The organism is Variovorax paradoxus (assembly GCF_902712855.1).
Classification (GTDB): Bacteria; Pseudomonadota; Gammaproteobacteria; order Burkholderiales; family Burkholderiaceae_C; genus Variovorax; species Variovorax paradoxus_Q.
Genome location: NZ_LR743508.1, coordinates 893,922 through 1,346,501, shown reverse-complemented (window position 1 = coordinate 1,346,501; position 452,580 = coordinate 893,922). Strand labels below are relative to the sequence as shown.

Annotated in this window: 416 protein-coding genes, 4 pseudogenes and 2 riboswitches (2 of these 422 running past the window's edge); of the genes and pseudogenes, 170 read left to right on the top strand and 250 right to left on the bottom strand. The window is 68.0% G+C overall.

Annotated elements, in window-relative coordinates:
* The 7 genes from AACL56_RS32845 to AACL56_RS32815 form a co-directional block, all read right to left on the bottom strand.
* Positions 1-206, bottom strand: the beginning of a protein-coding gene (locus tag AACL56_RS32845; protein WP_339094688.1) for a hypothetical protein. Its footprint begins 667 nt before the window's first position; the window shows 206 of its 873 coding nt (coding positions 1-206); its start codon is at positions 204-206; its stop codon lies beyond the left edge, outside the window.
* 217 nt (positions 207-423) lie between these two features.
* Positions 424-2,085 (bottom strand): amidohydrolase family protein, encoded by a 1,662-nt coding sequence (locus tag AACL56_RS32840; protein WP_339094686.1) that lies wholly within the window; start codon positions 2,083-2,085, stop codon positions 424-426.
* A gap of 195 nt (positions 2,086-2,280) precedes the next feature.
* The gene (gene mmsB / locus AACL56_RS32835; protein ID WP_339094684.1) at positions 2,281-3,174 is read right to left on the bottom strand and encodes a 3-hydroxyisobutyrate dehydrogenase; all 894 of its coding nucleotides are present in this window, start codon (positions 3,172-3,174) and stop codon (positions 2,281-2,283) included.
* 40 nt (positions 3,175-3,214) lie between these two features.
* On the bottom strand, positions 3,215-4,333 hold the full coding sequence (locus AACL56_RS32830; RefSeq protein WP_339094682.1) for an enoyl-CoA hydratase/isomerase family protein: 1,119 nt from the start codon (positions 4,331-4,333) through the stop codon (positions 3,215-3,217).
* A gap of 87 nt (positions 4,334-4,420) precedes the next feature.
* Positions 4,421-5,575, bottom strand: a complete 1,155-nt coding sequence (locus tag AACL56_RS32825) for an acyl-CoA dehydrogenase family protein (RefSeq protein WP_339094680.1) — start codon at positions 5,573-5,575, stop codon at positions 4,421-4,423.
* Positions 5,572-5,964: a lysozyme inhibitor LprI family protein gene (locus AACL56_RS32820; protein ID WP_339094678.1), complete on the bottom strand. Its 393-nt coding sequence runs from the start codon at positions 5,962-5,964 to the stop codon at positions 5,572-5,574. The genes AACL56_RS32825 and AACL56_RS32820 overlap by 4 nt, the downstream gene beginning before the upstream one ends.
* Positions 5,961-7,484: a CoA-acylating methylmalonate-semialdehyde dehydrogenase gene (locus AACL56_RS32815; RefSeq protein ID WP_339094676.1), complete on the bottom strand. Its 1,524-nt coding sequence runs from the start codon at positions 7,482-7,484 to the stop codon at positions 5,961-5,963. The genes AACL56_RS32820 and AACL56_RS32815 overlap by 4 nt, the downstream gene beginning before the upstream one ends.
* Before the next feature lie 178 nt (positions 7,485-7,662).
* On the opposite strand from AACL56_RS32815, the gene AACL56_RS32810 reads away from it, so the two are divergent.
* Entirely contained in the window at positions 7,663-8,562 is a 900-nt protein-coding gene (locus tag AACL56_RS32810) for a LysR family transcriptional regulator (protein ID WP_339094674.1), read from the top strand.
* Positions 8,563-8,577: 15 nt separating this feature from the next.
* Here AACL56_RS32810 and AACL56_RS32805 read toward each other — a convergent pair whose 3' ends face one another.
* Positions 8,578-8,910 (bottom strand): hypothetical protein, encoded by a 333-nt coding sequence (locus AACL56_RS32805; RefSeq protein ID WP_339094672.1) that lies wholly within the window; start codon positions 8,908-8,910, stop codon positions 8,578-8,580.
* 303 nt (positions 8,911-9,213) lie between these two features.
* Here AACL56_RS32805 and AACL56_RS32800 point away from each other — a divergent pair, with 303 nt between their 5' ends.
* On the top strand, positions 9,214-9,705 hold the full coding sequence (locus tag AACL56_RS32800) for a hypothetical protein (protein ID WP_339094670.1): 492 nt from the start codon (positions 9,214-9,216) through the stop codon (positions 9,703-9,705).
* Positions 9,702-10,007 carry a hypothetical protein gene (locus tag AACL56_RS32795; protein WP_339094668.1) on the top strand — a complete coding sequence of 102 codons (306 nt, stop codon included), beginning with the start codon at positions 9,702-9,704 and terminating at the stop codon, positions 10,005-10,007. The genes AACL56_RS32800 and AACL56_RS32795 overlap by 4 nt, the downstream gene beginning before the upstream one ends.
* A 16-nt stretch (positions 10,008-10,023) precedes the next feature.
* On the opposite strand, the gene AACL56_RS32790 is transcribed toward AACL56_RS32795, so the two are convergent.
* The 3 genes from AACL56_RS32790 to AACL56_RS32780 form a co-directional block, all read right to left on the bottom strand.
* A complete protein-coding gene (locus AACL56_RS32790; protein WP_339094666.1) occupies positions 10,024-11,418 on the bottom strand; it encodes a CoA transferase in 1,395 nt (464 codons plus the stop codon).
* Positions 11,419-11,490: 72 nt separating this feature from the next.
* On the bottom strand, positions 11,491-12,129 hold the full coding sequence (locus AACL56_RS32785; RefSeq protein ID WP_339094664.1) for a 3-oxoacid CoA-transferase subunit B: 639 nt from the start codon (positions 12,127-12,129) through the stop codon (positions 11,491-11,493).
* Between the two features lies 1 nt (position 12,130).
* Positions 12,131-12,943, bottom strand: a complete 813-nt coding sequence (locus tag AACL56_RS32780; protein ID WP_339094662.1) for a CoA transferase subunit A — start codon at positions 12,941-12,943, stop codon at positions 12,131-12,133.
* A gap of 105 nt (positions 12,944-13,048) precedes the next feature.
* Here AACL56_RS32780 and AACL56_RS32775 point away from each other — a divergent pair, with 105 nt between their 5' ends.
* Both AACL56_RS32775 and AACL56_RS32770 read left to right on the top strand, forming a co-directional pair.
* A complete protein-coding gene (locus AACL56_RS32775) occupies positions 13,049-13,615 on the top strand; it encodes a LuxR C-terminal-related transcriptional regulator (RefSeq protein WP_116912055.1) in 567 nt (188 codons plus the stop codon).
* Positions 13,616-13,900: 285 nt separating this feature from the next.
* Entirely contained in the window at positions 13,901-14,047 is a 147-nt protein-coding gene (locus AACL56_RS32770; protein ID WP_339094655.1) for a hypothetical protein, read from the top strand.
* 80 nt (positions 14,048-14,127) lie between these two features.
* Here the strand turns inward: AACL56_RS32770 and AACL56_RS32765 are convergent, their stop codons facing one another.
* The 12 genes from AACL56_RS32765 to adh all read right to left on the bottom strand — a co-directional run bounded on the left by AACL56_RS32765 (position 14,128) and on the right by adh (position 28,490).
* Entirely contained in the window at positions 14,128-14,919 is a 792-nt protein-coding gene (locus tag AACL56_RS32765) for a hypothetical protein (protein ID WP_339094653.1), read from the bottom strand.
* On the bottom strand, positions 14,916-15,650 hold the full coding sequence (locus tag AACL56_RS32760) for a phospholipase D-like domain-containing protein (RefSeq protein ID WP_339094651.1): 735 nt from the start codon (positions 15,648-15,650) through the stop codon (positions 14,916-14,918). The genes AACL56_RS32765 and AACL56_RS32760 overlap by 4 nt, the downstream gene beginning before the upstream one ends.
* Before the next feature lies 1 nt (position 15,651).
* Positions 15,652-20,895, bottom strand: a complete 5,244-nt coding sequence (locus AACL56_RS32755) for a DNA repair ATPase (protein WP_339094649.1) — start codon at positions 20,893-20,895, stop codon at positions 15,652-15,654.
* Positions 20,896-20,907: 12 nt separating this feature from the next.
* A complete protein-coding gene (locus AACL56_RS32750) occupies positions 20,908-21,453 on the bottom strand; it encodes a zf-TFIIB domain-containing protein (protein WP_339094647.1) in 546 nt (181 codons plus the stop codon).
* Positions 21,454-21,467: 14 nt separating this feature from the next.
* The gene (locus tag AACL56_RS32745; RefSeq protein ID WP_339094645.1) at positions 21,468-23,636 is read right to left on the bottom strand and encodes a hypothetical protein; all 2,169 of its coding nucleotides are present in this window, start codon (positions 23,634-23,636) and stop codon (positions 21,468-21,470) included.
* 81 nt (positions 23,637-23,717) lie between these two features.
* The gene (locus AACL56_RS32740; RefSeq protein WP_339094643.1) at positions 23,718-24,371 is read right to left on the bottom strand and encodes a ubiquinone biosynthesis protein; all 654 of its coding nucleotides are present in this window, start codon (positions 24,369-24,371) and stop codon (positions 23,718-23,720) included.
* A 55-nt stretch (positions 24,372-24,426) separates the two neighbouring features.
* The gene (locus tag AACL56_RS32735) at positions 24,427-24,792 is read right to left on the bottom strand and encodes a hypothetical protein (RefSeq protein WP_339094641.1); all 366 of its coding nucleotides are present in this window, start codon (positions 24,790-24,792) and stop codon (positions 24,427-24,429) included.
* A gap of 2 nt (positions 24,793-24,794) precedes the next feature.
* Positions 24,795-25,523 (bottom strand): PspA/IM30 family protein, encoded by a 729-nt coding sequence (locus AACL56_RS32730; RefSeq protein WP_339094639.1) that lies wholly within the window; start codon positions 25,521-25,523, stop codon positions 24,795-24,797.
* A 12-nt stretch (positions 25,524-25,535) separates the two neighbouring features.
* Positions 25,536-25,952, bottom strand: coding sequence for a YjfI family protein (locus tag AACL56_RS32725; protein WP_339094637.1), 417 nt, complete (start codon positions 25,950-25,952; stop codon positions 25,536-25,538).
* A gap of 357 nt (positions 25,953-26,309) precedes the next feature.
* The gene (locus tag AACL56_RS32720; protein ID WP_339094635.1) at positions 26,310-26,519 is read right to left on the bottom strand and encodes a TOBE domain-containing protein; all 210 of its coding nucleotides are present in this window, start codon (positions 26,517-26,519) and stop codon (positions 26,310-26,312) included.
* A gap of 73 nt (positions 26,520-26,592) precedes the next feature.
* A complete protein-coding gene (locus AACL56_RS32715) occupies positions 26,593-26,970 on the bottom strand; it encodes a DUF779 domain-containing protein (protein ID WP_339094634.1) in 378 nt (125 codons plus the stop codon).
* Positions 26,970-28,490, bottom strand: a complete 1,521-nt coding sequence (gene adh / locus AACL56_RS32710) for an aldehyde dehydrogenase (RefSeq protein WP_339094633.1) — start codon at positions 28,488-28,490, stop codon at positions 26,970-26,972. The genes AACL56_RS32715 and adh overlap by 1 nt, the downstream gene beginning before the upstream one ends.
* A gap of 224 nt (positions 28,491-28,714) precedes the next feature.
* On the opposite strand from adh, the gene AACL56_RS32705 reads away from it, so the two are divergent.
* The 6 genes from AACL56_RS32705 to AACL56_RS32680 all read left to right on the top strand — a co-directional run bounded on the left by AACL56_RS32705 (position 28,715) and on the right by AACL56_RS32680 (position 35,509).
* Positions 28,715-30,592 (top strand): sigma-54-dependent Fis family transcriptional regulator, encoded by a 1,878-nt coding sequence (locus AACL56_RS32705; protein ID WP_339094631.1) that lies wholly within the window; start codon positions 28,715-28,717, stop codon positions 30,590-30,592.
* Between the two features lie 120 nt (positions 30,593-30,712).
* Positions 30,713-31,594, top strand: coding sequence for a nitroreductase (locus AACL56_RS32700; RefSeq protein ID WP_339094629.1), 882 nt, complete (start codon positions 30,713-30,715; stop codon positions 31,592-31,594).
* 15 nt (positions 31,595-31,609) lie between these two features.
* A complete protein-coding gene (locus tag AACL56_RS32695) occupies positions 31,610-32,332 on the top strand; it encodes a M24 family metallopeptidase (protein WP_339094627.1) in 723 nt (240 codons plus the stop codon).
* A 48-nt stretch (positions 32,333-32,380) separates the two neighbouring features.
* On the top strand, positions 32,381-32,746 hold the full coding sequence (locus tag AACL56_RS32690) for a gamma-glutamylcyclotransferase family protein (protein WP_339094625.1): 366 nt from the start codon (positions 32,381-32,383) through the stop codon (positions 32,744-32,746).
* Positions 32,747-32,812: 66 nt separating this feature from the next.
* Complete coding sequence (locus tag AACL56_RS32685) at positions 32,813-33,673, top strand: class I SAM-dependent methyltransferase (RefSeq protein WP_339094624.1); 861 nt, start codon at positions 32,813-32,815, stop codon at positions 33,671-33,673.
* Between the two features lie 237 nt (positions 33,674-33,910).
* Positions 33,911-35,509, top strand: coding sequence for a glucan biosynthesis protein (locus AACL56_RS32680; RefSeq protein ID WP_339094622.1), 1,599 nt, complete (start codon positions 33,911-33,913; stop codon positions 35,507-35,509).
* A gap of 13 nt (positions 35,510-35,522) precedes the next feature.
* Here the strand turns inward: AACL56_RS32680 and AACL56_RS32675 are convergent, their stop codons facing one another.
* On the bottom strand, positions 35,523-36,440 hold the full coding sequence (locus tag AACL56_RS32675) for a LysR family transcriptional regulator (RefSeq protein WP_339094620.1): 918 nt from the start codon (positions 36,438-36,440) through the stop codon (positions 35,523-35,525).
* Between the two features lie 125 nt (positions 36,441-36,565).
* Between AACL56_RS32675 and AACL56_RS32670 the strand changes: the two genes are divergently transcribed.
* Positions 36,566-37,318, top strand: coding sequence for a glucose 1-dehydrogenase (locus tag AACL56_RS32670; protein WP_339094618.1), 753 nt, complete (start codon positions 36,566-36,568; stop codon positions 37,316-37,318).
* 119 nt (positions 37,319-37,437) lie between these two features.
* On the opposite strand, the gene AACL56_RS32665 is transcribed toward AACL56_RS32670, so the two are convergent.
* Entirely contained in the window at positions 37,438-37,848 is a 411-nt protein-coding gene (locus AACL56_RS32665) for an FKBP-type peptidyl-prolyl cis-trans isomerase (RefSeq protein WP_339094616.1), read from the bottom strand.
* 390 nt (positions 37,849-38,238) lie between these two features.
* On the opposite strand from AACL56_RS32665, the gene AACL56_RS32660 reads away from it, so the two are divergent.
* The 5 genes from AACL56_RS32660 to AACL56_RS32640 all read left to right on the top strand — a co-directional run bounded on the left by AACL56_RS32660 (position 38,239) and on the right by AACL56_RS32640 (position 43,046).
* Positions 38,239-39,633: an ethanolamine ammonia-lyase subunit EutB gene (locus AACL56_RS32660; protein ID WP_339094614.1), complete on the top strand. Its 1,395-nt coding sequence runs from the start codon at positions 38,239-38,241 to the stop codon at positions 39,631-39,633.
* The gene (gene eutC, locus AACL56_RS32655) at positions 39,630-40,421 is read left to right on the top strand and encodes an ethanolamine ammonia-lyase subunit EutC (RefSeq protein ID WP_339094612.1); all 792 of its coding nucleotides are present in this window, start codon (positions 39,630-39,632) and stop codon (positions 40,419-40,421) included. The genes AACL56_RS32660 and eutC overlap by 4 nt, the downstream gene beginning before the upstream one ends.
* Positions 40,422-40,803: 382 nt before the next feature.
* Complete coding sequence (locus AACL56_RS32650) at positions 40,804-41,118, top strand: hypothetical protein (protein WP_339094610.1); 315 nt, start codon at positions 40,804-40,806, stop codon at positions 41,116-41,118.
* Positions 41,078-41,812 carry an alpha/beta hydrolase gene (locus tag AACL56_RS32645; protein WP_339094608.1) on the top strand — a complete coding sequence of 245 codons (735 nt, stop codon included), beginning with the start codon at positions 41,078-41,080 and terminating at the stop codon, positions 41,810-41,812. The genes AACL56_RS32650 and AACL56_RS32645 overlap by 41 nt, the downstream gene beginning before the upstream one ends.
* A complete protein-coding gene (locus AACL56_RS32640) occupies positions 41,799-43,046 on the top strand; it encodes an MFS transporter (RefSeq protein ID WP_339094606.1) in 1,248 nt (415 codons plus the stop codon). The genes AACL56_RS32645 and AACL56_RS32640 overlap by 14 nt, the downstream gene beginning before the upstream one ends.
* A 263-nt stretch (positions 43,047-43,309) precedes the next feature.
* Here the strand turns inward: AACL56_RS32640 and AACL56_RS32635 are convergent, their stop codons facing one another.
* The 4 genes from AACL56_RS32635 to AACL56_RS32620 form a co-directional block, all read right to left on the bottom strand.
* Complete coding sequence (locus AACL56_RS32635; RefSeq protein ID WP_339094604.1) at positions 43,310-44,215, bottom strand: LysR family transcriptional regulator; 906 nt, start codon at positions 44,213-44,215, stop codon at positions 43,310-43,312.
* Positions 44,216-44,783: 568 nt separating this feature from the next.
* Positions 44,784-46,205, bottom strand: a complete 1,422-nt coding sequence (locus AACL56_RS32630) for a cytochrome c (protein WP_339094602.1) — start codon at positions 46,203-46,205, stop codon at positions 44,784-44,786.
* Entirely contained in the window at positions 46,202-47,974 is a 1,773-nt protein-coding gene (locus AACL56_RS32625) for a GMC family oxidoreductase (RefSeq protein WP_339094600.1), read from the bottom strand. Before AACL56_RS32625 ends, AACL56_RS32630 begins: the two co-directional genes overlap by 4 nt.
* Positions 47,975-47,985: 11 nt before the next feature.
* Entirely contained in the window at positions 47,986-48,726 is a 741-nt protein-coding gene (locus tag AACL56_RS32620) for a gluconate 2-dehydrogenase subunit 3 family protein (protein WP_339094598.1), read from the bottom strand.
* 130 nt (positions 48,727-48,856) lie between these two features.
* On the opposite strand from AACL56_RS32620, the gene AACL56_RS32615 reads away from it, so the two are divergent.
* Entirely contained in the window at positions 48,857-49,471 is a 615-nt protein-coding gene (locus tag AACL56_RS32615; RefSeq protein ID WP_339094596.1) for a peroxidase-related enzyme, read from the top strand.
* Between the two features lie 8 nt (positions 49,472-49,479).
* Here AACL56_RS32615 and AACL56_RS32610 read toward each other — a convergent pair whose 3' ends face one another.
* The 3 genes from AACL56_RS32610 to AACL56_RS32600 are packed head-to-tail and all read right to left on the bottom strand — an operon-like array spanning position 49,480 to position 52,561.
* Positions 49,480-51,231, bottom strand: a complete 1,752-nt coding sequence (locus tag AACL56_RS32610) for a phosphoethanolamine transferase (protein WP_339094594.1) — start codon at positions 51,229-51,231, stop codon at positions 49,480-49,482.
* A 57-nt stretch (positions 51,232-51,288) separates the two neighbouring features.
* On the bottom strand, positions 51,289-51,867 hold the full coding sequence (locus tag AACL56_RS32605; RefSeq protein WP_339094592.1) for a phosphatase PAP2 family protein: 579 nt from the start codon (positions 51,865-51,867) through the stop codon (positions 51,289-51,291).
* A complete protein-coding gene (locus AACL56_RS32600) occupies positions 51,854-52,561 on the bottom strand; it encodes a phosphatase PAP2 family protein (RefSeq protein WP_425337106.1) in 708 nt (235 codons plus the stop codon). The genes AACL56_RS32605 and AACL56_RS32600 overlap by 14 nt, the downstream gene beginning before the upstream one ends.
* Before the next feature lie 139 nt (positions 52,562-52,700).
* Between AACL56_RS32600 and AACL56_RS32595 the strand changes: the two genes are divergently transcribed.
* Together AACL56_RS32595 and AACL56_RS32590 are read left to right on the top strand one after the other, a co-directional pair.
* Positions 52,701-53,375: a winged helix-turn-helix domain-containing protein gene (locus AACL56_RS32595; RefSeq protein ID WP_339094588.1), complete on the top strand. Its 675-nt coding sequence runs from the start codon at positions 52,701-52,703 to the stop codon at positions 53,373-53,375.
* Positions 53,372-54,730, top strand: a complete 1,359-nt coding sequence (locus tag AACL56_RS32590; RefSeq protein WP_339094587.1) for a sensor histidine kinase — start codon at positions 53,372-53,374, stop codon at positions 54,728-54,730. The genes AACL56_RS32595 and AACL56_RS32590 overlap by 4 nt, the downstream gene beginning before the upstream one ends.
* A gap of 24 nt (positions 54,731-54,754) precedes the next feature.
* On the opposite strand, the gene AACL56_RS32585 is transcribed toward AACL56_RS32590, so the two are convergent.
* Genes AACL56_RS32585 through AACL56_RS32570 form a run of 4 tightly spaced genes read right to left on the bottom strand, consistent with a single transcriptional unit; the run spans position 54,755 to position 57,598 of the window.
* The gene (locus AACL56_RS32585) at positions 54,755-55,474 is read right to left on the bottom strand and encodes a M949_RS01915 family surface polysaccharide biosynthesis protein (RefSeq protein ID WP_339094585.1); all 720 of its coding nucleotides are present in this window, start codon (positions 55,472-55,474) and stop codon (positions 54,755-54,757) included.
* Positions 55,471-55,893, bottom strand: coding sequence for an acyl-CoA thioesterase (locus tag AACL56_RS32580; protein ID WP_339094583.1), 423 nt, complete (start codon positions 55,891-55,893; stop codon positions 55,471-55,473). Before AACL56_RS32580 ends, AACL56_RS32585 begins: the two co-directional genes overlap by 4 nt.
* Positions 55,890-56,819, bottom strand: coding sequence for a DMT family transporter (locus AACL56_RS32575; RefSeq protein ID WP_339095313.1), 930 nt, complete (start codon positions 56,817-56,819; stop codon positions 55,890-55,892). The genes AACL56_RS32580 and AACL56_RS32575 overlap by 4 nt, the downstream gene beginning before the upstream one ends.
* Complete coding sequence (locus AACL56_RS32570) at positions 56,816-57,598, bottom strand: SDR family oxidoreductase (protein WP_339094581.1); 783 nt, start codon at positions 57,596-57,598, stop codon at positions 56,816-56,818. Before AACL56_RS32570 ends, AACL56_RS32575 begins: the two co-directional genes overlap by 4 nt.
* A 155-nt stretch (positions 57,599-57,753) precedes the next feature.
* Here AACL56_RS32570 and AACL56_RS32565 point away from each other — a divergent pair, with 155 nt between their 5' ends.
* Positions 57,754-59,451 (top strand): electron transfer flavoprotein-ubiquinone oxidoreductase, encoded by a 1,698-nt coding sequence (locus tag AACL56_RS32565; RefSeq protein ID WP_339094579.1) that lies wholly within the window; start codon positions 57,754-57,756, stop codon positions 59,449-59,451.
* Positions 59,452-59,535: 84 nt separating this feature from the next.
* Here the strand turns inward: AACL56_RS32565 and AACL56_RS32560 are convergent, their stop codons facing one another.
* The gene (locus tag AACL56_RS32560; protein WP_339094577.1) at positions 59,536-60,612 is read right to left on the bottom strand and encodes a hypothetical protein; all 1,077 of its coding nucleotides are present in this window, start codon (positions 60,610-60,612) and stop codon (positions 59,536-59,538) included.
* A 59-nt stretch (positions 60,613-60,671) separates the two neighbouring features.
* Here AACL56_RS32560 and denD point away from each other — a divergent pair, with 59 nt between their 5' ends.
* The 4 genes from denD to AACL56_RS32540 all read left to right on the top strand — a co-directional run bounded on the left by denD (position 60,672) and on the right by AACL56_RS32540 (position 64,576).
* Positions 60,672-61,688, top strand: coding sequence for a D-erythronate dehydrogenase (gene denD, locus AACL56_RS32555; protein ID WP_339094575.1), 1,017 nt, complete (start codon positions 60,672-60,674; stop codon positions 61,686-61,688).
* A 51-nt stretch (positions 61,689-61,739) separates the two neighbouring features.
* A complete protein-coding gene (locus AACL56_RS32550; protein ID WP_339094573.1) occupies positions 61,740-62,708 on the top strand; it encodes a TRAP transporter substrate-binding protein in 969 nt (322 codons plus the stop codon).
* A gap of 99 nt (positions 62,709-62,807) precedes the next feature.
* The gene (locus AACL56_RS32545; protein ID WP_339094571.1) at positions 62,808-63,302 is read left to right on the top strand and encodes a TRAP transporter small permease; all 495 of its coding nucleotides are present in this window, start codon (positions 62,808-62,810) and stop codon (positions 63,300-63,302) included.
* Positions 63,299-64,576, top strand: a complete 1,278-nt coding sequence (locus tag AACL56_RS32540; RefSeq protein WP_339094569.1) for a TRAP transporter large permease — start codon at positions 63,299-63,301, stop codon at positions 64,574-64,576. The genes AACL56_RS32545 and AACL56_RS32540 overlap by 4 nt, the downstream gene beginning before the upstream one ends.
* A gap of 9 nt (positions 64,577-64,585) precedes the next feature.
* Here the strand turns inward: AACL56_RS32540 and AACL56_RS32535 are convergent, their stop codons facing one another.
* Positions 64,586-65,371, bottom strand: a complete 786-nt coding sequence (locus tag AACL56_RS32535; protein WP_339094567.1) for an AraC family transcriptional regulator — start codon at positions 65,369-65,371, stop codon at positions 64,586-64,588.
* Positions 65,372-65,463: 92 nt separating this feature from the next.
* On the opposite strand from AACL56_RS32535, the gene AACL56_RS32530 reads away from it, so the two are divergent.
* The 3 genes from AACL56_RS32530 to AACL56_RS32520 all read left to right on the top strand — a co-directional run bounded on the left by AACL56_RS32530 (position 65,464) and on the right by AACL56_RS32520 (position 68,242).
* Positions 65,464-66,663, top strand: a complete 1,200-nt coding sequence (locus AACL56_RS32530) for an MFS transporter (protein ID WP_339094565.1) — start codon at positions 65,464-65,466, stop codon at positions 66,661-66,663.
* 80 nt (positions 66,664-66,743) lie between these two features.
* Positions 66,744-67,205: a L,D-transpeptidase Cds6 family protein gene (locus tag AACL56_RS32525; RefSeq protein ID WP_339094563.1), complete on the top strand. Its 462-nt coding sequence runs from the start codon at positions 66,744-66,746 to the stop codon at positions 67,203-67,205.
* A 143-nt stretch (positions 67,206-67,348) separates the two neighbouring features.
* Positions 67,349-68,242 (top strand): DMT family transporter, encoded by an 894-nt coding sequence (locus AACL56_RS32520; RefSeq protein WP_339094562.1) that lies wholly within the window; start codon positions 67,349-67,351, stop codon positions 68,240-68,242.
* Positions 68,243-68,393: 151 nt separating this feature from the next.
* On the opposite strand, the gene AACL56_RS32515 is transcribed toward AACL56_RS32520, so the two are convergent.
* Together AACL56_RS32515 and AACL56_RS32510 are read right to left on the bottom strand one after the other, a co-directional pair.
* On the bottom strand, positions 68,394-69,602 hold the full coding sequence (locus AACL56_RS32515; protein WP_339095311.1) for a GGDEF domain-containing protein: 1,209 nt from the start codon (positions 69,600-69,602) through the stop codon (positions 68,394-68,396).
* Positions 69,603-69,787: 185 nt separating this feature from the next.
* Entirely contained in the window at positions 69,788-70,105 is a 318-nt protein-coding gene (locus AACL56_RS32510; RefSeq protein WP_339094560.1) for a hypothetical protein, read from the bottom strand.
* 276 nt (positions 70,106-70,381) lie between these two features.
* Between AACL56_RS32510 and AACL56_RS32505 the strand changes: the two genes are divergently transcribed.
* From AACL56_RS32505 to gcvP, 4 genes are all read left to right on the top strand, one after another.
* On the top strand, positions 70,382-70,933 hold the full coding sequence (locus AACL56_RS32505) for a hypothetical protein (protein ID WP_339094558.1): 552 nt from the start codon (positions 70,382-70,384) through the stop codon (positions 70,931-70,933).
* A gap of 31 nt (positions 70,934-70,964) precedes the next feature.
* A riboswitch (glycine riboswitch) is annotated at positions 70,965-71,055 on the top strand.
* 12 nt (positions 71,056-71,067) lie between these two features.
* A riboswitch (glycine riboswitch) is annotated at positions 71,068-71,180 on the top strand.
* 52 nt (positions 71,181-71,232) lie between these two features.
* Complete coding sequence (gcvT, locus tag AACL56_RS32500; protein ID WP_339094557.1) at positions 71,233-72,408, top strand: glycine cleavage system aminomethyltransferase GcvT; 1,176 nt, start codon at positions 71,233-71,235, stop codon at positions 72,406-72,408.
* A gap of 80 nt (positions 72,409-72,488) precedes the next feature.
* Positions 72,489-72,860, top strand: coding sequence for a glycine cleavage system protein GcvH (gcvH, locus tag AACL56_RS32495; RefSeq protein WP_176658246.1), 372 nt, complete (start codon positions 72,489-72,491; stop codon positions 72,858-72,860).
* 93 nt (positions 72,861-72,953) lie between these two features.
* Entirely contained in the window at positions 72,954-75,863 is a 2,910-nt protein-coding gene (gene gcvP, locus AACL56_RS32490; protein ID WP_339094551.1) for an aminomethyl-transferring glycine dehydrogenase, read from the top strand.
* A 48-nt stretch (positions 75,864-75,911) separates the two neighbouring features.
* Here the strand turns inward: gcvP and AACL56_RS32485 are convergent, their stop codons facing one another.
* The 3 genes from AACL56_RS32485 to AACL56_RS32475 form a co-directional block, all read right to left on the bottom strand.
* Positions 75,912-76,817: a DUF3014 domain-containing protein gene (locus tag AACL56_RS32485; protein ID WP_339094549.1), complete on the bottom strand. Its 906-nt coding sequence runs from the start codon at positions 76,815-76,817 to the stop codon at positions 75,912-75,914.
* A gap of 117 nt (positions 76,818-76,934) precedes the next feature.
* Positions 76,935-77,984 carry a lipase family protein gene (locus tag AACL56_RS32480; RefSeq protein ID WP_339094547.1) on the bottom strand — a complete coding sequence of 350 codons (1,050 nt, stop codon included), beginning with the start codon at positions 77,982-77,984 and terminating at the stop codon, positions 76,935-76,937.
* Positions 77,985-78,208: 224 nt separating this feature from the next.
* Complete coding sequence (locus tag AACL56_RS32475) at positions 78,209-78,886, bottom strand: alpha/beta hydrolase (protein WP_339094545.1); 678 nt, start codon at positions 78,884-78,886, stop codon at positions 78,209-78,211.
* 52 nt (positions 78,887-78,938) lie between these two features.
* Between AACL56_RS32475 and AACL56_RS32470 the strand changes: the two genes are divergently transcribed.
* Positions 78,939-79,436 (top strand): hypothetical protein, encoded by a 498-nt coding sequence (locus AACL56_RS32470; protein WP_339094543.1) that lies wholly within the window; start codon positions 78,939-78,941, stop codon positions 79,434-79,436.
* Positions 79,437-79,442: 6 nt separating this feature from the next.
* Here AACL56_RS32470 and AACL56_RS32465 read toward each other — a convergent pair whose 3' ends face one another.
* Positions 79,443-80,486, bottom strand: coding sequence for an NAD(P)H-dependent flavin oxidoreductase (locus tag AACL56_RS32465; RefSeq protein WP_339094541.1), 1,044 nt, complete (start codon positions 80,484-80,486; stop codon positions 79,443-79,445).
* A gap of 114 nt (positions 80,487-80,600) precedes the next feature.
* On the opposite strand from AACL56_RS32465, the gene AACL56_RS32460 reads away from it, so the two are divergent.
* The gene (locus AACL56_RS32460; RefSeq protein WP_339094539.1) at positions 80,601-81,617 is read left to right on the top strand and encodes a hypothetical protein; all 1,017 of its coding nucleotides are present in this window, start codon (positions 80,601-80,603) and stop codon (positions 81,615-81,617) included.
* A 31-nt stretch (positions 81,618-81,648) separates the two neighbouring features.
* On the opposite strand, the gene AACL56_RS32455 is transcribed toward AACL56_RS32460, so the two are convergent.
* Entirely contained in the window at positions 81,649-82,950 is a 1,302-nt protein-coding gene (locus AACL56_RS32455) for a UDP-N-acetylglucosamine 1-carboxyvinyltransferase (RefSeq protein WP_339094538.1), read from the bottom strand.
* A 491-nt stretch (positions 82,951-83,441) separates the two neighbouring features.
* Here AACL56_RS32455 and AACL56_RS32450 point away from each other — a divergent pair.
* Positions 83,442-84,712 (top strand): IS3 family transposase gene (locus tag AACL56_RS32450; protein WP_339088234.1). Its coding sequence is split into 2 segments (ribosomal slippage): positions 83,442-83,801 and positions 83,804-84,712, totalling 1,269 coding nucleotides; the frame shifts between segments, so codons are not numbered across the junction.
* 38 nt (positions 84,713-84,750) lie between these two features.
* Here the strand turns inward: AACL56_RS32450 and AACL56_RS32445 are convergent.
* Positions 84,751-85,752 (bottom strand): Bug family tripartite tricarboxylate transporter substrate binding protein, encoded by a 1,002-nt coding sequence (locus tag AACL56_RS32445; RefSeq protein WP_339094537.1) that lies wholly within the window; start codon positions 85,750-85,752, stop codon positions 84,751-84,753.
* 35 nt (positions 85,753-85,787) lie between these two features.
* A complete protein-coding gene (locus tag AACL56_RS32440) occupies positions 85,788-86,996 on the bottom strand; it encodes a CoA transferase (RefSeq protein ID WP_339094535.1) in 1,209 nt (402 codons plus the stop codon).
* 171 nt (positions 86,997-87,167) lie between these two features.
* Here AACL56_RS32440 and AACL56_RS32435 point away from each other — a divergent pair, with 171 nt between their 5' ends.
* On the top strand, positions 87,168-88,058 hold the full coding sequence (locus tag AACL56_RS32435; protein ID WP_339094533.1) for a LysR family transcriptional regulator: 891 nt from the start codon (positions 87,168-87,170) through the stop codon (positions 88,056-88,058).
* 31 nt (positions 88,059-88,089) lie between these two features.
* Here AACL56_RS32435 and AACL56_RS32430 read toward each other — a convergent pair whose 3' ends face one another.
* Positions 88,090-89,988, bottom strand: coding sequence for a CocE/NonD family hydrolase (locus AACL56_RS32430; RefSeq protein ID WP_339094531.1), 1,899 nt, complete (start codon positions 89,986-89,988; stop codon positions 88,090-88,092).
* A gap of 152 nt (positions 89,989-90,140) precedes the next feature.
* Positions 90,141-90,566 (bottom strand): RidA family protein, encoded by a 426-nt coding sequence (locus AACL56_RS32425; protein ID WP_339094529.1) that lies wholly within the window; start codon positions 90,564-90,566, stop codon positions 90,141-90,143.
* Between the two features lie 161 nt (positions 90,567-90,727).
* On the opposite strand from AACL56_RS32425, the gene AACL56_RS32420 reads away from it, so the two are divergent.
* Positions 90,728-91,654: a LysR family transcriptional regulator gene (locus AACL56_RS32420; protein WP_339094527.1), complete on the top strand. Its 927-nt coding sequence runs from the start codon at positions 90,728-90,730 to the stop codon at positions 91,652-91,654.
* Here AACL56_RS32420 and AACL56_RS32415 read toward each other — a convergent pair.
* The 3 genes from AACL56_RS32415 to AACL56_RS32405 form a co-directional block, all read right to left on the bottom strand.
* Positions 91,649-92,374, bottom strand: a complete 726-nt coding sequence (locus tag AACL56_RS32415; RefSeq protein ID WP_339094525.1) for a tRNA-uridine aminocarboxypropyltransferase — start codon at positions 92,372-92,374, stop codon at positions 91,649-91,651. The two genes, AACL56_RS32420 and AACL56_RS32415, sit on opposite strands and share 6 nt — an antisense overlap.
* 58 nt (positions 92,375-92,432) lie before the next feature.
* Complete coding sequence (locus tag AACL56_RS32410; RefSeq protein WP_339094524.1) at positions 92,433-94,346, bottom strand: PAS domain-containing hybrid sensor histidine kinase/response regulator; 1,914 nt, start codon at positions 94,344-94,346, stop codon at positions 92,433-92,435.
* 105 nt (positions 94,347-94,451) lie between these two features.
* The gene (locus AACL56_RS32405; RefSeq protein WP_339094522.1) at positions 94,452-94,961 is read right to left on the bottom strand and encodes a hypothetical protein; all 510 of its coding nucleotides are present in this window, start codon (positions 94,959-94,961) and stop codon (positions 94,452-94,454) included.
* Between the two features lie 266 nt (positions 94,962-95,227).
* Between AACL56_RS32405 and AACL56_RS32400 the strand changes: the two genes are divergently transcribed.
* Together AACL56_RS32400 and AACL56_RS32395 are read left to right on the top strand one after the other, a co-directional pair.
* Positions 95,228-95,419, top strand: coding sequence for an alpha/beta fold hydrolase (locus AACL56_RS32400; protein ID WP_425337105.1), 192 nt, complete (start codon positions 95,228-95,230; stop codon positions 95,417-95,419).
* Positions 95,420-95,466: 47 nt separating this feature from the next.
* A complete protein-coding gene (locus tag AACL56_RS32395; protein ID WP_339094520.1) occupies positions 95,467-95,628 on the top strand; it encodes a hypothetical protein in 162 nt (53 codons plus the stop codon).
* Positions 95,629-95,654: 26 nt separating this feature from the next.
* Here the strand turns inward: AACL56_RS32395 and AACL56_RS32390 are convergent, their stop codons facing one another.
* Entirely contained in the window at positions 95,655-96,167 is a 513-nt protein-coding gene (locus tag AACL56_RS32390) for a bacteriohemerythrin (protein ID WP_339094518.1), read from the bottom strand.
* Positions 96,168-96,292: 125 nt separating this feature from the next.
* On the opposite strand from AACL56_RS32390, the gene AACL56_RS32385 reads away from it, so the two are divergent.
* Together AACL56_RS32385 and AACL56_RS32380 are read left to right on the top strand one after the other, a co-directional pair.
* Positions 96,293-96,991 (top strand): class I SAM-dependent methyltransferase, encoded by a 699-nt coding sequence (locus AACL56_RS32385; RefSeq protein WP_339094516.1) that lies wholly within the window; start codon positions 96,293-96,295, stop codon positions 96,989-96,991.
* A 209-nt stretch (positions 96,992-97,200) separates the two neighbouring features.
* The gene (locus tag AACL56_RS32380; RefSeq protein ID WP_339094514.1) at positions 97,201-97,464 is read left to right on the top strand and encodes a hypothetical protein; all 264 of its coding nucleotides are present in this window, start codon (positions 97,201-97,203) and stop codon (positions 97,462-97,464) included.
* 52 nt (positions 97,465-97,516) lie between these two features.
* On the opposite strand, the gene AACL56_RS32375 is transcribed toward AACL56_RS32380, so the two are convergent.
* On the bottom strand, positions 97,517-98,449 hold the full coding sequence (locus AACL56_RS32375; protein ID WP_339094512.1) for a LysR family transcriptional regulator: 933 nt from the start codon (positions 98,447-98,449) through the stop codon (positions 97,517-97,519).
* 101 nt (positions 98,450-98,550) lie between these two features.
* On the opposite strand from AACL56_RS32375, the gene AACL56_RS32370 reads away from it, so the two are divergent.
* From AACL56_RS32370 to AACL56_RS32345, 6 genes are all read left to right on the top strand, one after another.
* The gene (locus AACL56_RS32370; RefSeq protein WP_339094511.1) at positions 98,551-99,414 is read left to right on the top strand and encodes an SDR family oxidoreductase; all 864 of its coding nucleotides are present in this window, start codon (positions 98,551-98,553) and stop codon (positions 99,412-99,414) included.
* Positions 99,415-99,540: 126 nt separating this feature from the next.
* Positions 99,541-99,765: a DUF2945 domain-containing protein gene (locus AACL56_RS32365; protein ID WP_339094509.1), complete on the top strand. Its 225-nt coding sequence runs from the start codon at positions 99,541-99,543 to the stop codon at positions 99,763-99,765.
* A gap of 4 nt (positions 99,766-99,769) precedes the next feature.
* Entirely contained in the window at positions 99,770-100,162 is a 393-nt protein-coding gene (locus tag AACL56_RS32360) for a DUF3140 domain-containing protein (RefSeq protein WP_339094507.1), read from the top strand.
* 144 nt (positions 100,163-100,306) lie between these two features.
* Positions 100,307-101,065: a nitroreductase gene (locus tag AACL56_RS32355; protein ID WP_339094506.1), complete on the top strand. Its 759-nt coding sequence runs from the start codon at positions 100,307-100,309 to the stop codon at positions 101,063-101,065.
* Between the two features lie 38 nt (positions 101,066-101,103).
* On the top strand, positions 101,104-101,706 hold the full coding sequence (gene wrbA, locus AACL56_RS32350; RefSeq protein WP_339094504.1) for an NAD(P)H:quinone oxidoreductase: 603 nt from the start codon (positions 101,104-101,106) through the stop codon (positions 101,704-101,706).
* 38 nt (positions 101,707-101,744) lie between these two features.
* Positions 101,745-102,431 (top strand): HD domain-containing protein, encoded by a 687-nt coding sequence (locus AACL56_RS32345; RefSeq protein ID WP_339094502.1) that lies wholly within the window; start codon positions 101,745-101,747, stop codon positions 102,429-102,431.
* 9 nt (positions 102,432-102,440) lie between these two features.
* Here the strand turns inward: AACL56_RS32345 and AACL56_RS32340 are convergent, their stop codons facing one another.
* Positions 102,441-102,932, bottom strand: a complete 492-nt coding sequence (locus tag AACL56_RS32340; protein ID WP_339094500.1) for a hypothetical protein — start codon at positions 102,930-102,932, stop codon at positions 102,441-102,443.
* A 125-nt stretch (positions 102,933-103,057) separates the two neighbouring features.
* A complete protein-coding gene (gene mddA / locus AACL56_RS32335; RefSeq protein WP_339094498.1) occupies positions 103,058-103,873 on the bottom strand; it encodes a methanethiol S-methyltransferase in 816 nt (271 codons plus the stop codon).
* A gap of 99 nt (positions 103,874-103,972) precedes the next feature.
* On the opposite strand from mddA, the gene AACL56_RS32330 reads away from it, so the two are divergent.
* Positions 103,973-105,595, top strand: a complete 1,623-nt coding sequence (locus AACL56_RS32330; protein WP_339094496.1) for an alpha/beta hydrolase — start codon at positions 103,973-103,975, stop codon at positions 105,593-105,595.
* A gap of 20 nt (positions 105,596-105,615) precedes the next feature.
* On the opposite strand, the gene AACL56_RS32325 is transcribed toward AACL56_RS32330, so the two are convergent.
* From AACL56_RS32325 to AACL56_RS32295, 7 genes are all read right to left on the bottom strand, one after another.
* Positions 105,616-107,868: a putative bifunctional diguanylate cyclase/phosphodiesterase gene (locus AACL56_RS32325; RefSeq protein ID WP_339094494.1), complete on the bottom strand. Its 2,253-nt coding sequence runs from the start codon at positions 107,866-107,868 to the stop codon at positions 105,616-105,618.
* Positions 107,865-108,629 (bottom strand): GGDEF domain-containing protein, encoded by a 765-nt coding sequence (locus AACL56_RS32320; protein WP_339094492.1) that lies wholly within the window; start codon positions 108,627-108,629, stop codon positions 107,865-107,867. The genes AACL56_RS32325 and AACL56_RS32320 overlap by 4 nt, the downstream gene beginning before the upstream one ends.
* Position 108,630: 1 nt before the next feature.
* The gene (locus AACL56_RS32315; protein WP_339094490.1) at positions 108,631-109,020 is read right to left on the bottom strand and encodes a DUF1987 domain-containing protein; all 390 of its coding nucleotides are present in this window, start codon (positions 109,018-109,020) and stop codon (positions 108,631-108,633) included.
* Positions 109,021-109,058: 38 nt separating this feature from the next.
* Positions 109,059-109,631: a SiaB family protein kinase gene (locus AACL56_RS32310; RefSeq protein WP_339094488.1), complete on the bottom strand. Its 573-nt coding sequence runs from the start codon at positions 109,629-109,631 to the stop codon at positions 109,059-109,061.
* 28 nt (positions 109,632-109,659) lie between these two features.
* On the bottom strand, positions 109,660-110,892 hold the full coding sequence (locus AACL56_RS32305) for a SpoIIE family protein phosphatase (RefSeq protein WP_339094486.1): 1,233 nt from the start codon (positions 110,890-110,892) through the stop codon (positions 109,660-109,662).
* A 158-nt stretch (positions 110,893-111,050) separates the two neighbouring features.
* On the bottom strand, positions 111,051-112,175 hold the full coding sequence (locus tag AACL56_RS32300; protein WP_339094484.1) for a 3-deoxy-7-phosphoheptulonate synthase: 1,125 nt from the start codon (positions 112,173-112,175) through the stop codon (positions 111,051-111,053).
* Between the two features lie 104 nt (positions 112,176-112,279).
* Positions 112,280-112,606 (bottom strand): hypothetical protein, encoded by a 327-nt coding sequence (locus AACL56_RS32295; RefSeq protein WP_339094482.1) that lies wholly within the window; start codon positions 112,604-112,606, stop codon positions 112,280-112,282.
* 246 nt (positions 112,607-112,852) lie between these two features.
* Here AACL56_RS32295 and AACL56_RS32290 point away from each other — a divergent pair, with 246 nt between their 5' ends.
* The 3 genes from AACL56_RS32290 to AACL56_RS32280 all read left to right on the top strand — a co-directional run bounded on the left by AACL56_RS32290 (position 112,853) and on the right by AACL56_RS32280 (position 114,921).
* On the top strand, positions 112,853-113,050 hold the full coding sequence (locus AACL56_RS32290; protein ID WP_339094479.1) for a hypothetical protein: 198 nt from the start codon (positions 112,853-112,855) through the stop codon (positions 113,048-113,050).
* Entirely contained in the window at positions 113,043-114,476 is a 1,434-nt protein-coding gene (locus AACL56_RS32285) for a Fic family protein (protein ID WP_339094477.1), read from the top strand. The genes AACL56_RS32290 and AACL56_RS32285 overlap by 8 nt, the downstream gene beginning before the upstream one ends.
* A gap of 232 nt (positions 114,477-114,708) precedes the next feature.
* Positions 114,709-114,921 (top strand): hypothetical protein, encoded by a 213-nt coding sequence (locus AACL56_RS32280; protein WP_339094475.1) that lies wholly within the window; start codon positions 114,709-114,711, stop codon positions 114,919-114,921.
* 36 nt (positions 114,922-114,957) lie between these two features.
* Here AACL56_RS32280 and AACL56_RS32275 read toward each other — a convergent pair whose 3' ends face one another.
* A complete protein-coding gene (locus AACL56_RS32275; RefSeq protein WP_339094473.1) occupies positions 114,958-115,299 on the bottom strand; it encodes a hypothetical protein in 342 nt (113 codons plus the stop codon).
* A 217-nt stretch (positions 115,300-115,516) separates the two neighbouring features.
* On the opposite strand from AACL56_RS32275, the gene AACL56_RS32270 reads away from it, so the two are divergent.
* Complete coding sequence (locus AACL56_RS32270; RefSeq protein ID WP_339094471.1) at positions 115,517-115,897, top strand: nuclear transport factor 2 family protein; 381 nt, start codon at positions 115,517-115,519, stop codon at positions 115,895-115,897.
* A 39-nt stretch (positions 115,898-115,936) separates the two neighbouring features.
* Here AACL56_RS32270 and AACL56_RS32265 read toward each other — a convergent pair whose 3' ends face one another.
* The 13 genes from AACL56_RS32265 to AACL56_RS32205 all read right to left on the bottom strand — a co-directional run bounded on the left by AACL56_RS32265 (position 115,937) and on the right by AACL56_RS32205 (position 130,862).
* The gene (locus AACL56_RS32265; protein ID WP_339094469.1) at positions 115,937-116,797 is read right to left on the bottom strand and encodes a cupin; all 861 of its coding nucleotides are present in this window, start codon (positions 116,795-116,797) and stop codon (positions 115,937-115,939) included.
* 311 nt (positions 116,798-117,108) lie between these two features.
* A complete protein-coding gene (locus AACL56_RS32260) occupies positions 117,109-118,320 on the bottom strand; it encodes a DUF1501 domain-containing protein (protein WP_339094467.1) in 1,212 nt (403 codons plus the stop codon).
* A 529-nt stretch (positions 118,321-118,849) separates the two neighbouring features.
* Positions 118,850-120,322: a DUF1800 domain-containing protein gene (locus AACL56_RS32255; protein WP_425337104.1), complete on the bottom strand. Its 1,473-nt coding sequence runs from the start codon at positions 120,320-120,322 to the stop codon at positions 118,850-118,852.
* Between the two features lie 123 nt (positions 120,323-120,445).
* The gene (locus tag AACL56_RS32250) at positions 120,446-120,928 is read right to left on the bottom strand and encodes a hypothetical protein (RefSeq protein WP_339094465.1); all 483 of its coding nucleotides are present in this window, start codon (positions 120,926-120,928) and stop codon (positions 120,446-120,448) included.
* Positions 120,929-121,057: 129 nt separating this feature from the next.
* Positions 121,058-121,732, bottom strand: coding sequence for a DsbA family oxidoreductase (locus AACL56_RS32245; RefSeq protein WP_339094463.1), 675 nt, complete (start codon positions 121,730-121,732; stop codon positions 121,058-121,060).
* Between the two features lie 74 nt (positions 121,733-121,806).
* Complete coding sequence (locus tag AACL56_RS32240) at positions 121,807-123,216, bottom strand: MFS transporter (RefSeq protein WP_339094461.1); 1,410 nt, start codon at positions 123,214-123,216, stop codon at positions 121,807-121,809.
* Between the two features lie 47 nt (positions 123,217-123,263).
* Entirely contained in the window at positions 123,264-125,147 is a 1,884-nt protein-coding gene (locus AACL56_RS32235) for a bifunctional sugar phosphate isomerase/epimerase/4-hydroxyphenylpyruvate dioxygenase family protein (RefSeq protein ID WP_339094459.1), read from the bottom strand.
* A 133-nt stretch (positions 125,148-125,280) separates the two neighbouring features.
* Positions 125,281-126,045 (bottom strand): alpha/beta fold hydrolase, encoded by a 765-nt coding sequence (locus tag AACL56_RS32230; RefSeq protein WP_339094457.1) that lies wholly within the window; start codon positions 126,043-126,045, stop codon positions 125,281-125,283.
* Positions 126,042-127,271, bottom strand: coding sequence for a multidrug effflux MFS transporter (locus tag AACL56_RS32225; protein WP_339094456.1), 1,230 nt, complete (start codon positions 127,269-127,271; stop codon positions 126,042-126,044). Before AACL56_RS32225 ends, AACL56_RS32230 begins: the two co-directional genes overlap by 4 nt.
* Positions 127,268-127,726: a carboxymuconolactone decarboxylase family protein gene (locus AACL56_RS32220; protein ID WP_339094455.1), complete on the bottom strand. Its 459-nt coding sequence runs from the start codon at positions 127,724-127,726 to the stop codon at positions 127,268-127,270. The genes AACL56_RS32225 and AACL56_RS32220 overlap by 4 nt, the downstream gene beginning before the upstream one ends.
* On the bottom strand, positions 127,723-128,946 hold the full coding sequence (pcaB, locus tag AACL56_RS32215) for a 3-carboxy-cis,cis-muconate cycloisomerase (RefSeq protein ID WP_339094453.1): 1,224 nt from the start codon (positions 128,944-128,946) through the stop codon (positions 127,723-127,725). Before pcaB ends, AACL56_RS32220 begins: the two co-directional genes overlap by 4 nt.
* Positions 128,947-128,962: 16 nt before the next feature.
* The gene (locus AACL56_RS32210) at positions 128,963-129,796 is read right to left on the bottom strand and encodes a shikimate dehydrogenase family protein (RefSeq protein ID WP_339094451.1); all 834 of its coding nucleotides are present in this window, start codon (positions 129,794-129,796) and stop codon (positions 128,963-128,965) included.
* A 142-nt stretch (positions 129,797-129,938) separates the two neighbouring features.
* Positions 129,939-130,862, bottom strand: a complete 924-nt coding sequence (locus AACL56_RS32205) for a shikimate dehydrogenase family protein (protein WP_339094449.1) — start codon at positions 130,860-130,862, stop codon at positions 129,939-129,941.
* A 199-nt stretch (positions 130,863-131,061) separates the two neighbouring features.
* On the opposite strand from AACL56_RS32205, the gene AACL56_RS32200 reads away from it, so the two are divergent.
* The 8 genes from AACL56_RS32200 to AACL56_RS32165 all read left to right on the top strand — a co-directional run bounded on the left by AACL56_RS32200 (position 131,062) and on the right by AACL56_RS32165 (position 138,407).
* Positions 131,062-131,880 carry an IclR family transcriptional regulator domain-containing protein gene (locus AACL56_RS32200; protein ID WP_339094447.1) on the top strand — a complete coding sequence of 273 codons (819 nt, stop codon included), beginning with the start codon at positions 131,062-131,064 and terminating at the stop codon, positions 131,878-131,880.
* Between the two features lies 1 nt (position 131,881).
* Positions 131,882-132,529: a hypothetical protein gene (locus tag AACL56_RS32195; RefSeq protein ID WP_339094445.1), complete on the top strand. Its 648-nt coding sequence runs from the start codon at positions 131,882-131,884 to the stop codon at positions 132,527-132,529.
* Between the two features lie 73 nt (positions 132,530-132,602).
* On the top strand, positions 132,603-133,610 hold the full coding sequence (locus AACL56_RS32190) for a Bug family tripartite tricarboxylate transporter substrate binding protein (protein WP_339094443.1): 1,008 nt from the start codon (positions 132,603-132,605) through the stop codon (positions 133,608-133,610).
* A gap of 130 nt (positions 133,611-133,740) precedes the next feature.
* Positions 133,741-134,406 (top strand): response regulator, encoded by a 666-nt coding sequence (locus tag AACL56_RS32185; RefSeq protein WP_339094441.1) that lies wholly within the window; start codon positions 133,741-133,743, stop codon positions 134,404-134,406.
* Between the two features lie 326 nt (positions 134,407-134,732).
* Complete coding sequence (locus tag AACL56_RS32180; RefSeq protein ID WP_339094439.1) at positions 134,733-136,154, top strand: sensor histidine kinase; 1,422 nt, start codon at positions 134,733-134,735, stop codon at positions 136,152-136,154.
* A gap of 13 nt (positions 136,155-136,167) precedes the next feature.
* Entirely contained in the window at positions 136,168-137,181 is a 1,014-nt protein-coding gene (locus tag AACL56_RS32175) for a Bug family tripartite tricarboxylate transporter substrate binding protein (RefSeq protein ID WP_339094437.1), read from the top strand.
* Positions 137,182-137,296: 115 nt separating this feature from the next.
* Positions 137,297-137,878 carry a dihydrofolate reductase family protein gene (locus AACL56_RS32170; protein WP_339094435.1) on the top strand — a complete coding sequence of 194 codons (582 nt, stop codon included), beginning with the start codon at positions 137,297-137,299 and terminating at the stop codon, positions 137,876-137,878.
* 94 nt (positions 137,879-137,972) lie between these two features.
* Complete coding sequence (locus tag AACL56_RS32165; protein ID WP_339094432.1) at positions 137,973-138,407, top strand: VOC family protein; 435 nt, start codon at positions 137,973-137,975, stop codon at positions 138,405-138,407.
* 33 nt (positions 138,408-138,440) lie between these two features.
* Here AACL56_RS32165 and AACL56_RS32160 read toward each other — a convergent pair whose 3' ends face one another.
* Entirely contained in the window at positions 138,441-139,157 is a 717-nt protein-coding gene (locus AACL56_RS32160; protein WP_339094430.1) for a hypothetical protein, read from the bottom strand.
* Between the two features lie 108 nt (positions 139,158-139,265).
* On the opposite strand from AACL56_RS32160, the gene AACL56_RS32155 reads away from it, so the two are divergent.
* Positions 139,266-139,673, top strand: a complete 408-nt coding sequence (locus tag AACL56_RS32155) for a DUF6194 family protein (protein ID WP_339094427.1) — start codon at positions 139,266-139,268, stop codon at positions 139,671-139,673.
* A 55-nt stretch (positions 139,674-139,728) separates the two neighbouring features.
* Here AACL56_RS32155 and AACL56_RS32150 read toward each other — a convergent pair whose 3' ends face one another.
* The 14 genes from AACL56_RS32150 to AACL56_RS32085 all read right to left on the bottom strand — a co-directional run bounded on the left by AACL56_RS32150 (position 139,729) and on the right by AACL56_RS32085 (position 160,693).
* Entirely contained in the window at positions 139,729-140,964 is a 1,236-nt protein-coding gene (locus tag AACL56_RS32150; RefSeq protein ID WP_339094425.1) for an ROK family transcriptional regulator, read from the bottom strand.
* Complete coding sequence (locus AACL56_RS32145) at positions 140,957-141,754, bottom strand: ATP-binding cassette domain-containing protein (RefSeq protein ID WP_339094423.1); 798 nt, start codon at positions 141,752-141,754, stop codon at positions 140,957-140,959. The genes AACL56_RS32150 and AACL56_RS32145 overlap by 8 nt, the downstream gene beginning before the upstream one ends.
* Positions 141,754-142,713, bottom strand: a complete 960-nt coding sequence (locus tag AACL56_RS32140) for an ABC transporter permease (RefSeq protein WP_339094421.1) — start codon at positions 142,711-142,713, stop codon at positions 141,754-141,756. The genes AACL56_RS32145 and AACL56_RS32140 overlap by 1 nt, the downstream gene beginning before the upstream one ends.
* A 27-nt stretch (positions 142,714-142,740) precedes the next feature.
* Entirely contained in the window at positions 142,741-143,742 is a 1,002-nt protein-coding gene (locus tag AACL56_RS32135) for a sugar ABC transporter substrate-binding protein (RefSeq protein ID WP_339094419.1), read from the bottom strand.
* A 454-nt stretch (positions 143,743-144,196) separates the two neighbouring features.
* The gene (locus AACL56_RS32130) at positions 144,197-144,631 is read right to left on the bottom strand and encodes a DUF6896 domain-containing protein (protein ID WP_339094417.1); all 435 of its coding nucleotides are present in this window, start codon (positions 144,629-144,631) and stop codon (positions 144,197-144,199) included.
* Positions 144,632-144,846: 215 nt separating this feature from the next.
* Positions 144,847-145,377: a hypothetical protein gene (locus AACL56_RS32125; RefSeq protein WP_339094415.1), complete on the bottom strand. Its 531-nt coding sequence runs from the start codon at positions 145,375-145,377 to the stop codon at positions 144,847-144,849.
* A gap of 51 nt (positions 145,378-145,428) precedes the next feature.
* A complete protein-coding gene (locus AACL56_RS32120) occupies positions 145,429-145,950 on the bottom strand; it encodes a hypothetical protein (RefSeq protein ID WP_339094413.1) in 522 nt (173 codons plus the stop codon).
* 113 nt (positions 145,951-146,063) lie between these two features.
* Entirely contained in the window at positions 146,064-146,315 is a 252-nt protein-coding gene (locus AACL56_RS32115) for an SUKH-3 domain-containing protein (RefSeq protein WP_339094411.1), read from the bottom strand.
* 48 nt (positions 146,316-146,363) lie between these two features.
* Positions 146,364-146,837: a hypothetical protein gene (locus AACL56_RS32110; RefSeq protein WP_339094410.1), complete on the bottom strand. Its 474-nt coding sequence runs from the start codon at positions 146,835-146,837 to the stop codon at positions 146,364-146,366.
* On the bottom strand, positions 146,834-151,564 hold the full coding sequence (locus AACL56_RS32105; protein ID WP_339094408.1) for an RHS repeat-associated core domain-containing protein: 4,731 nt from the start codon (positions 151,562-151,564) through the stop codon (positions 146,834-146,836). The genes AACL56_RS32110 and AACL56_RS32105 overlap by 4 nt, the downstream gene beginning before the upstream one ends.
* A gap of 191 nt (positions 151,565-151,755) precedes the next feature.
* Entirely contained in the window at positions 151,756-152,088 is a 333-nt protein-coding gene (locus tag AACL56_RS32100) for a hypothetical protein (protein WP_339094406.1), read from the bottom strand.
* A gap of 34 nt (positions 152,089-152,122) precedes the next feature.
* Positions 152,123-156,961: an RHS repeat-associated core domain-containing protein gene (locus AACL56_RS32095; protein WP_425337103.1), complete on the bottom strand. Its 4,839-nt coding sequence runs from the start codon at positions 156,959-156,961 to the stop codon at positions 152,123-152,125.
* Between the two features lie 86 nt (positions 156,962-157,047).
* Complete coding sequence (locus AACL56_RS32090) at positions 157,048-157,542, bottom strand: pentapeptide repeat-containing protein (protein WP_339094402.1); 495 nt, start codon at positions 157,540-157,542, stop codon at positions 157,048-157,050.
* A gap of 7 nt (positions 157,543-157,549) precedes the next feature.
* A complete protein-coding gene (locus AACL56_RS32085; RefSeq protein WP_339094400.1) occupies positions 157,550-160,693 on the bottom strand; it encodes a type VI secretion system Vgr family protein in 3,144 nt (1,047 codons plus the stop codon).
* A gap of 231 nt (positions 160,694-160,924) precedes the next feature.
* Here AACL56_RS32085 and AACL56_RS32080 point away from each other — a divergent pair, with 231 nt between their 5' ends.
* The gene (locus tag AACL56_RS32080; RefSeq protein WP_425337102.1) at positions 160,925-161,593 is read left to right on the top strand and encodes a hypothetical protein; all 669 of its coding nucleotides are present in this window, start codon (positions 160,925-160,927) and stop codon (positions 161,591-161,593) included.
* Positions 161,594-161,625: 32 nt separating this feature from the next.
* The gene (locus tag AACL56_RS34385; protein WP_425337101.1) at positions 161,626-162,954 is read left to right on the top strand and encodes a hypothetical protein; all 1,329 of its coding nucleotides are present in this window, start codon (positions 161,626-161,628) and stop codon (positions 162,952-162,954) included.
* 151 nt (positions 162,955-163,105) lie between these two features.
* On the opposite strand, the gene AACL56_RS32070 is transcribed toward AACL56_RS34385, so the two are convergent.
* The 3 genes from AACL56_RS32070 to AACL56_RS32060 form a co-directional block, all read right to left on the bottom strand.
* Positions 163,106-164,299: an MFS transporter gene (locus tag AACL56_RS32070; protein ID WP_339094398.1), complete on the bottom strand. Its 1,194-nt coding sequence runs from the start codon at positions 164,297-164,299 to the stop codon at positions 163,106-163,108.
* 164 nt (positions 164,300-164,463) lie between these two features.
* Positions 164,464-165,576: a chorismate synthase gene (aroC, locus tag AACL56_RS32065; RefSeq protein WP_339094396.1), complete on the bottom strand. Its 1,113-nt coding sequence runs from the start codon at positions 165,574-165,576 to the stop codon at positions 164,464-164,466.
* A 32-nt stretch (positions 165,577-165,608) separates the two neighbouring features.
* Positions 165,609-165,806 (bottom strand): hypothetical protein, encoded by a 198-nt coding sequence (locus AACL56_RS32060; protein ID WP_339094394.1) that lies wholly within the window; start codon positions 165,804-165,806, stop codon positions 165,609-165,611.
* A gap of 347 nt (positions 165,807-166,153) precedes the next feature.
* Here AACL56_RS32060 and AACL56_RS32055 point away from each other — a divergent pair, with 347 nt between their 5' ends.
* The 12 genes from AACL56_RS32055 (at position 166,154) to AACL56_RS32000 (ending at position 180,042) form a co-directional block, all read left to right on the top strand.
* A complete protein-coding gene (locus AACL56_RS32055; protein ID WP_339094392.1) occupies positions 166,154-166,840 on the top strand; it encodes a response regulator in 687 nt (228 codons plus the stop codon).
* A 74-nt stretch (positions 166,841-166,914) separates the two neighbouring features.
* The gene (locus AACL56_RS32050; protein ID WP_339094390.1) at positions 166,915-168,753 is read left to right on the top strand and encodes a sensor histidine kinase; all 1,839 of its coding nucleotides are present in this window, start codon (positions 166,915-166,917) and stop codon (positions 168,751-168,753) included.
* A gap of 107 nt (positions 168,754-168,860) precedes the next feature.
* The gene (locus AACL56_RS32045; protein ID WP_339094388.1) at positions 168,861-169,184 is read left to right on the top strand and encodes a hypothetical protein; all 324 of its coding nucleotides are present in this window, start codon (positions 168,861-168,863) and stop codon (positions 169,182-169,184) included.
* A gap of 300 nt (positions 169,185-169,484) precedes the next feature.
* Positions 169,485-171,647: an indolepyruvate ferredoxin oxidoreductase subunit alpha gene (locus AACL56_RS32040; protein WP_339094386.1), complete on the top strand. Its 2,163-nt coding sequence runs from the start codon at positions 169,485-169,487 to the stop codon at positions 171,645-171,647.
* Positions 171,644-173,215 carry an indolepyruvate oxidoreductase subunit beta family protein gene (locus AACL56_RS32035; protein WP_339094384.1) on the top strand — a complete coding sequence of 524 codons (1,572 nt, stop codon included), beginning with the start codon at positions 171,644-171,646 and terminating at the stop codon, positions 173,213-173,215. The genes AACL56_RS32040 and AACL56_RS32035 overlap by 4 nt, the downstream gene beginning before the upstream one ends.
* A gap of 43 nt (positions 173,216-173,258) precedes the next feature.
* The gene (locus tag AACL56_RS32030) at positions 173,259-174,440 is read left to right on the top strand and encodes an ABC transporter substrate-binding protein (RefSeq protein WP_339094382.1); all 1,182 of its coding nucleotides are present in this window, start codon (positions 173,259-173,261) and stop codon (positions 174,438-174,440) included.
* Between the two features lie 27 nt (positions 174,441-174,467).
* Entirely contained in the window at positions 174,468-175,661 is a 1,194-nt protein-coding gene (locus AACL56_RS32025) for an alpha-hydroxy acid oxidase (protein ID WP_339094381.1), read from the top strand.
* The gene (locus AACL56_RS32020; protein ID WP_339094379.1) at positions 175,654-176,526 is read left to right on the top strand and encodes a branched-chain amino acid ABC transporter permease; all 873 of its coding nucleotides are present in this window, start codon (positions 175,654-175,656) and stop codon (positions 176,524-176,526) included. The genes AACL56_RS32025 and AACL56_RS32020 overlap by 8 nt, the downstream gene beginning before the upstream one ends.
* Complete coding sequence (locus AACL56_RS32015; protein WP_339094377.1) at positions 176,523-177,476, top strand: branched-chain amino acid ABC transporter permease; 954 nt, start codon at positions 176,523-176,525, stop codon at positions 177,474-177,476. Before AACL56_RS32020 ends, AACL56_RS32015 begins: the two co-directional genes overlap by 4 nt.
* Entirely contained in the window at positions 177,469-178,227 is a 759-nt protein-coding gene (locus AACL56_RS32010; RefSeq protein ID WP_339094375.1) for an ABC transporter ATP-binding protein, read from the top strand. The genes AACL56_RS32015 and AACL56_RS32010 overlap by 8 nt, the downstream gene beginning before the upstream one ends.
* Positions 178,224-178,934, top strand: coding sequence for an ABC transporter ATP-binding protein (locus AACL56_RS32005; RefSeq protein WP_339094373.1), 711 nt, complete (start codon positions 178,224-178,226; stop codon positions 178,932-178,934). Before AACL56_RS32010 ends, AACL56_RS32005 begins: the two co-directional genes overlap by 4 nt.
* A gap of 13 nt (positions 178,935-178,947) precedes the next feature.
* A complete protein-coding gene (locus AACL56_RS32000) occupies positions 178,948-180,042 on the top strand; it encodes an enolase C-terminal domain-like protein (RefSeq protein WP_339094371.1) in 1,095 nt (364 codons plus the stop codon).
* A gap of 30 nt (positions 180,043-180,072) precedes the next feature.
* Here the strand turns inward: AACL56_RS32000 and AACL56_RS31995 are convergent, their stop codons facing one another.
* The 4 genes from AACL56_RS31995 to AACL56_RS31980 form a co-directional block, all read right to left on the bottom strand.
* Entirely contained in the window at positions 180,073-180,969 is an 897-nt protein-coding gene (locus AACL56_RS31995; protein ID WP_339094369.1) for a LysR family transcriptional regulator, read from the bottom strand.
* Positions 180,970-181,123: 154 nt separating this feature from the next.
* Positions 181,124-181,588, bottom strand: a complete 465-nt coding sequence (locus AACL56_RS31990; protein WP_339094367.1) for an SRPBCC family protein — start codon at positions 181,586-181,588, stop codon at positions 181,124-181,126.
* The gene (locus AACL56_RS31985) at positions 181,474-181,944 is read right to left on the bottom strand and encodes a metalloregulator ArsR/SmtB family transcription factor (protein WP_339094365.1); all 471 of its coding nucleotides are present in this window, start codon (positions 181,942-181,944) and stop codon (positions 181,474-181,476) included. The genes AACL56_RS31990 and AACL56_RS31985 overlap by 115 nt, the downstream gene beginning before the upstream one ends.
* An 86-nt stretch (positions 181,945-182,030) precedes the next feature.
* Positions 182,031-182,567: a GrpB family protein gene (locus AACL56_RS31980; protein ID WP_339094363.1), complete on the bottom strand. Its 537-nt coding sequence runs from the start codon at positions 182,565-182,567 to the stop codon at positions 182,031-182,033.
* 111 nt (positions 182,568-182,678) lie between these two features.
* Here AACL56_RS31980 and pip point away from each other — a divergent pair, with 111 nt between their 5' ends.
* On the top strand, positions 182,679-183,632 hold the full coding sequence (gene pip / locus AACL56_RS31975) for a prolyl aminopeptidase (protein ID WP_339094361.1): 954 nt from the start codon (positions 182,679-182,681) through the stop codon (positions 183,630-183,632).
* A gap of 99 nt (positions 183,633-183,731) precedes the next feature.
* On the top strand, positions 183,732-184,154 hold the full coding sequence (locus tag AACL56_RS31970) for a cupin domain-containing protein (RefSeq protein ID WP_339094359.1): 423 nt from the start codon (positions 183,732-183,734) through the stop codon (positions 184,152-184,154).
* 27 nt (positions 184,155-184,181) lie between these two features.
* Here the strand turns inward: AACL56_RS31970 and AACL56_RS31965 are convergent, their stop codons facing one another.
* The 4 genes from AACL56_RS31965 to AACL56_RS31950 are packed head-to-tail and all read right to left on the bottom strand — an operon-like array spanning position 184,182 to position 190,582.
* Positions 184,182-187,115, bottom strand: coding sequence for a bpX6 domain-containing protein (locus AACL56_RS31965; RefSeq protein WP_339094357.1), 2,934 nt, complete (start codon positions 187,113-187,115; stop codon positions 184,182-184,184).
* Positions 187,116-187,125: 10 nt separating this feature from the next.
* A complete protein-coding gene (locus tag AACL56_RS31960) occupies positions 187,126-189,003 on the bottom strand; it encodes a hypothetical protein (RefSeq protein ID WP_339094355.1) in 1,878 nt (625 codons plus the stop codon).
* On the bottom strand, positions 189,000-189,461 hold the full coding sequence (locus AACL56_RS31955) for a hypothetical protein (RefSeq protein WP_339094353.1): 462 nt from the start codon (positions 189,459-189,461) through the stop codon (positions 189,000-189,002). Before AACL56_RS31955 ends, AACL56_RS31960 begins: the two co-directional genes overlap by 4 nt.
* Positions 189,458-190,582, bottom strand: a complete 1,125-nt coding sequence (locus AACL56_RS31950) for an AAA family ATPase (protein ID WP_339094351.1) — start codon at positions 190,580-190,582, stop codon at positions 189,458-189,460. The genes AACL56_RS31955 and AACL56_RS31950 overlap by 4 nt, the downstream gene beginning before the upstream one ends.
* A 166-nt stretch (positions 190,583-190,748) precedes the next feature.
* On the opposite strand from AACL56_RS31950, the gene AACL56_RS31945 reads away from it, so the two are divergent.
* Positions 190,749-191,762 (top strand): DUF2167 domain-containing protein, encoded by a 1,014-nt coding sequence (locus tag AACL56_RS31945; protein WP_339094349.1) that lies wholly within the window; start codon positions 190,749-190,751, stop codon positions 191,760-191,762.
* A gap of 153 nt (positions 191,763-191,915) precedes the next feature.
* Here the strand turns inward: AACL56_RS31945 and AACL56_RS31940 are convergent, their stop codons facing one another.
* Positions 191,916-192,812, bottom strand: a complete 897-nt coding sequence (locus tag AACL56_RS31940) for a hypothetical protein (RefSeq protein ID WP_339094347.1) — start codon at positions 192,810-192,812, stop codon at positions 191,916-191,918.
* Here AACL56_RS31940 and AACL56_RS31935 point away from each other — a divergent pair, their 5' ends adjacent.
* The gene (locus tag AACL56_RS31935) at positions 192,813-193,109 is read left to right on the top strand and encodes a hypothetical protein (protein WP_339094345.1); all 297 of its coding nucleotides are present in this window, start codon (positions 192,813-192,815) and stop codon (positions 193,107-193,109) included.
* A 297-nt stretch (positions 193,110-193,406) separates the two neighbouring features.
* Here the strand turns inward: AACL56_RS31935 and AACL56_RS31930 are convergent, their stop codons facing one another.
* The 6 genes from AACL56_RS31930 to AACL56_RS31905 all read right to left on the bottom strand — a co-directional run bounded on the left by AACL56_RS31930 (position 193,407) and on the right by AACL56_RS31905 (position 198,891).
* Positions 193,407-194,195 carry an enoyl-CoA hydratase-related protein gene (locus tag AACL56_RS31930; protein ID WP_339094343.1) on the bottom strand — a complete coding sequence of 263 codons (789 nt, stop codon included), beginning with the start codon at positions 194,193-194,195 and terminating at the stop codon, positions 193,407-193,409.
* Between the two features lie 2 nt (positions 194,196-194,197).
* Positions 194,198-195,028, bottom strand: a complete 831-nt coding sequence (locus tag AACL56_RS31925; RefSeq protein ID WP_339094341.1) for an SDR family NAD(P)-dependent oxidoreductase — start codon at positions 195,026-195,028, stop codon at positions 194,198-194,200.
* A gap of 27 nt (positions 195,029-195,055) precedes the next feature.
* Positions 195,056-195,475 (bottom strand): MaoC family dehydratase, encoded by a 420-nt coding sequence (locus AACL56_RS31920; RefSeq protein WP_339094339.1) that lies wholly within the window; start codon positions 195,473-195,475, stop codon positions 195,056-195,058.
* Positions 195,476-195,646: 171 nt separating this feature from the next.
* A complete protein-coding gene (locus tag AACL56_RS31915) occupies positions 195,647-196,087 on the bottom strand; it encodes a MaoC family dehydratase N-terminal domain-containing protein (protein WP_339094337.1) in 441 nt (146 codons plus the stop codon).
* Between the two features lie 19 nt (positions 196,088-196,106).
* Entirely contained in the window at positions 196,107-197,291 is a 1,185-nt protein-coding gene (locus AACL56_RS31910; protein WP_339094335.1) for a lipid-transfer protein, read from the bottom strand.
* Positions 197,292-197,331: 40 nt separating this feature from the next.
* Complete coding sequence (locus AACL56_RS31905) at positions 197,332-198,891, bottom strand: long-chain-fatty-acid--CoA ligase (RefSeq protein WP_339094333.1); 1,560 nt, start codon at positions 198,889-198,891, stop codon at positions 197,332-197,334.
* Between the two features lie 125 nt (positions 198,892-199,016).
* Between AACL56_RS31905 and AACL56_RS31900 the strand changes: the two genes are divergently transcribed.
* Together AACL56_RS31900 and AACL56_RS31895 are read left to right on the top strand one after the other, a co-directional pair.
* On the top strand, positions 199,017-200,045 hold the full coding sequence (locus AACL56_RS31900) for an AraC family transcriptional regulator (RefSeq protein ID WP_339094331.1): 1,029 nt from the start codon (positions 199,017-199,019) through the stop codon (positions 200,043-200,045).
* Between the two features lie 197 nt (positions 200,046-200,242).
* Positions 200,243-200,821, top strand: a complete 579-nt coding sequence (locus AACL56_RS31895; RefSeq protein ID WP_339094328.1) for a GbsR/MarR family transcriptional regulator — start codon at positions 200,243-200,245, stop codon at positions 200,819-200,821.
* Here AACL56_RS31895 and cydX read toward each other — a convergent pair.
* The 12 genes from cydX to AACL56_RS31835 all read right to left on the bottom strand — a co-directional run bounded on the left by cydX (position 200,818) and on the right by AACL56_RS31835 (position 215,940).
* Positions 200,818-200,967, bottom strand: a complete 150-nt coding sequence (gene cydX, locus AACL56_RS31890) for a cytochrome bd-I oxidase subunit CydX (RefSeq protein ID WP_339094326.1) — start codon at positions 200,965-200,967, stop codon at positions 200,818-200,820. The two genes, AACL56_RS31895 and cydX, sit on opposite strands and share 4 nt — an antisense overlap.
* A 15-nt stretch (positions 200,968-200,982) precedes the next feature.
* Positions 200,983-202,137 (bottom strand): cytochrome d ubiquinol oxidase subunit II, encoded by a 1,155-nt coding sequence (gene cydB, locus AACL56_RS31885; RefSeq protein ID WP_339094324.1) that lies wholly within the window; start codon positions 202,135-202,137, stop codon positions 200,983-200,985.
* Positions 202,134-203,765 (bottom strand): cytochrome ubiquinol oxidase subunit I, encoded by a 1,632-nt coding sequence (locus AACL56_RS31880; RefSeq protein ID WP_339094322.1) that lies wholly within the window; start codon positions 203,763-203,765, stop codon positions 202,134-202,136. Before AACL56_RS31880 ends, cydB begins: the two co-directional genes overlap by 4 nt.
* Before the next feature lie 44 nt (positions 203,766-203,809).
* Positions 203,810-205,546: a thiol reductant ABC exporter subunit CydC gene (gene cydC, locus AACL56_RS31875; protein WP_339094320.1), complete on the bottom strand. Its 1,737-nt coding sequence runs from the start codon at positions 205,544-205,546 to the stop codon at positions 203,810-203,812.
* Entirely contained in the window at positions 205,543-207,249 is a 1,707-nt protein-coding gene (gene cydD, locus AACL56_RS31870) for a thiol reductant ABC exporter subunit CydD (RefSeq protein ID WP_339094318.1), read from the bottom strand. The genes cydC and cydD overlap by 4 nt, the downstream gene beginning before the upstream one ends.
* Positions 207,250-207,656: 407 nt before the next feature.
* A complete protein-coding gene (locus AACL56_RS31865; RefSeq protein ID WP_339095309.1) occupies positions 207,657-208,769 on the bottom strand; it encodes an acyltransferase family protein in 1,113 nt (370 codons plus the stop codon).
* A gap of 56 nt (positions 208,770-208,825) precedes the next feature.
* The gene (locus AACL56_RS31860; RefSeq protein ID WP_339094316.1) at positions 208,826-209,788 is read right to left on the bottom strand and encodes an NAD(P)H-dependent flavin oxidoreductase; all 963 of its coding nucleotides are present in this window, start codon (positions 209,786-209,788) and stop codon (positions 208,826-208,828) included.
* 172 nt (positions 209,789-209,960) lie between these two features.
* A complete protein-coding gene (locus AACL56_RS31855) occupies positions 209,961-211,751 on the bottom strand; it encodes an acyl-CoA dehydrogenase (protein WP_339094314.1) in 1,791 nt (596 codons plus the stop codon).
* 74 nt (positions 211,752-211,825) lie between these two features.
* Positions 211,826-212,758: an electron transfer flavoprotein subunit alpha/FixB family protein gene (locus AACL56_RS31850; protein WP_339094312.1), complete on the bottom strand. Its 933-nt coding sequence runs from the start codon at positions 212,756-212,758 to the stop codon at positions 211,826-211,828.
* Between the two features lie 2 nt (positions 212,759-212,760).
* Entirely contained in the window at positions 212,761-213,510 is a 750-nt protein-coding gene (locus AACL56_RS31845; protein WP_339094310.1) for an electron transfer flavoprotein subunit beta/FixA family protein, read from the bottom strand.
* Positions 213,511-213,643: 133 nt separating this feature from the next.
* Positions 213,644-214,924, bottom strand: coding sequence for a mechanosensitive ion channel family protein (locus AACL56_RS31840; RefSeq protein ID WP_339094308.1), 1,281 nt, complete (start codon positions 214,922-214,924; stop codon positions 213,644-213,646).
* Between the two features lie 62 nt (positions 214,925-214,986).
* A complete protein-coding gene (locus AACL56_RS31835) occupies positions 214,987-215,940 on the bottom strand; it encodes a histone deacetylase family protein (protein ID WP_339094306.1) in 954 nt (317 codons plus the stop codon).
* 80 nt (positions 215,941-216,020) lie between these two features.
* Between AACL56_RS31835 and AACL56_RS31830 the strand changes: the two genes are divergently transcribed.
* From AACL56_RS31830 to AACL56_RS31810, 5 genes are read left to right on the top strand one after another with little or no spacing between them, the layout of a single operon-like run.
* A complete protein-coding gene (locus AACL56_RS31830; RefSeq protein ID WP_339094305.1) occupies positions 216,021-216,941 on the top strand; it encodes an AAA family ATPase in 921 nt (306 codons plus the stop codon).
* Positions 216,938-217,915: a DUF58 domain-containing protein gene (locus tag AACL56_RS31825; protein WP_339094303.1), complete on the top strand. Its 978-nt coding sequence runs from the start codon at positions 216,938-216,940 to the stop codon at positions 217,913-217,915. Before AACL56_RS31830 ends, AACL56_RS31825 begins: the two co-directional genes overlap by 4 nt.
* 28 nt (positions 217,916-217,943) lie before the next feature.
* Entirely contained in the window at positions 217,944-219,977 is a 2,034-nt protein-coding gene (locus AACL56_RS31820; RefSeq protein WP_339094301.1) for a DUF3488 and transglutaminase-like domain-containing protein, read from the top strand.
* Between the two features lie 53 nt (positions 219,978-220,030).
* Positions 220,031-221,131 (top strand): lytic murein transglycosylase B, encoded by a 1,101-nt coding sequence (gene mltB, locus AACL56_RS31815; RefSeq protein ID WP_339094299.1) that lies wholly within the window; start codon positions 220,031-220,033, stop codon positions 221,129-221,131.
* A 4-nt stretch (positions 221,132-221,135) separates the two neighbouring features.
* Entirely contained in the window at positions 221,136-221,753 is a 618-nt protein-coding gene (locus AACL56_RS31810; protein ID WP_339094297.1) for an HD domain-containing protein, read from the top strand.
* A 13-nt stretch (positions 221,754-221,766) separates the two neighbouring features.
* Here the strand turns inward: AACL56_RS31810 and AACL56_RS31805 are convergent, their stop codons facing one another.
* The 16 genes from AACL56_RS31805 to glpD form a co-directional block, all read right to left on the bottom strand.
* Entirely contained in the window at positions 221,767-222,270 is a 504-nt protein-coding gene (locus AACL56_RS31805) for a hypothetical protein (RefSeq protein WP_339094295.1), read from the bottom strand.
* Positions 222,267-223,343, bottom strand: a complete 1,077-nt coding sequence (locus AACL56_RS31800) for a beta-ketoacyl synthase N-terminal-like domain-containing protein (RefSeq protein WP_339094293.1) — start codon at positions 223,341-223,343, stop codon at positions 222,267-222,269. Before AACL56_RS31800 ends, AACL56_RS31805 begins: the two co-directional genes overlap by 4 nt.
* A complete protein-coding gene (locus AACL56_RS31795) occupies positions 223,340-223,570 on the bottom strand; it encodes an acyl carrier protein (protein WP_339095308.1) in 231 nt (76 codons plus the stop codon). The genes AACL56_RS31800 and AACL56_RS31795 overlap by 4 nt, the downstream gene beginning before the upstream one ends.
* A gap of 38 nt (positions 223,571-223,608) precedes the next feature.
* On the bottom strand, positions 223,609-224,766 hold the full coding sequence (locus AACL56_RS31790; protein ID WP_339094291.1) for an ABC transporter permease: 1,158 nt from the start codon (positions 224,764-224,766) through the stop codon (positions 223,609-223,611).
* A 5-nt stretch (positions 224,767-224,771) separates the two neighbouring features.
* Entirely contained in the window at positions 224,772-225,680 is a 909-nt protein-coding gene (locus AACL56_RS31785) for an ABC transporter ATP-binding protein (RefSeq protein WP_339094289.1), read from the bottom strand.
* The gene (locus AACL56_RS31780) at positions 225,680-226,660 is read right to left on the bottom strand and encodes a BtrH N-terminal domain-containing protein (RefSeq protein WP_339094288.1); all 981 of its coding nucleotides are present in this window, start codon (positions 226,658-226,660) and stop codon (positions 225,680-225,682) included. Before AACL56_RS31780 ends, AACL56_RS31785 begins: the two co-directional genes overlap by 1 nt.
* Positions 226,657-227,052, bottom strand: coding sequence for a hypothetical protein (locus AACL56_RS31775; RefSeq protein ID WP_339094286.1), 396 nt, complete (start codon positions 227,050-227,052; stop codon positions 226,657-226,659). The genes AACL56_RS31780 and AACL56_RS31775 overlap by 4 nt, the downstream gene beginning before the upstream one ends.
* A gap of 132 nt (positions 227,053-227,184) precedes the next feature.
* Positions 227,185-228,324, bottom strand: a complete 1,140-nt coding sequence (locus AACL56_RS31770; protein WP_339094284.1) for a beta-ketoacyl-ACP synthase III — start codon at positions 228,322-228,324, stop codon at positions 227,185-227,187.
* The gene (locus AACL56_RS31765; RefSeq protein WP_339094282.1) at positions 228,314-229,321 is read right to left on the bottom strand and encodes a dialkylrecorsinol condensing enzyme; all 1,008 of its coding nucleotides are present in this window, start codon (positions 229,319-229,321) and stop codon (positions 228,314-228,316) included. The genes AACL56_RS31770 and AACL56_RS31765 overlap by 11 nt, the downstream gene beginning before the upstream one ends.
* A 186-nt stretch (positions 229,322-229,507) precedes the next feature.
* Positions 229,508-231,241, bottom strand: a complete 1,734-nt coding sequence (locus AACL56_RS31760) for an ABC transporter substrate-binding protein (protein WP_339094280.1) — start codon at positions 231,239-231,241, stop codon at positions 229,508-229,510.
* 101 nt (positions 231,242-231,342) lie between these two features.
* The gene (locus AACL56_RS31755; protein WP_339094278.1) at positions 231,343-231,651 is read right to left on the bottom strand and encodes a DUF2160 domain-containing protein; all 309 of its coding nucleotides are present in this window, start codon (positions 231,649-231,651) and stop codon (positions 231,343-231,345) included.
* A 176-nt stretch (positions 231,652-231,827) separates the two neighbouring features.
* Positions 231,828-232,640: a carbohydrate ABC transporter permease gene (locus AACL56_RS31750; protein ID WP_339094276.1), complete on the bottom strand. Its 813-nt coding sequence runs from the start codon at positions 232,638-232,640 to the stop codon at positions 231,828-231,830.
* 72 nt (positions 232,641-232,712) lie between these two features.
* On the bottom strand, positions 232,713-233,603 hold the full coding sequence (locus AACL56_RS31745) for a carbohydrate ABC transporter permease (protein WP_184641258.1): 891 nt from the start codon (positions 233,601-233,603) through the stop codon (positions 232,713-232,715).
* A gap of 157 nt (positions 233,604-233,760) precedes the next feature.
* Positions 233,761-234,831, bottom strand: a complete 1,071-nt coding sequence (locus tag AACL56_RS31740) for an ABC transporter ATP-binding protein (RefSeq protein WP_339094272.1) — start codon at positions 234,829-234,831, stop codon at positions 233,761-233,763.
* A 151-nt stretch (positions 234,832-234,982) separates the two neighbouring features.
* Positions 234,983-236,044, bottom strand: coding sequence for an ABC transporter ATP-binding protein (locus tag AACL56_RS31735; RefSeq protein WP_339094271.1), 1,062 nt, complete (start codon positions 236,042-236,044; stop codon positions 234,983-234,985).
* Positions 236,045-236,122: 78 nt separating this feature from the next.
* A complete protein-coding gene (gene glpD / locus AACL56_RS31730; RefSeq protein WP_339094269.1) occupies positions 236,123-237,784 on the bottom strand; it encodes a glycerol-3-phosphate dehydrogenase in 1,662 nt (553 codons plus the stop codon).
* A 121-nt stretch (positions 237,785-237,905) separates the two neighbouring features.
* On the opposite strand from glpD, the gene AACL56_RS31725 reads away from it, so the two are divergent.
* Together AACL56_RS31725 and glpK are read left to right on the top strand one after the other, a co-directional pair.
* Entirely contained in the window at positions 237,906-238,676 is a 771-nt protein-coding gene (locus tag AACL56_RS31725; protein WP_339094268.1) for a DeoR/GlpR family DNA-binding transcription regulator, read from the top strand.
* A 67-nt stretch (positions 238,677-238,743) separates the two neighbouring features.
* Positions 238,744-240,240 (top strand): glycerol kinase GlpK, encoded by a 1,497-nt coding sequence (glpK, locus tag AACL56_RS31720; protein WP_339094267.1) that lies wholly within the window; start codon positions 238,744-238,746, stop codon positions 240,238-240,240.
* Between the two features lie 24 nt (positions 240,241-240,264).
* Here glpK and AACL56_RS31715 read toward each other — a convergent pair whose 3' ends face one another.
* The 6 genes from AACL56_RS31715 to AACL56_RS31690 all read right to left on the bottom strand — a co-directional run bounded on the left by AACL56_RS31715 (position 240,265) and on the right by AACL56_RS31690 (position 246,551).
* Positions 240,265-240,726, bottom strand: coding sequence for an SH3 domain-containing protein (locus AACL56_RS31715; protein WP_339094266.1), 462 nt, complete (start codon positions 240,724-240,726; stop codon positions 240,265-240,267).
* Between the two features lie 823 nt (positions 240,727-241,549).
* Entirely contained in the window at positions 241,550-241,750 is a 201-nt protein-coding gene (locus AACL56_RS31710; RefSeq protein WP_339094264.1) for a hypothetical protein, read from the bottom strand.
* 103 nt (positions 241,751-241,853) lie between these two features.
* Entirely contained in the window at positions 241,854-243,038 is a 1,185-nt protein-coding gene (locus tag AACL56_RS31705; protein WP_339094262.1) for a hypothetical protein, read from the bottom strand.
* 29 nt (positions 243,039-243,067) lie between these two features.
* The gene (locus AACL56_RS31700; protein WP_339095307.1) at positions 243,068-244,792 is read right to left on the bottom strand and encodes a ShlB/FhaC/HecB family hemolysin secretion/activation protein; all 1,725 of its coding nucleotides are present in this window, start codon (positions 244,790-244,792) and stop codon (positions 243,068-243,070) included.
* 27 nt (positions 244,793-244,819) lie between these two features.
* Positions 244,820-245,476: a hypothetical protein gene (locus tag AACL56_RS31695; protein ID WP_339095305.1), complete on the bottom strand. Its 657-nt coding sequence runs from the start codon at positions 245,474-245,476 to the stop codon at positions 244,820-244,822.
* Between the two features lie 319 nt (positions 245,477-245,795).
* Positions 245,796-246,551: a hypothetical protein gene (locus AACL56_RS31690; RefSeq protein WP_339094260.1), complete on the bottom strand. Its 756-nt coding sequence runs from the start codon at positions 246,549-246,551 to the stop codon at positions 245,796-245,798.
* 58 nt (positions 246,552-246,609) lie between these two features.
* Here AACL56_RS31690 and istA point away from each other — a divergent pair, with 58 nt between their 5' ends.
* Positions 246,610-248,199, top strand: coding sequence for an IS21-like element ISVapa3 family transposase (istA, locus tag AACL56_RS31685; RefSeq protein WP_339093701.1), 1,590 nt, complete (start codon positions 246,610-246,612; stop codon positions 248,197-248,199).
* The gene (istB, locus tag AACL56_RS31680) at positions 248,189-248,992 is read left to right on the top strand and encodes an IS21-like element helper ATPase IstB (RefSeq protein WP_339093703.1); all 804 of its coding nucleotides are present in this window, start codon (positions 248,189-248,191) and stop codon (positions 248,990-248,992) included. Before istA ends, istB begins: the two co-directional genes overlap by 11 nt.
* 67 nt (positions 248,993-249,059) lie before the next feature.
* Here istB and AACL56_RS31675 read toward each other — a convergent pair whose 3' ends face one another.
* From AACL56_RS31675 to AACL56_RS31655, 5 genes are all read right to left on the bottom strand, one after another.
* Positions 249,060-250,397 carry a filamentous hemagglutinin N-terminal domain-containing protein gene (locus AACL56_RS31675; RefSeq protein WP_339094258.1) on the bottom strand — a complete coding sequence of 446 codons (1,338 nt, stop codon included), beginning with the start codon at positions 250,395-250,397 and terminating at the stop codon, positions 249,060-249,062.
* Between the two features lie 266 nt (positions 250,398-250,663).
* Positions 250,664-251,620 carry an alpha-E domain-containing protein gene (locus tag AACL56_RS31670; RefSeq protein WP_339094256.1) on the bottom strand — a complete coding sequence of 319 codons (957 nt, stop codon included), beginning with the start codon at positions 251,618-251,620 and terminating at the stop codon, positions 250,664-250,666.
* Between the two features lie 11 nt (positions 251,621-251,631).
* Complete coding sequence (locus AACL56_RS31665) at positions 251,632-253,128, bottom strand: circularly permuted type 2 ATP-grasp protein (protein ID WP_339094254.1); 1,497 nt, start codon at positions 253,126-253,128, stop codon at positions 251,632-251,634.
* A gap of 123 nt (positions 253,129-253,251) precedes the next feature.
* Positions 253,252-254,088 carry an oxepin-CoA hydrolase, alternative type gene (locus AACL56_RS31660; protein ID WP_339094252.1) on the bottom strand — a complete coding sequence of 279 codons (837 nt, stop codon included), beginning with the start codon at positions 254,086-254,088 and terminating at the stop codon, positions 253,252-253,254.
* Between the two features lie 411 nt (positions 254,089-254,499).
* Positions 254,500-256,833 carry a DNA internalization-related competence protein ComEC/Rec2 gene (locus AACL56_RS31655; RefSeq protein WP_339095303.1) on the bottom strand — a complete coding sequence of 778 codons (2,334 nt, stop codon included), beginning with the start codon at positions 256,831-256,833 and terminating at the stop codon, positions 254,500-254,502.
* A gap of 197 nt (positions 256,834-257,030) precedes the next feature.
* Here AACL56_RS31655 and AACL56_RS31650 point away from each other — a divergent pair, with 197 nt between their 5' ends.
* The 8 genes from AACL56_RS31650 to AACL56_RS31615 all read left to right on the top strand — a co-directional run bounded on the left by AACL56_RS31650 (position 257,031) and on the right by AACL56_RS31615 (position 269,410).
* On the top strand, positions 257,031-260,546 hold the full coding sequence (locus AACL56_RS31650; protein ID WP_339094250.1) for a DUF2126 domain-containing protein: 3,516 nt from the start codon (positions 257,031-257,033) through the stop codon (positions 260,544-260,546).
* A 63-nt stretch (positions 260,547-260,609) separates the two neighbouring features.
* Complete coding sequence (locus AACL56_RS31645) at positions 260,610-263,345, top strand: circularly permuted type 2 ATP-grasp protein (protein WP_339094248.1); 2,736 nt, start codon at positions 260,610-260,612, stop codon at positions 263,343-263,345.
* A 32-nt stretch (positions 263,346-263,377) separates the two neighbouring features.
* Positions 263,378-264,196, top strand: a complete 819-nt coding sequence (locus AACL56_RS31640; protein ID WP_339094246.1) for a basic amino acid ABC transporter substrate-binding protein — start codon at positions 263,378-263,380, stop codon at positions 264,194-264,196.
* Positions 264,197-264,216: 20 nt separating this feature from the next.
* Positions 264,217-265,176, top strand: coding sequence for a transglutaminase family protein (locus AACL56_RS31635; protein WP_339094244.1), 960 nt, complete (start codon positions 264,217-264,219; stop codon positions 265,174-265,176).
* Positions 265,173-265,631 (top strand): RidA family protein, encoded by a 459-nt coding sequence (locus AACL56_RS31630; RefSeq protein WP_339094243.1) that lies wholly within the window; start codon positions 265,173-265,175, stop codon positions 265,629-265,631. Before AACL56_RS31635 ends, AACL56_RS31630 begins: the two co-directional genes overlap by 4 nt.
* A 13-nt stretch (positions 265,632-265,644) precedes the next feature.
* On the top strand, positions 265,645-266,265 hold the full coding sequence (locus AACL56_RS31625; protein WP_339094241.1) for a nucleotidyltransferase family protein: 621 nt from the start codon (positions 265,645-265,647) through the stop codon (positions 266,263-266,265).
* Between the two features lie 210 nt (positions 266,266-266,475).
* A complete protein-coding gene (locus AACL56_RS31620) occupies positions 266,476-267,486 on the top strand; it encodes a CbrC family protein (RefSeq protein WP_339094239.1) in 1,011 nt (336 codons plus the stop codon).
* Between the two features lie 118 nt (positions 267,487-267,604).
* Positions 267,605-269,410 (top strand): ATP-binding response regulator, encoded by a 1,806-nt coding sequence (locus AACL56_RS31615; RefSeq protein ID WP_339094237.1) that lies wholly within the window; start codon positions 267,605-267,607, stop codon positions 269,408-269,410.
* Between the two features lie 16 nt (positions 269,411-269,426).
* Here AACL56_RS31615 and AACL56_RS31610 read toward each other — a convergent pair whose 3' ends face one another.
* On the bottom strand, positions 269,427-270,074 hold the full coding sequence (locus tag AACL56_RS31610; protein ID WP_339094235.1) for a response regulator transcription factor: 648 nt from the start codon (positions 270,072-270,074) through the stop codon (positions 269,427-269,429).
* Positions 270,075-270,338: 264 nt separating this feature from the next.
* On the opposite strand from AACL56_RS31610, the gene AACL56_RS31605 reads away from it, so the two are divergent.
* Entirely contained in the window at positions 270,339-271,988 is a 1,650-nt protein-coding gene (locus AACL56_RS31605; protein ID WP_339094233.1) for a GMC family oxidoreductase, read from the top strand.
* A gap of 54 nt (positions 271,989-272,042) precedes the next feature.
* On the opposite strand, the gene AACL56_RS31600 is transcribed toward AACL56_RS31605, so the two are convergent.
* The 8 genes from AACL56_RS31600 to AACL56_RS31565 form a co-directional block, all read right to left on the bottom strand.
* A complete protein-coding gene (locus AACL56_RS31600) occupies positions 272,043-273,065 on the bottom strand; it encodes a LacI family DNA-binding transcriptional regulator (protein ID WP_339094231.1) in 1,023 nt (340 codons plus the stop codon).
* Between the two features lie 124 nt (positions 273,066-273,189).
* A complete protein-coding gene (locus tag AACL56_RS31595; RefSeq protein WP_339094229.1) occupies positions 273,190-274,170 on the bottom strand; it encodes a 2-hydroxyacid dehydrogenase in 981 nt (326 codons plus the stop codon).
* Positions 274,171-274,175: 5 nt separating this feature from the next.
* The gene (locus tag AACL56_RS31590; protein ID WP_339094227.1) at positions 274,176-275,129 is read right to left on the bottom strand and encodes a sugar kinase; all 954 of its coding nucleotides are present in this window, start codon (positions 275,127-275,129) and stop codon (positions 274,176-274,178) included.
* Between the two features lie 23 nt (positions 275,130-275,152).
* The gene (locus AACL56_RS31585) at positions 275,153-275,902 is read right to left on the bottom strand and encodes a sugar phosphate isomerase/epimerase family protein (protein ID WP_339094225.1); all 750 of its coding nucleotides are present in this window, start codon (positions 275,900-275,902) and stop codon (positions 275,153-275,155) included.
* The gene (locus AACL56_RS31580) at positions 275,902-276,681 is read right to left on the bottom strand and encodes an amino acid ABC transporter ATP-binding protein (RefSeq protein ID WP_339094223.1); all 780 of its coding nucleotides are present in this window, start codon (positions 276,679-276,681) and stop codon (positions 275,902-275,904) included. Before AACL56_RS31580 ends, AACL56_RS31585 begins: the two co-directional genes overlap by 1 nt.
* 138 nt (positions 276,682-276,819) lie before the next feature.
* Positions 276,820-277,617, bottom strand: a complete 798-nt coding sequence (locus AACL56_RS31575; RefSeq protein WP_339094221.1) for a transporter substrate-binding domain-containing protein — start codon at positions 277,615-277,617, stop codon at positions 276,820-276,822.
* Positions 277,618-277,781: 164 nt separating this feature from the next.
* Positions 277,782-278,435, bottom strand: a complete 654-nt coding sequence (locus AACL56_RS31570) for an amino acid ABC transporter permease (RefSeq protein ID WP_339094219.1) — start codon at positions 278,433-278,435, stop codon at positions 277,782-277,784.
* A gap of 24 nt (positions 278,436-278,459) precedes the next feature.
* Complete coding sequence (locus AACL56_RS31565) at positions 278,460-279,131, bottom strand: amino acid ABC transporter permease (protein WP_126021763.1); 672 nt, start codon at positions 279,129-279,131, stop codon at positions 278,460-278,462.
* 152 nt (positions 279,132-279,283) lie between these two features.
* Here AACL56_RS31565 and AACL56_RS31560 point away from each other — a divergent pair, with 152 nt between their 5' ends.
* Together AACL56_RS31560 and AACL56_RS31555 are read left to right on the top strand one after the other, a co-directional pair.
* On the top strand, positions 279,284-280,993 hold the full coding sequence (locus tag AACL56_RS31560; RefSeq protein WP_425337100.1) for a hypothetical protein: 1,710 nt from the start codon (positions 279,284-279,286) through the stop codon (positions 280,991-280,993).
* A 20-nt stretch (positions 280,994-281,013) separates the two neighbouring features.
* The gene (locus AACL56_RS31555) at positions 281,014-281,754 is read left to right on the top strand and encodes a metallophosphoesterase family protein (protein ID WP_339094216.1); all 741 of its coding nucleotides are present in this window, start codon (positions 281,014-281,016) and stop codon (positions 281,752-281,754) included.
* A 9-nt stretch (positions 281,755-281,763) separates the two neighbouring features.
* On the opposite strand, the gene AACL56_RS31550 is transcribed toward AACL56_RS31555, so the two are convergent.
* The 6 genes from AACL56_RS31550 to AACL56_RS31525 are packed head-to-tail and all read right to left on the bottom strand — an operon-like array spanning position 281,764 to position 288,183.
* Complete coding sequence (locus AACL56_RS31550) at positions 281,764-282,900, bottom strand: acyl-CoA dehydrogenase family protein (protein WP_339094214.1); 1,137 nt, start codon at positions 282,898-282,900, stop codon at positions 281,764-281,766.
* Between the two features lie 59 nt (positions 282,901-282,959).
* Positions 282,960-283,826, bottom strand: coding sequence for a MaoC/PaaZ C-terminal domain-containing protein (locus AACL56_RS31545; RefSeq protein WP_339094212.1), 867 nt, complete (start codon positions 283,824-283,826; stop codon positions 282,960-282,962).
* A gap of 21 nt (positions 283,827-283,847) precedes the next feature.
* Complete coding sequence (locus AACL56_RS31540) at positions 283,848-284,642, bottom strand: enoyl-CoA hydratase/isomerase family protein (protein ID WP_339094210.1); 795 nt, start codon at positions 284,640-284,642, stop codon at positions 283,848-283,850.
* Positions 284,639-285,682, bottom strand: a complete 1,044-nt coding sequence (locus AACL56_RS31535) for a DUF7064 domain-containing protein (protein ID WP_339094208.1) — start codon at positions 285,680-285,682, stop codon at positions 284,639-284,641. The genes AACL56_RS31540 and AACL56_RS31535 overlap by 4 nt, the downstream gene beginning before the upstream one ends.
* Before the next feature lie 10 nt (positions 285,683-285,692).
* The gene (locus tag AACL56_RS31530) at positions 285,693-286,466 is read right to left on the bottom strand and encodes an SDR family NAD(P)-dependent oxidoreductase (RefSeq protein WP_339094206.1); all 774 of its coding nucleotides are present in this window, start codon (positions 286,464-286,466) and stop codon (positions 285,693-285,695) included.
* 58 nt (positions 286,467-286,524) lie between these two features.
* The gene (locus AACL56_RS31525; RefSeq protein WP_339094204.1) at positions 286,525-288,183 is read right to left on the bottom strand and encodes a long-chain-fatty-acid--CoA ligase; all 1,659 of its coding nucleotides are present in this window, start codon (positions 288,181-288,183) and stop codon (positions 286,525-286,527) included.
* Between the two features lie 130 nt (positions 288,184-288,313).
* Between AACL56_RS31525 and AACL56_RS31520 the strand changes: the two genes are divergently transcribed.
* Positions 288,314-289,483: a thiolase domain-containing protein gene (locus AACL56_RS31520; RefSeq protein ID WP_339094202.1), complete on the top strand. Its 1,170-nt coding sequence runs from the start codon at positions 288,314-288,316 to the stop codon at positions 289,481-289,483.
* 3 nt (positions 289,484-289,486) lie between these two features.
* On the top strand, positions 289,487-289,888 hold the full coding sequence (locus AACL56_RS31515) for a Zn-ribbon domain-containing OB-fold protein (RefSeq protein WP_339094200.1): 402 nt from the start codon (positions 289,487-289,489) through the stop codon (positions 289,886-289,888).
* 39 nt (positions 289,889-289,927) lie between these two features.
* On the opposite strand, the gene AACL56_RS31510 is transcribed toward AACL56_RS31515, so the two are convergent.
* The 5 genes from AACL56_RS31510 to AACL56_RS31490 form a co-directional block, all read right to left on the bottom strand.
* Positions 289,928-290,935 carry a Bug family tripartite tricarboxylate transporter substrate binding protein gene (locus AACL56_RS31510; protein ID WP_339094198.1) on the bottom strand — a complete coding sequence of 336 codons (1,008 nt, stop codon included), beginning with the start codon at positions 290,933-290,935 and terminating at the stop codon, positions 289,928-289,930.
* A gap of 41 nt (positions 290,936-290,976) precedes the next feature.
* Entirely contained in the window at positions 290,977-292,185 is a 1,209-nt protein-coding gene (locus AACL56_RS31505; protein ID WP_339094196.1) for a CaiB/BaiF CoA transferase family protein, read from the bottom strand.
* Between the two features lie 10 nt (positions 292,186-292,195).
* The gene (locus AACL56_RS31500; protein WP_339094194.1) at positions 292,196-293,086 is read right to left on the bottom strand and encodes a CoA transferase subunit A; all 891 of its coding nucleotides are present in this window, start codon (positions 293,084-293,086) and stop codon (positions 292,196-292,198) included.
* Positions 293,087-293,098: 12 nt separating this feature from the next.
* Positions 293,099-293,893, bottom strand: a complete 795-nt coding sequence (locus tag AACL56_RS31495; RefSeq protein WP_339094192.1) for a CoA-transferase subunit beta — start codon at positions 293,891-293,893, stop codon at positions 293,099-293,101.
* A 157-nt stretch (positions 293,894-294,050) separates the two neighbouring features.
* Positions 294,051-294,920, bottom strand: a complete 870-nt coding sequence (locus AACL56_RS31490) for a FadR/GntR family transcriptional regulator (RefSeq protein WP_339094189.1) — start codon at positions 294,918-294,920, stop codon at positions 294,051-294,053.
* A 141-nt stretch (positions 294,921-295,061) separates the two neighbouring features.
* Here AACL56_RS31490 and AACL56_RS31485 point away from each other — a divergent pair, with 141 nt between their 5' ends.
* On the top strand, positions 295,062-297,278 hold the full coding sequence (locus tag AACL56_RS31485; RefSeq protein ID WP_339094186.1) for an acyl-CoA dehydrogenase: 2,217 nt from the start codon (positions 295,062-295,064) through the stop codon (positions 297,276-297,278).
* A gap of 37 nt (positions 297,279-297,315) precedes the next feature.
* On the opposite strand, the gene AACL56_RS31480 is transcribed toward AACL56_RS31485, so the two are convergent.
* Complete coding sequence (locus AACL56_RS31480; RefSeq protein ID WP_339094183.1) at positions 297,316-298,044, bottom strand: FadR/GntR family transcriptional regulator; 729 nt, start codon at positions 298,042-298,044, stop codon at positions 297,316-297,318.
* 139 nt (positions 298,045-298,183) lie between these two features.
* Here AACL56_RS31480 and AACL56_RS31475 point away from each other — a divergent pair, with 139 nt between their 5' ends.
* Positions 298,184-299,155: a Bug family tripartite tricarboxylate transporter substrate binding protein gene (locus AACL56_RS31475; protein WP_339094180.1), complete on the top strand. Its 972-nt coding sequence runs from the start codon at positions 298,184-298,186 to the stop codon at positions 299,153-299,155.
* Between the two features lie 90 nt (positions 299,156-299,245).
* A pseudogene (locus AACL56_RS31470) lies at positions 299,246-300,863 on the top strand (MFS transporter).
* Between the two features lie 19 nt (positions 300,864-300,882).
* Here the strand turns inward: AACL56_RS31470 and AACL56_RS31465 are convergent.
* Both AACL56_RS31465 and AACL56_RS31460 read right to left on the bottom strand, forming a co-directional pair.
* Positions 300,883-301,575, bottom strand: a complete 693-nt coding sequence (locus tag AACL56_RS31465; protein WP_339094177.1) for a nitroreductase — start codon at positions 301,573-301,575, stop codon at positions 300,883-300,885.
* Complete coding sequence (locus AACL56_RS31460) at positions 301,572-302,906, bottom strand: NUDIX hydrolase (protein WP_339094175.1); 1,335 nt, start codon at positions 302,904-302,906, stop codon at positions 301,572-301,574. The genes AACL56_RS31465 and AACL56_RS31460 overlap by 4 nt, the downstream gene beginning before the upstream one ends.
* 155 nt (positions 302,907-303,061) lie before the next feature.
* Here AACL56_RS31460 and AACL56_RS31455 point away from each other — a divergent pair, with 155 nt between their 5' ends.
* Genes AACL56_RS31455 through AACL56_RS31420 form a run of 8 tightly spaced genes read left to right on the top strand, consistent with a single transcriptional unit; the run spans position 303,062 to position 311,131 of the window.
* Positions 303,062-304,381: a Rieske 2Fe-2S domain-containing protein gene (locus AACL56_RS31455; RefSeq protein WP_339094173.1), complete on the top strand. Its 1,320-nt coding sequence runs from the start codon at positions 303,062-303,064 to the stop codon at positions 304,379-304,381.
* Positions 304,378-305,337 carry a PDR/VanB family oxidoreductase gene (locus AACL56_RS31450; protein WP_339094171.1) on the top strand — a complete coding sequence of 320 codons (960 nt, stop codon included), beginning with the start codon at positions 304,378-304,380 and terminating at the stop codon, positions 305,335-305,337. Before AACL56_RS31455 ends, AACL56_RS31450 begins: the two co-directional genes overlap by 4 nt.
* Positions 305,338-305,358: 21 nt before the next feature.
* On the top strand, positions 305,359-306,072 hold the full coding sequence (locus tag AACL56_RS31445) for a FadR/GntR family transcriptional regulator (RefSeq protein ID WP_339094169.1): 714 nt from the start codon (positions 305,359-305,361) through the stop codon (positions 306,070-306,072).
* Positions 306,073-306,125: 53 nt separating this feature from the next.
* Positions 306,126-307,106, top strand: coding sequence for a Bug family tripartite tricarboxylate transporter substrate binding protein (locus tag AACL56_RS31440; RefSeq protein ID WP_339094167.1), 981 nt, complete (start codon positions 306,126-306,128; stop codon positions 307,104-307,106).
* Between the two features lie 11 nt (positions 307,107-307,117).
* On the top strand, positions 307,118-308,410 hold the full coding sequence (locus tag AACL56_RS31435) for a CaiB/BaiF CoA transferase family protein (protein ID WP_339094165.1): 1,293 nt from the start codon (positions 307,118-307,120) through the stop codon (positions 308,408-308,410).
* On the top strand, positions 308,407-309,588 hold the full coding sequence (locus AACL56_RS31430) for a thiolase C-terminal domain-containing protein (RefSeq protein ID WP_339094163.1): 1,182 nt from the start codon (positions 308,407-308,409) through the stop codon (positions 309,586-309,588). The genes AACL56_RS31435 and AACL56_RS31430 overlap by 4 nt, the downstream gene beginning before the upstream one ends.
* Positions 309,585-310,052, top strand: a complete 468-nt coding sequence (locus AACL56_RS31425) for a Zn-ribbon domain-containing OB-fold protein (RefSeq protein WP_339094161.1) — start codon at positions 309,585-309,587, stop codon at positions 310,050-310,052. Before AACL56_RS31430 ends, AACL56_RS31425 begins: the two co-directional genes overlap by 4 nt.
* The gene (locus AACL56_RS31420; RefSeq protein WP_339094159.1) at positions 310,049-311,131 is read left to right on the top strand and encodes a CaiB/BaiF CoA transferase family protein; all 1,083 of its coding nucleotides are present in this window, start codon (positions 310,049-310,051) and stop codon (positions 311,129-311,131) included. The genes AACL56_RS31425 and AACL56_RS31420 overlap by 4 nt, the downstream gene beginning before the upstream one ends.
* 6 nt (positions 311,132-311,137) lie before the next feature.
* Here AACL56_RS31420 and AACL56_RS31415 read toward each other — a convergent pair whose 3' ends face one another.
* Positions 311,138-311,572 (bottom strand): nuclear transport factor 2 family protein, encoded by a 435-nt coding sequence (locus AACL56_RS31415; RefSeq protein ID WP_339094158.1) that lies wholly within the window; start codon positions 311,570-311,572, stop codon positions 311,138-311,140.
* Positions 311,573-311,588: 16 nt separating this feature from the next.
* On the bottom strand, positions 311,589-312,170 hold the full coding sequence (locus tag AACL56_RS31410; RefSeq protein WP_339094156.1) for a VOC family protein: 582 nt from the start codon (positions 312,168-312,170) through the stop codon (positions 311,589-311,591).
* 70 nt (positions 312,171-312,240) lie between these two features.
* Between AACL56_RS31410 and AACL56_RS31405 the strand changes: the two genes are divergently transcribed.
* Complete coding sequence (locus AACL56_RS31405; protein ID WP_339094154.1) at positions 312,241-312,981, top strand: GntR family transcriptional regulator; 741 nt, start codon at positions 312,241-312,243, stop codon at positions 312,979-312,981.
* Positions 312,982-313,077: 96 nt separating this feature from the next.
* Positions 313,078-313,425 (top strand): GFA family protein, encoded by a 348-nt coding sequence (locus AACL56_RS31400; RefSeq protein WP_339094152.1) that lies wholly within the window; start codon positions 313,078-313,080, stop codon positions 313,423-313,425.
* A gap of 73 nt (positions 313,426-313,498) precedes the next feature.
* Here AACL56_RS31400 and AACL56_RS31395 read toward each other — a convergent pair whose 3' ends face one another.
* Positions 313,499-313,969, bottom strand: coding sequence for a helix-turn-helix transcriptional regulator (locus AACL56_RS31395; RefSeq protein WP_339094150.1), 471 nt, complete (start codon positions 313,967-313,969; stop codon positions 313,499-313,501).
* A 144-nt stretch (positions 313,970-314,113) separates the two neighbouring features.
* On the opposite strand from AACL56_RS31395, the gene AACL56_RS31390 reads away from it, so the two are divergent.
* The 6 genes from AACL56_RS31390 (at position 314,114) to katG (ending at position 322,042) form a co-directional block, all read left to right on the top strand.
* Positions 314,114-315,175 carry a class I SAM-dependent methyltransferase gene (locus tag AACL56_RS31390; RefSeq protein ID WP_339094148.1) on the top strand — a complete coding sequence of 354 codons (1,062 nt, stop codon included), beginning with the start codon at positions 314,114-314,116 and terminating at the stop codon, positions 315,173-315,175.
* Positions 315,176-315,194: 19 nt separating this feature from the next.
* The gene (locus tag AACL56_RS31385; protein WP_339094146.1) at positions 315,195-315,419 is read left to right on the top strand and encodes a DUF1059 domain-containing protein; all 225 of its coding nucleotides are present in this window, start codon (positions 315,195-315,197) and stop codon (positions 315,417-315,419) included.
* Positions 315,420-315,605: 186 nt separating this feature from the next.
* The gene (locus tag AACL56_RS31380) at positions 315,606-316,109 is read left to right on the top strand and encodes a (2Fe-2S)-binding protein (RefSeq protein ID WP_339094144.1); all 504 of its coding nucleotides are present in this window, start codon (positions 315,606-315,608) and stop codon (positions 316,107-316,109) included.
* On the top strand, positions 316,106-318,364 hold the full coding sequence (locus tag AACL56_RS31375; RefSeq protein ID WP_339094142.1) for a xanthine dehydrogenase family protein molybdopterin-binding subunit: 2,259 nt from the start codon (positions 316,106-316,108) through the stop codon (positions 318,362-318,364). The genes AACL56_RS31380 and AACL56_RS31375 overlap by 4 nt, the downstream gene beginning before the upstream one ends.
* On the top strand, positions 318,361-319,665 hold the full coding sequence (locus tag AACL56_RS31370) for a c-type cytochrome (protein WP_339094140.1): 1,305 nt from the start codon (positions 318,361-318,363) through the stop codon (positions 319,663-319,665). Before AACL56_RS31375 ends, AACL56_RS31370 begins: the two co-directional genes overlap by 4 nt.
* A 121-nt stretch (positions 319,666-319,786) precedes the next feature.
* Positions 319,787-322,042, top strand: coding sequence for a catalase/peroxidase HPI (katG, locus tag AACL56_RS31365; protein WP_339094137.1), 2,256 nt, complete (start codon positions 319,787-319,789; stop codon positions 322,040-322,042).
* A gap of 18 nt (positions 322,043-322,060) precedes the next feature.
* Here katG and AACL56_RS31360 read toward each other — a convergent pair whose 3' ends face one another.
* Positions 322,061-323,401: a PLP-dependent aminotransferase family protein gene (locus AACL56_RS31360; RefSeq protein WP_339094135.1), complete on the bottom strand. Its 1,341-nt coding sequence runs from the start codon at positions 323,399-323,401 to the stop codon at positions 322,061-322,063.
* Positions 323,402-323,503: 102 nt separating this feature from the next.
* Between AACL56_RS31360 and AACL56_RS31355 the strand changes: the two genes are divergently transcribed.
* Together AACL56_RS31355 and AACL56_RS31350 are read left to right on the top strand one after the other, a co-directional pair.
* Positions 323,504-324,106 (top strand): DJ-1/PfpI family protein, encoded by a 603-nt coding sequence (locus tag AACL56_RS31355; RefSeq protein ID WP_339094133.1) that lies wholly within the window; start codon positions 323,504-323,506, stop codon positions 324,104-324,106.
* A gap of 4 nt (positions 324,107-324,110) precedes the next feature.
* Entirely contained in the window at positions 324,111-324,497 is a 387-nt protein-coding gene (locus AACL56_RS31350) for an ester cyclase (RefSeq protein ID WP_339094131.1), read from the top strand.
* Here the strand turns inward: AACL56_RS31350 and AACL56_RS31345 are convergent.
* The 4 genes from AACL56_RS31345 to AACL56_RS31330 form a co-directional block, all read right to left on the bottom strand.
* Positions 324,494-325,105 carry a DUF938 domain-containing protein gene (locus AACL56_RS31345; protein ID WP_339094129.1) on the bottom strand — a complete coding sequence of 204 codons (612 nt, stop codon included), beginning with the start codon at positions 325,103-325,105 and terminating at the stop codon, positions 324,494-324,496. The two genes, AACL56_RS31350 and AACL56_RS31345, sit on opposite strands and share 4 nt — an antisense overlap.
* Positions 325,106-325,142: 37 nt before the next feature.
* On the bottom strand, positions 325,143-326,036 hold the full coding sequence (locus tag AACL56_RS31340; protein WP_339094127.1) for an amidohydrolase: 894 nt from the start codon (positions 326,034-326,036) through the stop codon (positions 325,143-325,145).
* Between the two features lie 87 nt (positions 326,037-326,123).
* Entirely contained in the window at positions 326,124-326,510 is a 387-nt protein-coding gene (locus AACL56_RS31335) for a hypothetical protein (protein WP_339094125.1), read from the bottom strand.
* Positions 326,503-327,402, bottom strand: a complete 900-nt coding sequence (locus AACL56_RS31330; protein WP_339094123.1) for a LysR substrate-binding domain-containing protein — start codon at positions 327,400-327,402, stop codon at positions 326,503-326,505. Before AACL56_RS31330 ends, AACL56_RS31335 begins: the two co-directional genes overlap by 8 nt.
* Positions 327,403-327,532: 130 nt before the next feature.
* Between AACL56_RS31330 and phnD the strand changes: the two genes are divergently transcribed.
* The 5 genes from phnD (at position 327,533) to phnX (ending at position 332,072) form a co-directional block, all read left to right on the top strand.
* On the top strand, positions 327,533-328,399 hold the full coding sequence (gene phnD / locus AACL56_RS31325) for a phosphonate ABC transporter substrate-binding protein (RefSeq protein WP_339094121.1): 867 nt from the start codon (positions 327,533-327,535) through the stop codon (positions 328,397-328,399).
* On the top strand, positions 328,396-329,196 hold the full coding sequence (phnC, locus tag AACL56_RS31320) for a phosphonate ABC transporter ATP-binding protein (protein ID WP_339094119.1): 801 nt from the start codon (positions 328,396-328,398) through the stop codon (positions 329,194-329,196). The genes phnD and phnC overlap by 4 nt, the downstream gene beginning before the upstream one ends.
* A 4-nt stretch (positions 329,197-329,200) precedes the next feature.
* Positions 329,201-330,025: a phosphonate ABC transporter, permease protein PhnE gene (gene phnE / locus AACL56_RS31315; RefSeq protein ID WP_339094117.1), complete on the top strand. Its 825-nt coding sequence runs from the start codon at positions 329,201-329,203 to the stop codon at positions 330,023-330,025.
* A gap of 77 nt (positions 330,026-330,102) precedes the next feature.
* Complete coding sequence (gene psrA, locus AACL56_RS31310) at positions 330,103-331,203, top strand: iron-containing alcohol dehydrogenase PsrA (RefSeq protein WP_339094115.1); 1,101 nt, start codon at positions 330,103-330,105, stop codon at positions 331,201-331,203.
* A 38-nt stretch (positions 331,204-331,241) separates the two neighbouring features.
* Complete coding sequence (gene phnX, locus AACL56_RS31305; protein ID WP_339094113.1) at positions 331,242-332,072, top strand: phosphonoacetaldehyde hydrolase; 831 nt, start codon at positions 331,242-331,244, stop codon at positions 332,070-332,072.
* 38 nt (positions 332,073-332,110) lie between these two features.
* Here the strand turns inward: phnX and AACL56_RS31300 are convergent, their stop codons facing one another.
* The gene (locus tag AACL56_RS31300; protein WP_339094111.1) at positions 332,111-332,302 is read right to left on the bottom strand and encodes a hypothetical protein; all 192 of its coding nucleotides are present in this window, start codon (positions 332,300-332,302) and stop codon (positions 332,111-332,113) included.
* 304 nt (positions 332,303-332,606) lie between these two features.
* On the opposite strand from AACL56_RS31300, the gene AACL56_RS31295 reads away from it, so the two are divergent.
* The gene (locus AACL56_RS31295) at positions 332,607-334,067 is read left to right on the top strand and encodes a catalase (protein WP_339094109.1); all 1,461 of its coding nucleotides are present in this window, start codon (positions 332,607-332,609) and stop codon (positions 334,065-334,067) included.
* Positions 334,068-334,121: 54 nt separating this feature from the next.
* Here the strand turns inward: AACL56_RS31295 and AACL56_RS31290 are convergent, their stop codons facing one another.
* Complete coding sequence (locus tag AACL56_RS31290) at positions 334,122-334,697, bottom strand: cytochrome P460 family protein (RefSeq protein ID WP_339094107.1); 576 nt, start codon at positions 334,695-334,697, stop codon at positions 334,122-334,124.
* A gap of 397 nt (positions 334,698-335,094) precedes the next feature.
* On the opposite strand from AACL56_RS31290, the gene AACL56_RS31285 reads away from it, so the two are divergent.
* The 3 genes from AACL56_RS31285 to AACL56_RS31275 all read left to right on the top strand — a co-directional run bounded on the left by AACL56_RS31285 (position 335,095) and on the right by AACL56_RS31275 (position 337,665).
* Positions 335,095-335,784, top strand: coding sequence for an alpha/beta fold hydrolase (locus AACL56_RS31285; protein ID WP_339094105.1), 690 nt, complete (start codon positions 335,095-335,097; stop codon positions 335,782-335,784).
* Positions 335,785-335,876: 92 nt separating this feature from the next.
* Entirely contained in the window at positions 335,877-337,124 is a 1,248-nt protein-coding gene (locus AACL56_RS31280; RefSeq protein WP_339094103.1) for an FAD-dependent oxidoreductase, read from the top strand.
* 205 nt (positions 337,125-337,329) lie between these two features.
* Positions 337,330-337,665: a hypothetical protein gene (locus AACL56_RS31275; protein ID WP_339094100.1), complete on the top strand. Its 336-nt coding sequence runs from the start codon at positions 337,330-337,332 to the stop codon at positions 337,663-337,665.
* Positions 337,666-337,676: 11 nt separating this feature from the next.
* Here the strand turns inward: AACL56_RS31275 and AACL56_RS31270 are convergent, their stop codons facing one another.
* The 6 genes and pseudogenes from AACL56_RS31270 to AACL56_RS31245 all read right to left on the bottom strand — a co-directional run bounded on the left by AACL56_RS31270 (position 337,677) and on the right by AACL56_RS31245 (position 342,892).
* Complete coding sequence (locus AACL56_RS31270; RefSeq protein ID WP_339094098.1) at positions 337,677-338,099, bottom strand: hypothetical protein; 423 nt, start codon at positions 338,097-338,099, stop codon at positions 337,677-337,679.
* 2 nt (positions 338,100-338,101) lie between these two features.
* Positions 338,102-338,641: a C40 family peptidase gene (locus AACL56_RS31265; protein ID WP_339094097.1), complete on the bottom strand. Its 540-nt coding sequence runs from the start codon at positions 338,639-338,641 to the stop codon at positions 338,102-338,104.
* Positions 338,642-338,784: 143 nt separating this feature from the next.
* Positions 338,785-339,072 (bottom strand): HU family DNA-binding protein, encoded by a 288-nt coding sequence (locus AACL56_RS31260; RefSeq protein ID WP_339094095.1) that lies wholly within the window; start codon positions 339,070-339,072, stop codon positions 338,785-338,787.
* Positions 339,073-339,441: 369 nt separating this feature from the next.
* Entirely contained in the window at positions 339,442-340,287 is an 846-nt protein-coding gene (locus AACL56_RS31255) for a class I SAM-dependent methyltransferase (RefSeq protein WP_339094093.1), read from the bottom strand.
* 367 nt (positions 340,288-340,654) lie between these two features.
* Positions 340,655-341,218, bottom strand: a pseudogene (locus AACL56_RS31250) (transposase); the annotation flags it as partial.
* A 183-nt stretch (positions 341,219-341,401) separates the two neighbouring features.
* Positions 341,402-342,892, bottom strand: coding sequence for a B12-binding domain-containing radical SAM protein (locus tag AACL56_RS31245; RefSeq protein ID WP_339094092.1), 1,491 nt, complete (start codon positions 342,890-342,892; stop codon positions 341,402-341,404).
* Here AACL56_RS31245 and tmk point away from each other — a divergent pair.
* The 3 genes from tmk (at position 342,821) to AACL56_RS31230 (ending at position 348,339) form a co-directional block, all read left to right on the top strand.
* Positions 342,821-343,432, top strand: a complete 612-nt coding sequence (tmk, locus tag AACL56_RS31240) for a dTMP kinase (protein WP_339094090.1) — start codon at positions 342,821-342,823, stop codon at positions 343,430-343,432. The two genes, AACL56_RS31245 and tmk, sit on opposite strands and share 72 nt — an antisense overlap.
* 92 nt (positions 343,433-343,524) lie before the next feature.
* Positions 343,525-346,194 (top strand): hypothetical protein, encoded by a 2,670-nt coding sequence (locus AACL56_RS31235; RefSeq protein WP_339094088.1) that lies wholly within the window; start codon positions 343,525-343,527, stop codon positions 346,192-346,194.
* A 354-nt stretch (positions 346,195-346,548) separates the two neighbouring features.
* Positions 346,549-348,339, top strand: coding sequence for an ATP-binding protein (locus AACL56_RS31230; RefSeq protein ID WP_339094087.1), 1,791 nt, complete (start codon positions 346,549-346,551; stop codon positions 348,337-348,339).
* A gap of 288 nt (positions 348,340-348,627) precedes the next feature.
* On the opposite strand, the gene AACL56_RS31225 is transcribed toward AACL56_RS31230, so the two are convergent.
* On the bottom strand, positions 348,628-348,879 hold the full coding sequence (locus AACL56_RS31225) for a hypothetical protein (protein WP_339094086.1): 252 nt from the start codon (positions 348,877-348,879) through the stop codon (positions 348,628-348,630).
* Between the two features lie 297 nt (positions 348,880-349,176).
* Positions 349,177-349,553 (bottom strand): annotated as a pseudogene (locus AACL56_RS31220) (integrase core domain-containing protein); the annotation flags it as partial.
* Between the two features lie 391 nt (positions 349,554-349,944).
* On the opposite strand from AACL56_RS31220, the gene AACL56_RS31215 reads away from it, so the two are divergent.
* The 5 genes from AACL56_RS31215 (at position 349,945) to AACL56_RS31195 (ending at position 354,668) form a co-directional block, all read left to right on the top strand.
* A complete protein-coding gene (locus AACL56_RS31215) occupies positions 349,945-350,715 on the top strand; it encodes an ABC transporter ATP-binding protein (RefSeq protein ID WP_339091514.1) in 771 nt (256 codons plus the stop codon).
* Positions 350,715-351,434, top strand: a complete 720-nt coding sequence (locus AACL56_RS31210) for an ABC transporter ATP-binding protein (RefSeq protein WP_339094085.1) — start codon at positions 350,715-350,717, stop codon at positions 351,432-351,434. The genes AACL56_RS31215 and AACL56_RS31210 overlap by 1 nt, the downstream gene beginning before the upstream one ends.
* A gap of 136 nt (positions 351,435-351,570) precedes the next feature.
* Positions 351,571-352,761, top strand: coding sequence for an ABC transporter substrate-binding protein (locus AACL56_RS31205; protein ID WP_339094084.1), 1,191 nt, complete (start codon positions 351,571-351,573; stop codon positions 352,759-352,761).
* 34 nt (positions 352,762-352,795) lie between these two features.
* Positions 352,796-353,671, top strand: coding sequence for a branched-chain amino acid ABC transporter permease (locus AACL56_RS31200; protein WP_339094082.1), 876 nt, complete (start codon positions 352,796-352,798; stop codon positions 353,669-353,671).
* Positions 353,672-353,681: 10 nt separating this feature from the next.
* A complete protein-coding gene (locus tag AACL56_RS31195) occupies positions 353,682-354,668 on the top strand; it encodes a branched-chain amino acid ABC transporter permease (RefSeq protein ID WP_339094080.1) in 987 nt (328 codons plus the stop codon).
* A gap of 57 nt (positions 354,669-354,725) precedes the next feature.
* On the opposite strand, the gene AACL56_RS31190 is transcribed toward AACL56_RS31195, so the two are convergent.
* The 15 genes and pseudogenes from AACL56_RS31190 to AACL56_RS31125 all read right to left on the bottom strand — a co-directional run bounded on the left by AACL56_RS31190 (position 354,726) and on the right by AACL56_RS31125 (position 373,247).
* On the bottom strand, positions 354,726-355,361 hold the full coding sequence (locus AACL56_RS31190) for a response regulator transcription factor (protein ID WP_339094078.1): 636 nt from the start codon (positions 355,359-355,361) through the stop codon (positions 354,726-354,728).
* Entirely contained in the window at positions 355,358-356,740 is a 1,383-nt protein-coding gene (locus AACL56_RS31185) for a cache domain-containing protein (protein ID WP_339094076.1), read from the bottom strand. Before AACL56_RS31185 ends, AACL56_RS31190 begins: the two co-directional genes overlap by 4 nt.
* A gap of 73 nt (positions 356,741-356,813) precedes the next feature.
* A complete protein-coding gene (locus tag AACL56_RS31180) occupies positions 356,814-357,827 on the bottom strand; it encodes a hypothetical protein (RefSeq protein ID WP_339094074.1) in 1,014 nt (337 codons plus the stop codon).
* Between the two features lie 14 nt (positions 357,828-357,841).
* Positions 357,842-359,083 carry an MFS transporter gene (locus AACL56_RS31175; protein WP_339094072.1) on the bottom strand — a complete coding sequence of 414 codons (1,242 nt, stop codon included), beginning with the start codon at positions 359,081-359,083 and terminating at the stop codon, positions 357,842-357,844.
* Positions 359,084-359,230: 147 nt separating this feature from the next.
* Positions 359,231-360,169, bottom strand: a complete 939-nt coding sequence (locus AACL56_RS31170) for a VTT domain-containing protein (protein ID WP_339094070.1) — start codon at positions 360,167-360,169, stop codon at positions 359,231-359,233.
* 171 nt (positions 360,170-360,340) lie between these two features.
* Positions 360,341-361,717 carry a heavy metal sensor histidine kinase gene (locus AACL56_RS31165; RefSeq protein WP_339094068.1) on the bottom strand — a complete coding sequence of 459 codons (1,377 nt, stop codon included), beginning with the start codon at positions 361,715-361,717 and terminating at the stop codon, positions 360,341-360,343.
* Positions 361,714-362,436, bottom strand: a complete 723-nt coding sequence (locus AACL56_RS31160; RefSeq protein WP_339094066.1) for a heavy metal response regulator transcription factor — start codon at positions 362,434-362,436, stop codon at positions 361,714-361,716. The genes AACL56_RS31165 and AACL56_RS31160 overlap by 4 nt, the downstream gene beginning before the upstream one ends.
* Before the next feature lie 33 nt (positions 362,437-362,469).
* Positions 362,470-365,664, bottom strand: coding sequence for an efflux RND transporter permease subunit (locus tag AACL56_RS31155; protein ID WP_339094064.1), 3,195 nt, complete (start codon positions 365,662-365,664; stop codon positions 362,470-362,472).
* Complete coding sequence (locus AACL56_RS31150) at positions 365,661-366,893, bottom strand: efflux RND transporter periplasmic adaptor subunit (protein ID WP_339094062.1); 1,233 nt, start codon at positions 366,891-366,893, stop codon at positions 365,661-365,663. Before AACL56_RS31150 ends, AACL56_RS31155 begins: the two co-directional genes overlap by 4 nt.
* 4 nt (positions 366,894-366,897) lie before the next feature.
* Positions 366,898-368,394, bottom strand: a complete 1,497-nt coding sequence (locus tag AACL56_RS31145) for an efflux transporter outer membrane subunit (RefSeq protein ID WP_339094060.1) — start codon at positions 368,392-368,394, stop codon at positions 366,898-366,900.
* A gap of 633 nt (positions 368,395-369,027) precedes the next feature.
* On the bottom strand, positions 369,028-369,210 hold the full coding sequence (locus AACL56_RS31140; protein ID WP_339094058.1) for a hypothetical protein: 183 nt from the start codon (positions 369,208-369,210) through the stop codon (positions 369,028-369,030).
* A 15-nt stretch (positions 369,211-369,225) separates the two neighbouring features.
* Positions 369,226-369,327, bottom strand: a pseudogene (locus tag AACL56_RS34380) (hypothetical protein); the annotation flags it as partial.
* Positions 369,327-369,992: an IS110 family transposase gene (locus AACL56_RS31135; protein ID WP_339094056.1), complete on the bottom strand. Its 666-nt coding sequence runs from the start codon at positions 369,990-369,992 to the stop codon at positions 369,327-369,329. The gene AACL56_RS31135 and the pseudogene AACL56_RS34380, both read right to left, overlap by 1 nt.
* Positions 369,993-370,717: 725 nt before the next feature.
* Positions 370,718-371,728, bottom strand: coding sequence for an aldo/keto reductase (locus tag AACL56_RS31130; RefSeq protein WP_339094054.1), 1,011 nt, complete (start codon positions 371,726-371,728; stop codon positions 370,718-370,720).
* Positions 371,729-371,900: 172 nt separating this feature from the next.
* A complete protein-coding gene (locus AACL56_RS31125) occupies positions 371,901-373,247 on the bottom strand; it encodes a plastocyanin/azurin family copper-binding protein (protein ID WP_339094052.1) in 1,347 nt (448 codons plus the stop codon).
* Positions 373,248-373,403: 156 nt separating this feature from the next.
* Between AACL56_RS31125 and AACL56_RS31120 the strand changes: the two genes are divergently transcribed.
* Both AACL56_RS31120 and AACL56_RS31115 read left to right on the top strand, forming a co-directional pair.
* Positions 373,404-373,991 carry a sigma-70 family RNA polymerase sigma factor gene (locus AACL56_RS31120; protein ID WP_339094050.1) on the top strand — a complete coding sequence of 196 codons (588 nt, stop codon included), beginning with the start codon at positions 373,404-373,406 and terminating at the stop codon, positions 373,989-373,991.
* Positions 373,978-374,673, top strand: coding sequence for an anti-sigma factor family protein (locus AACL56_RS31115; protein ID WP_339094048.1), 696 nt, complete (start codon positions 373,978-373,980; stop codon positions 374,671-374,673). The genes AACL56_RS31120 and AACL56_RS31115 overlap by 14 nt, the downstream gene beginning before the upstream one ends.
* A 38-nt stretch (positions 374,674-374,711) precedes the next feature.
* Here the strand turns inward: AACL56_RS31115 and AACL56_RS31110 are convergent, their stop codons facing one another.
* The 9 genes from AACL56_RS31110 to AACL56_RS31070 all read right to left on the bottom strand — a co-directional run bounded on the left by AACL56_RS31110 (position 374,712) and on the right by AACL56_RS31070 (position 384,468).
* On the bottom strand, positions 374,712-375,959 hold the full coding sequence (locus AACL56_RS31110) for an MFS transporter (protein WP_339094046.1): 1,248 nt from the start codon (positions 375,957-375,959) through the stop codon (positions 374,712-374,714).
* Positions 375,960-376,092: 133 nt separating this feature from the next.
* Positions 376,093-376,785 carry an urea ABC transporter ATP-binding subunit UrtE gene (gene urtE, locus AACL56_RS31105; RefSeq protein WP_339094044.1) on the bottom strand — a complete coding sequence of 231 codons (693 nt, stop codon included), beginning with the start codon at positions 376,783-376,785 and terminating at the stop codon, positions 376,093-376,095.
* Between the two features lie 12 nt (positions 376,786-376,797).
* On the bottom strand, positions 376,798-377,676 hold the full coding sequence (gene urtD, locus AACL56_RS31100; RefSeq protein ID WP_339094042.1) for an urea ABC transporter ATP-binding protein UrtD: 879 nt from the start codon (positions 377,674-377,676) through the stop codon (positions 376,798-376,800).
* A complete protein-coding gene (urtC, locus tag AACL56_RS31095; protein ID WP_339094041.1) occupies positions 377,673-378,917 on the bottom strand; it encodes an urea ABC transporter permease subunit UrtC in 1,245 nt (414 codons plus the stop codon). Before urtC ends, urtD begins: the two co-directional genes overlap by 4 nt.
* A 121-nt stretch (positions 378,918-379,038) precedes the next feature.
* Complete coding sequence (gene urtB, locus AACL56_RS31090) at positions 379,039-380,586, bottom strand: urea ABC transporter permease subunit UrtB (protein WP_339095300.1); 1,548 nt, start codon at positions 380,584-380,586, stop codon at positions 379,039-379,041.
* A gap of 161 nt (positions 380,587-380,747) precedes the next feature.
* Positions 380,748-382,016 (bottom strand): urea ABC transporter substrate-binding protein, encoded by a 1,269-nt coding sequence (gene urtA / locus AACL56_RS31085; RefSeq protein ID WP_339094039.1) that lies wholly within the window; start codon positions 382,014-382,016, stop codon positions 380,748-380,750.
* Between the two features lie 135 nt (positions 382,017-382,151).
* A complete protein-coding gene (locus tag AACL56_RS31080; protein WP_339094037.1) occupies positions 382,152-382,472 on the bottom strand; it encodes a nucleotide pyrophosphohydrolase in 321 nt (106 codons plus the stop codon).
* A gap of 67 nt (positions 382,473-382,539) precedes the next feature.
* A complete protein-coding gene (locus AACL56_RS31075) occupies positions 382,540-384,015 on the bottom strand; it encodes an MFS transporter (protein ID WP_339094035.1) in 1,476 nt (491 codons plus the stop codon).
* A gap of 78 nt (positions 384,016-384,093) precedes the next feature.
* Complete coding sequence (locus AACL56_RS31070; protein WP_339094033.1) at positions 384,094-384,468, bottom strand: nuclear transport factor 2 family protein; 375 nt, start codon at positions 384,466-384,468, stop codon at positions 384,094-384,096.
* Positions 384,469-384,583: 115 nt separating this feature from the next.
* Between AACL56_RS31070 and AACL56_RS31065 the strand changes: the two genes are divergently transcribed.
* Entirely contained in the window at positions 384,584-385,510 is a 927-nt protein-coding gene (locus AACL56_RS31065; protein WP_339094031.1) for an AraC family transcriptional regulator, read from the top strand.
* A gap of 15 nt (positions 385,511-385,525) precedes the next feature.
* Here AACL56_RS31065 and AACL56_RS31060 read toward each other — a convergent pair whose 3' ends face one another.
* Positions 385,526-386,581, bottom strand: coding sequence for an extracellular catalytic domain type 1 short-chain-length polyhydroxyalkanoate depolymerase (locus tag AACL56_RS31060; RefSeq protein WP_339094029.1), 1,056 nt, complete (start codon positions 386,579-386,581; stop codon positions 385,526-385,528).
* Positions 386,582-386,693: 112 nt separating this feature from the next.
* A complete protein-coding gene (ppk2, locus tag AACL56_RS31055; protein WP_339094027.1) occupies positions 386,694-387,623 on the bottom strand; it encodes a polyphosphate kinase 2 in 930 nt (309 codons plus the stop codon).
* Positions 387,624-387,782: 159 nt separating this feature from the next.
* Between ppk2 and AACL56_RS31050 the strand changes: the two genes are divergently transcribed.
* The 8 genes from AACL56_RS31050 (at position 387,783) to AACL56_RS31015 (ending at position 395,813) form a co-directional block, all read left to right on the top strand.
* Positions 387,783-389,441: an inorganic phosphate transporter gene (locus AACL56_RS31050; protein ID WP_339094025.1), complete on the top strand. Its 1,659-nt coding sequence runs from the start codon at positions 387,783-387,785 to the stop codon at positions 389,439-389,441.
* A 10-nt stretch (positions 389,442-389,451) separates the two neighbouring features.
* Entirely contained in the window at positions 389,452-390,495 is a 1,044-nt protein-coding gene (locus tag AACL56_RS31045) for a transporter (RefSeq protein WP_339094023.1), read from the top strand.
* A gap of 97 nt (positions 390,496-390,592) precedes the next feature.
* On the top strand, positions 390,593-391,450 hold the full coding sequence (locus tag AACL56_RS31040; RefSeq protein WP_339094021.1) for a 3',5'-nucleoside bisphosphate phosphatase: 858 nt from the start codon (positions 390,593-390,595) through the stop codon (positions 391,448-391,450).
* A complete protein-coding gene (locus AACL56_RS31035; protein WP_339094019.1) occupies positions 391,447-392,424 on the top strand; it encodes a DMT family transporter in 978 nt (325 codons plus the stop codon). Before AACL56_RS31040 ends, AACL56_RS31035 begins: the two co-directional genes overlap by 4 nt.
* A gap of 15 nt (positions 392,425-392,439) precedes the next feature.
* Complete coding sequence (locus AACL56_RS31030; RefSeq protein ID WP_339094017.1) at positions 392,440-393,075, top strand: L-threonylcarbamoyladenylate synthase; 636 nt, start codon at positions 392,440-392,442, stop codon at positions 393,073-393,075.
* 41 nt (positions 393,076-393,116) lie between these two features.
* Positions 393,117-393,788: a site-2 protease family protein gene (locus AACL56_RS31025; RefSeq protein ID WP_339094016.1), complete on the top strand. Its 672-nt coding sequence runs from the start codon at positions 393,117-393,119 to the stop codon at positions 393,786-393,788.
* A 15-nt stretch (positions 393,789-393,803) separates the two neighbouring features.
* The gene (locus AACL56_RS31020) at positions 393,804-395,132 is read left to right on the top strand and encodes a tryptophan--tRNA ligase (RefSeq protein ID WP_339094014.1); all 1,329 of its coding nucleotides are present in this window, start codon (positions 393,804-393,806) and stop codon (positions 395,130-395,132) included.
* 78 nt (positions 395,133-395,210) lie between these two features.
* Positions 395,211-395,813 carry a LuxR C-terminal-related transcriptional regulator gene (locus AACL56_RS31015; protein ID WP_108138914.1) on the top strand — a complete coding sequence of 201 codons (603 nt, stop codon included), beginning with the start codon at positions 395,211-395,213 and terminating at the stop codon, positions 395,811-395,813.
* A gap of 149 nt (positions 395,814-395,962) precedes the next feature.
* Here AACL56_RS31015 and shkS read toward each other — a convergent pair whose 3' ends face one another.
* Positions 395,963-397,378, bottom strand: coding sequence for a sensor histidine kinase (gene shkS / locus AACL56_RS31010; protein WP_425337099.1), 1,416 nt, complete (start codon positions 397,376-397,378; stop codon positions 395,963-395,965).
* 434 nt (positions 397,379-397,812) lie between these two features.
* Between shkS and AACL56_RS31005 the strand changes: the two genes are divergently transcribed.
* Positions 397,813-398,214, top strand: a complete 402-nt coding sequence (locus AACL56_RS31005) for a phage holin family protein (RefSeq protein WP_339095299.1) — start codon at positions 397,813-397,815, stop codon at positions 398,212-398,214.
* A gap of 35 nt (positions 398,215-398,249) precedes the next feature.
* Here the strand turns inward: AACL56_RS31005 and AACL56_RS31000 are convergent, their stop codons facing one another.
* Positions 398,250-399,575: an FAD-dependent oxidoreductase gene (locus tag AACL56_RS31000; protein ID WP_339094006.1), complete on the bottom strand. Its 1,326-nt coding sequence runs from the start codon at positions 399,573-399,575 to the stop codon at positions 398,250-398,252.
* A 13-nt stretch (positions 399,576-399,588) separates the two neighbouring features.
* Positions 399,589-400,605 carry a Bug family tripartite tricarboxylate transporter substrate binding protein gene (locus AACL56_RS30995; RefSeq protein WP_339094004.1) on the bottom strand — a complete coding sequence of 339 codons (1,017 nt, stop codon included), beginning with the start codon at positions 400,603-400,605 and terminating at the stop codon, positions 399,589-399,591.
* A gap of 141 nt (positions 400,606-400,746) precedes the next feature.
* On the opposite strand from AACL56_RS30995, the gene AACL56_RS30990 reads away from it, so the two are divergent.
* The 3 genes from AACL56_RS30990 (at position 400,747) to AACL56_RS30980 (ending at position 403,900) form a co-directional block, all read left to right on the top strand.
* On the top strand, positions 400,747-401,646 hold the full coding sequence (locus AACL56_RS30990) for a LysR family transcriptional regulator (RefSeq protein ID WP_339094002.1): 900 nt from the start codon (positions 400,747-400,749) through the stop codon (positions 401,644-401,646).
* A 100-nt stretch (positions 401,647-401,746) separates the two neighbouring features.
* Positions 401,747-402,658 carry an alkaline phosphatase D family protein gene (locus AACL56_RS30985; RefSeq protein WP_339094000.1) on the top strand — a complete coding sequence of 304 codons (912 nt, stop codon included), beginning with the start codon at positions 401,747-401,749 and terminating at the stop codon, positions 402,656-402,658.
* A 231-nt stretch (positions 402,659-402,889) separates the two neighbouring features.
* The gene (locus AACL56_RS30980) at positions 402,890-403,900 is read left to right on the top strand and encodes a LacI family DNA-binding transcriptional regulator (RefSeq protein ID WP_339093998.1); all 1,011 of its coding nucleotides are present in this window, start codon (positions 402,890-402,892) and stop codon (positions 403,898-403,900) included.
* Here the strand turns inward: AACL56_RS30980 and AACL56_RS30975 are convergent.
* The 3 genes from AACL56_RS30975 to AACL56_RS30965 form a co-directional block, all read right to left on the bottom strand.
* Positions 403,897-404,523 (bottom strand): hypothetical protein, encoded by a 627-nt coding sequence (locus AACL56_RS30975; protein ID WP_339093996.1) that lies wholly within the window; start codon positions 404,521-404,523, stop codon positions 403,897-403,899. The genes AACL56_RS30980 and AACL56_RS30975 overlap by 4 nt on opposite strands.
* 132 nt (positions 404,524-404,655) lie before the next feature.
* Entirely contained in the window at positions 404,656-405,006 is a 351-nt protein-coding gene (locus AACL56_RS30970; protein WP_339093994.1) for a hypothetical protein, read from the bottom strand.
* Positions 405,007-405,105: 99 nt separating this feature from the next.
* Positions 405,106-405,705, bottom strand: a complete 600-nt coding sequence (locus AACL56_RS30965; protein ID WP_339093992.1) for a DUF308 domain-containing protein — start codon at positions 405,703-405,705, stop codon at positions 405,106-405,108.
* Between the two features lie 159 nt (positions 405,706-405,864).
* Between AACL56_RS30965 and AACL56_RS30960 the strand changes: the two genes are divergently transcribed.
* Both AACL56_RS30960 and AACL56_RS30955 read left to right on the top strand, forming a co-directional pair.
* Positions 405,865-407,337: an HD domain-containing phosphohydrolase gene (locus AACL56_RS30960; RefSeq protein ID WP_339093990.1), complete on the top strand. Its 1,473-nt coding sequence runs from the start codon at positions 405,865-405,867 to the stop codon at positions 407,335-407,337.
* Between the two features lie 144 nt (positions 407,338-407,481).
* Positions 407,482-408,759, top strand: a complete 1,278-nt coding sequence (locus AACL56_RS30955) for an MFS transporter (RefSeq protein ID WP_339093988.1) — start codon at positions 407,482-407,484, stop codon at positions 408,757-408,759.
* A 30-nt stretch (positions 408,760-408,789) separates the two neighbouring features.
* Here AACL56_RS30955 and AACL56_RS30950 read toward each other — a convergent pair whose 3' ends face one another.
* A complete protein-coding gene (locus tag AACL56_RS30950; protein ID WP_339093986.1) occupies positions 408,790-409,464 on the bottom strand; it encodes a TetR/AcrR family transcriptional regulator in 675 nt (224 codons plus the stop codon).
* A gap of 185 nt (positions 409,465-409,649) precedes the next feature.
* On the opposite strand from AACL56_RS30950, the gene AACL56_RS30945 reads away from it, so the two are divergent.
* The 4 genes from AACL56_RS30945 to AACL56_RS30930 all read left to right on the top strand — a co-directional run bounded on the left by AACL56_RS30945 (position 409,650) and on the right by AACL56_RS30930 (position 414,574).
* A complete protein-coding gene (locus AACL56_RS30945) occupies positions 409,650-411,107 on the top strand; it encodes an efflux transporter outer membrane subunit (protein ID WP_339093984.1) in 1,458 nt (485 codons plus the stop codon).
* Positions 411,104-412,621: an MFS transporter gene (locus tag AACL56_RS30940; RefSeq protein ID WP_339093982.1), complete on the top strand. Its 1,518-nt coding sequence runs from the start codon at positions 411,104-411,106 to the stop codon at positions 412,619-412,621. Before AACL56_RS30945 ends, AACL56_RS30940 begins: the two co-directional genes overlap by 4 nt.
* Positions 412,622-412,626: 5 nt before the next feature.
* Positions 412,627-413,670 carry an HlyD family secretion protein gene (locus AACL56_RS30935; RefSeq protein WP_339093980.1) on the top strand — a complete coding sequence of 348 codons (1,044 nt, stop codon included), beginning with the start codon at positions 412,627-412,629 and terminating at the stop codon, positions 413,668-413,670.
* Between the two features lie 148 nt (positions 413,671-413,818).
* Positions 413,819-414,574 carry an alpha/beta hydrolase gene (locus AACL56_RS30930; protein WP_339093978.1) on the top strand — a complete coding sequence of 252 codons (756 nt, stop codon included), beginning with the start codon at positions 413,819-413,821 and terminating at the stop codon, positions 414,572-414,574.
* Positions 414,575-414,783: 209 nt separating this feature from the next.
* On the opposite strand, the gene AACL56_RS30925 is transcribed toward AACL56_RS30930, so the two are convergent.
* Positions 414,784-415,857, bottom strand: a complete 1,074-nt coding sequence (locus AACL56_RS30925) for an L-idonate 5-dehydrogenase (protein ID WP_339093976.1) — start codon at positions 415,855-415,857, stop codon at positions 414,784-414,786.
* 22 nt (positions 415,858-415,879) lie between these two features.
* Entirely contained in the window at positions 415,880-416,833 is a 954-nt protein-coding gene (locus AACL56_RS30920) for a 2-hydroxyacid dehydrogenase (RefSeq protein ID WP_339093974.1), read from the bottom strand.
* 181 nt (positions 416,834-417,014) lie between these two features.
* Between AACL56_RS30920 and AACL56_RS30915 the strand changes: the two genes are divergently transcribed.
* A complete protein-coding gene (locus AACL56_RS30915; RefSeq protein ID WP_339093972.1) occupies positions 417,015-417,776 on the top strand; it encodes an SDR family oxidoreductase in 762 nt (253 codons plus the stop codon).
* 30 nt (positions 417,777-417,806) lie between these two features.
* Here the strand turns inward: AACL56_RS30915 and AACL56_RS30910 are convergent, their stop codons facing one another.
* The 25 genes from AACL56_RS30910 to fliE all read right to left on the bottom strand — a co-directional run bounded on the left by AACL56_RS30910 (position 417,807) and on the right by fliE (position 444,754).
* On the bottom strand, positions 417,807-419,795 hold the full coding sequence (locus tag AACL56_RS30910) for a glycoside hydrolase family 15 protein (protein ID WP_339093970.1): 1,989 nt from the start codon (positions 419,793-419,795) through the stop codon (positions 417,807-417,809).
* A 133-nt stretch (positions 419,796-419,928) separates the two neighbouring features.
* Entirely contained in the window at positions 419,929-420,663 is a 735-nt protein-coding gene (locus AACL56_RS30905; RefSeq protein WP_339093968.1) for an RNA polymerase sigma factor FliA, read from the bottom strand.
* A gap of 36 nt (positions 420,664-420,699) precedes the next feature.
* Positions 420,700-421,491 carry a flagellar biosynthesis protein FlhG gene (locus tag AACL56_RS30900; RefSeq protein WP_339093966.1) on the bottom strand — a complete coding sequence of 264 codons (792 nt, stop codon included), beginning with the start codon at positions 421,489-421,491 and terminating at the stop codon, positions 420,700-420,702.
* Positions 421,492-421,501: 10 nt separating this feature from the next.
* Positions 421,502-424,108: a flagellar biosynthesis protein FlhF gene (flhF, locus tag AACL56_RS30895; RefSeq protein WP_339093964.1), complete on the bottom strand. Its 2,607-nt coding sequence runs from the start codon at positions 424,106-424,108 to the stop codon at positions 421,502-421,504.
* Positions 424,105-426,207 (bottom strand): flagellar biosynthesis protein FlhA, encoded by a 2,103-nt coding sequence (gene flhA / locus AACL56_RS30890; RefSeq protein ID WP_339093962.1) that lies wholly within the window; start codon positions 426,205-426,207, stop codon positions 424,105-424,107. The genes flhF and flhA overlap by 4 nt, the downstream gene beginning before the upstream one ends.
* The gene (gene flhB, locus AACL56_RS30885) at positions 426,204-427,361 is read right to left on the bottom strand and encodes a flagellar biosynthesis protein FlhB (RefSeq protein WP_339093959.1); all 1,158 of its coding nucleotides are present in this window, start codon (positions 427,359-427,361) and stop codon (positions 426,204-426,206) included. Before flhB ends, flhA begins: the two co-directional genes overlap by 4 nt.
* Positions 427,362-427,515: 154 nt before the next feature.
* Entirely contained in the window at positions 427,516-428,160 is a 645-nt protein-coding gene (cheZ, locus tag AACL56_RS30880) for a protein phosphatase CheZ (RefSeq protein ID WP_339093957.1), read from the bottom strand.
* 1 nt (position 428,161) lies between these two features.
* A complete protein-coding gene (gene cheY / locus AACL56_RS30875) occupies positions 428,162-428,557 on the bottom strand; it encodes a chemotaxis response regulator CheY (protein ID WP_172839779.1) in 396 nt (131 codons plus the stop codon).
* A gap of 31 nt (positions 428,558-428,588) precedes the next feature.
* The gene (locus AACL56_RS30870; protein ID WP_339093955.1) at positions 428,589-429,674 is read right to left on the bottom strand and encodes a protein-glutamate methylesterase/protein-glutamine glutaminase; all 1,086 of its coding nucleotides are present in this window, start codon (positions 429,672-429,674) and stop codon (positions 428,589-428,591) included.
* Positions 429,671-430,354 (bottom strand): chemoreceptor glutamine deamidase CheD, encoded by a 684-nt coding sequence (cheD, locus tag AACL56_RS30865; protein WP_339093953.1) that lies wholly within the window; start codon positions 430,352-430,354, stop codon positions 429,671-429,673. The genes AACL56_RS30870 and cheD overlap by 4 nt, the downstream gene beginning before the upstream one ends.
* Positions 430,351-431,217: a CheR family methyltransferase gene (locus tag AACL56_RS30860; protein ID WP_339093951.1), complete on the bottom strand. Its 867-nt coding sequence runs from the start codon at positions 431,215-431,217 to the stop codon at positions 430,351-430,353. Before AACL56_RS30860 ends, cheD begins: the two co-directional genes overlap by 4 nt.
* Before the next feature lie 99 nt (positions 431,218-431,316).
* Positions 431,317-432,633, bottom strand: coding sequence for an EAL and HDOD domain-containing protein (locus AACL56_RS30855; protein WP_339093949.1), 1,317 nt, complete (start codon positions 432,631-432,633; stop codon positions 431,317-431,319).
* A 21-nt stretch (positions 432,634-432,654) separates the two neighbouring features.
* Positions 432,655-434,748, bottom strand: coding sequence for a chemotaxis protein CheA (cheA, locus tag AACL56_RS30850; protein WP_339093947.1), 2,094 nt, complete (start codon positions 434,746-434,748; stop codon positions 432,655-432,657).
* Positions 434,749-434,830: 82 nt separating this feature from the next.
* Positions 434,831-435,787 carry a flagellar motor protein MotB gene (gene motB, locus AACL56_RS30845; RefSeq protein ID WP_339093945.1) on the bottom strand — a complete coding sequence of 319 codons (957 nt, stop codon included), beginning with the start codon at positions 435,785-435,787 and terminating at the stop codon, positions 434,831-434,833.
* A 37-nt stretch (positions 435,788-435,824) separates the two neighbouring features.
* On the bottom strand, positions 435,825-436,685 hold the full coding sequence (gene motA / locus AACL56_RS30840; RefSeq protein WP_339093943.1) for a flagellar motor stator protein MotA: 861 nt from the start codon (positions 436,683-436,685) through the stop codon (positions 435,825-435,827).
* Between the two features lie 75 nt (positions 436,686-436,760).
* Positions 436,761-437,348, bottom strand: a complete 588-nt coding sequence (flhC, locus tag AACL56_RS30835; RefSeq protein WP_339093942.1) for a flagellar transcriptional regulator FlhC — start codon at positions 437,346-437,348, stop codon at positions 436,761-436,763.
* Positions 437,345-437,719 carry a flagellar transcriptional regulator FlhD gene (gene flhD / locus AACL56_RS30830; RefSeq protein WP_339093940.1) on the bottom strand — a complete coding sequence of 125 codons (375 nt, stop codon included), beginning with the start codon at positions 437,717-437,719 and terminating at the stop codon, positions 437,345-437,347. Before flhD ends, flhC begins: the two co-directional genes overlap by 4 nt.
* Before the next feature lie 335 nt (positions 437,720-438,054).
* Positions 438,055-438,342, bottom strand: a complete 288-nt coding sequence (locus AACL56_RS30825) for an EscU/YscU/HrcU family type III secretion system export apparatus switch protein (protein ID WP_339093938.1) — start codon at positions 438,340-438,342, stop codon at positions 438,055-438,057.
* On the bottom strand, positions 438,339-439,700 hold the full coding sequence (locus AACL56_RS30820) for a flagellar hook-length control protein FliK (protein ID WP_339093936.1): 1,362 nt from the start codon (positions 439,698-439,700) through the stop codon (positions 438,339-438,341). Before AACL56_RS30820 ends, AACL56_RS30825 begins: the two co-directional genes overlap by 4 nt.
* Before the next feature lie 58 nt (positions 439,701-439,758).
* On the bottom strand, positions 439,759-440,091 hold the full coding sequence (locus AACL56_RS30815; RefSeq protein WP_339093934.1) for a flagellar protein FliT: 333 nt from the start codon (positions 440,089-440,091) through the stop codon (positions 439,759-439,761).
* A gap of 41 nt (positions 440,092-440,132) precedes the next feature.
* Positions 440,133-440,552, bottom strand: a complete 420-nt coding sequence (gene fliS, locus AACL56_RS30810) for a flagellar export chaperone FliS (protein WP_339093932.1) — start codon at positions 440,550-440,552, stop codon at positions 440,133-440,135.
* 37 nt (positions 440,553-440,589) lie between these two features.
* On the bottom strand, positions 440,590-442,032 hold the full coding sequence (fliD, locus tag AACL56_RS30805; protein WP_339093930.1) for a flagellar filament capping protein FliD: 1,443 nt from the start codon (positions 442,030-442,032) through the stop codon (positions 440,590-440,592).
* A gap of 63 nt (positions 442,033-442,095) precedes the next feature.
* Entirely contained in the window at positions 442,096-442,452 is a 357-nt protein-coding gene (locus AACL56_RS30800) for a flagellar protein FlaG (protein ID WP_339093928.1), read from the bottom strand.
* Between the two features lie 162 nt (positions 442,453-442,614).
* A complete protein-coding gene (locus tag AACL56_RS30795; RefSeq protein ID WP_339093926.1) occupies positions 442,615-444,261 on the bottom strand; it encodes a FliC/FljB family flagellin in 1,647 nt (548 codons plus the stop codon).
* 175 nt (positions 444,262-444,436) lie between these two features.
* Positions 444,437-444,754, bottom strand: a complete 318-nt coding sequence (fliE, locus tag AACL56_RS30790; RefSeq protein WP_339093924.1) for a flagellar hook-basal body complex protein FliE — start codon at positions 444,752-444,754, stop codon at positions 444,437-444,439.
* A gap of 292 nt (positions 444,755-445,046) precedes the next feature.
* Between fliE and fliF the strand changes: the two genes are divergently transcribed.
* The 7 genes from fliF to fliL form a co-directional block, all read left to right on the top strand.
* Entirely contained in the window at positions 445,047-446,828 is a 1,782-nt protein-coding gene (fliF, locus tag AACL56_RS30785; protein ID WP_425337098.1) for a flagellar M-ring protein FliF, read from the top strand.
* Positions 446,821-447,819: a flagellar motor switch protein FliG gene (gene fliG / locus AACL56_RS30780; protein WP_339093922.1), complete on the top strand. Its 999-nt coding sequence runs from the start codon at positions 446,821-446,823 to the stop codon at positions 447,817-447,819. Before fliF ends, fliG begins: the two co-directional genes overlap by 8 nt.
* Positions 447,820-447,969: 150 nt before the next feature.
* Complete coding sequence (gene fliH, locus AACL56_RS30775) at positions 447,970-448,647, top strand: flagellar assembly protein FliH (protein WP_339093920.1); 678 nt, start codon at positions 447,970-447,972, stop codon at positions 448,645-448,647.
* Between the two features lie 16 nt (positions 448,648-448,663).
* Positions 448,664-450,088 carry a flagellar protein export ATPase FliI gene (fliI, locus tag AACL56_RS30770; RefSeq protein WP_339093918.1) on the top strand — a complete coding sequence of 475 codons (1,425 nt, stop codon included), beginning with the start codon at positions 448,664-448,666 and terminating at the stop codon, positions 450,086-450,088.
* A gap of 40 nt (positions 450,089-450,128) precedes the next feature.
* Entirely contained in the window at positions 450,129-450,584 is a 456-nt protein-coding gene (fliJ, locus tag AACL56_RS30765; RefSeq protein ID WP_339093916.1) for a flagellar export protein FliJ, read from the top strand.
* Positions 450,585-450,609: 25 nt separating this feature from the next.
* Positions 450,610-452,037, top strand: coding sequence for a flagellar hook-length control protein FliK (locus tag AACL56_RS30760; RefSeq protein WP_339093914.1), 1,428 nt, complete (start codon positions 450,610-450,612; stop codon positions 452,035-452,037).
* A gap of 147 nt (positions 452,038-452,184) precedes the next feature.
* A protein-coding gene (gene fliL / locus AACL56_RS30755; protein ID WP_339093912.1) for a flagellar basal body-associated protein FliL crosses the window boundary here: on the top strand, positions 452,185-452,580 show its 5' portion. It continues 108 nt past the right edge of the window; 396 of the gene's 504 nt are visible here — the first part of the coding sequence; its start codon is at positions 452,185-452,187; its stop codon lies beyond the right edge, outside the window.

The window sequence follows — 452,580 nt, the reverse complement described above, 5'->3', positions numbered from 1 at the left end:
GGGTCGAGCAGTTCCCTGGCGCCGCGCGCGACAGCGCCCGGTTCGTACGAGGCCTGGTAGCGCGCCTGCACGCCCTCGAACTGGAGCAATGCATCGGCGCGGCCCTGCGCCCAGCTCGCCAGCGGTACGGCGAACGCGAGCGGCAGCAGCAACGCGAAGATGCGAGACGAAGCGAGGCGAAGAAGGCGATTCGGTGAAAACAACATGGCGCCATTATTGGCGCCTGCGGTCGACCCGCTGTCAGCTCCTGGCGCAACAGGCTGGCGGCCACGACCATGTTCGACGGCGCAGCGCGCGGTCGGCAAGAGGCTCACGGGCGGCTGTACATGACCTGCACGCACGGCACATCGGCCCCGCCATGGCTGGCGGACTTCGTTCGCATCGAGCTGCTGCAGGGCACTGCAGCGGCCATGCAAACCGCACTCACCAGAACGCCCGCAGCCCGTCCTTGATGTCCTGCGGCAGATTGGGCTGGGCGTCGATCCTGTCGAGGTAGTCCGGGTCGTCGACCACGGTCAGCGGATCGACGGGCATCTTCTTCACCTCCGCCGAAGGCAATGGCCCGGCTGCCGCGCCGACGGGCCGCATGAGCGCGCGCTGCAGGGGACGGCCTTCGGCGCCGGCAGGCGCCAGGTGGTGGCGCAGGTCGACGCCCGTGTCGACCAGTTCGTCGAGCGCCAGGTGCCAGGCGTTCGCCTCCGGTGCCGCGCCCATCCGTGCCAGCGCCGACACGGGCATGGGCCGTTCGGCGCGCCGTGCGAGCGCGGGCAGTTGCCCCAGCGCATCCACCAGCTTGTCGTGCGCGGCGCCGATGCCGAGCCCCTGCACCAGCGGATCGGCCTGCGGGTGCGCCAGGTCGGCCAGCCGCGATTCGCCGCCGACCTTGATGCGCTCGCCGGCCGATGCGCCCATGGCACGCATCATCGACAGCATCCCGACGCGCGCCACGCCGTTGATGACCACGAGCCGCACGTCGGCCTCGGTGGCGAAGATCAGTTGCTGGTACGGATCGCCCTGCACGCCGTCGACCACCATGAGATCGGCGCGCTTGCCCGCCTCGAGCGAACCGAGCGCGCCGGACCATTCGAGCATCCGCGCCGCATCGCGCGTGACCATGGCGACGAGATCGCGCGCGGAGAACAGGCCGTGCATCTCGCTCCACAGCCACGCGACCTTCAGCTCGCCCAGCTGGTTGCGGCTCCCGGTGGGTGCCCAGTCGGGGCCGAGCGCGATCGGCACGCCGGCCGCCTTGGCGGCGCCGACATCGGCGGTGCCGCCGTACAGCAGCAGGTTGCTGAAGGGAGACCAGACCATGCTGCCACCGTGCGCGGCCAGCGTCTCGAAGTCCGGCGCCTTCAGTGCCGCGGCATGGATGCCGCACAGCGAAGGCGTGATGGCCCATTCGCCGGGCGCCAGCTGCAGCGCCTCGAATGCGCGGTGCGCCGTCGCATCGAGACCTTCGCTCAGGTGCAGCAGGTAGCAGGTCTTCTGGCGCTTCAGCCGCGTGAGGAACGCCTGCGCGTCGCGCGCGGCGACATCGGGAACGCGGGTCGATGCCGGCGGCAGCGCGGCTTCGTCCGTGGCTTCCACGTTGCGCACCACGCCCCTGAAATAGCGCCGGATCCCCGCCGCATTGGCGAGCGTGATGCCCTGGCTCGTGGTGGTGCCGCCGAGCAGGCACTTGGCCTCGACGTAGCGGCAGATCGACGCCAGCAACTCCGGCGTGGCGCCCAGCACCTTCATCGGCGCACCGACGGCCGTGCGGTAGGCCGCGGCACTCGCCCACTGGCCCCTGTTGCCGTACTTCCTGGGAACCTGCCACAGCGGAAGCACGTTGTACGGCAGATGGTTGTGCAGGTCGACGAGCCCCGGATAGATCGTGCCGCGGGTCTGCGTCACGCGCACCGACTCGAAACCGGCGGGCGGCGGTGCTTCCGCAGGCTGCACCGCCGTCAGCACGCCGTTCTCCATGAACACGCGGCCGTCCGGGATCACCGTGAAGGCAGCGTCCATGGTCACGACACGGCCGGCCAGCACCCGCCTGGGGCTGACGAGCGGATCGATCGGGGTACTGCGTGTGGCCATGGCGCTGCCTTTCCTGTCGAGCCTCTGTGGGCGCGATTGTGGAAAGCGCGGCGCGTGTGCCGCAATAGCACGGAAGCCCTAGGCTGCCTGAGCGGTCCGTGTTCCGTGTTCCGGCACTCACCTTGCCGGTGCGGGGGTCATGACGATGCCGTCGACCCTGCCCGGGTCGCCGGCATCGAAGGCCACCTCAGGGCTTCAGGACTTCTGGACCAGCTTCAGCACACTCGAGAAATCGAGCGCGCCATGGCCCGCGAGGCTGTGCGCCGCATATAGGCTGCGCGCCAGGCCGCCGAGCGGCGTGGCCGCGCGCACGGCGGTGGCGTTCTCCTGCGCCAGGCCGAGGTCCTTCAGCATCAGGTCGGTGCCGAAGCCGCCGGCGTAGTTCTTCGACGCGGGCGACGTCTCCATCACGCCGGGCATCGGGTTGTACTTCTCGAGCGCCCAGTTGCCGCCCGAGCTGCGGCGCATGATCTCGCTGAGCACCTTCGGGTCGAGCCCGTTGGCCACGCCCAGCGCCAGCGCTTCAGAGGTGCCGATCATCAGGATTCCGAGCAGCATGTTGTTGCAGATCTTCGCGGTCTGCCCTGCACCGGCCGCGCCGGCGTGGAAGATGTTGGCGCCCATCTTCTCGAGCACCGGGCGCGCGCGCTCCAGGTCCTTGGTGTCGCCGCCGACCATGAAGGTCAGCGTGCCGGCAATGGCGCCGCCGGTGCCGCCCGACACGGGCGCATCGATCATCGCGATGCCCTTGGCAGCGGCCGCCTCGGCCACCTTGCGCGACGTGGCGGCCGCGATGGTGCTGCTGTCGATCACCAGCGTGCCGGCACGGATGCTGTCGAGCAGCCCCGGCTTGCCGGCGCTGCCGAGGAACAGGCCCTCGACGTGCGCGCTGGCCGGCAGCATGCTGATGACGACTTCGGCATCGGCCACCGTGGCCGCCGCCGAATCGGCGATGGGCAGGCCTTCGCCGCCGAATTTCTTGCAGGCTTCGGCCGAGAGGTCGAAGGCGCTGAGCGTGTGACCGGCCTTGTGCAGGTTCATGGCCATCGGGCCGCCCATGTTGCCGAGGCCGATGAAAGCGATCTTCATGTGTCTTGTCTCCGTTGTTCTGTCCAGGAATTGGCGAAAGTCAGACCAGCGATGCCAGCTCGGCCGGCATCTCGCCGCGCGGGCGCAGGTGGTCTTCGACGAAAGCGGGCGTGATTTCCTCGAGCGTGGCCGGGTTCCAGCGCGGGTTGCGGTCCTTGTCGACCAGCACCGCACGGATGCCCTCGGCAAAGTCCTTGTGCGCGCAGAAGCCCAGCGAGGCCCAGTACTCGAGGCGGAACACCTCGGCCAGCGACATGCGCGGCACGCGCTGCCAGAGCTCGAAGCTCAGTGCCGCCGAACTCGGCGCGCCCTTGGCAAACGTCTTGGCGGCGGTCTGCAGCCAGGCGTCGTCGCTCTGAAGTTCGCGCAGACGTCGCGCGATGTCGAGCAGGTCGTCGCCTGCCATCAGTGCGTTGATGGTGTCGAAGTGCTCGCGCACCTTCGAAGGCGGCATCTCGGTGCCCTCGCCGGCCTGGGCCAGGATGCGCGAGAGCGTGGCACGGTCGGCCTTGGCGTCGCCGCCGGTCCAGTGCGTGGCCGCGATGGCCGCGAGCACGTCGGCCTTGCGTTCCTGCCGCACCAGCACGTCGGCCAGCCCGCAGAAGATGGTGTCGTGCGCGTTGATGTTGGCAGCCGTGAGCGCCAGGAACAGGCCGGTGCGGCCCGGCGTGCGGCGCAGGAACCAGCTGCCGCCCACGTCGGGGTACAGGCCGATGTTGATCTCGGGCATGGCGATGCGGCTCTGCAGCGTCATCACGCGATGCGATGCGCCGGCCAGCAGGCCCACGCCACCGCCCATCACGATGCCGTGACCCCAGCACAGGAAGGGCTTGGGGAAGGTGTGGATCAGGTGGTCGAGCTCGTACTCCTCGCGGAAGAAGTCTTCGGCGTAGGTGTTGCGCTCCGGGCCGCAGTCCAGCAGCGTCTGGTAGAGCTGGCGCAGGTCGCCGCCGGCGCAGAAGGCCTTCTCGCCCGCGGCCTGCAGCAACACGCCGACGATGCCTGCGTCCTGCGCCCATTCGCGCAGCCTGGGCGTGAGCAGGCGCACCATCGCCACCGAGAGCGAATTGAGCGAGGCCGGCGAATTGAGCGTGGCCACGCCGAAGCGCTGGCCACCGGCGGTCTTGATTTCGTCGAAGAGAACTACGTTGTCGGTCATGTCATTCACGGAAAACAGAAAAACCCGAGGATACGTGCGCGAACCGCTGCGCCACCGGCCTTGCCCGGCCGCCGGCGCGTGCCTCGCCTAGCGGATGTCGCTGTCGCCCTCCAGCAATTTGCGCGCAACGATCACGCGCATGATTTCGTTGGTGCCCTCGAGGATCTGGTGCACGCGCGCGTCGCGCACCAGCCGCTCGAGCGGGAACTCGCTGAGATAGCCGTAGCCGCCGTGCAGCTGCAGCGCCTCGTTGCACACGTTGAAGCCCGCATCCGTCGCGAAGCGCTTGGCCATCGCGCAGTAGGTGCTGGCGTCTGCATGGCCAGCGTCGAGCTTGGAGGCCGCCAGCCGCACCATCTGCCGCGCCGCGACCAGTTCGGTCGCCATGTCGGCCAGCTTGAACTGCAGCGCCTGGAAGCTCGCGAGCGGCTTGCCGAACTGCTGGCGTTCGTGCAGGTAGCGGCGCGCCGCGTCGAGTGCGCCCTGTGCTGCGCCCACCGAGCAGGTCGCGATGTTGATGCGCCCGCCGTCGAGGCCCTTCATCGCGATGCGGAAGCCCTCTCCTTCCTTGCCCAGCAGGTTCTGCGCGGGCACGCGCACGTTGTCGAAGTTGATGGTGCGCGTGGGCTGGCTGTTCCAGCCCATCTTGTGTTCCTTCTTGCCGTAGCTGATGCCGGGCGCATCGGCCGGCACCGCGAAGGCCGAGATGCCGCTCGCACCCGCGCCGCCGGTGCGCGCCATCAGCACCAGCACGTCGGTGGCGCCCGCGCCCGAGATGAACGCCTTGCCGCCGTTGATGACGTATTCGGCGCCCTGCAGCTCGGCGCGCGTCTTGAGCGAGCCCGCATCGGAGCCGGCGCCCGGCTCGGTGAGGCAATACGAGGCCAGCTTGCGCCCGCTCGTCAGTTCCTCGCCCCATTGCCCGGCCACCTCGTCGGCGGCCCAGGTGCCGAGCATCCACGTCGCCATGTTGTGGATGGTGATGAAGGCCGTGGTCGACGGATCGACCGCCGCCATTTCCTCGAACACCAGTGCCGCATCGAGCCGCGGCAGGCCCAGCCCGCCGATGCGCTCGGGCGCGTAGAGGCCGCAGAAGCCCAGCTCGCCGGCCTTGGCGATGGCCTCCTTCGGAAAGAAGGCCTCGGCGTCCCACCTGGCTGCATGGGGCGCGAACTCGGCCTGTGCAAAGTCGCGCGCACTCTGCGCAAAGGCGTTCTGTTCTTCGGACAGTTCGAAATTCATTGCTCGCGGCCCTTCCAGCGATCCAGTTCGGCGGTGCGTTTGCGGGTTGATGTCTCGAGGCATGCGCTGAACACCATGGGCCAGATGGAGCCGCCTTCGCTCGCCTTCGCCGCCCGCTTGCAGGCGGGGTCGCGGCCCTTGAGCCAGGCACGCTGCTCGTTGCGCAGCGCCACGCGCATCTGCGACGAGAGCGTCTTCATCACCTCGCCGTAGCGGATGTTGAGCTCGGCATCGGCCGCGCGAAAGTCGCGCGCCGCGCACTCGTTCATCTCCTGCTGGTTCCCGTCGGGATTGCACCCGGGCGCACCGGCAGCAGCCTGCGCACCGCCGGCGCACAAGGCAACCGCCGCCGCCGCGACGCAGGCCGCAGCGCGAAACCCATGCCTCATTTGAGGCTGATGGTGGTGTTCACGCCGTGCGAGACGGTGCTGTCGTCGAACCAGCGCGCCGTGACGGTCTTGGTCTGCGTGTAGAACATGATGACCTGCTTGCCGTACGGGCCCAGATCGCCGAGCTTGGACGCACGCGAACCGGTGAACGAGAACATCGGCACCGGCACCGGGATCGGCACGTTGATGCCGACCTGGCCCACGTCGATGTCTTCCTGGAAGCGGCGGGCCGCCGCACCCGACTGCGTGAAGATGGCGGTGCCGTTGCCGTTCGGGTTGCTGTTGATCAGCTCGATCGCCTCGTCGATGGTCTCGGCGTCGGCCACGCACAGCACCGGCCCGAAGATTTCCTGGTCATAGATCGTCATGCCGGGCTTCACGCCGGTGAAGATCGTCGGGCCGACGAAGTTGCCCTTCTCGAAACCGGGCACCGTCGGCTTGCGGCCGTCGAGCACCAGCTTGGCACCGTCGGCTTCGCCGCGCTGGATGAGGCTGTTGACGCGGTCGTACGCGGCGCAGGACACCAGCGGGCCCACGTCCACGCCCTTCTCGACGCCGGCACCGACCTTCAGCGTCTTCGCCTTCTCGATGAGTTCGGGCACCCAGTTGCGCGCCTCGCCCACCAGGACCGCCACCGACACCGCCATGCAGCGCTGGCCCGCGGCACCGAAGCTCGCGCCGGCCAGTGCGTTGAGCGTCTGTTCCTTGTTGGCGTCGGGCATCACGATGGCGTGGTTCTTCGCGCCCATCATGCATTGCACGCGCTTGCCGGCCAGCGTGGCGCGGTTGTAGACGTGCGTGCCGACCTTGGTCGAACCGACGAAGCTGATCGCCTTGATGTCCTTGTGGTCGCAGATGCCGTTGACCACGGCTTCGCCGCCATGCACGACGTTCAGCACGCCGGCCGGAATGCCGGCTTCGAGCGCCAGCTCGCACAGGCGCATGGTGACCATCGGGTCCTGTTCGGAAGGCTTCAGCACGAAGGTGTTGCCGGTGACGATGGCCATCGGGAACATCCACAGCGGAATCATCGCGGGGAAGTTGAACGGCGTGATGCCGGCGCACACGCCCAGCGGCTGCAGCAGCGTGTAGGTGTCCACGCCATTGGCCACGTTGTTGGCCAGCTCGCCGAGCTGCAGGTTGCCGATGTTGGATGCGTGCTCGACCACTTCGAGGCCGCGGAACACATCGCCTTCGGCGTCGGGCAGTGTCTTGCCCTGTTCCGCCGTGAGGATGGCGGCCAGCTCGGCCATGTTCTCGCGAATGAGCTGCTGGTACTTCAGGAAGATCCGGGCGCGAGCGCCGATGGGCGTCTTGCGCCAGGTCTTGAAGGCGTCCTTGGCCGACGCGACGGCCGCGTCGAGTTCGTCCTGCGTGGCAAAGGGCACGCGGGCGAGCACCTCCTGCGTGGCCGGATTGACGATGTCGCGCCATTCCCTGGTCTTCGACTCGACGAACTTGCCGCCGATCAGCAGCTTGACGGTGGCGACCTGGGTCGACGGGGTGGTGGTGGCGTCCATGGGTTGTTGTCTCCTGTGAATCGTGTGAAACCGGTCAAAGCGGTGAAAGCGGGTGCCGGCCGGGCCGGTTCAGCCTTGCATCCTAGCTTTGCAGATTTGCCATGACAATAGACAAATATGCGCCACGGCTTTGCAAAATTGCACAGCATCGACTGTCGGCGCCGGAGGCACCGCACCGATGGACTGGGACAACCTGCGCTATTTCCTGGAGCTCGCGCGCTCGGGCACGCTGATGAGCGCCGCGCGCCGGCTGGAGGTCGACCACACCACGGTGGCGCGTCGCATCCAGGCGCTCGAGAAGGAGGTGGGGGCGCCGCTCTTTTCGCGCGAGGCCGGCGGCCACCGGCTCACCGAAGCGGGCCGGCGTCTGCAGCCCCAGGTCGAGGCGATGGAAAGCGCGTTCCAGGCCGTGGAGAGCACGGCGCCGGCCTCGCAGGAAGGCCTGTCGGGGCTGGTGCGCATCGGCGCGACAGAGGGCTTCGGCACGGTGGTGCTGGCGCCGCAGCTCGCGCTGTTCGCGATGCAGCACCCGAAGCTCACCATCGACCTGCTGGCCATGCCGCGCCTGGTGCACCTGTCGCGGCGCGAGGCCGACATCGTGATCTCGCTCGAGCGTCCGGCGCGCGGGCCGGTGGTGGTCGCCAAGCTCACCGACTACACGCTGAGGCTCTACGCGTCGAGGAAGTATCTGGCCGCGCACAAGCCCATCAGGACGCGCGAGGACCTGCGCGGCCACACCTTCGTCAGCTACGTCGACGACCTGCTCTTCAGCAAGGAACTTCAGTACCTCGACGAGCTGCACCGGCCCGATGCCTTCGCGCTGCGCAGCACCAGCGTGCTCGCGCAGCACGGCGCGGTGGTCGCGGGCGCCGGCATCGCCGTGCTGCCGGCGTTCGTGGCGGAGAACGACAAGGCGCTGAAGCCCGTGCTGCCCGGACAGGCGAACTTCACGCGGACCTTCTGGATGTCGATGCCGGCGGAAACCAAGCACCTCGTGCGCATGCAGGCCGTGTGGGAGTTCCTGCGCAGCACGGTCCAGGCGCAACAGCGGCTGTTGCTGCTGCCGCCGCCAGCCTGAGCGCCCGGCCGGCCTTCAGCGCCGCGGCGGCGCCAGGTCGGGAAAATTCTGCGCCACGAAGTCGACCACGAAAGCCTGCGCATCGACGCGCTCGTTGTTCGTCTCGGCGTGATCGAGATAGCGCCGCCAGAAGTGGCGGATCCGGTCGGGCACGTCGTCGCCAAAGCCCATCTGGCTGGCGATCATCTGCTGCCACGTGCCGGTGGCGCTGAAGGTCTGCGCCAGCCGCGGTTCCAGCGCCTCGAGCGTGGCGCGCTTCTCGTCGTCGAGCTGGTCGATGGCATCGAGCACCAGGCAATCCACCAGCCGCAGCAGCGGCCGTCCTTCGTATCTGTTCGTCGTTGGCATGCGGACGATTTTCTCACCCGATGGAAGTGGCCGAAAGGCTTGGGCAGTGACGCGCTCTCGACGCATTCTTTCCGCAACCGTGCCGTTGTTCGCATGCAGACCGAATGCCGAAGCGGATGCTGAGGGACCGTCCCGCCTGGGACTGCATCATCCCCCGAAGAGGCCACGACGGTCCAACAAAGGAAGGGAAATGACAACTCAGCAATCCACTGCCGCAACAGGCAGCTCCAGATCCGAAAGCTCGCCGATGAGCACCGCACCGACTCGGTCGCGCTTGCACAGCATTCGGAGCCGACCGTCACCTTGTATGGCCGGATCGCGGCGGGCGCCGCAGGCTACGTCAGCTGGCCGGACCCGCCCGACCTGCATTTCTCCATCGTCATCGACGACGCGTACAGCGGCATCACCGTGCTGGATGGGCAGCCAACCCTGCGGGAAGCCGGCGTGCGCAACATGGCGCTCATTCGAGCCAACCGGCACGAGAATTCGACACCGAGCGGCGTGCGGGTTCGAATCGAGCTTCATCCGCCGCAGGGCATGAGCCGGACCGAGTTCGCGCATCAGATCATTGTCCGCTCGCAGAAATTCGCAAGCTACGTCGCGCCCTACTCTGCCCCGAAGAACATTCGCGGATCGCGGATGCGTCCCGGCGAGTACAACAGCAGCTCCTATGTCGCCGGCCTGCTCGGCAGCGTCATGGGCCAGGTGCCTTCCGTGTCCACTCCCGGATTTCAGGCACCCGGCTGGGAAGATCCGATGCCCAGCCACTTTTTCAAGGGCGAGGCGATCCGATGAATGCGGTTTCGCGCCTGGGACTGCACGTGCTGGCGTGGGCCGCCTCCATTCCGGTTCTCAACGTCGGCCTCACAGCGCTCGAGCGGCACCACGTGCTGCTCGTGTCCGGGCCGATCGCGGCCATCGCCGCGGCTGCGCTGCTGCTGTGGGTTGCACTGATCTACTGGCGTTGTGTGCCGCACAGGGCCCGCGGCGTCGAACGCAGTGCCTATCTGCTGGTCTTCGCGGTCTCCGTGCTATCGGCTGGGGTGGCCGCGCTCTTCGTCGCATTCTGGGCCACGGTCGCTCTCTTCGGCCTCTGAACCTGCGGGCACGACTTCAACCCACGCTGACATCCGGCCATGCCGGCGGATGACTCCCCGGCGGCATCGACGGGCGAGGCCATGCGGCCGGCGTGCGCGCAATCTGCGCGCTGTGCCGCAACGCGGTCAGTTCTCCGAAGCCGGAGGTGGTCGTCTCGGCACGCAGTGCGACGTCAGGCCGGGTGATCAGCAGCCCGCCCGGCACGCGGCCCAGCCCGCGCAACCACTGACCGGTCTGCGCCAGCGACACCTGCACATGCCAGCTGCCGCCTTCGCGCTGCTGGCGCCGCAGTGCGGCGGCCGCGCCGAATGCCATGAGGTAGCCCGTGGCTTCGTCGAGGATCTGCATCGGCAACGCGCGCGGCTTGCCGTCGCCGGCCGCCTTGCCTTCCGCATCGTTGAAGCCCGTGGCGGTCTGCACGAGCGAGTCGAAGCCGCGCCGCTGCGCCCAGGGCCCCTGCGTGCCGTACGCCGTGAGCGACACGCAGACGATGCCCGGCCGCAGCGCGCTGAGCTCGCGCGGCCCGAAGCCCAGCCCGGCCATGCCGCCGGGCCGGTAGCCCTGCACGAAGACATGCGCATCGGCAATGAGCTTGCGCAGCGTGGCGCGGCCTTCGTCGGTGCGCAGATCGGCATGCGCGCTGAGCTTGCCGCGGCTGGTGTCCGCGATGGCCTCGATGTTGGGAAGGTTCGGCGAGTTGATGAGCAACACGTCGGCGCCGTAGGCGGCCAGCGCCCTGCCGCCGACCGGGCCGGCGAGGATGCGCGTGAGGTCGAGCACACGCACTCCGCTCAAGGGGCGCTGGTCTTCGTTCAGCGTGGGCAGCGGCAACGGCGCCGCGTCGCCGATGCGCTCGATGGTGAACAGCGGCTGCGCGGCCAGGGCCTGCGCCTGAGGCGTGGCGTCCCATTCGTCGAAGCTTCGCAAGGCGGTGACGACGAGGCCTTGTGCCGCCGCCGCGTCTTCGAAATCGCGCGCCTTCCAGGTGGCCATGGCCGCTTCGGCATCGGCGCGCGTGGCGGTCGCGGGGTCGAGCTTCATCAGGCGCAGCGCGCCGTCGCGGTGGTGCGCAAAGTTCGCGTGCACGCGCACCCAGCCGTCGGCGCACCGGTAGAGGCCGGAGAACTTGTCCCAGATGTCGGCCACGTGCCCGTCGAGGCTGAACCAGCCCGTGCATTCGAGCGCCGCGTGCAGCATGTCGACCGACACCTCCTGCCTCGGCACGCCCCGCTCATGCGCCAGCTCGCAGGCCGCCAGCGCGGCAGCCGCGATGGTGCTCTGCGCCGCAGCGCCGACCGCGAAGGACGATGGCAGCACGGGGTCGGCGCCGGTCAGCTTCGCGAACGCCAGCGCCTCGTCGGGCAGGCCCGCCTGCCGCCAGATCGCGGCCAGAACTTCATTTGAATCCATCTGCGTTCTCCAATGAAAAAAGCAGGGCCCGCTCGCGCGGCCCTGCTTGCGGCTGTCGTCGGGCGCGCCGCCTTACTGGATCAGCTTCGCACCCGTCTTGGCCTGCAGCGCATCGAAGCTCACGCCCGGCGCCAGTTCGACGACCTTCAGGCCTTCGGGCACGACGTCCATCACGGCCAGGTCGGTGATGATGCGGTCGACCACGCCCACGCCGGTCAGCGGCAAGGTGCACTTCTCGAGGATCTTCAGGTCCTCGGTGCCGTCCTTCTTCTTCGCCACGTGCTCCATCAGCACGATCACGCGCTTCACGCCGGCCACCAGGTCCATCGCGCCGCCCATGCCCTTGACCATCTTGCCTGGGATCATCCAGTTGGCCAGGTCGCCCTTCACGCTGACCTGCATGGCGCCGAGGATCGACAGGTTGATCTTGCCGCCGCGGATCATCGCGAAGCTGTCATGGCTGCCGAAGATGGCCGAGCCCGGCAGCGTGGTGACGGTCTGCTTGCCGGCGTTGATCAGGTCGGCGTCGACATTCTCTTCGGTCGGGAACGGGCCGATGCCCAGCATGCCGTTCTCGCTCTGCAGCCAGACTTCCTTGGTGCCGGTGTGGTTGGCCACCAGGGTCGGGATGCCGATGCCGAGGTTGACGTAGAAGCCGTCTTCGAGTTCTTGGGCGGCGCGGGCCGCCATCTGGTCTTGGGTCCAGGGCATCTCAGGCTCCTTCTTTCTTGTTGGCGGGCACGGTGGGCACGGGCACGTCGGTGCCGGCGGCGGCCTGTGCGATGACGGCCTGGGCCTCGACCTTGGCCGCGGCCGCATCCACCGGGGCGGCGGCGCTCACGGTGCGCTTCTCGATGCGCTTCTCTGGGTTGGCGTTGAGCACGATGCGGTGCACGTAGATGCCCGGCAGGTGGATGTCGTCGGGGGCCAGCTCGCCCACCTCGACGATCTTCTCGACCTCGACGATGCAGACCTTGCCGGCCATGGCGGCGGCCGGGTTGAAGTTGCGCGCCGTCAGGCGGAAACGCAGGTTGCCCGACTTGTCGGCCACGTCGGCCTTGACCAGTGCCACGTCGGGCACCAGCGAATGCTCCATGACGTAGGTTTCACCGCCGAACTCGCGCAGCTCCTTGCCTTCAGCCACCTGGGTGCCCACGCCGGTCTTGGTGAAGAAGGCCGGGATGCCCGCGCCGCCGGCGCGCAGCTTTTCGGCCAACGTACCCTGCGGCGTGAATTCGAGCTCGAGTTCGCCGGCCAGGTACTGGCGCTCGAACTCCTTGTTCTCGCCGACGTACGAGGCGACCATCTTCTTGATCTGGCGCGTCTCCAGCAGCTTGCCGAGGCCGAAACCGTCGACGCCGGCGTTGTTCGACACGACGGTCAGGTTCTGCACGTTGGAATCCTTCAGCGCGTCGATCAGCGCTTCGGGAATGCCGCACAGGCCGAAGCCGCCGACCGCGAGCATCTGCCCGTCGGCCACGACTCCCTTGAGTGCCGCGTCTGCGGAGGGATAGATCTTGTTCACTCGGGCTCCTTGATGGATGAGGATGAAGAATGTGGAAGGTGGGTGGGAAAGCCCTGAACGATACTACGTACCCGCATACGTAGTATTTCGTAATGGTGACCCCCGATGCCCGAGATCGATTACCGGCTGGCGTTTGAACACGCGCCCGTCGGCATGGTGGTGTCGAGCAACCGCACCATCGTCGCCTGCAACCTGCGGGTGTGCGAAATATTCGGCGCAACGCCCCCGGCGCTGGTGGGGCATTCGTTCAGCATCCTGTATCCGAGCGTGGCCGAGTTCGAGCGCATCGGCAAGCGCATGGAGCCGTTCCTGAACGCCAGCGGCCACTACGCCGACAACCGCATGATGAAACGCCTGGGCGGGCTGCATGGCGCCATCGCCGGCGAGACCTTCTGGTGCCACGTGACGGGGCACGCCATGAACCGCGCCGCGCCGCACGAAGCCGGCATCTGGACTTTCGAAGACCTCGGTTCGCGCCGCGCCGTGAAGGCCGAACTCACGCCGCGCGAGCGCGAGGTGGCCGCGCAGGTGATGCGCGGGCTCACGTCCAAGGAGATCGGCAAGGCGCTGGGCATCAGCCACCGCACGGTGGAGCTTCACCGTGCGAGGCTGATGCGCAAGTACGCGGCGGCAACCACCGCGGAGCTGGTGCAGAAGCTGATCGCAGGCTGACGCCTGCGTTTCAACTGTCCTCCGGCGCTTCACGTGCCGCGCGCCGCGCACGGAACGCGCGGCACCGAGCGTCGAGACCCGGAGGCACGCGAAGCCTCCAGCCGCTCACCGCGACCGCATCGCGAACCCGATCCCGCAGGCCGCGGGAAGTTCCGGCTGAACAGCCGGCCGATCGTTGCGAAAACGGAAACGCCGTGTCGTCGATCCACAGGCGCCGGCACGCGCTGGGAGGACTATCGTTGAAGCCATGCAGGCACGATGCCCGCGATCATCCAGGAGTACGAAATGTCCACACCCATCCATTCAGAAAAGAGCCTGCTGCTGCAAACGCAAGTCTCGGTAGCACGCGCCCATGCGCTGGCCGTGCAGAAGCTGCCGGTGGCGCTGACGCTCTCGGCCATCATCCTGTCGATCATCAACGTCAGGTTGTAGTTGCGGGCGGCCGCGTAGGTGGCGGGCGGCCGCGGATCGGCGCGGGCGCCGCAGCGGCTGCGATCGCCCCGTCCGTGCAGCTACTTCTTCCTGACGGGCCCGAGCTTCGAAGCGGCAAAGGCATCGGCGGCCGGCTGCGATGCCGGTCCCGGTGCCTTCACCCACCCGCGCAGCAGCACGCCCATGAACAGGCCTGCGCCGAAGATCGCCCAGTAGACCCAGCCCGGCAGGCTCTCCATGCCGCTGTGCAGGTTCATGCCGAAGGCTGCGCCGATGGCCATCAGCGGAAAGGTCAGCGCCGCGATGGTGTTGAGCTTGTGCTGCGCGCGGCTGACTTCCATGGCCGCCTGTGCCTGCTGCTCGGCCGCGTGGGCCAGCCGGTAGTCGAGCGACATGCGGGTGTCCGCCAGCAGCAGCTCGATGCCGCGCGCGATCTCGACGGCGCGGTCGCGCATGTCGGTGACCAGGGCGTCCTCGGGTACGGCTTCGCGCGCGGCCTGCAGCGTGGCCTGCAGGTTCGATGCGGCGCGCGCGAGCGGAATCAGCGGCCCCAGGATCTGGAACAACGCCCCGGAGTCCTGCGCCGATTCGTGCTGGATCTCGAAGGTGCTCAGCGACGCGCGGTAGCTCTCGAGAAGCTTCTGCAGCGCCCGGTCGCCGGGGTTGTTGCCCTTGTGCAGCCACGCCCCGTCGGGCTTGCGCAGGAACACGGCAGGCTTGCGCTCCGAGCCGGTGCCGGCGGGCGGCTCGTGCAGGATCACCATCAGGTGATCCTCTTCTTGGAGGATGCGCTGCGCGCCATAGCTGGAGGCGCCCAGGCGCTGCTGCAGCGCGGGCGGCAGCTCCCAGTCGTAGTCGATTCGTCTGCTCATCGGGGGGCCTGGAATTCTTTCCAAAGAGTGTCGAACTCGTCCGCGAAGCGGCGTACCAGCGAAGGATCGTTGGTCAGCACCAGGTTCTCCTCGTTGAACTCGCAGGCGCTGCGCGTCCAGTTGTAGCTGCCGTTGAGCAGCCGGGCGCCGTCGAAGATGGCGAACTTGTGGTGCATGTGCGCGTCGGTCCGGTCCACCGCCACCGGAATGCCGGCGGCACGCAACTGGCCGATGTCGCTGCCGAGGTCGAATTCCTTGTCGTTGTCGGAAATGCAGCGCAGCGACACGCCGCGCCGGTGCGCGGCCAGCACCTCGGCCGTGATGCGGTCGTCCGAGAGCGTGAACACGCAGAGGTCGATCGAGCGCCTCGCCGCCCGAAGCTGCTGATTGATGGCCTGAAGGCAGCCCGTGCCTGGGCTGAAGAAGGCCTGCGACCGTACCACCGCATGGTCCGGCGAGCGGCCGGTGTCGATGGCGCGGACCACGCCTTCGAGCCACTTCAGCAGCGACAGCTGGTCGGGGTCGGAAGTGCGCGCACGCACCAGGTCGAAGGCCCGGTTGCGCAGCTGCCGCAGGCCGTCTTCCGGCGGCGAAGCCTCGCGCAGCGTGTGGACCAGCACGCGGCGTTCGTCGTCGCTCAGACGTGCATCGGCGAGCGTGGCGTCGAGCTGCGCGAGCAGTTCGGGCAACGCCGGGGGCGGATCGCCCGCGGTCGAAGGCAACGCAGCCATGTCATTGCTCCTTGTCGGGTTTGGGCGTGCGGGGCCGCGCAGCGCGCGTGGCCTGCACCTCGGAGGCCAGCCGCTCCATGTCCTTCGTGATCGAGCGGTCGAGCTCGAGCCGGCGTTCGGTCGCCGTCACAAGCGGCAGGATCAGCTCGCGGTAGGTCACGGCGATCTGCAGCATCGCGTCGGCCAGGCGCTGGCTGTCGCTCGGGCCTTCGGCCGGCGGCACCGGCTGCGGCTTGAGCGCATCGACCGCGCGCGCCACGTCGAGCATGCTGCTGGCGATGCGCTGGCTGCCATCCACATCGTCGCCGCCGAGCTTGCGCTGGCGTACGAATTCTTCGCAGATCGACTTCCAGCGCGCGTCCTCCTCGGGCGTCGGGCTGCCGAGCAACTGGGCCAGGCGCAGCAGGTTTTCCTCTGCGCCGGTGGTCAGGGTCTGGGCTTCGCCACGGTAGTGGTCGCGCAGCAGCGCATCGAGCTCGTCGTCGCGCATCAGCGCGGTGATCCTGCCCGCGAGCTTGGTCATGTTGCGATAGCTGCCCTGCAGCTTGAACGACGGCACCACGCGGTAGCTTTCCTGCTGCGCGGCCGACTCGATGTACGCGAGGTTCACCTTCAGCAGCAGGTCGCGCGCGCGGAACAGCCGCTGCAGCAGCGCCTTGATCTCCTCCAGCTCGACCGCGCTGTAGGCATGCGACAGCGCGCTGCTCGGCACCTCGTGGCCCTGCGCCATCTGCACGAGCAGCTGCACGTCCTTCGGGTCGCGCGAGGCCAGCGGCATTAGCGTGGGGTTGGAGGTCAGGCTGTTCTCGATGTACGACAGCGCGAACGCCGCCTCGCGGCCCGACAGCACGTCGCCCAGGTTGTAGATGTCGGCCCGGTTGGCCAGCATGTCCGGGATCTTGAACACGTCGCCCGACTCGGTGTACGGATTACCCGCCATCACGATCGCGAAGCGCTTGCCGCGCATGTCGTAGCTGCGCGGCTCGCCGTTCCAGACGCCCTCGATGCGGCGCGTGCCGTCGGCCAGCGCGATGAACTTCTGCAGGAACTCCGGGCTCGTGTGCTGGATGTCGTCGAGGTACAGCATCACATTGCTGCCCATCGCCAGGCCCAGGTTGAGCTTTTCGAGTTCCAGCCGCGCGGCACTGTTGGGCGCGTTGGCCGGATCGATGGCGGTCACGCCGTGGCCCAGCGCAGGGCAGTTGATGCGCACGAAGATCAGGCCCAGCCGGTCGGCCACGTACTCCATGAGCGTGGTCTTGCCGTAGCCCGGCGGCGAGATCAGCAGCAACAGGCCCATGCGGTCGGTGCGGCTGCCTTCGCCGGCGGAGCCGATCTGCTTGGCGAGGTTGTCGCCGATGATGGGCAAGTAGAGCTCGTCGATCAGCCGGTTGCGAACGAAGGTCGACAACGGCTTGGCCTGGAACTGGCTCAGCTTCAGGCGGGCCTTCTCGCGTTCGAGCAGCGCATGGCGCAGGCGCTGCAACGCCTCGTAGCCCGGCACCGCGTGCTGCACATGGAACAGGAAACGCCGCCAGAAGTCGTTGAGGTTCAGCGTCAGGCGGCCTTCGACCACACGCGGATGCTCGCTGCGAAGCCCTTCCACGGACTGATCGAGCGCCACGTTGACGCGCGTGCGCTTCAGCGGCATCGCCAGCACGCTGGCGGCGTCGTCGATCCAGTCGGCAGATTGCGGTGCTTGGTGGATGGCATACGCCTGCACCCAGTCGCGCGCCAGGCGCCAGCGCTCCGCGGGTGGTGCCGCGTCGAGGTCAGCCTGCCAGGCCTCGCGGCGCCCACCGCGTTCGAGCTCGCGCAGCAGCGCCGAAGCCAGGTCTTCGCCCGCGCCGGAAACCACCCAGGTCTCGCCCGCATGCGCCGCCAGTTCGCGCACGAGGTAGGCCGCGGCCTGGTCGCACAAGGTGGCGACGCGCCCCTCGTGGGCCTCCCGCTCCGCCTCGCCGGCGGTGTCCGCGAGCGGCAGCAGATCGGGCAGCACGTCGCGCGCGAAATGCAACAACGAGCGCGCGGTGTCGGCTTCGAGCTGCTGCAGCGCATCCTGCCGGCCGAACAGTTCCTGCATCTGCAGCGCCGCGCGCGCGCGGCGCAACAGCGATTCGCGATGCGCGATCAGGTGGCCGTGCTGCCAGTGGAGCAAGGCCAGCGCGCGCTCGGTCGGGCCCCAGGCCAGCAAGCCGGCCTGGTCCTGCATGCGCACCAACGCGCCCAGCAGGCGCAAGGCGTCGTCGTCATGGATGCCCTTCTGGTAGCCCTCCTGGTAGCGGGCGGCGGCGAAGCGCCGCACCATCTCCAGCAGTTGCGGATGCTGCGGGTCTTCGGCCAGCAGCGTGCGCACGTCGGCCCAGCTGCGTTCGGCTTTGCCGACCAGCAGCGCCTCCAGCAGGCGGCCCGCGAGGTATTCGGCGCGAGAGAGCTCGGGCGTCTCGGACACCAGCGTCTGGTTCCAGTAGGCCTGCAGGGCCTGCAGCCGCTCGTCCTCCACCGGGCTCTGGTAGTCGGTGCCCGTCACCTGGTAGGCCATGCCTTCCTCGCGTGCCACCAGCGTCAGGTCGACCGGCTGGCGGTGCACCGTGAAGGCGTGGCGGCCCAGGCGCAGCGTGTCGCCGCCTTCGCTCACCAGTTCGCGCTTGTCGCGCACCGCGCGCAGCGCCTGGTCGCGCGCAGTCTTCAGCCGGGTGTCGAGCTCGTCCGCGGGCACGGCTGCGCCGAGTGAGCGCAGGTCGGCGATCAGCGTGTGCAGCTTGCCGATCATCGGGTCGGCCGCGAAGTAGCTGTGCACTTGGCCCAGCTCGCCGAACTGTGCGATGCGCCGCGCAATGCCGTCGAGGATGCGCCCCGCCGCGTCGACCAAGCCCTGCGCGCGGCGCTGGCGCGCCTCGACCAGGCTCTGGCGCCGCGCCGACAGCGCCTCGTACACGTTCTCGCGCTTGTCGGCGATGTCCGCCAGGAAGTCTTCCTGCTCGGCGAAGCGGCCTTCGATCTCTTCCAGCTGCGCCAGCAGGCGCGTGAGCGCGTCGTCGCACTTCTCGGGCGTGTCGGCGAACTCCAGCGCGTTCTCGACCGCCTGGCCGAACAGCTTGAACTGCGCACCGAACTCCGCGCGCGCTTCGGTGGCGCCGAGCGACTTGCGTCGCGTGCGCGCATCGGCGCGCATGCGGTTGATGTCGGCGTAGATCAGAGAGATGCGGTCGAGGATCGACGTGCGTATCACCGCGTCGCCGCCCGGCAGGCTGCCGAGCTGCTCGGTCAGCAGGTCGAGCCCGGCCGCCTGCTCGTCGAGCGTGGCCAGCAGTTGCCCCAGCGCCGGCGAGGTACCGAGGTTGGGCAACTCGAGCGCCAGCTTGTCGAGCGCCTGGCGCTGGCCGGCGAAGGCGGTATCGGCCGCCAGGAACTGCATGGCACGCTCGCCGATGCGCTGCTGCTCGGTCTCGAGCGCGGCGTCCATCGCGGCGATGCGCGGCAGGTCGGCGTAGCGCAGCTCCTTGAGCATCTGCAGCGCGCCGCGGCGTTCGCGCAGCCGGCCCAGCGCCTTCACGAAATCGTCGGGCGCACGCCAGAGGGTGCTCGCGATATCGACCAGCAGCGCATGCTGCGCGTCTTCCGCACGGGCCAGCGCACGCGCGGTCTCGCGACGGATGGTGTCGACCTTCTCGAACTCGGCCAGCGTGCTGCGTGCCACCTCGGCGATGCTGCGCAGTTCGCCCATGAGCCCGGCGGCCTCGGGCGCGTCGAGCCAGAAGTAGGCGTCGCTCACCCGGGTGCACTGGCGTATGAGGTCTTCGTAGGCCGCCTTGGTCGGCGCCTGCTCGCGCACCGCACGCGCAATGCCCATCAGGTCGCTCACGCCGCGCACCAGCTCGGCGTTTCCGATCTTGCCGAAGAACCCGGTCGAGGGCGGCTGCGCGCTCACGTGCTCTTCGCTCGCGAACGGCGTCTGCCACAGCTGCATCGGGTGCACGCGCGACGGCTCGCCGTCGTTGTCGTGGAACACCAGGATGCGGCCGTCCGCGAACCGCGCGTAGCCGTTCGCGATGATCGGTATCGCGAGCTTCTTGTCGATCAGGTTGTAGTTGAAGAGCGCATAGCGGCCGGGCTTCGGGTCGTAGAAGATGTAGGCCACGTCCTCGCCGTTGGGCGAGCGCAGCATGCGCTTGAAGCGCAGGTGCTCCACCGTCTCCGCGGGCAGGTCGAAGCGCTTGTGCTCGCCCGACTGCAGGTAGTAGCCGCCCGGGAAGATGATGCCGTGGTCTTCCGGCAACTGCACGCACGAGCCGCCGATGGCGTCGATGCGCTCCACCTGCTGCGTGCGGATGTTGAAGACCAGGTAGCGCGTGACCTGCTCGCGGTAGGGCTTCACGCGCAGCAGTATCAGCATGCCCAGCTTCGCCCATGCGATCTCCGCGTCGGCCAGCGACTGGCTGCGGTCTTCCACCGGCTCGCTGTAGATGCCCAGCCCGGTCTCGGTGTTGTTCTCGATCTTGATCGTGAGGTCGCCACCCAGCGTCTCGACGAAGACGGTGTCGAGCACGTTGACGTGCGGATGCTTGCCGCCGACGTGGTCTTCGCGCGTGGCCACCGTCCATTCGAAGTCGTGGCTCGCGGGCAGCGCGATGTCGCGCTCGCCGCGGTTGTCGATGTAGCTGATGCGCCCGTCGCGCTCGATGGCCCAGCGGAACACGCGCACGTCGGTGACCTGCTGTCCGATCTGGAAGGCCGCGAGCAGCTTGTCCTGCGTCACGCGCAGTTGCAGCAGCGTGGCCTGCTTGTAATAGGCATACAGCTCGCGGAAGTCGGACGCGAAGCGTGCATCCTCGAGGAAGCTGCCGGCCAGCGGCACGGGCTGGAGCTCGTCGCTGTCGGCGCCCGGCCCGGCGTCGCCCGGCGCCACCAGCCGGTAGAGGCCGAACACGTCTCCGACCGCGGTTTCCTTGCGCAGGCCGATGAACACGTTGTAGCCGAACAGCAGCAGGTCGCCGATGCGCACCAGGTCGCGCGCGACCGCGTTGTTCTCGGTTCGCGCGCGGGTGCGCAGTATCAGCGTCTGGTCGGAGCGGCCGAACTCGGCGAGCCGCTGCTCGTTGAGCGCCTGGGCCTTCACCAGCAGGCTCTCGCCCTGGGTCTCGAGCCGCTTCTTCAGCAGGTCGTAGCTGCCGCTGCCGGACACGAGGGCTTCGGTCTGCGCCTCCGTTCCGGGCGGCGTTGCCGTTTCTTGCGTAGGTTGCATAGGTCGGCGCGGTCAGTCCGCGCGCAGCAGTGCGAGCAGCTCGTCGCGGTGGGGCTGGGTGTCGAGCCAGGCTCGGATGCGGTCCAGCTCGTCGATGCATTCGTCGCCATAGCGCCGGCGCAGCGCGGCGAGGCGCGCCTCGCGCACTTCCTCGGTCTGCAGGCGTCGCTGCCAGCCGTCGGAGAGCAGCTCGTCGAGACGGCCGGCCAGCCCACGGCTCACGATGGCACGCCACTCGCCCTTGTCGAACCAGAGGTTCTGGCAGGCAACGCAGCGGTCGATGCGGAAGTCGGGGCCCGCGCTCACGCGCAGGCGCTGCATCAGGCGCTCGCACTCCGGGCAATGGCGCACGCCGGTGGCATCGAACACCTCGATGATCTCGTCGTCGACCGCATGTGGCACGCGGTCTTCGTCGCCGGCCTTCCAGGCCCGCCAATCGTCCATGCCCATGAGCATGCCCCCGCAGTCACCGCACTGCGCCGCGAGCAATGCCTCGGCCAGCGCGACTGGCCGCAGGGCACCGCGAGCCGGACAGCTGCATTTCAGAGTCGGATTCATCGCGCGCCCCCGGTTCAGTTGCGGAATGTGGAGATCAGGTTCTGCAGTGCGTTCTTCTGGCTTTCGCTGCCGTCGCTGGCAATCTTGTTCATCAGCGCGGCCACGCTCAGGTTCTGGATCTCGCCCGACGAGGTGCCCAGCGCGCCGACGATATCGCGCAGGTCCTTCACCACGTCGCGCTCGCCCGAGAGCTGGTCCTTGAAGGCCACCTGCAGCGCGTTGCTCTTGGAGATGACGCCGTCGATGCCCTTGCCCACCGACAGCGAGCGCACGAAGCTGTCGAAGTAGTCGCCCTGGCCGCCCACGATGTCGATCTTGGCGTTGGCCAGCGCGGTGCCCAGCACCTCAGCCTGTTCCTTGGCGATGGACGTCTGCGCGTCGATGCCCTTGAGCGTCTCGATGTGCGACTTCTCCAGACGCATGCGGAACTCCTCGTGGTCGCGCGTCTCGGGACTCATGGACTTCATGGCCTCGAACTTCTCGTGCAGGCCCTTGGCCTCGGCACCGAAGCGCGCCTCGATGACCTGCGCATCGGCCTGGCCCGACTTGAGCGTGGCCTCGGCGTCGGCCGTGCGCACGTTGACTTCGGCGAGCCCGAGCTTTTCCTTGCCCGAGGCTTCGGCCTCGAACTTGGCACGCATGCCGGCGGCCTCGGCCTGCGAACGGGCCTCGATGACCTGCGCGTCGGCCTGCCCCGCCTTCAGGATCGCGTCGGCATCGGCCTGGCGCACATGCACGTCGGCCAGGCCGAGCTTTTCCTTGCCCGAAGCCTCCGCCTCGAAGCTCGCGAGCTTCGCCTGCGCGGTGGCGATCTCGACCTTGGCGGCCGCCAGCCCCGGCGCGGCCGAGATGGCTTCCACGCCTTCGGCTTCGCGCTTCTTCGACTCGGCGTCGCGCTCCGCCACCTTCAGCTTGGCATCGGCCAGCGTGAGTTCTTCGGCGGCCTTGTGGCGCGCGCGTCTTTCCTGTGTCTCGGCCTGCTTCAGGTCGATGACCATCTTCTCTTCGGCCTGCCCCTCGGCCATGATCACGACCGACTTCTTGGTGCGCTCGGCCTCCGCCACCACGCGCAACTCCTTGATGGCCTCTTCCTGCTCGGCCACCGTGCGCTCGACCACGATGCGCTCGCGGATCACGTCGGCAATCGCCTTCTTCTGCACTTCGACGGCCTTGTCCTTCTCGATGCGCTGCAGCGTCACTTCCTTCTCGCGATCGACGATCTCGAGGTCGCGGGCGCGGATGACCTTTTCTTCCTCGACGGCCACCGCGCGCTTGCGGTTGTTCTCGGCCACTTCCTTCTCGCGCTGCACGTTCTCCTGCTGCACCGACACGGACTGCTCGGCAACCAGGCGCGCGGTCTCGGACTTGGTGCGCTCCTCGGCCTGGATCTTGGCGGTCTCGGCCTCCTCGCGGGCGCGCACGCTGGCGATCTCACGCTGCTGTCGCGCGGTGGCGTCGGCCTGCTGGCGCTCGAGTTCTAGCAGGGCTTCCTGCGTCTCGACGTTCTTCTTCTTGATCTGCATTTCCTCGTTGCGGCGCAGCTCGTTGGTGCGCACATGCTCCACCGCGGTGAGCTCGGTGATCTTCTTGATGCCCTGGGCGTCGAGGATGTTGTTCGAGTCGAGTTCCGACAGCGGAGTCTGCTCGAGAAAATCGATGGCCGCGTCTTCCAGCACATAGCCCGAGAGGTCGTTGCCGATCTGGCTCACGATCTGGTCACGGAAGTTGTCGCGCGCCTGGTAGAGGTCGACGAAGTCCATCGACTTGCCCACCGTCTTCAGCGCTTCCGAGAACTTGGCGGAGAACAGCTCCTCCAGCGTCTCGTGATTGGAGGCCCGCGCGCAGCCGATGCCCTGCGCCACCTTCAGCACGTCGTCGGCGGTCTTGTTCACGCGCACGAAGAACTTCACCTTGATGTCCGCACGGATGTTGTCGCGGCAGATCAGGCCCTCGTTGCCCGAGCGGTCGATCTCGATCGTCTTGACCGAGATGTCCATCAGCTCGGCCTTGTGGATGATCGGATAGACCATGCGCCCGGTAAAGGTCACCTCGGGCTCCGCGCGCAGCGTGTTCACGATGAGTGCGTGGCCCTGCTCGATCTTGCGATAGAACTTGGCGAACATCGCGAACAGGCCGAGGATGACGACGGCCAGTATGACGATGGCGAAGATGATGGGCTCCATTTTTTCTCCAGATTGCTTTGAGAGCGAAAGAAACAGGGTGAAGGATGCGGCGCGCCGCAAGGGCGCGCGCGAACGCGTCGTTCAGGCGAGGTGATCGTCGTGCGCGGCGATGAGGTAGCGCGCGGCCACCTCGTCGTACTCGACGATCAGGGCCTGCGAGCCGCGCTTGAGGGTGTTGGGCGTCGCGGCCCAGACGCGGATGTTCAGGCTGGCACCGCGCCGCGCCACCTCGGCGCGGCCGTCCTTCTCGTTGACCACGCCGGTGACGACGCGGCAGAGCTGGCCGACCAGCGCGGCGTTGGTCACGGCCGTGTGGCTCACGAACAGGCCGCGCAGCGGGCGGATCGCCACGGCGGTGACGGGAATGGCGATGACCGCGCTGGCCACCAGCAGCACCGTGCCGGCCAGCAGCTGCAGCGGCAATGTCGGCACCAGCGGCAGCAACCACTCGCCGCCGAGACAGCAGACCGTCCACGAGACCAGCACCAGCAGGCTCACGGCCACCGAGAACGGCACGCCGTTCAGTCCCAGGGCCACCACATAGCTGGCGAGATGGCCGATGTCGCTGGCATCGCCGTCGGCGTGCGTGTGTACGCCGACGTCCACGTCCAGTCCGCTGTGTTCGATGTCGACCATGCCGAGCATCGCGAGCACCCAGTAGATCACCACGACGCCGAGCAGCACCGTGTAGATCGCGGTCGGGTATGCCGTCACCGCGCCCATGAAATTGCCCATTGATCCTCCCGCGTGCGGGTTGTTGTTCGTTGTTCTTCGGCTTGGCTGCTTGCTGCTACCTACGGCCCGGCTTCCCTGTGCCGGTGCCCTTCTTTCGTTCCACTGCCGTCGTTCCTGCGAAGGCGATCAGGTCGCGCGTGGCCCTCTCCTTGATGGCCAGGCGGTCGTCGGCCGCGAGGCCGTAGCGCTGCGCCAGGAATTCATAGTCGGCCCCGCTCAGCGACACCGTGAGGCGCGGCCTCTTCGGCTTCGACGTGGTCGCCAGGCCCAGCACCTGCCGGATCTGGTCCGACGTGGACACATGCTGCTCGAAGGCGGCGGTGCGCACCGCCTCGAGCACCGCCTCCTCCACGTCGAACGCCACCTGGACGGCGCGTATCGCCTCGTCCGAGCCCTGCCAGCGAACCGGCTTGGCGCGCATGGCTATTGCGCTCCGTTGCCCGTGCCGGTTGCCGTGCCGTTGCCGGCCTGGCGCGCGCGGATGCGCTCCATCACCTTGCCGGTGCGGTCGGCGTCGTTGCCGATACCCGCGGCGGCGAGCTTCTTCTCGAGCGCGCCGTGCCCGAACTCGTTCTCGAGCTGCTGGCTCGCGGTCATGCGGTCGGACAGGTCTTCGTGGCGCGCACGGATGCGTTCCAGCGACTCACGCGCGTTGGCCAGACGGGAGCCGCCGCTGCCGATGTTCTCGGAAATCGACTGCGTCGCGCGGTACACGCTCTCGGTGGTCTTGGCGATGTTGATCTCGCGCTCGTGTTCGCGGATGCGCGCCTCTGCCGACTTGATGAGCTCCTTGAGCTTGGACACCTGCAGCGCGTAGGACGCATGTGCCTTGGCCTGCTCTTCGAGTTCCTGTTCGAGCAGGCCGACCTTGGAGGCCACGTCGAGCGCCAGGCCCTCCTGCGTCTTGTTGAGCGCCTCGAGCGCCAGGCCCTCGTAGCGGGCGGCCTCGTTCTTCAGGCGCTCGATCTCGCGAGCCGACTGCATCTCCTTGGCCATCACGCCCGTGAGGTCGCCCTTGGCCTTCTCGATGCTGTGCCTGGCGTCGATGATTTCCTGTTCGTAGATGCGCGTGGCGTTGCTGTCGACAACGCTCTCGCCGATTTCGCGTGCGCTGCCGCGCAGCAAGGTGACCAGCTTCTTGATGACTGTCATGTTGATCTCCGCTTAATTCAGGAACTCGGACAGGGCGTCGAGCGCATCGAGCGCGTTGTCGCTGAGAACGGCCACCTCGTGTGCAATGTCCTGCACACTCGCGTCGCGGCCCAGCGCGCCGGTGAGTACGTAGCGGCCGTCGACGCGTCCGAAGGACGACAGCGGCACGGACGGGTTCAGGTCGAGCAGCGATTCGAGCAGCTCGGTGCGGCGCTCGGCCTTCACTTCTTCCTCGGTCCAGAGGTAGCAGATGCAGATGATCTGCATGTCGGAACTGGTGACGAAGATCGGCAGTTCGTCCCGGCCCTCGATGCTCACCTGGATCACGGGCGTGTGGCCCGGAATGGGCTGCAGCTGCACCGGCAGGCCTCCCATCTCTTCGCCGGCCAGCACATCGAGTCCCTTGAGTTGATCGAGCAGTGATTGCATACCTCTCCTTATGGTTGTCTGCCTACCGATGGAAGCGAAGCGCACCGTTGTTCGTTGGATTCACTATAGGTGTGCCGACATAACATGTCAACGAAGCTTTTCGTTTCCACAGGAATCCGATGGTGACTTTCGGCACTTGCGTCCGTTGCGGAATTCGTCGCCCGATGGCCGGCCTCATCGGCTTGTCCACGCCACGGAGCCGGCTGACGCTGCACGGCTCCGATGCCGTTCGAACGCCGGAAAACAGAGAGCCCCCGACGCCGCTTGCGCGTTGTTCGAGGGCTCTCACAGCCTGCAAGAGAGCAGCGATGCCGCTGCCCGGCAGGCTCGTCGGCGACCGCTGTCGCCGCGACCGGATCAGTCGGTGCCGACCATCACGCTCGACGCCTTGATGACTGCATAGGCGTTCGCGCCTTCGGCCAGCTTCAGCGATTCGGCCGAACTGCTGGTGATGGTCGAGACGATCTGCACGCCCGGTGCGATCTCCAGGGTCACCTCGGTCGTGACGGGACCGCGAACGATGGCGATGACCTTGCCGGACAGGACGTTGCGTGCGCTGATCTTCATGGCGTGCTCCTTGTGTTGGGCGCGCCAGTCTATCGGCGCACGCTCCCCGCCACCCCGGTGGCTGGCAGCCTACCTACCTGGCGTCACCGGCCTCCAGCACCGCCCACTCCTCGTCGGTGAACAGCCGCGAGCGCGTCAGGAAGCGCACGCCTTCGGGCCCCTCCAGCGAGAACATGCCGCCGCGCCCGGGCACCACGTCGATGATCAGCTGCGTGTGCTGCCAATACTCGAACTGCGGTCCGCTGATGTAGAACGGCATGCCGCCGATGTGCCCGAGCAGCCGGTCGTAGTCGCCCACGATGAACTCTCCCTGGCCGTAGCACATGGGCGCGCTGCCGTCGCAGCAGCCGCCCGACTGATGGAACATCAGCGGGCCGTGGCGTGCAGCGAGCCTGTCGATCAGCGCGAGAGCGGCATCGGTCGCGGTGACGCGCAGGACGGCATCGCTCATCAGAAGAAGCCCAGCTTGTTCTCGCTGTAGCTCACCAGCAGGTTCTTGGTCTGCTGGTAGTGGTCGAGCATCATCTTGTGGTTCTCTCGGCCGATGCCCGAGTTCTTGTAGCCTCCGAAGGCCGCATGCGCCGGATAGTGGTGGTAGCAGTTGGTCCACACGCGACCCGCCTGGATGCCGCGGCCCATGCGGAACGCGCGGTTCATGTCGCGGCTCCACACGCCGGCGCCCAGTCCGTAGAGCGTGTCGTTGGCGATGGACAGTGCTTCCTCTTCGTCCTTGAAGGTGGTGACCGACACCACCGGGCCGAAGATCTCTTCCTGGAAGATGCGCATCTTGTTGTGGCCCTGGAACACCGTCGGCTTCACGTAGTAGCCGTCGGCCAGGTCGCCGTCGAGCTTCTGGCGCTCGCCGCCGATCAGCACCTTCGCGCCCTCCTGCCTGCCGATGTCGAGGTACGACAGGATCTTCTCGAGCTGCTCGCTGGAGGCCTGCGCGCCGATCATCGTGTCCATGTCGAGCGGGCTGCCCTGCTTGATGGCGGCCACGCGCTTCAACGCGCGCTCCATGAAGCGGTCGTAGATCGATTCCTGGATCAGCGCGCGCGACGGGCAGGTGCACACCTCGCCCTGGTTCAGCGCGAACATCGCGAAGCCCTCGAGCGCCTTGTCGAAGAAGCTGTCGTCGCGCTCCATCACGTCGGCGAAGAAGATGTTGGGCGACTTGCCGCCCAGCTCCAGCGTGACCGGAATCAGGTTCTGGCTCGCGTACTGCGAGATCAGCCGGCCGGTGGTGGTCTCGCCGGTGAAGGCGATCTTGCCGATGCGGTTGCTCGATGCCAGCGGCTTGCCGGCCTCCACGCCGAAGCCGTTGACCACGTTGAGCACGCCCGGCGGCAGCAGGTCGCCGATGACTTCCACTAGCACCAGGATCGACACCGGCGTCTGCTCGGCCGGCTTCAGCACCACGCAGTTGCCGGCGGCGAGCGCGGGCGCCAGCTTCCACACCGCCATCAGGATCGGGAAGTTCCACGGGATGATCTGGCCGACCACGCCGATGGGCTCGTGGAAGTGGTACGCGAAGGTCTCGTGGTCGATCTCGCTGATGCCGCCCTCCTGCGAGCGGATGCAGGAGGCGAAGTAGCGGAAGTGGTCGACGGCCAGCGGCAGGTCGGCCGCCATGGTCTCGCGGATCGGCTTGCCGTTGTCCCAGGTCTCGGCCGCCGCCAGCATGGGCAGGTTTTCCTGGATTCGGTCGGCAATGCGGTTCAGGATGTTCGCGCGCTCCGTGGTCGAGGTGCGCCCCCAGGCGGCCCTGGCCTTGTGGGCGGCGTCGAGCGCGCGATCGATGTCGGCCGCGGTGGAACGCGGAACCTCGCAGAAGACCTTGCCGGTGACGGGCGTGACGTTCTCGAAGTACTGGTTGTCCACCGGTGCGACCCATTCGCCGCCGATGTAGTTGCCATAGCGCTTCCTGAACGGCACCGCGGTACCAAATTTGCCCGGTTCGAGCATGTCCATGTCTTTGTCTCCAGTGCAGGGTTGGTGGCGTCGCGACGTGCGGCGGCCGCACGAGGCACCGCAAGCCGCGTACCCGCACGGATCGGGACATTCCCTGAGTGCTTCCGCCTGCGTGCGCCTCGCAACCGGATGTCGCAGCGGGTTTTCATTCGCAATCTGCGACATGTCCGCGCGAACATAGCGACTAGGATGTCGCACAAGGCGAAACCCTATCGGAGACACGCATGAGCGAAGCGCAGTTGCCATCGGTCAGAGTGGAGCAGGCCCGCGAGCTTTTCTTCGGGCAGGGGCGCGACCCCGCGCCCTGGATCGCGCCGCACATCTCCCGCTCGTGGCAGCGCAGCCGCCCGGTCGACCATCAGGCGATCGACCCCGAGCCGATGGCACTGGCGCTGCTGCGCGAGCGCCGCGAGCAGGCGGTGCGGCTGCTGAACTGCGCACAGCCCGAACTCGACGGCCTGGCCGAGCATGCGATCGGCAACGGCTGCGTGGTGATCCTGTCGGACGCCTCCGGGCTGATCCTCGAGGAGATCGGCAGCCCCGACTTCCTGCCCAAGGCCGAACGCATCGCGCTGCAGCCGGGCGTGGAATGGTCGGAGAGCCACCGGGGCACCAATGCCATCGGCACCGCCCTGGCCGAACGCGAGGCGCTCATGGTGCTCGGCGGCGAACACTACCTGGCGCAGAACGGCACGCTGGGCTGCGCGGCCGCGCCCATCTTCACCGGGCGCGGGGAACTGGCGGGCGCACTCGACATCTCGGGCGAGACGGTGCGCGTGAACCAGCACGCTCTGGGACTGGTGCGCATGGCGGCGCAGCAGGTCGAGCACCGCATGCTGCTGGCCGAGGCCAGCGGGCACGTGCTGCGCTTCCATGCGCGCCCGGCGCTCATCGGCACCGCACGCGAAGGCCTGATGGTGATCGAGGGCGGCCGCATCGTCGCGGCCAACCGGGTGGCGCTCGACCTCTTCGGCCGCACCTGGGACGGCCTGCTCGATCTCGACGCGGAACACTTCCTGGGAACGAACTGGGCGCGCATGGAGCATCGCCGCAGCCTGCTCACGCTGCCGGGCGGGCGGCAGATCGCCACGGTGATGGAGCGCTCGCTCGCACCCGGTGCGTCGCGGCCGGCGGCCCGGCGCGCCGCGAACGGGGCCGAGGCGCCGGCAGACGCGGTGCAACCCCTGCTCGACAAGGCCGTGCGCGTGCTCAACGAAGGCGTGCCGGTGCTGGTGAACGGCGAGACCGGCAGCGGCAAGGAGGTGTTCTCCCGCCGCCTGCATGCCGCGAGCCGTCGCGCCGCGGGCCCGTTCGTGGCGGTCGACTGCGCATCGCTGCCCGAGACGCTGATCGAGTCGGAACTGTTCGGCTACGAGGAAGGCGCCTTCACCGGCGCGCGGCGCAAGGGCATGGCGGGCCGCATCCGCGAAGCGCAAGGCGGCGTGCTGTTTCTCGACGAGATCGCGGAGATTCCGCTGGCCCTGCAGACGCGGCTGCTGCGCGTGCTCGAGGAGCGCGTGGTCACGCCGCTCGGTGGCGGCCAGGGCGTGGCAGTCGACTTCGACCTGGTCTGCGCCACGCACGGCCATCTGCCCGCGCTGGTCGAGGCCGGGCGGTTCCGCGCCGACCTGATGTACCGCGTGGCCGGCTTCACCGTGGCGCTGCCGTCGTTGAGCCAGCGCGCCGACCGGCATGCGCTGATCGCGCGCATGTTCATGGAATCCGGCGGCGCGGCCAAGCGCCTGCACCTGGAGAACGACGCCCTCGAGGCACTGGCCGCCTACCGCTGGCCCGGCAACGTGCGGGAGCTGCGCAGCACGCTGCGCGCGGTCGTCGCGCTGGCCGACGCCGGCGATGCGGTGACGGCCGCCCTGCTTCCCGCGCACCTGGTCGGCTCGGCCGCGCAGACGCATCACAACGAAGGCGATGCCGCCGCACCTGCACCGGCCGAGCCGCTCGTGGCCATCACGCGCCACGCGATCGACGACGCGCTCAAGGCCTGCGACCACGACGTGGCAAAGGCCGCGCGCCGGCTGGGGGTTCACCGCAGCACCATCTACCGCCATCTTGCGCGGCAGCGCGGCAACCGGCCAACCCACTGAACACCAGCTGCGATTCCCCGGCACCGGGCGAGGCATGGCGGGCTTCCGTGCGGCGGCTCGTCGCTATGCTTCATAGAATACAGCGAAGCATCGTTGAAACACAGAGCAAGCAATCACGCCATGGTCACCAGTCAACTCCGTTGCCTCGTCGCGCTCGGGCAGGCGCGGCACCTGGGCCGGGCCGCGCAGGCCAGCCAGGTATCGCAGCTCGAGCTGAGCGAGTCGATCAGCGCCCTTGAACAGGAATACGGCCGCCCGCTGCTCCAGCCCGGCCCCCGCTTCGAGGGCTTCACGCCGTACGGCGAACAAGTGCTGGCCTGGGCGCGCAACTTCCTGCAGGACAGCGAAGACCTGCGCCGCGAGCTGCGCGCCTCTCAGCAGGAAAGCGCGATCGCCCCGCTGCTGGAGCGCCGCTCCGTCTCGCCCAAGCGCCTGCGTGCACCCGGTCCCGGGCCTGAGCACATCGACCTGATCCTGCAGGCTGCCTTGCGCGCGCCCGACCACGGCGGGCTGCATCCATGGCGCGTGGTGGAATTCCGCGACGCGCAGCGTGCCGCGCTGGCCGACCGCTTCGAGGCAGAGAAGCGCCGCCGCGATCCGCTGGCCTCGCCGGCCGACCTGCGGCGCGCGCGCGAGCACGCCACGCGACCGCCCGTGTTGCTGGCCTTCATCGTCGTGCCGCGGCCACGCAGCAAGGTACCAGCGCGCGAGCAGTGGCTGGGCGCGGGTGCGGCGCTGGGCAACCTGCTCAATGCGGCACACCAGCTCGGCTTCGGCGCCATCATGCTCAGCGGCGAACGCTGCTTCGACCCGGTGCTGGGCGCCGAGCTCGGCGTCAAGCCCGAGGAGTTCCTCGCAGGCTTCGTGAGCCTGGGCAGCGTGGTCGAGGCGCCGCCGCCGCGCAATCACGCGCTGCCGGGACAGGTGTGGTCCGCCTGGATGCCGCCTCCCGCCGCGCAAGCCACCGACGCGCAGCAGGCCCCCGCCGCGCGCAGCCTCTGACACTGGACATCGCCAATGACAAGACCCGACACCGGCCGCACCGAGGCCACCGGCGCGAAGTTCTCGCTCGATTCGATGCGCACCGCGCGCAGCCTCTCGCAGCTCGCGGTGCGCCGCATCGCCTCGGGCATGCACCCCGGCATGACGCATGCGCAGGCGCACGACCTCGCGATGGCCACGCTGCAGAAGCTCGAGATGGAGCGCAACTGGCATCCGATCATCATCCGCTTCGGCGAGGACACGCTCCGGACCTTCCGCGAGGCCTCCGATCCCGGCCGCGTGCTGGGCGAGCAGGACATCTTCTTCATCGACATCGGCCCGGTGTGGGAAGGCCACGAGGGCGACGCGGGCGACACCTTCGTGATGGGCGACGACCCGCAGATGCATGCCTGCGCCGAGGCGGCCCGCACGCTGTGGCAGGGCGTGGCCGATCGCTGGCGCGCCGACCGGCTCAGCGGCCAGGCGCTCTATGCCTACGCCGCCGAACGCGCCGAGACCATGGGCTGGCGGCTCAACCTCGACATCAAGGGCCACCGCGTCTGCGACTTCCCGCACGCGATCTACCAGGCCGGCCGGCTCGGCGACTTCGGCCTGTGCCCGGCCACGGGAATCTGGATCCTCGAGATCCAGATCGCGCATCCCACGCTGCCCTTCGGTGCCTTTTACGAAGACCTGCTGATGGCCAACGACGCGACCCACGACAATTCGGCGGCCGAGGCCGAACCGGTCGCGGCCTGACACGCCGGACCCTCGTCGAATCTTCATCGAACCGTCATCTCCCCCGCCATGGAAGAAGCCACCGAACGACTTTTCTCATACGGCACGCTGCAGCTGCCCGCCGTGCAACTCGCCACCTTCGGGCGCAGGCTCGACGGCCATGCCGACCGCCTGCCGGGCTACCGGCTCGAGCAGCTCGCCATCCAGGACGCGGCTGTCGTCGCAACCAGCGGCAAGACGCATCACCCGATCGTCTCGCCCAGCGACACGCCCGGTGACGGCGTGGAAGGTGCGGTCTTCGCCATCACGCCGGCCGAGCTGGCGCACGCCGATGCCTACGAGGTCGACGACTACCGCCGCGACCGCGTCACGCTGGCGTCGGGCCTGCAAGCCTGGGCCTACGTCGACGCGCGCCACGCGCCCCGGGCGGCGTAACCAAAGACTGACTTGTCCGCCGATGCCGGAGCGGACAGACTTTGCGTCTGTCCTCCGCCAGCATCCATGACCCGTCACAAGCACACGCAGCGCCTTTCGGCAGTCCCTTCCACCTTGCGGATTCCGCTGGCCGCACGGGCTTCGGGCGATGCGATGTTTCCGCAGGTGGCCGTGCGCGACGCCTACGCGGCCGGCATCCTGGAGCGCATCCGCGACGACGGCCACGCGCTGCCCGAGGACAGGGCCACCATCTACGGCATTCTTTCGCGCACGCGCCGCTTCCGCAGCCTGGCGCAGGAGTTCCTCAAGCAGCACCCCGGTGCGCGCGTGGTGAACATGGGCTGCGGCCTGAGCCACTACTTCCAGTGGCTGGACGACGGCAAGTCCCGCATGACCGACGCCGACCTGCCCGAGGTGCTCGACCTGCGCCGCGAGCTGATCCCAGAGGCCCACGAGCGCCACGACGTGCGCACGCTCGACCTGACCGCGGCCGACTGGTGGGAGCAGCTCGGCCTGCCTCGCAAACGCAATGCGCAGCCGGTGTTCCTGTTCACCGAAGGCGTGTTCATGTACCTCGAACCCGCGCAGGTGCAGGCGGTGCTCGCCACCTTCGGCGAGCGAGCGCCGGCGGGCTCGGTGCTGGCCTTCGACGCGATGTGCTGGCTCGCCGTGGGCCGTGCCAGGCAGCATCCGTCGGTGCGTGCCACGGGCGCCGAATTCCGGTGGGGCATCCGCCGCGCGGCCGAACTTGCGCAAGCCCACCCGCGCCTGCAGCTCGTTGCCACCTACCGGGTGCTGGAAGGCATCGGCATGCCCTACACGCTGTTCGCACCGATGGTGATGCTGTTGCTCGGGGTGCCCCTCTATGCGGTGTATGCGTTGAAGGCGACGGACGCACCGGGTCCCACGGGCGGCCTCGATACATAAACGCACAATTTCCCCCGCGGTGTCCCGGATTGGCGGCTTTGTCCGGCTTGGGGTGCGCGGAATGGCTGACGCGGCGCGGGTGCGGCATGGCCCATGCTTGCCGCTGTTCTCGGTCGCGGAAAATCCCTGCGGTTGCGTGCTGCATTAGGATGGTTTCCAGGGCCCGCCGTCGCCACCGATTCCGCGGGCCGTTCCACTTTCACTCTCTCCCAAAGATTCGCAACCCTCAAGAACCACATGCTTGATCGCCGATCCTTCCTTGCCGCCGGCAGTGCCGCCGCCGCACTTGCCGCCCTCGGACTGCCCGAAGAGGCGCTCGCCGCCAACGGCCTGCAGCTGAGCCAGCCCACGCCGTTCTCCTTCGATGCGCTGGTCGCGCAGGCCAAGTCGCTGGCCGCCAGGCCCTACGTCGCCGCGGTGCCGCTGGCGCCCGAAGTGCTCGACCGCATCGACTACGACGCGCACGGCAAGATCAAGTTCGATCCGGCCAACGCTCTCTTCCGCGACGGACCCGGCGCGTTCCCTGTCACCTTCTTCCACCTCGGACGCTTCTTCCAGACCCCGGTGCGCATGCACGTGCTGGAGAACACCGACGGCGACGCATTCGCACGCGAGGTGCTTTACAGCCCCAGCTACTTCTCGATGCCGCCCGACAGCCCCGCGCGCGCGCTGCCGCCCGGCGCGGGCTTCGCGGGCTTCCGACTTCAGGAGAGCCGCCTCGGCGACCAGAGCAAGCTCGACTGGCAGAAGAACGACTGGGTCGCGTTCCTCGGCGCCTCGTACTTCCGCGCCATCGGCGAGCTCTACCAGTACGGCCTGTCCGCGCGCGGCGTGGCGCTCGACGTGGCGGTGCCCGACAAGCCCGAGGAATTCCCGACCTTCACGCGCTTCTACTTCGAGACGCCGGCCGCCGGCAACACCACCTCGATGACCGTCTACGCACTGCTCGAGGGGCCGAGCGTCACGGGCGTGTTCAAGTTCGTCATGCAGCGCACCAAGGCCGTCATCATGGACATCGACGCGCGCATGTTCCTGCGGCGCGACGTGTCGCGCCTGGGGCTGGTGCCTCTCACGTCCATGTTCTGGTACTCCGAGACCATCAAGCCCACCGCCATCGACTGGCGCCCCGAGGTGCACGACTCCGACGGCCTGGCCATCTGGAACGGCGCCGGCGAGCGCATCTGGCGCCCGCTCAACAATCCGACGCAGACGCGCGCCTCCGCGTTCGCCGACACCCGCCCGCGCGGCTTCGGCCTGCTGCAGCGCGACCGCGCCTTCGATCACTACCAGGACGGCGTCAACTACGAGAAGCGCCCGAGCCTCTGGATCGAGCCGCTCGGCGACTGGGGCGAAGGCTCGGTGCAGCTCATCGAGATCCCGACCGACGATGAGATCCACGACAACATCGTCGCCTTCTGGGTGCCCAAGGCCGACGCCAAGGCCGGCGCCAGCTACAGCCTGCAGTACCGGCTGCACTGGACCGACCAGGAGCCGTTTCCCTCCCCGCTCGCGCGCTGCGTGGCAACGCGCATCGGCCGTGGCGGGCAGCCCGGCCAGCCGCGCCCGCAGGGCGTGCGCAAGTTCATGGTCGAGTTCATCGGCCAGCCGCTGACCACCGTGCCCTTCGGCGTGAAGCCCGAGGTGGTGCTGACGGCCTCGCGCGGCAAGTTCTCGTACGTGTTCGCGGAGGCCGTGCCCAACGGCGTGCCGGGCCACTGGCGTGCGCAGTTCGACTTCACGCCCGAAGGCAACGAGCCGGTCGACATGCGCATGTACCTGAAGGTCGGAGACCAGACGCTCACCGAGACCTGGCTCTACCAGTACCAGCCGGGCTGAAGCCGGCGGCCGCTCAGCGCCTGTCGGCGCCGTTGTAGGGCGCGAAGAGTTCCACCGCCCAGTCGACGAACACGCGCAGCTTGGCGCTGAGATGCCGGTTGGTCGGGTACACCACGTGCAGCGGATACGGCTCGGGCGCCCAGTCCTTCAGCACCTCGACCAGCGCGCCGCTCGACAGATAGGGTGCAGCCATGACGTCGAAGGTCTGCGCCACGCCCATGCCGGTGAGCACCGCGCTGAGGTGCGCCGTGCTTTCGTTCACGCCCACCACGGTGTGACCGTGTATCTCCATGCGCTCGTCGCCGCACCCGTAGCGCAGCGGAATCGGGCGGTTGCTCATCGACGAGAAGTAGCCCACCACGCGGTGCGTGCCGTCGCCGAGGTCCGATGGCGTCTTCGGCACGCCGTGCCGCTCCAGGTACGCCGGCGTGGCGCAAGTCACGAAGGGCAAGGTCGCGATGCGGCGCGCCACCAGGGACTGGTCGGTCAGTTCGCCGGCACGGATCACGCAGTCGACCGCATCGCCGATCAGGTTCACCGGCCGGTCGCTCACGCCGATCTCGAGCTCGATCTCCGGATAACGCGCGTGGAACGCAGGAAGCTGCGGAATCAGCACCATGTTGGCCAGGGAGGAGCCGACGTCCACCCGCAGCCGCCCGCGCGGATCGGCCTGCGCGTTGGTCAGGTCGGACTCGATGTCTTCCAGCTCGGCAAGCACGCGCGCGGTGCGCTCGTAGTAGGCCGCGCCCTCGGGCGTGACGGTCACGCGCCGCGTCGTGCGCTGCAGCAGCTTCACGCGCAGGCGCGTCTCCAGCTGCTGCACCATCTTCGTCACGGTCGGCTTCGGTATCTGCAGCGAGTCGGCGGCGCGGGTAAAGGTGCCGGCCTCGACCACGCGGGCAAAGACGCGCATCGCGGTGATCTGGTCCATCGCCGGATTATTGGCGTTTCGTGAATAAACATCTTCCGAGCGCCGTCTTGGTCCGTGCGGGGGCTGCGCCCAAACTGTCTTCCATCGACAACGCCGCATCGCGGCAACTTTCAAGGAAGCGGATCATGACCCTCAAGCTCAACAACAAGATCGCCCTCGTCACCGGCGGCACCAGCGGCATCGGCCTGGCCACGGCGCAACGCTTTGTCGACGAAGGCGCGCACGTGTTCATCACGGGCCGCCGCCAGGCGGAACTCGACGCGGCCGTGAAGGCCATCGGCCGCAACGTCACCGGCGTGCTCGGCGATGTCTCGAAGCTCGAAGACCTCGACCGGCTCTACACCACCATTCGCGAGAAGAAGGGCCGGCTCGACGTGCTGTTCGCGAATGCAGGCGGCGGCAGCCTGCTGCCGCTGGGACAGATCACCGAGGAGCATTTCGACAAGACCTTCGGCACCAACGTGCGCGGTCTGCTCTTCACCGTGCAGAAGGCACTGCCGCTGATGCCCAGGGGCGCATCGATCGTGCTCAACGCATCGATCACCAGCATCAAGGGTACGCCCGCGTTCAGCGTCTACAGCGCGACGAAAGCCGCCGTGCGCAGCTTCGCACGCAGCTGGACGGTGGACCTGAAGGACGCCGGCATCCGCGTCAACGCGGTCAGCCCCGGCGTGGTGCCGACGCCGGCCTACGACCTGCTCGGCCTCACGAAGGAACAGGTGGAGGGCTTCATCGAAAGCCAGGCACAAGGCATTCCGCTGGGTCGCGTCGGCACGCCCGACGAGATCGCCAAGGCCGTGGTGTTCCTGGCCTCGGACGACAGCAGCTTCGTGAACGGTGCGGAATTGTTCGTCGACGGGGGCATGGCGCAGATCTAGTACGCCCCCAGGCTTCGCGCACTGCGTGTCGCTTCGCCAACCCCCTCGCCGGGGGCGGCACCTGCGGCCCGGCAAGGCCGGTTCCGCGGTGCCCCAGGAAGGGGGCGATCGCCCGTTGCTCAGCGCTTGGTGACGGAGACGAGTTCGACTTCGAAGTTCAGCGTGGCGTTCGGCGGGATGACACCGCCAGCGCCGCGCGCGCCGTAGGCGATCGACGGCGGGCAGGTGAGCTTGGCCTTGCCGCCGGGCTTCATCTTCTGCACACCCTCGGTCCAGCACGGGATCACGCCGTTGAGCGGGAACTCGGTGGGTTCGCCGCGCTTGTAGGAGCTGTCGAATTCCTTGCCGGTGTCCGGGAAGGTGCCGCGGTAGTGAACCTTGACCACATCGGTGGCTGCGGGCGAAGCGCCGGTGCCTTCCTTGAGCGACTGGTAGATCAGGCCACTGGGCGTGGTGACCGGGGCGGACTGCGCGAAGGCAGCAGGGACGGCAAGGACGGAGACGAGCGCGGCACAGAAAAGAGACTTCACGAAACACCTCGAAGATGAAGAGGACCCGATTATGGCGAGCGACCGTGTCGCGCCTGTAAGGGGATATTCGGGGCGGCTGCATCGGGACACGCGCGTTGGAACAGCGCTTGCTTTGCGGGTGGTGCACTGTCACCATCCGCGAAGAGAGGACGCTCGATGCACCCCACAGACGCCACACCAGCCAGGCCACCCGCAAGAGGACGGGCACAGCGACGCCACGGCCATCCGAAGGAAGGGCTCGGCCCTCTCCATGTCCGCCATGTCCTCCATGACCGGGGCACCACGCTGGACCTGCTTCTTGCCGGTGAGTGCTTTGGTTGGAACGACGGCCGGTATGCAGCACGCACTTCCGATGCCATGGCAGCCTGACGCCTCGAAGCACGCGCAACGATGCTGTACCGCACCACCATCGCCGGCCAGGTGTTCACCTTCGACGACCTGCGGCAGGTCATGGCCTTCGCGAGCCCCGCGCGCTCTGGCGACTACCTCGCCGGCATCGGCGCGGCCACCGCGCAGCAGCGCATGGCCGCGCGCCACGTGCTGGCCGACACGCCGCTCAGGACCTTCCTGAACGAGGCGCTGATCCCGTACGAGCACGACAACATCACGCGCCTGATCGTCGACAGCCACGACGCACAGGCCTTCGCGCCGATAGCGCACCTCACTGTCGGCGACTTCCGCAACTGGCTGCTGTCCGAAGAGGCCAGCACCGGCACGCTCGCCGCGCTCGCGCCCGGCCTCACGCCCGAGATGGTGGCGGCAGTGTCCAAGCTCATGCGCAACCAGGACCTGGTGTCGGTCGCGAAGAAGTGCAGCGTGGTCACGCGCTTTCGGAACACCATCGGCCTGCCGGGCCATCTCTCGGTGCGGCTGCAGCCCAACCACCCCACCGACGACCTGCGCGGCGTGGCCGCCTCGACGCTCGACGGCCTGCTGTACGGCGCGGGCGACGCGGTGATCGGCATCAACCCCGCGTCCGACAGCATGCCGGTGCTGGGCCGCCTGCTGCACATGCTCGACGAGGTGATACAGCGCTTCGGGATTCCCACGCAGAGCTGCGTGCTCACGCACGTCACCAACACGCTCAGGCTGGCGGAGGCCGGTGCGCCGGTCGACCTGGTGTTCCAGTCGATCGCGGGCACCGAGAAGGCCAACCTCTCCTTCGGCGTGACGCCCGAGCTGCTCGACGAGGCCCATGCCGCGGCGCTGTCGCTCCAGCGCGGCAGCGTCGGCAACAACGTCATGTACTTCGAGACCGGCCAGGGCAGCGCGCTGTCGGCCAACGCCAACTTCGGCGTCGACCAGCAGACCTGCGAGGTACGCGCCTATGCGCTGGCGCGCCGCTACAGGCCGCTGCTGATCAACACGGTGGTCGGCTTCATCGGCCCGGAGTACCTGTACGACGGCAAGCAGATCATCCGCGCCGGGCTGGAGGACCACTTCAGCGGCAAGCTGCTCGGGCTGCCCATCGGCTGCGACATCTGCTACACCAACCACGCCGAGGCCGACCAGGACGACATGGACACGCTGCTGGTGCTGCTGGGCACGGCCGGCATCAACTTCATCATGGGCATCCCCGGCGCCGACGACGTGATGCTCAACTACCAGAGCACCTCGTTCCACGACGCGCTGTTCCTGCGCGAAACGCTCGGCCTGAAGCGCGCACCCGAATTCGAGGCCTGGCTGCAGCGGATGCAGATCACCGACGGCGCGGGGCGGCTCGCACCGCCCTCGGCCAACCGGCTGCTCGCTGGCATGGGCGGCCTGGCCGCGCTCTCGCCATGAAGGACCCCGTCACGCCGAACCCATGGGCGCAATGGCGCTCGGCCACGCCGGCACGCCTGGCGCTGGGCCGCGCCGGCGCCGGCATGCCGACCGACGAGACATTGCGCTTCGGCTGGGCGCATGCGATGGCGCGCGACGCCATCCATGCCGCGCTCGACGTCGATGCACTCGAAGCGGCGCTTGCCGCGCAGCATTGGCAGGTCGCCCGCGCGCGCAGCCGGGCGGCCGACCGCACCGAATACCTGCGCCGGCCCGACCTCGGGCGTCAACTCCACGAAGACGACGCCACACGCCTGCTGGCCGACCGGCGCTACGGCTGCGACGTGTGCGTGGTGGCCGGCGACGGGCTGTCGTCGCTCGCCGTCGCCCGCCACGCCGCACCGCTGCTCGCCGCCCTGCGCGCGCAGCTGCCGGCCGACACCAGCTTCGCCCCCGTCGTCATCGCCACGCAGGCCCGCGTGGCATTGGCCGACGAGGTGGGCGAGCTGTTCGGCGCAGCGCTGTCGGTGATGCTCATCGGCGAGCGCCCCGGCCTCAGCTCGCCCGACAGCCTGGGCATCTACCTGACCCATTCCCCCAAACGCGGCCGTCACGACGCCGAGCGCAACTGCATCTCGAACGTGCGGCCCGAAGGGCTGCCCTGCGAAGCGGCCGCCTTCAAGCTGGCGTGGCTGATGCGCGAATCGCTGCGCAGGGGCCTGACGGGCGTGGGTCTGAAGGACGAGAGCGATTCCGAAGCGCTGCAGCAAGGCTGCGTGCACGGGCTTGGCCGGGCTGGCAAGCCCTGAGCATTGCTCCTTCGCGCTGCAACCCGCGCCGCGCGCACCACCTAAATCTGGCCCTCAGCGCGAGGCAGCCACGGCGCGCGGGCGACGAAGGCGTTGCCGCGCCGATGGTCATACCGCGAGAGCCAGCCGACTGGCTTCTGTCTGCGATCCGGTGGTGGCTGCTTTTGACTTCAATCCGAAGGCGTCGAGTGGAAAAAGCACTCACAGACACCCGAATATCGTCGTTTACAAAAAAGGACGAAAAAACCTAGGATTGCCGCTCGACAATCCAGCCGAAATATCAAAGAAGTAAAAAAAGGCATATTGGCTCGATCATCAATTGCCGGAAGGACACAAGCCGCCCAGAAATTCAATTCTCTACGGCTGCTGGGATCGTCCTTTCATGCGAATCAACGTCAATAACACACATGGAGTCGACCGCAGCGCACAATATGCGCTGGACGATTTCATCCTTGCGATGAATACAGCAAGTGAGCGGGTCGTGCTTGAAAAAGGCGACTTCTTCTACCTCGACAATCTCTACACCGCGCATGCGCGAGATGCGTATTCACCTCACTGGGGACCCAACGCTCGCTGGCTTTCACGCTTCATTCTCACCAAAGATATTAGAAAATCTGCCTTAGCCCGTAAAGACTGGCGATCACCGGTTATCGAAAATGATTACGATCAAAACGACTCGGCTTTCGGTTCATGCTGAAGAACTCTCCGTCAAATCTTTTTCCCCACTGCCCAGCGAGTTGCGTTGGCAGGGAATTTATCTCCATGGCGCCGGGCAATCCAACAAGGAGCGAGGCGACGCCCTGTGCATGAGAATGGCCGAGCGGGGCATGCACATTGTTTCATTCGACTTTTCCGGATCGGGCGAGAGCACGGGTCATTCCGCAGGATCAATTTTAAAAAGAGCACACGAAGCCGGCGCGGTAATACAGAACTATCTCCATTCCAAGGAATTGCCTTTGGCGATCTTGGCTTTCAGCATGAGTGGGCAGGTTGCGATCGAATTGCTGCGCACCCGAAAGAACGAGATTGCCTGTCTCGTTCTTTTCAACCCTGCCATTTACGATAAACGCGCAATCGATGTGCCCTTTGGCGAAAGCTTCTCAACCATCATTCGTCGTCCGCAGAGTTGGCGCAAAGCCGACATCGCCTCTGCATTCAATGGGTATCGGGGTAAGACCCTTCTGGTGAGATCGGAATACGACGACGTAATTCCGGCTGAAGTTTTCGTGTTGATTCACGAGGCTGCTCGGGCCAACTCCACTTCTGACTTGCTCGTCGAATCCGCCTCTCATCAACTGGGGGTTTACTTGAACGAGAATCCTCGGACTGCGTCGGTCGTCGCGGATGCCATCGCCAGTCTGCTGGACGAGCCACAGCATGGTGGCGAATAAGCCAGGCAACAGAGGGCGCGAAATTTACGTCTTGGCTGGGCTGCAGCTATCGTCTTGGGGAACCAGTTTCTACACGTTCGGCCTGACCCTGATTCCGATCGAGAACGAATTAGGAATCAGCAGGAGCGCTGCTGCACTCGCTTTTCCGGTGGCGCTACTTTTTGAAGGAATCTGTTCCGTCGTTGTCGGCAAATGGATTGCCCGCCGACTGGGCGCTCATGTGATGGCTTGCGGATCGTTGCTCTGTGGCGCGGGACTGCTGGTTCTCAGCCAAGCAGGCTCGCTGCTGCACTTTCACATCGCGTGGGCATTGATAGGCTCCTCCTTCGCCTGCACGCTCTATACCCCTTTGTTTTCCCTGCTTGCGGTCGAGCGTCCGACCACCTATCGCCGCGAAGTCACCCTCATTTCTCTGATCACTGGCTTTTCCAGCACATTGTTTGTTCCTTTCAGCGGATGGTTGATGGCGGAGGTCGGATGGCGGCATTGCGTGCTCCTCTACGCGGCACTGAATGCCTTCTGTTGTGCACCAGGGCATTGGTTCGCCCTGACGGCGTCCAGGCAAAAGGCAATTTCCACGGATGGTGCACTTGCGAGGGATCCCGCATGGACATCATCGCAGCCAGCCCCATCGCAGCCCGGGCAGCGCAAACTCGGGATCTATGTCTGCCTCGCCGTATTCACCTCTGCGATCGGCGCGATCTCTGCGGCAGTGGCCGCCTATCTCGTTCCCATCCTGATGACGCGCGGCGTCGCCTCAGAGGTCGCATTGGCTGCGCCTGCAGCGATTGGCGCACTGCAGACGCTCGCGAGGTTACCGATGCTGATGCGGAGCGCGGACGCCAAGGTTCATCAACTGAACCTGATTCTGATTGCGCTGTTTCCGGTCGCTCTTGTGCTGCTGCAGACTGCAGGCACGAACCGCGCGCTCCTCCTGGCCTTTGTCGTGGTGTACGGTATCGCGCACGGCGGATGGACGGTTGTGCGTGCGACATCGGTTCCCCAGTATCTGGGTACGCGAGCTACCGCTGTTTCAAACGGGACCATCGCGTTCTGGGCGACCGTGGGACGCATTGCCTTGCCGGCTTTCATCGCGTTCTCGTGGGCCCCGGGCGAAGGTTCCGAATCAGGCGGCTGGATCCTGCTGGCCGTCGCGATGGTGGGTTGCATGTCGTACGCGCTGGCTCAACGCATCTATTTCCGCGGGCTTCGTGCACGCGGTCAGGTCGACTAGGGCGTGTTCACACTATTTCTGGCGTCGCGTTGGCCGGCAAAGGGGCTGGCTGCAAGGCGCGCGTGCGCAGCAAGGCTGATGCCTTGCAAGCGCGGGCAACGCCGCAGACGGCCCCTTTGCCGGCCAACCCGAAGGGAAGGCCTGTCACGGCGGGCCACTCGGCGTTGCGCTCCTTGCATGGGCATACGCACATGCGGCGTCGCGCGCCTTGATTGGCCCGCCGTGACAGGCCTTCGCGACGCCAGAAATAGTGTGAACACGCCCTAGACATTTCGCGTTCTTTGCGCATGGAGAATGGCGCGCAGCCTGCTGATCGCCGTGGGGATCCGCTTGGGAAGCAGCATGTAGAGCTCGATATGCGCTCCATGCGCGTCGAGCGGCTTGAAGGTCACATGAATCGACCGTGGCTCCGTCACCGCCTCCGGCACGATAGCCACGCCAACGCCGGCCCGGACCATCCCCAGCAGCGATGAAAGCTCCTGCGTTTCCATGACCACCTTCGGCTCACGGTTCTCATCCGAAAAAATCTGTGCGAGCCGTTCGTTCAGCGCCGTTCCGAGCCGATTTGAGATCGCGAGCAGCGGTTCGTCCTGAAGATCCGAAATCGAGATCGACGAGAACCGGGCCAACCTGTGGTCCCTGGGAATTGCAACGAGCAACGGCTCGGTGGCCAGCAGGATGACGCGATCGGAGCCCCATCTATCGACATGCCGAGGCAGGGGTCCACGCACAAAGGCACCGTCGATTTCCCCGGCCAGCAATGCGCGAATGCTGCAGCGCGTGGTGGGTTCTGTGAAATGAATGGTGATACCAGGATGCAGGCGACGGAACTCAGCGATCGCGTTCAGCACCACGCTGGAGTACAGGGCAGAGACGGAGTAGCCGAGCCGGATCGGTCCGATCTCTCGCAGGCCTGCCTGCCGCGCAGAATGCGCGGCGATCTCCGCGCTTTCAAGAATGCTCCTGGCATGTTTCAGATACTCGGCACCCGCCGGCGTCAGCGTGACTTTGCGACGGTCACGCTCGAACAGGACGACCTCCAGATCCCTCTCCAGCAACTTCATTTGCTGACTCAAGGGCGATTGTGAGATATGCACCCGAGCTGCTGCTCGCCCGAAGTGAAGCTCTTCCGCGACGGCGACGAAGTATCTGAGCTGTCGAAAGTTCATGAACTGCAGTGCAACGATCAGACGGTTCTGAGCAACCTGGATGGGATGGGTTAGCACTCTCGTGCGAAGGGCGAGCCACCCTGCGCGAATGCAAATCCGTTCTATCCGAGCTTCGTCGTGTTTCGTCCATCGAAGCGCCGGCAGAAGCAGCGTTTCCGGCCTCTTGACGGCACTACTGCACGCAAACAGAGACCGGCTCCCATCGTCATCACCGAGACCACCATAGGCCCGAGGCGGCGGATCAGCACAACACTGCCGCGAGACAGGCGCGAGGGACAACGCCAGCGAGCATGCAGAGGAAATGAACGTTATGTTGCCGCAGCGCTGCTTGCCTCACTCCACGCCACACTCGGCCACCACACCGATGGCCTCTATGGCGAACTCCCGGTCAACGCCTGCAGCAGCGCGGACCGGCCTGGTCTGAGAGGAAATGCCGGCGCCTTGTGCAGTCCCGCGTTGCCAGCGACACGAAGCAGCCGCCGTCTCTCCCCCTCGGCCAAGGCACCGAAGCCATCCTGCGCGAACGAATGCGCAGGTCCGTCGCTGTTCGGCGGGGCATGCGAAGACGCTACGGATTCTTCGCCGGCTTGACCGTGTCGCGCACCTTGGCGACCTGATCGGCCGTCACCGGCTCGCCGCGGTTGCCCCAACTCGAACGCGCGAAACTCAGCACGCTGGCCACGTCGGCATCGCTCAGGCGCCAGCCGAAGTCGGGCATGGCGATGGGCGATGGCGCCTTCGAGGTGGCCGGCATGGCGGAGCCTGCGAGCACCAGGCGGATCAGCGAGGTCGGGTCCTTCGCGTTCACCACGCTGTTGCCGGCCAGCGCCGGAAAGGTCTTGTCGGCGCCCGTGCCGTCGGAACGGTGGCAGGCGTTGCAGTTGTTCAGGTAGACCATCGCGCCGCTGTTGCCTTCGACAGTGCCGTTGCGCAGCGCGAGCGCCACCGGATGCTTCGGGGCAGCGGCGACCAGCGAAGCCGGCGACGCTGCGGCTGGCGCGCCCTCCGTCGCTCCCAGCGACTTCAGGTAGGCCGACACAGCCTGCAGATCCTGCGTCGACAAGTGCTGCGTGCTGTTCTGCACCACGTCGACCATCGCGCCGAAGGCCGCCGTGTGACTGGTGCGGCCGGTCTGCAGGTACTGCACGATCTCCTCGGCGGGCCATTGCGCCATGGTCGGCCGGTCGGTGTGGCGCAGGGGCTGCGCGTACCAGCCGTCGATGACCGCGCCCGACAGGAACGCATCGCCCTTTCTGTCGCTGGCCGCCTTCACGCCGCCAAGCATGCTGCGCGGCGTGTGGCAGTCGCCGCAGTGGCCCAGGCCCTGGACCAGGTAGGCGCCGCGGTTCCACTCGGCGCTTCGCGCGCTGTCGCTCTGGTACACGCCCTTGTCGAGGTAGATCCAGTTCCAGCCGATCATCAGGCTGCGCATGCTGAAGGGCCATGGCAGGTCGGTGGCCGGCGGCTTCTGCGCAACAGGCTGGACGCCGTTGCGGAAGAAGACGAAGAGCGCACGCATGTCCTCGTCGTTCACGCGGGCGAACGACGGATAGGGCATCGCCGGGTAGAGCCGATGGCCGTCCCTGGCCACGCCCTCGCGCAGCGCACGGGCGAACTCGGCCTCGGTGTAGGCGCCGATGCCGGCCTCGGTGTCGGGCGTGATGTTGGTGGAGACGATGGTGCCGAACGGCGTCTTCATCGGCAGCCCGCCGCCGAAGGCGGGCTTGCCCGGCGCGGTGTGGCAGCTGACGCAATCGCCGGCGCGCGCAAGGTAACGGCCGTGTTCCAGCACGGGGTCGGTGGATGCGGCAGGGGCCGCCGCGCCGGTTGCCATGGCAACGGGGGTGGACGCCGACGCCGACGCCGACGCCGGTGCGGATGCGGATGCGGCCGCAGCGGGCGTATCGGCCTTCTGCGCCACGGCCCATGCCCCGGCGCATAGCAACACCACGGCCGCGGCGATGCCACCGTACACACGCCGCGCGCTCATGCCAGCGCTCCCGGGTTCTTCAGGTACTGCTCGCGGATGGCCTTGGCCGACCAGTACGCCAGGGCACCCACCATGCCGGTCGGGTTGTAGCCGAAGTTCTGCGGGAAGGCGCTGGCGCCCATCACGAACACGTTGGGCACGTCCCACACCTGCAGGAACCGGTTGACGGCACTGGTCTTCGGGTCGGTGCCCATGGGCGCGCCGCCGGTGTTGTGGGTCGACTGGTAGTAGCGCACGTCGTAATGCGCGCCGGCCTTCTGGAAGTTCATCTTCAGCTGCTTCGGCCCCATGGCCCTGGCGATCTGCTCGACCTTGGTGCCGATGAACTGCGTCATCGCGAGGTCGTTGTCCTTCCAGTCGAAGGTCATGCGCAGCAAGGGCTGGCCGTGCACGTCCTTGTAGGTCGGGTCGAGGTCGAGGTAGTTGTCGCGATAGGCCATCACCGAACCCTGGCTGCCCACGCTGGCCATGTAGAGATAGTTCTCCTTCACGGCCTTCTTCCATCCTGCGCCCCAGGCGGGAGCGCCGGGCGGCAGGCTCATCTGTTGGATCGGCCGCCCGCCGGTGTTGATGCTGTTGATGGTGGCGCCGCCGACGAAGCCGAGCGGGCCGTGGTCGAAGTTGTCGCCGTCGAAGTCGTCGATCACGCTGCCGCTCGCGCCCGCGCCGACGAACGGGTTCATCGGCTGCTCCTTGTCGAAGAACAGGCTCGCGCTGCCATTGAGCTGGTAGGCGTAGTTGCGGCCGACCACGCCCTCGCCGGTGGCGGGGTCGTAGCGCTTGCCGATGTTCGACAGCATCAGCAGCCGCACGTTGTGCAGCTGGTAGGCGCACAGCACCACGAGGTCCGCGGGCTGCTCGACCTCGTTGCCCTCGGCGTCGACGTAGGTCACGCCGGTGGCGCGCTTGCCATCGGGCGACATGTTCACGCGCAGCACGTGCGAGCGCGTGCGCAGCTCGAAGTTTGGACGCTTCATCAGCACCGGCAGCAGCGTCGTCTGCGGCGAGGCCTTGGAGTACATGTAGCAGCCGTAGCGCTCGCAGAAGCCGCAGAAGTTGCAGGGGCCCAACTGCGCGCCGTGCGGGTTGGTGTAGGCGCGCGAGGCGTTGGCCGCGGCCTGCGGAAACGGGTGGTAGCCCAGCTCGCGCGCGGCCTTCTCGAACAGCTTCGCGCTGTTGACCGAGGCCAGCGGCGGCAGCGGAAACTCGTTGGCACGCGCGCCCTCGAACGGGTTGCCGCCCGGCTGGATCTTGCCGCCGATGTTCCCCGCCTTGCCCGAGGTGCCGCAGATCTTCTCGAACTGGTCGAAGTGCGGCTCGAGCTCTTCGTAGCTCACGCCGAAGTCCTGGATGGTCATGCCTTCCGGAATGAATTTCCTGCCGTAGCGCTCTTCGTAGGTGCTGCGGATGCGCAGGTCGCTCGGCAGCGGGCGCCAGTGGTGGCCGTTCCAGTGCACGCCCGCGCCGCCCACGCCGTCGCCGGGCAGAAAGGAGGCGAGCTGCCGGTACGGCACGGCCACGTCGGCCGGCGTGTGGCGGATGGTGACGGTCTCGCGCGAGAGGTTCTGGAACAGCTTGCCGCGGATGCCGTAGCTCAGTTCGTCGGTGATGCGCGGATAGGCGAAGTCGGGCTGCGTGTCGCGGTTCTCGCCGCGCTCCAGCGCCAGCACCTTCAAGCCTGCGGCGGTGAGTTCCATGCCCATGATGGCACCGGTCCAGCCGAAGCCGACCAGCACCGCGTCGACACCGGGTTTCTTGATGTTTGCCATGGTGCGCGCCCTCAGCCTTGCGGGCCGGCGATGCTCACCGGCGGCAGGTTGTACTTGACGCCGGGGCGGTCGACCCAGTCGGCGTAGTCGGCACGCGCGCCGGGGAAGCCGATCATCTTCCAGGCCGCGGCATTCTTGTTGCCGCCGTGGATGGGGTCGCTGAAGTAGCCCTCCTTCGTGTTCTGCAGCAGAAAGCCGAAGAAGTCGGTCGCGCCCACGCCGTCGAGCGTGATGCTGCCGCCCTCCAGGCCCTTGAGAACCTCGTCTTGCTGCGCCGCGGAGAGTTGCGCGAAAGGCTTGTCGGCGTACTGCTTGCGGCAGTGCGCATCGGTGGCGGCGATGCCGGCGCGGTACACCTCGCGCGGCGGCATCTTCTTCTGGTAGCCGAACAATGGCGATACCTCGACGAACGGGCCCTGCATGTACCAGGTGGCAGCGTGGCCGAAGGCGCCTTCCATCTGCCGGTCGATGAACTCGGGCACACCCGCCTCGATGGCACCGGGGCCTGTGTCGTCGGACGGTATCAGCCGGGCGACGGCGGCCTGCACGAATTTCCATTCGTCGGCATTGAAATAGACCGGGCTGTAAGCGGCACCCGGACTGGCTGCGGGTGCAGCGGCAGGAGCAGGTGCGGTGGCCTGCGCGAGCGCGGCGCCAGTGACGCCACCGGCACCGAAGGCCGTGGCCGCCGGCACGATGGCGATGGACCGGCGCAGGAACCCTCGCCGGTCGGAATACGACAAGTCTTTCATCGCGTTCTGTGCGGAACGAGACCGCGTGTTGTTATGCGAAGCCTGATCATCGCGACACCGCGTGCAACATCTTGTAGGAAGGCGGCTTGCCTATGATGGAAACGGCAATTCGCCTTTCAGAACGCTTTCAATGCCGCCCCGCAAGCACAACACAGGAGACCACGTGACCGCCAACCGCTACCCGCTCGCCGAACTCAAGGACCTGCCCGAAGACATCCGCACCGCGATCCTCGCCGTGCAGGAGAAGGCCGGCTTCGTGCCCAACGTGTTCCTCGGCCTCGCACGTCGCCCGGCCGAGTGGCGCGCCTTCTTCGCGTACCACGACGCGCTGATGCTGAAGGAGGAAGGCTCGCTCACCAAGGGCGACCGCGAGATGATCGTCACCACCACCAGCGCAGCCAACCAGTGCCTGTACTGCGTGGTGGCGCACGGTGCGCTGCTGCGCATCTACGAGAAGAAGCCGCTGGTGGCCGACCAGGTGGCAGTGAACTACCGCAAGGCCGACATCACGCCGCGGCAGCGCGCGATGCTCGACTTCGCGATGAAGGTCTGCAACCGCTCGCACGAGATCGACGACAGCGACTTCCCGCCGCTGCATGCGCACGGCTTCGACGACGAGGACATCTGGGACATCGCGGCCATCACCGCCTTCTTCGGCCTGAGCAACCGGCTCGCGAGCTTCAGCGGCATGCAGCCGAACAACGAGTTCTTCCTGATGGGGCGCGTGCCCCGCGAGAAGAAGTAGCCCGGCGTTCAGGCCTTGCCGCGGCAGGAGGCCAGCGCATCGAGCGCCGGCTTGTAGGTGGGCGTGGTCACGTCCATCAGGCCGAGCACCGTGTGGTAGAGGTTGTCGTGCGTGAGCGGCGCGTCGAGCCCCGCCTCCATGCACGAGCGCGAGAGCTTGCGACGCTCGCTCATGCCGTCGCTGAACCACGTCACCATCGGCACGTGCTTCTGCGCCTCGGGCGCGAAGCTGTACGGCACGCCGTGCAGGAAGAGGCCGTACTCGCCGAGCGACTCACCGTGGTCGCTCACGTACAGCAGGGCCGGGTCGTAGGCCTTCGACTGGGCCTTGAGCCAGTCGATGGTCTCGCCGAGGAAACGGTCGGTCTGCACGATGGAGTTGTCGTACACGTTCATCAGCTCGTTGTGGCCGCATTCGGCCAGCGCATTGGTCTTGCACTCGGGCTGGAAGCGCTTCACGTCGGGCGCGGAGCGCTTGTAGTAGGCCGGGCCGTGGCTGCCCATCTGGTGCATGACCAGGACGACACCCTTGGCACGGCGCTCGGCCGGCAGCGCGGCGATGCGCTCGTCCAGGTTCTTCAGCATCACGTCGTCCAGGCACTCGTCGCCGTCGCACAGCGCCTTCTTCGTCGCGGCATCCAGGCCGTCGAAGGCCGAGGCATTGGGCACGCGCACGCACACGCCCTTGCAGCCGGCCTGGTTGTCGAGCCAGAACACGGCCAGGCCAGAAGCCTGCAGCACGTCGACCAGCGTTTCGTACTCGTCCTTGCGCGACTCGTAGCCCTGCTTGCCCAGCGGGGAGAACATGCATGGCACCGAAGCCAGCGTGTTGGTGCCGCACGAATGCACGTCGCGGTAGCTCAGCACGCCGCGCTTCGCGAGCTCGGGCGTGGTGTCGCGGGCGTAGCCGTTCAGCGCGAAGTGGTCGGCCCGTGCGGTCTCGCCCACCACCAGCACGAACAGCGGCGGCTTCGCCTGCGCGGCGTAGCTTGCGCCGAGCGCCGTGCCGGCGGTGATCGGAATGAGCTTGCTGCTGCGCTTGAACAGCGGCTTGATGAACATCGCACCCGTCGAATAGAGCGTCGCGATGGGGTTCATCATGTAGCGCAGATGCACGTTGTTGCGCATCAGCGGTGCGAGCTCGCGGTTCATCGAAACGGCCGCGGCCAGCGCCACGACCACCGCGAGCGCCAGCAGCGCCACGTTGCGCCACAGCTTCGACAGGAAGCGCATCGGCGCGATGCGCATGCGCCAGAGCGCCCAGCCGGCGGGCAGCGCCACCACGAGCACGTTGAAGGCCATACGCCAGCTCAGCAGGTCGCGCGCCTCGTTGGGGTCGGTCTGCATCGCGTTGGCGATCATGGTCGGGTCCATCACCACGCGGTACTCGAGCATGTAGTGCTGCACGACCGCGGCCAGCACCACCACGGCGAACCACAGCGGCTTCATCCAGCGCGACCAGGCAGTGAACGACAGCAGCGCCACGGTGCCGCACAGCGTGAGCACGCTCATCGCGGCGATGGTGCTCATGTAGGTGCTGGGGGCGCCGCCGATGCGGGCCAGTTCGTTCCACAGCGGCCAGTTGGTCGTGAGCACGAGGTAGAGGCCCAGCCACAGAACCACCGTGCTGGCGGGACGGGGACGCGACAACCAGGCATCGAAGCGATGCCACGGGTTGCCGAAAGCAGGGAGAGGCGGCGCCTTGGACTCGGAGGAACCAACGTGCTGCAGGGGCACGGCCGCGGTACGCGAAACAGACATTCGGCGAATTTAGAAGGTTCGCCTGAAGGGAGCCTGAACTCCCTGTTCAGCCAGTGTTCAGGCTCGCGCGCGGCGCAGTCTCTGGCGCCGGCGCGCGGTGATGCGGGCACCGGATGCAAGCAGCGACAGGGGCCGGCTGACGCCGCGTTCCACCAGGATCGACACCAGCGCACCGAGCATCACCGCCGCCAGGATGTCCGAAGGGAAATGCAGGCCCAGGTACATGCGGCTCCAGCCCACCACGGCGGCCACCAGCAGCGCCGCATACATCGGCACGCGCGAGGGGAGGCACCAGAGCGAGAACGCCGCGGCGAAGGTGCCGGCTGCATGCAGGCTCGGGAAGCCGGGGCGAACGCCCTGCGGCACCCACTGGACACCCAGGCCGTAGAAGGCGGGCCGCGGAATCGGCGCCACGGTGCGGATCAGCTGCACCAGCAGCCAGACCACCAGAAGGCTCACCAGCACGGTCAGCAGCGCGTGGCGCCAGCGCCGGCTGACGAGCGCGCCCGCGCCGATGGCGAGCATCAGCAGGGCCGGCATCAGGTCGGAGGCGAACTCGGCGAAGCCCAGCGTCCACGGCGGCACCGTGACGCCGGCGTTGATGGCCCGGAACAGGGCGAAGTCAAGATCCTGCATGCACGGAAGCGGTCGGTTGATGGACGGCATGCGCCTTGAAACGCGTCGCCGCCAGGTCGATGACGAAGCCCACGGTCCAGCAGACCCAGGCAGTCCAGAAGGTGTGGCTCATGTAGTGGGCGCCGCGCAGCTGCTGCGACACGCCGAGCAGCAGTCCCGCGACCATCGCCAAGACCAGCCAGATGGCGGCGGCACGCGGCACGGTGCGGCGCAGCACGAAGTACCCGCCCACGTAGGCGAACGCGGCCGAGGCATGGCCGGCCGGGAAGCATCCGCCCGGCCCGCCGTCGTCGAGACCCCAGGACCAGTGCGACACGTAGCGCGCCACGCCGCCGAACTCCTGCAGGTCCCACGGGCAGCTGGTGTGGCTGGCATGCTTGAGCAGGCTGACGGCAATCACCGATGCCAGCACCGTCAAGGCCAGCTGCGCGCGCTCACCCGTGGACAGGCGGCGAAGGAAGCCCAGCGGCCAGCGGATCGCGACGAACAGCGAGATCACCAGAACCCAGCTGAGATCGCGCATGCCTTCATGCATGACATGGACCATGAACGGGTTCGAACGCAGCGGGAAGCCCAAGGCAGAGCCCGCCATACGCGCCAGTGCCAGGTCTCCGGTCGTCGCGTCCCATGCCATCAGCGCAGCCAGGGCGAGCAGAGTGAACATCCCCATGCGGAGATTCGGAGAACGGGTCATGGACGGAGGCAGGGCTGGATGAGAGCCGCGAGCCTACGGACGCGGAATGAACCGCGCCTGAAGCAACCTGAACCGAAACTGAACGGCCGTTGCGCAACCGGTGGGCGCTAGACTTGTTTCTTTGTTCGAAGGACATGGCGTGCGCATCTTGCTTGTCGAAGATGACAGCTCTCTGGCAGATGCCGTCTGCAGCTACCTGCTGGCCAAGGCGTTTGTGGTCGACGTGGCGCCCAGCCTGGCCGACGCACGCGGCGCGTTGCTGTCGGTGCAATATGCGGCGGTGCTGCTCGACCTGCACCTGGGCGACGGCGACGGCCTTTCGCTGCTGCCGCAGGTGCGTGCACTGGCCGAGCGCCCCATTGTCATCGTGCTGACCGCACGCGACCAGGTGACCGACCGCATCCGTGGCCTCGACGCGGGCGCGGACGACTACCTGATCAAGCCCTACGACCCGGCCGAGCTGCTGGCACGGCTTCGCGCGGTCGAGCGGCGGCGCAGCGCCAGCAGCACGCCCGTGCTGAAGCTCGGCACGCTCGAGATCGACCTGGCGCGCGACATGGTGCGCAAGGACGGCGCGACGATCACGCTCACGCAGAAGGAATGGGCGCTGCTGCGCGTCATGGCCACGCGCCCCGAACGCATCCACACCCGCGAGAACCTGGCCGACGCGCTCTACGGCTTCGGCGACGAGGCCGACAGCAACACGCTCGAGGTCTTCATCAGCCGGCTGCGGCGCAAGCTCGGGCGCAGCCACATCCAGACCCTGCGCGGGCTGGGATACCGGCTGTCGACCTCGGCGGACGACGACGAATGAGCGCGAGCAGTTTCCTGGCCGGCCGCGACTCGCTGGCCGGACGGCTGACACGCACGCTGATCGTGTGGGTCGGCGGCGTGTGGCTGATGTGCGTGTTCGCCGTGGTCTGGTACGTGGACCGCGAGATCAACCACAACTTCGACAACGAACTGGTCGAGGTCTCGCATCGCATGTTCGCGATGGCGGTGCAGGAGCTGGAGAAACTCCAGCATCCCGGCGAAGACCCGCCGCGCCATCCGTTGATCGCGCCCAAGCAGCTGTTCTCCGAGGACGCTGTGATCTACCAGATCGTCGACCTGCACGAGCACGTGCTGCTGCGCTCCGCCGAAGCCCCGCCCGACACCTTCGACGTGCCGCTGGCCGCAGGCTTCGCCAACAACCCGACCTGGCGCATCTACACGGTGCGCCACCCGACGCTGGGCCTCTTCTTCCAGGTGGCCGACCCGCTCGACGAGCGGCGGCACGCCCTCAACCGCACACTCTTCGGCCTGATCATTCCGCTCGGCGCGGTGCTTCCGCTGCTGGCGCTGGTGCTGCGCAACGTGGCGCGCACCGAGTTGCGCGTGCTGCAGCAGCTGGCCGGCGAGATCGAGAAGCGCAGCGGTGCCGACCTGCGCGCCATCGCGCTGGCACCGGGGCTGCCTCAGGAGCTGCGCTCGGTGGGCGACCACGTCAACCGCCTGCTGGAGCGGCTGTCGCAGTCGCTCGACGTCGAACGCGCACTGGCCGCGAACGCGGCGCACGAACTGCGCACGCCGCTGGCCGCGGCACGGCTGCGGCTGCAGACAGCGCTCGAGCACGACCTGCGGCGCAAAGATGTGCAGGCCGCGCTCGACGCGCTGCAGATGCTGAGCCATCGCGCCGAGAAGCTGCTGCAGCTCTCGCGCGCGGAATCGGGCGCGTCATTGGCGCGCGCGCAGGTCGACCTGGTGCAGCTGGCGGGCACCGTGGTTCAGGAGTTCTGGCAGGACGCGCAGATCAATGAACGGCTCACGCTCAAGGTGCCCGACCGCGAGACTCCGATGGCACTCGGCGACGTCGACGCACTGGCGATCGCGCTGCGCAACCTGGTGGAGAACGCGTTGCGCTACGGCGGCGGCGGGCGCGTGGCCATCGAGGTGATGACGCCCTGCACGCTGGCCGTGCGCGACTTCGGCGCCGGCGTGAGCGCCGAGCAGTTGCAGACGCTGCAGCAACGCCACGTGCGGCACAGCGCCGACCGCGCAGGCTACGGGCTGGGCATGTCGATCGTCGGAACCATCGTAGAGAAACACGGAGCGAAGCTGGTGCTGTCGTCGCCGCCCGCGGGCGCGGCGCATGGCTTCGAGGCGCGCATCGTGCTGTTGCCGGCCTAAAGGCTCCGGCCACCCCCAGCACTCTCAGCGCGCGGCGCTTTCCTTGCGCGGCACGAAGCCGTACGAATTGTCGAAGCCGAACTGCCCGGCCTCGTACATCGCCGCCATCTTCCTGACCAGGTGCTGCTGCACCGGCTTCGGCAGCGCGAAGTAGTTGCCGTTGGCCGTGGTCGTGCGCTCGTCGTCGAGCTGGCCGGTGATGGCATGGATCGTGGCCTTGCGTCCGTGGTGGAAGGCGACGATCTTGATGCGGCCTGCGAAGTCGTCGGACTCGAAGTGAGTCGCGTCCTTCCGGTCGAAGAAGCGGTACACGAGCACGGGGTCGACCAGACCGTCGCCATCGAGGTCGGTGAGTTCGATGAGCTTCGAGCGGAAGTTGACGCCCGCCTCGTCCTTCAAGGCAAAGTCGCGGATCGACCATTGCTTCGAGAGCGACCGGCCGCCTTCGACCTTGTACAGCGCAGCCTGCAGGGTTTTCGACAGCAGCTCCTCGGCGAACGGCGCGTCCTGCGCCTCGCCCAGCACCAGGACATGGCTGCCCGACCTGTCGCTGAAGCACAGCCGCTTGAACACCGGGAGTTCGAAGCCGGCGGCCTTCAGCGTCTCGGCGTCCAGGTAGGGCGTGCTGGCGGGGCAGTCGTTCTTTCCGGGTTGCGCCGGGGAACGGGCCTGGCCATGCGCCGGCACGGCAAGAGACGCGAGCAATGCCAGAGCGACGATGCAGGACTTCGTCGGCGCGCTCATTCGCTCACCAGCGCGCGCAGCCAGTCGGGCAAGGCCAGCGCCTTCTGCTTCGGAAAGTCGACCCAGATGGTGGTGGCGCCACCGGCCGCGCAGATCACGTCGGGTTCTTCCTCGCGCGCCATGGTGCCCCAGCTTTCGAAGGTGGTGCGGCCCGGGTCGCTCACGTACATCTTCAGCAGCACCTTGCCGGGGTATTCGATCTGGCGGTAGAAATTGCAGAAGGCGTTGACGATCACCATGCCCTCGCCGCCCGGCTCGGGCTCGAAGCCGATGGAGTGCATCCAGTCGATGCGCGCCGTCTCCAGGTAGCGGAAGTAGGTGCCGTTGTTCAGGTGGCCCATGGCGTCCATGTCGCCCCAGCGGATGGGAATGGACATCTCGTACACGAGCTTCTTTTTTTCGGGAATTTCGATTCTCATCGGTGCGCCTTGATGGATGCGAGGATGCCCAGCACGAACAGCAGTGCCGCCACCCACTCGGTGGCCTGCGGCCAGCGGCCGTCCCAGGCGAAGGAATAGAGCAGCGCGAACAGCGTCTCGCTGACGATCAGCTGGCCGCACAGGCTGGCCGACAGGCGCTGGCTTGCGACGTTCCAGAGAATGGTGCCGAGCCACGATGCGCCGAAGCCGCAGGCCAGCGCGATCCACACGAACAGCGCGCCGCCGGGCCGCGCCTGCAGCGTGGCCACGTCGCTGCCCGCGGCCAGCCACAGCAGCAAGGCGCCCAGGCCGGTGGCCAGGCCGAGCCAGTTGGCCCAGTCGGCCGCGTGCAGCTCGGCATGGCGCTGCAGCCAGGCCGCATTGAGCAGGCCGTACACGGTCCAGCTCACCATGGCGGCGATGGCCAGTGCGATGCCCCAGCCGAAGCGCGCGCCGCCGTCGCCCGCGCCTTGCATGCCGCCCACGCCATGCCGGGCCGACCATGCACCGTAGATCATCAGCGCGATGCCTGCGCCGGTGAGCAGCAGGCCCGGCAGCAGCGCGCGCATCCGCAGGCCGGCCGGACGGCCCAGCAGCATCATCCAGACGGGAATGGTGCCGATGATGAGGCTGGGCACTTCGGTGCCCGCGGCCTGGATGCCGAAGGCCAGCAGCAGGTAGTAGCCGCTGAAGCCGAGCACGCTCAAGCCCAGCGCCACCAGCGCCTGCCGGCCGGTGGGCCAGCGCGCCGCGGCCGGGCGCGCGAACACCGCGAGCCCCGACACGGCGCCGAACACGAGGAAGCGCGCGGCGGTGATGTCGACCATGCCGAAGTGGCCCACCATGCGCGGCGCCACGAACACAAGCCCCCAGAGCGCACCCGCGCCCAGGCCCGCGGCAACGCCGGTCCAGGCCCGCGGGCTCAGAGCGCGAACCCGTCGTCGGCCGCGATGACGGCGCCGTTCACGAAATGGCTCTGGCCGCTGGCCAGCAGCACGATCAGGCCGTCAAGGTCTTCCGGCTTGCCCACGCGCTTGCGCGGCAGCATGCCGACCAGCTTGGCGCCACCCTCGGTGGTCCAGTGTTCTTCGTTCAGCTCGGTGGCGATGTAGCCCGGGCACAGCGCGTTCACGTTGATGCCGAAGCGGCCCCACTCGAGCGCCATGACCTTGGTCATCTGCACCACGGCGGCCTTGCTCATGCAGTACGTGCCGATCTGCGGCATGGGCTTGATCGCCGCCGAGGAGGCGATGTTGATGATGCGCCCGCCGATGTAGGTGCCGGGCGCCGTGCCCCTGGCGCGCGCCAGCATGCGCCTGGCCACTTCCTGCGCGACGAAGAAGGAGCCCTTCACGTTGGTGTCGAAGATGTAGTCGTAATCGTCAGGCGTCACGTCCTGCAGGCGCTGCGTGGTGCTCACTCCCGAGTTGTTGACGAGGATGTCGATGGCGCCGACCTCGGTCTCCGCACGTGCCACTGCCGCCTTGATGCTGCCGATGTCGGTCACGTCGAGATCGACCACGTGCGCGTCGCCGCCCTCGCCTTCGATGCGCGCGCGCAGTTCCTTGAGCTTTTCGACGCGGCGGCTCGCCAGCACCACGGCCGCGCCGGCGCGCGCCAGCGTTTTCGCAAACTGGGCGCCGAGCCCGCTGGAAGCGCCGGTGACGAAGGCCACCCGGCCGGAAAGATCGATGCTGTAGGCCATGAACTTGAATCCCGTGGAGTCGCGCAGGTGACGCGAAGGGGGTCCGAAAGCCGCGCCCATGGATGACAGGCCTGCCGCCGGACGCCGCATAAAATGCCCCGCAATCCGGGATGCAATGCCCCGCGCCTCGAAAAATCATTATCGACCCAACCCACATGACGCACGACGAAATCCTCGCCCAGTTCGGCCCTCGGGAAGCCATGGAATACGACGTGGTCGTGGTCGGTGGGGGCCCCGCCGGCCTCTCGACCGCGATCCGGCTCAAGCAGCTCGCAGCCCAGCAGGAAAAGGAAATCTCGGTGGTGGTGCTCGAGAAGGGCTCGGAGCCCGGCGCGCACATCCTCTCGGGTGCCATCATGGACCCGCGCGCACTGAACGAGCTGCTGCCCGACTGGAAGGAACTCGGCGCACCGCTGAACCAGCCCGTCACCGACGACGCGATGGTGTTCCTGGGCGAGAAGTCGGGCCTGCGCACGCCCAACTTCTTCCTGCCGGCGTGCTTCCAGAACCACGGCAACTACATCATCAGCCTGGGTGCCTTCACCAAGTGGCTGGCCCAGCAGGCCGAGAACCTCGGCGTCGAGATCTTCCCCGGCTTCCCGGCCGCCGAGGTGCTCTACAACGAGGACGGCTCGGTACGCGGCGTGGCCACCGGCAACATGGGTGTCGGCAAGGACGGCGAGCCCACCGAGAACTTCCAGCTCGGCATGGAACTGCTGGGCAAGTACACGGTGTTCGCCGAAGGCGCGCGCGGCCACCTCGGCCGCCAGCTCATCGCGAAGTACAAGCTCGACGAAGGCAAGGATCCGCAGACCTACGGCCTCGGCGTGAAGGAAGTGTGGGAGATCGACCCCCAGCGCCACCAGCCCGGCTTCGTGCTGCACACCGCCGGCTGGCCGATGAAGAGCGACACCTACGGCGGCGCGTTCCTGTACCACATGGAGGACAACAAGGTCACCATGGGCTTCATCACCGGCCTGGACTACAGCAACCCCTACCTGAGCCCGTTCGAGGAAATGCAGCGCTGGAAGCTGCACCCCAACATCCGCTGGTACCTCGAAGGCGACGAAGCCAAGGGCATCAAGCCGGCCAAGCGCATCGGCTACGGCGCGCGCGCCATCACGGCCGGCGGCCTGATGTCGCTGCCCAAGACGGTGTTCCCGGGCGGCGCGCTGGTCGGCTGCGAGGCCGGTTACCTGAACGTGAGCCGCATCAAGGGCAGCCACGCCGCCATCAAGACCGGCATGCTGTGCGCCGAGGCCGCGTTCGACGCGGTGCAGGCCGGCCGCCAGCACGACGAACTCTCGGCCTACCCCGCCGCCTTCGAGAAGAGCTGGCTGCACACCGAACTCAACAAGGCGCGCAACTTCAAGGCCTGGTTCAAGAAGGGCCTGGGCATCGCGACCTTCATGAACGGCGTGGAGCAATGGCTGCTGAAGGGCCACATCCCATGGACCCTGCGCCGCAACAAGCCCGACCACCAGTACCTGAAGCCCGCTTCGGAGTGCAAGCCGATCGTGTATCCGAAGCCCGACGGCAAGCTCACCTTCGACCGCCTCTCCAGCGTGTTCATCAGCAACACCAACCATGAAGAGCAGCAGCCGGCCCACCTGACGCTGAAGGACGCGACGGTGCCGGTGAACGTCAACCTGGCCAAGTTCGCCGGCCCCGAGAGCCGCTACTGCCCCGCCGGCGTCTACGAATTCGTCGGCACCGAAGACGGCAAGCAGCGCCTGCAGATCAACGCGCAGAACTGCGTGCACTGCAAGACCTGCGACATCAAAGACCCGACGCAGAACATCGTGTGGGTCACGCCCGAAGGCGGCGGCGGACCGAACTACGTCGGCATGTAAGGCGCCCGCACGCCGTTCGCAAGAGCCCTCTTCGGAGGGCTTTTTGCTTTCTTGTCCTCTGTCCCCGGCGCCCTGCGGCGCGCCTCAGGCGAGGTAGGCGGCGACCTCGTCGGTTGCGAGGAAGCGCACGAGCGACACGTGCGGGTTCTGCTCGGCGTGCAGCCCATGGTTGAAACCGTTCCAGCTGCGCCCCGGCTTCTCGGTCGTTTCCAGGGCGACGAGCACCGGTCGCCCCTGCCGACGAGCGTTGTCTCGCAGCGCGCCTTCACCCCAGCTCCAGGCCAGGGCATTGACGAGTTCGCCGTTGGAGAAGGCCGGTGCCTGCAGCCACAAAAAGGCGGCCGTGTCGCTGCCCTCGTCGTCGCCCCGCGTGCGCGGCGGCTGGCGGATGCCGAGCTGCTGCGCATGCGTTTCCATCAGGTCCTGCAGCAGCGAGAACGCGTGGAAATTGTTGTTGACGGCGTGGGCACGGACGATCATTCCCGAGCGCGAGGTCGGCAGCAGCACCACCAGCTCGTCCTCATAGGACAGCGAGGCGGCACCGTGCAGGTAGTGCAGGTCCTCGAAAGGCAGCGAATCGTTGGCGTACATCGCATCGAGGTGCGCCAGCAATTCGCGATCGGCCAGCAGCGCGCGGTGGTTTCGCACGTCGCGCATCGCCATGGCCATCAGGGGCGGCACCAGCAAGTCGACCGCCGCTCGAAGCGCATCGACCTCGAAGCGCGCCGGCGGGGCCAGCGCCTCGAGTGCGGCATTCGCGGCCTGCCAGGCCGCGAGTTCTTCCTCGTCCTGCCGACCGCCCTTTTCCCCTTCGTCGCCTTCCTCGACCTCCATCGGCTCCGTCGCGCAGTACGGTGCCAGCGACGCGAGCACGCGGCCCATCAACTGCAGCGCTGCATCGAACATCAGGTGCGGATCGGCGCCGTCCTCGACCAGCGCGCCGCAGAAGAGCGTGAGCAACGCAGCCCGGTGAGGATGAAGCCCGGGCAACAGCGCGGCGCTGGCCCGCAGCACATCGTCGCTGTCCCACCCTTGCCCGACATCGGCATGGAACGCCTGGAATTCCGGCTGCCCGAAGAAGGTCTGCTGCGCATCCAGGTCGGCTTCCTGCCGCACGGGAAGCCGCAGGACCGCGAGGAAATCCTGGGGAAGTTCATTCATGCGCAAATTGTGCTGCAGGGGTGGGCGCTATCCTCTCGCGACAAGGAGACAAGACACCCATGCACATCGTCATCACCGGCGGCGCCGGCTTCCTGGGCGCACGCCTCGCCCGCACCCTGCTCCAGCAAGGCCGCCTCTCTCTCGCGGGCGCGCCGCCCCAGTCCATCTCGCGCATCACGCTGGTCGACCGCGCGGCCCCGCCGGCCGACCTCGAGGCCGACGCGCGCATCACCGCCGCCACCGGCGACCTCAACGAGCAACTGGCCCGGCCGGAGGCCGCGTTCTGGCGCGAGGCCGACGCCGTCTTCCACCTGGCCGCTGCCGTCAGCGGCGAATGCGAGGCCGACTTCGACCTCGGCATGCGCAGCAATTTCGCGGCCACGCACGCGCTGCTCGAACGGGTGCGCGCACTGGGCACGAAGCCGGTGCTGGTGTTCGCCAGCTCGCTCGCGGTGTTCGGCGACTCGCCCGAGCAGCCGCTGCCGAAGGTGATCGAGGACCACACGCTGCCGACGCCGCAGACCAGCTACGGCATCCAGAAGTTCATCGGCGAGCAGCTGGTGGCCGACTTCACGCGCAAGGGCTTCCTGCGCGGGCGCAGCGTGCGGCTCATGACGGTGAGCGTGCGCCCGGGCAAGCCCAACGGCGCAGCCTCGGGCTTCTTCAGCGGCATGATCCGCGAGCCGCTGGCGGGGCTGCGCGCGGCCTGTCCGGTGCCCGATGCCACGCCTGTCGCCATTGCGTCACCCGCGCGCACCATCGAGGGGATTCTTCGCGCCGCCGAGGCCACCGACGCCGAGTGGGGCCCGCGCACCGCGCTCAACCTGCCCTCGCTGCCCACGACGGTGGGCGATATGGCCGCGGCGCTGGAGCGCGTGGCGGGCAAGGCGGCCGGCGCCCTGCTCGACCGCACGCCCGACCCGGCGATCATGCGCATCGTGAAGAGCTGGCCCGGCCATTTCGAGACCGCTCGCGCCAGGGCGCTGGGCCTCGCGGCCGACCGGAGCTTCGACGAGGTCGTTCGCGAATACGTCCGTGAAAATCCCGACGCGATAAAGCTTCCGGGTGTTGCATAGTCGATCCAGGCGCACCTGACGCGCTACTGACCCCAACTCCCCGGAGACACCATGAAATTCGGCCCCATCGCCGCCGCTTGCCTTTCGCTCGCCCTGAGCTCGGTCGCCTTCGCGCAGACGACCATGAAGATCAGCATCTCGACCGCGCAGAACTCGCACCAGGGCGTGGCGATCGACACCTTCGCCAAGGAAGTCGAGAAGCGCACCGGGGGGCGGTACAAGGTGCAGACCTTCTACAACGGCTCGCTCGGCGGCGAGCGCGAGTCGATCGAGGCGGTGCAGCTGGGCACGCAGGAGCTCGCGTTCTCCTCGACCGGCCCGGTGCCGAACTTCGTGCCCGAGACCAAGATCCTGGACGTGCCCTTCCTGTTCCGCGACAAAGCCCATGCGCGCGCGGTGCTCGACGGCCCGATCGGCCAGGACCTGCTGACCAAGTTCGACGCCAAGGGCTTCAAGGCGCTGGCATGGGCCGAGAACGGCTTCCGGCACATGACCAACAGCAAGCGCGACGTGAAGGCCCCCGAAGATCTGAAGGGCCTGAAGATGCGCACGATGGAGAACCCGGTGCACATCGCCGCCTACAAGGGCTTCGGCATCATCACCACGCCCATGGCCTTCCCGGAGGTGTTCACTGCGCTGCAACAGGGCACGGTCGACGGCCAGGAGAACCCTCTGCCCGTGATCATCTCGGCCAAGTTCGACCAGGTGCAGAAGCACCTGTCGCTCACCGGCCACGTCTACTCGCCCTGCATCTTCCTGATGAACAAGGCGAGCTTCGACAAGCTCAGCGCGGCCGACAAGACGGCCTTCCTCGAGGCGGCCAAGGAAGGCACCAAAGCCAACCGCGCGCGCGTGGACGAGGACGACGCCAAGGGCGTGGCCGACCTGCGCGCCAAGGGCATGACCGTGATCGACAACGTCGACAAGGCCAAGTTCGTTACTGCGCTCGCGCCTGTGAATGCCCAGTTCGAGAAGGAATTCGGCAAGGCCAACCTGGACAAGATCCGCGACTACAAGTGATTGCCGGCACGCAACCGGCGCAGCCTTGAAGATTGCGCCCGCCAGGCACGAGGCCCGGCGGGCGTTCCTGTTTTTGAATTTCCGTCAGAGCACTTTCAGATGAAAAGCAAGTTCCTCGGCCTGGAAAGGTGGACCACCCTGGTGTCCATGATCCTGGCCTGCGTGATGCTGGTGATCGCATCCTCCCTCGGCCTGTTCCAGATCATCACGCGCTTCGTGCTGGAGCAGCCCGCCGAATGGAGCGAGATCCTGATCCGCGTGAGCCTGATCTGGATGGTGTTCCTCGGCATTCCCATGGCCTTCCGCCAGGGCGCGATGGTCAGCGTGGACGTGCTGTACCGCTGGAGTTCGCCGCGCGTGCGCCGCGTGCTCGACGCAGTGGTGAGCGTGGCCGCACTCGCGCTCATGCTGGTGGTGCTGTGGTGGGGCTGGGACTATGCGATTCGCGGCAGCGTGCAGAGCATGGCCGGCCTCGAGAGCCTCTCGATGATCTGGGCCTACATGGCACTGCCTGTGGGAGCCGTGTTCTCGCTCTTCGGCATCGTGGGCAACTACCTCGATCCCAAGCGCCTCGAGCTGGAGACCGCGCAATGACCACCACCATGATCGCGACGATGGTGCTGTGCTTCGCACTGTCGGTTTCCGTGGCCGTGTCGATCGGCCTGGCGTCCATCCTGGGCATCCAGGTCACCAACGCCAACATGCTCATCTCCGCCAAGGAGATGTTCAATTCGATCAACAAGTTTCCGCTGGCGGCCATTCCGTTCTTCATCCTGGCGGGCAACCTGATGGAGACCGGCGGCATCTCGCGCCGGCTGGTGGAGTTCGCCAAGAGCATCGTGGGCGGCGTGCAGGGCGGCCTGCCGATGACCTGCGTGCTGACCTGCATGATCTTCGCGGCGGTGTCAGGCTCGTCGGTGGCCACCACCTTCGCCATTGGCGCCATCCTGATCCCGGCGCTCATCAAGCACGGCTACCCGACCTCCTACGCGGCCGCGCTGCAAGCCACCAGCGCCGAGCTCGGCGTGATCATTCCGCCCTCGATCCCGATGATCCTGTACGGCGTGAGCGCCGAGGTGTCGATCGGCGAGCTGTTCATCGCGGGCTTCGGCCCCGGCATCCTGATCAGCCTCGCGCTCATGCTGTTCGTGTGGGTCTACTGCAAGTGGAAGGGCTGGGGCAAGACCGACGGCGAGGGCCGCATGCCCTTCGGCCGCGCGCTGTGGCAGGCCGGCTGGGCGCTGCTGATGCCGGTCATCATCCTGGGCGGCATCTACGGCGGCATCTTCACGCCGACCGAGGCCTCGGCGGTGGCGGTGTTCTACGCGCTGATCGTGGGCATGGTGATCTACCGCGAGATCAGGTTCGCCGACCTGTTCGCGATCCTGCGCAAGTCGGTGCTGTCCTCGGCGGTGATCATGTTCATCATCGCCAACGCAGGCCTGTTTGCCTTCCTGATCACGCGCGCCGGCGTGCCCGACGCCATCGGCCACTGGCTGCAGGAGGTGCTGAAGTCGCCCGCGATGTTCCTGCTGGGCGTGAATGCGGCGCTGTTCATCATCGGCATGTTCATCGAGACCAGCGCGGCCATCATCGTGCTCGCACCCATCCTCGCGCCGGTGGCGGTGCACTTCGGCATCGACCCGGTTCACTTCGGGCTGATCATGGTAGTGAACCTGGCGCTGGGCATGATCACGCCGCCCTTCGGCGTGAACCTGTTCGCGGCCTGCACGGTCGCGCGCATTTCGCTCGACCGGATCGTGAAGCACCTGATTCCGTTCGTGCTGGTGATCCTGGCCTGTCTGATGGTGATCACCTACGTGCCCTGGGTTTCGCTCGCGCTGCGCGACCTCGTCTACGCGAGGTAGCCGCGCCGATCAGGGCGGCGACCGACTCAGGTACGCGCTGGGCGGCACGCCCAGCGTTCGGCGGAACATGGCGGTGAAGGCGCTCGGGCTCTCGTAGCCGTGCGCCAGAGCCACTTCGAGGATCGACGCGCCAGCCGCCAGCCTCGGCAGGCTCAGCAGCAGCCGCGCCTGCCGGCACCACGCCCCGAAGTTCATGCCGGTCTCGCGCTGGAACAGGCGCGCGAGCGTGCGGCTGTTCATGTGCAGGCGCTGCGCCCATTCGTCGAGCGACGCGGGCAGCGACGGATCGCGCACCAGCGCCTCGCACAGCGCTGCCAGCCTCGCGTGGCCCGGCATGGGCACGTGCAGCGACAGCGCCGGCGCAGCCTCGATCTCGTCCAGGAGAAGCTCCATCACCCGCTCGTCGCGCCCGCCCGGCGCATAGTCGCGCGGAAGCGCCACGGCGGTGACGATCAGCGCACGCAGCAGTTCGCCGACGTGGATCACGCGGCAGCCGGCGCCCAGGTCGGCGCGCGAGCCCGGTTCGACGAAGACGGTGCGCATCTTCACCACCCCGGCCATGCGGATCTCGTGCGCCATGCCGGCCGGCACCCACACGCCGCGCCCCGGCGGCACGACCCAGCTTCCGGCCGCCGCGCGCACGAGCATGACGCCGGCGATGGCATGGATCAGCTGCCCGCGCCGATGAACGTGCGACGGAATGAAGGCGTCGCCCAGGGGATCGGTCGCGAGCGCCGCGACCGCGCGCGGGGTCGATTCGCCCTCCTCGGGCCGCAGGTTGATTTCTTTGTCCATTTCTCGACGAAGCTTGCCAATTCGTAGCAAGAACATCTTCGCATGGCTTCCTACGATGCTTTTTTCACGAGGAAACGAAAGAAGCGATAGCCATGAACAAACGCCGCCTCGGGCTGCTCACCGGCACCCATGCCGTCAACGACCTCTACCAGGGCCTCGTGCCTGCCCTGCTGCCGCTCATGGTGCTGGAGCGCGGCTACAGCTACACCGCGGTGGCCGGACTGATGCTGGCGGGCACCGGCCTGTCGAGCGTGGTGCAGCCGCTGTTCGGCCTGTATGCCGACCGCCATCCGCGCAGCTGGCTCGTGCCCACCGGCTTCCTGGTGGCGGCGCTGGGCATCGTGCTGGCGGGGCTGAGCCGGGACTACCTGCTGACCTGGATCGCCATCGCCCTGTGCGGGCTGGGCATCGCGGCCTACCACCCGCCGGCCACGGTGGCGGCGCGCGCGGCCGGCGGCACGTCGCAGAAGGCCATGAGCGTGTTCTCGGTGGGCGGCACCATCGGCGCGTCGTTCGCACCGGTGCTGGCCGCCACGGCGGTCGGCGGCGGCAGCCTGTCGCGCAGTTACCTGCTCGGGTTGCCCGCGCTGGCGATGGGCGCGATCTGGCTGCTCGCCAATACCGGCACTTCGGGGAACGCCGCGGCCGCGGCATCGGCCGCGGCGCGCAGGGCCGGCGCCCACATGCCCAAGCCGCACAACGACTGGCGCGCCTTCGGCTGGCTGGTGGCGACCATCGTGGGCTGGTCGATCCCATACGTCACGGTGCTGTCGATGCTGTCGCTGCGCATCACGCGCGACCTGCACGGCACGGCGTTCCAGGGCGCCGCGGCGCTCACGGCCTTCACCGCCGCGGGCGCGGTGGGCACGCTGCTGGGCGGATGGCTCGGCGACCGCATCGGGCGCATGGGCACCATCCGTACGGGCTACCTGTTCGCCTTGCCATCGATGGCGGGCATCGTGCTGGCGCCGTCGCCGGCCTGGGCGCTGGCCTGCACCGCGCTGCTCGGCACGAGCATGTTCCTGCCGTTCGCCGCGCAGGTCACCCTCGCGCAGGACTATCTGCCGCGCAACCCGGCGACGGCCAGCGGCATCACGCTCGGCCTGGCGCTGTCGGTGGGCGGGCTGGTTTCGCCGCTCTTCGGCATGCTGTCGGACGCGCGCGGCCTCGGCTTCACGTTCACGGCGGTGCTGTGCGTGCTGTGCGCGGCCACCGTGCTGGCGCTGCGGCTGCGCAACCGGACGATGCAGCCCCCGCCCGCGGAAACGGCAGGCACCGAAGCCGCCGCCTGAGCCTGCCCGGCGCACGTTCTTTGCCAGAATCGGCGTCGGGCCGCGGCCTGACGACAACCGGCAAGGAGGGGGACAACGCCATGAACCGACTGCTGACATGCCTGCTGGGCACCGGCCTGGCGGCGACTGCTGCGCTCGCGGCTCCGGCCACGCCGGCCCCTGCACCTGCCGCATCCGAGTTTCCACCGTCGAACCCCGCCGAGGCCATCGCCGAAGTCGAGGCCGTCGTGCGCGCCTGGGCTGCGGCGTGGTCGGCCCGTGACGTGCCGCGCTACCTCTCTGCGTACGCGCCCGAGTTCACGCCGGCGCGCGGCCAGGATCGCCTCGCCTGGGAGACCGACCGGCGCGCACGCATCGCCGGCAAGTCGGCCATCCGCGTGGACATCGAGAAACTCGTCATCAGCATTCGCGGCCCGTCCGCAAGCGCCACCTTCTGGCAGGTCTACAGCGCCGACAAGCTGAGCGAAAGAAGCCGCAAGACGCTCGAGTTGCAGCGCGTGGGCAACCGCTGGCTCATCCGCAGGGAAAGCGCGGGCGGCTGATCGGGTGTCTTCGGAATCCGGTCGCCTCCACCGGTCGAGTCCGCAGGCAGGACCGGAAGTGCCCGTGCACGCACAACGCCTATGCTCGGAACTCGAGCACCACATGCCTTCGCGGCAGCCACCGCGAAAAGATCCCACCACCCATGCAATCGAACGGAACCCTGCGCGGCATCGCCGCAATGCTGCTGGCCTGCGCCTTCTTCGGCTGCATGGACGCGGTGCTCAAGTACCTGTCCGGCCACTATCCGCCAGCGCAGGTGATGGCGCTGCGGGGCCTCACCGCGCTGCCCCTGGTGTGCCTGTACATCGCCTTTCGACGCGAGGCCGCCGGGGTCTTCCACCGCCGGTTGCGCTGGCGCCTGCACCTGCTGCGCACGGTGCTGAACATGACGATGCTCATGCTCTTCGTCTACGGCCTGAGGTCGCTGGGCCTGGCAGAGGCCTACACGCTCACCTTCATCGCACCGCTGCTGATGGTGCTCATCGCCGTCCCGATGCTGGGCGAGTCGATCCAGCGGCGGCACTGGATCGCGATCGGACTCGGCTTCGCCGGCGTGGTGGTCGCGCTGCGGCCGGAGCGGGGAGCGTTCCTCTCGATGGGCGCCGTGGCGATCCTGGTGGCCGCGGTCTGCTACGCGCTGTCGAACATGCTGGGCCGGCTGGTGAGCCGCACCGAATCGAGCGCCGCGCTGGTCTTCTGGACAACGGCCGGCATGGCCGTGGCCGGCACGCTGCTGTCGCTGCCGAACTGGGTGGCCATCCTGCCACAGCACGGCTGGGCGCTCGCTGGGCTGGCCATCAGCGGCTTTCTCGGCCAGATGGCGATTGCCGAGGCATTCCGCCACGGGCAGGCCGCCGCCATCGCACCGTTCGAATACAGCGCCCTCGCCTGGGCGCTGCTGCTGGACTGGCTGTTCTGGCAGGCCACGCCCGATGCATGGACGCTGGGCGGCGGCGCGCTGATCGTCGCGAGCGGCCTGTGGCTCGCGCGCAGCGAAGCGCCCCGATCTGCACAGCGGGAGCGGCAAGCGACCTGATCGACGGCAGCACGTTGCCGTTCCACGGACCTGCGATGCAGGCAGGGAGCTTCAGGCTTCCCCGGTCGGAGCCGCACCGGAGAACATCGGGCCGATCAGGGTGGCGTTGCGCCTGCCGGTCTTGCGTGAAAGCGCCAACGCCACCGGCCCGCTACCAGCTCGCTTGCGGATCCGACATCGAGGCCGGGACATCGCGGCGGACGGCTTCCCACATTTCGACGCGGTTGCGGCCGGCGCCCTTGCCCTGGTAGAGCGCCGCGTCGGCCTCCTTCATCGCGCTTTCCAGCGCGTCCTCGCCTGTGAAGGCGCGAGAGATCCCGATCGTTGCAGTGCAATGCAGCGGGCCGTCGACACCGTCGACGAAGATCGCGGTGTTCTCGATGGCCGAGCGCAGGCGCTCCGCCAGGTGCGCGACCTCCCGGGCGTCGGCGTTCATGCAGATGACGGCAAATTCCTCTCCGCCGGTTCTGACGGTCAGATCGCTTCCTCGCACATGGGTCCGCAACACGTCCGCCACGCGGCACAGTGCCTGATCCCCCGCCTGGTGACCGTGGTTGTCGTTGATGCGCTTGAAGTGATCCACGTCGACCATCACCAGAAAGGCCGGTTCGGCCTTGCGGAAGCTGAAGTGCCTTTGCAGAGCCTCCGTGAGTCCGCGGCGATTGAGCAACTTCGTGAGGGGATCGCGCGCTGCAACGTTGCGCAACTCGTCGGTCAACCGGCGCAACACCAGCCAGACGATCGCAGGCGGCAGCACCGTGGCCAGGAACGACATGTAGACGTAGAACACGATCTGGAAGCCGCCGCTCATGCGCAGCGCATCCAGCCCGGTGCCCACGATATTCACGAACTTGATCGCATTGAGGATGCAGATGCCGCTGATGAGCACTGCGAAAAATATCATCTCGCCGTACAGGTCCCTGGCGAACGTGAGCACGCCGTAGATCACGGTCGCTGTCATGGCCAGGAACAGCAGCGCCATCATGGCCGAGAGCAAGGCGTAGCGGGCCACCGAGCCGAAGCCCCATTGCACCAGCACCTGCACCGCGATGTAGGCTCCGGCGACTGCAAGCAGCGGGCGCCAGAACGGGACCGACCGGCCGAAGAAACGCATGGCGCCCAGCCAGTACGCCACCGGTGCGGCGAGCGTGAGCGTGTGACCGATGACGCTCATCAGGCTCCAGGCCGGACCTCCTTCGGCCGACTGCAGCGCATAGGCCAGCCCCAGCATCAGGTTGCCCGTCGCGAAAAGATCCATCCCCATCTTGCTGCCGTGCAGGCGCCTGCCGATGAGAAAGAACATCGCCGAAAAGCACAGGAGGTGTGCGCAAAGCATGCCGACGAGAATGGTTGCGACCATGGCGAAGCCTGAGGGGATGAGGCGAGAGGACTGGCAAGCGCGGCCAGGCGGCATTGAACTGGCGCAGACCGGAAAGTCCGCTCAGGCCCTGCTGGAGAGCGGTTCAACGCAGCGACCGCTTCTGGCCGACCGGCGAAGTCTAGTTCAACGCTTTCGGAAAGATGGGGCCGACGAGCGGCCGGCTCTCACTCGCCATAGTCCGCGATCGGCTCCTGCGTGCCGTCCGGTTTCCAGAAACGCCAGGCTCCGACTTGCCGGCCTGCGCTGTAGCGGCCTTCGGCGGCAGGCTGCCCATTCGGATGGAGGTCGCGCCAGGGCCCGTCCTCCTTGCCATCGACGTACTGCCCCTCGGATGCCACCGTGCCGTTCTCGTGGTACGCGACGAAGAGACCGTGCCGGATCCATCGCGTCCTGTCGGGTGCCATCACCCGCGCATAGCGGAACCTGATGGCTCCCGATTCGTAGGGAATCTCGGCGATGTTGAGCTCAGCGTCGATGGGCATGCTTGGCTGGTGGTGGGAACGTAAGGTGGGTCGACTGTAAGCCGTCCAGGACATGACCGCGCTCGCGCCGCAGGACGGCCCCCTGGCTGCGCTCTCAGCCATGGCAGCCTCCGTCGGAAGAATCTGTATTCGGGCCGCGGGTCGCCGATTCGCCGGAACGAATCGGCCGCCATGGGTGCCGGCGAGCGCAGCGTCCTTGTAAGTCGAATGGTTCACGAAGATGTCACCGGTTGCAACGATGCTTCAGCCCTCGAACTCCCCAAGGCTGTGGCTGTCATGCTTCCCACCAAGACCGACAAGGCGCGCGACGAACTGCAGGGCCGTCAGCGCACGCTGAGCCAGCGCGAGCGTGCGCTGCTGCTGATGGCCGACGGCCGGCGCTCGCTCACCGACTTCAGTCCGCTGTTCTCCACCCGGGACGAGGCAGAGCAGGTGCTGATGGCCCTGGTGCAGCGCGGCTATCTCGAAGATCCGCATGCCGCCGCCGCGAGCGCTGCGGCCGATGCTGCGCAGGCACAGGACGAAACGGCGCCGCCGGCCGAGGCGATCCAGGTCAGCACCGCCGCCGACAGCTTCGACGGCAAGCGCTCGCTGGCCACCACGCGCATGTTCCTTTTCGACATGTGCGAACGCATGTTCGTGCGCCGAGACCCGAAGTTCGCGCTGCAGATGCGCGACGCCCTGCGCGAGGCGCGTGACCGCGAGGCGATGCTGACCATCGCCGCGCTGATGCTCAGCGAAGTCGAGAAGACCGCCGGGCCGGAACGCGCCGAATCGCTGCGCGAACGCATCGACCGCCTGCTCCCGCTGGCCGAAATCGTTCATTGAGGCAAGACCGGGTCCGCGCGATCCACTACACTCGCCCGGGTCAGGAGAGAGCCCCGCGTGCCGGGGCCGCCGAAGGCGCAGGGACTTCCCGAACGCTCAGGCAAAAGGACTGACGAGGCGCCGGCATTCACCGGCGTTTCCTTGCTGGAGAGAGGCCGCCGCACCCGACACGGTGCACCGGCCCACCGAAGGAGCAAACCCCGATCGTGGGGCGAATCTCTCAGGTAAAGCGGACAGCAGGGGTGGCCCATGGCTTGCGTCATGGATTTCGTCTGCCCCTTTTGCCCCAGGAGAGCCCCGTGGCTTCCTCTTCCTCCCCAGCCTCCGACGCCCTTCTCAAGACGCCGCTGTACGGCCTCCACGTGGAACTCGGCGCCCGCATGGTGCCCTTCGCGGGCTACGCGATGCCGGTCCAGTACCCGGCCGGCCTCATGGCCGAACACAAGCACACGCGCGACGCGGCCGGCCTTTTCGACATCTCCCACATGGGCCAGTTGCGCCTGGTCGGCCCCGACGCCGCGGCCGCTTTCGAGACCCTGATGCCGGTCGACGTGATCGACCTGCCCGCCGGCAAGCAGCGCTACGGCCTGCTGCTGAACGACGAGGGCGGCATCCTCGACGACCTGATGTTCTTCAACGAGGGCAACGGCTCGATCTTCGTGATCGTCAACGGCGCCTGCAAGGTCGCGGACATCGCGCACATCCAGCAGAAGATCGGCGCACGCTGCGAGGTGCAGCCCCTGCCCGACCATGCCCTGCTGGCCCTGCAGGGCCCGCAGGCCGCCGCCACGCTGGCGCGGCTGTCGCCCGGCATCGAGCGCTTCGTGTTCATGACCGGCGGTGCGGTGCAGATCGGCGGCATTCCCGCCTTCGTCACCCGCAGCGGCTACACCGGCGAGGACGGGTTCGAGATCTCGGTGGCCGCCGCGAACGCCGAGCCGCTGGCCCGCCTGCTGCTGGCCCAGCCCGAGGTGAAGCCCGTGGGCCTCGGCGCGCGCAATTCGCTGCGCCTGGAAGCCGGCCTGTGCCTGTACGGCAACGACATCGACACCACCACCACGCCGGTCGAGGCCTCGCTCAACTGGGCAATGCAGAAGGTGCGCCGCACTGGCGGGGCGCGCGCAGGCGGCTTTCCCGGCGCCGACCGGATCCTGGCGCAGCTTGCCGCCGCCACCGCGGGCGCGGCCGGCCACACCGACCACGACACCCTCAAGCGCAAGCGCGTGGGCCTCGTCGCCCTCGAGCGCGTGCCGGTGCGCGACGGCACGGTGCTGCAGTCGTTCGAAGGCCAGGACATCGGCATCGTCACCAGCGGCCTGCTCGGCCCGACGGCCGACCGCTGCATCGCCATGGGTTACCTGGCCACGGCGTTCTCGGAGCCCGGCACGCGCGTGCAGGCCATCGTGCGCGGAAAGCCGGTGCCGATGGAGGTCTCGACCATGCCTTTCGTGCCGACACGCTACTACCGCGGCTGATCCACGCGGCTGCACCCCAAGCCCCGTCCGCCCGGCTAGGCTCTGCACCCCGAAACATTTTTTCCACGAGGAGTTTTTCCATGAGCATCAAGTACACCAAGGACCACGAATGGGTGTCGGCCGAGGGCGACGCAGCCACCGTCGGCATCACCGTGCACGCGCAGGATGCGCTGGGCGACGTGGTGTTCGTCGACCTGCCCGAAGTGGGCAAGACCTTCGCGCAGGGCGAAGTCGCCGGCGTCGTCGAATCGGTCAAGGCCGCCGCGGACGTGTTCATGCCCGTCTCGGGCGAGATCACCGAAGTGAACGAAGCCCTGCGCGCCGACCCGTCGCTGGCCAACAGCGACCCGCTGGCCAGCGGCTGGTTCTTCAAGGTCAAGCTGAGCGAGCCCGCGCAGCTCGACGCCCTGCTGGACGCCGCCAGCTACGACAAGTTCGCCGCCGAATCCTGAACATGACTGCCCCCGGCGCGCCCGCCGGTGCGCCTGGAGCGGCCCGGCGGCCACCGCCGAGCCTTTCTTCCTTTTTCGCTGATCCATCACGCCATGCCGACGCCCGCCCTTCCCTCCCTGCACGAACTCGAGAACGCCGAAGAATTCCTCGCACGCCACATCGGCATCGATGCGGCGGACGAGGCGCGCATGCTGCCGGTGATCGGATCGGCGACGCGCGCCGAACTCATCGACGGCATCGTGCCCACGGCCATTCGCCGCGACAAGCCGATGCGGCTGCCCGCGCCGGTGACCGAGGCGGACGCGCTGGCCGAGCTGAAGGCGATGGCGTCGAAGAACAAGGTGTTCCGCAACTTCATCGGCCAGGGCTACTACGGCACCCACACGCCGGGCGTGATCCTGCGCAACATCCTCGAAAACCCCGCCTGGTACACGGCCTACACGCCCTACCAGGCCGAGATCTCGCAGGGCCGCATGGAAGCCCTGCTCAATTTCCAGACGATGGTGTGCGACCTCACGGGCATGGCGATCGCCAACGCGTCGATGCTCGACGAAGCCACTGCCGCGGCGGAGGCCATGACGCTGGCCAAGCGCAGCGTGAAGAGCAAGAGCAACGTGTTCCTGGTGTCGGGCGACTGCCATCCGCAGACCATCGAAGTGATCAAGACGCGCGCCGCGCCGCTGGGCATCGAGGTCAAGGTGAGCACCGTGTCGGAAACGCTGCCGCACCTGATGGTGAGCGGCGAGTTCTTCGGCGTGCTCGCGCAATACCCCGCCACCACCGGCCACGTGCACGACCTGCGCCCGCTCGCCGGCCATGCGCACCAGTGCGACGCCGCCCTCATCGTGGCGGCCGACCTGCTGGCGCTCACGCTGCTGGTCTCGCCCGGCGAGTTCGACGCCGACATCGTCTGCGGCACCACGCAACGGTTCGGCATGCCGCTGTGCAACGGCGGCCCGCACGCCGCCTACCTGGCCTGCCGCGATTCGTTCAAGCGCTCGCTGCCGGGCCGCCTGGTCGGCGTGAGCGTCGACACGCACGGCCAGCCGGCCTACCGCCTCGCGCTGCAGACGCGCGAGCAGCACATCCGCCGCGAGAAGGCGACCTCGAACATCTGCACCGCACAGGTACTGCCGGCGGTGGTGGCCAGCATGTACGCCGTGTACCACGGGCCGGACGGACTCGTGCGCATCGCGCAGCGCGTGGCCGCGCTCACCGCCATCCTGTCGAAGGGCCTGTCGCAGATGGGCCGCGAGCCGGTCAACACCACGGCTTTCGACTCGCTGACCATCCGCACCGGCGACGACACCGCCGCGATCATCGAACGTGCGCAGGCCGGCGGCGTCAACCTGCGCCAGCGGCTGCAGCAGCACCTGGGCATCTCGCTCGACGAGACCACGACGCGCGCCGACATCGAAACCCTGTGGGCGCTGTTCGTGCCCGCCGGCACCGCGATGCCGCGCTTCGACGACCTGGCCGCGGACACCACGCCGCTCATTCCCGAAGACCTGCGCCGCGCCAGCGCCTTCCTCTCGCACCCGGTGTTCAACACCCACAAGAGCGAGACCGCGATGCTGCGCTACATCCGCAGCCTGTCGGACAAGGACCTCGCGCTCGACCGCAGCATGATTCCGCTGGGCAGCTGCACCATGAAGCTCAACGCGACCAGCGAGATGATTCCGATCACCTGGCCGGAGTTCGCCAACATCCATCCCTTCGCACCCGCCGACCAGCAGCAGGGCTATGCCCAGCTCGATGCGCAACTGCGCGCCTGGCTGTGCGAAGCCACCGGCTACGCCGGCATCAGCCTGCAGCCCAACGCCGGCTCGCAGGGCGAATACGCGGGCCTGCTCGCCATCAAGTCCTTCCACGAGGCCAAGGGCCAGGGCCATCGCAACATCTGCCTGATTCCCTCGTCCGCGCACGGCACCAACCCCGCCAGCGCGCAGATGGTCGGCATGCAGGTGGTGGTGACGGCCTGCGACACGCAGGGCAACGTCGACATGGACGACCTGAAGCGCGCGTGCGAGAAGCACAGCGACAGGCTGGCCGCGGTGATGATCACCTATCCCAGCACGCACGGTGTGTTCGAGACGCGCGTGAAGGAACTCTGCGAGCTCGTGCACGAGCACGGCGGGCGCGTGTACGTCGATGGCGCCAACATGAACGCACTGGTCGGCGTGGCGGCACCGGGCGAATTCGGCGGCGACGTGAGCCACCTGAACCTGCACAAGACCTTCTGCATTCCGCACGGCGGCGGCGGCCCCGGCGTGGGGCCGGTGTGCGTGGTCGAAGACCTCGTGCCATACCTGCCGGGCCATGCCACGGCCGGCGTGCCGTCGCACGGCGTGGGCGCGGTGTCCGCGGCGCCGCTGGGCAACGCGGCGGTGCTGCCGATCAGCTGGATGTACTGCCGCATGATGGGCGCCAAGGGTCTGCAGGCCGCGACCGAGACGGCCATCCTGAGCGCCAACTACATCAGCGCGCGCCTGAAGGACCACTACCCCACGCTGTACGCGAGCCCGAACGGACACGTCGCGCACGAGTGCATCCTGGACCTGCGCCCGCTCAAGGACACCAGCGGCGTCACCGCCGAGGACGTGGCCAAGCGTCTCATCGACTACGGCTTCCACGCGCCCACGCTGAGCTTCCCCGTGCCGGGCACGCTGATGGTCGAGCCGACCGAGAGCGAGCCGCTGGCCGAGCTCGACCGCTTCATCGACGCGATGATCGCCATCCGCGGCGAGATCCGCCGCGTGGAGGAAGGTGTCTGGCCGAAGGACGACAACCCGCTCAAGCATGCGCCGCACACGGCCGCGAGCCTGCTGGGCACCGAGTGGGCCCACCCGTATTCGCGCGAACTCGGCGCCTACCCGCTGGCCGCGCTGAAGAACGCGAAGTACTGGCCGCCCATCGGCCGCGTCGACAACGTCTACGGCGACCGCAACCTGTTCTGCAGCTGCGTGCCCGTGGGCGACTACAAGGAGGCCGAAGAGGCCTGAGCCCCGATGGCAGCCGGCGCCGGAAGCGGCCGGGCCGGCCGCGGCCCGCTAGGGCTGCTTCTTCTTCGCCACGTCTCCCGTGGCGATCTGCTGGCGCAGCCCGCGCAGGCTGGCCTTCACCTTGCGCTCGTTCTCCGGTCCCATGCGTACCATGATCTTCTGGCCGGAAGATAGCGACTCGAGCTGCGGATCGACGTACTCGTAGCGCACCCACGGCCGCTGCGACGGGATATCGCCCTTCACCTCGACCAGCTTCACCTGCACCGGACCCTTGGGCTCCGGTGCCTGCAGCAGGTGGTCGATCACCGCGATCAGCCGGTCGTTGAAGTAGCGGCCCGGATAGCCCAGCTCCTCGTAGGCCTGCTGGAACAGCGGATAGAGCTTCGCGTACACCGCCGCCGCCTTGGCCGGATCGATCGACTCGGCCAGCAGCACGATGCCGTTGTAGCGGGCGGCATTGTTCGGCGAGATGGCCTGCGCCTCGCCCTGCCCTTCGGTGATGAAACGCTGGCCGGTGGGCTGCACCGGCCAGGTATTGGCCGGCGCCTGCTCGCGCGCGAGGTTGTCCACCGTGGCGACGAAGCGGTGCACGATGCCGTCGGAGCGCAGGAAGGCCTCGGCGTTCTTTGCGCCGAGCAGCTCGGCCAGCGCCTTCATCACGCGCGAGTCGGAGTCGGCGAGCCTGGGCAGTGCGGCGTCCGGCGGCGCAAGCGCATCGACCGGGTTCTGCGGCCCTGTGGGCTGCGCCGCGACGGGCGGCGGTGGCGCCGGCGCATCGTTGGGTGCGGCGGCAACCGGCGCGGGTTCCACGGGCTTCTGCTGTTGCTGCTGGTACCAGCGCCAACCGAAGAACGCGGCCGCGAGCAGCACCAGCAGCGCGACAACGATGGCGCCCACGGGCGTCTCGCGGCGGGGTCTGAATTCGGGGGTGTCGCGGGTGTCGCTGTCGGACATGAAGGCGGTTTCCTTGTGAGGGAATGACAGGGGAGGCGAAAGGCGATGGTGCACCAATTCGGGGTGCACCTCGCCATGTCGTCGTAACGCCCTGTGACGCGCCCGCCGCGCGGAAGTTCAGTCGGCCGGTGCAGTGGCGGCACGCGCCGGCGGCTCGGCCCGGTTCTTCGCTTCATCGAGTTCGCAGGCCAGTCGCGGAATCGAGTGGGCGCCGACGATGTTCCAGGAGGTCCCGACGCTGTAGAACAGCGCGTAGCGCACGCTGCGGATCTTCGGCGCATTGGCGGCCGGCGGCACGACGAAACTGGTGATGGAGCGCACGAATGCGAGCACCTCGCCGCGTTCGTAGATGCGGTCGATCTCGAGCCGGCTGGCATTGGGCTCCCGCACCGTTTCGTCCACGCTGTAGTAGCCGGTCACCGGTGACGGGTCGAATGCATACACGCGCTCGACGCGCGGCACATCGGCATCGGCCGGCAGCGCATACGCGAACTGCTGCGCGAGGCCACCGCCCAGCGAGTGGCCCGTGGCATAGAGCTTCACGCCCCCGCCGCTTCCTTGCAGATGGGCGTTGCGCGGGTCGGCCGCGCGCGCCTTGTACCTGGCAACGAAGGCCTTCACGAAATCCTTCTGGATCATCGTGTACTCGTCCTCGCGTTCCGGCAGGAACCAGCGGATGTTGGACAACCAGTCGGACGCATTGGTGAACACCGTGCCGCCGAACGCGACCACGACCCGGCGCGTGGACGGGTGCTCCCAGACCTCGACACGCAGGTGCGCCTTGTTCAGGCGACGGGCAAGGTCGCCGTCCTGCGGGCCCGGGAAGTCCCTCCAGGGTTGCCACTGCGCATTGCTCAGCACGTCATCGGGGTTCGGACAGGTGCGCTCCACCTTCAGGCCCTGCACGCCGGCCGATCCGCTTTGCAGCCGGGACGGCTCGGGCGCGACGCCGGTGGCCTCGATGTAGTGGGCGTTGTAGGCGCGTGCGCTGAGCCACGCGAACTCCCAGTGCTTGCGGGCTTCGACACCCACATCGACCGAGTGGCCGAGCACGCGTTCGCCCGGCTCACGCGACAGCGCGACTTCCTGCGATTGCGTCAGGCTGACGCAGCCGTGCAGCAGGCACAGCACCAGTGCGCCGGCGCCCGCGCAGAGCAATCGCCGCACGATGGAAGGAGCCGGCCGGCTCCCGCCCGATTTCCGAGATGGCATTCCGATCTCCCGATTCCAGCCGCAATCCGGCCGGGCGCAGGCTATCGCACGGAATGGCAGTCTTCATCCCTCTTTCATGTGAGCCGTTCGGCCCGCAGGCTGCGCCGCGTGCACCCGGCCCGTTTCCGACCCGACCGCCACGGCCAACGACGGCCGGATGCGCGACACGAGGACGAAGGTCAGGGCGAACCCGGCTGCACGCTGAGCGATTGCAGCCAGGCCACCGTGGCCTGCAGTTCGGCCGGGCGGATCTCGTGCGCGCCCGGAAAATCGGTGCCCGATAGCGCGATCGGCAAGGTGCGCGCCAGGTCGCGCGTGATCTGTGCGGCACTCGGCGGGATCACGTTGTCGGCGGTGCCGTGGCTCACCCACAGCGCCTTGCCCTCGAACGCCTCGGCCGGCGCCACCAGCGGCACCACCTGCGACAGCAGGCGGCTGTGCCACACCATCGCGGCACGCACGCTCTCGGGCTTGGTGAGCAACTGCGACAGCGACATGATGCCGCCCTGGCTGAAGCCGCCGACCACCACGCGCTCGGCCGGCACGCCGAGCTGCTTCGAGGCCGAGGCGATCATCTCGCCCACGAGGAAGCGGCTCTCGCGCTCCTGCTCCTCGTTGATCTGGCGGCTTCCGTCCGGCAGCACCTGGAACTCGAACCAGGCGTACGCATCGGGCGACAGCACGTAGGGCGCGCGCAGGCTCAGCACATGGAAGTGGGGCGGCATCGTGCGCGCCAGGCCGAACAGGTCCTGCTCGTTGCTTCCCACGCCGTGCATGAGCACCAGCAGCCAGGGCTCGCGCGCGGTGGGCTGGGCGGCATGCGAGAGGAACTTGAGGGGCAGGTGAAGTTGGATCATGGTTCAGGCGTGCTGGGTAGACTGGAACGAATCGAGATCGAGGCAAATCTTCATGCGACCTCTGCGAGCCCGGAGCTTACTTCCTGCCCTGTTCCTGCTGTGTGCGCCGGTGTTCGGCGCCCAGGCCGCCGGTTTCCGCAAGGGACCGGTTTGCAGCTTCGACGCGAAGGCGGTGCAGCTGCGTGCCGGCCTGTGCGTGGCGTTCGATGCAGGTGCCTATGCAACGCAGCACAGCTACGAGGAAGCCGGGGAGTTGAGCTGCAGCAGCAGCGGCGACGCGCCCTGCCCCACGCTGCGCGTGCTGAGCCGCGTGACCGGAAAGACGATCGCCAGAACCTTCGCGCCACCGCCGCGCTCCTCGCTGGCCGATCCGAGCGACGCGTGCGTCATCGACACGATCGCGGTGAACAGGAGCGGCACCCGTTTCGCGCTGAAAGGCCAGGGCCGCGACTGCTTCGGCGGCACCGCGCGCTTCTCGGTCGAGGATGTGTACGAACTGAAGAACGGTGCGCCGGTGCTCGTCAGGAAGAACGGCGCCTACATGCGCTGAACTCGTTCAGCGAAATCCTTCGGCCAGTGCGCGCGTGACCTCGGCCGAGGAGATCTCCCGGCAGCCGGTGGCGTTCTGGCCCGACCACAGCGGGGAGAAGTCGCCGCTGCCCTGCGCTTCGGCCTTGGCCCGCAATGGCGCGATGCCCGAGGTGGCCAACGGAAACTCCGGCGCCGCCGCGCCGATCGGACCGAGCTCGCGCATCACGCGGTTGACGATGCCGCGTGCAGGCCGTCCGGTGAACAGGTTGGTCAGCGCCGTGTGGCGCGCCGCCTCGCTCTTGAGTGCCGCGCGATGAATCGCGCTGGTGGTCGCCTCGGGCGTGAGCATGTACGCGGTGCCCACCTGCACGCCGGCCGCACCCAGCGCCATGGCCGCGGCCACGCCCTGCGCATCGGCGATGCCGCCGGCCGCGATCACCGGCACCTTCAGCGCGCGCACCAGCTGAGGCAGCAGCGCAAAGGTGCCGAGCTGCTTCGTCAGGTCGTGCGAGAGGAAGTGGCCGCGGTGCCCGCCGGCCTCGAGGCCCTGTGCGATAACCGCGTCGGCGCCGTTCGCCTGGAGCCACAGCGCCTCGTCGACCGTGGTGGCCGAGCCGAGCACCTTCGCGCCCCAGCCGTGCACCTGCGCCACCAATGCCTGCGGCGGCAGGCCGAAATGAAAGCTCACCACCGGCGGTCGGAACTCGGCAAGCAGCGCAGCCACGTCGGCACTGAACGGGTTGCGGCCCGGCCCGGCGGGAATGCTCGCAGCGTCGATGCCGAACTCGGCGTAGTACGGCGCGAGCGCCGCGCGCCACGTCGCCTCGCGTTCGGGGCTGGGCTGCGGCGGCGTGTGGCAGAAGAAGTTGACGTTGTAGGGCTTGCCGGTGCCGGCGCGGATCGCGGCCAGTTCGGCACGCAGGGCATCGGGCGCCAGCATGGCGCAGGGCAGCGAGCCGAGACCACCGGCATTGCTGACCGCGACCGCCATCGCGCTGCCCTGGATGCCGGCCATCGGTGCCTGGATGAGGGGCAGCCCGGTGCCCAGAAGTTGTTGCAGCGTGGTCATGGGAAGCGCTCCTTGTCGTCTTGACTGTCGTCGGATGCCGCGCATTCTCCTGCGAACGCGGAGCTCGCCGCAGCGACAGGGTCATCGCCATCCGGCTTCGGCAGAATGGCAGCCATGCCCAGACCTTTCATGACTTCGCACATTCTCTCGGTGCCGCTGCACCGCGCCACGGCAGCGACGCTGGCCATCGCCGGCCTGCTCGTGCTTGGCGGCTGCCCGCAGAACGAAGCCCCCGCGAGCAAGACCGATGCACCGGCCGCCGCAGCGGCACCGGCGGCGACCACCGCACCGGCGCCGGCCGCAGCGCCCGCGCCCGCCACGCCGCCGGACGCATCGGCCAGCCTCAAGCGCGCCGAACTCATGGCGCTGGTGTTTCCCGACTCGCAAGGCCCCGGCGCCAAGCCGGGCCAGCCCGACACCGTGTCGCTGCCCGAGATCGGCAACGACGGCAAGGTCGTCGCGGGCAGCGAGGCCGAGCAGAAGGCGCAGGTGTCGCCGCGCGAAGTGGTCAAGCTCGACGACACGCATGCGGTGATGCTCACCGAGACCGTGCCGGTCGACGATCAGGGCCAGCCGATGAACGGCCATGTGAACGGCGCCTGGCTCGGTGCCTACTTCTTCGAGCAGTCGGCGCAGGGCTGGAAGCTCTCCGGCCGCAACGACGCGGTCGACTACCTCGGATTCATGGGCAACCTCGGCAACACCAAGGTGGAGCGCATGGCGGCGCAACGCTTCGCGCTCACCATCACCAACGGCAGCTGCTGGCAGGGCTATTGCGGCGAGTGGCTGTCGGTGTATTCGCTCGACGCAGGCAAGGTGCGCCCGCTCGTCTCGGCCGTTCCGCTCGCAGCCACCAACGAAGGCGCCGACGAGGCCTGCAAGAAGGTGCTGAAGTCGGAGAAGCCCGAAGAAGCGCCGAACGGCGCCTGCTACGACATCAGCGGCACACCCGCCTTCGTGGCCGGCGCGGATGCCGACGCGCCGGGCGAACTGCGCATCGCCTTCAAGGGCGAGCGCACCGCCGACGCGAAGAACCGCCGCGTCGAAACCGTCGACAGCACGCTGGTCTACACCTACCGCAACAACGCCTACGTGCAGACCGAAGGCCGCAACCCCGTGCCGTCGTTCTGACGCACCGCGGCGCGCGCCGACCCTGCCGCCGTTACTCCTCGCTCGTCCATTCCACCTGCACGCCGAGGCTGCGCAGGTTCTCGACGAAGCGCGGATGGGCGCGGCGGATCGGTGCGGCGTTGCGGATCTCCGACTTGCCCTCGATGCTCGCCGCCACCATGAACAGCGCGATCGCCACGCGGATGATGTAGGGGCTCTCGACCACGGCCGGCGTCAGCGGATTGCCGCCGAAGGTGATGAGCCGGTGCGGGTCCGACGAGAACACGTGCGCGCCGAACTTCGACAGTTCGCCGGTCCAGCCCAGGGCGCCGTCGTACACCTTGTTCCAGAACATCGCGTTGCCCTCGGCACGCACGCCCAGCGCAATGAAGATCGGCAGCAGGTCGACCGGGAAGTAGGGCCACGGCGCAGCCTCGACCTTGGTGAGCACGTTGCTCGTGAAGGGCGTCTGCACCTTCAGCGGGCCGCTGCGGACGGCGCGCGACCAGCCGTCTTCGTGCACGATCTTCACGCCGAACTTCGCGAACGTGCGGTCGAGCAGCGGAAAGTTCTCGGGTGCGCTGTTGCGCACGATCACGTCGCCGCCGGTGATGGCGCCGAGCGCCAGGAAGGTGGTGATCTCGTGGAAGTCCTCGTCGAAGCGGAACTCGCCGCCCTTGAGCGCACCGTTGCCATGCACCGTCAGCCGCGAGGTGCCCATGCCCTCGATGCGCACGCCGATCATCGCCATGAAGCGGCAGAACTCCTGCACGTGCGGCTCCGATGCCGCATTGGTCAGCGTCGAGGTGCCGCCCGCCGCGGCGGCGCACAGCACGAAGTTCTCGGTGGTGGTGACCGATGCGTAGTCGAGCCAGTGGTCGGTGGGCGTGAGCCGGCCCGCGCTGCGCACCAGCAGCGAACCCTCGGTGCGCTCGACCTCGCCGCCGAAGCGCTGGAACACCTCCACGTGCGGGTCGATCTCGCGCACGCCGAGCGTGCAGCCCTTGACGTTGTCCTCCAGCCGCGCCACGCCGAAGCGCGCCAGCAGCGGCGGCACCAGCATGATCGACGAGCGCATCTCCTCCGGCAGGCGGTGCCGCGCCGCGTCGAAGCTGGTCTCGCGGTGGTGCAGTTCGAGCGTGCCGGTGCCGTGGTCCATGTGCACCTCGCTGCCCAGGGTACGGAAGATGTCCAGGATCTTGCGCACATCGGTGATGTCGGGCACGCCGAGCAGGCGCAGCGGCTCCCAGGTCAGCAGCGTGGCGCAGAGCACCGGCAGCACGGCGTTCTTGTTGGCGGAAGGGGTGATGCGGCCACGAAGCGGCGTACCGCCATGCACGATGAGGTTGGACATGAAGGGGCGGGAGCGGGGAGGCGGTGAGGCGCTGGGAGAAGGGAAAAGTCTTGAAGACAATTCAAAACCGGAGGCGAAGAACTTTAACGTCTGAAAGCAGCATGAACGGCCCTGAAGTTGTAAGAACTTCAAATCGAAGGCCGTCGAATTAACAATTCTTTCGCCTTACTTTTGCACGCAACCCGCCTGTTGTGCCGTCAGCCGGCCGCCGCCGCCGCGGGGCGCAGATGCACTGCTGCTACAATCCGGCTCGCGTCCGCCACATCGGGCGTTGCCTGACCAGGCAAGCTGAATCTCACGCCAGCGCGTCGAAGTCACTACGACGAGAAAAACAAAAATGACTTCATGCAAAAGAATTTGCCGTAGCGTGGACCGCGTAAGAGTTCACGACCACATTCAATGAAAAAAGCCCGCTTCGAGCGGGCTTTTTTCATGGGCATGACCCGTCCTGACCTGGGTTGACACCTTTTCCTCTCAGAAAAGGCAAGTCAATGGAATCAGGCATCAAACGCACGCAGAGCGACTACACGCTGGCTTTTAAGCTGTCGGTGGTCGATCAGGTAGAAAAAGGCGAGCTCACGTACAAGCAGGCCCAGGAGCGCTACGGCATCCAGGGTCGCTCGACGGTGTTGGTGTGGCTGCGCAAGCATGGCCGCCAGAGCTGGGGTTCGGCATCATGTCGGCTTCCCATGCCAGTACCGATCAAGAATTCCGCATCGCCATCCGCTGCGCCGCTGACTCCTGAGCAGAGGATCAAGGCTCTCGAAGTCCAGCTTCGCGAGGCCAATGAGAAGGCTCAGTTGTTCGAGGCCGTGCTCGATGTCCTGAAGAAGGACTATGGGGTGCGTGTCGTAAAAAAGCCTTCGGGCAAGTCCTCTCGCAAAAGCTCGTCCCGGGGCTGAGCGTGTTGAGGGCTTGCCGCCATTGGGGCGTCAGCCGCCAGGCTTACTACCAACAACTGCAGCACCAGCAGCAATGCCGTGCCCGTTCTGACACAGTGATCGAGCTTGTGCGTTCCGTGCGCCTGCGCCAGCCGCGGCTGGGCGCGCGCAAGCTGCACCATCTTCTCAAGCAGCCGCTGCACCAGGCCAACGCGAGCCTGGGGCGCGATGCGTTGCTGGACGTGCTGCGCGAGGCCCACATGCTGGTTCAGCCCAGGCGGGCGTATCACAAGACCACCGACAGCCATCACCGGTTGCGCCGTCATCCCAACCTGCTCAAGCAGGGGCCGGATCAGGTGCGCCCCACCGGCAGCGAGCAGGTCTGGGTGGCTGACATCACCTACCTGCCGACCGATCAAGGATTCGTCTATCTCAGCCTGGTGACGGATGCGTGGTCGCGCAAGATCGTGGGCCATCACGTGCACGACAGCCTGCACACCGAGCAGGTCAGCCGGGCGCTGAAGGTGGCGCTCAAGGGCCGCAAGACTGGGCAAATGCTGGTGCATCACTCGGACAGGGGCATCCAGTACTGCTCGAACGACTATCAGGAAATCCACCGCCGCCACGGCATCGCCTGCTCGATGACGGACGGCTACGACTGCTATCAGAACGCGCTGGCCGAGCGCGTCAACGGGATCTTGAAGATGGAGTTCCTGCTGCACCGGCCTGCCGATCTGACCCAGGCCAGCCGGATGGTCCAGCAGGCCGTGCAGATCTACAACCAAGAGAGACCGCACCTGTCCCTAAAATTGAAAACGCCCGATGAGGTTCATCGGGCGTCCGTTGCCGGCTGGATCAAGCCGGCTGTGTGTCCTTCATAGGTGTCAACCTATGGCAGGACGGGTCAGCATTCGCGCACTCAGATCGCGCTGATGTTCTTGTCCTTGGCGATCTTCGTCCAGCGCGCGCGGTCGGCCGCGAGGCGCTTGCGCATGGCGTCCGCCGGCTGGTAGGCGGCAATGGCGCCCGCGTGCACCAGCTTGTCCTGCACTTCCTTGTCCTTGGCCAGGATGTCGGCCAGTTCCTTGTTGATGCGCGTCACCACGGCCGCAGGCGTTCCCAGCGGGGCGATGAGGCCGCCCCACGAGTCGAAGTCGAAGTTGGGGAAGCCCTGGGCCGAGACGGTCTTCACGCCGGGCAGCAGCACGTTGGCGCGCGGCGAGCTGACGGCGATCGCCTTCAGCTTGCCGGCCTTGATGTGCGGCAGTGCAGCGACCACGTCCGCGAACATGATGCCGAGCTGGCCGCCCAGCAGGTCGGTCACGGCCGGCGCGCTGCCGCGGTAGGGCACGTGCTGCATGTCGAAGTTGCCGAGGTCCTTCAGCTGTTCCATGGCAAGGTGGCCGAAGCTGCCGGCGCCGGAGCTGGTGTAGTTCAGCGGCGTCTTCGCGGCCTTGGCCTGGGCGATGAGCGTCTGCACGGAGTCCACACCCGGCATCACCGCCGGATTGACGACGATGGCCATCGGCAGGTCGTACACCGTGGCCACGCACATGAAGTCCTTCTCGACGTCGTAGGCGTTGTTGCCATACAGCAGCGGCGCGAGCAGCGCGGGCATGCCGAACATCGACAGCGTGTTGCCGTCGGCCGGCAGCTTGATGAAGGTGGCGGTGCCGATGGAGCCGGAAGCGCCCGGACGGTTGTCGACCACGATCGACACGCCCAGGCGCTCGCCCAGCTTCTGCGAGACGATGCGCGCGGCGGTGTCGGTCGGGCCGCCGGCCGGGAAGGCCACGACCATCTTGACGATCTTCGCGGGCCATGCGGCATCGGCGGCGAACGAAGGCAGGCCGATGGCCGAGAGCGCGCCTGCGGCGCCCGTGGCCAGCAGGTGACGGCGGGAAAGTTGAGCTTGGTTCATGTCTGTCTCGATGAGGGTTGGATTCGGGGGTTGATTCAGATGGCCTGCTGCGCGCGTGCGGCGGCAATGGCGCCGTCGTCCATGCCCAGCAATTCGCGCAGCACTTCGTCGGTGTGCTGGCCGAGGTGCGGCGGCGGCCGGCGCACTGCGGCGCGTTCGCCGTCGAGCACGTAGGGCGGCGCAAGCACCGCCTGCGTGCCGGCCTCGGGGTCTTCGAAGCGGTGCAGCAGCTTGGCGTCGCTGGTGCGTGCGGAGGTCAGCGCCTCGTGCATGCCGAGCACCTCGCCGCAGGGAATCTGGGCCTCGCCCAGCTTGGCGAGCAGTTCGCGCCGGCTGAAAGCGCGCAGCGCCTCGCGCACCAGCGGCAGCAGCACCTCGCGGTTCGCCGAGCGGGCGGTGTTGGTGGCAAAGCGTTCGTCGGCCGCCCACTCGGGCCGGCCCACCACCTGCTCGCAGAAGCGCACGAACTGCCCGTTGTTGCCCACGGTGATGACCAGCGGACCGTCGGCGGCATCGAACACGCCATAGGGAACGATCGAGGGATGCGCATTGCCGAACTTCGGCGGATCGCTTCCCTTGAGCAGCGCCTCCATGCCGTAGTAGGACGTGATCATCAGGCCGCTGTCGTACAGCGCCATCTGCACGTGGCGGCCGCGCCCGGTGGCGTGGCGCTCGTACAGCGCCGCCAGGATCGCCTGGCCGGCGTACATGCCGGTGAACATGTCGACCGCCGCCACGCCGAACTTCAGCGGGCCCTGCCCGGCCTCGCCGTTCATCGCCATGATGCCGGCCTCGCCCTGCACCAACAGGTCGTAGCCGGGGCGCTCGGCTTCCGCGGTCATGCGTGAATAGCCGGAGATGGAGCAGTACACCAGGCGCGGATTCAAGGCGCTGAGCTGGGCATAGCCCAGGCCGAGCTTGTCCGCGCCGCCGACCTTGAAGTTCTCGATCACCACGTCGGACTGCATGGCGAGTTCCGTCGCGATCCTCACGCCCTCGCTCGACTGCAGGTCGATGGTGACCGAGCGCTTGTTGCGGTTGGCGCTGTTGAAGTAGGAGGTGTTGCGCGTGCCCACGCGCACGCCCCAGTCGCGCGTGTCGTCGCCGCGGCTCGGGTGCTCGACCTTGATCACGTCCGCGCCCAGGTCGGCCAGCGCCATGGCGCACATCGGCCCGGCCAGCACACGCGAGAGGTCGAGGACACGCAAGCCAGCCAGGGGCTGCACCGGGGAAGAAAAGGACATGGCGGGGAGGTCGGGGCGAAGGGAAAGGCGCCGGGGCGCTGCGGAAAAGGACACGCGCATCCGGTCTTCGGGATGCATTCGAACGGCTTACAGGCCCCGGATTATTCGCGTGTTCACTGCAATTGACAATCGTGCAGAATCTGCAGCCATTGTGTAAATCAAGAATTGACAATGGATGTCCAAGCCCTCGGCCTTCTGGTCGACATCATCGAAGCCGGCAACCTGAGCAAGGCCGCCGCCAAGCTGGGCATGAGCCGCGCCAACGTGAGCCAGCGCATCAACCGCTTCGAGCGCGAACTGGGCGCGCAACTGCTGAGGCGCACCACGCGGCAGCTCGAGCCCACGGACATCGGCAGGAAGCTCTACGAGCACGGGCTGGCGGTGCGCCACGAGGTGAAGGCGGCGGCCGAGGCGGTCAGCAGCCTCGGCAAGAGCCTGCGCGGCATGGTCCGCCTGAGCGTGCCGAGCGGCTACGGCCAGCTGCGCATGTCGGGCTGGCTGGCCGAGTTCATGCAGCTGCATCCCGAGATCACGCTGCACGTGATCTTCGACAACGACATCGAGGAACTGGTGAAGGGCTCGGTCGACTTCGCCGTCCGCGTCATGGGCGAGGCGCCCGCGCACCTCGCGGCGCGCGACCTGGGCAAGGTGCGCTACGTGGCGTGCGCGGCGGCGGCGTTCATTGCGCAGAACGGCCGCCCTTCGAGCCTGGACGACCTGAAGCAGTTGCCGCTCATCACCTCGCCGCAGACCAGCGAACGGCTGAGCACCGCCGGCACGCACGAGGGTGGGCACCGCTACATGCGGATCAGGCCGCGCCTGATCTCCACCAACTTCCACTTCCTGCGCGACGCGATCGCGCAGGGCCTCGGCGTGGGCCTGGTGCCCGACTACATGGTCCGGACGTCGCTCGAGCAGGGCGAGTTGCAGGCCTTCCCGCTGAAGAAGGGCGAGCTCGACTTCCTCTCCACGCAGATGTTCCTGCTCTACGTGCCGAGCCGCTTCCAGACGCAGGCCGTGCGCAGCCTGATCGACTTCCTGGTGGAGAAGGAACGCCGGTAGCCGGCCCCGCCCGGCCGGCAGGCAGCGAACGTCAGCGGGCCGCCAGCGGATCGGGCCGGCAAGGCTGCAGCAGCAGCGTGCCGCACGCCGGATAGCTCTGCGGCCCCTTCACGTCCTTCAGAACGCCGAAGCGCACCAGCGAGTCGTACTTCGCGTTGTGCAGCACGTGCACGCGCTGCTTCATCGAATAGGTGTCGAACAGCATGCCGCCGCTCTGTGCCGGCGTGTCGATCCAGACGCGCAGGCGCGAACCCTTGCGGAAGTAGTGCCCCACCTTGTTGATCTCGACGCGCGCGAACACAGGGCGTCCGGGCAGCAGCGGCAGGGCCTGGTCGGGCCGCTCGAGATGCACCGGCAGCAGCGGGGTCGAGCGCGCGGTGTCGAGGCCGCGGTTCGACAGCCGCAGCCAGCCGCGCTGCACATAGGTTTCCTGTCCGTCGGGGCGCAGTTCGGTCACGGTGACCTGGATGTCGGCGTCGCCGCCGTTGGCCTCGAGCCAGAGGTCGGCGCTGCCGGGGCCGTAGATCATGGTGTCCTCGGCCAGCGGCGCGGAGGTGTAAGCCAGGCTGGTCGTCTTCCAGTCGACGGGCAACGGGCCCCAGAAGCTGTTGCCCGCCACGTCGTTCACCGCCACGCCAGCACCCGGTGCGTCGAACCCGTCGGCCGCGCCCGGCACGGGTTGCCCGGCAAGCACGCCGCCGGTGCCGAGATGAAACTCCTTCACCGCAAGGTCGCCAGGCCGAATCGATCCTCTCTGCACCACCCATCGCGGCTGCGGCGACGCACGCATCTCGAGCGGCGTCGTCCCCGCGCCGGTGGTCTCCATCCACACGGTGGTGCGCGGCGTGTCGCGCTCGAAGCCGTTGTCGCGGCCCTTCACGAAGCGGTCGAGGAAGCGGATCGCGGTCGCCTGGAAGGCCTCGGCGAAGTAGGTGTCGTGCCGGCCGTTCGACTGGAACTGCCACAGCTTCGCCGGGTCGAGCCGCGCATGGTAATGACCGCCGCGCGAGGTGATGGCCTGGTCCTGGAAGGACTCGAACGACAGCACCGGCACCTTGATGCGGTCGGCATTGCGCGCGAGGTCGAAGCTGTTCATGTAGTCGTCGCGCAGCGGATGCGACACGTACAGGTTCATGATCGAGTTCGTCTCCTCGGCCTCGAGGTTCTTCTCGACCTGATTCAGGCACTGCGTGTCGCCCTCCTCCTTCGCGGTGCGCGCCACGAGGTCGCTCCAGAAGCCGCGGAACACCATGCGGAACGGCGTGACGAAACCCGGCTGCGGCACGCCGCCGGGCATCAACGCATCGCGGTAGTCCATCAGCGGCACGCCGGGCACGATGGCGCGAAGGTGCGGCGGCTGAAGCTGCGCGGCCGCGAGCTGCGAAGAGCCGCCATACGACGCGCTGACCATCCCGACGTTGCCGTTCGACCAGGCCTGCGCCGCCGCGAATTCCACCGCCTCCGCGCCGTGCTGGCCGAGCTGCGGCCGCGTGTACTCCAGCCGGCCGTCGGAGCAGCCGGTGCCTGCGGTGTTGACGCCCATCACGGCATAGCCGGCCTCCACCAGGCGCCTGTCGAGGTCGACGGCCATCGAGGTCTTGTTCTTCAGGTACGCCGAGCCGCCGATCGAGCCGGCGTCGTAGCCGTTGACGGTCATCACCACGGGAAACCGGCCCTGCCCCTTCGGCAGCAGCACGCTGTAGCGAAGACGCGTGCCGTCGGCGGTGGCGATGTAGCCCGTCAGGCGCTGGCTCCAGAACTGCGCCGTCGTGCCGAGTTCGGGAAATTCGAAGGGACGCGCGGCCGGCAGGCCGGTGTCGGGGTCGAGCCCGGCGTCCTGTGCCTGCGCCGGCGCCTGCAGCGAAACGAGGCCTGCGGCCGCGATCGCGATCGCGATCGCGAGCCATGCGGCGGAGCTTCTTCTTTTCATTTCTTGTGGTCTCTCGGGTTGGGAGCGCGCCGGCGTTCTCCGGCGGCCTTCGCTGATTGTCCGGACTTCAACCGGCCCATGCGTTTTTTTCCCGATGCCCGGAACCAGCTTGTGAAGCCGCGCCGATTGCACAGACGCAGCCTGGGCCCGCGTCAGGCGCCGTCGCTGTTGCCGCCGTGGTCGCCGCCCCCCTGCGGCAGCCTGGCGATCACCTTGATCTCGAACTGGAAGCCGTAGAGCCACGTCACGCCGATGCCGGTCAGCGTCGGGTACGGCGCATGGCCCCAGTACTTCGGCACCAGCTTCCAGATCTTCTCGAAGTTGGTTTCCGGATCGACGATGAAGACCGTCACGTCGACCACGTCGTCGAAGGTGCAGCCCGCGGCTGCCAGCACGGCATTGAGGTTGCCGAATGCGCGGTGCACCTGCGCCTCGAGTTCGGGCTCGGGCGAGCCGTCTTCGCGGCTGCCGACCTGGCCCGACACGAACAGGAAGCCGTTGGCGCGCACCGCCGGCGAATAGCGGTTCTTTTCATAGAGCGCCTGGCGCCCGGGCGGAAAAACGACGTCGCGAGTCATGGAATGGGTGCTTTCGGAAGTTGTGGGGCGGGCCACGGACAGCCCGGCGCCCGGTTCAGGATGAAGGGACTTTAGGGAGCCCTGCCCGCCCGATAAACAGGCCGGGCCAACAATCACTGTTTGCAGATCCCAAACAATCGAACAGCAGGAGCACGCCGACCATGGACCGTTTCGATGCGATGCAGGCGTTCGCCCGCGTGGTGGAAACCGGCAGCTTCACCAAGGCGGCCGACACGCTGCACCTGAGCAAGACCAGCGTGACCCAACTGGTGCAGCAGCTCGAGTCGCGCCTGCGGGTGAAGCTGCTCAACCGCACCACGCGCAAGGTCAGCGTCACCGCCGACGGCGCGGCCTACTACGAGCGCGTGCTTCGTCTGCTGGCCGACATGGACGACGCCGAGACCAGCCTGTCGGGCGCCGCGTCGCTGCCGCGCGGACGGCTGCGGGTGGACGTGCCGAGCCCGCTGGCGCGCACGATCGTCGTGCCGGCACTGCCGGAGTTCCACGCACGCTATCCGGACATCCAGCTCGACCTTGGCGTGAGCGACCGCATGGTCGACCTCATCGGCGACCACGTCGACTGCGTGGTGCGCGGCGGCGAGCTCACCGACCCGTCGCTGATGGCGCGCCGCGTGGGCGACCTGCAGCTCGGCGTGCATGCGGCGCCGGACTACCTCGCACGCCACGGCACGCCCGCACATCCGCACGAGCTCGAGGACACCCACCACCGCATCGTCGGCTTCCTGTGGTCGCGCAACGGCAAGACCTTTCCCTACGCGATGCAACGCGGCGAGGAACGCATCACCGTGCAGGGCCGCTACGTGCTCTCGGTCGACGACGGCAATGCCTACCTCGCTGCCGGCCTGGCGGGCCTGGGCGTGCTCTGGCTGCCGGACTACATGGCCAGGGCGCACGTGCGCAGCGGCGAACTGGTGCCCCTGTTCGAGGACTGGCGCCTCGACCCCATGCCGCTGTACCTGGCGTTCCCGCCCAACCGCCATGTGAGCGCCAAGCTGCGGGTGTTCATCGACTGGATGGCCGGGCTGATGGCGCGGCATGCGCCGGTTGCCGGCCGGCCCGGTTCATGAGCGCTGCGTGGCGAGCTCGCGCAGCCGGCTGTGCGCGTCGCCGTCCCATGCCACCGGCTGCTGGTTCTTCGCGCGCAGGTAGTGGTGCGTGAACACCGCGAGGTAGGCGTCCAGCGTCTGCCCGACGGCGTGCTCGCCCGCCAGGCCCATGCACATGGCGGCCACCTCGCTGGTGCAGAAGTGGTCGCCACGGCCCGAACTGCGCAGCTCGTACTGCGTGATCCGTTCGGGCTGGAGGCTCAGCACCGGCAGCCGGTCGAGGTAGGGGCTGCGGCGGAACATCTTGCGCGCCTCGGCCCAGGTCGCGTCGAACAGGATGAAGAGCGGGCGCTTCGAGGCGCCCGGCGCCACGTCCTCCACCACCCGCTCCGGGGCCGCGTACTGGCCGGGGAACACGACGTAGGGCTGCCACTGCGGGTCGTCCAGCAGGGCCAGCAGCGCCGGGTCGGTCTCGGTGCGGGCCCAGCCGAAGGCGAAGGTGTCGCCCACCACGTCGGCGACCAGCCAGCCGGTGTTGGTCGGCTTGAGCGGCTCGATGTCGGCCATGAGCAGGCACACGCCCGCGCGCGCCGCCATGGCCGGGCGCACCGCGCACATGCAGTGGCTCGGCACCAGGCGGCAGCCGGTGCAGCGCTCGCGCTTGAATCCGCCACGGGCAAGAAAGGGCTTGGTGCTTCGCGCCAGGCGTGCGGCGCGAAGAAGGGAAACGGCATGGGGCATGCGGGCATTCTCGTCCGCCGCCGCACTGCCGCACCGCCGGCCGCCCGGCGGGCCTCGCTCACGCCTTCCTGGCGTAGATCTGGTCGAGCGCCGCGGTCAGGCGCTCGATGTCGACAGGCTTCGTCAGGTGGGCGACGAAGCCGGCCTCGAAGCTGGTGTCGCGGTCGCTCGGCTGCCCGTAGCCGGTGATGGCGATCAGCGCGGGCGGATCGATCAGGTCCGCGCGCAGGCGGCGCGCCACCTCGTGGCCGTCGATGCCCGGCAAACCGATGTCGAGCAGCACCACGTCGGGCCGGCTCGCCTTGACGGCCTCGATGGCCGCCAGCCCGTCGTGCTCAATGCGGCATACGTAGCCCAGCGTTTCGAGGAGCAGGCCCAGCGTCTCGGCCGCGTCGCGGTTGTCGTCCACGATCAGCACCAGCTTCTCGCCCTCCACGCGTTCGGTATCGCCCAGCACGTTCGGCGTGGGCGCGGCGGGCAGGCGCACGATGAACTCGCTGCCCTCGCCCGCGCGGCCGGTGCTGAACACGCTGATGTAGCCGCCGTGCAGGTTGGTCAGCTGCTGCACCAGGCTCAGGCCCAGGCCGAGCCCGCCCTGCGTGCGCGCCAGTTCCCTTTCGCCCTGCACGAACAGCTCGAACACGCGCTCGAGGTCCTTGCGCGGGATGCCGGGGCCGTCGTCGCGCACGGTGATCTCCGCCTCCGCGGCATTGGCCGGGTTGAAGCCCAGGCGGATCACGATGTGCCCGCCGTTGGGCGTGAACTTGCACGCGTTGTGCGCGAGGTTGCCGACGATCTGGATCAGCCGCGCCTGGTCGCCCGTCACCCAGGGATCGGCACCTTCGATCTGCAGGTCCAGCGCCTGAGACTTCAGCGCGATGCCGGGGCGGATCGCCTCCACGCCGTCGACGATGATCTCGCGCAGCCTGACCGGCTTCGCCTCGAGGTGGATGCGCCCGCTGGTGATGCGGCCCACGTCCAGCAGGTCGTCGATGAGCCGCGTCATCTGCCGGAGCTGGCGCTCGATGATGTCGCGCGTCTTGTTCAGGATGCGCGACTCGGTCTTCTCGCGCTTGAGCAGTTCGAGCGCGTTCGAGATCGGAGCCAGCGGATTGCGCAGCTCGTGGCCCAGCATGGCCAGGAAGGTGGTCATGCGCCGGCCCTCGTCCTCGAGCGCGGTGATCCGCCGGCGCTCGGTGAGGTCGCGCGTGACCTTGGCGAAGCCCTTGTGCTGGCCGGCCGCGTCGTAGATGGCCGTGATCACCACGCTGGCCCAGAAGCGCGTGCCGTCCTTGCGCACGCGCCAGCCCTCGTCCTCGAAGCGGCCGTCGCGCAACGCGTTGGCCAGCTCCTCGGCGGGCCAGCCGCGCGCGGCCACGTCGGGCGGATAGAAGGTCGAGAAGTGCTGGCCGATGATCTCGTGCGCCTTGTAGCCCTTGTTCTTTTCCGCGCCGAGGTTCCAGCTGACGATGTGGCCGCCGGGGTCGAGCATGAAGATCGCGTAGTCCTTGACACCCTCGACCAGCAGGCGGAAGCGTTCCTCGCTGGCACGCATCGCCTCCTCCTGCTTGCGCCGGTCGCTCAGGTCGCGAATGATCTTGGAGAAGCCGCGCGTGCCGCCGCTCGGACCCGGCACCCGGGTGATGACGATGTTGGCCCAGAACCGCGTGCCGTCCTTGCGCAGGCGCCAGCCTTCGTCCTCGAAGCGCCCCAGCTTGATCGTCTGCGCCAGCTCATGCTCGGGCCAGCCGCGCGAGAGCGCCTCCTGCGGATAGAAGATGGAGAAATGGCGCCCCAGGATGTCGGCGTCGTCGTAGCCGCTGAGCAGCCGCGCCCCGGCGTTCCAGCTCACGACATGGCCGTGCGGGTCGAGGAAGATGATCGCGTAGTCGACGAGGCTGTCGACCATCAGGCGATAGTCGGCATCGGTCATGCCGGAAACGGTCAACCCTGCCGGGACGATGTCTGTCATGTTTTTTTCAACGGGCGTGCGTGCGGCCCCGGGGCTGGAGTTGGATCGGGCGAGTTTGAACCATTGTTCTCATGCGGCCCGTGGGATTTCTCCTACCGGGCGCGTTCAGCCCTCGTGCGCATCCCGGTCGATGCCCGCCACCAGTTCTTTCAACCAGGATCGGTGGCCAAGAAAGCTTCCGACCTGCGACCCGGCCTCGTCCATCGCGTCGAGCTGGCGTTCCAGGAAGCGGAAGCCGACCCGGCGTGCGGCCGCTTCCAGCAGCGGCCCGGACACCTCGCATTCGACGAGGAAATCGAAGCGCGTGGCCCAGAAGCCCTGCTCGGTGCGGGCGACCAGCTCGAAGGCGTCGGGGAGCTCGATGCTGAATTCGACGAACGCCAGGCCGCCATCGTCCTCCCACACGCCGCACGCGCGGCCGTCCTGCTCCCAGAGCGGCACCAGTTGCGGCCCCTCGGGAACACGCGCGCCGTGGTACACGTGGAACGGAGGTCCCAGGCAGCGGCCGCGAAAGACTTCGTGGACGCAGTCGCCTGCCGCCAGCCGCACCAGCGCTTGAGACAAGCCAAGCCGCTGCAGCTGCGCCACCCGCAGGTGTTCCGCAATCACCGTCATGCTGTTTCCCTCCCGTGGAACCGATCCGAAAATTCTAAGGAGCCGCGGCATGCGGCGGCCGTGGGCTGTTGCCCCCTGCCGATCCGGCCTTCGGCCGCGCGCGTTTTCAATCCGTTACCGCGCGCCGGCCCGCAGCTGGCGCAAAGGCCGCGCAAACCAACATACTGCTGGCGCGCAACCGGCGCGCACGGAAGCTTGTTCCCGGCCCACCAAGCCTGCCATGCCACTTCGCCAGCAGATACGCTTTTGCACGGCATCCCGACGGTGTGCGGATCGCCTTCGCCACCATGGGGCGGGGCGACCCGCCCGTGAAGGTCGGCAACTGGCTGTCCCATCTCGAGTTCGACCTGGGCAGCCCCGTCTGGGGCCACATGCTGGAAGCCCTCTCCAGCCGCCACATGCTGCTGCGCTACGACCAGCGCGGCACCGGCCTCTCCGACCGCGAGGTTCGATCCTGAAGACGCTGGCCGGCGGGCGCGCCCCGCGTCGACGTGCGGCGCAGCACATGGAGTTCGCGCTGCTGAGCGACTGCACCCTGCGCGACCTCGGCGTCTGCCGCGCGGAGTACCTGTCCTTCGAGGCCGAGGCGGCCTCCGACGACATGCCCACGCGCCGTCGCGTCGCCTGGCAGGTGGCCGAGCGCAGTGCCGCGCAGCGCGCGCGCTGACGCACCAACGCGCCGCCCCGCGATCGTCATGCGCCGAACAGCCTCCTCAGCCACCCCTGCCGGGCCTGGCCGCCCGGGTGGCCCTGCTGCATCTGCCTGCTCACCTGCGCCTTGACGATGCGCTCCGCCGACGAGTCCGTGGCCTGCAGGTGGGCCTTGACCGTCGCCACGTAGGCGCCGTCCTCGTGGCGGATGTGGTTGAACAGCCACCGCGAGAGCATGTCGTGCAGGTCGGCCAGCACCGGTTCGCCACGCTCGAAGCGGGCGCGGAACTCGACGACGCGCCGCACGAAGATCTCGTGCACCTTGCGGTGCGGCACGCTGAACGGATAGCCCGCGTCCTCGAGCATGGTCTCCTCGAACGCGAAGTGCGAGGCGGTGTAGTCGATCGTGTCCTCGATGATCCTGCCGACCGCCTGCCTGTCGTTCGTCAGCCGGACGTCGTCCAGGGCATTGATGTACTGGGCGATGCGCCGATGCTGGGTGTCGATTTCATGGATGCCGGTGTCGAGATCGGTCTTCCATACGAGATGCGCCATTGATGTCCACGACTGAGTGCAGATGAAAGACCCAGTATCGAAGTGCGCAGCGGCGCCGCGGTTGATATGAATCAAGGGAGTGCGACGCTGCGCTGCGTGCGCGACCCCTGTGCCATCATCTTCGGATGACCAGCAGCACAAGCCACACGCCCCACGCCGCCTTCGACAACACCGACGCCGTCGCCAGGTACGCGGAGGGGCCGAAACGCAACGTGCCTGGTTACGGCGGGCTGCTGCCGATGACGCGCATCCTTCTCGAAGAGCGGGTTCCGCAGGATGGCCGCGTGCTGGTGGTGGGCGCCGGCGGCGGCCTGGAGATGGAAGACCTCGCACTGGCCAACCCGGCGTGGACCTTCGACGGCATCGACCCGAGCGCGCCGATGCTCGCGCTCGCGGCGCGCCGGCTGCACGCGCTGATGCCACGCATGGCCCTGCACGAAGGCTATGTGCAGGATGCGCCGCCCGGCCCCTTCGACGGCGCCACCTGCCTGCTGACCTTCCACTTCGTTCCGCACGACCAGCGGCTGCCGATGGCCCGGGAGATCCACCGCCGCCTGAAGCCCGGTGCGCCCTTCGTCTGCGCGCATCTCAGCGTGGAAGACGGCGCGGGCTCGCGCGATGCGTGGATGAGCCGCTACGCCGCCTTCCTGGTGGCTTCCGGCTCCGAGCCGCGCCAGGCGGCCGCGACCCGCGAGAAGGTCGAGAAGGAACTCGCGATCCTGACGCCGTCGCAGGACGAGGCCATCCTGCGCGAAGCGGGTTTCTCCGATGTCGGACTGTTCTATGCGGGCTTCACGTTCAGGGGCTGGATCGCCTACGCCTGAGCCCGGCCTGCTGCACGCGACGCCGTCGATCGGCGGGCGACACGCTCGCTGCGAAGAAGCAATACAGCCTGCAGCGTGAAGTAACGAGGGCATCGCCCGGCCATTGATGCCGTGCCGGAAACAGCATGCGTCCTCTTGCGGACCTACCGCGCCGGCGTGGCCGCGCGGAAGATCGCAGGCATCTGCCACTCATCGAGAGGAACAGCGCCATGACCGCATCTGCCGCAGTGCACAGCGCCACGAACGCCTTCTCCAGGCTGGCCGCTGTGCTCCCCTGCCTTGCCCTTCTGCCGCAACTTGCAAGCTGCACCGATGCGACGTCGGCGCCGCTCGAGCCCCCTGCGGCCGTGGTTGCCGCCGCGCCGCAGCCGGGCTGCCGGCAGCAGTTCCCCGTGGAGTTTCGGGGCATCAGCTGCGCGGGCCACGACTACGACCCGGTCATTCCCTACGGCGAGCTCTATCCGCCACGTTGAGCCGCCGGCACTTGTCCAGGACAACCGACGGCGCTGCCCAACTGCGGACCCGTCACTTGCGACTGCTCTCGCGTGCCACGACCTCCCGCACCACGGCCAGGAATGCTCGCAGCCCCGCCGGCACATGCCGGTGCCCCGGGTAATAGATGCACTGCCCCGGGAATGCCGGCGACCAGTCCTTCAGCACCTCGACCAGCCGTCCCTGCGCGATGTGCGGCGCGGCCTCGTACTCGCTGATCCAGGCGATGCCCGCGCCTTCCAGCGCGGCCGCGATCATCAGGTGATGGTTGTCGAGCGTGAGCGGGCCTTCCGCGTCGATGGCCACGCGCTTTCCCTTCTTCGCGAAGTCCCACTTGTAGAGCCCGCCGCTCGCGAAGCGCGTGCGGATGCAGTCGTGTGCCGCCAGGTCGGCCGGGGTGCGCGGCTTCCTGCGGCCGGCGAAATAGGCGGGCGACGCCACCGCGGCGAAGCGCAGCGGCGGTGTGCAGGGCACGGCGATCATGTCCTCGGGCACGCTGTCGGCGGAGCGGATGCCCGCGTCGAAGCCCTGCGCCACGATGTCGATGAAGCGCCCCTCGGTGACGATGTCGACGCGCATGTCGGGATAGCGCCGCATGAACTCGAGCACCATGGGCCCCAGCACCATCTGTGCTGCCGCTTCGGAGGCATTGAGCCGCAGCGTGCCGGTGGGCGTGTCGCGGAATTCGTTGGTTGCCTCCATCGCCTCGGAGATCTCGCGCAGCGCGGGTGCCACGCGCGCCAGGAACTGCTCGCCCGCCTCCGACAGCGCCACGCTGCGCGTGGTGCGGTTGAACAGGCGCACGCCCATGCGCTGCTCCAGCGCGGCAATGGCATGGCTCAGCGACGAGGGCGACATGCCGAGCTCGGCGGCGGCGCGTCGGAAACTGCGGTGCGTGGACACCGACACCACCGCGTTCAGTTCGGACAGGCCGGCCTTGCCGGCCGTCTTTCGGGTGTTTGGCATTGTTCTGTTTCCTGCATCGCATCATGCGAGATTGGGTGGATTGTTTCATCAGTCAGGCTGCCTTAACTTCATGGCTCGACAACGAAACAGGCTCCTCCACCATGACCTCATCTCCTTCTTCCCAGGTTTCTTCTTCCGCCAGGACCGTGCTCATCACCGGCGCTTCCACCGGCTTCGGGCAGGCCACCGCGCAACTGTTCGCACGCAGCGGCTGGAACGTGATCGCCACCATGCGCGACCCGTCCACGGGTGCCGCGCTGGCGGCACTCGGCGGCAACGTCCTTGTCACCCGCCTCGACGTGCAGGACCTCGCCAGCATCGACGCGGCGATTGCCGCCGGCATCGCGCGCTTCGGCCGCATCGACACGCTGGTCAACAACGCGGGCTTCGGCCTGTTCGGTGTGTTCGAAGGCTTCTCGCGCGAGAAGGTGCGGCAGCAATTCGACGTCAACGTGTTCGGCGCGATGGACGTCACGCGCGCGCTGCTGCCGCACATGCGCGCCCACCGCGCGGGCACCATCGTCAACGTGAGTTCGGGCGCGGGCGTGTTCGGCCTGCCGATGATCTCGCTGTACACCGCGAGCAAGTTCGCGCTGGAAGGCTTCTCGGAATCGCTGGCCTACGAACTGGCCTCGCAGGGCATCGCGGTGAAGATCGTCGAGCCCGGCGGCGTGGTCGAGACCGGCTTCGGCAACCGCTCGGCCACCGAGGCCTCGCAGGCCGCCGCGCCCGCCGACTACGACGGCTTCGTGGCCGGTGCGATGAAAGTGTTCGACGGGCTGCGCTCGGCCCGCCTGGCCACGTCGGACGACGTGGCGCAGGTGATCTTCGAGGCGGCGAGCGACGGGACCGACCGGCTGCGCTACCTGGCGACGCAGGACATCGCGCCGCTGGTGAAGGCGCGGCGAGAGACTTCGGAGGACGCCTACATCGCCATGATGCGATCCACCTTCGCGCCCACCTGAAGCAGCGCCCGCCGCGGCCACAAAGCGATGCCGGCCTACAGCGGCCGCCTGCGGAGTGCCTAGCTTGGCATCGTGCAGCCATCGGTTGCATCCACGATCCACCACGCGAACCATGGAGCAGCAGCAATGCAGAACGGACCGAAAGCAGGCGATGCCGTCGACTGGAAGACATCGCAAGGCGAGACCACCGGCAAGGTGGTGCGCAAGGTGACGAAGACCGCGCACGTCAAGGGCCACGTCGCCAAGGCCTCCAACGCCGAGCCGCAGTACGAAGTGAAGAGCGACAGCAGCGGCAAGACGGCGATCCACAAGGCGTCGGCGCTGAAGCGGCACCGCGCCGGCAAGGAATGAAGCCATGGCGACAGGAACGAAGACGAACGCGAACGGATCGGCGCGCAGCCGGCATGGCGATGCGTCGGAGACACGCGAGGTGGTGCGCGATTTCAAGAAGGCGGTGAACATGACGCCGTCGCGGCTCGTGCATTGGCTCGAAACAGACGACTCGCGCGCGGTCGGCTTCAAGGGCGGGGGCACGGGCGAATCGGTGGGCCATCGCTCGGGCCGGCGGATCGTGCGGCTGCTCGGCAAGTCGCAGGACGACCTCACGAGCGGCGACATCGCGCACATGCGCAAGGTCGTCGGCTATGTGCACCGGCACATGGCCCAGCGCCCCGAGGGCGACGTGCGCGACACCGCATGGCGCCATTCGCTGATGAACTGGGGCCACGACCCGCTGCACAAGGCCTGAGCCGCCTGCCCCGGCCGGCGCCGGCCTGCCGGTTGAGTTGAATCTCCTGCATTGCGCGGTTGCAGAGACATCAGTTCTCTTCAACTCGGGATCTGCTGATGATCGTGGCTTCCACGACAGAAGAGACGCACGCAGATGACCCGCATGGCCGACGCATTCACCCTCGACAGGGAAGCCCTGGAGCACGCCGCGGCGCCGCGTGCAGCGGTCGCCTTGTCGCAGGAGAACATTGCGCAATGCGTGTCCGCCGTCGTGCGTTCGCGCCGTGCGGTGCGGGCGTTCAAGCCGCAACCCCTGGCGCGCGAACTCGTCGAGGACATCCTGGACGACGCCGCCTGCGCACCGAGCGGCGCGAACATCCAGCCCTGGCGGGTGTACGTGGTCAGCGGCGAGGTGAAGGATGCACTGGCGAAGACGCTGGTGGCCGCCTCGCGTGCCGGGGCGGGCGCCGCGCCGGTCCACTTTCCCGAGCCGCTGCCCGACGTGTTCCGCACGAGGCTGCTCGATTTCGGCTCCCGCTACTACGCCTCGCTCGGCATCGAGCGCGGCGACGCCGAGGCGCGCACGCGTCAGACCGAACGCAACTTCTCTTTCTTCGGCGCGCCGGTGGGACTCATCTTCAGCATCGACCGGCGGCTGAAGCCGCACAGCTGGATCGACCTCGGACTGTTCGCGCAGAGCGTGATGATCGCCGCCAAGGCGCGAGGCATCGACACCTGCCCGCAGGTCGCCTTCGCGCCGTTTCACGAGCAGATCGCCACGCATCTCCAGATGCCGTCGCAGGAGATCACCGCCTTCGGCATGTCGATGGGCTACGGCGACCCCGACGCGCCGGTGAACCGCGCTGGCATGCCGAGGGAGCACCGGAGCGATTTCGCGCGGCTCCTCGGCTTTCCGGCGTGAGCCGCATCCCTCCCATTTTTCAGAACGCATCAGACACCATGGCAAAAGTTCTCGTCCTCTATCACAGCTTCTACGGTCACATCGAAGCCATGGCGCACGCGGTTGCGCAGGGCGCGCGAAGCGTCGATGGCACCTCGGTCGATGTGAAGCGCGTGCCTGAAACAGTCGCGCCCGAGGTCTTCCGCAACGCAAGGGGAAAGGAAGACCAGCCGGCGCAGATCGCGACGCCGGGCGAACTCGCCGACTACGACGCCATCGTGTTCGGCGCACCGACGCGCTTCGGCAACGTCAGCGCGCAGATGCGCACCTTCATCGACCAGACCGGCCCGCTCTGGATGCAGGGCGGACTCGTCGGCAAGGTCGGCGCCGTCTTCACCGCCTCGGCCACCCAGCACGGAGGACAGGAAAGCACGATCCTCACGTTCCTGCCCACGCTGCTGCACCACGGCATGCTCGTCACGGGCCTGCCCTATGCCGAGAAGCGGCAGATGGGCCTCGACGAGATCAAGGGCGGCAGCCCCTACGGCGCCGCGACCATCGCCGGCGGCCAGGGCGAGCGCATGCCCAGCGACCAGGAACTGGGCATGGCGCAGTTCCAGGGCCGCCACGTGGCCGGCATCGCGGCGAAGCTCTTCGGCTGAGGCGGCACCGGTCCGCAACCCACCGCCTGGAGAACACCATGACGCTCGAAGAAACGACCGGCCTGCGCATTCCCGACAGCCGGCTTGCCCGCGAAGCGGCGGAACTCGTGCGCGATACCGAGGGCGACCTGCTCTTCCACCATTCGGTCCGCGTCTATTGCTGGGGCGCCCTGGCAGGCAAGCGGACCGCGCTGAAGTTCGATCCGGAACTGCTCTACGTGGCCTCGATGTTCCACGACATCGGCCTCACGGCGGCCCATCGCCAGAGCCGACTGCGCTTCGAAGTGGATGGCGCGAATGCCGCGCGCGACTTCCTCCGGGCGCATGGAATTTCCGAACGGGACGTCGAGACGGTCTGGAACGCCGTGGCGCTGCACACGACGCCCGGCATACCGCAATTCATGCGCGCGGAAATCGCGCTGCTGCAGACGGGTGCCGGCATGGACGTGGCCGGCCGCGGCTACGACCAGTTCAGCGACGCCGAGCGCGAGGCCGTGGTCGCGGCGTTTCCGCGGGAACCCGATTTCCAGCACGGGATCATCGACGCCTTCTACGAGGGCATGAAGCACCGGCCGGACACCACGTTCGGCACCTTCAACGACGACGTTCTCGCGTTCAAGGACCCGGCTTTCCGGCGGGTCGACATGTGCACAGTGATTCTTGGATCGAGCTGGACGCGTTGCGCCCATCCCGGCCATCGCCACGCGGGACCTGACAAGGAATGACCGGACGCGCTAGCGGACCTGCGGCGCGGGCCTGGCGCGTGCGGACTGGTTCATCGCGGCAATCTCCGCCGCCAGGCGCTGCGTTTCGACGCGGGTCCGCTCCCGCTTCACCTGCAGTTCCATCTCTTCGCGCTGCAAGGCCGCGGTGGACGCCACGATGGACGCGGTGCGTGCGCGGTACCTGGGCTCGAGGCAGGCGGCGTCCAGGCCCGGACAGCCCGCATGCAGGACCTCGCCGAAGCGCTCGTTCGACTCGGTGAGTTCCGCCGCCACCCAGCTTCGGCCGCGCGCCATGCCGAAGTCGATGTGCGCCTTCATCGCTTCCGCCAGTTCGGTCTGTGCCGCCCGCAGCGTGGGCACGCTGCATACGCGCTTGGCCAGTTCGCTGGCCCTTTCCCTGCAGTAGCCGTCCATCGCCCGCTCGACGGCGGGAGAGGCCTGAAGCAGAGGCGATGCGGCCATGGCGAGAGAAAGAACGGCGACGTAGCGGGCTGGTTTCATGGGCGGGATCTGCGGGCACCTGATGCGTGACGGCCCCGAGTGTTGGGCGTCATCGACGGATTTGCAACCAAAAGCAGTACATCGATTGTGAACTATTTGGCACATTCGCTGCCTGCGGTTCCGGCTCAGGCCTTCGTTCGATCCCCTCGTCCAGGCCTCGCAGGCCTTGTCGCAGGCCGGTCGCCGCGGTCGCCGCGGTCGTCCCGGGTGAACGCCCGCGCACGCGGGACCAGCATGCCGACCTCCCGCCGGTAGCTGCGGTAGCGCTCGCCGAACTGCGCAAGCAGGTCGCGCTCCTCGAACGCGATGCCCACCAGGATGTAGACGCTCAGCCCGAGCGCGAACAGCAGCCGCCCCGCGGTCATCACCGGCACGCACCAGAGCCCCAGCAGCAGGCCCACGTAGAGCGGGTGCCGCACGTACCGATAGAACAGCGGCGTCCGGAACTCGACCTGCCGCGCCGGGCGTCGCATCAGGCCGTCGACCACCTGCCGCAGCCCGAACAGCTCGAAGTGGTCGATCAGGAAGGTGCTGACGACCACCACGACGCCCCCGAGACCGAACAGGCCCCACAGCAATGCCGTGGCGGCCTGGCTCTGGACGCGCCAGACGACGGGCGCGGTGATCGGCACCCAGAGCCAGAACATCAGCGCCAGCACGACGCAGGTGGCCACCACGAAAGTGCTGCGCTCCACCACCGCCGGCACCCTCAGCGTCCACCAGCGCTTGAAGCCGCGGCGCGCCATCACGCTGTGCTGGACGCCGAACAGCACCAGCAGCAGCACGTCGGTGGCCACGGCCTCGATCCAGCCGGCGCTCGCGCCGACATCGACCGACTTGGGAACGAACAGGTTGCCGCTGAAGCCGACGAAATACATCAGGGTCGCCATGCACGCCAGGTAGGCGGCCAGGCCGTAGAAAAATGCAGGCAGTGCGCGCACGGTGAACTCCTTGTTGCAGTGGGACACGCAACGTTAGGCGCAGGGCGTCCCTTGAACGTCCCCTGTGCAACGGCACCGCACCGGGCTATAAGACGCGCCATGCCCGGCCGCGACCGACCCGCCTCCGATGAAATGCCCGCCCTGGCGTTGCAGCTCTTCGGCACACCCGCGGCGGTGGTGCGCGGGCACGAGGTGCAGCTGCCGCTGCAGCGCGCCTTCGCGCTGCTGGCCTACCTGGCGTTGCATCACGGACCCGTGCCGCGGGCGCACCTGGCCGCGCTGCTCTGGCCGGATGCCGCACAGGCACTGGGCCGCGCCCGCCTGCGCAGGCTGGTCTACACGCTGGAGGCGACGCTGGGCTGCAAGGTGGTTGGCTCCGAAGGCGACGGCCTTGCGTTGCTCGCCGGAGCGGTCGAGACGGATGCGCTGCAGTTCGCCCGGTTCGCACGGCACGCCGTCGCCTCGCAGGCGCCGGCGGACGTCGAGCCCGACGAGGCCCGGCGCTGGATTTCGCTTGCACGCCGCCCGTTCCTGCAGGGCATCGCCTTCGAATCCGGGACGTTCGACGACTGGCTGAAGTCCCGTGGCATCGAGCACGAGCATCTTCTGCAACGGCTGATCGAACGCGTCGTCGATGCATTGGCCGGAAGCGGCGAGTTCGCGGCGGCACTGGAGCTGGCCGAGACGCTGCTGTCGCTCGATGCCTGCCGCGAGCCGAGCCACGTCCTCCTGATGCGGCTGCACGCCCTGCAGGGCCACAGCGCGGGTGTGGAGGCCGCCTACACGCGCTGTGCGGAAGTGCTGCGCGCGGAGTTCGGCATCCGTCCCGGCCCGCAGACCGAAGCGGCCTACCTGCGCATGACGCAAGACCTCCAGCGCTCGACCGCCCACCCCGTCGAGCGGCCGGGCGTGCGGTTCGCCGACAGCGCCGCCGGGGCGATTGCGTACACGGTGCTCGGTGCGGGCGAGCAGGCCATGGTCGTCTGCCCGGGGTTCGTGGGCCACATCGAACTCGCCCTGGAACATCCGCCGTTCCGCGCATGCGTGCAGGCGCTGGCCCGACGCTTCCGGGTGATCCTGTTCGACCGGCGCGGGCTCGGCCTGTCCGAGCGCCTCGGGGCCGCGAGCACCCCGGCCGCGCTGGCCCAGGACATCACCGCCATCCTCGACGACGCGAAGGTGCCGCGCGCCTGGCTCTTCGGGTCGTCCGAGGGCGGCCTGGGCGCGATGTGCCTGGCCGTGGACCGGCCGGACCGCGTCGCGGGGCTGTGCCTTTTCGGATCGCTGGCGCGGGGCTGCGCCGCGCCGGACTACCCGTGGGCCCTGCCCGCGGCCGCGTACGACGTCTGGCTCGCGCGGCTCGTGGCCGGATGGGGCGGGCCGGTGGGCATAGAGACATTCGCGCCGAGCGAGCAGGACGATGCGGCGTCGCGCGCCTGGTGGGCCCGCCTGGTGCGGCATGCCGCCTCTCCCGGTGGCCTGAAGGCCGTGCTGGACGGCCTGCGCAATGCCGACCTGCGACAGGAGCTGGCGCGCATCGCCGTGCCGACGCTCGTGATGCACCGGCGCGGCGACCGCGCGGTGCGGTTCGAAGCGGGCGAGCACCTGGCCGCGGCGATTCCAGGCGCGGTGTGGCATCCGCTCGACGGCGCCGACCACTTCTGGTGGAGCGGCGACAGCGCGCCGGTCATCGACGCGATCGTGAAGTTCGCCGGCCACTGAGCCGCGCGGCCGCCTGCGGATCAGGCCGTGGCGCCTCCGGCGCGTTCCGCCCGCTCATGCAGCCAGCGCAGCAGGCTGCCCTTGTCCATCGGCCTGGCGATGTAGTAGCCCTGCCCTTCGTCGCAGTCCATGGCCTGCAGCGCCTGCCAGGCCGCGGCGTCCTCGATGCCCTCGGCCAGCACGTGCAGGCCGAGCTTGCGGCCCAGCTGCGCGATCATCTCGGCGATGCGCGCGCCCTGCGTCTCGCCGAGCTGGCGCACGAAGGTGCCGTCGATCTTGATGCGGTCCAGCGGCAGCCGCTCCAGGTAGCTCAGCGACGAGTAGCCGGTGCCGAAGTCGTCGATGGCGATCGAGATGCCTTCCGCACGCAACGCCGCCAGCGTCGATTCCAGCAGCTGCGTGGGCAACGCGGCCACCGACTCGGTGATCTCCAGCTCCAGGTGATGGCCCTGCAGCCGGCTGTGCGACAGCGCCGCGCGCACGGTCTCGAAGAATCCCGGGTCCTGCAGCTGAACGGTCGAGACGTTGACGGCCATGCGCAGCGGTGCGCGGTCCGCGTCGAGCAGCTCGCGCATGGTCCGGCAGGCCGTGGACAGCACCCATTGCCCCAGCGCCACGATCAGGCCCGAATGCTCGGCCACCGGAATGAACCGGTCCGGCGGCACCAGGCTGCCGTCTTCGGCGCGCCAGCGCAGCAGCGCCTCGAGCCCCACCAGCGCGCGGGTGCCCAGGTTGAGCTGCGGCTGGTAGACCAGGAACAACTGCGCGTTGTCGATGGCGGCGCGCAAGTCGGACAGCAGGATGGCGCGCGCTCGCGCCTCGGCGCCCATGTGGGCCGAGTACTGCAGGTGCTGGCCCCGGTGGTCGCGCTTGGCGCGCTTCAGGGCCAGCGTGGCGTCCTTGACGAGGTCGATGCCGGCCTGCGGGTCTTCGGGAAGCAGCACGTAGCCGCAGGTCAGCGAGACCTTGTGCGGCACGCCGTCGACGTCCAGCGGCTGGCGCACGCATTCCAGCATCTGCTGCGGCGACACCTGCCCGATCGGCCCGAGCACGCCGAAGGTGTCGGCGCCCAGGCGGGCCAGCAGCACGTCGGCCGGCAATGCGCTGGTCAGGCGGCGGGCCACGGTCTGCAGCAGGCGGTCGCCGAAGCGGTGGCCCATCACGTCGTTGGTGGCGCTGAAGTCGTCGATGTCGACCAGCGCCAGGATGTGGTCGCGCATGCCTTCGCGCGCGCAGTCGTCGACCTTCTCGACGAAGTGCGTGCGGTTGGGCAGGCTCACCAGCGGGTCGTGGTACGCGGATTCGTGCAGCCGCTCCAGCAGGCCCCGGCGGTGCAGCAGCGTGCCGAGGTTGACGCTGAACACGTCCAGCAGTTGCCGGTCGAGGTCGCTGTGCAGTCCGGCGGTGTCGATGAAGACCGCCATGTCCTGCTCGTCCTTGCGGCCGATGTGCAGGGCCAGGCCGCCGTCCTCGCCGTAGACGTTGCCGCCTGCCACCAGCGCGCGGCGCAGCAGCTGCTGCACCGGCGCCTCGGGCACCGCGTCCAGCGGCAGGTCGATGAGGCGGGCGAAGCGGCCGGCCGCCGCCAGCACGCGGTGGCCGTGGTTCGCGCGGCCGGCGCGATCGCCGAGGTGCCCGTGAGCCGGCTGCAGGCCCTGCGCGCAGACCAGCCCGTCGCCCGCCGCGCCCAGCAGCGCGGTGAGCTGCGTGATGACGCCGCTGGCGAAGGCGCGCAGATCGGTCTCCTCCAGCAGCGAGGCGCTGGAGCGCACGATGAGCTCCAGCCCGCGGCTGTTGGCCTCGATGGCGCACAGCTGCTTGTACGAGCGCACCGCCGTGACCACCATGGCCAGCAGGCGGTCCTGCGTGAGCTCGGCCTTGGTCCGGTAGTCGTTGATGTCGTAGCGCAGCAGCGTGTCCAGCGCCGGCACGTGGCCGGGGCCGCCCGTGCGCAGCACGATGCGCGTGTTGCGCAGGCCGGCCGTGTGGCGGATGAAGTCGACCAGGTCGAGCCCGGCGCTCGCGCTTTCCGTCACCACGTCGAGGATGACCATGGCGAGCTCGCGCTCGCGCAGCACGATCGCACGCGCCTCCTCGCCCGAGTACGCATGCACGAACACCAGCGGCCGGTCGAACAGCGTGAGGCCCTGCAGCGCGGCACGCGCCGCGGCATGCACGCCGGCGTCCCGGTCGACCACCAGCACGCGCCAGTCGGGCGCGGCGGACGGGCCGGGCTCGCAGGCCAGCCAGTCCAGCTCGTTCTCCCGCTTCATGCGGACTGCGCGTGCACAGGCCCCGACGCGAGCGCCACCTGGTTGCGTCCGCCGCGCTTGGCTACATAGAGGGCTTCGTCGGCCAGGCCGTAGGCGTCGTCGAAGCTGCTGCCGCAGGGCATCCAGCTCACGCCGAAGCTGGCGGTGACGCTGCTGCCGTCGGGCAGCTCGAACGCGTAGGCCTCGATGGCATGCCGCAGGGCATGCGCGACCTGCCTGCAGGCGTCGCCGCCCTGCCCCGGCAGCACGACGGTGAATTCCTCGCCGCCGACGCGCCCGATCTGCGCCGCGGCCGGCACCTCGTCCTTCAGGCAGGTCACCACGCCCTGGATGACGCGGTCGCCCGTCGGGTGGCCGAAGCTGTCGTTGATGCGCTTGAAGTGGTCGATGTCCAGCACGATCAGCGCAAGGTCGTTGCGAACGAAGTGGCGGTTCACCAGTTCGATGATGGCCGCCCGGTTGAGCACGCCCGTCAGCGGATCGTGCGTGGCGCGGTACTCGAGTTCGGCCGCCAGGTCCTGCAGGCGCAGGTTCAGCTGGTTCATCTCGAGCTCGGCCCGGTCGCTGCGCCGCACCAGCCGGCGTGTCTCGCGCAGCAGCCGCTCGTACGCGCCGAGCAGGTCGCCCAGCGCCTGGCGGCAGGGTGCGGGCTCGTTCGTGGCACTGGTGGCACTGGTGGCGCAGGTGTCGTAGGCGGTGCGGGCGGCTTGCAGCGCCCGGCTCTCGGCCTCGAACAGATCGGGCGATGCGGCGGTGTCCATTTCAGGCCGGCTTCACTGGATGGCTGGCGAAGTCGATCGCGGGGAAGTCCTCGCTGAGCTCCTGGCCGAATTCGAGGATCGTGTCGTCGTCCTCGTCGTGATACCAGTTCAGGGCCACCTTGTTGCCCGCCTCCACCGCGTCGTTGAGCGCGGCGATCAGGTTGAACAGCATCTTGGTGCTGGAGCTGTTGAAGTAGGCCAATGCGATATTGACCTCGATATGGCTGCCGCTCTGCTCGGCCAGGTACGCCTTCAGGCGCGAGATCACCTCGCCGTAGAAGGCGGCGGCGTTCTCGGGATAGGACTCGCCCCGCAGGCTGAGCGTGCGGGTGTCGAACCTGAAGTCCACCTGGGGGGAGCTGGGCGTCGCGGCGATGTAGAGGTTTTCCATCTGTGATCTCGATTCGTGGCCTGGCTTGCGCGGGTTGGTTAGATGGCAGCCTTCAGGTAGAACACCGGGGCACCGCCGGCGCTGTCGGCAGCGTCGAAGTCGAACTCCAGCGGTTCCCTGGCGTCGCGGGCGACCGTGAGAAGCCCCATGCCCGCGCCCTTGCTGCCTTCTGGCGTTTCTTCGCGCAGCGTCTGCCGGTAGGCCTGCTTGATCTCTTCGAGCGTCATGCTGCGCAGCGCTTCCAGCTTCACGCGCAGCGCATCGGCGATCTCGGGCTCGACCGGGTTGGCGCACAGCAGCAGGAAGCCGCCGTCGCTCTCGCGGCGGATGCACACCGATCCGTGGCGCAGCTCGCCGCTGTCCAGGCTCGAGGCGGTCAGGGAGTCGGCCGAGTAATGAATGATGTTCTGCGCCATCTCGACGAACGACGAGAACAGCCTGCGCCGCGTCGGGCCGGCCACGCCGGCCACTTCGAGCTGCAGCTTCACGGCGTCGGACATGGCCGCCACGATGTGCTGCGAGAAATAGCCCACGTAATAGAAGATGACCTGGTGCTGGCGCGCCAGGTTGAAGAAGGAACCGTACTTGTCGGCGATCTGGGGGAAAGGCATGGGGGATTCCCGTGTCAGGTATCGGATGTCAGGTGCGGAAGCAGAAGAAGGTCAGGTCGTCGCGCCGGTGGTGCTCTCCCTGCCATGCCTGCAGGGCATCGAGCACCGCCCGGTTCACCTGCGCCGGCGTCTCTTCGCGGTGCGCGAGCAGCAGTTCGCGCACGCGCCGCTTGCCCAGCGCGATCGCGCGCGGACCGCCGACCTGGTCGATCAGCCCGTCGGTGCTCACGAAGACGAGGCTGCCCGCGGGCAGTGCCAGTTCCTGGTTGGTCCAGCTGAAGTCGAACTCGCTGTCCATGTAGCCCACGCCCTTGCGCTGCCCCTCGATCAGCTCCACGGCCTCCGCGCCGGGACGCAGCACGAACAGCGACAGGCGCGCGCCGGCGAACACCAGCCGGCCCTGCGCGGGTTCGAACCAGAAGCAGGCCGCATCCATGCCGTCGTCCGAACCGGGTGTGCCGTCTTGCTCGCCCATCTGGCCCAGCATCTGCTTGATGCTGCGGTTGACGCTGCCCAGCAGCCGCGCCGGATCGCGCGCGCCGTGCTGCTCGATGGCCTGGTTCAGGCTGGTGGAAGCGATCAGCGTCATGAACGCACCGGGAACGCCGTGCCCGGTGCAATCGGCCACCGTGGCGAACCAGCCCTCGGGCGCCGTGCTGAACTGGTAGAAGTCGCCGCCCACCACGTCGCGCGGCTCCCACACCAGGTGCCCTTCGGGACAGGCACGCGCCAGTGCGTCGAGCGAGCTGCGCAAGGTCGACTGCTGGATCACGCTGGCGTACTCGATGCTGTGCATGATCTCCCGGTTGCGCGACACCTGCAGGTCGGCCACCACGCGCATGAGCTGCAGCCCGTTGCCGACCCCCGCGAACTCGCCATCGCGCGTGATGATGAAGCCGTCGGACAGTGCTTTCTCGCCGTACTCCACGGTCCTGAAGGTGAGCGCCTCCAGGTCCAGCGCCGCATCGACCACCAGCGGGTCCTTGTCCATGAAGGCGATGCAGCTCTTCTTGCCGTAAAGCTCCACCCGGAAGGGCTTGCTCATCTGCGACATGAAGATGTTCCGGTTGATCAGCCCGATCGGCCTGTTGCCCTCCACCACCGGAAGCGTCACCAGCTCACGGTGCCGGTTGAAGACCTCCATCACCTTCTCATTCGTCTCCTCGACCGTCATGCAGGGCACCGTCGTGCAGAGGTCCCCGGCGCAGGGTTGGCGAAAACGAGGCCTGAAATCGCTCAAATATTCGGAGGTTTCGGGCATGGAGGCGGCATCTGGGTGAATAAATGTGAACTTATGTTATGTTTTTTGCGTTTCGTATCTGTGACAAAGCGGTGACGAAACCACATTGCCGCCCAATCCGGGCGAGCGCCGCCGAGCGGACCGCCCCAGGTCCGCCGGCCCACGTACTTTCCTGAAATTCAGCCCTTGGACAGCCGGCGGCGCGCCTTCACCGCCGAGGCCAGCCCTTCGAGCACCGGCACCGTCTGCCCGAAGCCGATGCAGGCATCGGTGATCGACACGCCGTGCTTCAGCGCAACGCCGGGCTTCAGGTCCTGGCGCCCTTCCTCGAGGTGGCTCTCGATCATGATCCCGGTGATGCGGCGATCGCCGGCCGCGATCTGCGCCGCCACGTCCTCGGCCACCACGATCTGCCGCTGGTGCTGCTTGCTGCTGTTGCCGTGCGACACATCGATCATCACCTGCGGCCGCAGGCCGTTCGCCAGCAGCGCCTGGCAGCTGGCCTCGACGTCCGCGGCCGAATAGTTGGGCGCCTTGCCGCCGCGCAGGATCACGTGGCAGTCGTCGTTGCCGCGGGTCTCGAAGATCGCCGCCATGCCCATCTTGGTCATGCCCATGAAGGCATGCGGCGCGCGGGCCGCAAGAATGGCGTCGGCCGCCACCTTCACGCTGCCGTCCGTGCCGTTCTTGAACCCGACCGGGCAGCTCAGGCCCGACGCCAGCTGCCGATGGCTCTGGCTCTCGGTGGTGCGCGCGCCGATCGCGCCCCAGGCGATCAGGTCGGCGATGAACTGCGGGCTCAGCAGGTCGAGGAACTCCGTGCCCGTCGGCAGGCCCAGCGTGGTCAGCTCCAGCAGCAGGCGCCGCGCGCGTTCCAGGCCTTCGTTGATGGCGAAACTGCCATCGAGGTGCGGGTCGTTAATGTAGCCCTTCCAGCCCACGGTGGTGCGCGGCTTCTCGAAATAGGCACGCATCACGATCAGCAGGTCGTCCTGCAGCGAATCGGCCACCTTCTTCAGGCGCTGTGCGTATTCGATGGCCTGGTCGTGGTCATGGATGGAGCATGGTCCCACCACCACCACCAGACGGTCGTCGCGCCCGTGCAGCACGTCCGCGATTTCAGCGCGGCTGCGCTCCACCAGCGCCAGCGTGTTGTCGCGCACCGGCACGCGCTCCTGCAGCAGCGCGGGCGTCATGAGGGGGCGAACGGCGCCGATGCGCACGTCGTCGATGCGCGTGGTGTCCAGCGTGCTGTCGCGGGAGCCGATTTCGGCGTCGTGAAGGGGGTCGTCGAGGCGGGGCATGGTCGTGGGCCTGGTCTGGGTCTGGTCGTGATGGTGAACGGAGCGTCTCGCGCCGATTGTCGTCTCGAAGAACGGGGCGCAAGCGCCCCGCGGCGGGCTTGCCGCTAGCCCGTCAGAGCCTCGCACCGGCTTTCGATGCGGGCGTGCAGCAGCCCGAGCGCGGCGCACACCAGCCGCTGCAGCGCGCTGCGCTGGGCCGCATCGAAGAGCGGCGCGGGGTCTGCATCGGACAACGCGGCTTCTTGCCGGTCTTCGTCCCACGCGAGGAGCTGCGAGAGCGTCTGCACGCCCTGCACCACGTCGCGTGCGTCGTTGAGAAACTCAGCCTGGCTTCGCAGGGAAGCATCGAGCCCGTCGCCCTCGATCCATTCGAAGGGTCTGAACTGGGGTGCCGGGCGACGAGGCGCGGTCGAAGAAGAAGCGTGGGCCATGGGCCTCCAAGGATGTCGATTTGCAACAACCGACGCACTCGCTTCCCAACGAGGGCGGCAGCTCGAACGGGTAGGAAGACCGGGACATCCTTGCGGAAACCGGCAGGGCGCGAGCCCTCCCGCTCGAGCCGCCTAAAAAAGGAGCGCGAACGAAAAAGCCGCAGACCATGTGCGGTGACTGCGGCTTTCGTCGCAGGATGTCAGCGGGCTTCCCAACCCGGCCCCGCTCATCACGAGGCAGGGGCAATGTACGCGTTCTACAAAAAGCCCGTCAAGTCGAGGGGCGGGCGCGAGATGCTTGTGAAGGCCGTACCGGCGCCGCCACTGGCACCGGCATCGAGGTTGCACCGCAACCAGGACATTGAAGACAATAGATGCTTCAAACAAGCCAACGATCCGGCCGATCAGTCGCGCCCTTTCACCTACAACCTATCGGATGACTGAAGCCGAGCTCCTGCAACTGCTGGCACGCGGCGAAGACAGCCGCCACCAATTCAAACGCGATGCCACCAACGCCGACAGTCTGGCGGCCGAACTGGCGGCACTGGCCAACAGTGGTGGCGGAAGTCTGTTCATCGGCGTGGCCGACAACGCAAGCGTCACAGGATTGGATGCCCTTGCCGTGCGGCGGCTCAACCAGTTGATCAGCAATACCGCCAGCCAGCACATCCGCCCGCCATTGAGCCCCATCAGCCACAACGTGCAGACCGCACAAGGTCTGGTCATGGTGGTGCAGGTACCCGACGGCCTGAACAAGCCCTACATGGACCTTCAAGGCCGGGTATGGGTCAAAAGCGGTGCCGACAAGCGCCATGTGACGGCGCGCGAGGAAATGCAACGCATGTTCCAGCGCGCGGGCTTGCTGCAGGTCGACCAGGTACCTGTGCGCCATGGCTCGATCAGCGACATCGACGATCGCGCCTTCGCCCGTTATTTCGAGCGCCGTTATGGCGAGAGCCAAGGACAGGCCGGGTTGTCGCTGGCGCAGCTGATGGAAAACCTGCAACTGGCGCAGGACGGAGTGCCCAACTTGGCGGGGCTGTTGCTCTTTGGCAAGCACCCGCAAAGGCTGCTGCAGGTCTGCCAGATCGGCGCCGTGTGGTTTCCGGGCACTTACCTGGGCGACACGCGCTACCTCGACAGCGAGAACATCGACGGCACGCTGGAGGAGCAGTTCCAGCGCGGCATGGCATTCCTCAAGCGCAGCCTGCACCATGTTCAGGCTGGCAGGGGCTTCAATACGCTGGGGCAGTTGGAGATACCGGAAGAGGCTTTGGTGGAATTGCTGGTCAATGCGCTGGTGCACCGTGATTTCCTTGTGAGCGCCACGATTCGGTTGTTCGTATTCACCGATCGCGTGGAGATCATCAGCCCAGGACATCTGCCGGACAGCCTGACTCCAGAGCAGATTCGCACTGGTGTCTCCAACCGCCGCAACAGGGTGCTGGCCGAGCATGCGGCGCACATCCTGCCGTACCGGGGGCTGGGCACGGGGGTGCCACGAGCTCTGGGAGCCTGGCCGAGGATCGATCTCGTGGACGAGCGCGATGCCAACCAGTTCCGGGCCATCGTTTGGCGGACGGTGAGCGCATCGGTCACCCCCGAAGTCACCCCCGAAGTCACCCCCGAAGTCACCCCCGAAGTCTTGCGCCTGTTGCAGGTGCTGAACGGCGAGAAGAGCCGCACCGAGATCATGGCTGCTCTCGGGCTGAAGGACGAAAAGCACTTTCGCGAGCGGTACCTGCAAGCCGCCATGGCGCGGGGCCTGGTTGCCATGACCATCCCCGACAGGCCCAGGAGCCGCCTGCAGCGTTATCGCATCACCGCCGCCGGGCAAACATGCTTGCATGCGCACTTGCCCCAGGAATAAGCCCATGCCGCCAGCCCCGTGGACCGGCGTTGGGCGCAACGACAGAGCTGCGTAAAAAGATCGATGGCTGTGGCATTCGAAACATGGTCAAGACAGGCTGTTGATTCTTTCCGCGACCGGCGGTCCGTCGACAGACACTGGAAGGCTGACCTTTTCGCCATAACCCTTGATCCGGGCATCAGAAGCAGCACATGCACGCCAGAGCCCACCCATCGAAGAAACAAAGAAGCCAATGAAAACCATCGACGAGATGCTGAATCTCGACCTGCTCACGCCCGACCAGCACCATCAGATCGGCGCCTGGATCGCGCGCGCCAACTCACCCGAAGAAATCCTGCAGATGCCCTCTGCACTCTGGCAAGCCGTGGAACGCGCCAGCGAGGTCATGGGCATCGACGCAGACCTGACCCGGCCGCCAGCACTCGACGCCGGCGGCGCCAACTAGCCACACCGACCTTGCACGCCTCACGCGCTTACACGTTTACACGCTCAACTGCCGCCTGCTCGACCAGAGGCTGACAAGCGCATCGAGCTCCGTGGGATAGAGCCGGTCGGGGCGCACGCATCCTTCCGCGACCACCACCAGGCTGCCGAGCGAAGCCTGCCAGCAGTTCTCGGAGAACTGCCTGAAGTGGCCGAGGCAGACATAGCCGAACGGCGCGGACAGGGAGAAATCGCACCGCCGCAGCAGCATGCCGTCGCTGCGCGCGCCTTCGACCTCCTTCGTCGACACGAGCACGTGCACACCATCGTCCTGGATGATGTTCTGCCTTGGCAGGATGGCCAAGAGCGGAGACGGGCGGTGAGGATGGGAATCGGGCATGACAGTCGATGTATCGGCAGCCGATGCCGGAATCTGAAGGCCGCGCCGGCGGGATCAGGGTTAGCACCCGCTTCGGGGCGCCCCGGAAGGCAACGAGCCAAAGGCTGACACCGTCGTTGCGGACAGGCCGTCAGATGGCGAACGCCACGCTGATAGAACCGGGCTTTCACCGGCATGCGCGCAGTTCGTGCGCGCGGCCGATCACGGGAGAGTTCCGATGTCCGAGACCCACAAGGCCATCCTGCAGAAGGCCAACGAGGCCATCACGCGGGGCGACTACGAAGGATTCCTGGCGTTCTGCACCGAGGACACGCGATGGACCTTCGTGGGCGAAACCGTGCTCGACGGCAAGCAGGCCGTTCGCGAATGGATGGCCGCCACCTACAAGGAGCCGCCCCGCTTCGAGGTGCACCGCCTGATCGCCGATGGCGACTCACTGGCCGCGGTCGGCGAGATCACGCTGAAGGACGAAACGGGCAAGGCCACGCGCAGCGCGTACTGCGATGTGTGGCGCTTGCGCGATGGCAAGCTGGCCGACCTGCAGGCCTTCGTGGTCGACGCCCGGCGGGAAGACGAATCGCCGGCGCGAGAGGGCTGAGGGGCTGATCCCGGTTCGCCCCTTCGCGCCGCGCCTCGCTCAATACGCGCCCGGCGGCTCCGGCTTGCGGAACAGCTTGTAGCGCGTGGCGCCCAGCAGATGCCCCAGCGGCGCCTTCAGGGTGTCGCGCAAGGCCGAGGTGCCCGGCGCGGCCGGCGAGATCTTCAGCGCCCTGCGCAGGAAGCGGTTGGCCTGGTACACCTGCGCGTGGCGCCGGGTGACCGAGGTGTAGAACGCGACGCCCAGCGACACCGACACGCCGTTGTCGGCGGTGACCCAGTCGGGCTCGGAACGCGTCATGTGCGGCGAGGTGCTCGGAAAGTAGATGCCGTCGCCCGGCGCTGTGTCGAAGTGATGGCCGCGCGCGCGGTACTCGTCCTTCAGTCGCACGCCTTCGAGCGTGCGGCCGACGATGAAATCTTCCACGGCCGGGGCACTGACCACCGTGCGGTCGTCGCGGTTCCACACGCTCATGGTCTTGCGGCCGTGCAGCTGCAGCCAGAAGTTGTTCTCCCGGTCGATGTGGAACGGCGTGACCGAAGGCGGCGCCGACAGGAAAATGAAGCCCGTGACCAGGAACACCCCCGGCTGTTCGCGCTCGATGTTCGGCCGCACGGTGTCGATGATCTTCTGCAGCAGGGCGGCATAGACCGGGTGCGTCTCGATGTTGTAGAGCGCCACCCACGACTTCGGCTCGTGGATGCGCTCGAACACCTCGTCGATGCTCTTGCCCAGCGGGTCCTTCGGATCGTGCTCGAAGTTCGACGCCTGCGTGATGCCCGGCCGCACGAAACGGCACTGCTTCAGCGGCGACAGGTACTTGGCCAGTTCGGCCAGCGCCGACAGCTGCAGCAACGGGTGCTCATGGAAATCGTGCTTCAACCGGTTGATCCGGTTCATGCTGAAGTCCGGCTCCAAAGGCCAGACACGGTATCCAGGACGTGAAGCCTGAATGGGCAGCCGTGCGGGGGCGACCGCGAACGGGTCAGGATGCGCTGAGCGCAGTTGCGTAAGCATGGTCTCTCTCCAGTGTTGTTTTAATACTGGAGAGAAGGCTAGACGTAACAGGAAACGGCGCAAATCCCCTGGTTTCGAGGCGCCTTTGCAACAAATGAAACTTCATGCGTCGCCAATGACGGTCGTGCGGCTGGCTGCGGCCATCGCTGGCGCGCCATGGCGGCCGGCCGCGGTTGCCTGCTTGCAGGCCGGCCTCAGACGAATTGCAGATCCTTCGGCGCGACCCCGTCGAAGACACGGCCCAGCTGCGCCGGCGACAGGCCGTACATCCGCTGGAACAAGCCGCCGAACACCGCGCGGTACTCGTTGAGCACCGGCCAGTCGCGGTTCTGGAACAGCGTGGCCTGCGTCAGGGCCTGCTGCTCGCCCACCACGCGCCCGCCGGCCTGCGCCGCGAGCCCGCCGCCGAGCACCCAGTACACGGTGCCATGCCCGTGGTCGGTGCCGCGATTGCCGTTCTCGCGGAAAGTGCGGCCGAACTCGCTGATGACGACCACCACGGTCTGGCGCCATGCGTCTTCGCCCATTTCCTGCGCGAAGCCGGCCACGCCGCGGCCCAGTTCCTCGAAACGGTTGGCCAGATAGCCGGTGGCGGCGCCCTGCCCCACGTGCGTGTCCCAGCCGCCGACGTCGACGAAGCCCAGGTCGAAGCGGTCGCGCATCAGGAGCGCCATGCGCCGCGCGACCAGCTCGAAGCCCTTCGCGCTCATGGCGTTGCGGCTGGCGGCGTCCATCTCGGCCTGCACGGCGCGCATGACCTCGTCGCGCACCTGGAAGCCCTCGGCCACGGGTTGCGCGAGCGAGGTGTTGCGGTACATGGCCGCGATGACCTGGCTCTGGCGTGCGTCGATCCCCGGGCGCGCGTTGCCTGCGAGCGCCATGTTGGCGGTCCTGGCATCGCCGCGCATCGAGACCGGCAGCTGGTCGGTGAAGGCGATCGGCGACACGTCGGTGATCGGGCCCGCGCCGAGCACGCCCGCCAGGCGGTTGAGGAAGCCCGAGCGGTAGTCGCGCCGCCGGTCGAGCGCCTGCCCGAGTTCGATGGAGTCCTGCGTCTCGAAGTGGCTGCGCGTGAGGTCGTCCGTGCCGGCGAAGGCGATGAACGCGGCCTGCTTCTGCTGGAAGAGCGGCATCACGCTCTGCGCGAGCGCGGGGTGCAGGCCCCAGTCGCTGTCGAGCGGCAGTGCCCCGTTGGCCGCGCCGGGACGCGCGATCGCGATGTTGGGGCGCGAGGCGTAGTAGAAGTCGCTCGAGATGGGCACCAGCAGGCTGTTGCAGTCGTAGGCGCCGCGCAGGAACACGACGAGCAGCTTGGCGCCTTCGGCGGCCGGCGCGGCCATGAGCCGGCCCGCAGCACCTGCGAAGGGGGCTGCGGCCATGAGTTTCAAGAGGTCTCTGCGTTGCATGACGTGTCCTTTCTACGCATTGCTCCTTCCCCCTCTGAGGGAAGGTTGGATGGGGGCACGACGGCCTTCACAACCGTCGCGGCGCTTCATCGAACGCCGCTTGCCCCCACCCCTGCCCTCCCCCAGAGGGGGAGGGAGGAAAAACCCGAAGCCGCGTTAGCGGCACTCCTGCATTGCTCCTTCCCCCTTTGGGGGAAGGCTGGGATGGGGGCAAGCGGCGCTCGTCTCACCCGGACCTTCGATACCACGCCGTAGCGCCCTCACCCCAGCCCTTTCCCGCAAGCGGGAGAGGGGGCAACAGCCACCCGCCTCGCTTGCGCCTTGCGCCCTCCCCTGTTGGCGCAAAAGGGGCAGCAGCCAGCGTTCGCTCGTGCACTACTCCCTCCGATGGCTGAGAGACAGGCAAACAGCCATAGATTCGCTCATGCATTGCCCCCTCTCCCGCTTGCGGGAAAGTGCTGGGGTGAGGGCGTGGCCCTTCGCAAGCGCGCCGCCCACGCTCTCCCTCGAAGAGAAAAGCAGAAAACCATCACCGCCTCATCAGCTCCGGCGAAGCCAGCAGGAAGGTGTTCCATTCCTGCGGGTTCTTCGCCTGCGCCAGCGCCTCGCGCGTGTCCGCGCCCAAGACGCCCTGCATCGTGCGCACCGCATGCGACTCGGCCAGTTGCGGAAAGGTGGGCTTCTCCAGCGGCGCCTTGTCGTCCGTGCGGAACAGCACGGCCCCGTTCGCGCCGATGGCGCGCGCGATCTCGAAGCGCGTGTTCATCTGCCCGGCACTCGCCCATGCCGCCTCGTTCAGCGGATAGCCATCGGGCGTCTCGTGCCCGTACAGCGGCTCGCCCATGCGGTTGATCCAGTTGAGCATGGGATTCACGTTGAGCGCCACGCGGTCGTCGTATGCGAGCCGCACGCCGGCCATCACGTAGTGCACCGGGTCGCGGAACTTGCGGCCGAGCGACGCGGCGAACTCGGGCGACTCGAAAAGCGTCTTCAGCGTGGCGGCGATGTCGCCGTCGCTGCGTGTGAACGCCGCGGCCATGCGTTCGACCAGCGCCTGCGGCGGATCGTCCGACACGAAGTACACAGCGAGCTTGCGCGAGACGAAACGCGCGGTGGCGGGTGCGCGCGCAAGGCGGTCGAGCGCCTCGTCGGCCTCGGCCAGGCCGCGGCTTTCAATGGGCTGGCCCAGCAGCGTCTTCGGGCCGTAGTCGTGCCTGTTGGGGTTGAACTCGAACAGGCCCTTTCGCACGTAGTCGGCCCGCAGTGCCGGACGTACGTTGGGCGGCGGCGCATCGAGCGGCTGGTAGCTCACGCCCACGCCGGTGAGCACGCGCGCAAGCTCCTGCACGTCGGCCTGCGAATAGCCGCTGCCCACGCCCATGGTGTGCAGCTCCATCAGTTCGCGCGCGTAGTTCTCGTTGATGCGGTTGGCGGCGTTCTGCGCGTTGTCGAGATAGCGCAGCATCGCCGGATGGTGCAGCGTGGCACCGAGCAGCTCGCGGAACTTGCCGAGCGCATGCGGGCGGATGGCGTTCTCCTCGTAGTCGCCCACCATCGCGCGGATGTTGTCCTTGCGCAGGTTGACGTTGAAGTGGTTCATCCAGAACCAGGTCATCTGCTCCTGCAGCTGGTTGGGCGAATACAGCGCGCGCAGCACGAAGCGTTGCTGCGCCTCTCTTGCGAGAAGGTTGAGCTGCTGCTGGTAGGCCTGGCGCGCGGCCTTCTTCTGCGCTTCGTCGGGCAGCGCGTCGGCGGCCTTGCGCTGTGCATCGAGCGCGGTCACGAGCTGGTCGAGCGGGGTGCGCGAAATGGCCATGGCGTCGATCTGCGCCTGCGCGGCAGCCGGCAGCGGCGCGGGGCGCGGGTTGAGTTGGTCACGCATCCACAACGACAGCCCGCGCTGCGCGAGCTGCGCGTCGCTGCTGGCGTTGGCGCCCCAGCTCACGCGGTCGAGCCAGCGCAGGCGCGTGGCTTCGTTCACCGGCGCCGAGGGCAGCGACACCGACACCAGGGGCCGGCGGTCGCCCGGTGCTTTCGCAGGCCGCGAGCAGGGCCAGCGCGCACGCGCCAAGCGCCATCGACGCGCGGCGCATGGAGAAGCGCGAAGCAGCGACAGGCACCGCCCTCACTCCCTGCGCATGTCGTGGTGGCGCACATCGCCGATGGCGTGCTGCGCGGTGGCGAGCGCCAGGTCGACGTGTGCCAGGCCGCGTTGCTGGAACGGCCGCGAGCGCGGGTCGTCTTCTTCGCGCGCCACGTCGGAGCGCACCTTGCGCAGCAGGTCGGCCGCCACGTGCAGGCGGCCTTCGCGCGGCAGCCATGCATCGGTGGGCTCGCGCCATTGCACGGGCTTGCCGTCGAGCCATGCGGCTTGCTGCAGGTCGCCGATGGCGGCATGGATTTCGTCGACCACCACCTGTTCGTCGCGCGAGACCTGCCCGTCTTCGGGCCGGCGGTGCTCCACCTGCCACGCAGCGGTGCGCAGGTCGGACAAGGCGTGCAGGTAGAACGGATGCTTGCCGTATTCGTCGGCTTGCGCGGGCAGCGAGACCGCCGCCACGAGGGCAAGCGCGACGGCCGAGGCGGCCATGAGGCTTTTCTTCTTCATCAACATCTTCGGGGCTCCTGAGGTGACAGCAAATTCAAGGATGCCTCCTCAACCGCGGAAACCCGCGCCGCGTTGACGCTCTTTACCTTCGTAACGCTGCGCAAAGATGACGCCGCGACGCCCCCGAAGTCAGGCCACGGACAGGCTCGGCGGTGCAGCCCCGGCGATCTGCCGCAGCGCGCGCTCGAACACCTCGACCGGCTGGCCGCCGGAGATCAGGTGCTGGTCGTTGATGATGATGGCGGGCACCGAGTGGATGCCGGCATCGGTGTACATGCGCTCGCGATCGCGGGTTTCCTGCGCATACGCGTCGCTGTCGAGAATCTCGCGCGCGCGCACCGGGTCGAGGCCCGCCTCGGTGGCCGCGCGCACCAGCACGTCGGGGTCCGAAGGATTCTGGCTGTCGGTGAAGTAGGCCTTCAGCAGCAGCTTCTTCAGCGCTGCCTGCCTGGCCGGGCTCTCGAGTTCGGCCCAGTGCAGCAGGCGATGGGCGTTGAAGGTGTTGTAGACGCGGGGGCGGCCGTCGGGGCTGAACTCGAAGCCGACAGCGGCGCCGCGCTGGCGGATCATTTCGCGCGACTGCGCTTGCTGCTCGCGCGTGGAGCCGTATTTTTCGTTGAGGTGCTCGAAGGTGTCCTGGCCTTCGGCGGGCATCTGCGGGTTCAGCTCGAAGGGCTGGAAATGCAGTTCCGCGGTGACGTCGGGCGCCACGTTCTTCAATGCCGCCTCGAGCGAGCTGAGCCCCACGGCGCACCAGGGGCAGGACACATCGGAGACGAAGTCGATCTTGAGGTGGGAAGTCATGGCGCCATTTTTCCCGGCGCCTGCAACCCTTGGTGCGCGAAAGGTCTTCGGCCTTTCGCGCACCGGCCGCTGCGTCAGGCCGTGGCCTTGGCCATGCGTGCGGTGGCCATGGTCTGCTCGCGCAGGCGGTCGTATTCCTGCTTGTCGACCGGCACCGCGTCGGGCTTGCCCAGGTCCTTCATGTGGATGCGGTACGTCTCGCGGGCACTCATGGCCGCCAGGGCTGCAAGCACGGTCACCGCGAAGGTGATGGCACCCACTGTGAGCCACACGTTGGTCGAGCCCGGAGGCGCCACGGCGGCGAACAGGGCCGGCAGCAGCGCGGTGACGGTGGTGCCGACGTTCTGCGAGATGGCCATGGCCGACACGCGGTTGCGGGTGCGGAACAGCTCCGGATAGAAGCTCGGGAAGGTGGCGTTGTAGCCCTGGTACACGATGCCCCACATCAGCAGCGACATCGCGATGGCCAGCGGCACGTTGCGGATGCTGATGGCGTACAGGTACACGAACGAGAGCAGGCCCGAGGCGAGTGCGCCCACGATGATCGGCGGGCGGCGGCCGATGCGGTCCGACAGGTTGCCCACGTAGGGGATGACGATCACGGCCAGGATGTTGCCCAGCACCGGAATCCAGAGATAGACGTCCTTCTGGAAGCCGATGCCGTAGGCCGCCTGCACGGCATAGGCCGCGCCGAACACGGTGGCCACCACCGGAATGACGTTCATCAGCGCCATGCAGACCACGCGCAGCATGTCGGCCCAGCTGTCGGTGAAGGCCTGGATGATCGGCGCCTTGGCCGTCTCGCCCTTCTGGTCGACTTCGGCGAAGGCCGGGGTCTCGTCGACTTCGCGGCGGATGATGTAGCCGGCCACGATGACCAGGAAGCTCAGCAGGAACGGAATGCGCCAGCCCCACGAGTTGAATGCTTCCTCGGGCATGTAGTGCGCCAGCGGCAGGAACACGGCGGCCGCCAGGATCTGCCCGGCCTGCACGCCCTGCAGCGTGAAGCTCGCGAAGAAGCCGCGGCGCCCGAAGGGCGCGTGCTCCAGGATCATCGAGCTCGCGCCCGAGATCTCGCCGGCCACGGCGAAGCCCTGGATCAGGCGCAGCAGCACCAGCAGCGCGGGTGCCAGCAGGCCGACCTGGTCGTAGGTCGGCAGCAGGCCCACGGCCACGGTCGAGAAGCCCATCAGGAACATGCACAGCACGAGCACCTGCTTGCGGCCGTGCGTGTCGCCCCAGTGGCCGAGCACGAAGGCGCCGATGGGGCGTGCGACATAGCCCACGCCGTAGGTCGCGAGCGACGCGATGATGGCGGTCTTGGGATCGCCCTTGGGAAAGAAGATCTGCGGAAAGATCAGCGCCGCCGCGGTGGCGTAGATGAAGAAGTCGTAGTACTCCAGCGCCGAGCCGATCCAGCCGCTTGCCGCGGCCTTCTTCGACTGGTGCCTGCCTTGCGGCTCACGGGCTGTGGTGTTGGCCATGTGTGTCTCCAGTGTTGACGGGTAAGTGATCGGAAAAGCCAGCGAAATCAATCCTGCGCCTGCGAAGCCATGCGCGCCGGTGCATTGAGGGCGCCGTACGCGTCGTAGCTGCCCACGCGCTGCGCGACCTCGAAGAACAGTCCACCCTCGAAGCTCTCGGTATAGATATGCAGGTAGTCGCCGGCCGGCGAACGGTCGAACAGCACGCCCGCTTCGCGCAGGCGCGCCAGCAGCTCGGGCGCGATGTCGATGCGCGTGGCCAGGTCGTCGTAGTAGTTGTCGGAAATCGGCACGAAGCGCGTGCCATTGGCGCGCAGCGCCTTCACTGCCGCAAAGATGTCCTCGCAGCCCAGCGCGATGTGGTGCACCGCGCCGCCGCCGGTCACGCTCAGCGTGCGCGCGGTGCGGGTGCGCTGGCTCAGCGACACGTTGAGCACCAGGCGCAGGCTGCGGTCGGCATTGGCCACGCCGCGGCTGCGGATGAGGCCGAACGGATCGGCCAGCTCCAGGCTCTCGCTGGGCTCCAGGCCGAGCACGGCGCGCGTGAACAGCACCCAGGTGTCCTGCTGGTCCACGGCCAGGCCCAGCGCGACGTGGTCGATGCGCTGAAGCCCCGCATCGTTCGCGCCCGCGCCTGCATCGTCGAGCACGAAGTCGGCCTCGTACAGGCCGTTGGCACCCAGCGCCTCGGGCACGAAATGGATCAGGTTGCCGCCAGGCGCCACGATGGCCGGCACGCGCAGTTCGTTGGGGCCGACCGGGCTGTCGTGGCGCTGCGAGCGCATCGCGGTGGCGCGGCCCACCGCGGCCAGCGGGTCGTCGCAACGCACGCCCAGCGCACACACCGAGGTGCCGTGCGCCTCGAAGCGCTGGCGCGCGAAGGAGTCGGGCTGCGCATTCACGATCAGGTTGATGTCGCCCTGGCGGTACAGCGTCACCGCCTTGGAGCGGTGCGTGCCGATGCGGCGGAAGCCCAGTTGCGGCAGCAGCACGGCCAGCGTCGCGGCCGAAGCCTCGTCGGCCGCGAACTCGATGAACGACAGGCCGGAGAGTGCCGGCACCGGCGGCGGATTGAAGAGCTCCACGCGCTGCGGCTGCACCGGTTCCGCCGCGGCCATGCGCTGGCGCGCCTCGCTCTCGAGGTACAGCAGCGAGCGCATCGCGTCCACCGCGGTGCGGCGGTTGGGCGTCTCGCGGAAGATGTCGTTGAAGATCTCCAGCGACAGCGGCCCGGTATAGCCCGCGCGCAGCACCTGCTCGAAGAAGCCGATGACGTCGAAGTCGCCCTGGCCCGGGAACGAGCGGTGGTGGCGCGCCCACTGCAGCACGTCCATGGCCAGCAGCGGCGCGTCGGCCATCTGAAGAAAGAAGATCTTCTCGCCCGGGATGCCGGCGATGCCCGCCGGGTCGTCCTTCAGCGAGAGCGTGTGGAAGCTGTCGAGGATCAGGCCCAGGTGCGCGTGATCGGCCTGCTTCACGATGTTCCAGGCCTGGCCGTACAGCGAGGTATGGCGGCCCCAGGCCAGCGCCTCGAAGCCCACGCGCAGGTTGCGGCGCGCGGCGCGCTCGGCGAGTTCGTGGAGTTGGGCGGCGGCCAGCGCCGGGTCGTTCGCGCACAGCGGCGAGGTGTTGGAGCAGCACAGCACCAGCGGCGCGCCCATGGCCTCCATCAGGTCGAACTTGCGCTCGGCGCGCTCCAGGCTGCGGCGGAACTGCGCCTCGGGCATGGCCTCGAAGTCGCGAAAGGGCTGGTAGAGGTCGATCGTCAGGCCCAGGTCGCCCGCGATGCCGCGAAGCTCGGAGGCCGTGCCCTTGAAGTTGATGAAGTCGGCCTCGAACAGCTCGATGCCGTCGAAGCCGGCGGCCGCGACGGCATCGAGCTTCTGGCGAAGGGTGCCGCTGAGGGACACGGTGGCGATGGAGCGGTGCATGGGGTGGACTTTAGGAACACCCGACGCGCGCCACAATCGATTCAGCGCTCCACTGATCGATGATCGATCAAATACGTCCGTTAATCGAACGAAATACGGGATACACCTAGGTTCGGTACCCCGCGCCGCGCGCTCAAAGACTGCGCCAGAAATCGATCAGCAGTTGCGCGAATTCCGCCGGACGCTCCACGGCGCTCACGTGCGCCGCATCGATCGTGGCCAGCCGCGCCCCCGGAATGGCCGCCGCCACGGCCTCGGACATGGCCATCGGCGTGGCCAGGTCCTGCAGGCCGCCGATCACCAGCGTGGGCACGGCGATGCGGCGGTTGCTCTCGCGGAAGTCGATGGCCGCCACCGCGTTGCAGCTGGCGATATAGGCCTGCGCGTCGGTGCGCACCAGCGTGTCGCGCAACTGGCCGGAGGCCACCGCGCCCTCGGGCGTGGCGGCGAAGGCCGGCGTGAGCCAGCGCGAGACGGCGCCGTCGGCGATGGCGGCCACGCCCTGGGCACCGACGGTTTCCGCGCGGGCGCGCCAGGGCGCCTGGTCGGGATAGTGGGCCGACGAATTGGCGATGACCACCGTCTTCAGCAGCTCGGGGTGGCGCACGGCCAGCGCCTGCGCCGTCATGCCGCCCATCGACAGGCCCACGAAGTGCACCGGCTCGCCGCCCGTCTCGCGCCGGATGAGCTCGGCCGCGTCCTGCGCGAGCGTCTCGATGCGCAACGCGCCGGGCACCACCTCGGAGGCGCCATGGTTGCGGTGGTCGTAGCGCAGCACGGTGTGGGCGCGCGCCAGCTGCGCGGCCACGGCGTCCCACATGTGCAGGTCGCAGCCGAGCGCATGGCTGAGCACGACGAAGGGGCCTTCGCCTTCGCGGACGACATTCAAACGGGTCATGGTGTGGTTTCCTTGGTTGGGTGTTGCAGGCGCGGCAGCCAGAAGAACGCGATGGCCATCAGCACGCAGCCGGCGCACAGCATGGGCACGACCATCGGCCAGGCGCCGTTGGAGTAATCGTTGTCGACGAAGCGCGCGGCCAGCTGGCCCACGCAGAACGCGACCATCATCATGCCGAAGCCCGACCACGACACGGCCCGGCCCGCCAGGTGCGGCAGGTCGCCCACCGCGCCGGCCTGGCCGCAGGGCTGGTGGATGCCGTGGCCCAGGCAGTACACCGCGTGGCCCACGAGCAGCGGCACCGCGCTCGGCGGCAGCAGCAGGCAGCCCAGCGCCTGGATCACCGGCCCCGCGAGGCTCAGCGATGCGCCCAGCCGCACGGTGCGCACCGGGCCATAGCGCCGCAGCAGGGTGCGGCACATGGTGGTGCTGAAGATGTAGACCAGCGAGCCGCCCGCAGGGATCCACCCGTACCACGCGGGCGACCAGCCGAGGTAGCCGATGTAGACCATCGGCGACAGCAGCAGGAAGCAGAACAGCCCGCCGTACGTGGTGGCGGCCACCGAGGCCCACGCGCGAAACGAACGGCTCGCGAACACGGCGCGCGTGCTGCCGCGCGGCGCGGACGACTCGCCGCTGCCCGGCGCGACCGGCCTGCGCGTCTCGCCGAACGCATGCCAGCACATCGCGAACAGCACCGAGGCATAGAGCGCCATCGCCACCATCACCCAGCGCCAGCCCGCGCCCTGCACCAGCCATGCGCCGAGCAGCGGCGCCAGCAGCCCCACCACACCCAGGCCGGTGAGGCCGCGCGCCATCACGTGCGGGCCTTCGTGCGCGGGGTACAGGTCGCGCACGGCCGCTCGCGAGCACACGAGGATGGCGGCCATCGAGAAGCCCTGCAGCGTGCGCCAGCCCGCCAGCAGGGCAACGCTGCCCGCCAGTGCGCCGCCCAGCGCAGCGACGATGTAGCAGCCGAGCCCCGCGAGCAGCACCGGCCGGCGGCCGAAGCGATCGGCCAGCGGGCCGCACAGCAGCTGCGCAAAGCCGAAGGCCAGCACGAACAGCGTGAGGCTGGTGCTGGCCGAACCCAGCTCCTTCGCAATGGCGGGGAGCGCGGGAAGATAGCTGTCGGTGGCCACCGGCTGCGCCGCGAGCAGCAGCGGCAACAGCAGCGTGAAGCTGAGGTCGAACCGGCCCTTGCGCGGGGCGTCCGGCGCGCTCACCTGGAGGCGGGCTGGGGGGCCGGCGCCGCCGCCAGCAGGCCCTTCTCGCGCAGGATGCCGGTGGCGATGCCGAAGGCATGGTTGGCCACCGGCACGCCGCAGTAGATGGCGGCCATCATGATCACTTCCTTGATGTCCTCGGGCGTCAGGCGCGACTCGGGCGGACCGTCGAGCGCGGCGCGCACGTGCATCGCGAATTCCTCGTACGCATGGATGCCCAGCATCATCGACAGCACCATGTAGCGGCGCGTCTTGTCGCCCAGCGCGGGTCGGCCCCAGATGTCGTTCCAGGCGTGGCGCGTGATGAGTTCCTGGAACTCGGCATTGAACCCGTTGCGGTTGGCGAGCGACTTGTCGACCCACGCGTCGCCGAGCACGCGGCGGCGGTTGACGAGGCCGGATTCGTAGCCTTCGGCCGGCACTTCGGGCGTTGCGGGAAATTCGGGGGCGGTCATTTCGGAGGTTCCTTGTGTTCTTCGTGTTGGGCCAGCCGGACCTGCAGCGCCTTCACTTCGGCGAGCGCGGCCTGGCCGGCGTTGTGAGCGAGCGCGGGGTCGAACCATTCGTCGGCCGCGTCGCGCGGGAGTTCGGCACGCAGCCGGTCGATGTTGGCGCGCATGCGCGCGGCGTCCACCTGCAGGCCGGGCAGCGCGCCCGCCATGGCGCGCACGCTGCCGTGCGCCGACATCAGCAGCTGCGGCCATTCGCCCAGCTCGGCCTGCCACGCGCCGAGAGCGCGTTCGTGCTGTTGCGGCATGGCGCCCAGCAAGGCGGCCACGCGCTGCGGCGCGCGGTGCGCCGCGGCAATGGCGACCATCGAGGCCACCGGGTTGCGCTTGTGCGGCATGGCCGACGAGCCGCCGCGCCCGGGCTCGCTGGGCTCGGTGACCTCGGCCACCTCGTACTGGCCCAGCAGCGCGATGTCGACCGCGACCTTGCCGAGGCTGCCGGTCATCAGGCCGAGTTCGCACCCCAGCGCCACCCATTCGTCGCGCTGGGTGTGCCAGGTGGCGCCGGGGTCGCCCAGGCCCAGTTCCCTGGCCATGCGCTTGCGCACCGCCGGGCCCTGGCCCTTCATCTGCGCCAGCGTGCCCACGGCACCGCCCAGCTGCAGCTGCAGCGCGTGCTTTGCGGCCTCGCGCAGCCGGATGCGGCTGCGCACCAGCGGCGCGGCCCAGCCGACGCACTTGAAGCCGAAGCTGGTGACCGAGGCCGGCTGCATCAGCGTGCGCGCGAGCATCGGCGTTTCGGCATGGGTCACGGCAAGGCGCAGCAGCGCGTCGGCGGCGCGGGCCAGGTCGGCCTCGACCAGTGCCACCGCTTCGCGCGTGACCAGCGCCATCGCACTGTCGATCACGTCCTGGCTGGTGCTGCCGAAGTGCACGAACGGCGCGGCGTCCGCGTTGAACAGCCCCACCGCTTCGCGCAGCGCCTTCACCAGCGGAATGGCGACGCTGCCGGCACGGCCGCTCTCGCGCACGATCTTGGCCACGTCGAACAGCTCGACCTTGCAGCTGCTCACGATCGAGTGCGCCGCGCTCTCGGGAATCAGCCCTTCGGCGGCCTGCGCGCGCGCCAGCGCCGCCTCGAAGCGCAGCATGGCGTCGACGAAGGCGCGGTCGCTGAAGGCGCCCAGCGTCTCGGAGGTGGAAAGAAAGCCTTCGAAAATGCTCATGCGGTGGCCCTGCCTTTCAGTACTTGAGCTGCGCGACGGCGCGCAGCTCGTCGGGCGACGCCGTGCCGAAGCCGAAGAACTCGAGGTACGCCGGGATCATCTCGAACAGCATGTCGGTGCCGACCTGCACGGCGCAGCCCTTGGCCTTTGCGGCCTGCAGCAGCGGCGTGAACTCGGTCTTCATCACGACCTCGCCGACGAAGGTGGAAGGGTCGATGCGATCGACGTCGAAGGGCAGCGGGTCGCCGTCCTTCATGCCGAGCGGCGTGGCATTGACCACCACGTCGTAGCCGGCCGGGTCCTTCGAGCCGGTGGCCACCTTCATCTGCGGATAGTTCTCGCGCAGCCGCGCCGCGAGTGCATTGGCCGAGGCCTCGCTCATGTCGAACAGCATCAGCTCGGCCGCGCCGGCGGCCGCGATCGACGCCGCGATGGCCGAGCCCACGCCGCCCGTGCCCGACACCAGCACGCGCGTGCCCTTGAACAGGCGCCCCTTGCGCTCCACGCCGCGCACGAAGCCCGCGCCGTCAAACTGATCGCCCAGCAGCGTGCCGTCGGGGCGCTTGAGGATGGCGTTGCAGGCGCCGGCCACGCGCGCAGTGGGCGTCACCTCGTCGACCAGCGACATGGTCGTGACCTTGTGCGGCATGGTCACGAGCGCGCCGCGCAGGTTGCTGAACCTGAAGATCTGCGGCAGCGAGGCCGCGTAGTCCTCGGGCTTCACACCCATGGGCACGACCACGGCGTCGATGCCCTGCTTGTCGAACCAGGGGTTGTAGATCATCGGGGCCTTGAAGGCCTCGGTGGGGAAACCCAGGTGGGCGATGAGGGTGGTCTTGCCGGAAATCATTGGGGAATCACTCTGTGCAATCAAAGGTCGACGAAGGTTTTCTTCCATGCCGCGGAACCGGCCTTGCCGGGCCGCAGGCATTGGCCCCTGCCAGGGGGTTGGCGTTGCGACGCGAAGCGCGCGAAGCCTGGGGGTGAGCCATCTACGCCACGCTCGGCGAGTGGTAGCGCAGGGGCTGCGCGATTTCGGCCTGCATCGCCGGGGGATAGATGATCTCGCGCAGGAAGCCGGCGTCGGCCTGCATGGCCTCGGCTGCGTCGAGGTGGCCGAAGTAGCGGAAGTAGTGCGGCATCTGCTGGATGAGCATCTCGAAGCCCGCCTGCGCATTGAGGCCGCGCGCGCGGGCTGCCTGCACCAGCGGCGTGGGCTGGTTGCGCAGCAGGATGTCGAACAGCGCCGCGTGGCTGTCCATGCGGGTCACGTCGACCGGCAGCGCGTCGCCCTCGACCAGGCCCAGCGGCGTGGCGTTGATGACGAGGTCGTAGCCCTCGGGCGCGTTGCTTTCCACCGCGACCACCGTGGCGTCGAAGAAGGCGTCCAGCTTGGCGGCGACGCCGGCCGCCTTGCCGGCCGCGGTGTCGTGGAACGCGATGTGCTCCGCGCCGTTCACCGTGCCGCCCTCGGCGAGCGCCACGCCGATGGCCGCGGCGCTCACGCCCGCGCCGAGGATCAGCACGCGCTTGCCGCGGAAGGGAATGTTGCAGTGGTCGAGCGCACCGATGAGGCCTTCGCCGTCGAACAGGTCGCCCTCGAGCTGGCCGCCTTCGGTGCGGCGCACCACGTTGACGGAGCCGGCCACGCGGCCGAACAGCCCGCAGCCGTCGAGCAGGTCGACCACCAGCGGCTTGTGCGGCGGCGCGATCACCATGCCGCGCAGGTTGCGCGCAAGAAAGGCCGACTTGAAGAACACCGCGAAGTCGCGCACCGGCACCTGCATCGGCAGCAGCACCGCGTCGATGTCGAAACGCTCGAAAGCCGCGTTGAACATGCGCGGCAGGCGCACGTTGCGGACCGGGTCGCCCGGAATCAGGTACGCCTGGGTGCTGCCGCGGATGGAATGGCTCATGTGCGTGTTTCCGTTCGTCAATCGCTCTTTTCGAGGCCGGATGCCGAGCTTTATAGTCGCTTCGCGTCGTCCTTGCAGCGCTAAGGCCGAACAAGCGTGCGATTATCGAACATATGATTTCGACAATCGCACGATCCAAGGGTTTTCCGGGATGCCACCGGCATGCAGCGGCGCCCGCGCCGCAGGCACACTTCCGGCCATGAGCACCACGCCAAAGGACCACCTCCGCGACAGCCAGAGGGACGACGCCGCGCCGCCGCCGGGCCTGGACAAGCGCGACTGGATCGCCGGCCTCGAGCGTGGCGTGAGCATCATCGAGGCCTTCGACGACGCCAATCCGCGCCTGACCGCCAGCCAGGCAGGCCAGCGCACGAACATGACCCGCACCGCCGCGCGGCGCTACCTGCTCACCCTGCAGCACATGGGCTACGTGGCGAGCGACGGCAAGCTGTTCTGGCTCACGCCGCGCGTGCTGCGGCTGGGCCGGTCGTACCTGGAATCGGCGCGGCTGCCGCGCGTGGTGCAGCCCTTCCTGCAGCGGGTGGCGGCCGGCACGAACGAGATCGCCTACCTCAGCGTGATGGACGGCGACGAGGTCGTCTACATCGCACGCAACGGCCCCAATCGCAGCATGAGCACCGGCTACGTGCTGGGCGCGCGCGTACCGGCGCAGGTCACTGCGTCGGGGATGCTGATGCTCGCGCTGCGCAGCGACGCCGAGCTCGGCGAGTGGCTCGCCACGCGCCAGCTGACCGTGTTTACGTCGCACACCATCGCGAGCATGGAACGCATGAAGCTCGAACTGGCGCGCATCCGTGCGCAGGGCTGGGCGCTGTCGGAACAGCAGCTCGACCTGAACTCGCGCGGCATCGCGGTGCCGCTGCGCGATCGCCACGGCACGCTGGTGGGCGCGCTGAACATCACCATGCCGATGGGCCACGAGAGTTCCGAAGATGCGGTGGCGCGCGTGCTGCCGGTGCTGCGCGAAACCGCGCAGGCCATGCGCAACCTGATCTGACATGGCCATTCCCGCGCCCCTTCTTCCCGATTGGACCCGCCAATCCAGGCCGGTGGACGGCGTGCAGGTGGACATCGGCTTCGCGATTTCGCCGACCTTCTATTACGGCCCGGAGAACGACTTCTCGGCTGCACAGTGGGAGGCCCTGCGCGATCCGCTGGTGCAGCCCGCCATTGCGCTCGTGGAGCGGCACTTCGTGCTGTCCGCCGACGCCATCGGCAGGGAAGACCAACTGTGCAGGCACTACCGCGACGTGCTCGACAAGGCGGCCCTCCACGGCAGGGACCCGCGCCGCGGCGCATATTTCTGGAACCGGCCGGTGGTGCATGCGCCGGGAGGGCTCGTGCTGAGTTTTCCGTGGCACGACCACTTCATCGAGGGTCGGCTCTTCATCGAGGCGCTCGACACCCGAAAGGCGGGCGAAGTCTTCTCCTACTACGAACAGGGCTGGGCGTTCGAACTGCACCTGCACGACGGCACGCTCTACATGCACGAAAGCGACCCGGACTCGGGCGAAACACACCACAACCTGCGCTTTGCACACGAACCCGTGAGGTCGCAGGCTGCCGGCGTACTCGCGCGCACCGAGGGGCTCATCGCCCGGCTGGCCCGCGAATTCGGCCGCGACTACTGGACCACCCGCGACTGACTGACAGCATTCCGACAGCATCTCCCGGGCACGATGCGGGCTTTCAAACACAAGCGCTGGAGACAACAAGCCCATGTCCGCCCTGTTACCGAACGACTTCCCCCTGAACCGCCGCCACTGGCTGCAGGCCGGCAGCGCCCTCGCCCTCGGCGGGATGCTGCCCTCGCAGGCCTCGGCGCAGGACACCTGGCCGAGCAAGTCGGTCCGCTTCGTGGTGCCGTTCGCGCCGGGCGGCAGTTCGGAGATCGTCGCGCGCTCGACGGCCGCCGAACTCTCGCGCACGCTCGGCCAGAGCGTGTTCGTCGACAACAAGCCCGGCGCGGCCGGCAACATCGCCATGAGCGAAGTGGCGCGCGCCACCGACCAGCACACGCTGATCCTCGGCCACATCGGCACGCTGGCGGTCAACCCGTACATCTTCGCCAAGCTGCCCTACGACGCCAACAAGGACTTCAAGCCCGTCAGCCTGCTGGCCAAGGTGCCGAGCCTCTACGTGGTGCACCCCGACGTGCCGGCGAAGAACCTGAAGGAGTTCATCGCCTACGCCAAGTCGAAGCCGGGCAAGCTCAGCTACGGCTCGGCCGGCAACGGCAGCGCGGGCCACCTGGCCTTCGAGTACCTGAAGATGACGGCCGACGTGTTCATGCTGCACGTGCCCTACCGCGGCACCGGCCCGATGGTGACCGACCTGCTCTCGGGCCGGCTCGACGCCTCTGCGATCGGCGCGGCCGCGATCATCCCGTTCATCAAGGCAGGCAAGGTGCGCTGCATCGCGACCGGCTCGGCCAGGCGCCTGCCGCAGCTGCCCGACGTGCCGACCGTGGCCGAGCAGGGCTTCCCTGGCTTCGAGATGACGCAGTGGTACGGCATGCTCGCGCCCGCCAACATCGCGCCGGCGCAATTGGCCAAGCTCTCCGCCGAGACGATGAAGGCGGTGAAGTCGCCCGAGTCGATGCAGCGGCTCACGGGCGACGCCGCCGAAGCCATCGGGGGTACGCCGGAGCAGTTCGCGCAGTTCATCGCTGCCGAGCAGACGCGCTGGCAGAAGGTGATTGCACGGGCCAACATCAAGCCGGACTGATTGGGCACACCCCCAGGCTTCGCGCACTTCGTGTCGCTTCGCCAACCCCCTTGCAGGGGGCAACACCTAAGGCCCGGCGGAGCCGGTTCCTTGGTGTTTCGCGAAAAGGCCAGCCGCTCTAGCATTCGCCATGCGCATCCTCCTGGCCGAAGACGAACATACCCTGGGCACGTGGCTCTGCAAGGCGCTCGAGCACGCGGGCATCCAGGTCGAATGGGTGGACGACGGGCGATTGGCCGACCGGGCGCTGCAGCAGCGCGACCACGATGCGCTGGTGCTCGACCTGGGCCTGCCGGGCATGGACGGCCACACGGTGCTGCAGCGGCTGCGCGAACGCGACCAGCGGCTGCCGGCGCTGATCCTCACGGCGCGCGACTCGCTGGGCGAGCGCGTGGCTTCGCTCAACGCGGGCGCCGACGACTTCCTGGCCAAGCCGTTCGCGCTGGCCGAACTCGAGGCGCGGCTGCATGCGCTGGTGCGCCGCGCGCGCGGCGTGGAGCATCCGCGGCTGGCGTGCGGGCCGCTGGTGTACGACGGCGCACGCCGCCACTTCACGCTCAACGGCGAGGCGCTCGCGCTTTCGCCGCGCGAGCTGGCGGTGTTGCGCGTGCTGGTTCAGCGCAGCGGCGAGCCGCTGTCGAAGCAGCAGATCCTCGATCGCGTATTCCCTGACGACGAGGACGTGCATCCCGAGGCGGTCGAGGTGTTCGTCTACCGCCTGCGCAAGCGGCTCGACGGCACGGGCGTGCGCATCGTCACCTTGCGCGGACTCGGCTATGTGCTGGAAGCCGAGTAGATGAACCTCCCCCAGGCTTCGCGCACTGCGTGTCGCTGCTCCTTCCCCCTCGCCGGGGGCGGCACCGGCGGCCCGGCAAAGCCGGTTCCGCGGAGGCTGCATCTCCCCCAGGCTTCGCGCACTGCGTGTCGCTTCTCCTTCCCCCTCGCCGGGGGCGGCACCTGCGACCCGGCAAAGCCGGTTCCGCGGTGCCCCCGACTTTCCCGGAGTTCGTGCACCGCGTTTCGCTGCTTTCGGTCTCTCACCGGGGACTACGTTGGCTGCCACGCAAGAGCAGTTGCGCGGTGGCTCGCGACCAGACCGGTGGGGTTCGGTGCATGGTGGCCATGCCTTTGAACATCGTGGGCCGCCTGCGGCGTGCGAGCCTGTGGCAGCGGCTCGCGCTGCTGTTGTTCCCCGCATTGCTGGCGGTGACCGGCATCGAACTGTGGATGACGCGGCACGACGCTCTGGCTGCGGCGAACGCGGCCTACGACCGCTCGCTGCTGGGGGCGCTGAAATCGATCGATGCGAACATCTCGACGGCCTCCGGCGGCCTCTCGGTCGAGCTGCCGTACACGATGTTCGAGTTCTTCGAGCTCACGGCGAGCGGGCAGGTCTTCTTTCGCGTGGCGACCTCCGACGGGCTGGTCGAGCTCGGCAGCGCAGACCTGCCGGAGCCGCCGGGCGAACTGGCCATCGGTGTGCCGGCCTTCTACGACGCGACCTACTTCGGCGAGGCGGTGCGGCTCGCGGCCTACCGGCGAGACCTCGACCGCGCGCCAGCCGGCAGCAACGGGCGCAGCGTGCTGGTCCAGGTCGGCGAGAGCACCCGCTCGCGGCAGGAATTCAGCACGCGCTTCGTGCGCAGCGCGGCGCTGCGCGACGCGCTGGTGCTGGCGATGCTGCTGTGCGGCACCGCGCTGGCGCTGGCCGCGGCGCTGCGACCGCTCTCCCGGCTCGCGCGCGAGGTGCAGGCACGCACGCCCGACGACCTCACGCGCATCGGCGAGACCGACCTGCCTGCGGAGGTGCGACCGCTGGTCGCGGCCGTCAACCAGCAGATGTCGCGCACGCAGGAGCTGGTGACGCAGCAGCGGCAGTTTCTCGACGACGCCTCGCACCAGCTGCGCACCCATCTCACGACGCTGCAGATGCAGGCCGACTACGCGCGCCGCGAGCAGGACCCGGCGCAGGTCCAGCTGGCGCTCGATGCGCTCGGCACCGAGATCGGCCGCGCGACGCGCAGCGCGCAGCAACTGCTGGCGCTGGGACGCAGCGACACGGTGCCGGTGGAGCCGGCCGGGTTCGAGATGGCCGCGCTGCTGCGCGAAGTGGCGGTCGACCTGCTGCCGCTGGCGCGTGCCAAGCGGATCGACCTGGGCATCCATTCGCCGACGCCGGGGTTCGTCGCGGTGGCCGACCGCGCGCTGATGCGCGAGGCGCTGGGCAACCTCGTCGCCAACGCCATCGCCTACACACCGGCCGAAGGCACCATCACGCTCTTCGCGGCCGGCGACGCGGCGGGCTGGAGCCTCAATGTCGAGGACGACGGGCCGGGCCTGAGCGACGAGGAACGCGCCGCGCTGGGCCAGCGGTTCCGTCGCGGCGCACGCGCGGGCAAGGGCGGCTTCGGGCTCGGGCTGGCGATTGCGCGGTCGATCGCGCAGCGCCACCGGGGCGAGCTTCGGCTCGAGGCGCGCGAGGCCGGCCCGGGGCTGCATGCCATCATCTGGTGGCCGCGCACGAGCCCGCCGGCCGCCACCTGACGGGTCCACTGCCATGCACCTGCATCCCAACCGCCGCCACGCACTGCGCGCGCTCGCCGCGACGCTGATGCCGTCGAGCCTGGGCGCGATCGCGGCGCCGGGCGACCCTTCGGAAGCAGCCGCCGAGTGCGTGATTCCCGCCAAGGCCGGCGGCGGCTTCGCGCTGACCTGCGCGCTGGCGCGCGACGCGCTGCAGGCAGTGCGCCCGGCGCGTCCGCCGCTGGCCCAGCGCTACCTGCCGGGCGGCATCGGCGCGGTGGCGTTCGACCGCATCGCCACCGGGCGGCTCGGCGGACCGGGCACGCTGGTGGCGTTCTCCAGCGGCTCGCTGCTCAACCTGTCGCAGGGCCGATTCGGCCCGCACCCGCCCTCGGCCGTGCGCTGGATCGCCACGCTGGGCACCGACTACGGCGTGGTCGCCGTGCACCGCGATTCGCCGTGGAAACGCCTGCAGGACCTGATCGGCGCGCTGCGGCAGGACGCCTCGCGCATCGTCTTCGGCGCGGGTGGCACCGTCGGCAGCCAGGACTGGGTGAAGGCCGCGCTGCTGGTGCGCGCCGCCGAGCGCGACCCCAAGGCGATGCGCTTCGTGTCGTTCGAAGGCGGCGGCGACGCGCTCGGCGCGCTGCAAGGCAAGCATGTCGATGCCTTTCCCGGCGATGCGGCCGAAGCGCTGCAGGCCATGGCAGGCGGCGCCGCCGTCAGGCTGCTGGCGGTGCTGTCGGAGAACCGTTTCGGCGGCGCGCTCACCGGCGTGCCCACCGCGCGCGAACAGGGCATCGACCTGGTGTGGCCGACGGTGCGCGGCCTGTACCTGAGCGCCGATGTCCCCGAAGCCGCCGCGCGCGCATGGGCCGCCGCCTTCGCCGAGGCCACCGCGGCGCCCGGCTATGCCGCGCTGCGCGAGCGACATGGCCTCTACCCTTTCGCGCTCACCGGCGCAGCGCTCGACGACTACGTGCAGGCACGCATCAGGGCCTACCGGCAGCTTGCCGACGAACTGGGGCTGCGCCGCTGGAAGCCCTGAAGGAACATGTGCATCGGCATGCGCGCGATGCCGATGGCACCCGTAACATGTCGCCAGGCAGCACGCCCCTTGTCCAAGCCAGTGGAATCCTCCAACCCGACACGCGGAGACCCGAATGAGACAACTGAAGATCATGGAGCACACGTCGCTCGACGGCGTGATACAGACCTCCGGCGAAGACGGCTTCCCCCTTGCCGACTGGACCGCCCCCTACCGGACCCCTGCGGGCCGCGACGAGGTCTTCGCCGTGCAAGGCGGGCGCTTCGACCTGCTGCTGGGCCGCCGCACCTACGACATCTGGTCGGGCTACTGGCCGAAGGCGCCGGGCGGCCCGATGTCCGACGCGTTGAATGCGGCGACCAAGCATGTCGCGACCCATCGCCCGGAAAGTCTCGAATGGGGTCCGTTCGAGGGTATCGGACCCGACATCGTCGAGAGCGTTCGGCGCATCAAGTCGCAGGACGGTCCCGACCTTGTGCTGTGGGGCAGCTCCACGCTGACGTCGACGCTGCTCGCGAACGGGCTGGCGGACGAAATGGTCCTGATCGTGTATCCGGTCCTGCTGGGCACAGGCAAGCGCCTCTTCGCGGAAGGCACCCCGCCGCGCACGTTCGAGCTTGCCGGCACCAAGGCCATGCCATCCGGCCTCATTCTGAGCACCTACCGGTTCGCCGGGCCCGTGAAGACCGGACAGTGATGCGGCAAGGCACCGGAATGCCGAACCTGCAGCGAGCGGCCTGCAGGCGACGACGCCCCGATGAACGAGACATCCGAAGGAGCGAGCGGGAGACATGACAGTCAAGCGAATGGACAACGTGCTGATCGTTGTCGACGATCTCGAAGCGGTGAAGGCCTTCTTCCTCGAACTGGGCCTCGCGCTCGAGGGCCAGACCACGGTGGAAGGGCCCGATGTCGGGCGCCTCATCGGACTCGGCGATGTCCGGGCGACCCTGGCGATGCTGCGTACGCCCGATGGGCAGGGCATCGAGCTGGACAAGTTCCACACGCCCGATGCGGTCCGGTTCGGCCCCGTCGATGCGCCGGTGAATGCCCTGGGTCTTCGTCGCATCATGTTCGCGGTCGATGGCATCGATGCCGTCGTCGCGCGGATGCAGGCACATGGCGCGGAACTCATCGGCCAGATGCAGTACGGCGCATCGTACCGGCTTGCCTACATTCGCGGACCCGAGGGCATCATCGTCGGGCTTGCCGAGCAACTCGGCTGACCACACGCAGCGCAATGCCCGAGAACGCCCCCTTCAGGGCGCGCTCGCGGGCAAGCCGGCACGTTCGCGCACCTGCGCCGTCAGTGCGCGCGTCTGCGGACCGTTGGCCTCCACCTTGTCGAGAAACGGCACCAGCTCGGCCGAGTTGGCGCGCAGGGCCTCGGGCTGCGCCTCGCGCAGCACGACGAGCGCATTGACCACGCCACTGGCGTTGCCGCTCTTGCCGCCCGCCGCGGCGATGGTCTCCGGCACCACCTTCGGGTCGTTCGACCATTGGCGCACCAGCTCGGTGGTGGCCTGGATGCGCGTCTGCTTGTTGTCGTCGAAGGCGCGGTCCAGCAACTGCTTGCGCTTGACGTCGAGCGACGACAGCGCTTCTGTGGCGCGCGCCTTATCCTGGTCGCTGCCCTTGGCCTGCAGGGTTTCCAGCACGGTCGTCGCCTTGAGCTTCTCGGCCAGCTGGGTCACGAACTCCTGGTCGGTGAAGGCGGCCATGGTGAGCAGCGCGGCATCGCGCGTGTCGGGCTTCTGCAGGTGGGGAATGAACTTCTCTACCGTCTGCGCGGTGCTCAGCCGGCTCTGCATGAAGGCCACGGCCACCTGCAGCAGCGACACGACCAGCGCCACCATCGAGATCGCGATGGTCACGCGCTGCATCTTCTTCTGCTCGAACTCGAGCTTCTCGCGCTCGAGCCGCTCGCGGTCCAGGCTCAGCTGCTTCTGCGTCGCGAGGAGTTCGGCTTCGGTCATGGGCGGCAGTGTGAACTTCCGGCGCGCCTTGCTCCATCTGCCATTGGCGGTATGCAGGCATCATTTGCCTCTGGCTGTTCGACAGAGCGGCAGAGCTTTTCACACGCAATGACAGAAGACACCCTCACGCAACACATCATCGACATGCTCGCCGGCGGCCACTTCACGCTGGCGAACGACGACACCTTCTTCTTTCACGACGCGGGCAACAGGTTTCCGTTCGCGACGATCGTGACGAAGGACAACGAATTCGACAACGCCTCCAACCTGGACCGCCCCGGTGTGTTCCGGTTGAACATCGGCGTGGGCAAGGAGACCTTCCAGGCGCTGTTCGGCGAGGCGACGAGCGAACACGCCCCGGTCGACCCGATGGCGCTCGACACGCTGATGCCGCACCCCGCCTGCGGCAAGACGTACTGGGTGAGCGTGATCAACCCGAGCGCGCAGACCTTCGAGAAAGTGAAGCCGCTGCTCGCCGAGGCGCTCGAGCTCGCAAGAACGCGAAAGGCCGGCTAAAAACCGCCGTCGCCGTTCAGGCAGCCGCAGGCAACGCGGGCTGCACGTCGCGGCGCTATGCCGCCTTCAGGAAGACGTCGTGGCCCGGTGCGAAGTTGGCATGCAGCGGCAGCATCGCACCGCCGAGCGCGCAGGCCTGCGCGCCTGCCCTGCCGCCGTGCAGCTGCGGCTGCCACAACCCTTCCCAGTTGCATTGGTCGAGCGCGGCCCGCGTGCGATCGAGCAGCGCCTGCAGCAGCACGCGCGACATCGAGCCGTCGACCACCACGTCGGTCAGGTCGAGCATGGCGGTGCCGCTCACGATGGCATGCGCCAGTGCCTGCGACGCGCTGTCGAGCCAGGCCTGGGTGATGGCCGCGTGCGGCGGCTGCAATGCGCGCTCGTCGTAGGCGGCCATGGCGTCGAGGCCTTCGGCGCTCAGGCGCTGCTCGAGCTCCCAGAGCGAGGCCTGCGCCATGAGCTGCATCGGCAGCGTGCCGCCGTGGCCCGGCGGCTGCATGGGCAACGACGCGAGCGCGCCCGCGTTGCCGTGCATGCCGGTATGCAGGTGCGAGTTGATGACCAGCCCGCCGCCCACGAAGGTGTCGACGAAGATGTACAGGAAGCTCTTCAGGTCGTGGCCGCGCCCGCCCACGAGTTCGGCCACGCAGGCGGCCACGGTGTCTCGCGCGAAGCTCACCGGCACGTCGGTGCGCGCGCGCACCTCGGCCGCCAGGTCCATCCCGTTCCACAGGTCGGCCTGCGCCTTCGACAGGCCCAGCGTGCGGTGCCAGCCGCCGAGCTGGAACGGCGCAGCCAGCCCCGCGCCCACGCTGCGCACGGCCAGCGGGCCGAGCCCGTCGCGCAGGCGGTGGATGTGCCGTGCGATGGCGGGCAGCAGTTCTTCAGCGTCGGGAAAGTCGTAGCTGATGGCGTGCCGCTCGCGCACCTGCGCGGTGAAGTCGATCAGCAGCCATTCGGCGCCGCGCCGCCCCACCTTGATGCCGATGGAGAACGCGCCGTCGGGGTTCAGCGCCAGCGGCACCGATGGCTGGCCGATGCGACCGCGCACGCGGCTCTGCTTGACGATGAGCCCGTCTTCTTCCAGCCGCGCCGTGATGAGCCCGATGGTCTGCGCGCTGAGGCCGGTGAGCCGCGCCAGGTCGGCCTTGGGCAGGCTGGTGTGAACGCGCAGCGCCTGCAGCACCGTGCGTTCGTTGAACTGCCGCATGCCGACCTGGTTGGAGCCGCGCGGACGCAACAGGTCCGGGGCACGGTCGGGCACGCGCACAGGAGCGCCGGCATCAGGCATGCGCCTCCGCGGGCAGCTGGTCGGCCGTCATGGCGCCGGTCATCACGGCGACGGTGTCGCTCATGCTGATCTTCTTCGGGTCGAGCACCGCCGCGCGCCTGCCGAGCCGCGCGACGTGGATGCGGTCGGCCACCTCGAACACGTGCGGCATGTTGTGGCTGATGAGCACCACCGGCAGGCCGCGGTCGCGCACGCGGCGGATCAGCTCGAGCACCATGTTGCCTTCCTTCACGCCGAGCGCGGCGGTGGGCTCGTCCATGATGACCACGTGCCGCGCGAAGGCCGCGCTGCGCGCCACCGCCACGCACTGGCGCTGCCCGCCCGAGAGCGTCTCCACCGCCTGCGTCATCGACTGGATGCCCACCTTCAGGTCGGCCATGCGCGCAGCGCTTTCCTGCAGCATCTTCTTCTTGTCGAGCATGCGCAGCACGTTGCCCATGAAACCCGGGCGGCGCAACTCGCGGCCGAGGAACAGGTTCTCGTAGATGGTCATGGCCGGGGCCACGGCCAGGTCCTGGTAGACGGTCTCGATGCCCGCGCGGCGCGCGTCCAGCGGGTTGCGGAACTGCACCGGCTTGCCGTCAAGCAGGATCTGCCCTTCGTCGGGCACCACCGCGCCCGACAGCGCCTTGATGAGCGACGACTTGCCCGCACCGTTGTCGCCGATCACCGCGAGGATCTCGCCCTCGCGCAGTTCGAAGTCGACACCGTCGAGCGCGGTCACCTGGCCGTAGCGCTTCACCAGGCCCTTGGCCTGCATCACGATCTTTCGGTTGGCAGCGGTGTTCATCAGCGTGCTCCGCGTCTGGAGAGTTGGTCGGCCGCAACCGCGAGGATGACCAGCACGCCCGTCACCAGCACCTGGTAGATCGACGACACGCCCATCAGCGTGAGCCCGTTGCGGAACACGCCGACGATCAGCACGCCGATGAGCGAACCCAGCACCACGCCGCGCCCGCCGAACAGGCTGGTGCCGCCGAGCACCACTGCGGTGATGGCGTCGAGGTTTTCGGTCTGGCCTGCGTTGGGGTCGCCCACGCCGGTGCGCGCCACGGACAGCAGCGACGCAATGCCATACAGCACGCCTGCGGCCACGTACACGCCCAGCAGCACGCGCTGCGTGGGAATGCCCACCAGCCGCGTGGCTTCCGCGTTGTTGCCCACCGCATAGATATGCCGGCCCGCGCCCGTCTCGCGCAGCACGAACCAGGCGAGCAGATAGAGCGCCACCATCAGCACCGAACCCCAGGCCACCTCGGCGCCGCCGATGGCGAAGGTGGTGCCCAGGCCCGTGAGGCCGCCGGGCAGGTCGGTGATGGTCTGCGACGACGAGTACAGCTGCGTGATCGCGAAGGCGATGTTGAGCGTGCCCAGCGTCACGATGAAGGGCGGCAGCTTGATGCGCGTGACCAGCAGGCCGTTGAGCAGCCCGAACAGCGTCGTCACCCCGATGCCGCACAGGATGGCAACGGGTGCGGGCAAGCCCAGTTCGGTCGCGAACTTGCTCATGATGATCCCGCCCAGCGCCATCACCATGCCGCACGACAGGTCGATGCCCGCCGTGAGGATGATGAGCGTCTGGCCGATGGCGATCACGCCCACCACCATCACCTGCTGCAGGATCAGCGACAGGTTGCCCCCCGTGAGGAAGCGGTCGGACTGGGTCGCGAAGAAGATGCACGCGCCGAGCAGGGCCAGCCACGGCCCCAGGGCGCCCCACGGGATGTGGTGCTTTGCGGATTTCGCCATCGAGGAACTCCCTGAAGCCTCAGCCGCTTACTTCTTGCCCCAGCACAGGTCGGCGCCGGTCTTGGTGTCCTTGCTGTCCACGCCCGCCACGCTCTTGCCGGCGATCAGCGTCACGCCGGTGTCCACGTAGCCCGAGGCCTTCTTGCCGGTCTTGGCGAACTCCACGCCCGCGGCCACGCCCATGGCGGCCATCTTGAGCGGGTACTGCTGCGAGGTGGCGGCGATGATGCCGGCGTTGGTGTCCTTGATACCCTGGCAGCCGCCGTCCACCGAGACGATCAGCACGCCCTTCTCCTTGCCCGCGCGCTTCAGCGCGTTGTAGGCACCGGCCGCGGCCGGTTCGTTGATGGTGTAGACCAGGTTCACGTCGGGCGCCTTCTGCAGGCAGTTTTCCATCACCGTCTGTGCCTTGGCCTGGTCGCCGTAGCTGTCGGCCATGCAGACGATCTCGGGCGCCTTCGACAGCTCGTTCGACTTGGCGTCGTTGGCCGCCAGCCCGAAGCCCTTCATGAAGCCGTTGTGGCGCTGAGCGCCCACCGGATGGCCCGGCAGCAGGTCGAGCGCGACGATCTTCGCGGGCTTGCCCGCCATTGCCGCCTTGGCGTATTCGCCGATCAGCACGCCGGCCGTGTAGTTGTTGGTGGCGAACAGCGCATCGGTCGCATCCGGCGGATCGGCCGGGCTGTCGAGCGCGATCACCATCACGCCCTTGTCGCGCGCCTTCTTGATGGCCGGCACGATCGCCTTGGCGTCGCTCGGCGTGATCAAGATGGTCTTGGCACCGGCCGCGATCATGTTTTCCATCGCGGTGATCTGGCCCGCGTTGTCGCCGTCGGCCTTGCCCGCGCCCGACAGCAGCTTCGCGCCCTGCTTCTTGGCCTCTTCCTGTGCGCCCTCTTTCATCTTCACGAAGAAGGGGTTGGTCTCGGTCTTGGTCACGAGACCGATCACCGGCTGGTCGGCGGCGGATGCGGCCACTGCGACGAGGGACATGGCCGCCATGGCCAGGATGGAACGGGTGCCGAACATGGTTTGTCTCCTTGGGCGGGCGGCGATGCGCCTGCGGTCTTGTGGAACCGGATCGCTCGGGCTTCGCTGAAAGCGAAAGCCGCGGCGTCCGGGCGCAGGGCGACTATCGGCCAGGGGCCCGACTAAATCAAGATGATTTAGTTAGAGGAAATCCGGGGGCGAGAACGGCGGGTTCCTTGGATGAAGCGGTGACCGACGAGGGCGATTGGCCCTCGTGTTCATTTCACTGCCGACAGGCGTCCAGCCCTTCTCGGCTCTGGATTCATCCCAAGAGTCACTCAATTCATTGGGCATCAAGCAGGTGCGCCTTGGCGTAGCTCAAAAACTCCATTCCCATCCTTGCAGTCGATCCGACGACGATCCAGATTTCACTGATTTCGGTCGTTCACATTTCTCTTGCAGCAATCCGTAAATTGGAATGTTCCGAAAACTCTCACCCTTCGCTCAGGGCGGTCTAACGACCTTCAGACCGGATCTCCCAAGCCGTCGGAGAATTTGCCGTCCTTGCCAGAAATCCCTGCTTTTCCAGTGCTTCCAATCCGCCCTCGATCAGTGTGTGCAACTCGTCCATTTGCCCAAGGTCGGCTCGCACGGAAAGCAAATACTCGGTCACTCGATGGGCATCAACCCAGCGCAAGCCGCGGTTGAAATGGTTGTGGGCATCTATCACGCAACCTTGATCGCTCAGAAAGCTGTATCCAAGGCCGTGCTTCCTGTAGCGCCACGTCTGCCCGCCGAGTTGCAGTTGTCCTGCTTTGGGAAAGTCGGTCAGCGAGCCGAATTCCGTTACACCGGGGTTCTGCGCAAAGAAGGCTTTTACAAGCTCTTGCTGGAGCACGTCGACCTCGATTGCGGCCTGCAGGATGTCCTGTTGCGACAGCGCTAGCATCTGTTCATCCTTTCGGCACGCGCCATTGCTGCGTCATCCTTGAGTTTTTCGGCCGCCTCCGGCGCTACTGTGTTGACGTTGACCGGCACTTCCCGCACGCCTGCCTTCCTTGCCGATTCTGCGCGAGGGGTTAATACGAAGGGATCGATCTATTCAACCGGATTCTTACCGTAAGCGCAATTACGAAAGTGAGTAGTGCGTCTGGTGCCCAAGTGCTAACAAGCATCCGACGCTGGATTTTTCCCAGCTTCACTTCGAATCACTTCTAACGCCGTTCCCAGGACTTGGATAAGCAAATTCCTGTCTATAGAAAAATGAACGACTTCCTTCGTTTCCCACTGACGCCAAACGAATCTCCATTGTTTTTCGAATTTAAATACATAGGCCTCTTCCCCGTCGAAAGCCTCGATCGCCAAAGGCAAAGCGAAGAACTGATCTGTTTTCAATTCATGGCAGACGGAAAAATTATTTGCTTCAAAAAAGTCAAACTCTGCCTTTAAAAAGCTCACACTCATTCCATCAAAAACTTCTTCGATACTTCTTGACGAGCGAAAATCGAAGTCCGGGATCTTTTTTATTCGATCCACCAAATCACCAACTGCCAGCCCCAAGCTACCAAGCAGCATGCGTTGCTCAAAGTCCCCAATTACATGATCTTGAGAAACGAAACAGCATTGAGCAAAACCTCTTCCATTCAGTGAAGCTATTTTGACATCTATCCTCAGCAACTGACTTTCATTTTCCAATTGAACAACCCTTCACGCCTTTGACCCATCCTCGAGAACCACATCGATTCATCAGGCCGAAAGCAGATATGTGCTGGCGTAGGTCAAAAACTCCATTTCCATGCTCGAATCGAATTTTTTCAACAGAAAAAGATAGCGAGGAATTGGCGTTGAATCCTCCTCCAGATCGGGATCCCACTCCTCGTCGACGAAAAAGCAACATACCGCACACCGAATCAATGCGGCCAGCGCCGGTTGGCTCTCTTCCACTCGACCAGAAATTCCTATCAGTTCGACTCTGTATGGCTGACGCAAATCGCCACTGGCACCACCATCAAAGCCTTTGATTGCCGATTGAAGAGATCGAGTCACGGCAATCAACTCGGAAGACCGAGTCAGTTTCCTGTCAAAATTTTCACCCGAGATCAGAGCCAACAAGAACTTCGCGTACACCCTCGCCATCCGTGCATAAGGAATTTTCCTGTCCATCAGCGCTCGTTCGAGTTCTTCAATCTTCTTTTCTTCGCATGCACTGAATGGCTCACTCATTTTTGCCTCATTTAAGCGAGACGCAGGCGAGGTGACAATTGCCATTCAGACAATCTCTCAAAGCTTCCGCCAAAGAAAATTTTCTCCAAGTGCACGGAATATCCCTGTCCAACAGGTAGCAAGCTTTCGTTCGCCAGCTGCTCGTAGCCCTCCACAATTCAACTTCTATCTATACGACGAGTTGCCACGGAGGGATCAAAATGGCTGTCATCAAAAGCACCGCCGCCATAGGCGGGGTGCGTCAATGTCAATCCGCCAAAGAATTTGACGAACTTCGAGGCTTCTGGAAACACCCTATAGCCTTCTTTTTTCCAGCCAGAGGAAATCTGACTTATTTCAACCTTACGTTCTCTATAGCAGCCGAAAAGCCTCAAGGCCGCAATCAGATTTTCATCAAATAGATAGCTCATAATTGATATACGCCTGTCGAAACTCTTTAATCCAAAATAGAGATTTTCTCAGGCAGCAAGCAGATATACCTTGGCGTAATGCAAGAAATCCATCCCCATACCGGGAGCAACCCGCTTGAGCAGAAAGAGATAGAACGGCAGCGGCGTCGGGCTCTCGTTCTCATCCGGGTTCCATGGTGTGTCCTCATGGAAACAGCAAACGGCGCATCGGCTCAATGCCGCCAGCCCAGGGGCTTCCTGTTCAGAACGATCGGACAACGCCCAGAGTTCACGCTTTCCGGACCTGCGCAATTCATCGCTGTTGCTGGCATCAAAACTGGCGATTGCCGCCTGGAGATGCTTTGCAATGAAGCTCAGGTACTCGGACGAAACGACCTCATCGAACCGACCATCCAGGATGCGAGTCAACAGGAACTCGGCATACATCTTCATCATCCGGCCGAACGGTATTTGCCTATCGATCAGCGCCTCTTCGATGGCATCGAGTTCGCTGATCTCATCTTCGCTGTAGGGACCATTCATTTCTTCACTCCATCGCATATGCCAAGCCGGCCCATGACGATCTCGCACGATTTGCAATAGGGCATCAGCTTTCCATCATTTCGAAGAGTGGAGGACGTTCCTCCCTGCACTACTCCACGAAGTTCTTCGACACTTGAGACATTGTGGGCATGCGCTATAGCGCTGAGCGCATCAGGCTCACCGCACCAAGGATGCGTAGTAGATCGAGCATCGATCGGGATGTCGTCATACATTTCCTTCACCACGGCGTGCTGGGGTCCCTTTCCTCCAGCTCCACCGCTGTACCCGACAACGGGGTCCGAGAGCTTTCCACCCTCTATCGTGGTCCGAGTGCCCTTGTTGTTCGGCGTAATGCCCTTTTGCCGAGCAAGCCCCAGTGGATCGATCCATGCAACCGGGTTGGGGGCGAACCCATGAAGGTTGAAGCCTCCACGTAACTTGATCAAATCTTTGGAAATGAACCTTCCAGCGACCGGATCGTAATACCGGAATCGGTTGTAATGCAGCCCCGTTTCCTCATCGAAATACTGCCCCTGGAACCGGATCGGATTCCTGAACCCGGCCCGCCTTCCCGCCTCGCTGATCGCCTCCCGCGCCTCGCCCCACGCCTTGTACTGCGCAGACCAGGCCACACCGCCTTCATGGTCCGTCAGCTCCTGCGGCGTGCCCAGGTGATCGCACTGATAGAACGCCAGCTCCTTCCTGTCGAACGCGCTCGGCGCACGGCGCCCTTGCCCGTTCCACAGCGGATCCTGCTCGATGTCGTAGACCCCGCCGTTGGCCGCCATCAGCGCCTTCGCATCGGTCGTCTCGTTCAATGCGATGGCACGCGCCCGGCGCGCCTGCACGAGCGGCACGAAAGAGCCAGCCTCGTGGATGTAGTGCACGCTCGAGCCGTTCTCGCTCCCCTCTTCCAGCGCCGACAGGCTCTGCGTGCTCTCGAACGCGAGCACATCGCCGTCCCAGCCGAAGAGGGTCGTGGCCTCGCCCGTGCGCTTGGCGATGCGGCGTCCGAGCGGGTCGTAGCTGAAAGTGGTGGCAACGCCTTCCTGGTCGGTGGCCGCGGTCATGCGGTTGAAGCCGTCCCACGCGAAGACAGTGCGCCGGCCATTGCGCACGCGCTCTGTCATGTTGCCGCGGTCGTCGTAGCGGTAGCTGGTGCCGGCGTAGTTCTTCAGCAGGTTGTCCAGCAGCTTGTTGACTGCGCCGGTCGCATGTTCACGGGCCTTGTCGTCCGCGGCCGCCGGGTCGGCGATGTTGCCCGCCGGGTCGAAGGCGAACACCTCGCGCCCGATGCGGCTGTTGGCTTCGAGCAGGCGGCCGACCGGGTCGTAGCGGTAGCTCAGGTTGCCGCGCCGGCTGTCGCCGATGGCCACGAGCTGACCGGCCTTGTCGTAGCTGTAGCTGCGCGCGATGTGCGCCGCCGCGGCGGAAGCCCCGGCAGCTTCGACGGCGCCGGGCCGGGTGCGCGAGATCTGCTGCGCCAGCAACCGGCCCGCGGGGTCGTACGCCAGCCGCTGGCTCAGGCCGTTGCCCTGTTCGCGCGCCACTTCGCGATGCAGGTCGTCGCGCTCGAAGCCGAGAATGTCCTGCCCGTCGAGCATCAGCCCGTGCACATGCCCGGAGCCATACGTGAGCCATTGGGTCGTGTGGCCATCGGGCCGCACGGTGGCGATGCGCTGGTTGAGTTCGTCGTAGCGGTGCTGCCAGACGGCGGTGCGCTTGCGCGCCGTGTAGTGGTGGTGCTCGCGCGTCAGGTTGCCGGCCGGGTCATGGAACCATTGCAGGCGCGCATCCGGGTTGACCGCCTCGATCAGCCGTCCGTTGCGGTCATAGCCGAACCGCTCCCACTGCCCGCCGGCGCGGCGCTCGCTCAAGCGGCCCAGCGGATCGAATTCGAGTTCGGTGCGGTGGCCCGCCTCGACCACTTCCGCAAGGATGCCGGTGGTCTCTTCGTGGACGTATTGCGTGGTCTTGCGGTCGAAGCCGGTTTCCTCGAGCAGCCGGCCGACCGGGTCGTAGCGGAAGTCGTAGCGGCTGCCGTTCTCGTTGTGCAGTTCGACGAGACGGCCCAGCAGGTCCCAGTGGTACCTGAGCGAGCGTCCGGCGGCGTCGGTGCGCCCGGACACAAGGCCGGCACGCGTGTAGCTGTAGCGCGTGGCGCGCCCGAGCGCGTCGGTGTGCGTGAGCAGGCGGCCTTCCGCATCGTGCTCGAAGTGTTCGACGGTCTCGTCGGGCTGGACAACCTGTTCGAGCTGCCCGGCAGCGTAGCGGTAGCTGGTGGTGTGGCCTGCGGCGTCGATGGCCTTGACGAGGCGGCCGCGCGCGTCGTACTCCCAGCGGCTGGTCTTCGCCGAACAGTCGGTGTAGCCGAGCAACCGGCCCGAGGGCGAGTACGCAAGCATCTTCACGCCGCCCTTGGCATCGGTGATGCGCACCGGGCGGCCGGCCTTGTCGTAGGCATATTCGGTCTTGTGGCCCAGCGGGTCGACTTCTTCCGTGAGGTGACCTTGCGCGTCGTAATCCCGCTTCCACGCGCCGCCTTCACCGTCGAGGATGCCGGTGAGCCGGTGCAGCCGGTCGTACTCGAAATGCACGCGGCTGCCATCGGCGCGCGTGTGCACCTGCAGGTTGCCGTCCGCGTCGTAGCTGTAGTCGTCCGTGCTGCCGTCGGTGTGCACGTGGCGCGTGAGGTTCTTCGCCTCGTCGCGGAAGAACCACTCCTGCAGCCTGTCCGGATGGATGATCCGGTAGGTGTAGCCCTGGATGTCGTAGTAGTGCCAGGTCTCGCCGCCCAGCGCATCCGTCACGTAGGTCAGGCGGATGTTCCTGTCCCACTCCAGCGTGAGCGCGAAGCTGCCATCGTCCGACCACTCGCGCACCGCCTTCGCATCCGCGCCCGTGCCGTCGTACTGCAGGTTCATGCCACGGCCGGTGCGGTCGGTGTAGCGCGTGACGAGGTGGTGCGCGTAGGCGTAGCTCCAGCTCGCGCCGTCCTCGTCCTGCGCGGCCACGAGGTCGCGTTCGCCGTCGTGCGTGTACGCCGCGAGCTGGCGCACGACCTGCCCGTCCTTCAGCTCCCACAGCGACTTGATCAGGCCCGTCTGCGCATCGGGCAGCGTGCCCACGTGCGCGATGACGACATCGCCCTGCTTGCTGATCACGTCGCTCAGCACCTGCTCGCCGGTCGAGGCGATCACGTGGTCGTAGCGCAGCCCGATCGACTTGCCGTCCTTCGCCTGCTGGGCCACGAGCCGGTAGTGCTGGCGGCCTTCGACGCGCTCGTAGACCTCGCGCCACTCGGCCTGCTCGCCCGCGGACAGCGGCTTGCCGAAGTCGAGCGCCAGCAGGGTCTCGCTCAGGCGCGTGACCGCGACCTCCTCGATGGCGTCGAAGTGCGTCTGCCCCGGTTCCAGCAACGGACAGGCGTGGCTTCGTCCGTCGGCCGCGTGGTAGACGAAGCTCGGCTGCCCCTGGCGTGCGCCGCGCAACGGCGTCGCGAGGTCCACCCGCGTGCTGAAGGGCGTGATCCAGCGCGCCCCGAGGCTGCCGCCATCGAAGGCATCGAGATCGCTGGCGTACGTGCGCGCCCACTCGATGGGCAGCGGCGCGTCGAGCGCGAAGTCGGTGTGCACGAAGCTCTCGTTGCCGGTGGAAAGGCTGATCGACGCGCCCTTGCGCGCGGGCGCCGGGCAGTTCTTGCAACCGCCGGTTCCCTGCGCCGGCGCCTGCCGGGAGATGCGCTCGAGCTGCCCCGGCGGCTTGACCTCCTCGGCCCTGGCGCCAGCCTTCGGCGGCACCGTCACCGTGCGCTTGCCCTTCTTGCGCAGCAGCGCGTCACGCAGCTTGTGCAACAGCCACATGATGCTGGCCTGCGACTCCTTGTTGGCCAGCGCCGACAGCTGGCTGCGCAGCAGCCGCTTGAAATCCAGCATCTGCGAGATCACGCCGTTGACCCTGCTCGCGACGCCGGCAGGCAACTGGCTGGCGGCGGCCTTGGCCACGTAGTTGGCCGACTGCTTGCTGTAGCGCACGGCCGCGCCCCACATGCGGCTCCAGGTGCTCTGCGTCTTCGGGTCGTGCACCCGCGTTTCGGCCGCAACTGGCCGCGCCACCGCGAACAGATCCTTCTGGCCCAGCACACGGCGAAGGACGTCGACCAGGTTGTCGATGATGTTGTCGGCCAGGTCGGCACAGCGCTTCAGGATGCCGTCGAGCTGCGCGATCGCGCCCTCGATGAACTTGTCGAGCTCGCCCATGATGGTGGCGTTCAGGTGGCCCACGAGAATGGTGACGATGGCCTCGCCGAGGTTCGACGCCGCGTGCTTCAGTTCCTGCTTCACCAGGTGCAGCGTGGGCCGCAGACTCATGCGCGCCGCCGCCATGCTCGGCGGCAGCGGGATCAGACCGATCAGGTTGATGCCCAGGCTCACCCACAGCAGGAAGCTCTCGATGCCGTCCTTGGCCTTCTTCTCGACGATGTTGATGATGTCCAGGAACACATCCACCAGCGCCATGATGTTGCCGACGATCGGGATGCTGCCCAGCACCATCGTCAGCCGCTCCAGCGTGACGTAGCCGCCCGAGAACGCGCGCAGCCAGTCGTCCACCGCCTTGCTCGCGGCGGCCACGTCTTCCTTCACGATGGTGTTCAGCGGCGCCACGGCCGCCTGCGGCTCGCGCTCCGCCGGCTGCTTGCCCTGGGCCTGTCCCTCGTTGCCTGCCATTTCTTCTTCTCCTCCCTCGCGCTGATGTGTTGTCCGGTTGAAGCGCCGGTCGCTTTCAGGACCGGACCCCCGGCTGTTCATGGACGCATCGCGGACCGAACACTCGCGGATCACGCAGTCCTTCATCGCCCGATGCGCCGACCCCGGAACGAACGGCTTCGGTCCCGCTCGACGGATGCCGGCGTCGTGCGCTAGCGGCTCCCCTGCTCCCTGAGGATCTCGCCCGTCGTCATCGAGGCGATGTACAGCACCGACCGTCCCAGCTTGCTGGCGTTGCCGATGCCCTTCGTGCCCGGCGGCAGCTTCGCCGAGAACGCGATGCCGATGGTGTTGACGCCGTTCTCGTCCTCGCCGTTCTCCTTCTTGCGCTCGGCGATGTGCACGTTGAAGTTGTTCAGGTCCTGGCCGGTCGCCGCGAACAGCTTGTAGGCGTTGTTCAGCGCAACGACCACCGGCGTGTTCAGCAGCAGCTGGTCCGGCGACTCGACCTCGAAGATCGGCGCGGCAGAGGCATTGAGGTTCATACAGATTCCCAGCGCAATGGCGGTGATCAGGCTCCTAGAGCCTGTAGGTTTGGTTGGTCTGCGGGCTGTAGCCCTTGTAGCCGTCGCTCGGCGTGCCGAGATAGGCCCGGTAGTCGGGATCGTCATGCTTCATTCCTGTCCTGGCGGCTGCCTTGTCTTCCGGAGAGAAGTCGTTGCTTGCGTAGTAGTCCTTGGCGCGGGTGGTGCGGTTTCCGTTCTGGTCGGAGTGGTCGCCGTGCGTGTGCCAGTAGGCCACTTCCTGCGCGCACTTGGGAATGCTCGGGGAGGCCGGGTCCCAGGGATTGACGGTGTCCTTCTCGCCGCGGGTCGCCTTGGTGTAGTCGTACTTGCCGTCGGGCGTCCTGTAGACCAGCCCGCCGTACTCCACGTTGTCGCGGATGGACTTGTCGTTGTAGCGCATCACCGCGGCCTTTGCCGCGCCGTCCGCCGTGGCAAAGCGCCCGCTCTTGGGCTTCCTGCACGCCGGCGCGGCCTGGAGGCCCAGCGGGTCGATCCACGCCACGGGATTGGGCACGTAGGCATGCGTGTTGATGCCGCCGCCCAGGCCCAGCGGGTCGCTGCTGACGAAGCGGCCGGCCTGCGGGTCGTAGTAGCGATGCCGGTTGTAGTGCAGCCCCGTCTCGTCGTCCAGGTACTGGCCCTGGAAACGGATCGGGTTGGCGAAGCCGGCCTTCCTTCCAGCCTCGCTGATGACCTCCTTCGCCTCGCCCCATGCCTTGTACTGCGCCGACCAGGCCACCCGGCCGCTGTGGTCGGTCAGTTCCTGCGGCGTGCCGAGGTGGTCGCACTGGTAGAAGGCGATCTCCTCCTTCGCGAAGCCTTCCGGCGCTTGCAGCTGCTCGCCGTTCCACAGCGGGTCCTGCTCGATGTCGTAGCGCCCGCCGTTGGCTTCCATCAGCGCCTTCACGTCGGTGCTCTCGCTCAGCGCCACGGCCCTGGCCTGCCGGATCTGCACCAGCGGCACGAACGAACCGGGCTCGTGGATGTAGTGAACGCTCGAGCCGCGGCCTTGCCGCTCGCCGTCGCCGGCGATGCTCTGCGTGCTCTCGAACGCGAGCGTGTCGCCGTCCCATCCGAACAGGGTGACGCTGTCGCGTGAACGCTTGGCAATGCGCCGCCCCAGCGGGTCGTAGCTGAAGCGGGTGCTGCCCTCCTCGCTGGTGGCGGCGGTCATGCGGTTGAAGCCGTCCCACTCGAACGTTGTCTTCTTCCCGTTCCTGACGCGCTCGGTCATGTTGCCGCGCTTGTCGTAGCGGTAGGTGGTGCCCGCGTACTCCTTCAGCAGGTTGTCGAGCAAACGGTTGACCGCCTGCACGCCGGGGCGGCTGTGGTGGTCCAGGGCGTCGGCGATGTTGCCCGCGGGATCGAAGGCGAAGGTCTCGCGGCCCAGGCGGCTGTTGGCTTCGAGCAGGCGACCGACAGGGTCGTACCGGTAGCTCAGGTTGCCGCGACGGGTGTCGCCGATGGCGGTCAGCTGGCCCGCCTTGTCGTAGCCGTAGTTGCGGCGCAGGCTCAGCGCGTCGGCCGAGCTGTCCCTGGCGCGCGAGATGTGCTGCTCCAGCAGCCTGCCGGCAGGGTCGTAGCGCAGGCGCTGCTCCAGGCCGTTGCCCTGCGTGCGGCCGACCTCGCGATGGAGATCGTCGCGCTCGAAGCCCAGGATGTCCTGCCCGTCGACGAGCAGTCCGTGCACATGGCCCGAGCCGTAGGTCAGCCACTGGGTCACATGGCCGTCGGGGCGAATGGTGGCGATGCGCCGGTTCAGCTCGTCGTGGCGGTGCTGCCACACGGCCGTTTGCGAACGGGCCAGGTGGTGCTGGTGTTCGCGCGTGAGGTTGCCCGCGGCGTCGTAGAACCACTGCAGCCTGGCGTCGCCGTTGACGGCTTCGATCAACCGGCCGTTGCGATCGAAGGCGAAGCGCTCCGCCTGCCCCTGGCCGGCATCGCGTTCGACGAGGCGCCCCATCGGATCGAAGCGAAGGGCCGTGGTATGCCCACCGGCCTCCACGACCTGCGCCAACGCACCGGAGTGTTCGTCGTAGAGGTACTGCCGGCTCTGCCTGTCGAAGCCGATTTCTTCCAGCAGCCGGCCCGCGGGGTCGTAACGGAAGTTGTAGTGGCTGCCGTTCTCGTTGCGCAGTTCGCTCAGGCGGCCCAGCAGGTCCCAGTGGTAGCCCAGCGTGCGGCCTGCGGCGTCGGTGCGGCCGGCCACGAGGCCGGCGCGGTTGTAGCTGTAGCGGGTGCGCCGGCCCAGCGCATCGGTGTGGGCGAGCAGGCGGCCTTCGGCGTCGTGCGCGAAGTGTTCGCGGGTCTGGTCGGGCAGCGAAACCTCTTCGAGCCGGCCCGGGTGATTGGCTTCGCCGCCCGAAGCGGTTTCGCCCATGGGGGTGTAGCGGTAGCTTGTGGTCTGCCCTGCGGCGTCGATGGTCTTGGTCAACCGTCCGCGGCTGTCGTAGACCCAACGGCTGGTCTTGCCCGAGCAGTCGGTGTAGCTGGCGAGCTGGCCGGCGGGCGTGTAGCTGAGCAGCTTCGTGCCGCCCCTGGCATCGGTGATGGACACGGGCCGTCCGGCCTTGTCGTACACATATTCGGTCTTGTGACCCAGGGGGTCGATCTCTTCGGTGACGTTGCCCTGCGCGTCGTGGTCGCGCTTCCAGACGTTGCCCTCCGCGTCGCGCAGGCCCGTCATGCGGTTCAGCCGGTCGTACTCGAAATGCACGCGGCTGCCATCGGCGCGCGTGTGCACCTGCAGGTTGCCGTCCGCGTCGTAGCTGTAGTCGTCCGTGCTGCCGTCGGTGTGCACGTGGCGCGTGAGGTTCTTCGCCTCGTCGCGGAAGAACCACTCCTGCAGCCTGTCCGGATGGATGATCCGGTAGGTGTAGCCCTGGATGTCGTAGTAGTGCCAGGTCTCGCCGCCCAGCGCATCCGTCACGTAGGTCAGGCGGATGTTCCTGTCCCACTCCAGCGTGAGCGCGAAGCTGCCATCGTCCGACCACTCGCGCACCGCCTTCGCGTCCGCGCCCGTGCCGTCGTACTGCAGGTTCATGCCCCGACCGGTGCGGTCGGTGTAGCGCGTGACGAGGTGGTGCGCGTAGCTGTAGCTCCAGCTCGCGCCGTCCTCGTCCTGCGCGGCCACGAGGTCGCGTTCGCCGTCGTGCGTGTACGCCGCGAGCTGGCGCACGACCTGCCCGTCCTTCAGCTCCCACAGCGACTTGATCAGGCCCGTCTGCGCATCGGGCAGCGTGCCCACGTGCGCGATGACCACCTCGCCCTGCTTGCTGATCACGTCGCTCAGCACCTGCTCGCCGGTCGAGGCGATCACGTGGTCGTAGCGCAGCCCGATCGACTTGCCGTCCTTCGCCTGCTGGGCCACGAGCCGGTAGTGCTGGCGGCCTTCGACGCGCTCGTAGAGCTCGCGCCACTCGGCCTGCTCGCCCGCGGGCAGCGGCTTGCCGAAGTCGAGTGCCAGCAGGGTCTCGCTCAGGCGGGTGAGCGTCACGGCTTCGATGGCGTCGCGCCAGGCCTGGCCCACCTCGAGCACAGGGTACGCATGTTCGCGGCCGTCGCCCGCGCGGTACACCAGGCTCGGCTGGCCCTGGCGTGCGCCCCTGTCGGGCGTGACGATGTCCACGCGCGCGCTGTAGGGCACGATCCATCGCGCACCGAGGCTGCCGCGGTCGTACGCGTCGAGCTGGCTGCTGTAGCTGCGCGCCCATTCGATGGGCAGCGGCGCCGCCAGCACGAAGTCCAGGTGCATGAAGCTCTCGCAGCCCGTCGCCAGGCTGATGGAGCCGCCCACGCGCGCGGGCGCCGGGCAGTTCTTGCAGCCGGCCGTGTTCTGCGCGGGCGCCTGCTTGCTGACGTGCTCGAGCTGGGCGCCCGGCTTGTCCTTGTCGGCCACCGCGCCGGTGCTCGGCTGCACGATGGCACCGCGCTGGCCCTTCTTGCGCAGCAGCGCGGCCTTCAGCCTGTCCAGCAGCCACCGGATGCTGGCCTGCTCCTCCTGGCTCGCGAGACGGCCGAGCGTGGCACGGAACGAGACCTTGAAGTTCAGCAGGCTCTCGATGACCTCGTTGACGCGGCCGGCCAGGCTGGGCGGCAGCCGGCTGGACGCGGCCTTGGCCACGTAGTTGGCCGACTCCTTCGTGTACTTCACGGCGCTGCCCCACAGCCGGCTCCAGGTGCTCTGGGTCTTGGGATCGTGCACGCGGGTCTCGGCGGCGGCGGGCGTGCCGGTGTCGAACATGTCCTTCTGGCCCAGCACGCGCCGCAGCACGTCGACCAGGTTGTCGACCACGTCGTCGGCCAGCTTGGCGCAGCTCTGCAGCATGTCGCCGAGCTTCGCGATGGCGCCGTCGATGAGGCTCTCGAGCTCGCCGGCGATGGTGGCGTTCAGGTGGCCCACGAGAATGGTGACGACGGCCTCGCCGAGGTTGGAGGCGGCGTTCCTCAGTTCCTGCTTCACCAGGTGCAGCGTCGGCCGCAAGCTCATGCGCGCCGCCGCCATGCTCGGCGGCAGCGGGATCAGACCGATCAGGTTGATGCCCAGGCTCACCCACAGCAGGAAGCTCTCGATGCCGTCCTTGGCCTTCTTCTCGACGATGCTGATGATGTCCAGGAACACATCCACCAGCGCCATGATGTTGCCGACGATCGGGATGCTGCCCAGCACCATCGTCAGCCGTTCCAGCGTGACGTAGCCGCCCGAGAACGCACGCAGCCAGTCGTCCACCGCCTTGCTCGCGGCGGCCACGTCCTCCTTCACGATGGTGTTCAACGGCGCCACCGCCGTCTGCGGCTCTCTCTCCTCCGCTGCCGGTGCCGGCTGTGGCGGCGGTCCTTGCGTCCCTGACATTCTTGTTGCTCTTTCTTGCGCTGCTGCGCGGTCTCTGCAAATCCAGTCCGCCGTTCGACGGGGCTCGTCCTGTCGGTCCGGTCGGTTCAGTTGATCTGTGCGTTGCGGAACTCGAGCCGCTCGAAGGTGCTCCCGGTGAAATCCACGCAACGGCCCTGCAGCCCTTCGCCGGTGACGACCGTGCCGCTGCAGTCGAGCACGTCCACGCTCGACCACTGCCCCTGCGCGAAGCTCAGGCTGTCCCAGTGGCACTGGCGAAAACTTGTGTGGCTCAACTGGCTGCGGTCGAAGCTCGACTGGGCGAAGGTGCAGTCGACGAAGGTGCAGCCGGTGATGGCCATGGCTTCGAAGTCGCACTGCGTGAAGCTGCAGCCCGTGAACCGGCAGGCGCTCCAGCCGGCCTGCCTGAAGCTGACCGCGGCAAAGCTGCTGCCGTTGAAGGTCGAGCCCGCGAACTGCGCCAGGCCGAGGTCGAGGCCGGCGTAGGCGAAGCTGTCGGCCTGCCCTGCCAGCCCGGCCGGCGCGCCGCCCGCGCCTTTGCGCCAGAGGTCGTGCGCGAGGATGATGACTTGCGAGGACATCGGCCGATCAAGCCAGGAAGCCCGGCGTACGCCCTGCCGGCAGCGCATTGCCGGCCACCGCGGACACGCCCGGCTTCAGGGCACCTGCAGCGCCATTCGCCACGCCGTTCACGGCCCCATTCACCGCACCGTTCATGGCGCCGTTGACCACGCCCTTCATCCCGCCGTTCACCGCACCGCTCATCACGCCGGTGATCGGCACGCCCATGGGCCCGAGTTTCGTGCCCGCCGCCTGGATCGCCATGCCCGTCGCAGCCTGGCTCGCCTGGCCGAGCAGCGCCTTGGCGCCGCCTTGCTGGATGGCCTGTGCGGCGCTCACCGCCTGCTGCGCCATGCCGGCCGCCTGCGTGACCTGGCCGATCGCGCCGGCGGCCTTGCTGCTCAGGCCCGCGACACCCGCGAGCGCACCGGCTGCGCCGAGCGCATTGCCGCCACCCGAGACCAGCCCCTGCATGCCGCCGACGGCGCCCTTGCCGGCAGCGGCGAGCGTGCTTCCGAAGCCGGCCATGCCGCCGGCGCCCGACACACCCGCGCCGGCCTCTGCGCCGCCCCCTGCCGTTGCGCCCTTGGCCTTCCATTCATCGGGCGTGCCGAAGTAGCTGCCTTCGTCCCACGGGTCGCGCGGGTCCTTGCCGAAGGTCACCTTGGCCGTGCCGATGGGCAGGCCCGCCACGCTGGCGAAGCCGTTGCGGTCGAGCGTGCCGCTGTGGGTGCCGCCTTCCGAATCCACCACCGTGTAGTCGCCCTGTGCCACGCCCTGCCGCTTCTCGCCGCTCTGCTTGATGTACTGGTGGTACAGGTCGAGTTGCCCGCGCGGCAGCGGCGCGGGGTTGGGCAGCGACGGCTTGCCCTCGCTGGCCGGCCCGACCAGGCTGTGCACCGACGCATGCTCGCGCCAGGTGCCCGAGGTGCCGTGCTCGATGCCGCCGGAGTTCCATCGGCTGTAGCTCGAGCCGCCGTTGATCACCACCTCTTCCTTCGCGCTGATGGTGATCCTGTTGGCCGTCTGCGTGATGTTGAGCTTGGCCAGCACGTTGACGCTGTCCTTCAGCGCCGAGATGTCGATGTCGGCGGTGGCCGCCACCAGCTTCATGCCGGCCTTGTGCGCGAACATCCGCACCGCGTTCTTCGCGCTCACCAAAAAGCTCTTGCCCGCGCTCACGCTGGTGTGGCCGCCGCTGGTGATCGCGTTGTGCTCGTTGCTCACGATGTGCGTGGAGCCCTGCGCGGCGCTCTGGATGCCCGCCTTGCTCGCCAGCACGAGGTGCGGTTCCTGCAGTTCCGGGAACTCGCCCTGCGCGCCGTTGCCGGCGCCCTGGCCCTTGATGGCGTCGTTCTGCTCCTTCAGGGCCTGCGTGACCTCGTCCTGGTCGCCCGCCTCGTGCGCCCTGGCTTCCTGTGCGGCTTCGCTCAGGCCCTCGTGCAGGTCCCGGGCCTGCGTGAGCCGCGCCACGGTCTCGCCCATGTCGGTGGTATGCGCCTGCGCGTTGGCGCGCGGCTCGGTCGTCACCAGCAGGCCCCTGGCCGCGCGCAATGCGCCGTGGCCGTCGGTGCGCAGCTCGAAGCCCTGGCCGCGCGGCTCCTGCCGCCCCGCGGTGTCCTCGATGCGCCCGATGTGACCCACGCTCAGCTGGCTCGCCTGGTGGTCGCTGCGCAGCTGCGCCTGAATTCTGCCCTGCGTGTCGTCGAGCACCAGGTGGTTGCCGCGCCCGCCGCCGAGCTCGCGGCTGCGGATGCCCGACAGGTGCTTCTGACCCGGCAGCTCCCACGCCGGCATGGTGCCGGCGTTGTGCACGCAGCCCGTGACGATCGGGTAGTCGGGGTCGCCGTTGAGGAAGTCGACGATCACCTCCATGCCGATGCGCGGCACCGAGGTCATGCCGAAGGTCGACCCCGCCCAGGCGGTCGACACGCGCACCCAGCAGCTCGAGTGCTCGTTCTCCTGCCCCAGCCGGTCCCAGTGGAATTGCACCTTGATGCGCCCGTAGGGGTCGGTCCAGATCTCCTCGCCCTGCGGCCCGACCACCATCGCGGTCTGCGGGCCGCGCGTGCGCGGCTTGGCCGTGGTGCGCGCGGGGCGCCATGGATAGCTGGTGGCCTGCGCGTCGAAAGCGAAGCGCTGCACCGAGCCTTCGGTGCCGTCCTTGCCCTCGCTCGCCTGCAGGGTCTCCTGCAGGTGGTAGCTCACGCTCACCAGCAGGTACTGCTGGTTCTGGTCGGCGCGCGGGTGCCCGGTCAGGCGCAGCGTGTGGCCGGTGGCCAGCTCGCGCAGGTTGGAGCGGCCGGTGACGCGGCTGCGCTGGCTCAGCTGCTCCTCGTTGCGGATGCGTGCGTAGGTCTCGCCGTCTCCGTGCTGCGTGAAGCCGCCGGGCCATTCGTACTGCTCGTGGCTGTCGTGGTCGTGCCCCGTCGGCATCTGCCGCAGGTGCGAGAGCTCGGCCTTGGGCTTCTCGAAGTCGTAGTCGTCGTTGTAGTGGTGGCCGGAGCGCACTTCCTCCGCGGTCTCCCATGCGTAGATGCGCTCGCGCTGCCCCGGTCCGCCGGCCATGCCCGACTTCTCCAGCGGGTGGTAGCGCACCTCCTCGCCGCCGGGCAGCGGGACGTGCGAACCGGCGATGTCGTCGGCGAACACCAGCACATGCTGCGCGGCCTCGTGCCGGAAATGGAAATAGATGCCTTCGAGCTCGCACAGCCGCGCAACGAAGTCGAAGTCGCTCTCGTGGTACTGCACGCAGTAGTCCCACACCCGGTAGTCGCCGCGCGTGAGCTTCTTCTCGACGGGGTACCCATAGGTGCCGAGCACCTCCGAAACGATGTCGGGCACGCTCTTCGCCTGGAAGATGCGGAAGTCGCTGCGCCGAGTGGCCAGCCAGAGCCAGGGGCGCAGGCGCAGCCGGTAGAACGAGTGCCGCGCGTCTTCCTGCTGCAGCCCGAAGCGCGTGGCGATGCCGCACAGGTGGCGCACGCCGCCTTCGGTCTCCACCGTCACGGTAGCGGGCTTGCCCAGCAGTGCCTTGGCATCGAGCGCATTGCTGGTGCCCAGCAGCTCGATGTCGAACGCGTAGAGCTGGCTCAGCGCCTCGCGGCCTACCAACTGGCGGAACTGCAGCGCCTCGCCCAGGGGCGTCTGGATGGTGACGCGGCGATTCATCGTCGCGCCGCAGCCTGCCTATAAGACAAACCGCCTAATTGAAATTGATTCAATACGAATATTGTTTGCAAATTGAGCTTCACGCTCACCTCCCCTGCATGTTTTCACAATTATTTTAAATGTTGATTTATCGTAAGAAACAATTCGAATAATTTGGATTCGAGTGCCTCAGAAAAAAGTTCTCTCTAATTCGCGAACAAGCAAGAACAAACCGCAACCCGGAGGATCGGCTTGGAACCCGGTGAGATAGCAACATTACTGCGGCGCCAGCCTGAAATTGCGCTGTTCGTGGTGCTCGCCATCGGCCATGCGGTAGGGCAGATCCGTTTCGGCCCGATCCAGCTCGGCGGCATCTGCGGCACCCTGATTGCCGCGTTGTGTATCGGGCAACTGGGCATCCAGCTGGACGACGGCGTGAAGAATTTCTTTTTCATGCTTTTCATCTTTGCGCTCGGCTATGCCGGCGGGCCGCAATTCTTCGCCAACCTCGACGCCAAGGGATTGCGGCTCGGCCTGCTTTGCCTGGTGGAGGTGGTGGTGGTGCTCGCACTGGTGCTGGCCGCCACGCTCTTTCTGTCGCTCGACCAGGGCACGGCCGCAGGCCTGATCGCCGGCGCGGCCACCGAATCGGCGGTGGTGGGCACGGCGACCGATGCCATCTCCAAGCTCGCACTGCCGGCGGCGGACATCCGGCAGCTGCAGGCCAACGTGGTCACGGCCTATTCGATCACCTACGTGTTCGGGCTGATCGCGATCGTGATCGTCACCAGCCAGGTGTTTCCGCTGCTCTTGCGCGTCGATCTGCGCGCGGAGGCCGACCGGCTCTGGAAGACGATGGGCGGCGGCGGCGAGGCGGTCGACGCGGCCAGTGCCACGCCCGAGATGATCTCGGCGGCCTGAGCCCCTTCGAACTGAAGGACGCACTGATCCAGGTGGCCCGGCAGAGCGACAGGCTCATGCTGAACGCCGGGCGCGGCAATCCGAATTTCCTGGCGACCACGCCACGGCACGGCTTCTTCCAGTTCGGGCTGTTCGCCATGACGGAGAGCGAGCGCTCCTACATCTACATGGATGGCGTGGGAGGCTTTCCGCAGCGCGAGGGCATCGAGGCGCGCTTCGAGATCTTCACCAAGTCGCACGAGGACGAGCCCGGCGTGCGCTTCATCGAGGCTGCCGTGTCGTACGTGCGCGACCAGCTCGGCCTGTCCGCGGGCGGCTTCATCTACGAGATGTGCGAGGCCATCCTGGGCTGCAACTACCCGGTGCCCGACCGCATGCTGCGCCTGAGCGAGGTCATCGTGGGCCAGTACATCCACAAGGAGATGGTCGGCACGCATCCCTTCGTGGGCAGCTTCGACATGTACGCGGTGGAAGGCGGCACTGCCGCCATGACCTACCTCTTCAACAGCCTGCGCGAGAACCACCTGCTGCAGCCCGGTGACACCATCGCGCTCGGCATGCCGATCTTCACGCCGTACATCGAGATCCCGCACCTCAACGACTACCAGCTGATAGAAACGCTGATCACCGACACCGTGGTCGGCAGCTTCCCGTTCCAGGTTGCGAAGGTGCCGGGCACCTACGCGGTTCAACCGTTCGTGGCATCGCGCGCGATGGTGACGACGCAGTCGACGCTCGACGGCGCGTACACGCGCCTCGGCATCAACTTGCAAGCCGCCACGCGCGACTCGAACATCCGCCAGCTCCAGATCACCGGCGCGGGCACCGTGCTGCAACTGTGCAATGAAGTGGGCATCACCTCCGTCGCAGCTTGCCCTTCAATCTCCTTGCTGACGTACAACGTGACGCAGGGCGCAGCGCCAGATGCATGGAACATCGTCAACGTGGCGGACCCGCTGGACGCTGGCGTCTTCTATATGGCGCGCGTGGCCGGGAAGAACGTCTATCTCGCGGCCGGCACCAACACGGCGGCGCCGAACGACTCGATATTCCGCATCGGGCTCACGGAGTCCGCAACGTGGCCCACGAGCAAAACCAGCGGTGGCGACACCAACGGCAGCTGGGGGACGCTCGACTTCGACGCGACCACCTATTCGACCGTGCTCGCGCGCAGCGATGCCACGGTCTCCGCGCTCGGTGCCAACCTGACTTCGCCCAGCCCCACCATCGCAAACCTGCGTCTGTTCACCGGCCCAAGCGCCGAGAACTATTTCGCCACGCAGGACGGCACCCTCTCGGCAGTGGTCGGTGCGCGCGGCGGCCCGGTCGCCGGCTACCTTCAGATCGGCCTCGCACGCTGATTCGAGGCGACAGGACAAGGCGTCGGCATGTTGCCGGCGTCTTGCATGACACCAGCCGCGCCATGTCGCCACCAGGCAGTCATGGCGCGGCTTTTTACTTCGAGGCAATCAAGACAGGAAGCTGCGAGCGGCTCCTGCGCACTGCGGTTTCTCAGGCCCGAACCGGCCGCTCCATCGGCTCCAGCCTCACCACCTGCCACGCGCACACGCTGCCCGCCACCGCCAGCAACGCCGCGGCAGTGAACATAGTCCGGTACCCGAAGGCCTGCGCCACGGCCCCGCCGAGCAGCACCCCAAGCACGCCGCCGAAGCCATAGCCGATCACCGTGAACAGCGCCTGCCCGCGTCCGCGCAGGTGACCGGGGAAGCGGCGCGACACGACCGCGATGCAGGTCGTGTGATGCGCGGCGAAGCTCAGTGCGTGCAGCCACTGGGCGACGATGAGCGCGGCAATCCATCCGCCGAGCCCCGCGGTCAGCCCGAGGCGTGCAACGGCGGCGATGCCGCACACCAGCATCCACCGCGGCATGGGCATCAGGCCGATGAGCCGGCCCTGCAGGAAGAACCAGACGATCTCGGCCACCACCGACAGCGCCCACAGCAGGCCGATGGTGCTTTTGCCGTAGCCGATGGAGTCGAGGTAGAGCGAGAAGAACGCATACACCGAGAAGTGCGACATCACCTGGAAGAAGAGCGACGCGAAGAACCACCGCACGGCCGGGTTGCGCAGCACCGGGCCGATCGGCTCCTTCACCGTGCCTTGTGCGGCAGGCGGCTCGCGCACGTCGGGCAGCTTCATGGTGGCGACCAGCACGATGGCCAGCGTGCCCGCGGCCCAGGCCGGAAAGTGCTTCATGCCGAACCGTTCGAACCACTCGCCCGCCACGAACACAGTGAGCAGGAAGCCGGCCGAACCGCAGAGGCGGATGCGCCCGTAGCGCCCCCAGTCGCCGGCTACCAGCTGCGCCATGGCGGCCTCGGTGAGCGACATCATCGAGCTGGTGTGGGTGAACATCACGAGCAGCACCAGCGCGAGCCACCATGCGCCGCCGTTCCACCAGAGGCCGAACGAACTCACGAGCGCCACCGCCGCGCTGAAGCGCAGCAGCATCACGCGGTGGCCGGTGTGGTCGCTGAGCGCGCCCCAGGCGTAGGGCGCGAACACGCGCGTGATCGACTGCACCGAGGCCAGCAGGCTGATCGTGAAGATCGGCAGCCCCAGGTCCTTGAGCCACAGCGGCAGGTACGGGTTGAAGAAACCGATGTGCGCGAAGTAGCTGGCCGACAGGCCAGCGAATGCCAGCAGGTGGCCGCGTCCGGCGGCCACTGGTGGCGAGGCGGACATCAGGGCCTGTTCACACTATTTTTGGCGTCGCGAAGGCCTGTCACGGCGGGCCAATCAAGGCGCGCGACGCCGCATGTGCGTATGCCCATGCAAGGAGCGCAACGCCGGGTGGCCCGCCGCGGCAGGCCATCCCTTCGGGTTGCCAGAAATGGTGTGAACATGCCCTAGAGGAAGGACGCCTGCGGCGACGCGGCCTCGGTCTTCCCGGCGTCGGCCTGCACGTCGCCGCACTGCGCGCGGTTGCGCAGCACATGCTCCATCACGACCAGCGCGAGCATCGCCTCGGCGATGGGCGTGGCGCGGATGCCCACGCACGGGTCGTGGCGGCCCTTGGTGATCACTTCGACGGGGTTGTTGTGGATGTCGATCGACTGGCGCGGACTGATGATCGAACTCGTCGGCTTGATCGCAATGCTCACCTCGAGGTCCTGCCCCGAGCTGATGCCACCGAGGATGCCGCCCGCATTGTTGGTAACGAAGCCGGTGGGCGTGATGGAGTCGCCGTGCGTGGTGCCGCGCTGGGTCACGCTGTCGAAGCCAGCGCCGATCTCCACCGCCTTGACCGCGTTGATGCCCATCATGGCGTAGGCGATCTCGGCATCGAGCTTGTCGAACAGCGGCTCGCCCAGGCCCACGGGCACCTTGGTGGCAGTGACGCGGATGCGCGCGCCGCACGAGTCGCCAGCCTTGCGCAGGCGATCCATGTAGTCCTCGAGCGCACTCACGTCGGCGATGGGAGCGAAGAAGGGGTTGTTCGGAACGTGGTCCCAGCTCTCGAACGGGATGGCGATCTCGCCGATCTGCGTCATGCAGCCGCGGAACACCATGCCGTACTTCTCGGCCAGCCACTTCTTGGCGACCGCACCGGCGGCCACCATGGGCGCGGTGAGCCGCGCCGAAGAGCGCCCGCCACCGCGAGGATCGCGGATGCCGTACTTCTTCCAGTAGGTGAAGTCGGCATGGCCGGGGCGGAACTGCTGGGCGATCTGCCCGTAGTCCTTGCTGCGCTGGTCGGTGTTCTGGATCAGCAGCGCGATGGGCGTGCCGGTGGTCTTGCCCTCGTACACGCCGGAGAGGATCTGCACCGCGTCAGGCTCGTTGCGCTGGGTGACGTGGCGGCTGGTGCCGGGGCGGCGGCGGTCGAGGTCGCCCTGGATGTCGGCCTCGCTCAGGGACATGCCCGGGGGGCAGCCGTCGATGACGCAGCCGATGGCAGGGCCATGCGACTCGCCGAAATTGGTGACCGCGAAGAGTGTTCCGAAGGTGTTGCCGCTCATGGCCGGGATTATCCCTACAAAGCGGCGGCCGCTCAGCCGGTCGTGCTTTCGGACGCGTTTTCGAGGCGCTTGGTCAGGGCTCCGACCTGCAGCTCGATGGAGAACAGCCGCTCGTTCAGCACTGCGGTCTGCAGCCGGATCGCCTCGATGATGGCCTTGGTCTGCGGGTCGGTGGCGTTCTCGCAGAGTTCGGCCAGGTCGTGCAGCTTCTTGCGCAGTTCGTTGCTCATGGAAGGCTCCGGTGATGCGTCGTGGGAGCCCCAGTATGGGGTTTCGCCGGCACTCGGGCAATGCGTCGGCACCCGGGTTTGCAGCAGGTTCCGCATGCGCGCCGGCCTCGCAGTTGCAGCTGCAGCTTCCGATGGTGACGGCACTGCGCCGGGGACGTCGAGCGGGAACAGGGTCGGCTTAGAGCACCGCCGCGCCTGTTGCGGCCGTTGTGTCGGCTCGAACAGCCTGTGCGAAATGCCGCGCCTATCGTCCCTCGGCGCGCTTGGCGATAGCGCTTTAGCGGCATGCCCTTTGATGCAGTGTCACGGGACAATTCCCGCCAGAGCCGGTCTCACAAGGAGTAGCGATGACCACCGATGTCCTGATCGTCGAGGACGAGCCCGAGTTCCTGCGACGGTTCTCGGACGCGGTGCTGCGCGACGCGGGGCTGCAACTCGTGGCGGCGGTGGCCAGCGGCACGGAAGGCAAGAGGATGCTCGACCTGCACGGGCCAGACGTCCTTCTGGTCGACCTGGGCCTGCCCGACATCGGCGGCGTCGAGGTGATCCGCCACGCGGCCGAGCGCCACCCGGACTGCGACGTGCTGGTCGTCACGATGTTCGGCGACGACGCCCACGTGGTCGAGTCGATCGAGGCCGGCGCCACCGGCTACCTCCTGAAGGACGCGTCGCCCGAACGCGTCGCCGCCAGCATCCACGAACTGCGGGCCGGCGGCGCGCCGATCAGCCCGGGCATTGCGCGACGCATCCTCACGCGGCTGCGGCTCACGGCACGCCCGGAGCCGGCAGCGGCACGACCGGCGCCGGAAATGCCGTCCGACCCGTCGCCCGAGCCCCGGCCCTCGCCGCTGACTGCCCGCGAGACCGAACTGCTGCGCCTGACCGCCAAGGGGTTGACCTTCGACTCGATCGGCGAACTGCTGGGGATCTCGCCGCATACCGTGGTTTCCCACGTCAAGAAGATCTATCGCAAGCTGGCGGTGCACTCGCGCAGCGAGGCGGTCTACGAAGCCAGCCAGCTGGGTCTGCTTTGACGGCCGCGAAGGCTGCCGGGTGCGCACGGGCGTCCACGCGGCGCGGCGTTCCCTGGCTGCTGCGGCTCGCGGCCATGTTGACCGCGATCCTGATATCGGCGGCAGGCCGTCCGGCCCTGGCGCTCGAGCTGACGCGCATGCAGGCGCTGGCATCCGGCCAGACGAGCCCGCCGGCAGCCGACCGCGCATGGACCGAGGTCCGGCTGCCCGGGCCGGTGGGGCCGGCACTGCGCCTCTCGCGCAGCGAGGCGGTCTGGTACCGCGCCACCTTCGACGCGCCTGCGATCGGCGAAAGCGACGGCGGCTGGGCGGTCTACCTGCCCTATCTTTACGAAGGCGGCCAGGTCTGGCTCAACGGGATCCGGGTCGGCGAGGTCGAGGAAGACAGCGACACCGTCCATGTGCGGTGGGAGCGCCCCCATCTGATCTCGCTGCCGCGGCCGTTGCTTCGCACGGGCAGCAACGTGCTCGAGATCCGCGCTGCAGCGGCACCCTCCTCCACGTCGCCGCGCTTTCCGGCCGTCTCGGTGGCTCCGCGCGCCGAACTGCTGCCGGTGCACGACCGCCGCTTCTTCTGGGTTCGCACGCTGCCCGAGATCACGGTGGTCGTCTGCCTGTTGATGGCGGCGATCGTGGTGTGCATCTGGTGGCGCCGGCGCAGCGAGGTGCTGTACGGACTGCTCGGACTGGCTTCGGCGCTCTGGGGCGTGCGCACCCTCACCTTCGTGATCGAACGCATGCCGTCCGAATACTGGCATCTGTGGCGCACCGTGTACCTCGGCGCCACGGGTGGCTTCGTGGTCGTCCTCGCACTGTTCTCGCTGCGGCTCGCGGGCATCGGCCGCCCCTGGCTTCGCCGGCTGCTGGTCGGCTACTGGCTGCTGGGGCCGCTCTGGCTGCTGCTTGCCGGGCCCCCGAGCGAACCGCTGGTCAACCGCTGGTGGAGCGCGGGGCTGATTCCCATCGGGCTCGCGATCCTCGCCGTGTCGATCCGCACCGTGGCCAGGCAACGCACGCTGGCAGCCGCGCTGATGCCGTCGGCGCTCATGATCGCCGTGCTCGCGGGCGTCCACGACTACCTGATCGCGTGGGACGACGGCTCGCTCGTGCGCCTGCTGCCGAACTGGGCGGGCAACCGGATCTTCCTGCTGCACCACGCGGCCAACCTGCTCCTGCTGTGCATGGGCAGCCTGCTGACCGCCCGCTTCATTCACGCGATGGACTCGCTCGAGGAGCTCAACCACACGCTGGAGAGCCGCGTGGCCGACCGCGAGCGGCACCTGGCGGAAAGCTTCACGCGCATGGCGCAACTGCAGCGCCAGCATGCCGCGTCGCAGGAGCGCCAATCGATCATGCGGGAGATCCACGACGGGCTCGGTTCGCGCCTGTTCACGTCGCTGTCGCGTGTCGAGCGCGGCGACATGAGCGAGCGGCAGATCGCGGAGGTGCTGCGCGACTGCATCGCCGACATGCGCATCGCGCTCGATGCGCTGGCGCCCGATGCCGGCGACTTCCGCACCGCGCTGGGCAACTTCCTGTTCCGGTGGCAGGCGCAGCTCGAAGAAGCCCGCATCCAGCCGTCGTGGACCATCGATGTCCCGGACAGCGTCTCGGCCCTTTCCCCGCAGGCTTCGCTCCAGCTCCTGCGCATCGCGCAGGAGGCGCTGACCAATGTGCTCAAGCACGCGAACGCCACCCGCGTGCGCGTGCAATTGCGCCAGCGCGACGAACTGCTCGAACTGGAAGTGGTCGACAACGGGCAGCCGGACCGGACGGTGCCCGACAACGGCGGCCGCGGCATTGCCAACATGCATGTGCGCGCGCGCCAGCTCGGCGCGTCCCTCGAGGTGGTCCACGCTGCGACGGGCACTGTCGTGTCGCTGCGGATGCCGTCCGCCTCCCATACGGCGTAGTGCGTTCGGCGTAGCGTCCACACGGTATTCCCGCCCGCGCAGGCGTTGCCTAGAGTCGGCGCTCGTGTCCAGTAGACGACGCGCATTACTCCGGGGAGCCGCAGACGATGCACTTTGACGCCTTCGCCACCGCCGACGGGCCCCTGCTCGCACTGATCGGCTGGCTCTACCTGCTGACCAACGCGGTCCGCGTCCTCACCTACATCCCGCAGATCGTCGTGGTCTGGCGCTGCACGGACGGCGCCGTCTCCGTCTCGCTGCTGACCTGGGGTTCCTGGGTGCTGTCGAATGTCACCGCCACCGTCTACGCGGTGCTGGTGGTACGCGATGCGCTCTTCGTCGCGATCTCCCTGGTCAATCTGCTCGGCTGCGGCGCGGTGGCACTGATCGCCGCGCGCCGCCGGGCGCAATGGCGAGCCGTCAGGCGCTGAGCGGGCCGCCACCATGGCAGGGACAGGCGGCACGTTGAAGGTGAGCGCGGCCACGCGCCGAGGCGACCGCGCGCGTCCTTGAGCCGAGGCGACCGCGGGCAGCCTCGAGCCAGCCGCCTGCGCGCGCTCCAGCGGCGAGCGCCTCTCCCGATCATGTTGCTTCACATCGAACTCATCGATGTGTAACGCCAGTCGCATCGATTGGATTGCTGGACGACCAAATCTAAAGTTCGAACCCGCAAGCCATCCCACGACAAAGCGAGCGCCCCGCGCGGGCCGCCAGCCGGAGACAAATAAGCCATGGAGCGATCTTTCGCCGAAGAAGTCAAACGCCTCTCGCTGGGCGCCGACGAGGAATTTCATGGCGAGGGCATCCTCGCCGTCACCAAGGCGCTGCTGCAGTCGGGCGTGAGCTACATCGGCGGCTACCAGGGCGCGCCGGTCTCGCACCTGATCGACGTGCTCGGCGATGCGCGCGGCCTGCTCGACGACCTCGGCATCTACTTCGAGAACAGCGCATCGGAGGCCGGCGCGGCCGCGATGCTCGGTGCTTCCATCAACTATCCGGTGCGCGGCGCGGTGACGTGGAAGTCCACCGTGGGCACCAACGTCGCGTCCGATGCGCTGTCCAACCTCGCGTCGGCCGGCGTGAAGGGCGGCGCGCTGATCATCCTCGGCGAGGACTACGGCGAGGGCTCCAGCATCATCCAGGAGCGCACGCACGCCTTCGCGATGAAGTCGCAGATGTGGCTGATGGACCCGCGGCCGAACCTCACGTCCATCGTGAATGCCGTGGAGCGCAGCTTCGAGCTGTCGGAGGCGAGCCAGACGCCCGTGATGCTGCAGCTGCGCATCCGCGCCTGCCACGTGCACGGCAGCTTCGTGTGCAAGGACAACCGCGCGCCGGCCGTCTCGACGCGCGAATCGATCGCGCAGCCGCACTTCGACTTCGCCAACATCAACCTGCCGCCGTCGATCTACGCGCAGGAGCGCATGAAGGTCGAGTCGCGCTGGCCGGCCGCGCTGGAGTTCATCCGCCGCGAGAAGCTCAACGAGCGCTTCGATGGCGACTGCGGCGACATCGGCCTGATCCTGCCCGGCGGCCTCTACAACGGCACGATCCGCGCGCTGCAGCAGCTCGGCCTGGCGGACGCATTCGGCAACAGCCGCATTCCGCTGCAGGTGCTCAACGTCGTCTATCCGATGGTGCCCGACGAGCTCGTCGGGTTCTGCAGCGGCAAGCGCGCCGTGCTCATGATCGAGGAAGGCCAGCCCAACTACCTGGAAGACGCGCTGCACGCGATGCTGCGCAAGGCCGGTTGCGACACCCGCCTGCACGGCAAGGACATCTTTCCGATGGCCGGCGAGTACACCGGCGAAGTGCTGGTGCGCAGCCTGGCCGAGTTCATCCGCCAGGCGCGCCCGCAGGCGCTGGGCGAAGACGGCGCGCTGCAGGTGGTGGACACGGCCGCGCCGCTGGGCGCGCTCAAGCCGCAGGCGGTGGCCGCCCTCGGCGTGCCGGTGCCCAACCGTCCGCCGGGCTTCTGCATCGGCTGTCCCGAGCGGCCAGTGTTCGCGGCCATCAAGCTGATGCAGAAGGAGCTCGGCGCGGTGCACGTCAGCGCCGACATCGGCTGCCACACCTTCGGCACGCTGCCGCCGTTCAACACGGGGAGCACGGTGCTGGGATACGGCCTGGGGCTGGCGAGTTCGTCGGGCATCGCGCCGCTCATGGGCAACCGCGTCGTGAGCATCATGGGCGACGGCGGCTTCTGGCACAACGGCTTCACCAGCGGCGTGGTGAATGCGGTCTACAACAACCAGGACTCGGTGCTGGTGATCCTGAAGAACGGCTACACCTCGGCCACCGGCACGCAGGCCATCCCGTCGTCGCCCACGCAACCCGCCGCCAGGCCGCTGACGCTGGACATCGAGGCGGCGCTCAAGGGCGTGGGCGTGGGCTGGGTGCGCAAGGTCAGGAGCTACAGCGTCGCGGAGATGCGCGACACGCTGCAGGAGGCCATGACCACGGAAGAAGGCGGCCTCAAGGTGATCATTGCCGACGGCGAGTGCCAGCTCGAGCGGCAGCGCCGCATCAAGCCGGTGACGGCCGCGAAGCTCAAGCGAGGCGAGCGCGTGGTGCGCACGCGCTTCGGCATCGACGACGACGTGTGCACCGGCGACCACTCGTGCATCCGGCTGTCGGGCTGCCCGTCGCTCACCGTCAAGCCCAACCCGAGCGCGCTTCGCACCGACCCGGTGGCCACGGTCAACCAGGGTTGCGTGGGCTGCGGCCTGTGCGGCGAGAACGCGCACGCCGCGATTCTCTGCCCCTCTTTCTACAAGGCCGAGATCGTGCAGAACGCCGGCACCTGGGAGCGGCTGCTGCACAGGTTGCGCGGCGGGGTCATCGGCCTCATGGCCGGCAAGGCGCGCGACCGCTCGGAGGCACTGGCGGCATGAGCGGCACGACGACCCACACCGAAGGCGCGCCACCGCGCATCGTCACCGTGCTGGTGGCCGCCATGGGCGGCGAAGGCGGCGGCGTGCTGGCCGACTGGCTCATCTCGGCGGCCTCGGCCTGCGGCTTTCCGGTGCAGAGCACCTCGGTGCCCGGCGTGGCGCAGCGCACCGGCGCGACCAACTACTACATCGAGATCTATCCGGTGCCCGCAGCACGCCTGGGCAGCGTCCGACCGGTGTTCTCGCTCACGCCGAACCCCGGCGACGTCGACATCGTCGCCGCGTCCGAACTGGTGGAAGCCGGCCGCATGCTGCAGGGCGGCTTCGTGCATCCGCAGCGCACCACGCTCGTGGCGTCCACGCACCGCGAGTACGCAGTGGTCGAGAAGTCCGCGATGGGCGACGGCCGCTACGACGGCCAGCGCGTGATCGACGCGGCCACCACGCTGGCACAGCGCAGCTTCCTCTTCGACATGCGCGCGCTCGCATGGCGCAACGGCACGGTGATCAACACCGTGATGTTCGGCGCCATGGCCGGCAGCGGCGCCATCCCGTTCTCGCGCGAGACCTGCGAGCAGGCGATCCGCGCATCGGGCAAGGCGGTGGAAGCCAGCCTGAAGGGTTTCGCGGCGGGCTTCGACCACGTGACCGGCGTTGCGGTGGCGGCGCCCGCCGGCGGCGCGGGGGCGCGGCCCGCCGTGCCGGACCACGCCCGCATCGCCGCCCTGCCAGAGCCGCTGCGCGCGCTCGCGGGCCATGGCCTGCAGCAGGTCAGCGATTACCAGGACGCGCGCTACGGCGAGCTGTACATGCAGCGCGTCGAGTCGGTCCTGGCGCTCGAGCAGCCCTTCGGCGGCGACCTGCCCGTGACGCGCGAGACGGCGCGCTACCTCGCGCTGTGGATGAGCTACGAGGACGTGATCCGCGTGGCCGACCTCAAGACGCGCGAGGAGCGCCTGCAGCGCGTGCGCGACGAGGTGGGCGCGCGCAGCGGCGAGCCGTTGCGGCTCACCGAATACCTCAAGCCCGGCCTGGACGAGGTCTGCTCGCTGCTGCCGCCCGGCGCCTCGGCCTGGCTGCGCAAGCGGCTCGCGCACAAGGCGCACAGGCTCAACGTGGGCCTGCACATGCGCACCGACACCGTGTGGGGCTTCGCCATGCTGTGCGCGCTGCGCTCGCTGCGCGTGATACGCCGCAGCAGCGCGCGCTACGCCGCCGAGCAGGAAATGATCAAGCGCTGGCTCGACACGGTGCGCCGCGCACTGGCGATGAGCCCGCGGCTGGCCTACGAGATCGCGCTGTGCGGCAACCTGGTGAAAGGCTACGGCGAGACCAGCGAGCGCGGCCATCGCAACCTCGGCGCGGTGCTCGACGACATGCAGGCCGCGCTGGCCACGCCGGTGCGCGATGCCGACGCACTCGAGCAGGCCGCCGCCCGCGTGCGCGCCGCGCGCGAAGCCGCGCTCGCCGACCCCGAAGGCCGCACCCTGGCCCGCGCGCTCGGCCTGCCGGCGCCTGCTCCGCGCGTGCACCCGATCCACATCGTGCGGCGAAAGCCGGCGCGCTGAGACGGATTTTTCCAACCCAGAAAGAACGACAGGAGACAAGACGATGAAGCACAAGAACATTTCCCCCTCTCTCGCGCCCATCGGCCGCCGCGCCGTGAACTCGCTGCTCGCCGCCGCCGCGCTGCTGCCGCTGGCGTCGGTCGTGCATGCGGCCGACCCGATCAGGATCGGCGCGGTGGTGTCGGCCACCGGCCCCGCGTCGTTCCTCGGCGACCCCCAGCAGAAGACGCTCGAGATGTACGTCGGCAAGATCAACGCGGCCGGCGGCGTGCTGGGCCGCAAGCTCGAACTGGTGCTGTACGACGACGCCAGCGACGCCAACAAGGCCAACGCCTTCACGCGGCGCCTGATCATGCAGGACGAGGTCGACGTGATCCTCGGCGCGTCCACCACCGGCTCCACCATGGCCATGGTGCCGCAGGCGGAAGCCTCGAAGGTGCCCCTGATCTCGCTGGCGGCCGCCTCGGTCATCGTCGAGCCGGTCAAGCCCTATACGTTCAAGATGCCGCACTCCGACCGCATGGCGGCCGAGAAGGTGCTCGGCGAGATGAAGAAGCGCGGCTTCACCCAGTTCGCGCTGCTGTCGGACACCGGCGGCTTCGGGAAGTCGGGCCGCACCGAGACGATCAAGCTCGCCGCGACGCTCGGCCTGAAGGTGGCCGACGACCAGACCTACGGCGAGAAGGACACCGACGTCACGCCGCAGCTCACGCGCATCAAGTCCTCGGGCGCGCAGGCGATCTTCGTGTTCGGCACGGGCCAGGCGCCGGCCATCATCGCGCGCAACTACCAGCAGCTGGCCATGAAGCAGCCGCTGTACACCTCGCACGGCCAGGCCTCCACCGAGTTCATCCGCATCGCGGGCAAGTCGTCCGAAGGCATCCGCATGCCTTCGCCGGCGCTGCTCATCGCGCAGGCGCTGCCCGACAGCGATCCGCAGAAGAAGGTCAGCGTGAGCTACGCGAAGGACTACGAGAGCACCGCGAAGATGGATGTGTCCACCTTCGGCGGCTATGCGCACGACGCGCTGTTCCTGCTGGTCGACGCGATCAAGCGGGCCGGCGGCACCGACAAGCAGAAGGTGCGCGACGCCATCGAGGCCACGAAGGACTTCGTGGGCGTGAGCGGCATCTACCGCATGTCGGCCACCGACCACATGGGCCTGGACGTCTCCGCGTTCCGCATGGTCGAGGTGCAGGGAGGCAAGTTCGCGGAAGTGCGCTGAAGCGGCGTGCGTCACCCAAGGAAGCGCATGAAGCTCAATGCGAACGACCACCGCCGGCATGCACGCCGGCGGCTGCCCCGCTTCGTCTTCGACTACGTCGACGGCGGCGCGGAAAACGAAGACTGCCTGCGCCGCAACGTCGACGACCTGGCCGGTCTGCACCTCGTGCCCACCGCGCTGCGCGACACGCGCCACGGCGACACCGGCATCGACGTGTTCGGCCAGCGCTGGTTGGCGCCGCTGGGCGTGGCGCCGGTCGGCTTCTCGGGCTTGGTGCGGCCGCACGGCGACACCCTGCTGGCCTGTGCCGCCGCCGCGGCGGGCGTGCCGCATGTGCTGTCGACGCCGTCGAACGACCGGCTCGAGGCGGTGCGCGAAGCCGCGCTGCGCCGCAACCCCGGCGCGGTGCAGTGGATGCAGCTCTACGTGATGGGCGACCGCGCCATCGCCGAACAGCTCGTGCGCCGCGCGCGCGAGGCCGGCTACGGCGCGCTGGTGCTCACGGTGGACGCCGCCGTGAGCGGCCAGCGCGAGCGCGACGTGCGCAACGGCTTCAGGCTGCCGTTCCGCTTCACGCCCTCGACGCTGCTCGACCTCGCGCTGCACCCGGCGTGGTCGCTCGGCATGGCCATGCAGGGGCGCTCGCCGTCGTTCGTCAACCTCAGCGAGGCCGACGATGGCGCCACCTCGCCCCAGCTGCAGGCGGCGCTGCTGTCGCGCACGATGGACCGCACGCTGGTCTGGGAGCACCTGGCGTGGCTGCGCCGACTGTGGGACGGCCCGCTCGTGGTCAAGGGCCTGCTGCATCCCGACGACGCCGCGCTGGCCGTGCAGCACGGCGCCGATGCCATCGTGGTGTCGAACCACGGCGGACGCCAGCTCGACGCGGCGCCCTCGACCATCACGGTGCTGCCGCGCATGGTCGACGCCGTGGCCGACCGCATCCCGGTGTTCGTGGACGGCGGCTTCCGCCGCGGCAGCGACGTGGTGAAGGCGCTCGCCGCCGGCGCCACCGCCGCCTTCGTCGGGCGTGCCGCGGTGTGGGGCATGGCCACCGGCGGGGAAGCGGGCGCGCACGGCGTGCTCGCCGGCCTCGTCGACGACATCGCCCGCACCATGGTGCTGATCGGCGCCGACCGCGTGGCGGACGTGTCGCCGCGGCACCTGCTCGCCTCTCTTTCAACGGCCCAGGCCATTCAGACCGGAGACCGCCGTGGCTGACTTCATGCAATTCGTCTTCTCGGGACTCACCACCGGCGCGATCTACGCGCTGGCCGCGCTGGGCTTCTCGCTGATCTACAACGCCAGCGGCGTCATCAACTTCGCGCAGGGCGACTTCCTGATGCTCGGCGCGATGATCACCGCCGCCCTGCTCGGCGCCCACATGCCCTACGGCATCGCGATGGCGGGCGGCGTGCTGGCCACCGTGGTGGCCGGCCTGCTGCTCTACCGGCTGGCGATCAAGCCCGCGGGCGAGGCCAGCGTGGTGTCGCTGATCATCATCACCATCGGCGCGTCGATCTTCATCCAGGGCGTGGTGCAGATCGTGCTCGGCAAGAACCAGCAGACGCTCCCCGCCTTCAGCGGCGACGCGGCGCTGCCGATTCTCGGTGCCTACGTGCTGCCGCAGAGCCTCTGGGTGCTGGGCACGGCGGCGGTGCTGGTGGCGCTGTGCTTCGCGTTCTTCCGCTTCACGATGGTCGGCAAGGCGATGCTGGCGGTGGCGGCCAATGCGCTGGCGGCGCGCGCGGTGGGCATTCCCACGTCGCGCGTGCTGCAGTTGTCGTTCGGCCTGTCGGCGCTGCTGGGCGCGGTGGCCGGCGTGGTGGCCGCGCCGATCACGACCACGGTGTACGACATCGGCCTGATGCTGGGCATGAAGGGCTTCGTCGCGGCCACGCTGGGCGGGCTCGGCAGCGCGGGCGGCGCGGTGGTGGGCGGACTCATCGTCGGGCTGCTCGAGGCGCTGATGGCGGGCTACGTGTCCTCGGCCTACAAGGACGCGGTGCCCTTCGTGATGATCGTGTTCATCCTGCTGGTCATGCCGCACGGCCTGTTCGGCAGCAAGACGACGGAGCGCGTATGAAGGCGGGTTCGCACGCGCTGCTGCGCCCGTCCCTGCTGCTGCTGGCCCTGGTGCTCGCACTGCTGCCGCTGGCCATGCCCAACAACTACGTGGCCGACGTCGCGGTGCGCATCGCGCTGGCCGCCGTTGCGGCCATCGGACTCAACCTGCTGATGGGGTTCGCGGGCCAGATCAGCATCGGCCACGCGGCCTTCGTCGCGATCGGCGCCTACGGCAGCGGCATCGTCACGGTGCGCCTGGGCTGGCCGCCACTGCTGGCCATCGGCGCCGCGGCCGCCGGCGCGGCCGTGGTGGCCTGGCTCATCGCCAAGCCCATCCTGCGGCTCAGGGGGCATTCGCTGACCATGGCCACGCTGGGCCTGGGCGTGATCGTCAACATCGTGCTGATCAACGAGGTCGACTGGACGGGCGGTCCCGACGGCATGGCCGTGCCGCCGCTGGCGGTGGCCGGCTTCACCTTCGCCAAGGTGCTGCACTGGTATGCGCTGGCCGCCGTGCTGCTGTGGCTGTCGGTGCTGCTGTCGCTCAACCTCCATGATTCGCCGGCGGGGCGTGCGCTGCGCGGGCTCAACGGCTCCGAGGTGGCGGCCCGCGTGATGGGCGTGGACGTGGCGCGCTTCAAGGTGCGCGCATTCGTGGTCTCGGCCGTTTTCGCGGCTGTGTCGGGCAGCCTCACGGCGCACTACCTGGGCTTCATCAGCCCGTCGATCGCGGCCTTCACGCATTCGGTCGAACTGGCCACCATGGTGGTGCTCGGCGGCATGGCCTCGACCTTCGGCGCGGTGCTGGGTGCCGCGCTGCTCACCGCCCTGCCGCAGCTGCTCGGCGGCCTGCACGGCTACGAGATGGTGTTCTTCGGCCTGGTGCTGATGCTCACCATGATGTTCCTGCCCAAGGGGCTGGTGCCCACGCTCGCGCTCGGCCTGCGCCGGAAGGTCCCGAATGCTTGAAGTCAGGAACCTCGGCAAATCCTTCGGCGGCGTGCACGCCATGCAGGACGTGAGCTTCAGCGTGCGCGGCGGCTCGGTGCATTCGGTGATCGGCCCGAACGGCGCGGGCAAGACCACGTTGTTCAACCTGATCAGCGGCGTCTACGCGCCCACGCGCGGCGAGATCCTGCTCGACGGCGAGAACGTGGCGGGCATGGCGCCCGACCAGCTGGCACGGCGCGGCATGAGCCGCACCTTCCAGAACCTGCAGGTGTGCATGAACATGACGGCCTGCGAGAACGTGATGCTGGGCGCGCACCTGCACACCCGCAGCTCGCTGCTCGCCGGCATGACCGGCGCCACGCGCCGCGCCGATGCCGCGCTGCGCGAAGAGGCGCTGCGGCTCATCGACTACGTGGGCGTGGGGCGGCACGCGCACGCGCATGCGACGCAGCTGTCGTTCGGGCTGCTGAAGCGGCTGGAGATCGCCCGCGCCCTTGCGAGCAAGCCGCGCATCCTGCTGCTGGACGAACCGGCGGCCGGGCTGAACGACACCGAGACGCATGAGATCACCGAACTGATCCGCAGCATCGCCGCCTCGGGCGTGACGGTCCTGCTGGTGGAGCACGACATGAAGCTGGTGATGACCATCTCCGACCACCTGCTGGTGCTCGACTACGGACGCAAGCTCGCCGAAGGCACCGCCGCCGAGGTGCGTGCCAACCCGCAGGTCATCGCCGCCTACCTCGGCACTGAAGCGGAGGCCGCATGAGCAGCGCCGCACTCGAGGTGAAGGGCCTCTTTGCAGGCTACGGCCGCATCGAGGCGCTGCACGGCATCGACCTGCGCGTGGGCCAGGGAGAGCTGGTGGCGCTGGTGGGCGCCAACGGGGCCGGCAAGACCACGCTGCTGCGCGCGGTGTCGGGGCTCCTCCGCGCCAGCGCCGGCAGCGTGACGCTGTTCGGCCGCGAGATCACGCGCGACAGCGCAGACGCCCGCGTGCGCGCGGGGCTGTCGCAGGTGCTCGAGGGCCGGCAGGTGTTCGGTCCGCTCTCGGTGCAGGACAACCTGCTGCTCGGCGGATACACGCGCGCCGCGCGCCGCCAGGAGCGGCTGGCCGAGATGTATGCGCTGTTTCCGGTGCTGGAGGAAAAGCGCCTGCTTGCGGCCGGCACGCTCTCGGGCGGCCAGCAGCAGATGCTGGCGATCGCGCGCGCGCTGATGAGCGAGCCCAGGGTACTGCTGCTCGACGAACCCTCGATGGGCCTGGCGCCGCTGCTGGTGAAGGAGATCTTCGGCGTCATCGCGCGGCTCAAGGCGCGCGGCATTCCGATCCTGCTGGTCGAGCAGAACGCGCATGCCGCACTGTCGGTCGCCGACCGGGGCTATGTGCTGGAGACCGGCGCCATCGCGCTGGGCGGGCCGGCCGCGCAACTGCTGGGCGACGAGCGCGTGAAGGCCGCCTACCTCGGCCTGTGAAGGAACGACGACGATGAACACCCTTTCCGACACCGGCCTGCAGGTCGCCGACGTGCAGGCGCGCTGCGTCAACGTGCCGCTCGAGTTCCCCGTGCGCACCAGCGTGGGCGTGGTGGCGACGGCGCCGCTGGTGCTGATCGACCTCTACGCCAGCAACGGCACAGTGGGCCGGGCCTATGTCTTCACCTACACGCCGCTCGCGCTGCGCGCCACGCGGCGGATGCTGCTGACGCTGGGCGGTGCCCTCGCGGGCCAGCCGCTGGCGCCCTTCGACCTCGACCGGACGCTGGCGCAGCGGCTGCGGCTGCTGGGCCGCACCGGCATCGCGCAGATGGCCAGCGCAGGGCTGGACATGGCCGCCTGGGACGCGCTGGCCAAGGTGCGCGGCGTGCCGCTGGCCGTGCTGCTGGGCGGCACGCGCCGCCCCGTGGCGGCCTACGACAGCCACAGCATGGATGGCGTGGCGCTCGGCGTGCAGCGCGCCGCGCTCACCATGGAACAGGGCTTCGGCGCCATCAAGACCAAGATCGGCTACGCCACGCTGGCCGAAGACCTCGAGGTGGTCCGCGCGCTGCGGGGCGTGATCGGCGACGGAGCGCAGCTGCTGGTCGACTACAACCAGGGGCTGACGGTGCCCGAGGCGGTGCGCCGCATCCATGCACTGGAGAACGAAGGCATCGCCTGGGTCGAGGAGCCCACGCTGCAGGAAGACTACGCGGGCCATGCACGCATCCGCGAGAAGGTGCGCCTGCCGGTGCAGATGGGCGAGAACTGGTGCGGCCCCGACGAGATGGCCAAGGCGCTGCAGGCCGGCGCCTGCGATCTCGCGATGCCCGACGCGATGAAGATCGGCGGCGTCACCGGATGGCTGCGCGCCGCCGCGCTGGCGCAGGCGCATGGCGTGCCGATGTCGAGCCACATCTTCCAGGAGGTCAGCGTGCACCTGCTGGCGGTGACGCCGACGCGCCATCTGCTCGAGCGCATGGACCTGGCCGGACCGGTGCTGGAACGTCCGCTGGCCTTCGAGAACGGCATGGCCACGCCGCCGGCCGAGCCTGGCACGGGCATCGCGTGGAACGAAGACGCGGTGCGGCGCTACCTCGTGTAGCCGCGCCGCCGGCCCGCGGCATCGGGCGCTTCAGAGCTTGCCGAGCGTGGCCACGATCTCATCGACCAGCCAGCGGTGCGCCGCGCTGTATTCGTGCCGTGCATGCCAGTGGGCCTGAACCTGGAAGTCGGGCAGCGGCACGGGCAGCGCCAACGCCTTCAGCCCGCCCTGGTGCACGTAGAGGCTGGCCACGCGCGAGGGCAGCAGCACCAGCAGGTCACTCTGCGACAGCAGTTGCGGCAGCACGGTGAACTGCGGCACGCGCGCGACGATGTTGCGGTGGATGCCCCGCTCGGCCAGCGCGTCCTCGATGAGAAAGTGGCCCGAGCGCGGCGACGACACCATCACGTGGCGCGCCGCCGAGAACGCCTCCAGGCTCATGCTGCAGCCGATGGTCGGGTGGTTGGCCGACATCAGGCACACGTAGTGCTCGCGGAACAGCAGCGCGCTGTGCACCGGCGAGCCCAGCGAGGGGATGTTGCCGACCGCCATGTCGAGCCGCCCCGTGGACAGGTCCTCGCCCAGCGTGTCCGAGATCTGCAGGATGTCGATCTCTATGCGCGGCGCCACTTCCTGAAAGCGCCGCAGCAGCGGCGGCACGAAGTACAGCACGCCGATGTCCGACATCGCCAGGCGAAAGCGCCGCGTCGAGTGCTGCGGATCGAAGGCGGTGTTCTGTTCGAGCGTGCCCTCGACGGTGGTGAGCGCCTCGCGAAAGCGCTGGAACAGCTGCTCGGCCATGCCGGTGGGCACCAGCCCGTCGCCGCCGCGCGAGAACAGGCGGTCGACGTAGACCTTGCGCAGCTTGGCGAGTCCGTAGCTCACGGTCGATTGCGTGACGTCGAGACGCTCGGCCGCGTGGGTCACGCTGCGCGTTTCGTAGATCGCGACGAACACGCGAACGAGATTCAGGTCGAGGTGGCTCATGGGTCCTGCCGTGGGGCGAGGCCTGAATTTGCCATACGGGCGCGCGCTCCGGGCTCGGTCCGTTCCCTACCTTTCGAGCACGTGCGCTCGCAACGGGTTCGCAAGCCGTGCCGTGTGGAAGGAGCCCCCCGATGGCTTCAAGCGGCGCGCGCCGTCATGCCGTCAGCAGCAGCCACCCTTCGAGCTTGACCAGGGCACCGCTCCAGCCGTGGTCGTGCGCATCGCGCGCGGCTTCGTCGAAGAACTGCTCGTGCAGCAGCACCAGTTCGCAGCCGTTCGCGTCGGGCTCGATGCGCAGCGTCACGCGCGATTCGCGCTCCGGCGTGCTGCGCCAGGCCCAGGTGAAGACGAGCTTGCGGTTCGGCTCCACCTCCAGGTAGGTGCCGCTCACGTCGTGCGTTTCGCCGTCGGCGGCCCGCATGGCCACGCGAAAGCGGCCGCCCACGCGCAGGTCGATCTCGGCGATGGGCACCAGGACGATTTCCTCGGGGCCGAACCACAGCTTCAGCGCCTGCGGGTCGGTCCACGCGCGCCAGACTTTCTCGGGGCCGACGCGGTAGTGCCTTCGGAGGGTGAGCGCGGGGCGCTCGGCGGCGCCTCCGGTGGAAGGTTCTTCCATTCGGTCTGCTCCTGCTGGTAGAGAAAGCGCGACAGCGCATCGAGGCGCCCGGACCAGAACCTGTCGTAGCGGGACAACCACACGGCGGCCTCCTGCATGGGCCGGGGCGACAGTTCGCAGCGCACGATGCGGCCCGCTTTCGTGCGAGAGATCAGGCCCGCGTCCTCGAGCACGCGCAGGTGCTTCATGAAGCCGGTGAGGGACATGCCGTGCGGCTCGGCGAGTTCGGTCACGCTCAGGCTGCGCTCGCCCAGGGTCTCGAGCACCGTGCGCCGCGTGGAGTCGGACAGCGCGGCAAAGATGGCGTCGAGGGCCGCGGTGTCGTTCGGGGGAGCAGGTGTGCTGGAGTGAACCATGCGGTTTAGTATCTGGAGGCCGTCCGCTTCCGTCAAGCCGGGTTTGCACAGGCCGAGTCGCCGAGGTGCCACGGCCTCGCACACGGCTAGCCCGCATCGATCAGCGCATGGATCTCGCGGATCACCGCCGCTTTCTCGCGGTTGTAGACCTCGGGGTCGACCGGGTCGATGGCGTGCGCGCGATCCTTGGCTTCCTCGTACCTGCTGCGCAGGTCGGGCCGGCGCTCGAGAATCCGCATGAATGCCAGCGAGTCCCTGTGCACCGGATCGCCGCGATGGCAGATGTGCAGGTTGAGGTTGAACCTGCGGCCGTCGTGCTGCACGCTGGCGCAGACGTAGGGCTTCTCGTCCCTGTCGACCCACACGGGACGCCGGTGGAACCCGAGCACTTCGAACGCCGCCTGTGCGGCGCGCAGGTCGTCCTGCTGCGTGATGGCGGCGATGTCCACCATCGGCTTGCCTCGCAGGCCCGCGATGGCCGTGCTGCCGATGTGCACGAGCGCGACGCCGCCCAGCCGGGCCTGCACATGGCGCTGCACCTGCGCGAAGACCTCGGCGTACGCGGGGTCGTACGGCAGGATCCTGCGCTGCGCCAGGCTTTCGTCGAACGGTCCGATGTCCATGACGCCTCCGTGCGGTCTTCGATTCCAGGTTTGCAGACGGCGACTTTAGCCGCGAGCCCCGACAACCCGCGCATCGCTTACCGTAAGGCCTGTTCACAAGGAGCCCATCGAATGACCGAACTGCGCCAGCCGTATCCACCGATCGAACCCTACGAGACCGGCATGCTCGACGTCGGCGACGGCCACCGCATCCGCTACGAACGCGTGGGCACGCCCGGCGCCAAGCCCGCGGTGTTCCTGCATGGCGGGCCTGGCGGCGGCATCTCGCCGGAGCACCGGCGGCTTTTCGATCCCGCGCGCTACGACGTGATGCTGTTCGACCAGCGCGGCTGCGGCCTGTCGCAGCCGCACGCCGGACTCGAGGCCAACACCACCTGGCACCTGGTGGCCGACATCGAGCGGCTGCGCGAACTGGCGGGTGCCGAACGCTGGCTGGTGTTCGGCGGCTCCTGGGGTTCCACGCTCGCGCTGGCCTATGCGCAGAAGCACCCCGGGCGCGTGAGCGAACTGGTGCTGCGCGGCATCTACACCGTGACGCGCGCCGAGCTGCGCTGGTACTACCAGTTCGGCGTGTCCGAGATGTTCCCCGACAAGTGGGAGAAGTTCCAGGCGCCCATCCCCGAGGGCGAGCGCGGCGACATGATCGCGGCCTACCGCAAGCGCCTGACCGGCGACGACCCGGTGGCGCGCATCGAGGCGGCGCGTGCCTGGAGCGTGTGGGAGGGCGAGACCATCACCCTGCTGCCGAGCCCGGCCCTTGCCGGCTCGCACGCCGACGACCACTTCGCACTGGCCTTCGCGCGGCTGGAGAACCACTACTTCGTGCATGACGCCTGGCTCGACGAAGGCCAGCTGCTGCGCGATGCGCACAGGCTGCACGGCATTCCCGGCGTGATCGTGCACGGCCGCTACGACATGCCCTGCCCCGCCCGCTTCGCATGGACGTTGCACAAGGCCTGGCCGCAAGCCGAATTCCACCTGGTCGAAGGTGCCGGACATGCCTACTCGGAACCCGGCATCCTCGACCGACTGGTGCGCGCGACCGACGGCTTCGCGGGCCGATGAATCGCCGGGCACCCGAGGGCCACCGGGCGCCGGATGCGCGTGCGGCGGGAACGCTTTATGCGTGCCGCGCCGAACCCACCCCTTGCGAAGGAGCACCCCATGCTGGACCGTATGGCCACCCAGTTCTCCCACGTGAAACCCGGCGATACGGAATTCGTCTCGGGCGGATTGCGTGACTTCTTTCTCTATCGCGACCTGGGCATCGCCGAGGCCACCAACGGCAAAGTGATCGCGCACCTGGTCAAGGCCAACATGGCACCGGAAACGGGCACCGGCTGGCACCGGCACGAGGCGGACTTCCAGATCGTGATCATGGTCAAGGGCTGGGCCCGCTTCATGTACGAGGACAAGGAAACGCTCGTTGAAGCAGGCGATGTGGTGCACCAGCGCCCGGGCATCCGCCACTACCTCTTCGACTACTCGCCCGACATGGAGTACCTGGAGATCGTTTCACCTGCCGACTTCGGGAGCGTGGATGTGGAGCCGGTGTGCGCGATTCCGGCGCCGACGCCATGGAAATGATGGAGCACGGCACCTGACGCCGCGCGCTCAGCGAACCGAAAAACTCACCACCCGGCTGCGCGCCGTGTCGAGGTGGAGCAAGCGGCCCTCATCGTCGAACAGCAGCCAGCCGCCGTCAGCCACGGCGCGCACCCGAACGTCCGGGCCAGGCCACGACAGCAACGCGGCCCGGCGCCCGCCGCGCAGGGCGAGCCACCGCACAAGGCGCCCCTGCGCAGTCGCCTCCGAAGTGACCAGCCAATCGAGATCGCTCTTCACCTGCAGTGTGCGCGCACCGGCGCCCGGCACGTGGAACTCTCCGCCCGCATGCGGTCCGAGCTTCCAACTCACGCGCAACAGGTCGTCGGCGCCGTCTTCGGCCATCAGATGGAAAGCACCGATCTGCGGATGCAGCATGCGCTTCGATGTGTCGGCCAACGGCCGCTCGATGGGTTCGCGCTGGCGCAGTTGCCGCTGCGGACAGTGGTAGCGCCACAGGCTCGGCGCCGACGCCCTCCCGTCTCCCCCAGCCCGGTCGTCGACCACGAATTGCTCCACGGAGCGGGTGACCGACATCTCGATCACATCGCCCGGCAGGTCGGCGACCTGCCAGAGCACATCGCGCAGCGAGCGGCCGGTGTCGAGCACCTGGATGCGATTGCTGCGCGTCACCGTCCAGCCGATGCCGTCGAACTCGCCGGCGAAATGGTCGAACTCGCCCAGTCCCAGGTCGCTGACCTGCCGCTGCACCAGGTCGATGCGGCTCACGCGCCACAAGCCATCGCGCTTCGCCAGCGCCAGCGCCACCTGCCCGCTGTGCGCCGCCACCAGCCGGTAGGCCGGCACGGCGAAGCGGGCCAGCACGCGGCCGGTGCTGTTCGTCATGAGCGCGCCGGCCTCGCCGATGGCGACGAGGTAGCGGTCTTCGTCGAGCGGCACCGCGTCGAACACTTCGTGAGCGCCTGCCTCGGGCGCGTCCAGCGCCAGCGCTTGCGGCTGTTCGGCGAGCGGAACGTCGTCGACGACCGGCAGCGCCGAGCCCGGTAGGTCGGCCTGCAGCAACGGATCGGCCTGTAGCCGCAGCAGCGACTGCAGCGCCTTCCTGTCGAGCCGCCCCAGGCCCTGCGACTGGTCGGCCAGCAGCGCCGGCAGCAGCACTGCCAGCAGGCCGCGCGATGCCGCGGTATGGCCCGTGGCTGCGTTCAGCGCTGCCGCCAGCGCCGCGCGCTCGCCATGCAGGGACGCATCGTCGCGCAGCGCCTCCAGGCGCTGGGCGCAGTCCTGCAGGGTGTCGGGCAACAGCAACGCGCGCTGCACCAGCGCGCGGGCCGCCAGCTGACCTCCCGCGACTTCCGCCGCCAGCAGCCATTCGGCGGCCTGCTCGCGCAGCGAGGCGGCTGGCCACACGGCATCCACGGCCTTGAGCCATTCGCCCTGCTGCGCCAGCGCCTCGCCCCACTCCCTGCGCAGGCGGTTGGCGGCATCGGGCCAGCGCTCCCGCAGTTGCAGCACGGCATTGGCGAATGCGTCGTCGCGCCGCGCCACGGCCAGCGCGCGGCGCCAGTCGCCGGCCAGGCACAGCAGCCGCACGATGGTGGCCGGCGGCCAGTCCCACGACAACGCGAGCTCGGCGGCCTGCGCGTGGCGCTGGTGCTTCTCGAGGTAGTCGAGTGCTTCCTGCCGCGCCTGCAGCAGCTCGGCCAGCACGAACACGGCCTCGTCGATGCGGCCTTCGCGGTCCAGCTTCTCGAAGGCCTTGCGGTAGAGCTGGCGCAGGTGGGCCTCGAAGTCGTTGCCGAGGTGGATGCTCGGCCCCTGCGCCAGCGAACCGCTCAGCGACAGGTCGTTGCGCGGCCCCGGTGTGCCGAAGGCCTGCCCGAGCGACTGCATGCCGCCGCCCAGCGGAATCGCGTGGCGCAGCGCCCGGTCGAGATCGCCGTCGTCGAACATCTTGAGCATGCGGTTGAGGTAGGCCGCCTGCTGGCGCCCCAGCAGGCGCGACAGCCGCGAGGTGATGGCGAGGCGCGCCACCCAGTCGCGCCAGCGCGCGCGGGCCGGCCGCGCGGTGGCGCGCTGCTTGAGCGACGGCGACGCCGCCGGACGCGTGGGCGTCGGCACGGCTTCGCCGCGGCCGGCACGCCGCGAAGCGCCCGGCGCACGGAACCGCCGCAGCCACCAGAAGACCAGGACGGCGATGGCAAAGACGATCAGCGACAGCAACAGCGAACCCGCATCGACCTGCGATGCCGTGCTGGCGCCCTGCGGCGCACCGAGCTGATGGAACAGGGCCCTGGCCGCCCAAAGGAACACGGCCACCCCCACCACCCAGCGCATCACGGGCGCGCCGCCGCGGCCGCCGTGACCGCCAGGGCGACTCGCGCCCGAAGGCGTGCCGGGTCGCGCCTCCTGCTTCGAGGCGCCTTGGCGGTTCGCGCGCTCGCGCAGTTTCTCGAGGAACTCCGCCTGCGCCGGGCTGGCCGGCGGCACCGCGTCGCCGAGCACTTCGCGCAGCGTGCGTCCTTCGGTGTCGAGCACTTCGGGCTCGGGCAGGGCTTCGCGGCAATCGAAGGTGTCGAACAGCGGCGGGCCCGCGGCCAGCCAGTGCGAAGGGTCGATCGGCGCGGCCTGCGCGAGGCGCAGCGCCAGCACTTCGCCGCCATCGACCAGCCAGATGTCGACCGGCGGCAGCGCAGCGCGCTCGCCGGGCGTGAGTTCGGCGGAACAGAGCGCCTGCCCACCGCTCCCATCGCTCCCTTCGCGCCGCAAGGGCCAGCCTGTGGCGTGGTCGCAGTCGAGCGACAGCGGCTGCGCGAAGCGCAGCAGGTCGCCCTCGGCAAAGCGGAACGCCTGTGCGCCGGCACGCCATGCTTCGACGATGCGGCGTACGCGCGCGGCCTCGCCGAACCATGCCGAGGGGAACCAGAGCGCAGCCACCTGCTGGCGGCCTTTCAGCAATGGATGGCGAACCTGCGCGGGTGGCATCGGAACGGACTCAGGCGGCGGCATCGCTCGCTCCTTCGCCATGCAGCACCGCGCGCAGGGCCCGCTGGGGCACCGCGTAGACGATGATCTTCTTGTGCACGGTCAGCATGACGGCCAGGCCCGTGGAAGCGCTCACGCTGACCTTCTCGATGCGCTCCGGAGCCTTGTAGACGGTCTCGGTGCCGTCCCTCGAATGCAGGTCCAGCCCGTCGAACGACGGCGACAGGCTCACCAGGGCATGGCGGGTGTGCTTGAGGTCGTCGATCAGTGCCAGCGCGCGCGAAGCGCGCACCTCGAAGAGGCGCCAGTTCTGTGGAAACCTGCCATGCCGCCCCCCGGCGGACGCCGGGTCGGGCTCGTGGATTCGCCAGACCTCGGCGGAGCGTGCGGAGTCCGACGCGATGCGCACCGCGACACCCCCCACGCCGGCCTTCCACCGCCATCCGCCGGCGATGAGCACGGCCGTGTTGTCGGTGCGCTGGCAAAGCAGCGTCTCGGAACCGCGCCCGCCACCGGCGCCCAGGCGCCGCAACACCAGCTGGTGCCCGTTCGCCGCGACGTAGACGACGTCCGACTCCTGCCATTGCGACATGCCGAACACCTCGGCATCGACCAGCGTGGGCTCGGGCCCGGTGGCGCCCCCCACGTCCCAATTCACCAGCCGTCGGTCGCGGTCGATCATGCATACGCGCTCGGCGTTGCCCTCGCGCAGCCACGCCGAAGGCAGCCACACCGCCAGCCCCGGCGGCGCACGGAATTGCGTGGGCTCGGGCGCGGCGAAGCTGGCGAGACCGGGCACCTGCCAGAAATGCATCGAGCGCTCCCCGCCCGCGTGCTTCGAATGCGCGTTGCTCAACAGCGCACCGGTGCGCTTGCCCAGGAACATGACCGACAGCGGCACGAGCGACTGGCCCCAGTACTGGTACTTGGGCCTGGCCGCCTTGCGCTGCCCATCGACGGGCACGGGAAACACGAGCAGCCCCGCATCGTCGAGCAACTGCACGGCCACATGCTGGCCGGACGGCGAAATGATCGCCGGGCGCTGCAGCGAGATGCGGCCGCGGTGCTGCCGGTGCACCGCCTGCGGCAGGCGCTCCGCGAAGTCGCCGCGCAGCAGCGCCGCACCGGCCTTCGACGACGGCAGCGGCAGTTGCGCGCGGCGCGATCCGCCCTCGCCGCCCAGCGACACATCGAGCACGTCGCCCAGCACCGCACGCTGAAAGCACACGCGTTGGCTGGTCCAGCGCGCGCCGGCGGGCTGCTCCGCCGGCGCCGCGCCGATCAGCCAGGTCTCGCCAGGCGGGTTGTCCAGGCTGGACAGCACTTCCTGCCATTCGCTCGCATGCATGGAGCTGGCCACTTCGAAACTGCGCGCCTTGAGCAGCGAGCGCAGGTTCTTCGCGTCGTCCGCACCTTCGAGCCCGCCCGGCTGCTGGAGCACGCCCCACTGAAAGACGCCACCGGCCTGCGCAGCGCGGCGCGCCAGCAGGATCCACAGCGCCAGCTGCCCAAGCCGCGGCGCGCCGAGCTGCAGCGGTCCGGCATCGAAGATGGCGACGATGCTCTTCTCGGCTTCGCGTGCACGCGGGCGCGGCGCCAGGAACAGGTGCTCGCTGGAGGCGGCGCGGCGCAGGAACTCGTCGGGCAATTCGTCGGCCAGCAGCCATTCGGTGGCAAGCAGGCGTTCGTAGGGACCTCGTCGGCGCAGGTCGTCGAGTCCGTCGGGTTCGGGCACGCCGCCGCGCGTCTGGCCGCGGAAGCGGCCCAGCAGCGGCTGCATGCGCTGCACCAGCGCGCCGAGCTCTACCGCCATGTCGGGCGTGAACCAGGCGAGCCAGGGGCCCCACGGCTTCAGCGCGTCGGGGAGTTCGGTGGTGTCGGTGCTCATGCGCCGGCAGCGCCTGCGGGTGCGCCGCGCCAATGCGCGCCGATGCGTGCGAGCAGCGCGGCCGACAGCGGCAGCAGGCGGTCGAGCGGCAGCACGAACGCCGGGCGCGGCCACAGCAGCAGCGGCTGCCGGTTCGGGTGCTCGCGTTGAAGGCTGCGCGCGACCAGTTCCGCCGGCAGATCGGGCGCCTCGACCGTGGGCAGCCACAGTCCGGGCGCATCGGCCGCAGGCCCCGCGTAGGCCACGCCGTCGACCCAGGGCAAGGCATCGGCTTCGCCCGTCACCACGAGCAGGTCGCGGCCGGCCATGGCGGACAGGCCCGCGTGCCGTGACGGCTCGAGCTGCAGCAACCGGGCGTACAGCGCGTGCGCCGCCGTGCCCCAGGCCACGGCGGCCTGCGCAGGCAAGGGCTCTGCGCTCGGCTGCCAGCGCCATTCGATCGGCAACGCCGCGCTCATGCCACCGCGGCCAGGCGCTCGACGAGCTGGGTGCGCAATGCGATCAGCGGCTCCGGGAGCAGCTCGCTGCTGAAGTTGGCGTCGATCTCGCGCAGCACGCTCTCGGCCTGCGTGCGCGCCGACGCGGGCGCCGCCGCGAGGCAGGCGCGCGCGGTCTCGGCCAGGCGCACCGCGCGCGACAGCGGCTGCAGCGTGGCCTCTTCCACCGCGCTCAGCAGGTGCGGATGAGTGGCGCTGGCGAAGGCATCGCGCAGCACGTCGCGTGCACTCTGCTGCGCCTCCTGCGTGGGCAGCACATAGAGCAGAGGCCAGAGATCGGCTTCGGTCGTCTCCAGCCTGCCCGCCAGCACGGCCGCAGCCGCCAGCAGGCGCTGCGACTTCACGATGCGCCGGTCCGACAGCTGCACGCCGGCCTGGCGCAGCTTGCGGATGGCGTTGGCCAAGGCCGGCTGCACGCCGCCGAGGTCGACCTGCCTGAGCTGCCGGCACAGCACATCGAGATCGGCCAGCGCGCCGCCGGTGGCGACCGGCGTGTGGTTCGATTGCCAGCCGCCGCTGAGCATCGCCTCGAGCTGGTGGTCGGGCACCGGCTCGATGAACGCGTGCAGCAGGAACCGGTCGCCGAACGCGGCCAGCCCTTCGTCGTCGGGCAGTGCGTTCGCAGCGCCGACGCACACGCGCAGCGGGCAGTCGAGCTGCGTGTGGCCGCGGCGGAAGCGGCGCTCGTTGAGCACGCCCAGCAGCGTGTTGAGGATGGCGGTGGAGCCGAGGAACACCTCGTCGAGAAAGGCCACGTCGGCCTCGGGCAGCATGCCGCTCACATCGGTCTCGACGGTGCCGGCGCGCAGCTTGTTCAGGTCGACCGGGCCGAACAGTTCGGAAGGCTCGGTGAAGCGACCCAGCAGGTACTCGAAGTAACGTCCGCCCAGGCTCTGCGCCACGCGCCGCACCACCGCGCTCTTGGCGGTGCCCGGTGGGCCGACCACCAGCAGGTGCTCCTGCGCCACCGCGGCAAGCACGATGAGCTCGGCCAGCTGCTCCCGGCCGACCAGGCCGGTGGTGGCGGCGCGGATCGCCTGGCGCACGTGTTCTGCGGAAGTCTGGAGCGGGGAAGAGGTCATCGGAATCGAGACGTTGGATGAAGGTCGACGGGCCGACAGTGTGCCGCAGCGCGATGACGCATCGGCACCGGGGATCAGGCCACGCAGCCTCGCACGAAGCGCAGCGGCACCCGGGTATTTACACTCTCCCAGCTCACCAGACACATAACAACCGAGGAGAGAGAACTTGCGTATTCAAACCGCCCGCCTGACGGCCGGCGTGCTGCTCGCGTGCGCCGCTTTCGTGGCCCACACCGCGCATGCCGCATCGCCGTCCACCCCGTCCACCACCGCCGCTGCCGGTCCCGCCGCCAACTCGGTGGAAGCCGAGCAGGAGGCCGCATTCAAGGCCGCGAAGGCCGTGCAGAAGGCCGGCCCGGCCGACATCGCGCTGCGCGACCAGGCGCACCTGAAGCTGCCCGAAGGCTACGTGTGGGTGCCCACGCCCGCGGCCGCGCAGCTGATGCGCGCCATGGGCAACCGCACCGACGACACCTTTGTCGGTGCCATCTTCCCCGCAGACGACGCCGACTGGATGGCGGTGGTGAAGTTCGTGAAGGAGGGCTACATCAAGGACGACGACGCCAAGGACTGGAATGCCGACGACCTCCTCAAGAGCCTGAAGGAAGGCACCGAGGCTGCGAACGAGGAACGCTCCAAGCGCGGCATTCCGCCGATCGAGGTGACCGGCTGGGCGCAGAAGCCCGAGTACGAGGCCGGCACGCACCGCCTCGTGTGGTCGGCGCTGTCCAAGCGCAAGGGCGTCGCGGACGACAACCAGGGCGTGAACTACAACACCTACGCGCTGGGCCGCGAGGGCTACCTCAGCCTGAACCTCATCACCAACGCCAGGGACCTCGACAAGTTCAAGCCCGATGCCGCGAAGCTGCTCGGCGCGCTGCAGTACGACGACGGCAAGAAGTACGCCGACTTCAACTCGTCCACCGACAAGGTCGCCGCCTACGGCCTGGCCGCGCTGGTGGCCGGCGTGGCGGTGAAGAAGCTGGGCCTGTTCGCGATCATCCTGGCCTTCGTCGCCAAGTTCGCGAAGCTGGCCATCGTCGCGGTCGGCGGCGTGCTGTGGGGCATCGCCAAGCTGTTCAAGAAGAAGGAACCGGCCGTGGTCGCCACGCCGTCTTCGGCCACCGTCGCCAACGACACCCCGCCCTTCAACGAACCGCCGAGGCCGCCCGCGGCCTGATGCACGAGCGAGGGTGAAGCTGCGGGCGCTCGAAGACACGAAAGACCGCGCAGTGCCCTGACCTGCCGAGCGCTTCGCCTTGCCCGGCGAAGCGGAATCCGCCCCCCCAATGAGCATCGGAGCGTCGAGCGCAGGCGATGGCCTGCCACGACCTCAGTTGAGCTTGTAGAACGTGATCAGCAGAGCCTTGTGCCGGTCGAGAATGACATTGAGAACCAGGTTGGGATGGCTGACTTTCCAGTTGCGATTGCCATCGGTGGCCTGCACCCAGGTGTAGGGTGTTCCGAGCAGCAACTTCTTGCCGTGAATAGGGCCGAGGTACGTCAACATCACGCCAGCGGCCTGGCCGTGACCTGCGCGGCTTTCCCATATCCAGTCGTGAAACACTTCGGCACTTGGCTGGTAAGGGAAGTTCTTCAACGTTTCGGGTACATACAGCCACTCGCCCGAACGATGAACTCGCGTTCCGGGCAGCTTGGCGCGGACCCAGGTCACCGCGGCGTGCGCTGCCAGCTTGGTGTTCAGGAGCGTCAATTCGGCGCCGCTCAGCTTGGCGACGGGGCCTTCGGCATCGTGGATCAGAAACCGGGTCAGCCCGAGGTTCGGAAACTGGCTGATCGTGTCGCGGTCGTTCTGGTAAGTGGCTTCCACGGCCGCGGCATTGAGGGCGCATTGATGGACCATTGCTACATCTGCCGCATGGTCCTGGATGACCAGATGCAGACCGAGCACCGCCTGCCGGGTCACCAGCTCGACCTGCTCAATGTCGCAGGCGAGGATCAGCTTGAACCCGGCCTCCGCGCTTTGTCCTCCAAGGTCGCAACGTAAATCTACCTGGACGAGTTCGACGGCATCCAACTGCAGTTGCGCGAGTTCCGCGGCGCCGGACCCATCCAGCAGTCGCACGAGTGCGTCGACACGCAACCGCAGCAGGCGGGCCTGGGCACGCAACGCCGGAAGCCCCGCGCGCAGGCCAGCCATCGTCACGTTGTCCTGGTCGTATTGTTGTTTTATGGCTTGCGCAATCAGGTTCTGCTGCTGGATGGCCAATTGCCTGGCGAGTTGCTGCTGGACCAGATCGGCCTGGCGCTGCTGCTGCCTCAGCAGCGCGGCGTGCTGACGCCGGAACCTGCGCGCTTCGCGAATGCGCTCGCGCTCGAGCTCTTCGAGCCGACGGGTTTCGGCTTCCGTGCGCACACGTTCCTGTTCGCGCCGATGTGCTTCAGCCGCGCGGCGTGCAGCCAACTCTCGTTCGAAGGGAAGGCGAAACTCGTGAAACTGCCGGTTGGCCCATTGGGTCCGCTGCCGCTGATGCGAGCGCTGATCTCGGCGAAATTGATTCCCTGAAGGCATCACGCACGCTCCCTGGCAGGCTGCCGCACGATTGCGCGGACGTTACAAAAGGCAACATCATGCCAGCCGATCACGCGCTGATCAACGCAAGCTTCAGGAGATCGGCAGGCAGTTCGGGCGTGCTCTCGAAGCGGCTACATACAAAGTTTTAAGCACGTGCTCGCACGCGGCATCAGGCCATCGCATCTCATCGGTTTGCGGTTCTTTCCGCCGGAGACTTGAGAGAGCGGCTGCATGCAGAACTGCCGGCGCCTTGGCCAATGCCCGACGGGCTCAACGGAGACGCAGCTCTCAGCGCCCCGTGAACCGCGGCGCGCGCTTCGCCACGAACGCCGCCACACCCTCACGCGCATCCGCATTGCATGCACGTTCGCGCAGCAGCCTCTGCTCCATCGCCAGGTGCTTCTCGAACGCGCGGCCCGGCGCACCCGCACACAGCGCCTTGATGCCCGCGAACGACGCGCTGGCCCCGTCGGCCAGCCGCGCGGCAAGCGCTTCGGCGGCGGTGGGCAGTTCGGCATCCGGGTAAAGCGCATCGACCGCGCCCCATGCCAGGCAGCGCTCGCCATCGATCGCATCGCTCAGCATCAGCATCTGCTGCGCACGCACAGGTCCGACGCGACGTGCGAGGAAATACGAAGCGCCCGCGTCGGGCGACAGCCCGATGGCCGCATAGCCCGTGCGCAGCTTCATCGATTCGGCCGCGAGCACGAAGTCGCCGCACAGCGCGAGCCCGACGCCCGCGCCGCCGACCGGGCCGTTCACCGCCACGACCAGCGGCGCCGGCTGGGCCGACAGGCGCAGCAGCGCCGGATGCAGACGGTCGAGAATGTCGTCGACCAGCTCGGGCAGCGCTTCCCCGGCCGCCACGAACTCCTCGATGTCACCCCCGGCGCAGAACACGCGGCCCTCGCCGGCCAGCAGGATGGCGCGCGGCTTCGCGCCGATCACCTCGTCGATGGCGCGCACCAGCACGCCGGCACTGGTCCGGCCGATGGCGTTGGCGCGCTCGGGCCGCTTCAGCGTTATGCGGCCGATGCCGCCGTCCAAGCCCCAGGCGATGCCTTCGCTCTGCTGCATGCTCAGATCCCGGTGAGGCCGCCGGTGCACATGAGCGTCTGGCCGCTCACGTAGTCAGACTCCGGCGCGCACAGCAGGTACACCGCGCCCGCGGCCTCCTCGGGCGTGCCGCCGCGGCCCAGCGGAATCGACTGCTCCATCATCGACAGCAGGCCCGGGTTGATGCCGACCTTGATCTCGCGCCCCTCGATGTTCGCGGTGGTCGCTTCGGCGGTGCTCGCCGTGAGCCGCGTCTGGATGAAGCCGAAGGCCACGCAGTTGACCGTGACGTTCATGCGGCCCCACTCCTTGGCCAGCGTCTGCGTCATGCCGACGATGCCGGCCTTGGCCGTCGCGTAGTTGGCCTGTCCCGCGTTGCCGAAGAGGCCCGCCACCGACGAGATGTTGACCACCTTGCGCACCACGCGGCGGCCCGCCTCGGTCTCGGCCTTCGACAGCGCGCGGATCACCGGCTGCGCCGCGCGCAGGATGCGGAACGGCGCGGTCAGGTGCACGTCGATCATCGCGTACCACTGCTCGTCGGTCATCTTCTGCACCACGCTGTCCCAGGTGTAGCCCGCGTTGTTGACGACGATGTCCAGGCCCTTGTATTCGCTCACCGCGGTGCCGACGAAGCGCTCCGCGAAGTCGGGCGCGGAGACGCTGCCGACGCAGGCCACGGCCTGCCCGCCGGCGGCGCGAATGGCCTGCACCGTGTCCTCGGCCGGTTCCGCATCGAGGTCGTTGACGACGATGCGCGCGCCCTCGGAGGCGAGCTTCAGTGCAATGGCGCGGCCGATGCCGCGGCCCGAGCCGGTGATGAGTGCGACCTTGCCGTCGAGCTTGGGTGTCATGTCGTTGATCCTTTTTCCTGAAGAGACTCAGCGAAGCGCCACCAGCGCTTCGCCCGCGATGCGTGCCTGTCCGTACTGGTTGGCGCTGAGCACCTCGATGCGCACGCAGCGCTCGCCGCCGTGCTCGAGCTTCTCCACCACGCGGCCGGTGCAGCGCACCGCATGGCCCAGGTGCGTGATGCCCTGGAAGCGAACGTCGAATCGGCGCAGCTGCGACTGCGGCGCCCACTGCGTGAGCAGCCGGCCGAGCCAGGCCATGCCCAGCATGCCCTGCGCGAACACGTCGGGCATGCCGGAGCGGCGTGCGAAGTCAGTGTCGATGTGAATCGGGTTGTGGTCGCCCGAGGCGCCCGCGAACAGCGCGAGCGTGGTGCGGTTCACCGGCGGCAGCTGCAGCGCGGGGAGCTCGTCGCCGACCTGCACGGCATCGAATGTGGGAGGGGTCATGCATCTTTCCTTTCAGTGGGTTCCACGATTCCGTCTTCGGCCCGAGCCGCAAGCAGCGCGAGGGGTCATGCCGGGGCACCCGTGGAACCGGCTCCGCCGGGCCATTGGGTGCGCTCCCCCTCGAGGGAGAAATCGAAGCGACACGACGTGCGCGAAGACTTCGCGGGTGGGTCAATTCCTGCAGACGATGACGGCGCGCAGTTCGGCCACCAGCTCGTCGCGCTGGTTGGTGGCGCGCGAGGTCTTCACGACGAACTCGAGCGCGCCGTTCTTCTTGTCGTAGATGTCGGTGACGGTGGAACGCACCGTCACCGTGTCGCCCACGCACGCCGGCCGGTGGTAGCTGAAGCCCTGCTCGCCGTGCAGCAGCTTCGACAGCGGAATCTGCAGGTCTTCCAGCAGCCGGCCGGACGCGCCCGAGTCGAGCTCGGCCGCGAAGAGGAAGGTCGGCGGCGCGGGCAGGTCGGGGTAGCCGGCGTCGCGCGCCGCGGCGGCATCGGTGTAGATGGGGTCGGTCTCGCCGATGGCCCTCGCGAAGAACTGCAGCCGGCTGCGCTCGATGGGCAGCACCGATGGCGGCAGTTCGTGGCCGATCCATTTCCTGTCGATCATGGGACTTTCCTTGTGCGCGTCACACGCGTTCGTAGAGCGTCACCACGCAGGCGCCGCCGAGGCCGAGGTTGTGCTGCAGCGCCAGCCGCGCGCCTTCCACCTGCCGCTTGTCCGCCGTGCCGCGCAGCTGCTGGACCAGCTCGGTGCACTGCGCCAGCCCGGTCGCACCCAGCGGATGCCCCTTCGACAGCAGGCCGCCCGAAGGATTGGTGACCACCTTGCCGCCGTAGGTGTTGTCGCCGTCGACCACGAACTTCTCCGCGCCGCCCGGCGGGCACAGGCCCAGCGCCTCGTAGCTGATGAGTTCGTTGTGCGCGAAGCAGTCGTGCAGCTCGACCACGTCCACGTCCTGCGGGCCGACACCGGCGGCGTCGTACACCTTCTGCGCGGCTTCCTGCGCCATGCTGAAGCCGACCACCTCGCGCATGTCGCGGCTCTCGAAGGTGATGGGCCGGTCGGTGGTCATGGCCTGCGCCTTGATGCGCACGCTGCGGTCGAGCCCGCGGCGTTCGGCGAAGCGCGGCGAGCACACGATGGCCGCCGCAGCGCCGCAGGTGGGCGGGCAGGCCATGAGCCGCGTCATGACGCCGGGCCACATGACGGGCGCGGCCATGACCTCGTCCTCGGTGACCACGGTGCGGAACAGCGCCACCGGGTTGTTGGCCGCATGGCGGCTGGCCTTGGCGCGGATCTTCGCGAAGGTCGACATCTGCGTGCCGTATTGCGCCATGTGCGCGAGTCCCGCGCCGCCGAAGTAGCGCAGCGCGAGCGGCACCTGTGCGTTGCCCACCAGCTCGTCGGTGATGTTCTCGAACATGTCGAACGGGCTCGGCCGGTCGTCGAACACCGCGCCCAGCGCGCCGGGGCTCATGTGCTCGAAGCCCAGTGCCAGCACGCAGTCGGCGGCGCCGCTGGCCACGGCCTGGCGCGCGAGGAACAGCGCGGTCGAGCCGGTGGAGCAGTTGTTGTTGACGTTGACCACCGGAATGCCGGTCATGCCCACTTCGTACAGCGCGCGCTGGCCGGCGGTGGAGTCGCCGTACACGTAGCCCACGTAGGCCTGCTGCACCAGCTCGTAGCCGATGCCCGCGTCCTTCAGCGCGGCGTTGGCGGCCTGGCTCGCCATCTGCGGGTACGGCTGGTTGGCGCCGGGCTTGGTGAACGGGATCATGCCGACCCCGACCACATGGACGTCCTGACTCATGAAAGGCTCCTTGGAAATGGTTGCTTGAAATGAAGAGGGCTCAGGCCACGCTGCGCTGGCGGCCCTGCCAGAAGGGCTCGCGCAGCCGGGTCTTGAGCACCTTGCCCGCGCCCGACAGGGGCAGCGCATCGACCACGGCGATGCTGCGCGGGCACTTGTAGTTGGCGATCAGCGTCTTGCAGTGCGCAATCAGCTCCTCGCCCGTCACGCCCTGCCCCGGCTTCAGCACCAGCACCGCGTGCACCGCCTCGCCCCATTCGTCGCTGGGAATGCCGATGACCGCGCAGGCCGCCACCGCGGGGTGCTGGTTGACGGCGTTCTCGACCTCGGCCGAGTAGACGTTCTCGCCGCCGCTGATGATCATGTCCTTCATGCGATCGACCACGAAGATGAAGCCGTCGTCGTCCATGTAGGCGCCGTCGCCGGTGTGCATCCAGCCGTCGCGCAGCGCGGCGGCCGTCTGCTCGGGCTTGTTCCAGTAGCCCTGCATCACGTTGGGGCCGCGCACCGCGACTTCGCCCACGGTGCCGCGCGGCGCCTCTGCGCCGTCGGCATCGACGATGCGCACTTCCATGCACACGCTCGCTCGGCCGGCCGAGCGCAGCTTGCCGCGCTCGCGGCCTTCGGCCGTATGGAAGAACGCGGGAAGCAGCGTGGCGATGGGCGACAGCTCGGTCATGCCGTAGGCCTGCACGAAGTCGACGCCCGGAAACGCCGCCATGGCGCGGTTGAGCACGGCCTCGGAGATCGGCGAGGCGCCGTAGGTGATGCACTTCAGGCAGCCCAGGTCGCGCGGCTTGCGCATCGCAGGGTGGTCGACCAGCATCTGGATCATGGTGGGCACCAGCAGCACGCTGGTGACGCGGTCGCGCTCGATGGCGTCGAGCACGCCCTCGGGCGTGAACATCGGAATGATGATGTGCGTGTTGCCGGCGAACCAGTGCGGCGTGGCGATGCCCATGTCGGCCAGGTGGAACATGGGCGCGGCGTGCAGGTAGCAGCCGCCGGCGGGCACCATGCCCTCGGCCTGCGCGGCCAGGGCCGAACTGCAGATGTTGGCGTGGCTGAGCATCACGCCCTTGGGAAAGCCGGTGGTGCCGCCGGTGTAGAAGATGCCGGCCAGGTCGTCGCCGCGGCGCACCGCGTCGGGCACCGGCGCGGCCGTGTCGACCAGCGCCTCGTAGCCGTGCATGCCGGCCGGCGTGGGGCCGTCGCCGCAATAGATCACCTCGCGCAGGCTCTTCGACTGGCCGCGCATCTGCTCGACCACGCCGCGGAAGGCTTCGTCGACCAGCAGGATGGCCGAGCCGGAGTCGTCCAGCGAATAGAGGATCTCCGCGGGCGACCAGCGGATGTTGCACGGATTGAGCACGCCCCCGCCCCATGGCACGGCCATCTGGTATTCCAGGTAGCGGTCGGAGTTGAGCGACAGCATGGCGACGCGGTCGCCCGCCTGCATGCCCAGCCGCTGCAATGCGCCGGCCAGGCGCGCGACACGCTCGCCGAACTCGCGAAAGCTGCGCTGGCGGCCGGCGAAACGCACCGCGATGGCATCTGGGCGCTGCTGCATGGCCCGGTGGAGGCCTTGGGTCAGGTACATGGGTTGTCTCCGTCTCTCTTTGGTTTTGGGGCCTGTTCACCCTGGGCGCATGGTAGAAATCCGCCACCCGCGAGGCGATTGCACTTCGCTTCGATCGCATGGCAGAAAAGGTCAATCGACAGAACATGCTGCAACCGCCCGTCACCATCCCGATCGTCTTCGTCAGCGGCATGCTGTCGGGGCTTCGCGCGCGCGGCGACCGGGGTGCGGTGTGCATCGCGACGGCGCTGGAAGACGCCGGCATTGCACCGGCGCTGCTCGAGGAAGCCGGTGCACGCGTCACGGCCGAGCAGTACGTGGCGCTGTTCGCGCTGCTGATGGAGCGCATGGACGACGAGGCGCTGGGCTTTCTCACGCGGCGGCTGCGCTGCGGCAGCTTCGCGCTGATGACGCGCTCCACGCTGGGTGCGCGCACCTTCGAGGTGGCGCTGCGCCGCGTGGCCCACACCTTCGGCCTGCTGCAGGACGACCTCTCGCTGGTACTGCTGCGCGAAGGCCCGCTGACCGGCTTCGGGCTGCAGCTGAACAACCCGCCGGCCACGCACCAGAACTTCCTGCACGAGCTCATGCTGCGCGTGTACTGGCGGTTGTCGGCCTGGCTGCACGGCGGCCGGCTGGTGGCGCGCCGCTTCGACTTCGGCTTCGCGCTGCCGCCCTACGCCGACGGCTACGCGAAGGTATTCCCGGGACCGCTGCAGTTCGGCCAGCCGCAGACGGCCTTCTGGTTCGATGCCGATGCGCTCGACACGCCGGTGCACCGCGACGCCCAGGAAATGCAGGCCTTCCTGGCGGCCTCGCCGGCCAACGTGATCCTGCCGCGGCTGTCCGAGCAGGCTGTGAGCGCGCGGGTGCGCACGGTGCTGCAGCAGCACCGCCCCGCGTGGGCGGACCTGGCGACCGCGGCCGGCGTGCTGCACATGTCGGTCAGCACCCTGCAGCGGCACCTGGCGACCGAGGGCACCTCGTTCCAGGCACTGAAGGACCAGCTGCGCCGCGACCTCGCCATCGTGCGGCTCAACACCAGCGCCGTGCCGCTCGCGGCGCTGGCCGAGGAACTGGGTTTTGCCGACAGCGCTGCATTCCAGCGGGCCTTCAAGGCCTGGACCGGAGGCGCGCCGGGGTCGTACCGGCGACGCCGCGAGGCGGACGGCTGAACGGTCTCTGCCCGGCTGAGGCGCGCTGGCCCCGGGCGTCGGCGGCCTGCACGCGGTACCTGAACCCGGCCCGTCTGCGTTGACGCCGGCGAAGACGCCATCGCGCCGCACCGGAACGGGCCGTGTGTACATTCTCGAGTTGCTGGGTTTCCGGTAGTTTCCGGAATTACAGCAGCGCCCGCGCGACAATCCGGCGCATGGCCACCTCCACCGACCTTCCTCCCCTCAATCGCCAGTTCGTCGCCCACTTCGGCGAGATGGGCAGCAAATGGGGCATCAACCGCACCGTCGGCCAGATCTACGCGCTGCTCTACCTGTCGGAGCGCGCGCTCAACGCCGACGAGATCGCCGAACTGCTCGAGTTCTCGCGTTCGAACGTCAGCATGGGCTTGAAGGAACTGCAGGCCTGGCGCCTGGTGCACCTGCGGCACCACCCCGGCGACCGGCGCGAATACTTCGAGGCGCCGTCGGACGTGTGGGAGATCTTTCGCGTGCTGGCCGAGGAGCGCCGCCGCCGCGAGATCGAACCCACGCTCTCGATGCTGCGCAACGCGCTGCTCGAGTCACCGACGAGCGATGCCGAACGCCACGCGCAGGAGCGCATGCGCGAGATGCACGACCTGATCGACCGGCTCATGAAGTGGTTCGACGACGTCCAGCGGCTCGCGCCCGAGACCGCCATGAAGCTCATGGGAATGGGCGCGACCGTGACGAAGGTGCTGACGCTCAAGGACCGCATCACGGGCGGCGGAGCGTCGAAGAAGAAGGCTGACTAGAGCCGCTCCTGTCCTTGGGACGGCTCGGGCGTCCCGAGCTTGGCCCTGCGGACGGCATCGTCGTCCATCAGCTCGTACCACATGGCGTTGAGCACGGCGAAGGCGGCGGCCAGCGGCAGGCCGAGGATCCAGGCGAAATACCACATCTTGTTTTCCTCCGTTCAGTAGGCGTGTCCGCTCTCGTCGCGGATCGCCTGTTCGTCGACCTTGCCCCACAGCACGTGGTACACCCAGCTGGTGTAGGCCACGATGATGGGAATGAAGAACGCCGTGACCACCAGCATGATGAACAGCGTGAGGTGGCTCGACGACGAATCCCACACCGTGAGGCTGGCGCGTGGATCGATCGACGACGGCAGGATGAACGGGAACATCGACGCGCCCACGCTCAGGATGATGCCGGCGATGCCGAGCGCTGCCGTCAGCAGCGCCATGACGGGCCTGCGAAGCGCCAGCCCCAGCAACGCGCCCAGCACGCCGACAAGGCCCAGCACGGGCGCGGCCATGGTCCATGGGTGCGCGGCGTAGTTGGCGGTCCATGCGCCTGCGTGCAATTCGACGGTCTTCAGCATCGGGTTGGACGGCCCGACGGCATCGACCACGCTGCTGATGCGGTAGCCCCCGACGCTGGTCGCGAGCAGCACGCCCGCCAGCGCGTACAGCGCCACGGTAAGCACGGCGGCCACCATGCCGAAAGTGCGCGCGCGCTCGGCCACCGGTCCCGCGGTCTTCAGCGTCAACCACGCCGCGCCGTGCGTCACGAGCATGGCCACCGACACCAGTCCGCAAAGAACGGCGAACGGATTCAGCAGGGCGATGAAGCTGCCGTCGTAGAAGATGTGCATGTCGGGACCGAAGCGGAACGGCACGCCCTGCAGCACGTTGCCGATGGCCACGCCGCAGATCAGCGCCGGCACGAAGCCGCTGAAGAACAGCACCCCGTCCCAGCGCGAGCGCCATTGCGGCGCCTCGCGCTTGCTGCGGAACTTGAAGGCCACGGGCCGCAGGATCAGCGCCGTGAGGATCACGAACATTGCCAGGTAAAAGCCCGAGAAGGACACGGCGTACAGCTGCGGCCACGCCGCGAAGATCGCGCCGCCGCCCAGGATCAGCCACACCTGGTTGCCTTCCCACACCGGGCCCACGCTGTTGATGACGACACGGCGTTCGATGTCGTTGCGTGCCGCGAACGGCAGCAGCATGCCGGTGCCGAGGTCGAAGCCGTCCGTGACGGCGAAGCCCACCAGCAGCACGCCGATCAGCAGCCACCAGATGATGCGCAGGGTGTCGTAGTCGAGGAGTGTGTGGAGGGTCATGCGGCGCTCCCGCGGGTGGAAGGAATGGCGGCGGCGGCAGCGCCTGCTGCCGAGTGCGCCGGGGGAATGTGAGAGAGCGTGTCGCCTTCGTCGGGCGCGTGCTCGGCCTCGGGGCCCTTGCGGATGGCCTTGAGCATGAGCTTCATCTCGATGACGAGCAGCACCGTGTAGATGGCGATGAAGCCCCCGAGCGTGAGCAGCAGCGTCTTCACGCCGAGGTTCGACACGGCCACCGCGGTCGGGAGCACGCCTTCGATCACCCAGGGCTGGCGGCCGAACTCAGCCACCAGCCAGCCCGCCTCGATGGCGATCCAGGGCAGCGGAATGGCGAGCACCGCGAGCTTCAGCAGCCAGCGGTGGCTGTCGAGCTTGCGGCGCGCCGACAGCACGAAGAAGGTGGCCGTCAACAGGATCAGCAGCACGCCGACGCCCACCATCACGCGGAACAGCCAGAACAGCGGCGCCACCTGCGGCACGGTGTCCCATGCGGCCTTGGTGATCTGTTCGTCGGTGGCGGTGCGCGGATCGTCCACGTAGCGCTTGAGCAGCAGCGCATAGCCCATATTGATGCCGTTGTCCTCGAAGTCGCCGCGCACGCCCTGCGTGACCTTGGCCGTTCCGCCGGCCTCGCGGATCTTCTGCAGCGCGTCGTAGGCCTTCAGGCCCTCGCGGATGCGCGCTTCGGCGCGCTTCACCAGTTCATCGATGCCCGGCATCACCGTGTCGAGCGAACGCGTGCCGATGAGCCCCATCACGCCGGGGATGTGGATGGCGTAATGCGTTTCGCGCGCTTCCTGGTCGGGGAAGCCGACGACGGTGAAGGCGGCGGGTGCGGGCTGCGTCTCCCACATGGCCTCGATGGCCGCCAGCTTCATCTTCTGGTGTTCGCCCGAGAGATAGCCGCTCTCGTCGCCGAGCACGGCCACCGACAGCGCGGCGGCCAGGCCGAACGACGCGGCCACCGTCATCGAGCGCTTGGCAAGCTCGAGGTGACGGCCCTTGAGCACGTACCAGGCCGAGACGCCGAGCACGAACACCGCCGCGCACACGTAGCCCGCCGACACGGTGTGCACGAACTTGGCCTGTGCCACCGGGTTGGTCAGCACCGCCGCGAAGTCGGTCACTTCCATGCGCATGGTCTGCGAGTTGAAGGCCGCGCCCACCGGGTTCTGCATCCAGCCGTTGGCGATGAGGATCCACAGCGCCGAGAAGTTCGAGCCGATGGCCACCGCCCACGTCGCGACCAGGTGGCCGACCTTGGAAAGCTTGTCCCAGCCGAAGAAGAAGAGACCCACGAAGGTGGCCTCCATGAAGAAGGCCATGAGGCCTTCGATGGCGAGCGGCGCGCCGAAGATGTCGCCGACGTAATGGCTGTAGTAGCTCCAGTTCATGCCGAACTGGAACTCCATCACGATGCCGGTGGCCACACCCATCGCGAAGTTGATGCCGAACAGCACGCCCCAGAACTTCGTCATGTCGCGCCAGATCACGCGGCCGGTCATCACGTAGACCGTCTCCATGATGGCGAGGATGATCGAGAGCCCGAGGGTGAGCGGTACGAACAGGAAGTGATACAGCGCCGTCACGGCGAACTGCAGGCGCGATAGCGCAACGATGTCGAGGTCCATGGGTTCTTCCTTTTGTTTTCCCTGTTTTCTCTTGTTCTATGAAATCAGTCGGGACGCAGGCTGCGCAGCACGGCGTCGAAGGCATCACCGCCGCGGCGCAGGTCGGCCACGATGCGGCCCTTGTCCATGCACACGATGCGGTCGGCGAGCGCGGCCTCGCGGCGCAGGTGCGTGGCGATCAGCAGGGTGCGCTCGCCCGCGTGCCGGGCGAGGCGCTGCAGCACGTCGTGGGCGGTGGCGGTGTCGAGCGCTTCGGTGGGTTCGTCGAGCAGCCAGAGCGGCACGGGCCGCAGCATCAGGCGGGCCAGGGCGAGGCGGCGCGACTGTCCGCCCGACAGGCCGAGGCCGGCTTCTCCCAGCCGGGTGGCAAGGCCCGCGGGCATGGCGCGCACGTCGGCGTCGAGGCCGGCGGCCTGCAGCACGGCATGCAGCTGTTCGTCCGTGGCGTCGGGCGACGCGAGGCGGAGGTTGTCGCGCAGGCTGTCCTGAAACAGCTCGGTGCGCTGCGTGAGAAGGCAGGCCGGCCGCGCACCAGCCCGGCCCGACCGCGGCGCGATCTCGCCTGCGACGGCAGCGAGCAAGGTCGACTTGCCGGCGCCGCTCGCGCCGACGAGCGCGACACGTTCGCCGGGCAGCAAGGCCAGCGAAAGACCGGACAGGACGGGCGTGCTGCTGCCCTGGTGTGTCACCGTGATCTCCTGGAGGCGCAGCGCGAATGAGCCCGCATCACCGGCATCACCGGCATCACCGGCATCGGCGGTGCTCGCCGGCGCCGGCGCTTCATCCGCCATGCGAGGCGAAAGGCGGCGGATCGCCAGCCACGTGCGGCCCGCATCCAGGGCACCGCGGCGCAGCGCCGCGAAAGGCTCGGTCGCGGTGAGCGCAACCAGCAGCGCCAACGCCGCGGCAGGAGCGCCGATCGCACCCTCGCTCACCAGCGCGCCGACGGCGAGCAACGTGCCCACCAACGTCAGCGTGCCGGCGCAGCCGAAGGAGAAGCCTGCCGCGGCGTCGAGCCTGTTCAACGCCAGGTCGGCCCTGGCGAGATGCATGTCCGCGTTCATCACCGCATCGCATTGGGCATCGATGCGGCCTGCCATGACGAGGTCGGCCTGTCCGGCCACGAGGTCGACGGCGCGCGCGCGCAAGGCTTCGATGGCATGGGCGCGCTTCATGGCGGGCCGGCGCGCACGTCGCGCCACTGCAAGAGCGATGCCCCAGCCGGCGGCCACCAGCCACGACAGCAACGCGAGCCCCATTCCGGCGTGCATGAAGCCGAGCACCACGCCGGCCAGCACGGCGGCGCCCAGTGCGGCGACGCCCGGCACAAACAGCCGCAGGTAGAGCGACTCCAGCGCGTCGATGTCGGACGTGAGACGGAACAGCAGCCGCGCCGGCCGCATCAGCAGCGCGCGCGCGGCCTCGGCCTTGGCCCAGCCGCGAAACAGCTGCACGCGCAGCGCGGCCAGCACGGCGAAGGTCGCATCGTGCGTCACGAGCCGCTCGCCGTAGCGCGATCCCGTGCGACCCAGCGCGAGAAGGCGGATGCCGGCCGAAGGCATGAACACGTCGAATGTGAAGGCGGTGGCGGCATGCAGGCCGGCCAATGCGGTCGCGGTGATGAACCAGCCGGACAGCCCCAGCAAGGCCATTCCGGTGAGCGCGGTGAGGGCTGCAAGCAGCCCGCCGAGCAGCAGCGGCCGAGGCTGCCCGGCCAGGAATGGGCGCAGCACGAGGCGCAGGTCGCGCCAGTACGAGCCGCGGGCGACAGCTGCCTTCATGCGGCCTCCCTCGTCTTTTCGAATTGCGCCATCGACGCCCCGTCGAGGCACACCACGCGGTGCATGCGTGCCGCGAGCACGGGGTCGTGCGTGGCGACGACCAGGGTCTTTCCGCGCGCCAGCTGCACCAGCGCATCGGCCACGCGCGCAGCGGTCTCGGTGTCGAGGTGCGCAGTCGGCTCGTCCACCAGCAGCAGGTCGGCGTGCGGATGGACCGCGACGCGCGCGAGCGCAAGACGCACCGCTTCGCCGCCCGACAGGCCATGTCCGCCTTCGCCCAGGGCCACGGCAGGATCCGCCTGCGCCACCTCGTCGAGCGCCACGAAGCGCATCGCGGCGGCAACCCGGGGCGCATCGACCGCGGAACGCCCGAGCGCCACATTGGAGGCCACGGAACCGGCGAACACATGAGGCAACTGGCCCATCCAGCCGATGCGCCGGCGAAGCGCGGCAACGGTGTGGTCCGTGAGCGGCACGCCGCCGATCGAGATCTCGCCGCGGCTCGCAGGCAGAAGGCCCGCGATCAGCGACAACAGCGCGGTCTTGCCGCTGCCGCTCGCACCCATCAGCGCGATGTGCTCGCCGGGTGCGACGCGCAGCTCGAAACCGTCCACCACCTCCTGCGATTCGCCGGGCCAGGCGAAGTGGAGGTCGTGCACCGAGAGTGCCGGTGCGGTGGCGGGCATGCCGGTGCTGGCGCGGGTCAGCGAGGCATTCGCGCCCGGCAGGGGCAACGCGCTGCGCTGCAGCTGTTCGAGCGACTCCCAGGCCGCCTCGCCGGCCGCGCGGTCGTGCCACACGGCCGACAGTTCGCGCAACGGCTCGAAGAAGGCCGGTGCCAGCAGCAGCACGAAGAGTCCCTGGCCCAGGCTCAGTTGGCGGCCCCAGGTGCCGAAGCCGAGCGTGCCGAGCAGATGGAAGCCGACGTACGCGGCGACCATCGCGACGCCCAGCGCGGAGAAGAGCTCGAGCACCGCCGAGGAAAGGAACGCGATGCGCAGCACCGCCATCGTTCGCTGGCGCAGGGACTGCGCGGCATCGCCGAGCCTCTGCGCCGTGGCGTCCACCGCGCCGAGCGCGCGCAGCGTCGCGAGGCCGCGCAGGCGATCGAGCAGGAAGGCGTTCATGCCGCCCAGCTCGACCATGTGCGCCTCGCTCGCGGCCTTCGCGCGCCAGCCGACGATGGCCATAAACATGGGAATGAGCGGCGCCGCGAACAGCAGCACCAGCGCCGCCACCCACGAAAACGCGGCCACGACGACCAGGATGACGACAGGCACGACCGTGGCGCGCCAGCGTGCGGGCTGGTAGCGCACAAAGTACGGCACCAGCGCCTCGGCCTGCTCGGCGAGCGCGCTCGCAGCGAATCCCGACGGCGCGCGAGAGCGATCGAGCGGCGAGCCGGCGGCCAATGCCGTGGCCGCCTGTGCGCGCAGCGCCGTGAGTTGCGCCCGTGCGCGGCCGAAGGTGCGCCGCGAGCCCCACGCTTCGGCGGCGGCTCGCAGCACGCCGAGCAACAGGATGAGGCCGGCGGGCCAGATCACCGCCAGGAATCCCTGTCCCGACGCAAGCCCCTGAACCGCCATGGCCAGCAACGCAGCTTGCGGAAGCCAGAACAAGGCGGCTGCGCCCTGCACCATCCCGCCGACGTCGGGCGACGCGAAAGCACGCAATGGCGATCGTGATGGCGAGATGTTGGTCATTCCTTGGTTTCGTGTATTTTCAGTATTTACTGAAATTTCCACAATCATACCGAAGACGAGCGCGGCTGACGAGCCCCGGAGACTGCGCGCTCCAGGGCTCGAATGCAATGCGTCAAAAGGGATACGGCGGCCTCGCCGCCATGACCGGCCGAGCGGGCGCTCGGCCGGTCAGGGTCTGCTCACCCTGTTTCTGGCGTCGCGAAGGCCTGTCACGGCAGGCCAGCCGAGGCGCGCGACGCCGCATGTGCCCTTGGAGGGGGCGCAACGCCGAGTGGGCGGCCGTGGCAAGCCTTCCTTTCGGTTTGGCCGAAAAAGGGGCCGCCTGCGGCATTGCTTGCGCTGCAAGGCATCAGCCTTGCAGCCAGCCCTTGCCGTCAACGCGAAGCCAGAAACAGGGCGAACCGACCCTAATGCGAAACGACGATGCCGCTGACCAGCAACGCGGCAAAAAGCGCGAAGACTGCGCGCCACGATGCCGGGCGGGCTTCCACCCAGCGGTACAGCAAGGCGGCCGCGCCCACCGACAGAACGAAGGTTGCCGCCAGCCCGGCGGCGTCGAACCACGCGCCGTGCGGCCCGGCGTTGGCGACCGCCGCGTTCATGGCGAGCAGCACCGGAAAGTGGATCAGGAACAGCGAATAGGACATGCGTCCCAGCCGCTGCAACGGCACCGCGAAAGTCGGCCAATGCGACGGCGACAGCCAGTGCCGGCGCTGCGCGACCGCCAGCAGCAAGGCCGTGACCAGCGCCGTGGCGATGCGGCTGCGCCAGTCGATCGCCAGCGCGCCCGCACCCACCAGCGCCAGCAGCGCGACCGCGCTTTGCCAGGTGCTGTCGCGCGTGGCGCGGCCGCTCCAGAACACCAGCATGCCGAGGCCGTAGGTGCCGAAGAAATAGAAGGCGGTGTCGTCCAGCCCCGCATTGCGGTTGAACAGCGCGAGCGACGCCACCGCCAGCCCGAGGACCAGCGCCACCGGCAGCCAGCGGGCCGCGGCGCTCAGCGGTGCGCCGCCGTTGGAGCGCTGCATGAGTGTCGGCAGTCCGACCAGCACCAGCGCCAGCGCGAACAGCTGGAAGTCGATGGCGACGTACCAGACGCCGGTGGACAGAGACTCGTAGCCCAGCAGGTCTTGCAGCAGCAGTCCGTGCGCAATCAACTGCCCGAGCGTCGGCGACGCGGGCACCACCTCCTCATCGAGCCAGGGCCTGACCCACGCCGCCACCAGCACGCAGACAGTGAGCGCGGCGAGGTAAGGCATCACCAGACGCCCGTAGCGCTGCAGGATGCGCGTCACCGGCCGCTCGACGCGCAGCGTGCCGTCGGGCGCCAGGCTGGCGGCCGCCAGGAAGCCGGCGATCACCAGGAACACCTGCACCGCCAGGCGTCCGTCGTCGGACAGCCATGCGAAGAAATCGGGCGCGAGCGCATACGCGCCGGCCGGCATCGGGCCGTAGCGCGAAAGATGATGTCCGACGATCACCGCACAGGCGATGCCCTTTGCTGCATCGAGCAGCGGCATCCGTCCAAGCGACGAAGAAGGCGCGCCGGGAGCCGCCGCGCCGCTCGCTTGCGGGGTCAAAGCGCGAGCCGTTGCCTTGCCTGCTGGTACTCGCGCTTCAGCTTCTCGATGAAGGCAGCGGCACTCGACACTTCGGTCACGGCGCCGATGCCCTGGCCCGAACCCCAGATGTCCTTCCAGGCCTTGGCCTTGCTGCCGTCGCCGGTCGCGAAGTTCATGGTCTTCAGGTCGCCTTCGGGCAGGTTGGCCGGGTCCATGCCGGCCGCCACGATGCTGGGCGCGAGGTAGTTGCCGTGAACGCCGGTGAACAGGTTCGAGTAGACGATGTCGTCGGAGTTGCCGTCGACGATGGCCTGCTTGTACTCCTCGCTCGCGCGCGCTTCCTCGGTCGCGATGAAGGCCGTGCCGATGTAGGCAAAGTCGGCACCCATGGCCTGCGCTGCGAGCACCGCACCGCCGGTGGCAATGGAGCCCGACAGTGCGATCGGGCCGTCGAACCATTGGCGGATTTCCTGCACCAGCGCGAACGGGCTCTTCACGCCCGCATGGCCGCCGGCGCCGGCCGCCACCGCGATGATGCCGTCGGCGCCCTTCTCGATCGCCTTCTGGGCGAACTTGTTGTTGATGATGTCGTGCAGCGTGACGCCGCCGTAGCTGTGCACCGCGTCGTTCACATCGGTGCGCGCGCCCAGCGAGGTGATGACGATCGGCACCTTGTACTTCACGACCATCTCCATGTCGTGCTCGAGGCGGTCGTTGCTCTTGTGCACGATCTGGTTGATGGCGAACGGCGCGGCGGGCTTCTCCGGATTGGCCTTGTTGTAGGCCGCGAGTTCCTCGGTGATCTCGGCGAGCCAGTCCTCGAGCTGCGCGGCGGGGCGTGCATTGAGCGCGGGCATCGAGCCGACCACGCCGGCCTTGCATTGCGCAATCACGAGCTTGGGGTTGCTGATGATGAACAGCGGCGAGCCGATGATGGGCAGCGGCAGGTTCGCGAGCACGGGAGGCAGTTTCGACATGATCGTTGTCTCTTGAAGGTTGTTGAAAGCGGTAAGCGGACAGCCGGACGCGGAGACGCGGGGACGCGGGGACGCGGACGTTCGCGAGGAGCAACCGGGAGAAATCAAATTCTGATTTCCCTTTCGCGTCCTCTGCGTAACCTTGGCGACCTTCCCGCCCGGAAATCCGATGTCAGAAGGCGTCGAGCGCGAGCGCCGTGACGCTCTCGGCGCCTTCGACGATGCTGTCGCGCATGCCCGGCACCTTGTTCAGGATGTGCTCCGCGTAGAAGCGCGCGGTGGCGATCTTGGCCAGCATGAAGTCGGTGTCGAAGCTGCGCGAGGCGAGGTCCTGCGCAATGATCAGCGAGCGCGCAAGCTGCCAACCGGCCACCAGGTTGCCCGCGAGCATCAGGTAGGGCACGCTGCCCGAGAACACGGCGTTGGGCGAGGTCTTGGTCTGGCCTGCGACGAAATTGACCACGTCGATGAATGCCAGCCGTGCGGCCGTCAGGCGCTTGAGCACCGCAGCAGCCGCGGGATGGTCGCTCTTGGCGAGTTCGGCCTCGGTCTTCTCGATCTGCGCGGCAATGGCTTTCGCGGTCTGGCCGCCATCGCGCGCGGTCTTGCGGCCCACGAGGTCGTTCGCCTGGATGGCCGTGGTGCCTTCGTAGATCGTCAGGATCTTCGCGTCGCGGTAGTACTGCGCCGCGCCTGTCTCTTCGATGAAACCCATGCCGCCATGCACCTGCACGCCGAGCGAGGTCACCTCGAGGCTCATCTCGGTGCTGTAGCCCTTCACCAGCGGAACCATGAATTCGTAGAAGGCCTGGTTCTGCCTGCGCGCATCCGCATCGGGATGGTGGTGTGCCGCATCGTAGGCCGCCGCCGCCACGCTGGCCATCGCGCGGCAACCTTCGGTGTAGGCACGCATCGTCATCAGCATGCGCTTCACGTCCGGGTGGTGAATGATCGGCGCGCTGGCGTTCATCGAGCCGTCGACCGGACGGCTCTGCACGCGGTCCTTGGCGTAGGCCACCGCGTGCTGGTAAGCGCGCTCCGCGATCGCGATGCCCTGCATGCCGACCGCATAGCGGGCCGAATTCATCATGATGAACATGTACTCGAGGCCGCGGTTCTCCTGCCCGACGAGGTAGCCGACGGCACCGCCATGGTCGCCGTACTGCAGCACCGCGGTGGGCGAGGCCTTGATGCCCATCTTGTGCTCGATGCTCACGCAATGCACGTCGTTGCGTTCGCCGAGCGAGCCGTCCTTGTTCACCAGGAACTTGGGCACCACGAAGAGGCTGATGCCCTTCACGCCTTCGGGCGCGCCGCTCACGCGGGCCAGCACCAGGTGCACGATGTTCTCGGCCATGTCGTGTTCACCGTAGGTGATGAAGATCTTGGTGCCGAACACCCTGTAGGTGCCGTCCGGCTGCGGCTCCGCGCGGCTGCGTACCAGTGCGAGGTCGCTGCCGGCCTGCGGCTCGGTGAGGTTCATCGTGCCGGTCCATTGGCCGCTCACGAGCTTCTCGAGATACACCGCCTTGAGTTCGTCGGAGCCGGCCGTGAGCAGCGCCTCGATGGCGCCATCGCTCAAGAGCGGGCACAGCGCGAAGCTCATGTTGGCCGAGTTGAGCATCTCGCCGCAGGCCGCGCCGATGGTCTTGGGCAGCCCCTGGCCACCGAAGTCCGCAGGATGCTGCAGGCCCTGCCAGCCACCCGACACGTACTGCGCGAAGGCTTCCTTGAAGCCGGCCGTGGTGGTCACCGCGCCATCCTTGAACGACGAAGGGTCGCGGTCGCCCGGCACGTTCAGTGGCGCGATCACGTCCTGGTTGAAACGTGCGCACTCCTCGAGCACGGCCTGTGCGGTCTCGAGGCCGGCGTCCTCGAAGCCCGGCAGCCTGGCGATCTCGCCGATGTTGGCCAGGTGCTCGATGTCGAACAGCATGTCCTTGAGTGGGGCGGTGTAGCTCATGTCATGTCTCCAGATACAGCGGATACGAAAAGGGCATCGCGAACGATGCCCTCTGGCTCATTGCGTCGGCACGGTCAGAGCGCCTTGACCAGTTCCGGCACGGCCGTGAACAGGTCGGCCACGAGGCCGTAGTCGGCCACCGAGAAGATCGGAGCTTCCTCGTCCTTGTTGATCGCGACGATGACCTTCGAGTCCTTCATGCCGGCCAAGTGCTGGATTGCGCCCGAGATGCCTGCTGCGATGTACAGCTGGGGGGCGACGATCTTGCCGGTCTGGCCCACTTGCCAGTCGTTCGGGGCGTAGCCCGCGTCCACTGCGGCGCGGCTGGCGCCGAGGCCTGCGTTGAGCTTGTCTGCCAGCGGCGTCATGACCTCGGTGAACTTCTCTGCGCTGCCCAGCGCACGGCCGCCCGACACGATGATCTTGGCGGCGGTCAGTTCGGGGCGGTCGCTCTTCGTGACTTCGCGGCCCACGAAGCTGCTCTTGCCGCTGTCGGCCACGCCTTCGGCGGTTTCGACCGTTGCGCTGCCACCCGTGGCGGCTGCGGCGTCGAAGCCGGTCGTGCGAACGGTGATCACCTTGGTGGCGTCGCTGCTCTGCACGGTGGCAATCGCGTTGCCTGCGTAGATCGGGCGCTCGAAGGTGTCGGGGCTGTCGACCTTGGTGATGTCGCTGATCTGGGCCACGTCCAGCTTGGCGGCCACGCGCGGAGCGACGTTCTTGCCGTTGGCGGTCGAGGGGAACAGGATGTGGCTGTAGTTCGCGGCGATGGCGAGGACTTGCGCTGCGACGTTCTCTGCGAGGTTCTCGGCCAGGGATGCGCTGTCGGCGGCGATGACCTTGGAGACACCGGCGATCTGGGCTGCGGCCTTGGCGGCTTCGGCCGCATTGGCGCCAGCCACCAGCACGTGAACATCACCACCGCAAGCGAGTGCGGCAGTCACGGTGTTCAGGGTCGCCGGCTTGATGCTGGCGTGGTCGTGTTCGGCAATAACAAGTGCGGTCATGTTCAGATCACCTTCGCTTCGTTCTTCAGTTTCTCGACCAGGGTGGCAACGTCAGGCACCTTGATGCCGGCGCCGCGCTTGGGCGGCTCTGCAACCTTCAGCGTCTTCAGGCGAGGCTTGACGTCCACGCCCAGGTCTTCGGGCTTGACCGTGTCGAGCTGCTTCTTCTTGGCCTTCATGATGTTGGGCAAGGTCACGTAGCGCGGCTCGTTCAGGCGCAGGTCGGTCGTGATGACCGCAGGCAGGCTCAGGGTGAGGGTTTCCAGGCCGCCGTCGACTTCGCGGGTGACCGTGGCCTTGTCGCCGGCGACTTCGACCTTGGAGGCGAAGGTGGCTTGGGGCAGGTCAGCCAGGGCAGCGAGCATCTGGCCAGTCTGGTTGGCGTCGTCGTCGATGGCCTGCTTGCCCAGAATGACCAGCTGGGGCTGTTCCTTGTCGACCAGCGCCTTGAGCAGCTTGGCGACAGCGAGGGGTTGCAGCTCTTCGGTGGTCTCCACCAGGATGCCTCGGTCGGCGCCGATGGCCATCGCGGTGCGGAGGGTTTCCTGGCACTTCGCATCGCCGCAGGACACGGCGATCACTTCCGTGACCACGCCCTTTTCCTTCAGGCGAACCGCCTCTTCGACGGCGATCTCGTCGAACGGGTTCATGCTCATCTTCACGTTGGCAATGTCCACGCCGGTGCCGTCGCTCTTCACGCGCACCTTCACGTTGTAGTCGACGACCCGTTTGACAGGTACAAGAACCTTCATTGACTTGACTCCATTGGATTGCAAAAAGGGGGCTTTCGAGGGCAACCGGTCATTCTAGGACGCGACCTATGCAGCCTCTCCATTCTTCCTGTCGGCCAAACGGCCAAAAAAGAACGATCGTGCTTTTTCAAGATTATAAAACAGCGTCGGGCGCCTGAGCGATGCCTGGCGGTAAAGACTCCACACGCACAACGCGCTGCGGATAGGGAATGTCAATGCCTGCACCGCGCAATCCGTCGAGGATCGCGATGTTGATGGCCGAGCGCAGGTTGTCCTTGCCCTTGTCGGGATCGGTCACCCAGAAATTCAGCGTGAACTCGAGCCCGTCGGGCGCGAAGTTCATGAGGAAGGCCACCGGCGCCGGATCGGACATCACGCGCGACTGCGCCTTGGCCGCCTCGCAAAGGATGTTCTGCACCTGTGCCACGTCGCTTTCGTAGCCGACCACGATGGTGGTCGTGATGTTGAACTTGCGGTCGGCGAGCGAGAGGTTTTCCACCCGGCTGGTGATCAACGACTCGTTCGGCACGATGGCTTCGCGCCCGTTGCCCGCGCGGATGAGCGTGTAGCGCGTCTTGATGTCGGTGATGCGGCCTTCGAAGGTGTCGACCTTCACGTTGTCACCGATGCGGATCGAGCGTTCGAGCAGGATCACGAAGCCGCTCACATAGTTGGCCGCCAGCTTCTGCAGGCCGAAGCCCAGGCCCACGCCCAGCGCACCGCCGAGCACGGAGAGCGCCGTCAGGTCCACCCCCACCGCCGACAGCGCGAACAGCAGGCCCACCAGCAGCAGGAAGGCCCGCACCGCGTTCGACGCGACCTTGCGCATCGACAGGTCGGTGACGGCCTCTCGCAGGATGCGCTTCTCGATGGTCGCCGCGATCCACAGCGCGATCACCATCACCAGGCCCGCCGACAGCACGCCCTGGAAGATCGTCTGCAGGCTCACGCGCGTCTTGCCGAACGACAGCGTGATCTCGTCGAGTTCGGCCAGCACCGGCGGCAGCAGCCCGACGATCCAGAGCACCGCAGCGATCCAGGCCAGCCAGGAGATCGTCCGCTCGATCAGCCGCACGAGGTTGGACGCGGGGAACACCGCACGCAGCACGCGCGCGAACAGCCGGATCACCACCAGCGACAGGAACACCGACACCGCGATGCGCAGCACCAGCACGGTCTGGAAATCGATCACCACGCGGCGGGCGATCTCGGTCAGCACCAGCGCCATCAACGGGAACAGCAGGCCGTCGAAGGTGCGCTCCCCGAACCAGATGGAGTCCTTGGGCTGGTCGCGGCCGAACCATTTGCACACGGCCCAGGCAAGCGCCACGCAGGCGACCAGGGCAACGAGTTCGATGCCGAGGCCGCGCGCATCGACATGGCTCAGGCGTTGGGTGAAGTCGTTGAAATTCATCAGTTGGAGAAGGCAGGCAGGCGGGCAACAGGCATGGCGCGCAGGCGCCCGCCGCAGGAAAGCTAGAGGTCTGCCAGCACGCGGATGTGCGCTTCCACGCTGCGTGCCAGGGCATCGAGGTTGTAGCCGCCTTCGAGCATCGAGACGATACGGCCCCTGGCATGGCGCTTCGCAACATCGTGTACGCGGCCGGTGATCCAGGCGAAGTCGTTTTCGTTGAGGCCGAGCTGGCCCAGGTCGTCCTCGCGGTGGGCGTCGAAGCCGGCGCTGATGAAGACCATCTGCGGCTTGAACTCCTCGAGCCGCGGCATCCAGACGGCCTCGATCATCTCGCGCACGTCCATGCCGCGCGTGTACGCCGGGATCGGCATGTTCAGCATGTTGGACGCCGGGTGCTCGGTGCCGCTGTACGGATAGAACGGATGCTGGAAGAAGCCGACCATCAGCACGCGCGGGTCGTTCGACAGGATGTTCTCGGTGCCGTTGCCGTGATGCACGTCGAAGTCGACGATGGCCACGCGCTCGAAGCCGTGCACCTCGATCGCGTGCCGCGCGGCAATGGCCACGTTGTTGAAGAAGCAGAAGCCCATCGCCTGCTCGCGGCATGCGTGGTGGCCCGGCGGGCGCACCGAGCAGAAGGCGTTCTCGATCTCGCCCGCCACGACCGCGTCGGTCGCGGCAATCGCGGCACCGGCGGCGCGGCGCGCGGCCAGGAGCGTGAAGCGGGTGAGCACGGTGTCGGGGTCGACCTGCGCATGGTCCGGGCCGCCGGCGGGTTCATCGGCCACCAGCCGCTGGTGCAGCGACTCGAGGTGCTCCACATGCGCCTCGCTGTGCGCCCGCGTGATCTGCGGCAAGGTGGCCAGTGGCACCTCGCGGTGTTCGAGCGCGTCACCCACGCCGGTCAGCAGCAGGCGGTCTTCGATGGCATCCAGTCGCCCGGGGCACTCGGGATGCCCCTCGCCCATGTCGTGCTTCCAGAAGTCGCGATGTGTGAAGTAGCCTGTCTTGCCCATGTGTCTCTGTCGCCACGCCTAGACCTCATGCGGCATGGGGCCGGCAGGTCTTACGGTATCGTTTGCATATGGATACAAATATGGACGTTGCTGCAAAGCTAGCCACTTTGTTAAGTCAGCTTAACACGGTGATCGTGGGCAAAGAGGCTCAGGTACGGGACTGCGTGGCCTGCCTGCTGGCGGGCGGCCACCTGCTGATCGAGGACGTGCCGGGCGTCGGCAAGACCACCCTGGCGCACGCGCTCTCGCACACCTTCGGGCTTCAGTTCTCGCGCGTCCAGTTCACCGCCGACCTGATGCCGGGCGACCTGTCGGGCGTGGCGATCTACGACCGCGGCCAGCAGGCCTTCGTGTTTCACCCCGGGCCGATCTTCGCGCAGGTGCTGCTGGCCGACGAGATCAACCGCGCAAGCCCCAAGACCCAGAGCGCCCTGCTCGAAGCGATGGAGGAAAAGCAGGTCACCGTCGAGGGCGAGACCCGCCCGCTGCCCAACCCGTTCTTCGTGATCGCCACCCAGAACCCGCAGGACCAGCTCGGCACCTTCGCGCTGCCTGAATCGCAGCTCGACCGCTTCCTGATGCGCATTTCGCTCGGCTACCCCGACCGCGCCGCCGAGCGCCAGCTGCTGGCAGGCGCCGACCGCCGCGAGATGCTGAGCACCTTGCCCGCCCTGCTCACGGCGGGCGAACTGACCGCGCTGCAGCAACGCGTGCAGCAGGTGCATGCGGCCGACGCGCTGCTCAACTACGTGCAGGACCTGATCGCCGCCACTCGCTCGGGCCGGTGGTTCCTGCAGGGCCTGTCGCCGCGCGCCGGCATCGCGGTGCTGCGCGCGGCCAAGGCGCAGGCGTTGCTGGCCAATCGCAGCTATGTGGCGCCCGACGACGTGCAGGCCGTGCTGCCGCAGACGATCGCCCACCGCCTCACGCCCGTGTGCGACGCCGGGCGCGGCGCGGTCGAGCAGGTGCGCGCCATGATCGCCGCGGTGCCGCTGCCGTGAACCCTGTCGGCGCCCTGCGCTCGCGCATCGACGGCTGGTTCCTGTCGCGCCGCGCGCCGTCGGACACGCTCGAGCTCACCCAGCGCAATGTCTACATCCTGCCCACGAAGGCCGGGTGGCTGCTGGGCGCGACGCTGCTGGTGCTGCTGATCGCCTCGATCAACTACCAGCTCAACCTGGGCTACCTGCTGACGTTCCTGCTGGCGGGCAGCGTGGCCGTCGGGATGCACGTGTGCCACGGCACGCTGCGGGGGCTGGCGATGCACATGGTGGCGCCCGAGGCGCAGTACGCGGGTGCGGCGGCGGTGTTCCGCGTGGTGCTGCACAACACGCGGCGCAGCGTCCGCTACGGCATCGGCATGGCCGTGCGCGGCAGCGGGCAATGGGCCTGGACCGACGTGCCGGCCGAAGGCACGTCCACCGTGGAGATCGCTTTCCAGCCCGAGCGGCGCGGGCTGCATCCGGTGCCGCCGCTGACGGCGGAGACGCGCTTTCCGCTGGGCACCTTCCGCGTCTGGACGGTCTGGCGGCCGGCCGCGCAGATGCTGGTCTATCCGACGCCCGAGGCGCATCCGCCCGCGCTGCCGCCCGGCGAGCCGCTGTCGGGGCCGGCGGCACTGTCGGCCGCGATGCGGGCGCACAACGCCGGCGAATACGACGGCGTGCGCGCCTACCGTCGCGGCGATCCGCTCAAGCTCGTGGTCTGGAAGAAGGCCGCCCAGGCGCAGGCCGCCGGCTCGGAAGACCTGGTGAGCCGCGACACCCAGCAGACCCAGCGCGAGGAACTCTGGCTCGATGCCCAGGCCGCCGGCCTCGCCGACACCGAAGCGCGCATCTCGCGGCTGTGCGCCTGGGTGCTGATGGCCGACCGGCTGGGCGTGGACTACGGGGTGCGCATGCCCGGCCGCACGCTCAAGCCTTCGCAGGGCGAAGCCCACCGGCGCGCGTGCCTCGAGGCCCTGGCGCTGTGCTGAAGACCATCGGAACGAACGAGACCGCCGCATGAACCGGTTGATACGCGAACTCGCAGCGCTGCCACGGGATGCGCGGGACACGCTGTTCCTGCTGTGCGTCATCGGCGTGATCCTGCTGCCGCAGGTGGAGAACCTTCCTTGGTGGTGCACGGCCATCGCGGCCATGGTGCTGCTGTGGCGCGCCTCGCTGGCAGTGCAGGCTCGGCCGCTGCCCAGCCGGTGGTGGCGCATCGGGCTGCTGCTCATGACGCTCGGCGCCACCTACGCCACGCACCGAACGCTGCTGGGCCGCGACGCGGGCGTCACGCTGGTCGTGTGCCTACTCGCGCTCAAGACGCTGGAGCTGCGCGCCAGGCGAGACGCCTTCGTCATCTTCTTCCTGGGCTTCTTCGCGATGCTCACGAACTTCTTCTACTCGCAGTCGCTGCTGACCGCCTTCACCATGTTGCTGGCGCTGCTGGGCCTGCTCACGGCGCTGGTCAACGCGCACATGCCCGTGGGCCGTCCGCCGCTGATGAAGGCGGCGCGCACCGCCGGCTGGATGGCACTGGCGGGCGCACCGATCATGCTGGCCCTGTTCCTGCTGTTCCCGCGCTTCGCGCCGCTGTGGGGCACGCCGAGCGACGCGATGGCCGGCCGCACCGGACTGTCGAACACCATGCGCGTGGGCACCATCGCCGAACTGGCGCTCGACGACGGCATCGCCGCGCGCATCAAGTTCGAGAACGACCGTGCACCGCCGCAGAGCCAGCTGTACTTTCGCGGGCCGGTGCTCGCACAGTTCGACGGCCGCGAGTGGACGGCGCTGCCGGGCTGGGCACGCGGCGGGCAGTGGTCACCCAACCTGCGCGTGAGCGGGGAGCCGGTGCGCTACGAGGTCACGCTCGAGGCCAGCAACCGCCCGTGGCTGCTGACGCTCGACGTGGCACAGAAGCCGCCCGAGGTGCCGGGCTTCGAGGTAACGGGAACGCCCGACCTGCAATGGTTCGCGAACCGTCCCATCAACGACCTGGTGCGCTACCGCGCCGAGAGCTACCCCCAGTTCCTGAGCGGCCCGATCAAGCGCACCGGCGGCCAGCTGCAGGCCTACCTGGCGTTGCCGCCGGGCTCCAATCCGCGCACTGCAGCGCTCGCCGCCGAGATGCGCGCCGACCCCGCACTCGCCCATCTGGATCCGAAGGCCGACACGCAGGCGTTCGTGCAGGCGGCACTGCGCCGCCTGCGCACCGGCGGCTACACCTACACGCTGGAGCCGGGCCTCTACGGCGACGACACCGCCGACGAGTTCTGGTTCGACCGCAAGCAGGGTTTCTGCGAGCACATCGCCTCGGCCTTCGTGGTGCTCATGCGCAACCTGGGCATTCCGTCGCGCATCGTGACGGGCTACCAGGGCGGCGAGTTCAACAACATCGACAGGTACTGGGTGGTGCGCCAGAGCGATGCGCATGCCTGGGCCGAGGTCTGGCAGGAAGGCACCGGCTGGACGCGCGTCGATCCGACGGGATCGGTGTCGCCGGGGCGCATCGGGCAGTTCCAGCGCCTCGCGCCGCAGCCCGGGCTGTTCGCGGGCGCCATCGGCGCCATGAGCCCCACGCTCGCGCAGAACATCCGTGCCGCGTGGGAGGCCGTGAACAACGGCTGGAACCAGTGGGTGCTCAACTACACGCAGAGCCGCCAGCTCAACCTGCTCAAGAACATCGGCTTCGAGGCGCCGAGCCTCGAGGACCTGGCCTACGTGCTGCTCTACCTGCTGGTGGGCGCGAGCCTGGCGGGCGCGGCCTGGACCCTGTGGGAACGCAGCCGCCACGACCCCTGGCTGCGCCTGCTCGGCCAGGCCCGCGCACGTCTTGCGAAGGCCGGCCTGCAGTTGCCCGAGACCGCACCGCCGCGCCAGATGGCGCAGGCCGCCGATGCCCGCTTCGGAGCGTCGGCACAGGGCGTGCGCGACTGGCTGCTGAAGCTCGAGGCACAACGCTACGCGCCGGCCACGCCGGCATCGCTGTCCGCGTTGCGCTCGGAGTTCCGCCGCCTCGCCTGGCCCAGCACGAACGCGCGCGGCTGAAACCACATGTGTCCCTGAAGAGGCGCCGCGCACACGGCCGTCACAATCAACCCATGCGATCCATCCTTCTCACGCCGTCCCGCGCCGCTGCAGCAGCCGCACTCATCGCCGTCTGCTGCGCCTGGTCCACGGCGGCTGTAGCCCAGAAGTCTTCTGGCGGCCGCGGTGCGGCGGTGAACCCGGTGCGCGGCAGCACGCCCTACGCGACGCGCGAAGACGCGATGCAGTTCGCCGACGAGGTCGCCGAGCGCCGCGGCCTCGACCGCGACTGGGTGCGCGCCACCATCGGCAGCGCGCGCTTCCTGCCGAACGTGCCTCGGCTCATGCTGCCCGGCCCCGTCGGCACGGTGAAGAACTGGCAGACCTACCGCAGCCGCTTCATCGACCCGGTGCGCATCGCGGCCGGCGTGCGCTTCTGGCGCGCCAATGCCGACCTGCTCGCGCGCGCCGAACAGGTGTACGGCGTGCCGCCGGAGATCATCGTCGGCATCATCGGCGTGGAGACCATCTACGGCCGCAACATGGGCAACTTCCGCGTGATCGATGCGCTGGCCACGCTGTCCTTCGACTTCCCCGACGGCCATCCGCGCGCGGCCGAGCGCCGGGCCTTCTTCCGCGGCGAGCTCGAGAGCTTCCTGAGCACCGAGAGCCGAACCGCCGACGATCCGCTCACGCCACTGGGCAGCTACGCGGGCGCCATGGGCATGCCGCAGTTCATGCCCAGCAGCATGGCCAAGTACGCGGTCGATTTCGACGGCGACGGCCGCATCGACCTCGTCAACAATCCGGCCGACGTGATCGGCTCGGTCGCCAACTACTTCAAGTCCTTCGGCTGGCGGCCGGGAGTGCCGGCCATCTACCCGGTGCACTTCGACGAGGCCCGGCTTCAGAAGGACGTGCTGATGGCACCCGACATCCTGCCGACCTTCAGCGCCGACAGCTTCGTCGCAGCGGGCGCCGTGCCCGAGGGCGACGGCATCCATCACAAGGGGCTGTTCGCGCTGATCGAGCTGCAGAACGGCGCCGACGCCCCGCCCACCTACGTGGCGGGCACCCGCAACTTCTATGTGATCACGCGCTACAACTGGAGCAGCTACTACGCCATGTCCGTGCTCGACCTCGGGCAGGAGGTCAAGGCCGCGATGGAGCAGTAGCGCCATGACGCCCGAAGCACTGCGCGCGAACTGGAACTCGGCCTGGCGCGCGCTGGGCGCCGCCGCACCCGATGCGCTGTGCGACGAGTTGCAGCGCCGTTATGCCGAGCCGCAGCGCCGCTACCACACGATGCAGCACCTCGGTGAATGCCTGGCATGGTTCGAGCGCGAGCAGGCGCTGGCAGAACACCCCGGCGAAGTGGCGCTCGCCCTGTGGTTCCATGATGCGGTCTACGACGTGCGTGCGCACGACAACGAGGCGCGCAGCGCCGATTGGGCAAGGCAGGCTCTGCGGGCAGCCGGTGCAAGCGAATCAGCTGCCGAACGCGTGCATGCGCTGGTGATGGCGACGCGCCACGACGCCGTGCCCGAAGGCCGCGATGCCGAACTGCTGATCGACATCGACCTGTCGATCCTCGGCGCGGAACGTGAGCGCTTCGACGAGTACGAACGGCAGGTCGGCACCGAGTACGGCTTCGTGCCCGACGAAGTTCGCCTTCCGCGACGCCGCGCCATCCTGCAGCGCTTTCTGGACCGTGAGGCGATCTACGCGACTCCGCGCATGCATGCCCAGCTGGAGGCCCGCGCGCGCCTCAACCTGCAGCGTTCGATCGCAGGCTGAACGGGGCCTTCTTTCAGGCTGGCGTGAGCCGCCACCACTCGGTGCGCGGCGGCTCGCCGTTGTGCTCCTCCTCGACCAAGCCGAGGAGCAGACCTGCCGGTGCCGCGCCGAGGGCCGCGATCGCCGGCAGGCGCTGCGGATCCCGGCACAGCATGAAGCTCGCATCGCCCTGCCAGTCGAGACAGCGGCCGACCTCGGCCAGCATTAGCGCCGGCTGGCTCTGCATGAAGGTGAAAGGCATCGGCAGGCCCGCGTCGAGCTGCGCCAGACCCGCATGGGTCGCGCCCCAGGCGCCGCGACGGCTCGCCACGCGGACGCGCGCGCCAGCCGGCAAGGCGGACTCGCCCGCCGCCTCGATGCAGCAGCGTGCACCGTACATCGCCAGTTCGGTCCAGACGCCGACGCGGCGCGGACGGCGTCCGATGCGGCGGGCGAGGTCGTCGCGCCAGTCTTCGGGCAGCGGCTGCGCGACGAAGTGCGCGAGCGTGCGCCAGCCGTGGATGACCGGCACGTTCACGCTTCGCAGTCCTTCAGCACCAGCGACGCATGTCCGCCGCCGAAGCCGACCACGTTGAGCAGCACATGCTTCAACGCCCGCGGTGGCTGTGTGCACAGCGAGATGCCCAGCGATTCGTCGATCGGATAGCCGACCTGGGGCCACACGCCGCCTTCGACGCAGCCGACCAGCAAGGCCAGTTCGGCGGCACCGGCCGCGCCCAGCGTGTGGCCGATTGCAGACTTGAGCGAGACCAGCGGCGGCAATGGCGCGAACACCTGACGCAGCGCCTCGACCTCGATGGCGTCGTTGACCGGGCTGCCCGCGGCCTGCACCTTGACCAGATCGATGTCGCCCGGCCGCAGCCCGCTGCGCGACAGCGCCTCATGGCACATCGCCCGCACCGCGCCGGCCTCGGTACCCGAAGGGTTGCGCCCGTCGACCACGTTCGAGCCGCCCATGAGCTGCCAGCGCGCCGGCTTCGAACCCAGGCGCAGCGCCGCCACCGCCTCGCCGAGCACCAGTCCTTTGCGGCCGGCACCGAAAGGCCGGGCGCTTTCCGGCGCCAGCAGTTGCATGGCGCCGAAGCCCGCCACGGTGAAGCGGTTGTCGGGCTCGATGCCGATCACGAGAGCCTGCGGCTCGCCGGCACGGACCATGTCGGCGGCCGCCAGCAAGGCATTGAGCGCCGAGGTGCAGGCGGTCGACACGGTGAACACCGGTCCTTGCCAGTCGATCGCGCCGGCCACCGCGTCGGCGAAGTCCTGCAGGCCGCCGCCGAGGCGCTGGTCCTGCGGCGCGCGTTCCATGAAGCCGATGTCCAGCGACGACGAGGCGACGAACAGCGGCGCGGTGCGCGGCCCCCAGTCGCCGGTCTGCGCCACGACTTTGCGCACGCCGGCGCGCAGCCGCTGCATCCAGTCGCCGTCCTGCGCTGCCAGCTTGTAGACCGGCCACCGCACGCCGTCGGCCACCTCGACCGGCATCGGCGATACGCCGCCGCGCCCGAGCGCTGCCAGCGCCGAAGGCATGTCGTCGCCCAGCGCGCAGGCCAGGCCGATGCCGGCCAGAAAGACGCCGGGCACTTCGCTCATGCCTTGCCAGCCGCCGCCAGATGCGCCGCGAGGTGCGCGATCGACGTCAGCGCGCGGCGCGTTTCCTTGCTGTCGGGCATGCGCACGCCGAAGCGCTGCTGGATCGTCATCGACACCTGCAAGGCGTCGAGCGAATCGAGGTCGAGACGCGCATCGGGGCCGAACAGGGGTTCGTCGTCGCCGAGGCCGCCCGGGGGCGCTTCCTTCTCGACGGATTCGAGCACCATGGCCTTGAGGCTGGCAAGGAATTCAGGGGTCACGGTGCTCACGGTGTGCGTTTGCGAAACAGGAAGACGGCCAGGAAGAACATCAGCGCCGCGAACACGACCAGCCGGCCGATCTGCGGCAGCGCATCGGCGACGCCGCCGCCGCGCAGCAGCACGGTCAGCAACGCCTCGAGCCCCCAGTTCATCGGCGAGACCTCGACCAGCCGCTGCATGAAGCCCGGCATGACGAACTTGGGGACCATGATGCCGCCGGCCGCGGCCATCAGCACGTTGACCATCGGCCCGATGGTGGCGGCCTGCGCATGGCTGCGCACCAGGCAGGCCAGCGCGAGCGACAGGCTCACCGCCGCCAGGCTCACGGCCGCGAGCGACAGCAGCAGCGCGCCCCAATGAATGCCCGCGAGCGACAGCGCATCGCCGCCGATCAACGGCATGAACCAGATGCCGGCAGCCAGCATCAGCACCGCCTGCAAGGCATTCACGCCAAGGTACGGCAGTGCTTTCGACGCCAGCAGCATCGTGCGCGACACACCCAGCGCCTGCAGCCGGCCCAGCGCGCCCGAACTGCGCTCCTGCACGAACAGGCTCGACAGCGAGGCCACCACGAAGAACATGCCGAACACCAGCCACGCCGGCACGTTCTGCTGCACCGAGGTCGGCCGCGGGCCCGCGGTAGAGAAGCGCTCGGCGCGCACCATCGCCTGGATCGACGCGTCCGGCGCAGGACCGGCCGTGCCCGGCACCGCGAGCGCGAGCCGCGCCTTGAGTTCGCCCGACGCACCGACCAGTTCGGCGCGCAGCGCGTTGAACAGATTGGCGTCGATGCCCGGCTCGGTCAGCAGCTGGATGCGCGCCTGCGTCGACAGCGCAGCGGATTCGAGCTCGTCCGACAGGCCCGGCTCCATCACGATCACGTACTTGAGCGACCCGTTGCGAAGCCGCGCCTGCCAGTCGCTGCCCAGCGGCTGCGGCGCGCCGTGGTTGCGCTGCCAAAGCTGCTGCAGCCACCTGGCCGGCGTGGCGGTGTCGCGCATGTCGATGGCGTAGGTGAGCTCGGCCAGCGGCGGGCGGTAGATGTCCTTCAGCGTGAGCGACATCAGCACGATGAAGACCATGGGCATGAGAAACAGCGCAGCCAGACCATGCATGTCGCGCACCAGCGCGAGCAGTTCCTTCCTGATGAGAGCGAGGAGCATGGGCTTCAGTCGCGCAGCGAGCGGTGGGTGAGCGCCATGAAGAGCTGCTCGAGGTCGTGACGGCCGAACTCCGCGTGCCGCACCACGATGCCTTCGGCCTCGAGTGCCGCGAGCACCGGCCCCGGGCCCGTGCCGGCGTTCAGGTGGACGCGCCAGTGCACGCCGCCCTGCTCCACCGTGCCGAAGCGCGAGAGCATGGCCGCGTCGAGCCCGTCGGCCGCCAGCGTGAGCAGCATCGCGTTCTTCGACAGCAGGTCTTCGAGCGAGCCTTCCCGCAGCACATGGCCGCGGTCGAGGATGACCACGCGATCGGCGATGGCCTCGATTTCTTCCATGTAGTGCGAGGCGTAGATCACTGCCGCGCCCTGCTGCGCCAGGCTCTTGATGGCATCGAGGATGAAGGCGCGCGACTGCGGGTCGACGCCCACGGTGGGCTCGTCGAACAGCATCAGCTCGGGTTCGGGCAGCAGCGCGATGGCGAGGTTCAGGCGACGCTTGAGGCCGCCCGAGAGCCGCTCGGCGCGCACGCCCGCGAACTGCTCGAGCTGCGCGAACCGGGTGCAGTCGTCGATGCGCTGCTTCCTGCGCGCACCGGCAAGCCCCCCCGCCGCGGCGAACACGGCAAGGTTCTCGGCGACGGTGAGCATCGGATAGAACGCATGCTCCTGCGGCGCCACCGCAATGCGGGCAGGTGCCCTGGCGCGCACCTCGTCCAACGGCTGCCCGTCGATGCGGATCTCGCCCGACTGCACGGCGAGCGCACCCGACAGGTGCGAGATCAGCGTGGTCTTGCCTGCGCCGTTCGGTCCGAGCAGGCCCAGCATGCAGCCGCGCGGCACCGCCAGCGACACGTCGGCCAGCGCGGCCGCTTCGGCGTGCGGGTAGCGGTAGCCGAGCTGGCGAAGCTCGAGCATCAGGCGACGACGGCCTTGAGGTCGCGGAAGAAGTTTTCTTCCTGCTGCGCCTGCTCGCGCAGCCGGACGGCGAGCGCCGCCGGGTCGACCGCCTCGCGCCCCTTCACCATGCGCGCCGCCTTGAGCGCGAAGGCGCGCCAGCCGTCGCCGATGGCGATGAGCCGTTCAGACATCTCCTGCAGCTGCGGCTTGTCGAGCAGTTGCGCCGCCTCCTGCAGGAAGCCCGCGTAGATGAAGCGGAAGCCCGCCCCGCCCGTGCCGATCTCCTCCTGCATGCGCACCACATGGCCGATGAAATCGACGCTGCGCGGATCGGCGGGCGAGAGCTTCTGCATGCGGCGGGCCAGCGTGCGCATGCCGCGCACGCCGACGATGGGAATGGGCGCGAGCATGGTGCGCACGGTCTTGCGGATGGCCCTGGTGACCGAGGCCGCATCGACCGCCTTGCGCTCGATGGCCTGCGGGTAGTACATGAGGCCCTTCGGCGCCAGCACGCCCTTGGCGAATCGCGCGCGCGCCAGGTCGCCGCTCGCGCAGCGCACGGGCTCCTCGAACACCGGGTCGCTGATGAGGTAGTCGTCGCCGTCCTTGCCGTACACCAGCAGGTTGTGCGCGTTGAAGTGGAAGCGCATGTTGGGCGGAAAGTACGGCAGCCAGTACACCGAGGTCTGCAGGCCCACCAGCTGGCCGTCGGCCAGCAGCGCGTCGAGCCGCTGCTGCCCGGCCTCGGGGCTGCGGAAGGTCTCGAAGCGGAAGCGTGCGGCCATCGGCGCCAGCAGGCCCTTGATGATCGCCTTGGGCGGCATGCGGTACGAGATGAGCGGCAGGCCCGACAGCTTGATGAACGGAAGGTACGCGAACGAAATGGCCGACGACAGGCCCAGCGCCATGCTCTCGCTCATCGGCGCGCCGTGATGGCGCATGAGGCTGGAGATGACGCCGCTTTCGCAGTGGGCCGCCTGTTGGTGCTGGAAGTTCACGGCAAGCCCTGCAAGGTGGAAACGGACAGCCCCAGCGCCTCGCCGTAGCGCGCGAGCTGGGCCGGCGACAGCGCGGCGAAATGGCGCGGCTGCAGGTGGCGCCGCACGCGCCATTGCCAGAAGCCGCTGGTCTGCGAAAGCAGGGCTACGTCCATGCGGCGCTCGTACATCCAGTATTCGAGCGGAGCGGCAAGCCCCGCCCTCACGCGCGCCTTCGCGGCCTGCGCTTGTTCGACGAGCACGTCGACCGCATGGCTGGTGACGATTTCCTCCGCTTCCCAGCCACGCGATGTGGTCGTCACGACGCGGCCCTGCGCGTCGCGGGCGTACATCAGCTTGGAATGGCCGTCGAGGGTGGCATTGCCCTCCTGCGGGACTGCATCCAGATCCATCTCACTCCCTCGAATTCGTCATAAGAGGCCTTGGTCCGGGAACACCGCGGAACCGGCTCTGCGGGGCCGCTGACGTTGCCCCCGGCGAAGGGGTTGGCGGCCACGCGAAGTGGGCGAGCCCGGGGGAGTGACTCATGCCACCGCCTCCATGTAGATGAAGCCGCTAGAGAAGCGGCCGCTTTCGGGCACGAACATCAGCAGCTTGTGGCCGGGCCTGATGCGGCCCGAGCGGAACAGCTCGTCGAGCATGATGTACGGCGATGCGGAGCCCGTGTTGCCCTTGCTCGCGAGGTTGCTGAACCAGCGTTCGCGCGGAATCGGCAGGCCAATCGATTCGAGGCACTCGGCCACCGGCTCGACGAAGTAGTGCGACGACAGGTGCGGCAGGAACCAGTCGATATCCGCCGGCTTCAGCCCGCGCCGCTCGACGATCGCCGCCAGCGGCTCGCCCAGCGTGGCGCGCACGATGTTCTCGTTGAGCAGGCGAACGTCCTGCTTCACCGCGAAGGTCGATTCGCGCTGCCACTCCGCGGGCGACTTGCGGCCCCAGCCGTCGAGCCCGCCTTCGGCGTTCTTCTCGGCACCGGCGTACATGCACACGGGCAGCTCGTGCGCTGCGGACGACAGGTCGATCCACTCGACGCGCAGCGACAGCGGCCCGCGCGGCTCGCGCTCCAGCAGCACGGCGCCGGCGCCGTCGGACAGCATCCAGCGCAGGAAGTCCTTCTCGAAGGCCAGCTCGGGGCGGGCTTCGAGCGCCTCGAGCTTGTGCTCGAGCTCGGCCTCGAAGCGCGAGCCGCGCATCACGGCCGAGGCCAGTTCGGAGCCTGTGGCCACGGCGCGCCGCGCATCGCCCGCGCGGACCGACAGCCACGCATGCTTGAGCGCCGTGGTGCCGGCCAGGCAGATGCCTGCGCAGGCCACCACTTCGAGCCGCGGCCAGCCGAGCTCGCCGTGCACCATGACCGCATGATTGGGCATGAGCTGGTCGGGCAGCGAGGTGCCGGTGACGAGGCAGTCGACCGGGCCCACGTCGTCGCCCAGCGCGCGGATGGCCGATGCCGTGAGCTGCGCATTGCTCATGGCCAGTTCGCCGGTGGCACGGTCGATGGCGTAGTGGCGCGACTGGATGCCGTTGCTGCGCAGGATCAGCCGCCGCGCGCGGGACGCCTTGCCGCCGATGCGACCGAGGACGTCTTCGATGTCTTCATTGCTGACCGGGGAAAAGGGCAGGAAGGCGGCAGTGCGGGTCAGGAAGACATCAGTCGTCATAGAGAGGGGTGCGATCCGTGGCGGAGCCCGACGGGCACTCGAATTGGGCCGTCATTTTAGTCAGCCACCCTCTGAACAGCGGTCGCAGGAGCGCCTGCAGCGTCAGGCTCACCGGCACCACCGTGACGATCAGCGCGATCAGGAAGAGCACGTACAGCAGCAGCAGCGGCTTGCGCTGCCATGCGCCCGGCCCGCCCGCTGCCATGATGAGCTTGCCCCACAGATAGAAGCTGCGCGTGCCGGCCTTCTCGCTGACCAGCAGTTTCGCGTCGGCCCGCACGGCACCCAGCCCGGCCAGCAGCGGCTGCGTGCCGCGCTCGAGGCCCCGGTGCAGGGCGTCGCGCAGGGCACGCCCGAAACGGGCGGTACCGGCGATCTGGCCGGTACTCAGGCCGGCGTCGGGCATGCCCCAAAAGCCGCGCTTGCGGCCCCAGATCAGCCAGGCCGGCGTGGTGAAGAAGGTGGCAAGCGTCGGACCGGGGTCTGTCAGCACCACGTTGTCGATGAGCCGCGCGCCCACGTCGTCGAGCATGCCCTTGAGCTTCTCGTGCGCGAGCAGCCACATGTTGCGGCACGCAATGACCGTCACCACCGGCTTGCCGCGGAGCAGCCGCGCCGCCACCGGGTGTTTCAGGAACGCGGCCACCGGCTGCGACGGCGCGAGGAACCACACCTGGTACGGCAGGATGACGAGGTCGAAGTCTTCCTCGCCGGTGAGCGACAGCGGCGCCAGCGGCTGCGGCTTCATGTGGGCCGATTCAGGGAAGGCGTCGAAGAAGGCCAGGAACGGCCAGGGGAAAGGGTAGGGCTTCAGCGGCCGCAGTACTTCTTCGTGCACCTGTATGGAGGGATCGGCGCGCAGCGGCGCGGCGATCTGTTCGGCGACCTCGTCGAGCTGGCCGGACTGCGAGTAGCGCACGAGCAGCACGCGCTTGACGCTGGGGGAAGTGGCAACCGGGGCGACGGGGTCGGAGGGGCTGGGGAAACTGGAAGTCACTGGCGTCGGCGTTTCAGGGCCGTCGAATGTAAGCGAAGCCTGTGCCGAGCGCATCTGCCATTGGTCATGACGTCGCGGCAATCAGACGATCGAAGGTTGCGATTGCCAAAAAGAAACGAAAAAGGGGCCGCGCCCCGCGGCGCGGCCCCTTCGGTCGTCGTTCGACCCGGCTGCGATCCGGTCCGCTCAGCGCACCTTGCCTTCCTTCCAGGCGGTCAGCAGCTTGTTGTAGTCGATGGTCTCGCCCTTCGGCTTCTCGTTGGCCAGCTTCTTCCAGGGCGCGTGGTCGTCGCTCAGGTACTTGGCCGGATCGCCCTTCGGATTGAGCTTGGGCGCGCACTTGGCCATGCCCGCACGCTCCAGGCGGGCCATCACGTTGTCCATCTCGTCGGCCAGGTTGTCCATGGCCTTCTGCGGCGTCTTCTCGCCCGTGACGGCCTCGGCCACGTTCTTCCACCAGAGCTGCGCGAGCTTGGGGTAGTCGGGCACGTTGGTGCCGGTCGGCGTCCAGGCCACGCGCGCGGGGCTGCGGTAGAACTCGATCAGGCCGCCGTACTTGTTGGCGTTCTGCGTGAAGAATTCGGAGCGGATGTCGCTGTCGCGGATGAAGGTCAGGCCGGTGATCGACTTCTTCAGCGACGTGGTCTTGGCGGTGATGAACTGCGCGTAGAGCCAGGCGGCGGCCGTCCTGTTGGCATCATGTCCCTTGAAGAAGGTCCACGAGCCCACGTCCTGGTAGCCGTTCTGCATGCCCTGCTTCCAGTACGGGCCGTTCGGGCCGGGCGCCATGCGCCACTTCGGCGAGCCGTCGTCGTTGACCACCGGCAGGCCCTTCTTGGTCATGTCGGCGGTGAAGGCCGTGTACCAGAAGATCTGCTGCGCGATCTGGCCTTGCGCGGGCACCGGGCCGGATTCGCCGAAGGTCATGCCCATGGCTTCCTTGGGCGCGTACTTCTTCATCCAGTCGATGTACTTGGTGAGCGCGTACACGGCCGCCGGCGAGTTGGTGGCGCCGCCGCGCGCCACCGAAGCGCCGGTCGGCGTGCACTTGTCGGCCGCCACGCGGATGCCCCATTCGTCGATCGGCATGCCGTTCGGGATGCCCTTGTCGGCGGCGCCGGCCATCGACAGCCAGGCGTCGGTGAAGCGCCAGCCCAGCGACGGGTCCTTCTTGCCGTAGTCCATGTGGCCGTAAATCGGCTTGCCGTCGATGGTCTTCACGTCGGTGCTGAAGAACTCGGCGATGTCCTCGTAGGCGCTCCAGTTCAGCGGCACGCCGAGGTCGTAGCCGTACTTGGCCTTGAACTTGTCCTGCAGGTCCTTGCGCGCGAACAGGTCGGCGCGGAACCAGTACAGGTTGGCGAACTGCTGGTCGGGCAGCTGGTAGAGCTGCCCGTCGGGCGCGGTGGTGAAGCTGGTGCCGATGAAGTCCTTCAGGTCGAGGCCGGGGTTGGTGAACTCCTTGCCCGCGCCACCCATGTACTCGGTCAGCGACATGATCTTGCCGTAGCGGTAGTGCGTGCCGATCAGGTCGGAGTCGGACACCCAGCCGTCGTAGATCGACTTGCCCGACTGCATCGAGGTCTGCAGCTTCTCGACCACGTCGCCTTCCTGGATCAGGTCGTGCTTCACCTTGATGCCGGTGATTTCCTCGAAGGCCTTGGCCAGCGTCTTCGATTCGTACTCGTGCGTGGTCAGCGTCTCGGAGACGACGGATACCTCCTTCACACCCTTGGCCTGAAGCTTCTTGGCGGCTTCGATGAACCATTTCATCTCTTCCATCTGCTTGTCCTTGGACAAGGTCGATGGCTGGAATTCGCTGTCGATCCATTTCTTGGCTTCGGCTTCTCCGGCCGATGCTGCCCCGTGCGCGGCGAACATCGCCGCCGCCAGTGCCAATGCCGTGTAGCGCATCTTCATGATGAATGTCTCCTCGGTTGGTGCTTCCCCGGTCTTTCGTATCGCGGCTCCGGGGAAGCGGAGAGCCGGACGCATCTGCAAAACCGGAAAAGAAGGTGGCCTTACCCCTTGCGCATGACCAGCGCGAGCAGCCCCATGGACAGCACGAAGCTGATCCAGATCGAGGGCTCGGCCTCCAGGCCCATCCATTCCTGGAACTTGCCTGCCAGGCCGATGAAGATGAGGTTGACGTAGGCTGCCGCGAGCAGCCCGATGAACAGCCGGTCGCCGCGCGTGGTGGCCATCGGCAGCCAGCCGCGGCGCATGGTGGTGGGCGACCTGAATTCCCACACCGTCATGCCGACCAGCATGAGTGCAATGCAGATGAAGAACACGGCCACCGGGGTGGTCCAGACCATCCAGTCGAACATCTTGATTCCTTGTCAGTTGTGCACGACGCCTGGCGCCGCCGGACGGGCGCGCGCCCTGCGGCCCGCGCCAGCGAGGCCCGTTCGTGCGTACCCGCGGAACCGGCTTTGCCGGGCCGCAGGGTGCGACCCCTTCAGGGGGTGCCCGAGCCACACGACGTGGGCGAGGCTGGGGGTGGTCATACCCTGCCCATCGCGAACCCCTTCGCGATGTAGTGCCGCACGAACCAGATCACGATGGCGCCCGGCACGATGGTGAGCACGCCCGCTGCGGCCAGCGTGGCCCAGTCCATGCCCGACGCGCTCACGGTGCGCGTCATGGTCGCCACGATCGGCTTGGCGTTCACGCTGGTGAGCGTGCGCGCCAGCAGCAGCTCGACCCAGCTGAACATGAAGCAGAAGAACGCCGCCACGCCCACGCCGGCCTTGATGAGCGGCAGGAAGATGGTGACGAAGAAGCGCGGGAACGAATAGCCGTCGATGTACGCCGTCTCGTCGATCTCGCGTGGAATGCCGCTCATGAAGCCTTCCAGGATCCACACCGCCAGCGGCACGTTGAACAGCAGGTGCGCCAGCGCCACGCCCAGGTGCGTGTCCATCAGCCCCACCGTGCTGTACAGCTGGAAGAACGGCAGCAGGAACACAGCGGGCGGCGTCATGCGGTTCGTGAGCAGCCAGAAGAACACGTGCTTGTCGCCCAGGAACGAGTAGCGCGAGAACGCATAGGCCGCCGGCAGCGCCACGGTGAGCGAGATGACCGTGTTGATCGCCACGTAGATCAGGCTGTTGATGTAGCCCGAGTACCACGACTCGTCGGTGAAGATGCGCGCGTAGTTGGCCCAGGTGAGCTGCTGCGGGAAGAACGAGAAGCTCGACAGGATCTCCTCGTTCGTCTTGAAGCTCATGTTGATCATCCAGTAGATGGGCAACAGGGCGAACAGGATGTACAGCACCAGGAAGATGCTGCGCTTGTGGAATCTCTTCTCAGACATGCTGGCCCCCTTTGCGCTGTGCGCCTTCCCCCCGAGGGGGAGCATCCGCCTCGAGGCGGCTCGGCGACGGGTTCATTTCTCCACCTCCGCTTCCTGCGTCCCCACGCGCTGCATCCAGTTGTAGAGCACGAAGCAGAACAGCAGGATGATGAGGAAATAGATCAGCGAGAACGCCGCCGCCGGCCCCAGGTCGAACTGGCCCACGGCCTTCTGCGTGAGGTACTGGCTCAGGAAGGTGGTGGCGTTGCCCGGTCCGCCGCCCGTGAGCACGAAGGGCTCCGTGTAGATCATGAAGCTGTCCATGAAGCGCAGCAGCACCGCGATCATGAGCACGCCGCGCATCTTCGGCAGCTGGATGTAGCGGAACACCGCGAACTTGCTGGCGCCGTCGATGCGCGCGGCCTGGTAGTAGGCATCGGGAATCGAGCGCAGCCCGGCGTAGCACAGCAGGGCCACCAGGGGCGTCCAGTGCCACACGTCCATCACCAGCACCGTGAGCCAGGCATCGGCGGCGCTGCCGGTGTAGTTGTAGTCGATGCCCAGCTTCTGCAGCGCGTGGCCCAGCAGGCCGATGTCGGCGCGGCCGTAGATCTGCCAGATCGTGCCCACCACGTTCCATGGGATGAGCAGCGACAGCGCCACCACCACCAGCACTGCCGAAGACTTCCAGCCCTTGGCGGGCATCGACAGCGCGAGGCCGATGCCCAGCGGGATCTCCACCAGCAGCACCGACAGCGAGAAGCCCAGCTGGCGCCACAGCGCCTGGTGCAATTCGTCGTCGCGCATCACCGCCGCGAACCATTCGGTGCCCACGAACACGCGGCGCTCGGGCGAGATGATGTCCTGCACCGAGTAGTTCACGACCGTCATGAGCGGCACGATCGCCGAGAAGGCCACGCAGACGAGCACCGGCAGCACGAGCCACCACGCCTTCTGGTTGATGGGTTTGTTGGTGGCGTTCATCGGTTTTGCCCCCTCTCCCTCTGGGAGAGGGCTGGGGTGACGGATGACGGCGTTGGAAAGGCCGCCGACGATGGCAAGGCCGAAGCCCTCACCCTGACCCTGACCCTCTCCCCGCAAGGGGAGAGGGGACAAGATCGGCGAATGGTTGATCGATGTGTCATGCCACCAGCTCCTCATCCTTGTAGTAGCAGGTGTGCGCGTCCAGCACGCGCACCCACACGGTCTCGCCCAGCGCCGGCGACGGGTCGTCCGGATGCAGCCGCGCCTTCAGCACGCTGCCGCCGGCCTCCACAGCCAGCATGATGTGCGTTCCCACGTCCTGGACCTGCCTGACCACGGCCGGCACCGCACCGGCCGCGCCGGCCTTCGACAGCCGCAGGTACTCGGGGCGGATGCCGATCTTCAGCGGACCGTTCGGCAGCTCGCGCGTGGACACCAGCGGCGTGCCGGCCACTTCGAGGGTGCCGTCGGCGCTCTGCGCTGCCAGGAAGTTCATGCCCGGCGAGCCGATGAAATGGCCCACGAAGGTGTGGGCCGGCCGCTCGAACAGCGCCTCGGCGCTGCCCACCTGCACCGCCTTGCCGCGCGTCATGACCACCACCTCCTCGGCGAAGGTGAGCGCCTCGACCTGGTCGTGCGTCACGTAGATCAGCGTGAGCTTCAGCTCGCGATGGATCTGCTTGAGCTTGCGGCGCAGCTGCCACTTCAGGTGCGGATCGATCACGGTGAGCGGCTCGTCGAACAGCACCGCCGACACGTCGCTGCGCACCAGGCCGCGCCCGAGCGAGATCTTCTGCTTGGCGTCGGCCGCGAGGCCGGCGGCGCGCTGGTTGAGTTGCCCGCTCATGTCGAGCATCTCGGCGATCTCGCCCACGCGCTTCCTGATCTGCGCCTCGGGCACCTTGCGGTTGCGCAGCGGAAACGCCAGGTTCTCGGCCACCGTCATGGTGTCGTAGATCACCGGGAACTGGAACACCTGCGCAATGTTGCGCTCCTGCGGCGTGGCACGCGTCATGTCGCGGCCGTCGAACTTCACCGTGCCCTGCGAGGGCACCAGCAGGCCCGAGATGACGTTCAGCATGGTCGTCTTGCCGCAGCCCGAGGGACCGAGCAAGGCGTAGGCGCCGCCGTCGCGAAAGCTCATCTGCAGCGGCAGCAGCGCATAGTCGCTGTCCTGCGTCGGATGGGGGCGGTAGGCGTGTGCGAGGTCGAGATCGATGCGTGCCATGTCAGTCCCCCGTCACGCTTCCGCGCGATGCATGAAACAGTCGAGATCCTGTCGCGGAACACCACGGAGCCGGCTTTGCCGGGCCGCCGGTGTTGCCCCCTGGAAGGGGGTTGGCGAAGCGACACGAAGTGCGCGAAGACTGGGGGTCATCTCATCTCCTCGGCGCCAGCGCCAGCTTTTCGCCGGCATCGAACACATAGGCCTGCGAGGCGCTGAAGTACAGCGTGATCGCGGCGCCCAGCTCGAAACGGTGCACGCCGGTGAGCTGCGCCACCAGCTCGCCGACCGCGGTGTCGACGTGCACGAAGGTGTCGGAGCCGGAGATCTCGGCCAGCTCCACCTTGCCGGGCAGGGCGATGTCGCCCTCCCCCGCGCCGACGTTCAACGCGCTGGCCCGCAGGCCGACCGTGACCGCGCCCGCGATGACTTCGGGCACCGGCAGTGCCAGCGCCGTTCCTCCGCCGAGCTGCACCCGGCCGCCCGCGGCCGTGCCCGGCAGCAGGTTCATCGGCGGATCGCTGAAGGCGCGCGCCACGCGCAGCGACTGCGGCGCGTGGAAGACCTCGGAGGTCGGGCCGTACTGCAGCAGTTCGCCAGCGTCCATCACCGCCGTGTAGCCGCCCAGCAGCAGCGCCTCGCCGGGCTCGGTGGTCGCGTAGATCACGGTCGAGTCGCCGGTGGCGAAAAGCTGCGTGAGTTCCTCGCGCAGTCCTTCGCGCAGCTTGTAGTCGAGGTTGACGAGAGGTTCGTCGAGCAGCATCAGCGGCGCGTTCTTGGCGAGCGCACGCGCCAGCGCCACGCGCTGCTGCTGGCCGCCCGACAGCTCCTGCGGATAGCGGTCGAGGAACATGCCGATGTGCAGCTTGTCGGCCAGCGCCTTCACGCGCGCGTCAATGTTCTTCTCGCCGCGCAGCTTCAGCGGCGATGCGATGTTGTCCGCCACCCTGAGCGACGGATAGTTGATGAACTGCTGGTACACCATGGCGACGTTGCGCTCGCGCACCGGCGTGCCGGTGACGTCCTTGCCGTCGACCAGCACCTTGCCGCTGGTGGGCGTGTCGAGCCCCGCCATCAGGCGCATCAGGCTGGTCTTGCCGGCCTGCGTCGCGCCCAGCAGCACGGTGACCGCGCCGCTGCGCGGTGCGATGCTCTGTTCGTAGAGCCAGGTCTGCGCGCCCACCTTCTTGGTGATGCGCTCCAGTGTCAGCTGCATGTGTCTCCTTCTCCGGTCTGATCGCCGTCTGTCTGCTTGCCGCCTGCCGTCTCTGCCCTGCCGGGTGTCGCTGCGCTCCTACCTGCCAGCCTGCGCCTGCTGCATCCAGGCCGCGACCCTGTCGCGCTCCTGCGGCGTGTAATGCAGCCCCAGCTTGGAGCGCCGCCACAGCACATCCTCGGCGCTCACGGCCCATTCGTTGTCCTGCAGGAACCGCAGTTCGCGCTCGAAGAGCCCCGGCGCCACTTCGGCGCCCAGGTCGGCGAACGATTTCGCGTCGCCCAGCATGCCACCGATGCGGGCGCCGTAGGCACGCGCGAGCCGCCGCGCCAGCTGGCCGTAGAGCCACGGATACTTCGCCTGCACCGCCGACACGAAGCGCTCGAAGTCGTCGTCGGGCCGCTTCGCAGCGCCGATCCAGCCCGACAGGTCGCCGCCCGCCAGGAACGCGCCTTCCGTCCAGGCCGGCCGCTGCGCCGGCGACTGGCCGAGCATCTTGCCGACCTCGTCGGCCGCGTCCTCGGCCAGCTTGCGGAAGGTGGTGATCTTTCCGCCCCACACCGACAGCAGCGGCGCAGCGGCGGTGTTCGACTCGAGCAGGTAGTCGCGCGTGACGGCCGACGGGTCGCCCGAAGCGTCGTCGAGCAGCGGGCGCACGCCCGAATAGGTCCACACCACGTCGGAGGGCACGATGGGCTTGTCGAAGTAGCGGCTGGCCTGGGTGCAGAGGTAGTCGATCTCGTCCTGCACGATGCGCGCGCCGCCCGGGTCGTCGCCGCTGATCTCGATGTCGGTGGTTCCGATCAGCGTGAACTCGTCCTGGTACGGAATGGCGAAGATGATCCGTTTGTCGGGGTTCTGGAAGATGTAGGCGTGGTCGTGCTCGAACAGCCGCGGCACCACGATGTGGCTGCCCTTGACCAGCCGCAGGCTCTTGGTGGCCAGCGCCTCGCCCCTGGCCGATTGCGCCACGCCGCGCAGGAAGGATTCGGCCCACGGCCCCGCGGCGTTGACCACCGCGCGTGCGCGCAGCGTGCGCTGCGTGCCGTCGGCGCCCTGGAGCATCGCGGTCCAGCCGTCGGCGCCGCGCTGGGCGTGCACGCAGCGCGTGCGGGTCAGCACCTCGGCGCCCCGCGCCCTGGCATCGAGCGCGTTCAGCACCACCAGGCGCGCGTCGTCGACCCAGCCGTCGGAATAGACGAAGCCGCGCTTGTACTGGTCCTTGAGCGGCTTGCCGGCGGCATGGCGGCGCAGGTCGACGCTGCGCGAAGGCGGCAGCACCTCGCGCCTGGCCAGGTGGTCGTACATGAACAGGCCGATGCGGATCATCCAGGCCGGACGCATCGAGGGGTCGTGCGGCATCACGAAACGCAGCGGCCACATGATGTGCGGCGCGCTCTTGAGCAGCACCTCGCGCTCCTGCAGTGCCTTGCGCACCAGCGAGAACTCGTAATACTCCAGGTAGCGCAGGCCGCCGTGGATCAGCTTGGTGGAGGAAGAAGAGGTGTGAGAGGCCAGGTCGTCCTTCTCGCACAGCACCACCCGCCAGCCGCGGCCCGCGAGATCGCGTGCGATGCCGCAACCGTTGATGCCGCCGCCGACGATCAGCACGTCGCAATCGGTGGCCGGCGAGGGCTGGGAGGCTGGCGAACTGGCAGAAGAATCGCTCACTGCAAACGCTTCCATTGATCCGTGACCTTGGTCACCAACGGCGGCCATTGTATTTTCGTGATTTTTCATTTAGGTTCCTTTGAGTGCGATTTTCCCCCGAGTTTTCCCTTAGGTGTTTCGTTTTCTTTCGTTTTAAAGTGACACGCACGGTAACCTTGGCTGCAGTTTTCCTGCACTCCACGACGTCCCTGTGAACTCCAACCCGCGCCAGATCAACCTCCTGGACACCGTGCGCACGCGCGGTTCCGTCACCGTCGAAGAGCTGGCCGAGATGCTCGGCGTGACCCTGCAGACGGTCCGCCGGGACGTGCAGCGGCTCGCCGACGAGGGGCTGCTCACGCGTTTCCACGGCGGCGTTCGGGTACCCAGCTCGACCACCGAGAACATCGGCTACCAGCAGCGCGAGACCCTGCATGCCGACGGCAAGGCCCGCATCGCGCGCCGGGTGGCCGAACTGGTGCCCAACGACTGCTCGCTGATCCTGAACATCGGCACCACCACCGAGGCCATCGCCAAGGCGCTGATGCGCCACACCGGTCTGCGCGTGATCACCAACAACCTGAACGTGGCAACCATCCTGAGCGGCAACACCGCCTGCGAAGTGATCGTGGCGGGCGGCTCGGTGCGCCCGCGCGACCGCGCGGTGGTCGGCGAAGCAACGATCGACTTCATCCGCCAGTTCAAGGTCGACATCGCACTCATCGGCGTGTCGAGCATCGAGTCCGACGGCTCGCTGCGCGACTTCGACCTGCGAGAGGTGAAGGTGGCGCAGACCATCATCGCGCAGGCGCGCGAGGTATGGCTCGCGGCCGACGCGAGCAAGTTCAACCGGCCCGCGATGATCCAGCTGGGCACGCTGTCGCAGATCGACCGGCTGTTCACGGACGCGGAGCCGCCGGCGCCCTTTGCCGAGCTGCTGGAGACCGCGCAGGTCCGGCTGGAGATCGCACACGAAACATGAGCGCACCCGAACCTCTCCTGCCCTCCCGGGGAAGGGGCGAGACCGGGCCCACAGGAACACGCAAACAATGACCACCTACCTGCTCGCCCTCGACCAAGGCACCTCCAGTTCGCGCAGCATCGTGTTCGACCGCGAGGGCCGCATCGTGGCCATCGCACAGAAGGAACTGACGCAGATCTACCCGCAGCCCGGCTGGGTCGAGCACGACCCCATGGAAATCTGGCGCAGCCAGCTCGCCACCGCGCGCGAGGTGCTCGCGAAGGCGAAGCTGCAACCTGCGGACATCCACGCCATCGGCATCACCAACCAGCGCGAGACCACCGTGCTGTGGAACCGCAAGACGGGCCAGCCCGTGCACCACGCCATCGTCTGGCAGGACCGCCGCGCCGAGCCGCTGTGCGCGCGGCTGCGCGACGAGGGCATGACCGACACCATCCGCGAGAAGACCGGTCTGGTGATCGACGCGTATTTCTCCGGCACCAAGCTGCGCTGGCTGCTCGACAACGTGCCCGGCGCGCGCGAGCAGGCCGCGCGCGGCGAGCTCGCATTCGGCACGGTCGACAGCTGGCTCATGTGGCAGCTCACCGGCGGCAAGGTGCACGTGACCGACGTCAGCAACGCTTCGCGCACCATGCTCTTCAACGTGCACACCAATGAATGGGACGCCGACCTGCTGAAGGCGCTCGACATTCCCGCCGCGCTGATGCCGAAGGTGCAGCCCTCGAGTTCGCACTTCGCCGATACCGACGAGGACCTGCTCGGCCGTTCGCTGCCCATCGGCGGCGTGGCCGGCGACCAGCAGAGCGCCCTCTTCGGCCAGGCCTGCTTCGAGGCCGGCATGGCCAAGAACACCTACGGCACCGGCTGCTTCCTGCTGATGCACACGGGCGGTGAGTTCCAGCCCTCGCACAACGGGCTGCTCGTGACCAGCGCCGCGCAGACCGATGCGACACCGCAGTACGCCATGGAAGGCAGCGTGTTCGTCGGCGGCGCCGTGGTGCAGTGGCTGCGCGACGGCCTCAAGGCCATCAAAGGCAGCGCCGAGGTGCAGTCGCTCGCCGAGAGCGTGCCCGACGCCGGCGGCGTGATGATGGTGCCGGCCTTCACCGGCCTCGGTGCGCCCTACTGGGACGCCGACGCGCGCGGCACGATCACCGGGCTCACGCGCGGCACCACGGTGGCGCACATCGCGCGCGCCGCGCTGGAGAGCATTGCGTATCAGAGCGCCGCACTGCTGCAGGCCATGAGCCGCGACGCGGTGGCCGCCGGCGGCAAGCCGGTGGCCGAACTGCGCGTGGACGGCGGCGCGAGCGTGAACGACCTGCTGATGCAGTTCCAGGCCGACCTGCTGGGCATTCCGGTGGTGCGACCGGAAGTCATCGAGACCACCGCGCTGGGCGCCGCGTACCTCGCGGGCCTTTCAACCGGCGTCTACACCGACGCGCGCCAGCTTTCGAAGCTGTGGAAGATCGAGCGCCGCTTCATGCCGACCATGGGCCGTCCACAGGCCGAGGAATCGATGGCCCGCTGGGAGCGCGCGGTGCGCCAGGCCACCGCGACCTGAGCCCGGACCTCGGCCCGGCCAGGGCTACCAACCCCAGGTCAGGCGGCGCTGCACCCAGCCGGTGGTGCCGCCTTCGTGCTGCACCTTGAGCCATTCGCCGCGCCGCTCGAGCGTGCGCAGCACGTCGCCGTAGCCGGCCCTCTTCACTACCGGGCTGCGCGTGCCGGGCGCCCGCCGCAGGTTCGCCACCTGGGCCTTCACGACGCGGTGCGGGGTCTTGCTGGTCATTGGACGGAAGACCCACGCCTTGTCGCCCTCGAAGTCGCTCACGTGCAGCCAGTCGCCCTTGCGGCCGATCACCTTGAACGGATAGCCCTTGCTCACGGTCCAGTGCGTGTCGTAGCGCTGGCCGGGGCCGGTGCGCATGTTCAGCGACTTGACGGCAACGCTGACCATCTGTGTCTGTGCGGCGGACGCGGACGGCAGAGCCAACCACGAGAGAGCGAAGGCGAGCAGCAGGGCAGGCAAGCGGCTGAATCTGGACATGGAGCGAGGGTTCCTTTCTGTGGAGCTGTGGCAAAGCCCATCTGGGCACCCGAAGCCGGATAAGTTCCGCGGGGATATCCCGGAGTGCACTGGCCGGCCAACAAGCTCGCAAGCTTTGGGGCACTGCGGCCCGACGCGCGAGCCCCGGGGTACAGCCTGTGCTTCCCGAGAACGCCAGTCACTTCGACGACCAAGTTGGCGCCGTGGAGCACAGCCCAGTGAAGGACGGCCGCTCGGCCTTGTTGCGGCGCTTCCGGCAGGAAGAAGACGCGGCGCTGCTGTATCTCAACTTCGTGGTGTCGGAACTGCTGCAGCGGACGCGCTCCGCGGACATGCCGGGATGTACCTGTCGGACCACGGGCAGGAGGTGGGCATGTCAGCGATCGCGCGGGACGCAGCCCGGCGACGCTCTCGGGCTACCGGATTCCGGCAGTGGTGTGGCGCAATGCGCGGCCGCCCCTGTTGCGGGCAGAAGCGGCGCAGCAACCGTCTCACGTTGACTGGACGGGCTGGATCTTGATGGACCTGCTCGACATCCGGTGGAGCGGGCGGAAGCTTCTACTTCGTTGCCGAGACCGACGGTCTGGGTCCGGGTGTGGACACGATGGTGCCTGCTTCATCTTCGATCCATCCGCGCCAGGTGCCTCGCCCCCAGCCGGCGTTGACCTCGTATGGAATGACATAGCTCTTTGCCGGGAGAACAACGAATTTCAGATAGATGTGGTCGGCACGGAACTGCGGGTGTGTTCTGAGACCGACCACCGCCGTGTGCTCGCCGGGCGGAAGTTCCCATCGATCCACCGGCCGGAGGACCTGGGGAACCCTATCCGTCGATCGAAACGAAATAGCTGACCCCACGCGACCCTGACTTGACGATAGCGAGACCGGACAAAGACTGCATTTCGGTGCCCGGCACGCGATACGGACGGGCAGCGCAGCCTGCAAGCAGCGCGGCGGTCATCACGAGCGCCGCGGCCGACAGCTCGAGGCTCGATGCATGATTCATTTCTTCGATTGCAGGCAAGTCAGCACGTTGAAGTGCAAACGGCCTTCAAACAGTTGACTGCTTTTTTTTTGGGTCGGACGGCGCCGCATTTGCTCGCGACCGCAGGCAAAGCGGCGCGGAGTCAGAACTTGACAAAGAAGACCAGCGGAGGACGTCCTTCGATCTTCGCAACGTAGTACGGATGATCCGTAGCGACTGGCGCGGTCAGCCTGTATTGCCATGTTCCACCGGTCTGTTCGAGGCTGATGCGCGCGCTGTTGTCAGTCGTCTGCTGAGGCACGTCTCCTGCAGTGAAAACTTGACGACGCTCCAGCCAATCGAAGAAGCCGCTCGAATTTCCGCTTCGCGGCATCGACACCAGGCTGATGGTTTTCTTGGCAATATCCGTGGGGTTCGCATCCAGCGCAAAAGTCAGATCACCAGAGGCCGGCAACGGTTGATAGCGGAAATTGAAGGTATACGGCGCTTCCGCTACAGAGTCGCTGGCACGAACGAATTGCAGACAACCCGTATCGGCATCTGCAAATGATGTAGCCGACGTCAATGCGCCAGAGGAGGAATTTGCAGCGCCAGTGACCGCAAAGGTCTCGACGTCCGGCACCAATGCGAGCTCCGCAGCAGTTTTCGACGCACACGCTCCCGAGGCTTGGCCCGTCGGATAGAAGAACAAGGTGCCGCTGACATCACTGGTGTAAGTCAGAGACAGGAAACGCGAAGATCCGCCGATCACCAAGCCTGAGGAGTAGCTCAGGCTCACCAGATTCAACGAGAGAGTATTCAACTCAACCGGCATGGTCGCCTCGACGTAAGTCGAGGTTGCGGTGGCTGGATTCAGGATCTGACCTTTTGCTCTCAATACATAAGAACCAGGCTTGACCTTGGGCATCAGCAACTTGACCAGATTGGCGGTGCGCGGAAAGAACAGTCCGGCGGAGCCCCCTCGCAATGAAACGGCTCCCGCATTCGTGCCATCGGGATTCTCAAGCGAATAGGTCACAACCACGGCCGAGGCAAACTCCGGAGACAACTCGACATCAAGATCGCCGTTGGCCGCGATCGGACTGACGGTGTCGAGTGCGCGACGAAGAGATGCAGCCGATGCAGCGACTGGAGCCGGTGCTTCCGCTGGTGAAGCTTCCTGGCTTGTTGCGGACGCCGGAGCCGAGGCCTCGGCAGAGGCTTGCGAAGCCACAGGCGCGGTAGCTGCCGGAAAGACGGCTCCTCCTCCGCTGCCACCCCCGCCGCATCCATGAAGTCCACCGATTGCGAGCATTAACGCCACTTTTGCGATTGCTTGTTTTTCCATTGAAAACTCTCCCTCTGATTTTTAGTTGACTAGAAACTTGCATTGAGGTTGAAGCCGAGCGCGACCTTCGCAGTGCGATAGCCCTCGGGCTTGCTGATCGGCGCGCCGACGAAGAAGTCGTAGCTCAGCTTGCTCCACTGGCCGCGCACGCCGATGACCGCACCGGCGAGGCTTCGTCCGAGCAGGTCGACCGTCGAGCGACCGCCGACGTGGCCGTAGTCGGCGCCGACGTACAGCTCTGCTCCGCTTTGACCCACGGCCCATCCGATGTCGTTGCGAATGAGCCAGCCTCGTTCGCCCAAAAGGCTCGTCTCACCATCGAAGCCGCGCACCGTGTAGCGCCCGCCGATGGCAAAGCGGTCCTGTGGTGTCAACGGCGTGCGATTCCACTGCGTGCGGATCAGGCCGGCGTAGCGCATCTTCTGCTCACCGAGCTTGAACGGCGCGTTGAGGCTGATGTCGGCCGTGTAGAGCTTCAGCCGTGACGTGCCTTCGCCGAACTCTTCTTCCGGCGCGGTCCGCGAGCCGAAGCCGCCGGTGCCGCGCTTGTAGGCCAGCGTGCCTTCGAGCGTTGCCTTGTCGCCAAAGAGATCGATGTACTCCTTGTGATTGAGGCTGAGCTCCCAGCCACCGACCACGCGGTGCTGCACGTCGACCTCGGTGTCGTCCACGAAGTTGCGCGACTCGCGGCGCCAGCCCTTGATCGCCACGCTCGTCTTGCGGCTCTGGTCGCGGTAGACGAGGCGCGAAAGCTTGACCTCGGCGTTGTTGGTCTTGCCGGCGTAGACGTAGTCCTGGTTCAGGCCAGTCACGCTCTGGTGGTACTGGCTGTTGGAGGCCGTGAGGCCCAGCAGCCAGTAGCCGTACGGCAGCGAGTAGTGAACGGTCTGACCTTCGGTGCCCTTGGCCGGGTCGCCGAAGACGTGGTTATTGATGTTGTGGTTGGCGCTGACGTAGAACAGATCGTTCAGGCCGAAGGGGTTGTCCAGGGACAGGGTGGCGCCCGCCTGATACCGGCCGGTGGCTTCGGTGCCGCTGTCATCCAGGCTCAGGGTGACTCGCCACTTCTTGGATTGAACGTACTTGACGACGAGGTCGCTGTCGCCGGGTTTTGCGTTGGGGGCGGTTGAGGGTTCGATCTGGATGTCGGCCTCGGCGGTCGGTGCGCGCTTGAGGTTTTCCAGGCCCTGTTCGATGTCGCGCAGATTCAGCAGATCGCCAGGACGAGCAGGGATTGCGGAGGCCAGCAAAGCGGAACTGCCCAGCAGCGTCGCTGAAGAGTCTGCAGTTGTACGAATGGCGGCAATGCGGCCGGGCACCAACGAGAGTGTCAGCGTGCCAGTCGACAAGTCCTGCGGTGCAGCAAGCACGCGGGTCGTGACGAAGCCTCGAGCGATAACGGCTTGCTGGACGCGCGCAAGGACGACATTGACGCCAGACGTACCGAGGCAACGGCCGACGGGCGAATCATTGCCTTCGGGGCCGGACAGTTCGGCCACAGCCCACTGGAAGGACTCGGACTGCTCGCCGACCAGCAGCACGTGATCGATGCGAAAGCACGGGGACTCGGCTTCGGGGATGCGCTGAATCGGTGCTGGCGGAGCGGCCTGTGGGCGCTGATCAACGGTGCGCTCGTTCTGCTCACGCAGGGCACGTTCACGTTCCTGCTGGCGCTGTTGTTCAACGAAGGGCTGCGGCGTAGCCGCGAGTTGCGCGAATGCGAACGACGGAAACACTGCGGCTATCGCCGCCATTACATGAATCTTCATTGAAAAGACGCTTCAGCGTGCAGGTGCAGGACAACCCGCAATGCTGCGAACCTCTACCGGCCGGGGTGCGTCCGGGTCGGTTGCATCCATAACGGCCAAGCGGCAAGACATCTTTTCGCCCCAAACGAACTCGACGGTGTAGGCGCGGTTCTCCACCGGAGTGAAGCTCACGGTCACCGGGCCACAACTGCCGGTGCGATAGGCCACGTTCGTGCCCCCAGTGCTCCAGTTGCCCGTGCTTCGGATTTGGATGGGTTGCCCTGGCGCTGCTTCATGAACCAGATAGGGACTGGCGCGCGTGCCAGCGCGCAAGGCGCTTGCTATCCAAGGGTAGACAACGCCACTGCCCGTATAGGCTGCCGCACCCAGGTGCTGAAAGTTCTGGCAAGGTGCCTCAGAAGTGCTGACGGCAAACTGGGCGTTGGCCGAGATTCCAAAGGTACGCATGACCAATTTGGAAGTACCGGCCTCGATGTCCTTCAATTCGTTATAGCCGGTGTTGGCACGTATGTCTGCCGCAGCAGCTTCCGGATTGATTTGCGAGTAGGTACAACCGGTGACGGCAAGCACGACGAGACACAGCATCGCGGCCGGTTGACAGAGAATTTTTTCTGACCACTTCATCCCACGCCCTGAAACAACATAGCCCGATTCATAGTTTTTAATCACCAAGCGCAGAACCCGTCCGCCCGGCCATCTGCGCCACTGTTCAACTCTCATTGTGACGACTGCGATCGATATCGAAGAAAAATAGCAATCAAGCGAATTAAGTCAAAGACAATGCAAAAAGCCGAAGCAGCAAAGATCATCAAAAACATTGACCAATGACGCGCTCTTGAAAAAACAGGAGCATCCCAAGAGGCAATTCTGTAAAGCCACTCGAAAATTTCCGGTAACTTCCACATCACGAGTGAAATCGCAACCATCACTGTGATTCGAGTGACGCTACCTTTCCAGGAAGGAGAAACTATCAACTTCTCAAATGAAATCATCTTCTTGTCGGTGCGGGCTGACCAGGAATGAAGGAGGCGCCTCCTTGAACCACCGATCCCACTGTTGCGCCACTTATGACAGGCGTCGGATTGGGGGTTCCCTGAAACAATGCGGGGACTTTGGGGTTTAGATTGTTATACACAAAGGGGTAAGTAATCTGCTTCATCCCTAGCGTAGCCAGGCTACTTATGACGTAGCCCGTTCCTCCAAAGAGTCCGCCAAGAGCCCCTGCGAATATTGGACTGTTGTTTTCTCCATAGACAGTGTTGTTGAATGCAGTGTTTACAGCGCCGCCGGCTCCACCCAAAAGCACATTTCCCGTGAATCTGAAGCTGGCTCCTAATGGACCGGAAATCAGGCCGATCGTAGCTGCGAAAGCTGTTTGCCCTGGCCGGATCGCACCAGATTGCGCATACTGGCCCGCGGCATCCATTCCTCCTCCTGTAATTCCGCCGACAGTTCCGAGTGCTCCAACAGATCCTACGGAGAGGGCCAAAGGGGCTCCTACAATAAACGCCGCACCGACGGGGGCAACGATTGTTGCGCCACCAAGAACGTTCTGGGTTCTATTGACATTTGAAATTGCCGTCAATAAATCCGTTGGATCGGGCTGCACCAAACCATTCTTTCCATAGAACGCAGCAATGGCCGGATCAGAAATGTATGAGGATGAATATATGTTTACGTTGGCCCGCTGCTCTGTTTGTTGATTTCCATCCAGAAGTGACCCACTTGGCCCGGTGATTTCCATCTAAATCTGACCCACGTGATAACCCTAACCTGCTGCTTTTAGCAGCAGGAGCACAGGAGTGATTGACGTGGCGACACTGAGTGTCATCAGACGTTGGGCACTGCGAGAGCAACTGTCCATCCGAGAGATAGCCCGGCGCACTGGCTTGTCTCGCAACACCATCCGCAAGTACCTTCGCGAGGGCGAGGCGGCGCCCAGTTACACGAAGCGCATCAGCCCGAGCAAGCTCGACGCGTTCGCCGAGAAGCTCGGCGGCTGGCTCAAGAGCGAGGCATCCAAGTCACGCAAGCAGCGGCGCACGCTGAAGCAGATGCACGCCGACCTGGTGGCGCTGGGCTATCAGGGCTCCTATAACCGCGTGGCGGCCTTTGCACGAGCGTGGCATGCGCATCGCCACGAGGTCCAGCAGACGACGGGGCGCGGCACCTTTGTGCCTCTGGCCTTCGGTCCCGGCGAGGCATTCCAGTTCGACTGGAGCGAGGACTGGGCCGTCATCGCTGGTGAACGCACCAAGCTGCAGGTGGCGCACTTCAAGCTCAGCCACAGCCGCGCGTTCATCGTGCGCGCCTACCTGTTGCAGACCCACGAGATGCTGTTCGATGCGCACAACCGAGCCTTCGAGGTGCTCGGGGGCGTGCCTCGGCGCGGCATCTACGACAACATGAAGACCGCCGTGGACAGGGTACGTCGCGGCAAGGAGCGCGACATCAACGCGCGCTTCAGCGCCATGGTCAGCCACTACTTGTTTGAGGCCGAGTTTTGCAACCCAGCCTCGGGCTGGGAGAAGGGCCAGGTCGAGAAGAACGTGCGTGATGCGCGTCACCGGTTGTGGCAACCCGTGCCGGCGTTCGCCACGCTGGCGCTGCTCAACGACTGGCTGGAGGACCGCTGCAAGGCGCTGTGGAGCGAGATCGTCCACGGCAAGCTGCCAGGGACCGTGGCCGATGTCTGGTCGCAGGAACGCCCGCTACTGATGCAGATCCCCAGACCCTTCGATGGTTTCGTAGAACACACCAAGCGCGTCTCGCCCACCTGCCTGGTGCACTTCGAGCGCAACCGCTACAGCGTTCCGGCCTCCTACGCGAACCGGCCAGTGAGCCTGCGCGTGTACGCCGAACGCCTTGTCGTGGCGGCCGAGGGCCAGATCGTGTGCGAGCACACGCGCATCATTGACCGTCGCCACGACACCGCAGGTCAGACCGTCTACGACTGGAGGCACTACCTGGCGGTGCTGCAACGTAAGCCAGGAGCGCTCAGGAACGGAGCACCCTTCAGCGAGCTGCCCCAGGGCTTCCGGCGGCTGCAGGCCGCGCTGCTGAAGCAGCCAGGTGGCGACCGCGAGATGGTGGAGATCCTGGCGCTGGTGCTGCATCACGACGAGCAGGCAGTGCTGACCGCGGTCGAACTGGCGCTGGAAGCCGGCGTAGCCAGCAAGACCCATGTGCTAAATGTGTTGCACCGACTGCTCGATGCCAAGCCCGTTGCGCCAGCGCCCGTCACGGCACCTCAGGCACTGCGCCTGGTGAACGAGCCGAAGGCCGATGTGCTGCGCTACGACACGCTCAGGGGGCGTGCCAGCGCTGCTGGCGGCTTGCGCGGGCCGCTGAGCTCCAAGTCGAGCAGCCCGGAGGTGCGCCATGCGACATGACCCTGCCAGCGGCGCCATCGTGATCATGCTGCGCGAACTCAAGATGCACGGCATGGCCCAGGCCGTCGCGGAGCTGGCCGAGCAGGGGTCGCCGGCCTTCGAGGCGGCCCAACCGATGCTCTCGCAGTTGCTCAAGGCAGAGACGGCCGAGCGGGAGGTACGCTCGGTGGCCTACCAGTTGAAGCTCGCTCGCTTCCCAGCCTACCGTGACCTCGCCGGCTTCGACTTCGCCAACAGCGAGGTCAACGAGGCCCTGGTGCGTCAGCTGCACCGATGCGAGTTCATGGACGATGCGCAGAACCTGGTACTTGTCGGCGGGCCGGGCACGGGTAAGACTCATATCGCCACAGCCCTGGGCGTGCAGGCCATCGAGCACCATCACCGCCGGGTGCGCTTCTTCTCGACAGTAGAACTGGTCAACGCACTCGAACAAGAGAAGGCCAGTGGCAATCCCGGCCACATCGCGCACCGACTGATGTACGCGGACATGGTGGTGCTCGACGAGTTGGGCTACCTGCCGTTCAGTGCATCAGGCGGCGCGCTGTTGTTCCATCTGCTGTCCAAACTCTACGAACGCACGAGCGTGGTGATCACAACCAACTTGAGCTTCAGCGAGTGGGCCAGCGTCTTCAGCGACGCGAAGATGACGACGGCGTTGCTGGACCGGCTCACGCATCACTGCCATATTCTGGAGACTGGAAACGACAGCTTCCGCTTCAAGCACAGCTCGGCTCAACCCGTTCAAGCAGTCCAACCTAAAAAGGAGAAAACCAAGAACTTATCCACACCGTGAGCCGACTGGCTTGCAAAGCGGGTGGGTCAATATTCGATGGAAATCGCGGGTCAGGATTCCATGGAACTCAACAGGGCCCGCCCGCGTAGATCTTGCCGCCATCGTTGGAGATGGTCCCGCCAGCGCTGATGGCGCCCGGTGCGGGTGGGATGTAGGTGGCTGGAGTGGATGTACTGCTCGAGCCCGTGTCGCTGGCACCCGTGGTCGATGGCGTGGTCGTGCCGCCACTGGTCGGACTCATGGTTCCGCCGGCGGTCGAACCGCCGCTGCTGGTGCCGCCACTGCTTGCACCCGTACTCACGGGCTCGGCACCGATCACGCCGCCGTTCGTATTGCTCAAAACCGGCGAAGCAATGGTCAGGCCTGCCGAGCTGGCCTGGCGAATCGTGCCGCCGCGGTTGGAGATGTCGCCGGGCGTGGTCAGTTCGACGCGCTGGCCTTCCAGCGTGCCGATGTTCTCGAGACGGCCTGCTGCCGTGACGACCAGGCCGCCAGCACCGGCGCCGATGCTGCCCGCGTTGCGCACGCCCAGGCCGGCTTCGCTCCCGATCAGGACGATCTTGTTGGCGTACATGCCGCCCAAGGCAGCAACGTCGAGTGCAAATGTCGGGGCGATGCCCGAGCCCGTCGTGGGTGTGATCTGGCTGTGGTCGGCGCTGACCTGGTTGGCACCGGTCACCACCTTGAGTTCGCTGGCCCAGATGCTGGCGTTGGCCTGCACGGCCCGCGCCAAGATGGCGGCGTAATCGGTCTTGCTGGCATCGAGGCCCGCACCGTCGATGGTGACGGTGCCACCACGGACAAGGAAACTGTCGAGGCCACCGACGGCATTGAACTGCGGCGTGCCGGTGGTGAGCGTGGCGCGCGAGGCGTTGATGAAGCCACCGCCATCCACGCTGATACCCGCCGGGTTCGCGATGATCACTTCGGCGCGCTGGCCACCGACTTCGATATAGCCACGAAGCTGGCTCGGCGTTCCGCCGTTGACCTCATTGAGGACGATGCGAGCCGGGCCTGTGGCCAGGTTGGGATTGCCCTGAACGAACCCACCCAGTTGGGTCTGCACATTCACCCGGCTGTTGTTCAGGATGGCGCCGTTCGCGCCCACGCTGAACTGGTTGTAGACGTTGCGCGAGACGCCTGCGGCGCTAGGGGTTTGCACATTGATGAGTGGGACGCCGTTGGGCGCCGTCAGCACTGTCGGGCGGAGGTTGCCGGGGACGTTCGGGGCACCGACGATCTGCGCCTGTGCCGACATTGCGATCAGCAGACCTGCGATAGCTGTTGATGCAGCCGTCGCGGTTGCTTTGCTGGCGCCTTTGCCAGTGCTGGCGGCCGTCTCCTGGACCACCATGCGAATCCCTCTGGCCGCGTTGAAAACCACGCGGTGCAAGTGCCGGTTCATTGTGCTGACGCTCCCTGATTGTTGTCATTTCGCAGCCAAATCTGTGACGAAATGAAAACTGCAGGGGCGCGATTATGAAAGAGCGGCGCTTGCGTACAAGGAATTAATGCATGCTTTTAAACGACAGAGCTCACTAAATTTCTATGGCTAATTCTTAATGTCTAACTTTGAATCGACCGAATTCATTCCGTCAACAATTGACAATAATTCGCTTAAAACAGTTCAGGCTTCAATCCAGATGCGAAATGAAGCCTCCGCATGTCCAGTCAGTGCGTCGGAACCAGGAAGTCCTGGCTGATGCGACCACCCAATTCGTTCACCCGATCGAGGAACTGGGTGAGGTACGCGTGAAGGCCTGTCGCAAGGATCTCGTCGACACGCGCGTACTGGAGGTCGGCCAGCAGCTTGCCCGCACGGCGCTGCGTTTCGGCGCTTTGTTCGTTCTGCACCTTCGCGAGGTTGTTGACCACCTCGACCAGGCTCGCGTGCAGTGAACGCGGCATGTCGGCGCGAAGAATGAGCAACTCGGCCACGCGCTCGGGCTTGATCACGTCGCGGTACACCTTGCGGTAGACCTCGAAAGCCGAGACGCTGCGCAGGATGGCGCTCCAGTGATAGAAGTCGTATTCCTGATCTTCTTCTGTGGCGGCGCCGAAGAACTCGCTGTTGAGCGCATGGAACTTCACGTCGACCAGTCGCGCGGTGTTGTCGGCGCGCTCCAGGAATGTGCCCAGGCGCGAGAAATAGAAAGCCTCGTCCTGCAACATGGTGCCCAGCGTGACGCCGCGAGACAGGTGCGAACGGAACTTGACCCATTCGAAGAACGCGCCAGGGTCGCGCTCGAAGTCGCCGGCACGCAGCATGCGGTTCACTTCGAGCCAGGTGGTGTTCTGCGTTTCCCAGGCTTCGGTGGTGAGCGCGCCGCGCACGGCGCGGGCGTTCTCGCGAGCGGCCTTGAGGCAGGAGACGATCGACGAGGCATTGCTCTCGTCCTTGACCATGAACTCCATCACCTCATTGGGCGCGATCTGGTCGTACTTCTGGTTGTACCAGGGCAGCAGTTCGCTGATGGAGAGCACGCCCTGCCAGCCGTACTTGGCGACTTCGGCGGACTGCGGCAGCAGCGAGGTCTGGTAATTGACGTCCAGCATGCGCGCCGTGTTCTCGGCGCGCTCGGTGTAACGGGACATCCAATAGAGATGGTCGGCGGTGCGGGACAGCATCGGTGGTGCTCCTACTGCGATTGGCTTTGCGACTGCGCGGGAGCCTTGGCCTTGGGCGCCCGGTCGGCTTCGAGGATCCAGGTGTCCTTGGTGCCGCCGCCCTGCGACGAATTGACCACCAGCGAGCCTTCCTTGAGCGCCACGCGCGTGAGACCACCGGGCACCATCTGCACTTCGCTGCCCGAGAGCACGAAGGGGCGCAGGTCGATGTGGCGCGGCGCGATGCCAGCGTCCACGAAGGTAGGCGAGGTCGACAGGCTCAGCGTGGGCTGTGCGATGTAGCCGTCGGGCTTGGCGATCACAGCCTTCTTGAAGTCCTCGATCTCGGCCTGCGTGGCGGCCGGGCCGATGAGCATGCCGTAGCCGCCGGCGCCGTGCACTTCCTTGACGACCAGGTCCTTCATGTTGTCGAGCGTGTACTGCAGCTCGTCCTTGTTGCGGCACATGTAGGTGGGCACGTTCTTCAGGATCGGCTTCTCGCCGAGGTAGAACTCGACCATCTTCGGCACGTACGGGTAGATCGACTTGTCGTCCGCCACGCCGGTGCCCACGGCGTTGCAGATCACGACGTTGCCATCGCGGTACGCGCGCATGAGGCCCGCGCAACCGAGCGTCGACGTGGGGCGGAACACCTCGGGGTCGAGGAAGTCGTCGTCCACGCGGCGGTAGATGACGTCCACGCGCTTGGGCCCGCGCGTGGTGCGCATGTAGACGAAGTTGTCCTTGACGAACAGGTCCTGGCCCTCGACCAGTTCCACGCCCATCTGCTGGGCAAGGAAGGCATGTTCGAAGTAGGCGCTGTTGTACATGCCGGGCGTGAGCACCACCACCGTGGGCTCGGCCGTGGCCGGCGGCGCGCTGGCGCGCAGCGTCTCCAGCAGCAGGTCGGGGTAGTGCGCCACGGGCGCGATGCGGTTCTGGTTGAACAGCTCGGGGAAGAGCCGCATCATCATCTTGCGGTTTTCCAGCATGTAGCTCACGCCGCTGGGCACGCGCAGGTTGTCCTCGAGCACATAGTACTCGCCGTTGCCTTGCGCATCGGGGGCGCGCACGATGTCGATGCCCGAGATGTTCGAATAGACGTTGTGCGGCACGTTCACGCCCATCATCTCGGGGCGGAACTGCGCGTTGTTCAGTATCTGCTCGGCCGGGATGATGCCGGCCTTGATGATTTCCTGGTCGTGGTAGACGTCGTGCAGGAAGCGGTTGAGCGCCGTGACGCGCTGCACGAGCCCCTTTTCCATGCTTTCCCACTCGTGCGCGGGAATGATGCGGGGCAGCAGGTCGAACGGGATGAGGCGCTCGGTGCCTGAGCCGTCTTCGTCCTTGGCGCCGTACACCGCGAAGGTGATGCCGACCCGGCGGAAGATCATTTCCGCCTCTTCGCGCCGCGAACGCATCACCTCACCGGGTTGCTTCGCGAGCCATTGGTCGTAGCGCTTGTAATGCTGTCGGATCGCAGCCCCCGCATAGGGCAGCTGCTCATACATCTCGTCGAATTTGTGCATGGAACGACCAATCTCCTTGAGCCATAGCTTAGCAAGTTCAAGGCCAGTGAAAGCCCTGATGCGAAGCCCGAGGAAACGGTCGAAGGTCTTTTGTTCTCTCCCGGTGTGCCGCCGACGGCAGCCCTATTGCACGCCGCTGCCGACCTGCAATTCAGAGCGCGGTGCCAGGAACCGGCGGATGCGGTCGCCGGCCTCGTCGCCGTAGAGGCTGGCCAGGAAGGACTCGCGCTCGGCGTCCAACTGCTCGCGGCGGGCACGTCCGCGTGCGCCGTGGACCAGCGCCTTGATGCGAGCTTGCGCTTCGAACGGGCCGCGGGCCAGTTCCTGCGCCCAACCCAGTGCCGCCTCGAAGGCACCGCCGCTGGGCACCACCTTGTTGACCACGCCCCATCCGTGAAGCCTTTCGGCCGCGACCGGCGTGCCGTCGAGCAGCATCTCGAGCGCGGCCTGCGGCGGCAGCGCCCGCGCCAGCGAATCGGTGCCGCCCGCTTCGGGCGACAGGCCCATGTTGACGTAGGACATCGCAAAGCGTGCGTCCTCGGCCGCCACGATGAGGTCGCAGGCCAGGCACACCGAAAAGCCGCCGCCGAACGCCGCGCCCTCGACGGCCGCGATCACCGGCTGCGGTGCTTCCTGCAGGGCCATGACCCACTCATGGAGCGCGTCGATATGGGCGCGCTGCTCCGCTTCCGGAAACTTGCGCTGCCTCGCCAGCCGCTTGAGGTCGCCGCCGCCGGAGAAATGGCCGCCTTCACCGTGCAGCACGATCGCGCGGACGGTGCGGAAACCTGCGGTCGCCCGCACGGCCTGCGCGGCGGCCCGGTAGATGGACGGGTTGAGCGCATTGCGTGCCCGCGGGTTGCTGATGGTCAGCACCAGCACGGCACCTTCGCGGCGAGTGCGCAGTTGCGCGCCGACGTGATCGGGGGGTTCGGCAGGCATGAACTCGGCGGCGTTCATGGGAGCACCCCGGCAGACAGGCGAAATTGTGGCGTTGGGCAGAGGCGCATGAGGGTTTCCTTTCGGAAATGAATACGAAATTATTCATTGCCTCGGATTCAAAAACATCCTCGCCCAACCACATACTGGGTCCAAAGTTTGCCAACTTCGTCACAAAATTCAGCTTCCAGCGCCCAAGTTCTGCGTTCCATCTCCTTTTCCGCTTTTTCCAATTCAGGTTGCTGCGGTAGTTTGCCGCGCCCGCGCCAGCTCTACCCACCGCTCGGGACTTCAGGCTGCCATCCCGTTTGAACGGTCGAGGCGCCAGCGCACCGAGCAATCCTGCGCGGCATCGACGCCGATTTTTTCCGCCGCCCGTCGCTGCGACCAAATGGAATATGGCGTCCTGCCCGATGTAGCGCCGCCACGGCTTCAGGGAATGCGATGCTGCCAATACCGAATGCGGCGCTCGCGCTCGCAGCCGATCCCCACAGGTGCTTCGCTGCGCCAGTGCGCTGCGCCGCAGCGCGGGCTGTCGACCACCCTCACGCCGCGGGCCGCGTGACGTGCGAGCACCTCGGCGGCCGGGTGGCCGAAACGATTGCGGTAGCCGGCCTGCACCAGCGCGATGCCGGGCTTGACCGCATCGAGGAACGCGTCGCTCGACGAGGTCTTGCTCCCGTGGTGAGGCACCAGCAGCAGGTCGGCCCGCAGCCGTTCCGGCGTGCGCGCGACCAGCGCGGCCTCCTGCAGGCGCTCGATGTCACCGGCCAGCAGCGCGGTGGCGCGGCCGTTGCCGATGCGCAGCACGCACGACACGGCATTGGGCCGGGTGAAGCTGCGGTAGTCGCTGTCGAAGGGATGCAGGACTTCGAAGTCGACGCCATCCCAGGTCCAGCGTTGCCCCGCTTCGCAACGCCGCGCCGCGCGAAGTGCCTGCAGCGGATGCGTCGCCTCGATGGAACTCAATAGCGTGGCCTGCGGCTGCATCGCAAGCACAGCGGGTGCGCCGCCGGTGTGGTCGGTGTCGCGGTGGCTCAGCACGAGCATGTCGAGCCGCTCGCCGTAGGCACGCAGCAGCGGCACCAGCACGCGATGTCCGGCATCGCTCTCCAGGCTGTAGCGCGGACCGGCGTCGTACAGGAGGCTGTGCGACGCAGTACGCACCAGCACGGCATTGCCCTGGCCGATGTCGGCGCCGAGCAATTCGAACTCGCCCTGCACCGGCCGGGGCGCCTGCCACAGCAGCACCGGCAGCAGCAGCGGCAGGCCGAGCGCACGCAGCGACCACGGCAACCGCATGGCGAGCAGTGCGCCGCCCGCCACGCCGGCGGCCGCCATCCACCATGGCGACGCCGCCATCGACAGCGTGGCGTACGGCCAGCCCGCCAGCCATTGCAGCAGCAGGGAGAGCAGCTTCACTGCCAGCGCGCAGAGGTCCCACAGCGGCGGCGCGGCGACGCCGAGCATCGCGAGCGGCGTCACGACGAGCGTGACCCAGGGGATCGCGACGGCATTGGCCAGCAGGCCCACCAGCGAGACCTGCTGGAACAGCAGCAGGCTCAATGGCGTGATCGCCAGCGTGATGGCCCACTGCTCGCGAAGGAATTGCCAGAACCGGAATCTCGGCCCGGTCCTCTTCTCACCCGGTACCGAGGCATCGCTGGCGAACAGCACGCCCACGGCCACGAAGCTGAGCCAGAACCCGGCCTGCATCAACGCCCACGGATCGGCCGCCACCACCACGGTGGCCGTGAGCAGCCACACATGCGGCCAGGGCCAGCGCCGGCCCGCAAGCCGCAGCAGCGCGACGGCGCAGAGCATCCACACCGTGCGCTGCGAGGGCACACCCCAGCCGCTGAAGAGCGCATAGAGCGCAGCCAGCAGCACGCCGCCCACCAGTGCGGCCTGTTGGGCGGGCACGCACAGCATCAGCCGCGTGCTGCGCCGCCAGAGCAAGCCGACGAAGTGCGCGGCGAGCCACGCGAACATCGTGATGTGCAGGCCCGAGATCGACATGAGATGCGCAACACCCGTCGCGCGGAACACGTCCCAGCCGGCGCGGTCGATCGCGCCCTGGTCGCCGGTGACCAGCGCCGCGATCACGCCGGCCTGGGCGCGGTCGGGCACACGCTCGAACACCGCGTCGCGCACGGCTTCGCGTGACCGTTCGATCGGGCGCCGCCATGTGGCGGCGAGCAGCGCGGGCGGCGCGTCGCGCGCGCCGGTGCGCACATGGCCGCTGGCATGCAGGCCCTGCTCCCACATCCACAGTTCGCTATCGAAGCCGTGCGGGTTGCGGTTGCCATGCGGCGCCTTGAGCCGGACGGTGAAGCGCCAGCGATCGCCGGCATGGGGAACGGTGGGCAGGTCTTCGGCGTACCAACCGAGCGCGATGCGAGCAGGCACGACCGGCGGCACGGCGTCTGCGGCGCCGGGCCATCGGGCGGATTCGACGTCGAGCCGAAAGCGCGTGCCGGATTCGGTGTGCTGCGGCATATCGGCCACGAGGCCGGTCACTTCGATGCTGTGGCCTTCGAGCGCGGGATTCAACGCATCTTGCGCATACGCCGTGGCGCGCCACCCCGCAAGGCCCGCACCGATCATCGCGCCGCAAGCGAAGGCGATGAGCACTCCCCAGCGTGCGAGCCGCGCGGACCCCACCGTGCCGGCCAATGCAAGCATCAGCAAGGTGGCGTAGAGCCATGCCGGCCACAGCACCGGCTGCTGCAACTGCAACGCCGCACCGAGCAGCGAACCGACCATCGCTGAGAACGCGCCGGCGCCTCCCACGGCACTGCCGGACGCGCGCGACGGCGTCAAGAAAGGACCTCGAAGCCCATGATGCAAACCCTCCCCAAGTCACGCTCAGTGGCGCGTTAATTGCTTGGCATCTGGGCTAGTATGCGTCTCAGCAGAGACATCTTTTCGACGCAATCTGCCAGTACTGCACACAAAAACGCATGTCCATTCACGCCGCTCTCCACCACGTCACCCATTACAAGTACGACCGCCTGGTGCAGCTGGGCCCGCAGGTCGTGCGCTTGAGGCCCGCGCCGCATTGCCGAAGCAACGTCATCTCCTACTCGCTGCGCGTCGAGCCCGCCGAGCACTTCGTCAACTGGATGCAGGACCCGTTCGCCAACTACCAGGCGCGGCTGGTGTTCCCCGAGAAGACGCGCGAGTTCAAGGTCACGGTCGACCTCGTGGTCGAGATGGCGGTGTACAACCCCTTCGACTTCTTCCTTGAGCCGCAGGCCGAGAACTTTCCTTTCAAGTACACGCCCTCGCAGGCCGAGGAACTCGCGCCCTACCTCGTGGCCGACCCGGTCACGCCGCTGCTGGAGGCCTACCTCGACAAGGTCGAGCGCAAGGAGCAGCGCACCATCGACTTCCTGGTGGGCCTGAACCAGCAGGTGCAGCAAGACGTCAACTACCTCATCCGCATGGAACCCGGCGTGCAGACGCCGGAAGAAACACTCGCCAGCGGCAGCGGCTCGTGCCGCGACTCGGGCTGGCTGCTGGTGCAGCTGCTGCGCCACATGGGGCTGGCCGCGCGCTTCGTCTCGGGCTACCTGATCCAGCTCACGCCCGACGTGAAGTCGCTCGACGGCCCGAGCGGCACCACGGTCGACTTCACCGACCTGCATGCCTGGTGCGAGGTGTTCCTGCCGGGCGCCGGCTGGATCGGGCTGGACGCCACCTCGGGCCTGATGGCCGGCGAAGGCCACATTCCGCTGGCCTGCACGCCCACGCCGTCGAGCGCCGCGCCCATCGAGGGCGGCGTGGACGAGTCGGAGGTCGAGTTCAGCCATGAGATGAAGGTCACGCGCATCTACGAATCGCCGCGCGTCACCAAGCCCTACACCGAAGAGCAATGGGCCGAGGTGCTCGCGCTCGGCGACGCGGTCGATGCGCGTCTGAAGGCCGGCGACGTGCGCCTGACGATGGGTGGCGAACCCACCTACGTGGCCACCAGCGACCGCGATGCGCCCGAATGGAACACCGACGCGCTCGGCCCGACCAAGCGCGGGTACGCCACCGAACTGGTCCACAAGCTGCGCGCCGAATACGGCAACGGCGGCTTCCTGCATTTCGGCCAGGGAAAGTGGTACCCGGGCGAGCAGCTGCCGCGCTGGGCGCTGTCGATCTTCTGGCGCGCCGACGGCCAGACGCTGTGGCATGACCCCGCGCTTTTCGCGGACGAGCGCCATCCCACGCATTACACGAGCGAGGACGCGCGCCGCTTCACCAATCTGCTGGCGCACAAGCTCGGCCTGACCGAGCGCTACATCCAGCCCGGCTACGAGGACATCTACTACTACCTGTGGCGCGAACGCCGCCTGCCGGTGAATGTCGACCCCTTCGACTCGAAGCTCGACGACGAACTCGAACGCGTGCGCCTGCGACGGGTGTTCACCCAGAAGCTGGACGCCGTCATCGGCTACATGCTGCCGATCGAGCCCGGCAATGCGAACCGCGACGCGCCGGCGCTCGCCGGCCCGGCCTGGAAGACCGGCCCGTGGTTCATGCGCGACGACCGCCTGTACCTGATCCCGGGCGACTCGCCCATGGGCTATCGCCTGCCGCTCGACTCGCAGCCGTGGGCCAGCAAGGGCGACTATCCGTACCTGGTCGAGCGCGATCCGACCGCGCCGCGCGGCGCGCTGCCGACGTCGGCGGACTATCGGGCGCGCTATGCGGCAGCCACGCCCAATGCAGGCGGCACGAACGCAACCGGCGCGAGCCCTGGCGACGTCCCCTACGCCTTCGGCATGCCGCCCGCCGTGCCCGCCTCGCTGCGCATGCAGATGCCGGGCGCCACCGGTGACGCAGCCGCGGCAGCAGCTTCGGCGGACACGACGGCCACGCGCCAGCCGCTGCGCGGCGAGTCCGCCCACTGGGTCACGCGCACCGCGCTGTGCGTCGAGGTGCGCGATCCGCGCCGCGCCAACGGCCCGGCCGCCGAGAAGGTAGGCAGCGCGTCGGGCGTTCTCTATGTCTTCATGCCGCCGCTGGCGCGCCTGGAGGACTACCTCGACCTCGTCGCGGCCGTCGAAGCCACCGCGCGCGAGCTGGGCGTGCGCATCGTGATGGAAGGCTATCCGCCGCCGCGCGACCCGCGCCTGAAGATGCTGGCCGTCACGCCCGATCCGGGCGTGATCGAAGTCAACATCCACCCGGCCCATGACTGGAAGGAACTGGTCGCGCACACCGAGTTCCTCTACAACGCCGCGTTCGAGACGCGTCTGTCGGCCGAGAAGTTCATGACCGACGGGCGCCACACCGGCACCGGCGGCGGCAACCACTTCGTGATGGGCGGTGCCACGCCGGCCGACAGCCCCTTCCTGCGGCGGCCCGAGCTGCTGGCAAGCCTCCTGCTTTACTGGCACAACCATCCGTCGCTGAGCTATCTGTTCTCGGGCATGTTCATCGGACCGACGAGCCAGGCGCCGCGCGTGGACGAGGCGCGCAACGACCAGGTCTACGAGCTCGAAATCGCGCTGAAGGAGATCGCGAAGAACCGCGAGATCCATGGCCAGAACATGCCGGCGTGGCTGGTCGACCGCACGCTGCGCAACATCCTGATCGACGTGTCGGGCAACACGCACCGCAGCGAGTTCTGCATCGACAAGCTGTATTCGCCCGACTCGAGCACCGGCCGCCTCGGCCTGCTGGAGCTGCGCGCCTTCGAGATGCCGCCGCATGCCCGCATGAGCATCGCGCAACAGCTGCTCATCCGCGCGCTGGTGGCCCGTTTCTGGGACGAGCCCTACAAGGCGCCCGTCACGCGGTGGGGCACCGAGCTGCACGACCGCTTCCTGCTGCCGACCTTCGTCAAGATGGACTTCGACGACGTCATCAGCGAGATGCGCCAGGCCGGCTTCGCCTTCGACCCCGACTGGTTCGCGCCGCACTTCGAGTTCCGCTTCCCGATGGTGGGCCAGGTGCAGGCCATGGGCGTGGAACTGTCGCTGCGCAACGCGCTGGAACCGTGGCACGTGATGGGCGAGGAAGGCTCGGCCGGCGGCACGGTGCGCTACGTGGATTCGTCGCTCGAGCGCATCGAGGTGCGCGTGACGGGCCTCAACGAAAGCCGCCACGTCGTCACCGTCAACGGCAAGGTGCTGCCGCTGCAGCCCACCGGCGTCACCGGCGAGTTCGTGGCCGGCGTGCGCTACAAGGCCTGGAACCCGCCGTCGGCGCTGCATCCGAGCATCGGGGCCCATGCGCCGCTGACCTTCGACCTGGTCGACACCTGGATGAAGCGGTCATTGGGCGGCTGCCAGTACTTCGTGGCGCATCCGGGGGGCCGCAACTACGACACCTTCCCGGTGAACGCCTACGAGGCCGAAAGCCGCCGGCATTCGCGCTTCGCGCGCACCGGCCACACGCCGGGCCTGATGCGCACGCCGCCGGCCACCATCGAGTTGCCGGGCAGCCGCGAATTCCCGTTCACGCTGGATCTGAGGCGCTGAGGAGCCCTCTGGCACACCGGCGTCGCGGCACCTGCATGACGAGGGTGTGACAATCCACCCCCTGTGGAACCCCTGAACGAATCCCTGTTCGACGCCCAGGCCCTGGACTTTCCGGCTGCCCTGGCGTCGGCACTCGCCCCTGCCGCCCTGCCCGGCCATTTCGACGAACTGCGCGGCCAGGCCACTGCGGCAGCATCCGTGCGGCCGGCGCCGGGCGCCGCGCCAGCTCCTGCGGCAGCGCCGCTGCTGTACGACGCCGCGGCCGAACGGCCGGCCGTGACGCAGTCTCCATCCCAGTCGCAGTCACAGTCGCAATCCCGGCAGGGCGCGTCCGGCGAGCAACCGCCGCTCACGCCCGCCTGGAACGCCTTCTTCGAACAGCTCGGCCCGGGCGGCTTCAACGACCTGCCGCGCCGGGCGGTCAGCCTGGAGCGGCAGATCCGCGACAACGGCGTCACCTACAACGTCTACGCCGACGCCGACGGTCCGCAGCGGCCCTGGTCGCTCGACCTGTTCCCGCTGATCGTCTCGCCCGAGAGCTGGAGCCAGATCGAGGCCGGCGTGCTGCAGCGGGTGCGCGTGCTGGACCGCGTGATGGCCGACGTCTACGGCCCGCAGCAGCTGCTGGCGGAAGGCCTCATTCCGCCGGCGCTGGTGCGCGGACACCCCGGCTACCTGCGCGCCCTGCATGGCGTGAAGCCGCCGGGCGACACCTGGCTGCACATCGCCGCCTTCGACCTCGCCCGCGGCCCCGACGGCAACTGGTGGGTGGTGTCGCAGCGCACGCAGGCGCCCTCGGGCCTGGGCTACCTGCTCGAGAACCGCCTGGCCATCACGCGCCAGTTTCCGCAGGCCTTCGAGGCACTGCATGTGCAGCGCCTGGCCGCCACCTACAGCGCCATGATGGAAGGGCTGCAGCGCATGTGCCCGGCCGGCGTGCCGCCGCACATCGCGCTGCTCACGCCGGGGCCGTACAACGAGACCTACTTCGAGCACGCCTACCTTGCGCGCTACCTGGGCATCACGCTGGTCGAGGGCAACGACCTCACCGTGCGCGACCAGCGCCTGTACCTGAAGACGCTGCAGGGCCTGCGCCCGGTGCACGGCCTCATCAAGCGGCTGGACGACCAGTTCCTCGACCCGCTCGAGCTTCGCCCCGATTCCACGCTCGGCGTGCCTGGCCTGCTGCAGGCCATCCGCGCGGGCAACGTGCTGGTGGCCAACATGCCGGGCTCGGCTTTCCTCGAATCGCCCGCGCTGCTGGGCTTCCTGCCCGGGCTGGCACGCCGCCTGATCGGCGAGAAGCTCAAGCTGCCGGCGCTGCCCACCTGGTGGTGCGGCGAGCGCGCCGCGCTCGAGGCCGTGCTGCCGCAGCTCGGCGACTGCGCCATCAAGCCCACCTACCCCGGCTTCGACGGCCGCGCCACCTTCGACGCGGTGCTCGGCAGCCAGCTCGGCCGGCGCGAGCTCGACGAATGGGCCGGCCGCATCGTGCGCGAAGGCGACGTGCACACCGTGCAGGGCGCCCTGCCGCTGTCGCAGATGCCCACCTGGGCCGCCGACATGGGCCCCGGCCACATCGCGCCGCGCGCGGTGCTGCTGCGCGTGTTCGCGGTGAGCGACGGCGCGCAGTCCTGGCGTGTGCTGCCCGGCGGCCTGGCCCGGCTCGCGGGGCCCGACGCGCAGATCGCCTCCATGCAGCGCGGCGGCAGCAGTGCCGACGTGTGGGTGCAGACGCACGGCGAGGTCGATCGCACCACGCTGCTGCAGCCGCACGCGACGCCGGCCTCGCTTGCACGGCACCGTGCGCCCGTCACCAGCCGCGCCGCGGAGAACATGTTCTGGCTCGGCCGCTACACCGAGCGCGCCGAGAACGCGGTGCGTCTGGCGCGTCTCACGCTCAACCTGCTGGGCGGCGAAGACCAGTCGTCCCGTCCGCTGCTCGAATGGCTCCACCGCCTGGCGCTGCGCAATGCGCTGGTGCCGGCCGAAGTGCCGAGCGCGCCGCAGTCGCGCCGCGTGTTCGAGCGCGCGCTGATCGCAGAACTCGGCGACGTGGCGCGCGGCGGCAGCGTCGGCTACAGCCTCAAGTGCATCCGGCAGGCCGCGGCCGCCGTGCGCGAGCGCCTGTCGCAGGACAACTGGAACCAGATCGTCCGCACCGAGGCCGAATTCCTGCGCCGCGCGGCCGAGCAGGCCGGCGAAGGCAGCTTTGCGGCCAGCGCCGCGCTGCGCGCACTCGAATCGGCCAGCACTGCGCTGGCCGCCATGACCGGCGCACAGACCGACCGCATGACGCGCGACGACGCCTGGCGGCTGCTGTCCATCGGCCGCCACATCGAGCGCCTCGGCTTCCTGGCGAACGCGCTGGAGGCCGGCTTCGAGAACGGCGCGGTGCACGAAGTGAGCGGCTTCGAGGCCATGGTGGCGCTGTTCGACAGCACCATCACCTTCCATGCGCGCTACCAGCAGCGCCGCGACGTCGCCACCATGGTCGACCTGCTGGTGCTCGACGCCGAGAATCCACGCTCGCTCGCATGGGTCACGCAGACGCTGCGCGGGCGCATCGCGCGGCTGGCCGGAAGCGCGCCCGGCAAGCTCACCGCGCTGTCGTACGAACTGCCCGATCCGGCCACGTGGACGCTCGAACATCTCTGCGCCGCGGGCCCCGACGCCAACTACCCGGCGCTGGTCGAGCTGCTCGCCAGCTGCGAAACAGCCGCTTACCACGTGAGCGATGCCATCGGCACGCGCTACTTCACGCTGACCTCAGAATCGCTGCGCTCCGTCGGAGCTTGAACCGCAGACAACGACAGTCCCCAGGAGACACCATGCCAGGCATCGCGATTTCCCGTCGCTTCGCACTCACCGCCGCAGGCCTGTGCGTCGCACTTGCCATGACCGCCTGCAGCAAGCAGGAAGGCGACGCGCCGGCCAGCGCGAACCCGGCCCCGCCGGTTCCGGCGCGCGTGCTCGTGGTCGGCACCGACGCCGCCTACACGCCCTTCGAGTCGCAGAACGACAAGGGCGAGATCGTCGGCTTCGACATCGACGTGGTCAACGCGGTGGCGAAGAAGGCCGGACTCGAGGTCAAGTTCGTGAACACGCCTTGGGAAGGCATCTTCAACGCGCTCGAACAGGGCGACCGCGACCTGCTTGTATCGGCCATCACCATCACCGACGAGCGCCGCCAGACGATGGACTTCTCGCAGCCCTACTTCGACGCCAGGCAGCTGATCGCGGTGCGCAACGATTCGCCGGTGGCGAAGTTCGACGACATCAAGACGATGAAGGTCGGCGTGCAGAACGGCACGACCGGCGACGAAGTGGTGGGCAAGCTGCTGGGCAAGTCGAGCACCAGCATCAAGCGCTTCGAGTCGACGCCGCTCGCGCTCAAGGAGCTGGAAGCCGGCGGCGTGCAGGCCGTGGTGGCCGACAACGGCGTGGTGGTGCACTACCTCGCCAACAACACCGCCGGCGGCTTCAGGACGGTGAGCGACGCGAGCTTCCCGGTCGAGAAGTACGGCATTGCCGTCAAGCGCGGCAACGCCCAGCTGCTGGCCAAGCTCAACCAGGGTCTCGAGGGCATCCGCGCCGATGGCACCTACGCGAAGATCTACGCCTCGCACTTCGGCAACGAGCCGAAGTAGACCTTGCCTCCCCTCGCGCCATGCTGCTTCAAGTCACCCACGAAACGCGCTACGAGTATGCGCCGCCGGTCGAAACGGCCCAGCATCTCGCCCACCTGAAGCCGCTCGCCACCGATTCGCAGCGGCTCGTGAGCCACAGGCTCGCCATCGAACCCCCTCCCGCGCAACGCAACGAACAGGCCGACCTGTACGGCAACACGCGCGCCTTCTTTGCGCTCGAGGCCACGCACGACCGCCTGGTGGTCACCGCCGAAAGCGTGGTCGAGACCTCTGTGCCCGTGCTCTCGCCCGCCGTGGCGCGCGAGCTGCCCTGGGAAAGCGTTCGCGAGCGTTTCCGCTTCCGCAAGGACGCCGCCTTCGACGCCGCGTCCGAATTCGTCTTTCCGTCGCCCTACGTGCCGCGGCACGACGACTTCGCGGCCTACGCGCGCGCCAGCTTCGCACCGGGCCGCCCGGCCTTCGATGTGGCGATGGACCTCACCGAGCGCATGTACGAGGACTTCGCGTACGACGCCGACAGCACCGAGATCAACACGCCCGCGGTCGAGGCGCTCGCGCAGCGCAAGGGCGTGTGCCAGGACTTCGCCCACATCATGATCGCGTGCTTCCGCACCATGGGCCTGCCCGCGCGCTACGTGAGCGGCTACCTGCTCACGCAGCCGCCGCCCGGCCAGCCCCGGCTGGTCGGCGCCGATGCCTCGCATGCGTGGGTGTCGGTCTACCTCCCTGGCGAGGAAAGCGGAGACCCCGGCGGCTGGGCCGACTTCGACCCCACCAACGGCCGCCAGCCCGGCGAGGACTACGTCACGCTGGCCATCGGTCGCGACTACTCCGACGTGTCGCCGATGCGCGGCGTACTCCATGGCGGCGCAAGGCACACGCTGCGGGTCGGCGTGACCGTGCAGCCAGTGGGGGAAGCGGCTGGGGAGCCCGCGCAAACACAGACACAATCGCCTTCCCAAGACAAGGAGTCTCCATGAGCGTTTACGACAAACTTTCCAGCCTCGGCATCACCCTTCCCCCCGTCTCGGCCCCCGCCGCCGCCTATGTGCCTTTCGTGCAGACCGGCAACCTCGTGTTCCTGTCGGGCCACATCGCGAAGAAGGACGGCAAGGTCTGGACCGGCCAGCTGGGCGCCAACCTGAGCACCGAGGAAGGCAAGCAGGCCGCACGCGCCATCGCGATCGACCTGCTCGGCACGCTGCACGCGGCCGTGGGCGACCTGAACAAGGTCAAGCGCATCGTCAAGGTGATGAGCCTCGTGAACTCGGTCGGCACCTTCACCGAGCAGCATCTCGTGACCAATGGCGCGAGCGAATTCTTCGCCGAAGTCTTCGGCCCCGAGAAGGGTGCGCATGCCCGCAGCGCCTTCGGCGTGGCGCAGATCCCGATGGGTGCCTGCGTGGAAATCGAACTGGTCGCCGAAATCGGCTGATCGCGCAAAGCACTTGCAACTGACGCCCGACGACCTCATCGCGCAGGCGATGCAGGACCCCGTCAACGCGGCGCTGGCGAGCCGCCTCCCCGGCCTCGGCCTTCCACAGGGCCACCTCACGGCCGGCTGCCTGTTCCAGTCCATCTGGAACCGCACTGCCGGCCGGCCGCCGGGCTGGGGCGTGAAGGACTACGACGTCTTCTATTTCGACGACAGCGACCTGTCGTGGGAAGCCGAGGACGCGGTCATCCGGCGTGTGAACGACACCGTGGCCGACCTGGGCGCGAAGGTCGAGGTCAAGAACCAGGCGCGCGTGCACCTCTGGTACGCGCAGCGCTTCGATGCGCACTACCCCCGGCTCGTGTCGGCGCGCGACGGCATCGACCGCTATCCGATCGCCTGCACCCGCGTGGGCATCGACCTGGCCGACGGCTCGCTCTACGCGCCCGACAGGCTCGAAGACCTCGCCGCCGGCATCCTGCGGATGAATCCGCTGCTGCCGGTGCCGGCCCTGTTCCTGAAGAAGGCGGCGGACTATCGGGCACGATGGCCATGGCTCAGCATCGAGCCCCCGACCACTGCCACTGCTGATGGCGCTGATGGCGCTGATGGCGCTTCAGCGTCTGCACCGTGACGAACACCCCGGGTTCCGCATCGCGAATACCAGGGGTGTAGCGGCTCGCGCCGTCGGCGCGAGAGAGCGAAAAGGAGAAAGAGCGTTGCGCTCCAGCCGGGCAGCGTGTCGCCGCAGGGCGCCGGATTCCGGAAGGCGGTTACAAACACGTCTGCTGCCCATGGGTGTCACCCGACGCATTCCATCGACTCGCCTTTACCGCTCCACCGCATGTCCCGATACGTCCCGCCACCTCCCGCTCCCGCCAGCGCATTGCGCGCACTCGAAGGCAAGCTCGGCGCCACGCTGCCGCCCGTGCTCGAGGGCCGCTATGCGGCCTCCAACGGCGGCACCTTCGGCGACCCGCGCAACCGCGACTGCGAATGGCAGCTGCACCCGGTGTTCGACGCGACCGACCGCAAGCAGATGAAGCGCACCGGCGAGGACATCGCGCACTACACGAAGCTGGCGCTGAAGGACGCGCGCTTTCCGCGCAACGGCATCAGCATCGCGCACGACTACACCCTCGCGCGGCAGCTTCTCGTGCTGCGCGACGAAGCCACCGGCGCCGTCGGTGACGCGGTGTTCCTGTTCGACGTGTTCCAGAACCTCTGGTGCGCGCCGTATGCCATCGACCTGCAGGCGGCCATCGACCAGGCGCGCATTCCCGAAGCCGTGCAGCCCGACCCGGCACGTGCACTGCCGGAGTTCCCGTACTACGCCGACCCGTTCCGCTCGGGCGTGATGCACACGTCGGGCGAGACCTGCGAATGCTGCGGCCAGGCAACGGGCTACATCTACGGCGGCAGCTTCTACGCGGTGGGCGACGAATCGCACTTCTGCCCCTGGTGCATTGCCGACGGCTCGGCCGCGGCGAAATTCGACGGCGAGTTCAACGATTCGGCCGGTGTGGGCATGGGCGAGGTCGACCTGCCCGCCAGCGTCGTTGCCGAAGTGTCGCAACGCACGCCCAGCTTCTTCAGCTTCCAGCAGGAGCAGTGGTGGGCGCACTGCAACGACGCGGGCCGCTTCCTCGGCGAGATCGAGCATGTCGACCGCGCGCTCCTCGCGTCCGACGCGGGCACGGACCTGGTGGAGACCGTGTGCGAAACCGCAGGCCTCGGCGGCGACACCGACTGGCAATGGCTGCTCGACACGCCCTCGCGCAAGCGCGACATCGCGGTGTTCGTCTTCGGCTGCGTGCATTGCGGCAAGCTCGGCGGCTACGTCGACCACAGCTGAACCCGCGGCACCGGCATCGCTGCCGGCAATGCTCCCGCCCGCACGCGCCACGGGACCAAAGTCCGATGCGCATTCCCGACCGCCGCGCTAGAACACTGCGGCATTCCGCAAGCTCCAGATGACCACACTCACCGCGCCGACCGACAGCCAACGCGTCTTCGAAGTCCAGCTCTCCGTGCTGCTGCGCAGCTTCCCGTTCGCGCTCGCCGGTTCGGCGGTCTCGGCCTGCGTGGTGGCCTACGTGATGCTGGCCGCGGTGCCGCAGGCGCAGGTCGCCGCCTGGATCTCGGTCACGCTGCTGGTAGCGGCCTGGCGGCTCGGCGCGATGGTCCAGCACGCGCGCACGCGCGAGCGCCCCGGCTCGGGCGAACGATGGCTGCGGCGGATGATCGCCGGCAACATCGCCTCGGGCCTGCTGTGGGGGCTGCCTTTCGCCTACTGGACGTTCTTCGTTCCGCTCCAGTACCAGCTGTTCTTCATCGTCGTGCTGTTCGGGCTCGGCACGGGCGCGATCTATTCGAACTACATGGTGCTGTCCGCCGTGTACGCGTTCGTGGTGCCGACCTTCGCGCCGACCTTCATCGCGCTGGCGGTGCAGCCGTCGGCCGTGAACCTCGCGCTGGTCTCCAGCGGCGCGGCCTACCTGGTGGCCACCGTCGCCTTCATCCATCGCATGAACCGCACCCACCTGAACGCGTTGCGGCTGGGGTACGAGAACATGGCGCTGCTGCAGCAGGTGCGCCTCGAGAAGGAAGCGGCCGAACGCAGCGACCTGGAGAAGTCGCGCTTCCTCGCCGCGGCGAGCCACGACCTGCGGCAGCCGGTGCACGCCATGAGCCTCTTTCTCGGCCTCCTCGCCAACGAGCGGCTGTCGGAGCACGGGCGCTACCTGGTCGAGAACATCACCCGGGCCAGTGCCGCGATGGGCCACCTGTTCGATGCGCTGCTCAACATCTCGCGGCTCGATGCAGGCGTGATCCACCCGCGCTTCGAGAGCTTTCCGCTCGATCGCCTGCTCGACCAGATCCGCGCGGAATACACGCCGCAAGCGCTGCAGAAGGGGTTGCGCCTGACAGTGCGCCGCTGCCCCGACCGCGTCCGCTCCGACCCGGTGCTGCTCGAACGCATCCTGCGCAACCTGGTCAGCAACGCCATCGCGCACACGCATGAAGGCCGCGTGCTGATCGGCTGCCGCCGGCGCGGCGGCACCGTGCGCATCGAGGTCTGGGACACCGGGCCGGGCATTCCGAAGCACGAGCACGAGCGCGTGTTCTGGGAGTTCCACCAGCTGCGCAACCCGGAGCGCGATCGCAGCAAGGGCCTCGGGCTGGGCCTCGCCATCGTCCGCCGCACGGCCGCGCTGCTGGGGCATGCGCTGTCGCTGCGTTCCACCGAAGGCCGCGGTACCGTCTTCATGCTGGACGTGGCCGCGCAGCCGGCGTCGGCACCCATCGCGGGCACGGAGGACGGCACGCCCGCAGCCGATGCCGCGGCGGCCATTGCGGGCGCTGCGCCCGCAGCCGCCGTTGTAGGAAGCACGGGGCAGCTGATCCTGGTCATCGACGACGACGCGCAGAACCGCGAGGGCCTGCAGTTGCTGCTCGAGAGCTGGGGCCACCGCGTGATCGCCGCCGCCGGTCCGGCCGAACTGGTCGCGCTGACCGCCGACGTGCCCGGCCGGCCCGGACTGATCGTGAGCGACTACCGCCTGCGCGAGCACGAGACCGGCATCGAGGCGATCGACCGGCTGCACGAGGAATACAACGACGCCGCCATTCCGGCACTGCTGGTCAGCGGCGACACCGACCCGGCGCGGCTGATCGAGGCCGCCGCGCGTTCGATCCCGATGCTCCACAAGCCCGTGGAAGTGGAGATGCTGCGCGGCTGGGTCGAGAAGCTGCTCGCGGCGCGCGCGGCCGGGTGAAAGACCTCCGCGCGCCCTATCGTGGCTTGCCCAGCAGGCCCACGCGGCGCGCGGCGATCGTGGCCTGCGTGCGGTTGGACACACCGAGCGCCGCGAAGATCGCGGAGATGTGCGCCTTGATGGTTTTTTCCGATGTCTCCAGCCGCTCGGCGATCTGCGCATTGCGCAGTCCCTCGCACACCAGCTGCAGCACCTCGGTCTGGCGCGCGGTCAGGCGGCCCAGGCTGTCGGTCGGGGTCGACATCACGGGCAGTGCCGAGGCGCCCTGCTGCAGGGCATGCACCACCCGCTGCTCGCCGCCGATCACGCGCCGCAGGGCGTCGAGCAGCTGGCGGCTGTCGGCCGACTTGTGCACGAAGCCCCGCGCGCCGGCCTCCAGCGCGCTCTCGATGTCGTGCGGGTCCTCGGAGGCCGACAGCACCAGGATGCGCATGCCGCCACGGCGCCGGTGCAGCTGCTGCACCAGGGCCGCGCCGCCGACGTCGGGGAGGTAGTAGTCGGTCATCACCGCGTCGATGACCGGCAGCGTCGACAGCGCGTCGAGCGCCTCGCCGCCGGTGCTGGCGGTCTCGACGGTCATCGAAGGGTCTGCCTGCTTCAATGCGAGGCGCAGGCCCTCGCGGAACATGGCGTGGTCGTCGATCAGCAGAATCGTGGAGGACATGCCTCCGATTCTGTATGCAACTCAGGCCGAGGGCCCAGTGCTGGCGAGAGCGGGCATTTCAGTTGAGCGGGGGTCGACGTTCACGCCGCGGTCCAAGCGCAGGCACGAGCCGGAGAAGCTGCACGCGGCGGTGTTGCGGAGGGCCGATTCCCCCATCGCCGCGCGGACGACCGAGGGAAAACGCCAAGCGCTGCCCGCGGGTTGATTCCTACAGTCGACAGCGCCGGCAGGAGCCGCACAAACAGAACAACAGGAACAGGTGCCATGGAGTTCGACTACGTGATCGTCGGCGGCGGCTCGGGCGGTGCCACGCTGGCCTCCCGGCTCAGCGAGGACCCAGGCGTGCAGGTCTGCCTGGTCGAGGCCGGCGGCGACGGGCGCGGCATTCTCGTGCGGGCGCCGGCCGCCACGGTGGCGATGCTGCCGGGCCGGCCGCGCATCAACAACTACGCCTACCAGACCGTGCCGCAGTCGGGTCTCGGCGGGCGCCGCGGCTACCAGCCGCGCGGGCGCTGCCTGGGCGGCTCGAGCGCCATCAACGCGATGCTCTACGTGCGTGGCCACCGCGAGGACTACGACGACTGGGCGCGCGCGGGCTGCGCCGGCTGGTCGTTCGACGAGGTGCTGCCCTACTTCATCCGCGCCGAGGGCAACCAGCGCGGCGCCAGCGCGCTGCACGGGGCCGACGGGCCGCTGCAGGTGGCCGAGCAGCAGAGCCCGCGCGCAATCACCGAGGATTTCGTGCGCGCCGCACAGGACTGCGGCGTTCCCCGGAACGACGATTTCAACGGCCCCGAGCAGGAAGGCGCTGGCCTCTATCAGGTCACGCAGTTCCACGGCGGCGACAGGAACGGCGAGCGCTGCTCGGTGGCCGCGGCCTACCTGCATCCGGCGATGAAGCGCTCCAACCTCACGGTGCTGACCGGCGCGCAGGCACAGCGCGTGGTGCTCCAGGAACGGCGTGCCGTGGGCGTCGAGATCCACCGCGGCGGCCACTCCGAGATCCTTGCCGCTCGCCGCGAGGTGGTGCTGTGCGGCGGTGCCTTCAACTCGCCGCAACTGCTCATGCTGTCCGGCATCGGCGATCCGGCCGAGCTGGCGAGCCACGGCATCGAAGTGCGCCACGCGCTGCCGGGCGTGGGACGCAACCTGCAGGACCACACGGACTTCATCCTCTCGTACCGCTCGAAGGACACGGAGCTCTTCGGCATCGGCGCGGTGGCCACCTGGAAGCTCGCGAAGGCGATCCTCGAGTGGCGCAGGCGAGGCACCGGCCTCGTGGCCACGCCGTTCGCCGAGGGCGGCGCCTTCATCCGGTCGTCGCCCGACGCACCGCGGCCCGACCTGCAGCTGCACTTCGTGATCGCCATCACCGACGATCATGCGCGCAAGCTGCACGCGGGCTTCGGCTTCTCGTGCCATGTGTGCGTGCTGCGGCCGAAGGGCCGCGGCGACGTGCGGTTGAACAGCGCAGACCCCGCGGCCGCACCGCGCATCGATCCGCGCTTCCTGTCGGAACCCGAGGACATGGCGCTGCTGCTGCAAGGCGTGAAGAAGACGCGCGAGATCATGGACGCCCCGGCGCTCGCGAAGTACCGCCAGCAGGAGCTCTACACCGCCGACGCCCACACCGACGAGGCGCTGTCGCAGCACATCCGCGCGCGCGCCGACACCATCTATCACCCGGTGGGCACCTGCAGGATGGGCATCGACGCGATGTCGGTGGTCGATGCCCAGTTGCGCGTGCACGGCGTCGAGAACCTGCGCGTGGTCGATGCCTCGGTCATGCCGACGCTGATCGGCGGCAACACCAATGCGCCGACCGTGATGATCGCCGAGCGTGCCGCCGACTGGATGCGCGGCCCGATCACCTTCGACCGTGCGGTGGCTGATGCAAGGCTGCCTCCCTCATGAGGCACTGCGAAACCGGCGCTTCCCCACGCGAGGCGCGCGAAAGCCGGCGCGCGCCTAGGCTTGCGACGAGCCCCTGACCACGAGGTCACCGGGCAACAGCAGTTGCCGGGGCGGCACGTCGAGGCCGCGCAGGCGCTCGATCAGGCAGGTCGCGGCCGTGCGGCCGATGGCGTCGGTGGGTTGCGCCACGGTGCTCAGGCCGGGACCGATCAGCGACGCCCATTCGGGGTCGTCGAAGCCGACGAAGCCCAGGTCTTCACCGAACTGCCAGCCCAGCCGCGCCATGGCCTGCGCCACGCGCAGCGTGACCACGGCATTGCCGGCCACCACGGCGGCGCGGCGTCCGCGTTTGGCGCGCTGGCGCAGCGCGCGCAGGGCTTCGTCGAGTTCTTCGTTGCCGCCCTCGACGCACTCGAAGATCTCGCCCGCCACGCGGGGCTCGTGCGCCGCCACGCAGGCGCCGAAGGCCGCCGTGCGCTCGCGCCGCGAGCTCACGCCCTTCTGCGGCTCGGTCACGTAGAGCAGTTCGCGGAAGCCGCCTTCGACCAGGTGGCCGCAGGTGGCCTGCATCGCTGCATGGTTGTCGAGCGAGACGAAGTCGGTGTGCATGCCGATGTGCCGGCGGTCGACCAGCACCGCCGGCTTGCCGTGCAGCGTGACCGCGTCGACCACGTTGCTGCCGCGGCCCAGCGTGTTGAGGATGAAGCCGTCGACCTGGTAGCCCGCCAGCGCATTGATCGCCTCGCGCTCGCGTTCGCTCTCGTTGCCGAGGTTGAACAGCATCACGAGGTAGCCGGCGTCCTGGCAGGCTTTCTCCGCGCCGCGCAGCACGGCGACGGAATACGGGTTGGTGATGTCGGCCACGATCAGGCCGATGAGCCGCGAGCGGCCATGGCTGAGCGCCTGCGCCATCGGGCTCGGCGAATAGGCCAGCTTGGCGATGGCCACCTCGACGCGCGCCGCGATGTCGGGGCTCAGCAATCGCTCGCGGTGGTTGAGGAAGCGCGAGACGGTGGCCTTGGAGACACCGGCTTCCTCGGCGACGTCGGCGATGGTGGCGCGGCCGGTCGGTTTCATGGTCTCGCTCCTTCGCCCTCTAGGGGAAGGTTGGGACGGGGGCAGGCAGAGCGCCCATTGGATGCGCTGCTTGCCCCCACCCCTGCCCTCCCCCAGCGGGGGAGGGAGTAAAGCCTGGCACCGGTCATGCGCTCGCCGTGTCGTACGGCGCCGTCGGCCTCTCTCCAGCCAGCACCTGCAGCAAATTCGTCGTCGCCAGCTCAGCCATCGCATGGCGCGTCTCGTGCGTGGCCGAGCCGATGTGCGGCAGCGGCGTCACGCGCGGATGGGTGCGCAGCGGCGAGTCGGCCGGCAGCGGCTCCTTGGCGAAGACGTCGAGGCCGGCGGCGCGCAAGGTGCCGTGGTCGAGCGCGTGCAGCAGCGCTTCTTCGTTCACCGTGGCACCGCGGCCGCCGTTGATGAAGGACGCACCCGGCTTCATGCGGGCGAAGAAGCCCGCGTCGATCATTCCGCGCGTGGCGTCGGTCAGCGGCAGCATCGCGAGCACGATGTCGGCGCGCGCGAGCAGGTCGTCCAGCGGCGTGTGCGCGGCGCGACCTTGCAGTTCGGGCGCCTGCGCGGCCAGGTCGACGGCGCGACGCGAGTGGTAGAGCACCGGCATGCCGAAGCCCAGCGCGGCGCGGCGCGCCACCGCCTGGCCGATGCGGCCGAAACCGAGGATGCCCAGCGTCTTGCCGTGCACGTCGGTGCCGAACAGCTCCTCGCCGATGTTCTTCGTCCAGCGGCCTTCGCGCACCAGGTTCGACAGCTCGACCACGCGGCGCTGCGTGGCCATGAGGATCGCGAACACCGTGTCGGCCACCGTCTCGGTGAGCACGTCGGGCGTGTGGCACAGCACGATGCCGCGCTTGTGCAGTTCGGCCAGCGGGTAGTTGTCGACACCGACCGACACGCTCGAGATCACCTCGAGCTGCGGTGCTGCATCGAGCAACGCGGCATCGACGTTGTAGCTCGAGCCGATCAGGCCGTTGGCCGTGCGCAGCGCGGCGGCAAAGGCCTCGGGTTCCTTGCGCGGATCGGCCACGACGACGTGGTGCGCGGCCTGCAGCCGCGCGAGCTGGTCTCCGGGCAACGAACGAAAGACGACGACATTCTTCTGCGCCATGGTTTTCAGAGCCCCGCTTCTTCGAGTTGCGCCCGCGTCGGCAGGCCCTCGGTGTCGCCGAGCACCTGCACGGCACGCGCACCGATCCATGCGCCGCGGCGCACGGCGTCGGGCACGCTCCTGCCTTCGAGCAGGGCGCTCACCACGCCGGCCGCGAAGCCGTCGCCCGCGCCCACGGTATCGATCACTTCCTTCACCGGGAAGCCGTCGACATGGCCGGTGCCGGCCACGTCGCTGTCGTAGTAGGCGCCCGCGGCGCCGAGCTTGACGACCACCAGCTTCGCGCCGCGCTCGCGGTAGAACCTGGCCACGTCCTCGGGCTTGTCGTGGCCGGTGAGCAGCAGGCCCTCCTCGATGCCGGGCAGCACCCAGTCGGCGCGCGATGCCAGTTCGTTGACCCAGTGGCGCATGGTGTCGGTGGACGACCACAGCGTGGGGCGCAGGTTGGTGTCGAAGGAAATGGTGCGGCCGGCGGCGCGCATCACGTCCATGGTCTTCAGCGCGGCCTGCAGGCTGGTGTCGGAGATGGCGGCGAACACGCCGGTGGCGTGCAGATGGCGCGCGGAGCGCAGCCAGGCCTCGTCGACATCGGCCGGGCCCATCTGGCTCGCAGCCGAACCCTTGCGGTGGTATTCGATCGGCGGGTCGCTGCCGTCGGTGACGCGGCCCTTGAACTGGAAGCCGGTGCGCTGCGTCGCGTCGGTGATCACGTGCGAGCAGTCGATGCCCTCTGCGCGCATCGCGGCCAGCAGCGCGCGGCCCATCGAGTCGGTGCCCAGGCGGCTGGCCCAGCCCACCTTCAGGCCGAGGCGCGACAGGCCGATGGCCACGTTGGTCTCGGCGCCGGCGGTGCGCTTGAAGAACGACTCGGCGTTCTCCAGCGGACCGGGCCGGTCTGCCACGAGCAGCAGCATGGCCTCGCCGAAGAGAGCCACGTCGAAGGCGGTGGAATCTGTCATGTTGTTCTGGTTTTCCGGAAGATCTAGAACTGCGCCCGCGCGGCGCGGATGAAGTCGATCTGCGCGCGGGTCACGGCCAGCAGGTCGTCGCCCACGAGCGGGTATTCGATGGCGTGCGGCACGTCGGCCGGCAGCGCGCGCAACACGGCGCGCCACGGCGCGACCGAGTCGCCCAGCGGCACCGCGACCCACTTGTTCGGCAGGCGCTGCGCGCCCTTGCAATGCACGTAGCGCACGCGGTGGCCCAGGGCCTGCGCGGCCTGCAGCGGGCACTCGCCCACCCAGTGCCAGTTGCCCATGTCGAAGGTCATGCCCAGCGACAGGCCGGCGCCGTCGGCCGCGTCGAAGAAGGCCTGCAATGCGGCCAGCGTGCCGGCGCGCACGGTCTGGTCGTTCTCGATCACGAGTTCGACGGGGGTCGCGGCCAGTTCCGTCTTCAGGCCCTGGAGCGAACCGTGCGACGACGCCTGGAAGTCGCCGATCGACATCTTCAGCCGCTTCGCGCCGACGCGCGTGGCGGCCGCGATGCTGCGCCGGAGCGCAGCGCTGTCGAGCTCACCGCCCTGGGCCCACAGGCCCTCGGGGCTGGAATACACGGAGGCCAGGCCATTCAGCGCGGGCAGTTCCGCATCGGCGTCGCGCAGCATCTCGCCGCGCACTTCCACCGAATCGGCGCCCGCCGCGCGACCCAGTTCGGAGCACCACAACTGGCCGTGCCGCCCCACCTCGGCCGAACCGAAGGACGACAGAGAGATCAGGACCTCGAAGGACATCAGTGCCCCTGGTGCGAGCTGAGGATCTGGCCGAGGAACTGGCGCGTGCGCTCGTCCTTGGGGTTGCCGAAGAATTCCTCGGGCGGGGCCTGCTCGACGATCCTGCCCTCGGCCATGAAGATCACGCGGTCGGCCACGCTGCGGGCAAAGCCCATTTCGTGCGTGACGCACAGCATGGTCATGCCGTCCTCGGCGAGGCCGATCATGGTGTCGAGCACTTCCTTGACCATCTCGGGGTCGAGCGCGGAAGTGGGCTCGTCGAACAGCATGATCTTGGGCGACATGCACAGCGCGCGCGCGATCGCCACGCGCTGCTGCTGGCCGCCCGACAGCTGGCTCGGGTACTTGCCGGCCTGCTCGGGAATGCGCACGCGCGTGAGGTACTTCATGGCCACCTCCTCCGCCTGCGCCTTCGTCATGCCGCGCGAGCGCATCGGCGCGAGCGTGCAGTTCTCCAGGATGGTCAGGTGCGGGAACAGGTTGAACTGCTGGAACACCATGCCCACCTCGGCGCGCACCGCGTCGACGTTCTTGCCACCGGCCGTGAGGTCGATGCCGTCGACCACGATGCGGCCCTTCTGCACCGTCTCGAGGCGGTTGATGCAGCGGATGAGCGTGGACTTGCCCGAGCCCGAAGGCCCGCAGATCACGATGCGCTCGCCCTGGCGCACCGACAGGTCGATGCCGGTCAACACCTGGAATTCACCGTACCACTTGTTGACCGCTTCCATGCGGATGATCGATTCCGTGGTCGCGGCGTTTGTGACTGCGTCCGTCATGCTCGTTGCTTCCGATATTTCATTGTTCGGCCCTCTGCGACTTCTCGTGGAACACCGCGGAACCGGCTTTGCCGGGACGCTGGTGTTGCCCCCGCAAGGGGGTTGGCGTAGCGATACGAAGTGCGCGAAGACTGGGGGTCAGTTCATCTTCGGCAGGTCGGCCTGCAGCCACTTCTGGTAGAGCTTGTTCAGCTCGCCATTGGCGGTGTTCTTCTGCACGAAGTCGTTCACGGCCTTGGTCAGCTCGTCCTGGCCGGGGCGCATCGCGATGCCCATCGACTGCTGCACCAGCGTGAACTTGTTTTCGAAGGTGTTGGCGGGCACGCGCTTGGCGATCTGCGCAGCCACGGTCACCGAGCAGCCGATGGCATCGACCTGGCCCGAGATGAGGGCCTGCATGGCCGATGCGTCGTCGTCGAAGCGGCGGATCTCGGTGCCTTCCGGCGCGGCCTTGGTCACGGCCACGTCCTGCGTCGAAGCGCGGGCCACGCCAACGCGCAGGCCCTTCAGGTCGCCAGCGGCCTTGATGGGGGTCTTGGTCGCGCCGTACAGCACGATGGTGGCGGCCGCATACGGCGTGGAGAACTGCACCTGCTTCGAGCGCTCGGGCGTGATGGCCAGCGAAGCCACCAGCAGGTCGACCTTGTTGGTCAGCAGGAAAGGAATGCGGTTCGGGCCGGTGACCGGCACGATGTTGGCCTTCACGCCCCAGTCCTTGGCCAGCAGCTTGGCCACGTCGGCGTCGTAGCCGTCGGGCTGGTTCTTCGCGTCGGTGGTGCCGTAGGGCGGGAAGTCGACCAGCATGCCGATGGTGATCTCGCCCTTCTTCTTGATGTCGGCCACGGACTGGGCCGAGGCGAAAGGGGCGAACACGGTGAGGGCGGCGCCCAGGCCGAGGGCGGCGATGGCTGCGCGGCGGGTGGTGGTACGGGTCATGGGATGTGTCTCCTGGATAAAGAAGGAAGCGACGGGAAAAAATCAGCGCAATGAACGGTTTCGTTCGTGGAACGCCGCGGAACCGGCTTGGCCGGGCCGCCGGTGTTGCCCCCGGCGAGGGGGTTGGCGAAGCGACACGAAGTGCGCGAAGACTGGGGGAGTAGTCATCTCGCCAGGGCGCGGGCGCGCTTGCGCTCCATGCGTGCGGCCAGCAGCGACAGCGGCCAGCAGATCACGAAGTAGATGGCGGCCACCACCGAGAACACGATCAGCGGCTGGAAGGTGGCGTTGTTGACGATCTGCCCGGCACGCGTCACCTCGACGAAGCCGATGATGGCCGCGAGCGACGTGCCCTTGATGATCTGCACCACGTAGCCGACCGTGGGCGCCAGCGCGATCTTCAGCGCCTGCGGCAGCACCACGTCGCGCATGCGGGCGCTGTACCTGAGGCTCAGCGCCTCGGCCGCTTCCCACTGGCCGCGCGGAATGGCCTCGATGCAGCCGCGCCAGATCTCGCCGAGAAAGGCGGCGCTGTTCAGGATGAGCGCCACGCCGGCCGCCACCCAGGGGTTGATGTCCAGCCCCAGCACCGGTGCGCCGAAGAACACCAGGAACAGCTGCAGCAGCAGCGGCGTGCCCTGGAAGATCTGGATGAAGGTGGTCGAGATGCCGCGGGCCCAGCCGGACTCCGAGGTGCGCATGAGCGCGATGAGGAGCCCCAGGATCGCGCCGCCCACGAAGGCGATGGCCGACAGCGCCAGCGTCCACTTGGCCGCTTCGAGGATGAAAAGGAATTCGGGATAGCCGAAGGTACGCATGGTGTCTGCTCCGTCCGTGGTCTCTTACCGGCGGTCCGGGTAGTTGAGCGTGCGCTTGTAGATCAGCTTGAACATCGCCGAGAAGGCGAGCGCCAGCGCCAGGTAGATGGCCGCGACGACGATGTAGATCTCGAAGCTGCGGAAGGTCTGCGACTGCAGGTTGGCGGCCACCGAGGTCAGGTCGTCGGCAGAGATGACCGAGACCACGGCCGAGCTCAGCATCAGCAGGATGAACTGGCTGGTGAGCGCCGGGTAGATGGCTTTCAATGCCGGCTTGATGATGACGAAGCGGAAGATTTCCCAGGGCTTGAGGTTGAGCGCACGGCCCGCCTCGATCTGCCCCTTGGGGATCGACTCGATGCCCGCACGGATGATTTCCGTGGCGTAGGCGCCCAGGTTCACCACCATGGCCACCAGCGCGGCCGTCTGCGGCGACCAGCGCAGTCCGATGGCCGGCAGCGCGAAGAAGAAGAAGAACAGCTGCACGAGGAACGGCGTGTTGCGGATCACCTCGATGTAGGCATTGATGATGAAGCGCAGCCAGCCCGGCCCCGAAGTCTTGCCCCAGGCGCAGAAGATGGCCACCACCAGGCCCAGCACGGTGGCCACCAGCGACAGCTGGATGGTGATCCAGGTGCCCTTGAGCAGCAGCGGCCAGGCGGCAAAGACGGCGTCGAATTGAAACTGGTAGTTCATGGTGGGCGAGCGCGCAACAGGTGCAGGAAAACGCCGGATGGGCGCGTGCATGCCAAAAAGCAATGCTTGCAGCTTATATGAAACCGGTTTCAGAGCGATCTAGGGATTCCCCTAGGTGGTCATTTTGTCCTACCCCCTGCCTACACTCGGCGATGCTGAACTCGCCCTCGGCCACGATGCTCACAGAGGAAAACACGGTCGCCGCAGCGGTGCGCGCCGACACCCCCACGGTACGCCATTTCAGGCAGGCGCTGCTCTGGCCCTTGCGCCTGATGCCCGCGGCCGACGCCAAGCCCGCCCACCATGGCCCCTGGCACGTGCTGCGCGAGATGGGCGATGCCTCGCCCTGGCGCGAGGAGGTCGACGAATACACCGGCGACAGCAGCCGCTTCCACGAGCGGCACTACAACGAGTTCGTGAGCTTTCTGCCCTACGTGCAGCGCTTTCTCTACGGCGAGGGCCGCGCGCGCGGCGCGACGGACAGCACCGGCGGCGACGGCGATTCGCCGATGCGCATCTTCCGCCGCCACGACATCGCGGCCGTGCGCGTGGTGGCGCGTGCGGGCGATGCGCCGGTCATGCTGCAGGTGATCCACTGCGACCTGTACTTCTTCTTCGACATCGACGTGGTGCTGCTCAATCTCGAGGTCGGCGCCGACGACCTGGGTCTCGCACAGGCGCAGGAGATTCTCTATCGCTTCGGGCGCGCCTACCCGTCCGGCTGGGAGCCCGACGGCACCGCGCTGCACTGCATGGCCAGCGTCGAATGGCTGGCCGCAGACGGCCGGGTGCTCGCGCGTTCCGACGCGCAGCAGCGCGAGGCCTTCCTGTCGCACGTGGCCCAGCATCGCGCGCCGCGCATTTCCTCGCACTGGGCCTACCTGATGCAGCCGCTGGTGACCGACTACTCGGACGAGCCCGGCGCGCTGCGCTACCGGCAGATCGAGTACTACCGCATGCCGGTCATGGCCTACCTGTCGCTGGACGATCCGCGGCGGCTGACGCGCGACGACTTCGTGCGGCTGGCGCTGGTGACCGGCGCGGGCGCCACCGATGCCCACCTGCCGTACGCCGACCATCACCTCGCGGACTTCGAGCACAAGTACTGCTACGACCGCTTCTGGGTGAACGCCGGCGCCGCGCCCAACACGCGCTACCTGTGCAACGGCCATGCGCTGGTCGTGGTGGGCGACGCCCAGTCCGAATTCTTCTGCTGCCGCGACCGCGGCGTGCTTGCGCAATTCAGGCACCAGCACTTCCTGCTGTTCCTGATCGCACACTTCCAGAAGGCCTCGCTGCTGATGTTCTCCGACCAGCTGGTGGAGGCACTGAAGCGGCTGGACATCCGCAGCACGCCGAGCGTGAAGCAGTTCAAGCGCGCCATCCGCGCGAGCTTCGAGCGCTTCCTGCGCTTCACGCACCGCTACTGGTTCCACGAGATCTCCGAACAGGCGCAGGTGCGCGCGCTCTCGCACATGTGCGCCACGCACCTCGGGCTCGATCCGCTCTACGACGAGGTCAAGTCGCGCATCGCCGACATGAACACCTACCTCGACGCCGACAGCCTGCGCCGCCAGGCCAGCACCGTGGTGCGGCTCACGGTGGTCACGCTGTTCGGGCTCATCGGCACCATCACGACCGGCTTCCTGGGCATGAACCTGCTGGCCGAGGCCGATGCGCCGCTGTGGCGCAAGGCGATCTGGTTCGGCGTGGTGTTCGTGGCGACCACCTGGCTCACCATCTACACCATGGTGAAGTCGCAGCGCCTTTCGGACTTCATCGACGCACTGTCCAATGACAGACTGGGCTTTCGCGGCAAGCTGGCCGCGCTGGCGCGCGTGTGGCGGCCCGGGGCGGACTGACCGGACGGCAGGATCGCGCGATGCGCATCGCCATCGTCTCGGACATTCACGGCAACCTACCGGCTCTCCAGGCCGTGGTCGAGGACATCGCCCGCCGCGGCGCCGACCTGGTCGTGAACCTCGGCGACAGCGTGTCGGGTCCGTTGATGCCGCTGGAGACCGCGCGGTTCCTCATGGCGCAGGACTGGGTGCACCTGGCCGGCAACCACGAGCGCCAGCTGCTGACGCCGGGCCCGGGCCGGCGGGGCCCCTCCGACGAATTCGCCCATTCGTGCCTGGGCCCGACGGAGTTCGAATGGCTGGCGTCGCTCGAACCGGCCCTGCGCCTCGGCCCCGACGTCATGCTGTGCCACGGCACGCCGGCCAGCGACGTCGAGTACTTTCTCGAGACGGTCGAACCGTCGCTGTTCCGTGCGGCCACCTTGCAGGAGATCGACGCGCGCCTCGGCCAGGTGGATGCGCCACTGGTCGCATGCGGCCACACGCACATGCCTCGCGCCGTTCGTGCTTCCAGCGGACAGTTGATCGTCAATCCGGGGAGCGTGGGCCTGCCGGCATACGACGACATTCATCCGTTCCCGCATGCCGTGCAGACAGCTTCGCCGGACGCGCGCTACGCCATCGCGGAACAACGGGCCGGCGCGTGGACCTGCGCGCTGCTGTCGGTGCCGTACGACCATCGGCCCATGGCCGCACTGGCCCTTTCGCGCCAGCGGACCGACTGGGCGAGCGCACTGCGCACCGGCTACCTGCTGCCGTAGCGGCCGCACCTACGACAGCAGTTGCTTGGCGATCATGTTCCGGTGGATCTCCGACGCGCCTTCGTAGATGCGCAGCACCCGCAGGTCGCGATACACCCGTTCGACGATGGTGCCGCGGCAGTAGCCCGAACCGCCGAAGATCTGCAGCGCCTTGTCGGCGATGCGGCAGGCCGCCTCGGTGCAGATCACCTTCACCATCGATGCCTTCATGCGCGCGTCCTCGCCGCGCGCTGCGCGCCAGACCGCCTCGAACAGCACCACGCGCGCGGCGTGCAGGTCCATCGCCATGTCCGCGATCATGTGCTGGATCGCCTGGTGCTCACCCAGCGTCTGGCCGAAGGTCACGCGCGTCTTCGCATGCTCGATGGTTTCGTCGAGCGCGATCTGCGCGGGGCCCAGCGCCTGGCAGCCGACGTTGAGCCGGCCTTCGTTCAGGCCCGACATCGCGTACGACAGGCCGCGCCCTTCTTCGCCCAGCAGGTTCTCCGCGGGAATGCGGCAGTCGGTGAACGAGATCTCGCACAGGCTGTCGTCCATCCAGCCCATGGTCGGCATGGTGCGCGTCACCTTGAAACCCGGCGTGGTGGTGTCCAGCAGGAAGGCCGAGATGCCGCGCTTGCCGGCGGAGCGGTCGGTGGACGCCAGCACGGTGATCGAGTGCGCGTGGTTCGCGTTCGAGATGAAGGTCTTCACGCCGTTCAGCACATAGTGGTCGCCCTCGCGCGTCGCCGACGCGAGCATGCGCGCCGCGTCCGAGCCGGCGTGCGGCTCGGTGATGGCGATGCAGTTGCGCGAGCGGCCCGAGGCGATCTCGGGCAGCCACTTCTTCTTGATCGCCTCCGAGCCGTGGTCCACGATGATGTGCACGCCCGGGCCGAGCGCGGAACGCACGAAGGGCCAGAACTGCGGCGGCAGGCGCGCCAGCTCGAGCTGCACCGCCACGCTGGTGAGATGGTCCATCGGCATGCCGCCGTAGGCCTCGGGAATGGCCATGCCGTAGAAGCCCATCTCGCGCAGCGTGGCCTCCACCTGCTCGGGCACCTCCTCGGTCTCGTGGTAGCGCGGCTCCAGCTTCAGCAACGCATCGACGGCGTCGCGCGTGGCCACCCGCATCTCTTCGGCATCGGGGGGCAGGTCGAAATTCATGTGGTCTCCTTGGATAGGGGCCTCGGTGGCCCGGTGAACTGGGTGAGCCCGGCGCTGCGCTATCGCAGTTCGGCGCGTCCGTGCGTGAGCACGAGCACATCGCGCTCGACCGCGCGCAGGCGAAACGCCACCTCCGCCCCATCGCGCCAGCTTTCGAGCCGCAGCGTCTCGCCGGGATAGACCGGTGCCGACAGCCGGGCGCGCATCGCGTGCAGTCGTGCGGGCTCGAAGTCCGCGTACGCAGCGATCAATCCGCGCCCCGCCATGCCCCAGGTCGCGAGCCCATGCAGGATGGGACGGGCAAAGCCGACCCTGGCCGCGAAAGCAGGCTCCGCATGCAGCGGATTCATGTCGCCCGAGAGGCGATAGAGCAGGGCCTGGTCGGGCCGTGTCGACAGGTCGAGCACGTGATCGGGCGTGGTGTCCGGCGTGGGCGCCGAGGGCGCTGCCGCTTCGTCGGCTTGCCCGCCCGCACTCGAAAAGCCGCCATCGCCGCGCAGGAAGTAGACGCTTTCCACCGTGGCGAGCGGGCGGCCGTCGTCGTCCGCGAGTTCCTTCTCGGCATGCAGGATCGCTCCCTTGCCTTCGCCCTTGTCGACCACGCGCGTGACGCGCGTGCGACCCACGACCGTGCCCGTCGGTGGCAGCAGTGCATGCAGGCGCACCGCCTGCTCGCCGTGCACCAGCTTCATGAAGTCGATGCCGATCTCCCTGCGCTCACGCATCCAGAAGCCCGGCGAAGCCAGCACGGCGGCCATGGTGGGCAGCGCCGCGAGGTCCTTCTCGTAGACGAAGCGCAACTGCTGCTGGTCGAGCGGGTCGGCGCCCAGGCCGAGGCCGAGGGCGTAGAGCATCGTGTCTTTCGCCGTGTAGGCGTGGCGCACGTCGCCGGATTGCCAGTCACGTGCCTTGCGGTAGTCGAGCATGGGTGATTTCTCTGTGCAAATTCAGGACGAGGCCGCAGGCCAGCGAAACTGTGCGGGCTCGCGCGCGGCGAAGCGCCGCACGGCCTCCTTCGCGTAGTCGCTGCCGGAAGCCGTCGCCTGGCCATCGGCCTCGATGTCCAGCACGGCCTGCAGGTCGTGCCCGAGCGAGCCCTGCAGCGCCCGCTTCGACACGCCCATGGCCAGCGGCGACGCGCCCGCGAAGCTGCCCGCGATGGCCTGTGCGCGCGGCAGCAGCGCATCCACCGGCAGCACTTCCATCGCGATGCCCAGCCGCAGCGCCTCCGCGGCATCGACCTCGCGCGCCGAGAAGATCAGCTCCTTCGCGCGCTGCAGGCCGACCACGCGCGGCAGTGTGTAGTGCGCGGCCATGTCCGGGATGAGCCCGATGCGCTGGAACACCAAGCACAGCCGCGCGCGCTCGCTGGCCAGCACGATGTCGCACATCAGAGCGATGCTGAAACCCGCCCCGAAGGCCACGCCGTCGACCGCGGCAATGACCGGAATCTCCAGCGCCATCAATCCGGTGCAGATGCGCGAATAGCGCGCCATGCCGTCCCGGCGCTGCGCATGCGTGCGCGCGCCGCCCTGCCCCATTGCCTTGACGTCGCCACCCGCGCAGAAAGCGCCGCCCGCGCCGGTGATGACGAGCACGCGCACCGATGCATCCGCGCGAAGGGCCTCCAGCAGCTCACCGAGTTCGTCGGCCATCACCGGGTCGAGCGCGTTCTTTGCCTCCGGACGATTCAGCGTCAGCAGGGCAACGCCGCCGTCCACGCGGAATTCGATCGTCTTCATGGCGCGGGTTCCTCCAGCACGGAGACCGGCGTGCCGTCGACCATCGCGTCGCAGTACTCCGACATGCCGAGCACGCGGCGGCCTTCGCAGCGGTATTCGGTGATGCCTTCGGTGATTCGGGTGTACGAGTTGCCGCCGCCCGCAGCGTCCGGGCGCCTGTGGCGCAGCGGCACCAGCGCGCCGACCTTGCCCTGCAAGGTGTAGCTGCGCTCGGCGGTGCGCACATGGGCGGTGAAGCTGCGCGGGTAATAGAGCTCGTCGTACTCGGTGACGATGCGCCCGTCGATCACCGGCTCGTGGCGGCCGTTGCGCAGCACGTTGCCGCTCACGTGGTTGGCCTGCCCCTTGCGGCCCTTGACCGACAGCAGCACCGCGAACTCGCGGTCGAAGGTCACCGGCAGCCACTTGTACCAATAGAAGCTATGCCAGTGCCGCGGGCCCCACGACTTGTCGCGGTAGCCCGTGCCATCGATCTCGAAATGCTGGCCGTCCACCGTGATGTGGCCGCGCACCGCCATGCTCTGCTCGGTGTGGCCCCGGTACACCGCGTGCGCGGGGTCGAGCGCGAGGCGGCTGCCATCGGCCGCGACGATCTCGCCGCCGTGCATGGGCGAGACGCCTTCGAAGTCGAGCGCGATCGACGCGGGACGCCTGGGGTAGCGCTTGAAGGCGCTGCCAGGGTCGGCCATGGCGTGCGGGTCGTCCATCAGCAGCAGCTCGCCTTCGTACGTTGCGCGCAGCCGGCGGAAGGGCTCGACCACCTCGAAGCGCAGACCGCCCGCATCCATCGCCTCGTTGCCGTCGATCTTCGGCCGCGCATGCATGAAGCCGACGCGGCCATCGGGCAGGTAGACACAGCAGGTCATTTCCGCATGGCCCTCGTGCGGCCGGTTGCCCAGCCGCATCCACGCTCCGACGCCGCGCGCAGTATCGAAGGCGTTGAAGTACATGCTCTCGTTGTAGTTCGAGGCTTCTTCGGGCACGTGGGTGTACTCGTCCCGCGGGTCGAGGCGCAGCGTGCTGCCGGGCGGCATGTACATGGCCGGCCGTTCAGAGGCTGATGTGGAAGCCGCCGTTCACGCCCAGGTGCTGCCCGGTGATGTACGAAGCCGCGTCCGACATCAGGAAGCACACGGTCTTCACCACTTCCTGCGGCGTCGACCAGCGGCCCAGCGGAATCTGCGCGAGCATGCCGTCGCGGAATTTCTCGCCGCGCACCACCTCGGTCATCGGCGTCTCGACCACGCCGAAGCAGATGGAGTTGGTGCGAATGTTGTAGCGCCCCCATTCGCGCGCGGCCGTCATCGTCACGCCGAGCATGCCGGCCTTGGCGGCGGCGTAGTTGACCTGGCCGATGGAGCCCTTGCGGCCCGCGTCCGACGAGATGTTGACGATGGCGCCGCCCGTGGTGTCGCCGCTCTTCGCGCGCGCCACCATGTGGCGGCCCACGGCCTGCAGCCAATAGAACGTACCGGTGAGGTGCACGTCGATCACCTCCTGCCACTGCGTCGGCGTCATCTTCTCGATCATCGCGGGGCGGGTGATGCCGGCGTTGTTGACGAGGCCGTGCACCGCGCCGAAGCGCGCCACGGCCTCCTCCACCGCGCTGGCGGCCAGGGCCGCATCGGTCACGCTGCCGACCACCTGCTGCACGCGCGCGGCGGGCAGCTCCGCCATGGCGGCCTTGAGTGAATCGGGATTGAGGTCGAGCGCGACCACGTTGCCGCCGAGCTCGATCACCAGCTGCGCGATGGCTTTGCCGATGCCCTGGCCGGCACCGGTGACGACGATGGTCCGGCCTTCGAGAGTGACGAGATTCTGCATGGGTTGTCTGTTCGATTCAGTTTGGTTGAACCAATGATATTTGGTGTGGGCAGAACAATCAAGCCGCAGCGCGCAATGCCTTGGCGCGCTCGGCATCCTGCAGCTGGCGCCAGGCGATCTTTCCGGTGGCGGACTTGGGCAGCTCGTCCACGAACTCGACCAGCCGCGGGTACTTGTAGGCGGCCATCTTCTGCCGCGCCCACTCGATCACGTCCTCCTCACGGACGCGCGCGGCATGGCCTTCGCGCAGCACCACGACGGCCTTGACCGTCTCGCCGCGGTAGGCGTCGACGGCCGCGATCACGCAGGCTTCGGCGATGGCAGGATGCTCGTGCAGCATCGCCTCGACCTCGGCAGGCCACACCTTGAAGCCCGAGGCATTCACCATGCGCTTGAGCCGGTCGACGATGAAGAAGTAGCCTTCGTCGTCGCGGCGGCCGAGGTCGCCGCTGCGCACGAAGCGCCTGCCGTCGATCTCGAGCGTGGCGGCGCGCGTCGCGCCCTCGTTCTGCCAGTAGCCGGTGAACACCTGCGGCCCGGCCATGACGATCTCTCCCACCTCGCCCGGCGGCAGCTCGGCCAGCGTGTCGGGATCGACGACACGCAGATCGGTGTTGAAGAGCGGCACGCCCAGGCATTGCCGCTTGAATGCGGCCGGCGGGTTGCCCGACACATGCGCGGTTTCGGACAGACCGTAGCCCTCCAGGAAGTCGAGGCCGGTCAGCGCCTTCAGCCGCTCGCCCACGGCCTCGGGCATGCCGGCACCGCCTCCGCCGATGCGCCGCACCGAGCGCAGGTCGTACTCGGCCAGGCGCGGGCTTGCGAGAAAGTCGATCACCATGGTCGGCATCGCGGTCCAGTGGCTCACCTGGTGGCGCGCGATGAGCGCGGCCGCCTCGTCGCGGTTCCAGCGTTTCATCAGCACCAGCGTGCCGCCGCCGTAGACGGGCGCGTTCAGCAGGTTCTGCATGCCGGTGATGTGGAAGTAAGGCAGCGCCACCAGTTGCACCGAATGCGGCACCAGGCCCATCCAGTGCGCGACGATCACCGTGCTGGCGTTGAGCGTGCGGTGCGTGTGCATGCAGCCCTTGGGCGCGCCCGTGGAGCCGGAGCTGTAGAGGATGAGCGCGAGCGCATCGGGCAGGTGCTCGAGCGGCGCGAGCGGACCCGGCACCGCCGCAAGCACGCGCCGCAGGCCGATGGTGCGCGCGGGCCCCGGTGCGCTTTCCGCAACGCCGTCTGCCGGTGCGTCTGCAGGCCCCGGATTGCCCACGATGACCACGCGGCGCAGCTGCTGCGCGCCGGGCACCGCAAGCAGCTCGGCAACGTTGTCCGAACCGCAGAAGGCCGCCACCGCGCCGGTGTCGGCCAGGTAGTGAACGAGTTCGTCACGCTTGTTCATCGGGTTCACCGGCACCACCACCGCGTTGAGGCGCAGCACCGCGTAGTAGGCGGCGATCCAGCCGCGCCCGTTGGGCAGGCAGATCAGCACGCGGTCGCCGCGCCGCACGCCGAGCTCGTTCTGCAGGAAGGCCGCGATGCGCTCCACCTGCTCGACCAGCTCGGCGTAGGCCAGGCTGCCGAAGTCGTCGACGAGCACCGCGCGCTGCGGCGAGCGCATGGCCGACACGAGCAGGTTGGCGCACAGGTTGGTGGGCGGGATGTCGATCTCGCGAGGCAGGCCGCGCGGCCAGATGCTCAGTTCATGCGGGGTCACACTTGTCGTCCTTTGTTCTTCTGGCCTTCCTCGACGGGAGAAGCGCAGCGGCAGATTGACGCCTTGATTTGTTTTGGTTGAACCAATGATAATGATGGCGACGAATCACTGTCAACATGGAGCAAACCGAATGAGCATTCAACGGCGGGCCTGCATCGCGGGCGCTTTCGAACACCCCACGCGCAAGGCGCCCGACAAGACGGTCGCGCAGCTGCACGCCGAATGCGCACGCGGTGCGCTGGCCGATGCAGGCCTCTCGCTGCAGGACGTCGACGGCTATTTCTGCGCGGGCGACGCGCCCGGCCTCGGACCGCTCAGCATGGTCGACTACCTCGGCCTCAAGGTGCGCCACGTCGACACCACGGACACCGGCGGCTCGGCCTACCTGGTGCAGGTGTCGCACGCGGCGCAGGCCATCGCGGCGGGCAAGTGCAATGTCGCGCTCATCACCCTGGCGGGCCGCCCGCGCAGCGAGGCGAGCGGCATCGGCACGGGCCCGCGCAACGTGACTGCGGCCACGCCGGATGTGCCCTGGGAAATGCCCTACGCGCCCGTCACGGTCAACATGTACGCGCTGGCCGCGGCGCGCCACATGCACGAGTTCGGCACCACCAGCGAGCAGCTCGCCTGGATCAAGGTGGCAGCGGCCGCGCATGCGCAGCACAACCCGAACGCGATGCTGCGCGAGCCGGTCACGGTCGAGGAGGTGCTGGCCTCGCCCATGATCTCCGACCCTCTGCACAAGCTCGACTGCTGTGTGGTCAGCGACGGCGGTGGCGCGCTGCTGGTGGTGCGGCCGGAGATCGCCCGTTCGCTCGGGCGGCCGGTGGTCAACGTCCTGGGCGCAGGAGAAGCCGTGAAGGGCCAGGCCAACGGGCAGGTCGACCTCACATATTCGGGTGCGGCCGTGTCCGGCCCCATTGCCTTTGCCGAGGCGGGCGTGACGCCGGCCGACATCCAGTACGCATCGATCTACGACAGCTTCACCATCACCGTGCTGATGCAGCTCGAGGATCTGGGCTTCTGCAGGAAAGGCGAAGGCGGCAGGTTCGTGATGGACGGCAACCTGATCTCCGGCGTCGGCAAGCTGCCCTTCAACACCGACGGCGGCGGCCTGTGCAACAACCACCCGGCGAACCGCGGCGGCATCACGAAGGTGATCGAGGCGGTGCGGCAACTGCGCGGCGAGGCGCATCCGAAGGTGCAGGTGCCCAACTGCGGCCTTGCCCTCGCGCAGGGCACGGGCGGGCTGCTGGGCTCGCGCCACGGCAGCGCCACCCTCATCATGGAAAGGAACTGAAGAATGACCACGATCCCGCAGGACCGCGCGTTGGGCGCACCCATCGTCGACACCGCCACCGAGCCCTTCTGGAACGCCGCCAAGGAAGGCGTGCTCCGCATCAAGCGCTGCACGGCGTGCGCCAGGGTGCACTGGTATCCGCGCGCCTTGTGCCCCTACTGCCTGGGCGACACCGAATGGATCGATGCCTCGGGCAAGGGCTCGATCTACAGCGTGAGCGTGACGCGCCGCGCCGGCCCCGTTCCGTATGCCATCGCCTATGTGACGCTCGACGAGGGTGTGACGATGCTCACCAACATCGTCGACTGCGACCTCGATGCGCTGCGCATCGGCGATCGCGTGAAGCTGGGCTTCAAGCCCGCCGAAGGCGGCTTCGCGATCCCGATGTTCGTGCCGGCGGCGTAGACGGCAAAGGGCCGCCGCCGATCGCGGCGGCTGCGGTGGCTATTCGCTCTTGATGTTCGCGTCTCGGATCACCGAGGTCCACGTCGCATACTCCTCGGCGATGCGCGCACCCAGTTGCTCGGGCGTGCTGCCGGTGGCGTCGGCACCGGCGGTCTCGAACTTCTCCTTGACCTCCGGCAGCGCCAGCGACTTGACGATGGCTTCGTTCAGCTTCGCCACCACGTCGCGCGGCGTGCCGGCCGGCGCGAACAGCCCGAACCACACTTCGGGGTTGAAGCCCGGCAGCGTGTTCGCGATGGGCGCCGCGCCGGGCGCGAGCGGCGAAGCCTGCAGCGAACTCACGCCCAGCAGGCGCACCTTGCCGTCCTTGATGAAGGCATTCATCTGCGACGAACTGGTGCTCAGCAGCACCTTCGACTCGCCCGTGAGGATGGCCTGCGTGGTCGGGGCCTGCCCCTTGTAGGGAATGTGCGTCATCTCGATGCCGGCGCGGCGGCTGAACAGTTCGGTGGCCAGGTGGCCGAAAGAAGCGGGCCCGGCGGTCGCGAAGTCGAGCTTGCGCGGGTTGGCCTTGGCGTAGTCGATCAGCTCCTGCACCGACTTCGCCGGAACCGTCGGGTTGACCACCAGGATCATCGGCTGCAGCGACACGAGCGAGACCGGCGCGAAGTCCTTGAGCGGCGCGTAGTCGGCGTCCTTCGAAACCTGCGGCGAGATCACCAGGCCGTTGTTCGGGAACAGCAGCGTGTAGCCGTTGGCAGGCGCCTTCGCCACGAACTTGGTGCCGAGCACGGCAGAGGCGCCGGCCTTGTTCTCGATGATGACGGGCTGCTTCAGGAAGCGCTGCATCGGCTCCTGCAGCACGCGCGCGAGCACGTCCGTGGTGCCGCCCGGCGGATACGGCACGACGATGGTGATCGGCTTGTTCGGAAAGCCCGACGACTGCGCGATGCCGGCGTGCGGCAACGCCATGGCACCGGCTGCGAGCAGCGCCGCGCACAGCGCCCTCGTCTTCATGCGAACGAGGCGCTTCAACCTGTCTTTCATGTGTTGTCTCCTTTTGTTCTCGAATCCGTGAGGCGATGGCTTCAGCCGTTCACATGCAGCGTGCGACTTTCCCTCAATGCGTCGATGCGGTCCGCGCTCAGGCCCAGCAGCTCGCCGAGCAGCGCAGGGCCGTCGCCGCCCAGCGCCGGCACGCCGCCGCGCGCATGGGCGGCCGTGCGGCTGAAGCGGAAGGCCGGGTTGGGCACCTGGAACTCGCCCGAGCCGTCGTCGATGGTCTGGAAGGCCTGGCGCTCCACCAGCGGCGGCAGCTGCATCGCCTCGCGCACGGTGAAGTAGCGCGAGCAGGGCACGCCGGCGGCGTTCATCGCGGCTTCGCATTCGGCGGCGGTGCGCGACGCGGCCCAGTCGTCGAGCAGTTGCATCAGTTCGCCCCAGTGGTGCTCGCGCTCCTGGCTGGTGCGAAAGCGCTCGTCGGTGATCCATTCGGCGTGGCCGGTGCAGCGTGCCAGCGCTTCGAAGTTGTTCTGGCTCACGGGCGCGATCAGCAGGAAGCCGTCTTTCGCCTTGGTGGGGCGGTAGAGCGGACGCCTGCGCTCCGCGGGAAACTGTGCCTCCTGACACTCGTAGACCAGCAGGCCGAGCATGGCGTCCATCAGCGACAGGTCGACGTGGTCGCCCTCGCCGGTGCGTGCCGCGCGGAACAGCGCGCTCTGGATCGCGCCGAATGCCAGCGAGCCGCCGAGCACGTCGGCCACGAAGATGCCGTTCTTCAGCGGCCGCTCGACATCGCCTTCCTGGTAGTCGAGGTTCGCCATGTCGTAGCCGCTGGCGGCATGCAGCACCGGCGCGTAGGCGCTGCGGCCCGACCAGGCCCCTTCCTGCCCGAAGCCCGAGATCGAGCAGTAGACGAGCTTCGGGTTCAGTGCCGATAGCGTCTCGTAGTCGAGCCCGAGCCGCTTCATCACGCCGGGGCGGTAGTTCTCGACCAGCACGTCGCACTGCGCGACCATCTCGCGCACCAGCGCGATGGCCTCGGCCTTCTTCAGGTCGAGCGACAGGCTCTTCTTGCCCGCGTTGAGCTGGGCGAAGTAGGTGCTGCGCCCGTCGCGGCGCGGCGGCCGCATGCGGATATGGTCGCCCTCGGGCGGCTCGACCTTGATCACTTCCGCGCCGAGGTCCGCCATGAGGCGCGTGCAATAGGGGCCCGACATCATGGCGGTGAAGTCGAGAACGCGGACGCCGTCGAGGATGCCGGGCCTTCCCGGCGTGGTGTTCTTGCTGCTGGTCATCGTGCGCCCCTCAGGCGAGGTTCGATTCGGACACGGCCAGCCCGGCCAGCCGCGCGCCGCCCAGCGCGTCGAGGTAGTCGGCATGCGCAGCCGCCTCGCTCGTGTAGCGCTTCAGGTAGGCCGCGAAGGATTCCTCGCTGGCGCTGGCCTTCACGTACTCCTTCAGGTGCCGCTCGTCCGCGCGGTAGAGCGACGGCGACGAGGTCGGGTGCGCGCCGTAGGGCGCCTCCACCACCGCGTCGACCATCACGCCCGGCAGCTTGGTGAGATGGTTCGATCGGCGGATGGTGTCGCTCGACACGATGCGGTCGACCGACACGATCACGTGCCGCGACGCCTGCGCAAGCATCGCGTCGAAGAACGGCGTGGACAGGAACTGCACGTTGCCTTGCTCGTCCGCCTGCTGTGCGTGCAGCAGGCACACATCAGGCTTGATGGCTGCGGCCGCGAGCATCTTGCGCTCGCCGGGCTTCGACGGAAGCGGCCAGTAGTGCTCGGGTGTGTGGCGCGGGAGGTCGGTGCCCAGGTCGGGAATCGCGGTCCACGGCATGTCGCAGATGCCGGCGCGCAGTCCGCCCGCGATGCCGGGGCCGTCGAGCTCGTACACCTTCAGCGTGCCGTCTTCGGCCCGGCGGCGGAAGTGCGGCGCGAGCCCGAACTGCTCGAAGCTGATGAACACGCAGGCGGTGCTGCGCGCGCAGCCCGCGCCGATCAGCATGTCGGGCGCGATGGAGCCGGGTGCAGGCACCAGATCGAGGTTGCGCGCGCCCTTGCGGATCAGCGCGCGCACGAGCGCCATCGGCTGGGCGTTGAAGATCCAGCCGCCGAGGCCGATCCTGTCGCCGTCTTTCACCACGGACACGGCCTCGTCGAGCGAGACCAGCTTGCTTTTTTGGGTCATGGGGAGATCTCGTCAGGGGAACTTGCGGCGAAGGGTGCCGCGGGTATCGACGCGCGTGCGCAGGAGCCGCATTTCCTCGGCGGTGGGCATGGCGGTGACCGGCGGCGTTCCGTCCACGCGCATCTCGAAGCCGGTGGCCGCGTGGATCTGATCGAGCGTCACGCCAGGGTGCACCGAGCGCACGCGCATGGCCTTGCTGACCGGCTCGAAGTCGAAGACGCCCAGCGGCGACACCACGAGCTTCGGGCCACCCGCAGGCAGGCCGGCTTCCTCGCGCGAGTTGCCGCCTTCCATGTGACCCGGCCCGCAGAGAAAGTCGACACGCGGCACGAAGGCGCTCCTGTCGTGCCGGGTGAGGGCCACGTAGAAGCGCTTCGCCAGTCCGCACAGCGCGCTGATGCCGACCGTTCCGGGCCCGCGGACCTTGGGCCGCGCATGGTTGCCGACCACCACCGTGTTGATGTTGCCGAACCGGTCGACCTGCAACGCGGAAAGGATCGCGAAATCGAAGAAGTGGATCTTCCAGTCGATGAAGTCGATCATGTTCGGCAGGTCCATCCACGCCTCGGCCGACTCGATGTTGTCCGAGTCGGCTGTGGATAGCAGGTGGTCGCGGCGCGGATTGACCATGCCGCCGGGGCCGGATATCCACCACAGGCGCGGGGCCTGCATCTCGCGCGCCAGGTTGCAGGCGGCGAGCTGGATGTCGGAGTTGGTGCCGATGATGACTTTTTCGCCATCCTCGAAATCGCGTGCCAGCAGCACCGCGAGCAGCTCGCCGGTGGAGGGCTTGTCGTCGTCGTGCATCGTCCGGCTTGCCTCGGGTAGGGTTGTTTTTGGTTGAACCATTGCTAAATGCTAGGAATCAACCACGGCACTGTCAAGCGGGGTTCGCCTCGGGGCGGACAAAAAAAGACCGCGCGCCTTGCGGCGAGCGGTCGGTGTGCGGGCGGCGGCGAAAAGGTCAGCGCGAGGTCTTGCCTGTCGCCTTGGCTGCGGGTTTGGCAGGCGTCTTCGCGGCAGGCTTGCTGCGCGGCTTCGCAGAGGCGGGCGCCGCCGGCGCCTCGTCGGCCGCGCCGCCTTCCACCTTCGACAGGTAGCTGCGCTGCAGCCGCTTGAGGATCGACTCCATCTCGGCCACGGCCGCGTCCGAATCGCGCGCCACCAGGTGCTTCAGGAAGCGGCGCCGCGACGGCAGCACGTAGTTGTTGTCGTAGTGGCCCACCTGCCCGATGAACTCGGCCAGCACGTTGAGCACGCCGTTCATCACGATCACCATGATCGGATTGCCCGTCATGCGCGCGAGGATGCGGTGGAACTCCAGGTTGGTGGCGGCGCGCGCGGGAAAGTCGTCCTTGCGCATGGCCTCCTCGGCCGCGTCGATGTTGTTGCTCAAGGCCTCGATGTCGGCCGGCGTGGCGCGCGTGCAGGCTTCGCGCACCAGGATCGACTCGAGCCAGATGCGCGCCTCGGTCAGGTGCGCCGGCTGGATGGCACCCATGTGGTACATGTCCATGAGGCCCGTTGCGATGGCGTCGCCGCTGCGCCCACTGATGAACGCACCGCCGGTGGCGCCCTTCTGCAGGCGGATGAGCCCGGCGTGCTCCAGCGAGCGAAGCGCCTCGCGCAGCGTGTTGCGCGACACGCCGAACTGCTCGGACAGCGCACGCTCCGACGGCAGGCGCGTGCCCACCTTGAGCCGGCCCTGCGCGAGCTCGGTGCGGATCTGCTGGGCGATTTCCTCGAAGGCGCGCGCGGAGCGGATGGCCTGGAACTTGGCGACCGGCGCAGCGGATGCCTCGGGCTCGGTGGGTTGATGGTCTTTGGCGGTCATGAGGATCTCCCTGCGAAACATGAAAAGTTGGACCTTTGAGCCAATGATAAATCCCGGCATCCGCAGGCACCGGGGCTTTCTTTTCATTCACCGGCGACACTAAAATGGTTGGACCATTGAAATACCCTGAACGGAGACCGCATGACCCAGCAGCCCCTGCCCAGCGACGAGGAGCGCGCCATGCTGCGTGATTCGGTGAGAGGGTTCCTCGCCCGGCATTGGCCGGCGGCCACCGCCGTCGCATGGGCGCGCGAGCCCGGACGCGTGCAGGCCGCGTGGCAGCAACTGGCCGGGCAAGGGCTGACGGCCTTGGGCAGCGATCCGGGCGAAGGCGGTTTGCGCGAGATCCTCATCGTGGCCGAGGAACTGGGCCGCGCGGCCTGCCCGGTGCCGGTGCACCACGTCGCCCTGCTGAACCTCGCAGCCCGGCATGCGCCCGAAGCCGATTCACGCGTGGTGCTCGCGCTCGGCGCATTCGACGCCGACCCCGGCGCAGGCAGTGCCACCTTCGCGGACGGCCGGGTCGATGGCGAGCTGGCGTTCATCGAATGCGCGGGCAGCGCCACGCACCTGGCGGTGGCAGTGACGACGCCCGACGGTCCTGCGCTGGCATGGATCGACATGGCCGCGCCCGGCGTGCGCATCGAGGCGGCACCGGCCATGGGCACGGAGGGCCTGTACCGCGTCGGGCTGTCGGCCGTCGCGGCCACGGCGGTGGGCACATCCGAAGCGGCGTTGCAGGACCTGCGCACGCTGGCGCAGCTCGCGCTGTGCGCACGCGCCACCGGCGCTGCGGGGCGCGCCTTCGAGATGGCGGTCGCCTATGCCGGCGAGCGCAAGCAGTTCGGACGCTTCATCGGCAGCTTCCAGGCGATCCAGCACAAGCTGGCCGACAACCAGATCGCGCTGATGGGGGCGCGCCTCACCCAGGCGAACGCCGCGAGGCAACACGACATCGGTGCCGCCGACTGGCGCGTGTTCGCCGCAGCGGCCTGTTCATTGGCAGGCTCCACGCTGCGGCAGGTGGCGCTGGAAACGCAGCACACTTTCGGCGCGATCGGCTACAGCGAGGAGCACGAGGCACCGAGGCATTTCAAGCGGGTGCACCTCGACGTGCTGCGTCATGGCGGTGTGCGGCGCGCGAACGAAGAACTGGCCGACCACTTCCTTGGCGACGAGCCCAAGGCGCTGCCGCGCTACGACCTGGGCCCGCAGGGCAATGCATTCCGCGAGGAAGTGCGCGCCTGGCTGCAGGCCAACTGGCTGGGCGAGCGCAAGGCCGCGCACGAGCGCCTGGACTTCGCACAGCGCGAGTACGACCGCGACTTCGCGCGTGCGCTCGGCCAGACCGGCTGGATCGGCCTGGGCTGGCCGAAGCGCTTCGGCGGCCAGGCGCGCGGCGCCTTCGAGCAACTGGCCTTCATCGAGGAAATGGAGCGCGCCGAGGCGCCGCGTGCGGGCGCACCTGTACAAGCCGCCATGCTGCAGGTGCACGGCACCCCAGCGCAGCAGGACCGCTACCTGCCGGAGATCCTGCGCGGCGAGGCCATCTACGGCATGGGATACAGCGAGCCCGACGCCGGCTCCGACCTCGCCTCGATGCGAACGCGGGCCGTGCGGGACGGCGACCACTACGTGATCGACGGCCAGAAGATCTGGACCACCACCTACTGGGGCGAGTACATGCTGCTGGCCACGCGCACCGATCCCGACGCCAGCCCGCCGCATGCGGGGCTTAGCCTGTTCATCGTGCCGATGGACACGCCGGGCATCACCGTGAAGACCTCGACCACGATGTACGGCGGCAGTTTCGCCAACGTGTTCTACGACAACGTACGCGTGCCGGCCGAAGCGATGGTGGGCGAACTCAACGGCGGCTGGAAGGTGCTGGTGGGCGCACTGGCCACCGAACGAGGATTCATCGGCGGCGGCATCGTGCTGAAAGTGGCGCATGCGTTCGAACTGCTGTGCGAGCATATCCGCCATGCGGACCTCAATGGCCAGCCGATGCGGCGCGACGCGCTGGTGCGCGAGCGCATCGCCGGGCTCGCCGCGCAGATCGAGGCCGGCCGCCAGATGATGATGCACTGCGCCGAGCGCGTGGACGCGGGTGAGACGCCGCTGCACGACGCGGCCGCCAGCAAGGTCTATTCGGGGGAATTGATGGAGCGCTTCGGCGAGACGGCCCTCGACATCCTCGGCATGCAGGGCACGCTGTCCGAAGGCAGCCCTGGCGCGTTGCTGCGCGGGCGCATCGAGCAGAACCTCCGGCATTCGCTGATGTGGGTGATCAGCATCGGCACCAACGAGATCCAGCGCACGCTGATCGCCCAGCGCGGGCTCGGCCTGCCGCGCTGAGCGGCGCGGCAGGCCGTGGCCACCGGAAAGCGGGCGCTCAGCGCGCCGGCTTCTTGCGTTCCATGTCCTCCAGCAGCGTGTGCAGCGCAGTCAGGTGCTTGGCCAGCGCGGCGCTGGCCTTCTCCGCATCGCGCTCGCGCATCAGCCGCAGCACCTTGCGCCGCACCTGCACCACATTGCTGTGCGGCGTCTGCAGTTGCGCGATGAGCCCGCGCAGGATTTCGGAGAGCGCATCGATCAGCATCACGATCACCTCGTTGTGGGTCGCGCGGCCGATGAGCCGGTAGAACTCGGTGATGAGCCCGCTGTCGCGCACCGGCTTGCCCTGCCTCACCAGTTCGGCGAAGCGGTCGATGTCGGCCTCGATGGCGGCAAAGTCTTCGTTGGTGCCGCGTTCGCAGGCCAGCTTGATGGCCAGGCCGCACAGCAGGATGCGCGCCTCGGTCACGTCCGACACCGGCACCTGCTTGAGCGCCACCATGTCGCGCACCGCCTGCGTGATGCCTTCGGGGTGCGACTGCTTGATGTAGAAGCCGCCGTTGATGCCGGTCAGCGCTTCGACCATGCCCGCCATCTCGAGGCTGCGCAGCGCCTCGCGCACGCCGCTGCGGCTCACTCCGAACTGCTCCGACAGGTCCTTCTCGCTGGGCAGCCGGTCGCCCGCGGCCAGCAGCCCGTCGGCCACCTGCTGGCGGATCTGGTCGCAGATGGCCTCGAAGGCGCGGCGCATGCGCACGGGCGCGAAAACAGGAGTGGTATCGGACATGGCTTCTTTCTTCCTCGGTTCACGGACATGCGCAGGACCGGCTAGTGTGCCCGGCCCGGGGCCGGCGCTGATTGACCATTCTCCATGCATTCGTTATGGTTCAACCAATGATAATTTGAGACACCCCAGGAGACAACCGATGAACCCGACCCGCCGCCACACCCTTGCCACCGGCCTCGCGCTGGCGGGCACCGCCGCCCTGCCCCGGTTCGCCTGGGCCGACGCTGCATATCCCGGCAACATCATCAAGTTCGTCATTCCCACGCCCGCCGGCGGCGGGCACGACACGATGATGCGGGTCATCGGCCAGAAGCTCACCGAGGCCTGGGGCCAGCCGGCCATCGTCGAGTCGAAGGCGGGCGCGAGCGGCGCCATCGCGGCGGCCACGGTGGCCAAGGCGCCGCCCGACGGCTACACGCTGCTGGTGAACTACAGCGCGCTGATCAGCAACCTGGTGCTGCAGCCCACGCAGACCTACAAGCTGTCGGAGCTGGCGCCCATCAGCATGCTGGCGCTCACGCCCATCGCCATCGGCGTGCGCGAGTCGCTGAACGTGAAGACGCTCAAGCAGCTCGTCGACCTGGCGAAAAGCAGGCCCGGCAAGATCTCCTACGGGTCCTACGGTCCCGGCTCGGGCGGCAACTTCGTGGGCGAGCTGCTCAACATGGCGGCGGGCATCGACACCGTGCACGTGCCCTACAAGGGCGAGGCGCCGGCACTGCAGGACCTGATCGGCGGACAGATCGACACGGCTGTGGTCTCGCTGGGCGGCGTGTCGCGCTACCCCGGCAAGATCCGGGCGCTGGCGGTAGCCAGCCCGACGCGCTTTCCGCTCTACCCCGACGTGCCCACCTTCGCCGAGGCCGGTTTTCCCGAGGTGAACATGCCGGGCTTCGGCGCACTGTTCGCGCCGGCGGGCACGCCCAAGCCGATCATCGACAAGCTCACGGCCGAGATGGCACGCATCGTCAAGCTGCCCGACGTGGCCCCCAAGCTGCTCGAACTGGGCTTCGAGCCGGCGGGCTGGGGCCCCGACAGGCTCTCTGCCTTCCTGGCCGAGCAGCTCGCGCTCACGCAGAAGCTGGTGGCCACGGGGCGCATCAAGGTCTGAGCGCCGGACGCAGGCGAGGCGCGGGCGCGACAAGCGCTTGGCGCACTGCGTCGATATGATTCGCGCAGCCTGCCGACGGACCTCCCGCGCTTGAACCACCACGATCCCGCTGCCCCAGCCGCTCCTGCCCGTGCGCCCTCCATCTGGCGGCCGCTCGAGCAACGCTCGTTCCGCGGCCTGTGGACGGCCGGCAGCCTGTTCTTCGTGGGCAACGCCATGCAGAACATGGCGGCGTCGTGGCTGATGATCGAGCTCACGGCCTCTTCGTTTCTCGCGGCCCTGGTGCAGACCGCGTCGTTCCTGCCGATGTTCCTGCTGTCGCTGCCCGCCGGCGTGCTGGCCGACACCACCGACCGCCGCACGCTGATGCTGCGCATCCAGGGCGTGTATGCCACCGCGGCGCTCGTCCTCACCGGGCTGGCGCTGGCCGGCTGGGTCGGGCCGGGCACGCTGCTGTTCTTCACCTTCCTGCTGGGCGTCTGCACCGCGCTGCAATCACCCTCGTGGAATTCGGCCGTGAGCGACACGGTCGATCGCAAGGAATTGCCCCAGGCCATCACGCTGGTGTCCATGGCCTTCAACGGCGCGCGTGCCGTCGGCCCCGCGCTGGCCGGCCTGGTGTTCGCACTGACGGGTGCCAGCGCGGTGTTCGTGATCGCGGTGCTCACCGCCATCGGCATGAGCCATGCCACGCGCCGCTGGCCGCCGCGCCCGCCGCTGCCGGGCAAGCTGCCCGTCGAACGGCTGTGGGGCGGCATGCTGAGCGCGTTGCGCTATGCGCGCCACTCCCCGGCCATCTTCGCAGCTCGTGCGCACGGCCGGCTTCAGCGGGCTGGGTTCGGCGCTGTGGGCGCTGCTGCCGGTCATTGCGCAGCAGCGGCTCGACCTGGGCGCTGCGGGCTACGGCCTGCTGATGGCCTGCCTGGGCACCGGCGCGGTGTCGGCGGGCTTCTTCGTCGGCCGCATCCGCTCGCGCTTCGGTCTCGACACCCTGGCCGCCTGCTGCTGCCTGGTGTTCGCGAGCGCGATGCTGGTGGGCGCGCTGTCGACCTGGCGCCCGCTGGTGTATCTGAGCTTCGTGCTCGGCGGCGCGGCCTGGATGACGATGATGTCGACCTTCAACGCCGCCACTCAGACCAGCGCCCCGCCGTGGGTGCGGGCGCGCGCGGCATCGCTGCACACGCTGTGCTCGCTTGGCGCGTTCGCGCTGGGTTCGGCGCTGTGGGGCGCGGTCTCAAGCCTGATCGGGCTGCCCGCGGCGCTGTGCCTGTCCGCCGCATGCATGGTGGCGAGCGTCGCGCTGGCGCGGCCCTATCCGCTGCGCATGGGCGCCGACGACGAGGTGACGCTGGCCGACCACCGCGACGAGCTCTCGTTGCCCGCCGAGCCGGAGTTCGAGGCCGGCCCGGTGGCGGTCGAGGTCGTGTATTGCATCCGCGAGGCCGATGCGCGGCGCTTTCTCGACGCGGTCCAGCAGCTGGCCGTGCCGCGCCGGCGCGACGGCGCAACCTTCTGGCGCGTGTACCGCGACCTGGGCGACCCGAGCCGGTATGTCGAGCGTTTCATCGTCACCTCATGGGCCGACTACCTGCGCCAGCGTTCGCGCGCCACGGTGGCCAGCAACGAGCTCGAGGCGAATGCGCGCAGCTTCCAGGTGGCCGGCGTGCCGGTGGTCACGCGGCACTACCTGGCCGAACTGAGTCCCTGAACTCGCGGGAGCCTTCCACTCAGTCAACCCAGCGGCTCGCCTCGCCCACGGCGGCGCGCGTGGTGCGGAAACGGTTCGCGGGGTGCGCAGGGTCCTCGTAGCCGAACGAGATGCCGCATACCACCTGGCGGTCGTCCGGAATGTCGAACCATCGGTGCAGGAATTTCGCGCGCGACGCGATGGCCGCCTGCGCGATGCTGGCAACGCCACGTGCCCTTGCGGCCAGCATGAAGTTGCTGACATAAGCCCCGCAGTCGAGCACGCCGTAGGTGCCCAGCACCGCCTCGGTGGTGACGAGCGCCATGTGCGGCGCACCGAAGAAGCCGAAGTTGAGCTGCGCCTGCCGCGCCGAGGCCTCGCGATCGCCATGCGCGATGCCCACGCTGTCATACAGCTGGAACCCGCATTCGCGCCGCCGCTCGCGGTACACGCCGCGGTACTCGGCCGGCGGTGCGATGTCGAACGACGGGTCGGCCGAGGCCTCGGGCGTGGCCATGGCCTGGCGCAGCCGCTCGGTGGCCTCCAGGCTGGTCACCGCCACCTGCCACGGTTGCGAGTTGCACCACGAGGCGGTGCGCTGCGCCGCGCGCAGGATGGCGTCGATCGTTTCGCGCGGCACGGCCTGCGGCAGATAGCCACGGCAGCTGTAGCGCGCATCAAGCACCGAGTCGAAAGCGGCGGCCAGCGCGCTGTCCGGAGAAAAGGAGTTCATGTCGGTTCGAGCAAGGGTTGCATGGGTTCGGCGCGCGTCTGCAGGAAGCCTTGCGCAGGCGCGATCCAGTCGAGGGTGCCGGCAAGCGCGGCCACGTCCGCCCGCGTCGCGTTGCCGCTGAAGAGCGTGTGCTCCTGTTCGAACAGGAAACAACGCGCGCCTGCAAGCTGCACGGTCTTCAGCGTCAGTCCGCCAATGTCGAGCACGTCGCCAGCACCTTGACCCGGGTCGCTTGCGCCGGTGACGAGCGTCCAGCGGATCTCGCCGGGCGCCGCCGCGCGCACCACGGCCAACGCGCCGTCGTCCTGCGGGGGATCGATCAGGGCCCACTCGTTGCCCGCGCCACCGCCCACCAGGTAGCTGTTGCGCACAGCCGGCGCACCCGTCGTGACGCGCACGACGTGCGCGGACAGCCGCACCACCAGCCCGTCTTCCAGCTCATGATGGCCCTGCCCGTGGCCGTCGGGGTCGATGCGCCCGAGTTCCTCGTACGCCGGCTCCCACGGGTTCACCGGATGGCGCCCGCCCTTGACGGTGGCCACCCGCGGCATGATCATCGGCACCGCGCTCAGCGCCTGTGCATGGTCCATGCAGGCCTGCGCCGAGCCGAAGGACTGCAGCTGCTCGAGGATGCGGCGCGTCACGTTCATCAGCTTCAGCGCACGCGTCTCGCTCAGTGCCTCGGCCGGCGTGAGCCACATGCATTCGACCGTCTCGCGCGTGTCGGCGCTCGGGGTCTGGGCCTGCGGCGCGACAGCCACGAAGAAGCGCGTGTCGAAGCGCCGCGGCATGCCGGGCGGCGTGAGCCAATGGCTGAAGTAGCGCAGGCGGTCGACGGCCAGCTGCCAGCCGCGCTCGCGGCACATGTGCAGCAGCGCGTCGGAACCCAGCTCGGCCGAATGCCGCAACGCACTGCGTTCGGTCGCGGACAAGGCATCGAGCGCCACCAGCGCGCCCGATGGATCGGAGGCGAACAGCAGGCCCGATTCCTCGAAGCACTCGCGCACCGCGGCCACGTAGTAGTCGAGCCCGTTGGCGGGCACCGCCAGGCGCAGGCTCGCGGCCGTGTCGTCGAGGCCGCAGCACGAGGCGTGCATGGCCGGGTCGTGCGCATCGACCGTGCCGCCGGGGAACACGCTCGCACCGCTGTTCTGGTCGGCTTCCTTCTCGGCCCTGCGCAGCATGAGCACCTCGAGCCCTCTGCCACTCGCCGCGTTGTCTCGCAGCACGATGAGCGAAGCAGCCGTGCGAACGGGCCGCACGCCGGCTGCGGCCGGCATCTTCATTCCTTGGTTCATCGGCGTGGTCGTCGTGGTCGTCGTGATGGACATCTATGGTTGATCCATTCTAAAGGTTATTGGGCAGATCGCTTTACAGCGCGCAGGGCGCGGCACTAGCATTGGTCCTACCAATCTGGTTGTCCAAATTGGACACACCACATTCTGTGTCCGCGACCCCTCACGCCCCATCAAGGAAAACGCGCCCCATGCTCTCCCACGAAGACAACGAAACCCTGGTCCGCGTCGGCCCCGACACCCCCATGGGGCAGCTGATGCGCCTCTACTGGATTCCCTTCCTGCCGAGCCGCGACCTGCAGGCCGACGGCCAGCCGCAACGCGTGCGCCTGCTCGGCGAGGACCTGCTCGCCTTTCGCGACACCGAAGGCCGCATCGGCCTGATCGACCACGCCTGCCCGCACCGCGGCGCACCGCTGGTGTTCGGCCGCAACGAGGACTGCGGCGTGCGCTGCATCTATCACGGCTGGAAGTTCGGCGTCGATGGCCATGTGCTCGACACGCCGGCCGAACCTGCGCAGAGCCGGCTGAAGGACACGGTACAGATCAAGAACTACCCCTGCCGCGAACGCAACGGCATCGCGTGGACCTACATGGGCCCCGACCGCGACAACCTGCCGCCGCTGCCCAACCTCGAATGGAACCTCGTGCCCGAGGAGAACGTGTACGTGAGCTTCCGCGTGCAGGAGTGCAACTGGCTGCAGGCGGTCGAAGGCGAGATCGACTCCGCGCATGCGCCCATCCTGCACGGCCGCATCGACCAGCAGGGCGCCATCAGCGACTGGACCGCCAAGAAGGACCTGCGCCCCACCTTCGAATGCAAGCGCCAGGACTTCGGCATGAGCGTGGCGTCCAAGCGCGTGCTCGACGAGCGCACGCACTACTGGCGCGTGAACCAGTTCCTGTTGCCGTTCTACACCCTGGTGCCGCCGCAGTCGCAGTACCCGGAGCTCAGCGGCCACGCCTGGGTGCCGCTGGACGACCACCACACGCTGTGCATCATGTTCTCGTACCACCCCTCGCAGCCGTTCTACGAGAAGACCCGCAAGATCTTCGACAACGGCCATGCCGGCCGCGAGACCGGGCACCCCAGCGTGAACGCCTATGCGCCGCGTCCGGCCACCGAGCCGTATGCGAAGTACTGGACCCGGTTCAACCTGCAGAGCGCGTTCCTCTTCAACTACGACGCGCAGACCAAGACCTGGTTCTCGGGCCTGCCCGGTCTGTGGGTGCAGGACGCCGCATGCCAGTCGGGCGTGGCGCCCATCTACGACCGGTCGAAGGAGCACCTGGGCATGAGCGACACCGGCATCGCGATGACGCGTCGGCTGCTGCTGGAAACCGTGCGCAACCTGGCGTCGCGCCAGCAGCGCCCGCCGCGCATCGACGACCCCGACCTGCCGATGGTGCGTGCCGTGTCGCTCACGCTGCCCGCCGGAGATTCGTGGAACGAGTCGGGGCGCGAACTGATGACCGCGCGCCTGGGCGCCGATTTCGGTTACACGCCATGAGCATGCCCGCCCCGATCGACCTGCGCCTGCGGCAGATCCGGCTGGAGGCCGAGGGCATCGCGTCGTACGAGTTCGTCTCGGCCAACGACGCCAGCCTGCCCGCCTTCAGCGCCGGCGCGCACATCGACCTGCACCTGCCGCACGGCATGGTCCGCAGCTACTCGCTGGTGAATGCACCGTCCGACGGCGGACGCTACGTGGTGGCGGTTCAGCACGACGCCGACGGCCAGGGCGGCTCGGCCTGGATGCACAGCGCGCCGCGCGTGGGCGACCGGCTGCGCGCCACGCCGCCGAGCAACGACTTCGCGCTGGTCGAAGACGCACCGCATTCGGTGTTCATCGCGGGCGGCATCGGCATCACGCCAGTCATGTCGATGCTGCGCCGGCTGCGCGAACTCGGCCGGCCATGGCGGCTGCACTACGCAAGCCGCTCGCCGCGCGAAACGGCGTATGCCGATGCGCTGCGCGCAATGGCCGGCGACGACCGCGAGGTCGACTTCTGCTTCGGCTCCTCGCGCATCGACCGGCTCGACATCGCCGCCATCGTGCGCAACGCACCGCCCGAGACCCACCTGTACTGCTGCGGCCCGGCGCGCATGATCGACGCCTTCATCGCGGCCTGCGCCACGCGACCCGCGGGCACGGTGCACTTCGAGCGCTTCGCCGCCACCAGCGAGGCCGCCACCGAAGGCGGCTACGACGTGGTGCTCAACCGAAGCGGCGAGCGGTTCGCCGTCGCGCCGGGCAAGACCATCCTGGACACGCTGCTCGACCACGCCGTCGACGTGCCCTACGCCTGCACGGCGGGCGTGTGCGGCACCTGCCGCACGCAGGTGGTCTCGGGCGAACCCGACCACCGCGACGACTTCCTGAGCCCGCAGGAGAAGCAGGCCAACGACAGCATCATGATCTGCTGCTCGGGTGCGCGCTCGAAGACGCTGGTGCTCGATCTCTGAGCCGACGGCACGAACCACGCCATGACCACCACCACCGAAGCGCACGAAGCCGGCAGCGGCCATGGTGCCGTTGCCGGCATCCTCGCCTACCTGCGCGACCGCCGGCTGCAGCCCGGCGACCGGCTGCCGTCCGAGCGCGACCTGGCCGAGCGGCTGGGCGTGGGCCGCAACGCGGTGCGAGAGGCGCTCGCCACCCTGGCCACGCTGCGCATCGTCGAGTCGCGCCCCAACTCGGGCATCTACCTGCGGCACGTGGAGCGCGAAGCCAGCTTCGAGGCGCTGGTGATGCTCACCGACATGGGCGGCACGCCGACGCCGGTCGAGGTGGCCGAGACCATGGAGGTGCGCGGCCATCTCGAGGTGCTGGCCGCCGGGCTTGCCTGCCAGCGCCGCACCGACGCCGACCTGGACCGCATGCAGGCCGTGCTGCGCCGCACGGAAGAGGTGCTGGCGCAGAACGGCAACATCGCGGCGGCCGACACCGACTTCCACATCGCGCTGGTGGACGCCACGCACAACTCGGTGCTGGTGCGCGTGCTGCACGCCTTCTACCGCTTCACCGGCCGCCGCCGCGAAGCGATGTTCGAGGACACGGTGCAGGGCGGCGCCTCGCTGCGCGACCACCAGCGCCTGTTCGCACACATCCGCGAGCGCGATTCGGCCAAGGCGCAGCTGCTGATCCTGCGGCACATGGACCGCGCGCGCAGCTACTGGTCGACCGTGCTCGGCGATTGACTGTCGATCGAAGAATTCACCCACGCAATCACAAGACAAGGAGACAACGCCCCATGAAACCCGCCCTCTTCCACCGCCGCGCGCTGCTGTGCGCCGCAGGCCTCTCGCTCGCCGCGGGCATGCTTCCCGCCTTCGCGCAAGGCAGCTTCCCGAGCAAGCCGATCCGCATGATCGTTCCCTATGCGGCCGGCGGCAGCACCGACCAGCTCGCGCGCGCCATCCAGCAGTCGATGAGCGAGACGCTGGGCCAGACGGTCATCGTCGAGAACAAGCCCGGCGCGGGCGGCACCATCGGCGTCGACTTCGTGGCCAAGGCAGCGCCCGACGGCTACACGCTGGTGTTCGGCAACACCGGGCCCAATGCGGTGGTCGGACTGATGCGCAAGGTGCCCTACGACGAGCTGAAGGACCTGCGGCCCATCTCCACCGTGGCGATCACGCCGATGATCCTCGCCGTGCCGGCCGACAGCCCCGCGAAGACGATGAAGGAGTTCCTCGCCTACGCGAAGAAGAACGGCACGTCGCTGAACATCGGCTCGGTCGGCAACGGCTCCCTGTCGCACCTGTCGGCCGAATACTTCAACGACGCCGCGGGTCTGCGGCTGCAACACATTCCCTACAACGGCGGCGCACCGATGATGACCGCCTTCGCCGGCGGCCAGTTGCAGGCCGCCTTCGTCACCGGGCTCGACGGCGCGACGCTCGTCAACTCCGGCAAGGTGCGCTACCTCGCGGTGGGCACCCTCAAGCCGACCGACACCGTCCCCGGCCTGCCGGCCATCGCGGACGACGTGCCCGGCTTCCGCAGCTCAGCCTGGTTCGGCGTGCTCGCACCGAAGGACACGCCGAAGGACGTGGTCGACAAGCTGCAGGCCGCCGTCGCCACCGCGGTCGCGCGGCCCGAGGTGCGAAAGATGTTCGCCGACCGCAACGTGGAAGCGCGCAGCAGCACGCCGCAGGAACTCGACAAGCTCATTCGCGACGAGATGGCGCAGTGGGGCCCGGTCGTGCGCAAAGCCAACATCCAGATGTGAGACCCCGATCCATGCTCGACGACATCGCAAGCGATTTTCCCGAACACACGCCCCGCCCCGCCGGTGCGCCGAAGGCGCTCGACGGCATCAAGGTGGTCGATTTCACCCATTTCATCGCGGGGCCCTTCGCCACGATGATGCTGGGCGACATGGGCGCCGACGTGCTCAAGATCGAGGCGCCGGGCCGCGGCGACGACTTCCGCCAGTACCCGCCGGTGCACCCCGATCTGGCGCAGGGTGCGCCGTTCCTCTGGTCGAACCGCAACAAGCGCAGCGTGGCGCTCGACCTGAAGACGCCCGAAGGCCTGGAGGTGGCGCGCGCGCTGGCCGCGTCGGCCGACGTGGTGGTCGAGAACTTCTCCAGCGGCGTGATGGCGCGCTTCGGGCTCGACTACGAGAGCATCCGCAGGACCAATCCCGAGGTCGTGTACTGCTCGGTGTCCGCGTATGGCCGCGACGGCGCGTTCGCCGACCGGCTCGGCTTCGATCCCATCGCGCAGGCCGAGAGCGGCTTCGTGTCGATGAACGGCTATGCCGACCGCCAGGGCGTGCGCGCGCTGTCGCCGGTGATGGACATCAGCACCGCGATGATGGCCTGCAACGCCATCCTGGGCGCACTGGTGGCGCGCGAGCGCACCGGCCGCGGGCAGTCGATGGAAGTGGCTCTGTTCGACAACGCGGTGCTGATGACGGGCTACGCCACGCTGCAGCACGTGTTCAGCGGCGCCGAGCCCCAGCGGCACGGCAACACCAGCCCGGACACCTGTCCGTCGGGCGTGTTCGAGGCGAAGGACCGGTCGTTCTACATCAACTGCGGCAACAACAAGATCTTCCAGCGGCTCATGACGCAGGTGATCGAGCGGCCCGACGTGGCGGCCGACCCGGCCTACGCCACGGGGCGCGAGCGCTCCGCGCGGCGCGAGGCGCTGTTCGCGCTGCTCGGCGAAGCCTTTGCGCAGCAGCCGTGGACGCATTGGCAGGCCCGCATGCGCGCGGCCGGCGTGCCGTGCGGCGAGGTGCGCTCGGTCGGCGAGGCGATCCGCTCGCCGGAGGCACGCGAGCGCCGGCTGGTCACGCGCATTCCGCACCCGGCCGTGGGTTGGGTGCCGAACATGGCGCTGCCCATCCGCTACGGACGCACGCCCATCGCGGACCCGGTGGCGGCGCCGACCGTCGGGCAGCACACGCACGAGGTGCTGCGCGAAGCGCTCGGCTACGGCGACGAGCGGCTCGCGTCGCTGGCGCAGGCCGGCGCGTTCGGCCCGCCCGCCGCACGCCACGAGACCGCGGACGCACCGGCATGAGCGTGCGATCGCTGCGAGGCCGGGTGGCGGTCGTCGGCATCGGCGAGACCCGCTACTACAAGCACAGCCAGTCGCCCGATGCGGAGTTCAAGCTCGCGCTGAAGGCCATCCTCGCGGCTTGCGAGGACGCGGGACTCGATCCGCGCGAGATCGACGGTTTCGCTTCCTACAGCGACGACCGCAGCGACGCCTCGCGGCTCGCCGCGGCATTGGGCATCCGCCGCCTGCGCAGCGCCACCATGCAATGGGGCGGCGGTGGCGGCGGTTGCTGCGCGGCGGTGGCCAACGGCGCCGCCGCCATCGCGGCCGGCCTGGCCGATTGCGTGGTCGTTTTCCGCGCGCTGGCGCAAGGGCAGCACGGGCGCTTCGGCCAAGTGGCGGGCATCGACAGCGTAGCGGGCGAGAAGGCCTACCTGATGCCCTACGGCGTGCTGTCGCCACCGCAACGTTTCGCGATGCGCGCGCGCCGCTTCATGCATGAGCACGGCGTTCGCCAGGAGGCGATGCGCGCCATCGCGCTCGCGTCGTACCACCACGCGCAGGCCAACCCGCGCGCGGTGATGCACGGCAAGCCGCTGAGCGCCGAGACCTACGACGCCTCGCGCTGGATCGCCGAGCCCTTCCATCTCTACGACTGCTGCATGGAGAACGACGGCGCAGCGGCCATCGTGCTGGTGGCCGCGGAGCGCGCCCGCGACTTCGCACGCAAGCCCGCGTACGTCCTCGGTGCGGCGACGGGCTCGGGGCACCGCGCCGGCGCTGCGCCCCACAATGCGCCGCGCTACGGCAGCGCCGGCTTCGACACCGTGGCGCCCGATCTCTACGCCATGGCCGGTATCGCGCCCGCCGACGTGGGCGTGGTGCAGAGCTACGAGAACTTCACCGGCGGCGTGGCGATGGCACTGGCCGAGCACGGCTTCTTCGCGCCGGAGGAAGCGAACGAATTCCTCACGCTGGACAACCTCGTCGCGCCCTCGGGACGGCTGCCGCTGAACACCAGCGGCGGCAATCTTGCCGAGTGCTACATGCACGGCTTCGAACTCGTGCTGGAGGCCGTGCGCCAGGTGCGCGGCACCTCCACGAGCCAGGCGGCGCGCAGCGACGTGGCACTCGTGATCGGCGGGCCGATGGTGACACCGGTGAGCGACCTCCTGCTGGCATCGGAGAACGTGCTGTGAACGACACGACCCCCACCCGCTACCTTCCGCCCGGCCTGCCGGTTCCGGCGCCCGAGCCCGACGGACTGTCCGAGCCCTACTGGTCGGGGCTGCGCGAGCGCCGCCTGCGCGTGCAGCATTGCGCCGCATGCGGCACCTGGCAGTTCGGACCCGAATGGATCTGCCACCACTGCCATGCCTTCGATCCGCCGTGGGAAGACGTGGCGCCGCGCGGACGCGTATACAGCTGGGAGCGCGTCTGGCACCCGGCACATGCTGCGCTGAAGGGGCACGGCGCCTACCTCGTGGTGCTGGTGGAACTGCCGCACGCGGGCCTGGTGCGCATGGTCGGCAACCTGCTGGGCGACCCGATGCAGGAAGTGCGGATCGGCGCGGAGGTCGAAGGCGTGTACGAGCACCATGCCGGCGCGCAACCGCCTTTCTCGCTGCTGCAATGGCGGCTGCACACTAAGGACGCTCGATGAACGGACCGTTGAACGGCCTGAAGGTGGTCGAGTTCGCCGGGCTCGGTCCCGGCCCCTTCGCTTGCATGCTGCTGTCCGACATGGGTGCCGACGTGGTCACCGTCGACCGGCCCGGCCGCAAGCTCGGCGATCGCACCGACATCACCGGGCGCGGCCGCACCGTGGTGCTGGTCGACCTGAAGAACCCGCAGGCACGCGAGGAGGTGCTGCACCTGCTCGAGCGTGCCGACGTGCTGGTCGAAGGCTTTCGCCCGGGCGTGATGGAACGCCTGGGCCTCGGGCCTGACGCGGTGGCAGCGCGCAACCCGCAGCTGGTGTACGGCCGCATGACCGGCTGGGGCCAGCACGGCCCGCTCGCACAGGCGGCCGGGCACGACATCAACTACATCGCGCTGACCGGCGCACTGCATGCCATCGGCCCGGCGGGCGGCGCGCCGGTGCCGCCGCTCAACCTGGTGGGCGACTACGGCGGCGGCAGCCTCTACCTGGTCGTCGGCATCCTCGCTGCGCTGCACGAAGCGCGGCGCTCGGGCCGCGGGCAGGTGGTGGATGCGGCCATCACCGACGGCGTGACCTCGCTGATGAGCCTGTTCGCGACCAGCGCGATGCGCGGCAGCTTCGCCGAGGCGCGCGGCAGCAATGCGCTGGACGGCGGAGCGCCCTACTACGGCACCTACGAGACGGCGGACGCGCGCCACGTATGCATCGGACCGCTCGAGCCCCAGTTCTTCGCCGACCTGTGCGAACGCATCGGCGTCGACCCCGCGTTGCGAGGCGCGCAGCACGACCGCGCGCAATGGCCGGCGTTGCGCGCGGAACTCGAGCGCATCTTCCGAACGCGCACCCGCGACGACTGGACCGCGCGGCTCGAAGGCAGCGACGCCTGCTTTGCGCCGGTGCTGGCGCTGAGCGAGGCGCCGGCGCATCCGCACCAGCGCGCACGCGAGGCCTTCGTCGATGTGGACGGCGTGGCACATCCTGCGCCCGCGCCGCGCTTCTCGCGCACGCCATCGGCGGTCCAGGGGCCTGCGCCGTCGCAGGCGACAGCCATGTCGGACGTGCTGGCGCGCTGGGGCTGAGCGCGCTCAGGCGCGGATGGCCATGCAAATGCGCCGCGAGTGGATCTTCCAGCCGTCCGGCGTGCGCCTGAACCTGTCGTGGTACTCGACCACCGAGGGCGGCCCCGACAGCCGTGGAGCCCCACCGTCGGCATCATCCGCGCCCTGGAAGAAAAGCACGTAGCAGACGCCGCCGGCCTCTCCTTCGGGCTCGCCTTCGAAGCTCACGCGGATGTTCGAGCACACGTGGCGCGTGGTCGTCTGCACGGGCCGCCCCGCCAGGAAGCGCGCGATCTCCGCGCGGCCCTGCGACACGTTGCCCATGCGGTCGAGCGCCGCATCTTCGGTGAAAAGGCCCAGCACCCGCTCGTAGCGCCGCGCATCGAGATGGTTCGCGAAGTCGATGCACAGCCGCGCGCATGCAGCCTCGTCCTCGAGCCGGCTCGCCGGCATGGCTGGCATGTCCCGTTCCACGCGTTCAACCCATCATCGAGCCGCGCACGTCCGCCACCGGCAGGTGCGTGGTGCGCAGCAGCAGCGTGGCCACGTCCTCGCCGGCGTCCAGCCGCGCGCGCATCTCGTCGGGGTCGAACTCCACGCCAATGGGGTTGGTCTCGAAATGCGGGCCGTGCATGAACGCATTGGCGGCGTCGTTCGTGGTGTAGCTGTCGGTCTGGAATTCCATCTGGTTGCCGTCGGGGTCCGCGTAGTACAGCGACACAGTGATGCCATGGTGCACGCACCAGTACGGCACGATGCCCTGGGCCTTGAGCTCGGCATGCTTGTCGAGCAGCTCGCGCAGCGAACCGAAGCCGTAGGCCACGTGATCGACGCCCGGCTGGCCGCGCGGAGCCGCGGCCTCCGAAGGGCCCTTCATCAGCCCGAGATTCAACAGCGCCACGCGATGGTGTTCGTCGTCGTAGGTGACGAAGGCGATCACCGGGTTCTGGTACTGCACCTTGGCGCAGAACACCGAGGTGTACCAGACCAGCATCTGCTCGAAGCGGTACGTGCGGTAGACGATGTGCGCGAACGTGGTGGGGCGAATGCCGGCGGCCATGAATGTCACCTTTTATCGATAAAAGAGGATTGAACGACCTGATCTCTATTTTTATCGATAATATTTACGCATGCTGCCGACCCTGCTCGGTACAAACCCGAGCGACACACCCGATGCCATGAGCCAGAACCCGCCATCGCCCACCGAAGAACTGCAAGGCGCCACGCGCGCGAGCATGGTGTTCGAACGCCTGCGCGAAGACATCCTCGAAGGCCGGCTGGCGCCGGGCGAGAAGCTGCGCATCGAAGCGCTCGAGGCGCGCTACGAGGTGGGCGCGAGCCCGATCCGCGAGGCGCTCAACCGGCTCATCTCGGTGCGGCTGGTCGAGCAGTTCGAGCGCCGGGGCTTCCGCGTGGCGGCGCTGTCGCGCGACGACCTCATCGACCTCGTACGTGCGCGCCGGCTGCTCAATGAAGTGGTGGTGCGCGAATCGCTCCTGCATGGCGACCAGGCCTGGGAAGACGAGGTGGTGCTGGCCTACCACCGCATGTGGCGCTGCCCCATGACCTCGCCCACCGGCCAGACCCATCGCGAATGGGAGGTGCTGCACCGCAGGTTCCATGCATCGCTGATCGCGGCCTGCCCGTCGAAATGGCTGATCGATTTCCATGAACTGCTGTTCGACGCGTCCGACCGCTACCGCCGCCTCAACGTGCGCGAGCGCGACCTCGAACACACGCGCACGGAGCACCGCGAGATCATGGAGGCCGTGGTGAGCCGCGACGTGCCGCTCGCGGTTCAGCGGCTCAACGATTCGATCGACACGCTGCTGTCCCACGCGGACGCGCTCTGCATTGCGCCGCGCGGCTGACCGGTCGCTCTGCGCCCGAACCGCTGCGCCCTTGACAACGGCCGCGAACCTGCCGAATACTCAACCCGCCGGTTGACAATCAACAGGAGACGGGACATGAAGTACCAGGGAAGCTGCCATTGCGGCGCCATCCGCTTCGAGGCCGAAGGAGAAATCGGAACGGCCACCGCATGCAACTGCTCGATGTGCCAGCGCAAGGGCACGCTGATGTGGTTCGTGCCGCGCGACGCGCTGCATCTGCTCACGCCCGAACAGAACGCATCGACCTACCTGTTCAACAAGCACGTCATCAAGCACCGCTTCTGCCCGACCTGCGGCATCCATCCCTACGGCGAAGCCAGCACGCCCAAGGGCGAGCCCATGGCCGCCATCAACCTGCGCTGCATCGAAGGCATCGACCTCCAGGCCATCCCCGTGAAGCAGTTCGACGGCCGCTCGATGTGAGCGCCTGAAGGTGCCGCAGCCAGGCGCGGCGCACACCCGCAAGCGCTTCGCCATCGACGGCTGGGCCGCACCATCACGATGCCGGCCACGGCGCGCGAGGCCTGCCCATCGCGAGCGTGCGCATCACCGCCGCCGTGCGCGTCTCCACGCCCAGCTTCACGTAGATGTGCTCCAGATGCTTGTGGACCGTGCGCGGGCTTATCTCCAGCAGGGCGGCGATCTCCGCATCGGTCTTGCCGCGCGACACCCAGTGCATCACATCGACTTCTCGCGGCGTGAGGACGGTCGGCGCCACGTCATCGGGCGCCGCAGGCAGCGGCAGTTCGACGTGACACGCCAGGCGGTAAAGGAAAGCCACCGCGACCGCGTGCTCGAGGCCCGCGCGGCGATAGTCGTCGGCGCGCATCGAACGACGGCGCCATCCGCGGCGGCCCGGCAGCGCATCGGCCATTCGCGTGCCCCTTCGCACCGGCGAGCATCCGGACTCCAGTTGCTCCAGCAAGCGCAGCGCGCTTGCACAGTCCTTGCGCGTCAAGTGCGTCATGGCATGTTCCTTTCACGACGCATACGCATTGCTGCGTATGGCGCCCGCGCGCATCGGGACGCAGGATGCTCGCAGGCCCTCGCCGCCGATCCAGTATAGGCACGCGAAGGCCGCGCATGGCGCCTGCGGACGAAGGGGACACACATGGCCATCGACGAAACACGGCTTAACGCGTTCATGGGTAACTTCGTTCACGACCTGGGCGCCGTGATGCATGCCGCCACCGTCGTCGTGGGCGACCAGCTGGGCCTGTACAAGGCCTTGGCCGAAGGCCCGGCCAGCGCCGAGACGCTCGCGCGCCGCACCGGGACCGATCCGCGCTACTTGCGCGAATGGCTCTGCGCCCAGGCCGCCAGCGGCTATGTGCAGTACGAGCCGCAGGGCGAGATGTTCTCGCTGTCGGAGGAGCAGGCCTTCGCCCTCGCACAGGAAGGCAGTCCGGCGTTCATACCCGGCGCCTTCCAGATCGCGGTCGCGCAGTTCAGGATCATTCCCAAGATGGTCCAGGCCATGCGCACCGGCCTGGGCATCGGCTGGCACGAGCACGATGCATCCCTCTTCCACGGTACCGAGCGATTCTTCCGGCCCGGCTACGCGGCCAACCTCGCGAGCCAGTGGATTCCCGCGCTGGAAGGCGTCGCGCCGCTGCTCGAGCGCGGTGCGCACGTGGCCGACGTGGGCTGCGGCCACGGCGCATCGACGCTGCTGATGGCGCAGGCCTATCCGAAGTCGAGCTTCATCGGCTTCGACTACCACGCGCCTTCCATCGAGCACGCACGCGAGACCGCGCGAAAGGCAGGTATCGACGACGCGCAGCGCCTGCGCTTCGAAGTGGCCAGCGCCAAGGACTTTCCCGGAGACGACTACGACATGGTCGCGGTGTTCGACTGCCTGCACGACATGGGCGACCCCGTCGGCGCAGCGACGCACGTGCGGCGCAGCCTCAAACCTCAAGGCACGTGGATGATCGTCGAGCCCTTTGCCAACGACCGGCTCGAGGACAACCTCAACCCGGTGGGGCGGGTGTTCTATTCGGCATCGAGCTTCATCTGCACACCGGCTTCGCGCTCGCAGGAGGTCGGCCTGTGCCTCGGTGCACAGGCAGGCGAGGCGCGCATCGCCGAGGTCGTCGCTCAAGGCGGCTTCACGCGCTTCCGCCGCGCGAGCCAGACCCCCTTCAACCTGATCTTCGAAGCCCGTCCTTGACGACACACCAGGAGCTGCCATGCCACGCCAATACATCGACTGCCGCGAGTTTCCGAGCACGATGAACTGCAGTGTCGCGCTCAGCGCCGACACCGAGGGAGAACTGCTGGATGCCGCGGTGCAGCATGCGGTGGCCGTGCACGGCCATACCGACACGCCCGAGCTTCGCCGGCAACTGGCGACCCTGTTCAGGAGCGGCACGCCGCCGCTGCAGGCGCCGGCCGCTCAGAAGGTGGCAGCCTGATCCGCAAACCGGTTCGCGCGTCGGGTGCCCGCTGCGCGGACGAGTACCTCCGGCTGCCCGCAACGGGCGCCGCCTGCTGAAACCCGAGCCGCGCGCCCGAGCGTCGCGGTGCCCGCCAAGCGCGCTTTGCAAAGACGCGCTATGGTTCGCTGCCACCCCACGGCGAACCTCAAAAAAGGCAGGCTCATGATCGACCTTCTCATCAACGGTCAGTCCGTCGCCATCGACGCCCCCGACGACATGCCTCTGCTCTGGGCATTGCGCGACATCGTCGGACTCACCGGCACCAAGTTCGGTTGCGGCATCGCGCAGTGCGGCGCCTGCACCGTGCACCTCGACGGCCAGCCCGTGCGCTCGTGCGTGCTGCCCATCGGCAGCATCGGCAAGCGGGCCGTCACCACCATCGAAGCCATCTCGAAGACCCCTGCCGGCCAGCGCGTGCAGAAGGCCTGGCTCGAGGTGGACGTGGTGCAGTGCGGCTACTGCCAGTCGGGCCAGGTCATGTCGGCCGCGGCGCTCATCCAGCGCACGCCCAACCCGAGCGACGCCGACATCGACATGGCCATGTCGGGCAATGTCTGCCGGTGCTGCACCTATTCGCGCATCCGCGCGGCCATCAAGCAGGCTGCCACCGGCAAGCCCGAGGTGCTGCAGTCGGTGGTGGCGATGCCTGCAAGGAGCGCGTCGTGAAGCCCGCCGCCGGCACGGCCGGCATCAACCGCCGCAGCGCACTCCAGGCCGGCGGCCTCGCGCTGGCCTTCACCTGGATCGGCGGCAGCAAGGCGTTCGCGGCCATCAGCCCGCGCCGGCAACCCGCCGATGCGGCCGCCGCGCTGGCGGACGGCAATCCGCCGTTCGCGCCGAATGCCTTCATCCGCATCGATGCCGACGGCGGCGTGCGCCTGGTGATGCCGATGGTCGAGATGGGCCAGGCGATCTACACCGGCTCGGCGATGCTGCTGGCCGAGGAGCTCGGCGTGGACCTCGACCAGGTGCGCGTGGAACATTCGCCGCCGAACGAAGCCCTCTACGGCATGCCGCTGCTGGGCGGCCAGATCACCGGCGGCTCGACCAGCACGCGCGGCACCTACGGCGTGCTGCGCGAAGCCGGCGCCGTGGCTCGCACGCTGCTGGTGAGCGCCGCGGCCATGCAATGGAAGGTCGAGCCGGCCAGCTGCACCGTGGCACGCGGAGTGGTGAGCCACGCGGGCTCGGGCCGGCAGCTCGGCTTCGGCGCGCTCGCCGCCAGCGCCGCGCAATTGCCGATGCCCGAGAAGGTCGCGCTGAAGGAGCAGAAGGACTTCAGGCTCATCGGCCAGCCGCTGCGCCGTGTCGATTCGGCCGGCAAGGTCGACGGCAGCACGCAGTTCGGGCTCGATGTGCGCGTGCCCGGCATGAAGGTGGCCACGGTCAGGGCCTGCCCCACGCTCGGCGGCGTGCTGGCCTCGGTGGACGACAAGGCGGCGCGTGCCATCCCGGGCGTGATCGACGTGATCCGCATCAAGGACGCGGTCGCCGTCGTGGGTGAACATTTCTGGGCTGCGAGGAAAGGGCTCGACGCGCTGAAGATCCGCTGGACGCCCGGGCAGAACGCCGCGCTCACCACGCGCCAGCTGCGTTCGGCGCTCGCCGGTGCGCTGGCCAGCGGCAAGGCCATCGTCGGCAAGGAAACCGGCAAGCGGCCCGAAGGCACGCTGGTGCAGGCCACTTACGACTCGCCGATGCTGGCGCACGCGACCATGGAACCGCTGAACACCACGGTGCACGTGCGGCCCGACGCGTGCGAGATCTGGGTCGGCACGCAGGTGCCGGCGCGCTGCGTCGGGGTGGCCGCGAAGATCACCGGCCTCGCCGAAGACAAGGTGGTGCTGCACAACCAGTACCTCGGCGGCGGCTTCGGGCGGCGGCTGGAGACCGATTCGGTCGAGCAGGCCGTAGCCTTCGCGAGGCAGGTGCCCTATCCGCTGAAGGTGGTGTGGACGCGCGAGGAAGACATCCGCCACGACATCGTGCGCCCGATGTACCACGACGACATCTCGGCGGTGGTGGACGGCGACGGCCGGATCCTCTGGTTCGGCGACCGCATCGCGGGCGGCACGGTGCTGGGCCGCTGGGCGCCGGCCTTCATGGGCAAGGACGGCATGGACGGCGACCTGATCGAATGCGTGGCCGAGCCATGCTACGACCTGCCGAACCTCAAGGTCGAATGGGTGCGCCACGACATGCCGCCCGGCCTGAATGTCGGCTGGTGGCGCGGCGTGGGACCGACGCACAACCTCTTCGTGATGGAGAGCTTCATCGACGAACTGGCGCATCGCGCGAAGACGGACCCGGTGGCCTACCGGCGCGCGATGCTCGGGAAGAACCCGCGCACGCTCGCGGTGCTCGACCTGGCGGCAGAGAAGATCGGCTGGGGCAAGGGCACTCTGCCCGCGCGTGTCGGGCGCGGCGTGGCCGTCGGCGACCCCTTCGGCAGCCGCGTGTGCGCGATGGTCGAGGTCGAGGTGTCGCCGCAGGGCGAGGTGCGCATGCGCCGCGCGGTGGTTGCGATCGACTGCGGCCTCGTGGTGAATGCGGGCTCGGTCGAGGCGCAGATCCAGGGCGGCCTGCTGTTCGGCCTGGGCGCCGCGTTGTTCAGCGAAGTCACGCTGCGCGACGGCGCCATCGAGCAGAGCAATTTCCACGACTACCGGATGCTGCGCATCAACGAGTCGCCGCCGGTGGAGGTGCATGCCGTCAGGAGCAGCGAGGCGCCCGGCGGCATCGGCGAGGTCGGCACGGCCATTGCCGCGCCGGCGCTGGCCAACGCCATCTTCGCGGCGACCGGCGTGCGCCTGCGCGCGCTGCCCGTGAACCGCGCGCTGCTGGCGCAGGACAAGGACGCGCTGAAGAAGAAGGTGGCCGATGCCTCCATCGGCGGGCGCAGCGAAAGGAGCGCGGCATGAAGCGATTGCTCAAGGTGCTGGTGGCACTGTTCGTGGTGGGCGCCGCGCTGTACTTCTTCTTGAATCGCAGCGACAGCTCGGAGGGCGAGGCGCCGGTGCTGGCGGGCGCCGAGCCCGACGCGGCGCTGCTGGTGCGCGGCGAATACCTCGCCAAAATGGCCGACTGCGTCGCGTGCCACACCGTGCCAGGCAAGGGCGAGCCCTTCGCAGGCGGGCTGCCGTTCGTGCTGCCCTTCGGCACCATCTACTCGTCGAACATCACGGCCGACCCGGCCACGGGCATCGGCAACTGGAGCGACGACCAGTTCGTGCGTGCGCTGCACGACGGCGTGCGCGCGGACGGCAGCCGCCTGTACCCGGCGTTTCCGTACACCTCGTACACCGCGCTCAGCCGCAAGGACGTGCTGGCGATCAAGGCCTACCTGTTCAGTTTGCCCAAGGTGAGCCAGCCGAACCGGGAGCCCGACCTCGGCTTCCCGTTCAACCAGCGCTGGGCCATGGGCTTCTGGAACGCCGCCTTCTTCAAGAGCAGCCGCTTCGAGGCCGATCCCTCGAAGCCGGCCGCATGGAACCAGGGCAAGTACCTGGCCACCGCGCTGGCCCATTGCGCCGAGTGCCACACGCCGCGCAACTTCGCCTTCGCCATGAAGCAGGGGGACAACCTCGCGGGCGAATCCATCCAGGGCTGGCGCGCCTACAACATCACCTCGGACGCAAAGAACGGCATCGGCGCGTGGAGCGACGCCGACATCGCCTCCTACCTCACGACCGGCCATGCCGACGGCCGCGGCTCGGCTTCGGGCCCCATGGGCGAGGCGGTGGAGCACAGCCTGCAGTACCTGAAGCCCGAGGACACCGCGGCGCTCGTGAGCTATCTGCGCACCGTGCCCGCCAGGTCCGGCAAGGACCCCATCGAGGTCGATGCGAAACCGCCGTGGGCCGTGGCCGCCAGCGCGGCCGCGCCCGCGGCCAACACCGCCGAAGGCCACGAGCAGGGGCTGCGCCTGTTCGCGGCGGCGTGCGCAAGCTGCCACCAGTGGAACGGGCAAGGCCAGCAGACCAGCTTCGCGACACTGCTGGGCACGCGCGGCGTGAACGACCCGAGCGGTGCCAACGTCACGCAGATGATCCTGCAGGGCGTGAACATGCATGCGCGCGACCGCGAGATCTACATGCCGGCCTTCGGCAGCGCCTACACCGACACCGAGGTCGCGGCGCTGGCCAACTACGTGATTGCGCAGTTCGGCAACAAGCAGGCCACGGTGACTCCGGAGTTCGTGGCGAAGCAGCGCATGCGATAGGCCCGATACGGCGCCGTATCGCGCGTTGGTGCTATCGGCGGCATTGGGTCGTTCAATCGTCCGGCAGCGTCATCCGGCCGAGAATTTGTCGCTTCCCCGCAGCACCAAACAGGAGTTCCCCATGAGCAGCGACAAGACAGAAGCGAAGTGTCCGTTCAGCCAGGCCGCAGGCGCCGGCACCACCAACCGCGACTGGTGGCCGAAGCAACTGCGCATCGACCTGCTTCACCAGCATTCGTCGAAATCCGATCCGATGGACAAGGACTTCGACTACGCCGCGGCGTTCCGCAGCCTCGACCTCGCAGCGGTGAAGCAGGACCTTGCCGCGCTCATGACCGACTCGCAGGACTGGTGGCCGGCCGACTTCGGCCACTACGGCCCGCTGTTCGTCCGCATGGCATGGCACAGCGCCGGCACGTACCGCGTGGGCGACGGCCGTGGCGGCGCCGGCCGCGGCCAGCAGCGCTTCGCGCCGCTCAACAGCTGGCCCGACAACGTGAGCCTCGACAAGGCGCGCCGCCTGCTGTGGCCGGTCAAGCAGAAGTACGGCAACAAGCTCTCCTGGGCCGACCTGCTGATCCTCACGGGCAACGTCGCGCTGGAAACCATGGGCTTCAAGACCCTGGGCTTCGCGGGCGGCCGCGCGGACGTGTGGGAGCCCGACCAGGACGTGTACTGGGGCCGCGAGACCACCTGGCTCGGCGGCGATGTCCGCTATTCGAAGGGCTCGCCGGGCGTCGAGGAGAACCACGGCGTGCTGGTGAAGGACGACGACAGCGAGGTGCCGCATTCGCGCGACCTCGAGAACCCGCTGGCCGCCGTGCAGATGGGCCTGATCTACGTGAACCCAGAAGGCCCGGACGGCAAGCCCGATCCGCTGGCCGCGGCGCGCGACATCCGCGACACCTTCGCCCGCATGGCGATGGACGACGAGGAAACCGTGGCGCTCATCGCAGGCGGCCACACCTTCGGCAAGACCCACGGCGCGGCAGCGGCCTCGCACGTGGCACACGAACCCGAGGCGGCCGGCCTCGAGAACCAGGGCCTGGGCTGGCACAACAGCTTCGGCAGCGGCAAGGGCGGCGACACCATCACCAGCGGCCTCGAAGTCACCTGGACCACCACGCCGACGAAGTGGGGCAACAACTTCTTCGAGAACCTCTTCGGCTACGAATGGGAACTCACGAAGAGCCCCGCCGGCGCGCACCAGTGGGTGGCCAGCAATGGCGCCGGCGCCGGCACCATTCCGCATGCGCACGATGCCAGCCAGCGCCTCGCGCCGACCATGCTCACCACCGACCTGTCGCTGCGCGTCGACCCGGCCTACGAGAAGATCTCGCGTCGTTTTCTCGCCAACCCCGACCAGTTCGCCGATGCCTTCGCGCGCGCCTGGTTCAAGCTCACGCACCGCGACATGGGCCCGCGCGCCCGCTACCTCGGCCCGGACGTGCCTGCCGAAGTGTTCGTCTGGCAAGACCCCATCCCCGAGGCCGACCATGCGCTGGTCGACGCGCAGGACGTCGACGCGCTCACGAAGAAGGTGCTTGCATCGGCTCTCACGCCCTCGCAACTGGTCGCCACGGCATGGGCATCGGCATCGACCTTCCGCGGCTCCGACAAGCGCGGCGGCGCCAACGGTGCGCGCATCCGGCTCGCGCCGCAGAAGGACTGGGCAGTCAACGAGCCGGCGCAGCTCTCCGCGGTGCTCCAGGTGCTCGAAGGCATTCGCGGCGAATTCAATTCCGCGCAGGCCGGCGGCAAGAAGATCTCGCTGGCCGACCTTATCGTTCTGGCCGGCGGCGCGGGTGTGGAGCAGGCCGCGCGCAACGCCGGCCGCGAGATCCGCGTGCCGTTCGCGCCGGGCCGCACCGACGCCTCTCAGGAACAGACCGACGTGGCGTCGTTCGCGCCGCTGGAGCCCGTCGCCGACGGATTCCGCAACTACACCAAGGCCCGCTTCAGCGTTCCCGCCGAGGTGCTGCTGGTCGACAGGGCGCAGCTGCTGACGCTGACCGCGCCCGAGATGACCGTGCTGGTCGGTGGCCTTCGCGTGCTCGGCGCCAATGCCGGGCAGTCGCAGGACGGCGTCTTCACGAAGAAGCCCGGCGCGCTGAGCAACGACTTCTTCGTCAACCTGCTCGACATGGGCACGGAATGGAAGCCGGCAGCGGGCCAGGCGCACTACGAAGGACGCGACCGCCGGTCGGGCGAGCTCCGGTGGACCGGCACGCGCGCCGACCTGGTCTTCGGTTCCAACGCGCAGCTGCGCGCCATCGCCGAGATCTATGCCAGTGCCGATGCGCAGGAGAAGTTCGTCAACGACTTCGTGGCTGCGTGGACCAAGGTGATGAACCTCGACCGCTTCGATCTCGCCTGACGACGCGTCGGTGGGCGCTCAGCGCAGGGCCTGCTCGCCCACCACCCGCCGCACGGCCTGCAGCGCGGTGCGCAGGCTCTGCAGGTCCACGGAGCCGAGCGCCAGCCGCAAGGCGTGCGGCACGTGCTTCGAGGTGGCGAAAGGCTCGGCCGTCGACACCGAGACTCCTTCATGCGCCAGCGCGGCCGCCACCTGGTCGGCGCGGGTTGCTTCCGGCAGCGGCAGCCATGTGAAGTACGACGCCGGATGGCGCACGCACCGCAGGCCGGCGAGTTCTTCGGCGGCGATCGCCTGCCGTGCCGCGGCGTCCTCGCGCTTCTGCGCTTCCAGCCGGGCGACCGTGCCGTCTTTCAGCCACGCGCAGGCGATGGCGGTGGTGAGCGCCGGCGTGCACCAGTTCGTGACGCGGATGGCGCGCTCGATCTTCGGCACCCACGCCTCGGGCACCACCACGAAGCCCACGCGCAGCCCGGTCGCCACGCTCTTCGAGAAACCCGAGACATACACCGTGTTCTCGGGCGCGAGCACCGCCAGCGGAGGCGGCGGCCGGTCGCCAGCCAGGAAGGCATAGGCCGCGTCCTCGATCACCAGCAGGCCCTCGCGCCGCGCGATCGCAGCCAGCCTGCGGCGCCGGCTCATGCTCATCACCCAGCCCAACGGGTTGTGCAGCGTGGGCATCGTGTAGACGGCGCGAACGCGGCGGCGCGCGCACAGGCGCTCGAGCGCGTCGAGGTCGGGGCCGTTGCCTGCGGCGGGAATGGGTGCGAGCTCCAGCCGCTGCGATTCGGCGAGCACCTTGAAACCCGGATAGGTCAGTGCATCGACCGCGACCACGTCACCCGGCTGCAGCAACGCCATCGCCGCGACGGCAAGACCGTGCTGCGCGCCATCGACGATCAGCACGCGCGACGCCTCGGCCTGCAGCCCCCGCGCGGCGAGGTGCCGCGCGATGCTCGCGCGCTCGTGCATGCGCCCGCCGTGCGGCGCGTAGCGCAGCATCGCCTCGAGGTCGCCGCCGCCCGCGAGCTGCCGGAGCGCCGTGCGCAGCAGCTCGGCCTGGCCGGGCAGCGACGGATAGTTGAAGTTCAGGTCGACCAGGCCCGTTGCCACGGCGTGCTGGTCGGGCCCCTGCCCTGGCGGCAGCGTCGTCTCGCGCACGAAGGTGCCGCGGCCGACCTCGCCGCTCACGAGCCCCATGGCCTCGAGCTCGACATAGACGCGTGACGCCGTCACCAGCGCCAGCCCATGACTCTCGGCCAGCCGCCGGTGCGTGGGCAGGCGCGTGCCGGGCTTGAGCCGGCCGCTGCGGATCTCGCCCGCGAACTGATCGACCAGTTGCTTGTAGCGTGCCTCGGCCATCGCCCGACTCCAATGTATGCATGACAATTTTTTGATTGTATTGATCGGCTTGCCTACGATGGGTGCGTCACTCCATTACGCACCCTCGCTCCCACGAACACCATGCACATCGCGATCCTCACCTTCGACGGTTTCAACGAACTCGACTCGCTCATTGCGCTGGGCGTGCTCAACCGCATCAAGAAGCCCGGCTGGCGCGTGACGCTGTGCTGCCCCACGCCCGAAGTCACCTCGATGAACGGCGTGACGGTGCGCGCGCAGTCGCTGCTCGAGGAAGCACGCGATGCCGGTGCGGTCGTGGTCGGCAGCGGCATCCGCACGCGCGAAGTGGTCGCCAGCGCCGAACTGATGGACAGGCTGGCGCTCGACCCCGGCCGCCAGCTGATCGCGGCGCAGTGCTCCGGCACCTTGATCCTCGCCAGGCTCGGCCTGGTGGCCGGCGTGCCGGCCTGCACCGACCTGACCACCAAGCCGTGGGTGCAGGAGGCCGGCGTCGAGGTGCTGAACCAGCCCTTCTTCGCGCGCGGCAACGTCGCGACCGCGGGCGGCTGCTTCGCATCGCCCTATCTCGCCGCGTGGATCATCGCGCGCACCGAGGGCATCGAGGCCGCGACGGCGGCGCTGCACTATGTGGCGCCGGTCGGCGAGAAGGAAGCGTACGTGGCCAACGCGCTTCGTCACATCACGCCGTATCTGGCACAGTGAGGCCATGACCGCGAACGACCTCTCCAGCCTCTATCGCCGCTACATCGCCTGCCTGAACGCGCAGGACTGGAACCGCCTGGGCACCTTCGTCCACGACGAGGCGACACACAACGGCCGGCCCCTGGGCCTCGCGGGCTACCGCGCGATGCTGGAGAAGGACTTCGACGACATCCCCGACCTGTTCTTCGACGTGCAGCTGCTCGTTGCCGAGCCGCCGCGCGTGGCCGCCCGGCTGCAGTTCCGCTGCACGCCCAAGGGCGAGTTCATGGGCCTGCCGGTGAACGGCAGGACCGTCTCGTTCACCGAGAACGTGTTCTACGAATTCAGGGACGGGAAGATCGCGAGCGTGTGGTCGGTCATCGACAAGGCGGCCATCGAAGGCCAGCTTTAAAGGCCGAAGACCAGCAGCAGGTTGTTCGCAGGCATCTCGTGCCGCTCGCGCAGCGAGAGCCCCGAGCGGCGCGCTTCTTCTTCCACATCCTTCAGCCGGCGAATGCCCCATGACGCATTGCGGGCGCGCAGGCTCTGGTCGAATGCGAGGTTGCTCGGCGCCGGCGGAGTGTCCTCGAAGTAGGGGCCGTAGGTGACCAGCCGGCCGCCGGGCTGCAACTGCCGCGCGGCGCCCTCCATCAGGCCCACGCATGCGGCCGGCGGCGCGATGTGCAGCATGTTGGCGCAATAGATCGCATCGAACTGCTGCGTGAACGCAGGCCCCTGCGATGGCCACTGCGCGGCGGTCACGTCGAGCAGCAGCGGCGGCCGCAGGTTGGCCAGGCCGGACTGCGCCACCCGTGCTGCCAGCGAAGGCAACGCGCGCGAATCCGCATCGGTCGGCTGCCACGTCCATCCAGGCAGGGCCGCGGCGAACCAGGCGGCATGCTGGCCCGTGCCGGACGCGATCTCGAGCGCGGCACCGCGCGCGCCGAGCACCTTTTCGAGCACGTCGAGGATGGGTTGCTTGTTGCGCTCGGCGGCGGTGCTGTGGGAGAGGTCGGTCATCGGGATCGGTTCTGAAAACATGAGAGGTGATGAGGCTTCAGCGCACATCGAACAGCGCGGCCGCGTTGCCCCATGCAATGCGCTGCGCGACGTCGTTCGGCAGGTCGCCGAGCCACACGCGGTAGCCGCGCATGGTCTCGTCGTAGGCGCTCCAGCGCTGGTTGACCCAGGTGTCCGATCCGACCATGAAGCGCCCGGGGTACTTGAGGATCAGCGCGCGCCATGCCGGACACAGCTTGCCGCCTTCGCAAGTCAGCCCCGGCCTGTAAGAGAGCTCGCCCATCAGCAGCGGGTAGCGTTCGAACAGCGCCTGCACGCGCTCGATGGACGCGCCGCCGATTCCGGTGTGCGCCCAGATCAGCCGCAGCGACTGGCCCTTCGACGGCGCGTTGGCCATCAGCAGGTCGACGGCCTCGTCGTCGACGTGCGCGAGCACCGCGAGCTTGCGCTGTTCGGCCAGCACCATCAGCTTCTTCGCGACGGGGCCATTGGCATTGGCGCTGTCGTAGAGGTGGAACTCGCCGAGGCCCTTGTAGGGTCCGCTCGCGGTGCCGCGCGCAAGTTCGGCCTGCACCATGTCGTAGATGGTGTCGTCGCGGAACCAGTTGGTGTAGTCCTCGCGGTTGCGGTACAGCCGCACGAAGGGCACGACGCTCACGCCCGCTGCGCGGGTCTCGCGCGACGCGGCCAGCGTCTGCGTGCCGGCATTGGGCCGCGAGTTCGCGACGATGGCGCGAACGCCGTTGCGCTGCATGCGCGCAAGCGCCTCCGCGGGCGGGAACGGTCCGGTGTTGCCGTCCCAGGCTTCCTGGTTGTAATGCAGGTGCGTGTCGAACAGCGGGCCGTCGTAGTCGGCCGCGAAGGCTGCCGGCGCGGCGAGCGCGGCGCCGGCAGTCAGGAACAGTGCAGCGATGTGCGCGGTGGCTCTCATGCGTCCTCGTTGGTGGCGATGCGGTGGTGGGCCGATTATTCACGGCCCGCGCCACGCGGCACGAGAGAAACCCGCGCCCATGAAGCACTACGGCAGCTGAGGTGCCACCGGGACGTGGACGTCCCAGTTCCTCGCGCGGTCGACGCTGCGCACGCAGGTCACCGCGATCACGCGCCGGGTGTGCTCCTGCGGTTCGCCGCGCTTGCCGGCGGACGACCAGCGGATCGTGTCCCACCGTGCACCCAGCGGCACGGCACACCTCGGCACGAAGACCTTGAGGTTGGGTTCGCCCGCGCTCCAGCGGCCTTCCCCATTCGCGTTCTCGCCCGCCACGAACTCGCGCGCCTTCTCGTGGATCTCGTGGAGGCCTTGCACGGTGTCGGTCGAGCGCATGTCCTCGATGCCGGTCGCGGCATGAACGCTCGCGAATGCGATGAGCGAGAGAAGGAAGAGAACGGCAATGCGGCTATGCATGGTCCGGGCCAGTGTCGTCGAACTCGCCCTTGCGCAGCTTCAGCGCCACATCGAAGAAGGATGCGAGCACGCGGCTCTCGCGCCGGATCTGCAGGCAATACAGGTAGGTCTGCGTCTCGGCCGGATCGCCTTCGATGCGAACGGTGCGCAGGCGCGCATCGGGAATGAACTCCGCCTCCGACACCGCGCCGATGCCGATGCCGCGCGCCGCGGCCTCGCGGATGGCCTCCCGGCTGCCGATTTCCATCGCCAGCTTCGGCCGCACCCCTGCGCGCGCGAACGCCTCGTCGAGCGCGCGCCGCGTGCTGGAGCCGCTCTCGCGCTGGAGCATCGGCTGCCCGTGCAGTTCCTCGATCCGGACCTGGCCCCGGTTCGCGAAGGGATGGTCGCGGTGCACGAACAGGATCAACGCATGCCGCGCATACGGCGTGGCGCTGAAGCCGGGCGCCTCGTGAAAGCGTGCGAGCACGCCGATGTCGACCGCATATTCCTCGAGGTCCTTGAACACCGCCGACGAGTTGCCCATGCGGATCGACACGTCCAGCCGCGGATAGCGCTGGCGGTACGCATCGACCATCTCGATCACGTGGAACGGCCCGACCGCGCCGATCTTGAGTTCGCCCGACTGCAGGTCGCCGCTGTCGTGCAGCAGGTTGTACGAGTCGAGTTCGAGCGACGCGATCTGCCGCGCGATCGGCAGCAGGCGCTCGCCCACGTCCGTGAGCTCGATGCGGTGCCCCTGCCGGTGGAACAGCATGACGTTGTGCTGCCGCTCCAGCGCCTGCACCTGCGTGGTCAGCGTGGGCTGGCTCAGGCCCACCGCGCGCGCGGCCGCGCTGAAGCTCCCGTGCTGGGCCACCGAGAGAAAAGCGCGAAGCCGGGTTGCCGTCATCCATAGATTATTTGAATGGTTCTGTGACAAATCCGTGATCGATCTGATATGCGGGTGTCACACAGCGTTCTTAGCCTTGGGGTAGTCCGAAGCCCACCATCCACTTCCTGTCTACGGCCTCATCCACGCCATGAACACCCTCCCCCTGCTGCGCCGCAGCCTGCTCGCCTTCGCGCTCTGCGCCGCCGCCGTGCCCGCGCTGGCCGCGCAACCGCTCACCATCGGCCTGATTCCCGCCGAGGACTCGCAAGCCATGATCGAAAGCAGCCGCCAGGTGCTCGACAGCCTGCAGCAGCAGCTGGGCATGCAGGTCAAGCCCTTCGTGGCCACCGACTACAACGGCGTGATCGAGGCGCTGCGCTCGAAGAAGCTCGACGTGGCCTACCTCGGCCCGTTCTCGTATGTGCTGGCCAGCCAGGTCGCCGGCGTGGAGGCCTTCGCGGTCGCCGTCACCAAGAAGACCGGGCAGAGCTCGTACAAGAGCGTGATCATTGCGCGCAAGGACAGCGGCCTCGCCAGGACCGCCGACCTCAAGGGCCGCACCTTCGCCTTCGTCGACCCGACCTCCGCATCGGGCCACCTGTTTCCGAAGGCCGGCCTGCTGCAGGCCGGGCAGGACCCCGACACCTTCTTCAGCCGCGTGATCTTCTCGGGCTCGCACGACGCCAGCATCCTGGCCGTGGCCAACAAGAAGGTCGACGCTGCCGCGGTGGCCGACCGCATCCTGGCCAGCGCCATCGCCAAGGGCCAGGTGAAGCAGGACGAGCTCGAGATCGTCTGGTCCTCCAGCCCCATTCCCGAGTCGCCCATGGTCTGGCGCAAGGACCTCGACCCGGCGCTGAAGGAAAAGATCGCCAGGGCCCTGGCCAACGTGAAGGACTTGCCATGGGGCGACCAGGGCGTGCTCAACGGCTTCCAGCCGACCAGCGACGCGGCCTACAACGTCGTGCGCGACACCGCCAAGGTGCTCAAGCTCGACCTTCGGAGCATGAAGTGATCCGCATCCGCCAGCTCACCAAGCGCTACGGCGACAACGCCGTGCTGCGCGGCGTGGACTTCGACGCCGCGCCGGGCGAGTTCGTGGTGGTGCTCGGCGAATCGGGCGCCGGCAAGTCGACCTTGCTGCGCTGCGTGAACCGCCTGGCCGTGGCCGACAGCGGTGAGCTCAGCGTCGACGGCATGGACGCGGTGAACTGTGCCGACGCGCGCGCGCTGCGCCGGCGCGTGGCCATGATCTTCCAGCACCACAACGTGGTGCCGCGCCTGAGCGCATTGAAGAACGTGCTGACCGGACGGCTGGGCGCGGTGTCGACGCTCGCCTCGGTGATGCATTTCTTCAGCCGCGCCGACATCGCGCTGGCGCACGAGTGCCTGGACCGCGTGGGCCTGGCGCACAAGGCGCACGAGCGCACCGATTCGCTCTCGGGCGGGCAGATGCAGCGCGTGGGCATCGCCCGCGCGCTGGCGCAGCAGCCCCGGCTCATCCTCGCGGACGAGCCGGTCGCTAGCCTCGACCCGCAGACCTCGCGCAAGGTGCTGCAGTACCTGCACGATGCCTCGCGCGACCTCGGCATCACCGTGCTGTGCAACCTGCACCAGGTCGACTATGCGCGCGAGTTCGCCGACCGCATCGTCGGCCTCTCGCAAGGCCGCGTGGTGTTCGACGGCACGCCGCAGGCCATGGGGCAGGACGACATCGACCGCATCTACATGCCGCAGCCCGAGCCGGAACGGCAGGGCGCTGTGCGCCCGCTGGCGCTTGCCGTGCCTTCGATGGCCGGCCACGGAGGATGAGCCCATGAAGAACGAATCGAACGCCTATGCCTGGACCGGCCCGGTGCCCGAGAGCCGCCGCAGCTGGGTGCAGTGGGTCGTCGGCGCGCTGGCGATCGGCTGGGCGCTGCAATGGAGCGCCGCGGGCGCGCAGCTGAGCTGGTCCGAGCTCGCGGCGGGCCTGCCGCAGATCGCCGACTTCCTCGGCCGCACGCTGCCGCCCGACATGAACATCCTCGGGCGGCTCGTCGCCCCCGCACTGGAGACCATCCAGATCGCGGTCTGGGGCACGCTGCTGGCGGTGCTGCCGGCCATTCCGCTGTCGTTCCTGGCAGCGCGCAACCTGCAGGGCAACCGCTGGGTGTACCGCATCACGCGGCAGGCGCTGAACGTGGTGCGCAGCATCAACGAACTGATCCTGGCGCTGGTGTTCGTGTCGGCCGTCGGGCTCGGTCCGTTCCCCGGCGTGCTGGCGCTCGCGCTGCACGGTGCGGGCATGCTCGGCAAGTTCTTTGCCGACGCCATCGAGGAGATCGACCAGGGTCCGCTCGAGGCGCTGCGCGCCACCGGCGCGCGGCCGCTGCAGGTCGTCGTGTTCGGCGTGCTGCCGCAGGTGGTCACTGCGTGGATCGCGGTGGTGCTCTACCGCTTCGAGGTCAACCTGCGTTCCGCCACCGTGCTGGGCATGGTCGGCGCGGGCGGCCTCGGCTTCGAGCTGGTGAGCAGCCTCAAGCTGTTCCGCTACCCCGAAACGGCCACCTGCATCATCGTGATCACCGTGATGGTGATCGTGGCCGACACGCTCTCGAGCCAGCTGCGCCACCGCATCCAGCACAGCGGACGTCACTGACAGCCATTTCATTTCCGGCCCGCGGCGGCTATCTTGCGCCTTTCCCCGGCCACGCCGCGAGCCCTGCCCGAACCAACATGTGGACCTACTGCAACCCTGTCGATGTGCATGCCGGCTGCGGCTCGCTCAACGAACTCCCGCGCCTGCTCGGCGACCGCCGCGCCATCCTCGTCGCGTTTCCCGAGGCGATCGGGCTCGGCCTGGTCGACCGCCTGCGTGAACTGCTGGGCGAGCGCCTGGCCGGCGTCGAGACCGGCGTGCTGCCGAACCCCGACGTCGCCTGGCTCGCGCCGATGTACGAGCGCCTGTGGCGCGACCACGCCGACGTCGACTGCGTCATTGCGCTCGGCGGCGGCAGCGTGATCGATTGCGCCAAGGTCATGCTCACCCGCCCCGCGCAGGGTGGCGCCGGCAGCTTCGGCGAACTGCTGGCCGTGCTCGAAGGCGCCAGCCCCGAGGGCTTCGGCGCCATGCGGCACCGCAGGCTGCTGGCCATTCCGACCACCGCGGGCACCGGCAGCGAAGTGACGCCGTGGGCCACCGTGTGGGACCAGGCCCGTGCGCGCAAGCTGTCACTGCAACTGCCGTGGACCTGGCCCGAGGCCGCCATCGTCGATGCCAGACTGATGCTGAGCCTGCCGCATGCGGCCACGCTCGCCAGCGGGCTGGACGCGCTGTCGCATGCGCTCGAGTCGCTGTGGAACGTGCATCGCAACCCGGTGTCGGCCAGCCTGGCGGTGAGCGCCGCGCGCAGCATCGTCGCCACGTTGCCTGCCCTGCTGGCGGACCTGGAGAACCCCGTGCTGCGCGAGCGCCTGGCCACGGCCGCGCTGCAGGCCGGGCTGGCCTTCTCCAGCACGCGCACCGCGCTCGCGCATTCGCTCTCGTACGACATCACGCTCAGGCACGGCACGCCGCACGGCATTGCCTGCTCGTTCAGCCTGCCGCGCATCATGAAGCTCGCGGCCGGCCGCGACGCCGAACTCGACACCCTGCTGCTGTCGGTGTTCGACGCCGTGCACATCGACGAAGCCGTCGACGCGCTGTCGGGTTTTCTCGAAGGGCTGGGCGTCAGCGTCGATCCGCTGAGCTACGGCATTCCCGAATCGGACTGGAACCAGCGCGTCGGCCAGGCACTGGCCGGTGCGCGCGGACGCAATTTCATCGCCACGGCCTGACCGGCCGCTCTTCTTTCACCCACTCGCACCGACACACCATGAACGCACCCTCGAACCACCCCGCCCTGACCGACCACCGACTGCAGGCCGTCATCTTCGACTGGGCCGGCACGCTGGTCGACTTCGGCTCGCTCGCGCCCACGCAGATCTTCGTGGAAGCCTTTGCCAGCTTCGGCATCCGAATCAGCCTGGCGCAGGCGCGCGGCCCCATGGGCCTGTCGAAGCGCGACCACATCCGCACGCTGCTCGAGGAACCCGCCATCCGCTCGCAGTGGGTGGAGCACTTCGGTGCTGCGCCCGCCGACAAGGACATCGACGCGCTGTACGAGCGCTTCATGCCCATGCAGATCGACAAGGTGGGCGAATACTCGCAGCCCATCCCCGGCGCCATCGACACCCTCGCATGGCTGCGCGCACAGGGCCTGAAGATCGGTTCGTGCTCGGGCTATCCGCGCCAGGTGCTCGACGTGCTGCTGCCGCTCGCGGCCAAGGCCGGCATCGTGCCCGACCACGTGGTGGCCGGCGACGAGCTGCCGGCCGGCGGACGCCCCGGCCCCTACATGGCGCTGGCCAACGTGCTGGCGCTGAAGATCGGCGACGTGCGCGCCTGCATCAAGGTCGACGACACCACGCCCGGCATCGAGGAAGGCCGCAACGCGGGCATGTGGTGCGTTGGCCTCACGCTCTCGGGCAACGAAGTCGGCCTGACCGAACAGGCACTGCACGCACTGCCCGCTGCCGAGCGCGAAGCGCTGCGTGCGGCCGCGGAACAGCGGCTGCGCGCGGCCGGTGCGCATGTCGTGATCGACAGCGTGGCCGACCTGCCGCGCGCCGTGCAGGAGATTGCCCGGCTGCAACGCGAAGCCTGAGGCTCCGCGTCCTCCTGCTGAGCCACCGCGCCAAGGCGTCAGGGCCGCTGGCGCCGTGCCGCAGATGGAACTGGCGCCGGAGCGGGCGCCGGTCGCCCCGCCTTTCCGGGCCCGCCGTCTTTCGACGGGCGCAGCATGGCGAAGGTGCCGGCGGCGCTCGCCATGGCGCTGAAGGCCATCGAGGTGGCGAGCCGCTGGCGGCGGGCGGCGGAAGAATCGACGTCGTTCATGCGGGTGCTTCTGGTGTGTCGGGGTTCACGAGCCCCCATTGAAGAGGGCGAACGTATCCCGGATGTGTGCACCGCACGCCGATTCGAATGGATGTGTACCTGCACCGCGATGCGATACACACCCGTACAAATCAGCGACGCAAAGTGCAAGACACGCCGCCGGGGCGCTGCCACAGTGCCTCATCCCTTGGTATGAGCCGGCTGCCCTTGCGGGTGGCGGGCCTTATACCAATGGGGAGTTGACGCGCGCGACACGGGCCGTAGAGTTGCAGCGTCCTCCACTACGCACAACGAGACCCCACCCATGAGCAACCCGAACGACACTTCGAAGAAGACTCCCCTGACCACCGCCTTCGGCGCGCCCGTGGTCGACAACCAGAACAGCCTTACCGCCGGCCCGCGCGGCCCCGTGCTGATGCAGGACGTGTGGCTGATCGAGAAGCTCGCCAACCTCAACCGCGAGATCATTCCCGAGCGCCGCATGCACGCCAAGGGCTCCGGTGCCTTCGGCACCTTCACCGTCACGCACGACATCAGCAAGTACACGCGCGCAAAGCTGTTCAGCGCCGTCGGCAAGAAGACCGAGATGTTCGCCCGCTTCACCACCGTGGCCGGCGAACGCGGCGCGGCCGATGCCGAGCGCGACATCCGCGGCTTCGCGCTCAAGTTCTATACCGAGGAAGGCAACTGGGACCTGGTGGGCAACAACACGCCGGTGTTCTTCCTGCGCGACCCGCGCAAGTTCCCGGACCTGAACAAGGCAGTGAAGCGCGACCCCCGCACCAACATGCGCAGCGCCACCAACAACTGGGACTTCTGGACGCTGCTGCCCGAGGCGCTGCACCAGGTCACCATCGTGATGAGCGACCGTGGCATCCCGGCCAGCTATCGCCACATGCATGGCTTCGGCTCGCACACCTACAGTTTCGTGAACGCGCAGAACGAGCGTTTCTGGGTCAAGTTCCACTTCAAGACCCAGCAGGGCATCAGGAACCTCACCGATGCCGAGGCCACGGCCGTGGTGGGCAGCGACCGCGAAAGCCACCAGCGCGACCTGTTCGATTCGATCGAGCGCGGCGACTTCCCCAAGTGGACGCTGTACGTGCAGGTGATGCCCGAGGCCGACGCCGAGAAGGTGCCCTACCACCCCTTCGACCTCACCAAGATCTGGCCCAAGAAGGACTACCCGCTGATCGAGGTGGGCGTGATGGAGCTCAACCGCAACTCCGAGAACTTCTTTGCCGACGTGGAGCAGAGCGCCTTCGCACCCAACAACCTCGTGCCCGGCATCAGCGTGTCGCCCGACAAGATGCTGCAGGCGCGCCTGTTCGCCTACTCGGACGCGCAGCGCTACCGCCTGGGCGTGAACCACCACCAGATCCCGGTGAACGCCGCGCGCTGCCCGGTGCACAGCAACCACCGCGACGGCACCATGCGCGTGGACGGCAACTACGGCGGCACGCCGCACTACGAGCCCAACAGCTTCGGCCAGTGGCAGGAGCAGCCCGACTACCGCGAGCCGCCGCTCAAGCTGCGCGGCGATGCCGATTTCTGGAACTTCCGCGAGGACGACGCCGACTACTTCAAGCAGCCCGGCGACCTGTTCCGCCTGATGAAGCCCGAGCAGCAGCAGGCGCTGTTCGACAACACCGCGCGCGCCATGGGCGACGCACCCGAATTCATCAAGCGCCGCCACATCGACAACTGCAGCAAGGCCGATCCGGCCTACGGCGCGGGCGTGGCGAAGGCACTGGGCCTTCTCTGACCGCTGCCCCGCCTGTGCGGCGCCCTTCGATGACTCGAGGGGCGCCGCATGTGTTCAGGGTGCCAGGCGCGTGAACACGTAGTCGTGGTTCTTCACGCGCGCCTGGTGGCACGCGAAGCAGGTCTGGTGCTGCGCCAGGTCGGCGGGCTTGCCGTCGATGAACCGGCCGAAGCCCCAGCCGCCCGTGGCAGCATATTTTTTCGAGTCCTTCACCATCACCTGCACGGTGGTGGCCATGCCGGGGATGGACGCCGGCTCGAACTCCGGCGACTGCACATGCTTCCAGGCGAGCTTGGTGAGCACCGTGCCGTCTGGGAACGGCAGCGTGCCCTTGTCGTAGGCCTCGATGGCCTTGGCATTGCCGAGCACCACGCGCAGTTCGTTGAGCGGCTCCGCCTCGATGGCGGGCGCAATCAGCTGCCACTGACGGTAGCCCTTGGGAATGGTCACGCCGTAGATCGGCGATGCGTTGGACGCGTTGGCGGCGGCGGCCACGGCGCCGGGAGCCTTTGCCGGCTCCGATGCGCTGGAAGCCAGCGCGAGCACGCCGGAGCCCGCGGCGAGCGCCAGCAGGCCGAGACCGGCGATCTTCGCCAGCACAGGCTGGCGTGCATGAAAAGGTCGATGCATGGGATGTACCTCGAGAGTGAAACGGGTTGGAAAGACTTGAAGAGAGCGCCGCATTCTTCGGCGCCGTTCCCTCTCGCAACACGCTTCGCGTATGGCTGTGTATCTGGAGGACCGGGCACACACATTCCCATACACGCACCGGCTTTTCCGGCGGAGGCGCGACCTATAAACACGGCCGTGCCCTGCAACGGAGCAAGCACCTTGTTCATGTCCTGTCACTGCAGACATCCTTTTCAGAACCACTTCCAACACGAGGCACCCTAAAGATGAAAACACTCACCCGCCGCTTCGCACGCGCCGCTGCCGTCATCGGCCTCGCGGCACTGTCCGCTGCATTCGCCACGCTTCCGGCTTCCGCGCAGGAGGCCAAGGCATCCACGGGAGACAAGCCGACCTCGTGCTGGTGCACGGCGCCTTCGCCGAGTCGGCCAGCTGGGACGGCGTGATCCGCAAGCTCGAGGCGCAGCACTACCCGGTGATCGCCGCGGCGAATCCGCTGCGCGGCGTGAAGTCGGATGCGGCCTACGTTGCCGGCATCGTCGACTCGGTGAAGGGCCCGGTCGTGCTGGTCGGGCACTCCTACGGCGGTGCCGTCATCTCCGGCGCCGCCACCGGCAAGGCCAACGTGAAAGCGCTGGTCTACGTGGCCGCCTTCGCGCCCGAAGCCGGCGAATCGGCCGCCGACCTGGCCGGCAAGTTCCCGGGCAGCACGCTCGGCCCGGCGCTGGCACCACCGGTGGCGCTGGCCGATGGCGGCAAGGACCTGTACATCCTCAAGAACAGGTTCCATGACCAGTTCGCCGCCGACGTGCCCGCCGCCGCCGCGCGCCTCATGGCCGCCACGCAGCGCCCCATCGCCGAAGCCGCGCTCGGCGAGCCGGCTGCCGCTTCGCCGGCATGGAAGACGGTGCCCTCGTGGTTCGTCTACGGCGACCGCGACAAGAACATTCCGCCGGCCGTGCAGGCCTTCATGGCCGAACGCGCCAAGTCGGTGAAGACGGTGGTGGTCAAGGGCGCCTCGCACGTGGTCATGACATCCAAGCCCGACGTGGTCGCCAAGCTGATCGCCGAAGCCGCCAGCCGCTAGGCGGAAGCCCGGAGGCGCCATCGCCGCAGCGGGAGTAGAGTCGTGCGGTCTTCAACAGTCCTCCTGAGACCGGGGAGCGAGCGATCGACACCATGGACATACCCCCGCGCTGCTGCATCGTCGGCGGCGGCCCCGCCGGCATGGTGCTCGGGCTGCTGCTCGCGCGTGCCGGCCTCAAGGTGGTCGTGCTCGAGAAGCACACCGACTTCCTGCGCGACTTTCGCGGCGACACGGTGCATCCGTCGACGCTCGAGATCCTGCACGAGCTGGGCCTGCTCGACGCCTTCCTGCAGCGCCCGCACGACCGCGTCGACGAGCTGAGCGCCACCTTCGAGGGCCGGCCGTTCGAGGTGGCCGACTTCACCCACCTGCCGTCGCACAGCAAGTTCCTCGTGCTGATGCCGCAATGGGAGTTTCTCGACTTCCTGTGCGAAGAGGCGCGGCGCTATCCCGGCTTCGAGCTGTGGACCGACGCCGAGGCCGTCGGCCTGCTGCAGGACAACGGCCGCGTCAACGGCGTGAAGGTGCGTCGCGGCGGCCGCGCCGGCAAGCCGCAGAACGTCGAGCTGCACGCTTCGCTCGTGGTGGCCGCCGACGGCCGGCATTCCACACTGCGCGATGCCGCCGCGCTGCCGCACATCAGCTACGGCGCGCCCATCGACGTGCTGTGGATGCGCATTCCCAAGGCGCCTGGCGACCCCGAGGCCACCGCCGGCCACATCGCGGGCGGCCATTTTCTGGTGACGCTGAACCGCGGCGACTACTGGCAGTGCGCCTTCGTCATTCCGAAGGGCGGCCATGCGGCGCTGCAGGCGCGCGGCATCGATGCGTTCCATGCCGAGCTTGCACACATCGCGCCCTTCATGCGCGAGCGGCTGCCGCAGGCGCTGCCCGACTGGAATGCGGTGAAGCTGCTCGAGGTGACGGTGGACCGGCTCGAGTCGTGGTCGTGCAAGGGCCTGCTGTGCATCGGCGACGCGGCGCATGCCATGTCGCCGGTGGGCGGCGTGGGCATCAACCTGGCCGTGCAGGACGCCGTGGCCGCCGCCAACCTGCTGGCCCCGCTGCTGGCGGGCACCGCCACCGACAAGCAGATCGACGACCTGCTGCCGCAGCTGCAGCGCCGCCGCGAATGGCCGGTGCGCGTGACGCAGGCCGCGCAGCGCATGGTGCAGGACCGCGTGCTGATGCCGGTGCTTGGCGGCAAGGTGCGCGCCACCGCGGGGCATGTGCCGTGGCCGCTGCGGCTGCTGTCGCGCTGGCCCTTGCTGCGCCGGCTGCCCGCGCGGGCCGTGGGCCTGGGCGTGCGGCCGGAGCACGTGAAGTCGCCTCGCGCCTGAGCGCGCAGTCTTGACGGTTTTTTTACGCGCGCGGGCGCGCTTTAGCCACTGTTTCTACGCGCGCCTTTCCACACTCGATGCATCGCAATGCAAGAGTGATCCATGGACATCGTTTGGCTGGCCGCTGTCGCGGCCGTGTGGGTTTTCGCGGCCGAGGCGCTGGTGCGTTGCCGCGGGCTCGATGCACCGCGCAAGCAGGAATGACATGGCGTTGAACGCAACGCTCTGGTATCGCGCCGCGGCCTGGGTCAGGCAAGTGCATGCACGGCCCGACATGAGCCTGTGGTGGTCGTGCTGCGGCATGCCGTCGCTTGGCGCGCAGACCCTGGTCGCGCGCCATGGCGCACGCGACCTGCTGGTGGCCTCGTGCGCGCATTGCGGCAGCGAGTGGCTGAGCCTGTCGAACGCGGAAGCACCAGGCGACTGGCAACCGCTGAGGCACGGCACCGCCGCGGATGCGCGAGCCGCATGCGGCCCGCTGCGTTCCGTCGAAGAACAGCGCGCATGGCGGCGGAGAAAGATGCGCGACGCGGAAGACTGAACGGCGTTGCGCTATGCAGGCCCTATCGGCGCCCACTTCGTTTCCCCGCCGAAGGTGACGCACCGGTCTGCGCCATCGTCGCCGCGCCCATAGCCGCGCAGCACCAGACGCGGATAGACGAACGACACCGTCGACGCATTCCTCGCCACCTTCGTCCATGCGCGATCGGCCACGCGCACGACGAGCAGCATGCTGCCTTCGCTCGTGTAGCTCTCGAGCGTGAAGTACGCGGAGTCGGGCGACCACGCATGGCCGCGGCCCCAGAACTGGCCCGGTATCGCGAGGCCGTCGAGCGTCACGCCGTTGAGGCTGTCGCTGTGCGGCTTCTCGGTTTCGTAGGTCCACACCGTGACATGGGCGCCATCGGGCGAGACCACGCGTTCGCCGCCATAGCCGATGTAGATGGGGCTGCCGTCGCCGGGTGCGGCGCGCATGCTCAGGGCCGCCGCGCCTGCGTCGGCTGGCGCGACCAGTACACGCCGTCGAGCCTGTCGAGCCGCACCTCGCCGCCCGTCGACGGTGCATGCACGAAGCGCCCGCCGCCCACGTAGATGCCCGCATGCGAGGGCGTGGAAGAACCGAAGAGCACCAGGTCGCCCGTGCGCAACTCGGCCATGTCCACCGGCCGACCGAACGCCGACATGCGCGCCACCGTGCGCGGCGGCGATTGCCCCACGCTGTTGAGGTACACATAACCGATGAGCCCGCTGCAGTCGAAGCCGCCGTCCGGCGTGTTGCCGCCATAACGGTACGGTGTTCCAACCAGGCCCAGCGCGTGGATCGCGATGCTGTTCGATTGCTCGTCGGTGATCGGCGTGCTGTTGACCGCGGCGGGTTGCTGCTGCACCGTGCGCGGCCCTTTCCTGGCGGGGCCCGCGCAGCCCACGATCAATGCACAGGCCACCATGGGCAGCAGCCTGAAGAGCCACTGCGGCAGCGTGCGAGACGTCGATGCGGGCGGGAGTGCGTGGTGCATGGCGGAAGGCGGGTCTGGTGGGCGTTCGCAGACTCTAGCGCGTAAGCGGCGCCTTTCTGAAGAAGCAACGCCCTTGGCGGCCGGTGCTGCTGCACCCGGGCCGCGAAAGGGCGTCGATGGCACGCGCGAGGCGTGCAGTTTGTTTAGGCGGCGGGCGCTGCGTTGACCGCGTCCTTCAGCGCCTTGCCGGCGGTGAACTTGGGCGCCTTGCTGGCCTTGATGGTCATCGGCTCGCCGGTCGACGGGTTGCGGCCCGTGCGCTCGGGGCGGTCGGCCACCGAGAAGGCGCCGAAGCCGATCAGTTGCACCGTGTCGCCGCCGGCCAAGGCGCGCGAGAGGTTGTCGAGGGCGGAGTCCAGAGCACGGGCGGCGTCGACCTTGCTGAGGTTCGTGTCGTTGGCGATGGCGGCGATGAGGTCGGTCTTGTTCAAAACGTGAGTTTCCTTTTTTGTGAAACGGTGGGAGAAAAATCCTGAGCGCGAAAGCGCTGCGGGGGACGAACTTTAAACGCCTCGCCGCGGGGATCGCGGCAGCGAGGGGTTTCGAAATTGAAACATCGTGATCGATGCCCGCCGCGGCGGCGTAGGCCAACTCCGCAATCGAATTGAAATCCCTGTTTCAAGAAGTCAGGACTACTGCAGCGCCGAGGTCGTTCGTGTTGCATGAGAGCGCATCGGGAGCGAAATGGCGCGAACTGCTCCGAAAGCGGCAGCGCAGCAAATGCATGCAACGCGCCGCGAATGCGGCCCGGCCTCGCCAATCGGGCAACGACGGCAACGCCCCGCCCTGCCCTTGCCCGTCTACCCCGCCGCGACGATCACATGTGCCTGGATCTTGCCGGTCACCGCGACTTCGCCATGGCGGCTGGCGATGACCTGCGCCGCACGGTCCGTGGCGGCCTGCAGCGCGTTGACATCGCGCGCTTCGATCTCGTTGCGCAACGGTGTTCCCTGGCAATAGGCGATGGCCACGTCGCGCGCCGAGGGCGAGCGGCTCGTCTTCTCGCGCGTCGCGATCTCGATGCGGGTAAAGCCCGCACTGCTCACGTCGCTGCGGATCAGCGCGATGTCGTGATAGCCGTGCGGTGTGCGCGCCAGGAACCGAGGAGGGTCTTGCGGAAAGATCTCCGCGACGGCGCTGGTGACCTCGTCGGCAAAGGCGTTGTCCTCGATGCGGTCCCACACCGTGAACACGAAGCGCCCGCCCGGCTTCAGCACGCGGCGCGCCTCGGCATAGCCGCCAGTGCGGTCGGGGAAAAACATCGCGCCGAACTGGCAGAAGACGACATCGAACGAGGCGTCTTCGAACGGCAGCTTGAGCGCATCGGCCTGCTGCCATTCGATGTTGATGCTGCCGGTGCTGCTGCCGCTGTAGCCATTGGCGCCGTTGCCCTGCCGGGTGGCGGCGTAGTCGAGCATGGGCTGGTTGAGGTCGGTCACCGCATAGCGCGTGCCGCTGCGCAGCCTGGGCGCCAAAGCCCGCGTGACCACACCGCTGCCGGCGGCTGTTTCGAGCACCGCGCCAGGAGAGAAGCCGGCGACCAGCTCCGCCGTGTCGGCGGCATAGGCCTCGAAGATCAACGGGACCATGAGCGTGTCGTAGAGCTTGGGGATCGAGCCTGCGAAGAGCTTGTCGGTTTCGGTCATGGGGTGGCTCCTTGGAACGTAGGGCGGTGAGGTGCCCTTGGGTGTCCTGGTTGCGTTACCCAAGTCCAGCGAGGCCGGATGGCTTCAACGGGCACACTGCCTTATTAGGGATGGCAACGTTGCGCCATGGTGTTCCTGTCTGCCAGCCTCGTCAATATCGTTACGTGAGGCGGCCTGGTGTGAAAACTCGTCCAGAAAGCAGCAGGTCATAGTCATCAAACAAAGGCCGTTGAGCCTCAGTGACCGACGGCTGCTTCAGACTGATTGTGTTGAAAAACTCGCCTTGAATCTAGCTTGGGCTGGCGATCCCACAGGCTCGTAGTCGAGCTGGTGCTTCGGGAACACGTGGCAGCCTTGCGGCCTTATCTCACGCCGTCTTCATTGCCGCACTCGCTTCAGATGGCATCAACCACTTCGCCATTCGTCGCAGGTTCTGGGCGGTGGCGGCCATCAAGAACTCGTCCTGCGCACCACTGAGCCCGCGAAGCCGCAGGCGATCCAGTTTCATGATGCGCTTGAGGTGTGCGAACAGCATCTCTACCTTCTTGCTCTCCCTGCGCGATTGGCTGTACTGCGGTGTCTGCGCAATGGATCGCGCCATCTCACGGGCACCCTCATGGATGCTGCGGGCGATCTTTCGGAATGGCGTGCTCGGGCAGCAGCGATCCTTCATCCCACAGGCGATGCAGTCTGCCTGGCTCGCCCGATAGATGACGGTGTCGGCCTTGGTGATGCGGGTGCGCGGCGTCGTGAACTGCCGCCGGTCGTTGCGCAACGCACGGCCTTCAGGGCAAACATATTCATCGCGCTCGGGCTGCCACTGGAACTCGCCGATTGACAGACTTCCGTCCTTTCGGACGATCTTGTCCCACACAGGCACGTGAGGTTCGATCTGCTTGCTCTCGACCATCCAGCCGAGCAGTGGTGCGGTGCGCCTCTAGCCGCAATGCACACGACGTTGCCTCACCTATTTCGCAACTTGGCGATGATGCTGCGGATAGAAGGTGGCTGCGGCTGCGCAGAGAAGACCGCCGCCGCCCGCCCGCACACCCTTGATCGGAAGAAGTGTTCCACGGCTTGGGCGAAAACCATGAGTGGTTGGGACCTCATTCAGCTATTGGCTGAAGGGCAGTCGCGACTTGTCGCTCGCGTCGACGTCGCGGTCGAAGTCATGGCGGGTGTAATCGCGAGGGTAGTAGGAAAAGCTCTTCAGGCGGTAGTACGCGTTTGCGTTCATGTAGCGTCGCGACATGTCCAGACTGGCGAGCTCGGCCGACTCTGCATCAATTTCCCGGCTCAAGTGAACATGGGTGATGCCCGTCTCATCGGTGCTACGGGAGTCCACCGCGACGCAGCCACTGCCTGACCATTCATTCAACAAGATGCTGGCAGTCTTGGGAGGGCCGTAGGCCACGACAGGGCCGACTGAAACGCCGGCAATGTGCTCGCTGTGTTCATCGAGGAATGAGCGCGTCTCGGTGAGTGTCTTGGCCGTCTCTCCCGCGTAGAGCAGCACATTGACTTTGGCAGCTACCCCGTTGTCTCCGCAAGCCTTAAGGAGCTTGGACGCTCGCTGCAGGTAACGATCAGGGTGTGCCGATTTGCGCATACTCAGGATCTGAGTGGGAGAGGCGGTTTCGAGCCCTAGGTCCAGGACCTTCATGCCCGCTTCGGCCAGGCAGGCGATTGTCTCCGCCGTCAGCGCATCGACACGGCTTTCTGTGCGCCACTTCATTTCTAGGCCACGTGAGCGCACAGCGCTAACCAGACCAGCGCTCCAGTTCAGATTGGGCGCGAACATCGACGTTTGCAGGTACGGGCGAACATCGCTGGTTCCGTACTGCCCCGCGATCATCGCCAAGGCGGCCGCGATCTGCTCGGCTGGCAGCAGCTTCTCGAGGGGGATGTCCCGTTCTTCGCAGAAACTGCACCCCATGCCACACCCTCGCGACGCCTCGATGCTTGGCTGATACCGCTCGAACCCCGAGACCAGTCGATGGTTCAGAACGAACTGCGGCGTCGGCGCGGAGAGCCGGCGCACGATCGGCGTGGCGGTGAGCAAACTCGTTATGACAGGCTCAGCCAGCCCTGGAATAAGCAAGTCCGCTTCAGGAAGCTTTTTGCGAAGCCAGCCAGGATCCGGACCGACAACCCAACGCCCGCCAACGATGATCTTTGCGCTGGGGTCCGCGAGGCGGACAAGCTTGCAAAACCGTTGCGCCCATTCGAGAGCGTAGAAGCTCGGGATCGACAGCATGACCGGCAGTGAGGACGGGAACGTTCCGTCTTGCACAAGCGCATCGAGCAATTCGCTGGGCTCGCGGTGCTCGCCGTGCACCAGCAAGGTCTTGAATCCCTGATCATTCAGGATCGTTGCAAGCGAGAGAGCGCCATAGTTCAAGTAGAGCTGCCGGCGAGCCAGCATATGATCGCGCTTCTTGGGCGACAGCATGCCCGCGGACACAAACGCCACTTTGTTCGATCGCCTCATTTCGAGCAGCGACCCGCGAACTGCGGCTTTAGAAGGAAAGCAGTGCCGTTTATTAGTTTTGAAGGCATTGACGGAAGCGGAAAGTCTGAGCAGGTCCGGCGGATTGTCGAGCATCTGCGTGATTCAGGTCGGTCCGTACTACAGACCAAGGAGCCAGACGGAGGACATCTAGGTGCAGAGGTGCGAGCGATCTTGACGCGGCCTCAGCGCACGCTGGACGCAACGGAGCAGCTCCTTTTGGTCAGCGCTGCTCGTTACGACCACGTCAAGAATGTCATTCGGCCAGCTCTGGCAGCCGGAGCCTGGGTCGTGTCCGACCGATTCTTGGACTCGACCTCCGCTTTCCAGGTGTCTGTGTCTGAAACGAATCTTCGTCCGCTGTTTCAAGCCGCCTGCGACATTGTCGTAGGAACCACCCTCCCAGATCTAACGCTTATCCTCGACCTGCCGCCGCAAGTGGCTATAAGCCGCCGCAGGCTGCGTGGCGACCAAGAAGATGACCCCGCGGAAAAAACCCGGGATTTTTCAGCGATCCGGAGCGCGTTGCTTGAGATTGCACGCAACGATCGGCGACGGTGCCGCGTCGTGAATGCAGACCAGCCCGTCGATCAAGTCGCTGCCGCAGTACGTCGCATCATTGAGCAGTCGCTGTGACTACGCCCGCCAAGAGTGCGGCCCCGTGGCGCTGACATCAGTTTAGGCCTTTTGTGCACCAACTTACCCGTAGTCTTTTAGTGACGCGCCTGATGGAATCGCTGGCAGTCCTCGCCCCAGGCTCGGTATTCGAGAGGTTCGCCGTCGTCCTGATAGAACAGCTGCACGACATCACGCTGGTGCAGCGCGGATCTTCCGTTACGGGCAGCCCTGTCGGCGGTGCGCTGGATGCCGTTTCGGAAGACGGCCGCGTGGTCGTGGAGGCGTCCATCGTCAAGGGGTATTTTTCGGGTCAGATGGCCAAGCCCTGGGGTGATCTGGAGCACGCGCTGGATCTCGCGCCGAGAGCACAAGATGTCTACCTTCTGAGCTCGCAACGTGCTGAAACGGGGAAAATCGAAGGCATGGTCAACGAAGCGCTCGGGCAAGCGCGGATGTCCGGTAGGCGCCTGCATCTTATGGACAGCCGGGCGATCGCTGAGGCCATCGTCGATACGCTCATGCTTCGGGACAGCGCCATCGACAAGCTGTCGGTCCATCTGCCTGTGTTGTCGGACATTCGGGACGACCACCCCGCATCTCTGACCGCAGCACCACTGAGCGAGAGTTATTTGCCAAACACAGCGGTCGACATAGAACTTGACCGGCTGCTGGATACGGAGAAATGCGTCGAGATCACAGGCATCGGCGGCATCGGCAAATCTCAGGCCGCAGCCGCGTGCCTGGCGCGCGCAGAAGGTCGATTCCACTACCGTTTCTGGGTCAGCGGCAGAGATATCGACGGCATTGAGCGCCTCTCTGCGGTCCCTCTGCGGCGCGGAGGTGCCGAACGAAACGTGAGTGCCTTGCTGCGGCGAGAGCGCACGATGTTGGTCCTCGATGACGCAAACGCCCGGCTTGACCCAGGCGGGCTGGCGAACTTGTGCGGCCCCGACTCGCGGGTCGTGATCACGCGGCAGCACCCATCCCCAGGAGCGTTCGCCATGCCACTGATGGACGAGCATCAGGCCCGCACCTTGCTCACCCACGACGTGGCGAGCCAGCTATCCGACAAAGCCTTTCGCACGATTTGGCGAACAGTCGGAGGTCACCCACTTACCCTGACGATGCTGAACGCCGCGGCACGGGAAGGATCGTCTTGGAACGAGCTTGCGAAGGAGTGCGCGCACGTAGCCAGGTTTCAACTGCACGGAGCGCGGCTTGCCGACAGCATCCTAGGAAGGCTCAGGCCGGCGCTTGAGGAGGAGCTGAGCCTCTTTCAATGGGCGGACCAAAGCAACTTGGATCGAGCCTTCTTTGAACACGTCATCGGTTCCCTTCGTATGAGGACGTTCGAGCGCCATGGCCTCACGGCGCCCGAAGGTAAGGCGTCGATTCGAATTCACGACATCGTCTTCACAGCGCTCAAGTCCCTGGACTGGCTAACTACACAGCGATCCAGGGCAATCGACGGTCACCTGGAAGCGTTCATCGTCAAACAGATCCGGGATGACGGGCATGGCCTGCAGCTGATCGCCTCGCAACTGCGAGCCAAGATCCGAAGAAACGTCGAGAACGGCGACCGACGTCCAGCCTACCTTTACGCTTTGGCGATGACGTGGAGCGGCGGTGCAATCCCTGTCCAGTTGCTTCCGGATCCGATCCACGAAGCCAAGCGACTGAGCGCGCTCAGCGCTCGCGAAAACGAAGTGGCGATTCTGGTCGTGCTTGAGACGATCGAAGCTAAGGGACGCTTTCTCAAGCACACCATGGGAGAAGTTGCGGTCACCAGCTGGCTCAATTCGGTGATGCAAGCCTACGGAGCGCTCGCTGACATGGCAGACCAAAGTGCTCGCCAAGTCGCTGAGATCAAGCACCACCAGGCTAAAGCGTTGCGCACTCTCGGGAGGGATTCCGAAGCCGAGGAGCTATTCCAGGAGGTGGTCGCCAGTTATCCCCTGAACGATGCCAAACTCCAGCTGGTGAGGTCCCTCGGCCTCAGGCCCGAGGGCTATGCGGCGGCAAAGCAGTACGCCACAGACATCATTGCCGCAAAGCTGGAGGACGCAGGCGTCTCGCCATCTCTGCTCCTGGCACTTGGAGACACACTCAACCTAGCTCGCAAGACATGGGCGGGAGAGCTTCTCGACCAACACGAGGAGATGTTTCTTGGCGAGGCGCTGTACAGCGCCGGGATCGGTGTTCCGCAGGGCTATCACTCGCTGGCGAACTTTGTGCGAGCGCTCATCTGGCATGCCCCTGAGCGAGTCGAGGGGGTGCTGGCGCGCCTGCCCGAGCCTACTCCCTTGATGCTGGACGATGATCAGAGCCGAGGCGCTTACGCCGAGATCATGATGATCGCAGGGCAAGCGAGCGAGAACAAGACGTACTTGAGCCGTGCGCTGCAAGCGTTTGAGACTCTCCAGTCTCCCAACGCCTACCAACGGCGCAAATGGGGTGAGACGCTCTACAAGCTGGATCGATTCATCGATGCAGAGGCTATTTTCGAGACCATCAGTGACGATCCGGGGCGCCCTTGGCTGGCCCATAATTTGTCGCAGGTCAAACTTGCGTTGGGCAAGCTTCCGGAAGCACTAGCGCTGATCGACGAGTCCGTAGCCGCTGCGGTTGGCGCGAATGAGAGGTACCGCAGCAGCTTTCTTCTGCAGCGGATCAAGGTCAAGCGTGCGCTGCAACTAGACGCTTCCGCCGATATTGCCGAAGCTTTGCGTTTCACGAAGCACCCTGGTCTTCTAAAGCAAATCTCTGAACTCGCTGGGTAGGTACAGCTTGGGGATGTCAGATGTTCAGCGAATGTGTTGCGTTGACCGGTTGAATCCGCCGCTGATAGGAGACGTTCGCGGCTCTCATCCCGAGAGACAGGTCCTGTCAGGATCGGCCACTGAGCATGGGCGGCTTGGCAGGCAGCTTCGCAAAGCTGCGTCGATTCAAGTGCCGATCCTGCCATCGCCGCGTCTTCCGCGCATCTCGGTGAGCCCGGAAATACAGCGTCGCCCCTGACAGGCACCGCGCAGCTCCTACACAATAGGTCGAAAAGCTTGGAGCCATGCGTGGCGAACCAGTGCCTATCAACTCGACGTTTGTTCGTCAGATTCAATGGTTAGAGGGAGGAAAGTATGCGCTTGATCGCAGTCACCCTGAAGAACTTCCGCGGCTACAGAGACGCCACGGAAGTGGCCTTCGACCGTCTTACGACGCTCATCGGGCGTAACGATGTCGGGAAGTCAAGCGTGTTGGAGGCGCTTGAGATCTTCTTTAACAACGACACTGTGAAGATCGATCCGAGCGATTGCCATGTTTCCGACGCTGGTGGCACTGTCGAGATCACCTGCGCGTTTGGAGATCTTCCCGGAGACTTTGTGCTCGACGCCCAGGCTCAGACTTCGCTAGCCCGCGAATACCTGCTCGATGCGGATGGCCTCCTCCGTGTGAAGAAGACTTTTCGCTGTACTACGGCTAAGCCAAAAGAGGAGGTTTTTGTCGTCGCAAACCACCCTTCCGCGGCCGGTTACTCCGACCTGCTCGAACAGAACAACGCCGGCTTGAAGAAGCGCCTGACGGACCTGAATATCTCTGCAGACGGCGTCCAGCAGAACAGCAACCCCTCGATCAGACGCAGTATCTGGGAGTCCTGTGGCGACCTGCAGCTCACCGTTCGTGATGTTCCGGTCAGCAAGGAAGACAGCAAGAAGATCTGGGAGCGCCTCAGCGAACTCATGCCGGTATACGCACTGTTCCAGAGCGACCGCGCCAGCAAGGACTCCGATTCAGAGGTTCAGGACCCAATGAAGTTGGCGATCGCGGCGGCCATTGCCGAGCCGCTCATCCAGCAGCGATTGAACGAAGTTGTTGCCGCCGTCCGAGCCAAGGCAATGGAGCTGGCAACCCGAACGCACGCGGCGCTAGCCTCGATTGACCCGAGTCTCGCGGGTCAACTAACGCCCGAGTTCAAGGCGGAACCCAGATGGGCTGGCCTCTTCGGCATCGCATTGAACGGGGATCAAGGCATTCCGATCAACAAGCGTGGAAGTGGCGTTCGGAGGTTAATCCTCGTGAGTTTCTTTCGGGCAGAGGCTGACAGAAAGCGCACCCAGGCTACAGGCCGCAGCATCATCTACGCAATCGAAGAACCAGAGACCTCGCAACATCCTCACAACCAGAAGATCCTGCTCGAGGCTTTCCAAGATCTATCGGCGGAACCCGAATGCCAGGTGCTTCTAACGACTCACAGTCCCGGATTCGCTTCGTACCTGCCATTGGAGAGCTTTCGCTTCGTTCGATTGAACGCTACCGGAAGGCCCGAAATCGCGGACGCTACCAACGCGACGTGGGAGAAGATGGTCGATACGCTTGGCGTGGTTCCTGACAACCGTGTGCGCCGACTCATTTGCGTTGAAGGCCCCACAGACGTCCTCGCACTTAGATGCATGAGTAGCGCGCTGCACCTTGCCGATCCGACGATCATCGATCTGTCATCGGATCCTCGGATCGCCTTCGTTGTTCTGGGCGGAGGCACTCTCAGCCACTGGGTCAATGAACACTACCTTCGACCGCTTGGTCGGCCTGAGATCCACGTCTACGACCGAGATGTCGCGACGTATGCACAGTCGGTTGCGGATGTGAATGCGCGGGGAGACGGTTCTTGGGCGGTCCAGACGCTGAAGCTTGAAGTCGAGAACTACCTGCATCCCGATGCGATCCAAGAGGGGCTCGGCGTCGTCGTTGCCTTCGGGGACAACGACGACGTTCCTGCGATCGTGGGCGCCGCCGGCGGGTGGAAAGCAAACACCACAAAGCGAAAGCTTGCCCGCTATGCGTTCCCCAAGATGACCGCTGCTCGCATCAACGCACGCGATCCCGGAGGCGAATTCGAGGCACTCCTGCGCCGAATTGAGGCTTCCCTCTGACGCATTCAGCCAAGCAGGCCGCATTCCAACTGCTACCAATTCTTCGCACATGGGCCGGTATGCCCTCTTCAGACATTCCAGGTCGGCATTCGCAGTCCGTCGCCCGGCTGGCGCGCGGCACGGCCCCCTAGGGAGTCGTATGTCCGCTTCCTCGCCGATAAGGTGTGTTCGAGCGCCACTGGCGACCGGCGGCAATCGCTGCAAAGCGGAAGCTCCACGGAGAAACCAGAATAGAAGAGCTGTGGTGGGCGCCAAGCAACCTTTAGAGACTTGGCGCCCTGAGCCCAGTTACCCAACCGGACTCATCTCCTGATAAAGCTTCACAGCCTCCCGCGCCAAATCAGAAGCAATCCAAAGCAGATTCTCCCGATGCGCTTCCCCCGCATCCTCGAACCATCCGTCACCGGCGCCGTAGAAGCACCAGAGCAGCGAGTTCAACTGCTCCAGCTTGTTCTCCAGAAGATCGGATGCATCGGGTGTGTTGGTGGTTGCGTCTGCAGACGCCCGCTTCGGGTCGCGGGCCATAATTCGTTCAGCCATCTGGTGTGCTCCTTTTCAAAGTTCTGCACGTCATTTGGTCAGACGGTCAAGGTGCGCGAACACCTTGGCCGTCGCCTTTTGTGCCTCGCGTTCGCGTCGATGCATGCGCACCGACAACCCGCCGCGAGGCAAAGCGGTTGATGGATCAGTTCAAGAAGAAGTAGCGGTGCCCTCCATGCCCACTGGGTGGGTCGTTCGACCACAGGGGCATTCACTGTATAGAAGACCAACGCCAGGCAGGCATCGCTTTCTGCCCAGAATTTCTCGATTCCTTCGAGTAGTCGCGGCGACGCAGTGCTAGGTGTTGAGTTGCATTAGGTTGCTCCCTTCGAGTCGGGAAGCTAGGGGCCTGTAGCCCAATGCCGAGTGCGGCCTTCTAGCGCGGTAGTAGCTCGGGAACGCAGGCAGCCATGTTGTGCGTTCGTTGCTGTTGGCCCAGAGGCGGCCATTGGCCGACTCGCACAGACTCGTCTGGATGAATCGCTCGGCATTGCCGTTGGTCTGTGGGCAACAGGCTCGGTCAGGGAGTGTTTGATTCCCAAGGACTTGGAAAGTCCGGTCGAACAGCTGCGAGCGATAGGCTGGGCCGTTTCAGCGATCAGGCGCTTGATGGTCACGCCCACGGCTGCGTAGTGAGCCACAGCGGCCTGCAGGGATGCCTCGGCTGATTCCTTTTGCGATGGTCGCAAGCACTGCTCGCAGCCGGGCAGGACCTACGCAGGTTGCTCGGAACCCGGCTCCTGGGCTCGCAGGCAAGAAACGCTGATTGTTCTTCAATCGCGGGCTCCAACTTTTTTCTCCCTGCTATATCCCGATTCCTCCATTACCTAATCGCATCACCTATCTCATCGTTTCTCTCAAGGCTTGTCTTCGGTAATTCAAATTCAACATTTAACAAGTACAAATAAGTGTACGTGCCGATATGTATTACTACATAGGTAGCCTACCTAGCGCACCGCGCCTCTGCTGCCGCATAGGATGCCTTCGCTTTCTGTCAACCAAGAAAATCAAATGGGAGACTCGCATGACCGACTTTTATATTTATTGCCCGGGCGACCTCGCGAGATGAGTGACGTCATTCTCGAAACACGCCAGCTCACCAAGGAATTCAAAGGGTTCACCGCGGTCAGCAAGGTCAACCTGTCGGTGAAGCGCGGTTCGATCCATGCGCTCATCGGTCCCAACGGCGCCGGCAAGACGACCTGCTTCAACCTGCTGACGAAGTTCCTCGAGCCGACCACCGGCACGATCCTCTTCAACGGCCAGGACATCACGCGCGAGCGTCCCGCGCAGATCGCGCGGCGCGGCATCATCCGCTCGTTCCAGATCTCGGCCGTGTTCCCGCACCTCACGCTGCTGGAGAACGTGCGCCTCGGCCTGCAGCGGCGGCTGGGCACCTCGTACCACTTCTGGAAGAGCGAGAAGTCGCTCAAGCCGCTCGATGCGCGTGCGCGCGAACTGCTCGCCGAGGTGGGCCTCGAAGAGCTTGCCGAAGAGCAGACCGTGAACCTGCCGTACGGCCGCAAGCGCGCGCTCGAGATCGCCACCACGCTGGCAATGGAGCCCGAGCTGATGCTCCTCGACGAGCCCACGCAGGGCATGGGCCACGAGGACGTGCATCGCGTGGCCGATCTCATCAAGCGCGTCTCGGCCGGACGCACCATCCTGATGGTGGAGCACAACATGAGCGTGGTCTCGACGATCGCCGACACCATCACCGTGCTGCAGCGCGGCGCCGTGCTGGCCGAAGGCCCATACGCCGAGGTCTCGAAGAACCCGCAGGTCATGGAGGCCTACATGGGCACCACCGACGGTCAACTGCAAGGGGCTCATTGATGACCGCCGCATTGGAAATCAAGGGCCTGCAGGCCTGGTACGGCGAATCGCACGTGCTGCACGGCGTCGACATGGTCGTGCAGCCGGGCGAGGTCGTCACGCTGCTGGGCCGCAACGGCGCGGGCCGCACCACGACGCTGCGCGCCATCATGGGCCTGACGGGCGCACGCAAGGGCAGCATCGAGGTCAACGGCAAAGAGACCATCGGCATGCCGACGCACCGCATCGCCCACCTGGGCATCGGCTACTGCCCCGAAGAGCGCGGCATCTTCGCGAGCCTGTCGTGCGAGGAGAACCTGATGCTGCCGCCCGAGCTCAAGGGGCGGGGAGCGGGTGCATCGCAGGGCATGTCGATCGACGAGATCTACACCATGTTCCCCAACCTGGCCGAGCGCCGGCACAGCCAGGGCACCCGCCTGTCGGGCGGCGAGCAGCAGATGCTGGCGGTGGCGCGCATCCTGCGCACGGGCGCCAGGCTGCTGCTGCTCGACGAGATCTCCGAAGGCCTCGCGCCGGTCATCGTGCAGGCGCTCGCCCGCATGATCACCACGCTGCGCGCCAAGGGCTACACCATCGTGATGGTGGAGCAGAACTTCCGCTTCGCCGCACCGCTGGCCGACCGCTTCTACGTGATGGAGCACGGCCGCATCGCACTGACATTCGGCGCTGCCGAACTCGAGGCCAGGATGCCCGTGCTTGCAGAGCTGCTCGGGGTTTAGCCGGGCCCTGCGGCCCCACTACCGCATCGCTGTGGCCAACGCGTCCGTGCTGCCGATCGCATCCCTGCGTGCCCGTCTCATCAATGCAGGCGCGCGCCCGTGCATCCACTGTCCAACGATATTCAAGGAGACACCCATGTTCAGAAAATTCGCATACCTCTCGTTCGGCGTTCTGACACTCTGCGCCGGCGCCGCGCAAGCCCAGGAGAAGGTGAAGATCGGCTTCGTCACCGACCTGTCGAGCCTGTACGCCGACCTCGAAGGCAAGGGCGGCGCCACCGCCATCCAGATGGCCATCGACGACTTCGGCGGCAAGGTGCTGGGCCAGCCCATCGAACTGCTCACGGCCGACCACCAGAACAAGGCCGACATCGCCGCCTCGAAGGCCCGCGAATGGATAGACACTGCCGGCGTGAGCATGATCTTCGGCGGCACCAACTCCGGTACCGCGCTGGCCACGGCCAAGGTCGCGGAAGAAAAGAAGCGTGTGTACTTCAACAACGGCGCCGGCACTTCTGCACTCACCAACGAACAATGTAGCCCGTACACCGTGCACTACGCCTATGACACCGTGGCGCTGGCCAAGGGCACCGGTGCCGCAGTCGTGGAGAACGGGGGCAAGAGCTGGTTCTTCCTGACGGCGGACTACGCCTTCGGCCACGCGCTGGCCGCCGACACCGCCAAGGTGGTGAAGGAAAAGGGCGGCACGGTGGTAGGCGCGGTGCGCCATCCGCTGAACGCGCCGGACTTCTCGTCGTTCCTGCTGCAGGCTCAAAGCTCCAAGGCCCAGGTTCTGGGCCTCGCCAACGCGGGCGGCGACACTGTCAACGCCATCAAGGCCGCCAAGGAGTTCGGCATCAACAAGACCATGAAGACCGCCGGCCTGCTGGTCTTCCTGAGCGACATCCACAGCCTGGGGCTGAAGAACACCGAAGGCCTGCTGCACACCACCAGCTGGTACTGGGACCTGAATGACGAGTCGCGCAAGTTCGCCAACCGCTTCTTCGAGAAGACCAAGCGCATGCCCACCGACATCCAGGCCGCCGACTACTCGGCCACCATGACCTACCTGAAGGCCGTGGCCGCCGCCAAGACCACCGACTCCGACAAGGTCATGGCGCAGCTCAAGAGCATGAAGATCGACGACTTCTACGGCAAGGGCCAGATCCGCGCAGACGGCAGCTTCATCCACGACATGTACCTGGTCGAGGTGAAGTCGCCCGCCGAATCGAAGAAACCCTGGGACTACCTCAAGGTGCTGAAGACGCTGCCGGGCGAGCAGCTCTTCACCACGAAGGCCGAAACGAAATGCCCGCTCTGGAAATGACGTTGCTCCGACACGCGGACATCCTCAATTCGCCATGACCATCTCCCTTCCCGCCTTGTTGAGCCAGCTCCTCCTGGGGCTGGTCAACGGCTCCTTCTACGCCATCCTGAGCCTCGGGCTGGCGGTGATCTTCGGCCTGCTCAACGTCATCAACTTCGCGCATGGCGCGCTGTTCATGCTCGGCGCCGTCCTGACCTGGATGGCGATGGAGTATTTCGGCATCAACTACTGGTTGATGCTGATCGCCGCGCCCATCGTCATCGGCATCTTCGGCGTGCTCATCGAGCGGCTGCTGCTGCGCTGGATCTACAAGCTCGACCATCTCTACGGCCTGCTGCTCACGCTGGGCCTCACGCTGCTGATCGAGGGCGTCTTCCGCTCGATCTACGGCGTGTCCGGTCTGCCCTACGACGCGCCCGAGGCGCTGTCGAGCGCCACCGACCTGGGCTTCATGGTGCTGCCCAACTACCGCGCGTGGGTGGTCGTCGCCTCGCTGGTGGTGTGCTTCGCCACCTGGTACGTGATCGAGAAGACCCGCCTGGGCGCCTACCTGCGCGCCGGCACCGAGAACCCCCGGCTGGTGGAAGCCTTCGGCGTCAACGTGCCGCTGATGATCACGCTGACCTACGCCTTCGGCTGCGCGCTCGCGGCCTTTGCGGGCGTGCTGGCCTCGCCGGTGATCCAGGTGTCGCCGCTCATGGGGCAGAACCTCATCATCGTGGTGTTCGCCGTGGTCGTGATCGGTGGCATGGGCTCCATCATGGGCGCCATCCTCACCGGGCTCGGCCTGGGCGTCATCGAAGGCTTCACCAAGGTCTTCTATCCGGAAGCATCGTCAACGGTCGTGTTCGTGATCATGGTCATCGTGCTGCTCATCCGCCCCGCCGGCCTGTTCGGCAAAGAGAAATAAGGCGAGCGGCATGAACACGAAAAAAATCTCCCTCGTCGTCTACGCGCTGCTGCTGGTCGCGCTGGTGCTGGCTCCGTTCTTCGGCGCCTATCCGGTGTTCGTGATGAAGCTCATGTGCTTCGCCCTGTTCGCCGCGGCCTTCAACCTGCTGCTGGGCTACACCGGGCTGCTGTCCTTCGGCCATGCGGCCTTCCTCGGCGGCTCCGCGTACGTCGCGGGGCACGCGATGAAGGTCTGGGGCCTCACGCCCGAACTGGGCCTCATCGCGGGCACGCTCACCGGCGCCTTCCTCGGCTGGATCTTCGGCGTGCTGGCCATCCGCCGCCAGGGCATCTACTTCGCGATGATCACGCTGGCGCTGGCGCAGATGATGTTCTTCGTCGCGCTGCAGGCCAGGTTCACGGGCGGCGAGGACGGCCTGCAGGGCGTGCCGCGCGGCAAGCTCTTCGGCCTGGTCGACCTGTCGAGCGACCTCACCATGTACTACGTCGCGCTGGTGATCGTGGTGGCCGCATTCCTGCTGATCGTGCGCACCATCCACTCCCCGTTCGGCCAGGTCCTCAAGGGCATCAAGGAAAACGAACCTCGCGCGCTGTCCCTGGGCTACGACGTGAGCCGCTTCAAGCTGCTGGCCTTCGTGATCTCGGCGGCGCTGTCGGGCCTTGCAGGTTCGCTCAAGACGCTGGTGCTGGGCTTCGCCACGCTGTCGGACGTGCACTGGACCGCCTCGGGCCAGGTCATCCTGATGACGCTGGTGGGCGGCCTCGGCACGCTCTCGGGTCCGCTGGTGGGCTCCGCGGTGGTGGTGCTGCTGGAGAACAAGATCGGCGAACTCGGCAACCTGCTGGCGCGCATCACCACCGTCGACTGGTTCAACACGCTGGGCGAGTCGGTGACCATGGTCACGGGCCTGATCTTCGTGATCTGCGTGCTGGCCTTCCGCAAGGGGATCATGGGCGAGATCATCGCCTTCGTCGACCGGCGGCGAAACAAGTAGTGCTGGCGGGTGGCTGCATCGATGAAGGACCGAGCAGCCACCGGCGGTGCGAATGACTCAGTCGCGCCCGAACTGTCGCGCATGCTCCACGGCGTACTTGATGAGCTCGGCCTGCCCTTCGATGCCGAGCCGCCGCTTGATGCTCTGGCGGTGCGCCTCGACAGTGCGCACGCTCAGGTTCAGCTCGCGCGCGATCTGCTTGCTCGACTCGCCTCGGCCCAGTGCGGAAAGGATCTCGCTCTCGCGCGGGGTGAGCAAGGGGCGTGGCTCCTGCGTGCGAAAGAGCTTCTTCGACACGGCCGGGCTCAGGAAGGTGCCGCCGGCCGACACGGCCTCGATGGCGGCAACGATCTCGGCGGCGGGCGCGTCTTTCAGCACATAGCCGCGCGCGCCCACCTGCAAGGCCTTCTGCACGTACTCGGGGTTGTCGTACATGCTGAGCATCACGATGTGCGTGGCGGGCTGGCGTTGCAGCAGCAGCGCGGCAAGCTCGATGCCGTTCATGTCCTTCATGCCGACATCCATCAGCATGAGGTCGGGGCGCACGCTGTCGACCTGCGCCAGGGCCTCGGCCGCACTGCCGGCCTCGCCGACGATGTCGAGGCCGGGCATGGAGCCGAGCCGCGCGCGCAGGCCGTCGCGCACCAGCGGGTGGTCGTCGACCAGGAAGAGGCTGATGGTGGTGGTGGTCATGCGGTTGCCGCAGGCTCGGCCCTGGCGTGGCGGGCCGGCACCTCGGCCTCGATGGAAGTGCGCCCGGCGTTGGAGCACATGGTGAGCCTGCCGCCGATCGATTCCATGCGCTCGCGCATGTTGCGCAGGCCGATGCCGCGGCGCGGGTCGAGCTGCACGGCGTCGATGTCGAAGCCGGTGCCGTCGTCGCTCACCTCGAGCCGCACGCCGTCTTCCTCGTCGAAGTTCAATTCGATGCTCACATGCCGCGCGTGCGCATGCTTGCGCACGTTGGTCAGCGCCTCCTGCGTGAGGCGAAACAGCGCGGTCTTCACTTCGGGCTGAAGCTCGAAGGCTTCGCCGCCGATCATCATCGACGCGCCGACGGCGCCCTCCTCGCGGAACTCGTCGACCAGCCGCTCGAGCGCGGCGGGCAGGCCGAGCGTGTCGAGCAAGGCGGGGCGCAGGCGGTGCGAGATGCGGCGCACCTCGGTCAGCGAATCGTTGAGCCGCTGCAGGGCCTTGCCGAGCGCGGGCGGTGCGGGCTGCTGCTTGCGCTCCATCGACTCCACGGCCGATTCGATGAGCAGCTTGGCGGACACCAGCGTCTGGCTGGTGCCGTCGTGCAGCTCGCGCGCGAGGTGGCCGCGCTCTTCTTCCTGCGACTGCACCACGCGCCGCGCGAGCAGGCGCAGCTTGGCTTCTGCGGTGCGGTGTTCGCTGAGGTTCAGCAGCAGGCCGGCGGCGCTCACGGTGCCCAGGCACAGCGCGGCAATGCCGGCGATCCACAGCAGCGTGGCCGTCACGTTGGCGTTCATCTGCCGGTCGAGCGTGTCCATGGTCGACTGAATGTCGTCGAGGTAGAGGCCGGTGCCGACCATCCAGTTCCAGCGCGGCATGGCGGTGACGTAGCCGAGCTTGGGCGCGAGCTGCGCGCTCGAGGGTTTGCGCCACTCGTACTCGACGTAGGCACCGCCGTTTTCCCTGGCGCCCTTGATGAGGTCCTGGATGGTGAAGCGGCCGTGCGAGTCCTTCAGGTCCCACAGGTTCTTGCCGACCAGTTCGGGCTGGCGCGAGTGCATGAGGGAGTTGCCTTCGAGGTCGTACACGAAGAAGTAGCCGTCGTCGCCGTAGTTGAGCGCGGCGAGGCGGCGCAGCGCTTCGTTGCGGGTGGCCTCGTCGTCCTGGCCCGATTCGTACAGCGGCAGCAGGTTGCTCACGGCCAGGTCGACATAGCTGCGCAGCTCGCTGCGGCGCTGGGCCATGTAGCTGCGCTCGATGAGCGCGCGCTCGCGCTGCGCAAGATCGTGCTCCTGGTGGCGCACCGCGAGGGCCACCAACACCAGCGCCACGAGCAGCGGTGCAACGGCCAGCGCAACGATCTTGGTGCGTAGATTCATGGGGCGGCAAGCGTACCACCGCGCCCGCAGCGCTCCTGCGACGCACCTCCGTGCGGCTCTGGCAAAGGCTCGGTCAGCCTTCGGCGTATGGCGGTGGCGGTGGCGGTGGCAACAGGCCGCGGTCGATCAGCGCGTGCAGCAGTGCCGACTGGTCGGCGCCGCCTTCGAGCGCCAGGTCGAGCTTCTTGCCCGACTCGGGCCGGATGGCCAGGAAGCTGAACGCGTAGCCGATGCCGTTCGCGCGGCGATGGCTGACGCGGGCGCGCAGCAGGTCGATGTGCCATTGGCCGTCGGTGCTGCGCAGCAGCGTGCCGTCGAGCTCGAAGGCGCGCACCCGCGAAGGCGAAAAGGTGCTGAGCTGCGCGAGCGGGATGGCCCACACGAGCCATGCGACCAGCGGCACCAGCACGCAAAGGGCCACCACGGTCTTCACGAAGCCCGCATCGGACGCATGACCCAGCACCGCGATGCCCGCGGCACCCGCCAGCGCATAGCCGGCCCAGATCCACGTCCGGAAGCACCGCCAGCAGAAGACCATGGCACGGCTTTGCAGCGTGCCGGCATGCGCCGGTCGGGCTGGGCCACCCCGCGAAAGATAGTGGGCGACAACCGGCGCCAGTTCATCGACGGGCGCCGTCAGCATCAGCTTGCCGAAGGGGCGCGTGTGAACGATGAGATAGCTGTCGCTGTCGGGAATGCCTTCGATGGTCAGCACGTCGATCCAGTCGATGTGGCCAAGGCCCTGAACAGCGAAACCGTCTTCGCCGACATCGACCTGGGTGCTTGCGTCGAAGGGCTTCGGCCTGCCCTTGGCCGGGCGCAGCCATCGCGTCTCGACCCAGGCCCATCCGGCCACCACGAACACCAGCCCGACCATCCACACGGCGAACAGGCCCAGCCAGACCAGCATGTCGAGCGCGATGCGCCAGCCGGTCGCTTCCATGTCGACCACCTGCACCATGACGGCGAAGATGAGCGCGGAGTAGAGCGCGCACGCCACCAGCGTGGGCCAGATGCGGGTGCCGTCGATGCGGGTGACGTGAACCTGCCGCGAGAAAACCGGCGATGCCTGCGGGGGTGGGTGCATCGGGCGAGTGTGCGCTATCGGCCCGCGGCAACGGCCACCGCCCGCTGGCGGAATTCGGTGGCGTAGTAGAGCAGCGCCAGCGCCACGTAGCCGCCGCCCAGCAGGCAGAGGCCGTTCCAGCCGTGGAAGGCGTACACGGCCGCGGCAATGCCGGAGGCCACGGCGGCGCAGATGAAGATGAAGGTCATGAACAGGCCGTTGAGCCGGCCGCGCAGCTCGGGCGCGAGCATGAACAGGCTGCGGAAGTTGAGCACCTGGCACAGCTGCACCGCGCCATCGAGCAGGATGCCCGCGGCCACCAAGCCGGCCAGCGAGCGGTAGTGCATGGCGACGGCGCCGAGCACGAACGAGAACAGCGCAACCGCAATGGCGGCGCCGGTGGCGGGTCGTGTCCATCCCCGGTCGGCCAAGCGGCCTGCCACGGGCGCAAGCAGCGCGCCGGCCGCGCCGGCCAGCGCAAACAACGCAATGCCGCGCTGGCCCATGCCGAACTCGTGCACCAGCGCCAGCGGCACGGCAGTCCAGAAGGCCTGGAAGGCGGAGAACATCATCCCCTGGTAGAAGCCGCGCCGGCGCAGCAGCGGCGTGTTCAGCACGATGCCGGGCAGCGAGGCCATGGTGCGCGCATAGCCCACCGAGGCATGCGGGCGGCGCTCGGGCAGCGCGCGCCACAGCACGGCGATGAGCACGGCCATCAGCAGCGCCGACAGCCAGAACACCGCGCGCCAGCCCAGCGCCGACGCCACGATGCTGGCAAAGGGCCGCGCCAGCATGATGCCGCCGAGCAGGCCGGCCATGATGTTGCCGACCACCTTGCCGCGCGTAGCCTCGGGCGCGAGGTGCGAGGCGAAAGGCAGCAGCACCTGGGCCGCCACCGCGCAGGCACCGACCACGAACGAGGCCGCCAGGAAGGTCGCGGCCGAGCCCGACAGTGCAATGCCCACGAGCCCGATGACCGCGCCGGCCAGCGCCCCGACGATGAGGCGCCGGTTCTCCACCACGTCGGCCAGCGGCACCAGCAGCAGCAGGCCGGCGCCGTAGCCGAGCTGGGTGAGCGTCATGATCAGCCCGGCCAGGCCGGCGTGCAGCTGCAGCGTGTCGGAGATGGGCCCGATCAGCGGCTGCGCGTAGTAGATATTGGCCACGCACAGGCCGCAGGCGACGGCGAAGACCAGCGTGAGGGCCGGGCTGAGCCCGGGGGCGTGCACATGCGCAGCGGCTGCGGTGCGGGCAGGGGGAGTGTCGGGATGTGGCACGAGAGGCCTCGGTGGCTGGCGGGGAGCGTTCTGGAAGCGGCGGGAGGAACACCCAAAGGCAAGGGTTAACCCGCGGCCGGGCACCTTAGCACGGGCGACCGATTCGTGCAGGGGCCAGCGCCGGAGGCGCCCGGCGCGGCCGGAGGTTCAGTCGACGCTGGTCGGCCGGCCCGAAGCCACCCAGGCGTCGAGCCCGCCCGTCAGCGGCAGCGCCCGCCTCGCGCCGCGCGCCAGCAGCACGCGCGCGGCCTGCGCTGCCGACACCTCGTTGGGGCAGTTGCAGTACAACACCACGTCGCGCCCGGCGGCGTGCGACAGGTCGAGGCTGCGCTGCTGCAGCGCCTTGAGCGTGTACGACTGGGCGCCCGGAATGCGGCGCGGGTCGACCTGCATGCCGGCCTTGCCGCGCACGTCGATCACCAGCGGTGGCTCGTCGCCGTTGAGCAGCTCGTGCAGTTCTTCCACCGAGATGCGCGGCATGCCGGTGAGCCGCATGAACGCGCGGCGGCGCCAGTAGCGCACGGCCAGGAAGATGAGCAGCAGCACGCCCAGCGCCACGGTGGCGATGCCGCCGGCCTGCGCCATGATGGCCAGCACCTCCTGGATCTGGTCGCGGAACACCCAGCCCAGGCCGAGGAAGAGCCCGGTCCAGACCAGCGCGGCACCCACGTCGAAACCGATGAAGCGCCGCACCGACATGCCGAGCGCGCCGGCCATCGGCGGCGCCACCACCGACACGCCGGGCACGAACTTGGCCGCCACCAGCGACATGCCGCCCCAGTCGGTGATGAGCGACTCGCCGCGCCGCACGCAGGTGTCGGGCGACAGCGAGATGCGGCACAGCAGCCGCATGAACCTGTAACCGAAGCGCCGCCCGGCATAGAACCAGGCGCCGTCGCCCAGCAGGTTGGCCGCCACGGCGGCGAGCACCACGCCGAGCACCGACACATCGCCCGCGGCCAGCAGCGCGCCAGTGAGCACCAGCACTGCGGCGGCCGGCACCGGCAGCCCGAGGCGGGCCGCAAAGCTGGCGGCGAACACCACCAGGATCGCGTTCTGCACGAGCAGCGACATCAGCTGTGCCATGGCTGCCCCTGTCGTGACCCGTACGCGGGTGGAAATTGCGGTGGTTGCGTGCTGTTCATGCCGGCAGCGATTGTCCGGCATGGCCCAAGAACGTACCGCGCCATGGACATTCGCGAGATGCCGCCGGCGAAGGGGTTGGCGGCCACGCGAAGGGGCAAGCCCGGGGGAGAACTAGCTTTCAACGCTGAACGCGAAGGTATTCAACCCGCCTACGCTCGATGCGCTCACCTGCCCGCCGTGCATGCTGGCCACCGCCTTCACGATGGCCAGCCCGAGCCCGTGGCCGTGGTGCTCGCCGCCGTCGTTGCGGGCGGCGTCCACCCGGTAGAAGCGGTCGAACAGATGCTGCAGGTGCTGCGCGTCGATGGGCGCGCCGGGGTTCGACACGGCGATCCAGGTCGCGCCCGCCTCCTCGCGCAGCGAAACGGCGATCTGCGCGCCCGGCTTCGAATGCTCGATGGCGTTCTGCAGCAGGTTCGACATGGCGCGGCGGAACAGCGCGCTTTCCAGCCGCGCCTCGGCCAGCACGTCGCCCTCGATGGTCACCTGCGTGCGCGTCTCGTCGAGCACGAACTCGAAGAACTCGATGGTCTTGCGCACCTCCTGCGCCACCGGCGTGCGCACCAGCCCGGTGGCGACTTCGCCGCGGTCGGCGCGTGCCAGGAACAGCATGTCGTTGACGATGGAACGCACCCGCTCCAGGTCTTCCAGGTTGGCCTGCAGCACCTCCTGGAACTCGCCGGCGCTGCGCTGGCGCGACAGCGCCACCTGCGTGCTGCCGATGAGGTTGGCCAGCGGCGTGCGCAGCTCGTGCGCCACGTCGGCGTTGAACGACTCGAGCTGGCCATAGGCCTCTTCGAGCCGTGCGAGCGCGCCGTTGAAGGCCTCGGCCAGCGCGGAGAGCTCGACCGGCAGCGGCTCCGAGCGCAGCCGTTGCGACAGCGTCTTGGGCCGCAGCGCCTGCGCCTCGGCCGACAGCCGCTCCAGCGGACGCAGCCCCACGCGCGCGATCCAGTAGCCCGCGAAGGCCACCACCAGCACCGCGCCGAGCCCGAGCGCGACCAGCGCGGTCAGGAAGGCTTCGCGGGTGCGCGCATAGGGCTCGGTGTTGCGCCCGACGATCAGCCGCACGGCCGGCCGGCTCTCGAAAGGCTCGATGTGCGCGGCGAGCGTGCGGAACGGCCGCTCCTGCCCCGGCAGCACGATGGCGCTGCTGTGGCCGTTGGCCTCGCGCGTGAGCCCGTCGATCTCGGCCAGGCCCTTGCCGTACTGGAAGCGCGGGTCGTCGCTGAGCACCCAGAAGCGCACGCTGCCGTCCTCGGGCGTGAGCGCGTCCATGCGCGCCTGCACGCGCGACCAGCGCTCGGGGCTGCCGATGGCCTTGATCCAGAACTGCAGGCTCTTCAGCGTGGTGTCGAGCTCCTCGTACTGGTGGCGCTCCAGCTCGCGCGCCAGCACGTTGTGCAGCGCGAAGCCGGCCAGCGCGAAGGTGGCGAGCGCCACCGCCGCGAACATGAGCACCAGCCGCGCAGTGATCGAGCGCTTCACGGCGCCGCGCCCTCGCCCTGCGCGTCGCGCACCTCCATCACATAGCCCATGCCGCGGATGGTGTGCAGCAGCTTCGGGCTGAAGGGCACGTCGATCTTGTCGCGCAGCCGCTTGATGGCCACCTCGACCACGTTGGTGTTGCTGTCGAAGTTCATGTCCCACACCAGCTCGGCGATGGCGGTCTTCGACAGGATCTCGCCCTGGCGCCGCGCCAGCACGGCCAGCAGCGCGAACTCCTTGGCGGTGAGGTCGATGCGCGTGCTGGCCCCATTGCCGCTGCTGCCACCACCGCCGCGGAACGCCTTGCGCGCCAGCAGGTCGACCTGCAGGTCGGCGATGCGCAGCTGCATCGGCTCCTGCTTGCGGCCGCGCCGGTTCAGCGCTTGCAGCCGTGCCAGCAGCTCGAGGAACGAGAAGGGCTTGACGAGGTAGTCGTCGGCGCCTTCGTGCAGGCCCTTGATGCGGTCCTCGACGCGGTCGCGCGCCGTGAGCATGATCACCGGCGTCTGCTTCACCGCGCGCAGTTCGCGCAGCACCGAGAAGCCGTCCTGCCCCGGCAGCATCACGTCGAGCACGATCACGTCGTAGTCGTGCGTGAGCGCCAGGTGCTGGCCGTCGATGCCGTTGTGCGCCATGTCGACGGTGCAGCCCTGCTCGGTCAGCCCCTTGGAGAGGTAGTCCGCGGTTCTCAGTTCGTCTTCGACTATCAGGATCTTCATGGCGTGTGCGGTCTCGCTGGTGTCAGCCGGCGCTCATCCGTGGGCCTCGGCCGGCGTCGGCGCCTCGCCCTCGTTGTGGCCCCCGGTGCCCTCCTTCGCTGCCTTGCGGGCCTTGCGCGCTTCCTTGCGGCTCAGGTACCAGTAGTGGGCGCGGTCGAGGTACAGGTAGACCACCGGGGTCGTGAACAGGGTGAGCGCCTGCGAGAGTATCAGCCCGCCGACCATCGCGTAGCCCAGCGGCCGGCGCAGCTCGGAGCCCGAGCCGTGGCCCAGCATCAGCGGCAGGCCCGAGAGCAGCGCGCACATGGTGGTCATCATGATCGGACGGAAGCGCAGCAGGCAGGCCTGGTAGATGGCGTCGTGCGGCGACATGCCCTGCTCGCGCTCGGCCTTGAGCGCGAAGTCGATCATCATGATGCCGTTCTTCTTCACGATGCCGATCAGCAGGATGATGCCGATCAGCGCGATCACGCTCAGGTCGTAGCCGCCCGCCATCAATATCAGCAGCGCGCCCACGCCGGCCGAGGGCAGCGTCGAGAGGATCGTCAGCGGGTGGATGTAGCTCTCGTACAGCAGGCCCAGCACGATGTACACCGCCACCAGCGCCGCGGCGATCAGGTAGGGCTGCGAGGCCAGCGAATCCTGGAACGCCTGCGCCGTGCCCTGGAACGAACCGGTGAGCGACTGCGGCAGGCCCATGTCGGCCTGCGCCTTGTTGATGGCGTTCACCGCGTCGCCCAGTGCATGGCCCGGCGCGAGGTTGAACGAGATGGTCACGGCCGGAAACTGCCCCTGGTGGCTGATCGACAGGTAGGCGGTCTTGCTGGTGTCCACCTTCACGAAGCTCGACAGCGGCACCTGCTGACCGGTGAGCGGCGAGTTCAGGTAGAGCTTGCTGAACAGCGCCGGGTCCTGCTGCAGCGCGGGCGTGACCTCCAGCACCACGTGGTAGCTGTTGAGCTGCGTGAAGTATTGCGCCACCTGGCGCTGGCCGATGGCGTCGTACAGCGTCGCGTCGATGGTGGCCGGCGAGATGCCGAAGCTCGAGGCGCGGTCGCGGTCGATCGTGAGCACGGCCGACGCGGCGGCGTTCTGCTGGTCGGAGGCCAGGTCGGTGATCTCGGGCAGCTCCCTGAACCGCGCGAGCAGCTTGGGCGCCCAGGTGTTGAGCTCGTCGAGGTTGGCGTCGGTCACCGTGTACTGGTACTGCGTGCGCGACGAGCGGCCGCCCACGCGGATGTCCTGCCCCGCCTGCAGGAACAGGTTCACGCCCTGCACCTTGGCCAGTTGCGGGCGCAGCCGCGTGATGATCTCGTCGGCCGTGGCCGTGCGGCCTTCGTCTTTGGGCTTCAGGCTGATGAAGAAGTTGCCGGTGTTGTAGGTCGAGGAGCTGCCGTTCATGCCGAAGCCGGTCACGTCGGGGTCCTTGCGCACCACGTCGGCCAGCTCGAGCATGCGGGCGTTCATGGAGGCGAACGAGGCGTCCTGCGCCGACTCGGCAAAGCCCGAGATGAAGCCGGTGTCCTGCTGCGGGAAGAAGCCCTTGGGAATCACCACGAACAGCGCGGCCGTGGCGGCCACCGTGGCGATGAACACCATGAGCGTGGTGAACTGGTGGTCGAGCACCACGTGCAGGCCGCGCTTGTAGCCGCCCAGCATGGCGTCGAAGCCGCGCTCGAAGAGCTGGTAGAGCCGCCCGTGCTGCCTGCCGTGCTCGTTCTTGAGGAAGCGCGAGCACAGCATGGGCGTGAGCGTGAGCGAGATCACCACGCTCACCACGATGGTGAGCGTGACCGTCACCGCGAACTCGCGGAACAGCCGACCCACGATGCCGCCCATGAGCAGCAGCGGAATGAACACCGCGATGAGCGACACCGAGATCGAGATGATGGTGAAGCCGATCTCGCCCGCGCCCTTGTACGCGGCCTCCAGCGCGGACATGCCCTCTTCCACGTAGCGGTAGATGTTCTCCAGCATCACGATGGCATCGTCCACCACGAAGCCCACCGCGATGGTCAGCGCCATGAGCGAGAGGTTGTCCAGGCTGTAGCCGAGCAGGTACATCACCGCCACGGTGCCCAGCAGCGCGAGCGGCACCGTGACGCTGGGAATGAGCGTGGCCGGCACGTTGCGCAGGAACACGAAGATCACCGCCACCACCAGCGCGATGGTCAGCAGCAGCGTGAACTCCACGTCCTTCACCGACGCGCGGATGGTCTGCGTGCGGTCGATGATGGCGTTGACGTCCACCGTCGGCGGGATCGACGCCTTCAGGCGCGGCAGCGCGGCGTTGATGCGGTCGACCGTCTCGATCACGTTGGCGCCCGGCTGCTTGGTGATCGCCAGCACGATCGAGCGGCCGTTCTGCACGGTGCTGCCTTCGGGCGCGGCGGCGCCTGCGTAGGCCCAGCCGGCGATCTTCGCGTTCTCGGGCCCGTCGACCGCCACGCCCAGGTCGCGCACGCGGATGGGCGCGCCGTTGCGGTACGCCAGCACCACGTCGTTCCAGGGCTGCGCCTTCAGCAGCTGGTCGTTGGTGTAGACGGTGAAGCTCTGGTTGGGGCCGTCGATGGTGCCCTTGGGCGCATTGACGGTGGCCGACGACAGCACGGTGCGCACGTCTTCCAGGCCCAGGCCGAGTGCGGCCAGCTTGGCGGGGTCGACCTGGATGCGCACGGCCGGCTTCTGCGCGCCGCCGATGTTCACCAGGCCCACGCCGGAAATCTGCGAGATCTGCTGCGCGAGGATGTTGTCGGCGTAGTCGTTCACCTCGGTGAGCGGCAGCGTCTTCGACTGCACCGACAGAATGAGGATGGGCGAGTCGGCTGGATTCACCTTGCGGAAGGTCGGCGGGCTCGGCAGGTTGGCGGGCAGTTGGCCGGTCGATGCGTTGATGGCCGCCTGCACGTCGAGCGCGGCGGCGTCGATGCTGCGGTCGAGGTCGAACTGCAGCGTGATCTGCGTGGAGCCCAGGCCGCTGGTCGAGGTCATCTGCGACAGGCCGGCGATCAGCGAGAACTGCCGCTCCAGAGGCTGCGCCACGTTCGACGCCATGGTCTCCGGGCTGGCGCCCGGCAGGTTCGCCGAGACCTGGATCGTCGGAAAGTCGACCTGCGGCAGCGGCGCCACCGGCAGCAGCGGGAACACGGCCGCACCGACCAGCAGGATGGCGAGCGCCAGCAGCGTGGTGCCGATGGGGCGCTTGATGAAGGCGGCGGAAATGCTCAATTGCTGCTCCCGCCTGCGGGCTTCGTGCCGTCGGTGCCGGCCGATTTCTTGGCGGCCGGCGGCGGCTCGACCACGGTGGCGCCGGCCTTGAGCTTGTACTGCCCGTCGGTCACCACGCGCTGGCCGGCCTGCAGGCCCTTGTCGATCACGGCCGTGCCGTCGGCGATCTGCACCACGTGCACCGGCACGTTCTCGGCCTTGTTCGCGTCATCGACCGTCCACACGTAGGTGCCGTCCTGGCCGCGCTGCACGGCGGCGGCGGGCACGGTGAGCGAGTCGGCGCGCCGGTCGAGCTGCAGCCTCACATTCACGTACTGCCCCGGCCACAGCGTGTGCTGCGGGTTGGCGAAGCTGCCCTTGAGCTGCACCGTGCCGCTGGTGGTGTCGATCTGGTTGTTCAGCAGGATCAGCTTGCCGGTGCCCAGCATCTGCGCGCCGCTGCGGTCGTAGGCCACCACGGACAGCGGCTGGGTGCTCTGCTGCTGCACGCGGTTGATGTCCTGCACCGCGTCCTCGGGCAGCGTGAACTGCACGGCGATGGGATCGATCTGGTTGATGACCACCAGCCCGTTGGCGTCGGCCGCGTGCACGATGTTGCCGGGGTCCACCAGCCGCGCGCCCACGCGCCCGTTCATCGGCGAGGAGATGCGCGTGAAGCTCAGCTGCACCTCGGCGTACTGCACCTGCGCGGCGTCGTTCTGCACGGTGGCCGCGAGCTGGTTCACCAGCGCCTTCTGCGTGTCGACCTGCTGCTGCGTGGCCGCGTCCTGGCCCAGCAGCGTGGTGTAGCGCTGGAGGTCGGCGCGTGCGTTGGCGAGCTGGGCGGCGTCCTTCGCCTTCGTGGCCTGCGCCTGCGCGAGCTGCGCCTGCAAGGTGCGCGGATCGAGCTGGGCGAGCAGCTGGCCGGCCTTCACGTCCTGGCCTTCGACAAAGCCGACCTTGTCGAGCTGGCCGTCGATGCGCGCCTTCACGGTCACGGTGGCCATCGAGGCGACGGTGCCGATGCCCGAGCGGTAGACCTGCACGTTCTGCGAGGCCACGCGCGCGGTGGTCACCTGCACGGGCGGGGTCTTGGGTGCTTCGGGCTTGGCGGCGTTCGCTGCGTGGTGCGTGAGCGCCCACGCGCCGCCGCCGAGCAGCAGCATGAACGTGGCGGCGGCGAGCCAGGTGGATCGGCGCTGGTGAAGCCCTGGGTGGCGAGGGTGCGTGGTGGTGTCTGCGGTCGTCATGGCATCAGTTCCCGGAAGTCTTCGGTGCGGCGGCAACGGCGGCGTCGGCGGCGTTCCAGCCGCCGCCCGTGGCCGCGATCAGCGACACGCTGGCCGCCAGCTGGCGGCCCAGCACCTGCGCGGCGGTGCGCTGGTTGGTGAGCGAAAGCGTCTGCGCCGTGACCACGCTGAGATAGGTGGCGGTGCCGGCGCGGTATTGGCTCACCGCGAGGCGCTCGGCGAGCTGCGCGGCGCGCACGGCATCGGCCTGCAGCGCCGATTCGCTGTCGAGCACGCGCAAGGTGGCGAGGTTGTCCTCGACCTGCTGGAATCCCCCGAGCACGGTCTGCTTGTATTGCGCGACCGAGGCGTCGTAGGCGGCCACCGCCTGGTCGGTGTGGGCCTTGCGCAGGCCGCCGTCGAACACGGTCTGCGCCAGCGCCGCGCCCAGCGACCACACGCGGCTGGGCGTGTTGAACAGCGTGGCCAGGCTGGCCGCGCTGAAACCGCCGCTGGCGCTGAGCACGATCTGCGGGTAGTACGCGGCCTTGGCCACGCCGATGTTGGCGTTGGCGGCCTGCACGCGGCGCTCGGCGCCGGCGATGTCGGGGCGGCGCTCGAGCAGTTCCGAGGGCAGGCCGGCGGGCGTGACGGGCAACTGCAGGTGCACGGCCGCTGCCGAGGAGAGCGTCTCCGCGGTCGGCGGCTGCGACGGCGATTCGAGCGGCGACAGCGAGAACGACGCGGGCGCCTGGCCCGTCAGCACCGCGATCGCGTGCTCGAGCTGCGCGCGCTGCGCCTCGAGATCGACCGCCTGCGCCTGCGCCGTCTTGAGCTGGCTTTCGGCGAGCGCCACGTCGGAACGCAGCACGGTGCCGGCCGCGTACTGGTGCTGCGTGAGCTCGAAAGCCTTGGCGTAGGCGGCGGTCGTGCTCGCGTACAGCTCGCGCTCGAGGTCGATGACGCGGATCTGCAGGTAGTCCTGCGCGAGCGTGGTCTGGATGCTCAGGCGTGCGCCCGCGAGATCGTCGGCGCTGGCCTGCTCGCCGGCATTGCCCGCCTCGACCGAGCGCCGCACCGCGCCCCAGATGTCGGGCTCCCAGCTGGCGGCCAGGCCCAGGGTGTCGGTGGTGGCGCGCTTGACCGTGCCCGTGCTGTTGGTCTGCGCGCGGCCGGCGCCGGCGTTGAGGCCGATGGTCGGGTAGAAGTTGGCGCGCGCCGCCGCGGTGATGGCCTGCGCCTCACGGTACTGCGCCTCGGCGACACGGATGTTCTGGTTGGCGGCGTTGGCCTGCGCGATCAGCGCGTTGAGCGTGCTGTCGCCGTAGGCGTCCCACCAGGGGTGATCGGCGTCGATCGTCTGCGGCGCGGCGGTCTTCCACGGGCCGGCGGTTTCCTTGAAGGCGGCCGGCACGTCCATCTGCGGGCGGACGTAGTCGGGGCCGACGGCGCAGCCTGCGAGGAGCAGGACGGCCAGCGCGAGGGCCGCGCGCGAAAGAGGTGGTGCGACGGGGAGGACCATGGTGAGGCCACTTTAGGAAGCCTCGTCGAACCGCTCGCTGTCGGTTGACTGACAGTTCTGACAGTTTCGGCTCTCCCCCAGGCTGCGCGCACTTCGTGTCGCTTCGCCAACCCCCTTCCGGGGGCAACACCGGCGGCCCGGCAAAGCCGGTTCCGCGGTGTTCCTGGGTTTTTCCTCCCCGCTGGGAGAGGGTTGGGGTCGGGGCACGGCGGCGCTTGAAGAGGCGCGGCGCCTCGTCGAAGGCACACCCTCACCCCAACCATCTCCCACAGGCGGGAGAGGGGGCAAGAGAGGCGGCGTTGGGAGTTACTCCCTCCCCGCTGGGGAGGGTTGGGGTGGGGCACGACGGCGCTTGAAAAACGCGGCGCTTGTGCGGAGGCCTGCCCCCATCCCTGCCTTCCCCAGAGGGGGAAGGAGGAAGACAAAGACTTCGGCACCTGGGTTCTGCACTTCCTTTCCGGAAGGGGGATCAGGCAGAGGCAGCGCGGAAACTTGCTCCCTCTCCCTTTGGGGAGAGGGTTGGGTGAGGGCATCGGCGTCCACGCCACCGCGGCGCCTCGTCGAAGTCACACCCTCACCCTAACCCTCTCCCGCAAGCGGGAGAGGGGACAAGAGAAGACACCGTTCTGCTTGTCAACCACAGACTGCCTTGGGATGATGGTTCGCATCGAAGGGTTTGCCCGACTTCAGCACGCCGTAGGCGATGGCCAGGAGCTTGTGCATGCAGGCCACGACGATGACCTTGCCGGGCTTGTTCTGCGCCTTCAGGCGCTGCCAGAACTCGGCCACCAACGGGTTGTATCTGCCGGCCACCATGGCCGGGAAGTAAAGCGCGTTCCTGAACTCCCGATGCCCCTGAGGATGCGTTCCTCGTCGCTTGTCCAACGATGTGCCGGACTGTCTGATCATCGGCGTGAGGCTGGCATAGGCAATCAGCGCCTTGACGCAGCCGAATCGCTCGGGACGCCCGATGTATGCGAGCAGCTGGGAATTGTCCTGTCCCCGAGGCCCGGGATCGAGGCGAGCAGTTCGCCGCGTTGCCGCAGATCAGGGTCGTCGTCGATGGTCTTGCGGATCTGCATGCGCACGTCCTTGATGGACTCGTCCAGGCTCGAGATGACCGCGGTGAGAGACGACCTGACCGCGTCGTGGGCGACCTCCAGGCGGTTCGACTCGGCCTGCCTGAGTTCCAGCAGCGTGTCCAGCCGGGCCACCAACGCCTGCAGCGAGCGCACGCCCGCAGAAGGCGCCTCCCACAACGCCGGAGCGGTCTTGTCGCAAAACCGTGCAAGGGCCTTCGCGTCGCCGCCATCGGTCTTGTTGCGAACACCCTCGAGCTCCATGAATCGCTTCACCTGCAGCGGGTTCACGACCGAGACAGCCACCGCCTGGTCATGCAGGAACAGCGCCAGGGCCTCGTGGTACGTCCCGGTGGCTTCCATGCAGACGTGGGCCGTTGCCTTGCCATCGGGCAGATTGGATTGCAGCCATCGCAGCAGCTCAGCGAAGCCGCCTGCGTTGTTGGGGAACACCTTGGAGCGGTACTTGCCGTCCGCCCGCAGCCACGCCACATCGAGCTTCATCTTGCTGATGTCCACTCCTACCTTGCATGTCACCGTGATACTCCTTGAGCAGAGTCAATGCGCCGCATTCGACACGCACACCCTGATATGCGGGGTCGTCGCCAGCGCATCGGCCAGCGACGCCCCAAGACACCGTTCGAGCTACAGCGTCGAATCCGTACGGTTCCCCAGTCTTTATTACGGGCTGGAGGCCCAAGGAGGAGCACAGGGTCTACCGAACGGGCTCCCTTCAGCGCTACGGGAGCGGATAAACAATATCAGAGAGGTGCTGCCGGCGATTTGCTCCCTCCCCCGCTGGGGGAGGGTTGGGGTGGGGGCAGCACGGCGCTCGAAGAAACGCGGCGCCTGTGCGGAGGCCTGCCCCCATCCCTGCCTTCCCCAGAGGGGGAAGGAGGAAGACAAAGACTTCGGCACCTGGGTTCTGCACTTCCTTTCCGCGAGAGGGAATCAGGCAGAGGCAGCGCGGGAACTTGCCCTCTCCCCTTGGGGAAAGGGTTGGGGTGAGGGCATCGGCGTCCACGCCACCGCGGCGCCTCGTCGAAGGCACACCCTCACGCTAACCCTCTCCCGCAAGCGGGAGAAGGGACAAGAGAAGAGAGGTGCTGCCGGCGATTTGCTCCCTCCCCCGCTGGGGGAGGGTTGGGGTGGGGGCACGGCGGCGCTTGATGAAGCGCGGCGCATGCGCGCAGGCCTGCCCCCATCGCTGCCTTCCCCCAGCGGGGGAAGGCGAAACACCAGACTCAGCGCGGCGCGTCACCCTTGCGGTATTCGGCCGTCAGCTCGTCCAGCTTCTGCTTCAGCGCGGGATCGAGCTTGTACTGCGCCGCGGCCAGCGTGGCATCGAGCTGATCGGGCCGGCTCGCACCCAGCAACGGCGCGGTGATCAGCGGATTCGCCATCACCCAGGCCACGGCGAGCGTCGCCAGCGGCACGCCGGCCTCGTCCGCCAGCTTGTGCAGCTCGCTCACGGTGTTGAAGCTGCGCTCGTTCCAGTACCTGTCCTGGTACATGTTGCCTGCGGTGCCGAGCGTGAAGCGGGTGTTCTCCTCGGGCTTGCCGCCGGGCTTGTACTTGCCGGTCAGCAGGCCGCCCGCCAGCGGGTTGTAGGGGATCACGCCCAGGCCCTCTTCCGCCGCCAGCGGCAGCAGCTCGCGCTCGATCTCGCGGAACAGCAGGCTGTAGCGCGGTTGCACCGACACGAAACGGGTGAACCGGTGCAGGTCCGACTTGCCCAGCGCGCGGGCCAGCCGGTAGGCCAGGAAGTTCGACACGCCGATGTAGCGCGCGCGCCCCGATTTCACGATGACATCGAGTGCCTCGAGGGTTTCCTCGAGCGGCGTCTCGCGGTCGTCCATGTGCAGCTGGTACAGGTCGACATGGTCGGTCTTCAGCCGCTTGAGCGAAAGATCGATCGCGTCCAGCAGGTGCTTGCGCGAAGCGCCTTGGTCCCACGGGTTGGGGCCGACCTTGTTGACGGCCTTGGTGGCCACCACGAAGCGGCGACGGCCCGCGGAGCCTTGCTTTTCCAGCCAGTTGCCGATGATCTCCTCGGTGCGGCCGGTGGTCTCGACGGTGCCGCCCAACGGGTACACGTCGGCGGTGTCGAGGAAGTTGATGCCGCCCTCGGCCGCCTTGTCGAGGATCTGGTGCGACACCGCCTCGTCGGTCTGCAGGCCGAAGGTCATGGTACCGAGCGCGAGGCGCGACACGGTGAGGCCGGTGCGGCCGAGGCGGGTGGTGGGAATGCTCATGGTGTTCTCGCTCTGGACAGGGGTCAGGAAGAAGGAAGGCAAAGGCGGCGGCCATCATAGACACGGCCGCCCGTTCGTGCAGGCGCACGAACGATTCCGGTTCCCCGGATGCAGCCCGCCGCCCCACCTGCCCGTGCCGTTCGCTTCGCCAGCCGACCTCGACCCGCAGCGTTCACAACCTCGCCTGCGAGGCCACCACCGTGACCCGCGCCGTCATGTACGGGTGCACCGGGCAGGCGTACTCGTACACGCCCGGCTTGTCGAAGGTGCGCGCGAAACTCTTGCCGGGCAGCAGCAGGTCGATGCCGGTGGTGCCGTCCTTGAAGACCAGGCCGTGCGGCGGGCCGTCGTCGTTCTGCCAGGTCAGGCTCTGGCCGACGCTGACGGTGATCTGCGCGGGCTCGAAGGCGAAGTTGCGAATGGCGACCCGGGCCGCGCCCCTGGCGGGCGCGGCGTCCACAACCTTCATGGCGTTCACGAAGCCTCCTGCATGCGCTGGGGCTGCGGCATGCACGGAGCCTCCGGCGTGCGCCACGGGTGCCGGCGTCGTGCGCTGCAGCGCGATCTTGCGCGGCGCATTGCCCACCGCCACGGTGTGCATCGGCCCGCCGGCCAGGTCGACCACGCTCACGTCGTTGGACCCCTCGTTGCTCACCCACAGCTTCCTGCCATCCGCCGACAGATCGAGCCAGTGCGGCTGCTTGCCCACGCCGATGCTGCGCACCGACGTGCGCGCGGCGGGATCGAACAGCATGACCTCGCCCGGCCCCTGCACCACCACCGCGCCGCTGGCCATGCCCGCGAAGCGCTGCGCGATGTGCGGCGACACGCCGGTAGGAATCGGCGCGCCCCACTGGTTGGTGGCGGGGTCGAGCACCTGCACGGCGGGCACGCCCGCCAGCGTGAGGTACAGCGCCTTGCCGTCGGCATCAAACTCGAGGTCGCGCGGCGGCTTGTCGAGCGCAATCTCGCCGACCACGGCGCGGCTGGCCATGTCGACCACCACCAGCGCGAAATGGCCGGGCTCCTGCGATGCGATGTAGGCCTGCCGCCCGTCGGGCCGGATGGCGATGGTGTGAGGCTTGGGCACGGATACGGAGGCACTCACGCCATGCGCGGCCGTGTCGACGAAAGCCACGCGGTCGTCGCCGTTGACGGCCACCAGCAGCCACTTTCCGTCGGTGGTCATCGCCAGGCCCTGCGGACCCTTGCCGACCTCGATGCTGCGCGCGACGCGGTCGGTGGCCGCGTCGATCTCGCTCACGGCCGAGGCACCGGAGCCGCTGACGAACACGCTGCGCCCGCCCGGCGCGACGACGATGCCGTCGGGCCCCGCCGCAACGGGCACGGTGGCGACAACGCGCTCGGCGGCGGTGTCGATCACGCTGACGGTGCTGTCCTTGAAGTTGCCGACGTAGGCCTTGAGCCCTGCGGCGAGCGCTGGGGCCGCCGAAGCGGCCAGCACCGAGACCAGGACAAGGATGCGCGAGCGGCGGCGCATGGCGGACATGGGGATCATGGTGGAAACCTCCTGATGGAAAGGACGCGAGCGCGCAGAATCCGGAACGCTCGCAAGGGGCATGACGCATGGCCTGCCCCGCTTATTCCCGCCGGTTCGCACAAAAGACCGGGAATAAAACGCCGGCCCGCTCCGTCATGCAGGAAGAAGGAGCCCGTGGACCCGTTGACGACCGACCGCACACGCCAGTTCGAAGCCGCCGCGCTGCCGCACCTCGATGCGGCCTGGAACCTTGCGCGCTGGCTGCTGCGCGACGACCAGCTCGCGCAGGACGCGGTGCAGGAGGCCTGCCTGCGCGCGTTCCGCTTCTTCGACGGGCTGCGCGGCGAGAGTGCGCGGCCGTGGCTGCTGGGCATCGTGCGCAATGCCTGCTACGACTGGATGAGGCAGAACCGGCAGCTGGCCGACCAGCTCGAGTTCGACGAGCTGCGCGACAGCGAAGCGGCGGGCATGGCGGCGCCGCCCGGCAGCGCCGACCCGGCGCGCCAGTGGGAGCAGCGCATGCAGGGCGAGCGCGTCAACGCCGCCATCGACGCGCTGCCGCCGGTGTACCGCGAGGTCGTGGTGCTGCGCGAGCTGGAAGAGATGCGCTACGAGGACATCGCGCGCATCGCGGGCGTGCCGCTGGGCACCGTGATGTCGCGGCTGTCGCGCGCACGGGCGATGCTGCGCGAGAGCCTGCGCGACGACCGCCCCGGCAGCCAGGGAGACGAAGGAGGAAGGACGCGCCATGTCAATGTCTGACGACGAACTGGGCATGCTGATCCGCCGGCAGGCCACGCGGCACGTGCCGCCGGGTGGCCTGGCGGGCCGCATCGCGCAGGCGGTGCGCGCCGAGGCCGGTGCGGTGCCTGCGCTTGCACCCGCTTCCGCGCGCGCCGAGGCACCGAAGCGCCGCCGGGGGTGGCAGGCGCTGGCATGGTTCGGCACGGGTGCCGCCACGGCATGGGGCCTTGCGCTGGTGCTGCTCGCATCGCCGCTGGCGCCCTCCTCGCCCGATGCGCTGGCGGAGGCGGTCACCGGCAACCATGTGCGCTCGCTGATGGCCGCGCACCTCGCCGACGTGGCCTCCACCGACCAGCACACGGTGAAGCCGTGGTTCGCAGGCAAGCTCGATTTCTCGCCACCGGTGGTCGACCTTGCCGACGAGGGTTTCCCGCTGGCGGGCGGCCGGCTCGACTACCTCGACGGGCGCACGGTGGCGGCACTGGTGTACCGCTCGGGACCGCACGTGATCAACCTGTTCGTGTGGCCCGCGCCGGAAGGCAAGGCGCAGGCGCCTTCGTTCTCCACGCGCCAGGGCTACCAACTCGCGCACTGGGCGCAGGGCGGCATGCAGGCCTGGGCCGTGTCGGACCTGAATGCCGCGGAGCTGCGCAACTTCGCGACGCTGGTGCGCGCACGCACCGCGCCGCGCGTGCCCTGACGCGCTTCGGCCTGAAGGACGATCAGCAGATCAGCAGATCAGCAGGCCGCCGTTGCCGGCTGCCGTGCCGTGGCACGCGCGCTGGCGACGGCCCAGGCGAACATGCCCACGCCCGCCAGCGCGAGCAGCGCGCCGACCCAGCCGGTCGACGTCCAGCCCAGACCCGCGGCGATCGCCACGCCGCCGAGCCAGGCGCCCAGGGCGTTGGCCATGTTGAAGGCCGAATGGTTGAGCGCGGCGGCGAGCGTCTGGGCGTCGCCGGCCACGTCCATCAGGCGGATCTGCAGCGCCGGGCCGATGGCCACGGTGGTGCCGATGAGGAACACGTTGAAGGCCGCGGTGTAGACGTTGTGCGCCGCGAAGGTGAACAGCGCGAGCACCACGGCCGCGTACACCAGCAGGCCGCCGATGGTTCGCATGAGCGATTTGTCGGCCAGGCGCGAGCCCACGAGGTTGCCCGTGACCATGCCGAGGCCGAACAGCGCAAGCACGAAAGGCACGCCGCCCAGCGGCATGCCGGCCACCTCGATGAGCGTGGGCTTGATGTAGCTGAACACCGAGAACATGCCGCCGAAGCCGATGGCGCCGATGCCGAGCGTGAACCACACCTGCTTGCGCTTGAGCGCGCCGAGTTCGCGCCAGGGGCTGGCGCCCGCGGGCGCCGCCAGGTCGGGAATGTCGCGGCGCAGCAGCACCATGGCCACCAGCGCGATCACGCCCACGAACACGAAGGCCGCGCGCCAGCCGAACAGTTGCCCCAGCCATGCCGCGATCGGCACGCCCACCAGCGTCGCCCCGGTGAGCCCCAGCATGACGAGCCCCACGGCGCGCGCGCGGCGCCCCGGTGGCGCCAGCGTGGCGGCCACCAGCGCGGCGACGCCGAAGTAAGTGCCGTGCGGCAATCCGGTGGCGAAGCGCAGCAGGTTCAGCAGCAGGTAGGTGGGCGCCGCGGCGCTGGCGAAGTTGCCGGCTGCGAACACGGCCATGAGCGCGATCAGCAGCGCGCGGCGGCGCCATCCGGCGGCCAGCACCGCGAGCACGGGCGCGCCGATGACCACGCCGAGCGCATAGGCGCTGATGACGTGGCCGGCCTGCGGAATGCTCACGTCGATGTCCCTGGCCACCTCGGGCAGCAGGCCCATGATGACGAACTCGCCGGTGCCGATGGCGAAGCCGCCGACGCCGAGGGCGAGCACCGCGCGCAGGAAGTTGACCGGCTCTGTGGCGGAAGAAGAAGCGGAAAGGTCGGTGTCCGCGCTGTCCAGCGCGGGTGGGGAGGCGTTCAAGGCCAGGGCTCCTGGGAAGGTGCCCGGCAGCCGCGGGCAGACGCCGGATTTTAGGGTAAACCCTGAATTTCTGCCGATACGCAATTGCGGCGCGCCCGGTACGCGAACGGCGAACCGGGCCCGGAACGCGCGCTCAGATGGCCACCAGCTGGCGCACGCCCTGCGCTTCCATGTCCTTGCCGAGGCCGCGTGCGATGACCTCGCCGCGCTCCATCACGAGGTAGTCGTCGGCCAGTTCCTGGGCGAAGTCGTAGTACTGCTCGCACAGCACGATGGCCATGTCGCCCCGGTCGGCCAGCATGCGGATGACGCGGCCGATGTCCTTGATGATGCTGGGCTGGATGCCTTCGGTGGGCTCGTCGAGGATCAGGAGCTTGGGCTTGGGCGCGAGGGCGCGCGCGATGGCCAGTTGCTGCTGCTGCCCGCCGGAGAGGTCGCCGCCGCGCCGATTGATCATCTGCTTGAGCACCGGGAAGAGCTCGAACAGTTCCGACGGAATCGGTGTGCTGCCGCTCTTGTAGGCCAGGCCCATGCGCAGGTTTTCCTCGACCGTGAGCCGCGCGAAGATCTCGCGGCCCTGCGGCACGAAGCCGATCCCGGCCCGCGCGCGATCGTAGGGCGTCGCCTTCTGGATCGGCTTGCCTTCCAGCTCGATGCTGCCGCTCCTGATGGGCACCAGGCCCATGAGCGACTTCAGCAGCGTGGTCTTGCCCACGCCGTTGCGGCCCAGCAGCACGGTGACCTTGCCGAGCCTGGCCTCGAAACTCACGTCGCGCAGGATGTGCGAGCCGCCGTAGTACTGGTGGATGTTCTTGACTGTCAGCATGGCTTCGGTTCCTCAGCGTCCCAGGTAGACCTCGATCACGCGCTCGTCGGCCTGCACTTCGTCGAGCGTGCCCTGCGCCAGCACCGAGCCGTCGCACAGCACGGTGACGATCTCGGAGATGGTGCGGATGAAGCTCATGTCGTGCTCCACCACCATCAGCGAATGCTTGCCCTTGAGCGTGAGGAACAGCTCGGCCGTGCGGGCGGTTTCCTCGTCGGTCATGCCGGCCACGGGTTCGTCGAGCAGCAGCAGCTTCGGGTCCTGCATGAGCAGCATGCCGATCTCGAGCCACTGCTTCTGGCCATGGCTCAGGTTGCCCGCCAGGCGCGACACGCTGCCGGCGAGATGGATGGTCTCGAGCACCTCGGCCAGCCGGTCGCTCTGCGCCGAGTCGAGCCTGAACAGCATGGACGCGCGCACGCCCTTGTCGGTCTTCAGCGCCAGCTCGAGGTTCTCGAACACGGTGAGATGCTCGAACACGGTGGGCTTCTGGAACTTGCGGCCGATGCCCAGCTGCGCGATCTCGGCCTCGCGGTGGCGCAGCAGGTCGATGGTGCTGCCGAAGAACACGGTGCCTTCGTCGGGCCGGGTCTTGCCGGTGATGATGTCCATCATGGTCGTCTTGCCCGCGCCGTTCGGCCCGATGATGCAGCGCAGCTCGCCGGGTGCGATGTCCAGCGAAAGCTTGTTGATCGCCTTGAAGCCGTCGAAGCTGACGCTGACGTCTTCCAGGTACAGGATGCGGCCGTGCGTCACGTCCACCTCGCCCGGCGTGGCCACGCGGCCGAAGCCGGCGGCGCGGCCGCCCGACTCGGTGTTGCCGCTGTCGTACGGCAGGCCGTGGGCACGTGCGGCGCGTTCGGCGCCGGCTTCCATCAGGTCGGGCGTCATGCGCGTGCTCCCTTCACGTCGGCGCCCAGCGGCGCGTGCAGCGACTCGGGCTCCATGCCCTGCGCGGCGGCCAGCGCGCGTTGCGCTTCCTCGCGGCCGTCGCTCACGGCAGGCCTGACCGGCACGGCGTTCGCAGGCGCCTTCTCCTTCGACAGCCATTTGCGCACCAGCCCCACGATGCCGTTCGGCAGGAACAGCGTGACAGCGATGAACAGGGCACCCAGGAAGTACAGCCAGTACTCCGGGTAGGCCACGGTGAGCCAGCTCTTGGCGCCGTTGACGATGAAGGCGCCGATGATCGGCCCGATCAGCGTGGCGCGTCCGCCCACCGCAGCCCAGATGGCGATCTCGATGGAGTTGGCCGCGCTCATCTCGCCCGGGTTGATGATGCCCACCTGCGGCACGTACAGCGCGCCGGCCACGCCGCACATCACGGCAGAGATGACCCAGATCGTCAGCTTGTAGGGCAGCGGGTTGTAGCCCGAGAACATCACGCGCGACTCCGCGTCGCGGATGGCCTGCAGCACGCGGCCGAACTTGCTGCCGATGAGCCATTTCGCGAACAGGAAGAAGCCCAGCAGCGTGAGGCCCGTGAGCGCGAAGAGCGTCATGCGCATCTCCTGCGTGGCGATCGGGACGCCGAGGATGCGCTTGAAGTCGGTGAAGCCGTTGTTGCCGCCGAAGCCCGTCTCGTTGCGGAAGAACAGCAGCATGGCCGCGAAGGTCATGGCCTGCGTGATGATCGAGAAGTACACGCCCTTGATGCGCGAGCGGAAGGCGAAGAAGCCGAACACGAAGGCGATGAGGCCGGGCACCGCCACGATCATCAGCAGCGTCAGCGGGAAGCTGCCGCTGAAGGTCCAGTGCCAGGGCAGCTCCTTCCAGTCGAGGAACACCATGAAGTCGGGCAGGTCGCTCTTGTAGTTGCCGTCGCGCCCGATCTGGCGCATGAGGTACATGCCCATCATGTAGCCGCCCAGCGCAAAGAAGAGGCCGTGGCCCAGCGACAGGATGCCGGTGTAGCCCCAGATCAGGTCCATGGCCAGCGCGCAGATGGCGTAGCACATGATCTTGCCGACCAGCGCCACCGCGTAGTCGCTCATGTGCAGCGGACTGTCCGCGGGCACCCACATGTTGAGCACCGGCGCCACCGCGCACACCACGATCAATGCGACGAAGAAGGCCGTCCAGCCCTTGCCGCTCAGAAGCGGTCCTTTCGAGGGAAGAGTCACTGTTGTCATGGAAACATGGCCTTGATGGATCGGTCCAGGAACACCGGGGAACCGGCTTCGCCGGGCCGCAGGTGTTGCCCCCGCGAGGGGGCTGGCGAAGCGACACGAAGTGCGCGAAGCCTGGGGGCGGTCATGCCTCTGCGCTCCGGCCCTTCATCGCGAAGATGCCTTGGGGGCGCTTCTGGATGAAGATGATGATGAAGACAAGCACCGCAATCTTGGCAAGCACCGCGCCCGCCCAGCCCTCGATGAACTTGTTGAGAATGCCCAGCCCGAGCGCCGCGTACACGGTGCCCGCGAGCTGGCCCACGCCGCCCATCACGACCACCATGAAGCTGTCGACGATGTAGCTCTGGCCCAGGTCGGGGCCGACGTTGCCGATCTGGCTCAGCGCACAACCCGCGAGGCCGGCAATGCCCGAGCCGAGCGCGAAGGCGTAGGTGTCGATGCGCGCGGTGTTCACGCCCATGCACGAGGCGATCGGGCGGTTCTGCGTCACGCCGCGCACGAACAGGCCGAGCCGCGTGCGGCCGATGAGCCAGCCCATCGCGAGCAGCACGAGCACCGCAAAAATGATGATGCAGATGCGGTTCCAGGGCAGCGTCACGTTGCTCAGCATGGTGAAGCCGCCGCTCATCCAGCCGGGGTTTTCCACGCCGACGTTCTGCGCACCGAAGATCGAGCGCACGAGCTGCTGCAGCATCAGGCTGATGCCCCAGGTGGCCAGCAGCGTCTCGAGCGGGCGGCCGTACAGGAAGCGGATCACGCCGCGCTCGAGCACCGCGCCCACGAGCGCCGACGCGAGGAACGACACCGGGATGGCCGCGACCAGATACCAGCCGAACATCGACTCGGGAAAGTACCTCTGGAAGACGCCCTGCATCACGTAGGTGGCGTAGGCGCCGATCATCATCAGCTCGCCGTGCGCCATGTTGATGACACCCATCAGCCCGTAGGTGATGGCCAGGCCGAGCGCGGCCAGCAGCAGCACCGAGCCCAGGCTGATGCCGCTGAACACGGCGTTGATGCGGTCGCCCCACACGAGCGCGCCGTCGATGCTCGCGATGGATGCGACGATCGCGGCCTTGACGTCCGCCTCGGTCTCGTCGGCCAGGCGCTGGTTGAGCAGCAGCTTGGTGTCGGGGTTGCGGTTGTTGCCCAGCTCCTTGGCCGCGACGAGGCGCTTCGCCTTGTCGGCGCTGCCGAGCATGCTGGCGGCGCGCACGAGTTCGAGCTGCGCCTTGATCCCGGGGTTGGTCTCGGCGGCCAGCGCCTTCTCGACCATCGGCACGCGCGACTCGTCGGGCTCCTTGAAGAGCGCCTGCGCGGCTTCGGCGCGCACCGCGTCGTCCTTGCTCGTGAGCTTGAGCGCGGCCTGCGCCGCATCGAGCGCGCCGCGCATGAGGTTGTTGTTGACGACGTCCTCGGCGGTGTCGGGCACCTTCAGCTCGGTGCCGGAGACCGGGTCGTAACCCTTGTCGTCCTTCATCACGAAGACCTTGTCCTCGGTGTACTTGACCGCATCGTCGGACATGGCCTGGATGAAGGCCGCGGTCTTGTCGTCGGCCGTGAGCACGGCCTTGTTGAGCGCGGCGATGCGGGCTTCGGACTCGCCGGAGGCGATGGCCCGGGCTTCGTCGGCGGTCAGCGCGTGGGCGGGCACTGCCGCCAGGAGCAGCAGCGCCGTCGCGCAGGAACAGATTGGGCGCAATAAGAAATGCACAGCGTTTCTCTCATTCAGGAACACCGAGGAACCGGCTTTGCCGGTCCTCAGGTGTTGCCCCCGGTAGGGGGTTGGCGAAGCGACACGAAGTGCGCGCAGCCTGGGGGCGAGCCCAGTTACATCGACTTGCCAGCGGGGTAGTCGGGCTTCTTGTCGTTGCCTTCGATGTACGGGCTCCAAGGCTTGGCCTTGACCGGACCCGGCGTCTTCCACACCACGTTGAACTGGCCGTCGGACTTGATCTCGCCGATGAACACGCTCTTGTGCAGGTGGTGGTTCTTCTCGTCCATCTTCGAGACGATGCCGGACGGCGCCGTGAAGGTCTGGCCGGCCATGGCGGCGATCACCTTGTCGGTGTCCGTGCTCTTGGCCTTCTCGACCGCCTGCTTCCACATGTGGATGCCGATCCAGGTGGCTTCCATCGGGTCGTTGGTGAGCGGCTTGTCCTTGTGGCCGGCGATGTTCTTGGCCTTGGCGTAGTCGCTCCACTGCTTGATGAAGGCGGTGTTGGTCGGGTTCTTGATCGACATGAAGTAGTTCCATGCGGCCAGGTGGCCCACCAGCGGCTTGGTGTCCACGCCGCGCAGTTCTTCCTCGCCCACCGAGAAGGCCACCACCGGCACGTCCTTGGCCTTCAGGCCGGCGTTGCCGAGTTCCTTGTAGAAGGGCACGTTGGAGTCGCCGTTGATGGTCGACACCACCGCGGTCTTGCCGCCGGCCGAGAACTTCTTGATGTCGGCGACGATGGTCTGGTAGTCGCTGTGGCCGAAGGGGGTGTACTTCTCGTCGATGTCGGTGTCCTTCACGCCCTTGCTCTTCAGGTAGGCGCGCAGGATCTTGTTGGTGGTGCGGGGGTACACGTAGTCGGTGCCCAGCAGCACCCAGCGCTTGGCGCCGCCGCCTTCCTTGCTCATCAGGTAGTCGACGGCCGGAATGGCCTGCTGGTTGGGCGCGGCACCCGTGTAGAAGACGTTCTTCGAGAGCTCTTCGCCTTCGTATTGCACGGGGTAGAACAGCAGGCCGTTCATTTCCTCGACCACCGGCAGCACCGACTTGCGCGACACCGAGGTCCAGCAGCCGAAGATCACCGAGACCTTGTCCTGGCCGAGCAGCTGCTTGGTCTTCTCGGCGAACAGCGGCCAGTTGGAGGCCGGGTCGACCACCACGGGCTCGAGCTGCTTGCCCAGCACGCCGCCCTTCTTGTTGATGTCGTCGATGGCCATCAACACCGTGTCCTTCAACACGGTTTCCGAGATGGCCATGGTGCCCGACAGGGAGTGCAGCACGCCGACCTTGATGGTGTCGGCGGCGAATGCGGGGGCAGCAGAAATGCTGGCCAGCGCGACGGCGGCGGTGAGCGCCTTGAGTGTGAAACGACGTTGCATGTGGACTCCTGCTCCGGGGTGGGTTGAACCTGTCGCCAGCGCTGTGCTGGCGTGGAGAGGAGTCTGCTGAACGCACCAGGAAGGTGAAATACGCCGGGTGGCGTACACGGAGGTCCCGGCACTTGTCGGCGCTGGTCAGCCCGGCGGCGCCGGGTACTTCTTCGCGTTGAGCACCATCTTGCTTCTCGCGGCCTCGACCACGTCGATGCCCAGCTTGTCCGCGAGCTGCAGCAGGTAGAGGAAGACGTCGGCGATCTCGGTGCCGATCTCGGCGCGCTGGCCGGCGTCGAGCGATCGGCTCTGTGCGTCGGTGAGCCACTGGAAATGCTCGAGCAGTTCGGCCGCCTCGACCGAGAGCGCCGAGGCGAGGTTCTTGGGCGAGTGGAACTGCTCCCAGTCGCGGGCCTGGGCGAAGTCGCGCAGGGCCTGAGTGAGCGAAATCAGATCGGAGTCCATGGCACACCTGTCGTTCGGGGCGGCGAGTGTGGCACGGGTCGCGGAAGACACCGGTCCGGACAAGTCGTCAGGCTTGCCGGCGCGGCACCGGCCGGCTGGCCCGGCGGTGAAGCAGCGCGACGGCCAGCGCCGACACCATCAGGTAGGCCAGCGCCAGCCCGAACGCGCCCGCATACCCCGCTGCATCGGGCGCATGGCCCAACCGCCCGTAGAACAGGATGCCGATCAGCGCCACGCCCAGCGCGTTGCTCGCCTGCTGCACCATCGACAACACGCCCGAGGCCACGCCCGCATGCTGCGGCGGCAGGCCGGCCAGCACGGTCGACACCAGCGGCGCCATCACCATGCCGAGTCCGGCGCCCTGCACGAAGAGCAGCGGCACCATCCATGCCACGACGTGCGAATGCCCCGGCCAGCCGGCCACGTTGACGAGCTGCAATGCATGGCCCGCCGCCAGCACCAGCGCACCGGTCGCGATGGGCGGCTTGCCGCCGAAGCGGCGCGCCAGCCGCGCGCCCGCCATCGAGGTCGCGAAGAAGCCGACGGCCAGCGAAGTGAAGACGGTGCCCGAGGCGAGCGGGTCGAGCGCCAGGCCCTGCTGCAGGTAGAGCGCCAGCACGAAGTACAGCGAGGCATTGCCCAGGTAGAAGGCCAGCGTGGTGAACAGGCCCGCGACGAAGCGGCGGTCGGCCAGCAGCTCCGGCGCCACGAGCGGCGCGCCGCCGCGCGAGGCCAGCCGCCGCTGCTGCAAGGCGAATGCGCCGAGCAGCGGCAGCGCCGCGGCCAGGCACAGCCCGCTCCACAGCGGCCAGCCCTGTTCACGGCCTTCGACCAGCGGCAGCACCACGGTCACGGAGCCCGCCGCGACCAGCAGCACGCCGGGCAGGTCAAGCCGGCTGCTGCCCGGGTTCGCCAGCGGCGGAACCGCGCGCGGCGCCAGTACCAGCGCCAGCAGGCCGATGGGCACATTGATGAGGAAGCAGCTGCGCCAGCCGAGCCCGGCCAGGTCGGCATGGATCAGCACGCCGCCGACCAGCTGTCCCAGCGTGGCGCCAAGCCCCAGCGTGAGGCCGTAGGCGGCGAAGGCGCGCGCCCGGTGCTCGCCGGTGTAGGCCAGGCCGATCATCGCCAGCACCTGCGGCTGCAGCAGCGCGCCGGCCAGCCCCTGCAGCACGCGCGCGGCCACCAGCAGCCCGGCATCGGGCGCAAGACCGCATGCCGCCGAGGCCAGCGTGAACAGCAGCAGGCCGAGCGTGAACATGCGGCGGCGCCCGAACATGTCGCCGAGTCGTCCGCCGGTGACAAGCCCCGCCGCGGTGGCCAGGCCGTAGCCCGCCACCACCAGCTGCAGGGTGGCGGCATCGGCATGCAGCTCGCGCTGCATCGAGGGCAGCGCCACGTTGACGATGAAGAAATCCAGCACCACCAGGAAGGTGCCGCTGAGCATGACCCACAGGCCGAGCCGGCCCGGACCGCTGGCGCCCTGGCTGCCCATGGAGGAAGAAAGCGATGCCGCCGATGCGGCGGTGTTCGATGGCGTCATGGTGGCCCCGAGTGTTGGATGGCAGGGCGCGCTGCGGCAATGACCCGGGAGGTCATCGCCGGAGGGCGCATCGGAGGTTCAGGCCGAAGGCGTCGGCAGGATGAACTGGTAGTCGGTGGCGATGCGCCCGTCCGCTGCAAGCACCAGGAAGTCGAGCCCAAGCGCGGCCACCGGGCCGCCCGCGGCCGGGACCATGTGCCAATGGAACATGACCGTGCCGTTCAGGAACTGCGCGTCGCCGGCGCGGAGGAAGCGGAAGCCCGCGTCGCGCACGTTCTTCTCGTGCGAGCCGGTCACGCGCTGCTGCAGCGCGTCGTGGCCCCTGGCGTGCAGCGTGCGCACATGGTGTTCGCCGTCCGGCCCCCAGAGGCCGGCGATGGCGGCGCGGCGGGCGGTGGCATCGGTCTCGTTCCAGACGGCGACGTACCGGTCGGCGAGTTCGTTGAAATCCATGGTGTGCTCCTGTGGGTTCGAGAAGGTGAGCCGCAGTTTCTGCGGCGCCGGCTGGACAGTGAATCCTCGGCAAACCGAAAATCTTGTCCATTCGTCCACCGTTTCAGGAGCCTCCATGGACCCGCTCGACGACGTCTTCGCTGCCATGCGCGTGAGCAGTGCGCTGTACGCCCGGCTGGAAGCCGGCGCGCCCTGGGGCGTCGCCCTGGCCGGCGGCGACAGCGCGCGCTTCGGGCTGGTGGTGCGCGGCGGCTGCCTGCTCGAAGTCGCGGGCGTCGCGCAGCCGGTGGCACTGGCGGCCGGCGACTGCTACGTGCTGGCGCACGGCACGCCGTACGTGCTGCGCGACCATCCGAACACACCCACGGTGAGCTGCGCCTCGGTGGTGCGCGACCGCATCGGCGGGCTGGTGGAACTCGGCGGCACGGGGACGGCGGCCTCGGTGATCTGCGGCTGGTTCCATTTCGACCGGCGCGCCGCCCGGCCGTTGCTCGACCTGCTGCCGGTGCTGCTGCACGTGAAGATGGAACAGGCCCGCGCGCTCGCGCTGCAGGGCACGCTGCAACTGCTGGCGATGGAAACCGGCGAACCCGGCCTGGGCTCCGGCCTGCTCGTGAGCCGGCTGGCCGACATCGTGTTCGTGCAGGCGGTGCGTGCCCACGTCGCGGCGAGCGGCGACGCGCAGACCGGCTGGCTCGCGGCGCTGGCCGATGCGCGCATCGGCCCGGCGCTGCGGGCCATGCACAAGGACATCGCGCGCGGCTGGACCGTCGAATCGCTGGCTTCGGCCGCAAGCATGTCGCGCTCGGCCTTCGCGCAGCGCTTTCGCGAGCGCGTGGGGCAGGCGCCGCTCGAATACCTCACGCAGTGGCGCATCTTCAAGGCCTGCAACATGCTCGGCCAGGGCGACGCGGCCGTGGGCACGATCGCCGGTGCGGTGGGTTATGCGTCGGAGGCCGCTTTCAGCAAGGCCTTCAGGCGCGAGAAGGGCATGGCGCCCGGCGCGTGGCGCACCGCGGCGCGCGAAGGCGTCGCGGCATAGCGCGTGCGCCGGTTCTCAGGCCTTGGCTGCGGCCTTGGCCGCGGCCTTGAACTGCGCGCTGGCAAAAGCCCACGCCATGCGTGTGGCGTCCGGGCCTTCGGGATCGCTGAACAGCAGCTTCGCCGCGCCGCCGCTCCACGAATGCCCGAGCCCCGCGATCTCGCAGAGCGTGACCAGCGTACGGCCCTTGCGCCTGAAGTCGGTCACGCGCATCGGGCGGCGCTTGCCGCGCTGCATCTCGCGCGGCAGGCCCGGCCGCGCGCCGATGGCCGTGGCCCACACGGCGGCGCTGCTGACCGCGTTGCTGGGCGAGACCACGGCGTCGGCGTCACCGTGCAGCACCAGCATCGGGGGCAAGGTGGCGAACACGGCGGCAGCGCCCATCGCCTTGCCGACCGCGGTGGTGGGCATCGGCGGCACGTTCTGCCCCCGCATCGCGCCGAGCGCCGTGGCCGACGACCTGGCGGCGCCGGGCGCCACGCCCGAATGCATGACAACGGCGCGAAAGCGGTGCGGGTAGCGCGTGGCCAGCAGGGCGGCCATGCTCGCGCCGGCCGACAGGCCCGCCACGGCGACGCGGTCGCGATCGGCCGGATACAGCAGGCAGGCCTGGTCGATCGCGGCCATCAGGGTGGCGGCCTCGGCATCGGCCTTGCCGGAGCGGCGCTCGTACCAGTTCCAGCAGCCTTGCGGATGGGCGAGCCGGTCCTGCTCGGGGTAGAGCACCAGGAAGCGCTGCCGCACCGCCAGTGCGTTCATGCGCGTGCTGGCCGCGAAGTCGCGCCCGGTCTGGCCGCAGCCGTGCAGCATGACCATCAGCGGCAGGCGCTCGCCGGGCTGTAGTTGAAGGTTGGCGGGCCGGAAGAGGTGATATCCGCGTGCGCCGCCCGCCCCCACGGCCATGCCGCTGAGCCAGTCGCCGCGCCCCGGCGGCGGCTTCAGGCGCTTGGCAGTGGCGCGCTTCACCTGCCCAGCCACCCGCTTGCTGTTGCTCAGCGTGAGCCTGGTCAGCGCCTTCAGGTTGCGCTCGTAGGCGCGGGCGAAGACGGAAGCGGTGGAGCGGCGGGCCATGGCGCAGTGTGAGGGCAAAGCGCCGCCCTACCTAGCACCGCGCAAAGCCCCCGGCTGGACCTCCGTGACGGAGGCGCCGGCGCGGCGCGAAGTGCGCGGGCTTGGGCGCCGGTCAATAAATCTCGGGAACGATCATGCTGGCCGGAACCGGCTGGCGCAGGTAATCGGCATGACGCTCGCGCTCGGGCAGCGCGATCGGCGGATGCGGCACCTCGCTGTACGGCAGCTGGCCAAGCAGATGGCTGATGCAGTTCAGCCGCGCCTTCTTCTTGTCGACCGCCTGCACCACCCACCACGGCGCCTCGGGGATGTGGGTGCGCTCGAGCATGATTTCCTTGGCCTTGGTGTATTCCTCCCAGCGGCGGCGGCTCTCGAGGTCCATCGGGCTGAGCTTCCATTGCTTCAGCGGGTCGTGGATGCGGCCGAGGAAGCGCATGTGCTGCTCGTCGTCGGTGATGGAGAACCAGTACTTGATGAGCTTGATGCCCGAGCGGCCGAGCATCTTCTCGAACTCGGGTACGGTGCGGAAGAACTCCTCGTATTCGTCGTCGGTGCAGAAGCCCATCACGCGCTCGACGCCAGCGCGGTTGTACCAGCTGCGGTCGAACAGCACCATCTCGCCGGCGGCCGGCAGATGGGCCACGTAGCGCTGGAAGTACCACTGGGTGCGTTCGCGGTCGTTGGGCGCCGGCAGCGCGGCCACGCGGGCCACGCGCGGGTTCAGGCGCTGGGTGATGCGCTTGATGACACCGCCCTTGCCGGCCGCGTCGCGGCCCTCGAACAGGATGACGACCTTCTGCTTGCTGTGCTGCACCCAGTCCTGCAGCTTCACCAGTTCGCCCTGCAGGCGGAACAGTTCCTTGAAGTAGGCCTGGCGCGCCGCCTTGTCGGCGGAGCTCGGCGCGCCGGCCGCGGAGGGGTCGAGGCCGTCGATGTTGCGGTCCTCGATCTCGAGCTCGAGTTCTTCGTCGTAGCTGTCGATCAGGTCGCGGGCGATGCGTTGCATCAGGTCTTCATGGTCCGGGAGGGCGCTGGTCAGCATGATGGAAAGCTCGAAAGTGAAGGCGAAGAAAAAAGCATGCTGCGCTGCCTGTATGACGACGGCGTGACGGACAAACGCTCTTTTACAAGCCCCGACACAAAGTTGTCATATGGCCGGAACACCATCCGCGGCATACCAACACCTCAGAAATCCGCCGTCATGAACACCCTCGCCGCCCCCCACGCCGAGATGCCGCCGGCGTCCGGCGCCGCGCACCGGCCCAAGCTCGATGCCAAGCCCGGTCCGCTCACGCTGATCACCTTCGTGGGCCTGCTGGCCGCGGGGTTGCTGTTCACCGCATGGAGCCTGGTCGGCGACGTGAGCGCGTCGGGCGCGCCCACCACCACCTGGGTGCCCTACATCCTGCTGGGCGTGGCGCTGCTGATCGCGCTGGGCTTCGAATTCGTCAACGGCTTCCATGACACGGCCAACGCCGTGGCCACGGTCATCTATACCCACTCGCTGCCGCCCAACTTCGCGGTGGTGTGGTCGGGCTTCTTCAATTTCCTGGGCGTGCTGGTGTCCAGCGGCGCGGTGGCCTTCGGCATCATCGCGCTGCTGCCGGTGGAGCTGATCCTGCAGGTCGGCTCCGGGGCGGGCTTCGCGATGGTGTTCGCGCTGCTGATCGCCGCCATCATCTGGAACCTGGGCACCTGGTGGCTGGGGCTGCCGGCGTCGTCCTCGCACACGCTGATCGGCTCGATCATCGGCGTGGGCGTGGCCAATGCGCTCATGCACGGGCGCGACGGCACCAGCGGTGTCGACTGGGCGCAGGCCACCAAGGTGGGCTATTCGCTGCTGCTGTCGCCGGTGGTCGGCTTCGGCTGTGCCGCGCTGCTGCTGCTGGCGCTTCGCGCCTTCGTGAAGAACCGCGCCCTGTATGAAGAACCCAAGGGCAGCGAGCCGCCGCCGTGGTGGATCCGCGGCCTGCTGATCCTGACCTGCACCGGCGTGTCGTTCGCACACGGTTCCAACGACGGCCAGAAGGGCATGGGCCTGATCATGCTGATCCTGGTGGGCACGGTGCCGATGGCCTATGCCCTCAACCGCGCGATGCCCGCCAACGAGACCGTCAGGTTCGTGGCGGTGGCCGAGATGGCGCAGAGCGCGCTGGCCCGCAGCGTGCCGACTTCGCTGCCCGCGCAAGGCGCCGCGCCGCAGGCGGCCGTGCAGCCCGAAGCGGCGCGCGCCACGCTCGCCACCTATGTGCGCACCCGCGAGTTCAGCCCGGCCGTGGTGCCGGCGCTGGCCGCCACCGCCGGCAGCATCGGCGACCAGGTGCGCAAGCACGGCTCGCTGGCCGCGGTGCCTGCCGAAGCGGTGGCCAACGTGCGCAACGACATGTACCTGGCCTCCGAAGCCATCCGCCACCTCGACAAGAGCGGCGCCGCCAGGTTCGACGCGGACACGAAGATGCGCGTGCTGGCGTTCCGCGACGAACTCGACAGCGCGACGCGCTTCATCCCGATGTGGGTCAAGGTGGCCGTGGCCATCGCGCTGGGCCTGGGCACCATGATCGGCTGGAAGCGCATCGTGGTCACCGTGGGCGAGAAGATCGGCAAGACCCACCTGAGCTACGCGCAGGGCGCATCGGCCGAGGTGGTGGCCATGATCACCATCGGCGCGGCCGACATGTACGGGCTGCCGGTGTCGACCACGCACGTGCTTTCTTCCGGCGTGGCCGGCACCATGACGGCCAGCGGATCGGGGCTGCAGATGTCCACGCTGCGCAACCTCGCGCTGGCCTGGGTGCTGACGCTGCCGGTGGCCATGCTGCTGTCGGGCTCGCTCTACTGGCTGTTCACCCGCATCTTCTGAATCACGCACCTTGTCGGCATTCCATGATCTCGCCGCCCAGTCCTACGGCGGCGACGAAGCCGGGCTGATCTCCGGCTACCTGTTCGACCCTTCCGCGCCCGAGCCCGCGCGGGCCATCGACTCGGCGCAGGCCGCGGCCTGGCTGGCCGAGGAGCGCGGGCGCGAATGCACCGAGGAAGACCCGGCCTACGTCTGGCTGCATTTCAACCTCAGCCATGCCCACGCGGAGCGCTGGCTGCTGCGGCACGCCAACCTGTCGGACACCTTCTACGAGACGCTGCACGAGGGCCTGCCCTCCACCCGCATCGAGCGCGCGGACGACTCGCTGATCGCCGTCATCAACGACGTGCACTTCGAATTCAGCTTCGAGCCCTCAGACATCTCCACGCTGTGGCTCAGCGTGGGTCCGCGCCTGGTGGTCACCGCACGCACCAAGCCGCTGCGTTCGGTCGACACGCTGCGCACTGCGGTGAAGGCCGGCGACGCGCCGCGCTCGAGCACCGAACTGCTGGAACACCTGCTGCGTGCGCAGGCCGACGTGCTGGTGAAGATCGTGCGCGGTGTCACCGCGCGCATCGACCGCATCGAAGACGAACTTTTGGCGGGCCGCCTCGACCACAAGCGCGCGCGCCTGGGCGTGCTGCGCCGGCTGCTGGTGCGGCTGCAGCGCCTGCTGGCCCCGGAGCCGGCGGCGCTGTTCCGCCTGCTCCAGGGGCCGCCGGCCTGGATGGCCGAGCCCGACGCGCAGGCGCTGCGCGGCTCGACCGAGGAGTTCTCGGTGGTGCTGCGCGACATGCAGGCGCTGCAGGAACGCATCAAGCTGCTGCAGGAAGAAATAGCCGCCAACGTCAACGAGGACAACAACCGCAGCCTGTTCGTGCTGACGGTGGTCACGGTGCTGGCGCTGCCGATCAACATCCTCGCCGGCCTGTTCGGCATGAACGTGGGCGGCATTCCGCTGGCGGACCACAAGCACGGCTTCTGGATCGTGGTGGCGATCGTCGCCAGCTTCACCGCGGTGGCGGCCTGGGCGGCTTTTCGCAAGCAGCGCTGAGCCGCGTCCAGCGGCGCAGTAATGCTATTTATTTAGTAGCGCATCGCGCAGCATCCACGCGCCCGCACCGATGTTCCAGACCCCATAGAATGCAGGGGTGTCCTCCATCCTCAATGCCGATCTTCACTGCCACTCCGTGGTCTCCGACGGCACGCTGACGCCCGAAGAACTGGCCGCGCGCGCGGCCGGCAACGGCGTCGAGCTCTGGGCGCTCACCGACCACGACGAGATCGGCGGACAGCACCGCGCCGCTGCAGCAGCCCGTGCGAACGGCATGCGCTACCTCACAGGCACCGAGATTTCGGTCACGTTCGCGGGCGAAACGGTTCACATCGTCGGCCTGGGCTTCGACCCCGACGACGCGGCCATCTCGCAAGGCCTGTACGACACGCGCGGCGGGCGCGGCAAGCGCGCACAGGAAATGTCCGAGGGGCTGGCCAAGGTCGGCATCCACGGCGCCTACGAAGGCGCGCTGAGGTTCGTCGGCAACCCCGAACTCATCTCGCGCACGCACTTCGCGCGCTTCCTCGTCGAGCAGGGCCACTGCCGCGACACGCCCGAGGTGTTCCGCAAGTACCTCACCGAAGGCAAGCCGGGCTACGTGCCGCATCGCTGGGCCACGCTGAAGGACGCCGTCACCTGGATCACCGCCGCCAAGGGCATGGCGGTGATCGCGCACCCCGGCCGCTACAAGTTCACCGCCAACGAGGAATACGCGCTGTTCCTCGAGTTCAAGACGCACGGCGGCAAGGCGATCGAGGTGGTCACGGGCAGCCACACGCCGGCCGAATACGTCGAATACGCCGACAAGGCGCTCGAATTCGATTTCGCCGCCTCGCGCGGCAGCGATTTCCACAGCCCCGACGAAAGCCATTGCGACCTCGGCAAGCTGCCACCGTTGCCCGGTGCGCTCACGCCGGTGTGGGAACTGCTCGGCGACCGCATCCAGCAGTGAGCCAGAGCCCCGGGCCCGGCACCGACAGCGCAGCCACCGCCGCGCTGGTCAATGCACGCGCCGCGGCGCAGAAGAGCATCAGTGCAGAGTCGGAACGCATCCTTGCCGGCATCGGCCTCGTGGTGCTGGCCGTGGCCTGCTTCGCCACGCTCGACACGGCCACCAAGTACTCCACGCTCGGCGTGCCGATCCTCATGGGCGTCTGGTTCCGTTACGCCTTCCAGGCGGTGGCCACCACGCTGGTGCTGCTGCCGCTGCACGGCACCGCGCTGCTGCGCACGCGGCACCCGCGCTACCAGGCGCTGCGCGGCGCGCTGCTGCTGGCCTCCAGCGTCTTCGCCTTCCTGAGCCTGCGCTACATGCCGCTGGCCGAGTTCACCTCGATCGTGCTGATCGCGCCGCTGGTCATCACGCTGCTGGCGGCCACCACGCTGAAGGAGCACGTCTCGCCGCTGCGCTGGTCGCTGGTGGCGGGCGGCTTCGCGGGCACGCTGGTGATCCTGCGCCCGGGCGGCGGCGCCTTCAGCTGGGCCATCCTTTTGCCGCTGGGGCTCGTGCTGACCAACGCCTGGTTCCAGGTGCTCACCAGCAAGCTGGCGCAGACCGAGAACCCGCTGACGATGCACTTCTACACGGGCTGGGTCGGCACGCTGATCGCCTCGGTGGCCGTGCCCTTCGCCTGGACCGCCCTGCCCTCGTGGGAATGGTGGGCCCTGCTGTGCCTGATGGGTTTCATGGGAACGGTGGGACACTTCATGCTGATCCTGGCCTACCAGCGCGCGCCGGCGTCCACGCTCACACCGTATCTCTACGCGCAGATTGCCTTCGCGATGCTGGGCGGCTGGCTCATCTTTTCCCATGTGCCCGACCGCTTCTCGCTCATCGGCATGGCGATGATCGCGGTCTGCGGCGCGGCCGGCGCTTGGCTCACGGTGCGCGAGCGCCGTGTGCCGATCGAACCCGCCGAATCCTGAACAGGAGAAACCTTCATGGCCCAGTACTTCGAAGTCCACCCCGAGAACCCGCAGCAGCGCCTGCTCAAGCAGGCCGTCACGCTGCTCGAGCGCGGCGAGATCGTGGCCGTGCCCACCGACTCCAGCTACGCCCTGGCCTGCCACCTCGACGACAAGGACGCGGTCGACCAGCTGCGCCGCATCCGCCAGGTCGACGACAAGCACCACCTCACGCTGCTGTGCCGCGACCTGAGCGAACTCGCCAACTACGCGCGCGTCGACAACAAGCAATACCGGCTGCTGAAGGCGGCAACGCCCGGCCCGTACACCTTTCTGCTCGAGGCCACCAAGGAAGTGCCGCGCCGCGTGAGCCATCCGCAGCGCAAGACCATCGGCCTGCGCGTGCCCGACCACAAGGTGCTGCTGGAGCTGCTCGCGCTGCATGGCACGCCGCTGCTGGCCACCACGCTGATCCCGCCCGGCGAGACCGAGGCGCTGAACGACGCGCAGACCATCCGCGAACGCTTCGAGAAGCAGATCGCCGCTGTCATCGACGCCGGCGCGTGCCCGTCGCAGCCCACCACGGTGGTCGACCTGACGCCCATGGGCGACGGCGACGACCCGGTCGTGGTGCGCCAGGGTCGCGGTGCGCTGGCCGTGCTGGGACTGTGAAATCGGGCCGCCTTCAACTCCCTGTCTGACACAATCGCCCGGTGGATATTTCCAATCTGATACAGACCGTACTGATCTACGCACTGCCCGTGATCTTCGCCATCACGGTGCACGAGGCGGCACACGGCTATGTGGCGCGCCATTTCGGCGACAACACGGCCGAGGTCATGGGGCGCGTCACCCTCAACCCGATGAAGCACATCGACCCCATCGGGACCATCCTGATGCCGCTGATGCTGTACTTCGCAACGTCGGGCGCATTCCTTTTCGGCTACGCCAAGCCGGTACCTGTCAACTTCGGACGGCTGCGTCATCCGAAGCGCGACATGGTCTGGGTCGCGCTGGCGGGGCCGGCCTCCAACTTCATCCAGGCGATCCTGTGGGCGCTGGTGCTCATCGCACTGGTTGCGGCGGGCATTGATGAAACCTTTTTCATCAAGATGGCCCAAGGCGGCATCCTGGTCAACCTCGTGATGTGGGCCTTCAACCTGTTCCCGCTGCCTCCGCTCGACGGCGGCCGGGTGCTGGCCGGCCTGCTGCCCAACGGCCGGGCACAGATGTTCCTGGCGCGCATCGAGCCCTACGGCTTCTTCATCGTGATGGGCCTCGTCATCGCAGGCATCGTCAGCAACTACTGGCTGCGCCCGCTGATGGACGTCGGCTACTACGTCATCAACCTGCTCATCACGCCGCTCAAGGCATTGCTGCTCTAAGTTCCGTTTCGTCCCATGGCTTCGTCCTCCCAAGCTCCCCTGCGCGTCCTGACCGGCATCACCCCGTCGGGCACGCCGCATCTCGGCAACTACGTCGGCTCGATCCGCCACTCGGTGCGGCAAAGCGTCGCGCCCGGCGTGCAGAGCTTCTTCTTCCTGGCCGACTACCACGCACTCATCAAGGTGCAGGAGCCGCAGAAGATCCAGCGCTCGACCCTCGAGATCGCTGCCAGCTGGCTGGCCTGCGGGCTCGACCCGGAGCGCGTCACCTTCTACCGCCAGTCGGACATTCCCGAGATTCCCGAGCTCACCTGGTTCCTCACCTGCGTGACCGGCAAGGGCGTGCTCAACCGCGCGCATGCCTACAAGGCGCAGCTCGACAAGAACGTGGCCAAGGGCGAGGACCCCGACGCCGACGTGACGGCCGGCCTCTTCATGTACCCGGTGCTCATGGGTGCCGACATCCTGATGTTCAACGCGCACAAGGTGCCCGTGGGCCGCGACCAGGTGCAGCACATCGAGATGGCGCGCGACATGGCGCAGCGCTTCAACCACCAGTACGGCGAGCACTTCACGCTGCCCGATGCGGAAATCGACGATGCCGTGGCGACCCTGCCCGGCCTCGACGGCCGCAAGATGAGCAAGAGCTACAACAACACGATCCCGCTGTTCGCGCCGCGCGATTACCTGCGCAAGCAGATCACCAGCATCGTGACCGACTCGCGCGCTCCCGGCGAGCCCAAGGACACCGAAGGCTCGGCGCTGTTCCAGATCTACCAGGCCTTTGCCGATGCGGAAGAAACCGAGATGCTGCGCAAGGCCTACGCCGACGGCATCGGCTGGGGCGACGCCAAGCAGCTGCTGTTCGAGCGCATCGACCTCGAGGTGGCGCCGCTGCGCGCGCGCTACGACGAGCTGATGAACAACCCGGCCGAGATCGAGCGCATCCTGCTGCTCGGCGCCGACAAGGCCCGTGCGCTGTCGAAGCCGTTCATGACCAGCCTGCGCCACGCCGTCGGCCTGCGCAACCTGGCGGCGGGCAAGGACAAGGTTGCCAAGGCGGCCAAGGTCGCGAAGCCCAGCTTCAAGCAATACCGGGAGAAGGCCGACGGCCTGTTCTATTTCAAGCTGCTGGATGCACGCGGCGAAACCCTGCTCCAGAGCCGTGGATTCACATCGCCGCAGGAAGCGGGCCGTACCATCGCGGTCTTGCAGGCGGAGCGCGGCGCGGCCCTGGGCACGCTGGCGGCCCAGCTCGAACCCATCGATTCAGAAGGAACACGCGCCGTCACCGAGGCGCTGGAGGCACTGGCGGAGGCAACGTCCACGAACCAAGGGAGTTGATCCGGCAAGGCCCGCCGGCTTGTCAGCCGGTGAGCCGGAAAAGAGAGAGAAGACGGTGCGATCACAAAGGAAGAAAACATGAGCATTTATGTCATCGACGACCACCCCCTGATGCGCGACGCGATCGTGATGGTCCTGCGGCGCCTGCGCCCGGCCGAGAACATCGTCGAACTCGAGCGCCTCGACAAGCTCGCGGGCTCGGTGCAGCAGCGTGGCGCCCCCACCCTCTTCTGCCTTGACCTGAAGCTGCCGGACACCAATGGCGTGTCGGGCGTGATCGCGGTCAAGCAGGTCTATCCGAACGTGCCGATCGCCGTGTATTCGGCAGCACCGGCCGCGGACATGGAAGACGCCTGCATCGAGGCGGGCGCCGACACCTACATCGAGAAGTCGGCCAGCTCCAACGAACTGGCGGCCGCGCTGCGCGGCCTGTTGATGGCAGGTTCGGAAGAGGAAACCGACGACGCCCCGGCCGCAGCCAGCGGCAAGCTGTCGAAGCGCCAGACGCAGCTCATCGCCATGCTCGACAAGGGCATGAGCAACCGCGACATCGCGACCGACCTGGAAATCAGCGAGCACACGGTGAAGGTTCACCTGTGGCGCCTGTTCCGCCGCCTGGGCGTGAAGAGCCGCACGCAGGCGCTGCACTACGCGCGGACGAACGGCTTGCTGTCGGGCTGACCCCCAGGCTTCGCGCACTTCGTGTCGCTTCTCCTGCCCCCTTTCAGGGGGCAACACCCGAGGCCCGGAAGAGCCGGTTCCTCGGTGTTCTGGAATTGAAAAACCGCGCCCAGGCGCGGTTTTTTCATGGGGCGGAGCCGAGTTCGCTTTCAGCCGCCGGAGGCCGTCACCCGCGCCTGCGCCACAGCTTCGTCGGCATCGTGCAGCGCCACGCGGAACACGCTGCCGCTGCCCAGCCGCGAACGCACGCTGACCGGGTGTCCCAGCACGTGCGACAGCCGCGCGACGATGGCCAGGCCGAGGCCGAAGCCGTCGGAGGTGCCGGCGTGGTCGGCCACCTTGTAGAACTCCAGGAACACGTCGCGCAAATGCTCGGGCGCAATGCCGATGCCGGTGTCCCACACCTCCACGCGCAGGCCGTCGCGCGTCTTGCGCGCGGCCAGCAGCACGCCGCCTTCGGTCGTGTACTTGATGGCATTGGCCAGCAGGTTGCCGATCATGCGGCGAACGCGGATCGGATCGGTGAGGAACGAGCCCTCGCAGACGTGCACACGGAAGTCCAGGCCGCGGCTCTCGGCCACCGGGCGGTACTGCAACTCGAGGTCGTGCAGCAGCTCGGGCACGTCGACGCGCTCCACATGCAACCTCACCTGGCCGGAGTCGATGCGCGCCAGGTCGAACATGGAGTCGAACAGCGCGTTGACCGCGTGCGTGGCGCGCACGATCTTCGGCGCCAGCTCGAGCACCAGCTCGGGCTCGTTGCGCAGCCAGTCGGCGTACAGCGACAGCGCCAGCACCGGCTGGCGCATGTCGTGCGCGGCGCTCGCCAGGAAGCGGTTCTTCATGGCCACGGCCGACACCGCCGCCTGCCGCTGCTGCGTGAGCGACTTGATCAGGATGTGGTTGTGGAACAGCAGCTCCAGGCTGTTGCGCGCCGTCTCGTGGATGTGGCGGCCGGCGCGCAGCAGCAGAAACCAGTGCAGGACCGGCAGCACCGGCATCAGGTAGCCGTACTGGAACTGCGGATGCTGCAGGGTCAGGCTCACGAGCCGCAGCACCACCGCGCCGAGCATGGTGACGAACAGCGTGTTGACGTAGCGCTTGAGCAGCGGCGGATGCAGCGCCAGGCCGTTGAGCGGAAAGGTGCCCACGCCAGCCACGATGAGCCAGCTCATGAACTGGTTGACCTGCGGCGAGCGCTCGAAGAACAACAGCACCGAGAAGCCCCAGACCACCGCGCTGGTGCTCCAGATGAAGCCGTAGCGCTCGGTGAACTGCTGTTGCGCCGCCGCGCTGCGGCCGGCATAGCGCACCGCGTAGACGCGCGCCCCCCAGGCGCGGCAGGCCGTGGCGATGATGCCGGCCACGAGCCAGGTCAGCAGCTCCCACTTGGGCACGTAGCCCCAGTTCAGCCCGACCATCGCGGGCATCAGCGCCCCGGACACGAAGTAGGAACCCTTCGCGGAACGCATCAGGCTGCGGATGAGCTCGCCGCGCACCCACGATTCGGCCTCGTCGGCCGAAGCCGGGGCGGGTGTCATGCTGGCGATCGACGCATTGGCCATAGGGCGCACGGTCCTTGTTGATCCGGCGACAAAGAAAAGCCCTCCTCTCGAGGCCGGGCGCGAAACCGGCGATCTTAACGGGCTGTCCTTCATTGTTTCACCGAGTAACGTTTGGAAGCGGCCCGCCGCCTGTCGAGCCGGTCGCTGCCGAGCCACGCCCGCCCGAACGTCGTCGCGCGTTTGCCTTCCGTTCGCGGCCGATGAAGGCACCGGGCTTCGGATCTGCGGTGCTGGAGATGAGTTCGCCCGTGAACCTGCAGTCACCGCTCGGTACAACGCCCGCATCGCCGATGGTTACCCCGGCCGTGCGCAGGCTGCCGCGCCGGCAAGGCAGCCTGCCCCCTCAGCCGCACTACCATGTCGCCTGCTCACGCGACGCGCACCGCCAGACGGCCCCGCGCCTGCCGTCGCCCAACCGCCATCCTGCCCGCCACATGCTGCACAACCTCACTCCCTTCCTCATTCACTGGGCAATCACCGCCTTCTCGCTCTGGGTGGCAAGCCACATCTTCCGCGGGCTCAAGTTCGACACCACCGGCGCCCTGGTGGTGTCGGCGCTGCTGCTCGGCCTGGCCAATGCGGTCGTCAAGCCGCTGCTGATCGTGCTCACGCTGCCGCTGACGCTGGTGACCTTCGGGCTGTTCCTGCTGGTCATCAACGCGCTGATGATCCTGCTGGTGGCCGCGCTGGTGAAGGGGTTCCGGGTGTCCGGCTTCTGGACGGCCCTGTTCGCGAGCATCTTCATCTCGCTGCTGAGCATCGTCATCGGCTCGTTCGTGACGAGCGACGACCCGGCCGAGAAGGTGCAGATGCCGCAGAGCGGCAACTGGCTCTGAGCGCCTGAGCGCCTAAGCGCCTGGCCGCTGGGGGCTCAGGCCAGCACGGCGCCTCCGCGCACCAGCGCCTCGCGCAGAACCGGCGGCTCGACCGCGCGCACCTGCGCGCCCATGCCGGCACCGGCCGCCTTCGCGGCGATGGCCGCGGCGATGCCTGCGGCATGCCCCACGGCCATCGAGATGGTCATGACCCGGATCGCCGCCAGCGCCTCGTGGCTGGCCGAGATGCCCCGCCCCACCACCAGCGCGTTGTCGAGCGTGGTCGGGAGCAGGCTGCGGTACGGAATCTGGTAGGCGTGGTCGTCGTCCATCGGCACGTAGTGCAGCGCGCCGCCCTGCGCAGGGTGGATATCGATCGGGTACGCGCCCGCCGCGATGGCGTCGGGAAACTGCACCGGCGCCAGCAGTTCGCCGGCGGTCAGCACGTGGTCGCCTTCCACGCGCCGCGTCTCGCGCACGCCCACCTGCGTGGCGAAGGCGCGCAGCCGGCCGTTCTCGCAGCCGGGCACCGCGGCGGCCAGGAAGGTTGCCGCCTTCCAGGCCTGGCGCCGCCCCTCGATCTCGGCCGCGCCGAGCGCCAGCGGATCGGTGGCATCGATGCCCAGGCGGCTGATGTTGAACCAGCCGTCGTCCGAATACGGGTCGCGGCTCGAATGCAGGGCCGCCCGCGCGAGGCCGCCCTGCGCGTAGCCCCTGGCGGCCAGCTCGGCAAGCTCGGCCTTCGACAGCGCGCCGAAACGCCCGAAGTCGATCGGCCCGAAGCGGAACATCATGGTCGCCGGCTGCAGCGCCTCGCCGTCACCCAGTTCGAGGAAGCGCGCGCCGGCCTGCTTCAGCGCGTCCATGTCGCCCGAGGCATCGACCAGCACGCCCGCGCGCACGGCCAGCACGCCGCCCTTGGTCAGTACGCGCAGCCCGGCCACCTGCCGCCCGTTGCAATCGACGCCGAGCAGACTGGCATGCAGCAGGGGCCGCACGCCGGCTTCGGCCACCATGTCGTCGAGCACCAGCTTGAGCACCTCGGGCGCGTACTCGACGCGGTCCATGCGGTGGCCGGTGGACATCACGAAGCTCTCGTGCGCGCGCGCCCCGCCGTACAGCCGAAGCCGCGAGACCACTTCCTCGGCCAGCCCCGCCACCACCTTGCGGCCGTTGCCGGTCTGCCAGCTGTTGAACTGCGCCACCGCCCCGGCCGTGGCGTTGCCGCCCAGGAAGCCGTAGCGCTCGACCAGCACCACCGACGCGCCCTGCCGCGCCGCGGCCACGGCGGCCATGGTGCCCGCGACGCCGCCGCCGCACACCGCCACGTCGGCCTCGAGCACGAGGCTGCTGTCGCCGTGCGGGTTCATGCCTGCATTCATCGCCATGCCCTTGTCAGTTCTCGAGCTGGATGCCGCGGCTCTTCACCACCTGGCCCCAGCGGCTGCCTTCGGCCTTCAGATACTGCGCCGTGGCCTCGCGCCCGCGCGTGAAGGTCTCCAGGCTCAGCGCGTCGAAGCGCTTCTTCACGGTGTCCGACTGCAGCGCCGCGGCCAGCAGCTTCTCGAGGTTCGCGAGGCCCTCCGGCGGAATGGAACCCTTGGGCGCCACCAGCGTGGCCCAGCCCTCGACCTCGAGGCTCTGCAATTTCAGGCTGCGGAAGGTCGGCACGTTCGCCAGCTCGGCCACCGGCTGTGCCGACGACACCGCCAGCGCGCGCAGGCGGCCCGAGCGGATGTGCACGATCACGCTCGGCAGGTTCAGGAACCCCATCGACACCAGACCCGAGATCAGGTCGGGCATCAGCGCGCTCTCGCCCTTGTAGGGCACGCTCACCAGCGAGGTGCCGGTCTCCTGCGCGAACAGCTCGGCGGTCAGGTGCGCCAGCGTGCCGGTGCCGCTGTTGCCGGCGCTGAGCTTGCCGGGCTGCGCCTTGGCCTGCGCGACAAGGTCGGCGACGGTCTTCGCCTTCGAATCGGCCGGCACCACCAGCACCAGCGGCTGCTGCGAGACCATGCCGATGGCGTCGAAGTCGCGCGCCACGTCGTAGGTGAGCCTGGGGTTCAGCGCAGGGTTGATCACCATGCTGTTGCTGCCCATGAGCAGCGTGTGGCCATCGCGGGCCTGCAGCGCCGCAGCCACGCCGATGGCACTGCCGGCACCGGGCTTGTTCTCGACGATCACCGGCTGGCCCAGTTGCGGGGCCAGCACCTCGGCAAGCACGCGGGCCGAGCCGTCGGCACCGCCGCCCGGCGCGAAGGGCACGATGATGCGCACCGGCTTCGCCGGCCAGGCGTCTGCGGCGAAGGACGCCAGGGGGACTGCCGACAGCGCCGGCAGGGCCGCCAGCGCCGTGATCGTCGAAAGGGCCTGTCTGCGCGTGGAGCCGCGCGCGGCGGGAGCTTGTGCCATGTCTCGTGTGCCTCTTGTGTCTCAGGTTCGTCGAAGAAAGAACGCCGATCCTAGGAAGCGCTCGCGCGGCCGGCAAATACCAACATGTGGCAAGCCCATAACATCGCGTTATCGAACCCGCAGAACGCAACAGGCCATGTCATGAACCTCCGCCAGATCGAAGTCTTCCGCGCCGTCATGCTCGCCGGCTCCGTCACCGACGCTGCGCGCACGCTGCACGTGTCGCAGCCGGGCATCAGTCGCATGCTGTCGCACATCGAGCTGCAGCTGGGGCTGCGCCTCTTCGAGCGGCGCAAGGGCAAGCTGCTGGCCACGCCCGAGGCGCAGGCGCTGTTCGCCGAGGTCGAGCAGGTCTATCGCGGCGTGGCGCGCATCGACGACTGCGCGCAGGCCCTGAAGGACGGCAAGATGCTCACGCTGCGCGTGCTGTGCAGCCCCAGCACGGGGCTGGACATGGTGCCGCGCGCGCTCACTGCGCTGGGCGAGGAGTTCCCGGCCGCGCGCATCTACCTCGAGGTGGTGCTCGCCAAGGAGATGGTGAAGCGGCTGGGCAAGCACGAGGCCGACGTGGCCATCTCGACGCTGGCCATCGACGACCCGCTGCTCACCGCGCGCGCCATCGGCCGATGGACGCTGGCCGGCGTGTTTCCGCGCGGCCACGCGCTGGAGGCGCGGCGCGCGCTGAGGCCGGCGGACATCCTGCAGGAACGCATGATCGCCTTCAGCCCGGACACGCCGCAGGGCCGCATCATTGCCGACTGGTGCCTGCAGCACCAGTGCCGCCCCGACGCCCGCATCGAGGTGCGCGCCGGCCAGAGCGCCTGCGCGCTCGCGGCCTCCGGTGCGGGCGTGGCCATCGTCGACGACCTCACCGCGCGCGGCTGCATGACGGACCGGCTGAGCTTCCGGCCGATCCGGAACGCGCCTTCGTTCGACATCTTCGCGGTGACCAACGACAACTTCGCGGCCTCGCTGCTGGCCGGCCGCTTCATCGCCCACGCGGAGGCGGCGCTGCGGCAACTCAAGAAGGAGCGCGCCTGACGGCGCGCCATCCCATGTTCTGCTGAGAGACAAGGCCCGGGCACTGCCTATGATCCGCGGCACCGGCCCCGGAGACCGGACGCAAGAAAGAGAGCGCCCCATGAAGATCGCCTTCACTTCGTGCATGAACCACAAGCCCGGCCAGTCGCAGGCCGTGTGGAACCGCATCGCCGGGCACCAGCCCGACTACCTTTTCCTGCTCGGCGACCAGATCTACATGGACTACTTCCCTCATCTGGGAGAGCCCGCGCACTGGAGCGACGCGGTCTTCAAGCAGACCATGGCCGGAAAGTACGCGGCCCAGTGGGCAGTGCCCGGCTTCAGTGAACTGTTCGACGACATGCTCGCGCGCCGGAACAACGGCGGAGGCGTGTACGGCACCTGGGACGACCACGACTTCGCCTGGAACAACGCCCGCGGCTGCGAGGTGAGCGCGACCAAGAAGGACATTTCGCGCGCGCTGTTCGCGCAGTACATGCAGATCGACCCGCCCGGCGCCGGGCTCTTCTACAGCGTGCCCCTTCACCACGCAGGCCAGCGCATCGGCAAGGCGATCTTTCTCGACACGCGCTGGTACAGCGAGCTGCCCGGCGACCAGAGCACCTTGCTCGGCGCGGAGCAACTGGCGTTCCTCGAGGCCGAGCTGCAGGGCGAGGACGGCTTCGTGCTGATCTGCGCCGGCATGCCGATCCGCGCGACCGGCAACGGGTGGATGCGCTACCGCGACGACTACGCGAGGTTCCGCGCGCTGATCCAGGGGCGCAAGACCATCTTCCTGTCGGGCGACATCCACGAGAACGCGTTCCTGCCGCCGGCCGGCGAGACGAAGATGTTCGAAGTGATTTCCTCGGGCGCCTTCGTCACCAAGTACCAGCTGGTCGGCCGGCGCGAGAACTTCGCGATCCTCGAGTACTCGCCCGCGTCCACCGACATCAGGCACTTCGACAAGGACGGGCTCGAGCACCACAACGTGATCGACAACGCGAGCTTCGAGCACCAGGAACTGAAGTAGCGCCGGCACGCCGGCCCCCAGGCTGCATGCGATACCGGTAATCCGGGCCGCCGCCAGACCCGCTCACGCGGCCTTCCATTCGTGCGATGGCCCGCTGCGCGGTATCCTGCGCTGCATCCGCCCGGCCTTGCACAAGGTATCGGTATCTCTGCATCATCGTTGCTCCGAACAAGGCCACGCCGCACCTTGCCCTCGTCCAAAGCCCCCGCTCCCCTCGCCCGCCCGGCCACCATGGCCGACGTCGCCGCGCGCGTCGGCGTGTCGAAGATGACCGTCTCGCGCGCACTCAACCGCAGCGCGAGCAGCGACCGCGTGACCTCCGAGGCACTGCGGCAGCGCATCCTGCAGGCCTGCGAGGAGATGGGCTACGTCATCGACCAGACCGCACGCACCTTCTCCAGCAAGCGCTCGGGCTTCGTCGCGGTTCTGATCCCGTCGCTCAACAACTCGAACTTCTCCGAAACCGCGCAGGGCATCACGGCCGCGCTGGAAGCACGCGGCCTGCAGGTGCTGCTGGGCTACACCGACTACCGCGTGGAGACCGAGGAGCGCCTGCTGCGCGCCATGCTCGCGCGCCGGCCCGAAGGCGTGATCCTCACCGGCGGTGCGCACACGCCCGCCGCGCGCGCCATGCTGCAGGCCGCGGGCGTGCCCGTGGTCGAGACCTGGGACCTGCCGGCCGAGCCCATCGGCCATACCGTCGGCTTCTCGAACGCCGAAGCCGCAGCGGCGATGGTGCGGCACCTGCACGGCAAGGGCTACCGGCGCATCGCCTTCATCGGCGGGACGTCGAACCGCGACACACGCGGTGCCGACCGGCAGGCCGGCTATGCGCAGGCCATCCGCGAACTGGGCCTGCCCGACGGCCGCGTCATCAGCTTCGGCCAGCCGCCGATCTCGATGGCGCAGGGCGGCGAAGCCATCGTGCAGCTGGTGCGGCAGTGGCCCGATGTCGACGCCGTCATCTGCGTGTCCGACCTGTCTGCCTTCGGGGCGCTCATGGAATGCCGGCGCCGTGGCTGGGAAGTGCCGGGCCGCATCGCCATCGCAGGCTTCGGCGACTTCGAGGTGGCGCGCGCCTGCCATCCGCGCATCACCACCGTGGCGGTCGACTGCGAAGGCATCGGCCGGACCGCGGGCGAACTGCTGCTGCGCATGATCGACGGCGCGCGCGAAGGCCGGCGGCCGCCTGCCGAAACGGTGCTGATCCCGTTCCGCATCGAACAGCGCGAGAGTTCCTAGCTTCCGAGCGTAAGCCCGCTCGCCTTGCCATTCTTCAGCATGAGTTCGAAGCGCATGCGGGGCCCGTCGACCAGCACCTGCAGCGCGAGCCTCGCCTCGAGGTTGTCGGCCGCCAGGTGCATGCCCTTCCATGTTGCCGCGGCATCGCGCACCGACAGCGAAGCGATCTCCGCGCCGAGCCCGCGGCCGACCGCGTCGGAGCGCAATGCGATCGCGTTGCGTCCTTCTTCATGCCCCTGCAGCCGCACCTGCAGGCCCGGCATCGCGAACAGTCCGTCGCCGAGCCGCAGCTCGCCCGACAGCGCGGTGCGCCCCATCAGCACGCGTGCCTGCTCCGTCAGCCCCTGGCCCAGGCCGGCAAGGCCCTGGCGAAGCATCGACTCTGCGAATGCCTGCAGCTGCAGCTTGCCGCGCTCGGAGACCCACGGGCTCAGCAAGGCGCCGCGCCGCTCGAATTCCACGCCCGCGAGCGGCGCCGACTGGAACTGGTACAGGTAGCTGCGCCCGTTCGGCGCATCGACGTAGAGGCCCATCCGGCTCACGCCCATGCGCGAGTCGGGCCCGACGTGCTCGACGGTCGCGTCGTTGAAGTCGATCAGCCCGTGCCGTACCGGCACCGTCACGTCGGCGTCGAACAGCAGGTGCGCATCGGTGATCTGCGCGCGGATCGTGCCGTCGGCCTCGCCGAGCGGACCCAGCTTCCAGGCGTCGGGGGCCGCGGCATCGGGCGCGGGCGCCGCTTCCCTGGAGGCATCCTACACCTGCCGGACTTCGGCAGGCAAGGTGAAAGGTCCGTGCAGCTTCCAGTCCGAGAACTCGATCCCGCGCGCCTCGGCGGAAACCAGGCGCGGCCTGCCGGCCTCGACGCGCAGCTGCGCGGCCAGCTCATGGACCGCGATGCGGCCGAGCTCCAGCACGAGCGGCCCCGAGGCCAGCCGCAACGACGAGGCCTCGAAACCGCGGACCTGCACGCCGATCGCGCCATCGGCGCCTGGCTGCCAGCTCACGCCCTCGAGCGTGCAGCGATTGGCCGCGGTCCTGTCGGCAGACCCGAGCTGCAGCCCGAGCACGAGATCGATGAGAGAGGCCGCGAGCGAGACGGTCATGCAGTGTTTCTAGCAGACATGGGCATCGCGCGCGAAGTTCGGTGCGCACGGCACCTCTTTGGATGCCATCGGCCGAAGCCGAGCCCGACGCATCCGGCATCAGCTTTTTCCGGACGCGAGACCGCGCGCTCCCCGCGCGTTGCCGCGGAACACGAGCACCAGCGCGGAGATCAGGAAGTACACCGCACCGACGCCCGCATAGCCGACGACCGTCTGGAGCACGGGCGCGCCGTTGCCCTGCTGGGCCACGAAGAATCCGCCCGCCAGCGCGGACTGGGCGCCGCTCAGCATCATCACCCACTGCCCGCTGTTGTCCTTGCGGCGGCGGATGGCGGCCGCGAGTTGCAGCAGGCCCGCCACGATGGCCCAGGTGCCGAAGATCGCCAGGGCGATCTGCCATGCGAACGCGAACGAGGCCGCGACGGCGAGCGTGACCAGCGAGCTGATCCAGATGTTGAGCGCCTGCGCCGGATTGGCCCTGGCGCCGCCCGTCATCCTGACGTCCAGCAGATTCGCAAGGGCATCCCACGCGGGGTAGATGATCAGCAGGCCGGTCGCGAGCACCGGCGAATGTTTGGCGAGCGTCAGGGACAGCGCCACCCACGCGAAGGAGAAGGCGGCGCGGACGAAGTAGAGCTTGCGCAGCCAGGCAGCGCGCAGGGAGGGGTCGGGCAGAAGATCGGACATGACGGTGGACATGGCATTGGCGGCGGAGGCCGCAAGTTGGAAAAGACGGGATGCAACGATTCTTTTCCTCCGCGGCAATACCCGGTATCGGTCGAATGACCGACACGCGCGGGCCGGCCGGGCGGGACTGTGCGATGCTTTGCGGCCCGCCGCAGCGCCTTCCCCGCCCTCATGTCCGACGACACGACCATCACCGTTTTCGACGCCGTCCGCGCGCTGGCCTTCATCGGCGACCTGAGCATGGGCCAGCCGACCGACCATTCGCTGCGCACGGCCTGGCTCGCGGGAAGGATCGCGGCGCAGGCCGGGTGCGACATGCCGCAGGTCGAGGCCGCGCAGCATGCCGCGCTGCTGCGCTGGTCGGGCTGCACCGCCAATGCCCAGGAGTTCGCCGATTTCCTGGAAGACGATGTGCTGGGCCGGCAAGCCCTGCTCGCGGCGCCGGCCCCGCGCATGCGCGAGCCGCACCGCGGTGCGGCGCTGCCCGACGCCGTGCTGTCCATGGCCAGCATCCACTGCGAGATCGCCGGCGACATCGCGAGCACCCTCGGGTTGAGCGGCGACACCGAGGCGGCACTGCGTGCGGTGTTCGAGGCCTACGACGGCAGCGGCATTCCCGGCCTGCTTCGGGGCGCGGACGTTCCGCTCGCGACCTATGTGGTGGCGCTGGCGAGCGATCTCGAGATCTTCGGCCGCCTGTACGGCATCGGCCAGGCGCTCGCGCTGGTGCGCGGGCGGGCCGACGGTCTCTACCCGGCCGCGCTCGTCGATGCCGTTTTGCCGCATGTGCCGGCATGGGCGCAAGAGCTCGACGCTCCCGTCGCGCCATGGACCGATGCCGCGGGCCAGCCCGCCTCGATGCACCGCCGCATGGGCCTGGAACTGGTCGCCGACGTGATCGACCTCAAGCTGCCCTGGATGACGGGCTATTCGCGCCGCGTGGCCCGCCTGGCGCGCGATTGCGGCGCACGGCTCGGACTGGACGAGGCGGCTTGCCACCGCACGTACAAGGCCGGTCTGATCCACGGCATCGGCCGCGCCTCGGTGCCCAACGCCATCTGGAACGCGCCGGAACCGCTGCCCGCCGCGTCGCTGGAACGCGTGCGGCTCGTGCCCTACTGGACTTCGCGCGCGGCCGGGCAGATCGACGGCCTCGCCGCCGAGGCCGAGATCGCTTCCTTCGCCTTCGAGCGGCGCGACGGCTCGGGCCACTTTCGCGGGCGCTCCGGTGCGTCGATGCCGCTGGAGGGCCAGGTCGTCGCCGCGGCGCAGCAGTGGCTGTCGCACTGCACGCGCCGTCCATGGCGATCCGCACTGACGCAGGCGCAGGCGATCGAGCGCATGACGCTGGACGCCGAGGCGGCGCGCTTCGACCGTGAAGTGATCGAGGCGCTGGTCGCCTGCGTGATGCCGGGCAGCCCGCCCAGGCCGGTCGCGGCGGCCCAGGGCGACGCCGCCCTGTCGCAGCGCGAGCTCGAGGTGCTGCGCTGCATCAGCCAGGGCGACAACACCAAGGAAGTCGCCCGTGCATTGGGAATCAGCCCGAGCACGGTGCGAACGCACGTCGAGCGCGTGTTCCAGAAGCTCGGGTGCACGACCCGCGCGGCCGCCACGCTGAAGGCAGCGACCCGCGGGCTCATCTAGCGATCCGGCGCGCGCGCCGCTTTGCCCCTGCGCCGGACGCGGGCAGCGTCTTGAGCCGGCAACCTGCAGTGCAGAGAATCCGCACTTCGCTCATCGGCGCGCCTTCCGGGCGCGGCGGAGCATTCGTTCGTGCATGGAGATGCCATGAGCCAGTTCCGCGAACGCCAGCGCGCCATCGCTGCCGTCGTGACCTGCAACGCGCTGGAAGTCTTCGACTTCGTCACCTACGCGTTCTTTGCCGTGCAGATCGTGGGCGCGTTCTTCCCGTCGACGCAGCCGCAGGCCGGGCTTCTTCTTTCGGTGGCAGTGTTCGGCGTGGGCTTCATCGCGCGGCCGCTGGGCAGCGTGGTCATCGGCTACTACGCAGACCGCGCGGGCCGCAAGCCGGCCCTGCTGTTGACTGCCGTGCTCATGACCATCGGCACCCTCGGCCTGGCGCTGACGCCTTCCTACGCGGCCATCGGTTTTGCCGCGCCCATGCTGGTGGTCGCCTGCCGCCTGGTGCAGGGATTCGCGCTCGGCGGCGAGATCGGCCCTTCGACGGCCTTCCTGCTGGAAATCCCGGATGAGCGCCGCGCCTGGTACGTCTCGCTGCAGTTCGCGAGCCAGGGCGTGGCCACGGTGCTCGCGGGGGCGATCGGGGCGGCGCTGTCCGCCGCACTGGGTGCGCAAGCCATGGCGGCGTGGGGCTGGCGCGTTCCCTTCGCGCTCGGTGCGCTGATGGTGCCGGTCGCGCTCTATCTGAGGATGGCCATGTCCGAAACGCTGGCCGCCGCGCCGGCGCCCGGCCCCGCACGGGCAGCAACGCCCACGACCCCATGGCGCCCGGCGTATCTGGCGCTGGGCATCTGCGTGGTGGCGGGCGGCACGGTCGCCACCTATGTCGGCAACTACATGGCGACCTATTCGACGACGGTGCTCAGGCTGCCGACCACCGCCGGCCTGCTGGCCACCATGGCGGTCGGCCTCGCGACGATCGCGGGCGCGCTCGCGGGCGGACGCCTTGCCGACAGCGTGGGCCGATGGCCGCCCATGTTCTGGCTGCGGCTGGCCGTTGCGGTGGCCACGGTGCCGGCGTTCCTGCTGCTCCTGCGCAGCCCGGACGTGGCGACGCTGCTGGCCGTCTCGGCCGTCCTGGCGTTCCTCAACACCGCGAGCGGCAGCGGCGCGCTGACCGCGCTCTGCGAGCTTTTCCCGCCACAGCGCCGCGCCACCGCGTTGGCCATCGTCTATTCGGTGGGCGTGTCGCTGTTTGGAGGCTCGACGCAGTTCGTGGTGACCTGGCTCATCGGCACCACCGGCAACCCGGTCGCGCCCGCGTGGTACGTGATGGCCGCGAACTGCGTGGCGGTACTGGCGACGATGTTCGTTCCGGAGACGCGCCCCGCACAGAGCCGGCGCCCGCGGGTTGCCAGCGTCTAGCGGCCGGCCCCCGGCAGTGCCGCGCCAGGCTCATGGCCGCGTGTCGGTGCGGCTCTCGCGCCCGTAGGCCCGGATGAAGGTGCCGACGGCCTCGCTGATCCACTGGTCGATCTGCGCGGCCGACGGTGCGGCATCGGGGTGCGTGAGGCACTGCAGCTGCGGCTCGCCCCGCACGAGGTTGATGAAGAGCCGGGCCGCGCCGTCGCGGCCGAGTTCGCTGAGATCGATATCGCCTGCCGCTGCAGCGCCGACGAGGTGCTCGGCCACCATCCCGGCCACGGCCTGCGGACCCGCCACGTAGAACCTGCGCGCGAGGTTCGGAAAGCGCGGTGCCTCGCCCACCACCACCCGGAACAGCGACAGGCCCGTCGGCGAGAGCACCACGTCCAGATAGGCCCGCGCGAGGTCCGTGAGCGTCTCGCGCAGCTTGCCGGGGCGGATCTCGGCGCGACGCATCGCGGCCGTGAAGGCCGCGCATTCGATCTCGACCACCGCGGTGAACAGCGCCTCCTTCGTCGGGTAGTGCGCATACACCGTCGACTTCGACACGCCCGCCTCGCGCTGGATCATGTCCGTGGTCGCCGCGCTGAAGCCGTGGGTCAGGAACACGTGGCGCGCGGCGCTGAGCACGGTGTGCGCCTTCGCGCTGAGCTCGGAGCCGGTGACCGAAACAGAAACGGATGGGCTGGCGGGTGTACGTGGCATCGGATGTGTCGGGGGTTGCGTTCGGCTGCGTACATCGATTATGCTACCGTACCGCTCGGTACAGATTTGAATTAAGTTGGACCTGGAGATCGAAAATCCAAAGGTGATAGATCCTTCTATTTCTTCTTTCCCTTGTACCGCTCGGTTCGATAACCTAGTCTTTTTACGTCCACCGCAAGGTTCAAATGATCTGCCCGTCGATTCTTTCCAGATGCCGCCTGCGTGCGGCGGCGGCGGCGTGCGGCACCCTGCTGCTGACAGCAGGCTGCGCCGTGGGCCCGGAATTCGTTCCGCCCGACAGCGGCCTTCAGGCGATCGAGATGACCCCCTCGGCCGAGCTTGCCGACCTCGCCGGCAGGGCAGCGCCTTCCGCAGCGGCCGTGCCCGCCGACTGGTGGACGCTGTTCAACGACGCCTCGCTGACCGCGCTGCAAACCCGTGCGCAGGAAGCCAACCTCGATCTGCAGGCCGCCGCCGAGCGCATCGAACAGAGCCGTGCGCTGCTGGGCATCGCCTCGGCCGAGCTGCTGCCGACCGTGGGCGTCGGCGCCAGCTACGCACGCGAGGCGCTCAGCGAGCACGGCAAGTTCGCCGCACTCGGCGCGCCCTCCACGCCCAGCGATTTCTGGCAGCTCGGGTTCGATGCCAGCTGGGAAATCGACCTGTGGGGCCGCGCGCGCCGCGTGCGCGAAGGCGCCGATGCTTCGCTCGACGCGGCACGGTACGACCGCGAAGCGGTTCGCGTGAGCCTGTCTGCCGAAGTCGCGCGCACCTACCTGCAACTGCGCGGCACGCAAGCCGAGCTGGGCATCGCCGAGCAGAACCGCGCTGTGGCGGAACGCACGCTCGGCCTCGCGGAGAGCCGCGAGCGCAACGGCATCGCCACACGCTTCGAGACCTCGTCCGCGCGTGCGCAGCTCGCCACCGTGAAATCGCTGGTGCCGGAGCTGACCCAGCGCCGCAACGCCCTGATGAACGCGCTGGCCTTGCTGGTCGGCGCGCCGCCGCGCACGCTCGACACGCAACTGCGCCATGCCATGCCCCTGCCTGCGCTGCCCGGCGAGGTGCCCGTGGGCATGCCGTCGGAGCTTGCGCGCCGGCGTCCGGACATCCTGCGCGCGGAGGCGCAGCTCCATGCGGCCACGGCCGACGTCGGCGCGGCGAAGGCCGATTTCTATCCGCGCGTCGGCCTGCGCGGGCGGGTCGGACTCGAGGCCTTCGAGTTGGGCGACCTCGACAGCTGGGACTCGCGCTTCTTCTCGGTCGGCCCGACGGTCTATCTGCCGATCTTCCAGGGAGGCCGGCTGACGCAGCGGCAGGCGCTGAGCGAGGCGCGGCAGAAGACCGCGGCGCTGGCCTACCGGCAGACGGTGCTGCGCGCATGGCACGAGGTCGACAACGCGCTCGACGCCTGGGCGGCCCAGCTGCGCCAGCACGACGAGCTGCAGATCGCCTTCACCCAGAACAGCGAGGCGCTGCGCGTGGCCGAGCGCGGCTACCAGGAGGGCGCTTCTGACTTCCTCAGCGTGCTGACCGCACAGCGCAACCTGCTGCAGAGCCAGACCGCGCTCAACCGCAGCGCCACGAACGCCACGCTCACCCTCGTGAGCCTCTACAAGTCGCTGGGCGGCGGCTGGTCATGAGCAGGCTGCGTCCCATGGTCGGGCTGCTCGGCATCTTCCTTGCCGCGATGATGGCCGGCCTGAACAACCGCGTCGGCACGCTCGCGCTGGGCGACGTGCGCGGCGCGCTCGGCTTCGGCCTCGACGATGCGTCCTGGATCTCCACCGCCTACACGGCCGGCGAGATGATCGCGATGCCGTTCGCGGCCTGGTTCGCGATCACGCTCTCGGTGCGCCGCTTCCACCTGTGGATGCTCGGCACCTGCACCGTGCTGGCGGTGGCGCTGCCCTTCGTGCAGGACCTCGGCCTGCTCATGGCACTGCGCTTCGTCCAGGGCATCGCGAGCGGCACGCTGATCCCGATCCTGATGATGGCGGCGCTGAAGTTCCTGCCGCTGAACCTGCGGCTGCACGGCCTCGCGCTCTATGCCATGACGGCCACCTTCGCGCCCAATCTCGCCATCTGGCTGGCCGGGCAGTGGACCGACCGGTTCTTCGACTGGCGCTGGGTGTATTGGCAGATCGTGCCGCTGGCGATCGTCTCCGGCGGGCTCGTGGCCTGGGGCCTGCCGCGGGAGGCGATCCAGCCATCGCGTTTCCGCCAGGCCAACTGGGCCGGCATGACGCTCGGCATCGCGGCACTCGTCCTGATCACGGCGGGACTCGACCAGGGCGTGCGGCTGGACTGGTTCCGCTCGCCCGGCATCGCGGTCGCGCTGGTCGCCGGATTCGTGCTGCTGTTCGTCTACCTGCTCACAGAGTGGTATCACCCGGCGCCTTTCCTCAAGCTGCAGATCATCGGTCGCCGCAACCTGGCACTGGGCTGCTCGCTCTTCGTGATGCTGCTGGTGGTGCTGCTGTCGGGCTCGGCCCTGCCGGCCGGCTACCTCGGGCAGGTGCAGGACTACCGCGCGTCGCAGACGGCATCGATCGGCCTGAGGGTGGCCCTGCCGCAGCTCGTGCTCGGCTCGATGGTGGCGCTGCTGCTGTATCGGAAGTGGGTCGACGCGCGCTGGGTTTTCTCGTGCGGACTGGCACTGATCGCGCTCGCATGCTTCCAGGGCGCCGGATTGACGGCCGACTGGAACCGCGACCAGTTCGCCGCCGCGCAGGCCCTGCAGGCCATGGGCCAGCCGATGGCCGTGGTGTCGATGCTGTTTCTCATGACCAGCGTCGTGCAGCCCGCGGAAGGGCCCTTCATCTCCGGCACGATCAACACGCTGCGCGCCTTCGGCTCGCTGCTCGGCGGCGCGGTCGTGGGCGAGCTGACCACCGTGCGCGCGCGCTTCCATGCCGAGATGCTGCTGGACCAGGCCGGACTGGCCGGCGCCGCATCGTCGCCGGACCGGCTCGCGGCCATCGTCGGCCAGCAGTCGCAGGTGCTCGCGACGGCCGACGCCTACCGCGCGCTCGGCGTGCTCGCACTTCTCATGATCCCGGTCGTGCTGCGCATGACGCACATTCCCGCGCCCGGCTCCGGTGCACCGGCCGCACCGCCGACACGCGCCCCCAGTTCATCAACCTCAACCGGATAGCAGCCATGGCACTACCGAAAACAGCCAGGATCGCCAGCGCCGCGCTGCTGCTCGCCGTCGCCGCCGGCAGCGCGATCTACCTCAACCGCCCCGCCTCGAGCGCGTCGACCCAGTCGACGGACGACGCCTACGTGCAGGCCGACTTCACGACCGTCGCACCGCAGGTATCGGGCAACGTCGACAAGGTGCTGGTCGAGGACAACCAGCGCGTCAAGGCGGGCGACCTGCTCGCCACCATCGACGATCGCGATTTCGTCGTGGCGGTCAGCGCGGCCAGGGCCCAGGTCGACAGCGCGCGCGCCAACGTTGCCGGCCTGCAGGCGCGGCTGGTGCTGCAGGAAACGGCGATCCGCCAGGCGCAGTCCGCAGTGAAGGCGGACGAGGCTTCGCTGGCGCTGGCCCACACCAACCAGGTGCGCTACCGCAACCTGGCCGCGGACGGTTCGGGCACCGTGCAGGCACTGCAACAGGCCGATGCGCAACTGAGCATCCAGCAGGCCGCGCGCGACAAGGACATCGCGGGCCTGCAGGCCGCGCGCCAGCAGGTGGACATCCTGAAGTCGGACATCGAGAAGGCGAAGGCCGCGCTCGCCCAGGCGCAGGCGGGGCAGGCGGCGGCCGAACTCAAGCTGTCCTATACGCGCATCGCCGCGCCCATCGATGGCATGGTCGGGCAGAAGGCGGTGCGCGTCGGCGCGTTCGTGAATGCGGGCAAGCCGCTGCTTGCCATCGTCCCGCTCGATGCGGTGTACGTGGCGGCCAACTTTCGCGAGACCCAGCTGGCGCGAGTACAGGCCGGGCACCGCGTCGACATCGAGGTGGACGCCCTGCCGGGCGAGCGGCTCAAGGGCACGGTGGAGAGCCTCGGTCCTGCGAGCGGCGTGAGCTACTCCGCGGTCGCGCCGCACAACGCCACCGGCAACTTCACGAAGATCGTCCAGCGCCTGCCCGTACGCATCCGCATCGAGCCGGGCCAGCCTGCTGCGGCAAGGCTGCGCGTCGGCATGTCCGTGACGCCGACGATCCATGTCGAGGAACAGCGAGGGTGAGCGGCGCAGCCGGCGCCGTGGGCATCGGCGTCGCGAACGCAGCGAACTGCTTCCGGTTTGAGCGGGCGGCGCCGGCCGCTCAGGAGGCCGTCCAGGCTCTCTCGCTGCGAGGCAGGGACGTCATCGATCCGATGCACAGCGAGAACTCGTGGCTCCATCGCGGCTCGCGCGCGCACGGCTGCGTGCGGATGCCGGGCCCTGTTGCCGACTTTGCTGGCTTTCCGCGAAGACGGGCGCTGTGTATCCGCTGCAGGTCTACCTGCCGGCCTCCTACGGAAGCGGCTCGGCGTCGTACCCCGTGAACTACGCGATGGACGGCGACGCCATCTTCAACCCGCCCGCCACGCGCTTCGCGAATTTCAGGGACATCCTGGAGCGGCGCGGCACGCAGGCCGTGCTGGTCGGCATCGGCGGCACCTCGCGCCGCGAGCAGGACTACCTGCTCCCGGGCGCCAACGCGTACCACGACTTCCTCACGCAGGAGCTGGTGCCGTTCATCGAGTCGAAGTACCGCGCCGACGCCGCGAAGCGCATGCTCACCGGCCTGTCCCTCAGCGGCAGCATGGCCGGCGTCGCGCTCTTCCTCGAGGGCGCGAGCGGCAGCCTGACCTTCTCGTATTTCCTGTCGTTCGAAGGCTCGTTCGACTCGCAGACCGCGCAGAACAACGACCTCGAGCAGAAGATGCACGACGCCTGGGGCAGCAAGGCGCTGCCGGCAACGCTGATGCTGACGCGCTGCGACAACCCGCAGGAGTGCAACTTCGGCAACGTCGATGCGATGTACAAGCGGCTGCAGGCGCGCGCGTACCCGGGCTTCGTGCTGACGGAGACGACATACGGCACCACGCACGTGGCCACCGACATTCCCTCGTTCACCGATGCGATGGCGAAGCTGTTTCCATGAGCGCCGGAAAGGTTCCGCTGGCAGATGGCAACTTCCTGAGGGCGGTTGCGGGTTCCGGAACGAGGGTTTCACCTCTGCGGTTGCTGCAGCGCAACAACTAACTTGTGGTTTGAGGTGCTGCGGGTTCAAGTTGCGGCTCGCCGCGTTCGAAGCACCGTGTTCGTATCCGTTGCGAAGATACAGACCCGCAGCACCTCACCCCCGCAGGTTCAGGCCGTCACGGCCGCCCCGCCCGCATCCGCGAAATCGATCAGCACCTTCATCGCCTTGCGGCGGTCGCTTGCCAGTTCGAAGGCCTGCCGCGCCTGCAGCATCGGGAAGGTGTGCGACACCACCGGCGACAGGTCGACGCGCCCTTCGTTGATGAGCCGCACCGCGAGCGCGAATTCGGCATGGAAGCGGAAGGAGCCGCAGATGCTGAGTTCCTTGGCCACCACCATGTTCTGCGGAATGCTCACGTCGCCGCCGAGGCCCAGTTGCACCACCACGCCGCGCGGGCGCATCACCTCGAGCCCGTCGCGCAGCGCGCGCTCGTTGCCCGAGCACTCGAGCATCACGTCGAAGGTGCCCTTGTCGGCCGCATGGCGCGACACCCAGGTCCTGTCCTGCGCAGCGTTGATGACATGGTCGGCCCCCATGGCACGCGCGACGGCGAGCGGCTCGTCGACCACGTCGGTGGCGGTGATCTCCGCGGCACCGTGCGCGCGCGCCGCCGCGATGGCCAGCACGCCGATCGGGCCGCAGCCCGACACCAGCACGCGCCTGCCCAGCAGCGGCCCGGCGCGCGACACGCCGTGCAGCCCCACCGAGAATGGCTCTGCCAGCGCGGCCAGGCGAAGCGGCACATGCTCGGCCACCTTCACGCACTGCGTGGCCTCGCACAGCAGCATGTTGCGGAACGCGCCCTGCACGTGCGGCGTTCGCATGGCGCTGCCGTAGAAGCGCATGTCCAGGCACTGGTTGGGCAGGCCCTCGAGACAGAACTTGCATGCGCCGCAGGGACGGCTCGGATTGACCGCCACCTTGTCGCCGATGCGCACGCTGTCGACGCCGGGCGCCACGGCCACCACGGTGCCGGCGACCTCGTGGCCCAGCACCATCGGTTCCTTGATGCGCACGGTGCCGAAGCCGCCGTTGTGGAAGTAGTGCAGGTCGGAGCCGCAGATGCCGCCCATGCCGACCTTCACCAGCACCTGGCCGGGGCCGATCTCGCCGGCATCCTGTTCGTCCAGCCGCAGATCGTCGGGGGCGTGGATCACGAGGCACATGCAACGCAGACGCATGATGGTTCCTTCTGCTTTCTGTTCAGACGACGGGAGTGACCAGCGGCCGGCCCGCGAAGTGGGCCTCGAGGTTGCGGCGCACCAGCTCGCCCATGGCGCGGCGGGTCTGCCCGGTGCCGCTGCCATGGTGCGGCGTGAGCACCACGTTGTCGAGCGCGGCGAAGCGCGGGTCGATGCGCGGTTCGTTCAGGAACACGTCGAGCGCCGCGCCGGCGATGCTGCGCGACGCCAGCGCCTGCAGCAGCGCGGCTTCGTCGACGGTGCTGCCGCGCGACACGTTCACCAGCCATCCTTGCGGGCCGAGCGCGCGCAGCACGTCGGCATCGACGATGCCGCGCGTGGCCTCGCCGCCGGGCAGGATCACGATGAGCACGTCGCACCAGCCGGCCATGGCCGCGAGGCTTTCGAAATGGCGGTTCGGGCTGCCGGCCTTCGGCGTGCGGCTGAAGTAGCCGATCTCCACATCGAAACCCGAGAGCCTGCGCGCGATGGTGCTGCCGATGCGGCCGAACCCCGCGATGCCGATGCGCTGGCCGAACACCCGCGTTGCCAGCGGCATCGGGCCGTCGGCCCATGCGCCGCTGCGCACGAAACGGTCGCCCGCCGCGATGCTGCGTTGCAAGGCGAGCGTCAGGCCCACGGCGAGGTCGGCCACGTCGCCGTTGAGCACGTCGGGCGTGTTGCTCACGCGGATGCCGCGCGCGCGGCATGCGGCGAGGTCGATGGCGTCGGTGCCCACGCCGTAGCAGGCGACGAGTTCCAGCCGCGGCAGGGACGCGATCAGCGCGGCGTCGGCGCCGAGCTCGCCTTTCGTGGCGATGGCGCGGATGTCGGCCGCATGCGCGGCGACGAAGGCGGCCCGGTCGGGCGCTTCCCAGAGGCGATGCAGCGTGTACGACGCCTGCATGGGCGCCATGTCCCATTCGGGGTAGGCGCCGGTCATCAGCACGTGCGGGGAGGATGCGGAAGCAGTCAAGCGGATGTCTCCTGCGGGGGAGGTGAACGGATTCCCGGGAACGGCCGGCGACGCCCGACCAGATACCGGTAACCTTATCGCAATGCACTCGGGGCGTGCAACGCACGTTTCACCGGTTGACGCGCCAACCAGATACCGGTAACGTGAAAAAGCCATTCCCATTTCGCCGCAGGAGCTTCCCTTGAAACTGTTCGACCTTTCCGGGCGCACCGCGCTCATCACCGGCTCCAGCAAGGGCATCGGCTTCGCGCTGGCCGTGGCACTGGGCAACGCGGGCGCGCGCGTGGTGCTGAACGCACGCGACGCCGTGGCCCTCGACGCGGCGCGCGACGCACTGCGTGCCCAGGGCATCGCAGCCGAATCGATGGCCTTCGACGTGACCGACGCCGCGGCGGTGGAAGCCGGGGTGGCCGCCATCGAGAACGGCATCGGCGCCATCGACATCCTGGTGAACAACGCCGGCATGCAGCACCGCGGCCCGTTCGCCGAGTTCCCGATCGACGCGTGGCACAGGATCACCACCACCAACATCGACAGCGTGTTCCTCGTGGGCCGCTTCGTCGCGCAACGCATGGTCGGGCGCCAGCGCGGCAAGATCATCAACGTGTGCTCGGTGCAGAGCGAACTGGGACGCCCCGGCATCGCGCCCTACGCGGCCACCAAGGGCGCGGTGAAGATGCTCACCAAGGGCATGGCCATCGACCTGGGCAGGCATGGCATCCAGGTGAACGGCCTGGGCCCGGGCTACTTCAAGACGGAACTCACCCAGGCGCTGGTGGCCGACGAGGCTTTCACGGGCTGGCTCTCGGGCCGCACGCCCGCCGGGCGCTGGGGCGAGGTGGAAGAACTGGGCGGTGCGGCCATCTTCCTGGCGTCGGACGCGTCGAGCTTCGTCAACGGCCACATCCTGTATGTGGACGGCGGCATCACCGCGAGCCTCTGACGCCGCGGCCCGGCGAAGGCCGTACGGTGTTCAGGCCCGAGGCGCTTTCTTCGGCCGCGACTTCCTGATCGCCTTGGCCTTGCTGCCCCTGGCGACCGTGCCAGCCTCGGCAGCCTTGGCAGCCTTTGCGCCCTTGACCGGCGGCGGCCTTTTCTTCTTCGGCGGCATCTTGCCGTCGAGGTCCGCGAGCTCCCACACGCCCCCCGCGGCCGACACCAGCGCATGCGCGCTGTTGATCAGGCCCACGTGCGAGAACGCCTGAGGAAAGTTGCCGAGCTGACGCTGCGCCACCGGGTCGTATTCCTCCGCGAACAGGCCGAGGTCGTTGCCCAGCGCGAGCAGCCGCTTGAACAGTGCGCGCGCCTTGCGCAGCTTGCCCATGGCCACGTACACGTTCGCCAGCCAGAAGCTGCATGCCAGGAATGCGCCCTCGCCGCCCTGCAGGCCGTCCACGCCCTTCTCGGTGCGGTAGCGGTAGACCAGCCCGTTGAAGATCAGGTCCTTCTCGATGCGCGCGATGGTGCCTTGCACACGCGGGTCGTGGATTGGCAGGAAGCCGATCAGCGGCATCCACAGCAGCGCCGCATCCACCGTGTCGGCGCCGTAGTACTGCACGAACGAATTGCTCGCCGCGTCGAAGCCGCGCGCGCACACCTCCTCGTGGATCCGGTCGCGCACCTCGCGCCAGTGCTCGACCGGGCCGTCCAGCCCGTACTCGGTCGCGCTAGCGATCACGCGGTCGAAGGCCAGCCAGCACATGATCTTCGAATGCACGAAGTGACGCGGCTCGCCGCGCACCTCCCACAGGCCGCAGTCGGGCTCCTTCCAAAGCGTCGCCAGCTGCCTTGCGATCGCGCGCTCCAGCGGCCACACCTTGTCCATGTCGGGCAGGCCCGCGCGCCGCGCCGCGTGAAAGGCGGCAATGACCGAGCCGTACACATCGAGCTGGCGCTGCCCGTGTGCGCCGTTGCCGATGCGCACCGGCTTGCTGCCCTCGTAACCCGGCAGCCAGCCGAGTTCGAGCTCGGTGAGCGAGCGTTCGCCATGCAGGCCGTACATCACCTGCAGCTCCTCGGGCGAGCCGCCCACCGCGCGCATCAGCCACCAGCGCCAGGCGCTGGCTTCCTCCACATAGCCGGAGCCGATCAGCGCATACAGCGTGAGGGCGGCATCGCGCAGCCAGCAGAAGCGGTAGTCCCAGTTGCGTTCGCCGCCCGGCAGCTCCGGCAGCGAGGTGCTCGGCGCCGCCACGATGCCGCCGGTAGGCTCATAGGTGAGCGCCTTGAGCGTGAGCAGCGAGCGCATCACCGGCTCGCGGAACTCGCCCTGGTAGCCGCAGCGGTCGGTCCATTCGCTCCACTCCGCCACGGTACGCGCCAGCAGCGCGTTGGCGTCGCGGGTCACGGGTGGCTTCAGGTGCGACGGAAACCATTCGAGGCTGAAAGCGATGGACTGGCCGGCAGACACACTGAAGTCGGCGCAGCTCACGAAGTTCTCGTTGACCAGCGGCACGCCAGAGCTGATGCGCACCGCATCCGGCCCCGCCGTGGCATATATCGCGCCGTGGCGTCGGTCCATCCACGGGCACCACTCGCCGTAATTGAAGCGGATTCGGAACTCGGTGTGCATGGCCACCGTGCCGCGCACGCCCTTCACGATGCGCACCACCTCGTGCGTGCCGTCCATGTCGGGGCGCGGCATGAAGTCGGTGACGGTGGCGATGCCCTTGGCCGTGTGGATGGTGGTCTCGAGCACCACGGTGCCGGGCAGGTAGCGCCGCGTGATGCGCGGCTTGCGTCCGTTCGCGCCGCGCGCGCGCATCGTCCAGTGGCCGTTGCGCTTGTCGCCGAGCAGGCTGGCGAACATGGCGGCCGAATCGAAGCGCGGCAGGCACAGCCATTCGATGTCGCCCTCGCGGTGCACCAGCGCCGCACTGTGGGCCGAGCCGATCAGCGCGTAGTCGCCGATGGGGCGCGACGAATGAGGCCTGGGAAGAGTTTTTCTGGATGGCTTTGGCAAGGGAACGAGCCTCGCCGTTCCCTTCGCGCCCGTTTGCCAGCCGGGAGCGCGCGTCGTTGACAGACAACGTCGATCGGCAGGCGGCCAGCCCCTTTGCCGGCCAGCGCGACGCCAGAAACGGTGTGACCTCTCCCTAGAGCAGGTCCTTCAGCTTCGCCCGCAGCCGGCTGATCGCCTGGCTGTGCAGCTGGCACACGCGCGACTGGCTCACCTCGAGGATGGCGCCGATCTCGCGCAGGTTCAGTTCTTCCTCGTAGTAGAGGTTCAGCAGCAGCTGGTCGCGCTCCGGCAGCGCCGAGATGGCGTCCACCAGCTGGTGCCGGAAGCCGCTCTCGAGCAGTTGCTCCAGCGGGTCGTCGCTGCCGCGGCGGTCCTGCCGCGCGTCCTGCGCGTGCATGTCGAGGAAGGGGTTGTCGGGCTCGTCCTTGGAGAAATCCTCCACGTACAGCAGCTGGCAGCCCTGGATCTCCTGCAGCAGCGACTGGTAGGCATCCAGGTCCATCTTCAGCTCCTTGGCGATCTCGCCTTCGGTGGGCTGGCGCCCGAGCTTGTGGCCCAGCGCGTGGATGGCTTTCTCGACGCCGCGCGCCTGCTGCCGCAGGCCGCGCGAGCCCCAGTCGCTGGCGCGCAGCTCGTCGAGCATGGCGCCGCGGATGCGCTGGCTGACGAAGGTCTCGAACTGTGCGCCGCGGTTGTCCTGGTAGCGGCTGGAGGCGTCCAGCAGGCCCAGCATGCCGGCCTGGATGAGGTCGTCCAGCTCCACGCTGGCAGGCAGCTTGGACATCATCTGCAGCGCGATGCGACGCACCAGCGGCTGGTGCTGCGCCAGCAGGTGCGATTTGTCGATGGTTCCCTGTGCGGTGTACACGGCCGTCCTTTTTTTGCGTTGTTGCGCTTCGACGGGTCAGGCCGCCAGCGGCATGGCCGTGCGCCATGGCCAGCGGCTCGTGTCGTCGGCGATGCGCCGGAAGTCCACGGCGGCCGGGCTGGCGGGGAAGGCCTCGGCGATGGTCTGCTTCAGCCGCCACGCATCGGCGATGCGCGGGTCGAAGCGCACCATGCCGGCCGGCTGCAGCGACAGCGCGAGATAGCGGCTTCCCGCATTGGCGAGGTTGTTCATGATCTGCTGCGCGGCCACGATGTCGACCACGCCGTTGATGAGGAAGCGCAGCTGCTTCAGGCCGTGCGCGTAGTGCAGGTTCTTGATGCCCGCGTAGGCGGAAGTGACCGATGCGGGATGCGGCTTCAGCACCAGCAGCAGGTCGTCTGCGGACTGCGCGAGCGGCGACAGCCGCCCCTCGCGGTCGAAGGCCGCGTCGACGATGACCACGCCGTCGTGCCACAGCGCGCGCGGATCGGTGGATTCGTGCGCCACGCCGGGCGGCGCCGGCAGCACGTGCACGCCACTGGGTGCCTCGACCTCGGCGCTGCCGAGCGCGAGGCGCCCCCCCGCCACGTCGGCCAGGTTGCCCAGCGGATCGATGGCCCAGACGTCGCAGGCCGAGCCTTCCTTCGGGCAGTGCTCGTCCAGCAGCAGCACGCGGCGGCCCTGCTGTACCAGCGCCACGCCCAGGTTCATCGCGGCGGTGGTGCCGCCGGCGCCCTGCCCCATTCCCGCCACGGCAATCACGCGCGTGGGCGTCGGCGCCAGCAGGCGCCGCAATCCGTCCGCCTGGTCGGCAACCAGCTTGCTCATTGCATTCCCCTCAACCCAGCTGCTCCGCCTCGCGCGGCACCTGCACCGGCGCGGTCGATTCCGTCCCGAGCGCTTCGAGCAGCAGGAAGAGCTTGCCCACGCCCGCGTACAGCGCACCACCGCTCATGGCGCGGCCGTTGCGCACCGGACGCCCGGTGAGCTGGCCGAGCAGCGTGCGTGCGCGGTCCGCCCATTCGCCGTCCGCCTGCAGCAGGCGCCACACGGTGGTGGTCATCTGGCCCGCCACAAGCAGGCGCTTCATGTTGACCGGATCGCCGAGTTCGCCGATGCCGCCCACCATCTGCACGCCTTCGCGCAGCAGGCGGAAGCACGGCTCGGCGTCGCCGGCCCAGGCCAGCCATTGCGAGAGCTGCGAAACCGGCACCTCCGCACCGATGTTCGACAGCGCATAGACCTGCGCCAGCACGTTGCCGGTGCGCGCATCGAGCATGCGCGTGGCCACGCAGCGCAATGCGGGCATGGCGTCGCGTTCGACACCGGCCGCCGCGGCGGCGCTGTTGAAGCGCAGCACCACGTCGACATGGGCCTCGCACCGCAGCGCGGACTTGCCGCGGTACCGGGCCGGACGGCCCTCGCCGAACTCGAAGTCGAGGCGGGCCAGCGTGTCGGGTGCGCCGGTGCGCGTGTCGATCACGGCGGTGGAGCCCGGCGCGCGCGACAGCCAGCGCTGCCCGGCGGCCTGCCACTGCACCATGGCCTCGATGCCCGGCAGGCGCGTCAGCATGTGGACCAGCGACTTGCCGCCGAAATCCTGCTGGCGCAGCCAAGGTGCCTGGCGTGCACCCGGCTTGCGCGAAGGATCCTTCATGCCGCGCGTGGCGGCAGTGGCGAGCCACTGGTTCGGCGCGGCGAGCGGCAGGCCCGTGCGGTCCGACAGCAGCAGGCTGCCATGGCACTCGTAGGCGTCGCCGCCCTCGTTGGAGCGCAGGCCGACCTGGCCCGACAGCGCGAGCACATGGGTCTCGCAGCCCGCGGCGACCTCGCTGCGCGCATGCACGGCGAGGTCCTGCAGCACGGCCTTCTGGCCGATCTCCTCATCTGCGGCCTGGCGCCAGAGGCCCCGGGCGCGCTCGAAGCCGATCTGCGCGCCGGCCAGGGCGCCGGCCGTGGTGGCGAGCTCCTGGGCATCGTGCGCCATCGCACGGATCAGGTTCTGGTACTTCAGGCGCAGCCGGTCGGCCTCGCCCTGCGCCTGCACCACCTGCGCCGACGGTGCGGCGCCTGCGGGCTCTTCCTGCAGGTCGCTCTCGGCGGGCACGAACAGCGGGTTGTGCTGGCGCGGCTGGAACACGCTGTCCACCAGTTGCGCGCGGTCGGCCTGCATCAGGTTCTCCGGTACCTTCTGGCCGCTGGAGATGTAGTGCACCGGCAGGCGATGGCGGATGACGGTGTCGATCAGCGCGCCCGGGTGCGTCGATTCGTCCACCTTGGTGAAGATGCAGCCGGTCAGGTCGTTGCCGTGGCGGTAGGCGTGCACCACCTCGTTGAGCGTGTCGCCGTGGCTGGTGGCGTTGAGCAGCAGCAGGCGCTTCACCGGGCGCGGGCTCTGGCCCAGCATGGCGATCTGCTCGGGCACGGCGCGGTCGCGCTGGCTCATGCCGACGGTGTCGATCAGCACCATGTGCTTGTCGCGCAGGTCCTGCAGCACCAGGTGCAGGTCGGCCGCGTCCTTCACGGCGTAGACCGGCACGTTGAGGATCTGGCCGTAGATGCGCAGCTGCTCGTAGGCACCGATCCGGTAGCTGTCGGTGGTGACCAGTGCGAGCTTGTCCGCGCCGAAGCGCATCACGCAGCGCGCGGCGAGCTTGGCCGTGGTGGTGGTCTTGCCGACGCCGGTCGGACCCATCAGTGCATAGACGCCGCCCTGGGCGAACAATGCGTCCTCGTCTTCATGCACCGGCACGGCGCGGATCAGCTCCGAGCGCACGTAGGCCATGCCTTCGGCGTAGGTCTGGCCGGTGGGCAGCTTCTCGAGCATCGCCTTCGACAGGCGTGCGCTGAAGCCCGCGCCGAGCAGCGTGCGCAGCAGGCGGCCGCGCACCGGGTCGCGGCGCTGCTTGTCGTTCCACACCACGCTGGCAAGTTGCTCCTCGATCATGCCGCGCATGGAGTGCAGTTCGTTGAGCACGGTGTCCGCCGGCGCACCTTGCATTGCAGGCGTCGCGGTGGCGGAATACACCGAGTGCGCGGTCTGCACCACGGGGGACAGCGGCACCGGGCGGGCGATGGGCGCCACGGGCATCGCCGGCATCGCGGGTGCCACGGGAACTGCAGGGGCCACCGGTGCCATCGACACCATGGGAGCCGTGGCCACGACCGGCGCGGCGGCAACGGCCGGGGCCGCGGGCGCCACGCGCACCGCAGGTGCTGCAGATACGGCAGGTGCAACGGGCACCACGGGCGCGGCCGTGCCGACCACGTCCTGCATCTCGCCCTCGACCATGGCGACGATCTCGACGCCCTCGGGAAGCACGCGATGGCTGAGCACGATGGCGTCGGCGCCGAGCGCCTCCCTCACCAGTCGCAGGGCTTCGCGGCTGCTGGCCGCGACGAATTTGCGTGCGGTGGTTCGCACGTCGGTGTGTTGGGAAGTCAAGTGCGTCCTCCAATGGCGGCGGTGATCTTGATGGTGCGGGAATCAGGGATCTCCGCATGCGAAAGAACCTTCAGCTGCGGCAGGCTGCGCCGCAGGAAACGTGAGAGCAGCACGCGCAGCGAGTGCTGCACGACCAGCACCGGTGCGAGGCCGAGCTGCTCCTGGCGCACGATCGCGGCCTGCGCCTGGCGCAGCAGGTTGTCGGCAATGCCGGGCTCGATGCCGCTGCTGCTGGTGAGCGCCTGCTGCAGCACGCCGTCGAGCGAGCCGTCCAGGCCGATGACCTGCATCTCGCTCTCGCCCGGGAACAGCTGCTGCGTGATCGCGCGGCCCAGCGCCAGGCGGGTGAGCGTGGTGAGCTCGGTCGGGTCCTTGATGCTCGGCGCGTGCTCGGCCATGACGTCGAGGATGGTGCGCATGTCGCGGATCGGCACTTCCTCGTCGAGCAGGTTCTGCAGCACCTTGTGCAGCGTGCTGAGCGACAGCACCTTCGGCACGAGGTCCTCGGTGAGCTTGGGCGCGGTCTTGGCGATCTGGTCGAGCAGCTGCTGCACTTCCTGGCGGCCGAGCAGCTCGGCGGCATGCGTCTGGATCAGGTGGTTCAGGTGCGTGGCCATGACCGTGCAGGCATCGACCACCGTGTAGCCGTAGACCTGCGCCTGCTGGCGCAGGCTGCCGTCGATCCACACCGCCGCCAGGCCGAATGCCGGGTCGCGCGTGGGCGTGCCGGGCAGCGAGCCGGTCACCTGTCCGGGGTTGATGGCCATCCACTGGTTCGGGTAGGCCTCGCCGCGGCCGATCTCTACATCCTTCAGGCTGATGATGTAGGTGTTCGGGTTGATCTCGAGGTTGTCGCGGATGTGCACCACCGGCACCAGGAAGCCGACTTCCTGCGCGATCTTCTTGCGGATGCTCTTGATGCGGCCCAGCAACTCGCCCTGCTGCGACTGGTCGACCAGCGGGATCAGCCGGTAGCCCACCTGCATGCCCAGCGGGTCGACCATGGCCACGTCGTCCCAGGTGGCTTCGGCCATCTCGGCCGAGGGCGCGGCGCTCGCGGCCTGCGCCGCGGCGGCGGCCTGCTGCGCGGCCGCCTTGGGCTTGTTCATGAGCAGGCGGCGGCCCAGCCACACCAGGCCGCCCGCGATCAGCAGGAACGCCAGGTTCGGCATGCCCGGGATCATGCCCAGCAGGCCGACGATGCCGGCCGTGAGGAACAGCACCTGCGGGTTGGAAAAAAGCTGGCCCGTGAGCTGGCTGCCGACGTCCTCGTCGGTGGTCACGCGCGAGACGATCACGCCGGCCGCGGTGGAGATCACCAGCGCCGGGATCTGCGCCACCAGACCGTCGCCGATGGCAAGCAGGGTGTAGGTCTTGCCGGCGGTCGAGAAGTCGAGGCCGTGCTGCAGCATGCCCACCACCAGCCCGCCGATGATGTTGATCACCATGATCAGCAGGCCTGCGATGGCGTCGCCGCGCACGAACTTGCTGGCACCGTCCATCGAGCCGTAGAAGTCGGCTTCCTGCGCCACTTCGGTACGGCGCTTGCGGGCCACCTCTTCGCCGATCAGGCCGGCGTTCAGGTCGGCGTCGATGGCCATCTGCTTGCCGGGCATGGCGTCGAGCATGAAGCGCGCCCCCACCTCGGCGATGCGCCCCGCGCCCTTGGTGATCACCATGAAGTTGATCAGCACGAGAATGATGAAGACCATCACGCCCACCGCGAAGTTGCCGCCCACCAGGAAGTGGCCGAAGGCCTCGATCACCTTGCCGGCGGCCTCCGGGCCGGTGTGGCCGTTCATGAGCACCACGCGGGTGGAGGCCACGTTCAGCGACAGGCGCAGCAGCGTGGAGAACAGCAGCACCGCAGGGAAGGCCGCGAAGTCGAGCGCCTTCATGGTGTACATGCTCACGAGCAGCACCATCACCGACACCGCGATGTTGAAGGTGAACAGCAGGTCGAGCAGGAAGGGCGGCAGCGGCAGCACCATCATGCTCAGGATGAGGATGATGAGCACCGGCCCGGCCAGCCCCTTGAACTGCGAGCCGCCGGCGAACATGTTCGGCGGCAGCCGCAGGAAATTGGTCATCGCGTTCATGCGGCTTGCACGGCGTCAGCCGCCTCGGAATATTGAAGATCTGCGGGAACCTGCAGGTCGGTGGGCGTGCGCGGCTCGTCGCCGCCATCGCTCTTCCAGCGCTTGAGCTGGTACACCCAGGCCAGCACCTCGGCCACGGCCGTGTACAGGCCGGCGGGAATCTCCGCACCCAGCTTGGTGTGCTTGTAGAGCGAGCGAGCCAGCGGCGGCGCTTCCAGGATGGGAATGTTGTGTTCCCTGGCCAGCTCGCGGATGCGGGCTGCCACCAGCTCGGTGCCCTTGGCGACCACGCGCGGCGCGCGCATGTCGCTGTCGAGGTACTTCAGCGCCACGGCGAAGTGCGTCGGGTTGGTCAGCACGATGTCGGCCTTGGGCACCTCGGTCATCATCCGGCGGCGCGCCATGGCCTGCTGCTGGCGGCGGATCTGCGCCTTGATGTGCGGGTCGCCTTCGCTTTCCTTGTGCTCCTGGCGCAGGTCCTCGCGCGACATGCGCAGCTTGCGGTAGTAGCTCCAGAGCTGGAACGGCACGTCGATCAGCGCCACCAGGAACAGCGTGGCCGCGATCAGCGCGCAATGCTTGGCCACCAGCACCACGGCATGCGGCAGCGCGTAGCGCGCGGGCTGCGCCATCAGCGCCATGAGGGCCTCGATGTCGCGCGACACCACCCACCAGGCCACGCCGCCGATCAGCGCCGACTTGGCCAGCGCCTTGACCAGCTCGGCCAGCGACTGCGAGGAGAACATGCGGCCGATGCCGGCCAGCGGGTTGAGCTTGCCGGCGTTGAACGCGACGGCCTTGCCGGAGAACATCCAGCCGCCGAGCATCAGCGGCGCGACCACGGCGGCCACCACCATCATGCCGAACCAGGGACCGATGGCCATGAGCGCCTGCAGCGCCATGAGCGCCGTCTGCGAGAGCATGTGGGAGGGATCGAAGGCGCTGGCGCGCTCGAAATGCAGGGAGCGGCGCAGCGCGCCGTCCAGGGTCCTGCTGAGCGAGTCGCCGGCAAACCACAGGCCCGCGCTGGCGGTGCCCAGCATCACGAACGTGGTGAGTTCGCGCGAACGGGCGACGTTTCCTTCCTCGCGCGCCTTTTCCAGGCGCCGCTCGGAGGCGGGTTCCGTTTTCTCGAGATCGCTTTCCTCAGACATTCATGCTCCGAACCGGCAGTGGCGACGACGCCTTGCACATGACCAAATTATTGAATTCAGTCGTCCGGAACAATCTGTCGATCAGGGCCCTTATCGCCCTGTTCTTCGCACAATCAGCGCGCGCCGGCCGAGGCGGGCCGGGCGCTGCGCGGCCTCAGAAGCCGAGGCTTTCCAGCAGGTCGTCGACCTGCGCCTGGTCGGTCACGGCATCGGGATTGCCGGGCTTGATCTGCGGGCCGTTCTGCAGGCTCTGCGCGGCCTCGGTGCGCTTCTCGGGGGGCGAGTTGTCGATCAGCACCTGCAGCAGCTGCGTCTCGACGTCGTTGACCACTTCCATCATCTTCTTGATGACCTGGCCTGTCAGGTCCTGGAAGTCCTGGGCCATGAGGATTTCCATCAGCTGCGAATTGATCGCGCTGGCGCGCTGCGGCACGTCGTTGAGGTAGCCGCGCGTGTCGAGCACCAGCTCGCGCGCATGCTCCAGCTCGATCGGGTTCTCGAACCACTTGTCCCAGCGCTGGCTCAGGCCCTTGGCGTCCGCGGCCAGCGCTTCCTGCAGCGGCTGGGCCACGTCGATGGCGTTGAGGGCGCGGTGCGCCGCGCGCTCGGTCGTCTCGGCCACGTAGCTCAGGCGGTCGCGCGCATCCGGAATGGCCTGCGCGGCCTTGGCGACCTGCTTGTCCAGGCCGAGCTCGCGCAGGCCTTCGCGCAGCTGGCGCGTGAGCTGGCCGATGCGGCCCAGGAGTTCTTCCGCGGTATTGCTGGAGGGGTCCGCGGTCCCCAGGGCGTCATGGCTCATGTCACGCAGCCTCCTTGGCCAGCTTCTCGAAGATCTTGGTGATCTTTTCTTCCAGCGTGGCGGCGGTGAAGGGCTTCACCACGTAGCCGTTGGCGCCCGCCTGCGCGGCTGCCACGATGTTCTCCTTCTTGGCCTCGGCCGTGACCATGAGCACCGGGAGCTTCTTGAGCTCGGGATCGGCGCGGATGGTCTGCAGCATCGTCAGGCCGTCCATGTTCGGCATGTTCCAGTCGGACACCACGAAGCCGAAGTTGCCGCCGCGCAGCTTCTCGATGCCCGCCGCGCCGTCCTCGGCTTCGTCGACGTTGAGGAACTCCAGCTCCTTCAGCAGATTGCGCACGATGCGGCGCATGGTCGGGAAGTCGTCCACAACCAGGATTTTGATGCTCTTGTCGATCACGATATTTCCAACTCCAACATGTCGTTTTTCAAACTCGGTTCGTACGTTCGCCGAACGTACGAAGATGCGCCAGGACCCGGCGACTCACTTCACTCAATGGGGACACGTCGTCCACCGCGCCCAGCGCGATGGCCTCGCGCGGCATGCCGAACACCACGCAGCTGGCCTCGTCCTGCGCCAGCGTGTGGGCACCGGCGCGCTTCATGCGCAGCAGGCCCTCGGCACCGTCCTTGCCCATGCCGGTCAGGATGATCCCGATGGCGTTCTTGCCCGCATGCTTGGCGGCGGAATCGAACAGCACGTCGATCGACGGGCGGTGGCGGTTGACGGGCGGCTCCTGGTCGAGGTGCGCCACGTAGTTGGCGCCGCTGCGGCCCAGCGACAGGTGGTAGCCCCCCGGCGCGATGTAGGCGTAGCCCGGCAGCACGCGCTCGCCGTGCTCGGCCTCCTTGACGTTGATGCGGCACAGGCCGTCCAGGCGTTGCGCGAACGAGCGGGTGAACCCGGCGGGCATGTGCTGCGCGATCATCACCGCGGGCGAATCGGGCGGCAGCGGCTGCAGCACTTCGCGGATGGCTTCGGTGCCGCCGGTGGAGGCACCGATGATGATCAGCTTCTCGGTGCTCAGCAGCGGGCTGCGCAGCAGCGACTCCTGCGGCGCGTCGCCGCCGGGGCGCGCGGCCGCGGCATGCTTGCCCGGCTGGATCCGCGCGCTGGCGGCGGTGCGGATCTTGCCGGCGATGAGCTCGGTGTAGTTGAGCAGGCCGTCGCGCACGCCCAGGCGCGGCTTGGTCACGAAGTCGATGGCGCCCAGCTCGAGCGCGCGCAGCGCGATCTCGGAGCCGCGCTCGGTCAGCGACGACACCATCACCACCGGCATGGGCCGCAGGCGCATGAGCTTCTCGAGGAACTCGAGCCCGTCCATGCGCGGCATTTCCACGTCGAGCGTCAGCACGTCGGGGTTGGTGACCTTGATGAGGTCGCGCGCCACGAGCGGGTCGGCCGCGGTGCCCACCACGGTCATGTCGCTCTGGCTGTTGATGATTTCGGTCATCACGCTGCGGATCAGTGCCGAATCGTCGACACACAGCACCTTGATTTTCTTGACGCTCACCGGTTTCCTTTGATTGCTGCCACCGGCGCCGCGCGGGTGGCCGGGACGCTGCCCGTTCTTTCCGAGTCCGGCACCGCGCGCAGGCCGGACAGGCTGCGCAGCAGCTCGCCTTCCTCGTGCTGGACCTGCTGGACTTCCGTCTGCGCGCGCAGCTTGCGCACGATCGCCTTGCCGGTCGACGGCAGGAAGCACACGCGGCGCGCATGCTTTCCGCGCAGGTCCTGCGCCGCGATCTCGATGCCCTCCTTGCGCAGGTAGCGCAGCACGAAGTCGGCGTTGCGGTCGCCGATGTTGAGCGTGGTCATGTTGGCCAGCACCGCGCCGCCGCCGAACACCTTGGCCTGCAGCCGGTCGCGCCGCGCACCCGCACGCACCAGTTCGCGGATCAGCACGTCCATCGCGTAGGCGCCGTAGCGCATCGACTCGGCGGCGTCGCGCATGCCCGAGGCGCCGGCGTCGCCGTCGTCGGGCAGCATGAAGTGGTTCATGCCGGCCACGCCGGCCTCCACGTCGTGCAGGCAGGCGGCCACGCACGATCCGAGCACCGTGCTCAGCACGGTGTCGCTCGCGGTCACGTAGTACTCGGAGGGCAGCAGCTTGACAGCCATGCGCCCGACGTCGCGGTCGAAATAGTGGTGGCTCGCCACCGAGCCCGGTGCGGCCGCGCGCGTGGCGTTCATGGCACGCCCGACGTGCGCCCGCGCGCGACTTCGTAGACGGTCTGGCCCAGCGGGCGGAACGCCTGGTTGACCAGCGAAGCATTCTCCGAATGGCCCGCGAACAGCAGGCCGTTCGGCTTGAGCAGCGGCGCGAAGCGGTCGAGCACCTTCTTCTGCGTCGGCTTGTCGAAGTAGATCATCACGTTGCGGCAGAAGATCGCATCGACCGGCTCCTTCACCGCCCACGAACTGTCGAGCAGGTTGAGCCGCGAGAACTTCACGAGCGCAGCCACTTCCGGGCGGATGCGCACCTTGCCCGCATTGGCGCCTGTGCCCTTGTTGAAGAAGCGGCGCAGCCGCTCGGGTGCGAGCCGGCGCACCTGCTCGGTCGTGAACACGCCCGACGATGCCTTGGCCAGCACCGCGGTGTCGATGTCGGTGGCGATCACGCGCGAGGACGCGGCCTTGTCGCCCAGCGCCTCCATCAGCGTGATGGCGATGGAATACGGCTCCTCGCCCGTCGATGCCGCTGCGCACCACACGGTGACCGGCTGGCCTGCTTTGCGCACGTGGTCGGCCAGCGTCGGGAAGTGATGCGCCTCGCGGAAGAACGACGTGAGGTTGGTGGTGAGCGAGTTGATGAACAACTGCCATTCGTCCCCGTCCTGGCGCTGTTCGAGCCAGTCGAGGTAGGTGGAGAACTCGGGGAGCTGCAACTCGCGCAGGCGGCGCGAAAGCCGGCTGTAGACCATCTGCCGCTTCTGTTCGCCCAGGGCGATGCCAGCGCGGCGATGGATGAGTGTGCGCACCCGGGAGAAATCGCTGTCGGTAAAGAGGAACTCGGTGGTCACGGCGGGCCTGTAGGCGGGGCTTTCAATGTACATAGCGACCGTTGTTTCCAATGGGCCGATCAGACGCGCAAATGCACGGCACTTCCATGTCCGGTCGCGCGTTGGACTCTGGGGCGGTCTCGCGGCGCATGTTCAGGAACCCGATGCAACCGGGCCCGCGTCCTGCGACCACACCAGCGCGGTCAGCTGTGCCGCATTGACCTGCGCCGCGCTCACGAAGAGGGCCTCCGACAGGCGCGCGGCATCGCCGTTGTCGAGCTCGCAGGCCTCGGCCAGCGCCACGAACGGTCCGTAGAGGCCGCCGCGCGACAGGATGGCCTGCTGCACCGCTTCGGTCAGCTGCACCTTGCGCAGCACGCCTTCCATCGACACGCCCAGCAGCTGGTCGAGCAGCGAGAACATGCCGGCGACGAACAGGTTGTCGGCCTCGCTGGCCGGCAGCATGCCCTGACCCATGAGCTCGACGAAGCGCCCGCGCAGAATGGCCTTCTTCATCATGAAGGGCGAGCCCGCCTTGTTGCTGGTGGCCAGCAACAGCGACAGCCAGCGGTACAGCGGCGAATAGCCGAGCATCGCCACCGCATGGCGCAGCGAATGGATCTCCACCGCCATGCCGACCGACGGCGAGTTGATGTAGCGCAGCAGCCGGTAGGTGAGCGCAGCGTCGTGCTTGAGCGCGGCCTCGATGGTGCGCACGTCCTCGTTGCGCTGGATCATCTGCATCAGCTGCACGATGAGCAGCGACTCGGGCTGCAGCGCGTCCTCGGCCTCGCGCACCGGCGGGTTGCCGAAGGTGCCGTCGATGAACGCATTGACGCGCCGCGCCACGCAGGCGTCGTATTCACGCCAGGTCTGCACCCGCGCGGCGATGAGCTCCACCGCCGGGTGTCCCAGCAGCATCTCCTGGCGCAGGCGCGCCACGGTGTCGGCGTCGTTCGCATCGACCTCGACGTGCGTGACGATGGCGCGCAGCTCCGGGTCCTCCGGCAATGTCTTGGCGCCACACAGCATGAAGCCGAAGCCCTGTTCGCGCAGGAACAGCAGGATCGAGCGCATGTCGCCGTCGAGCAGGTCGTCCGGTCCCATGCAAAGCACCACGTTGCTGGCAGGCAGCGACTGCAGCTCGCTCTGGAACAGCGCGTCGACCGACACGTCGACGAACAGTACCTGCGGGCCAAGCAACCAACCGGCGCTCTCCGGGTTCAGGTGCAGGGCCAGCACGTCCATCAGCGCCTTGACGCCGGCAGCCGCTGCGGTGCGCGTGCCGGGCTGGTCGCCCGGGCCGCGCCATGCCATGCGGTAGCCGATGACACGGCGCTGTCCGTCGAGCAGCATCTCGTAGGCCACATGGCCGTTCGCGCCCGCTTCGCTCTGCGAGAGCGCGCCGGGCATGGAGTCGCCGTCGCCGGCGGAGCTGGCGCCGGAGCGTCGGAAGAAATCGAAGCGCATTCAGTGGTCCCGGTCTTTGCGTCAGAGAGCGATGGCGTCGGTCCTCCGGGCGGCCCCCGCCAGCGCCGCGGCGCTCGCGGCCTGCGCGCGCTGGATGCGCGGCATGGCGCCAACGTCGATGATGAAGGCCACGCTGCCGTCGCCCACGATGGTGGCGGCGGAAATGCCCGGCACCTTGCGGTAGTTGGTCTCGAGGTTCTTCACCACGACCTGGTGCTGGCCCAGCAGCTCGTCCACCAGCAGCGCGAAGCGGCTGTCGTCGGCCTGAACGATCACGAGGATGCCCTGCGTCGGGCTGGTCTGCGCGCCGCTCACGTCGAACACTCGATGCAGCTCGATGAGCGGCAGGTATTCGCCGCGCACGCGGATCACGTGGCCGTCGGCGGTGATCGAATGCAGGTGCTCCGGCAGCGGCTGCAGCGACTCGATGACGTAGCTCAGCGGCAGGATGTAGGCCTCGGTGCCCACCTTCACGGACATGCCGTTCAGGATGGCCAGCGTCAGCGGCAGCACGATGCGGGTGGTGGTGCCCTGGCCGCCGCGCGAGTGGATCTCCACGTGGCCGCCCATTTCCTGGATGTTGCGCTTGACCACGTCCATGCCCACGCCGCGGCCCGAGATGTCGGTGACCTGCTCGGCGGTGGAGAAGCCGGGCGCGAAGATGAGCTGCCAGACCTCCTCGTCGGGCATGGTCTCGCTGACCGGCAGGCCCTGCTGCATGGCCTTGGCCAGGATGCGTTCGCGGTTGAGGCCGGCGCCGTCGTCGCTGACCTCGATCACGATGTTGCCGCCGTGATGCTGTGCCGACAGCAGCAGCTGGCCGGTGGCGTCCTTGCCCTTGGCCAGGCGCACTTCGGGCGTCTCGATGCCGTGGTCGAGGCTGTTGCGCACCAGGTGCGTGAGCGGGTCGACGATGCGTTCGATGAGGCCCTTGTCGAGCTCGGTTTCCTTGCCGTAGGTGTCCAGGCGAACCTGCTTGCCCAGCTTGGCGCTCACGTCGCGGATCACGCGCGGGAAGCGGCTGAACACGTAGTCCATCGGCATCATGCGGATGGACATCACCGATTCCTGCAGGTCGCGCGCGTTGCGCTCGAGGTGGCCCAGGCCGCTCAGGAAGCGTTCGTAGGCCACAGGGTCGAGCATGGTCGCGGCCTGCGTGAGCATCGACTGCGTGATGACGAGCTCGCCCACGAGGTTGATGAGCTGGTCGACCTTCTCGACGTCGACGCGGATGGAGCTGGACTCCTTCGCGCCTGCTGCAGCGCCGGCCGCGGCCGGGGCTGCAGCAGCGCTTGCCGCCACCGGTGCCGGGGCGGGAGCGGGCGCCGGTGCGGCGGCCGCTTCCACCTTGGCGGGTTCTGCAGCGACGGGCTCGGCCACGGCTGCCGGGGCTTCGGCGCCGGCAGCTTCGCGCGAGATGTCGATCTGCGATTCGTCGATCACGAAGCAGCACACGGCCACGATGTCGTCGGGATCGCAGGTGGTCTCGAGCAGCACGGTGAGCTGGTCGTTGGTGCGGGTGCGCGAGAGCACCTTGCCGAGGTTGGCGAGCTCGCCGGCGAGCAGGTCGCATTCGCTGTCGGACAGGCGGGCGAAGCGCACGCGCAGCACGCCGTCGCCGGCGGCAGCAGCCGGCGCGCTCGCGGCAGCGACAGGTGCGGGCGCAGGGGCCGGAGCCGGTGCAGGCGCCGGGGCGGCTGCCACTGCGGCAGGTGCGGCGCCGTCGCCGCCGTTCTCCAGCGCAAGCTGCTGGAGCACGCCGCAGATGTGCGCGACCATGTCGGGATCCGGCTCCTTGCCGGCCTGGTAGGCGGTGAGTTGTTCTTGCAAGGCGTCCTTCGTTTCCAGAAAGGCATCGATCATCGGAGCGCTCAGGGTCAGTTGCCCGTGGCGGGCGCGATCCAGCAGCGATTCGAGTACGTGCGTGGTGTTGGTCAAGGCAGTGAAACCGAACGTCGCGGCACCACCCTTGATGGAGTGGGCTGCGCGGAAGATGGCGTTGAGCTGTTCGCTGTCTGGCGACGCGACGTCGAGTTCCAGCAGCAGTTGCTCCATCTCGGCGAGAAGCTCGATGGCTTCGACGAAGAATGCTTGGGTGAATTGACTGAGGTCCATCTGTTGTGCTCCGGGCCGGTGTTCTCGCACCGGCCGCTTGGGTTCCTTTTTTTGTCTTCGCGCTTCGAGATCCGGGCCGCCGCTATCGCGCCACGACGCTCGCCTTGGCCGCCACGAGGCTGGCACCGGCAACCGCATCGGGCGAACGGGCACCCGTCGCCGCGGCACTCGCCGACGGGACCTTGCCGATGCGCGTGCCCACGGGCTCGACACTGTTCTCGCGTTCGATGCGCTCCTGCGTCCGATGGTTGAGCAGGATGATGCTGATGCGGCGGTTGATCGGGTTGCGCGGATCGGCCTTGTCCAGGTGCATGCTGTCGGCCAGCCCGATCACGCGAAGCACCTTGCCCTCGGTCATGCCGCCGATCACCAGTTCGCGGCGGGATGCGTTGGCACGGTCTGCCGAAAGCTCCCAGTTGCCATAGGAGCGGTCGCCGTTGGTGTAGACGATGGCGTCGGTGTGGCCCGACAGGGTGATCTTGTTGGGCAGCCCGTTGAGCGCCGGTCCGAGTTCGCGAAGGATCGAGCGCATGTGCGGCACCACGCGGGCGCTGGCCAGCTCGAACATCGGGCGGTTCTCGGTATCGACGATCTGCAAACGCAGGCCTTCGGTGGTGATGTCGATCAGGATCTGCGAGCGGAACTGCTGGAACACCGGGCTCTTCTCGATCAGCGCCTCGAGCTGGCGCTTCATCTCGGCAAGCCTGCTGGCGTCGGCCTCGTCCTCGCTGGTGGTCTCGGTGAACTTGACTTCGCCCTCGACATGCATCGGGTCGGCGCCGCCGCCCGGGATCATGCTGGCGCTCAGGCTGGCCTTGTCGCCGCCGTGCATCGCCACCCGCAACGGCATGCGGAAGTGCTCGGCGATGCCCTCGCGCTGCTTCGGGCTCGAGATGGACAGCAGCCACATCACCAGGAAGAAGGCCATCATCGCCGTCATGAAGTCGGCGTACGCGATCTTCCAGCCGCCACCATGATGGCCGCCGCCCCCGCCCTTGTGGACGTGCTTGATGATGATCTGGGGCTTGCCGTCGTTCATGGTCGCTGCTCGTTCAACTGGATCGCCGTTGCGGGCGTCAGCGCGCCTTGACCTCGCGGACGTGGTCGTCCAGCTCGGTGAACGAAGGACGCTCGGTCGAGAACAGCACCTTGCGGCCGAACTCCACCGCGAGCTGCGGCGCGTAGCCGTTCAGGTTGGCCAGCAGCGTCACCTTGGCGCACTGGTAGATCTTCATGCCCTCTTCCACCTTCTGCTCGATCACCGAGGCCAGCGGCGACACGAAGCCGTACGCCAGCAGCACGCCCAGGAAGGTTCCGACCATCGCGTGGGCGATCAGCGCGCCCATCTCCGAAGGCGGCAGGTCGGCCGAGGCGAGCGCGTGCACCACGCCCATCACGGCGGCGACGATGCCCAGCGCGGGCAGCGCATCGGCCACGCGCGACAGGCTGTGGCCGGGCACCTCGGCCTCGTGGCGGATGGTCTCGATCTCGTGGTCCATCAGCGCCTCGATCTCGTGCGCATCGGTGTTGCCGCTGATGACCAGGCGCAGGTAGTCGCTCAGGAACACGGTGATGCCCTCGTGTCCGAGGATGTTGGGATAGCGCGCGAAGATCTCGCTCTTGCTGGGGTCCTCGACGTCGGACTCCAGCTTCATCATGCCTTCCTTGCGGGCCTTGGCGAGCAACTCGTAGAGCAGCGCCAGCAGGTCCATGTAGAGCTGGCGGTTGTGCTTGGAGGAACGCAGCAGCAGCGGCAGTTCCTTGATCGTCGCCTTGATGGTCTTGCCGTTGTTGCCCGCGATGAAGGCTCCCAGCGCGGAGCCGCCGATCATGAGCAGCTCCACCGGCTGGAAGAGGACGCCGAAGTGCCCGCCCATGAGGGCATAGCCCCCGAACACGCAACCGATCACCACGATATATCCGGCCAGAATCAGCACGCGCTACCCCTCATCGCCCGCAGGCTACAAATCAACAAACCCCGAACGTCCGCATGCGGACGTGGGGCACTTTTCCTAGACTGCGCCGCCGATATCCATCACAGGCGCGACAGCCACCAGGCCGGCCCGCCGCACATCCGCGGTCTTGGGCTTGCGCGCCTTGCCCGCGCGCGAGGGCGGACGGCACAGAACACACACATATCCGTTCTTGTTGTCATGGGCGTGCGCCACGAAGTGGCCGCCGCACCGGCTGCAGGTACTGAGCTGCAGCATGTCGCTGTCGAAGAAGCGCACCATCGTCTCGGCACGCGTGAAATCGAGCACCGCCTCGCCGCCTTGCGACCCGACCTGCTCCACGTAGAGCCGGTAAGCCTTGATGAGCGCGGGCAGTTCGTTCTCGTCGGCTTCATCGAGCATGAAGCGATAGATGTTGTAGAACATCGACGAGTGGATGTTGGCCAGCCACGTCATGTACCAGTCGGTAGAAAACGGCAGCAGGCCCTTGGGCGGGGACACGCCCTTGAGTTCCTTGTACAGGCGGATCAGCCGTTCCCGGCTCAGCGCGACCGCCGCCTCGAGAAACTGCAGGCGCGCGCCGAGTCCGATCAGCTCGACGGCGAGCTGCACTTCACGGACCTCGCCCAGGACGCTCTTGCGGATCATGCTGCCGCCGAGCCCGCGTCACGCATCTGGACCTGCGCCTGAGCCTGGCGTGCCGCCATCAGGATCGACATGTGAGCCTGCTGCAATGCGGGCTCCTTGCCTTCGCCGACCACCGCGAACATCGGGCGGTCGTCCAGACGGAAGCTGCACAGCAGGAAGTTGGATGCCGCCAGCTTCACGATCTGGCTGAGCGACATGTTTGCCAGCAGATCCGCGAGTTCGCGTCCCACGCCGAGGCGGAACATGGCTTCCGCCCTGTCCTGCTTCACCATCTTCTGCGCAAGCAGCATATAGGCCAGATTAATCTCGCCGATTTCCTTCGACATGACGCCGCCGGTATTGAAATTGAGGTTTTCCACGTCTTGTTCCATTTCCGATTCCCAGTCCACTTTGGTTCTAATCAATCGTGTATACATTATATACACAAAGTTTTACACTTTGAAGAACTTTGTAAGAGAGGGCGACAAAAAAAGTAGGAAACGTCTGACACAAACGCGACTCTCTCCCTCGAGAAAGCTCTGCTCCGTGGATGTAACAACGCCGTCGCAAAGATGCAACCACGAGTTACAAAAATCGCTTAAAGGCAATAATCTATTCATAGTCAAATTTCCATCAATAAAGACTATGAACAATCATGGATTCAATGAACCGGAAATTTCCGCATTCAAATGAAAAGCTCATGACTTTGCATTGACGAATTGAAGAATTAATTCGTTTCATGGCTTTCCAATCCGTGGATCCACGCCATCACCTCGGCCACCGCCAGGTACAGCTGCGGCGGGATCTGCTGGTCGAGATCGACCTGCATCAGCAGCTTCACGAGGTCAGCGGACGAGTGCACGTACAGCCCGTTCTCGCGCGCCTCGCGCATGATCGATTCGGCAACCACGCCGTAGCCCTTGGCCACGACGACCGGCGCCTTGCCCTTGTCGGCATACGACAGGGCGACCGCGCTGTTGCGGTTTTCCATGCCCTCGTTCATTGCGCCCGTCATGCGACCTCCGCTTCCGCGGGCGCGGCCGCCTTGGCCACGACCTGCAGCTGCTGCAGCTGGAGGCCGGCGGCCTCGAAGCGGCGCACGAGCCGGCCCGCGTCGCCGCGCAGCCGTTCGGCGGTGGGCGCCTCGCGCGCCGTCAGGTGTGCCTGAACGGCAGGGCCGGCCACGCTCAGGCGCAGGTCGACGTCGCCCAGGCGCGGCAGTTGCAGCGACACGGTGGTCGACCAGCGGCGCGCCGGGTCTTCGTCCACGACAGCGCCTTCGCGCGCTTCGGCCTCGGCCTGTTCCTGTTCTTCCTGGATCGACCAGGTCATCGGCACGTCGGGCCAGGCCTGGCCGCTCCAGCGGAACACGGCGCCGGCGAGCAGGTCGAGCTGCTGGTGCACGAGCGTGACGGCTTGCGGATGAATGACTTCGGTTCCCCGCGCGGCCTGCGCCACGGCGGAAGTTTCGGATTGGCGCGCCGCCTCGCCGGCGCGGTGCGCGGGCACCGCACTGTCGAAAGTGCTGCCTGCCTGCGCGGCTTCCGCCGGCCGATAGGCGGCCTGGAGTTTCGAGGCCTCGACCGCCGGTGCGGGCGCCGGCAGCGTGGAATCGGCAGCGGCGCCATTCGGCACGCCGCTGTTCGCGTGCGCTGCCTGAGTGGCAGATGCGTTCGCAGGAGTGCCGCCCTGGTTGGCGTTGCCCGTGAGCGCCCCGGTGCCAGGCATTGCGGCAAGCGCCGCATCGGCTTGCGACACAGCGGCCGCTGTGGCGGCGGCGTTCGTCGCCGGTGCCGCGGCGGAGGGCTGCGGCGCGTCTGCCGCGCCGGGCACGACCGGCACAAGCGCTGCATTTGCCGCCACCGGCTTCGCAACCACGGGGCCGCCCCAGCGCGCCTGCGGCTCGGCGGCCATCTGCGCGAGCGTGCGGCCTCCTGCTGCGAACTCGGCCAGGTGCGATTCATAGAAGAGCCCGCTGGTGGACACCGTGCGTGCCAGCGTGCCGGCCAGCGCCGCCGCATCGGCGGGCTGCTGACGCGAAGCCAGCAGCGGAGCCGCGCCGCGCACCGGGCCGGGCTCCGCCTGCAGGTCCGCCAGCACGGCGCCGATGACGCGTGCCGCCACCGACAGCCGCGCGGTCATCGATGCCGGCGCGCCGCCGCCGAGGTGGGCGCCGCCGCCGACCAGCGCGCCCGGAATCTGGCGATCGAGCGCGGCATTGGAAGGCAGCCGCACATCGTTCTCGACCTTGCCCACCGGCAGCGCTTTTCCCGGCGCGCCGATGGCTGCCTCGCCTTTGATGCCGAGCACGTCGAGGCGCGGCGCGAGCCTGGCGGCCAGCAGTGCGTCGATGAGTCCGGCAAGTCCAGTCATGGGCGTGTCTTCAGGGGTGAAAGGTCAGGTGGCGTCGGTGCGATCCGCGGCGTGCGGCTCAGTGCGTCGATCCGTAGGCGCGGCCGAGGCTCTTCTGCTTGTGCAGGCTGCCCATGCGCATCACGAGATCCTCGATCTGCGGCTTGATCAGGCCCGACACCTCGGCCTGGTCGACGCGGATGCGGTCCAGCAGGCCGAGCACGCGCTCGATCTGGATCGTGTCGAGCGTCTCCAGCGGTTCGATGGCGCGCAGCCGGTCGACCAGTGCGGCGCAGCGCGCCTCCAGTTCGGGCAGCACGCCCCATTCCTTGGCGCGCGCCAGCACCAGCATCTGCGCGATGTGGGCTGCGAGCTCCTCGTAGCAATGAACGACCTCACTCCTGACTGCCATGTTGTTCCCTGTCCCTGTTGTCATCTGGATGCAGCCGCGGCTCAGCCGCGGCTTCTGTCATCGATCTCCCGCCATGCGGAAGCGATGTTCTCGAGCAGTTGCCCGGCCTCGTCCAGCGCCTGCACGTCGTTGTGCAGGTTCGCGTGGAAGAGCCGCCGCACGACGTAGTCGTACAGCGCCGAGAGATTGCCCACGAGTTCGGCGCCGGCTTCGCCGGCCGCCGTGGCGTCGAGGCCGGCCTTCAGGCCGTTGTCCACGATGCCGATGGCCTTGGAGATCGCACGGCCCTTGGCCTCCGTCTCGCCGGCCGTCATGTGAAAGCGCGCCATGCCGATGGCGGACTTCGCGCCGTCGAACAGCATCACGATGAGCTGGTGCGGCGAAGCGCTCATCACGCTCGTTTCCACGCCGACGCGCGCATACGCGCCGGCACCCGTGCGAAGGTTGTGGGGTGTGTACATCGGCTGCTCCGTGTCGCTGTGCTTGGCTCTTGCCTGTTTACTTGGAGCTGTTCGACATCGATTCGAACTGCTGCGTGAGGTAGGTCTTGGTGTTGTTCATGCTGTTGATCAACACGTCGAGCTGCGTGAACTGGGCCTTGTAGCGGGCGACGGTGGCGTCCACGCGCGTCTGCATGGCGTCGTACTGGTCGTCCAGCTGCTTGATGGTGGAGGTCACGCCGTCGCTGGCCACCTTCAGTGCGCCGGTGTTCAGGTCGGTCACGATCGCGTCGATCTGCTTGCCGTAGCCGCTCGTGCTGCCGGTGGCGCTGGAGAACAGGCCCGCCACGCCCTTGAGGTTGTTGGCCAGGGCCTTGTCGAGCTTGGTGGCGTCGACGGCGAGGGTGCCGTCCTTCTGGAAGCCGACGCCGATCTCGGCAAGCACCTTCATGTCGTTGGCGCCGCCGGCCTGCGGCGTGGTGAGCGCCTGGCGGATGCGCGTCTGCAGGTTGCGCAGCGTGGTGTCGCCGACCAGCGCGGCACCCGTGTTGGTGTCGGCGTCGTAGGCGGTCAGGGTCTTGGCGGTGCTCTGCAGCGCGTTGTAGGCATTCACGAAGTCGGTGATCGCCGACTTCGCGCCCGCCGTGTTTTCCTTCATCGACAGGCCGGTCTTGCCGGTGTTGACCAGCGTGAGCGTCGCGCCCTGGATGGCTTCCTTGACGGTGTTCGTCGAGCTGGTGACGTCGATGCCGTTCACATTCAGCTTGGCGTTCTGCGCCACCGAGGTCTGCTTCAGGTTCTGCGTGCCGGCCGGGTCGTTGCCCACCAGGTTCTGCAGCGCCGCGTCGCCGTCGACCGAGATGCGCATGCTCGACTTCTCGCCGGTCGTCGAGGACGTCAGCACCAGGCGGTTGGGCGTGCCGCTGCCGTCGTTCACGATGGACGCGGTCACACCGGCATTGGCACCGTTGATTGCGTTGCGGATGCCTTCGAGCGTGTTGTTGGTCGGGTCGATCGTGATCGACTTGGCGGGCTGGCTCGGGTCCGCGGTGAAGGTGGCGCCGGTGTACTGGCCGGTGGCGGCGTTGAGCGTGCCGCCGCTGATCTGGCCGAAGTCGATGGTGATCTTGCCGTTGCCGATGGCGGTCTTGCTGTCCACCTGGCCCGCGCTGACCACGGTCTGCGCCTGCGCGAGCTGCTGCACGTCGATGGTGAAGTTGCCGGCGGCGCTCGAATCGGTGGCCGACGCGGACAGGATCCCGCTCACGGTCGGAGTGCCCGTCACGCTCTGGAACAGCGTCGGGTCGGCGAGCTTCTTGGCTGCCGTCTGCAGCACGCTGAGCGCGCTCTGGATGGTGCCGTAGGCGGAGAGCTTGCTCGTGTAGCTCTTGGCCTTCGCCTGCAGCGCCACCAGCGGCTGGCTCTCGGCGGTCTGCAGCTGCGTGAGCAGGTCCGCGAGATTCAGGTTGGAGCCGACACCAAGGCTGCTGATCGTTGCCATTTGAATGAATTCCTGTGTTGCTTGTTCTTCAAAGAGAGGGGGCGCGTTGGTCTCCAGGCGCGCTCAGGCGGCCTGGTCGACCAGCAGGCCGTTGCCTTCGCTCATGAGCCTGGCGATGCGCACGACCTCTTCGTTCGGGATCTGGCGGATGACCTCGCCGCTGGCGCGGTCGACCACCTTCACGATGAGCTTGTCGGTGTCCTTGTCGACCTCGAAGCGGAGGCCGACCTCGCGCACCGCGAGCGCCGCATTCACCTCGCGCACCGCGTGCTCCACCTGCACCGGCGTGGCCTCGTCCACGGCGCCTTCGGCCGCGGCGGCGGCAGTCGCCGCACCGGCGCCGGCACCCGCGGCGCGGCCGGCGAGCAGCTGCGTCCAGGGACTGTCCTTCACGGGAATGGTCGGCACGGGGTTCGACATTTTTCTACCTTGTTGTCTGGCGGTTCTCGCTGTGCCCAGCGGCCTCGCTTCGGGCGTGGCCGCTGGGCACAGCGCAGGCGGTTCCGGGCTTGCTCCCGGGGCCTGCGCCTGCCGGACCCCCTTGCGGGGGCCGGCTTTCCTTTGCTAGTTGAGGGTTGTGGATTAACGCAGGAGGGACAGCACGCCTTGCGTCGTCTGGTTGGCTTGCGACAGCACCGAGGTACCGGCTTGCTGCAGGATCTGGGCGCGCGTCATGTTCGACACTTCGACCGCGTAGTCAGCGTCTTCGATGCGCGAGCGCGACGACGACAGGTTGGTCACGGTGGTGCCCAGGTTGGCGATCACCGAGTCGAAACGGTTCTGCACCGCACCCAGCGAGCTGCGCAGCTTGTCGACCTTCGACAGAGCGGCGTCGAGTGCCTTCAGCGGGTCGACCGTGGCGGTCGTGTTGCTGACAGCCTTGGTCGTCAGCTTGCCGACGTTGGCCGCATCGGCGTACACGGTGTTGGCCTTGCTGTCGGTGACGACGCCGTTTTCATGCATCGTGACGGTTTCGGTCGTGGCGGTCGTGAGCGCGCCGCTGAGGTCGACGAACTGAGCGCCGCCGTTGGTCACTGCACCGGTCGTTGCAGCCACGGTGTAGGCAGCGGTGCTGCCTGCAGCGCCGTCGATGTCGATCGTGGCGGCGGCGGCGAACGTGTTCACCAGGGCCTTGACGGTGTCGGCAGCAACGGGTTCCTTCGTGACGTTCATCGTGCCGGCGGTAGCCGTGGCCGTGAACACCGCGCCGGTGTTGTTGATCTTGATCGTGTCGCCTGCGGTGGCCATCGCGCCGGTCAGCGACGAGACGGTTGCTGCAACGGCGGAGCCGCCGTTGTCGGTCGGGGTCAGGTTGCCCGTGACGTCGACGAACAGGGCCGAGCCGTCGGCAGCGGTGATGCCGCCCGAGCTGTCGATCTTGACGTCCGTTGCCTTGCCGCCCAGGGTCACGGTGGCCGACAGGGTCTGGCCGGCCGGTGCCGTCAGCGAGGCGGTGAGTGGGGCGCCGGTGCGGCCCGTTTCAGCGAGCGTGTAGCTCTTCGACGAAGCGCTGTACGTGTAGGTGGCGGTGCCGACTGCGACCGTGCCGCCGTCTTGCATCTTCGAGAGAACGTCGTTGGCCGTGGCGGCGGTCGTGTTCTTCGTGTAGGCGGTGTTGCCGTTGGTGGTGGCACCCTTGGTCCAGCCAGCGACCAGCAGGTCCGACTCGGTGGCCGACTTGTTGGCGGCGCCCTTGCCGTTCACGTTGAAGTTGTCCAGACCCAGGGTCTTGGCGCTGATTTCCTGCAGGTCGATGTCGATGGTTTCGCCGTCGTTCGCGCCGACTTGCACGGTCAGCTTGCCAGCGTTGGCCGACAGGACCTTCACGCCGTTGAACTGGGTCTGTTCCGACACGCGGTTGATTTCGTCCAGACGCTGGCCGATTTCAGCCTGGATCGAGTCCAGGTCGGTTGCCGAGTTCGTGCCCGTGGCGGCTTCCACCGACAGTTCGCGAATGCGTTGCAGGTTGTTGTTGACTTCGGTCAGCGCGCCTTCGGTCGTCTGGGCGATCGAGATGCCGTCGTTGGCATTGCGCGTTGCTTGCGTCAGGCCCTTGATGTTGGCCGTGAAGCGGTTGGCGATGGCCTGGCCGGCAGCGTCGTCCTTGGCGCTGTTGATGCGCATGCCGGAGGACAGGCGCTCGATGGCGCTGTTCAACGCCGACTGCGACTTGTTGAGGTTGTTTTGCGTGAGCAGCGAGAGGCTGTTCGTGTTGATGACTTGCGCCATGATCGACTCCTGATTAACAAAGGTTGTGTGACTCCGGCCATCGGCCGTAACGCTGGACCCGCTTCCACTGTGAGACTCAAGCCATCGTTGATTTGGTTATCGGCCAGCCCCCACAAACCTTTAGGGCCTCTCGCAAAAAAGTTGCGCACGCCCCGCGAGTCACCCCAACACCCCGTCAGGCCTGGAGATTCATGACCTCCTGGTAGGCGGTGACCAGGCGGTTTCGCACCTGAAGCCCGGTCTGGAACGCCACATTGGCCTTCTGAAGGTCGACCATCACGTCGTTCAGCGCCACGCCGGGCTTGCCCAGTTCGAACGATTCGGCCTGGGCGTAGGCGCTCTGCTGGGCGCCGCTGATGTTGGCGAGCGAGCGCTTGAGCTCGGCGGCGAAGCCGCCGGCTTCCGCGGGCGCGCCCGCGGCCGGGGCGATGCCGGTGTTGAGCGCGGTGACGCGCATCTGCTGCAAGACGGATTCGATGGCGCTGATCGACATGGGATCTCTTCTTCCTGTGTGAACACTTCTGCGTGACTTGACAAGGAGGACGCAAGTCCTCCGGCTGGCCCGCAGCGTATCAAGGGAAGACCCCGATTCAAGCGCGCAACTGAGGGCGAAAACCCCGGCTGTTCGGCCATTCGAATTCCGTTCGACTGTTGACAATCTTCTCGAAACGAACAGGCCGTGGACGACTTCACCGGCCCTCCGGAATGAAATCTCAACACCGAATCCCCTCTCTTGACCAGGCATCGGCCCCTGCCGGCTGCGCAGCCGTGACGAAGGTGCACGCATGAGCACGGCAGTGCCCGCGGGCGACATGCCCAATGCCGGCAACGGCTCCGGTGCAGGCTCCGGCCTGCCCCCGATCCTGGAGCGCATGCGCGCGCAGCCCAAGCTGCCGCTGATCGTCGGCGCGGCGGCCGTGGTGGCCGCGGCCGCCGCGTTCATGCTGTGGAGCCGCGCGCCCGACTACAAGGTGCTCTACACCAACGTGTCGGACCGCGACGGCGGCGCGATCATCGCGTCGCTGCAGCAGATGAACGTGCCCTACAAGTTCGCCGAAGGCGGCGGCGCGATCCTGATCCAGGGCGACAAGGTGGCCGAAACGCGCCTGAAGCTCGCGGCCCAGGGCCTGCCCAAGGCCGGCGGGGTCGGTTTCGAACTGATGGACAACCAGAAGTTCGGCACCAGCCAGTTCGCGGAGCAGGTGAACTACCAGCGCGGCCTCGAGGGCGAGCTGGCGCGTTCCATCGAATCCATCGGCACCATCGAGGCGGCCCGGGTGCACCTGGCGCTGCCGAAGCCTTCGCTCTTCGTGCGCGAGCAGAAGAAGCCCTCGGCGTCGGTGGTGCTCACGCTCCTGCGCGGGCGCAGCATCGACGAAGGCCAGGTCAGCGCCATCGTGCACATGGTGTCGAGCAGCGTGCCCGACCTGGACGCCAAGAGCGTCACCGTGGTCGACCAGCGCGGCAACCTGCTGTCCTCCGCGCGCGGTGCCGACCGCGGGCTGGACGTGAGCCAGCTCAAATATGCGCAGGAGATCGAGGCCGGCTACATCCGCCGCATCGAGGCCATCCTGCAGCCGATCGTCGGCGCGAGCAACGTGCGCGCCCAGGTGGCTGCCGACATCGACTTCTCGGTGGTCGAGCACACCGACGAGAAATACAAGCCCAACCAGGACCCGTCGCAGGCCGCCGTGCGCAGCCAGCAGACGAGCGAATCGGCGCAGCACGGCAGCGGACCGCCCGGCGGCGTGCCGGGCGCGCTGTCGAACCAGCCGCCGGTGAACCCGACCGCGCCGATCGTCGGTCCGCGCGCCCCGAACGCGCCGGGCACGCCGCCGGCCGGTACGCCGGGCGCTCCCGGAACGCCGGGTGCACCGGGTGCCGCCGCTGCCCAGGGCACGACCGCCTCCACGGCCTCGACCGCTTCAAGCGGCCCGAGCAGCACGCGCAAGGACACCACCACCAACTACGAGCTCGACCGCACCATCCGCCACGTGCAGCAGGCTGCCGGCGGCGTGAAGCGGCTGTCGGTCGCGGTGGTGGTGAACAACCGCGACAGCGTGGACGCCGGCGGCAAGAGCACCAGCCGCGCGCTGACCCCGGCCGAGCTCGAGCAGATCCGCAACCTCGCCAAGGAAGCCATGGGCTTCAGCCAGGACCGCGGCGACTCGCTGAACGTGGTCAACAGCGCTTTCGCCCGCGATGCCGACAGCGGCCCCGGCCCCGAAGTGCCGTTCTGGAAGGACCGCGACAACATCGAGATCGGCAAGACGCTGGGCCAGTACCTGCTGATCGCGCTGCTCGCACTGTTCGCCTGGTTCGGGGTGATCCGGCCGCTGGTGCGCCGCCACGCGGCGCCGCCTCCGGCGCCCGTGCCGGCCGCCGAGCCCGAAGACACCGCCCCGGCCGACACGCCGGAAGCCGCCGGACCGTCGCAGGAAGAAGCCCTGCGCGAACGCGAAGCCAACCGCAAGAAGGCCGACATGGACTACGCGCACCAGATCGCCGAGAAGGACCCCAAGCTGGTCGCGGCCCTGATCCAGCACTGGATGAACAGCGATGAGTAACGAAATCGGAACCCGCAAGAGCGCCATCCTGCTGATGGCCCTCGGTGAAGACCGCGCCGCCGCCGCGCTGCACCAGCTGCCCACCTCCGAGGTGCAGGCGCTGGGCCTCGCGATGTCGAAGCTGACTTCCGTCTCCAAGGAAGAGCTGGCCTCGGTGCTGGCCGAGTTCCGCCAGGAAACCGAGCAGCTCTCGGCCCTGCACCTGGGCTCGACCAGCTACATCCGCGCGGTGCTGAAGAAGGCGCTGGGCGAGGACCGCGCCAGCAACCTGCTCGAAGACATCCTGCAGCCCGACGAGCCGCGCGGCGGCATCGACCGCCTCAACGAGCTGGAAGCCGGCGAAGTGGCCGAGCTCATCCGCGACGAGCACCCGCAGATCCTGGCAACGCTGCTGGTGCACCTGGACCGCATGAAGGCCTCCGAGGTGCTCGAGAAGCTGCCCACGCGCCTGCGCCACGACGTCATCATGCGCGTGGCCACCTTCGGCGGCGTGCAGCCGTCGGCGCTGAACGAGCTGACCGACGTGCTCACCGAGATGCTCGCCGGCCAGGGCCTGCGCCGCAGCCGACTGGGTGGCGTGCGCACGGCGGCGGAGATCGTCAACCTGATGAGCACCACGCAGGAAGAGGAAGCCATCGCCCATGTGCGCGAGCAGGACGAGGCGCTGGCACAGCGCATCGTCGACGAGATGTTCGTGTTCGAGAACCTGCTGGGCCTGGAAGACCGCAGCATCCAGCGCCTGCTCAAGGACATCGAGAGCGACTCGCTCATCATCGCGCTCAAGGGCGCGCCGATGGAGCTGCGCGACAAGTTCCTCAACAACATGTCGCAACGCGCCGCCGAAACGCTGCGCGAGGACATGGAACTGCGCGGTCCGGTGCGCGTGTCGCAGGTCGAGGCCGAGCAGAAGGCGATCCTGCAGGTGGCGCGCCGCCTCGCGGAATCCGGCGAAATCGTGATTGCGGCACCTGGCACCGATGACTTCGTCTGACCCCGCCCCGCCCGCCCGAACGGCGCCTCCGGCTTCGGCCGCGCCGACCTGTTCGGCGGCTCGCCCGAACGCCTCGCCGCGATCCAGGCTGCGGCCCGGCAGGCCGCAGCCGGCCCGAAGCCCGCACTTTCCGCCTGGGAACGCTGGGAAATGGGCACGCTCGACGGCGGCAGGCCGCCAGCGCCCGCCGGCCGCAAGACGGCAAGCGCCGCCGCGCGTGCGGGCGTGCCCGTGCCGCCGCCCGCACCGCCTGCGCCGAAGATCGATCTGGCCGAACTGGCCCGCATCCGCAAGGATGCACGCGCCGCGGCCGAAGCCGAAGGCCGGGCCGAGGGCCTCGCCGAAGGCCGCAAGGCCGGCCACACCGAAGGCCTGGCCACCGGCCTCGCTGCCGCCACCGTGCACGCCGAGCGCCTGCGCGCGCTGACCCGTTCCTTCCCCGACGCCCTGCGCCGCGCCGAAGGCGAGCTGGCAGACACCGTGCTCGCGCTGGCCCTCGACGTGGCGCGCCAGGTGGTGCACCGCACGTTCACGGCCGAGCCCGGCTGGGTGCTGCCGCTGGTGCGCGACCTGCTCAACACCGAACCTGCCCTGCGCGGCGAGCCGCGCCTGCTGCTGCACCCCGACGACGCGGCGCTGGTAAAGAACAGCCTGGGCCACGAGATCGAGGCCGCCGGCTGGCAGGTGCGCGCCGACGACACCCTCACGCGCGGCGGCTGCCGCGTGCAATCCGCCAACGGCGAGCTCGACGGCACGCTGGAGACCCGCTGGAAGCGCGTGTCTTCGGTGCTGCGCGACGACAGCGCCTACGGCGCGGAATCCGCCTGAACACCCGATCGCACCGATGCAGACCGTCGCCTCCAACCCTCACCTGCAGACCGTGCGCGCCGCGCTGGACAAGGCGCGCGGCAGCGTCTCGCACGTCACCACCACCACCGCCTCCGGCCGCCTCACGCGCGCGGTAGGTCTGGTGCTGGAAGCCGTGGGCCTGCAGCTGCCCGTGGGCAGCGACTGCCTGATCGAGCTGCCGCCCGGCAATGCACAGCGCTATGCCGAGGCAGAAGTGGTCGGCTTCGCGGGCGAACGCCTGTTCCTGATGTCGCAGACCGAGGTGGCCGGGCTGGTGCCCGGCGCGCGCGTGTTCGCGCGGCCCGTGACGGTGGAGCCGGGCCATGCCGGCGCGGGCAATGCCCATACCAAGCGCCTGCCGGTCGGCATCGGCATGCTCGGCCGCGTGGTCGACGCGGCCGGCCGCCCGCTCGACGGGCTCGGCCCGCTCGACCTCGAACGCAAGGTGCCGCTGAGCTCGCCGCCCATCAACCCGCTCACGCGCGCGCCGATCGACTCGGTGCTCGACGTCGGCGTGCGCGCCATCAACGCGATGCTCACCGTCGGCCGCGGCCAGCGCATGGGCCTGTTCGCCGGCTCCGGCGTGGGCAAGAGCGTGCTGCTCGGCATGATGGCGCGGTTCACCAGCGCCGAGGTCATCGTGGTCGGCCTGATCGGCGAACGCGGCCGAGAAGTGAAGGACTTCATCGAGAACACGCTCGGCGAGGAAGGCCTCGCGCGCGCCGTGGTGGTGGCCGCGCCCGCCGACAACTCCCCGCTGCTGCGCCTGCAGGGCGCGGCGTACGCCACCTGCCTGGCCGAGTACTTCCGCGACCTGGGCAAGGACGTGCTGCTCATCATGGACTCGCTCACCCGCTACGCCATGGCGCAGCGCGAGATCGCGCTGGCCGTGGGCGAGCCGCCGGCCACCAAGGGCTACCCGCCCTCGGTGTTCGCCAAGCTGCCCGCGCTGGTGGAACGCGCGGGCAACGGCTCGCGCGACGCCCAGGGGCGCGGCGGCTCAATCACTGCCTTCTATACGGTGCTGTCCGAAGGCGACGACCAGCAGGACCCGATCGCCGACTCGGCGCGCGCCATCCTGGACGGCCACGTGGTGCTCTCGCGCACGCTGGCGGAGGCCGGCCACTACCCGGCCATCGACATTGAGGCCTCCATCAGCCGCGCCATGACCGCGCTGATCCCGTCGTCGCAGTTCGACACGGTGCGCCGCTTCAAGCAGATGCTCTCGCGCTACCAGCGCAACCGCGACCTGATCAGCGTCGGCGCCTACGCGCCGGGCCACGACCCGCAGCTGGACCAGGCGATCGCGATGTACCCGCGCATCGAGGCGTTCCTGCAGCAGTCGATGGACGAGCGCACGCCCTACGAAGAGGCCATCGGGCAGCTGGAAAACCTGTTCAGGGCCGAACGCCGCGTCTAGGCGCACACAGATTCAGAGATACCAAGCAAGGACTCCCTCCATGACCCGCAAGCTCCCCCTCGGCATGTTGATCGACCTGGCCCACACACAGACGGACGACGCCGCGCGCCGCCTGGGCGCGCTGCAGAGCGCGCACCTGAACGCCAGCCAGAAGCTCGAACTGCTGCTGCAGTACCGCCAGGACTACCACGACCAGCTCGACGCCCTGATGCGCGACGGCCTGCCCTCGTCGCAGTGGCGCAACTACCGCAATTTCCTGGGCACCCTGGACGGCGCCATCGAGCAGCAGCGCGCCATCGCCGCGCAGACCGAGAGCCGGCTGGACAACGGCCGCGTCGACTGGCAGAAGCAGAAGCGCCGACTGAGCTCGTTCGACACCCTGGCCGAGCGCGTGCGCGCCCAGGAAACGATGGCAGCGAACAAGCGCGAGCAGCGCGACAGCGACGAGCGCGCAGCGCGCAAGTTCTTCGACCGCGCCTCGCACCCGACCCTTTGAATCTCCAGGAACAGACATGCCACCCATGATCATGCCCCCCGTCATGCCGAGCGCCGCCGGCCAGGCCGTCTCGCAAGCCGGCTCGCGCAGCCGTGGCGATGCGGACGACGCGCAGGGCCGCGGCTTCGGCGCGGCCCTGGAGCGCTCGCGCGGCAACCAGCGCGCCAGGCCGGCGGATGACGCCTCGGGCGTCGCCGCGGCGGAACGCAAGCCCGTTCGCAAGCCCGGCGCCGACGACGACACAAGCGACGCGCTGCCCGATCCGAACCTGGCCTTTCTCGCGCCGCCCAACACGCCGCTGCACGCCCTGACGCTGGCCGGCCGCACCGCGCAGGCCGATGTGAGCGCGAGCGCCGCAGCCGCCGACGCCGCCGTGGGTGCGGCCCGCGCCGCTGCCGACAAGGCCGTCACCGCGGCCACCGACGTCGTGGCCGATCCGGCCCTGCAGGACGCGCTCGCCGGGCTGAAGCCCGATGCCGCGGCCGCCGATGCGAAGGCCGCCGCCGCCAAGCCTGCACCCGACACCGGCCTCGCGGCCAAGGATGCCGCGAAGACCGGCGTCGACGTGTCCGCGCTGACGCCCGTCGCCGACGCGGCTGCCGACGCCACGGCGCCGACAACCTCGCTGCAGGACGTGGTGCGCGCTGCGGTTGCCGCACAGACCGCGGGCGTGGCCGGCGGCCGGCCCGCAGGCGCATCCGCCAGCGCAGGCACCAGTGCTGCCGCCGGCGGACGTGCCGCCCCGCGGCGCACCGTGAGCGCCACCACCGCCGAGCAGCTGGCCGCGCAGGCCAAGCCGGCCGAAGACACCTGCGACACGGTCACCGCCGCTGCCGTGCCGTCCGCCTCGGCGGCCCAGCCCGGCACCGACGCGACCGACACCCCGGCCCCGGCCGCACAGTTCGCGCTGCAGCAGCCCGCCGCCGCGACCGCGCAGGCCGACCGCGCCGGCGACACCGCCGGCGCCCGCGCGCCCGTGCACACCATCCAGCCCGAAGTCGGCAGCGACAAGTGGGCGCCGGCCCTCGGCCAGCAGCTCGCGCGCATGAGCACCAGCGGCCATCACACGGCCGAACTCAGCCTGAACCCGGCCGGTCTCGGCCCGCTGAAGGTCACGCTGTCGATGGGCGACAACCAGGCGCAGGCGATGTTCGTGTCGGCGCACGAGAGCGTGCGCAAGGCCGTCGAGGCCGCGCTGCCGCAGCTGCGCACCTCGCTGTCGGAACAGGGCATCACCCTGGGCCAGGCCTCGGTCGGCGCGGAAACGCGCCAGCCCTTCGGCAACGACGCCGCTTTCGCGCAGCAGCAACAGCAGCAGAACGGCGGCCGCCAGCAGGCGGCGAGCTACCCCGGTGCCGGCCGTGCCGCCGCCAGCGTGCAGGCGGCCCCGGTGGCGGCCGTGCGCCCGGGCCCGGCGGGCAACGCCGGCGCGGGGGTCGACACCTTCGCCTGACATCCGGCCTCGGCCACCTTCCCCTCCACGGCGCCCCGACCGGCGCCCGGCAATGAACGGATATGACACGCCTTTGTGCGCTTGTTCGGCCGTTCGTTCCGGAGGGACTTCGCAAAGAATAGCTCGGACCCCAAAACCCGTTTCACCATGGCTTCCTCCTCTTCCGCCGCTACCGCATCCGCCGCGCAGCCAGCCTCCAAGCGTTCCTCGAAGCTCGTGATCGGGCTCGTGATCGCCGTGGGCATCGCCGCCGCCGGCGCGGCCGCGTACACCTTCGTGCCCCGCCTCATGAACACGGCCTCCGCGCCCGAGGCGGCGAAGCCGCCCGTGCCGGAAAAGCCGATCTTCCTGGCGCTCGAGCCGCTGACCGTCAACCTGCAGTCCGAGGGCCGCCCGCGCTTCCTGCAAATCGGCATGGCGCTGCGCCTGCCCGACGAACGCACGAAGGCGCAGATCGTCGAGTTCATGCCCGAACTGCGCAGCCGCCTGCTGATGCTGCTGTCCAACCGCGCGCCCGACAGCCTGGTCACGCCGGAAGGCAAG

Excerpts from the sequence above, each read along its gene's own strand:
- AACL56_RS31360 (WP_339094135.1), bottom strand. The coding sequence starts at position 323,401 with ATGGCCGAGGCACGCTACAAGCAACTGGTCGATCAGTTCGCGGGCGAG.
- AACL56_RS32765 (WP_339094653.1), bottom strand. The coding sequence starts at position 14,919 with ATGAGCAGACGAATCGACTACGACTGGGAGCTGCCGCCCGCGCTGCAG.
- AACL56_RS32275 (WP_339094473.1), bottom strand. The coding sequence starts at position 115,299 with ATGCCCGATTCCCATCCTCACCGCCCGTCTCCGCTCTTGGCCATCCTG.
- AACL56_RS31905 (WP_339094333.1), bottom strand. The coding sequence starts at position 198,891 with ATGTACCTGACCCAAGGCCTCCACCGGGCCATGCAGCAGCGCCCAGAT.
- AACL56_RS31520 (WP_339094202.1), top strand. The coding sequence starts at position 288,314 with ATGAGCATTCAACGGCGGGCCTGCATCGCGGGCGCTTTCGAACACCCC.
- AACL56_RS32470 (WP_339094543.1), top strand. The coding sequence starts at position 78,939 with ATGCGACCTCTGCGAGCCCGGAGCTTACTTCCTGCCCTGTTCCTGCTG.
- AACL56_RS32785 (WP_339094664.1), bottom strand. The coding sequence starts at position 12,129 with ATGCCCTGGACCCAAGACCAGATGGCGGCCCGCGCCGCCCAAGAACTC.
- AACL56_RS32070 (WP_339094398.1), bottom strand. The coding sequence starts at position 164,299 with ATGTCCGCCTCGCCACCAGTGGCCGCCGGACGCGGCCACCTGCTGGCA.
- AACL56_RS32295 (WP_339094482.1), bottom strand. The coding sequence starts at position 112,606 with ATGGCCCACGCTTCTTCTTCGACCGCGCCTCGTCGCCCGGCACCCCAG.
- katG (WP_339094137.1), top strand. The coding sequence starts at position 319,787 with ATGAGCAGCGACAAGACAGAAGCGAAGTGTCCGTTCAGCCAGGCCGCA.
- AACL56_RS32810 (WP_339094674.1), top strand. The coding sequence starts at position 7,663 with ATGGACTGGGACAACCTGCGCTATTTCCTGGAGCTCGCGCGCTCGGGC.
- AACL56_RS32035 (WP_339094384.1), top strand. The coding sequence starts at position 171,644 with ATGAGCGGCACGACGACCCACACCGAAGGCGCGCCACCGCGCATCGTC.
- psrA (WP_339094115.1), top strand. The coding sequence starts at position 330,103 with ATGTGGACCTACTGCAACCCTGTCGATGTGCATGCCGGCTGCGGCTCG.
- AACL56_RS31995 (WP_339094369.1), bottom strand. The coding sequence starts at position 180,969 with ATGAGCCACCTCGACCTGAATCTCGTTCGCGTGTTCGTCGCGATCTAC.
- AACL56_RS31465 (WP_339094177.1), bottom strand. The coding sequence starts at position 301,575 with ATGAACTCCTTTTCTCCGGACAGCGCGCTGGCCGCCGCTTTCGACTCG.
- phnE (WP_339094117.1), top strand. The coding sequence starts at position 329,201 with ATGAAGAACGAATCGAACGCCTATGCCTGGACCGGCCCGGTGCCCGAG.
- AACL56_RS31860 (WP_339094316.1), bottom strand. The coding sequence starts at position 209,788 with ATGTCGAAACTGCCTCCCGTGCTCGCGAACCTGCCGCTGCCCATCATC.
- AACL56_RS32545 (WP_339094571.1), top strand. The coding sequence starts at position 62,808 with ATGAAAAGCAAGTTCCTCGGCCTGGAAAGGTGGACCACCCTGGTGTCC.
- AACL56_RS31150 (WP_339094062.1), bottom strand. The coding sequence starts at position 366,893 with ATGACGACCGCAGACACCACCACGCACCCTCGCCACCCAGGGCTTCAC.
- AACL56_RS30925 (WP_339093976.1), bottom strand. The coding sequence starts at position 415,857 with ATGCGTCTGCGTTGCATGTGCCTCGTGATCCACGCCCCCGACGATCTG.
- AACL56_RS32770 (WP_339094655.1), top strand. The coding sequence starts at position 13,901 with ATGTCCACACCCATCCATTCAGAAAAGAGCCTGCTGCTGCAAACGCAA.
- cydB (WP_339094324.1), bottom strand. The coding sequence starts at position 202,137 with ATGACCCTCCACACACTCCTCGACTACGACACCCTGCGCATCATCTGG.
- AACL56_RS30995 (WP_339094004.1), bottom strand. The coding sequence starts at position 400,605 with ATGGCACAAGCTCCCGCCGCGCGCGGCTCCACGCGCAGACAGGCCCTT.
- mmsB (WP_339094684.1), bottom strand. The coding sequence starts at position 3,174 with ATGAAGATCGCTTTCATCGGCCTCGGCAACATGGGCGGCCCGATGGCC.
- AACL56_RS32040 (WP_339094386.1), top strand. The coding sequence starts at position 169,485 with ATGGAGCGATCTTTCGCCGAAGAAGTCAAACGCCTCTCGCTGGGCGCC.
- AACL56_RS32190 (WP_339094443.1), top strand. The coding sequence starts at position 132,603 with ATGTCCGCCCTGTTACCGAACGACTTCCCCCTGAACCGCCGCCACTGG.
- AACL56_RS31000 (WP_339094006.1), bottom strand. The coding sequence starts at position 399,575 with ATGAATGCAGGCATGAACCCGCACGGCGACAGCAGCCTCGTGCTCGAG.
- urtE (WP_339094044.1), bottom strand. The coding sequence starts at position 376,785 with ATGCTGACAGTCAAGAACATCCACCAGTACTACGGCGGCTCGCACATC.
- AACL56_RS32745 (WP_339094645.1), bottom strand. The coding sequence starts at position 23,636 with ATGGAGCCCATCATCTTCGCCATCGTCATACTGGCCGTCGTCATCCTC.
- AACL56_RS32645 (WP_339094608.1), top strand. The coding sequence starts at position 41,078 with ATGATTACGATCAAAACGACTCGGCTTTCGGTTCATGCTGAAGAACTC.
- AACL56_RS31185 (WP_339094076.1), bottom strand. The coding sequence starts at position 356,740 with ATGAATCTACGCACCAAGATCGTTGCGCTGGCCGTTGCACCGCTGCTC.
- AACL56_RS31140 (WP_339094058.1), bottom strand. The coding sequence starts at position 369,210 with ATGGTGGCCGGCAGATACAACCCGTTGGTGGCCGAGTTCTGGCAGCGC.
- AACL56_RS31295 (WP_339094109.1), top strand. The coding sequence starts at position 332,607 with ATGAGCAACCCGAACGACACTTCGAAGAAGACTCCCCTGACCACCGCC.
- AACL56_RS31480 (WP_339094183.1), bottom strand. The coding sequence starts at position 298,044 with ATGTCCGATACCACTCCTGTTTTCGCGCCCGTGCGCATGCGCCGCGCC.
- shkS (WP_425337099.1), bottom strand. The coding sequence starts at position 397,378 with ATGGCCAATGCGTCGATCGCCAGCATGACACCCGCCCCGGCTTCGGCC.
- AACL56_RS31795 (WP_339095308.1), bottom strand. The coding sequence starts at position 223,570 with ATGGTGCTCGAATCCGTCGAGAAGGAAGCGCCCCCGGGCGGCCTCGGC.
- glpD (WP_339094269.1), bottom strand. The coding sequence starts at position 237,784 with ATGAAAAATCACGAAAATACAATGGCCGCCGTTGGTGACCAAGGTCAC.
- AACL56_RS32365 (WP_339094509.1), top strand. The coding sequence starts at position 99,541 with ATGCAGAACGGACCGAAAGCAGGCGATGCCGTCGACTGGAAGACATCG.
- AACL56_RS31065 (WP_339094031.1), top strand. The coding sequence starts at position 384,584 with ATGGACCCGCTCGACGACGTCTTCGCTGCCATGCGCGTGAGCAGTGCG.
- AACL56_RS32265 (WP_339094469.1), bottom strand. The coding sequence starts at position 116,797 with ATGAACCGGATCAACCGGTTGAAGCACGATTTCCATGAGCACCCGTTG.
- AACL56_RS32155 (WP_339094427.1), top strand. The coding sequence starts at position 139,266 with ATGACAGAAGACACCCTCACGCAACACATCATCGACATGCTCGCCGGC.
- AACL56_RS30970 (WP_339093994.1), bottom strand. The coding sequence starts at position 405,006 with ATGACCGTCTCGCTCGCGGCCTCTCTCATCGATCTCGTGCTCGGGCTG.
- AACL56_RS32340 (WP_339094500.1), bottom strand. The coding sequence starts at position 102,932 with ATGAAACCAGCCCGCTACGTCGCCGTTCTTTCTCTCGCCATGGCCGCA.
- cydX (WP_339094326.1), bottom strand. The coding sequence starts at position 200,967 with ATGTGGTATTTCGCCTGGATCCTCGGCCTGCCGCTGGCCGCCGCCTTC.
- flhB (WP_339093959.1), bottom strand. The coding sequence starts at position 427,361 with ATGTCTGAGGAAAGCGATCTCGAGAAAACGGAACCCGCCTCCGAGCGG.
- AACL56_RS32315 (WP_339094490.1), bottom strand. The coding sequence starts at position 109,020 with ATGGAAAACCTCTACATCGCCGCGACGCCCAGCTCCCCCCAGGTGGAC.
- AACL56_RS31785 (WP_339094289.1), bottom strand. The coding sequence starts at position 225,680 with ATGCTCGAGCTTCGCCAGCTCGGCTACCGCTACCCGCACGCCGAAGCG.
- gcvP (WP_339094551.1), top strand. The coding sequence starts at position 72,954 with ATGCCGACGCCCGCCCTTCCCTCCCTGCACGAACTCGAGAACGCCGAA.
- AACL56_RS31405 (WP_339094154.1), top strand. The coding sequence starts at position 312,241 with ATGCTGCCGACCCTGCTCGGTACAAACCCGAGCGACACACCCGATGCC.
- AACL56_RS32640 (WP_339094606.1), top strand. The coding sequence starts at position 41,799 with ATGGTGGCGAATAAGCCAGGCAACAGAGGGCGCGAAATTTACGTCTTG.
- AACL56_RS32685 (WP_339094624.1), top strand. The coding sequence starts at position 32,813 with ATGACCCGTCACAAGCACACGCAGCGCCTTTCGGCAGTCCCTTCCACC.
- mltB (WP_339094299.1), top strand. The coding sequence starts at position 220,031 with ATGCGATCCATCCTTCTCACGCCGTCCCGCGCCGCTGCAGCAGCCGCA.
- AACL56_RS31060 (WP_339094029.1), bottom strand. The coding sequence starts at position 386,581 with ATGGCCCGCCGCTCCACCGCTTCCGTCTTCGCCCGCGCCTACGAGCGC.
- AACL56_RS31145 (WP_339094060.1), bottom strand. The coding sequence starts at position 368,394 with ATGGTCCTCCCCGTCGCACCACCTCTTTCGCGCGCGGCCCTCGCGCTG.
- AACL56_RS32185 (WP_339094441.1), top strand. The coding sequence starts at position 133,741 with ATGCGCATCCTCCTGGCCGAAGACGAACATACCCTGGGCACGTGGCTC.
- AACL56_RS32525 (WP_339094563.1), top strand. The coding sequence starts at position 66,744 with ATGAACCGACTGCTGACATGCCTGCTGGGCACCGGCCTGGCGGCGACT.
- AACL56_RS31615 (WP_339094237.1), top strand. The coding sequence starts at position 267,605 with ATGACCACACTCACCGCGCCGACCGACAGCCAACGCGTCTTCGAAGTC.
- AACL56_RS31445 (WP_339094169.1), top strand. The coding sequence starts at position 305,359 with ATGACCACCACCACCGAAGCGCACGAAGCCGGCAGCGGCCATGGTGCC.
- AACL56_RS31750 (WP_339094276.1), bottom strand. The coding sequence starts at position 232,640 with ATGTCTGAGAAGAGATTCCACAAGCGCAGCATCTTCCTGGTGCTGTAC.
- AACL56_RS31895 (WP_339094328.1), top strand. The coding sequence starts at position 200,243 with ATGGCCACCTCCACCGACCTTCCTCCCCTCAATCGCCAGTTCGTCGCC.
- AACL56_RS31030 (WP_339094017.1), top strand. The coding sequence starts at position 392,440 with ATGGCCCAGTACTTCGAAGTCCACCCCGAGAACCCGCAGCAGCGCCTG.
- AACL56_RS32170 (WP_339094435.1), top strand. The coding sequence starts at position 137,297 with ATGAGACAACTGAAGATCATGGAGCACACGTCGCTCGACGGCGTGATA.
- AACL56_RS31630 (WP_339094243.1), top strand. The coding sequence starts at position 265,173 with ATGAGCGTTTACGACAAACTTTCCAGCCTCGGCATCACCCTTCCCCCC.
- cheA (WP_339093947.1), bottom strand. The coding sequence starts at position 434,748 with ATGGACCTCAGTCAATTCACCCAAGCATTCTTCGTCGAAGCCATCGAG.
- AACL56_RS32370 (WP_339094511.1), top strand. The coding sequence starts at position 98,551 with ATGACCTCATCTCCTTCTTCCCAGGTTTCTTCTTCCGCCAGGACCGTG.
- AACL56_RS31020 (WP_339094014.1), top strand. The coding sequence starts at position 393,804 with ATGGCTTCGTCCTCCCAAGCTCCCCTGCGCGTCCTGACCGGCATCACC.
- AACL56_RS30960 (WP_339093990.1), top strand. The coding sequence starts at position 405,865 with ATGTCCGACGACACGACCATCACCGTTTTCGACGCCGTCCGCGCGCTG.
- AACL56_RS31370 (WP_339094140.1), top strand. The coding sequence starts at position 318,361 with ATGAAGCGATTGCTCAAGGTGCTGGTGGCACTGTTCGTGGTGGGCGCC.
- AACL56_RS32145 (WP_339094423.1), bottom strand. The coding sequence starts at position 141,754 with ATGAACACCGCTGCCAACCGAAAGATCGTGATGCAGGCCAAGGGCCTG.
- AACL56_RS31925 (WP_339094341.1), bottom strand. The coding sequence starts at position 195,028 with ATGACACCCAAGCTCGACGGCAAGGTCGCACTCATCACCGGCTCGGGC.
- AACL56_RS32305 (WP_339094486.1), bottom strand. The coding sequence starts at position 110,892 with ATGCCCGAAACCTCCGAATATTTGAGCGATTTCAGGCCTCGTTTTCGC.
- AACL56_RS31670 (WP_339094256.1), bottom strand. The coding sequence starts at position 251,620 with ATGCTGTCCCGCACCGCCGACCATCTCTATTGGATGTCCCGTTACACC.
- AACL56_RS31440 (WP_339094167.1), top strand. The coding sequence starts at position 306,126 with ATGAAACCCGCCCTCTTCCACCGCCGCGCGCTGCTGTGCGCCGCAGGC.
- AACL56_RS32630 (WP_339094602.1), bottom strand. The coding sequence starts at position 46,205 with ATGAGCGCGCGGCGTGTGTACGGTGGCATCGCCGCGGCCGTGGTGTTG.
- AACL56_RS31690 (WP_339094260.1), bottom strand. The coding sequence starts at position 246,551 with ATGGAAATCACCGGGCCAAGTGGGTCACTTCTGGATGGAAATCAACAA.
- AACL56_RS32720 (WP_339094635.1), bottom strand. The coding sequence starts at position 26,519 with ATGAAGATCAGCGCACGCAACGTCCTGTCCGGCAAGGTCATCGCCATC.
- AACL56_RS32820 (WP_339094678.1), bottom strand. The coding sequence starts at position 5,964 with ATGAGGCATGGGTTTCGCGCTGCGGCCTGCGTCGCGGCGGCGGCGGTT.
- aroC (WP_339094396.1), bottom strand. The coding sequence starts at position 165,576 with ATGAGCGGCAACACCTTCGGAACACTCTTCGCGGTCACCAATTTCGGC.
- AACL56_RS31275 (WP_339094100.1), top strand. The coding sequence starts at position 337,330 with ATGGCGTTGAACGCAACGCTCTGGTATCGCGCCGCGGCCTGGGTCAGG.
- AACL56_RS32795 (WP_339094668.1), top strand. The coding sequence starts at position 9,702 with ATGAATGCGGTTTCGCGCCTGGGACTGCACGTGCTGGCGTGGGCCGCC.
- AACL56_RS32045 (WP_339094388.1), top strand. The coding sequence starts at position 168,861 with ATGCACTTTGACGCCTTCGCCACCGCCGACGGGCCCCTGCTCGCACTG.
- AACL56_RS31395 (WP_339094150.1), bottom strand. The coding sequence starts at position 313,969 with ATGACGCACTTGACGCGCAAGGACTGTGCAAGCGCGCTGCGCTTGCTG.
- AACL56_RS32095 (WP_425337103.1), bottom strand. The coding sequence starts at position 156,961 with ATGTCAGGGACGCAAGGACCGCCGCCACAGCCGGCACCGGCAGCGGAG.
- glpK (WP_339094267.1), top strand. The coding sequence starts at position 238,744 with ATGACCACCTACCTGCTCGCCCTCGACCAAGGCACCTCCAGTTCGCGC.
- AACL56_RS32030 (WP_339094382.1), top strand. The coding sequence starts at position 173,259 with ATGAAGCACAAGAACATTTCCCCCTCTCTCGCGCCCATCGGCCGCCGC.
- AACL56_RS32375 (WP_339094512.1), bottom strand. The coding sequence starts at position 98,449 with ATGCCAAACACCCGAAAGACGGCCGGCAAGGCCGGCCTGTCCGAACTG.
- AACL56_RS31540 (WP_339094210.1), bottom strand. The coding sequence starts at position 284,642 with ATGAAGACGATCGAATTCCGCGTGGACGGCGGCGTTGCCCTGCTGACG.
- AACL56_RS32650 (WP_339094610.1), top strand. The coding sequence starts at position 40,804 with ATGCGAATCAACGTCAATAACACACATGGAGTCGACCGCAGCGCACAA.
- AACL56_RS32760 (WP_339094651.1), bottom strand. The coding sequence starts at position 15,650 with ATGGCTGCGTTGCCTTCGACCGCGGGCGATCCGCCCCCGGCGTTGCCC.
- AACL56_RS31610 (WP_339094235.1), bottom strand. The coding sequence starts at position 270,074 with ATGTCCTCCACGATTCTGCTGATCGACGACCACGCCATGTTCCGCGAG.
- AACL56_RS31830 (WP_339094305.1), top strand. The coding sequence starts at position 216,021 with ATGGACGTTGCTGCAAAGCTAGCCACTTTGTTAAGTCAGCTTAACACG.
- AACL56_RS32815 (WP_339094676.1), bottom strand. The coding sequence starts at position 7,484 with ATGGACGCCACCACCACCCCGTCGACCCAGGTCGCCACCGTCAAGCTG.
- AACL56_RS32130 (WP_339094417.1), bottom strand. The coding sequence starts at position 144,631 with ATGCTAGCGCTGTCGCAACAGGACATCCTGCAGGCCGCAATCGAGGTC.
- AACL56_RS31700 (WP_339095307.1), bottom strand. The coding sequence starts at position 244,792 with ATGGCGGCGATAGCCGCAGTGTTTCCGTCGTTCGCATTCGCGCAACTC.
- AACL56_RS32475 (WP_339094545.1), bottom strand. The coding sequence starts at position 78,886 with ATGATCCAACTTCACCTGCCCCTCAAGTTCCTCTCGCATGCCGCCCAG.
- AACL56_RS32180 (WP_339094439.1), top strand. The coding sequence starts at position 134,733 with ATGCCTTTGAACATCGTGGGCCGCCTGCGGCGTGCGAGCCTGTGGCAG.
- AACL56_RS31170 (WP_339094070.1), bottom strand. The coding sequence starts at position 360,169 with ATGGCACAGCTGATGTCGCTGCTCGTGCAGAACGCGATCCTGGTGGTG.
- AACL56_RS32060 (WP_339094394.1), bottom strand. The coding sequence starts at position 165,806 with ATGAGCAACGAACTGCGCAAGAAGCTGCACGACCTGGCCGAACTCTGC.
- AACL56_RS31745 (WP_184641258.1), bottom strand. The coding sequence starts at position 233,603 with ATGAACGCCACCAACAAACCCATCAACCAGAAGGCGTGGTGGCTCGTG.
- fliH (WP_339093920.1), top strand. The coding sequence starts at position 447,970 with ATGGGCACGCTCGACGGCGGCAGGCCGCCAGCGCCCGCCGGCCGCAAG.
- AACL56_RS31390 (WP_339094148.1), top strand. The coding sequence starts at position 314,114 with ATGGCCATCGACGAAACACGGCTTAACGCGTTCATGGGTAACTTCGTT.
- AACL56_RS32790 (WP_339094666.1), bottom strand. The coding sequence starts at position 11,418 with ATGGATTCAAATGAAGTTCTGGCCGCGATCTGGCGGCAGGCGGGCCTG.
- AACL56_RS30795 (WP_339093926.1), bottom strand. The coding sequence starts at position 444,261 with ATGGCGCAAGTCATCAACACGAACAGCCTCTCGCTGCTCACGCAAAAC.
- gcvH (WP_176658246.1), top strand. The coding sequence starts at position 72,489 with ATGAGCATCAAGTACACCAAGGACCACGAATGGGTGTCGGCCGAGGGC.
- AACL56_RS32165 (WP_339094432.1), top strand. The coding sequence starts at position 137,973 with ATGACAGTCAAGCGAATGGACAACGTGCTGATCGTTGTCGACGATCTC.
- AACL56_RS32005 (WP_339094373.1), top strand. The coding sequence starts at position 178,224 with ATGAGCAGCGCCGCACTCGAGGTGAAGGGCCTCTTTGCAGGCTACGGC.
- AACL56_RS31280 (WP_339094103.1), top strand. The coding sequence starts at position 335,877 with ATGGACATACCCCCGCGCTGCTGCATCGTCGGCGGCGGCCCCGCCGGC.
- AACL56_RS31770 (WP_339094284.1), bottom strand. The coding sequence starts at position 228,324 with ATGACGACTGATGTCTTCCTGACCCGCACTGCCGCCTTCCTGCCCTTT.
- AACL56_RS31265 (WP_339094097.1), bottom strand. The coding sequence starts at position 338,641 with ATGCACCACGCACTCCCGCCCGCATCGACGTCTCGCACGCTGCCGCAG.
- AACL56_RS32420 (WP_339094527.1), top strand. The coding sequence starts at position 90,728 with ATGGACCGTTTCGATGCGATGCAGGCGTTCGCCCGCGTGGTGGAAACC.
- AACL56_RS32485 (WP_339094549.1), bottom strand. The coding sequence starts at position 76,817 with ATGTCCGACAGCGACACCCGCGACACCCCCGAATTCAGACCCCGCCGC.
- fliS (WP_339093932.1), bottom strand. The coding sequence starts at position 440,552 with ATGTACACACCCCACAACCTTCGCACGGGTGCCGGCGCGTATGCGCGC.
- urtD (WP_339094042.1), bottom strand. The coding sequence starts at position 377,676 with ATGACGCCCGACCTGATGGAAGCCGGCGCCGAACGCGCCGCACGTGCC.
- AACL56_RS32715 (WP_339094634.1), bottom strand. The coding sequence starts at position 26,970 with ATGAGCGATGCCGTCCTGCGCGTCACCGCGACCGATGCCGCTCTCGCG.
- adh (WP_339094633.1), bottom strand. The coding sequence starts at position 28,490 with ATGGACATGCTCGAACCGGGCAAATTTGGTACCGCGGTGCCGTTCAGG.
- AACL56_RS32465 (WP_339094541.1), bottom strand. The coding sequence starts at position 80,486 with ATGACCACGCTGCAACAACTTCTGGGCACCGGGCTGCCCCTCATCCAG.
- AACL56_RS31435 (WP_339094165.1), top strand. The coding sequence starts at position 307,118 with ATGCTCGACGACATCGCAAGCGATTTTCCCGAACACACGCCCCGCCCC.
- AACL56_RS32520 (WP_339094562.1), top strand. The coding sequence starts at position 67,349 with ATGCAATCGAACGGAACCCTGCGCGGCATCGCCGCAATGCTGCTGGCC.
- AACL56_RS31705 (WP_339094262.1), bottom strand. The coding sequence starts at position 243,038 with ATGGAAAAACAAGCAATCGCAAAAGTGGCGTTAATGCTCGCAATCGGT.
- AACL56_RS31605 (WP_339094233.1), top strand. The coding sequence starts at position 270,339 with ATGGAGTTCGACTACGTGATCGTCGGCGGCGGCTCGGGCGGTGCCACG.
- AACL56_RS32560 (WP_339094577.1), bottom strand. The coding sequence starts at position 60,612 with ATGAATGAACTTCCCCAGGATTTCCTCGCGGTCCTGCGGCTTCCCGTG.
- AACL56_RS32725 (WP_339094637.1), bottom strand. The coding sequence starts at position 25,952 with ATGCAATCACTGCTCGATCAACTCAAGGGACTCGATGTGCTGGCCGGC.
- AACL56_RS32505 (WP_339094558.1), top strand. The coding sequence starts at position 70,382 with ATGCTTCCCACCAAGACCGACAAGGCGCGCGACGAACTGCAGGGCCGT.
- AACL56_RS31380 (WP_339094144.1), top strand. The coding sequence starts at position 315,606 with ATGATCGACCTTCTCATCAACGGTCAGTCCGTCGCCATCGACGCCCCC.
- AACL56_RS32290 (WP_339094479.1), top strand. The coding sequence starts at position 112,853 with ATGTACGCGTTCTACAAAAAGCCCGTCAAGTCGAGGGGCGGGCGCGAG.
- AACL56_RS31335 (WP_339094125.1), bottom strand. The coding sequence starts at position 326,510 with ATGCATAGCCGCATTGCCGTTCTCTTCCTTCTCTCGCTCATCGCATTC.
- AACL56_RS31075 (WP_339094035.1), bottom strand. The coding sequence starts at position 384,015 with ATGACGCCATCGAACACCGCCGCATCGGCGGCATCGCTTTCTTCCTCC.
- AACL56_RS31050 (WP_339094025.1), top strand. The coding sequence starts at position 387,783 with ATGAACACCCTCGCCGCCCCCCACGCCGAGATGCCGCCGGCGTCCGGC.
- AACL56_RS31760 (WP_339094280.1), bottom strand. The coding sequence starts at position 231,241 with ATGAAGATGCGCTACACGGCATTGGCACTGGCGGCGGCGATGTTCGCC.
- AACL56_RS31125 (WP_339094052.1), bottom strand. The coding sequence starts at position 373,247 with ATGATCCCCATGTCCGCCATGCGCCGCCGCTCGCGCATCCTTGTCCTG.
- AACL56_RS32460 (WP_339094539.1), top strand. The coding sequence starts at position 80,601 with ATGCCCAGACCTTTCATGACTTCGCACATTCTCTCGGTGCCGCTGCAC.
- AACL56_RS31270 (WP_339094098.1), bottom strand. The coding sequence starts at position 338,099 with ATGCGCGCCGCACCCGGCGACGGCAGCCCCATCTACATCGGCTATGGC.
- AACL56_RS31505 (WP_339094196.1), bottom strand. The coding sequence starts at position 292,185 with ATGACCAGCAGCAAGAACACCACGCCGGGAAGGCCCGGCATCCTCGAC.
- AACL56_RS31190 (WP_339094078.1), bottom strand. The coding sequence starts at position 355,361 with ATGACCACCACCACCATCAGCCTCTTCCTGGTCGACGACCACCCGCTG.
- AACL56_RS31460 (WP_339094175.1), bottom strand. The coding sequence starts at position 302,906 with ATGTCCATCACGACGACCACGACGACCACGCCGATGAACCAAGGAATG.
- AACL56_RS32585 (WP_339094585.1), bottom strand. The coding sequence starts at position 55,474 with ATGAGCGCGCCGACGAAGTCCTGCATCGTCGCTCTGGCATTGCTCGCG.
- AACL56_RS31590 (WP_339094227.1), bottom strand. The coding sequence starts at position 275,129 with ATGACAGATTCCACCGCCTTCGACGTGGCTCTCTTCGGCGAGGCCATG.
- AACL56_RS32055 (WP_339094392.1), top strand. The coding sequence starts at position 166,154 with ATGACCACCGATGTCCTGATCGTCGAGGACGAGCCCGAGTTCCTGCGA.
- pip (WP_339094361.1), top strand. The coding sequence starts at position 182,679 with ATGACCGAACTGCGCCAGCCGTATCCACCGATCGAACCCTACGAGACC.
- AACL56_RS31635 (WP_339094244.1), top strand. The coding sequence starts at position 264,217 with ATGCTGCTTCAAGTCACCCACGAAACGCGCTACGAGTATGCGCCGCCG.
- AACL56_RS32590 (WP_339094587.1), top strand. The coding sequence starts at position 53,372 with ATGAGCGCGAGCAGTTTCCTGGCCGGCCGCGACTCGCTGGCCGGACGG.
- AACL56_RS31985 (WP_339094365.1), bottom strand. The coding sequence starts at position 181,944 with ATGGTTCACTCCAGCACACCTGCTCCCCCGAACGACACCGCGGCCCTC.
- AACL56_RS32620 (WP_339094598.1), bottom strand. The coding sequence starts at position 48,726 with ATGAAAGACTTGTCGTATTCCGACCGGCGAGGGTTCCTGCGCCGGTCC.
- AACL56_RS32110 (WP_339094410.1), bottom strand. The coding sequence starts at position 146,837 with ATGAATGGTCCCTACAGCGAAGATGAGATCAGCGAACTCGATGCCATC.
- AACL56_RS30820 (WP_339093936.1), bottom strand. The coding sequence starts at position 439,700 with ATGACTGGACTTGCCGGACTCATCGACGCACTGCTGGCCGCCAGGCTC.
- AACL56_RS32000 (WP_339094371.1), top strand. The coding sequence starts at position 178,948 with ATGAACACCCTTTCCGACACCGGCCTGCAGGTCGCCGACGTGCAGGCG.
- AACL56_RS31510 (WP_339094198.1), bottom strand. The coding sequence starts at position 290,935 with ATGAAAGACAGGTTGAAGCGCCTCGTTCGCATGAAGACGAGGGCGCTG.
- AACL56_RS30985 (WP_339094000.1), top strand. The coding sequence starts at position 401,747 with ATGAAGATCGCCTTCACTTCGTGCATGAACCACAAGCCCGGCCAGTCG.
- AACL56_RS31080 (WP_339094037.1), bottom strand. The coding sequence starts at position 382,472 with ATGGACTCCGATCTGATTTCGCTCACTCAGGCCCTGCGCGACTTCGCC.
- AACL56_RS31400 (WP_339094152.1), top strand. The coding sequence starts at position 313,078 with ATGAAGTACCAGGGAAGCTGCCATTGCGGCGCCATCCGCTTCGAGGCC.
- AACL56_RS32700 (WP_339094629.1), top strand. The coding sequence starts at position 30,713 with ATGGTCACCAGTCAACTCCGTTGCCTCGTCGCGCTCGGGCAGGCGCGG.
- AACL56_RS31255 (WP_339094093.1), bottom strand. The coding sequence starts at position 340,287 with ATGACCGAAACCGACAAGCTCTTCGCAGGCTCGATCCCCAAGCTCTAC.
- AACL56_RS32755 (WP_339094649.1), bottom strand. The coding sequence starts at position 20,895 with ATGCAACCTACGCAAGAAACGGCAACGCCGCCCGGAACGGAGGCGCAG.
- AACL56_RS31835 (WP_339094306.1), bottom strand. The coding sequence starts at position 215,940 with ATGGGCAAGACAGGCTACTTCACACATCGCGACTTCTGGAAGCACGAC.
- AACL56_RS31740 (WP_339094272.1), bottom strand. The coding sequence starts at position 234,831 with ATGGCACGCATCGATCTCGACCTCGCACACGCCTACCGCCCCCATCCG.
- AACL56_RS32410 (WP_339094524.1), bottom strand. The coding sequence starts at position 94,346 with ATGACAGACATCGTCCCGGCAGGGTTGACCGTTTCCGGCATGACCGAT.
- AACL56_RS31205 (WP_339094084.1), top strand. The coding sequence starts at position 351,571 with ATGTTCAGAAAATTCGCATACCTCTCGTTCGGCGTTCTGACACTCTGC.
- AACL56_RS32740 (WP_339094643.1), bottom strand. The coding sequence starts at position 24,371 with ATGGGCAATTTCATGGGCGCGGTGACGGCATACCCGACCGCGATCTAC.
- AACL56_RS32220 (WP_339094455.1), bottom strand. The coding sequence starts at position 127,726 with ATGACCGCCCCCGAATTTCCCGCAACGCCCGAAGTGCCGGCCGAAGGC.
- AACL56_RS32775 (WP_116912055.1), top strand. The coding sequence starts at position 13,049 with ATGCCCGAGATCGATTACCGGCTGGCGTTTGAACACGCGCCCGTCGGC.
- fliE (WP_339093924.1), bottom strand. The coding sequence starts at position 444,754 with ATGTCGATCAGCGCCATCGAATCCGTCTTGCAGCAGATGCGCGTCACC.
- AACL56_RS31850 (WP_339094312.1), bottom strand. The coding sequence starts at position 212,758 with ATGACCGCACTTGTTATTGCCGAACACGACCACGCCAGCATCAAGCCG.
- AACL56_RS30965 (WP_339093992.1), bottom strand. The coding sequence starts at position 405,705 with ATGTCCACCGTCATGTCCGATCTTCTGCCCGACCCCTCCCTGCGCGCT.
- AACL56_RS32735 (WP_339094641.1), bottom strand. The coding sequence starts at position 24,792 with ATGCGCGCCAAGCCGGTTCGCTGGCAGGGCTCGGACGAGGCGATACGC.
- AACL56_RS31485 (WP_339094186.1), top strand. The coding sequence starts at position 295,062 with ATGACCCAGCAGCCCCTGCCCAGCGACGAGGAGCGCGCCATGCTGCGT.
- AACL56_RS31820 (WP_339094301.1), top strand. The coding sequence starts at position 217,944 with ATGAACCGGTTGATACGCGAACTCGCAGCGCTGCCACGGGATGCGCGG.
- AACL56_RS32330 (WP_339094496.1), top strand. The coding sequence starts at position 103,973 with ATGCCCGGCCGCGACCGACCCGCCTCCGATGAAATGCCCGCCCTGGCG.
- AACL56_RS30900 (WP_339093966.1), bottom strand. The coding sequence starts at position 421,491 with ATGAGCAAGCTGGTTGCCGACCAGGCGGACGGATTGCGGCGCCTGCTG.
- AACL56_RS31575 (WP_339094221.1), bottom strand. The coding sequence starts at position 277,617 with ATGACCCGTACCACCACCCGCCGCGCAGCCATCGCCGCCCTCGGCCTG.
- AACL56_RS31800 (WP_339094293.1), bottom strand. The coding sequence starts at position 223,343 with ATGAGCGAAGTGCCCGGCGTCTTTCTGGCCGGCATCGGCCTGGCCTGC.
- AACL56_RS31245 (WP_339094092.1), bottom strand. The coding sequence starts at position 342,892 with ATGCTCGACAATCCGCCGGACCTGCTCAGACTTTCCGCTTCCGTCAAT.
- AACL56_RS31715 (WP_339094266.1), bottom strand. The coding sequence starts at position 240,726 with ATGTCCAGATTCAGCCGCTTGCCTGCCCTGCTGCTCGCCTTCGCTCTC.
- AACL56_RS32050 (WP_339094390.1), top strand. The coding sequence starts at position 166,915 with ATGTTGACCGCGATCCTGATATCGGCGGCAGGCCGTCCGGCCCTGGCG.
- AACL56_RS31920 (WP_339094339.1), bottom strand. The coding sequence starts at position 195,475 with ATGACCCCTCCCACATTCGATGCCGTGCAGGTCGGCGACGAGCTCCCC.
- AACL56_RS32570 (WP_339094581.1), bottom strand. The coding sequence starts at position 57,598 with ATGGCCTACAGCATCGATCTTTCCGGCCGGGTGGCCTTCGTCACCGGC.
- fliI (WP_339093918.1), top strand. The coding sequence starts at position 448,664 with ATGCAGACCGTCGCCTCCAACCCTCACCTGCAGACCGTGCGCGCCGCG.
- cheD (WP_339093953.1), bottom strand. The coding sequence starts at position 430,354 with ATGAACGCCACGCGCGCGGCCGCACCGGGCTCGGTGGCGAGCCACCAC.
- AACL56_RS31660 (WP_339094252.1), bottom strand. The coding sequence starts at position 254,088 with ATGAACGCCGCCGAGTTCATGCCTGCCGAACCCCCCGATCACGTCGGC.
- AACL56_RS31970 (WP_339094359.1), top strand. The coding sequence starts at position 183,732 with ATGCTGGACCGTATGGCCACCCAGTTCTCCCACGTGAAACCCGGCGAT.
- AACL56_RS31650 (WP_339094250.1), top strand. The coding sequence starts at position 257,031 with ATGTCCATTCACGCCGCTCTCCACCACGTCACCCATTACAAGTACGAC.
- phnD (WP_339094121.1), top strand. The coding sequence starts at position 327,533 with ATGAACACCCTCCCCCTGCTGCGCCGCAGCCTGCTCGCCTTCGCGCTC.
- AACL56_RS32380 (WP_339094514.1), top strand. The coding sequence starts at position 97,201 with ATGACCGCATCTGCCGCAGTGCACAGCGCCACGAACGCCTTCTCCAGG.
- AACL56_RS32160 (WP_339094430.1), bottom strand. The coding sequence starts at position 139,157 with ATGACCGAAGCCGAACTCCTCGCGACGCAGAAGCAGCTGAGCCTGGAC.
- AACL56_RS32580 (WP_339094583.1), bottom strand. The coding sequence starts at position 55,893 with ATGAGAATCGAAATTCCCGAAAAAAAGAAGCTCGTGTACGAGATGTCC.
- istB (WP_339093703.1), top strand. The coding sequence starts at position 248,189 with ATGCGACATGACCCTGCCAGCGGCGCCATCGTGATCATGCTGCGCGAA.
- AACL56_RS32825 (WP_339094680.1), bottom strand. The coding sequence starts at position 5,575 with ATGAATTTCGAACTGTCCGAAGAACAGAACGCCTTTGCGCAGAGTGCG.
- wrbA (WP_339094504.1), top strand. The coding sequence starts at position 101,104 with ATGGCAAAAGTTCTCGTCCTCTATCACAGCTTCTACGGTCACATCGAA.
- AACL56_RS32355 (WP_339094506.1), top strand. The coding sequence starts at position 100,307 with ATGGCCGACGCATTCACCCTCGACAGGGAAGCCCTGGAGCACGCCGCG.
- AACL56_RS32445 (WP_339094537.1), bottom strand. The coding sequence starts at position 85,752 with ATGAACCAAGCTCAACTTTCCCGCCGTCACCTGCTGGCCACGGGCGCC.
- AACL56_RS31215 (WP_339091514.1), top strand. The coding sequence starts at position 349,945 with ATGAGTGACGTCATTCTCGAAACACGCCAGCTCACCAAGGAATTCAAA.
- AACL56_RS32625 (WP_339094600.1), bottom strand. The coding sequence starts at position 47,974 with ATGGCAAACATCAAGAAACCCGGTGTCGACGCGGTGCTGGTCGGCTTC.
- AACL56_RS31980 (WP_339094363.1), bottom strand. The coding sequence starts at position 182,567 with ATGGACATCGGACCGTTCGACGAAAGCCTGGCGCAGCGCAGGATCCTG.
- AACL56_RS32015 (WP_339094377.1), top strand. The coding sequence starts at position 176,523 with ATGAAGGCGGGTTCGCACGCGCTGCTGCGCCCGTCCCTGCTGCTGCTG.
- AACL56_RS32565 (WP_339094579.1), top strand. The coding sequence starts at position 57,754 with ATGACGCACGACGAAATCCTCGCCCAGTTCGGCCCTCGGGAAGCCATG.
- AACL56_RS30815 (WP_339093934.1), bottom strand. The coding sequence starts at position 440,091 with ATGGCAGTCAGGAGTGAGGTCGTTCATTGCTACGAGGAGCTCGCAGCC.
- AACL56_RS30855 (WP_339093949.1), bottom strand. The coding sequence starts at position 432,633 with ATGCGCTTCGATTTCTTCCGACGCTCCGGCGCCAGCTCCGCCGGCGAC.
- AACL56_RS32200 (WP_339094447.1), top strand. The coding sequence starts at position 131,062 with ATGAGCACCACGCCAAAGGACCACCTCCGCGACAGCCAGAGGGACGAC.
- AACL56_RS32390 (WP_339094518.1), bottom strand. The coding sequence starts at position 96,167 with ATGGCGCATCTCGTATGGAAGACCGATCTCGACACCGGCATCCATGAA.
- AACL56_RS32635 (WP_339094604.1), bottom strand. The coding sequence starts at position 44,215 with ATGAACTTTCGACAGCTCAGATACTTCGTCGCCGTCGCGGAAGAGCTT.
- AACL56_RS32675 (WP_339094620.1), bottom strand. The coding sequence starts at position 36,440 with ATGGACCAGATCACCGCGATGCGCGTCTTTGCCCGCGTGGTCGAGGCC.
- AACL56_RS32135 (WP_339094419.1), bottom strand. The coding sequence starts at position 143,742 with ATGTTCGGCACCCGTTCCATCCTGGCCATGGCGGCCATGTCCCTCGTC.
- AACL56_RS31840 (WP_339094308.1), bottom strand. The coding sequence starts at position 214,924 with ATGAATTTCAACGACTTCACCCAACGCCTGAGCCATGTCGATGCGCGC.
- AACL56_RS31950 (WP_339094351.1), bottom strand. The coding sequence starts at position 190,582 with ATGACCTCTTCCCCGCTCCAGACTTCCGCAGAACACGTGCGCCAGGCG.
- AACL56_RS31420 (WP_339094159.1), top strand. The coding sequence starts at position 310,049 with ATGAACGGACCGTTGAACGGCCTGAAGGTGGTCGAGTTCGCCGGGCTC.
- fliG (WP_339093922.1), top strand. The coding sequence starts at position 446,821 with ATGAGTAACGAAATCGGAACCCGCAAGAGCGCCATCCTGCTGATGGCC.
- AACL56_RS31900 (WP_339094331.1), top strand. The coding sequence starts at position 199,017 with ATGCTGCAACCGCCCGTCACCATCCCGATCGTCTTCGTCAGCGGCATG.
- AACL56_RS31880 (WP_339094322.1), bottom strand. The coding sequence starts at position 203,765 with ATGGACCTCGACATCGTTGCGCTATCGCGCCTGCAGTTCGCCGTGACG.
- AACL56_RS32415 (WP_339094525.1), bottom strand. The coding sequence starts at position 92,374 with ATGCCCCATGCCGTTTCCCTTCTTCGCGCCGCACGCCTGGCGCGAAGC.
- AACL56_RS31330 (WP_339094123.1), bottom strand. The coding sequence starts at position 327,402 with ATGACGGCAACCCGGCTTCGCGCTTTTCTCTCGGTGGCCCAGCACGGG.
- flhD (WP_339093940.1), bottom strand. The coding sequence starts at position 437,719 with ATGGAACAAGACGTGGAAAACCTCAATTTCAATACCGGCGGCGTCATG.
- AACL56_RS32840 (WP_339094686.1), bottom strand. The coding sequence starts at position 2,085 with ATGGCCACACGCAGTACCCCGATCGATCCGCTCGTCAGCCCCAGGCGG.
- AACL56_RS31350 (WP_339094131.1), top strand. The coding sequence starts at position 324,111 with ATGACCGCGAACGACCTCTCCAGCCTCTATCGCCGCTACATCGCCTGC.
- AACL56_RS31915 (WP_339094337.1), bottom strand. The coding sequence starts at position 196,087 with ATGATCGACAGGAAATGGATCGGCCACGAACTGCCGCCATCGGTGCTG.
- AACL56_RS32105 (WP_339094408.1), bottom strand. The coding sequence starts at position 151,564 with ATGGCAGGCAACGAGGGACAGGCCCAGGGCAAGCAGCCGGCGGAGCGC.
- AACL56_RS31455 (WP_339094173.1), top strand. The coding sequence starts at position 303,062 with ATGCTCTCCCACGAAGACAACGAAACCCTGGTCCGCGTCGGCCCCGAC.
- AACL56_RS31070 (WP_339094033.1), bottom strand. The coding sequence starts at position 384,468 with ATGGATTTCAACGAACTCGCCGACCGGTACGTCGCCGTCTGGAACGAG.
- AACL56_RS31180 (WP_339094074.1), bottom strand. The coding sequence starts at position 357,827 with ATGCACCCACCCCCGCAGGCATCGCCGGTTTTCTCGCGGCAGGTTCAC.
- AACL56_RS30860 (WP_339093951.1), bottom strand. The coding sequence starts at position 431,217 with ATGTACATTGAAAGCCCCGCCTACAGGCCCGCCGTGACCACCGAGTTC.
- AACL56_RS32530 (WP_339094565.1), top strand. The coding sequence starts at position 65,464 with ATGAACAAACGCCGCCTCGGGCTGCTCACCGGCACCCATGCCGTCAAC.
- AACL56_RS32320 (WP_339094492.1), bottom strand. The coding sequence starts at position 108,629 with ATGGACACCGCCGCATCGCCCGATCTGTTCGAGGCCGAGAGCCGGGCG.
- AACL56_RS32610 (WP_339094594.1), bottom strand. The coding sequence starts at position 51,231 with ATGTCTGTTTCGCGTACCGCGGCCGTGCCCCTGCAGCACGTTGGTTCC.
- AACL56_RS31930 (WP_339094343.1), bottom strand. The coding sequence starts at position 194,195 with ATGCAGCAGAGCGAAGGCATCGCCTGGGGCTTGGACGGCGGCATCGGC.
- AACL56_RS32805 (WP_339094672.1), bottom strand. The coding sequence starts at position 8,910 with ATGCCAACGACGAACAGATACGAAGGACGGCCGCTGCTGCGGCTGGTG.
- AACL56_RS31735 (WP_339094271.1), bottom strand. The coding sequence starts at position 236,044 with ATGCAGCTGACACTGGAGCGCATCACCAAGAAGGTGGGCGCGCAGACC.
- AACL56_RS30950 (WP_339093986.1), bottom strand. The coding sequence starts at position 409,464 with ATGCCACGTACACCCGCCAGCCCATCCGTTTCTGTTTCGGTCACCGGC.
- fliJ (WP_339093916.1), top strand. The coding sequence starts at position 450,129 with ATGACCCGCAAGCTCCCCCTCGGCATGTTGATCGACCTGGCCCACACA.
- AACL56_RS32695 (WP_339094627.1), top strand. The coding sequence starts at position 31,610 with ATGACAAGACCCGACACCGGCCGCACCGAGGCCACCGGCGCGAAGTTC.
- AACL56_RS32670 (WP_339094618.1), top strand. The coding sequence starts at position 36,566 with ATGACCCTCAAGCTCAACAACAAGATCGCCCTCGTCACCGGCGGCACC.
- AACL56_RS31450 (WP_339094171.1), top strand. The coding sequence starts at position 304,378 with ATGAGCATGCCCGCCCCGATCGACCTGCGCCTGCGGCAGATCCGGCTG.
- AACL56_RS31340 (WP_339094127.1), bottom strand. The coding sequence starts at position 326,036 with ATGAGAGCCACCGCGCACATCGCTGCACTGTTCCTGACTGCCGGCGCC.
- AACL56_RS32310 (WP_339094488.1), bottom strand. The coding sequence starts at position 109,631 with ATGCCTTTCCCCCAGATCGCCGACAAGTACGGTTCCTTCTTCAACCTG.
- AACL56_RS31555 (WP_339094216.1), top strand. The coding sequence starts at position 281,014 with ATGCGCATCGCCATCGTCTCGGACATTCACGGCAACCTACCGGCTCTC.
- AACL56_RS32150 (WP_339094425.1), bottom strand. The coding sequence starts at position 140,964 with ATGCCTGATGCCGGCGCTCCTGTGCGCGTGCCCGACCGTGCCCCGGAC.
- flhC (WP_339093942.1), bottom strand. The coding sequence starts at position 437,348 with ATGATCCGCAAGAGCGTCCTGGGCGAGGTCCGTGAAGTGCAGCTCGCC.
- AACL56_RS31955 (WP_339094353.1), bottom strand. The coding sequence starts at position 189,461 with ATGAGCGCGGCGTTGCCGATCGAATGGCGCTGGCAGCCGAGCGCAGAG.
- fliF (WP_425337098.1), top strand. The coding sequence starts at position 445,047 with ATGAGCACGGCAGTGCCCGCGGGCGACATGCCCAATGCCGGCAACGGC.
- AACL56_RS32250 (WP_339094465.1), bottom strand. The coding sequence starts at position 120,928 with ATGAAGAAGAAAAGCCTCATGGCCGCCTCGGCCGTCGCGCTTGCCCTC.
- AACL56_RS30935 (WP_339093980.1), top strand. The coding sequence starts at position 412,627 with ATGGCACTACCGAAAACAGCCAGGATCGCCAGCGCCGCGCTGCTGCTC.
- fliD (WP_339093930.1), bottom strand. The coding sequence starts at position 442,032 with ATGGCAACGATCAGCAGCCTTGGTGTCGGCTCCAACCTGAATCTCGCG.
- AACL56_RS32680 (WP_339094622.1), top strand. The coding sequence starts at position 33,911 with ATGCTTGATCGCCGATCCTTCCTTGCCGCCGGCAGTGCCGCCGCCGCA.
- AACL56_RS31810 (WP_339094297.1), top strand. The coding sequence starts at position 221,136 with ATGACGCCCGAAGCACTGCGCGCGAACTGGAACTCGGCCTGGCGCGCG.
- AACL56_RS31345 (WP_339094129.1), bottom strand. The coding sequence starts at position 325,105 with ATGACCGACCTCTCCCACAGCACCGCCGCCGAGCGCAACAAGCAACCC.
- AACL56_RS32025 (WP_339094381.1), top strand. The coding sequence starts at position 174,468 with ATGAAGCTCAATGCGAACGACCACCGCCGGCATGCACGCCGGCGGCTG.
- AACL56_RS32210 (WP_339094451.1), bottom strand. The coding sequence starts at position 129,796 with ATGATTTCCGGCAAGACCACCCTCATCGCCCACCTGGGTTTCCCCACC.
- AACL56_RS31160 (WP_339094066.1), bottom strand. The coding sequence starts at position 362,436 with ATGAAGATCCTGATAGTCGAAGACGAACTGAGAACCGCGGACTACCTC.
- eutC (WP_339094612.1), top strand. The coding sequence starts at position 39,630 with ATGAAGGACCCCGTCACGCCGAACCCATGGGCGCAATGGCGCTCGGCC.
- AACL56_RS32535 (WP_339094567.1), bottom strand. The coding sequence starts at position 65,371 with ATGGACAAAGAAATCAACCTGCGGCCCGAGGAGGGCGAATCGACCCCG.
- AACL56_RS32245 (WP_339094463.1), bottom strand. The coding sequence starts at position 121,732 with ATGACTTCCCACCTCAAGATCGACTTCGTCTCCGATGTGTCCTGCCCC.
- AACL56_RS32830 (WP_339094682.1), bottom strand. The coding sequence starts at position 4,333 with ATGACCGACAACGTAGTTCTCTTCGACGAAATCAAGACCGCCGGTGGC.
- AACL56_RS32300 (WP_339094484.1), bottom strand. The coding sequence starts at position 112,175 with ATGCCCCGCCTCGACGACCCCCTTCACGACGCCGAAATCGGCTCCCGC.
- AACL56_RS31585 (WP_339094225.1), bottom strand. The coding sequence starts at position 275,902 with ATGTCCTTCGAGGTCCTGATCTCTCTGTCGTCCTTCGGTTCGGCCGAG.
- denD (WP_339094575.1), top strand. The coding sequence starts at position 60,672 with ATGCACATCGTCATCACCGGCGGCGCCGGCTTCCTGGGCGCACGCCTC.
- AACL56_RS32405 (WP_339094522.1), bottom strand. The coding sequence starts at position 94,961 with ATGACGGTGATTGCGGAACACCTGCGGGTGGCGCAGCTGCAGCGGCTT.
- AACL56_RS31620 (WP_339094239.1), top strand. The coding sequence starts at position 266,476 with ATGTCCCGATACGTCCCGCCACCTCCCGCTCCCGCCAGCGCATTGCGC.
- AACL56_RS32550 (WP_339094573.1), top strand. The coding sequence starts at position 61,740 with ATGAAATTCGGCCCCATCGCCGCCGCTTGCCTTTCGCTCGCCCTGAGC.
- urtC (WP_339094041.1), bottom strand. The coding sequence starts at position 378,917 with ATGACAACAGTGACTCTTCCCTCGAAAGGACCGCTTCTGAGCGGCAAG.
- urtA (WP_339094039.1), bottom strand. The coding sequence starts at position 382,016 with ATGCAACGTCGTTTCACACTCAAGGCGCTCACCGCCGCCGTCGCGCTG.
- AACL56_RS31565 (WP_126021763.1), bottom strand. The coding sequence starts at position 279,131 with ATGAACTACCAGTTTCAATTCGACGCCGTCTTTGCCGCCTGGCCGCTG.
- AACL56_RS32195 (WP_339094445.1), top strand. The coding sequence starts at position 131,882 with ATGGCCATTCCCGCGCCCCTTCTTCCCGATTGGACCCGCCAATCCAGG.
- AACL56_RS32515 (WP_339095311.1), bottom strand. The coding sequence starts at position 69,602 with ATGGTCGCAACCATTCTCGTCGGCATGCTTTGCGCACACCTCCTGTGC.
- AACL56_RS31675 (WP_339094258.1), bottom strand. The coding sequence starts at position 250,397 with ATGAACCGGCACTTGCACCGCGTGGTTTTCAACGCGGCCAGAGGGATT.
- motB (WP_339093945.1), bottom strand. The coding sequence starts at position 435,787 with ATGAACGACGGCAAGCCCCAGATCATCATCAAGCACGTCCACAAGGGC.
- pcaB (WP_339094453.1), bottom strand. The coding sequence starts at position 128,946 with ATGAGCATTTTCGAAGGCTTTCTTTCCACCTCCGAGACGCTGGGCGCC.
- AACL56_RS31410 (WP_339094156.1), bottom strand. The coding sequence starts at position 312,170 with ATGGCCGCCGGCATTCGCCCCACCACGTTCGCGCACATCGTCTACCGC.
- AACL56_RS31495 (WP_339094192.1), bottom strand. The coding sequence starts at position 293,893 with ATGCACGACGACGACAAGCCCTCCACCGGCGAGCTGCTCGCGGTGCTG.
- AACL56_RS32440 (WP_339094535.1), bottom strand. The coding sequence starts at position 86,996 with ATGTCCTTTTCTTCCCCGGTGCAGCCCCTGGCTGGCTTGCGTGTCCTC.
- AACL56_RS31545 (WP_339094212.1), bottom strand. The coding sequence starts at position 283,826 with ATGCTCGACTACCGCAAGGCACGTGACTGGCAATCCGGCGACGTGCGC.
- AACL56_RS31475 (WP_339094180.1), top strand. The coding sequence starts at position 298,184 with ATGAACCCGACCCGCCGCCACACCCTTGCCACCGGCCTCGCGCTGGCG.
- AACL56_RS31500 (WP_339094194.1), bottom strand. The coding sequence starts at position 293,086 with ATGACCCAAAAAAGCAAGCTGGTCTCGCTCGACGAGGCCGTGTCCGTG.
- AACL56_RS31845 (WP_339094310.1), bottom strand. The coding sequence starts at position 213,510 with ATGAAGGTTCTTGTACCTGTCAAACGGGTCGTCGACTACAACGTGAAG.
- AACL56_RS30945 (WP_339093984.1), top strand. The coding sequence starts at position 409,650 with ATGATCTGCCCGTCGATTCTTTCCAGATGCCGCCTGCGTGCGGCGGCG.
- AACL56_RS30760 (WP_339093914.1), top strand. The coding sequence starts at position 450,610 with ATGATCATGCCCCCCGTCATGCCGAGCGCCGCCGGCCAGGCCGTCTCG.
- AACL56_RS32120 (WP_339094413.1), bottom strand. The coding sequence starts at position 145,950 with ATGGCAATTGTCACCTCGCCTGCGTCTCGCTTAAATGAGGCAAAAATG.
- AACL56_RS32385 (WP_339094516.1), top strand. The coding sequence starts at position 96,293 with ATGACCAGCAGCACAAGCCACACGCCCCACGCCGCCTTCGACAACACC.
- AACL56_RS31910 (WP_339094335.1), bottom strand. The coding sequence starts at position 197,291 with ATGAGTCAGGACGTCCATGTGGTCGGGGTCGGCATGATCCCGTTCACC.
- cydC (WP_339094320.1), bottom strand. The coding sequence starts at position 205,546 with ATGAAGGCAGCTGTCGCCCGCGGCTCGTACTGGCGCGACCTGCGCCTC.
- AACL56_RS32230 (WP_339094457.1), bottom strand. The coding sequence starts at position 126,045 with ATGACCCGTTTGAATGTCGTCCGCGAAGGCGAAGGCCCCTTCGTCGTG.
- AACL56_RS32270 (WP_339094471.1), top strand. The coding sequence starts at position 115,517 with ATGTCCGAGACCCACAAGGCCATCCTGCAGAAGGCCAACGAGGCCATC.
- AACL56_RS30955 (WP_339093988.1), top strand. The coding sequence starts at position 407,482 with ATGAGCCAGTTCCGCGAACGCCAGCGCGCCATCGCTGCCGTCGTGACC.
- AACL56_RS30980 (WP_339093998.1), top strand. The coding sequence starts at position 402,890 with ATGGCCGACGTCGCCGCGCGCGTCGGCGTGTCGAAGATGACCGTCTCG.
- AACL56_RS32085 (WP_339094400.1), bottom strand. The coding sequence starts at position 160,693 with ATGAATCGCCGCGTCACCATCCAGACGCCCCTGGGCGAGGCGCTGCAG.
- AACL56_RS31755 (WP_339094278.1), bottom strand. The coding sequence starts at position 231,651 with ATGTTCGACTGGATGGTCTGGACCACCCCGGTGGCCGTGTTCTTCATC.
- AACL56_RS30990 (WP_339094002.1), top strand. The coding sequence starts at position 400,747 with ATGAACCTCCGCCAGATCGAAGTCTTCCGCGCCGTCATGCTCGCCGGC.
- AACL56_RS31570 (WP_339094219.1), bottom strand. The coding sequence starts at position 278,435 with ATGCGTACCTTCGGCTATCCCGAATTCCTTTTCATCCTCGAAGCGGCC.
- AACL56_RS30800 (WP_339093928.1), bottom strand. The coding sequence starts at position 442,452 with ATGTCGAACCCCGTGCCGACCATTCCCGTGAAGGACAGTCCCTGGACG.
- ppk2 (WP_339094027.1), bottom strand. The coding sequence starts at position 387,623 with ATGCTGACCAGCGCCCTCCCGGACCATGAAGACCTGATGCAACGCATC.
- cheZ (WP_339093957.1), bottom strand. The coding sequence starts at position 428,160 with ATGAGCCATGACGCCCTGGGGACCGCGGACCCCTCCAGCAATACCGCG.
- AACL56_RS32510 (WP_339094560.1), bottom strand. The coding sequence starts at position 70,105 with ATGCCCATCGACGCTGAGCTCAACATCGCCGAGATTCCCTACGAATCG.
- AACL56_RS32600 (WP_425337106.1), bottom strand. The coding sequence starts at position 52,561 with ATGACCCGTTCTCCGAATCTCCGCATGGGGATGTTCACTCTGCTCGCC.
- AACL56_RS32690 (WP_339094625.1), top strand. The coding sequence starts at position 32,381 with ATGGAAGAAGCCACCGAACGACTTTTCTCATACGGCACGCTGCAGCTG.
- AACL56_RS30940 (WP_339093982.1), top strand. The coding sequence starts at position 411,104 with ATGAGCAGGCTGCGTCCCATGGTCGGGCTGCTCGGCATCTTCCTTGCC.
- AACL56_RS32605 (WP_339094592.1), bottom strand. The coding sequence starts at position 51,867 with ATGCAGGATCTTGACTTCGCCCTGTTCCGGGCCATCAACGCCGGCGTC.
- AACL56_RS31415 (WP_339094158.1), bottom strand. The coding sequence starts at position 311,572 with ATGCCAGCCATGCCGGCGAGCCGGCTCGAGGACGAGGCTGCATGCGCG.
- AACL56_RS32540 (WP_339094569.1), top strand. The coding sequence starts at position 63,299 with ATGACCACCACCATGATCGCGACGATGGTGCTGTGCTTCGCACTGTCG.
- AACL56_RS32285 (WP_339094477.1), top strand. The coding sequence starts at position 113,043 with ATGACTGAAGCCGAGCTCCTGCAACTGCTGGCACGCGGCGAAGACAGC.
- AACL56_RS32240 (WP_339094461.1), bottom strand. The coding sequence starts at position 123,216 with ATGGCCAACACCACAGCCCGTGAGCCGCAAGGCAGGCACCAGTCGAAG.
- AACL56_RS31130 (WP_339094054.1), bottom strand. The coding sequence starts at position 371,728 with ATGAGCATTCCCACCACCCGCCTCGGCCGCACCGGCCTCACCGTGTCG.
- AACL56_RS31855 (WP_339094314.1), bottom strand. The coding sequence starts at position 211,751 with ATGAGCTACACCGCCCCACTCAAGGACATGCTGTTCGACATCGAGCAC.
- AACL56_RS31775 (WP_339094286.1), bottom strand. The coding sequence starts at position 227,052 with ATGGATCTGGATGCAGTCCCGCAGGAGGGCAATGCCACCCTCGACGGC.
- AACL56_RS31960 (WP_339094355.1), bottom strand. The coding sequence starts at position 189,003 with ATGAGCACCGACACCACCGAACTCCCCGACGCGCTGAAGCCGTGGGGC.
- flhA (WP_339093962.1), bottom strand. The coding sequence starts at position 426,207 with ATGAACGCGATGACCAATTTCCTGCGGCTGCCGCCGAACATGTTCGCC.
- AACL56_RS32140 (WP_339094421.1), bottom strand. The coding sequence starts at position 142,713 with ATGGCGAAATCCGCAAAGCACCACATCCCGTGGGGCGCCCTGGGGCCG.
- AACL56_RS31005 (WP_339095299.1), top strand. The coding sequence starts at position 397,813 with ATGCTGCACAACCTCACTCCCTTCCTCATTCACTGGGCAATCACCGCC.
- AACL56_RS31655 (WP_339095303.1), bottom strand. The coding sequence starts at position 256,833 with ATGGTCGGTTCGCTGCTCGGTGCGGCGTTGCAGTTGCAGCAGCCGGTG.
- AACL56_RS31865 (WP_339095309.1), bottom strand. The coding sequence starts at position 208,769 with ATGCCGCTGCTCGATGCAGCAAAGGGCATCGCCTGTGCGGTGATCGTC.
- AACL56_RS32010 (WP_339094375.1), top strand. The coding sequence starts at position 177,469 with ATGCTTGAAGTCAGGAACCTCGGCAAATCCTTCGGCGGCGTGCACGCC.
- AACL56_RS31235 (WP_339094088.1), top strand. The coding sequence starts at position 343,525 with ATGGAATCGCTGGCAGTCCTCGCCCCAGGCTCGGTATTCGAGAGGTTC.
- AACL56_RS32345 (WP_339094502.1), top strand. The coding sequence starts at position 101,745 with ATGACGCTCGAAGAAACGACCGGCCTGCGCATTCCCGACAGCCGGCTT.
- AACL56_RS32705 (WP_339094631.1), top strand. The coding sequence starts at position 28,715 with ATGAGCGAAGCGCAGTTGCCATCGGTCAGAGTGGAGCAGGCCCGCGAG.
- AACL56_RS31790 (WP_339094291.1), bottom strand. The coding sequence starts at position 224,766 with ATGCTCCTCGCTCTCATCAGGAAGGAACTGCTCGCGCTGGTGCGCGAC.
- AACL56_RS31665 (WP_339094254.1), bottom strand. The coding sequence starts at position 253,128 with ATGCACAAATTCGACGAGATGTATGAGCAGCTGCCCTATGCGGGGGCT.
- AACL56_RS32425 (WP_339094529.1), bottom strand. The coding sequence starts at position 90,566 with ATGACTCGCGACGTCGTTTTTCCGCCCGGGCGCCAGGCGCTCTATGAA.
- AACL56_RS31580 (WP_339094223.1), bottom strand. The coding sequence starts at position 276,681 with ATGACGGACGCAGTCACAAACGCCGCGACCACGGAATCGATCATCCGC.
- AACL56_RS32205 (WP_339094449.1), bottom strand. The coding sequence starts at position 130,862 with ATGAGCCATTCCATCCGCGGCAGCACCCAGGCGTACCTGATTCCGGGC.
- AACL56_RS32615 (WP_339094596.1), top strand. The coding sequence starts at position 48,857 with ATGCCGCCCCGCAAGCACAACACAGGAGACCACGTGACCGCCAACCGC.
- AACL56_RS31595 (WP_339094229.1), bottom strand. The coding sequence starts at position 274,170 with ATGGCGCAGAAGAATGTCGTCGTCTTTCGTTCGTTGCCCGGAGACCAG.
- AACL56_RS32430 (WP_339094531.1), bottom strand. The coding sequence starts at position 89,988 with ATGAAAAGAAGAAGCTCCGCCGCATGGCTCGCGATCGCGATCGCGATC.
- AACL56_RS32360 (WP_339094507.1), top strand. The coding sequence starts at position 99,770 with ATGGCGACAGGAACGAAGACGAACGCGAACGGATCGGCGCGCAGCCGG.
- phnX (WP_339094113.1), top strand. The coding sequence starts at position 331,242 with ATGAACGCACCCTCGAACCACCCCGCCCTGACCGACCACCGACTGCAG.
- AACL56_RS32175 (WP_339094437.1), top strand. The coding sequence starts at position 136,168 with ATGCACCTGCATCCCAACCGCCGCCACGCACTGCGCGCGCTCGCCGCG.
- AACL56_RS31560 (WP_425337100.1), top strand. The coding sequence starts at position 279,284 with ATGCTGAACTCGCCCTCGGCCACGATGCTCACAGAGGAAAACACGGTC.
- AACL56_RS31290 (WP_339094107.1), bottom strand. The coding sequence starts at position 334,697 with ATGCATCGACCTTTTCATGCACGCCAGCCTGTGCTGGCGAAGATCGCC.
- AACL56_RS32280 (WP_339094475.1), top strand. The coding sequence starts at position 114,709 with ATGAAAACCATCGACGAGATGCTGAATCTCGACCTGCTCACGCCCGAC.
- AACL56_RS31210 (WP_339094085.1), top strand. The coding sequence starts at position 350,715 with ATGACCGCCGCATTGGAAATCAAGGGCCTGCAGGCCTGGTACGGCGAA.
- AACL56_RS32100 (WP_339094406.1), bottom strand. The coding sequence starts at position 152,088 with ATGAACCTCAATGCCTCTGCCGCGCCGATCTTCGAGGTCGAGTCGCCG.
- AACL56_RS32260 (WP_339094467.1), bottom strand. The coding sequence starts at position 118,320 with ATGCAACGCAGAGACCTCTTGAAACTCATGGCCGCAGCCCCCTTCGCA.
- AACL56_RS31200 (WP_339094082.1), top strand. The coding sequence starts at position 352,796 with ATGACCATCTCCCTTCCCGCCTTGTTGAGCCAGCTCCTCCTGGGGCTG.
- AACL56_RS31230 (WP_339094087.1), top strand. The coding sequence starts at position 346,549 with ATGCGCTTGATCGCAGTCACCCTGAAGAACTTCCGCGGCTACAGAGAC.
- cydD (WP_339094318.1), bottom strand. The coding sequence starts at position 207,249 with ATGACCAACATCTCGCCATCACGATCGCCATTGCGTGCTTTCGCGTCG.
- AACL56_RS31195 (WP_339094080.1), top strand. The coding sequence starts at position 353,682 with ATGAACACGAAAAAAATCTCCCTCGTCGTCTACGCGCTGCTGCTGGTC.
- AACL56_RS32750 (WP_339094647.1), bottom strand. The coding sequence starts at position 21,453 with ATGAATCCGACTCTGAAATGCAGCTGTCCGGCTCGCGGTGCCCTGCGG.
- AACL56_RS31990 (WP_339094367.1), bottom strand. The coding sequence starts at position 181,588 with ATGGAAGAACCTTCCACCGGAGGCGCCGCCGAGCGCCCCGCGCTCACC.
- AACL56_RS31640 (WP_339094246.1), top strand. The coding sequence starts at position 263,378 with ATGCCAGGCATCGCGATTTCCCGTCGCTTCGCACTCACCGCCGCAGGC.
- AACL56_RS31300 (WP_339094111.1), bottom strand. The coding sequence starts at position 332,302 with ATGAACGACGTCGATTCTTCCGCCGCCCGCCGCCAGCGGCTCGCCACC.
- AACL56_RS31515 (WP_339094200.1), top strand. The coding sequence starts at position 289,487 with ATGACCACGATCCCGCAGGACCGCGCGTTGGGCGCACCCATCGTCGAC.
- AACL56_RS31965 (WP_339094357.1), bottom strand. The coding sequence starts at position 187,115 with ATGCCACCCGCGCAGGTTCGCCATCCATTGCTGAAAGGCCGCCAGCAG.
- AACL56_RS32090 (WP_339094402.1), bottom strand. The coding sequence starts at position 157,542 with ATGTCCTCGCAAGTCATCATCCTCGCGCACGACCTCTGGCGCAAAGGC.
- AACL56_RS31225 (WP_339094086.1), bottom strand. The coding sequence starts at position 348,879 with ATGGCTGAACGAATTATGGCCCGCGACCCGAAGCGGGCGTCTGCAGAC.
- AACL56_RS31600 (WP_339094231.1), bottom strand. The coding sequence starts at position 273,065 with ATGAAACCGACCGGCCGCGCCACCATCGCCGACGTCGCCGAGGAAGCC.
- AACL56_RS31355 (WP_339094133.1), top strand. The coding sequence starts at position 323,504 with ATGCACATCGCGATCCTCACCTTCGACGGTTTCAACGAACTCGACTCG.
- AACL56_RS31015 (WP_108138914.1), top strand. The coding sequence starts at position 395,211 with ATGAGCATTTATGTCATCGACGACCACCCCCTGATGCGCGACGCGATC.
- AACL56_RS31115 (WP_339094048.1), top strand. The coding sequence starts at position 373,978 with ATGTCAATGTCTGACGACGAACTGGGCATGCTGATCCGCCGGCAGGCC.
- AACL56_RS32435 (WP_339094533.1), top strand. The coding sequence starts at position 87,168 with ATGGATGTCCAAGCCCTCGGCCTTCTGGTCGACATCATCGAAGCCGGC.
- AACL56_RS32660 (WP_339094614.1), top strand. The coding sequence starts at position 38,239 with ATGCTGTACCGCACCACCATCGCCGGCCAGGTGTTCACCTTCGACGAC.
- AACL56_RS31385 (WP_339094146.1), top strand. The coding sequence starts at position 315,195 with ATGCCACGCCAATACATCGACTGCCGCGAGTTTCCGAGCACGATGAAC.
- AACL56_RS31430 (WP_339094163.1), top strand. The coding sequence starts at position 308,407 with ATGAGCGTGCGATCGCTGCGAGGCCGGGTGGCGGTCGTCGGCATCGGC.
- AACL56_RS31550 (WP_339094214.1), bottom strand. The coding sequence starts at position 282,900 with ATGAATTTCGACCTGCCCCCCGATGCCGAAGAGATGCGGGTGGCCACG.
- AACL56_RS32235 (WP_339094459.1), bottom strand. The coding sequence starts at position 125,147 with ATGCACCGCTCCATCGCCACCGTGTCCCTCAGCGGCACCCTTCGCCAG.
- AACL56_RS30825 (WP_339093938.1), bottom strand. The coding sequence starts at position 438,342 with ATGACGGGCGCAATGAACGAGGGCATGGAAAACCGCAACAGCGCGGTC.
- AACL56_RS32395 (WP_339094520.1), top strand. The coding sequence starts at position 95,467 with ATGGAGTTCGCGCTGCTGAGCGACTGCACCCTGCGCGACCTCGGCGTC.
- AACL56_RS31535 (WP_339094208.1), bottom strand. The coding sequence starts at position 285,682 with ATGTACATGCCGCCCGGCAGCACGCTGCGCCTCGACCCGCGGGACGAG.
- AACL56_RS31530 (WP_339094206.1), bottom strand. The coding sequence starts at position 286,466 with ATGCAGAATCTCGTCACTCTCGAAGGCCGGACCATCGTCGTCACCGGT.
- AACL56_RS32455 (WP_339094538.1), bottom strand. The coding sequence starts at position 82,950 with ATGTCCAACCTCATCGTGCATGGCGGTACGCCGCTTCGTGGCCGCATC.
- AACL56_RS32325 (WP_339094494.1), bottom strand. The coding sequence starts at position 107,868 with ATGAAGCGGGAGAACGAGCTGGACTGGCTGGCCTGCGAGCCCGGCCCG.
- AACL56_RS32730 (WP_339094639.1), bottom strand. The coding sequence starts at position 25,523 with ATGACAGTCATCAAGAAGCTGGTCACCTTGCTGCGCGGCAGCGCACGC.
- AACL56_RS31490 (WP_339094189.1), bottom strand. The coding sequence starts at position 294,920 with ATGACCGCCAAAGACCATCAACCCACCGAGCCCGAGGCATCCGCTGCG.
- AACL56_RS32115 (WP_339094411.1), bottom strand. The coding sequence starts at position 146,315 with ATGAGCTATCTATTTGATGAAAATCTGATTGCGGCCTTGAGGCTTTTC.